The sequence below is a fragment of the Rhizobium sp. BK312 genome (assembly GCF_014193605.1).
GTDB lineage: Bacteria > Pseudomonadota > Alphaproteobacteria > Rhizobiales > Rhizobiaceae > Rhizobium.
This window is the reverse complement of record NZ_JACHZP010000006.1, coordinates 57,672-493,681: the sequence shown is the minus strand read 5'-3', so window position 1 is coordinate 493,681 and position 436,010 is coordinate 57,672. Positions and strand designations below refer to the sequence as shown.

Sequence of the window (436,010 nt, the reverse complement as noted above, 5' to 3'; positions counted from 1 at the left end):
GAAATCTCTTCCGGTCCCGCAAGCTCCGCCGCCCACGTTTCTCTTTCTTCTCATCTTCAATTGTCAAATAACAGACCAGTCAAACCAGTCAAAAATAGAATTTCCATCAATCCCAGGCCTAGCCCAGAACCACCAATCAGCATCGCAGCCAATCCAGGAAACACTAGAGCGAAGGACTTCGTCGCCAGCAGCGCCGCCGCCCTCGTCAGTGATCGGGCTTATAGACCCTACCCATCGAAGTAGTCAACAGGCCTATTTTGAAAAAAATCAAAAAACACATAACTGTTTGATTCCTATGTAATTTTTATGAACGTCCCGATGGACGTCCCAAAAATCCCCCCAGAACACCTTTAGATATCCACCAGAGAGCATCCGACATGGCCGCAAAACGGTGGAACCGGCTCAAAAGCTTGCACCTCGGCACTAGAACCCAGTGCCACCGTTCTTGGCATTTATCAGAAACAGGGCACGGAATGGCTCAAAAAGCGGCTGGTTGATTTGACACTTCTGTCATAAATATGCACATCTTCGCCCCCAGCCTGCGGGCTCGCATGAAGGAAGCGGATCACGATCGGCATGATGACGGACAAGATGATGCTCCGATCCCTCGGCAACGAGCCGCCAATCCTGGCGGATGGCCGACGGGCACCGGATCGGCGCGAGGTCTCTCTCCGTTGGCTTTCCGGCACCTTTCTGACCGGTGTCACGTCAAGCATCCTTATGGGCGTAGCATTGTTTGCCGCACTCGACGGCCGGCAGCAGCTCGCAATCCCTGCGGAAGCCTATGCGACGGTCGATAATCATAATGCTGCCGATGATCAGGTCACGCGCGGCGGCCGACTGATTTCCACGGCGATCGCCTCGAAGCCTTCCGACCGCAATGTTCTTGAAGTGTCGACCGTTGTACGCGATGGCGACAAGGAAGTGGTGCGCCGCCAACCCTTCGCCCATGTGAAGATCGCCCTCGCCACCAACCGGATCGCCAGCGAGAGCTACCCGGCCTTCGATCCTTTGGCGATCTTTTCAACGGACGACAACATACCGCAGCCGGCCAACAAGACCGGTGCCATTTATGGATCAGACGTCGAATCCGAAGTCAGCCTGAAGACGATCGCCTTTCCTGCCAAGGACATTCCATTCCAGCTTGCCGGCTCCATGTCGCTTGATGAGGTCGAGGAGAATGTTCGTTCCAATGGCTCGGTGCTGGCCGACGGCAATGCCCAGCTTTCGGCGCTCTACTATGTCGACCCGCGCCGTTTCGCCAATGACGATTCCGACGTAGACCTGACAGCGGGCCTTGCAGCTCGCATCGTCGAAGAGAACATGTCCGTCTCAGCTCCGGAAGCGGTGACTGCGCAGACGGAAGAATTTGCCGACGATATTATTCCCGTCCGCGAGAACATGCCGATTGCCGCGGCACTAATAGGCGCCGGCTACCTCAAAGCCGACGCGAATGATGTCGCAACCAAGATCCAGCCGCTCTTCGGTTCGTCCGATGTCTCCGCCGGCGACGTGCTGCGCATCGGCATCCTGCAGAAAGGCGAGCAGGCAAAAATCATCCGCGCCAGCATCTATCGCGGCACGAAACATCTGCTGACCGTCGCGCAGAACGATCATGGCGACTTCGTTGCCGGCAGTGCCCCGCCAATGCTCGATGCCATCTCGACGGCTTTCGACAATGACGCACCCGCTCTGGCGGCCGGCCGTGACCTGCCGAGCGTCTATGACGGCATCTATCGCGCCGCCCTTTCCTACGGCATGACCAAGGAGATGGTGGCGCAGATCGTCAAGCTGCTCGCGAGCAATGTCGACTTTCAGGCACAGCTAAAGCCGACGGATTCGCTCGAAGCATTCTTCTCCGTCACTGACGACAAGGGGCAGGCGACGGCCGATTCCGAGCTGCTTTACGTCAACGCCCGTTTCGGCGATAACGTCACCCGTTTCTACCGCTTCGAGGACCTGACCGATCACTCGATCGACTACTTCGACGAGGCCGGCAAGAGCATCCGGCAATTCCTGCTGCGCAACCCTGTTCCCACCGGCGTCTTCAAATCCGGCTTCGGCATGCGCCGCCACCCGATCCTAGGCTTTGCCCGCATGCATACCGGCGTCGACTGGTCAGCGCCGCGGGGCACGCCAATCATCGCTGCCGGCAACGGCATCGTCGAAAAGGCCAGCTGGGATTCCGGCGGTTTCGGCAATCAGACCTTGATCCGGCATGCGAACGGCTACGTCTCCTCCTACAATCACCAGAGCGCCATCGCCAAGGGCGTCGTCCCCGGCGCGAAGGTCGTGCAGGGACAGGTGATCGGCTTCATCGGCTCGACAGGTCTCGCGACCGGTCCTCACCTGCACTATGAGCTGATCGTCAACGGTACGAAGGTCGATCCGTTGCGCATCCGCCTTCCCGGCGGCAAATCGCTTGAAGGCGATGCGCTCGCCAAATTCCAGGAAGAACGCAAGCGCATCGATACACTGCTAACCGACGAGAAGACGAAGCAGATCGCCAGCAAATAGCCCCAGCCGCTCAGCCATTTTAAATTGGGGCTGCGGCTGCGGCCGATGGCAAAATGGCGGCCCGAAGACCGCCATCCGCATTTATTCACATGCTATAGCTTAGGCCGCTTCGTTTACCGCCTGGCGCGGACGAAACAACAGCCGGTCAGAACCGCTGGTGACCTTGACGAGCGAACCATCCGGAATTTGACCCGAAAGGATCTGTTCGGCGAGCGGATCCTGCACGTATTTCTGGATCACCCGCTTCAGCGGCCTTGCACCATAGACCGGATCGTAACCCTTGTTGGCGAGCCAGTTGCGGGCATCATCATCGAGTTCGAGCGTGATCTTGCGTTCCGACAGCAGCTTCAGCAGCCGCTCGAGCTGAATGTCGACGATCGCGCCCATCTCATCGCGCTTCAGGCGATGGAACAGGATGATTTCGTCGATACGGTTCAGGAATTCCGGCCGGAAATGCGACCGGACGACTTCCATCACCTGCTCGCGCACCAGATCGCTGTCATCGCCATCTTTCAGCTGGGTCAGATATTCGGCGCCCAGATTGGAAGTCATGATGATCATCGTGTTACGGAAATCGACCGTGCGGCCCTGTCCGTCCGTCAACCGTCCGTCATCCAGAACCTGGAGCAGGATGTTGAAGACATCGGGATGCGCCTTTTCGATCTCGTCGAACAGCACGACCTGATAGGGCCGACGGCGGACGGCTTCGGTCAGCGCGCCGCCTTCCTCATAGCCGACATAGCCGGGAGGAGCACCGATCAGCCGGGCCACGGAGTGCTTCTCCATGTACTCGGACATGTCGATGCGCACCATCGCGGTGTCGTCGTCGAAGAGGAAGCGGGCAAGCGCCTTGGTCAGCTCCGTCTTGCCGACACCGGTCGGGCCAAGGAAGATGAACGAGCCGATCGGCCGGTTCGGATCCTGCAGGCCGGCGCGAGAGCGGCGAACGGCGCGAGAGACGGCCTGAACAGCATCGCCCTGGCCGACGACCCATTTTGCCAGCTCGTCTTCCATCCTGAGCAGCTTGTCGCGCTCGCCTTCCAGCATCTTGTCCACGGGGATCCCGGTCCAGCGGGAAACCACCTGAGCGATGTTGTCGGCGGTGACGACCTCCTGCACCATGGAATCACGGGCACTATCCTGCTCTTCCGCAGCGTGGAGTTCCTTCTCAAGATTGGGGATCACGCCATAGGCAAGCTCGCCTGCACGCTGGAACTCACCCTTGCGCTGGGCTATGGCAAGTTCGTTGCGGGCATCGTCGAGCTGCTTCTTCAGGTCGGCGGCAAGACCAAGCTTCTGCTTTTCGGCCTGCCAGCGCGCAGTCAGCGCATCGGCTTCCTCTTCCAGAGACGTAAGATCCGTTTCCAGCCGCTTCAGCCGGTCAGCCGAGGCCTGGTCTGTTTCCTTCTTCAACGCCTCGCGCTCGATCTTCAGCTGAATGATGCGGCGATCGAGTTCGTCGAGCTCTTCCGGCTTGGAATCCACCTGCATGCGCAGACGCGCTGCGGCTTCGTCCATCAGGTCGATGGCCTTATCCGGCAGGAAGCGGTCGGTGATGTAGCGGTTCGACAGAGTTGCGGCAGCCACCAGCGCGGCATCGGCGATGCGCACTTTGTGATGCTGTTCGTATTTTTCCTTCAAGCCGCGCAGGATCGAGATCGTGTCCTCGACCGTCGGCTCTTCGACCATGACGGGCTGGAAACGGCGGGCGAGCGCCGGATCCTTCTCGACATGCTTGCGGTACTCGTCGAGCGTGGTCGCGCCGACGCAATGCAGCTCGCCGCGTGCAAGCGCAGGCTTCAAGAGGTTCGAGGCATCCATCGCGCCATCAGCCTTGCCGGCACCGACCAACGTATGCATCTCGTCGATGAACAGGATGATCTCGCCGTTTTCGGACTGCACCTCGTTGAGCACGGCCTTCAGCCGCTCTTCGAATTCGCCGCGGAATTTCGCGCCGGCAATCAAGGCACCCATGTCGAGCGCCATCAGCTTCTTGTCCTTCAGCGATTCCGGCACGTCGCCATTGACGATGCGCAGCGCCAGACCTTCGACGATCGCCGTTTTGCCGACACCGGGCTCGCCGATCAGCACAGGATTGTTCTTCGTGCGGCGCGACAGGACCTGGATCGTGCGACGGATTTCGTCGTCACGGCCGATCACAGGGTCGAGCTTGCCTTCGCGGGCTTCGGCGGTGAGGTCGCGGGCATATTTCTTCAAGGAATCGAAGCCCTGCTCCGCATTGGCCGAGTCGGCCGTGCGGCCCTTGCGGATATCGTTGATGACCTGATTGAGGGCGACAGGTGTAACGCCGGCCTTCTTCAGGCTCGCCGAAGTGGAAGCCGAGGGTTCGATCGCCAAAGCCTGCAAGAGACGCTCGACAGTGACGAAACTGTCGCCAGCCTTCTTCGCGGCATCTTCCGCAGTGGTGAAAACCTTGGCGAGCGGCTGCGAGAGATAGACCTGGCCGTCGCCGCCCGAAACCTTCGGCAGCTTGGCAAGTGCGGCATCATTGGCAAGACGCGCAGCCTTGGCGTCACCGCCGGCGCGTTCGATCAACGAGGCGGCCATGCCCTGGTCGTCGTCCAGAAGCACCTTGAGAACATGCTCGGGGGTGAACTGCTGATTTCCCTGCGCAAGCGCATTGGTTTGAGCGGATTGCAGGAAACCGCGAACCCGTTCGGAGTATTTTTCGATATTCATATGAGACCTCCATGAATCGCTCTGCCCGGACCGGCACAGACCGATGATTGAGATTGAGCCCCCTCTAGAGGCAGGCCCCGCCTTTCCGCCATTGAGATTTGCGACAAGACAACTGAGGGGAATATGGGAGGATATTCGAAGAGTTTAAAGGGTCGCGGAATGGAAAAACCGGACGGAGTGGCTCCATTTGCTGCGGCAATCGAAGAAGCGCCGGTTGGTCCAGAAAGGGACTACCCGCCATATAAAAAGGAATGGCGGCTTTCGCCGCCATTCCTGCATTCTCGCTTTATTAACTCGTTCACTCCAGCGGAGCGACTTATTCCGAGGTAGCGTCCGCCAAAGCCGGAGCTTCGCTCGACCCGGCTTCACCCTGTTCATCGCCCTCGGCTGCAGCACTGCGGCGCGGCTGGCGGCGCGGACGATTGCCGCCTGCACTGCGACGGCGCGGCTGGCGCTCGGTGGCAGCGACCGCCGGAGTTTCCTCTTCGATCGCCACTTCGGCCGGAATGCCTTCGATCACCGGCTGCGGGCCGGTACCGTTGATGGCTTCGGGCTCACTGGCCGGAGCAGCAGCAACGGCTGGAGCAGCCTGCTGCTGGCGAACGTGAGGTTGAGCCATCTGCGGCTGATCGTCCATTTCCTGCGCATCCATATCATCGATGTCACGCTCGGCATTATCGCGGTCATTGTAGTTGTGATGATCGTCGCGCTGGTAGCGCTCCTGCATCTGCGCCTGCGCGCTGGCAATGATCCGATTGTAATGTTCGGCATGCTGCAGGTAATTTTCCGCCATGACGCGGTCGCCGGAGCTTTGAGCATCGCGAGCCAAGGCCGCGTACTTCTCGGCGATATGCTGTGCGGTTCCGCGGATTTTCACATCGGGACCAGAGCTGTCGTAAGTCCTGGTCAGCGGGTTCGAGCCCTTGCGGTTGAAATTGTTGTTGTTATTTCCGCCGCCGTTGTTGTTGTTACCACGCCCCCGACCGCGCTTGTTCTGCTGTCCTGGCCTCATAGATCCTTCACCTGAATTCTCTTCGTTGGGATAAAATTATACACGACACCTGCCGCCGCGGTTCGGACACTGCCAAACCAGGGCTTTCGTGCCGCAAGCAAACTGCGCTTTAGCGCCGGTCTGCCGCTCGACTACGTCAGATTAAACTGATCACGCATTGGGTTATCTTCAACCTTTGACACTCTTACCAGAGAGCGGTTCCCCGAGGCTGTCCAAGATAAGCGAATCGTCTCGCTCATTCCCAGCCGCCCAACGCGTGAGCGCAACCTATATTGCTTCCTCAGGAAATCCAAGCTTTTTCTTTGCGATAGCAACGGGTCTCACAAATCCGCTGAAAACGTCGCATTAATGTTGAAATTCAAACACAAGAACCCGGTCATTCTGCCCGTAGTCACGGACCGCCTCGACGAGGGAAAATCCTGCTCCTTCAAAAATTGAAGTCACCGTTTCACGCTGATCGTAGCCGATCTCCACACCTATCATACCGTCCGGATGCAGGAACCGAGCCGCGTCCTTCGCGATCGCCCTGTAAGCATCCAGCCCATCAAGGCCCCCGTCAAGGGCCGCGGGAGGATCGAAATCCTTTACTTCTGGAGCGAGAGTGGAAATGACATTGGACGCAATATAGGGCGGATTTGAGACAATCACATGAAAACATTCGTGGATGGCGTCAAACCAGCTTCCATGCGCGGTCATGAACCGCTCTGCCAGGCCATTTCGCTCAGCGTTCCCGCGAGCCGTTTCCAGCGCTTCGCTGGAAATATCGGAACCGACACCCGTCGCTTGCGGGCTTTCATGGAGCAGAGCCAAACAGATGGCCCCGGTACCCGTTCCAATGTCCAGCATATGGATATTGCCGATCTTGGATTCAAGACGCCTGATATGCGGCAGCATCGTATCGACGAGAATTTCCGTATCAGGCCGCGGCTCGAGCGTCGCTGGCGACAGCCGCAGGGAGAGACCATAAAACTCGCGTTCGCCGAGAATGCGATGGACCGGCTCATGATTGAGCCGCCGGGCAATCGCCGCCCGTACCGTCGCGGCATCATCCTCGGACACACGCTCGGAACCACGCGTCACCAGCCCGGTCGCGGAAAGGCGAAGAAGGCCGCCGACAAGAATACGGGCTTCCGTGGCGGGATCGTCGAGATCGGCCTCGGCAAAACGCGAGCGCACCTCCTGCAGGAGCCCGGATATGGTTGGCCCCTGCCCGCCGCTCATGCCTGTTCGCCGAGCTGGGCGAGCTGGCTCGCCTGATAATCCGCCAAAAGCGCATCGACCACCTCGTCGATCTCGCCTTCCATCATCCGGTCGAGCTTGTAGAGCGTGAGGTTGATGCGGTGATCGGTGACGCGCCCCTGCGGGAAATTATAGGTGCGGATGCGCTCGGAGCGATCGCCGGAGCCGACCTGGCTCTTGCGGTCGGCCGAACGCTCGCTGTCGGCGCGCTGGCGCTCCATATCAAAGAGGCGCGACCGCAGGACCTGCATGGCCTTGGCGCGGTTCTGGTGCTGCGACTTTTCCGAGCTCGTGACGACGATGCCGGAGGGAAGATGCGTGATGCGCACGGCCGAGTCCGTCGTGTTGACGTGCTGGCCGCCGGCGCCGGATGAGCGCATGGTGTCGATGCGGATATCCTCGGGCCGGATTTCGATATCGATCTCCTCGGCCTCCGGCAGAACGGCAACGGTCGCCGCCGAGGTGTGGATGCGCCCGCCCGCCTCAGTCTCCGGCACGCGCTGCACGCGATGGACGCCGGATTCGAACTTCAGCCGGGAAAACACACCCTTGCCGCTGATGGTGGCGATGATTTCCTTGAAACCACCGGCTTCGCCGTCACTCGCCGAAAGCACCTCCACCTTCCAGCCGTTGCTGGCGGCGAAACGCTCATACATCCGGAAAAGATCGCCGGCAAAAAGCGCCGCCTCAGAGCCGCCGGTGCCAGCGCGGATTTCCAGGATCGCGCTTTTCTCGTCGGCCGCGTCCTTCGGCAGAAGCTCGACCTGGATATCCCTTTCCAGCGCCTCGATTCGCTCCTTGACCTCGGGCAGCTCCATCTCGGCAAGATCGCGCATCTCGCGATCGACCGATTTGTCGGAGAGCATGGCCTCAAGATCAGCAGCCTCGGCTAGAGCGCGCTCATAATCGCGGATCTTGGTCACGACCGGCTGCAATTCGGAATATTCAGAAGCAAGCTTCACATAGACATCCGCGGCCGGACCGGCGGACATGCGCGCCTCGATTTCGCCGAAACGACGTTCCAACTCGCGCATTTTTTCAACGGGGAGCTTCGCCACCCTCTACTCCAATTCTTCTTATTATCTCTGCTTTGATGTTGTGATGCGCATGATCCTGCCTGCAAACCGCTTCGTGCTTTTCAGGATCGGACGCTAAAGCGGAATATTGTGGCTCTCGGCAAAGCGCACAAGGATATCCCGCATGGAACTCGTCGGCTGCCTGTCATCGAGTGCGGCCTCCATGACCTCGGACAAGGCCTTGAGGTCGAGCCCGAGCAGCATTGCCTTGACCGGACCGATCGAGGCCGGCGACATCGAAACCGAGCGGAAACCGATTCCGAGCAGGGCCATAGCGGAAATCGTCTTCCCCGCCAGTTCGCCGCAAAGCGTCACCGGCGTCTTGTTGCGTTCGCCAGCGCGCACAATATCGCGCAGGATACGCAGGAACGGCCGCTCGAGCGGATCGAAGCGATCCGAAACGCGGGCATTGCCGCGATCGACCGCCATCGAGAACTGGAACAGGTCGTTGGAGCCGACCGAGACGAAATCGACCTCCGCCATCAGCTCGTCCAGCTGCCACAGGAGCGCGGGCACCTCGAGCATTGCGCCGAACTGCAGCTTGCGCGGCAGGCTGTGCCCGAAGCGCGAGAGGTGCTGCACTTCCTTCTGCAGAAGTTCGCGCACGGCCCTGATCTCGGAGACTTCCGTGACCATCGGTACCATCATCTTCAATTCGTTGTCGGCCGCCGCCTTGAGCATGGCCCTGAGCTGCGTGCGCAATAGGCCGGGACGATCGAGCGAGAGGCGGATGGCACGCCAGCCGAGCGCCGGGTTCTCTTCCTCATGCGCGCGGAAATAAGGAACCACCTTGTCGCCGCCGATGTCGAGCGTGCGGAAGGTGACGACACGGCCGCCCGCCTGCTTCAGGACATTGCGATAGAAGGCTTCCTGCTCATCCGCCTTCGGCATGGTCGAGGCGATCATGAACTGCAGCTCGGTGCGGAACAGGCCGATACCCTCGGCCCCTGATTCCGCAAGCTGCGGCAGGTCCACCAGCAGGCCGGCATTCATCAGCAGCGAAATGCGTTGTCCGTCCTTGGTGACCGGCTCGACGGAGCGCAGAGCCCGGAACTGCTCCTGCCTGCGGGCACGAAACCGGACCTTCTCCTCATAGGAACGCTGATGATCGGCCATAGGCCGAAGGTGAACGTGGCCGCCATCGCCATCGATGATGACCGAATCGCCATTTTCCGCCAGCGCGACGATGCCTACCGCCTGTCCGACGACCGGAATGCCCATGGCGCGCGCCACGATGACGACATGGCTCGTGACCGCGCCCTCTTCCAGCACCAGGCCGCGAATATTGGCGCGCGGATAATCGAGCAGTTCCGCCGCACCCATCGCACGCGCAAAGATGACCGCGTCGTTCGGAAAGCCTTCAGCGCTGGTACGCCCGGAATGTCCGATGAGCTGCCGCAAAAGCCGGTTTGCCAGATCCTCGAAATCATGCATGCGTTCGCGCAGATAGGGATCGGTCAGGCGCATCATGCGCGCTTTGGTGTCGCTCTGCACCTTTTCGACGGCGGCTTCAGCGGTCAAGCCATTGCGGACCGCTTCCTCGAGCTTGCGCACCCAGCCCTGGTCGTGCGCGAACATGCGGTAGGTTTCAAGAACCTCGCGATGTTCGCCTTCCATGGAAACGTCGCGGCGCGAGAGCATGTCGTCGATCGAAATGCGCAGCGATCCCAGCGCTTCGGCGAGACGGCCGATTTCCTTGTCGGTATCCTCGTTCAGCAGGTTGGTGACGACGATACGCGGCTCGTGCAGCACGACATAGCCGAGGCCGATCCCTTCATTGTAGCTGTCGCCATCAATCGTGACGGAGCGTGTGAGGTCAAGCTCCAGACCCGGCTTGGTGATCTTCTTCAGCTCTCCGGTGGCGATCATCTCGGCCAGCACCATGGCCGTCGTTTCGAGCGCCTCCAGCTCTTCCTCGCGGTAGGTGCGGCTCGCCTTGTTCTGGACGACGAGAACGCCGAGCGACCGGCCGGTGCGCAGGATCGGCACGCCGAGGAAGGAGTGATAAATCTCTTCGCCGGTTTCCGGCAGGTAGCGGTAAGCCGGATGCGATTGCGCGTCCGAAAGATTGAGCGGCTGGGCGGAAGCCGCAATCGTGCCGACGAGGCCCTGCCCCATCTTCAATTGCGAAAGGTGTACGGCCTCTTTATTCAGACCCTCGGTGGCATAAAGCTCAAGGACTCCGTCGGCACGCAGCACGTACACCGAGCACACCTCGGCGACCATGTTGCTGGCAATCTGGCGGACGATCCGGTCAAGGCGCTCCTGCGGCTCCAGCGGCTCCGCCATCAATTCGCGTAGCCGCTTGAGCAGAACGCGTGGACCGCCGGATAGGTCTCTCATTGCGCCACTAGCTCCCGAATCAAGATGTCATGCTCGTCTTGCCCACGTCAGGGCCGGCCGAAACTCGCCTCCGTCACGGTCCGTCGTCAGCAGTCGTGACTCAACTCTTATCCAGACCGTAGCAGGAATGCAAAGTCCTGACTGCGAGTTCTGCATAAGGACCGTCGATCAGGATGGAAATCTTGATTTCTGACGTCGTAATAGCCTTGATGTTGATGCCTTTTTCGGCAAGTGCCCTGAAAGCGGTCGCGGCCACGCCTGCATGCGAGCGCATACCGATACCGATCACAGAAACCTTGACCAGACCTGATTCGTTCTGAATCACGTCATAGCCGATCTTTTCCTTGTTCTCGCCAAGGACGCGCAGCGCCTTCTCGACATCGCCGGACGGAACCGTGAAGGTCATGTCGGTTTTCGAACCGTCCTCGGAAATGTTCTGGACGATCATGTCGACATTGATGTGGTTTTCGGCCAGCGGCCCGAAGATCGCGGCGGAAACACCCGGCCGGTCGGCAAGACGGCGCAGCGAGATCTGGGCCTCATCCTTGGCATAGGCAATGCCGGTGACTACTTCCTGTTCCACGATTTCTTCCTCGTCACAAATCAGCGTTCCGGGCGGGTTAAGCAGATCGCCCATGCCCGGAGCATCGGGATCCTCGAAAGAAGAGCGCACGAAGGTGCGAACCTTGAACACCATGGCGAGCTCGACCGAGCGCACCTGCAGCACCTTAGCGCCGAGAGAGGCCATTTCGAGCATTTCCTCGAAGGCGATCTTCTTCAGGCGACGTGCCTTGGGCTCGATGCGCGGATCGGTCGTATAAACGCCATCGACGTCGGTATAGATATCGCAGCGGTCGGCCTTCACGGCGGCGGCGATCGCAACGGCCGAGGTATCGGAACCGCCACGGCCGAGCGTCGAGAGGCGGTTGTCGGGGCCGAGCCCCTGAAAGCCGGCGATGACGGCGACCTGGCCCTCACCCATGCGGCGGATTATGTCCTCGCCCTCGATCTCGAGAATGCGGGCCGCGCCATGGGCGTTGTCGGTGCGGATCGGGATCTGCCAGCCCTGCCACGAGCGGGCGTTGATCCCCATGGCCTGCAGCGCAATCGCCAGAAGGCCTGATGTGACCTGCTCGCCCGAAGCCACGACGGCATCATATTCGCGCGCATCGTAGATCGAGTGGTTGGCGCCGGAGACTTTCGGCATGTTCTGGACCCAGCCGACCAGTTCGTTGGTCTTGCCGGACATGGCGGAAACGACGACTGCCACTTCGTGACCGGCATCAACCTCGCGTTTCACATGGCGTGCGACATTCTTGATACGGTCCAGATCCGCGACGGAGGTCCCGCCGAATTTCATCACGATGCGTGCCATGTGCCTCTACCAGTACCCTGCGCCGGGCGGCTGAACGCGATAAGCCCGACATGCAAAATCGCCCTCCCGGTTCGGTAGCCGGAAAAGCGTGATCTCAATGGGGCCGTCTCTTAGCGAGTTTGTCGGGCAGGTGCAATAGCGCTGGATACCCCAGCAGTCAAAAGCTTACTCTAAAAATCAACTTTTAAGGTCGACCAGAGCTTGTCGAGAATGCCCTCTTCCCTGGGTAGGTTTTCCCTGTTGAGGAATGTGGCGACAAGCACACCGCCTTCCGGCCGGCCGGTCGCGACGATCTCATACTCCATGACGTCGTCGTCCGTGGTCGTCTCCGCCTTGATACCCTTCAATACGGTACCGCTCAGCAATGTGCGCTGGGTTGGCCGCTTGCTGATCTTCGCGCCGCCATTGAGGCTCTCCTGCACCATCTGCTGCAGGACGACATCGGTATAACTGGAAGGGTTGAGACCCTTATAGACCTGCACGATGATGCCGGTGCCGATCGGCGTCATCAGCGCATATTGCTGCACGCCGTCTCCGAGATCCGTCTTTGCGACCGTGAATTTGCCATCATGATCGAAGGAGAATTTGCCGCCCGTAAACGTGACCGTTTCGCTGCGCTGCAGCTCTACAGGCACCTTGCTGCCGTCCTTCATGGTGACTTCGAGCGTATCGCCGGGATTGATGCCGACGCTAATGCCGTCGATCGTCAGGCGAAACCCCTTGCCGTCCCCGGCATTTGCATGGTTGGCCGCAAGCCAGCCCATGGCGATGGCCGTCGCGAGACGGAGTGGTCTCATGAGGAACTCCTCTACAAGCCGGTTGATCGCAATCGATCCCGGTCCCGAAAGTCCATTTCACAGCCCCGGGGATTGATCGGCCATAAGATACCTCCATGTCAACCTTCGCATCGCAATTCGCGCCTCCTGATCGGGATAGCCCACAGCTGATCGAAGGTCGCGGGCCCTTGACATCGCGCATCGATCGTCCGACTTCACCCTACGGGATAGAATTATTGCGTGCGGTCGTCCGAACCTTCGAACGACGCAAATCACGGAGCAAGCCATGAACGAAACGGCAAAGAGCACGATCGACCAGAGCGAAGTGGACCGTTTCTCCGCCATGGCGGCCGAGTGGTGGAGCCCCACCGGCAAGTTCAAGCCGCTGCACAAGTTCAATCCTGTGCGCCTTGCCTATATCCGCGACCGCGCCTGCGAGAATTTCGACCGCGACCCGAAGAGCAGCAGGCCGCTTGAGGGTCTGCGCGTGCTCGACATTGGCTGCGGCGGCGGCCTTCTGTCGGAGCCGGTAGCGCGCATGGGCGCCACCGTCATCGGCGCCGACCCTTCCGAAAAGAACATCGGCATCGCCTCGACGCACGCAAAAGCCTCCGGCGTTCCCGTCGACTACCGCGCCGTCACGGCCGAGCAGCTGGCCGAAGCCGGCGAAACCTTCGATATCGTGCTGAACATGGAAGTGGTGGAGCATGTCGCCGACGTCGAATTCTTCCTGTCGACCTGCGCGAAAATGGTGCGCCCCGGCGGCCTGATGTTCGTTGCGACCATCAACCGTACCATGAAGGCGGCGGCACTTGCCATCTTTGCGGCGGAAAACGTGCTGAGATGGCTGCCGCGCGGCACCCATCAATACGAAAAGCTCGTACGTCCGGAGGAGATCGAAAAGCCGCTTGCCGCAAGCGGCCTCGAGATCACCGCTCGCACGGGCGTATTCTATTCGCCGCTGCAGGACCGCTGGAACCTATCGAAAGATATGGACGTCAACTATATGCTGTTGGCGAAGCGAGCGAACCTGAGCTGATCACGCATCTGCCTCAGATCTTCAGTGTCAGCACATGCGCCAGTAACTCGCCCTGCGTGGCAGCGTTGAGCGCAACGATTTCCTTGATACGAGAACGGTCGATCTCAAGTGGCTGACCATCGGATCCATAGAGCTGTTTGAATGAGAACGCCCTTGGGCCTGCGCCATAATCGTGAAGGTGTTCGAGGCGCTCTACCCCATCCTGCCACCGCGGTACGGTTCCAGCTTCCACCCACCAAAGGACAAGCGGCGGCCAGCTCTGCCTGACATTCCAGTGCCGACCATGTTTCAGGGCGTCGGCATGCACGCCACTATAGGTGAATGCCATAAGCGATTCGATATCGGCCCAAAGCGATAGGGATGATGGTGCGGTCTGAAAGCCGCTGCCCTCGATGAAACGCGGAAAGACCTGCTCGCCCCAACAGGCCGTACCGGGCTCGCCGGCATAGCCAGAGCGGCCAATGAAACCGTGAGCACGGGCCGCCGCCTCGAAATTCGCCGCCTCGCGCAGGCGAAACCCCTCGACGGCAGGGCTTTCATAGGCCTCGACATGCAGCCCGAAATTATGCACGGCGAGATGTTGGCTGCCGGCGACCGGCATCAGTTGATATCGTCGGGCAGCACAGGAATGGCGGCGATCTCGATGCCTTCCTCGACGAGTGCCTGTGCCTCGTCCGGCGTCGCCTTGCCGATGATCCCGCGCGCATCTGCTTCGCCGTAATGGATCTTACGGGCCTCCTCCGGGAATTTCGTGCCGACATCCTCGGCATTGGCCTTGATGGCGTCGACCGCTTCCTTGAGTTTCACCAAGGCCTGCTTGCGCGCTGCGTCCATCGCGAGCGTCTGCAACTCATCCTTCTTGCGCGCCGTCGAAACCGAAGGCGCCATCAGGAGCTTGGAGATCGCACCCGAATTGCAGACAGGACAGGTGAGGAAACCGCTTGCGACCTGGCGATCGAAATCGGCGCTTTCGGAAAACCAGCCCTCGAACTCATGGGCATTGTCACAGGTAAGCGAATAACGGATCAAGCAGCGACGCCTCCAGCCGCCGGCGTCGCGATCTTTTCCAGCGAAAATTCACGCGCATTCTTCAGGTTCGGTATCTTGTCATGAGCTGATTTGACGGCAGCAGTGTCAATCTCGGCGATGACGACGGCTTCGCCCGTACCGCCGGCGGATGCCAGCACCTTGCCCCAGGGATCGATAATCATCGAATGGCCGAAGGTCTCGCGGCCGTCCTCATGCCTGCCGGCCTGGGCGGCGGCGATGACGAACATGCCGTTTTCGATGGCGCGGGCGCGCAGCAGGATTTCCCAATGCGCTTCGCCGGTCTGCTTCGTGAAGGCGGCGGGCACCGTCATCACCTCGGCGCCGGCAACAGCCTGGGCGCGGAAGAGCTGCGGAAAGCGTACGTCGTAGCAGATGGAAAAGCCGAGTTGAGCAAACGGCAGCGACGCGATGCGCGCCTCCGATCCCGGCCGGTAGACAGCGCTTTCGCGCCAGCTCTCGCCATTGTCGAGATCCACATCGAACATATGGATCTTGTCGTAGCGATTGATGAGCTTGCCGTCAGGACCGAAGAGGAAGCCGCGATTGGCAATCTTGCCGTCATCGAGCGCAATGGCCGTCGAGCCGATGTGAAGATGGATGCCGAGTTCCTTCGCCAGTTCGGAGGCCGTCTTGACGATGATATCGTTCGGCTCGTCCCGCAGCACGGCGCGCAGCCCCGGGCGATCCTTCTGCACCGCGCCGGTCATCTCCGGCGTCTGCACGTAGATCGCCCCCTGCGTAGCGGCATCCCGCACTAAACGGGCCATATCAGCCGCGTTCTTCACCGGATCGACGCCGGAACACATCTGGATGGCAGCGGCCTTGAAGCTCATCGGTCTCTCCTCGTCAATATGGATCAGGCAGCCAGCATCGGATCGAGCTTGCCGGCCCGGTCGAGCGCATGGATGTCGTCGCAGCCACCGACATGCTCGCCATTGATGAAGATCTGCGGGAAGGTCGAAGCGCCATTCGCCTTGGCGATCATCTCCTGCCGCATCTCGGGCGAATAGGTGGCGTTGTGCTCGACATAATCGACGCCTTTGGATTCGAGCAGGGATTTCGCGCGGGCGCAATAGCCGCAGAATTCACGCGTATAGATAACGACGGATGCCATGATCCACTCCGGAAAAGCCTAGATTTAGAGCATGATACCGAAAAGTGTCTGCGGTTTTCGGACGACATCATGCTTTACTTATTTGATTCTAGAGCGGATTCAGATTTTTGGTCGTTTCGACCTAAATCATCCGCCTCTAGTGTCATATAAGATGGCCGACGACCCTTGCAAAGGTCAAAACAGTGACATCGACAGCACCTGCTTTCTTCAGCGCGCGCGTGGCCGCGGCAACCGTGGCGCCGGTCGTATAAACGTCGTCGACGAGAACGATGCGCCGCCCGAATATATCGGCGGCCCGATGCTCGGAAACGGCGAAAGCGCCGCGCACATTATCCTGTCGCGCCTTGGCCCCGAGACCGACCTGCTGGCTCGTGCGCTTGACGCGCAAAAGCGTTGCGGCAAACAACGGCTTGCCTGAAAGACGGGCGATATGGCGAGCGAGTTCGGCCGCCTGATTATATTTACGTGCAAACAGCCGCGCGCGGTGCAGAGGCACCGGAATGATCGCATCGCAATCCGCAATCGTGCCATCGCTGGCGCGCAGCATCCAGCCGGCCATCATCGGCGCGAGATCGGTGCGATCGCGATATTTCAGGCTGAGAACGAGATCCCGCACGATACCGTCATGGACGGCAGCGGAACGCAACCGGTCGAAGACGGGTGGATCGGCGATCGCCTCAGCGCTTAGAATGCCGGCACCGAGATCATGGGAAAACGGACTGCCGAGGACTTCACAATAAGGTCGCTCGATAAAGCGAATACCGGACCAGCATGCGGGGCAAAGACCACGATGCGCGCCGACCGAAACCCCACAGCCCGGACATGCGGGCGGATAGACCAAATCCGCAAGCGCCACGAAGGGCCTTTTCAGCCCGGCGCCCAGCATCGATAAGGTGATTTCGCGTCCCATCATCCCCATATGATTGAGACTAGCAATTCCAGGAAAAGTGTATAGCGGTTTTCCGTCCGGAATTGCGCAAGAGAAACGCGTGTGCCCGGCATGCCCAGCCGAATTGATGATAGTGCAGGAAACCACCATGGAAATCGTATTCGACCAATCGCTGCTTTCGGCCCGCAAACGCCGGGCGCTAAAACAAGGTGATACGAAAGCGGCTTTCCTGCTCGATATCGCCGCCAGCGAACTGGCGGAACGGCTTGCCGTGACCGAACGCCATTTCGACGACGCGGTCGAGCTGCATGGCGCGACAGGCATTGCCGCGCGCCTCGCTCTGGCGACAGGCAAGATCGGCCGTTTGAAAAGGATAGAAAGCGAGAAGGATTTTGCCGCTCCTGGCGAGACCATCATCGAGGCGCCGCCGGAGGAGCTGCCGCTCGCGCCGGAATCGGTCAACCTCGTGCTTTCCCCGCTCAGCCTGCATGTCACCAACGACACGCCCGGCGTCTTCATCCAAATCCGCCGCGCACTGAAGGCCGACGGTCTTTTTCTGGCGGCGATCCCCGGCTCCGGAACCCTGCAGGAATTGCGCGACGTGCTGCTCGCGACCGAAATAGAGCTGACGGGCGGCGCAAGCCCCCGTGTCATCCCCTTTGCCGATGTCCGCGATGTCGGCGGTCTCCTTCAGCGTGCCGGCTTTACACTGCCCGTCATCGACGCCGAAAACTACACCGTGCGCTACGACAATCTGTTTGCCTTGATGCGCGATCTGCGCGCCATGGGCATGACCAATCCGCTGGTCGATCGCAGCCGCAAGCCGCTGACGCGTGCCTTCTTTCTGCGTGCGGCCGAGCTCTATGCCGAGCGCTATTCCGATCCGGACGGGCGGATCAGGGCGACATTCTCGATTATCTACGTCTCAGGATGGACGCCGCACGAAAGCCAGCAGAAGCCACTGCGACCGGGTTCCGCCAAGGCGCGCTTGGCGGATGCGCTCAAGGTTGAAGAGCACAAGCTCAAACAATAGCCAAAGATTTGCCGGCCGCGTCAGTTCTGGGACGCTGCCGAATTCTGCATCGTATCGGACAGAAGATTGAATGTGTTTGAAAGGCTGCCGCCGAAGGCGCCGACCCCGCTGATGATTGCGGCCGACATCAAGGCAGCAATGAGACCGTATTCAATGACCGTGGCACCGGTCTTATCGGTGAAAATACGCCGAACGGAACGCATAAGCTCGAAGCTCCCAGCATTGGACAACTGAAGAATCCGATGCTCGTCATGGCATCCGGCAGGCTATGCTCATGCACTATAGCATTTCCGCTTTTCTTCGATGCGCGAAAACGCTCTATTTTTTCGCATTCCGGACTGAAAACCGCTGCGCACTTTTCCTGGAAATGCGCTATTGGCAGCCGGTATCGGCACCATAACCCTGGACGATGCAGACCGAACCCGGTTCCTGCTGCAAAACGCTGCGGCGGATCGTGTACCGCTTGCCATTTTCCGTCTGCGGGATCGAACCCGTAGCAATATTGTCGATATCCGGCGCGCTAGCAAGCACGCGCGACTTGGATTTGTCAGAGAGCATCGGAGTCAGAATAAGCGAAAGCGCGACCGCCGCCGTACCGAACAGCAAAGCGATATTCAACGCGCCCGTTCTGCGCGACGTGGAATAGGACTGCTCTTTTTCCTGAACAGCTTTCCAGAAATCGTCGTCCATTATGTCAAGCCTTCTCTAACGCACCCAACAACCGCTTGATTGAGAGAATTGAATGCCAGAAGGTCATAAACGATCCCTTAATATCCACATGCAAATTAATGAGACGTAAAATTCCGGGACAATGGTCGAATCAGGCTATAGATCTGATTTTAAATGGCTAATTTTCGTTAACCATAAATTCGATGCACCGCCTTAACGCATTCCAAACCGTCTCTGCGTAAACGCGAAAGAGATCCGCCCCGCTACGGGACATCAAATTCGCCGCGCAGACGCACGTATTGCAAGAATATTTACTCGATACTCCAAATAATAGAAATTGACACTTGCGCGCGATGATATATCACCAAGTCATCCTTTATTATCTTGGGTTGCAGGAATTTACACATGGCAGGTTTGCTCAAGGCGGTTGGCGGTTTGGTGATTGGTATTGCGATCCTGTTCGGGATTGCGATTTTGTTTATGGGAAGTGCAGCCGGCGTCGCAGCAGGGCTGATAGCCGCCCTTTCCTACGCCTTTAGCGGCGCCGTGATTTTTGCCTTTGGACTGATGCTCGAACATCTGGAGGCAATTCGCCGCGAATGCGACAGGCAATCTGACATGCTGAGGGATTTGCTCCGCAAAATGCCGAAGACGGATGCGTCCCCTAGAGAGCCCGGCGCCTCCAATCTCGATCAGCTTGCAAAATCAACTTTCAAATTCAGAGATATCTAGACACCGCGCGAGACCGCCCCACGGCGGCGGCGCCTCAGCCCTTGCTACAAAAAGCTAAAGCAGATCCTGCAGGAATGGGATCAGCGGCTCGTCGGCCGGCGGCATGGGATAATCACGCAGAGCTTGCGGCCGCACCCATTTGATCGCCTGCCCTTCCCGGCCATGCGGAATGCCCTCATAGCGCCGGCAGATGTAAAGCGGCATCAGCAGATGAAAGGTTTCATAGGTGTGGCTGGCAAAAGTCAGCGGCGCAAGGCAGGCAATCTTCGTCTGGATACCGAGCTCTTCCTGAAGCTCGCGCACTAAGGTTTCCTCTGGCGTCTCGCCAACTTCCACCTTGCCGCCGGGAAACTCCCAGAGGCCGGCGAGCGATTTTCCCTCGGGACGTTGCGCCAGCAGGATGCGACCATCAGCATCGATGAGCGCGCAGGCGGCGACGAGAACGATTTTGCGGCCAGCGTCGCTCATGCAGCCCCCGGCGGTTGCCAGTAGCAGTAGCGATAGGCCTCGCGGAAGCCGAAACGGACATAGAGCGCCAGCGCCGGCGCATTGTCGGCGCCGACCTGAAGCCAGGCGGTCTTCGCGCTACGCATGCGTGCCCAGCGAAGTGCCGAAGTCAGGATCTCGGCTCCAAGGCCCTTGCGCCGATGCTGCGGCGAGACGGCAACCGACATGACGCCGGCAAGATCATTGTCCTGCACGCAGAGCGTTGTCGCTACCGGCCCGGCATCGTCATTTTCGATGACAAAGAGGCCCGATGGCGGCTTGATGCCGCTCACCACCTCGGCCAATGCCGGCTTCAAAGCCGGATCAGCCTCATCAACGATGAGGCTCGCATCGACAAAGCGGCCGACATCGTGGCTCGGCAGATGATCCAGCATGTCAGGCAATTCAAGATCGACAAGATCGGCGGTCATGACGATCGTCTCGTCGAAGCACGTCCAACCGCGCTCCCGCAGCAGATCGATGAGCTTCGGCGAGGCGAGCGGCGTCTCGCGCACGATCATTGGCCTGCCATAGGCCTCGAACTTGCGCTGCGCTTTTGCCAGCCGGATTTCGAGATCGCGATGATCGGAGGGATCGAGTGGCACGACCGAATTCAGCCGCTTAGACGGATGCCCCGCCGTCAGCCGGATCTGCCAGCTGCCATCATATTGCACCGACGAGGCAGGCCAGGCCCGGAAGCCGACGGCTTCGAGCCTGCGCACCAGCGGCAGTTTGTTTATCGTGGACTGCGCATGCATCAGCGAGGTATCAGCTCCGGTAGTCGCCATTGATGGCAACATATTCCTTGGTGAGGTCGCAGGTCCAGACCGTTGCGCGGCCATTGCCGAGGCCGAGATCGACCTTCACGGGAATATCCTGCTGCTTCATGACATTCGAGGCGGCGTCTTCCGAATAGGAAGCGTCACGCTCGCCGTTGACGGCAACGCGGACATCGCCGAACCAGATGGCGAGCTTGTCGCGATCCGCCATCTCGCCGGCCTTGCCGACCGCCATGACGACACGACCCCAGTTGGCGTCTTCGCCGGCAGCTGCGGTCTTGACCAGCGGCGAATTGGCGATCGAAAGCGCGATGCGCTTAGCAGCCGCGTCATTTTCGGCGCCGGTCACGGTGATTTCGAGCATCTTGGTCGCGCCTTCGCCATCACGCACGACCTGGATGGCTAGATCCTTCAGCAGCTCGTTAAGTGCCGCCTTGAAACCCGCAAGCTTCGGATCGTCGGCGCGGTCGATATGCGCCTGACCGTCAGCCGCGGCAGCGCCGGTGGCAAACAGCATCAACGTATCCGAGGTCGACGTGTCGCTATCGACCGTCATCGAATTGAAGCTCGGGCCGACGCCCTCGGACAGCAGCGTCTGCAATGCGGCAGAAGAAATATCGGCATCGGTGACCACGAAGGAGAGCATCGTCGCCATGTCGGGCGCAATCATGCCGGCGCCCTTGGCAATACCGTTGATGGTGACCTTGACGCCGCCGATCTCGGCGGTACGGGTCGCGACCTTCGGATAGGTGTCCGTGGTCATAATCGCCTTGGCGGCTTCGAACCAGAAATCGCTTGTTGCATCCTTCGCCATCGTGTCGAGCACGCCGGCAAACTTGGTGGCGTCAAGCGGCTCGCCGATGACGCCGGTAGAGGCAAGATAGACTTCGTTTTCACCGCAGCCGACGGCGGCCGCCGCGGACTTGGCGGTCAGTTCCGTCGCCTGGCGTCCCTTCAGCCCGGTGAAGGCATTGGCATTGCCGGAATTGACGACGACGGCGCGGGCACTGCCGTGGGCCAGGTTCCTACGGCAGAAATCGACCGGAGCCGAAGGGCACTTCGAACGCGTAAAGACACCGGCAACGGCGGCCGGCTTGTCGAAGACCATCAGCAGGACATCGGTCCGGTTCTTGTACTTGATGCCGGCGGACGCCGTGGTCATGCGCACGCCGCGAAGGGCGGGCATGGCGGTGAAGGTTTTGGGAGCAAGCGGAGAGACGGAACCGGACATGAGAGCCACCTGGACGAGCATGATGCCGAAAAGTGTAGGCGGTTTTCGGATTACATCATGCTCTGCTTTTTAATTCTGGAGCGGATTCAGATTTTGGGTCGTATCGACCTAAAATCATCCGGCTCCCTTGAAAGGCCCGGAAAACCGGGCCCTGATGGTTTAACTGCTTTGACTTACTGCTGCGGCTGAGCGTCAGGCGCTGCCGCACCATCGGCAGGCGCAACGGCGTCGTCGGCCGGTGCCGCGTCCTGCTGCTTCTGCGCATCATCATAGGCCTTGCTGAGAGCCGGGTCGTTGATGACGACCTTGGTATCCTGCTTGGCCTGGTTCAGGAGTTCAAGATACTTGTCGCGCATGACGAGCTGACGAACCTGGTCCTTGACCTGATCGAACGGCGGAGGAGGAGCGTTGCGCTTGTCCTCGACCTTGATGATGTGCCAGCCGAAATCGGTCTTGACCGGGGTCTTCGTATAGGTGCCGACCGGCAGCGCGAAAGCCGCGTCTTCGAATTCCTTGACCATACGGCCATGACCGAAATAACCGAGATCACCGCCGTCAGCCTTGTTCGGGTCGGTCGACTTTTCCTTGGCAAGTGTGGCAAAATCCTTGCCGGCATCAAGTTCCTTGATGATCGCCTTGGCTTCATCCTCGGTCTTCACGAGAATGTGGCGGGCATGAACTTCTTCCTGCTTCGGCAGGGCTGCGACTTCCTTGTCGTAGCGGGCCTTGACTTCGTCATCCTTGATGGCGTCGGCGACATGTGCCTTGAAGAAAGCATTGTGCAGCTCGCGGTCGCGCAGATAGGCCATATGAGCCTGGAAATCCGGCGTCTGGTCGAGCTTCTCGGCAGCGGCCTTCTGCGACAAAAGCTTCACATCGACCGAGGCCGAAAGTGCTGCGACCTTCTTCTGGTCATCCGGAAGCTGGCCGAGCTGCGGATCGAGATTGGCGATCGCGAGATTGAGTTCGGATTGATGGATTTCGACATCGCCGACCTTGGCGACAACGGGATCCTTAGCATCGGCCGCGAAGACCGGAGCCTGGAAGGTAACGATTGTCGCGAAAGCAACCGCAGCAAGCTTGTTATACTTCAACATAAAATAACCCTTCGGTGATCTCGACCGGCTCGACAGATGTGAATCCGGCGTGAAAAAGCCTTCAGCAGGAGAATGTGGCCTTTCTGTATCGGCCAAATCCCGTTGACATCAATCGACCCCCCTCTTATCTGTCACGCAACCTCGCGTCCAGAACAGTTTCCGGCCGTTTTGTGCTATACTCCCGTTTTTTTCGGGAAGGAATAAAGCAGGAAACGGCGGGATGAAATCTCAGAAAGGACCAGTCACATGGTCAGCCTAGGTGGAATTGCCCGCAAGTTGTTCGGCTCGTCCAACGACCGCCGGGTCAAATCGTTCCAGCCGCAAGTAGCCGCAATCAATGCGCTCGAACCGGAGATACGCGCGCTGTCCGATGAAGCTCTGGCCGCCAAGACGGTTGAGTTCCGCCAGCAGCTCGCGGACGGCAAGACGCTGGATGATATCCTCGTGCCAGCCTTCGCTGTCGCCCGCGAAGCTTCGCGCCGCGTTCTCGGCATGCGACCTTTCGACGTGCAGCTCATCGGCGGCATGATCCTTCATTCCAATGCGATCGCCGAAATGAAGACCGGCGAAGGTAAAACCCTGGTCGCAACCCTGCCGGTCTATCTGAACGCGCTGGCCGGCAAGGGCGTGCATGTCGTTACCGTCAACGATTACCTGGCGCAGCGCGACAGCGGCACCATGGGCCGCCTGTACAGCTTCCTCGGCCTGACGACCGGCGTCATCGTCCACGGCCTGTCCGATGAACAGCGCCATGACGCCTATGCCTGCGACATCACATACGCTACCAACAACGAGCTCGGTTTCGACTATCTGCGCGACAACATGAAGTATGAGCGCGCCCAGATGGTTCAGCGCGGCCATAGCTTCGCGATCGTCGACGAAGTGGACTCGATCCTCGTCGACGAAGCGCGCACGCCGCTGATCATCTCCGGTCCGCTCGACGACCGCTCTGATCTTTATGTCACCATCGACGCCTTCATTCCCCGCCTGGCGAAGGAAGACTACGAAATTGATGAAAAGCAGCGCTCGGCAAACTTCTCCGAAGAAGGCACCGAGAAGCTGGAAAACATGCTGCGGGAAGCCGGCTTGTTGAAGGGTGAATCGCTCTACGACGTCGAGAACGTCGCGATCGTCCACCACATCAACAATGCGCTCAAGGCGCACAAGCTGTTCCAGCGTGACAAGGACTATATCGTCCGCAACGGCGAAGTCGTCATCATCGACGAATTCACCGGCCGCATGATGCCGGGCCGCCGTTATTCGGACGGTCAACACCAGGCACTGGAAGCCAAGGAACATGTGCAGATCCAGCCGGAAAACCAGACGCTGGCGCAGATCACCTTCCAGAACTATTTCCGCATGTACGAAAAGCTCGCCGGCATGACCGGTACGGCTTCGACGGAAGCAGAGGAATTCGGCAACATCTACGGCCTTGACGTGATCGAGGTGCCGACCAACCTGCCGATCCAGCGTATCGATGAGGACGACGAGGTCTATCGTACGCATGCCGAAAAGTATAACGCCATCATCAACGAGATCCTCGACGCGCACAAGCGCGGCCAGCCCGTGCTGGTCGGCACGACGTCTATCGAGAAGTCCGAACTTCTCGCCGATCTCATGCGCAAGCGCGGCTTCAACAATTTCCAGGTTCTGAACGCCCGCTATCACGAGCAGGAAGCCTACATCGTCGCCCAGGCCGGCGTTCCCGGCGCGGTGACGATTGCCACCAACATGGCCGGCCGCGGCACCGACATCCAGCTCGGCGGCAATCTGGAAATGCGGGTCGAGCGCGACCTGCACGAGATGGAGCCAGGTCCGGAACGCGACGCGGCCATTGCCCGCATTGCCGAAGAGATCAAGGAGCTCAAGCAGAAATCAATCGCTGCCGGCGGCCTCTACGTCATCGCCTCGGAGCGCCATGAAAGCCGCCGTATCGACAACCAGCTGCGTGGCCGTTCCGGCCGCCAGGGCGATCCGGGCCGCTCGAAGTTCTACCTGTCGCTCCAGGACGACCTGATGCGCATCTTCGGCTCCGACCGCATGGACGGCATGCTACAGAAGCTCGGTCTCAAGGAAGGCGAAGCGATCGTCCACCCCTGGATCAACAAGGCGGTTGAACGCGCTCAGAAGAAGGTCGAGGCCCGCAACTTCGACATCCGCAAGAACGTTCTGAAGTACGACGACGTGCTGAACGATCAGCGCAAGGTCATCTTCGACCAGCGCGTCGAGCTGATGGAATCGAAGGACCTCTCCGAATTCGTCGGCGACATGCGCCACGACGTCATCGAGGATCTCGTCGCCAGACATATTCCGGAGCGCGCCTATGCCGAACAGTGGGATGCCGATGGCCTGAAGACGGCTGTTGCCAACTTCTTCGATCTCGATCTGCCTATTCATGACTGGGTCAAGGAAGAAGGCATCGCTGAAGACGATATCCGCGCCCGCCTGACGGAAGCGGCCGAAAAGGCTGCGGCCGAAAAGGCCGAACGCTTCGGCCCCGAGATCATGACCTATGTCGAGCGCTCCATCGTGCTGCAGACGCTGGACAATCTCTGGCGCGAGCACATCGTCAATCTCGATCATCTCCGCTCGGTCATCGGCTTCCGTGGCTATGCTCAGCGCGATCCGCTGCAGGAATACAAGGCCGAGGCTTTCGAACTGTTCCAGGCGCTGTTGAACAATCTGCGCCAGGCCGTGACCGCCCAGCTTTCGCGCGTTGAACTGGTGCAGCAGCCGGCCGAGCCGGAAACGCCGCCGATGCAGGCCCGTCATATCGACGCGACGACCGGCGAGGACGAATTCGCCCCGTTCGCGCTTGCAAGCGAAAGCTTCATATCTCCGGAAAATCGCGATCCACTGAACCCGGCAACGTGGGGCCGCGTCGGCCGTAACGAGGCCTGCCCCTGCGGCTCCGGCAAGAAGTACAAGCACTGCCACGGCGCCTTCGAAAGCAGCGAAGTGGTCTAAGCCTCGCAAACCGATAGCAACGAACAGAATGCCGCCTTTGGGCGGCATTTTTGTTTGCAACGATCGGAGATCACAGCAATTGTCGTCGATACGCGCAGCCGGCAAGCGTCACCAGCACGTCTACCGTGCTCAAATAGCGGAATGCGGATCCTCACTGTAGAGATGAACCGGGTAGCCTGGCCCGATGACGTCAAGCACGCGATCGAACCAGGCCGTAAGCGCCGGGTAATCGGCGAGATCGAAGCCGCAATCCGCCGCTTTATGGGCATAGGCGTAAACGGCTATGTCCGCGATCGAAAACTCGCCACCCACGAGAAATGGCGTATTCTTCAGCCCGCGCTCAAGCGCTGCAAGGGCACGAAGGCCGACCAAGCGCTTGGCCTCCGCCATAACGGCATTGAGCTCGAGCCGTCCCGTCAGCGTCCAGAAGCGCAGCGTGCCGATGACCGGTTCGACATGATACTGCTCGAAGAACAGCCATTGCATGACCTTGGCGTGCAAATAGCGATCCGCCGGAAGAAACCGCGTGCCTTCGGCCACATAGGTGAGGATAGCGTTCGATTCCGCTATCGTTCGCCCATCCTCCAATTCGAGAACGGGAATGCCGCCTGCCGGATTGAGATCGAGAAAGGCGCCCGTGCGCCCCTCACCCTCGAAGATGGACACCAGGCGAGTCTGGTAGGGAATATCGAGCAATCCGAACAGAACCCTGGCCTTCCAGCCATTCTGCGACGGCAAATAATCGTGAAGCGTGAGCATGAAATCCTCCTCCGATAGACCTGGATTCTACATACCGACCGCACCGTCGCCACCCGTTTCCTGTGCAGCGGCATGGCGCAGCAGCCCAAGGGCAACTTGCGTCTCATGGTTGCTTTCCGGCGTGATTGATAGGCAACCCTCCACTTCGGTAAAGCCACTTTTACGTGTCGCAAGAACCGATTCTTAACTCTCCTCTGCCAAGACTAACGCGAGTTTGGGATCATACTTAAAGTATTGCGTATCGATCATGGCGGTCTTTCAAACAGCGGAAAGAATGTTGCCGTCCGCTTTGCGGGCCGCCCTATCCCCGTATCTGCGCAAGATTAGCATCCTCCTTGCCGGTCAGGACGAGAAAGCTGCGTCGCAGCGCATGGCGCTGATCGCCTTCACGATCCGCGTTGCAGGCGCTGCGCTCGCCTTTCTCTCGCAGGTCATTCTTGCTCGCCTGATGGGCCGGTTCGAATACGGCATTTTCGTCTTCGTCTGGGTGTTGATGATCCTGTTCGGCAATCTTGCCTGCCTCGGCTTCCCGACAGCCATCATCCGCTTCCTGCCGCAGTATAATGCCAGCGCCAATTACGATGCCATTCGCGGTCTGAACATGACGGCACGCCTGTTCGTGGTTGCCCTCTCGGGCACGCTGGCGCTGATTGGAGCGCTCCTGCTTTTTGCCTTTCGCGGCATGATCGAGCACTATTACATCATGCCGGTTTTCCTCGGTCTGATTGCCGTGCCGATGATTGCGCTTGGAGACGTTCTGGACGGTACGGCCCGCGCCAAGCACTGGCCGGTCATGGCGCTCAGCCCGACCTTCCTCATCCGCCCGACGCTGATCCTGCTCTTCATGGTGGCCGCGATCCTCGCCGGCGCACCACGCGATGCCGTCACTGCTATGGCCGCAGCTCTCGCCGGCGCTTTCACCAGTGTCCTGCTGCAATATCTTGCGGTGACGCTCCGTCTGCGCCGCCATTATCCAAGCGGCCCGAAAGCCACTGAATTCCGCGCCTGGACAGCCGTCGCCCTGCCGATCTTCCTGGTCGAAGGCGTGGGCTACCTGCTCACCAATTCGGATGTCATCGTCGTCGGCATTTTCCTCGATCCGGATGAAGTCGCCGTCTATTTCGCAGCGGCAAAAACGATGGCCCTGGTGCTCTTCGTCTCCTTCGCCGTCAGGGCGGCCATCGGCCCGCGCTTTGCCGCCATTCTTGCCGAAGGCGACCGGAGCAAGCTTGCAGCCTTTGCCACGGAGGCGACACGCTGGTCCTTCTTTCCGGCACTTGCCCTCGGCCTCGTGGTGCTGGCGGCGGGGCAGCTCCTGCTTTCGCTGTTCGGCGCCGCCTTCACGGAGGGGCAGATTGTGATGGCGATCCTGCTTGCCGGCATTCTTGCGAGAGCGCTCGTCGGCCCTGCCGAAGTGCTCCTGACCATGGCGGACAAGCAGATGCTCTGCGTCTATCTCTATGCTGTAGCGCTCGTTGCCAATGTCGGGCTCAATGTCGCGCTCATCCCGCATTTCGGCATCGAAGGAGCGGCGATTGCCGGCGCCACTGCCATGGCAATCGAGGCCTTGCTCCTACACGTGGCCGTCCGCCGCGCGCTTGGCATCAAACTATTCGCCCTCCTCCGGCGCTCGTCGGCGTCATCGGCAACGAGGGTCTTCTGATCATGGCACGTCCCCCCTACACCGAAACCACCGACAGCCAAGTGAACGCCCTGACCCATACGCTCGCAGCGCTGCATTTCGAAACGCCGAAAGCGGAAGCCCGAGTCGAGGTCGGCCGCGCCGGCCGCGAACTCTGCCTCTATCCCGGCAAGCTCGGCTACGAGCTGCAGGATGAGCTGGACTTCCTCTCCAATCGCGCCATGGAGCCGAACGTCTTCTTCTCCGGCCGCTTCCTGGCGCCCGCCATGCCGCGCCTTGAGGATCGGCAGGTGCGTCTGGCGCTGATGCGCGATATCAACAGCACGCGCAGTCGCATGCGTCTGCTGATGCCCTTCACGGTCGACAAGCCGGGCTTCGCCATCGGCCCGTCGATCATCCGCGTCTGGTCGAACTCCTTCGGCCCGCTCGGCACGCCCCTGCTAGACGCCGAGGATGCCGGCGAAACGCTCGACAACCTCTTCGAGGCACTTTCCCGGCCGGAGCTGCATCTCCCGACCACGCTCGTATTGCCGGATGTCCGGCTCAACGGCCGTTTCGTCCAGATGGCCAAGGTCATTGCGATCGGCCGAAATCTGCCGATCGCCATCGCCAACCCCTTCCAGCGCCCGATGCTCCAGAGCAACGATGACGCGCTTACCTATCTCAGGCGGACGATTTCCAACGCACATTTGCGCGAAATGCGCCGCCAATGGCGACTTTTGGAAAACAACGGCGAGGTCAGCTACAACGTCGCCCGTCAGCCCCGCGATATTCACGGGCGCATGGAAGAATTCCTGGCGCTGGAGGCAAGTGGCTGGAAGGGCAAGAAGCGCTCGGCGCTCGTCACCGATCGCCATCATGCCGCCTTTGCCCGCGAAGCCATTTCCAACCTTGCCGCCATCGACGCGGTGCGCATTCACTCAATCGATCTTAACGGCAAGGCCGTCGCCTCGATGATCGTGCTGATCATGGGCGGCGAGGCCTATACGTGGAAGACGGCCTTTGACGAAGCCTATGCCCGCTATTCGCCGGGCAAGCTCTTGATGGGCGAACTGACGGAATGGCATCTCGACGACGCCAACGTCGTCCGCTCCGATTCCTGCGCCGTGCCCGATCATCCGATCATGAGCCGCTTCTGGCACGAGCGCGAGGACATGGGCACGCTCATCATCGGCCTGACCCCGAACGGCGACCGCGACGTGCGTCAGGTGACCACGCAGCTGCACATGTATCGCAGCACCCGCAACATGGCGAAGCTGCTGCGCGAAAAGATCCTGTCGCTTACGAAGCGCTAACTTCGGCGGTTGCGCGTTCGCGCAAGAGGCGGCGGATCACCTTGCCGGAGGTCGTCAGTGGCAGAGCGTCGACGAATTCGATCTCGCGCGGGTATTCGTGCATGGAAAGCCGGGTCTTCACCCATTCGCGAATTTCGGCCGCCAACGCCTCGCTCGGCTTGCGACCGGGCACAAGGACGACATAAGCCTTGACGATCTCAGTCCGCACCGGATCCGGCTTGCCGACAGCCGCGGCAAGCTGCACGGCCGGATGGCCGCCGAGGCAATCCTCGATCTCGCTCGGCCCGATGCGATAGCCCGACGAGGTGATGACATCGTCGTCGCGGCCGACGAAGGAAATATACCCGTCCACATCCTGCCGGCCGATATCGCCGGTCAGCAGCCAGTCATTGGCGAATTTCGCCTCCGTCGCCGCCTCGTTCCGCCAATAGCCGAGAAACATCACCGGATCGGGCCGCTTGATGGCAATTTGCCCGCTCTCGCCTACGGGAACCTCGATACCCTCGGCATCGACGATCGCGACGCGATGGCCAGGAACAGGCTTGCCGGTTGCGCCTGCACGGCTGACACCAAAGGCTTCACTGGAGGAGAGCACGAAATTGCATTCCGTCTGGCCGAAGAACTCGTTGACGCTGACACCGAGCGCCGACCGCGCCCATTCGAAGGTCTCGCGGCCAAGCGCCTCGCCGGCCGAACCAATGGTGCGAAGCTTGAGATCATAATGCGCCCGCGGATTGTCCACGGCCTTCAAAAGCCGCAGCGCCGTCGGTGGGATGAAGGCATTGCGCACCTCCATCTCGGCCATGATGCGGAAGGCCATATGCGGATCGAATTTCTGCGCCGGCGAGGAAACGACGGGAACGCCAAGCATCAGGCTCGGCAACAGAGCATTCAGGAGACCGCCGGCCCAGGCCCAGTCCGACGGCGTCCAGAGCCGGTCGTCGGCCTTGGGAAAGCTTTCATGGGCGAATTGCATGCCCGGAATATGTCCGGGCAACACGCGATGGCCATGCAGCGCACCCTTGGGCGGCCCGGTCGTGCCCGAGGTGAAGATCATCAGAGCGGGATCGTCCGGGCCGGTATCGGCGACCTCGAACAGCGGCGGATGCGCCGCCACCAGCTCGGCAAAACCGGAAACGCCCTCTTCAGCACCATCGATGCTGATCACCTGCGCCAGTTCCGGCAATCGCTGCCGGATCGGACGCAGCCGCTCGAGGCCGAACCGGTTGGTGACGATGGCCGATGTACCGGCTGCCTTCAGCCGGTATTCCAGCGCCTCGGCGCCGAACAGCAAAGCCAGCGGCAGGGCGATCGCGCCCATCTTGTAGATCGCGACATGCGCCACGACGGTCTCAAAACTCTGCGGCAGCAGCAGCGCCACCCGATCTCCCGCCTGCACCCCGAGCGCGACAAGCGCATTGGCGAAAGAGGCGGAACGATCCCGCAACTCGCCGTAGCTCATGGAAAAGTGATTGCCGTCCGGATTGAAATGCTGGAGGCAGATCCGATCGGGTTCGCGCTCGGCCCAGGCATCGCAAACAGCATATCCTATATTGAATTTCGCCGGAATCTCCCAACGAAAGTCGCGATGGAGGGCTTCATAAGTATCACACGGGGGCAGTTTCATGCGCAGTTCCAGAAAATGGTGCGGTGCAGCTAACACCTGTCGCCCCTGGCGTTCAAGGAAACATTTAAAATTGCCGTCTTCCCCCGGGCGCGAATCGCCTTATTTATTGAGGAATACTTCGAAGCTCTTCACGAATTCATGCGTCGACCGACGGCGACTTTGGGCGCCGATTTGCTTTTCGCGACGCACCCATCCCATCGCCCTTCCGACGATGGGCCTCCTTGTAGCGAATGATCGAATGGACGGAGAATAGCGATGGAATACGTAAAGCTCGGCAGGACCGGTCTTGAAGTCTCACGCATATGCCTGGGTTGCATGACCTATGGCGACCCCAACAAAGGCACGCATGCCTGGTCGCTGAAGGAGGAGGAGAGCCGTCCTCTGCTGCGCCAGGCGATCGAGGCCGGCATCAACTTCCTCGACACCGCCAATACCTATTCCAACGGCTCCTCCGAAGAGATCGTCGGTCGTGCCATCAAGGATTTCGCCAAGCGCGACGACATCGTGCTTGCGACCAAGGTCTTCAACCGCATGCGCCCCGGCCCGAACGGCGCCGGCCTGTCGCGCAAGGCGATCTTCGACGAGATCGACAACAGCTTGCGCCGCCTCGGCACCGACTATGTCGATCTCTACCAGATCCATCGCTGGGACTATACGACACCGATCGAGGAGACGCTGGAAGCGCTGCACGATGTCGTCAAGGCCGGCAAGGCACGCTACATCGGCGCCTCCTCCATGTATGCCTGGCAATTCGCCAAGGCGATTTATACCTCCCGCCTCAACGGCTGGACGGAGTTCGTCAGCATGCAGGATCACCTGAACCTGCTCTACCGCGAGGAAGAGCGCGAGATGCTGCCCTTCTGCGAGGACCAGAAGATCGCCGTCATCCCCTGGAGCCCGCTCGCCCGCGGCCGGCTTACCCGCGATTGGGACGAGGCGACGGCCCGCACCGAGTCCGACGAATTCGGCAAGACGCTCTATACCCAAGCGCTCGAAGCCGACCGCAAGATCGTCGATGCCGTCGGCACGATCGCCAAGGCGCGCGGCATCCCGCGCGCGCAGGTCGCAACCGCCTGGATCCTGCAGAAGAGCGCTGTCACCGCCCCGATCATCGGCGCTTCCAAGCCCGGCCACATCACCGATGCCGTCGCCTCGCTGGAGGTCAAATTGACACCTGAGGAAATCGCGGCGCTGGAGAGCCCTTATGTCCCGCATGGGGTTGCTGGATTTAAGTGATCGGGGATTTTTTGGGGGGCCGCCGGCCTAGATTGATGAAGCCACATTGCCTGCTTGGCCCCTCACCCCAACCCTCTCCCCGTTTTGACGGGGAGAGGGGGTTTTCCTGCCAAACCCACGTCCCGTCTGCACGGTAAACGCGAGTTGATTTGCTCGATCGTCCCCTCTCCCCGCGAGCGGGGAGAGGGCTAGGGTGAGGGGCAGTTCCAAGCTCTGAAGCCGATTGACCACGCGGAAAATCGCGCAAAAGTGACTTCACGAACAGGTCACAGTTGAGGCTTAACAGGTCACGGTTCCTTACCCCCGAGGATGATACCGAATGATCACAGTTCCCTTCGAGGCGCGGCGCTTTCAGTCGACCGCGGCCTATTACCTGCGCTATCGCATCCCCTATCCGGACAAATTGATCACCCGCGTTGCCGAGCGCAGCGGCCTCAAGCCCGGCGACCATGTGCTCGATCTCGGCTGCGGCCCCGGCCAGCTCGGTATCGCTTTCGCGCGGCTGCAGGGTGCGGCCGTGACCGCCATGGACCCGGAACCGGAAATGCTCGCGGAAGCCGCGCTCGGCGCAAAGCAGGCCGGCGTCGATATCAACATCCGGCAGGGCTCTTCCTATGATCTCGGCCCCGATGTCGGCAGGCTGCACCTCTGCGTCATGGGCCGTTCGTTCCACTGGATGGACAGGCCGGCAACGCTTCAAGCGCTCGATAAGCTGATCGAGCCCGGCGGCGGCGTTGTCCTCTTCCACGATAAAGGCATCCTGGCGGAGCCGAACTGGCGCGGCATCCTAGAACCACTGATGGAAACCTATTCGCCCGAGCGCAGCGCGGAGCGGCAGATGCGCCGGAGCAAGGAATGGGCGCCGCATGAAGCCATGCTGCTCGCCTCCCCCTTCCGCAATCTCGAACGGATCGGCATCGTCTCGGAATATACGAGGGATATCGAAGAGATCGTCGGCCGCATCTTCTCGATGTCGTCAACCTCGCCGCAGGCGCTGGGCGACAAGGCAGCCGATTTCGAAGCCGCACTGCGCGCCGAGCTGCTGGCGGTCGCGCCCGACGGCAAATTCAGGGAGGTCGTCGAGGCGAACGGGCTGCTCGCCTTCCGCGATTAGACGAAGGTCAGCCGTTGCTTTCATCCGGCAGCGGCGAAAGCTCCTGCCGGGTCGCCGACAGGAATTCCTGCGACAGCTCTGCGCTATCCATTGCGCGCGCCAGAATAACGGCGCCGACCATGGCCGAAAGGCTGGCAAATGCCTTGCGCCGGCGCTCCTCCGGCGTTTCACCCGGAACGATCTCTTCCAGCACCTCGACCAGTCCCATCAAGCCGCCTGTGAAGGTGGACTGCATCTCAGGACCGTGGCGGCTGACCTCCTGCGTCAGCGCCGCGAAGACGCAGCCGGTCGCATGCTCCACGACGTTGCGATGCGAGAGATAATGGGCAAGCAGCGCTTCCAGCGGCTGTTCGGGCGAGCTTGCCGCCACTTGCTTCCAACGCTCCAGCGAGCGCGCCACCAGCGCTTTGCTCGCCTCGCTGGCAAGCTCGTCCTTGGAATCGAAATGGCCGTAGAAGCCGCCATGCGTCAGCCCGGCCGCCTTCATGATCTCGGCGACGCCGATGCCGTCGAAGCCCTTCTCACGGAAGAGCTCGCCCGCTACGGCAAGGATCTTCTCGCGGTTCTCGGCGAATTTCTCCCGGCTCACTCTCATCAAAAAACTCCATCAGAGCATCAATAAATCTGTATTGACAATTTATATGATGGCCATCATCAATACGCAACAAATATGATAGCAATCATGTAAATGCCTTTGCACAAACGTTCAAGCCGGGAGAACGGCAGGGCGCTAGACGTGGTACGGTACCCCGACTGTCCGCGATCCAGCGTTTTCGCAAGTCCGGTCTGACGGCACGATACCCAACCTGATTGGAACGCAGCTCATGGTTTCCACTACCCTTGCCTCGACGCTCGCCCGGCGCAACATCCATTACGGATGGGTCGTCGTCGCCGCCACCTTTCTGACGATGCTGGTCACGGCCGGCGCCATGGGTGCGCCCGGCGTACTCATCAAGCCGCTGGAGGACGAATTCGGCTGGAGCACCTCCTCCATCTCGTCCGCGCTTGCCGTCCGCCTCGTGCTGTTCGGCCTCATGGGTCCCTTTGCCGCCGCCTTCATGAACCATTTCGGCGTGCGCAAGGTCATCGTCTTTGCACTGGCGACCATCGCCGTCGGCTTCATCGGCTCGCTCTATATGACGCAGGTCTGGCAGCTGCTGCTATGCTGGGGCATCATTATCGGCTTCGGCACCGGCCTCACCGCCATGGTGCTGGCGGCGACCGTCTCGACACGCTGGTTCACCAAGCATCGCGGCCTCGTCATCGGTATGCTCTCGGCAAGCTCGGCGACGGGACAGCTCGTCTTCCTGCCGCTGATGGCGGAGCTGACGACGCGCTATGGCTGGCGCACGACGGTGCTCTTCGTCTGCGGCATGATTGCCGTCGCCGCCCTCATCGTGCTGCTCCTGATGCGCGACCGTCCCTCGGACGTCAATCTGCCGCTGGTCGGTGAGGTCCACATTACGCCCCCGCCGGCGGCCACCAGGAACCTGAAGGCCGCACTCGCCTCGCCGATTGCCATTCTGCGGGAGGTTTCCACCACCTCGACCTTCTGGATCCTCTTTGCCACCTTCTTCATCTGCGGCCTGTCGACCAACGGCCTGATCCAGACGCATTTCGTCACGCTCTGCGGCGATTTCGGCATCGTGCCTGTCGCGGCCGCCAGCGTGCTTGCCGTCATGGGCATCTTCGATTTCTTCGGCACGATCGGCTCCGGCTGGCTCTCCGACCGCTTCGACAATCGCTGGCTGCTCTTCTGGTATTACGGCCTGCGCGGCCTGTCGCTGGTCTACCTGCCCTTCAGCGATTTCACCTTCTACGGCCTGTCGATCTTCGCCGTCTTCTATGGCCTCGATTGGATCGCCACCGTGCCGCCGACCGTGAAGATCGCCGCCGACCGTTTTGGTCGCGAAAAGGCCGGCCTCGTCTTCGGCTGGGTCTTCGCCGGCCACCAGCTGGGAGCCGCCACCGCCGCCTATGGCGCCGGCCTCACCCGCACGGAGCTCAACACCTACCTCCCCGCCTTCTTCGTCGCCGGCGCCTTCTGCCTGCTCGCTGCGATCCTGGCGATCACCCTGCAAAAGTCCGGCTCCGCCAGCAAAGGTCCGGCCATGGCGCACTGAGCCTCAAACGGCAAAAGCCCATGGCGCCCACCCACGCCATGGGCCAAACCGCAACCCTGCGGAAACACTCGCAATATCTGCCAACCCGGCTTGCGCGCCCCGCCGCTCACATGCTAGACAGCCGCCTCGTCAGTACCCCGTTGCCCCATTGGCGGAATTGGTAGACGCGCTCGACTCAAAATCGAGTTTCGAAAGAAGTGCTGGTTCGACTCCGGCATGGGGCACCACAAAATCTCATAACCATTGTTTTACATTAATCAATATTTTCTCTTGATTGCTACTTTTGCGCGATCATTAATGATGATACATCCTGCTCGAATTGTTCTTCCAGCAAAATATTTGTCACCATGAAATTTAAAAGGCGAAAAATTGTCTGAGATTGCCACCACTTCCACCCGCATCAGTCGCCTCAAATGCTCATTCAGCGTGGCTGAATCGATCGGCAGCGTGATTCTCTGGATCATACTGACGATCGTGACGCTCGGCCTCGCACTGATCGTCTTCCCCTATTATCTCAACCGCGCCGTATTGAACAAAACCGAGCTGCTGGATGGTTCCGGCCGCCCCGTCGGTCGCCTCAATTGCACCTTCAATATCGGTCACTCGATAGGACATGTAGTTCTCTGGGTCCTTCTGATTATCGTGACCCTTGGCCTTGCCAGCTTCCTCTATGCTTATCGTGTGATCCGCGTCGTCCTGAACGAAACGCGAGTTGAATATTACTGAGAAGGTCTGGTGACGGTTTCGACATCGCTACCTCACCCCATCACGAAAAATTTTGCCTTTCTGCCACTTCCGCCAGCCCCCGACCATTTACAGCCATAATCCTGCCCCCTAAAGGTTTGCAACGCAGCAAGAAGGGGGCCCCATGCTTCGTAGACTTTACGACTGGACCATGTCGCTCGCCGGCCGCAAATCGGCGGAAATCTGGTTGGCCGTTATCGCCTTCGTCGAGAGCTCCATCTTTCTCGTTCCGGCTGATGTGCTGTTCCTGCCGATGTCGCTCGCCAAGCCCGAGCGTGCCTGGCGCTATGCGCTGACGGCGACGGTTGCCTCCGTGCTTGGCGGCATTGCCGGTTGGGCGCTCGGCTATTATGCCTTCGAGACCATCGCCAAGCCGATCCTCGAATTCTACGGCAAGCTCGACGCCTTCAACCAGATGAGCGCCGGCATCACCTATGAATGGGTTCTCTTGCTGCTGGTCACATCGGGTCTGGCACATCTGCCGCCGATCAAGGTGGTGACGATCCTCTCCGGCGTCGCCCATATCAATCTCGGCCTGTTCATCGTCTCGGCCATCGTCGCGCGCGGCGCGCGCTTCTTCCTCCTGGCCTTCCTTTTGCGCCGCTATGGCGAATCGATCCGCCATTTCATCGAGAAGCGCCTCGGCCAGATCACCATGATCGCCGCCGCCGTTCTCATTGCCCTTTACGCCGTCTTCCATTTTGCCCTGGCGAGCTGACCAAGGAGCCCCCAGCATGTCCACGACTTCGCCTTCCTCCCGCGCCGGCCTCGGCTATGGCGCCCTGCTGACAATCGGCATGATCGTCGTCATCGGCTCGGCACTCGGCTTTCAGTATATCGGCGGTTATATCCCCTGCGCGCTCTGCCTGGAGCAGCGCCAGCCCTATTACTACGGCATCCCCGTCGCCATCATCGCCGTGCTGACGGCAATTGCCGGCCTGCCCTCCTGGATCACCCGCGGTCTTCTCATCATCGCCGGCCTGATGATGCTTGTCGGCGGCGGCATCGGCGTCTATCACGCCGGCGTCGAATGGCATTTCTGGGAAGGCCCGACCACCTGCTCAACCTCGGCTGCCAGCGTCACGCAGAATGCCGGCGATCTCCTCGGCCAGCTGAACACCATCAAGGGGCCGTCCTGCACGGAAGCAGCACTGCGCATCCTCGGCCTGTCGATGGCCGGCTGGAACGTGATCGCCAGCGTGATCTTGGCTACTATTGCTTTTGCGGGTGCGAAGAAGGCGGGTTGATTGAACTGAAGCCGTCAGGTGAGCGATCAATTGTCGTCGCTGCGTGCCTGGCCCCTCACCCCAACCCTCTCCCCGCCATGCGGGGAGAGGGAGCTCTACAATGCCCAACGCCGCTTCTTTTCATGTGGTGAGGCCGATTATCCTACACTGTCGTCCCCTCTCCCCGCTTGCGGGGAGAGGGCTAGGGTAAGGGGCCGTGCACATAAGTGCGGCAAAGCGAAACTCACTCGACCTTCGCAGGCAACGTGACCCTTACGGCTGCAGTTCCGAATCCCAGTAGAGATAGTCGAGCCAGCTGTCATGCAGATAGTTCGGCGGGAACAGGCGGCCGTTATTGTGCAGGTCCTGCACGGTCGGCTGGTATGGTTTCTGCGCCGGGAACATGCCAGCCTGCTTCGGCAGCTTGCTGCCCTTGCGTAGATTGCACGGCGAACAGGCAGCCACCACGTTCTCCCAGGTCGTCTCGCCACCATGGGCGCGCGGGATAACGTGGTCGAAGGTCAGGTCGTCATGAGAGCCGCAATACTGGCATTCGAACTTGTCGCGCAGGAAGACGTTGAAGCGGGTGAAGGCGGGATTGCGGGACGGCTGCACATATGTCTTCAGGCACACGACACTCGGCAGCCGCATCGAGAAGCTCGGTGACGACACGCATTGATCGTATTCTGCGATGATGTTCACACGGTCAAGGAAAACCGCCTTGATCGCGTCCTGCCAGGACCAGAGCGACAAGGGATAGTAACTCAGCGGTCTGTAGTCAGCGTTCAGCACGAGCGCCGGCAAGGACTGCGGGGAAACTGCAATCGTCAAGGAACCCTCCTGATCGATTCGGCATCTGCACCTGTATATTAGGCCGGTTGTTACAGGATTGTGAAGTCCAATAAATTCAGCGCATAAAGGCAATTTCAGGGAGACGGCCGATTAAACTATAGGCAGCGCATCCCGGCGTGTTTTCACGGCATAATAGGCCCAGAAAAGCCGGGCCGCGACCGAGCGCCAGGGCGCCCAAACCGCGGCTTCCAGGGCAACGGCCTTGGCCAAGGGCCTGACTTCATGGCCGAAAGCCATGCCGACGGCCGCCTGCAGCGCGACATCGCCCGCCGGGAACACATCTGCGTGACCGCCGCAAAACATCAGATAGACTTCCGCCGTCCAGGGGCCGATTCCCTTGATCGACGTCAGCTCGGCAAGCGCCTTTTCAGGTGATTCGGCGCTGAGCGCATGGAGATCGAGGCTGCCGCCGGCAACGGCCTCCGCCACGCGCGCCAATGTGTCGTGCTTGATTCGCGACAGGCCGAAGCTCCGCCATGCCTCCGGCTCCAGCCCGGCATAGCCCTCAGCGGTCACCTGTCCCATCCCCGCTATCATCTTCCCCCAGATCGCATCGGCGCTGGCGCGCGAGACGACCTGCGAGACGATGATATGGGCAAGCCCCTCGAAGCCCGGTTCGCGCAGGCGCAGCGGCAAGGCGCCCGCCTCTGCGGCAACGGGCCGCAGGCGCGGATCGAGTTCCAGCAGGGCAGCAAGCCCCCGTTCGATATCGCGCTCATCGCGAATGATCTGCATGACGTCTCGTAGTCCCCGGTTAAAATTCGTGGCAGAAGAAAGCATGATCGAGATTCCCCGTCAAAAGCCGAAATTCCGTTTTGCCCCGAGCCCCAACGGCCCGCTGCATCTCGGCCATGCGCTGTCGGCCATCCTCAATCACGACATGGCGGCGGAAGCCGGCGGCGATTTCCTGCTGCGCATCGAAGACATAGATCAGGCACGCTGCACACCCGATTTCGAAGAGGGCATCTATAGAGATCTTTCCTGGCTCGGCCTCAGCTGGCAGCAGCCGGTGCGTCGGCAGTCCGAGCACTTTCCGGTCTATCAGCAGGCCCTGCAGACGCTTATCGAACGCGGCCTCGTCTATCCCGCCTTCCTGACCCGCGGCGAGGTCAAATCGTGCGTCGCCGCTTTCGAGGCGGATGGCAAATCCTGGCCACGCGACCCGGACGGCACGCCGCTCTATCCGCCCGACGATCGCGAGCGCGGCGATGCCGAGCGGCAGCGCCTGCTGGCATCGGGCATGAAACATGCCTGGCGTCTCGACATGGAGAGGGCATTAGCGGCTGCGGACCAACCATTGCACTGGCAGGAGAGCGGCGATGGCGAGACGGGCACAATCCCCGCCGATCCCGCCGCCTGGGGCGATGTCGTGCTGTCACGTTCCGATGCGCCCTCGAGCTACCATCTTTCCGTTGTGGTCGACGATGCCGTGCAGGGCATCACCCATGTGGTGCGTGGGCTCGACCTCTTCCATGCTACGTCGATCCACCGCCTGCTGCAGACGCTGCTCGGCCTGCCGGAGCCGCTCTATCATCATCACCGCCTCGTCCTCGGAGAGGACGGCAAAAAACTCTCCAAGAGCATGGGCGATACCGGCATTGCCGAATGGCGCCGGCGAGGCCTCTCACCGGCGGAGCTTCGCCGCCGCATCGGCCTCTGATTTTGCTCCTGGTTCGGCCCGTGGTTCAGAGGGCATCCTTTCCGAAGCTACCTCGGCGGCCGCGCGGCTCGCCACCTTGCCGAACAGCAGCCGCCGCACGCGGAATTTCATCAGCGCCGCATTGACCTCCGCCCCCATGATGAAGATCACGGCGAGCATATAGAGAAAAATCAGCACGATCATCACAGACGCCAGACCGGCATAAGTGGCGGTATAGTTGGCGAAGGTCGAGAGATAATAAGCAAAGAGCACTGCGCCGATCGACCAGAAGACCAGCGTCAGGATCACGCCGGGAATCACGTCGAACACCCGCCTGCGCCCGGCCGCCAGCCACAGATGCAGGATCATCAGGCCCGCCAGCAGCAGAAAGATCGTGCCGTAGATCCGCCAGCTGAAGACGATGTCGAGGATATCGGCGAGCTTGGGCAGCCACTGCCTGGTGTAATTCAGCGCGAGCGGCACGGCGACAAGCAGGATGCTGAGGATGGCGAAGATCAGCACCGCGATCAGCACATAGCCGAGGCTGGCGAGACGGTTGAAATACCACGGCCGTGTCTCAGGCACGCGATAGGCGCGGTTCAGCGATATGCGCAGCGCCTCAACGCCGTTCGACGCGAAATAGGCCGCCGCAAGCACGGAAATCGTCAAAAGCCCGCCGCGCGGAATGGTCAGCACCTGCACGACCTGGTCGGCGAGCGGCTTGGCGATCGCCTCCGGCCAGGTATCGAAAATCAGGTGTACAGCGGTCGATGAAAACTGGCTGGCGCCGAGAAAGCTTGCCAGCGCCGTGCCGAAGATCAGGAAGGGAAAAACCGCCAGCAGCGTCGAAAGCGCCACATGGCTTGCCATGGCGAACCCGTCATCCTCGACGAAATGGAACACTGCGTCGTAGATCACCTTGTAAATCGTCCGCAGGGCTGTCGGCATTTCATCTCCGCTCGGTGTCGGCATTCATCCCGACCGATACCGCCGGTTGTCGATTGTATCGGGTTCCTGAATATGGGAAACGAGTTTCGGTTTGTACAGGAATCATCTTCCCATGACGGAACAACGCACGATACTCGTCACTGGTTGCTCCTCCGGCATCGGCGCTTATTGCGCGCGGGCACTGAAGGCCGACGGATGGCGCGTCTTTGCAACCGTGCGCAAGGAAGACGATCTCGCCGCGCTCGAAGCCGACGGCATCGAAGCGCTGCTCCTCGACTACACAAAGCCTGAGACCATTTCCGCTACAGTAGCAACGGTACGCGAGCGTACGGCCGACCGTATCGACGCCCTCTTCAACAATGGCGCCTACGGGCAGCCGGGCGCCGTCGAGGACCTGACGACCGATGTACTGCGCGAACAGTTCGAAACCAATTTTTTCGGCTGGCACGAGCTGACGCGTCAGATCCTGCCGCTGATGCGCAAACAGGGCCATGGCCGCATCGTCAATTGCTCCTCCATTCTGGGACTTGTCCCCTACCGTTTCCGCGGCGCCTACACGGCCTCGAAATTTGCGCTGGAAGGGCTGACGATCACGCTCAGAATGGAACTGCAGGACAGCGGCATCCATGTCAGCCTGATCGAACCCGGCCCGGTCGCGACTCGGTTTACCGCCAATGCGCTCGCCAAGATCAATGAGCACATCGACCTCGCAGGTTCTCTCCATGCGGTGGAATACCGCAGGCAGCTCAGGCGGCTTGATGGATCAGGCCCAATCAGTAAACATAAATTAGGCCCGGAAGCGGTCTATGATGTGCTAAAATCGGCTTTGAACGTTAGAAATCCGCGCCCGCACTATCTGGTAACGACACCGGCCAAGCAGGGCGTGCTCTTGAAAAGGCTATTGCCGGCTAACCTTTTCTATCGTCTGATGCGCCGGCTGGATTAGAGCAATCCCAGGAAAGGCGCAAAGCGGCTTTTCCGCTTGAGATTGCTCAAAATGACGACATTGGGTGACTTGAAGCTTCTGCGGAATGCCGAGCGACCCTGAAGACAAGGATGGAGGAGCCATGTCTACCGTTACTTATGTTGCCGCCATCATTGTCATGGGACTTGTCGCGATCGTTCTTGTTCGCGGCCTGCTGAACATGATGAAAGGCGACAATCCGAACCTTTCGAACCGGCTGATGCAGCTGCGTGTGCTGCTGCAGGCAGTGGCGGTGATCCTGATCATGCTGACGCTCTGGCTGACGGGCGGCGGCCGCCCGGCCTAACCACAGGAACACGATGGTCAAGCTCAATAAGATCTACACCAAGACCGGCGATGACGGCACCACGGGCCTCGTCGCCGGCCCGAGGCGGCTGAAGCACGATCTGCGCGTCGAAAGCTACGGCACCGTCGACGAAACCAATTCCGCCATCGGCGTCGCCCGGCTGCACATGGGTGACATGCCCGAGATCGACGCCATGCTGATGCGCATCCAGAATGATCTCTTCGATCTCGGCGCCGATCTTTCCACGCCTGAAACGGACGAACCCCTACCCTATGAACCCTTGCGCATCACCGACCATCAGGTCGAACGCCTGGAACATGATATCGATTTGCTCAATGCCGATCTCGAGCCGCTGAAATCCTTCGTTCTGCCGGCCGGAAGCGCCGCATCTGCCCATCTGCACCTCGCCCGCACCATTGCCAGACGTGCCGAGCGACTGATGGTGGCACTGTCGCGTGAGAAAGGCGAACGCGTCAGCCCGGCGGCCCTGAAATACGTCAATCGGCTCTCCGATTTGCTTTTCGTTGCGGCGCGCTACGCGAACGATAAGGGCCGAGGCGATGTGCTCTGGGTTCCCGGCAAGAATCGATAGCGGCACATGCCAATCGCCAGGGCATACATATTGACGTTGACGTAAACGTTATTTATGCCTTTCAAGCAATTCGTCTCTCGGCGGCCTGGAAGCGTTGTAATTGGGAAAAAAACGCGTATCCATGTCGCCATTCGACAAATGGAATGGCGCTAAACAGCGCATGTTCTCGGGCGGTCATGTTGAAGGAAGGATTCCATGAAGATTCTCGTCCCCGTCAAGCGGGTTGTTGACTACAACGTCAAGATTCGCGTGAAGCCGGATGGTTCCGGCGTTGAGCTTTCGAACGTGAAGATGTCGATGAACCCGTTCGACGAGATCTCGGTCGAAGAGGCGCTGCGTCTGAAGGAAGCCGGCAAGGCCGAGGAAGTGGTGGTCGTATCGATCGGACCTGCCAAGGCCGAGGAGACATTGCGCACGGCGCTCGCCATGGGCGCGGATCGCGCCATCCTGGTCGAGACCGACGATGCCGTCGAGCCGCTCGCCGTCGCCAAGATCCTGAAAGGCGTCGCCGAGGCCGAACAGCCAGGCCTCATCATCGTCGGAAAGCAGGCGATCGATGACGACTCGAACCAGACCGGCCAGATGCTGGCAGCCTTGCTCGGCACGGCCCAGGCAACCTTCGCCTCGAAGATCGAGATCGGCGATGGCAAAGCCCAGGTCACCCGCGAAGTCGATGGCGGCCTGCAGACGATCGAGGTCAAGCTGCCGGCGGTCGTCACGTCAGACCTGCGCCTGAACGAACCGCGCTATGCCTCGCTGCCGAACATCATGAAGGCCAAGAAGAAGCCGCTCGACAAGAAATCGCCTGCCGATTTCGGCGTGTCGACCGAGCCGCGCCTGAAGGTCCTGAAGACCGAAGAGCCAGGTGGCCGCAAGGCCGGCGTCAAGGTCGGCTCGGTTGCCGAGCTGGTCGAAAAGCTCAAGACCGAAGCCGGCGTGCTTTAACCCAGTCCGAACGAGGAGTTAGACATCATGGCCATTCTTCTTCTGGCTGATCACGACAACGCCCACCTCTCCGATCAGACCGCCAAGGCGCTGACGGCGGCCGCAAAGATTGGCGGCGACATTCACGTACTGGTCGCCGGCGCTGGCGCCCAGGCTGCGGCCGCTGAGGCCGCCAAACTGTCCGGCGTCTCCAAGGTGCTGGTCGCCGAGGATGCAAGCCTCGCCAACAATCTCGCAGAACCGCTGGCAGCCCTGATCGTATCGCTTTCCGGCTCCTATGACGTGATCATCGGCGCCGCGACCTCGGTCGGCAAGAACGTGCTGCCGCGCGTTGCCGCCCTGCTCGACGTCGCCCAGGTCTCCGAGATCATCGAAGTCGTTTCCGCCGATACCTTCAAGCGGCCGATCTATGCCGGCAATGCCATCCAGACGGTGCAGTCGACCGACGCCAAGAAGGTCATCACCGTGCGCACGGCTTCGTTCGCTTCTGCTGCCGAAGGCGGCTCTGCTGCGATCGAGGCGGTGTCTGCCGCGGCCAATCCCGGCCTTTCCACCTTCGTCGGCGATGCGCTGTCGAGCTCGGATCGTCCGGAGCTGACGTCGGCCAAGATCATCATCTCGGGCGGTCGTGCACTCGGCTCTGCCGAGAAGTTCCGCGAAGTCATCCTGCCGGTTGCCGACAAGCTCGGCGCTGCCGTCGGCGCATCGCGCGCTGCCGTCGATGCCGGCTATGCCCCGAACGATTGGCAGGTCGGCCAGACCGGCAAGGTGGTCGCACCGCAGCTCTACATCGCCTGCGGCATTTCCGGCGCCATCCAGCATCTGGCCGGCATGAAGGACAGTAAGGTCATCGTCGCCATCAACAAGGACGAGGAGGCACCGATCTTCCAGATCGCCGACTACGGCCTCGTCGCCGACCTCTTCGAAGCGCTGCCGGAACTCCAGAAGGCGCTTTGATCGCGCCCACCGGCCTTCTCGCAGTTGCGAGAGACTGGAAAATCGTCTCTTATAGGTCTATCAATCTTTGCCGGGCTAGAAATGGCCCGGCAAATTTGAGTTAAAAGCATAGCGCATCGCCAGGAGCGCGCCGGGGAGTTGGCAATGAGTTCGCTGAAGACGATCGGTATTATCGGCGCAGGCCAGATGGGTTGCGGCATTGCCCATGTGTCCGCCATGGCCGGCTACAAGGTTCATATCTACGATCTCGCGCAGGACCGCATCGAAAGCGGGCTCGCCACCATCAACGGCAACCTGGCCCGCCAGGTCGCGTCCGGCAAGACGACCGACGAGGAGCGCAAGGCAGCGCTTGCCCGCATCACCGGCTCTGCCGATCTCAACGATCTCGCCCAGGTCGATCTCGCCATTGAGGCTGCGACGGAAGACGAAAGCGTCAAGCGCAAGATCTATGCGCAGGTGTGTCCGGTGCTGAAGCCCGAAGCGCTGCTCGCAACGAATACCTCGTCGCTCTCGATCACCCGCCTTGCGTCCGCCACCGACCGTCCCGAGCGCTTCATGGGCATCCACTTCATGAATCCGGTTCCGGTTATGAAGCTGGTGGAACTGGTGCGCGGCATCGCCACCGACGAATCAACCTTCTCCACCGCCAAGGACTATGTTTCTTCGCTGGAAAAGACCATCACCGTCGCCGAGGATTTCCCCGCTTTCATCGTCAATCGCATCCTGCTGCCGATGATCAACGAGGCGATCTACACGCTTTATGAAGGCGTCGGCACCGTCGATGCCATCGATACCGCCATGCGGCTGGGCGCCAACCATCCGATGGGCCCGCTGCAGCTTGCCGACTTCATCGGCCTCGACACCTGCCTTTCGATCATGCAGGTGCTGCATGACGGGCTCGCCGACTCCAAGTATCGCCCCTGCCCGCTGCTGGTGAAATATGTCGAAGCCGGTTGGCTCGGCCGCAAATCGGGCCGCGGCTTCTATGACTACCGCGGCGAAACGCCCGTTCCGACGCGATAGTTGCTTTCGGGGTCTCCGGGCCGACCCTCGTGGTTCGAGGCCCTGCCGCCGCTACGCTTTGGTGCCACGGCACCTCACCATGAGGGCGGAACAAATCCCGCGCATCAACCGAACAAACATATTTGGAAATGGTAGAAATCTAAGCGGGTACAATAGATTAGCCCTCACCCTGAGGTGGGAGCGCAAGCGACCCTAGAAGGGCGAGGCGAGTGTTGGCACACCCAGATCTCCTAGATCCCAGCCGCAGCCTTCACCAACGCTTTCGCATCCTCGCTGTCCCAGGCCGCCGGACCGTTCATCGCTGACAGCAGGCAGCCCTTGTCGTCGATGAGCAGCGTCACCGGCAGGCCGAAGGCCAGCCCCTGCTTCTTCAACACATTGAACACGCCCATGGTGTTGTCGCGATAGTAGCCGAGCTTGTCGATGGCATATTCCGCACGAAAGGCTTTGGTCTTTTCATCGTCGCCGGTATCGATGTTGACGGCGACCACCTCGAACTTCTCGCTGCCGACGCTCTTCTCAAGCGCGTTCAGTGCCGGCATTTCCTCGCGGCACGGCACGCACCATGTCGCCCAGACATTCAAGAGCACGGTCTTGCCGGCGAAATTGCTCATCGACAGCGATTGCCCGTCAGCCCCCTTGAAGGAAACACCCTGAAGCGATATAGGCGCCGGCGGCACGCTCATGGCGGCGACCTGCCCCTTGGTGAAAGGCGTCAGGGCAGCAGCGCGATCCCTGGCCGACCCGCATTGATCGGCTGAGGCCGTTTCACCAATGCCATTGCCATACCCCGCCTCCTTCACGTATACCGCTGCCGCACCGGCAATAACCCCGGCGACGGCGGCAAGCATAACAAGTTTCATGGACGGCAGACCGAACGGCTTCTTTGCTGTCATTTCATTCTCCAGGTGGGCATCTCATGATTGACGGCACGGACACCAAATCCTCCAACCAGATGTGGGGCGGGCGTTTCGCTTCCGGCCCCGCGGCAATCATGGAGGAGATAAATGCCTCAATCGATTTCGACAAGAAGCTGTTTGCCCAGGACATCCGCGGCTCAATCGCGCATGCGAGCATGCTCGCCAATCAAGGCATCATTTCAACCGAGGATAAAGACAAGATCGTTCACGGGTTGAACACGATCCTGTCAGAGATCGAAACCGGCAATTTCGAATTCTCACGCCGCCTCGAAGACATCCACATGAACGTCGAGGCGCGGCTTGCTACCCTGATCGGCCCGGCTGCCGGCCGGCTGCACACCGCCCGCTCGCGCAACGACCAGGTGGCGCTCGATTTCCGCCTTTGGGTGAAGGAAGAGCTGCAGAAGTGCGAGCAGGCGTTGACCGAGCTGATCGCTGCCTTCCTCGACCGTGCCGAGGAACATGCTGAAACCGTCATGCCTGGCTTCACCCATCTGCAAACGGCGCAGCCCGTTACCTTCGGACATCACTGCATGGCCTATGTCGAAATGTTCGGCCGCGACCGCTCGCGCGTGCGCCACGCCATCGAGCACATGGACGAATCGCCGATCGGCGCCGCAGCGCTCGCCGGCACCGGCTTCCCGATCGATCGCCACATGACGGCCAAGGCGCTCGGCTTCCGCGAGCCGACCCGCAACTCGATCGATACCGTCTCCGACCGCGATTTTGCCCTGGAATTCCTGTCGATTGCCGCCATCGCCGGCATGCATCTGTCGCGGCTGGCCGAGGAGATCGTCATCTGGTCGACGCCGCAATTCGGCTTCGTGCGCCTGTCCGACGCCTTCTCCACCGGCTCCTCCATCATGCCGCAGAAGAAGAACCCGGATGCCGCCGAGCTCGTGCGCGCCAAGACCGGCCGCATCAACGGCTCGCTGGTGGCGCTGCTGACGATCATGAAAGGCCTGCCGCTCGCCTATTCCAAGGACATGCAGGAAGATAAGGAACAGGTCTTCGACGCTGCCGAGAGCCTGGAACTCGCCATTGCCGCCATGACCGGCATGATGCGTGATATGACGATCAACACCGCCCGCATGAAGGCCGCCGCCGGCTCCGGCTATTCCACCGCCACCGATCTTGCCGACTGGCTGGTGCGCGAAGCGGGCCTGCCGTTCCGCGATGCCCACCATGTGACGGGCCGCGCCGTGGCGCTTGCCGAAAGCAAATCCTGCGAGCTGGCGGAGCTGTCGCTTGCGGACCTGCAGGCAATCCATCCGGATATCACCGACAAGATCTTCGATGTCCTGACCGTCGAGGCGTCGGTCGCCAGCCGCAAGAGCTTCGGCGGCACGGCGCCCTCGGAAGTGCGCAAGCAGATCGCCTTCTGGCGCGCCCGCAACTGAGAAAATCGGCGAAAGTCACAACCAACAATCAGGGTGCACAAGGCCTGGAAACTTCGCTAAGAAGAGTGACTTCCGCGTTTGCCGCCCAAGAGGATTTCGATGCAGATCAACATGCCGCACATCATCCGCCTGACCGTCGTGCTTTCGGTCGTCGGCCTTGCCGTCGTCGGATGTGGCCGCAAAGGCCCTCTCGATCCTCCGAGCGCTCATGCGACTAAAGGCGGTGACGTCTCCAAGCCGACGAAGGAGCCGGGCACGGAGGACAAGAAGTTCTTCCTCGACCCGCTTCTCTAATTAGGCAACGACCGTGAACCATTTTGAGTATCGCGACGGCATCCTCTACGCCGAGGATGTACCGGTTCCGGAGATCGCCAAGGCGGTCGGTACCCCCTTTTACGTCTATTCGACGGCTACGTTGGAACGCCACTACCGCGTCTTCGCGGAAGCCTTCGACGATGTCGATGCCATGGTCTGCTATGCCATGAAGGCCAATTCCAACCAGGCGGTGCTGAAGACGCTCGGCCGCCTCGGCGCCGGCGTCGATGTCGTCTCTGTCGGTGAGCTGCGCCGCGCACTGGCCGCAGGCATTCCCGCAAGCCGCATCATGTTCTCCGGCGTCGGCAAGACGGCGCAGGAAATGGACGCGGCGCTCGAAGCCGGCATCTACTGCTTCAACGTCGAATCCGAACCGGAACTGGAAGTGCTGAACCAGCGCGCCGTTCGCGCCGGCAAGGTGGCACCCGTCTCCTTCCGCATCAATCCCGATGTCGATGCGCGCACGCATGCGAAGATTTCGACCGGCAAGAAGGAAAACAAGTTCGGCATTTCATGGCAGCGCGCCCGCGCCGTCTATGAGCGCGCCGCCAGCCTGCCTGGGATCAAGGTCACCGGCATCGATATGCACATTGGCAGCCAGATCACCGAGCTGCAGCCGTTCGACGACGCCTTCAAGCTGCTGCGCGATCTCGTTGAAACGCTGCGCGGCGATGGTCACGATATCCATCACGTCGATATCGGCGGCGGCCTCGGCATTCCCTATCGCGACGACAACAATCCGCCGCCGCTGCCGGATGCCTATGCCGAAATCGTCAAGAACCAGTTGCGCGGCCTCAATTGCAAGATCGTCACAGAGCCCGGTCGCCTGATCGTCGGCAACGCCGGCATTCTGGTGACCGAGGTCATCTATGTGAAGGATGGCGGCGACAAGAGCTTCGTCATCGTCGACGGCGCCATGAACGACCTCATTCGCCCGACGCTCTACGAAGCCTATCACGAGATCAGGCCGATTGCTGTCGGCGATGTGAGCACGCCGCGCATCAAAGCCGATGTCGTCGGCCCGGTCTGCGAAACCGGCGATTATCTGGCGCTCGACCGCGAGATGGCACTGCCGAAGCCCGGCGATCTCCTCGCGGTCGGCTCGGCCGGTGCCTATGGCGCCGTGCAGGCCGGCACCTACAACAGCCGGCTTCTGGTTCCGGAAGTGCTGGTCAAGGGTAATGAATTCCACGTCATCCGCCCACGCACGACTTACGAGGAACTGATCGGGCTGGATTCCATCCCGGCCTGGCTTGAGGGATAATCGGCTTCAATCGACACTTTCGGGCAGGACCGCAAAAGTTGTCTTGCCCGATCACGTTTCGGCGAAGTCGATGAAAAAACAGCCTTTCACACCCGTTGCCCTCGTCTTCGCCACAAAGAATGTTATCTTTGATTGAATGGCGTCTCGCCGGGCACCGCGTGCGCGAGCGTGTGGGACGCCGCGCCACCCAAACGGGCTACTAGCCAACGTCAGATCGGGAGAAGACCGGACCGATGACCAGCCTCAGCAACCCTAAGAAGGGCGCTTTCGCCACCCGTCCGGCGCTGGCGCGCATGGTTGCGATCAAGCGTCTCTTTGCTCGGCTGGTTCTGGTCAGCGAACAGCTGCTGCCACGGCTGCTGTTGCCGGCATCCATTCTGGCCCTTTTCCTCTCCGTCGCCTGGTTCGGCATTTTCCGCATGGCGCCGGATATTCTGCGCTTTCTGCTGCTTGCCGTCTTCGCGGTCGGCTTCGCCGTCTCCCTCTATCCGCTACGCCGCCTGCACTGGCCGAATACCACAGAGGCGGACCGACTGCTGGAAGAGCGCAATGGTCTCGCCCACCAGCCCGTTACGGTGCAGGAAGACGAACCGGCGCTCGACACCCCGTTTGCGCGTGCACTCTGGCGCGAACACCAGACGCGCATGGCCAAACGCATCGCCGCCCTGGATGCCGGCCTGCCCAGGCCGGATATCACGCGCTACGACCGCTTTGCATTGCGCGCAATTCCAGCGCTGCTGCTCGTAACGGCCTTCAGCTTTTCCATGTCCAACAGCGGCGGCTCGCTCAGTGATGCCTTCACGGCATCGACCTCGACCTCGAGCAATCCGGATGTCCGCGTCGATGCCTGGGTCACCCCGCCCTATTACACCGGCGAGCCTCCGGTATATCTAACCGGCAATGTCGACAATGCCGGCAATAGCCTGAACGTGCCGCAATTCTCCGAGCTCACTGTACGTGTTTCAGGTGCTGCCACGGATGAGAAAGTGCTGTTCCAGGCGGCTGGCGCGGAAAAAGGCGCCGAAATACCCGAGCAGGCCGCTGATGCCGACAAGCAGGGCCCGGCTGGCACAAAACCTGCAACGGCTACCGCCGTGCCGCCCGCAGCAAACGGCACCGGCTATATCCCGGCTGCAGACGGGATGGTCGCACGCACGCACGTCCTGAAGCTCGAAAAGGGTGGCGAACTCACTGTCAACGGCAAGTCCTGGTCCTTCAATGTGGTCATCGATAAGCCGCCGGAGATCACCTTCGACGGCGTTCCGCATGCGATGGCTAGCGGTGCACTGGAACTCGGCTTCAAGGTCAGGGATGATTACGGCGTTGAGGAAGCCCGTGCCGAGATCGTGCCGGTGGAATCCGATCCTGCCGCGACGCCGCTCTATGGCTTGCCGGAATTCAAGCTCGAAATGCCGCGTCGCGACCGCCGCAATGGCAAGGGCCTGGCAAGCCATGATCTGACTCAGGATCCGCTGGCCGGCAAGCGCGTGCGCATCACCCTCGTCGCCAAGGACGGTGCCGGCCAGACGGGACGCAGCTCACCCTATGAGATGGTATTGCCATCCCGTAGTTTCAGCCAGCCGCTCGCTGCCGCCGTGGCCGAAGAACGTCAGGTCTTCGCGCTCGATACGCGGAAGATGCCGGAAGCGATCGAATTCAACAAGTCTCTGACCATACGGCCCGAAGAGACAATCCCCGATCTCGGTAATTATCTCGCCATCAAGTCGGCGCTGACGCGCATGAAGCTCGCGAGCGACGAGGCCTCGCTGAAGGATACGGCCGATTATCTCTGGCAGATCGCGCTCGGCATGGAAGATGCGCAGCTGACGGACGCGGAAAAGGCCCTGCGCGACGCCCAGCAGAAGCTCTCCGATGCGCTTCAGCGCAACGCCTCGGACGCCGAGATCAAGAAGCTGACTGACGAGCTGCGCAAGGCGATGGACGCCTATATGAAGGAGCTGGCCGAGCGCATGCGCAACATGCCGGCCCAGCCGAACCAGCGTTCCGCCAATATCCTGCGCCAGCAGGATCTGCAGCGCATGATGGATCAGATCGAGAATCTCGCCCGCTCCGGCAATCGCCAGGCGGCACAGCAGATGCTTTCCGAACTGCAGCAGCTGATGAACAGCCTGCAGGCCGGCAAGCCGCAGCCCGGGCAGCAGCAGAACCAGGCCAACGACAAGATGCGCGAGCAGATGGACAAGCTCGGCCGCATCATGCGCGATCAGCAGAAGCTGATGGATCAGACCTTCAAGCTTGATCAAGCCATGCGCGATCGTATGCAGCGCGGCGATTCCAACGAGGACGGCGACGGCTTGATGGATCAGCCCATGCCCGGCCTCAACGACCCGATGCGCCCGGATATGGGCCAGCGCAGCCAAGGCCAGCAGGATCAGCAGCAAGGCCAGAACCAGCAGGGCGATAAGGGCAAGGATCCCACCGATGGCATGACGGCCGATCAGCTGCGCGACGCGCTGAAGCAGCTGCGCCAGCAGCAGGAGGATCTCGGCAAACAGCTTGGCGAACTCCAGAAAAACCTTGGCTCACTGGGCATGAAGCCAAATCAGAATTACGGCAAGGCACAGCAGGAAATGAAAGGGGCGTCCGGTCAGCTTGCCGAGGGCAACGGCGAAGGCGCAGTGCAGGGCCAGGGACGCGCGCTGGACGCCCTGCGCAAGGGCACGCGCGAAATGATGAACCAGCTTATGGCCCAGATGCAGCAGGGACAAGGGCAGGGTCAGGGACAGATGCCGGGGCAGATGGGCCAAGGCGGCCAAAACGGCCGCGATCCGCTCGGCCGATCGCGCAACGAGGGTGGTTTCTCGGACAACCCTAACGACAACATGGTGCCTGATATCATCAACGCAGAGCGCGCCCGCCAAATTCTCGACGCCATTCGCGAGCGGCTGAGCAACAATCCCACGCTCAGCGAAGAACGGCGCTATCTGGAGCGTCTGCTGAATTTGGGTCAGTGAGGCAGCTTTGGACTGCCGCCCATGACGAGAATGGAGCCAGCACGAGGAACCCGTGCTGACCAGAAGCAATGTCAGGCAGCCAAAGCCCGCGCGACAGCCTTGCGGATGTCCGGCAGCGCAAATGGCTTGGCAACGACGTCGACGATCTTTTCCATGAGGTCATCGGCGCGCTCGCGCTGCTCCGCATAGCCGGTCATCAGCAGGATCTTCATCCCCGGGCACGTCGAATGTGCCTGATGCGCAAGCTCGATGCCGTCCATCACGGGCATGCGAATATCCGAGAGAAGCAGGTCGTAGCCGCCCTCTTTCAGCTTTTCCAAGCCTTCTGCGCCGTCTGCCGCCTCTTCGGTCTCGTGGCCGTCCAAGCGCAGCGCGCGGGCGACGAAGCTGCGCAGCGAGTCCTCGTCTTCCGTGATCAGAATTTTTGCCATGATCCGTGCTCCTGGTCCGTCATGTTCCGCGAACGAAATCATCAGAATTCCGTTTGCGATAGGTAAACAGCGGGCGGGCGATCGGCTCCGTGGTTAACGGTTCGTCATCGATGGAGCAGAATGGGACAGGCGGACATGCCGCCTGCATTAACTCTGAATCAGGCCTCGGCGTCGCCCGTGACGACACCGACGAAGGGCAATTCGCGGAAGGCGTAGGCGACATCCATGCCATAGCCGACAACGAAATAATCGGGGCATTCGAAGCCGACATAATTGGCCTCCAGCTCTTCCTGGCGCTTGACGCTCTTGTCGAGCAGGACGGCCAGCGTGACGTTGCGGGCGCCACGCTCATAAAGCAGTTCCTTGGCGAAACGCAGCGTGCGGCCCGATTCCAGAATGTCGTCGATCAGCAAAACGTCCCGATCCTTGACGTCGCTGTCAATGTCCTTGACGATGCGCACGCCCTGCGACGTCGTGCCGGCGCCGTAGCTCGAAAGCGTGATGAACTCGACCTCCGGGGCAAGCCCGGTCTCATGCAGAGCACGGAGCAAATCGGCTGCGAAGATAAATGAGCCCTTGAGGATGGCGATGACGAGGAGGTCCTTCGTCGGCCCCTTGGCGATTTCCTTCGCCAAGGCATGATTGCGCTCGGCAATCTGCTCGGCAGTGAAAAGCGGCTCGATATTCTTCCCGCGTACAACAGGCATTGATTGGCATGCTCCATGGCTAAGCGGCCCGTGGCCGCCGATCAAGCTCTATAGCGCTGCGTATCACATATGACGCGCAAAGGTCGCTGTAGCTCTCTAAAGCAGTAGCCCCTAGCACAATCGGCAAGCCCGACACACCCCCTACGGCATGAAGGAAAGCTGGACATCCGGCGTTTTTCCACCGGGATGCTGCAATCGCGTCGAAAATCCGCGGCTTTCATGCGGCCCGAGGCGATCGACGGGCGTGTCCACAACGATGCTCCTGACCAGCTGGCCGCCGGCAAAAAGATCGGCGCGCACTTGCGGAACCGAAAGCGTGGCACCGCTGACATTCTCGATGATGCCGTTCAATCTCAAGACGGGCAGCCCGCTCTCATCCCTTGGCGTCAGCGTCACATGCGAGAACTGCAGCGGATCGGACGTCGCCTCGGCGGGGGCGTTGGAGAGACCGGAAAAACCGCCGGAAAGACCGAAGATCAAGATTGCGAGGCAAATGATCAGCGCGACGAAGCTGCGCCGCGATGCCTGCTGCAAAACCTCCTCGACACTGCGCAAGACGGACAGGATGCGTGAGAAGGTGGTCTTGCGCGTCACGGGTTGCGGTTTTGGTCTGGTATGCCCGCCATAGCGCATGTTAACGCCGGACACAGTCCGTCCGCGTGCAGCGGAAACGGTCACGAATTCGGCATCGACGATATCGGGCTTCGACATGACGTAATGCGCCTGGCCCGACCCCGCTCCTCGTTCGGGCGGAATGAGGTCATAAACCAGCCCCGCCTGCTGTTGACGGTGGCGAAAAGCGCCCATGATGGCCTCCCTTTGCGGTGATCCACATGGTTTCGACGCCCATTGCCAATCTGGGCATTGAAACGAATCCTGCCCAGTCGTAAATTTTATTGGTTAATGCTTCGCAAAGATCGCCATGAATAGGGCGCCTTTCCAGAAAAATTTACCGGCTGTTAATGCCATTGGTTAACAAGTCGCCTGATTGAACCCTGCGGAAGACTGGACTGCCCGTTGATTCATTTTGAGAACGTCGGTTTGCGCTACGGCATGGGTCCGGAAATCCTCCGCGACCTGAGCTTCGACATACCGAGGAAATCGTTCCAGTTCCTGACCGGCCCCTCCGGCGCCGGCAAGACGACACTGTTGCGGCTGCTCTTCATGTCACTGCAGCCGACGCGCGGGCTGATCCGCATGTTCGACAGGGAAATTTCCTCAATCCCACGCAACGAACTGCCGCTGCTTCGCCGCCGTGTCGGCATCGTCTTCCAGGATTTCCGGCTGCTCGAACATCTGACGACATACGAAAACGTTGCCCTGCCCTTGCGCGTGCGCGGCAAGGATGAAAGCTCCTATCGCACCGACGTCCTGGAACTGCTGAAATGGGTGGGCCTGGGCGAGCGCATCAACGTGCTGCCGCCGGTGCTCTCGGGCGGCGAGAAGCAGCGTGCCGCCATCGCGCGCGCCCTCATCGACCGCCCGGAAATCTTGCTCGCCGACGAACCGACAGGCAATGTCGACCCGCCGATGGCGCGCCGCCTGCTCAATCTGTTTCTGGAGCTTAACCGGCTCGGCACTGCCGTCGTCATTGCGACGCACGATCTCGCCTTGATGGACCAGATCGAGGCGAGACGCATGATCCTATCGGGGGGGCATCTCGATATCTATGACTGACCCCCGCCCCCGCAGGACAGCCCCGAATGCCCAGGCACGGCAAGCGGCCGCGGCACCGGCAGAACGCAAGCGCCCGGAGATGCGCGTGCGCCCCACGGGGCCGATCGTGCCCTCCTCCAATATCCAGGGCAACGCGCTGATCGTCGTGATCGCCATTATGGCCTTTCTCGCCTGCTTGACGCTCGGTGCGGTCAGCATGGTGCGCTCGACGGCGGCAAGCTGGGAAAGCCAGATTTCCCGCGAGATCACCATCCAGATCAAGCCGGATGACAATCTTGACATGGAAAAGGCGCTCGCGAGCGCCCGCGATATCGCGCTCAGCTTCGTCGGCACCAAATCGGGCCAGATCGTCGATGAAGCGGCAACCGCGCGCCTGCTCGAACCGTGGCTTGGCGCCGGCCTCGATATCAAGGAATTGCCTGTCCCTCGCCTCGTCATCATCACCATCGATGAGACGCATCCACCCGATTTCGAAGCGATGCGCGCATTGCTCAAGGCGCAGATCCCGCAAGCGACGCTCGACGACCACCGCACCTGGGTCGACCGGCTCGTGTCGATGGCGCACACCACCGTTCTCATCGGCACGGGCGTCCTGCTGCTCGTCTTCACCGCCATGGTCCTGACGGTGGTTTTCGCCACGCGCGGCGCATTGTCGGGCAACCGCCATATTGTCGAAGTCCTGCATTTCGTTGGTGCCGAAAGCACCTTCGTCGCCAATGAATTCCAGAAGCATTTCCTGAAGATCAGCCTCAAAGGCTCGGGAGCCGGCAGCGCGCTCGCCGCCTTGTTCTTCGCGACGGCCGGCCTCCTGCAGAGCCATACGATCGCCACACCGCAGACCGATCAGGCAACCGCATTGTTCGGGACTTTCTCCGTCGGCGCGCTCGGCTATATCGGCATTCTCGCCACCATGATCATCATCGCGCTGCTGACGACGCTGACGGCACGTTTTACCGTCATGCATACGATCTATGAGATCGATCTGGTTCGTTCCGATCCCGGGCGGACGGATAGCGTACCGAATTGACGCTTCAGCGATGTTTTTTTACCGTGTGCCAGCCCGTTCCTTGCCGCAATTGGCGTATAATAGCGAATCATGAGCATGGATCTGACGACTCGCAAGACCATAAGTTTGCAGTCGCTGCGGACACGCCCCAGCGGCGATAGACCCGTGCGCCGCAGCCTGTTCCGGCGTCTCTTGCGCTGGGGCGGCTTCGCCTTCATCTTCCTCGCCGCCATCGTTTTCGGCGGCTTCCTGCATTTTGCCGATTCGATCACCACCTTGAAACCGCCGCTCGAGCCGAAGGCCGATGCCATTGTCGTGCTGACGGGCGGCTATCAGCGGATCGATCAGGCGGTGGAGCTGCTACGGACCGGCGCCGGAAACCGTCTCCTGATCTCGGGCGCACATCCGACCACCACGCCAACGCAAATCCGCAAGCTGACGCAGAGTTCCGCCAGCCTGTTCAGCTGCTGCGTCGACATCGGCTACGACGCACTCGATACGATCGGCAATGCCCGCGAAGCGGCAAAGTGGATTCACGCCAGGGGCTACAAGAGCGTTCTCGTTGTCACGAACAACTACCATATGCCCCGCAGCCTCGCCGAACTGAAATATGTCGACCCCTCGACCGATTTCATTCCCTATCCGGTCGTCAACTCCGATCTGAAGGCCAAGAACTGGTTCACGGACCCGAATGCGCTGCGGACGATGATCTCCGAATATGCGAAGGTCCTCCTCGCCGGTGCCCGCAACCTGACCGGCCTCGGCCGACCGGTAGGCCTGCGCTCGCGGCAGCCGGCTGAAGACGACGACTGAGGCTCGCAGCAAAGGCCGAATCTCGGAGAGGCAACGCGCTTGAAGGCGCGAAACCACGCAAAGATCGACTTTTTATTGACGCTGTAATCGTGTAGGCAAACCTTCAGATGCCGGCGCAAGCCGGTGCATTGGAAAAGCCTCGATGATTATCTTGCGTTCGATCCTGTTCAACACGGCCTTTTATGCCAATCTGATCATTCGCATGATCGTGTTGACGCCGATTTACTTCCTCATGCCGCGCAAGGCGGCCTACGCGATCCCGAAGGCATGGGCGAAATCCAGTACCTGGCTGATGGAGAAGATCGTCGGCACCACCTTCGAGATCGAGGGTCTTGAAAATCTCCCCAAGGGCAGCTTCATCTTCGCGCCTAAGCACCAATCCTTCTGGGATACATTCGCGCTGCTGCCCTATCTCGACGATCCGGTCTATATCCTGAAGCGCGAGCTTTTGTGGATCCCGCTGTTCGGCTGGTATGCGAAGAAGCAACGCATGATCCCGGTGGATCGCAGCGCCCGCGGCAAGGTCATGTTCGATGTCCTGAAGCGCACACGCGAGGAACTTGCTACCGGCCGCCAGCTCATCATTTACCCTGAGGGTACACGCCGCCCGCCAGGTGCGGAACCCGTCTACAAATACGGCATCGCCCGGATGTATCGCGACCTCGGCATCCCCGTCGTCGCCGTTGCCATGCATCCCGGCCTCTTCTGGCCGCGCCGCACCTTCCGCAAATATCCCGGCCATATCAAGGTGCGCATCCTGCCGCCGATCGAGCCCGGCATCGATCCCGATGCCTTTTTCGCGCGCCTGGTCGAGGAAACGGAAAGAGCAAGCGACGAGCTGCTGGTCGAAACCGTCGCCAACAATCCGCATCTGCCGCTTCCTCCGACCGCAGTCCAGCGCCTGGCCGAAATCGGCAAGACAAAGCCGGTCACCGCCGCGGTCTGAGTGAGCTCTCGATTCTAGGCGATAGGTTCAGGATGCCTTTCGCATCCGCTCCACCTCGCCGGCGACCTGCTCCAGCCAGTGATCGCGAATGCCCATGTCGCGCAGATGCGTCAGCGTATTGAAGAGATAGGCATCGTTCGGGCCGGAACGCCCATTGGCAGCTTCCACCACATGCGCCGCCTCGATCGCATCCAGCGAGCCGGCATATTGCCTATGGTTGCGATCGACGACATAGGCGACGGCGGTCACACGCCGCCCGTCGCTGAGCCGAATCGGCAGGGTCTTTTCCAGATAGACGTTGGTGACGAGCTCGCGCTCGCGCAGATAGGTCAGCACCTCATCCCAATCGACGTCGGCAACCCGAAAGGCCATGCCGCGGCAGGAACCGCCGCGATCGAGGCCGAGGACAAGGCCGGGATTTTCTTCCGTGCCGCGATGGACCCAGGAACGGACGCAGAGCGAGCGACGATAACCAAAAATCAGGGCCTCGGCCCGCTCGTCATAATCAAAGCCCGGATTCCACATGAGGGATCCGTAGCCAAACACCCAAAATTCGTCCATATCCAACGCCAAATCACTGTGAAGCTTCAGTCCAACCATTGGAGAACAACATGGCAGCGTCAAGCCAGAGCGTAACGACCGGTCGAGGCAAACGTCTGTGGCTCATCCTTTTTGGACTGGTGGTGGTTCTGGCCGGTCTTTACACCGGCGGTTGGTACTATGCGACCGGTTTCGTCAGAACCAATGTCCTGAAGGCGCTTGGCCAGCAGAACAGCGCCGGCATTGCCGGCAAATGCGAGAACATGGCCTTCAACGGCTTCCCCTTCTCCATCGGCCTGACCTGCGACACGGTGACGGTCGACAACCCGACGCGGGGCGTCTCCACCAGTTTCGACAGGCTCAGCGCCTCCGTACCGGTGTTCCAGCCCAACCATGTGAGCTGGAGCCTGAAATCTCCTGCCGAGTTGCGGACGACGGAGGGCCTGGCCGTATCGGCAGAATGGGCCGACCTGCAATCGAACCTCGTCGCCAAGGGCCGCGGCGTAGCGCAGACACAGACTGTCATCAATGGGCTGAAGGCGGGCGTCGTCTCCTCCGTCACCGGCCAGAGTGTCAATGTCACAGCCGCCCACACGGAGATGCATGCCAGCCAGAACGGCAGCGATCTGGATTTCGCGATCGGCGTCGAAAATGCCAATGCCGTGATCAAGGATTTCCCTCAGGCCCTGCCGACCGCATCCACGAGCGCCAATGTCACACTATCAGGCAAGGCTGGCCTGCTCGACGGCAGCGACCGGGAGGGGCTTCGCGGCTCGGCAGGTGTGTTGCATCAGGCCGTCATCGACATCGGCGACGGCCGCATCATGACGCTTTCCGGCCCCTTCAATTTCGACGATGAGGGTCTTCTATCAGGCCAGTTCAAGCTGGAGATCAATCAGATCGGGCCTTGGGGCGATAGCCTGACTACGACGCTTCCCGCCGCCAAGAACATCATCAAGACGGCCACGAAGATGCTGAAGGCGCTTGCCAATGGCGGCGATAAGGTTTCCGTCGATCTCACCGCCGATCGCGGCCGCCTCTCGCTCAGCGGCTTCATCCCGCTCGGCAAGATCCCGCCGATCTGAGAGCCTGCCCGCTCGTCCGCCCTATCGGGCACCTTCTCCCCAGGGGGAGAAGGCGGAAGAGTAGCTATTCCTTCGCATCCAGCGCATGACGGCCGAAGTCAGGCACGTCGACATCCTGGCCGGCTTCGACGATCGAGCGACGAATGGCGCGGGTGCGGATAAACAGTTCGAAGATCTTGTCGCCGTCACCCCAGCGGATCGCACGTTGCAGCGATGCCAGATCCTCCGAGAAGCGCGACAGCATCTCCAGAATGGCATCGCGATTGTGCAGGCAGACGTCGCGCCACATGGTCGGATCGGATGCGGCAAGGCGGGTGAAGTCACGGAAACCGGATGCCGAATATTTGATGACTTCCGATTCGGTCACCGTCTCCAGATCATCAGCGGTGCCGACGATGTTGTAGGCGATGAGATGCGGCAGATGCGAGACGATCGCCAGCACCTTGTCGTGATGCTCAGGGTCCATCTCGTCGACACGCGAACCCAGAGTTTCCCAGAAGCCGCGAAGCGTCTTGATCGCGGCCTCGTCGGTGCCCGGAACGGGCGTGAAGATGCACCAGCGTCCCTTGAACAGCCCCGGGAAACCTGCATCCGGACCGGATTTCTCCGTGCCTGCCAACGGATGGCCCGGAATGAAATGCACGTTGGGCGGCATATGCGGCTGCATCTGTGCGATGACCGATGCCTTGGTGGAGCCGACATCGGTGATGATGGCGCCTGGCTTCAGATGCGCAGCGATTTCCTTGGCGACGCTCTCCGAAGCGCCCACAGGCACGGAAACGATGACGAGATCGGCGTCTTTCACGGCTTCGGCCGAGGACGGCGTATAGCGGTCGCCGAGCTTCAGCTCTTCGGCACGCTTCAGCGTCTCGGCGCTGCGTGTCGAGATCACCACTTCCTTGGCCAGGTCGAGACGCTTGAGATCATGGGCGATGGAGGAGCCGATAAGGCCGATGCCGATCAGGGCGATGCGGTCGAACTGGATGTTGCTCATGCCTTGCGTCCCATAAATTCGGCCAGAGCGTCGATGACGCCGAGATTGGCCTCTTCGGTGCCGATGCTCAGGCGCAGCGAATTCGGGAAGCCGTAGGCGCGCACGGCGCGCAGGATATAGCCGCGGCTCGTCAGGAAATCATCGGCCTCCACGGCGCGCTTGCCGTCGCTGTCAGGGAAATGGAACAGGACGAAATTCGCGACCGACGGCGTCACCTTGAGGCCGAGAGCCTCGAGCGCAGCCGTCATCTTCTCGATCCAGAGCGTGTTATGCGCGACCGCCTTTTCCGTGAAAGCCTGATCGCGAATGGCAGCGGCTCCGGCAGCAATGGCCGCGCTGTTCAGGTTGAACGGAGCGCGCACGCGGTTGATCGCATCGACGATATCGACCGGGGCATACATCCAGCCGATACGAAGGGCTGCCAGGCCGTAAACCTTGGAGAAGGTACGCGTCATGACGACATTCTGGTTTGCCGAAACGAGCTCAAGGCCAGCCTCGTAGTCGTTGCGGCGGACATATTCGGCATAGGCAGCGTCGAGGATGAGAATGACGTGCTTGGGCAGGCTTGCCTGCAGGCGGCGGATCTCGCTGACTGGCACGTATGTCCCAGTGGGATTGGCCGGATTGGCAATGAAGACCATTTTGGTCTTCTCGGTGACCGCCGCGAGGATCGCGTCGACATCGACGGTGCAATCCTTCTCCCTGACCGTAACCGGTGTCGCGCCGGCGGCCATGATCTGGATCTTGTAGACCAGGAAGCCGTGCTCGGTGATGATGCCTTCGTCACCGGTGCCGAGATAAGTGTGGCAGAGCAGCCCGAGCAGCTCGTCGGAGCCGGCGCCGCAAAGGATATTGGCCACATTCAGCCCATGCACATCGGCGATCGCCTGGCGGAGTTCCTTGGCCTGCCCGTCCGGATAGCGCTCGAGATTGCCGGCAGCGCCGCGGAAGGCCTCGATGGCCTTGGGGCTGGCGCCAAGCGGCGTCTCGTTCGAGGAGAGCTTGAACACGCGCGCAACGCCCGGTGCATGCTCCTTGCCCGGCACATAGGCGGCTATATCGAGAATGCCGGGACGCGGGACGGGCTTGCTCATTTCCATGCTCATGGGATCGACCTTGGGAAGCGCCGGAAAATTCCGGTTTATGACACCCCGTCGCATTAATGCGGATTGACAAATTTGTCGAGTGTGACGCTGCGGCGAAAGCGTCACGCGCCATCGCGCGTCGTCGGTATGCCGCGCGGTGCAAGCACCGGCACGAAGACGCGGCGCGAGGCGCGGACGGCAACGGGCAGGCCCTGATAAAGCCGCTTCTGCGCCTCGACGATGATAACCCCGGAAAAAGCCGGCCATAGGGTTCGGCCGATCCGCTCGAAGGCGCGGCGCAGCCGCAGCACCGTACGCAGCTTCGAAGGCGGGAAGAACAGCGCCTCCGCGGTCGCACCGGGGGTGAAATTGGTTTCGCGCAGCAGCGAGGTGAGCTGGCCGCGCGAATAGGGCCGGCCGGAGCCGAAGGGCGTATGTTCCATGCGCGCCCACACGCCGGTGCGGTTCGGTACGACGATGACCAGCCGCCCGCCGGGCGCCAGAACGCGCCAAAGCTCCTTCAGCGTCTCGCGCGGGCTTTCGGCAAATTCCAGCGAATGCACCATCAGCACGCGGTCGATCGAACTGTCGGGCAGCGGCAGTTCTTCATCGAAGACCAGGGCCGTCGCCGAGGCCGAGCCCATCGGCCAGTTCACCGCGCCCTGACCGGCCGGCATGAAGGCGAAGGTGCGCTCGGTGTCGGCACGAAAGCGGTCGAGATAAGGCACCGCATAGCCAAGGCCGACAAGCCTCTCTTCCGGCATGCGGGCCCAGATGGAGGACAGCGCCATGGCAATCGACTGCTCCGCCAAGCGACCGAGCTCGGAATGATAAAACTGGCGGAGATCGACGATATCGGTATGCATCGAAACAAATGTTATCAGCCGAACGTTGGACTTCAAGGCCGAACGGCTTACATTCTCTACTCACGGAAAAGATGAGGACGATTTCGATCATGAAACCATTGGAATTAGAGATTTTTATCTGCCGTTCCGACAATTACGGCGTCTTGGTCCATGATCCCGAAACCGGATTGACGGCATCGATCGACGCTCCGGAGGCGGATGCCATCCTGAAGGCGGCCGATCGTCGCGGCTGGACGATCAGCCATATCCTGACCACGCATCATCACACCGATCATGTCGAGGGCAATCTGGCGCTGAAGGAACAGTTCGGCTTGGAGATCATCGGCCCGATCAACGAGGCCGTCGCCATTCCGGGCCTCGATCGCGCCGTCGGCGATGGCGATACGTTCGAATTTGCCGGCCATACGGTCAATGTTATCGAAACGCCCGGCCACACCGCCGGACACGTCTGCTATCACTTTGCCGACGACAAGCTGCTCTTTGCCGCCGATACCCTGTTTGCGCTCGGTTGCGGCCGCCTGTTCGAGCGCACACCAGCCGACATGTGGGCCTCGCTGCAGAAGCTTGCCGTGCTGCCGGACGAAACAGCCGTCTATTTCGGCCATGAATACACGCTCTCCAACGCCCGTTTCGCCCTGACCATCGACCCCGGCAATGAGCGGCTGAAGGCGCGTGCTGCCGATATCGAGGCATTGAGAGCGGAAGGTAAGTTCACCATCCCGACGACGCTGGCGCTCGAGAAGGAAACCAATCCGTTCCTGCGCGCCGCCGATCCGGCTATCCGCCGCAACCTGCTGATGGAAAGCCGCAGTAACGACGAGGTCTTTGCCGAGATCCGCAAGCGCAAGGATAATTTCTGATGCAGGCAAAGGAGATCATCGAAACGCTCTCCATGCAGCGGCATCCGGAAGGCGGCTGGTACGTGCAGACCTTTCGCGACGAAAACGGCGGCGCCCGCGCCCATTCCACGGCGATCTACTATCTGCTCGAAACCGGCGAACGCTCGCACTGGCACCGGGTGCACGATGCCGCCGAAGTCTGGCACTACTATGCCGGTGCCCCGCTTGCCCTACATCGTTCCGCCGACGGCAAGACCAGCGAAACCCTCATGCTGGGCCTCGACCTGGCAAAGGGCGAGCGCCCGCAGGCGATCATTCCGGCCAACTGGTGGCAATCAGCCGAAAGCCTCGGGCAATTCACGCTTGTCGGATGTACGGTGGCACCCGGCTTCGAATTTTCGAGCTTCGAGATGGCACCGCCGGACTGGAAGCCAGCCTTAGGCTGAACCTCTTTTCACCTTTCATCGACATCAAGCAGGGTGCGGCCAGCGCGGAGCGATGGTCTTGAAAAAGCTGTGCGCTGTGTCAGCTTTACACGGGGAGAGTGAAAATTGATTCATCTGGAGGAGGTTTTTTCGTGCGTTTGTTGTTTCCTTTGCTCGTCATGGCAGGCTCTGTCATGAGCGCCCCTGTCTTTGCTCTTGATGCACCTGCCTCGCCGCCGGCCAGCCAGCCCCTGAAAAACTTCGTGACCTCGGTCGAGAAGGATGGCTCGATCACCTTCCGCCTTTATGCTCCGGCTGCAAAAGCAGTTTCCGTCACGTTGGGCTCGCGCGATCCCATCACCATGCAGCGCGACGACGACGGCACCTGGAGTGCGAAGACGGAGGTGCTCAAGCCGAATCTCTACGAATATTACTTCAACATCGACGGTTTCCGCAGCATCGATCCCGGCACCAATGCGCCCAAGCCGCAGCGACAGGTCAATACCAGCCTGATCCTGGTGCCCGGCAGCATTCTCGATATCCGCAATGTGCCCCACGGCGATCTGCGGCTGGTGACCTTGCATTCCAAGGCGCTCGATTCGGAACGGCAAATGTATGTCTACACACCGCCCGGCTACACCGATTCCTCCAAGCCGCTGCCCGTGCTCTACCTCTATCACGGCTTCGGCGATACTGTGGGATCTTGGGTCCTCCAGGGCCGCGCGCCGCAGATCCTCGACAACCTCCTTGCTGACAAGAAGATCGAGCCGATGATCGTCGTCATCCCGGATACGGAAACCGACGTGCCGAACGCGATCGCCGAAAACTTCCCCGCCGCCGATCGCCGCGCGAATTTCTATCCGGCGAACGCCGAGGCGGCAGATCGCGAACTGATCGAAGACCTTATCCCGTACATGAAGAAGCATTATCGGGTGCAAAACGAGACGAGCGGCCGAGCCGTGGCCGGCTTGTCTCAGGGCGGCTATCAGGCCCTCGTGTCAGGCCTTTCACATCTCGACACCTTCGGCTGGGTCGCAACCTTCAGCGGCGTCAGCACGACGACCGTTCCGAACAAGACCGTCGATGCCGTGCTGAACGAGCCGGAGAAGATCAACAAGGCCTTGCACAACTTCACGGTGACCGTTGGCAGCAAGGACCAGGTCGTCGGCAAGGACGTCGCGGGCTTGAAGGCGACGCTCGACGACAAGAAGATCAAGCACGAATACCACGAGTATCCGGATCTCCAGCATGAAATGGATGTCTGGCGGCCGTCGCTCGTGGCCTTCCTGGAAGAAGTTTTCAAGAAATAAGCAGCAGTGAACCGCGGCGGAGCTACTCCGCCGCTTCCGCCTGCGTTCGCCCCGTATCGTCCCGGCGCAGGATCATGCGATGGGCGGCCAGCACCGCACCTCCCGTCACGAGCAGGCAGGCAAGCGCAATGCCCCAGCTCGGCTCGGCAAAACCGAACAGCGTCAGGATCAGCGTCGAGAGCAGCGGTGCGGCATAGCTTGCCGCGCCGAGGATCTGGATATCGCCGTTCTTGACGCCGAAGTCCCAGGCATAGAAGGCAGCCCCGACAGGGAAAAGGCCAAGACCGAGCACGGCGATCCACTGGGCCGGGTTCTCCGGCCAGATGGTTCCCTCCAGCCCCAGATGACAAAAGAAGGAGAGGATCGAGGTCGCAAGGCAAAATATCGTGACCACATCGGTGGAAACAGCCTCGAAACGACGCGTTATCAAGGAATAACCGGACCAGGTGAAGGCGCAAAGAAATGCCGCGCCATAGCCGACGGCATAGGCGCCTTCGAAATGAAAGCCATTGCGGCCGACAATCAAGATCGTACCCGCAAGCCCCATCAGGGCGCCGAGAATATGATACCAACGCAGCCGCTCTCCCGGCAGCAGCGCGGAGCCGACGACGATCAGCAGCGGCCAGAGGTAGGCGATCAGGCCCGCTTCCACCGCAGGCGCATGGCGCAATGCCGTAAAATAGAGGAAATGGTAGCCGAACAGGCCGGCAATGCCTGTGATCCAGACCTTGGCGGGCTGGCGCAGCAGCTGCAGCCGCTCGGGCCTCAGCAGAAGAACGACAATGCCCGGAATGCTGCCGATCGCAAAACAGACGGCAAGCAGCTGGAAGGGCGGCATCTTGCCGGAGGCGACGGTCAAAAGCGCCAGAAACGACCACATCAAAATGGCTGAAAAGCCTGTCAGCGTAGCGCGAAATTTCATCTCTGTCCCCAGCCCCTTGCCGCGGACGTCCCCAGCCCGCTCAAGCAATTCGACGAAAATGCATAGCAATTTTCCACTGAAAATTGCGTAGAAATAACTATGGGAATCGTCAAGATTTTCCGTGAAGCAATAGCCCGGTCTAGCTGCCGTACTTCACGGCCGTGATCGTCACCGTCCCGTATTGCGTCGGTATCCGGACGTAGACTGGAGCATAGACATTCATGGTATCTGCCTTGGCGAACCAGATTTCCATATTGTCGCTCTTGGCGAGGTAGAGATAATCCTTGCGTGTGCTCTTATAGCCGCTCTTCGGCGTGAAGCGCACGCCGCAGGCAATGGTCTTACCCTTGAAGCCATCAGTCGAGAAGGGGTGCGATCCCTTCGGCGACAGCTTCAGGTCCATCCGCATCTCGCCATCGAAGACAGCCAGCGTCTGGTTGCAGAGGTTGAGGCTGGGCGTGATCGGGAAGATCATGCCCGATATGGGGTCGAGCACGGACTTCAGGTCGCTTTCCGTGATCGGAACCCAGGTGTCCGGCCGTTTCGGCTCGGGCGTGATAGTGTTCGACGTCACGTTGCCGTTGGTATAGGCGACATCATAGGTGCGCTCTTTCTTCCCGCTCTTGTAGAAGAGCATGTAATGGGTCGCCTGAAGCTTGCTGTCGTTGACGACGCCGGTCACATCGGTTTTCGCATCGATCGAGGTGACGAGATCCGCAAGGCCTGCCGAGGTGATATCGCCTCGGATAGTAAACTGCTTTCCGGTAACTTCGGTCTTGAAATCCGCCCTGGCGATCGGCAGGCCGGCCAGCGAAACGCGATAGCGCGTTTCATGCCGCAGCACATCGGCCAATGCCATGGAGGGCATCGACGCAACGATCGCTGAAATGAGAAGCCACTTCCGAATTTGAACCATGATCAAGGCCTTCAACGAGGATCAGGCAAGTTATATAGTTGCTTTGCTCGCCTGCTGCGAGCGTCAGACAACAGCAGCTTTTTGACGGAATTGCGGGAAAACACAAGGTTTGGCTTGACGCGGCCAGCCTCTCTGACTATAGAACCGCAACTTTCCAATTATGGCCTGTTGGATTGCGCGTCGGGTTTTGCCCAGCATGTCTATTCGATGGCCGAGAAAAACAAAAGTAGGTGTACCATGTCCCGCATGTGCGAATTGACCGGCAAGGCCGTCCTCGTGGGCAACAACGTTAGCCACGCCAACAACAAGACCAAGCGTCGGTTCCTGCCGAACCTTTGCCAGGTCACGCTGATCTCCGACGTTCTCGGCCAACGCTACCGTCTGCGCGTTTCCGCTGCAGCGCTGCGTTCGGTCGAGCATCGCGGTGGTCTGGACGCTTTCCTTATCAAGGCAAGCGAAAACGAACTCAGCATGCGCGCTCGCCTGCTGCGTCGCCAGATCGTCAAGAAGTCCGCTGAAGCTGCCGTTGCTGCCTAAGCAGCACTAGCACTTCGCGATTTCATACCGGCTAGGAGGCTTGCACGGATCATGTCCGGACAAGCCTTTTTCCATGTCCGGTTTCTTTCAACTGGTGGCATCTCCCAGGATAAAAAAATGCTGACGATACGTCATACCCTTATCTACGTTCTGCTAATGACGCTGGTCGTCGTCGCTTCCAACATCCTCGTGCAGTATCCGCTGCAGGTGACGCTCGCCGGCATCAATCTCGCGGATATCCTCACCTGGGGAGCCTTCACCTATCCGGTCGCCTTCCTCATCACCGATCTGACCAACCGCCAGTTCGGCCCGAGGGCCGCGCGCAAGGTCGTCTTTGCGGGCTTCGTCGTCGGTGTCGCCCTGTCGTTTTACACGGCACAGCCGCGCATCGCGATCGCCTCCGGATCAGCCTATCTCGCCGGCCAGCTGCTCGACATCTCGGTCTTCAACCGCCTGCGCCGCCTGGCCTGGTGGCGCGCGCCGCTGTTCGGCTCACTTATCGGCTCGATGCTCGATACGCTGATCTTCTTCTCCTTCGCCTTCGCGCCCTTCTTCGTCTTCTTCGGGCCGAACGATCCCTTCGCGATCGAATGGGCGCCGATCCTTGGCGCGTTCTCCACCTCGGCACCGCGCTGGATTTCCTGGGCGATCGGCGATTTCTCGGTCAAGGTCACCGTCGGCCTCGTCATGCTGCTGCCCTACGGCGCGCTGATGAACATGTTGAAGCCGATGCCGCAGGCTCCGACGGCTTGACGGCCAAAGGATCCGCCGCGCGACTCAATGTGACGCGCGGCACCATTTCCTGACAAAGAAGGATGGCAGCGGCCGAGAATCAGACCGCTCGCCACTCTCAATTCTGGCTGACGATATTGTCGTCATGCAGCTTGAACTCCAGCATCAGGCTGCGCTGCAGAATGGAATGATTGTCATCCGAGACCATGACGAGATGCAGGGAGCCGTCGGCTGCGCGGAAGACATCCAGGCCCTCCATATTGTCGATCTGATCTCCGGGCCCTGCCTCGAAGATCGCCTCGCCATCTACGACCGCACCTGGCTTGATATTCGCGCCGGCGATGCGGCGGATACGCACGCCGAGACCATGGATCAGCCCGAAGCGCCGCTCCAGCAGCAATAGATCTCCATCGGGCAGAAAGACGCCGTCGCTGACATTGAAGCCGCCATGGCGCCGGACGGTGAAGCGGCCACTCAACGGCCCGTCCAGAATTGCAGCGAGCAGATTGCCTTGATCGTCGAGGCTGTCTTCGGCAACGATCACCGCACTGCCGGCAAGCGGGCTCGACTGAGGCGCAATCATCAGCGCCTCGAGGCTGCGATTTGAACGCAGCTCCGATCTCGGGATGGGAATGGGCATTGTGCCATCGGGCGGCGAAATTTCGAAACCCGGATCGGGATAGGCATCGACACGGTGGTATTGTTCATAGCTGACGAGGACGTGATTGCCGCGCAGCGCCAAGCCTTCGGCATCCATATCTCCTTTGCCGGCATCTGTGCCGCCATGGCGGTCGATCATCGGCGTGATGCGCGCATCGCTGACACCCTTCAGCCGGCCCTCCTGGTCGCGCTCAATCGCGCCGGTCAGCCAATGGCCGGTATCCAGCACTGAAATGAAATGGCGTTGATCGGGACGGAAGCGAATAGCGGAGATGGCGCCGAGAAGCACATTGTCCGAGCTGAGTTCAAGGCCACCGACAAATTCCAGCGCGCCGAACCGTGTTTCATTCGAACCGGGGTTAAAGGTGGAAATCACGGTCGCGCGGATATCTGCCGGACCACCTTTCTCGCCATTATCGCCGGAGCTGCAGCCGGCAAGCAGCGTTGCGAGAACTGCTGCCAACAGGACCGTCTTCGGCCGGCGCAGATCAAGGCCAGAGGAAGTGGATCCTTCCAGCAGAAAAGGCACCGGCCGCAAGGCCGATGCTAAGAGAAGCCTGAGCGGGCTCAGCTGGCGCGGCGCATGCGCGAGCGCGGCATGCTCGTCTGATCTTCGAACAGCGAGGCAAGCTGCTCCGTCATGGCACCAGCAAGCTCGTCGGCATCGACGATGGTGACGGCGCGGCGATAGTAGCGCGTGACGTCATGGCCGATACCGATGGCCAGCAGTTCCACCGGCGAACGCGTCTCGATCTGGTCGATGACGGCGCGCAGGTGCCGCTCCAGATAATTGCCGGGATTGACCGACAGCGTGGAATCATCGACCGGCGCACCGTCCGAGATCATCATCAGGATACGGCGCTGTTCGCGGCGACCGAGCAGGCGGTTATGCGCCCAGATCAGAGCCTCGCCGTCGATGTTTTCCTTGAGCAGGCCTTCGCGCATCATCAGGCCAAGATTGCTGCGAGACCGTCTATAGGGCTCGTCGGCAGACTTGTAGATGATGTGGCGCAGGTCGTTCAGACGACCGGGCGTCTGCGGCTTGCCGCTGGCGAGCCACTTCTCGCGCGCCTGGCCGCCCTTCCACGCCTTGGTGGTGAAGCCGAGGATCTCGACCTTCACGCCGCAGCGCTCGAGCGTGCGGGCCAGGATGTCGGCGCAGGAGGCAGCAACCGTGATCGGTCGTCCGCGCATCGAGCCGGAATTGTCGATCAGCAGCGTCACGACCGTATCGCGGAACTGCGTATCGCGCTCCATCTTGAAGGACAGCGCCTGCGTCGGGTCGATGATCAGCCGTGGCAGACGGGCCGGATCAAGATAGCCCTCTTCCAGATCGAAATCCCAGGAGCGGTTCTGCTGCGCCATGAGGCGACGCTGCAGACGGTTGGCGAGCCGCCCCACAGCGCCCTGCAGATGCGCAAGCTGCTTGTCGAGGAAGGCACGCAAACGCTCAAGCTCGGCCACATCACACAGCTCCTGTGCGGTCGTGGTCTCGTCAAACTCCTCCGTATAGACGTGATAGTCGACCTTTTCGTTGAAATCGGCGAAGGGCGTATTCGGACGGCGGGTTTCGCCCGGCGTTTCCGAATCTTCCTCGCCTTCTTCGCTCATGTCATCGTCGGAAATCTCGCCGCCGTCTTCGGTCGCGCCGTCTTCCATCTGTTCGTCGGAGGCTTCGCTATCCTCGGCAGGAGCGGCGTCAGAGCCTTCATCTTCCTTGACGTCGTCGTTATCGTGGTCTTCGCCGTTCGGCTTGTCTTCTTCGCTCGGCTGCTCTTCGCTGTCGGGCTCGGATTGCTCGTCGCCATATTCCTCAGCCATTTCCATGGCCGTCAGAATGTTGCGGACGACACGGGCAAAGCTCTGCTGGTCGTTGATCGACGACAACAGGTTCTCAAGCTGACCGCCGGTCTTTTCCTCGATAAAGGGGCGCCATAGGTCGAGCACCTTGCCGGCGCTTTCCGGCGGCTTCTGACCGGTCAGCTTCTCGCGCACGATCATCGCCATGGCCTCACCGATAGGCGCATCCTCGCGCCGTTCGATGCCGGAAAAATTCGCCTTGGCGTATTTTTCCGTATTCATGGAATTGAGGTTGGCGGCAACGCCGCTCATGCGCAGCGAGCCGATCGATTCGACACGGGCCTGCTCGACGGCATCGAAGATGCTGCGTGCATCGGCACCCTGGGGCGACATCACGGCGTGGACACGGGCATCATGACAGGCAAGCCGCAGGGCCATCGAATCACCGAGGCCGCGTGTCACCGCCAGCTCATGCGCCGTCGGCCGTTTTGAAAGTTCAGGCAGGCGAATGCGCTCGCCGGTCATTCCCGGGCGTTCGTTGGCAAAGGCCACCTCGACCTCGGCATCGCCGGCGATCGAGCGGACACAGCCGGTGATCGCCCGGCGCAACGGCTCCATGTCCACCGGTGCACCCGGCTTCGCTTTGGAATTATCTCCGCGACCTGACATGATGTATCGGCTTTTCCCTAAAGCAATTCCAGGAAAAATGCATAGCAGTTTTCTATCCGGAATTGCGTCAAAACAAAAAGATAGAACGTTTTCGCGATTCGAAGAAAAGCGGAAATGTTCTAGGCTTCGAGCACGATGTTGGCGGCACTTTCCTTCAGCTCGACACCGAAGGCGCGCTGATAGTGCTCGGCGACCAGCGGCCGCTCCAGCTCGTCACACTTGTTGAGGAAGGTGACGCGGAAGGCAAAGGCGACGTCGCCGAAGATTTCCGCATTTTCGGCCCAGGTGATGACGGTACGCGGGCTCATGACGGTCGACAGATCGCCGTTCATGAAAGCCGCACGCGTCAGGTCGGCAACGCGAACCATCTTGGAGACGGTGTCGCGGCCCTTGTCGTTGCGGAAGGATTTTACCTTTGCCAGCACGATATCGACTTCGTTGTTGTGCGGCAGGTAGTTCAGCGTCGTCACGATCGACCAGCGGTCCATCTGTGCCTGGTTGATCTGCTGCGTGCCGTGATAGAGGCCAGTCGTGTCGCCGAGACCGATGGTGTTGGCCGTTGCGAACAGGCGGAAGGCCGGGTGAGGACGGATGACGCGGCTCTGGTCGAGCAGCGTCAGGCGTCCCGACGATTCCAGCACGCGCTGAATGACGAACATCACGTCGGGCCGGCCGGCATCATATTCGTCGAAGACGAGCGCGACATTGTGCTGATAGGCCCAGGGCAGGATGCCGTCCTTGAATTCGGTGACCTGCAGACCATCCTTGACGACGATGGCATCCTTGCCGACGAGGTCGATACGGCTGACATGGCTGTCGAGGTTGATACGCACGCACGGCCAGTTGAGGCGCGCAGCGACCTGCTCGATGTGAGAAGACTTGCCGGTACCGTGATAGCCCGAAATCATCACGCGGCGGTTATGAGCAAAGCCCGCGAGAATGGCGAGCGTGGTCTCGCGGTCGAAGAGGTAGTCCGTATCCAGATCGGGTACGTAGGCGCCGCCCTGGCTGTAGGCCGGAACGCGGATGTCGGAATCAATGCCGAAGACTTCACGGACCGAAACGGTGGTATCGGGGATCTCGGAAATATCAAGGTCAATCTTGCTCATCATGTCTCCAGGGCGGGTGGCTCTCACCCTGCCATATCAAACTCAGCCGATTTTTCCGAAACGCCGCAGCTTGTTGCCCGCATCCGTTCGGTCGGAACAGCGGCGATACTTCTCCGGGACTAAAGCAAAATCTCGGCGCGATATATGATCGCTTGCGAGCATCCTTGAACAGAGTCCCCGGACAAGAAACGCCGCGTCCGGAAAGTTGACCGAGGTGCAGCCAGCCAAATGCGCACCCTACCGCGGTTGCCCGCAGCTTCAGCCGATTTGGACCATACCTGATTGAAGGCGGAGAGCAAGGACGGGAATTAACAAAAACCGTTCTGTTTCAATAATTGATAGGCCTGAATGACCGCACGAAAACGCTCTTCCGAGCCGCGATCGCCGCCATTGGCATCGGGATGGTGCATTTTCACCAATTCCTTATAGCGGCGCTTGATTTCCGGGGCCGCGGCATTGGCGTCGAGGCCCATCGTGTCGAAGGCCTTCGCCTCCAGCGTTTTCAGCTTACGCTGCTGCGGGAAACGCGGTCCCCGACCTTGGCCCTCGCCTTCCCTAACGAAGCCGAATGGGTCGCGAACGCGGGAATAGGAGCCGGAGCGGATATCCGATTGAAGCGGACTGTTCTTGGCAGCCTTGTTGACACCGACCGTCCAGGTCGGACGGTGGCCGGTGATGGCTTCCTTCTGATAACGCGCAATCTCGCCATCCGAGAGGCCGGAGAAATAATTGTAGCCCTTGTTGTATTCCTTGACGTGCTCGAAGCAGAACAAAAAGAACTGCCCTTCCGCATTGCGCCCCACCGGGGCGCGATGCGTGCCGTGTTTGTCGCAGCCGTCCCACTGGCACGTCGGCGGACCCTGTTCGGGTTCCTGCGCGCGCTTGCGGCGGGTGCGAATGCGATCGAAATATTTTGAATCAAGTCTCATGGCGTCCTAATTATGGGGCCTTGGATACCCCACAACAAGAATTGACAAACAGGAATGTTATAGGCTTTGTGGGAGCCTTTTTTCGCAAGCGAGGTCGACGCGGGAATATGGAAACGACACTGCAATCCCGCATTGAGCGGAAGCTCACCGACGCCTTCGCGCCTGAGCGCCTTGCCGTCATCAATGAAAGCCACCTTCATGCGGGCCATCAGCCTGACATGACCGGAACCGGCGAAACCCATATAAGAATTCGAATCGTTTCCGCCAAGTTCTCGGGCATGCCGCGCCTTGCGCGCCACAGGGCGATCAACGAGTTATTGAAACCGGAACTGGACGCTGGCCTGCACGCGCTGGCCGTGGAGCCCGCGGCTCCCGGCGAGGCGATCCGTTGGTAGGTTGGCTGCAAGCCGGAACTACTCCGGCTTTGCCTCTTCCGTTTCGGCAGGGCGGATGCGCAGCTTGGTGATGCGGTTCTTTTCCCGCTTCATGACGATGAAGCGTTTGCCATAAAAGGTGAAGGCCTGGCGCTCTTCCGGGATGGTCATCGATTCGTGGATGACGAGACCCGCAATCGTCGTCGCCTCCTCGTCGGGCAAGTGCCAGTCGAGCGCGCGGTTTAGGTCGCGAATCGGTACGACGCCATCAACGACGATCGAGCCGTCGGCCTCCTGCCGCACGCCCTGGATATCGAGGTCGTGCTCATCGGCGATATCGCCGACGATCTCCTCCAGAATGTCTTCCAGGGTGACGATGCCCTGCACCTCACCATATTCGTCGACGACGACGGCGAAATGCTGCTTGCGACGCAGGAAGGCGTTCAGCTGGTCTTCGAGATTGGTGCTGTCGGGCACGAACCAGGGCTTCTGCGCGATCTTGACGATATCGAGATTTTCCGGCTCGACATTGCGTTCCGCCAAGGCTCGCAGCAGATCCTTGGCATGCACGACGCCGATGATGTTGTCGATTGTGCCGCGCCAGAGCGGCATGCGCGTATAGGGACTGTCGAGGATCGCGCGCACCACCACCTCCGGCGGGTCATCGGCATTGATGGCTCGCATCGCCGTACGGTGCACCATGATGTCGGACAGTTCCAGCTCGCCGAGATCGAGCACGCCGCCGAGGCGATCGCGGTCCGCTTTGACGACCGAACCCTCGCGGTGGAGCAGATCGACAGCACCGCGCAGCTCCTCGTGCGCCGACAGCATCGACACCTCCTTGGAGAGGTTGATGCCGAACAGCCCAAGGATCCAGCGCACGATGGCGTTGACGAAACTCGATACGGGGCCGACGATCGCGACAAACAGCCGCACCGGCGCTGCCACATTGAGCGCAAAGCGATCCGGAGTCGAAATCGCCCAGCTCTTCGGCAGGACTTCAGCGAAGATGACGAGAATGACGGTCATGGCTGCCGTTGCCAGCGCCACCCCCGAATTGCCGAACAGACCGAGGAAAACGCTAGTCGCCAGCGAAGACGCCAAGATATTCGCGAGATTGTTGCCGATGAGTAAGGTGCCGATCAGCCGATCTCGACGCTCGATGAGGTGGCGCACGATACCGGCGCTTTCATCGCCGTTGGCCTCCAGCGTGTGAATGCGGGTGCGCGAGACGGCGGTAAGTGCCGTCTCCGAACCGGAAAAAAACGCCGACACCAACACCAGCACGATGATCGAGATGATCTCGGGCCAATATTCGAGCAATACAGCCAGCGTGCCCTCGACGGTCATCAGCGATGTTTTTCCTTCAGGAAACTTAGGACTTCGGAAGACGGCACATCGTCGGCAACGAAGGACTGGCCGATACCATGCGTAAGAATGAAGGTAAGCTTGCCGCTCTTGACCTTCTTGTCCTGCGCGATCGCATCCATCAGCACTTCGGCCGGCGGCAGCTCGCCCGGAATATCGCCCATCCGCGTCGGCAGGCCTACGGCCTTCAGATGCGTCTCGACACGCTTGGCATCATCCGGGCTTGCCAGATTGAGGCGCGCAGAAAATTCATGCGCCAGCACCATACCGATCGCAACACCCTCGCCATGCACCAGCCGGCGGCTGTCATAGGCGGTTGCCGCTTCGAGCGCATGGCCAAAGGTGTGGCCGAGATTGAGCAAGGCACGCGGCCCGCTTTCACGTTCGTCCGCAACGACGACATCGGACTTTGCCTGGCAGCTTGCAGCAATAGCCTCAATGCGGGCCGCCCCGCCGGCAAAGACTTCTCTCCAATTGGCCTCGAGCCAGGCAAAGAAATCCGGCTTGTCGATCAGGCCGTATTTGGCGACTTCGGCGTAGCCGGCACGGAATTCGCGCTCGCTCAGCGTATTCAGCACATCGGTATCGGCCAGCACGAGGTCGGGCTGGTGGAAGACGCCGACGAGGTTCTTGCCGTGATGAGTGTTGATGCCGGTCTTGCCGCCGACGGACGAATCCACCTGCGACAGCAGCGATGTCGGCACTTGAACGAAACGGACGCCGCGGCGCACGATGCCGGCGGCAAAGCCCGAGAGATCGCCGATAACGCCACCGCCAAGCGCGATCACCGCATCATTGCGCTCCACACGCGCAGTCAGCACCGCATCGCAAACGGTGATCAGGTGCTCGAAACTCTTGGTCTTCTCGCCGGCCGGCAAGACGAGACTGGAAGCCTGGATGCCCGCAGCTTCTAGGCTGGCGACCAATGCACCGAGATAGAGCGGCGCGACGTTTTCATCGGTGATGATGGCGGCCTTGCGGCCTTTCAGCCGCGCGACGATCTCTTGGCCCGCACGCGCGATCAGGCCGGGACCGATCAGGATGTCATAGGCACGCTCGCCGAGAGGCACGCGCACAAGGCGCTCTGCGGAAGCCGGTGTCATCGCATTCATGGCATTTTGCTTTCTGTTTTCTTTCCCTCGGCGATGGCGGCAAGGACTTCCCTGACCATGATATCCTTGTTTACGTCACGGGAGAGAACCGTGATATCGGCTTCCGCATAGATCGGATAGCGCGCATTCATCAGGTTCTCGAGGGTCTGTTTCGGATTTTCGGTCTTGAGCAGAGGGCGCGTATCGCGCTTGTTTACCCGCTCCCACAGCACGTCGAGATCGGCCTTCAGCCAGACCGAAAGGCTGCCGCGCTTGACATGCAGCCGCGTGCTTTCGTTGATGAACGCACCGCCGCCCGTTGAGACGACACGCGGGCCGCCCTTGAGGAGCCGCTTGATGACGCGCGTCTCCAGCGCCCGGAACTCTTGTTCGCCATAGGCAGCAAAAAGTTCGGCGATCGTCATGCGTGACACGCGCTCGATTTCGGCATCCGTATCGACGAAGGGTAGGCCGAGCTGCTGCGCAACGGGCCGGCCGATCGAGGATTTTCCTGCTCCCATCAATCCCACGAAGACAAGATTGCGCTGACCCAGCGCTGCGCGCGCCTTGTCTCTCAAGCTCTCGGCAAGGGTCAGGACTTGTTCACTCATTGGCCCATTCACAATTTCTTTGGAAACGGTATCGTCAAATGCGCCGGTAGCGTCAAGACGCCGCTGCCGTAAACATGTCTGCAATATCCTTCGGCTAACTCTTGAAGGAATATAATTATAGCGCATCGCCGCGCCACTGAATGGCGAAGGAGAGTCTTCGAATGCCCACCCTGTTTCGCTTCCTTGTCATCTGCGCGGTCATCGCCGGATCGATATATGGAGCGATGTGGGCTCTCGTGCTCTTCGTCGATCCCCAGCCGCGCGATGTGACGATCCGCATTGCCCCCGAGCGCCTCAATCCACCGACGACAGGCGCGTTGAAACCATGAGCGCGCCAGCTGAGAATATACGAGCGGGCAAGAGAGATCTGGGGCGAGTGCATCTGGAAGCCTTTCTAGAGATGATGAGCGCCGAGCGGGGTGCTGCCGTCAACACGCTGCAATCCTACGAGCGCGATCTCGACGATCTCCATTCCTTTCTTTCCGGGCAGGGCGTCCGCTTGACGGAGGCAAGCCCCGGTGATCTGGTCGCCTATCTTTCCAGCCTGTCGAGCCAGGGCTTCAAGCCATCCTCCCAGGCACGTCGCCTCTCCGCCATGCGGCAGTTCTACAAGTTCCTCTATGCCGAAGGTCTGCGCACGGACGATCCCACCGGAATTCTCGATGCGCCGAAGAAAGGCCGCGCCCTTCCGAAGACGATGGGCGTCGATGAGGTGACGAAGCTTCTGACCCGGGCGGAGCGGGAAGCGACGGTCGAAGGGCCCGATCAGCTGCAGCGCCTGCGCATGCTGGTGCTTCTGGAAATGCTTTACGCCACCGGCATGCGCGTCAGCGAGCTCGTCTCCCTGCCGGCGAAAGTCTTGGATCAGGAAGGACGCTTCCTGATGATCCGCGGCAAAGGCAACAAGGAGCGGCTGGTGCCGCTATCGCAGACCGCCATTTCGGCCCTGAAGGCCTATGGGCGCCTACAGGCCGCCATTTCAGCCAACGCCAAGCAGCCGCTGCCGGAAAGCCCCTGGCTTTTCCCCGCCGCGTCCAAGCAGGGGTATCTGCCGCGGCAGGTCTTTGCGCGTGATCTCAAGGATCTTGCCATCCGGGCCGGCCTGACGCCTTCGATGATTTCGCCGCATGTGATGCGCCATGCCTTCGCGAGCCATCTTCTCGCCAACGGCGCAGACCTGCGCGTGGTGCAGGAACTTCTCGGTCATTCGGACATTTCGACGACACAAATCTACACACATGTGCTGGAAGAACGCCTTCATCAGCTGGTCCAAACGCATCACCCCCTTGCCAAACAGGCAAAAAAACAGGATTAGGACCGGCATACAGGCTCAAGCCGCCATCTCTCGTCACGGGCAAAAGGATCGGAAACGCACCTCATGCACAATTATCTGGACTTCGAAAAACCCATCTCGGATCTCGAAGGCAAGATTCACGAGCTCAAGAAACTGGCGAGCGAAGACGAAAGCATCGATACGTCCGAGGAAGTCGGGCGGCTTGAAAGCCGCGTCCGCGAGGCGATGGTCGACATCTATTCCAAGCTTAACGCCTGGCAGAAGACGCAGGTCGCCCGCCACCCGCAGCGCCCGCATTTCGTCGACTATGCCAGTACGCTGTTTACGGAATTCACGCCGCTTGCCGGCGATCGTCAATTTTCCGAGGATGCCGCCATCCAGGCCGGCTTTGCCCGCTTCCGCGGTCAGCCGGTCGCCCTCATCGGCCAGGAAAAAGGCAACGACACCAAGAGCCGTCTGAAGCACAATTTCGGCAGCGCCCGGCCGGAAGGCTACCGCAAGGCGATCCGCATCCTCGAAATGGCCGACCGCTTCCAGTTGCCCGTCATCACCCTGGTCGACACGGCCGGCGCCTATCCGGGCGTCGGGGCGGAAGAACGCGGCCAGGCCGAAGCGATTGCCCGCTCGACCGAGATGTGTCTCGGCGTGAAGGTACCGATCGTCTCCATCGTGATCGGTGAAGGCGGTTCGGGCGGTGCCATCGCGATTGCCGTGGGCAACCGCGTCTATATGCTCGAACATTCGATCTACAGCGTGATTTCGCCCGAAGGTGCGGCCTCGATCTTATGGCGCGATTCAACGCGCGCGAAGGAAGCCGCCACCAATATGAAGATAACTGCCGATGATCTGAAAAGTCTCGGCGTGATCGACGGCATCATCTCCGAGCCTGTCGGCGGCGCACATCGCGATCCGAACGCGGTGATAAGCGCGGCCGGCGAAACGATTGCGAACGCGCTTGCAGAGCTTTCCAGCCGTTCGGGTGAACAATTGCGCAACGACCGACGCCAGAAATTCCTCAACATCGGCCGCAATCTCTAAGCTGTTTTCAGAAAAAGTGATCGCGAAAAACGGAAATGAGGCCAAACCTTGGCCACATTTCCGTTATCGAAGCTATTATGGCAAAGAAAAGCTTGCCGACGCGCTGCGGGCACGTCATAGGCTGGTAAGGAATTTTCAAGTATAAGCCGTCTATGATTCCGTTTCATGCTTCGAGGGGAGTGGCGAAACAGATCGAGCTGCCACTCTTCGCATTTATGGACCAAGTCAGAATGCGCATTCGTCACCTTGCCTATGTTTCCCTGATGGCACTGGCGCTCGCCGGCTGCAACGACGCGCTGGACACCGCGTCGATCGACCTGTCGAAGGTGAAGAACAAGGTCGAACAACCGCTTCCGAGCCATATCCTCGCCGACATGGCCAAGAAGGGCATGGACCGCAACTCGCCGATCATGATCCGCATCTTCAAGGAAGAAGGCGTGATGGAGATCCTGAAGGCGAACCAGAGCAACCGCTTCGAAGTCATCGCCGATTACAAGATCTGCGCCTGGTCCGGCCGTCTCGGCCCGAAGGTGAAGGAAGGCGACCGGCAAGCACCGGAAGGCTTCTATATGCTGACGCCGGCCAACCTGAACCCGAATTCGAAATACTACCTCGCGATCAACACCGGCTTTCCGAACCGCTACGATGCCGCCAATGGCCGCACCGGCAACAATTTGATGATCCATGGCGCCTGCTCGTCGTCCGGCTGCTATTCGATGACCGACCAGCAGGTGCTGGAAATCTATGCCTTCGCGCGCGACGCCTTCAAGGGCGGCCAGAAGGCCGTTCAGCTCGAAGCCTTCCCCTTCCGCATGACGGCGGAAAACATGTGGAAGCACCGCCTCAGCCCCAATATCGAATTCTGGAAGATGCTGAAGGTCGGCTACGACAATTTCGAAGTCACCAAGCGCCCGCCCGAGGTCGAGGTCTGCGAGAAGAAATACGTCTTCAACCAGCAGGCCAGCGGCCCCTTCAACGCCGGCGGCAAATGCCCTGTCATGACCACGCCGCCTGCTCTGCAGACGGCGCTTGCGACCTATGACAAGCAGTACCAGGCTGACTATGCCATGGCCTCAAAGAAGTTCGACGGCATGGCCTGGTACGACCCGACCGAGGCTGAGCGCAAGGCCGTCGTCGCCAAGCAGCGCAAGGGCCATGATCTCGCCTATGCTCCCACAGGGACCGCCCTTGCCGCCGGCAAGATGATGAAGGTTGCCGACCTCGAATCGATGATGTCCAACCAGTCGGCGCAACAGATCGCGCGCGGCGGCACCGTTGCCAGCCCAACGGGCAATCCGACGACGGCAAGTATCCGCGTGGCGGCAGCAAGCCCTGCGGCAGGCGCCCCGTTAGCGACTGCGCAGCAGCCCGCAGCCGGCCCGGTCGTTGCGGCCAACGTTCCCGCGAACGTGCCAATCCCGGCGGCAAACCCGATGAACCCCGGCCTCAATGCGCTCGCCTACGCGCCGAACCCGGCCGTCGAGACCGCGCAGACCGAGGCCAAGAAGCCGCCTTTCTGGAAGTTCTGGGCGAAGAGTGAATAGTCCGGATACCGAGATCTACGATCTGCGCGGCCTGAAATGCCCCTATCCGGCGATCAAGACGGAAAAGCGCCTGCGCGCCATGGCAAGCGGCACGACCTTGACCGTGGAAACCACGGACCCGCTCGCCGTCATCGACATCCCGCATCTCTGCAACGAGAAAGGCCACACGCTTCTCACAAGCGAGAAGACGGAAAGCGGCCATCGCTTCGTGATCCGCAAGGCGTGACCATTTGCGAGCGGTCGCCATCCTCGTGGTTCGAGGGTCGCTAAGCTCCCGCCTCACCATGAAGGCAATTGCATATGAGGCAGGCACGCTGCCGCACACCCCTTCTCCCCTGCGGGGAGAAGGTGCCGTCAGGCGGATGAGGGGGGTATCCGCCACGAGCACGAAAGTCCATGAATTCAAATCGGAAAGCCCCCTCATCCGGCCCTTCGGGCCACCTTCTCCCCAGCGGGGAGAAGGAGCTTCCAGAGCGAAGCGGGTTGCCAGATATCAAAGGCTGAAACTAAAACTTCATCCCCGGTACCGCGAGCGGATTATCCTCCAGCGCCGCCCTGTCGGGTGTATCGACGCGCGGCTTGCTGAGGAAGGCGTCGAACAGGCCCTTCACGAAATCCTCGGGCAGATCTTTGGTAATGATGACCATGCGCGTGCGCCGGTCTTCTGGATCGGGCCAGGCCGGCAGCCGCACCGGCGCATGGAAGATATTCTGCACCCCATGCAGCACGACGGGACGCTCCGGCCGGTCGGACACGGCAACGATCGCCTTCATGCGCAAGAGCTTCTCGCCATGCGCCGAACGAAGGAGATCGATGAACATTTCGAGCGCCATCGGATCGATGGGCTGCGTCTCAACGATCGAGAAGGAGCGGATCGACCCGTCATGGCGGGTGACATCATGAGCGTGCTGATGCCGATGACCGTGGTGGTGCCCATGATGGTGATGATGACCATGATCGCCATGATGGTGGTCATGATCATGGTCGTGGTGATGATTGTCGTCCGCCTCAAGTTCATCCTGCAGCCAGCGGCCGACATCGGCGATCTTGGACGCGGGATCGTAGAGGCCGTTAACCAGAATGGCGACGCGTCCCGCCTCGGCGCTGTCGGCATTCAGGATCTGCGCGCGCGGATTGAGCGCCCTCAGCCGGCTCTCCAGCTGCGCTTCCGGCGCGGCGCCGGCAATCCCGGTCTTGGACACGATCAGGCGGTCGGCAACCGCCACCTGCTTGCGCGCTTCTTCGTGATTGTCGAGCGTCTGCAGCCCGTTGACGGCATCGACGACGGTGATGACGCCATCGAGATCGAAATTGTTGGCGATGATCGGATTGCCCATGATCGACTGCATGACCGGAGCGGGATCGGCAAGGCCGGTTGTTTCGATGACGACGCGCTTCAGCGGCCGGATGCGGCCGGTCTGCATCGCGTCCATCAGGTTCGCCAGCGTATCCACCAGCTCGCCGCGCACCGTGCAGCAAAGGCAGCCATCGGAAAGCTCGATGATGGAATCGCCGGAGCTTTCCACCAACAGATGATCGATGCCGACATCGCCGAACTCATTGATGATGACGGCCGCGTCGCGCATGTCCTCGTCCTTGAGGATGCGGTTGAGCAGGGTCGATTTACCCGCACCGAGAAAACCGGTCAGGATGGCAACCGGCACTCTTTGCTGCGAAACGCTCATGATTCCTGTCCGATATTAGAAAGTGGGCCGCGGCATCGGGACCGGCACATTGGACGCGCCGCCGGAGATGGCGATCTTATTGTCCCTGGTCGCCTTGTCGCCTCTAGCCGTAACATCATCCTTGTCGCCCTTGGCGGCCGTCGCGATATCCTGGCCGCCGATCAGGCCGGCATAGACGAAATTGGGCTCATGATCCATTTCGTGGATATAGGGCGACTGTACCTTGGTGCGGCCGAAGGGATCGCGAGTTTCGCTGCGCGCCTGTGCGCCCTTGGTGCTGCAGATGTCGGCCGTGACATCGGCGACATCGGCCGTGACCGGCGTATCTGGCCTAAGGGTCGCCAGCGTATCGCGGGTGGACAGCTGGTTCTGGAAGCCCTTTTCCAGGAGATTGGCGGAATCGTCGGCGCGCGCCGCCAGGCTGTCGGTGCCGAGAACGACCGAGATCAGCGTGCGGCCGTTGCGGGTTGCCGAGGCGATCTGGTTGAAGCCGGCCGCGCAGATGAAACCAGTCTTCATGCCATCGGCGCCGTCGAAGCGGCCGATGAGCATATTGATGTTCGGCACCTGCTTGACGCCGTTGGTGAAGCCCTCGAGCGAGAAATAGCCGGCATATTGCGGAAACTCGCGGCGCAGCGCCACGCTGAGGATCGCAAGATCACGCGCCGTCGTATATTGCCCCTTGCCGGGAAGACCGTTCGGATTGATGAAATGCGAGTCGCGCATGCCGAGGCGCGCGGCTTCCGCATTCATCCGCGCCACGAAGCCCTGCTGCGAACCACCGACCGTTTCGGCAACCGCCATGGCGAGATCGTTTGCCGATTTGACCAGCATCATCTTCAAGGCATTGTCGAGCGTCATCTTCTGCCCGGGCTTGAAGTACATCTTCGCCGGCGGCTGGGCGGCTGACAGCTTCGACATGACGACAGGCGTATCAAGTTTGATCTGACCGGACTGGATGGCTCGGAAGGTCACATAGGTCGTCATCAGCTTGGTGAGCGAGGCGGGATACCAGCGGCGAAACGCCTCCTGCTGGTCGAGAACGCGCGCCGTGCTGACATCGACGAGAATATGCGGATTGGCTCCGGCCGTTTGCGCGGTCGACAGGAAAAGCATGGATGCTGCTGCGGCCACAGGAACGAGCCGCAGGGCGGCATACAAACGATTCTGCTTCGTCGGCACGATCTATCCTTCAGAAGTCCGGAATTTTCTCGAAAGCTTCGTCTATTTAACCTATATGGCTAGGAGAAGGCAAAGGCGATTGACGACTTTATTTCCCGATGGCACGCCGCAAGGGCCGCGATAAGCCCGCCAAGGCTGTGCCAAGGACCCGCAGGTTGAACCAGAATCGATATTGAGCAGCAGGAAAATCAGCATATGCCGATCTTGAACAGAGCCGCAGAACTCCAGGGCGAAGTAACCGAGTGGCGCCGCCATATCCATGCGCATCCCGAACTCCTCTATGCCGTTGAGAATACGGCCGCCTTCGTAGCCGAGAAGCTGCGTGCCTTCGGCGTTGACGAGGTGGTGACCGGCATCGGCCGCACCGGCGTCGTCGGCCTGATCCGCGGCAAGGGTGAAGGGCGCACGATCGGTCTGCGCGCCGATATGGATGCCCTGCCGCTCACCGAAATCACCGGCAAGCCCTATGCCTCCCAAACGCCTGGCAAGATGCATGCCTGCGGCCATGATGGCCACACCGCCATGCTGCTGGGTGCTGCGAAATACCTCGCCGAGAACCGCAATTTCAACGGCAACATCTCCGTCATCTTCCAGCCGGCCGAAGAAGGCGGTGCTGGCGGCGACGCCATGGTCAAGGACGGCATGATGGAGCGTTTCCAGATCGCCGAAGTCTACGGCATGCACAACATGCCGGGCCTGCCGGTCGGCCACTTCGCCATCCGCAAGGGTGCGATTATGGCGGCGACGGATGAATTCACCGTCTCCATTAAGGGCCTCGGCGGCCACGCCGCCATGCCGCACAAGACGATCGACCCGATCGCCATCGGCGCGCAGATCGTCTCCAACCTGCAGCTTATCGCTTCGCGCAGCGCCAATCCGCTGAAATCGGTCGTCGTCTCCGTCACCACGTTCAACGCCGGCAATGCCCACAACGTCATCCCGAACGACGCGAGCTTCGCCGGCACGGTGCGCACGCTCGACCCCGAGATGCGCGATCTCGCCGAACAGCGCTTCAAGCAGATCGTGACAGGTATCGCGACGAGCCACGGCGCTGAAGTCGAGATCGAATTCCACCGCAACTACCCCGTCACCTTCAACCACGCCGACGAGACCGATCACGCGATTGCGGTGGCCGAGGAAATCGCGGGCGCAGGCAATGTCATCCCGAATATCGACCCGATGATGGGCGGCGAGGATTTCTCCTACATGCTGCTTTCCCGCCCCGGCGCCTTCATCTTCGTCGGCAACGGCGACAGCGCCGGCCTGCACAACCCGGCCTACGATTTCAACGACGAAGCCATCGCCCACGGCATTTCCTACTGGGTGCGCCTCGCCGAACAGCGCCTCAACGCCTGAGGCTTCTCACCGATGCTCCCGCGCCGCCTTCAAAGCCGCGCGGGACACACGCTCAAGACAGATTGTCTCCACGACGCAAAAGGGCTTGGCTTCGGGCCTTTGCTTTTGTATGGATCATGCCGAGTGGTCTCGTAGCTCAGCAGGATAGAGCATCAGATTCCTAATCTGAGGGTCACGCGTTCGAATCGCGTCGAGATCACCATTGTTTTCACTGATTTAATATCATTCTTGACCTGGTTCTCGTGCGCCGACCCGTTTACCAGAACTGCCAGCATTTACAGGTGTTTTCAGCCATTAGCGGAAATTCGGTAGCGCATGATATTATTACATCGGCATTGGATCCGCACCGAGCCGCAGTTGTAAAAGATAAAAAAGTCCGCCACATAGACGGGAGTGCGCGTTTACCTACTATCAGCGGACCGAATTATGAGCGGATTACCGTCTCTCAAAGATTTTGTGGAAGCTATGGGTGTAGCATGGCCCATCGCTTTTGCCATTTGGTTAGGCAGCTGCGCGATCCTGTTGGCGGCACATATGGGAGTGACTTACGTCGCGCATTTGCCAGATTGGCTCCTAACGCTAGCGTTTATCCTCGCTGTGTTTTCTGCAGCGGTATGCTGCACGGCCGCCCTTCGTGAGTTTATTTCCACAGGTACACGGTTGCTAGCAGGGCGTGCGGCGAGAAAAGATCGCTTGCAGCGCCTGGCTCGCCTTAACGATCTACCAGCTCACGAACATCAAATAATGGCCTTTCTCTGCATGACGAATACGCAAGTCTTTCCTGCGCAATATGCCGATGCACGGTTAGTAGGACTCATCGAAAAGGGTCTTATTAATCGGCAAGGAGGCCAGCACAGTATACTCGATTGGCCCCACGCTGTTCCGAATTTCATATGGGATGAGATGCGTCGAAATCCTGAGAAATTTACTATCGATGTGAGGGTGTTCGGAAATCCCCTAGCACGCGGCAGATTATAGCGATTGCCAGGAGCGAGATATCTCAATTTAAGGATTTCAGTCACTTGGTAAAAGATTGGACATAAAGCCATTTCGCACAATGATTATGGTTTTGGGAAATGTGTCTAAGACGAAAACTAGATTCTTTTGCAGGCTCGCAAACATTTGGCTGTAAATTGAACTGCGCCGCGCGTCGGAAGGTCGGCCTTGAATTTCCTAGGACACAGGTTCTACCATAGGCATTATTTAACTCTCAATGTTGCGACAAATGCGCGAGAACAAAGCAAATAAGTTTGGACTGAAGCGATCTTCCCTTACCTCCGGTCAAAAGCGACAGATTCGACAAAATGCTGGCTTTGGATGCGTGATTTGCGGAAAAGCCATTGGGCAATACGAGCATATCGATCCTCCCTTTTCGGAAGCAAAGGAGCACGATCCTTCTAAGATGACCTATTTATGTGCGAGCCATCACGAAGAGGTAACACGCGGTCATAGATCAAAAGAATCGGTCGCTAAGGCAGCCCTCGACCCAATCGCCAAGAAGGCAGGATTTTCCTTCGGGGCTTTCGATGTTGGTTCCGATAGCCCAACCATTACAATTGGCCCGGTTGTCGTTAAATCTTGCAAAAGCATCATCACAGTCCTCGGCAAAGAGATGCTAGCTATTCATGATCCAGAAGAGCCAGGCGCTCCATTTCGACTTAACGCCGAAATGCGAGACGCGGCCGGTAAAGTGATTTTCAGCATCCAAGATAATGAGTGGAAGATCCGCAATGGCAACTGGGATGCTGAAATCGTAGGGCCGCAGATAATCATCAGAGAATCACCGGGAAGCATCGCCTTAAAAATCCGCACCGATCCGCCATCTTCCCTTTTTGTTGAACAAATGAACATGAGCTATCGCGGACATAGCATAGAATGTGATGCCCAGAAGTTCGAGATTGTTGCACCTTCCGGAAGGAGAATTTTGGTTGGTGGAGCTCGAATGACCGGGTGCGAAGGTGCTGTTGTAATAGATAGCAACTCGATCATTCTCGGAGTTGGTGGAGGAAGCATAATGCTAATGAACGCCGCAATTGACTATGTTCATAAGCCACCTCTCAGGTCTATTCGAAGGAGAAGGCTCGAACTTTGGCTCCGTTCAACAACAGCCATAGTTTGGCATTCCAGTTAGCATTTTGAAGCGTTGATCTCGCCTCAATAACATAAGCTTGGGAAGCTCGACTTATTGTCGACAGGGCAAGCACTTCGCTGTAAAATTCGACCGTTTGCGTTCGAAAAACCCGTTTAATATCAACGGCGCTGTATAGATCCAATCGGGCGCGGCATGAACGCGAACTTAAAACCCTGCCATCACCCCACCGCAATCCTGTTCCTCACCAACCGCACGCCAGGAATGGACTCGGCGACCGCGGTTGCCCGCTTCACCTCCTGATAGGTCGCGACCGATCCGTGCAGGCGGATTTCCTGGCCTGCCGCAATCACGGTGACATCGGAAGCATCGATTCCGCCGGCAACGGCGAGCGCGTTGGCAACGGCGGATTCCAGCGCCGAGCGCCTGGCTTGGTCGTTTTCCAGATAAAGCTCCATGCCGTGAAACGTTGCCGCCTTGAAAACCATTCGTCGCCCTCCGCACTCAGGTGGTCAGAAAACGCAGCAGTTTGCATTTGGTTCAATGGAGATTGAAAAAAATATGACTAATTGCGCGCTCGCTTTTCGCGTGCGCCGCCAGCGGTGCGGTTGCACGGCTCCGGACTTGCCGCTCCCGGCAATCCCCTGTAGAGCCTTGGAGGAATAGCAGCAAATGCGGATACCTGAATGAACACCGCCAGCAAGGCGCGTCGCCGCCTGACGATATTGGGTTCGACCGGCTCCATCGGCCAGAACACGCTCGACGTCATCGCCCAGCTTGGCGGACGAGATGCGTTCGATATCGCCGCCATCACCGGACATGACAATATCGAGCTTTTGGCCGAGCAGGCCAAGGCCTGCGGCGCCGCTTTTGCGGTGACGGCCAATGAAGAACGCTATCAGGAACTGAAGGATGCCCTGGCCGGGTCGGGCATTGCCGTCGGCGCGGGCAAGAAGGCTTTGATCGAAGCCGCTTCGATGCCCTCGGACTGGGTGATGGCGGCGATCGTCGGCACCGCCGGCCTTGCCCCGACGCTGGCGGCCGCGCGCCGCGGCGCCGATATCGCGCTCGCCAACAAGGAATGTCTCGTCTCCGCCGGTGATCTCTTCGTGCGCGCCGTTACTGAGGGCGGGGGACGGCTGATCCCGGTCGACAGCGAACACAGCGCCATTTTTCAGGCATTGGAAGACGACCAGCAGCATGCGGTGGAGCGCATTATCCTGACCGCATCCGGAGGCCCCTTCCGCACCTGGACGCGCGAGCAGATGGCCAATGTCACGCCTGCGATCGCCCGCGCCCATCCCAACTGGTCGATGGGCTTCAAGATCTCGATCGGCAGCGCCTCGATGTTCAACAAGGCGCTTGAAATGATCGAGGCCAAGCACCTGTTCAATGTGCGCCCCGATCAGATCGAAGTCGTGGTCCACCCGCAATCCGTCATTCATTCCATGGTCGGCTACACGGATGGCTCCATTCTGGCGCAGCTCGGCTGTCCCGACATGCGCACCGCCATCGGCTACGCGCTGACCTATCCCGCCCGCACCAAGCTCAGCGTCGACCGCCTGGATTTCGCCAAGCTCGCCCGGCTGGACTTCGAGGCGCCGGATGAAGTGCGTTTCCCGGCGCTGCGCCTTGCCCGCACGGCGCTGGAACGCGGCGGCCTTCAGGGCGCTGTCATGAATGCGGCCGAGGAAATCGCCTTCCACGCCTTCGTCGATGGCCGCATCGGCTTCCTCGAAATGGCCGATATTGCCGAAGCCGTCATGGAGGAGATGATCGCGACCGGCAGCGCCGACACCATGGATGCCGTCTTTGCCGCGGACGCGGAAGCACGCAGCCGTGCCGCCGTGCTCGTCGCCCAGCGGGAGAAAGCTGCGTAATACGTAAGTATAAGCTTACAATTTACAGCAGCTTGGCAGAAGCCCACAGCGGCCCGGCAGAAAGAGGAATTCGTCCCTTACGCAACAGCCCGGGCAAGCGCACAGCGAGACCAGAGCGCGTGCAGCGCACCCACCAGCTGTTCGATATCGCCATCCGAATGCAGCGGCGTCGGCGTGATGCGCAGGCGCTCGGTCTTCTTCGGCACTGTCGGATAGTTGATCGGCTGGACGTAGACACCGGCGTCGAGCAGCAGATCCGAAATCCACTTGCACTTGGCCGCATCGCCGACCATGACCGGAACCACATGGCTCGGGTTCGGCATGTGCGGAATGCCGGCCGCATCAAGCTGCGCGCGCAGCCGGCGAACACGGTCCTGATGGCGGGCGCGTTCGAACTGGCTGACCTTGAGGTGCTGGATCGAGGCGACGGCACCCGCGGCCAGAGCCGGCGGCAGCGACGTCGTGAAGATGAAGCCTGACGCAAACGAGCGGATGAAATCGCAGAGCGCGGTGGAAGCGGCAATATAGCCGCCCATGACGCCGAACGCCTTGCCGAGCGTACCCTCGATGACGGTCAGGCGGTCCATCAGTCCCTCGCGCTCGGCAATGCCGCCACCGCGCGGGCCGTACATGCCGACGGCATGTACTTCGTCGAGATAGGTCATCGCGCCATACTTGTCAGCGAGATCGCAGATCTCCTTGATGGGGGCAATATCGCCATCCATGGAATAGACGCTCTCGAAGGCGATCAGCTTCGGCGCCTTGGGATCGGCGGCCTTCAGCTTGGCTTCGAGATCGTGCAGGTCATTGTGCTTCCAGATGACCTTGTCGCACTTCGCATAGCGAATGCCTTCGATCATCGATGCGTGGTTGAGCGCATCCGAGAAGATGATGAGGCCGGGAATGCGAGCGCCGAGCGTGCCGAGCGTCGCCCAATTGGAGATGTAGCCGGAGGTGAAGATCAGCGCAGATTCCTTGCCGTGGAGATCGGCAAGCTCCTGCTCGAGCAGAACATGGTGGTGATTGGTGCCAGAAATATTCCGGGTGCCTCCCGCACCCGCGCCACAGTGATCGATCGCTTGCTTCATCGCCTCGATCACTTTCGGATGCTGACCCATGCCAAGATAGTCGTTGGAGCACCAGACGGTCACTTCCTGCGGGCCGTTCGGGGTATGCCTGATAGCGCGGGGGAAATTGCCACTGCGGCGTTCCAGATCTGCGAAGATCCGGTAGCGGCCTTCATTGTGAAGACCTTCCAGCTCGCCCTTAAAAAATGCTTCGAAATCCATCATATGCTCCAGTACCGTGCGACCGTTTTCGAGAATGCCGGATCACACGTCAACCCCTCCGCATTGCTTTCGCGCCCGCTGCGGCAAATGGCCCCTAATTTTGAACAATTCCAGACAAGAATAGCCAATCACATCAATTTGACAATCGAAACCATGCTGGAAACACTCTCTCCGGAGCGGCGGGTAAACTCCGCCGCTCCGAGCTTATTTGCGGCAATCTATGCCGCAGCCACGGCACGCTTGGCCATGACCTTGATCAAATTGGCGCGATACTCGGCCGTTGCATGCAGGTCGGAAAGCAACGATGACGGATCGACCGTTACGCCGGTAACCGCATCCGGCAGCCAGTTCGCCGCAAGCGCCTGCTCCAGTTCGGCATGGCGGAACACGCCGTCCGCACCGGCACCGGTGACGGCAACGCGCACCCCACCTGCCCCCTTGGCGACGAAGACCCCCGTCATCGCATAGCGCGAAGCGGGATTGGGGAACTTGGCATAGCCTGCACGCTCCGGCGCGTCGAAGGCGATGGAGGTAATGAGCTCAGCCCCCTCCAGCGCCGTCTCAAACAGGCCACGGAAGAAATCGTCGGCCGCGATTTGCCTCCGGTCCGTGACGATGGTGGCTTTCAGCGCCAACATCGCCGAGGGGTAATCCGCCGCCGGATCATTGTTGGCGATGGAGCCGCCGATCGTCCCCATATGCCGGACATGCGGATCGCCGATCATGCCGGCAAGGTCGCAGAGTGCCGGACAGACCGCGCGGATGGCGGCAGAGGAGGCAACCTCCGCATGGGTGGTCGCCGCTCCGATCGTGACCCTGCGGCCATCGACGCGGATCCCCTTGATCGAAGGGATATGCCTGAGATCGATGAGATCGCTCGGCGACGCCAGACGCTGTTTCATGGTGGCGATCAGCGTCATGCCGCCGGAGACATATTTGCCCTCGTCGGTGTTCGACAGAAGCTTGACGGCTTCGTCGACCGAGGAGGCGCGATGGTAATTCGTTGCATACATAGTCCTATCCTCCTCTCGTTTCAGGCCGTGGCCCGTGCCGCTTCCCATACCTTGAGCGGGGTCGCCGGCATGTTCAGCCTGTTGTTGCCGATGGCATCGGTAATGGCGTTGATCAGCGCCGGCGGCGAGCCGATGGCGCCTGCTTCGCCGCATCCCTTGATCCCTAGGGGATTGTTCGGACACGGCGTGTTCTGATGCGAAAGTTGGAAGGACGGCAGGTCGTCGGCGCGCGGCATGGTGTAGTCCATGAAGCTCGCCGTCAGCAGCTGGCCGTTCTCATCATAATGCACGCCTTCCAGCAACGCCTGGCCGATGCCCTGCGCGATGCCGCCATGCACCTGTCCTTCGACGATCATCGGATTGATGATATTGCCGAAGTCGTCGGCCGCGACGAACTGCACGATCTCCGTCTTGCCCGTCTCCGGGTCCACCTCGACCTCGCAGATGTAGCAGCCTGCCGGGAAGGTGAAGTTCGCCGGATCGTAAAAGGCGGTTTCCTTGAGGCCCGGCTCCATGCCGGCGGGCAGATTGTGCGCGGTATAGGAGGCGAGCGCCACCTGGAACCAGGGCAGCGTCTTGTCGGTACCCGCGACCTTTAACTCGCCGTTCTCGATGACGATATCGCTTTCGTCGGCCTCCATCAGGTGAGCGGCGATCTTCTTTGCCTTCGCCTCCACCTTGTCGAGCGCCTTGACGACGGCGGACATGCCGACGGCGCCCGAGCGGGAACCATAGGTACCCATGCCCATCTGCACCTTGTCGGTATCGCCATGGACGATGGAGACGCTGTCGATCGGCACACCGAGGCGATCGGCGACCAATTGCGCGAACGTCGTCTCATGCCCCTGTCCATGGCTGTGAGAGCCGGTGAGCACCTCGATGGTCCCGACGGCATTGACCCGCACCTCTGCCGATTCCCAGAGGCCGACGCCTGCCCCGAGCGATCCCACCGCCTGCGAGGGCGCGATGCCGCAAGCTTCGATGTAGCAGCTCATGCCGATGCCGCGCTTCATGCCGCGACGGGCGGCTTCCGCCTTACGGGCCGGAAAGCCGGCCCAATCAGCCTGCTGCATGGCCGCGTTGAGCGAAGCCTCGTAATCGCCGGCGTCATAATTCATGATCACGGGCGTCTGGTAGGGGAACGAGCGTATGAAGTTGGTCCGCCGGAGTTCCGCCGGCGAGACGCCGAGTTCGCGCGCCGCCGTTTCCACCGTGCGCTCCAGCAGATAGGTCGCCTCCGGCCGCCCTGCCCCGCGATAGGCGTCGACGGGCACGGTATTGGTATAAACCGTGCGGACATTGGCGTGGATCGCCGGAATGGCATATTGCCCCGACAACAGCGTCGCATAGAGATAGGTCGGCACCGCCGAGGAAAAGAGCGACATATAAGCGCCGAGATTGGCGATCGTGTCGACTTTCAGAGCCGTCATGCGATTTTGCGCATCGAAGGCCATCTTGACCTTGGAAACATGATCGCGACCATGCGCATCGGTGAGGAAGGCCTCCGTGCGGTCGGCCGTCCATTTCACAGGCACGCCGGTCTTCTTCGACGCCCAGAGACAGACAATCTCTTCCGGATAGATATAGATCTTCGAGCCGAAGCCGCCGCCGACATCCGGCGCGATGACACGCAGCTTGTTTTCCGGCGCGACATTATAGAAGGCGCTCATGACGAGCCGGGCCACATGCGGGTTCTGGCTTGTGGTGTAGCAGGTATAGTGGTCCTCGGCCGCATCGTAGATGCCAAGTGTGGCGCGCGGCTCCATGGCATTCGGCGAAAGCCTGTTGTTGTGGATCTCGATTTCGGTGACGTGCGCGGCCTCGGCAATCGCCTTGTCGGTCGCTGCCGCGTCGCCAAGCTCCCAGTCGAAAATCAGGTTGTTTGCCGCTTCCGGATGGATCTGCGGTGCGCCAACTTTCAGCGCGTCAACTGCCTCGACGACGGCAGGCAGTTCCTCATAATCGACCGCTACGGCTTCAGCCGCATCGCGTGCCTCGCCAAGACTGTCGGCAACGACGATGGCGACGGCATCGCCGACATAGCGCACGGTATCGACCGCCAGCGGCCGCCAGGCGCCCATCTTCATCGGTGAGCCGTCGCGGGAATGAATCATCCAGCCGCAGATCAGATTGCCGATGCCGTCATCAAGCAGCTGCTTGCCATCGAGCACGCCGATCACGCCCGGCATGGAGAGTGCCGCCGACGCATCGATGCTCTTGATCTTTGCATGCGCATGCGGGCTGCGGACGAAATAGGCATGTTTCATGCCCGGCGTCACCATGTCGTCGGTGTATCGCCCCTTGCCCGTCAGAAATCGCTTGTCTTCTTTTCGCGCCACGCGCGCACCAATGCCTTCAACGCCCATCACATCCTCCATTGGGGTTCCGGGCCCGGCAATCCGCCAAGATCACAGTCCAAGCGTTTAGCCAGACGATCTCGGTGGAATTTATTCGGCCGCCTGCTGGGCGGCGTTCATTGCGGCATTGGCTGAAAGCACCGCCTTGACGATATTGTGATAGCCGGTGCATCGACAGATATTGCCTTCGAGTTCGTTGCGCACCGTCTTCTCGTCAAGCTTGCCGCCATGGCGGTTGATCATGTCGACCGATGCCATCACCATGCCCGGCGTGCAGAAGCCGCATTGCAGGCCATGATGCTCCTTGAAGGCAGCCTGAACCGGATGCAGCTCGCCATTGGCGGCCAGACCCTCGATGGTTGTGATCTTGGAGCCGGAAGCCTGAACGGCCAGGATCGAACAGCTCTTCACCGACTTGCCATCCATATGGATGACACAGGCGCCGCACTGGCTGGTATCGCAGCCGACATGGGTTCCGGTCAGGCCGAGTTTTTCCCTGATGAAATGGACAAGCAGCGTGCGATCCTCGCACTCGCCGCTGACCGAACGGCCGTTCACCGTCAAAGTCACTTTTGCCATATTTTCCTCCTCGCCTCTCCTCCAGAGGCATGGAGCATCATTTGACTTTTTCGCAATCCAATCAACCTCTACTTTAGAGAGGAGGTGGATTTTCTGCCTGGCGGCAAGCTGTTTTCTTCTCCAGACAGGACGCCGCCTTTTTTCAGCAATAAAAAAACTGCTATCCACCAATAGACAATCATATTTTGCACGATATTTTCTATTGTTGCAGGACTGTAAAGACAGCCCATCGTGGTGGAGCTGAAGAATTGGGACGACGTTGGCCGAGGTTCGGCTTAACTAACGTTGGAGAGAGTAAATGAAGAAAGTTCTTATGCTCGCATTGGTCGGCTTGTCTATCGCAAGCTGCACGCCGACCGAACAGGGCGCAGGCATCGGCGCAGCAGGCGGCGCGATCATCGGCGGAGCCGTGACCGGTAACGTCCGCGGCGCAGCTGTTGGTGCCGCAATTGGCGGCCTTTCCGGTGCAGTCATCGGCAGCGTCCGGGAACAGCCCGGCCAGTGCTACTACCGCGATCGTTACGGACGTCGCTATATCGACGATTGCCCGCGCGGCGGCTATCGCGGTGGTTATGGCGGCGGCTACGGCGGCTATTGATCGATTTTTCATCGCATTTGGAAGGTCCCGGGCTACAGCCCGGGATTTTTTTATTCGGGCGACGGAGGGTTTGACGTGGGCACAGCAGCCAGACCGGCGCCCGCAAGGACAACTCCGATGCGCCATTCTTCAACCGGCCCTAATATGTGAAATCCCGCCTTGAAACGCGGGCTTTTCACCCGCAAAAGGTTATCTTTTCCCCGTTTTTGACTCCAAAACGGTACACCTGAGGGACTTTTGCCTCTATGGTGGCCGCGCGTTAACTCCCGGGAAACGTCAAACTGAGTAAGTTCTCATGTAACCGTAAAGCGGCGTATGCATAAAAGAACTGAACCGAGAAAGAGTATTGCGTATCGGCGGGCAGGAACCGTGGCAGCGGTTGCGGCAGTGCTGGCGCTCGGTCCTGTGTGCGCCCAAAATGCCTTTGCATTCAAGCTGTTCGGCATCAAGCTCTGGGGCGAAGACGAAACGGCTGATCAGGTGTCCGATCCCGTCCGCTACACGGTCGATTTCCAGGCCGACAATCTCGACAAGGATCTGAAGGAAGCGTTGAACGACAGCTCGATGCTGATTTCCGACAAGGACAAGCCGGTCTCCGGCGACCTCGGCGTCGTCGTGAAGGCGCGTGACGACCGCGATCGCCTGATAGCCACACTTTACGAGAAGGCCCGCTACGGCGGCGTGGTCACCATCACCATCAACGGCACCCCCCTCGATGCCTTGCCGCCGACACCGACCTTCAGCCGCGCCAAGCCCGTTGTCGTCACGATCGGCGTCGATCCCGGCCCGGTCTTCAAACTTGGGAAGATCAACCTGCTCGGTGACGCCGCCAGGCTGGATCCGGCCAATTATGGCCTCATGCGCGGCGGCGATGCCGGCTCACTGACCATTCTGAAGGCGGGCGACAAGATGGTCGCCGACTTCAAGAACGAAGGTCATCCGCTCGCCAAGCTGGACAAGCGCGATGTCGTCGCCGATCATGCGAGCAATACCGTCGACGTATCGCTGAAGGTTGAAAGCGGTCCTGTCGCTCCCTTCGGCAATGTCGGCGTCACCGGCCAGAAGTCGGTCGATCCGGATTTCATCAAGCGCTATGCCCGCATCAACGAAGGCAAGCCCTACTCGCCCGATGAGCTGAAGAAGGCATCGGATCGCCTGAGAAAGCTCGGTGTCTTTTCCAGCGTCACCATCCGCGAGGCCGACAAGCTGGCGCCGGATGGCAGCATTCCGACGACCATCGAGGTGTCGGAAGGCAAGCAGCGCTTCTTCGGTGTCGGCGCACAATATTCCACCATCGACGGCTTCGGCCTGCAGGGCTATTGGGGGCACCGCAATCTGACCGGACGCGCGGATTCGCTACGCATCGAAGGGTCGGTATCGCGCATCGGCGAGACCACGGATGTCGGTCAACTCGACTACACCGCCGGCATTACCTATGTCAGGCCGGCGACCTTCTATCCTTCCGCGACCTTCACGGCCGGCCTCAAGATGCAAAGCCTGCATCCGGACGCCTACGACGCCAATACCGCGACGGTGAGCGGCGGACTCGCCTATGAAATCAACGATCAGGATACGGTATCCGCCGGCGGCGAGGTTTCCTATGAATCCGATACTACCGATGCTTTCGGAAAACATAATTACCTGACGGTGGCGATCCCACTCGAATACGTCCGGGACACGCGTGACAACAAGCTGGACCCCACGGAAGGCTTTCGCGCCTCCATCAGCGCCAAGCCGAGCTATGAGGCAATGGGCGGCACGGTTTTCAGCTCCTTCGAGGGCTCGATCACCGGTTACAAGGGCATAGGCGCCAACAACAACGTGGTCTTCGCCGGAAAGCTGGCTGCGGGCTCGCTGCTGGGTGCGAACAGCATTGAGGACATTCCCGCCACCCGGCGTTTCTATGCCGGTGGCGGCGGCTCGGTGCGCGGTTACAGCTATCAGGAAATCTCGCCCTATAACTCGCACGGTGACGAAACCGGCGGGCGCTCCTACGTGACCGCCTCCTTCGAAGCGCGGGTGAAGATCACCGATACGATCGGTGTCGTACCCTTCCTCGATATGGGCAGCGTCACCGACAGTGTCTTGCCCGACGGGTCCGACCTGCGCATTGGTGCCGGCGTGGGCTTGCGCTACGCTACGCCCTTCGGCCCGATCAGGCTCGATGTTGCCGTGCCGTTGAAGAAATATGACAATGGCACATCTTATGGCATCTATGCCGGCATCGGCCAGGCCTTCTGACAGACTGTATAGTTGTCGCGGGCCTTTCAGCACACGGTTACAAAGTTGAGGTTACTGTCGCTTTCATGAGCATATTGATTCGAATTCTCGGGAAACTGGTGCGCTGGATCGCTTATGCGGTCGTGGCAATCCTCTTGCTCGTGATCGCGGCTGTGCTCGTCGTCGGTCTAGTACCCTCCGCAACCGGCTACGCCGTCGATCAGGTGGCGAAGATCGCCTCGACGCCGGATCGCACCATCGCGATCGCCGCGCCCTCGGGGCTGTTGAACGGCAATCTGAGGGTCGGTTCGATCACTGTGTCCGACACGAAGGGCTCCTATGCCAAGGTGCAGAACCTTGCCATCGACTGGTCTCCACTGTCCTTGCTGACCGGCACCTTCCATGCCGATCGCGTCGCAGCCGATGTCGTCGATTTCGAACGGCCGCCGGTTTCGACGGTCGCACCCGCGCCAGAAACGCAGTCGACGGGTGGCGGCGGCTTCTCCCTGCCCATTGCCGTCGATATCGGCGCCATCGCCCTGCCTGATCTTCGCATCGGACAGGCTGTCGCGGGACAGGATTTCGTTCTGGCCGCCGACGGCAGTGTCAAAGCAAACAGCAGCAGTATGGGTCTGACACTCAATGCCTTCAGGCACGACGTGCCCGATGCCAAGCTTTCCGCCGATATCGCCTTTGCTCCGGCCGACAATCAGCTGAAACTGAAAACGCAGATTTCCGAGCCGCGCGACGGCATGCTGGCCGGGCTGCTGCACCTGCCGGGCGGACCCGCCGTCAACATCGACCTTTCCGGCGACGGCCCCCTCTCCAACTGGGCTGGCAAGCTGCAAGCGGCACTCGACGGTAAGCCGACAGTCGCCATCACCGGCCACCACAGCCTCTCGGCCGACGGCCTGCATCATATCGACGTCAAGGGCGGCGGCGATGTCGATTCGCTCCTGCCGCCGACCCTGCGTGCGCTCTTTGCCGGCCAGACGACAATCGATCTTTCGGCGGCCTTTGACGGCAAGGGCAAGATCGATATCCAGACCGGCAACCTCGCCACAGGCAGCGCCGTGCTTGCTGCATCGGGCACGCTCGATCCCGCCGGCAACAACAGCCTCAATGCCAATCTGATCGGCACTTCCGGTCCTGTCGACTTCCGCTGGCCGATGGAAAACGGCGAGGCCCGCGCCCTGATCTCGCGGGTTGACATCGCACTGACGGGTGCGGCGCAATCGGTGAAAATCGATGCCAAGGCCGCACTTGACAGCGCCAGCACGCCGCAAGGCAACATCGGACAGATCAATCTCGGTGCCCGCAGCGATGCCTTCAATCTCACCGCCATGTCCGGCCCGCTGCAGCTTCGCCTGGTTGTCGGCCAGACAGCCTTCGTGAGCCCCGACCTCAATCGCCTGATCCGCGCGCCGATTGCCCTGACTGCGCCGCTTCAGCTCTCGCCCGATACGATCGGCTTCAACAATACAACATTGGAAAGCGCCAGCATCGGCGGCACCGTCAACGGCAAATATACGCTGTCGTCAAAGGCGCTCACGGGCAATTTCAAGCTTTTCGCCCTGCCCGGCGTTCTGCCGGATGGTGTCTCGAACAAGTTCGAAGGCACGATCTCCCTGGAAGGCCAGGTCGCCGGCACTGTGCCGACCAAGATGACGCTCTCCAATCTTGCGGTGAAATCCAATGTCGCCGAGATCAACGGCAATGTCGCGCTCAACGACCAATCGCTGACATCGGATCTATCCGGCAAGGTGCTCGACCTTTCCAAGCTCGTCCCGAATGCGCAGGGACAGGCCGATATCGGTCTCAAGGCCAAGGGTCCCCTCTCTGCGCTTGATATCGACGCGACCGTCAAGGCCGTTAATGTCAAGCTGGCGGGACGGCTGCTCGATACGCTCGATATCGGCGTGACCGGTACCGCCGACCCCAAAGCTCCGCAAGCAAAGGTTCAGGCAAGCGGCGCAATCGATGGCAAGCCGATCCGTATCACCGCCGACGCCGTTTCCAAGGATGGCCGCACAAGCATCCCGTCGCTGGCAGCCGAAATCGGCACCAACAAGCTGCAGGGCAAGCTGGATTTGTCGCCGAGCTTCGAGCCAACGGGTGCATTGACCTTCGACCTCCCGGATCTCAGCCTGCTGGCCGCCCTTGCCGGCCAAAAGGCCGAGGGCGACCTCAAGGGCTCGCTCGATATCGCCAGCGCCAACGGCAAGACCGGCCTGAAGGTCAACGCCAATGGTAATGGTATCCGCCGAGACGATCTCGTCATCAGCAAGCCGGCCGTAGCGCTTGCCGTCGACGATCTCAAGGCCTTCTCCGCCAATGGCAGCATCCGCGCCGATACGATTGCCTCGGGCGCCAACCGCATCGCCGATCTCAATCTGACCTTCACCCAGCAGGGCAGCCGCACGGATTTCGATCTGAAATCGGCCTATGACAACGCGCCGCTGACAACACGCGGCAGCGTTGACACGGCTGGTGGCCAGACGACAGTTAATCTCGATTCCTTTGCCGGCGCACCGCGCACGATACCGGTGAAGCTTGCATCGCCAACAAAGATCGTCATCAAGGACGGCATCGCCTCGCTGAACGGCCTGACCCTTCAGACTGGTGGCGGTTCGGTAACCGTTGATGGCACCGCCGGGCAGGCCCTGAACATCAATGCGAAGATCGCCAACCTGCCGGCGAGCCTTGCCAATGTCTTTGCGCCAACGCTTGCGGCGGAGGGCGTGATTTCGGGCACGGTGGCGGTCACCGGCAAGGCCGCCTCGCCCGCCGTCATCTTCCAGACCAACTGGTCGGGAGCGGCGACGAGCCAGACGAAATCCGCGAGCCTTGCCGCACTCGGCATCAAGGCCGACGGAAAATTTGCCGACAATATCGTGACCATCAATACCAACCTGACCGGCCAAAGCGGCCTTGCACTGAATGGCGGCGGCACCATCGCGATTGCCGGCAACAAGTCGATGTCGCTGAGGTTTGCCGGTAATCTGCCGTTCGACGCCTTGGCAGGCCAGCTGGCCGCCCAGGGCCTCGTCATGACAGGCACCGCCAAGATCGACATGCAGATCGGCGGCACGACGGCGGCACCCGCCATATCAGGCTCGATCACCACCGACAGCGCCAAGCTGGTCGATGTACGGCGAAACCTGACGCTCAACGGCCTTGCCGTGACCGTTACGCTCGACGGCAGGCAGGCGGTCATCTCGCGGCTGAGCGGCAACCTCACCAGCGGCGGCAGCATTTCCGGCAGCGGTACGGTCGGCATTGCTCCGGATAGCGGTTTCCCTGCCGATATCCAGATGAAGTTCAACAACGCGACCTATGTCGACGGAACCCTCGTCACCGCAACGGTCAACGGCACGCTCGGCATCAAGGGACAGCTGATGACCGCGCCGATGCTGACGGGCAATCTCCGGATCAGCAAGGCGTCCATCACCGTGCCGCAAAAGCTGCCGGCATCGCTGTCGGAGATCAACATCAAGCACAAGAATGCTCCGGCTGCGGTCAAGGCCCAGTTCAAGGATCAGAAGCCGGAGGCGCCGCGCAGCAAATCGACGACTCTCGGCATTGACCTGCAGCTCGATGCTCCCTCGCAAATCTTCGTTCGTGGCCGCGGCATCGATGCCGAACTCGGCGGCAACATCACAGTTCGCGGCACGGCAGCCGAACCTGTGGTATCCGGCGGCTTCACCATGCGGCGTGGACGTCTGACCATCTTGAGCCGTCGGCTGGATTTCACCGATACCAGCAAGATCACCTTCGGCGGCGACCTGACCCCGGCGCTAAACATGGAAGCGACGTCGACGGCAGGCTCCACCACCATAACGGTCGATGTCACCGGCCTGGCGACCGACCCACAGATCGGCTTCTCGTCTTCTCCGGCTTTGCCGCAGGACGAGGTTCTGGCGCAGCTGATCTTCGGTCAATCCATGTCGAAACTTTCCGCCATGCAGATCGCCCAGCTCGCCGATGCCGCCAGCCAGCTTGCCGGCGGACGCTCCACGTCGCTGTTCGAGGGGTTGCGCAGCCATCTCGGCGTCGATGATCTCGATATCTCGACGGATGCGAACGGCCAGGCACAAGTAGGCGCCGGCAAATATATCAACAAGCGCACCTATATCGAGTTGCAGCAGGGCGCCTCAAACAACACCAAGGCGATCATCAATTTCAATGTGGGTCGCGGCGTGAAGCTGCGCGGCGCGGCGGGATCTGACGGCGCCGGGGAAGCGGGCGTCGTCTACGAGCATGAATATTGAGGAACACCTCTTCCGCGAGAACAAGTTATTGCCGAGCACCTCGCCGCGGATGAAGCAGAGATATGCACCCTGTTGCGTAGCGCGAGCTCGCATGAAGATTGTCCACTGGCTTATCATTCTGCGCAATCGGATTGATCAATCTGTCGAAAGCCGGTTGATTCTGGACAATTTTCCATCTTTTTGCTGTCATCCAGACAATTGATAATGCAAGCCAACATAATGCGGATCGGTCGGCTCTTCATGGCCTCGATCTGATCCATGCCGTTGTTTTTACCCGTTCCGGAAAGCCGCTGCTGGCTTTTCCGGAATCGCTCTAACCCTCGGAGCAATGCCGATGAATACGCAATCCACTCCCGTTACCCTGATCGGCGTTCCCCTGGAAGAAGGATCTGGTCGCCGCGGCGCCGGCATGGGTCCGACGGCGCTCCGCATCGCCGGCATCGAAACCACGCTGACCGAACTTGGCCATCGCGTCACGGATAGCGGCGACCTGCATCCTGTTCCAGCAGCGGACCTGCCCGACCATCCCCACGCTCACAATTTGAAGATCGTCGGCGCCTTCACGCGCGCACTGGAAGCAAAGGTTTACGAAGTCGCATCGTCCGGCGGCTTCCCGCTGATCCTGGGCGGCGACCACAGCCTTTCCATGGGCAGCGTCTCCGGCATGGCCCGCCACGCGGCGGAAGTTGGTCGCCCCCTCTTCGTGCTCTGGCTCGACGCTCACTCCGATTTCAATTCCCCCGCTACCTCGCCCTCAGGCAATATTCACGGCATGCCCGTTGCATTCTTCTGCGGCGAAGCCGAGATCGAGGGCGTTCTGCCGGCCGGGCGGCCGCTGGTCGATCCGACGAAGGTCTTCCAGGTCGGCATCCGCTCCGTCGATCCGCGTGAACGTGAAGAAATCCGCGAACACGGCGTCAACGTCTTCGACATGCGCTCCCTCGACGAGCAAGGCGTCGCCGCCATCATGCGCAAGGTGCTCGATACCGTCGGCGAAGCCAACGGCCTGCTCCATGTCAGCTTCGATGTCGATTTCCTCGATCCGGATATCGCACCGGGTGTCGGAACCACCGTGCCGGGCGGCGCGACCTATCGCGAAGCGCATCTCATCATGGAAATGCTCTCCGACAGCAACCTCGTCTCATCGCTCGACCTCGTGGAGCTCAACCCGTTCCTCGACGATCGCGGCAAGAGCGCCCGTGTTCTCGTGGAAATGGCGGCAAGCCTCTTCGGCCGGCGCATCTTCGACCGCCCGACACGAGCCGCTTAAAGGGGCTCCATTCCTTTCCGGGGCTACTCCTTCCCGACATCATACCGCGTAAGACTATCCAGTCGAAACTGCTTGTATAGATTTAGGTTTAAGCAATGTTCTTGCTCTATCGTGCCAATAACACGTCGGATTCGACGTGACGGTTCAATGGGAAGAGCGTTCATGGCCACGATCAACTCCACCAGCTTTAGCGGCGAAACTCTGGAGATCATTGCCTTCCGGCTGCATGATCAGGAATTCTGCGTCAAAACCACCACGATCCGCGAAATTCGCGGCTGGGCGCCATCGACGCCGATCCCGCACGCGCCGGCCGATGTCATCGGCGTCATGAACCTGCGCGGCTCGGTGATCCCGATCATCGACCTTGCCTACAAGCTCGGCATGCAAAGCACGGTCGCCAACGAGCGCAGCGCCATCGTCGTCGCCGAAGTGCATAGCATGGTCATCGGCATGCTGGTCGACCGCGTCTCCGACATCCTGACGATCGCTTCCAGTCAGGTACAGCCGGTTCCGGAAGTAACCGCCTCCTTCGATCGCGCCTATTGCGAAGGCATCATCGCCACGGAGAACGGAATGATCTGCTTCCTGAACCTCGCCAAGATGTTCAAGGAAAACGAAACAGACGAGCTCGCCGCTTAACTTCCCAGCATAGTCTTTCCAAAGAACCGCCGCCCTCCGCGGCGGTTTTTTATTTCCTCATAATTTTAGCTAATTATTTTTTATTTAAATTGTAATTTCTAATAAGCTAATTTTTACTCAAAATTAAAGGAGGAAACTCCATCATCGATTGTGAAGCGAGGAAAGAAAATACAATCTCTACATTCCGGCAATTCCGTGCGGAACGCCTCTCAGAGGCGTCTCGGCGAGCACAGTCGTCCGCTTCGATGTCATTCAATCGACGCTCGGCAGGCGCGAGCTTTCTAGGAGGGAATAGGAATGTTCAGTCTATCATCGGATACCAGCCGCATTCTGTCCGCCATGTCCAAATCGCAGGCCATCATCGAGTTCGATCTCGAGGGTAAGGTTCTGACGGCAAACGAGAATTTCTGCCGCGCGCTGGGCTATGAGCTGAAGGAAATCGTCGGCAACCATCACCGGATGTTCTGTGATCCCGCCTATATCGCAACCCCGGCCTATCATGATTTCTGGGCGCGTCTCGGCAGTGGCGAATATGATGCCGGCACCTACAAGCGCCTTGCCAAGGGCAATCGCGAAGTCTGGATACAGGCCTCCTACAACCCTGTCTTCCGCAACGGTAAGCCGGTTAAGGTCGTAAAATTCGCCGTCGATGTCACCGACGCCAAGAAGAAGGCGATCGATGACGCGGGCAAGCTCGCGGCGCTCTCGCGCTCACAGGCCGTCATCGAATTCCTGCCGACCGGCGAAATCCTGACCGCGAACGAGAATTTCTGCAGCGCCATGGGCTATGCGCCCAGCGAGATCGTCGGCAAGCATCACAGCATTTTCTGCGACCCTGCCCATGCCCGCACCGAGGAATACAAGCGCTTCTGGCAGCGCCTGGCGCAGGGCGAGTTCATCGCCAACGAATTCGTCCGCTACGGAAAGGGCGGCAAGGAAATCTGGATCCAGGCGGCCTATAACCCCATCGTCGACGCTGATGGCAAAGTCTACAAAGTCGTGAAATTCGCGACGGATGTCACCTCCCGCATGAGCGCCATCAGCGAACTCGCCGGCGCACTCCGCAGCCTCTCGGAAGGCGATCTGACGAAGACGCTCGAACGCTCTTTCGTGCCTTCCATGGAGCAGCTTCGCCACGACTTCAACGCGACGATCAACAAGCTTTCCCAGACGCTGACTACCGTCGGTCACAATGCCAGCGCCATTGCTGCCGGCTCGCGCGAGCTTGGCGACTCGGCAGAAGCCTTCTCAAGACGCACGGAGCAGCAGGCCGCCTCGGTGGAAGAGACGGCCGCAGCCCTGGAAGAGATCACCACCACGGTCGCCGATTCCAGCCAGCGTGCGGAAGAAGCAGGGCGCCTCGTTGCCGAGACCAAACGCGGCGCCGAAGAATCCGGCACGGTAGTCCGCAACGCCGTCGCCGCCATGGATCAGATCGAGAAATCCTCGCGTGAGATCACCAACATCATCGGCGTCATCGACGATATCGCTTTCCAGACCAACCTGCTGGCGCTGAATGCCGGTGTCGAGGCCGCACGTGCCGGCGAGGCCGGTAAGGGCTTCGCCGTTGTTGCACAGGAAGTGCGCGAACTGGCACAACGCTCGGCCAGCGCCGCCAAGGAGATCAAGGCGCTGATCACGACATCGAGCGAGCACGTCAGGAACGGTGTCGGCCTGGTCGGCCAGACGGGCAAGGCGCTGGAACAGATCGTCACCCAGGTCGGCGATATCAACACCAACGTCGCTGCCATCGTGAAGGCGTCGAAGGAACAGACGATCGGCCTTCGGGAAATCAATTCGGCGATCAATTCGCTGGATCAGACCACCCAGCAGAATGCTGCGATGGTCGAAGAGAGCACCGCCGCAAGCCTCAGGCTCGCCAACGAAGCGGACGCGCTGCATACGCTGCTTGCGCAATTCCGCCTCGCGGACTCGATGATCCGCCATATGGTCGTCCGCCGCGCCGCCTGATCGTAAAGCCCTGCTGAAAATCAAGAAGCCGCCCCGAATTTCGGAGCGGCTTTTTGGTCATTTAGAGGATCGTTTAGCCGAACAGAGCGTAGGTGCTCTTGATCGTCACCCAGACACCCCAGAGGAGCGGAATACCGACAAGCGCCCAGGCAATCAGCGCCTTGCCATCAAACCCACCCGTGCCGATGCCGAAAGAGCCGGTAGGCCCAGCATTGGCGGCAGCGGTCTTCGCCTGCAGCGCCGCCACTTCCTCATCCGACATGAACCATTTGTCCGAGAGCGGCTTGACCAGCGAATTGGCAATCAAGCCCAGAGCCAGCGTGACCGCAAGAATATACATGGTGAAGGTGTAGAGCTGTGCGCCTTCCACGCCCGCTGCCTTCTGCGCCTCGCGGATATAGTTGACCACGACAGGCCCGATGATACCGGCCGTCGCCCATGCCGTCAGCAGCCGCCCATGGATGGCGCCAACGAACTGGGTCCCGAATATATCGGCGAGATAGGCGGGAACGGTCGCGAAACCGCCGCCATACATCGACAGGATGATGCAGAGCGCGCCCACGAACAGCACCTTGCTATGAATGCCTGCCGCCCAGGGAGCCAGGACATAGAGTGCAATGCCGATCACGAAGAAGCAATAATAGGTGTTCTTGCGGCCGATCCTGTCGGATAGCGACGCCCAGAAGAAGCGCCCGCCGATGTTGAAGAGTGACAGCAGACCGGCAAAACCGGCGGCGATGGCCGCCACCGCCGCGATCTGGTCCTTGCTGAGATCGGCGAATTTCAGGTCCGGCAGGCCGATCAATGCGCCGCCGAAGATTTCCTGCAGCATCGGGGAGGCCATGCCGATAACGCCGATACCGGCCGAGACGTTGAGACACAATACCGCCCAGATCAGCCAGAACTGCGGGGTTTTGTGGGCATTGCGAAGATGCACATGCTTTGTCGTGATCATCGAGCTCTTGGCGGCAGGGGCCGTCCAGCCCTCAGGACGCCAGCCGGCCGGCGGCAGACGATAGCCGAAGGCGCCGCCCATCATGAAAACGAAATAGATCGCTGCCATGACGATGAAGGTCTGCCAGACACCGGCGGAGCCATCCATGCGAAAGTGGTTCATCAGCAGGCTTGCGAGCGGCGCGCCGATCATCGCGCCTCCGCCGAAGCCCATGATGGCCATGCCGGTCGCCATGCCGCGCCGGTCGGGAAACCATTTGATCAGCGTCGACACAGGCGAAATATAGCCGAGACCAAGCCCGATACCGCCGATGACACCGGCGCCGATCCACATGATCCAGAGCTGATGGAAGATCACGCCGATCGCCGCAATCAGGATACCGCCGCACCAGCAGCAGGCAGCAACCACGCCGGCCTTGCGCGGCCCCGCTTTCTCAAGCCACCCACCCCAGATGGCAGCGGAGGAGCCGAGCAACACGAAGAAGAGCGTATAGATCCAGCCGAGATCGCTGACGCGCCAGTCGCAGCTTGTCGTGAACAGGGCAGTCAGAAGATTGAGGCTGGCGCATTCTGCAGGAGCTGGAGTCGGAGTGCCGAGCGCCTTGGAGAGCGGCAGCCAGAACACACTGAAACCATAGGCCATGCCGATGCAGAGATGGATCGCCAAAGCCGCCGGCGGCACGAGCCACCGGTTAAAGCCCGGCTTGGCGATGATGCGCTCGCGATCGAGCAGACCCGCCGTTGCCGTTCCTCGGGAAATATTCGTATCCGCAGCCGTCATGAACAACTCCTCCTTGCTTCAAATACCCCGCATTCTTCCCTCCGCAGGACTCGGATTCGAGGATGGAGCCTCCTCTCTCCATCCCAATGCATCATCAATGCTAGTATTAAGCCGGCTTAATTTCTTCGGGCGGCGCGGGTCTGTGGATCAGCGAGGCCGCCTCCAAGACCAAAGGGCTGAGCCCGCTGTCGCCATGACCGATGATCGTGAACAGCTGGCGCCGCATGCGCGGCTCCCAGAATTTGTTGATGTGGGTGGCAACGCCCTGTGCGGCTTCATTTGCCGGCTGCGTCTTGAAGAAGGTGGCGATCTGGTTCGCCATATAGATGAGCTTGGTTTCGGTCTTGCCGTGCGGCGTTTCCTCAGGCGACATCGGCGATGCTCCCCGTGATAATGCGATGCGGATGGGTGAAAATCTCGAAATCGTCGCCGCGCACCAGCGCCACCAGCGTCATGCCGGCCTCCTCGGCCGTGCGAACGGCGAGCGCCGTCGGCGCGGAGATGGCAACCAGCACAGAACTGCCCAATATCGCCGCCTTCTGCACCATCTCGACGGACAGGCGGCTGGTGACGGCGACCACACCTTCCGAGCCCTTATGGCCGGAACGGATCACGGCACCGCAGAGCTTGTCGAGCGCATTGTGCCGGCCGACATCCTCGCGCACGGCAAGCAAGCCCTCGGAGGGAATATAGAAGCCCGCACCATGCACAGCATGCGTCTCGCGATGCAGCGGCTGGGCATCATTGAGGAGAGCGATGGCGCGGACGACATCCTTTTGCGTCAGCTTTAAAGCAACGTTCGAGACATCCGGTACCTTGCGCACCGCCTGCTCGATCGATTCGATGCCGCAGAGGCCACAGCCGACGGGGCCGGCCATATGGCGGCGGCGCAGCCGCAGTGCGTCGGCCACATCGTCGACCAGAGCGATCTGCACATCGATCCCCTGCTGGTCTTCGATCGGCTCGATCGCGACGATCTCACTTATATCGGTGATAATGCCCTCGGTGAGGCTGAAGCCGACGGCGAAATCCTCGATATCGGCGGGCGTGCCCATCATGACCGCATGCGACGTACCGCCATAGGAAAATGCGATCGGCACTTCCTCGGGGACGATGCGCGTGCCCGAGCGGACCAGGCCGTTGCGGCGGGCGGTTTCGGGGACGGTGGTGGTGGGGGTGAATTTGGTCATTGGATAGCCTTCCCTTCTCCCAAACGGGGAGAAGGTGGCGCGCAGCGTCGGATGAGGGGGGCAAGGAGCGATAGCTCCGCGTATCTCGAGCGCAAATGAAGAGCAGCTCCCCTCGCGCGGAGAGTCCCCCTCATCCGCCCTCCGGGCACCTTGTCCCCAAGGGGAGAAGGGGAAAACGCATGCATCGTCACTCCGCAGCCTCCATCTTCCCGGCAATGCGCCGCGACTGGCGGGCCTGCTCATCATACTCGACCTGCCACTGCGACGGACCGTTCGATGGCGAAACCTGCACCGCCGTCACCTTGTATTCCGGGCAGTTCGTCGCCCAGTCGGTGTAATCGGTGGTGATGACGTTCGCCTGCGTATCCGGATGATGGAAGGTCGTATAGACGACGCCGGGAGCGACGCGGTCGGTAATCAAGGCTCTGAGCGTGGTGTCACCGGAGCGGCTGCTGAGCCTGACCCAGTCTCCTTCGCGGATGCCGCGCTGTTCCGCATCGTGCGGATGGATTTCCAGGCGATCCTCGGCGTGCCAGACGACATTCTCCGTGCGCCGCGTCTGCGCCCCGACATTGTACTGGCTGAGAATGCGCCCGGTCGTCAGCAGCAGCGGGAAACGCGGACCAGTGCGTTCATCCGTCGGCACATATTCTGTGCGGATGAACTTGCCCTTGCCGCGCACGAAGCCATCGACATGCATGATCGGCGAACCAAGCGGCGTCTTCTCATTGCAGGGCCACTGCACCGAGCCCATCTTTTCCAGATAGTCGTAGGAGACCAATGCGAAGCTCGGCGTCGTCGCGGCGATCTCGTCCATGATTTCGGAGGGATGCGCGTAGTTCCAGCCGAGACCCATGGCCTGCGCCATCTTCTGCGTCACTTCCCAGTCGGCATAGCCGTTGCGCGGGGTCATGACCTTACGCACGCGATTGATGCGGCGCTCGGCATTGGTGAAGGTGCCGTCCTTTTCCAGGAAGGTCGAACCGGGCAGGAAGACATGCGCGTAATTGGCCGTCTCGTTCAGGAAGAGGTCGTGGACGACGACGCATTCCATCGCGGCAAGGCCGGCGGCAACATGCTTGGTGTCCGGGTCGGACTGGAGAATGTCCTCACCCTGGATGTAGATGCCCTTGAACGTGCCATCGACCGCGGCATCGAGCATGTTCGGAATGCGCAGGCCGGGCTCGTTGTTGAGCTTCACGCCCCAGAGCTTTTCGAAGATGTCGCGGGTCGCATCGTCGGAGATGTGGCGATAGCCCGGCAGCTCATGCGGGAAGGAGCCCATGTCGCAAGAGCCCTGCACGTTGTTCTGTCCGCGCAGCGGGTTCACGCCGACGCCGGGACGGCCAATATTGCCCGTCACCATGGCGAGGTTGGCGATCGCCATGACCGTAGTGGAACCCTGGCTGTGCTCGGTGACGCCGAGGCCGTAATAGATCGCGCCGTTGCCGCCCTTGGCAAAGAGACGAGCGGCTTCGCGTACGAGTTCGGGAGAAACGCCCGTGTATTTTTCCGTTTCCTCCGGGCTGTGTTGCGGCGCGGAAACGAAGGCGGCCCAATCCTCGAATTCGGACCAGTCGCAGCGTTCGCGGATGAACTTCTCGTCGAACAGGCCTTCGGTGACGATCACGTGCGCCAGTGCCGTCATTACGGCGACGTTGGTACCCGGCTTCAGCGGCAGGTGATAGCTCGCCTCGACATGCGGCGTGCGCACCAGATCGATGCGGCGCGGGTCGATGACGATGAGCTTGGCGCCCTGGCGCAGCCGCTTCTTCAGCCGCGAGCCGAAAACCGGGTGACCATCCGTCGGATTGGCGCCAATGACGATGACGACATCAGAATGCTCGACGCTGTCGAAATTCTGCGTGCCGGCCGAGGTGCCGAAGGCCTGGCCGAGGCCGTAGCCGGTGGGAGAATGGCAGACGCGGGCGCAGGTATCGACATTGTTATTGCCGAAGCCGGCGCGCACCAGCTTCTGCACCAGATAGGTTTCCTCATTGGTGCAGCGCGAGGAGGTGATGCCGCCGATGGAATCACGGCCATACTGATATTGCAGCCGCTTGAACTCGGTGGCGATATGCGCAAAGGCCTCGTCCCAGGTCACCTCCCGCCAGGGATCGGTCACCTTCTCGCGGATCATCGGGTTGAGGATGCGGTCCTTATGGGTTGAATAGCCATAGGCGAAGCGGCCCTTGACGCAGGAATGACCGCGATTGGCCTGGCCGTCTTTCCACGGCACCATGCGCACCAGCTCCTCGCCGCGCATTTCCGCCTTGAAGGAACAGCCGACGCCGCAATAGGCGCAGGTGGTGACGACCGAGTGCTCCGGCTGGCCGATCAATATGACAGACTTTTCGGTCAGCGTCGCCGTCGGGCAAGCCTGCACGCAGGCGCCGCAGGAAACGCATTCCGAGTTGATGAAACTCTCATGCATTCCGGGTGAAACGCGCGAGCCGAAGCCACGGCCCTCGATGGTCAGAGCGAAAGTACCCTGCACTTCCTCGCAGGCTCGCACGCAGCGTGAGCAGACGATGCACTTCGACGGATCATAGGTGAAATAGGGGTTGGACTCGTCTTTCGGCATCCATTTCAGATTGATGTCGCCGTTGTTGCGCGCCTTGACGTGATTGTCGCCCTCATAGCCGTAGCGCACGTCGCGCAGACCGACGGCGCCCGCCATATCCTGCAGCTCGCAATCGCCATTGGCCGCGCAGGTCAGACAGTCCAGCGGATGGTCGGAAATATAAAGTTCCATCACGCCGCGGCGGATGTCCTTCAGCCGGCCCGTCTGCGTGTGAACGACGAGACCGGGGGCAACCGGCGTCGTGCACGAGGCCGGCGTGCCGTTACGGCCTTCGATCTCGACGAGACAGAGGCGGCAGGAGCCAAAGGCATCGACCATGTCGGTGGCGCAGAGCTTCGGGACCTGAATGCCTGCCTCCATCGAAGCACGCATGATCGAGGTGCCCTCGGGCACCGTGATCTGGCGGCCGTCGATGGTCAGCGTCACCATGGTTTCGGAGGTGGAGGCCGGCGTGCCGTAATCGATTTCTGGAACGAGGGACATGGATCTTACTCCGCCGCTTCAATCAAGGGAGCCGGAGAAAAATCCTCCGGGAAATGGGTCATCGCGCTCATCACGGGATAGGGCGTGAAGCCGCCGAGCGCGCAAAGCGAACCGAACTTCATCGTGTTGCAGAGATCGGCAAGCAGCACCCGGTTCTTCTCGGGCTCGATTCCTCTAGCGATCTTGTCGGCCGTCTCGACGCCGCGTGTCGAGCCGATGCGGCAGGGCGTGCACTTGCCGCAGCTTTCGACTGCGCAGAATTCCATCGCGAACCGCGCCTGCTTCAGCATGTCGGCGGTATCGTCGAAAACGACGATGCCGGCATGACCGATTAGGCCGTCCCTGGCTGCAAAGGCTTCATAGTCGAACGGCGTGTCGAACAGTGCGCGCGGGAAATAGGCGCCAAGCGGGCCACCCACCTGCACCGCCTTGACCGGCCGCCCCGTCGCCGTGCCGCCGCCGATCCTGTCGACGATATCGCCGAGCGAAAGGCCGAAGGCTGTCTCATAGAGACCGCCATGCTTGACGTTGCCGGCGATCTGCAGCGGGATCGTGCCGCGCGACCGGCCCATGCCGAAATCGCGATAGAAGACCGCGCCCTTGTCCATAATGATAGGAACGGAGGCGAGCGAAATCACATTATTGATGACGGTGGGACAGTTGAACAGACCCTTATGCGCCGGCAGCGGCGGCTTGGCGCGCACGATGCCGCGCTTGCCTTCGAGGCTGTTCAGCAGCGCCGTCTCCTCGCCGCAGACATAGGCGCCCGCACCCGTGCGGATTTCCATGTCAAAGGCTTTGCCGGAACCGAGCACGGATGCACCAAGAATGCCGGCCTTACGTGCGATCTCCACCGCTTCCGCCATCGCGGCGATCGCATGCGGATATTCCGAGCGCGTATAGACGAAGCCCTTTGTCGCGCCGGTCGCCAGCCCAGCGATCGCCATGCCTTCGATCAGCACGAAGGGGTCACCCTCCATGATCATCCGGTCTGCGAAAGTGCCGCTGTCGCCCTCGTCGGCGTTGCAGACGATATATTTGCGATCGCCCGGCGCATCCAGCACCGTCTTCCATTTGATGCCGGTCGGGAAGCCCGCACCGCCGCGGCCGCGCAGGCCGGAATCGGTGACTTCCTTGACGATATCGCCAGCTGCCATGTCGATCGCGCGGCGCAGCCCCTTCAGGCCGCCATGGGCCTCATAATCCTGCAGCGAAAGCGGATCGGTGATGCCGCAGCGGGCGAAGGTCAGGCGGGTCTGCTCTTTCAGGAATGGGAGGCTTTCGACCTCCCCAAGACAGAGCGGATGCTCGCCGCCTTCGGCGAGCCCGGCGTCGAAGAGTGCGGAAACATCCTTGGCCTTCACCGGTCCATAGCCGATACGCTTGCCGCCAATCTCGACTTCGACCAGGGGCTCAAGCCAGAACATGCCGCGCGAGCCGTTGCGCACGATGCGCGCATCGAGGCCACGCTTGGCGATTTCCTGCGCGACCGATTTCGCCACTTTCTCCGCACCGAGCGAAAGGGCGGCGGCGTCGCGGGGAATATAGATGGTGAGCGTCATTGGCGCGCCTCCTTCACGAGGTCGTCCGCGCCCTCATCGTCGAGGCGGCCATAGAGTTCGCCGTCGAGCATCGCAGCCGGAGCGCAGGCGCAAAGCCCGAGACAGTAGACCGGTTCCAGCGTGACACTGCCATCGAGGGTCGTCTGATGGAAATCGATGCCCAGGAGCCGCTTGATGCGCTCGGCAAGCGCATCGCCTCCCATCGACTGACAGGCCTCGGCGCGACAGAGCTTTAGGACATGCCGGCCTGCGGGATGATCGCGATAGTCATGATAAAAGGTCATGACGCCGTGCACTTCGGCGCGCGAAAGGTTCAGTGCCTTGGCAATCAGAGGCAACGCATCCTGCGGCACATAGCCGAATTCCTCTTGAATCCCGTGCAGGATCGGCAAAAGCGGCCCCTCCATCGGTTTCATGTTATCGATGATGGTGCCGGCGCGGGTCGCGACATCGCCCGCGGCCTGATTCAAACTCATTAGCAGCCTCCCGCGCATAGCTCCGAAGATCGAAGGCGAATCTTCAGAAAAGACCTATGCGGCATTTCCTCCTGGCGCGCGATCGACACGCCATGAAGATAAGCTCGCAGGGAGACGGCAAAGGATCAATAAGGCAGTCCCGTCACTCGATAGAAATTTTCTATCGATTTCCGTTCTCTTCTGCGAGCAATCTCGCCTCATGCAACAAGGCAGAGACGAGTGGCGTAAAGGGTTCGCGGTGGGTAGCGACTAGGCCGACAAGATGCTCGGCATCAGGTTCCGTGATCGGGATCTTATGAATATCCGCCGGAAAACCGAAGGAATCGGCGATATTCTTCGGCATAATGCTCGCCCAGCGACCGGTCTGCACATGCGAAAACAGCACGATCATCGAATTGGATTCCAGCGTCGGCTTGGCGGTCGCGCCCGCCTCGGCAAGATGCCGATTGATGATGCGCCGGTTCTGCATGTCGGCAGTCAATAGACAAAGCCGAAGATCGCCGACTTCCTTCCAGGTCACCGTCTCGCGCTCGGAAAACGGGCTGCCTGCCGCGGTGATGAGGTGATAGCGCTCGGCATAGAGCGGCACGCTGGTAACACGGCCGAGCGGCTCGTTTTCCAGATAGGTGATACCGGCATCGATCTCGAGGTTTTCCAGCAGGCTCAGAACCTGGAGCGAATTGCGCGATAAAATGGAGAAGGTAACGTCCGGGTGTCTTTCCTGGAAAGGCGTGGTGATTTTCTGCACCATGGCAAGTGCTGTCGGAATGGCAGCAATGCGGATATGGCCGGCAAGGCCCTTGCGCGCAGCCCGCATCTCCTCGCGCATCGTACGGCTGTCGCCGACGATGCGGCGTGCCCATTCCAGCACGCGCTGCCCCTCGGGCGTCAGACCTTGAAAGCGAGAACCACGGCTGACAAGCATCACGCCGAGCTGGTCCTCCAATTGCCGGATCGCCGCCGACAAGGTCGGCTGCGTCACCCCGCACTCCTCGGCCGCGCGCCCGAAATGCTTCTGATTCGCCAGCGCGATGAAGAATTCCAGCTTGTCGATCATCCCGCTCTCCCGAAGTCAAAGGGTTAGACCGACAGCCCGGTGAACGCAACATGCAAGGCTGCTTCGGACTTCAACATTCGCGCTGACAGAATGCCTTCTGCAGCGAATCGACCACGGCGCAGATTTCCGAGCGCGCGACGGCATAGTGGATGAGCCGCCCTTCGCGGCGCGTATCGACGAGCTTATCGAGGCGAAGACGCGCCAAATGCTGCGACACGACAGCCTGCGGCAGGTCAAGAAGAGCCTCGAGCTCCATCACCGTTTTCTCGTTCTTGGCCAGCATGAAGAGAATCGCCAGGCGCGTCTCGTGCGATAGTGCTTTCAGCAGGGCGCTCGACTTTCGCGCCCTGTCGGTCATTTCCTCAACATCACGTTCCGCTGCACCGCCCTGCGGTAGAGACGACGACATATCACAGCCTCTAATAAGAATCCCCAGGGAATGTTTATAATATTATCAAATCGGAAGCTGATTCAAAAAAGACGCGGAAAACCAAAAAAGGTCCGTTTTATCAGCAGATAAGCTGCCCGCCGTTGATCTCGATTACCTGCCCGGTGATGTAGCCGGAAAGCAGGGGTGCTGCGAGAAAGAGATAGGCGGGCGCGCAATCTTCGGGGGTGCCCAGGCGCTGAAGCGGGATCGATTTGCGCGTCTGCTCCAGCTTCTCTCTCGATGAATAACGCTCATGAAAATCGGTCGCTATCGTGCCGGGGGAGACGCAATTCACCCGGATACCGTCAGGCGCCAGCTCGCGCGCCAAGGCTTTCGAGTAGGTCGCGACAAAAGCTTTCGAGGCGGAATAAATCGCCGATCCTGGGCTACCACCGGTCAGCGCCGAAATCGAAACAGTGTTGACGATCGCGGCCTGCCCGGCTGCCCGCAGCAGCGGCAACAGCCCTCTCGTCACTTCCACGACGGAAGTTTGATTGAGATGAACGATCTGCTCGTATTGCTCGTCGGTCAGTTCGCCGGCGGGAAATCGCCCGACCATAGTGCCGGCATTGTTGACCAGCACGTCGATACGGTCGAAGCGCTCCCCGGCTGCGCTGACGAAATCGCGCGTGCCATTGCTGGCTGCGAAATCACCGGCAATCAGGAAGGCGCGACGGTCGGCCTCCGCTTCCATCAGGAAATCAGGCAAATCGCGCCCGGTATCGCGGCCGATATGGACAAGGACATGGGCGCCGCAATCGAGAAACTGCCGCGCGACCTCCAGCCCGATACCGCGGCCGGCGCCCGTGACCACGACATTGCGATTTTCGAATAGCTTCGGATGAAACACGAAATCCTCCCAAATCGCACAATTCGCGCGTCAGTAATTGCGGAATTTTCACTTTATCATATGATGACGAAAAAACGAAAGAAAGGGAGCGAAAACCATGTTCCTATCCGGACGTCAGACCGAGATTCTCGACATTGCCAAGGCGGAAGGACGAGTACTCGTCGAGGAGCTGGCGTTGCGCTTCTCGGTCACGCCGCAAACCATCCGCAAGGATCTGAACGATCTCTGCGACGGCCGCGTTCTATCGCGCGTGCATGGCGGCGCAATCTTTCCCGGCGGAACCGAGAACGTGAAATATGAGGCGCGACGGTCTATTGCCGCACCCGAAAAGCAGGCGATCGGCCGTGCCGCGGCAAGCCTGATCCCCAACAATAGCTCGCTTTTCATCAATATCGGCACGACCACGGAAGCCGTCGGCGAAGCGCTTCTTGGCCATCACGAATTGATGGTCATTACCAATAATATTAACGTTGCCAACAAGTTGCGCATTTTCCCCTCCATTGAGGTCGTCATTTCCGGCGGTGTCGTGCGCGGCTCGGATGGCGGCATCGTCGGCGAGGCCGCCGTCGATTTCATCAAGCAGTTCAAGGTGGATTATGCCGTCATCGGCGCCTCGGCGATCGACCCCGACGGCGCGCTCCTGGATTTCGACTTTCGCGAAGTGAAAGTGGCACAGGCCATCATCGCCAATGCCCGGCACGTCATTCTCGTTGCCGACAGCACCAAGTTCGAACGAACCGCCCCGGTTCGCATCGGCCATCTGTCGCAAGTCCACACCTTCGTTACCGACGAATGCAGTATCGAATCCGTGCGTTCCATCGCAGCGGAACATGACGTCCATCTCGTTGAAACCGCTCGCAGATCGGCCTGACCCGCGCACTTTCCGTCAAGAAACGTTCGTTTGACATTCGTATCTGTTTCGCTTTAGATGGTTTAGTTTCGATTTTCCATCTTCAGGGGATGGCTGACCTTTGCGGAGGGGCGGGTGAGCGAGCAGGTCTACGACATTTTCATTATCGGAGGCGGCATCAATGGCTGCGGCATCGCCCGCGACGCCACGGGGCGCGGCTACAAGGTCGCGCTTGCCGAAATGAACGACTTTGCCTCCGGCACATCGTCAGGCGCCACAAAGCTCATTCATGGCGGCCTGCGCTACCTCGAACATTATGAATTCCGTCTCGTGCGCGAATCGCTGATGGAGCGCGAAGTGCTCTGGGCCATGGCGCCGCACATCATCTGGCCGATGCGTTTCGTCCTGCCTTACCATAAGGGCGGCATCCGCCCGGCCTGGCTGATCCGCCTCGGCCTTTTCCTCTACGATCACCTCGGCGGACGAAAGCTGCTGCCCCCAACCGCGACGCTGGACATGAAGAAGGATCCTGCGGGCAAGCCGCTGAAGGCGCTCTTCACCAAAGCCTTCGAATATTCCGACGGCTGGGTCGACGATGCCCGCATGGTCGTATTGAATGCCCGCGACGCAGCCGACCGCGGCGCGACGATCATGCCGCGGACGAAGGTGGTCTCCGCCTGGCGCGAAGGCGCAGTTTGGGCGATCGAAACGGAAAATACGATCAGCGGCGAGAAGCGTCAGTTTCGCGCCCGCATGCTGGTCAATGCAGCAGGCCCCTGGGTCGATCAGGTGCTGTCCGGTACGTTCGGCAAAAACCAGGTGCACAATGTCCGTCTCGTTCAGGGCAGCCATATCGTCGTGCGCAGGAAGTTCGATGACCCGCGCGCCTATTTCTTCCAGAACCCGGACAACCGCATCATCTTCGCCATTCCCTACGAGCAGGATTTCACGCTGATCGGCACCACGGATCGCGACTACAAGGACGATCCGAAAGATGTGAAAATCACCGAGGGGGAAACCACCTATCTCTGTAATGCCGCCAGCGAATATTTCAAGGAGCCGGTCCGGCCCGAGGATATCGTCTGGACCTATTCGGCCGTGCGCCCGCTCTATGACGATGGCGCATCGAAAGCGCAGGAAGCCACGCGCGACTACGTTCTCAAGGTCGAGGGAGAAGAAGGCCAGGCGCCGCTGCTCAACGTCTTTGGCGGCAAGCTTACCACTTATCGACGCCTTGGCGAACATGCGCTGGAAAAGATCGGCGAAGCCATCGGCCTCAAGGGTAAACCCTGGACCGCCGGCAGCTCGCTCCCCGGCGGCGATTTTCCGGTTCGCGGCTATGAGGCCGAAGTCACTAAGCTCAAGTCGCGTTACCCCTTCCTTGCCGATCCGCATGCCCGCCGGCTCATCCGCCGCTACGGCACGCGCGCTGCCATGATCCTGGGCAACGCCAAGACGATCGCCGATCTCGGCCGGTGTTTCGGAAGCGATCTCTATGAGGCGGAAGTACGATATCTGATCGAACAGGAATGGGCCTATAGCGCAACAGATATCCTATGGCGCCGTTCCAAGAAGGGCCTCTACCTCTCGAAGGAAGAAGCCGCAGCGCTCGACAGCTATATGGCAGAGAACCACGTCCACGCCTGAGCGGTTCAGTTTTTCACGGAATCTCTGAGCCGCTCTATCTCTTTGTTTTCACGCAATTCCAGGAAAACCGCTGCGCACTTTTCCTGGAATTGCTCTAAGCGGCCAATTCACTATCCGGGATCGAGCAGCCGCGGGCCTCCGCCTTCCTCGGAAAGCTGATCCCAGGGATTGCGCAAGGGACAGCTATCGAGCGAAAGGCAGCCGCAGCCGATACAGCTGTCCAGCTGATCGCGAAGTCCCTGCAGGCGCTTGATGCGGGCGTCGAGATCATCCTTCCATAGCTCCGAAAGCGCCTTCCAGTCCGATGCTGTCGGCGTGCGACCCTGCGGCAGCGATTGAAGAGCCGCCTGAACCTCGGCAAGCGGAATACCAACGCGTTGGGCCACCTTGATGACGGAGACTCGCCGAAGCACTTCGCGAGGATAGCGCCGCTGATTGCCGCTGCTGCGATGGCTCTCGATCAGGCCTTTCGCTTCATAGAAATGTAACGCCGATACAGCCACGCCGCTGCGTGCAGCCACCTCGCCGACCGTCAGCAGCTTCGGAAATTGAGCCGGATCGATTTTTCCCATTTTCGCTATTGACCTCAACTTTACTTGAGGTCTTATAACCCTGGCTCCGAACCGCGTAAAGCAGGAGCAAGACATGACAGAAAGAACCCGGCTGGCGATCATCTACGGCAGCACGCGTCCGGGTCGGCTATGCGACCGGGTGGTCAAATGGGTCGCCCGCGAATTGGCGCATTATCCGCTTATAGACATCGACCTGATCGATCCTCTCGAATTCGATCTGCCTTTCGCGCATAATCGTGAGCATCCCGGCGTCGGAGCTTTATCGGAGCGGCTTTCGGATGCCGATGCCTTCATTATCGTCACGCCCGAATACAATCACAGTTTCACCGCTTCGCTGAAATTCGTGCTCGATCTCGTCTATGAGCCCTGGCATGGCAAACCTGTCGCCTTCGTCTCCTATGGCGGCATCTCCGGCGGCCTGCGCGCGGTGGAACAGTTGCGGCTCGTCTTTGCCGAACTGCACACGGTCACGGTGCGCGATACGGTAAGCTTCGCCAATCCCTGGGGCAGATTTGCCGAGGATGGCGCGCTCGAAAACCCGCTCGATGCCAGAAAATCGCTTGTTCTCATGATTGCGCGGCTGACATGGTGGAGCAACGCCTTAAAGCCAGCTCGCGTCACGCGCCCCTACCGCTCCGTTGCCGCCTGATCCCTATCCCAATACAAGAATCCGATCTCTCGTTTCTGGCAGGTGCGGGAGATCGGTCCGACGCCCGGACCCGGCAACGATGGGTCCGGGCGTCCTGCCTTCAAGGATCACGCTTGCCGAAACCGCCGCAATGACCTAACGCAATAGAGGGAGATTTCGGGCGGATACGGGAATGGAGAACGCCAAGCGGCTGGGAGGAGCGGATTTCATGCGCGCCGTCGCATGTCTAATGGTGCTTGTTCACCATCTCGTGCTCCGAATGAATTTCTACAAGATCCCACCAGCCCTGGATGTAACCTTCATATTGGCGCGCTTCGGCAATCACGGCGTCTCGGTCTTCTTCGTCCTCAGCGGCTTCCTTCTTGCGCGCCCCTTCTGGTTGGCGCTGGATAGAGCCCAACCCCTACCTTCGCTGAAAATCTATGCCATGCGCCGGGCAGCGCGTATTCTGCCGGGCTTCTGGTTTGCCCTGACGGTTGGCTTCCTGATCAGCTTCACCATCTATGGCTTTCCGCTAGACGCGGAACTGGTCGGCCGCTACATCGCCGGTTTCTTCCTGATGAGCCAATGGCATTGGCGCACCTTTTTCCCGGTGCAGGGCGATGGACCGCTATGGTCGATCCCCTTCGAGACGACCTGCTATGTTCTCCTGCCGATTGGTTTCTTATTGTTGTTTCATTCAAAACTGAGATCGCGCTCCCTGCTCGTCAGCCGCCTGCTCTGGATCGGCATCATCGCAATATCATTGGTCGGCCATTGGCTTGTCGTCACCTATCTGCCGACTGACAATGTCGGGCAAGGATGGCGATATGGCTTCCAGGGCGGCGCCAAGGAATGGATGCCGCGCTACAACCCGATCGGCTTCTTTGCCATATTCGCGATCGGCGCGCTCGCCGCCGGCATCCAGACACTCCTCCCAGCCCGCCGCTCGGCGATCTATGATATCATCGGCGCGCTCGCGATCGTCATGGGTGCGTGGCAGCTGCCGCAGTCGATCGGCGGTGCGGCGGAAGGCTATGCCTGGCTCGGCATTCCCTATCAATTTCCGCTGCTGCCCCTGGCGGCCGCGATCGCGCTTTGCGCGCTTCCGCAATCGCTGCTGCTGGCAAAGCTGCTCGACAATCCCGTGAGCCGTTATGTCGCCACTGTCTCCTTCGGCGTCTATATCTGGCAGGATATCGTGCTGACCTTGATGCCGCAGCTCTTCCCCTCATCCTTCGGCGCCGGCTCGGACAACGTGCTGGGCGGCTGGATCGTCTCAAGTCTCATCGCAACTGCTATCATTTTTGCCATCGGCACGCTCAGCTATGTGCTGCTCGAGCGCCCTGTCATTCAGTGGGCGCGCTCGCGGGAAAGCAAAGTCATGCGACCCGCCACTGCGTAGTATAGGGCCGTCGCCTGTGAGACACATCGGCGCCGCGCTCCCCTTCTCCCCTCGGGGAGAAGGTGCCGTCAGGCGGATGAGGGGGCTGCCAAGAGCACAAAAATCCCCGCATTCAAATCGATTACCCCCTCATCCGACCCTTCGGGCCACCTTCTCCCCGAGGGGAGAAGGAACTTGCGGCACCTCAGCACCCCATATGCCACGGCCTTGCTGCCCAATTCCGCAGGCGCCTTTAGATACGCGTTGCCTTCAGTCGCTCCTCATCGAGGACGATGCCGAGCCCCGGTGCAAGGCCCAGATCCAGCCAGCCAGCATCGTGCTTGAGCGGCGAGGCCATCGGATAATCGCGGCGGGCTTCGCTCCATTCCGGATTGTCGTAGGGGTATTCGAGCCAGACAGCATCAGCGACGCCGGCGGTCAGATGCGCGTTGGCGAGAACCCCGATGCCGTTCGTCCAGGAATGCGGCGTGAACTGCACGCCCGCCTCGCGTGCCTGATAGGCCAGCCGCCGGCAACCGGTGATGCCGCCGACAAGGGCGACATCGGGTTGGATGACATCGAAGGCACGCTCTTCGATGATATCGCGAAATTCGTAGAGCTCACGCGTCATCTCGCCGCCGACGATGCGGACCGAGGTCGCCTGCTTCAGTTCCTTCATGCCCTTGCGATCCGAGCGGTGAAGCGGCTCTTCCATCCAGTAGACGCCGAGCCGCTCCAGCTCCCTGGCGACAGTAAGCGCATCCTTGAAGGTCCAGGGCAAGGTCGTATCCCAGGGCATGCGCCAACCCTGGTTGCAGTCGACCATCAGCTCCAGCCGATCACCGACGCGGGCGCGGATCGCTTCCAGAGCCTTGACGTCCTCGCGCCAGCCGCCGCGGCCGCCCGAAGAGGAGGAGAAGCGCACCTTCATGGCCGGAAAGCCTTCGTCGATATAGCGCTCGGCCTGATCGGCCATGGCAGAGGGTTCGCGCAGCACGCCGGAGGATGCATAGAGCCGCACGCGGCTGGCGCGGCCGCCGAGCATCCGCCAGACCGGCTCGCCAGTGATCTTGCCGGAGAGATCCCACAGCGCCAGGTCCATCGGCCAGCAGCGGCCGTAATGGAAATTGATGTGCGAGAGGACTTCATAATGCCGTTCGACATGCCGGGGATCCTGCCCGATGAACAGATCCTCATGCCCCTCGAAACCCTTCATCAGGTCGCCGGAGCCGATGCCCTCGCGCCCCTCATCGTCTCGGACGCGCACGATGGTCGCATCGAAATGCCGACGCGGGCGGCCGTCCCAGCTCGCCTTGAATGCCGGATCGAGCGGCAGACGGTGATGAGTGATTTCGATGGAAACGATCTTGCTCATTATGGCTCCCCTTTATCCTCCGGGCATGATCCTTTGAAAAGGATCATGCCGATATCGATCCCTCAGCCGAACTGCTGCCAGATCGTCTTGTAATCGCAATACTTGTTGATTGCATGCACCGAACGGTCACGGCCGAAACCGGACTGCTTGAAGCCGCCGAACGGCGTCGCGAAGTTCGACATGTCGTAGGTGTTGATCCACACCGTACCCGCATGGATAGCCTCGGAGAAGCGATGAGCGCGATCCATATCCTTGGTAAAGACGGCTCCGGCAAGCCCGTAGATCGTATCGTTGGCGATCTTCAGCGCCTCCTCCTCGGTATCGAAGGGAATGGCTGCCAGCACCGGGCCAAAGATTTCCTGCCGCGCCAGGCTCATGTCGTTGGTCATGTCGACGAAGACGCCCGGCGAGACATAGTAACCGCCGGTTTCGCTCATGACGCGCTCGGCACCGAAGGCACGGCGGGCGCCTTCCTTTTCGCCGGCCGCGATCATCGCCAGCACCTTGTTCATGTGCTCTTCCTCAATGAGCGCTCCGATCTGCGCCGAAGGATCGAGCGGATGCTTGAGCGCGATGTCGGAGCGGGTGACAGCCTCGATCTTCTCGATCAGCCTGTCCTGCACCGAACGCTGCACGATCAGACGGGTCGAGGCATGGCAGGTCTCGCCGGAATTGTAGAAGCAGCCCCAGGCGGCAGCAACCGCGGCGGCATCGAGATCGGCGTCTTCAAACACGACCAGCGGCGACTTGCCGCCAAGCTCCAGCGCCACGCGCTTGACGTTCGATTGCGCCGCATAGCCCATGATCAGCTTGCCGACCTCGGTCGAGCCGGTAAATGCGATCATATCGACATCCATATGCAGCGCCAACGGCTTGCCGGTCTCTTCGCCATAACCCGTGACGACGTTGAAGACGCCTGCCGGCAGGCCGGCTTCGATCGCGAGTTCGGCAAGCCGGATCGCCGAAAGCGAGGATTGTTCCGCCGGCTTCAGCACCACGGAATTGCCAGCCGCGATCGCAGGACCGAGTTTCCAGGCGTCGATGATCATCGGATAATTCCAGGGCGTGATCACCCCGATGACGCCAAGCGGCACCTTGCGCACCAGCGCGCGGGCATTCGGGCCGGTTGGCGCAATCTCGTCATACATCTTGTCGATCATTTCGCCGTAGAACTGGATGCCGTCAGCACATAGGCGCACATCGACACCGAGCGACGCCATGACCGGCTTGCCGACATCGATCGTCTCAAGCATAGCCAGCTCATCGCCATTGGCGCGGATGAGATCGGCCCATTTCAGCATGATCTTCTTCTTTTCGAGCGGCTCCTTCTTGCGCCAGACACCGCTTTCGAAGGCCGCGCGGGCGGAGGCGACGGCAGCATCGACATCGGCGGCATTGCCGCGCGCAAGCTGCGCACCCGGTTTGCCATCCATCGGCCGGATGCGGGTGAAGGTTTCGCTCGAGGCGGAGGCGCGATGGGCGCCGTTGATGAAGTGACGACCTTCGGGCTTGAGGCCGGAGAGGACGCTTTCCCAATAGTCGCGCGTGTAATTCTTGGTCATCTCAAATTCCTTTCGGCAGCGCCATGACGGCGGCAGCAAAGCGGTCGATGTCAGCATCCGTCACGTCGCGGATCGTCGATCGCCGCATGGGCTGGTTTTCGGTCGCCCGCATCTCGCGGGCGAGATCGGAGGCATCGAACGGTTTGAAGGCAGCCGGCAGCGCGCGAACGATACCGCAGCGGTCCATCCAGTCTGAAACGAAAGCGGGAAGTTCAGCGGCGCTCTCGACGCCACAAGCCTTGGCCGCCGCGTTCAAATCTGCGGTATTGGCTTCGACAAGCCATGGCAGCGTCACCTCGAAGCCGAGCGCGGTCGCAAGACCATGATGGACCGGGCCAAGGCCCGCCAGTGCATGGCTGATATTATGCGCGATCGCCGTACCACAATTATCGATGGCAATGCCGGCAAAGCAGGAGCCGAGCAATACGTCGCCGCGTGCGGCGATATCGTTGGGTTGCTTGACGGCCGTCTCCAGAGCGCCGGTGATCAGCCGCAGCGCTTGATGCGCATAAAATTGCGCGCCGCGATGCGAGTTGCGGTTCGTTGCCGCTTCGAAGGCATGAATGAAAGCATCGAAACCACACCAAGCGGTCAGGCTTGCTGGCAGGGTCTTCGTCAGTGCGGGATCGAGAATGACGAGATCGGCCTTTGTTTCCGGCCCCCAGATCCAGAGCTTCTTGCCCTCAGGCCCGGCAAAGATATTCGTGGCTGATGTTTCCGATCCCGTGCCGGCCGTGGTCGGGATCATGATCTTCTTCAACGGGCTTTTCGGCAGCGGGTTAGCGGCCAGCGCATAGTGCATCGGATCCTCGCCGGAAGCGATGCAGCAGGCGACGATCTTGCCTATATCGAGCGCCGAACCGCCGCCGATGCCGATCACCATATCCGCCCCTTGCCCAGCTTCGATCGCCGCATGCAGATGCGCAAGCTTTGGCTCGCCGGCAAAATCGGAATAGACCTGCGTGTTCACGCCTGCTTCCGCAAGCTCGGAGCTGACCCTGGCGGCAAGGCCGGACTGCGCCAGGAAGGCATCGATGACAAGCAGAACGGCGCCGACGCCATCGAAGGATTTGACCGCAGCGGGAAGGCCGGAGAGCGCACCCTCACCGAAACGAATGTCTGGGATGGCGGAAATGGAGAAGGACACGCAGAGACCCCTTGGAAAAGCGGCTGAAAATCATGTCATAATCCTGCATCACAATTTCAGATCTTCAAATCCGGCCAATTATCGGGAATATTGATGATCTCAAGTTATGGAGAGCCAATGCTAGAGAAAATACCGCTGGAGGCCTTCCGCGTGTTCGATGCGGCCGCGCGCGCCATGAATTTTTCGCGCGCCGGCCGCGAACTGAACATCACCCAGGCCGCCGTCAGCCGCCGCATCAAGGGGCTGGAAGATCACCTGGGCGCGACGCTCTTTACCCGCCGAGGCCGCAATCTGGCGCTGACGCCGGATGGCGAGCGGCTGTTTCAGCGCGTCCGCGCCACGCTGGAATATCTGGAGGAGAGCCTGGAACCCTTTCGCGCCGGCACGGGCGAAATCATCTCGATTGCTGCAAGCGGCTCGATCTCGCATCTGTGGCTCGGGCAGCGGCTCAGGGATTTCGGCAAGGAGAGCCCCGGCATCTCCGTGCGCCTGCTGACGACGGACGTGCATTCCGAACTCGCCTCGGAGAACCACGATCTCATCATCATCTATTCTACCGGCGAGCATCCGCGCTGGAGCCTGACGCCACTCTTGAACGAGGTGCTGGTCCCGGTTGCCTCGCCGGATTACCTGGCAGCCCGCGGCCTCGACCCGCAGGCGCTGACGGCGGTCGATATCGCCGGGCTCGATCTCATCGACTACGAACGCGCCAACGCCCATTGGATCAGCTTCCGCCAATGGTTCGGCCGCATCGGAGACCCCTTGAAGGGCAAGCCGCCGCGACCTCGCCTGTCCTTCTCCACCTATATCATGGCGGTGGAAGCAGCGCTCCGGGGCGAAGGCATAGCGCTCGGCAGCCTCGGCCTCATCGAGGAATACCTGCAATCCGGCGCGCTCGTCACCATCGGCAACGATCGCGTCGAGAGCGGCTTCGGATATTATCTGGGCGCCCCGCGCTTTCGCTCGCTCTCTCCCGAGGCGGCTCAGTTGCATCGGTTTCTGCTGCAGGGGCAATAGGTTTGATGCGGCTTCGGGGGAATTGCCTCAATGCCTTCGCTTCTAGAAATGACAGATGCGGTCGCTCACCATCCGTCCTCATGGTGAGGTGCAGCGCCGTTAAGCGGAGCGAAAACAGTGATGCCTCGAACCACGAGGTGGCCCAGATCCTCCAACAAAAAAGCGGCCCATAAGACCGCTTTCATCTCATTCATCACTACGCTGACCGCATCAATCCTGCGTGATCGAGCCACGCAGATGCGAGAGTTCCATGATGAAGTGCTCCAGACGCGACTTGTGCTCGTGATGCTCGGCATCTTCGAGCTCGGCCTTGGCGGCATTGATGCGGCGGTCCAGCTCGTCGCGGCTCATGTCCTCGACCGGAACGGCGGATTCGGCGAGCAGCGTGCAGCCGGTCGGCAGGATGTCGGCGAAGCCGCCGAAAACGACGTAGTCCTGCTTCTTGCCCGAAGCGGAATGCACCTTGACGACGCCCGGCTTGATGGTGGTCATGGTCGGCGCATGGTTCGCCATGACGGTTATCTCGCCTTCGCTCGCGGGGATGACGACATCGATGACTTGTTCCGACAGCAGCAGGCGCTCCGGAGAAACCAGTTCGAAATTGAAATTGTCAGCCATGACCCGTCACTTCTCGATTGTCTTATTCGCAAGGCAAGGGCGCGCGGGCAAAGCCGCGCGCCGATGGATTGGCCTGATTAGGCAGCCAGCTTCTTGGCCTTTTCGATCGCTTCTTCGATCGAGCCGACCATGTAGAAGGCAGCTTCCGGCAGGTGGTCGTATTCGCCGTTGACGAGGCCCTTGAAGCCCTTGATCGTGTCCTCGAGAGCGACGAGCTTGCCCGGCGAACCGGTGAAGACTTCGGCGACGAAGAACGGCTGCGACAGGAAGCGCTCGATCTTGCGAGCGCGGGCAACAGCCAGCTTGTCGTCTTCGGACAATTCGTCCATGCCCAGGATGGCGATGATGTCCTGCAGGGCCTTGTAGCGCTGCAGCGTCGACTGGACCTTACGGGCAACTTCGTAGTGCTCTTCGCCGACGACCATCGGGTCGAGCATGCGCGAGGTGGAGTCGAGCGGGTCGACGGCCGGATAGATGCCCTTTTCGGCGATCGAGCGCGACAGAACGGTCGTTGCGTCCAGGTGGGCGAACGAGGTTGCCGGTGCCGGGTCGGTCAAGTCGTCGGCCGGAACGTAAATGGCCTGAACCGAGGTGATCGAGCCGGTCGTCGTCGTGGTGATGCGTTCCTGCATCTGGCCCATGTCGGTGGCGAGCGTCGGCTGATAACCCACGGCCGAAGGAATACGGCCGAGCAGAGCCGACACTTCCGAACCAGCCTGCGTGAAGCGGAAGATGTTGTCGACGAAGAACAGAACGTCCTGGCCTTCATCGCGGAAGTTTTCAGCAACGGTCAGACCGGTCAGAGCGACGCGAGCGCGCGCGCCCGGCGGTTCGTTCATCTGGCCGTACACGAGCGCTGCCTTAGAGCCTTCGCCGCCGCCATGCTTGTTGACGCCCGATTCGATCATTTCGTGGTAGAGGTCGTTGCCTTCGCGGGTGCGTTCACCCACGCCTGCGAATACCGAGTAACCACCGTGCGCCTTGGCGACGTTGTTGATCAGCTCCATGATGAGAACGGTCTTGCCGACGCCAGCGCCGCCGAACAGGCCGATCTTACCGCCCTTTGCGTAAGGAGCGAGGAGATCGACGACCTTGATGCCGGTGACGAGGATCTGAGATTCCGTGGACTGCTCGACGTAGGACGGAGCATCCTGGTGGATGGCGCGCTTCTTGGAGGTGTTCAGCGGACCTGCTTCGTCGACCGGCTCGCCGATGACGTTCATGATACGGCCGAGCGTCTCATGTCCGACCGGAACCGAGATCGGTGCACCTGTGTCGTTGACACGCTGTCCACGAACCAGACCTTCGGTCGAGTCCATGGCGATGGTGCGGACGGAATTTTCGCCGAGGTGCTGTGCGACTTCGAGAACCAGACGATTACCGTTATTGTCGGTTTCAAGCGCGTTCAGGATCGCCGGGAGCTCGCCGTCGAAAGCAACGTCCACAACGGCGCCGATAACCTGAGTAACCTTACCGACAGAACCTGCGGGGGTAGCTGCGTCAGCCATTTTCTTACCCTCTTTCCCTAACCTCAGAGCGCTTCCGCGCCCGAAATGATTTCAATCAATTCCTTGGTGATCTGTGCCTGGCGCTGACGGTTGTAGTTCAGCGTCAGCTTGTTGATCATCTCACCAGCGTTGCGCGTCGCATTGTCCATCGCGCTCATCTTAGCGCCCATCTCGCCGGCGACGTTTTCGAGCAACGCGCGGAATATCTGGACGGAGATGTTGCGCGGGATCAGGTCCGCGAGGATCGAAGCCGCATCCGGCTCGTATTCGTAGACGGCACCCTTGTGGGCTGCGTCTTGTTCGACGACGGCTGGAGCCGAAGCCGGGATGAGCTGCTGTGCCGTCGGCACCTGGCTGATCACCGACTTGAATTCGGAGTAGAACAGCGTGCAAACGTCGAATTCGCCGGCTTCGAACATATCGATGATACGCTTGCCGATGGCGTCGGCATTGTCGAAGCCAATGCGCTTGACGTCGCGCAATTCCTTGCGCTCGACGATCAGCGACGCATATTCGCGGCGAAGGACGTCATAGCCCTTCTTGCCGACGGTGAAGATCTTCACCGTCTTGCCTTCGGCCAGAAGCTTGCGGGCATGGTCACGCGCGAAGCGCGAAATCTGCGAATTGAAACCACCGCACAGGCCGCGTTCGGCCGTGCAGACGACGAGCAGATGCACATCGCTTTTGCCGGTTCCGGTCATCAGCAGCGGCGCGCCGTCGGCATCGCTGACGGCAGCCGAGATATTGGCCAGAACAGCGGCCATGCGCTGCGAATAAGGCCGGGCGGCCTCGGCCGCCTCCTGCGCACGCCGAAGCTTCGCCGCGGCGACCATTTTCATCGCCTTGGTGATCTTCTGCGTCGCCTTGACGGAGGCGATCCGGTTTTTCAGATCCTTGAGTGAAGGCATCCTTGGTCCGTCCTAGAGCTTGGCCCGATTACGCGAAAGACTTGGCGAAGCTGTCGAGAGCAGCGGTGAGCTTGCCCTTCGTCGCGTCGCTAATGGCCTTTTCGGTACGGATGGTGTCGAGGATTTCCTTGCCTTCCGAGCGGAGGTACGACAGCAGGCCCTGCTCGAACTTGCCGACCTGGGCAACAGGCAGCTTGTCGAGGTAGCCGTTGACGCCGGCGAAGATCACCGCAACCTGCTCTTCCGTCTTCAGCGGCGAGAATTGCGGCTGCTTCAGGAGTTCGGTCAGGCGAGCACCGCGGTTCAGCAGGCGCTGGGTTGCAGCATCGAGGTCGGAGCCGAACTGGGCGAAGGCGGCCATTTCACGATACTGGGCGAGTTCGCCCTTGATCGAGCCTGCAACCTGCTTCATCGCCTTGATCTGAGCGGACGAGCCGACGCGCGAAACCGACAGACCGACGTTAACGGCCGGACGGATACCCTGATAGAACAGGTCGGTTTCAAGGAAGATCTGGCCGTCGGTGATCGAGATCACGTTGGTCGGAATGAAGGCCGAAACGTCGTTACCCTGCGTTTCAATGACCGGGAGAGCGGTGAGCGAACCAGCGCCCTTCTCATCGTTCATCTTTGCAGCGCGCTCGAGGAGACGCGAGTGCAGGTAGAAAACGTCGCCCGGATAAGCTTCGCGGCCCGGCGGGCGGCGCAGCAGCAGCGACATCTGACGATAGGCAACGGCCTGCTTGGAGAGGTCGTCGTAGCCGATCAGGGCGTGCATGCCGTTGTCGCGGAAGTATTCGCCCATGGCGCAACCGGCGAACGGAGCGAGGAACTGCATCGGAGCCGGATCGGACGCCGTTGCGGCAACGATGATTGAGTACTTCAGCGCGCCGCGCTCTTCGAGCACCTTGACGAACTGGGCAACGGTCGAACGCTTCTGGCCAACGGCGACGTAGACGCAGTAAAGCTTTTCGCTGTCCGGGCCAGCATCGTGGATGGCCTTCTGGTTCAGGATCGTGTCGAGAATGATGGCGGTCTTGCCGGTCTGGCGGTCACCGATGACGAGCTCGCGCTGGCCGCGGCCAACCGGGATCAGGGCATCGATGGCCTTGAGGCCGGTCGACATCGGCTCATGAACCGACTTACGCGGAATGATGCCCGGAGCCTTGACGTCGACGCGCGAACGGCGGGTCGCATTGATCGGGCCTTTGCCGTCGATCGGGTTGCCGAGCGCGTCGACAACGCGGCCGAGCAGTTCCGGACCGACCGGAACGTCAACGATCGCGCCGGTACGCTTGACGGTGTCGCCTTCCTTGATATCTCGGTCGGAGCCGAAGATAACCACGCCGACATTGTCGGCTTCGAGGTTCAGGGCCATGCCGCGAATGCCGCCGGGGAATTCGACCATTTCGCCAGCCTGGACATTGTCCAGACCGTAGACGCGGGCGATACCGTCACCGACGGAGAGAACCTGGCCGACTTCGGAGACTTCAGCTTCCTTGCCGAAGTTTTTGATCTGATCTTTCAGAATTGCGGAAATTTCCGCGGCGCGGATATCCATCAGCCGACCTCTTTCAATGCAAGCTTAAGGGTGGAGAGTTTGGTGCGAAGGGACGTATCGATCTGACGCGAACCGACCTTGACGATCAGGCCGCCAAGGATCGACGGATCGACGGTGACGACAATCGTCACGTCCTTGCCGGTGACGCCCTTCAGCGCCGCCTTCAATTCATCTTCCTGCGCCGGAGTCAGCGCGTGGGCCGAGGTGACCTCGGCGGAAATCTCGCCGCGATGCTGGGCGGCGATGATGCGGAAAGCCTTGATCATGCCCGGCAGCGCAAAAAGGCGCCGATTGCTGGCCACAAGCTTCAGAAAATTGGTGACGTAAGCGCCGAAGCCGGCCTTCGTTGCCAGCGCCTGGATCGCGCCGACCTGCTCTTCAGCCGAAAAGACCGGGCTGAGGACGAAGCGCTTCAGATCTTCGCTTTCGTCGAGCATGGCTTGGAACCGATCGAGATCGGCGGTCACTGCCGGTACGGCACCCTCTTCAAGAGCCAATTCGAACAGCGACGAGGCATATCGTTCTGCGACACCAGAAACATGCTGGGATGTGTCTGCCACGGGCACAAAATTCCCTGATTTCAACCCAAGAACCAAACTTCCGAGTGACGGAAGCGATATGCCCTTGAATTCGTTTTGATTTCCCCCAGAAATCAGCAGGAGCGCGCTCCTGCCTCATCCGAAATTCGGGGTTCGTCTAACATAGGATATTGAGACTCGCAACACGCGTATTCGACGAATACGCCATTCGGGCGAATTTATGATGGCAAAATTCGAAAAGCATGGGGATAGCGCAGGCAAAAATGGCCGCGCCGGAGCCGTTTTCGGGTCAAATATAGCCAAGTCCATAGAGAAAAGGTAGCGCAGCAAGAATCGCCTGCACAACCAGAAGGAGAAGGCTCAAAAATACACTGCCCCGATCAGACATGAGCGAGAGGATGCGGCCGAACGCCGCGACGCCGAACGCGGCACCGAGCGCCAGATAGATCATCGGCTGCGCCAGCAGGATTGCCACCAAACCCAAACCCACCATAAAGCCGCCAGCCGAGCGAGCCTCGGCATAGGCTTCCGAACGGCCTTCCTTCACCTGCAGCTTGAGGAAGCGATAGGTGTAACCCGGCGCGAACATCAGGAAGAGGCCGATCAGCGCCGTAATGGCAGCCGAACAGTAGGCAAGCCGTTCGCCGAATTCGGTCGGAAAATAAAGCTCCATCGATCGTCCTCAAAATCAGCCGCGCACAAATCAGGTCAAGTGAGACGGCCGACTTATGGCATGATCCGCATTACAAGGGAAAGGTGCAGCCAGGATATCTGCCGCGCCAATCACAGAAAGCTTTGCGGATCGATATCGAGCTGCACCTGCACGGAGCCGCGCTCCCTAGGCGATTGCGCCAGCATGGCCCGCAGGAATCCCTGCATGTCGGAATTGCGCCGGCCATGCACCAGCAGGCGGAAGCGGTGTCGCCCCCGCACGAGCGCGATCGGCGCTTCGGCCGGACCCAGTACCGATATGCCCGAGACCTGCGGCGCCGCATTGCGCATGCCGCGGGCATGGGTTTCGGCATCCTGCCTGCTGTCGGCCGAGACGATGATCGACGCAAGTCTGCCGAAGGGCGGCAAGATGGCCCTCTCCCGCTCCGAAATCTCGCGCTCGTAAAAGGCGCTGGCATCGCCGGATACGATCGCCTGCATGACGGGATGCTGCGGCTGGTAGGTCTGAAGCAATCCATGGCTCTTGAGACCGGTTCGCCCGGCGCGCCCTGTCACTTGCGACAGGAGCTGGAATGTCCGCTCGGCAGCGCGCGGATCGCCATTCGCCAGGCCGAGATCCGCATCGACGATACCGACCAGCGTCATCAGCGGGAAGTTATGCCCCTTGGCGACGAGCTGCGTGCCGATGACGATGTCGGCCTCGCCCTTGGCGATGGCCTCCAGCTCCAGCCGCAAGCGCTTGACGCCGCCCATGATGTCCGAGGAGAGCACGATCGTCCGCGCCTCGGGGAAATGCCGCTCCACCTCTTCGGCGATGCGCTCGACGCCCGGCCCGCAGGCAACGAGATGATCCAGCGTGCCGCATTCGGGGCAGGCCTCCGGCGTGCGCTCGGCATATCCGCATTGATGACATTGGATCTGGTTGCGGAAACGGTGCTCGACCAGCCAGCTCGAACATTGAGGGCATTGAAACCGGTGGCCGCAGACCCGGCAGAGCGTCAGCGGCGCATAGCCACGCCTGTTGAGGAACAAGAGTGCCTGCTCGCCCTTGGCAATCGTCTTACCGATCGCGCGGATCATGACGGGCGAAAGAAAGCCGCCGCGCTCGGGCGCATGCCGGCGCATATCGATCAGGTGCAGATCCGGAAGCGCCGCATCGCCGAAGCGAGTCGGCAGATGGATTGTGGTATAGCGCCCACTCTGGCCGTTAACCTGGCTCTCGACCGAAGGCGTCGCCGACACCAGCACGACGGGAAAATCACCGATGCGGCCGCGCACCACGGCCATATCGCGCGCATTATAATAAACGCGATCCTCCTGCTTATAGGCAGGGTCATGCTCTTCATCGACGATGATCAGCCCGAGATCCTCGAAGGGCAGGAAGAGCGCCGAACGCGCCCCGGCCACGACCCGAACCTCGCCGGTCACAGCCTGACGCCAGACCTTTTCCCGCATCTTCGGCGCAAGATCGGAATGCCATTCGGCCGGCTTGGCGCCGAAGCGATCCTGAAAGCGTTCCAGGAAGCTGGCCGTCAGTGCGATCTCCGGCAGCAGGATCAACACTTGTTTGCCGCGCCGGAGTGTTTCAGCAATGGCCTCGAAATAGACCTCCGTCTTGCCGGAACCGGTGACACCGTCGATCAGCGAAACCGCGAACTCGCCCTTGCGCACGTCGGCCAGGATTTCGTCGGCCGCATCCTTTTGCGGCCCCTGCAGCCGCGACGCGGTGAATTCCGGATCAGGCTTGGCGACGACAGGCGGCGGCGGCAGAAAGATCGTCTCGAAAATGCCCTGCGAGATCAATCCGTCGACGACGCTGGTGGACACACCCGCCGCATGCGCGAGGCCAAGCCTCGTCCAGGAAAGCCCGTCGGCAGCGATCTCCATCACCTTGGCGCGAGCCGGCGTCATCCGTTCCGGCTGGCCGCCGATGAAGCGTAGGCCCTCGATCATCGGCTCGGGATCAAAGGCAGCCGGCGCTCGTAGCGCCATGCGCGCCACAAGCCCCGGCGGCGAGAGCGTATAGGCGGCAACCCAATCGATGAAGTCACGCATGTGCTTACCGAGCGGTGGGCAATCGAACACATGGCTGATCGGCCGAAGCTTCTTCGGATCGACGCCGCCGTCATCCTCGCCATCCCAGACGACGCCAATGACCTGGCGTGGCCCAAGCGGCACCTGCACGACCGAACCCGGCTCCACCGCCATGCCCTCAGGCACGGCATAGGAATAGGCCCGCGGCGCCGGCATCGGCACGAGAACGGGTACCGTACGGCTCATCATAGGCTTTGCGGGCGCCGCCTCGAAAAGCGCACCGAACAGATCGGAAGAATCTTTGCTCATTGCGGCAGACCATGCCCCGGACGGACAAAAAAGGAAACCCGGGAGTGGCGCATGACTATCCGCACAATGCGGATGGCTTGCGGCTACCAGAAATATTCGTCCTTTGCGACAGCGTCATCAATGATCGCTATCGGCCCAAGCGGCCCGGTGTGTCCTAACCGCAGATAATTATGGATAGCTGCCCATAGCAGCCTACGAGCTCGTTAAAAAGTCTGCCATGATGGTTTCGCATGCAGGCGGGAATCGTAGTCCTCACGCGATTTTCGAAACTGATCTGAATTTTCAACCACCCATGTCCAAAGCGGGATCATGCGGATCAGGAGCTCCATTCCCAACTCGGTAAGCTCGTATTCTACGCGTGGCGGCATCTCCACCAGATCGTAGCGTGTGACCAGCCCATCTCTCTCAAGTTCTCGGAGAGTGCGTGTCAGCATCCTCTGGGTAACACCATGCATTCGTCGTCCGATATCCGCGTGGCGTAGTCTGCCATAGACGCCTAAGGTGTGGATGACGCCCAACGACCATCTGTTCCCTGCATGGGTCAGAACTTCACGTCTTACCCCGTCATCATCTTCGCGAAGGCCGTCGCAGACGGCTTGAGAATAGTTCAGGATTTCGTCTCTCGTCATCTTTCTGCCCTACGGTATCACGCGTGTACCTTCTTACGATCCTTTCTGAGAGATGCCATTTACCCGTTCCCACGAACGGTGAGAGTAGAAAGGATTTCCAAAATGAACTCCACGCAAACAACAGAAGGACAGTCGATCCTGGTCATTGGTGCCGGAGAGCTTGGTATGCCTGTACTACGCAATCTGGCGCGTAAGGCCAAGGATCATTCGGGTACAGCCATCAGCGTCCTCTTGCGGGCGGCGACCGTTGAGTCGACCGACCCGGTAAAACAGCGTGATGTCTTCGAGATACGTGAACTGGGGATCGAGATCGTCACTGGCGACATCCTTGCCGCAACGATAAGTGAGCTCGCAGCGATCTTCGCACGTTTTGATACGGTGATCGGTTGTGCGGGCTTTTCCGCTGGTCGAAACACGCCCATGAAACTTGCGAAAGCTGCACTTGAAGCGAACCTCAAGCGCTATTTCCCTTGGCAGTTTGGCGTGGACTTCGACGTCATCGGTCGCGGCAGCCCTCAGGACCTGTTCGACGCCCAGATCGACGTGCGTGACCTTCTGCGTGGGCAAGACAAAACCGACTGGGTGGTGATCTCTACGGGAATGTTCACGAGCTTCTTGTTCGAATCGATCTTCGAGGTCGTCGATCTCGAAAACAACGTAGTCAACGCACTTGGCAGCCTGGATACGGAAGTTACGCTGACGACTCCCGATGACATAGGTGCCTTGACCGCCGAGGTGGTCTTCGCTCAGCCGATGATCCGCAACGAGATCGTCTATCTCGCCGGCGACACCGTGACCTACGGTGAGGTTGCCGACAAGCTTCAAACCGTGCTTGAGCGACCGTTTAGGAAAGTGGAATGGACAGTTCCTCAGCTCAAGTCGGAACTTACACAGGACCCTGATAACCACATCAAGAAATATCGGGCGGTCTTCGCCGAGGGCAAAGGCGTGGCATGGCCAAAGCGCGGCAGCTTCAATGAGCGGAACGGCATAAAGGTTACAACCGCCGAAGAGTGGATCAGAGAAAACCTTCGCTCCTAAGAGCAATTCCAGGAAAATTTTACGGCGGTTTTCCGTCCAGAATTGCGTGAAAACAAAGAGATAGAGCGGTCCAGAGATTCCGTGAAAAAGTGAACCGCTCCAAGAGCGATGCGGCTCGGCGAGGTAAATGACCGCGCCGAGCCGTTCATGTGGATATGCCGTCGCCGCTTGCCGATATGATCTCTGCGGACGCATAAGTTTGGAAGGCAACGAAATCGGATTGCTATTCATCCTCGTCGATTTCGCCCGTCAGCCGCATGCCGTCGATCCAGGTGGAGCCATCTTCGCGGATCACGCGGCGCGGCCTCGCGCCACAGCGCTCGCGAACGGCCTCTGCCAGACGTTCGGAATGGGTGACGATCCAGATCTGGCTTGTCTTCGCCGCCTCAGCGATCATGTCGGCAAGCGGCACCAGCATGTCGGGATGCAGGCTTGCCTCCGGCTCGTTGAGCGCGATCAGCGGCGGCAGGCGGTAGGACATCAGGGCTGCAGCAAGACCGAGAAACCGGATTTGGCCGTCCGACAATTCGCGCGGCTGGAAGACGCGGTTGGGGAATTCTGGCAGCATCAGTCCGAAATCCGCAGTTTCCTGCGGTTCAGGCACAACAAGCCGCGCCCCTCCGAGCGCTGCGGCAAGAACCCGGTCTAGCTCGACGGTATCTTCGCGCGTATGAACGAGGGTCGCGAAAACGGCGGCGATATTGGCGCCGTCCTCGTCCAGCATGGGAGACGTCACGGCAAGGCAAGGCGCACGCAGCGGCGAGCCGCGATCGGTGCGGAAGCCGTGGTAGAATCGCCAGGCATCGACGGCTCGGCGGAAGGTGCCGACCTCCGGAAAATAGCCGGCATCGCCCAGCAATGCGATCGCAGTTTCGGATGTCAGAGCATGATCCCGATGCTGCTCCATGCGGCCGCTCTCGCCGCGCACGGAAATGCCAGGCCCCTCGCGCTTCATCATCGTCACCGCTCGCCGTCCTGTTTCGACGGAAAGTTCTTCGGCCTTGACCTGTGGCTCTAGCGAAAAACCCGCGGCGGGAAGCGGCGGCCGCATGCCCGCCTCGATCCAATAACGGAAGGTCGCCGCCCGCTCCATGTCGAGCAACTCGACATCGAAGCGGATGCGGGCAGACTCATGCGAACGCCGCTTGCCCGACCACATGGCCGAGAACATGCCACCCTCATTGGAAATCTCATGCGCCAGACGCCCGCGAACCGCGGCCTGCACTAGCTGCAACGAGCGATAAAGGTTTGACTTGCCCACCCCGTTCTCGCCAATGAACAGGTTCACATCGGCGAGATCCATTCGGATCGAGCGCAGGGAGCGATAATTCCGGGCAAACATGGAGCGAAGCTGCATGCCCGAGGGTTTAGCCGATTCCTATATTAAAGAGAATGCGAAAGCAGGGTCTCATCCTCGTTCGGAGGAACAAGCGGCGCGAAGGTTGCATTGCCATCAGCCGCAAGGTCGAAGACGGTGTGCCTCTCCAGTGCCTTCGTCACTTCGTTGACGTCGCCGTCCAGATGCTCGACCGGGATGAGATTGCCGACGAGGAAATCGAACCGGTCGCCGCGCTTGTTGAGCAGCTCGTGGAACACGGTCATGTCGCGCAGCTCGGTCGACCACTTGGCGAACCAGTAGAACAGGCCGGAATTGCGCGCCGTCAGATGCACCGGCAGGATCGGCAGATTGTATTTGCGCGCCAAGCCCACGGCCGAGGTCTTCCATGGACGCTCGTTCAGCTTGCCGTTCGCCCAGTAGGCGATGCGGCCGGACGGAAAGAGCACCGTCACCTTGCCATCGGCAACGGCGCGGTTGGTCAGCTGCAGCGTCTCGCGCGTCTTTAGCTTGCTCTTATATTCCTCGCGCCACTCCACCGGAATGATCATTTCGGCGAAGCGCGGGTTGACCCGCACCGCATCGCGATTGGCAAAGATCATCATATCCGGCCGGCGCGACTTCAGAAGATCGAAGACGGCGACGCCGTCGGCAATGCCTGTGGGATGATTGCTGACGAGAATGAAGCCGCCCTTAGCCGGAATGCGGTCGGCATGGGTCACGCCGATGTCGAGGCGCAGCAGATCGCTCATATATTCGAAGCACTGGAAGCCCGAAAGCTTGGCGACATCATCGGCGAATTCGATTGCCTTGTTGTAGCGCAGCAGCGTGTAGAGAAAGGGGCGCATGAGTGGCCAGAGCGGGTTTCGGACGATCTTCTGCCCGCGCTCTGCGATCAACGTATCGACGATATGTCCTGGCTGTCCCTGGGACACCAAAGCGATTGCTTCCGCAATCTGCCCGAGTGCAGTTATCGAACCGCGGCGTGCCATGAAGTATCCTGAATGGTTGGGATATATTCTATCGCAATCGAATATGATCGAAGCATGACAAGCGCCTCGCATATGGAAGGCGAACCATCCGAGATCCGGAACGAGCCATATGCAGTTTCATTGAAGTCCAGATGCGCCCCGCGGCACGAAGGGAAAACGCACCGGAAGCAGCGGGAAAATTAGCGATTCCATAACCTTCCTTCCTTCAAAGTGGCAGATGCGATCTGAATTTCAAGGGGTTTTCCACTGAACGAATTGCTTGTTATCGCCGACTCCAGGTTGATGGCGGAACGCAACCGCTGGCTCGAAGCGCTTGGCCAGGAGCGGCGGCTCGCCGCCCATACGCTGAATGCCTATGAACGCGATACGCGGCAATTCCTGACCTTCCTCACCGGCCATCTCGGCGGTCCGGCGACGATCGAGGATATTCATGCGCTCCGCCCCGCCGACTTTCGCGCATTCCTTGCCGCCCGCCGCAAGGACGGCGCGGGCGCGCGTTCGCTCGGGCGCAATCTTGCCGGGCTTCGCTCGCTCTTGCGCTATCTCGAAAAGAAGGGCCTGGTGAATGCCGCGGGTGCCGCTGCGGTGCGCTCGCCGAAACAGCCGAAATCGCTGCCGAAGCCGCTTTCCGACAAGCAGGCGATTACCGTCGTCAGTGACGAGGCGCAGCTGCACGAGGAACCCTGGATCGCCGCGCGCGATGCCGCCGTGCTGACCCTGCTCTATGGCTGCGGGCTACGCATCTCTGAAGCGCTGGATCTGAAGCCGCAGGATTTTCTGCCGGGCGCAACCTCGCTGCGCATTACCGGCAAGGGCAACAAGACACGGCTGGTGCCGCTGCTGCCGATCGTCACGCAAGCGGTCGATCAATATCGCAAGCTCTGTCCCTATCATCTCGAAGCCGATGACGCCCTCTTTCGCGGCGCGCGCGGCGGCAAGCTGCAGCCGGGCATCATCCAGCACGGCATGCAAAAACTGCGCAGCGCCTTCGGGCTGCCGGATACGGCAACACCGCACGCGCTTCGCCATTCCTTCGCCACCCATCTGCTGGCTGGCGGCGGTGATCTGCGCACCATCCAGGAACTGCTCGGCCATGCCAGCCTCTCGACGACGCAGGTCTATACCGGCGTCGATTCCTCACGCCTGCTCGAGGTCTACGACCGCGCCCACCCACGCGCATAAGAAAAGATTAACCTCTCGCGTTAAGGGAATTTCCGTCTCGCTCGCGTAAAGCAGAACCATGTCCCGGCATGCCCTCCGAAAGCCGCTTTCGGACCTTAACGGTCATGCTCTCTGCGAACGGAAGATTTTGATGATTTCTGCCCTCGGGTCCAAGACGATGCGGTCGATGAAGCCGACACTTGGCGATATGCTGCTCTGGCTTGCCACTGCCTTTCCGCTGATGCTTGCGGTGCTGCTGGTCGCGACGATGCTGACGCTGCGGCCGGCCCATGCCGAAGGCGCAGTCTCCGACAGCTGCGGCGGCAAGGATCTCATGGCCGAACTTCAAAAGAACGATCCGACAAAATACGCCTCCATCATCGCCGCCGGCGACAAGGTGGAGAACGGCAAGGGTATCTTCTGGAAGATCGAAAAGCCCGGCTTGAAGCCGTCATGGCTGCTCGGCACCATGCATGTCTCGGATACACGCGTGCTCATCATGCCCAAGGGCGCTGCAGACGCCGTTGCATCAGCCGATACGATCGTTGTCGAATCGGATGAGATCCTCGATGACAAGAAAGCCGCCGCTGCCCTCTTCGCCAATCCCTCACTCACCATGCTCACCGACGGCTCGACGATCAGCCAGCATCTCACACCCGAAGAAAATGCCCGGCTGGAAGCAGGCCTCAAGGAACGCGGCATTGCGCTTGCCGCCGTCTCCCGCATGCAGCCCTGGCTGATCTCGAGCTCCTTCGAGATGACGGGCTGCGAGGTTCGTCGCAAGACGGCCGGCGCGAAATTCCTTGACCAAAAATTGGCGAGCGACGCCGCCGCCGAGGGTAAGAAAGTCGTCGGTCTCGAAACGCTGGCCGAGCAAGCCAAGGCCATGAGTGATCTGCCGGTGGCGCTGCATCTGAAATCGCTGATGCAGACGCTCGAACTGGGCGACAAGATCAACGACGTCAACGAAACGATGACGGAGCTCTATATCGCCGGCAATATCGGCGCGATGATCCCGATGCTGAAGGTGATCGAACCGGATCAGAAGATCACGGATGCCGATACCGCCGCTTTCGAGCAGCGCATCATCCTCGACCGCAACAAGGTCATGGCCGAGCGTGCCGCGCCCGTTCTCAACAAGGGCAACGCTTTCATCGCCGTTGGCGCGCTTCACCTCGTCGGCGACCAGGGCCTTGTGGCGCTGCTGCGCAAGCAGGGCTTTACGGTGACGGCGGTAAACTGACCGTTTGCATCCGCTTGCCGAGATCGGCAAGCATCGTTGCGACGATCAGCCGGTGGAATGGCGTAATGATTGCGAGATAGATCCGGCCAAGCAATATGTTCCGCCGGACAAGCGTCGTCGCATCGACCAGCCGACGCCCCTGATCGTCGTTCCGAACGTCGATGACGACCCGAAAATCGAGATGCCGGTCGTCAAACCCGAGCACGACCTGATTGTCGGACTTGCTGACGACGGGAAAGAAGCCGATCTTCTCCCACTCCTCCGCCCGAAGGTCGCTGCTGGATCTCAAACCGAACAAGCCGGTTACCACATCGCGCACCCGTATCAGCAGCCGCACCCAAAATGGAAAGCGGCTGAGCATCGTTCGGGCGGCGGCAATCGCCGTCAGATCCGAGTTCGGAATCTTCAGTTGGTAGCAGTCAGCCCAATCGGCATCCGGCAACGCCGGATGCGGCATAAGGGGCTTCACCATTAAAGGCCTTGCAGACATGGTTTCATCCGTCTTTATTCGACGTCCGCAGGCTACCACACATTGCGATGCCACCCGATCGGCAAATGCCGGCTGCGGCAATTTGGCCGGCAGATAATGGACTAACGCACGGCCGATCCATCCGCCGGCAATATCTTCAGCCGCCAGGATGTGCCCGGCTTCAGATAGGTCGCGGCAATGGCGCGGACATCCTCGGCGTTCACCGCCTCGTAGCCGCTGATGCTCCTGCGAATACGGTCGAGGCGCCGGGGATCGGTCTGGGCATCGCGAAGGTTCTGGAGCCAATAGCCGTTGGTCTGCTGCGAGCGCTTCACCGCCTCGATGATCGGAACCTTGGCCCGCGTCAGTTCATCGGGCGAAACGTCTCCATTGCCGAGATCGGCGGCTATCTTGTCCACCAGCTCGAAGAAATGATCCACCTTGGCGGGCGTGGTCTCGACATAAAGATAGGCAAAACCATAGCCAGGGATCGATCTTGATAGGTCGACTTCGCCCTGAGGGCTGTAGGTAGCGCCCTCGGCGATGCGGAACTGGTCGACCACGCGATTCTGCAGGATCGCTCCGGCGACATTCGCGGCGGCCGCTCGCGACAGATCGGAAAGGAAATCGCCGATCGGGATGGCGACGGCGGCACCGGCGCTGTCGCTGCGCCCGTCATGAAGCCGAACGACCGGATCGATCGTCGGCGCCGGAAAATGCACACCGGAACCGTTGCTCAGTTTCTCTCCGTCGCTGCGAACCGGCAAGGCGCCGAAAGTTTGCGCCGTCAAGCGAATGGCATCATCGACCCCGACGTCGCCGGCGATGATAACTTCAATCTGCCCCTTCGAAAGAGCGGGCTGCAGGAGGCTTTCGAAATCTTCCGGCTTGGTATCCGTCAGTTGTGTCCGGTCCGGGAACGTCCAGCGCGGATCACCGGAATGCAAGAGGCCGGAAAGATCGCGCCCGACCACGCTGCCCGGCGTCGCCTGAAGCTGGGGAAGCATGTTCAGATAGGCTTGCTGGACCCGTTTGAAGACATCGGGGCGATAGGCCGGATCGGAGACATAGGCGGTCAGCAGCTGCAATTGCGTCTGCAGGTCGCGCGGCTGCGTGGCGCCTTCGAACTTGAAGGCGGCATCCTGAATGGCGAAATCGATGCTCACGACCTTCGCGGCAAAGGTCTTCTGGATATCGTCATAGCTGATGGCTTTCAGGCCGGATAGCGGCAGCGCCGGCGTCGCCCAGATCGGCAGCGCGCGATCATTGGGCAGATCCAGCCGACCGTGGCCGACTTCGGCGTGCACCAAAACCTCGTCGGCACGATACTTCGTCGGCTTGACAGTCAGGCGGACACCATTGGCGAAACGCACCATGGTCACGCCGAGATCATCGACCGTCCGGCGTTCGACGACATCGCCCGGCTTGCCGAAATCGGTGTAGGGCCATGCGACCGAAGCCATCTGTTCCGGCGCCTTTACCGCCACGGCGCGCGAATCGGCATAGGCCTTCTCGACAGCGGCATCGCCGCCCTCGGGCATTTGCGGGATCTGCAGCACCAGCTGCGGACCATTGCCGGCAAAGACGCGCTGAAGGGCCTGGTTGACCTCCTCTGCACGCAGGTCTTTCATCGCGGCATCAAATAGCGCCAGATCGTCCGCAGGCGAGGTGAAGACCATGTTTTCACCGACGCTCCAGCTGAGCGAACCGGCAATATCCGGGCTCGCGCGCGTCCCAGCTCCGTTCGCGGCAGCCTGGAGCGTGGAGCGATACTCGGCAATTTCGCGGTCGATCTCGCTTTGGTCGGCACCAAACTGCGCTATGCGGCGTTGTTCCTGATCGATGGCCGCCAGGGCGGCCTGCCACTTCGCAGGATCGCTATCGGCGGCAATCATCGCGACATGGGCTGATTTCAGCAGATCCTGCGCACCGGCCTGCGCGCTGACGAAGGGCGGATTGGGCTGCTGCGCCAGAACGGACAGGCGCCGGTTGAGAACGGCCAGGCCGATATCCTCGACCAGCTGCGCGCGGCGCTTGGCCACCAAGTCGGGCGAAGCGTCGTAAGTGCGCGTCCAGGCAAGCTGCACACGGGTTGCACCACCCTGCACAATGACCGTGCCGACGCGCTCGCCATGGCTTTTGAGAGTGCCGAGGTCAGGGTCTGATGGTGCAGGTGCGGCGGCGGTCCAATTACCGAAGCGCGTGCGGATATCGGCTTCGACGGCGGCCGCATCGATATCGCCGACGACGATCAGGCTGGCGCGATCGGGGCGATAATAGGTGCGATAGAAGTCCCGCAGCAGATCGACTGGAGCGTTGCTGATGATATCGGTCTTGCCGATCGGCGGGCGCTGCGGCACGCGCTGCCCTGGCAGCAGTTGAGCGAGGAGACCAGTCCCGCCACGATATTGCGGCGTGTCGCGCAGTTTCTCTTCCGAAAGGATGACGCCGCGCTCGCGGTCGAAGGCGCCGGCATCGAGCGTCAGCTCGCTCGCCGTCTCGCGCATCAGCATCAGGCCGGTCGAAACCGTCTCCGGTTTGGCTTCCGGCAAATCCAGCGCATAAACAGTTTCGCCGTAGCTCGTCGACGCATTGGTATCCGCGCCGAAAGCCAGGCCAAGACGCTGAAGGGTGCGCACCATCTCGCCTTCCGGCACATGGGTTGAGCCCTTGAAGGCCATGTGCTCGAGGAAATGCGCCAGACCTTGCTGGTCATCACGCTCCTGCAGCGAGCCGGCGCCGATGCGGAAGCGGATCGCCACCTGCCCGGCCGGCGTCGCATTGTGCATGACGGCATAGCGCATTCCGTTCGGCAGGGTCCCAAAGCGGATTCCCTGCTCCACCGGCAGATCGCTTGCCGCCTGAGGCCAGCTGACGACGGGCGTTTCCGCATGGGCGGGGGCCGCAACGGTAACGAGGAGTGCGAGCGTTGTCGCAACGAAAAGTTTCAGGGATAGACGACCGGCTGGGTTTTGACGTGACATGCTTGCTTTATTGGTGAAAACGATTGGACGATGCGATGCACGGGAGCCCCGTACATCGCATCATCAGGCAAGCATTGCAATCCCGGCGCTTGTCTCGCCGGGATGGTTCGATCTTACATATGGATCGGCTTGAAGAAGGTCGCGAGCGCGGCTTCCTTGACGGCTTCCGACATCGTCGGATGCGCATGGCAGGTGCGGCCGAGATCTTCCGACGAACCGCCGAATTCCATCAGCACGGCGATCTCGTGGATCATTTCGCCGGCGCCGAAGCCGACGATGTGCCCGCCGAGAACGCGGTCCGTTTCCTTGTCGGCAAGGATCTTGACGAAGCCGTCCGTCGCCAGCATGGCGCGGGCGCGGCCGTTGGCGGAGAACGGGAACTTGCCGACCTTATAGGCGATGCCTGCGGCCTTCAGCTCTTCCTCGGTCTTGCCGACGGAGGCGACTTCCGGCTGCGTATAGACGACGCTTGGAATGACATCGTAATTGACGTGACCAGCCTGGCCCGCAAGGATCTCGGCAAGCGCCACGCCCTCGTCTTCCGCCTTGTGTGCCAGCATCGGCCCTTTCACCACGTCACCGATGGCATAGATGCCGGCAACATTGGTCTTGAAGTGGCCATCGATTTCGACGCGGCCGCGATTGTCAAGCGTAACGCCAGCTTCTTCGAGGCCGAGGCCTGCCGTGTACGGCTTGCGGCCCGTGGCAACGAGAACGACATCGGCATCGAGCACGACCTTGTCGCCGCCCTTGACCGGCTCGAAGGTAACCTTCGCGCCATTGCCGGACTTTTCGACGCCGACAACCTTGGCGCCGAGATGGAATTCGATGCCCTGCTTGGCGAGCATACGCTGGAACTGCTTGGAGACTTCGCCGTCCATGCCGCCGAGGATGGTGTCGAGATATTCGACGACGGTGACCTTCGCGCCGAGGCGCGACCAGACCGAGCCGAGCTCGAGGCCGATCACGCCGCCGCCGACCACGATCATCTTGCCCGGCACCTTGTCGAGCGCGATGCCGCCGGTCGAGGAGATGATGACCTTCTCGTCGATCTCAAGCGGCACGCCCGGGATGCCGGCAACGTCGGAACCGGTGGCGATGACGATGTTCTTGCCTTCGATCTCGGTGACCTTGCCGTCATCGGCCGTGACGGAAACCTTGCCTGCGGCAACGATCTTGCCGGTGCCCTGGAAGGCATCGATCTTGTTCTTCTTGAAAAGGAAGGCGACGCCGTCGACGTTCGACTTCACGGTCGCGTCCTTGTGCGCCAGCATCTTTTCGAGATTGAGCTTCGGTGCTGCGACTTCAACGCCGAGCGCATCCATGCCATGGCCGGCATGATGGAACACTTCGGAAGCGTGCAGCAGCGCCTTGGACGGGATGCAGCCGACGTTGAGGCAGGTGCCGCCATAGGTCGCGCGCTTTTCGACGACCGCGACCTTCAGGCCGAGCTGCGCTGCCTTGACTGCGCAGACATAGCCGCCGGGGCCGGTTCCGATAATGATTACATCGTAGGACATGCCTTAATTTCCTTGTTTAGTATCTTTGTTAGTCGGTCGCCCGTGCCAAGGCGAGGCGGATGCCGAAGCCGACGAGCGCCGCTCCGGTGATGCGGTTGAACCATTTGCCTGATGCGATGAAACGATCGCGCACCGGCTTGACGGTGAAGAAGGTGGAAACGCCGGCAAACCAGGCGACAAGCGCCGCCGCCATGCCGATGCCGTAGCTGAACTGGATGAGCGCCGGCGTATCGTGATGAACGAGCGTCGAAAATAGCGACAGGAAGAACAGCACCGGCTTCGGGTTGAGCGCATTGGTGACGAAGCCCGTCGCCAGGCAACGCCAGACGGAAACCGGCTTGCGGTCTTCCTCGGTGATCTCGACATCTTTCACCTGGAATCCCGGCTGGCGGAAGGACTTGAGGCCGAGATAGACGAGATAGGCTACGCCTGCCCATTTGATCAGGCTGAACAAGACAAGCGACTGCGAGACGATCAGCCCGAGGCCGAGAATGGTGTAGCTGATGTGAAAGAGCAGCGAGAAGCCCATGCCGAGCCCGGTCATCATGGCGGCGCAGCGGCCATGCACGATGCTCTGGCGCAGGATCACGGCGAAATCGGCGCCGGGCACGACGATAAAGATCGAGAACACCGCCATCAGGCCGAGGAATTCGAGAATATATTGCATCTATCGACCCTTTCCGATCAGCGACCGCCGCTCACGTCGAGCACGGCACCCGTTATATAGGATGCGTGCGGGCTCAAAAGGTAGAGGATGGCATCAGCGACCTCGTCGGCCGTTCCCGCTCGTTTCATCGGCAGCTGCGGTGCGATATCACGAGCTCGGTCCGGTAGCCCGGCGGCAGCGTGGATATCGGTATCGATGATTCCCGGTCGGACGGCATTGACTCGAATGCCTTCCGCCGCCACCTCGCGTGCAAGCCCCACAGTGAACGTATCGATCGCGCCCTTGGAGGCGGCATAATCGACATATTGTCCGCCGCCGCCGAGCATGGCGGCCATGGAGGAGACGTTGACGATCACCCCGCCCTTGCCGCCATGCCGGGTCGACATGCGGCGCACGGCTTCAGCCGCCGCCAGCATCGAACCCGTGACGTTGATGCGGAACATACGATCGATCCGCTCCGGCGTCATTTCATCCAGGCGCTGGATGATGTCGACGATGCCGGCATTGTTGACGAGCCCGTCGATGCGGCCGAAATGCGCGTCGACCTTGGCGAAAATGGCTTTGATATCCTTGGGGTTGCCGACGTCTCCAGGGATCGCGATCGCCACGCCGCCGGCGTCAACGATCGTCCCGACCACCGCTTCGGCCGCATCCTTGTTGGACGCGTAATTGACCGCCACGGCCCAGCCATGCTGAACGGCTGCCAGGCAAATCGCGGCGCCGATGCCACGGCTGCCGCCGGTCACGAGAAGAACAGGTGCGTCGTCGGTCATTGATTGCATCCTTTCAGACTAAGGACATCCCAGGGCGCGACTGTCGCCTTGCCCTTGCCCCAGAGGGACGATTTCTGGATCGAGGGACCGAGCGCCGGCAGGAAAAGCCGATCCGCCGCACTCTCGCCTTCCGCCGGCAGCGCACGGATATGGCCCTTCAGATCCGAGGCATAGACCATGCCCTGCCACACTGTGCAGGCTCTGAGATCGGCCCCAGTTACATCCCCTTCAGGGCATTCGAACATGATCCGTCCATCGGCGCGCAGATGGTCGTCCGTGCGCATCACGATCCCATCGGCCACGATATTGGTGTTGCGCACTGCCAGCTTGAATCTGTTGCTGACGGATGATTCCGAGCCCATGGGTTCGAAGCGCAGCTCATAGGCATTGTCCATATCGACATAGACAGCCTTTTCCTGTGCGCACTCTTCCGCCTGCACAGCGACGGGAGCCACCGCCCAAGCCAACGTTACCAAGGGCGTCGAAGCCAGTTTTGTCATCATGGTCCGAGCCGGCATCATCATTGCCCTCCCGGCTCGCGCCGGCCGTCGGCATTCTCGATCACGCCGAAATCGGTGAACAGAACCAGCGGCTTGCCGGCGGCATCCAGCCCCCAGAACACCGGATAGAAGCCATCGCCCCAGCCGCTCGCGAAAACGGCTACGTTGCCCCGTTTGCCTGATACGGGTCGATGCAGGGCATAGTCGTCCTTATTCGGCTGCAACTCGGATGCCAGAACATCGTCGTAGTAGTCGATATCTGACGACGCCTTCTCCGCCTGGACCTGTTTTTCGCGCTCCTGGATCAGCGCGCAGGTCTCGGCATCCATGTAGCAGCCAAGACCGGCATCGACCGGATAGCCGAAGAACTCATCATTCTTCAGCGAGCTGATATCCTGGCCGGGGACCACGGCCAGTTCCCAGCGCACCGGCTTGCCCTCGGCAAAACGCATGCTGGCCGCAGCGATGCGGCCGAAGGCCTGATACAAGGTGACGGGATAATCGCCAGGGGAGACGGAGCGGGTAAATGCCGCGCGGTCAGGCCCGACGAGCGGGTCGCTTGCGACGATGCGCCCGGAGGTCAGTTCCACCTTGCCGATGTGCAGGACCTTGATCGAGCGGGTCGCAAGATCGGCGTCGCCAAGCGACGCCAGATCGAGATTGCTGCTGAACTTGGAAATGTCGAGTTCGCCCGCGCCGGCGGAGGATGGCACCCATGCGGCGACGGCGCACAACAATCCGCGCAGCGTCCGCATGGGCCATGTCGACATGATCCAACGCTCCCCTTAGAGATCGAGAACGAGACGTTCCGGATCTTCCAGGCTTTCCTTGACGCGCACTAGGAAAGTCACGGCTTCCTTGCCGTCGACGATGCGGTGATCGTAGGAGAGCGCCAGATACATCATCGGACGGATGACGACCTGACCGCCGATGGCAACCGGACGCTCCTGGATCTTGTGCATGCCGAGGATGCCCGACTGCGGCGCATTTAGGATCGGCGAGGACATCAGCGAACCGTAGACGCCGCCATTGGTAATGGTGAAGGTACCGCCCTGCATATCGGCCATCGCCAATGTGCCGTCGCGAGCAGCCTTCGCCAGACGGCCAAGCTCCTTCTCAACTTCCGCGATCGACATCTGGTCGGCATCGCGGATCACAGGAACGACAAGACCCTTGTCGGTGCCGACAGCCATGCCGACGTGGCAGTAGTTCTTGTAGATGATGTCGGTGCCGTCGATCTCGGCGTTGACAGCCGGCAGTTCCTTCAGCGCGTGGGTGACGGCCTTGGTGAAGAAGCCCATGAAGCCGAGCTTCACGCCATGCTTCTTCTCGAAGATATCCTTGTACTTGTTGCGCAGGTCCATGACGGCCTTCATGTCCACCTCATTGTAGGTGGTGAGCATGGCGGCGGTGTTCTGCGCATCCTTGAGGCGCTTGGCGATCGTCTGGCGCAGGCGTGTCATCTTGACGCGCTCTTCGCGGCTGACGTCCTCGACGGCGGTCGGGGCGCGAGCGGCAACGGGTGCTGCCGGTGCAGCGGCAGGAGCCGAAGCAGCCTTGGCGACAGCAGCGATGACGTCGCCCTTCAGGACCTGGCCGCGCTTGCCGCTGCCTTCGACCTGATCGGCAGAGAGATTGTTTTCAGCAAGCAGCTTACCGGCAGCCGGTGCCGGCGGCATGGAAGAGGCTGGAGCGGAAACGGCGGAGGCGGCAACCGGTGCAGCAGATGCAGGGGCCGGAGCAGCGGCGGCGGGTGCAGCAGCCTGTGCCGGAGCGGCTGCAGCGCCGTTGCCGGCGGAGATCTGGCCGAGCAGCGCGCCGAGACCTACGGTTTCGCCCGCCTGGGCAACGATTTCGGAAAGCGTACCGGCGGAGGGCGCCGGAACTTCGATTGTCACCTTGTCGGTTTCGAGTTCGAGAAGCGGCTCATCGGCCTTGATGGCATCGCCGACCTTCTTGAACCAAGTACCGACGGTCGCCTCGCTGACGGATTCGCCGAGGGTAGGAACGCGGATTTCAGTGGCCATTGTTCAAATCCTGATTTTTCGTCTTTATGAGTTGGATGGAATTCCGGCGACAGAGGACCGGAGAATGAGTGAGGGCATCGGCGAGATTTCGATACGGAAACCGAGCCCGGCGCGAAGAACGGGATCGGCATCACCAAGCGACTTGGCCGCATCGGCATGCTCGACGTCGACGATAGCCACGCCGAAAGCACCACCGGGCGCGAAGACCGGGCCGACGACAATTGCCGTCCCGGCATTCGCATGTTCTCGCCAATAGGCGGCGTGCTGCTGCATGGCGGCCATCTCCTCCTCCGTGGCGTCATGCGGGAAGCTGGGGCGCGGCGGCACAAGTTTCAGATGAAAATAGGCCATCGCGCAACCCCTCAACCGCCGAGCGCGTCCTCGAGGAACGCCGCAAGCTGCGACAGATGCTTGGACATCAGGCCCGTCGCCGGGGAGGCGGCGGCCGGACGGCCGGTGTAGCGAACGCGCTGGTACTTGGCATCGATATGGGCAAGCACCCATTCCAGATACGGATCGATGAAGGACCATGCGCCCATGTTCTTCGGCTCTTCCTGGCACCAGACCATCTCCGCATTGCGGAAGCGGCTGAGCTCGTTGATGAGCGCCTTGGCCGGGAACGGATAGAGCTGTTCGATACGCAGGAGGTAGATATCGTCGATGCCGCGCTTCTCGCGCTCTTCCAGCAGATCGTAGTAGACCTTGCCCGAGCAGATGACGACGCGACGGATCTTGTTGTCCTTCTGCAGCTTGATCGGGCCATCCTTGATCACTTCCGCATCGTCCCACAGCAGGCGGTGGAAGGAGCTTTCGCCCGCCATTTCCGCAAGCGTCGACACGGCACGCTTGTGGCGCAGCAGCGACTTCGGCGTCATCAGGATCAGCGGCTTGCGGAAGTCGCGCTTCAACTGCCGGCGCAGGATATGGAAGTAGTTCGCCGGCGTCGTGACGTTGGCGACCTGCATGTTGTCTTCGGCGCAGAGCTGCAGATAGCGTTCCAAGCGAGCCGAAGAGTGTTCCGGACCCTGGCCTTCATAGCCATGCGGCAGCAGGCAGACGAGACCGGACATGCGCAGCCACTTGCGTTCGCCCGACGAGATGAACTGATCGAAGATGACCTGCGCGCCGTTGGCGAAATCGCCGAACTGGGCTTCCCAGAGGGTCAGCGCGTTCGGACGGGCAAGCGAGTAGCCATATTCGAAGCCGAGAACCGCTTCTTCCGAGAGCATCGAGTTGATGACTTCGTAGCGGGCCTGCGTCGGCGAGAGATTGGCGAGCGGAATGTAGCGCTCTTCGGTCTCCTGATCGTAGAGAACCGAATGGCGCTGCGAGAAGGTGCCGCGTTCGCAATCCTGACCGGACAGACGGATCTTGTGGCCTTCGACGACGAGCGAACCGAATGCCAGGGCTTCCGCCATGGCCCAGTCGATGCCCTCGCCCGTCTGCACCATATTGGCGCGGTTTTCCATGAAGCGCTGGATGGTGCGGTGCGCGTGGAAGCCGGCCGGGATTTCCGACAGCTTGCGGCCGATTTCCTTCAACGACTTCATCGGCACGGCGGTCTTGCCGCGGCGCTGCTCGTCGGCATTGTCGGCCGTGTGCAGGCCGGACCACTCGCCGTCAAGCCAGTCGGCCTTGTTCGGCTTGTAGGACTGGCCGGCCTCGAATTCCTGCTCGAGATGGGCACGCCAGTCGGCCTTCATCTTTTCGACTTCGCCTTCGGTCAGCACGCCTTCGTTGATGAGCCGCTGCGAGTAGAGCTGCAGCACCGTCTTATGGGCGCGGATGACCTTGTACATGTTCGGCTGCGTGAAGGACGGCTCATCGCCTTCATTGTGGCCGTAACGGCGATAGCAGAACATGTCGACCACAACAGGCTTGTGGAACTTCATGCGGAATTCAGTCGCGATCTTCGCGGCATAGACAACCGCTTCCGGATCGTCGCCGTTGACGTGGAAGATCGGCGCTTCGATCATCTTGGCGACGTCGGACGGATAGGGCGACGAGCGCGAGAAGGCCGGATTGGTGGTGAAACCGATCTGGTTGTTGATGATGACGTGCATCGTGCCGGCAACGCGATGGCCGCGCAGACCGGAGAGACCAAGGATTTCAGCAACGACGCCCTGCCCGGCGAAAGCCGCGTCACCATGGATGAGCAGCGGCACGACCTTGGCACGCTCGGATAGCGGGATGATGTCGCCATCCCACTGGGTGGCGCCCATATCCTGCTTGGCGCGAGCCTTGCCCATGACGACCGGGTTGACGATTTCAAGGTGCGACGGGTTTGCCGTCAGCGACACGTGTACCTTGGCACCATCGAAATCGCGGTCCGAGGACGCGCCGAGATGGTACTTCACGTCGCCTGAACCTTCGACTTCGTCCGGCGCATAGGAGCCGCCCTTGAACTCGTGGAATATGGCGCGATGCGGCTTGCCCATGACCTGGGACAGCACGTTCAGACGGCCGCGGTGAGCCATGCCGAAGACGGCTTCGCGAAGACCGAGCTGGCTACCGCTCTTGAGGATCTGCTCGAGCGCCGGGATCAGCGACTCACCGCCGTCGAGGCCGAAACGCTTGGTGCCCTTGAACTTGACGTCGAGGAACTGCTCGTAGCCTTCGGCTTCGATGATCTTCTGCAGGATGGCCTTCTTGCGCTCGGGATTGAACGCGATGCCCTTGTCCGGCCCTTCGATGCGCTCCTGAATCCATGCTTTTTCCTCCGGATTGGAGATGTGCATGAACTCGACGCCGAGCGTTGAGCAATAGGTGCGCTCGAGGATCTCGATCATCTCGCGAATGGTTGCGAATTCGAGGCCGAGCACGTTGTCGATAAAGATCTTGCGGTCGAAGTCGGCCTCCGTGAAGCCATAGGCTTCCGGCGACAGCTCCTTGTAATCTTCGACCGGAGCGGCGATGCCGAGCGGATCCAGCTTGGCGTGCAGATGGCCGCGCATGCGATAGGCGCGGATCATCATGATGGCGCGAACGCTATCGCGCGTCGCCTGCAGCACGTCGGTTGCGCTCGCCGGCGTACCGGCGGTTTCCGCCTTTGCCTTCAGCTTGGTTTCGATGACCTTTTCAACAACGCCCCAGTCGCCATCGAGCGCGGAGACCAGATCGCCCTTTGCCGGGATCGGCCAGTTCTTGCGCTGCCAGGAGGCGCCCTTGGCCGCCTTCTTCACATCGTCGGGGCTATCCTCGAGCGCCTTGAAGAACGACCGCCACTCGTCGGATACCGATGAAGGATCGTCCTCGTAGCGCGCGTAGAGCTGCTCGATATAGGCAGCATTGGCGCCATCCAGGAACGAGGTGATCTGAAATTGCTCGTTGGCTTCTTGCCTTGCCATGGTGAATCTGCGGGCGCTCTCGCCCGTCTCCCAACTTGTTTGCATTGCCGGTTTTCGGGTCCCCGGCGACCGTATTTCATTCGCGGCCATCAAGGCCGTCGGTATGCACTTGCGAATATCTAAACCGGACGGGACAAGGCGACTGCCGCCCCGTCCGGCCTTGCTATAGGTAGGCTCAGCCCTTCAGGACTTCCACCAGTGTCTTGCCGAGACGCGCCGGCGACGGCGACACGCGGATGCCTGCCGCTTCCATCGCTGCAATCTTGTCTTCCGCGCCGCCCTTGCCGCCGGAAATCACGGCGCCGGCATGGCCCATCGTGCGGCCGGGAGGTGCCGTGCGGCCGGCGATGAAACCGACCATCGGCTTCTTGCGGCCCTTTTTGGCTTCGTCCTTTAGGAACTGCGCGGCTTCTTCTTCAGCCGAACCGCCGATTTCGCCGATCATGATGATCGACTTGGTTTCGTCGTCGGCGAGGAACATTTCCAGGATGTCGATGAATTCGGTGCCCTTGACCGGGTCGCCGCCGATGCCGACAGCCGTCGTCTGACCGAGACCTTCATTGGTAGTCTGGAACACGGCCTCGTAGGTCAGCGTGCCGGAGCGCGAGAGAACACCGACGGAGCCCTTCTTGAAGATGGAGCCCGGCATGATGCCGATCTTGCATTCGTTCGGGGTGAGAACGCCCGGGCAGTTCGGTCCGATCAGACGCGACTTCGACTTGATCAGGCGGTCCTTGACCTTGACCATGTCGGCAACCGGAATGCCTTCCGTGATGCAGACGATCAGCGGGATCTCGGCTTCGATCGCTTCGAGGATCGCAGCCGCAGCGCCTGCCGGCGGTACGTAGATGACCGAGGCGTTGGCGCCGGTCGCGTCCTTGCCTTCGGCGACGGACTTGAAGATCGGCAGCTTTTCGCCGTCCTTGCCGGTCCAGGTTTCACCGCCCTTGGAAGGGTGGATACCGCCGACCATCTTCGTGCCGTGATAGGCAAGCGCCTGTTCGGTGTGGAAGGTACCGGTCTTGCCGGTCAGGCCCTGAACCAGAACCTTGGTGTCTTTGTTGATGAGAATAGACATGCGAGGCCTTTGTTACGAGAGGTTGGAAGACGCGGAGGCAACGCGGCGATATAAGCCGCTGACGACCTCCTGCCATGTATCGCTGCCGGCGGGCGAGAACGTGACGCCCATGCGGTAGCAGTCTTCATTTTCGAACTGGAAGAGAGTGCGTTGCTGACCGCGCGGCGAGACTTTGGTCAAGACAAGCTTGTCGTCGATCCATTCGCCGGAGGCCGGCGCGGCGGGCGTAAAGCCCACCGTATCGAACTGATAGAGCTTGTAGGCCTGATCCGCAGCGTCGAAGCCGAGAATGTTCCGGGCTTCGAACGACGTGCAGCCGTCCCGCGTCTGCACGTAGCGCTGTTCGACGAAAAATCCGCCGAACAGACACTCAGCCGTGAGGCGCGCGGTTGCCGTACCTTCCTTCGTCCAGGCCGAAGCCGCGACATGCTCTTCCCCTTCCCAGGTGCCGGCAAAGGCACCGAGGCGAAGGTGAGCAGCCGTTGGAGCGAAGGAAGCAGCCATCCCGATCAGCCCTTGACTGCCTTCACGATCTTCTGGGCGGCATCGTCCAGGTCATCTGCTGAGATGACGTTGAGACCGGATTCGTTGATGATCTTCTTGCCGAGCTCGACATTCGTGCCTTCGAGGCGAACGACGAGCGGAACCTTCAGACCGACTTCCTTGACGGCGGCGAGCACGCCTTCGGCAATGACGTCGCACTTCATGATGCCGCCGAAGATGTTGACCAGAATGCCCTGGACAGCCGGATCGGCAGTGATGATCTTGAAGGCGGCCGTGACCTTTTCCTTGGTGGCGCCACCGCCGACATCGAGGAAGTTCGCCGGCTCAGCGCCGTAAAGCTTGATGATGTCCATGGTTGCCATGGCAAGACCGGCGCCGTTGACCATGCAGCCGATGTTACCGTCGAGGGCGACATAGGCGAGGTCGTATTCATGCGCCTGGATTTCCTTCTCGTCTTCTTCGGACGTGTCGCGCAGCGCACGGACGTCTTCGTGACGGAAGAGAGCATTGCCATCGAAGGAAACTTTTGCGTCGAGAACGCGCAGGCGGCCGTTGGTCATAACGATCAGCGGGTTGACTTCGAGGAGCGCCATATCCTTCTCGACGAAGGCCTTGTAGAGGATCGGGAAGAGCTTGGCGGCATCTTCGCGGGCTGCACCCTCAAGCTTCAGCGCGTCGGAAAGAGCAGCCGTATTGGCAGCCGTCACGCCCGTCGACGGGTCGATGGCGACGGTGATGATCTTTTCCGGCGTGTCGTGCGCAACGGTCTCGATGTCCATGCCGCCTTCGGTCGAAACGACGAAAGCGACCTGACCGACGGAGCGGTCGACCAGGATCGAGAGGTAGAGTTCGCGGTCGATGTCCGCGCCGTCTTCGATGTAGAGGCGGTTGACCTGCTTGCCGGCCGGGCCGGTCTGCTTGGTCACCAGCGTGTTGCCGAGCATGTCCTTGGCGTTGGCGACGACGTCGTCAACGGACTTGGCGAGACGAACGCCGCCCTTGGCGTCGGGGCCGAGTTCCTTGAACTTGCCCTTGCCGCGGCCGCCAGCATGGATCTGGCTCTTGACGACGTAGAGCGGGCCTGGGAGCTGCTTGGCAGCGGCGGCGGCTTCGTCGGCGGAGAAGATGGCAACGCCGTCCGCGACGGGTGCACCATAGCTCTTCAACAGCGCCTTGGCCTGGTATTCATGAATGTTCATGGGTCTATCCCTGTTGGAACGGCTAGATTATTTCAGCGACGGCGCGATCGTGGCGCAGGCTTCGCAAAGACCCGCAACAGCTGCGACCGACTTGTCGAAGGCTTCCTTTTCGGCCTTGTTCAGGTCGATCTCGATCACGCGCTCGATGCCGCCGGCACCGATGACGGTGGGAACGCCGACATACATGTCCTTGACGCCGTACTGGCCGTCGAGATGAGCGGCGCAGGGCAGGACGCGCTTCTTGTCCTTGAGGTAGGATTCGGCCATCGCGATGGCGGAAGCAGCCGGGGCGTAATAGGCAGAGCCGGTCTTGAGCAGGCCGACGATCTCGGCGCCGCCGTCACGGGTGCGCTGGATGATTTCCTCGAGGCGCTCGGCAGTGAGCCAGCCCATGGTGACGAGGTCCGTCAGCGGGATGCCGGCAACGGTGGAGTAGCGGGCGAGCGGCACCATCGAATCGCCGTGGCCGCCGAGAACGAAAGCCGTGACGTCTTCGACCGATACGTTGAATTCCTTGGCGAGGAAGAGGCGGAAGCGCGAGCTATCGAGCACGCCGGCCATGCCGACTACCTTGTTGGTCGGCAGACCCGAGAACTTCTGCAGCGCCCAGACCATGGCGTCGAGCGGATTGGTGATGCAGATCACGAAAGCGTTCGGAGCATACTTCTTGATGCCGGCGCCGACCTGTTCCATGACCTTGAGGTTGATGCCGAGAAGATCGTCGCGGCTCATGCCCGGCTTGCGGGGAACGCCAGCGGTGACGATACAGACGTCAGCGCCTTCGATCGCAGAATAGTCGCTGGCGCCGGTGAGGTTGGCGTCGAAGCCTTCGACGGGAGAGGACTGGGCGATATCGAGGCCCTTGCCCTGAGGAATGCCATCCGCGATGTCGAACAGGACGATGTCGCCCAGTTCCTTCAGGCCGGCGAGATGCGCCAGCGTGCCACCAATCATGCCAGAACCAATAAGTGCGATCTTGTTGCGCGCCATTTCGGTGTATCCTTTGCGATCAAAATCCGTGGCGGGACACCTGCAAGGCATCCACCCATGCCGCCACTCGCATAGACCCAAAGGCCGAAATTGGCAATTGATTATTTTGAGATCAGGGATTTCAATCGGTTAGATCGAAAAATTCTTACGTAAACGTAAGTCAATCCGTCACCGATTTGTTACTCGGCGGCCCGTCTTGCCGGAGTCTGGGCGAGATATTCGGCGCTGCGCATTTCGAAAAGCCGCGATGCGGTCCGGTCGAATTCGAAGCCTTCGGTGCCTCGGCGCTCCTCAAGCAACTCTTCCGGCATCGCGGCTGCGGAGACGTAAAGCCGGATATTATGATCGTAGAGCGTATCGATCAAAATGATGAAACGCTTCGTTTGGTTCCGCTTGTCCGGACCAAGCTTCGGCACGTGATCGAGAAAGATCGTATCGAAACGCTCGGCGATGGCGAGGAAATCGGCAGGCCCGAGCGGCGCGTCGCAAAGATCGGCGAAGGAAAAACGCGCCATGCGATCGACGGCGAGCGGGACATGGATGGAGCGCCCCTTCATCGGGATCTCAGTCGGCTGTGCCTTGCGCCCATGCAGCCCCTGCATCCAGGAGGCGTCCATCGCCATGTCGGTGCGCTGGTCAAGCGGAGTGAGATAGACCGGCTGGCTGTTCAGCTTCTCCATGCGGTAATCGGTCGGCGAATCCAGAGTCACGATATCGACATGCTTCTTCAGGAGATCGATGAAGGGCAGGAAAAGGCCACGATTGAGCCCGTCACGATAGAGATTGTCCGGCTCGACATTCGAGGTGGCGATCAGCACGCAGCCGAGCGAAAACAGCTCGGAAAACAGCCGCGAGAGGATCATCGCGTCGGCAATGTCGGTGACCGTGAATTCATCGAAGCACAGTAGTTCGGCTTCGGCGTAGAGATCGGCGGCAACTGGCGGCATGGGGTCGGTCTGCTTTGTCTCGCCGTTCTTGAATTTCAGCCGCTGCGCCGCAATCCGGTTGTGCACATCGTTCATGAACTCGAAAAAATGCGCCCGGCGCTTTTTCGGGCAGGGCGCCATTGCGAAGAACATGTCCATCAACATGGTCTTGCCGCGGCCGACGCTGCCGTGAATATAGAGGCCCTTGATGGTCTCGGCCGATTTCTTGCGCGCGGCGAACATCCACCCCAGCGCGCTGGACTTTGCCGCGGGCCGTTTCCGCTTGAAATCGGCAAGCACGCGGTCCAGCTTTTTCGCCACATCCATCTGCGCCGAATCCACCTGAAGGGATCCGGACGCCGTCAGCGCCTTCAGCTGTTCGCAGACGCTGATCGAGTAATCTGGCATCGGCTGCATGGGGAAATATCCGCCTGTGCAAATGGGGCGCATCCAGAGGATGCCACCCCTTTCAAATAAGCTTATCGGCTGAGGCTGAGCGGTTGACCGGAGGCGGTCGAACCGTCAAAGCGCGAAGCGGCCGTCTTGTAGACCGTACCGATCGTCGAGCCGTCACGATTCTTCAACAGGACCTGCTTGCCGGAAACCTCCCACGACCCCATCGAGGTCAGCTCGCCAGCGCAACCACGCGTGCCACCGCGCGAGCCACTGCCGAGGTTCGTCAGCGTCAGGAACATGTCGCAGCTCGATCCGCCGTTGCTGACCTTCCAGCTGCCGACCATCGATTCCTTCGTGACATCCATGGCGGACGCCGCCATCGCCTGCTGCTGTGCTGGATTGGCTGCATTCGGCGCGCTCGCAGGAGCGGCCGGGAACTGCGAACCGTTGCCGGCGCCCGCGGGCGGAAGCTGGCTGGATTGTACGGAAGGAACAGGCTGAGCCTGCAGTGGCGGCGGAGAAGAATAACTGTCGTTGTTGTATGCCGTGCGCTGGCAACCGGCAAGCGACAGGCCAATCGCCGCAGCCGTCACTGCATATCTAAACTGCATCATCACACTCCTAAATGATTGTCCACCGCTGACATCGGCAAAGTGATATTTAATGATGTCCGAATTATCGTATTTCACTTTGGTTAATCAAGTCGATACCGCCACAAATTGCCGAAGGCCATAGCTGGACAAGAATCGGGTGGTTTCAAGGCTTAGTCCGCGGCAACTCATCCAAAATGACTGCGAGCGGTCAATTCGGTTGCCTCTCCGAGGCCCGCCTGTACTCGAAAGCGGTTCGCGACAGCAGCATATCGCGTGCCACCTAGAGGACATGCAGGCGCTTCGGCGAACCTGCCGGAGCACCTTGATTTTGCAATTAAATGGCCGGAAACGGCGGGTCAGACCCGCCGCTCGACCATCATCTTCTTGATCTCGGCGATCGCCTTGGCCGGGTTCAGACCCTTCGGGCAGGTCTGGGCGCAGTTCATGATCGTATGGCAGCGATAGAGGCGGAACGGATCCTCGAGATTGTCGAGACGCTCGCCCTTGGCTTCGTCTCTGGAATCGATCAGCCAGCGGTAGGCCTGCAGCAGAACGGCCGGACCGAGGTAACGGTCGCCGTTCCACCAGTAGCTCGGACAGGAGGTCGAGCAGCAGGCGCACAGGATGCATTCGTAAAGGCCGTCGAGCTTCAGGCGGTCCTCATGGCTCTGCTTCCATTCCTTGGCCGGCGGCGGTGATACCGTCTTCAGCCAGGGTTCGATCGAGCGATGCTGCGCGTAAAAGTTCGTCAGATCCGGCACGAGGTCCTTGACGACGGGCATGTGCGGCAGTGGGTAGACCTTCACCGTGCCCTTGATCTCGTCCAGACCCTTGGTGCAGGCGAGCGTGTTGGTGCCGTCGATGTTCATCGCGCAGGAGCCGCAAATGCCTTCGCGGCAGGAGCGGCGCAATGTCAGCGTCGGGTCGATGTTGTTCTTGATGTAGAGCAGACCATCGAGCACCATCGGGCCGCAATCATCGATATCGATATAGTAGGTATCGATGCTCGGGTTCTGGCCGTCATCCGGGCTCCAGCGATAGACGCGGAATTCGCGCGTGTTCTTGGCACCGACCGGCTTCGGCCAGACCTTGCCTTCGCGCATCTGAGAGTTCTTGGGAAGAGCGAGTTCAACCATGGTCAGTTCCTCTCAGATCAGTACACGCGTGCCTTCGGCTCGATCTTGTGCGGATCGATGCCTTCGGCGATCAGGTCGGTGTGAACCGGACGATAGTCGAGCTTCACGTCGCCTGCCTCGTTAACCCAGGCAAGCGTATGCTTGCGCCAGTTTTCGTCGTCGCGGCCGGCGAACTTACCCTCGGTATAGTCTTCGCGAGCATGCGAGCCGCGGCTTTCCTTGCGGGCCTCGGCGCCGTAGATCGTCGTGATGGCGTTGGCCATCAGATTGTGGAGTTCCAGCGTTTCGACGAGATCGGAATTCCAGATCAGCGAACGGTCGGTGACCTTGATGTCGGACATTTCACCCCAGATTTCCGAAAGACGGCGGCAGCCGGATTCCAGCGATTCCTGGGTGCGGAACACGGCCGCATCTTCCTGCATGGCGCGCTGCATTTTTTCGCGCAGCGCTGCCGTCGGCGTCGAGCCGCTGGCATGGCGCAGGCGATCGAAGCGCTCCATGATCTTATCGCAGGCCGCGACATTGACCGGAGGAACCGGGCCGACGCGGTCGATGACCTGGCCGGCGCGGATGGCGGCGGCGCGGCCGAAGACCACAAGGTCGATCAGCGAATTCGAGCCGAGGCGGTTGGCGCCATGCACCGAAGCGCAGCCGGCTTCGCCGACGGCCATCAGGCCCGGCAGCACGCGCTCGGGATTGTTGCTGTCGGCATTCAGCACTTCGCCCCAATAGTTCGTGGGAATCCCGCCCATGTTGTAGTGAACGGTCGGCAGGACGGGGATCGGGTCACGGGTCACGTCGACGCCGGCGAAGATGCGGGCACTTTCGGAAATGCCCGGGAGGCGCTCATGCAGCACGGCCGGATCGAGATGGTCGAGATGCAGGAAGATGTGATCCTTGTTCTTGCCAACGCCGCGACCCTCACGGATCTCAAGCGTCATGCAGCGCGAGACGACGTCACGCGAAGCAAGGTCCTTCGCCGAAGGAGCATAGCGCTCCATGAAACGCTCGCCCTCGGAATTGACAAGATAGCCGCCTTCGCCTCGCGCACCTTCGGTGATGAGACATCCCGAACCGTAGATGCCGGTCGGATGGAACTGCACGAATTCCATGTCCTGCAACGGCAGGCCGGCGCGGGCTACCATGCCGCCGCCGTCGCCGGTGCAGGTATGGGCAGACGTCGCCGAGAAATAGGCGCGGCCGTAGCCACCGGTCGCCAGCACCACCATCTTGGCGGCGAAGCGATGGATCGTGCCGTCATCCAGGCACCAGGCGACAACGCCGGTGCAGCGGCTGCCATCGTCGGACATGATAAGGTCGAGCGCGAAATACTCGATGAAGAATTCAGCGTTATTGCGCAGCGACTGACCATAGAGCGTGTGTAGGATGGCATGGCCCGTACGGTCGGCGGCAGCGCAGGTGCGCTGCACCGGCGGCCCCTCGCCGAAATTCTGCATGTGGCCGCCGAATGGGCGCTGGTAGATCTTGCCTTCCTCGTTGCGCGAAAAGGGCACGCCGTAATGCTCAAGCTCGTAAACGGCCTTCGGCGCTTCCATGACCATGTACTGCATGGCGTCGACGTCGCCGAGCCAGTCGGAGCCCTTGACGGTGTCGTAAAGGTGCCACTGCCAGCTGTCCGGCGTCATGTTCTGCAGCGAGGCGGCAATACCGCCCTGCGCCGCGACGGTGTGCGAGCGCGTCGGGAAGACCTTGGTGATGCAGGCGGTGCGGAAGCCCTGCTCGGCCATGCCGAGCGTGGCGCGCAGGCCGGCGCCGCCGGCGCCGACGACGATCACATCATAGGAGTGATCGATGTATTTATAGGCTTTCCCGTTCTGGGCAGCCCCATTCTGAGCGGATGAGTTCGGTGCCATGATGCAATTATCCTACGAACGCGATCTTCAGAATGGCGAAGAGACAGAGCCCCGCCACGACGACCGCGAAGAACGTGTTGAGCATGAGAAGAACGATCTTGCCGAATTCGCCGTGGACATAGTCCTCGATGATGACCTGCATGCCGAGCTTCATGTGAATGACGCCGGAGATCACCATCAGGCCGAAGATCACGGCAACGATCGGGTTCGAGATCGCGTGCACGACTTCCGCATAGGGCGCGCCGGCATGGATGATCAGGAAAATGACGAAGAAGAGAAAGAGGGGAACATTGGCAACGGCGGTCAGGCGCTGGCGCCAGAAATGATCGGTGCCTTCCTTGGCGGAACCGAGACCGCGGACTTTGCCCAGAGGAGTGCGCATATCCATGAGAAATATCCTTTAAAGCATGATCCCGAAAGGCGCCTGAGCGCGCCTCCGGGAGCGATCATGCCAATCAACCCAGGCGGATGGCGATGCCGATGATCCAGACCAGCGCGGTCAGACAGATCGAGGCGATGAGCGTGAACTTGGCCATCTTCGTCGAGACGGCGGGATCGAAACCATGTCCGAGATCCCACACGAAGTGGCGCAGGCCGCCGATCAAATGGTGCAGCAGAGCCCACGTGTAGCCGAGCAGGATGATGCGGCCGATGATCGTGCCCATGATCCAGTTGACCAGATCGAAATAGCCCTGACCGGTCGCCGCGGCGATCAGCCACCAGGCGACCAGCAGCGTGCCGAAATAGAGCGCGCCCCCGGTGATGCGGTGGAGGATCGACATGACCATGGTGGGAATGGGTTTGTAGATTTGCAGATGCGGCGACAAAGGCCGGTTTTGTGTGACGTTCGCCATCAGAACCTCGCGGCGTTACGATACGCTTAGAACCCGGTTATCCGGGGCAACGCGCGCGCAGAGACGTGCAGTGTGCGTTGCATCATTGCGACCAATAATCACAGAGACGCCCATCCACAAGCACAATTGATGCCTGCATCGAATTTAATCGATTCGGATCGAGCTGCACTTTAGCGAGCATGCAATGACGGGCTTCCCATTCCGGGCCGTTTACCATTTCGGCAACCCTGACGTGGACTTCGCGCAGCTCTTGAGGCAATCTGCCGTTAAGATTTCATTAACCGATCGAAGCGAGTCGAATCATGAAGCCGCATCTTTTCAAGGCAGCAGCGCTCATCGTGGCGGCGGCAACATTTTCCTTCGCACCGGCATCGGCGGGCGACTACCGCCACTGGCATCATCACGATCGCTCCGGCCTTGTGCGCCTTAACCAGATATCGAAGCCCCAGGGTCGCGAGCAGCAACCTGCCCGGATCGTCATCATGGAACGGCACGACGCCGCAAACGCCGGCAGCTATGCCGGCTCAGCCGATGTCTATCGGGCCGATGGCGGCACCTATGTTATCGGCTATGGCGGCTACAATCCCTATGCTCCGCCTGCGACAGTGCAGCTGAGGCCGAAGGCGAAAGTCATCGATGTCCGCTATGCCGGCAATCCCTGCTCGTATGAAGCAGGCGTCTGCGTCATCAGGCACTGACGTTTCTCAATCGGCGAGAAATCGCCAGACCGTCGTCTTCTTAATCTCGCTGTCCTCGAGCGCCCGCGTCACCGGCACTTGATAGGTGGCCTGCACTTCCAGACGATCCTTGGGAAGATAGGCCCTGCCGGGATCGCCGACGAGAACCGTCCTCCCCTCGCCCGCCATACGTCTTAGCCAGGGAACGAGGCTCGCCGCGAAATCACGATCGTAGAAAACGTCGCCGGCAAGAATAACATCCGCATCCACGGCGCAACCGACGATATCGTCACCGGCGAAGTCCAGATCGACGCCATTTTCAACGGCATTGAGCCGGATCGCCGTGCCCGCCCATGGATCGATATCGACGGCAAGCACAAGAGCCGCGCCCGCACGCTTCGCCGCAATCGCGACGAGCCCGGAGCCGGTGGCAAAATCCAGCACGGTTTTGCCGGCAACGATCTCCGGATGATCGAGGATATAGCGCGCGAGACCCTGCCCACCCGCCCAGGCAAAGGCCCAGAAGGGCGGCGGCAGGCCGATCTGTTCCAGCTCTTCTTCCGTCTTCAGCCACAATTCATGCGCCTCGCTTGCCAGGTGCAGCCGGATTTCCGGCACATGCGGCGACGCCATGAGGCTGGTATTGGCACGGATGAAGCTTTCCGGATCGGTTTTCAATGAATCTCCCACCCACCGAACAAGGCCGGATCAGACCGGCGGATTGTCCAGACCGCCCATGCGGCAGACTTCGAGCCATTCATCATCCGTCACCGGCTGCACCGAAAGCCGCATGGAGGTGACGAGCGCCATCTGCGAAAGCTTCGGATTGGCCTTGATGTCCTTGAGGGTCACCGGATTCGGCATATCGCGAACGGCGCGGATGTCGACACATTCCCAGCGCGGATCGTCCTTGGCGGTCGAATCCGGATGCGCCAGCGCGCAGACCTCGACGATGCCGATGACCTCCAACCCGTCATTGGAGTGATAGAAGAAACCCTTGTCGCCGATCTGCATGGCCCGCATGTTGTTGCGGGCGAGATAGTTGCGCACGCCGGTCCATTCGGTGCCTTTTGCGCCGGCATCCTTCTGCTGCTGCCAGGACCAGGAGGACGGCTCGGATTTATAAAGCCAGTGCGCCATCTCTCATGCCTCCGGATTGTTGAAGACCCAGTTGAACGGCTTGATCTCGACGCTCTCGAACAGACCGGCCTTCGTATAGGGATCGGCATCGGCAATCGCCTTGGCGGCCTCGGCGCTCTCGGCCTTAACGACAACAAGACTACCGTTCGGCTTGCCGTCCGCATCCAGGAACGGACCGGCCATCTTCAACGTGCCCTCGGCATTGAGCTTGTTCAGATGCTCCAGATGCGCCGGGCGCGTTTCCATGCGGACATTCAGGTGACCGGGCTTGTCCTTGCAGACAAAGGCGAAAAGCATGGTTTAATTCTCCCAAGAAAATCAAAAACGATTGATGATGACGGATAAAGCTTCAATCACGAGAGGTCATCATATTTCTGCGCGAAGGGGATTGATGATATCAAGACCCCAGAAATCGGCTTCGTTATGTGTGGCGATGACGCATTCATTCGCAACTGCGACGGAAGCGATCAACATGTCCATCGGGTCACGCTGTCGTCCCATCGTCCGGCCATCGGCCATGAGTTGCGCCCATATCAGAGCAGCATTCTCGTCAAAGGAAAGAATGCGACCCGCAAAATATGTCAGAGGTCCCTGACCGCCGAGAAACCATGCTTCGAGATCATCACGCTTGCGTCCCGTCGGCATGATTAGGATGCCACGCTGAATTTCAGCGATTGTGGACGCTGCGATAAAGAGATCACCATCCACCTGATCGCCCAACCAGCGTGCAAGATGGGGCGACGGCTCAGGTTTGATTGTATTGCTGATGATGTTCGTGTCGAGCAAATAGCGAGTCACAGATCAATCTCGCGCACTTCGCCCTTCACCCTTTCAAGATCGAGGTCCGCACCGACGAGAGGAGAATTCCGCAACCAGGCGTAAACCCCACCTTTTTTGGGCGACTCTCTCGAAATGGTCTTGGTGACAACATCGCGAATGCGGGCAGATTCGGGACCATTCTCCGCCAAACGCCGCGCCACCTCTCTGATGAGAGCCTTGTCGCCATTGAGCCCCAGCACTTCGAAACGAGCTAGACCACGCTCGCCAAGGCGGGAACGATAGTTCTTAATTGCGCGTTTCTGCGAGCTGCTCATCGTGGTCTCCCGCTATATCCAGTAATATATCCAGAGCAGGACCACTATTCAAGTTATTCCGTGGTGATCGGCCGCGTCATCAATTGCCCGATGGCTGTAGCTATGTCGAGTTTGCCGTCGATGATGGCTGACACCGCGTCGGTGATCGGCATGTCGACGCCGAGTTTGTGGGCGAGCCGCGCGGCGATGGAAGCGGCATAGGCGCCCTCGACCAGCGTGCCATGCGTTGGATCAACGGTCTCTCCCTGCCCGAGCGCGATACCGAACCTGAGATTACGGGATTGATGGCTGGTCGCCGTCAGCACGAGGTCGCCAAGACCCGAGAGGCCGCGCACGGTTTCAGCCTTGCCTCCCTCGGCTGCAACGAAGCGCGACATCTCGGCAAGACCACGGCTGATCAGCGCCGCACGTGCGGAATCGCCGATACCCCGCCCCTCGACGATGCCGCAGGCAATCGCGAGGACATTCTTCAAGGCGCCGCCGAGCTGCACGCCGATGCGGTCATCCGAGGCGTAGAGGCGAAACGTCGGGCCGGAAATCGCCTGGGCTAGCCTTTCAGCGACAGTCATGTCGGCGGCGGCGATCGCCATGGCCGTCGGCAGTCCCTTGGCAATGTCGGCGGCAAAGCCCGGGCCTGAGAGCACAGCGATCGCATGCTGCGGCAACTCCCGCTCCAGCATATCGGTCAGCAGATCGCCGGAGACCTTGTCGATACCTTTCGCGCACGTAACGACGACCGCATCCTTGGCGAGATAAGGGCCATAATGACGGGCAGCATCGGCCTGCGCCTGTGAGGGCATGGCAAAAAGAACGATGCCGGCATTGGAAATTGCATCCGGCACGGCCGAAAACTGCAGCGAATCCGGAAGGTCGATGCCGGGCAGGACGGCATCATGCATGCGGTCGACGGCAAGGTCAGTCATCAGCCCTGCGTTGCGTCCGACGAGCACCACATCGGCACGACCGGTTAGCGCGATGACGGCGGCAAGCGCCGTGCCGAAAGCACCGGCTCCGATGACTGCGATCTGCTCCTTGTCGCTCATGCCTTCGCTCCTCGCTTGCCGTGCCCGAGCAGAGTTTCCGCCTTCTGATCCAACGGCCAGCGCGAGCGCGGCTGCACATCGAGATCGTCAGGTGCGGCCCCCGTCGCCATGCGTTCCAGTCCAGCCCAGGCGATCATGACGGCATTATCCGTACACAATCTCAATGGCGGCGCGATGAAGCGGAAACCATTGGCGTCGCAAAGCTCCTGCAGCGTGCGGCGCAGCTCGAGATTGGCGGCAACGCCCCCGGCCACCACAAGCGACGGCTTCTCCTCAGTCTTCGGAAACTCCGTCTTGAAGCGCTGCAGGCCGCGGCCGATACGATCCTTCAGCGTGCGCGAGATCGCCTTTTGGAAGGAGGCGCAGATATCGGCGATATCCTGCTCGGTGACAGGCGCAATCGCCGTCGCCGCCTGTCGTACCGCCGTCTTCAGGCCGGAAAAGGAAAAATCGAGGCGCGTTTCGCCGACCAGCGGTCGCGGCAGATCGAAGCGGTCCGGATCGCCGTTTTTGGCGGCTGCCTCCACAGCAGGGCCGCCGGGATAGGGCAGTCCTAGAAGCTTGGCCGTCTTGTCGAAGGCCTCACCGAGCGCATCGTCGATGGTGGTGCCCCAGCGCTCATATTGGCCGACGCCTCGCACCAGAATAAGCTGTGTGTGGCCGCCGGAAACGAGCAGCATGAGGTAAGGAAAGGCAAGACCGTCCGTCAGCCGCGCCGTCAGGGCATGGCCTTCCAGATGGTTGATGGCGTATAGTGGTTTGCCGGTGGCACGCGAAATTGCCTTGCCTGTCATCAGGCCGACGAGCAACCCGCCGATAAGGCCCGGTCCGGATGTAGCGGCAATGGCATCGACGTCCGAGAGTGACACATTGGCGCGTTTCAATGCCTCGTCGATCAGCGTATCGAGCGCTTCGACGTGTGCCCGCGCAGCAATTTCCGGCACGACGCCGCCATAGGCGCTATGCTCGTCCAGCTGGCTGAGGACGACATCGGAACAGACAGTGGGCGTGCCGTCATCCCGGCGCTCGACAATGGCTGCAGCGGTTTCGTCGCAGCTTGTTTCGATGCCGAGAATACGAAGAACGGATGTCATGGAGAAAGTTCGTTGCCTACAGGTCGATTGCGATAAAGCGGAAATATGGTTACGGGAACTGTCGGTAACAACGGATCAAAGCGGATGCAAACAAAACCTTTCCGGATCGGCACGCGCGGCAGCCCGCTGGCGCTCGCCCAGGCGCGAGAAGCACGCGACCGCCTGATGGCGGCCCATGGCCTTCCGGAGGAGATGTTCGAAATCGTCGTTCTCACCACCAAGGGCGACCGCATCACCGACCGCTCGCTCGCGGCAATCGGCGGCAAGGGCCTGTTCACGGAAGAGCTGGAAGAGAAGCTGACCTCAGGCGAACTCGACTTCGCCGTGCATTCGGCCAAGGATATGGCGACGAAGCTGCCCCAGGGCCTGGCGCTCACAGCTTATCTGCCGCGCGAGGACATTCGCGATTCGGTCATCGGCCGCACCGCGCCGAAACTGATCGAGCTGCCGCATGGCGCCACCGTCGGCTCGGCGTCGCTCCGCCGCCAGGCGCTGATCCGGCGCCTGCGCCCTGATATCAACGTCATTACCTTCCGCGGTTCGGTTCAGACCCGCCTGCGCAAGCTGGAAGAGGGGCAAGCCGACGCCACCTTGCTGGCGCTTGCAGGCCTGAAGCGGCTTGGCATGGTCGAGGTCATCACCGATATTCTCGACCCTGATGAATTCCCTCCAGCGCCGGCACAAGGCGCCATAGCAATCGAAAGCCGCATCGATGACGCGCGGATGAACGAGCTGCTCGCCGCCGTCAATGATGCGCCGACTTTCGACGCGGTATCCTGCGAACGCGCTTTCCTGGCAGCACTCGACGGGTCCTGTCGCACGCCGATAGCCGGCTACGCAATTTGCGAAGGCGATCATCTGCGTTTCTTCGGCATGATCCTCACCCCGGATGGCCGCCAAGTGCACACGACGACCATCGAAGGCCACCGGCGCGATGCCGAGGCGCTGGGGATCAATGCCGGTCAGGCGATCCGCGCCGAGGCCGGCAGCACCTTCTTCGAAGACTGGACCTGACAAAGGATGCGCGTCGTCGTCACCCGCCCTCGGCATTCGGGTGAACGCACCATGCGGCGACTGACGCAAGTGGGGCACGAACCCCTGCTGCTGCCGCTGGCCGAACCCGTCCATCATGTCGAGGAGGCAAGACGAGCGCTCCTGACCACGCAGGGCGCCGTCGCCGTCACCAGCGCCGAGGCGATCCGGGCGCTTTCGCTACTAGGTTCCGATCTTACCCTTCATCTTGGTCGTCGCCTCTTTGCCGTCGGAAAGGCGACCGCCAAAGAAGCGGCGGATCTCGGATTCAGCAATATCGCCATATCGGAAGGCGGCGGCACAGAGCTTGCCGCCATGATCGCCAGCCATCCTTCAGGCCTGAACGACGGCGCGCTCCTCTATCTCGCAGGCTTTCCGCGCGCGGCCGGTTTCGAAGCCGGGTTGGCAGAACGGCACGTGCCTTTCCTGACCGTTGAATGCTACCGAATGCAGGATATCATCCCCGACGACGTCACTCTTCGCCGGCTTTTCGCCGACGCTCGCGCGAATGCTGTGCTGCTTTATTCCCACGAAACCGCCAGGCGCTTTTTTAGCCTTTCATTCGTCGGCCGCAACATGGAGCTTTTTGCCGAAACGCGGTTTCTTTGTTTGAGCGAAGCCGTGGCGGGCGCGGTTCCGGAAACGCTGCAATCCCATGTCGATATCGCCGACATGCCGAATGAAGACCGACTTCTGGCGCTTCTGATCCCGGCGTGAGGCCGCAATTTTGATGTAAGGCCTTTTCATAATCGCCTTGTCTGTCTAACTTCGTTGCAGCGCATGAAAAGAGGACCTCATGGTATCGCGAAAAACGCCTAACCATTCGAAGCCCAACGACGAACCGGTCACGATCGACCTGGAAGCCGAAAAGACTGCGCAGGACGCAGCTCCCGAAGATTTGACCGAGCGCAGCCATGGCGAGCTTGGCGCCTCCTCGGCAGATAAAGTGGAAATGCCGCTGGAAGCGGAGAAGGAGCCGGTTCGCGAGGACCCCCACGAGCCGGCCGCAACGGCTGCGGTCGAAGAGCCGCAGGCAGCGGAACACCAGGCCGAGCCGGCGCCCTCTCGCGCCGAAACCCCGCCTTATGTCGAACGCCCGCAGCCGCGCGAGGGATCGACCTCCGGCCTTATCGCGGCGGGCATCGTCGGCGGCTTGATTGCGCTCGTCGGCGCCGGCGCCTTGCAATATGCGGGCGTACTGCCCGGCGGCCGTGCCGGCAAGGACAATTCCGCTGCTATTACCGCCTTGAATGCCGAGATCGACGGCCTCAAGCAGAGCGTCGCCAAGCTAGCCGTGGCGCCCGCAGCCAAGCCGGACGAGACGCTTGCGGCCCGCGTCGCCGCACTCGAGACGAATGCAGCCAATGGCGCCTCGGCCGGAGGATCGAGCGCGACAAATGCCGCGTCCGACCAGAAGATCGCTTCGCTCACCAGCGAAGTCGAGCAACTGAAGGCAGAGCTCAGCAAGGCGACCCAGACGCAGGCTACCTCCGATGCCGAGGTCAGCAAGCGCCTTGACGATGCCGAAAAGAAGCTGAGCGGACCGAGCCAGGAGAGCGCTGTCGCCCGCGCCATCGCGGCGGCGGCGTTGAAGGCGGCCATCGACCGCGGCGGCCCCTTCCAGCCTGAGCTCGACACCTTCGCCAATGTCGCGCCGGACGATCCGGCCGTCGCCGATCTCAAGAACTTCGCCCAAACAGGCGTTCCCTCCCGCGCCGACCTGATCCGCCAGGTTTCGAATGTCGCAACGGCAATCGTCGCAACGGCGCAGACCGATGATCCGAACCAGAGCTGGAGCAGCCGCCTGGTATCCGGCGCCAAGTCGCTGGTGCAGGTCCGCCCCGTCGGCAATGTCCCTGGCGACAGCATCGATGCCATCGCCGCCCGCTTCGAGGACAAGGTCCGGAATGGCGACCTGCCGGGCGCCGTGACCGAGTGGAACAGCCTGCCCGATGCCGCGAAATCCGCATCGGCCGCCTTCAAGCAATCGCTCGAGGCCCGCATCCGCGTCGAGGATCTGGTAAGCGACGCCTTGTCGAAGGCGATCGCCAATACCGGGAAACAGAATTAAGGACGGAGTATAGCAATGATCAGACTGCTTATCTTCGCCATTCTCGTCCTGGCTCTCGGCTATGGTTTTTCCTGGCTCGCGGATCGTCCCGGCGATCTCTCGCTGGTCTGGGAAGGCCAGCTTTACCAGACGAGGCTGATCGTCGCCGCCGCGATCCTCATTGCGATCGTGGCCGCCATGATGATCGTCTGGTGGTTCGTGCGGCTGATCTGGACGTCGCCGCACTCCGTCACCCGCTATTTCCGCGCCCGCAAGCGTGACCGCGGCTATCAAGCGCTCTCAACAGGCCTCATCGCCGCCGGCGCGGGCAATGCGCTGCTCGCCCGCAAGATGGCGGCCCGCACCCGTGGCCTCATCCGCGCCGATCAGGAGCCGCTCATCAACCTGCTTGAAGCTCAGGCCGCCTTGATCGAAGGCAAGCATGACGAGGCCCGTCAGAAGTTCGAACAGATGGCCAACGATCCCGAAACGCGCGAGCTCGGGCTGCGCGGCCTCTATCTCGAAGCCAAGCGCCTCGGGGCGCATGAAGCGGCGCGGCAATATGCCGAGAAGGCGGCCGACCAGGCGCCCTACCTGCCCTGGGCGGCACAGGCGACGCTGGAATATCGCAGCCAGGCCGGCCGCTGGGACGATGCTATCAAGCTGCTCGACCAGCAGAAGGTTGCCCATGTCGTCGATAAGGCAACCGCCAACCGTCAACGCGCCGTCCTGCTGACGGCGCGCGCCGACGAGAAATTGGAAAGCGATCCCGTCGGCGCACGTGACGATGCGCTGGCGGCACTGAAGCTCGTGGATGATTTCGTTCCCGCAGCGCTGATCGCCGCCAAGGCCTTGTTCCGTGAAGACAAGGTGCGCAAGGCTGCCTCCATCCTCGAGCGGGTCTGGAAAGCCCGGCCGCATCCCGAAATCGGCAGAGCCTATGTGCGGGCTCGCAGCGGCGATTCCGTTCTCGATCGCCTGAAGCGCGCCGAACGGCTGGAGGCGATCCGCCCGAACAATGTCGAAGCCCTGCTGTTGACTGCGAAGGCGGCGATGGATGCGGGTGATTTTGGCAAGGCTCGCGCCAAGGCTGAAGCCGCCGCACGGATCGACGCACGCGAAGGTGCCTTCCTGCTTCTCGCCGATATCGAAGAGGCCGAAACCGGCGATCAGGGCCGCATTCGCCATTGGATGGCGCAGGCTCTGCGCGCCCCGCGCGATCCGGCCTGGGTCGCCGATGGTTTCGTCTCGGAAAAATGGCTGCCGCTGTCGCCGGTCACCGGCCGCCTCGACGCCTTCGAATGGAAGGCGCCGTTCGGCCAGATCGAAGGTCCGGTCGAAGAGGGTTCGACGGTCTCCGTCGATGCGGCACTGAAGTCGTTGCCGCCGGTGCGCGAGACGGCTCGCGCAACCCCAGCGGAGATGCCGAATTCACCAAAAGTTGCATCGTCAGCCAGCGATGCCTATGTCATGGAGTTGGAACCCGCCGTTGAAAAGTCGGCGCCGAACGCACCCGACGCAGCACCAAAACCGGTGCAGCAGGATGCGGAGCCCCGGCCCTTCTTCGGTGGCGCGCCTGATGATCCGGGCGTGAAAGATCGTAAACTTGAACCGGAACCCAAGACACGGCTCAAATTGTTTTAAAGCAATTCCGGCAAAAGCGCGCAGCGGATTTGCGTCTGGAATTCGGGAAGACAAAAAGATGGAGCATGGTGCCCCAAGAACCCTGCACGGCCCGTTTTGAGAATGGAGACGCATGTTCGAACGCTTTCAGGAATTCCTTCATAACCTGACCCAAGACCATCCCAGATCCGGCTTCGCCCCCGACGACCCGCGTGTCGCGGTGGCGGCTCTCTGCATCCAGGTGATGGAGGCGGACGGCAAGATCGAGAACAGCGAGAAGAAGCGGCTGCGCAAGCTGTTGAAGGAACAGTATGGGCTTGATGGCCGCAAGCTCGATCAGCTGATCGCGGCCGGCGAGGAGGCGGAAAGCGAAGCGGTCGACTATTATCGCTTCACCTCGGACCTGAAGCGCCATCTTGACAGCTCGCAGCGGCTCGAACTGCTCGGCATCCTCTGGGATATCGTCTATGCCGACGGCGAGCGCAGCGAGATGGAAGATCATGCCATCTGGCGGATCGCCGACCTCATGGGCATCTCCGATCGCGAGCGCATCATGAAACGCCAGGAAGCTGCCGCACGCGCGCCCGGTTTCAGGGTGGAGACGGGCAATGACGATTGAAGCGCCGAAGAGCGCCGGCCGCCCGATATTGATCGTCCTGCATCAGGAGCGCTCCAGCCCCGGACGCGTGGGCCAGATGCTGCTGGAGAAGGGCTTCGATCTCGATATCCGCCGCCCGGTCCTCGGCGACCCCCTGCCCTCGACACTGGAGGCTCATGCCGGCGCCGTGGTCTTCGGCGGCCCGATGAGCGCCAACGACCCCGACGACTTCATCAAGGCCGAGACAGACTGGCTGAAGGTGCCGCTTAAGGAAAACCGCCCCTATCTCGGCATCTGCCTCGGCGCGCAGCTACTCGCCCGCCATCTCGGCGCCAAGGTGAAGGCGCGCGATGACGGCAAGACCGAGATCGGCTGGTATCCGTTGCAGCCGACGGAAAAGGGGCGCCTGCTGATGCGCTGGCCGCAGATGGTCTACCATTTCCATCGCGAGGGCTTCGAGCTGCCGCACGGCGCCGATCTTCTGGCAACAGCGGAGACCTACCCCAATCAGGCATATCGCTACGGCGCCAATGCCTGGGGCTTGCAATTCCATGCCGAGCTCACCCGCGCCATGATGCAGCGCTGGGTCGTGCATGGCGAACATCGCTTCTGCATGCCAAACGCCCAGCAGGGCCGCGAGCATCTCGAAGGCCGTATGATCTTCGACGCGGCGCTGAAGGCCTGGCTGTCAGAATTCCTCAATCTCGTTTTCGAGGGCAAGCAGGCGATGGCGGCCTAAAGGTCTTCGCCTGACGAAAGCACGCGGCCGAATTCATCGATCGCCCCACGGATGGCAGACGCATATTGCTTGAGCTTCTCCGCATCGGCCATAAGGGCATCCCTGACGCCTCTCGGAATCTCAAGCTGCACCCCAACCTGCCGCTGGCCGCGATTGCAGATATTGCCGGCCGAAGCTCCCGCGAGCGCCTCTCCCTTCTTTCTCGCAACGGCAGCAAATCCATCGCGACGAAGTGCCTCTACGATCAGGTTACGCAGCGATGTGTCGAGCCCGCCGATCCAGCTTGACTCCGGATCCTCCCGGTCCGCTCGACCATGAATGGCGATGACGATCGCTGAATTGGCAACCAGATCGTTTGCAATCGGCTCATCGAAATTTTCGGAAGTGACATGCAACTCATGATGGAGCCGCGCCGGATCGAGCCCTTCGAAGCGGTAAAGCGAGAACCTCCCATTCGCGATCGTCAGCGCTATCTCGGATGTGGCAGGTTCGATGAAGCCGGCATGCGGAGCGATAATCGCGACGGGTGATGATCGGCTCTCCACGCGGATGCGATAATCGACGCCTTCGGTCTCACGTTCGCGAAGCGCCGAAAACGAATTGTATCGATCCGGCAACCTCGCCATTACGCACTCCTCAAACCGCCTGCGGCTCGCCGTTGCGATCCGGCGCATTGAGGCTGTCGATCCTGCGAAGCTGCGGGAAACCCGTCGCCCAGAGGAGGGCGACCGTCAGCGTGCCCAAACCTCCGATGACGACGGCGGGGATCGCGCCGAAATAATGCGCCATGGTGCCGGCGCGGAATTCGCCAAGCTCGTTCGACGCGCCGACGAAGACCATGTTGACGGCATTGACGCGGCCACGGACATGATCCGGCGTCCAAAGCGTGATGAGGGTTTCGCGCACATAGACGGAAATCAGGTCGGAAGCGCCCATGACGGCGAGAGCCATTATCGACAGCCACGGCGTCTGCGAGATGCCGAAGACCAGCGTGCCAATGCCGAACATGGCAACCCCGGCAAACATGCAGATACCGGCGCGGTTCCGGATAGGATAAGTTGCCAGAAACAGGCCCATGGCGATTGCGCCGAAGCTTGGCGCAGCGCGCAGCATGCCGAGGCCCCAGGGCCCGAGCGTCAGGATATCGCGCGCATAGATGGGCATCAGCGCGACCGCGCCGCCGAGCAGCACGGCGAAAAGATCGAGCGAGACGGCACCCAGCACCACTTTTTCCGACCAGATAAAACGGAAGCCGGCAAGCATCTCGTTAAGGCTACGCCGCTCATGCGCGGTGCGCTGCTGTGGCTTGGGGATCAGGAAAGTCAGCACCGAACCGGCCGCGAAGAAAAACACAGCCACGGAATAGGCGACGTTGGCACCGATGCCGTAAAGCAGGCCACCGGCCACGGGACCGAGGATGGCGGCCGCATCCCATGACATCGAGTTCCAGGTGATGGCATTCGTCAGATCTTCGGGCGGGATCAGGTTGGGCGCCAGCGATTGCATGGCCGGCGTCATGAAAGCGCGCTCGATGCCGAAGACAGTGAGGATCAGAAATACCGGCAGCGGCGCGAAGGTGCCCGATATGGTCAGAAACAGCAGCGCAGCCGTGCAGAGAGTGCCGACGAAAATGCAGATCGCGGAAATCAGGCGCCTGTTGTAGCGGTCCGCAGCCGTGCCCGTCACCAGGATCAGCAGCAGCGATGGCAGGAACTGCACGAGGCCGATCAGACCGAGATAGATCGGCTGGCCGGTGTGCTCATACATCTGCCAGCCGACGGAGACGCTGACGACCTGCGTGGCAAAGGCCGTCAAAAACCGCGCGAAGAAGAAATAGGCATAGGCAATGTGCCTGAAGGCGGCAAACCGGTCTCCGCTGGCAGAGAACGACATGGGACGAGACTTTCCGATGGGGCCGCTGGCGCAAAGGCTGGCCTTTTAGACATGATTCAACATGCTTCGGAGCATGGGACTTGCCCGTTTAGTCGCCAATGTCTACATGTCTGTCAACCGCGAATTGGAGACGGACATGCTCGCCTTATTTCAAACCATTGATCTGGCTTTGAATCTTTATACCTGGATATTGATCGCCAGCGCCATCTTTTCGTGGCTGTATGCTTTCAACGTCATCAATTCGAGCAATCAATTCGTCAGCTCCGTCGGCAACTTCCTTTATGCGGTTACGGAACCTGCCCTGCGGCCGATCCGCCGCATCCTGCCGGATCTCGGCGGCATCGACATTTCGCCGGTCATCCTGCTCTTGATCATCTTCTTCATCCGCTCGCTGATGTGGAATTCGATCGTCCCCATGTTCCTGCGGTGAACAAGGCCTGGCAGGCCTTTCCGGATCACGTCAGGCTTTCCGTACGGCTCACGCCCAATGGCGGGCGTGACGCGATCGACGGGCTCGAAACCGTAAGCGACGGCGAATGCTATCTGAAGGCGCGTGTTTCAGTGGCGCCGGAAAAGGGCAAGGCCAACAAGGCCCTGATCGCCCTGCTTTCAAAAAGCCTCGGCCTTCCCAAATCCACGCTTAGCATCATCAGCGGCGACACGGCGCGCAAAAAAATCCTCCGGATCGAGGGCGAGCCGGAGGATTTGATGGAGAAATTAAACCTTATTACGAAGGGCTGATCAGGCCTTTTCCTTCTTGGCGCGGGCGATGGCTTCGATGATCAGTTCGCCGGCTTCCTTGGAGCCGCCCCAGCCAAAGATCTTCACCCACTTGCCGGGCTCGAGATCCTTGTAGTGCTCGAAGAAGTGCTCGATCTGCTTCAGCGTGATCTCCGGCAGGTCGGTATATTCCTTGACCTTTTCGTAGCGCAGCGTCAGCTTCGGCGAGGGAACGGCAATGATCTTCTCGTCCTTGCCGGAATTGTCTTCCATCTTCAGCACGCCGATAGGGCGAACATTGATGACGCAGCCCGGGACCAGCGGACGGGTGCTGGCGATCAGAACGTCGATCGGGTCGCCGTCTTCGGAGAGCGTGTGCGGGACAAAGCCGTAATTGCCCGGATAGGTCATCGGCGTGTAGAGGAAACGGTCGACGACCAGCGTGCCGGCCTCCTTGTCCATTTCGTACTTGATCGGATGACCGCCGACCGGCACTTCAACGATGACGTTGACGTCTTCGGGCGGGTTCTTGCCAATGGAAATCGCGTCGATACGCATGCTTGTCCCCTAGATAAGGATGGTTGCCGCCAGCCAAATAATAGGATTCATCCCGCAACGCAACAACGCATCGGGAAACAGGCGGATTTACTGCATGATTCCCGAAATCGGAATCGATTTAGGGATGGAATCATACAGCAGATTTAGAACGCGACAGGGCCGTTCAGGGCCAGACGAAGCCGATCTTGCGCAGCTGCCTGTGATCGAAGGTTTCGATGCCCTCGCAGAAATCCGCGCCGCCCTGCCCGCGATAGAAGCGGTAGGCATTCTCGTTTTCCTCAAGGCACCAGACGACAAGTCCCTTGCAGCCGAGCGACTTCAACAGCCGGCGTGCCTCGCCGAACAGCATACGCCCGAGGCCGAGGCCTTGATATTGCGGGCGAAGATAGAGTTCGTAGATCTCGCCTTCCTGCGGCAGCGCGCGGGCACGATTGAGGCCGAGCGTGGCATAGCCCGCGATCTCGCCTGCAACATCCAGAACCAGCAGCGTTGCCGGACCACTGGTTGCCTTGCGCCACCAGGCTTCGCCGCGACGCTCGATCATCTGGCCGAGGGCACGATGGGGAATGATGCCGGCATAGGTGTACTGCCAGGATTGGCGGTGCACCTCCGAAATGGCCCGGGCATCATCGGGTTCTGCCCGCCGAACATCAATCGACAACGTCTTCATAACGTCTACTCTGATCTTACCAGCGCGAATTAACCATCCTCATTCATAAAGATGGCGGACTTGCCCACAGGCTTTATCCGTGGATCATTAACAAAAATTAACGACTTTTTAACCTTTTGGACAAGGGCTCAAAAACCGAACATGCAATTAAAAACCCCGGCACGAAGGCCGGGGTCGGATGCATCGCTCGGTTAGGATGATCAGGCCAGACGGGCCTTCTCGTAACGCTTGCGCTCGTTCGGATCGAGATACATCTTGCGGAGGCGGATCGATTTCGGCGTCACTTCCACCAGCTCGTCGTCCTGAATCCAGGAAAGCGCACGGTCGAGCGTCATGCGGATCGGCGGGGTCAGCTTCACGGCTTCATCCTTGCCTGCGGCGCGGATGTTGGTGAGCTTCTTGCCCTTCAGCACGTTGACTTCGAGGTCGTTGTCGCGCGAGTGGATGCCGATGATCATGCCGGCATAGACCTTCTCGCCGGCATCGATGATCATCGGGCCGCGGTCTTCGAGGTTGAACAGGGCGTAAGCTACGGCTTCGCCGGCTTCGTTGGCGAGCAGCACGCCATTCACACGGCCGCCGATCTCGCCCTTGTACGGCTGGTAGTCATGGAACAGACGGTTCATGACGGCCGTGCCGCGCGTGTCGGTCAGAAGTTCCGACTGATAGCCGATGAGGCCGCGCGTCGGGGCCAGGAAGACGAGACGAACGCGGTTGCCGCCCGAAGGACGCAGCTCGGACATTTCAGCCTTACGCTCGGACATCTTCTGCACGACGATACCGGAATGCTCTTCATCGACGTCGATGACGACTTCTTCGATCGGCTCGAGCAGCTGGCCGCTCTCATCCTTGTGCATGACGACGCGCGGACGCGACACGGCAAGCTCGAAGCCTTCGCGGCGCATGGTTTCGATGAGAACTGCGAGCTGCAATTCGCCGCGGCCGGACACGTAGAACGAATCCTTGCCTTCAGCTTCTTCGATCTTCAGCGCAACGTTGCCTTCGGCTTCCTTGAAGAGGCGATCGCGGATGACGCGCGAGGTGACCTTGTCGCCTTCGGTGCCTGCATAGGGGCTATCGTTGACGATGAAGGACATGGTGACGGTCGGCGGGTCGATCGGCTGCGCGACCAGCGGCTCGCTGACCTGCGGATCGCAGAAGGTATCGGCGACCGTGCCCTTGGAAAGGCCGGCGATGGCGACGATGTCACCTGCCTGCGCTTCTTCGATCGGCTGGCGCTCGATGCCACGGAAGGCGAGGATCTTGGAGATACGGCCGGTTTCGATGAGGTTGCCGTCGGCACCCAGAACCTTGACGGCCTGGTTCGGCTTGATCGAGCCGGAATGGATGCGGCCAGTGATGATGCGGCCGAGGAAAGGATTGGCTTCCAGGATCGTGCCGATCATGCGGAACGGGCCTTCGCCGACGGTCGGCTCGGGAACATGCTTCACGACGAGATCGAGAAGCGGGCCGAGGCCTTCTTCCTTCGGACCCTCAGGCGAATAGTTCATCCAGCCGTTACGGCCGGAACCGTAGAGGATCGGGAAGTCGAGCTGCTCGTCGGTGGCGTCGAGATTGGCGAAGAGGTCGAAGACTTCGTTGATGACTTCGTCTGCACGGGCGTCCGGGCGGTCGATCTTGTTGATCGCAACGATCGGACGCAGGCCGACCTTCAGCGCCTTGCCCACGACGAACTTCGTCTGCGGCATCGGGCCTTCGGCAGCGTCGACGAGAACGATCGCGCCATCCACCATCGAGAGAATACGCTCGACTTCACCGCCGAAGTCGGCGTGGCCGGGGGTGTCGACGATGTTGATGCGCGTATCCTTCCAGACGACCGAGGTCGCCTTGGCGAGAATGGTGATGCCGCGCTCCTTTTCCAGATCGTTGGAGTCCATGACGCGTTCGGCAACGCGCTGGTTCTCGCGGAACGAGCCGGACTGCTTCAGGAGCTCGTCGACGAGGGTGGTTTTCCCATGGTCAACGTGCGCGATGATCGCGATGTTGCGAAGTGCCATATGTTTTAATCTCTGAGGCTGGGGCGCAGTGTTTTGTAAACACGCCAATTGCATTTGGCGCGCTCATACCCTTTTTTTCGCGAATGCGAAAGGGGGGAGGCAAGAAAGGAGCTGAATGCCGGCTTTTCGTGCCTCACGCCTCAGTCTTCCACGCCTGGACAGCCGAGCTCTCTTCTGGCGCGTCGCCAATTCAGATGCACACGATCGCCTCGATCGGAATTTGCACAGCTCCGTCAAGCAGCATACTTCAGTAAGAACGCGTCGTGATTGACCAGGAAAGCTTTGAGGCGCTCGGCATAGTCATGCGTCACCGCGTCTCGCACGCTTTGCCGCGACGCCAACTCCGTGCGCCATGCCTTGACACGCGGGAGCCCGTCAAAAACGCCCGTCGATGTGATGGTGTCGAACACATCGAAGTAACGGAAGATCGGCGCAAAAACTGCATCGACCAGGCTGAATGCCTCTCCGGCAAAAAAGGGACCATTTCTCAATTCCGCCTCGACGCGGGTAAATTTCTCGATCAGCGCTTTGCGCTTGGCCTTATAGGTTTCTTTGTCCTTGGCGGTCTCGAATCCCCATAAGTCTGAAAGGATGGAAGAACCGAACTCCATCCAGCCGCGATGCCGGGCACGCGCCAGCGGATCGGCCGGATGGAGCCGAGCACCGGATTGGGTTTCCTCGAGATATTCGCAGATTGCGGCGCTCTCGAACAAAACTGTTTCCACTCCATCGTTATGCCGCACGATCAGCAAAGGCACTTTGCCAAGCGGAGAAATGGCAAGAAACCAATCGGGCTTTGCCGATAGATCGACATAGCGGACCTCAAATGGCACGGCCTTTTCAGCAAGCGTGATGGCGGCTCGCTGGACGTAGGGGCAAAGGTAATGGCTGACAAGCATCAGTTTTGCGTCGGACATGATCAAATCTCCCGGGTCTTCGTTCAAGATAGATGTAATTGCATCTATATCCAGGCTTGCAAGCTCGGTCAACATAGATGTAATTGCATCCATGTCCGATTGTTCAGATGCCGCCGCTTCAAAGCCCTCTGCCGCCATCACGCGAGCATGGGTGCGCCTCATGCGCGCGCAGCAAATCACCCTCGCGGCAATCGAGCAGGACTTGAAGGCGGCCGGCCTGCCGCCACTCAGCTGGTACGACGTACTATGGGAGCTGACGCAGGCCACAGAAGGGAAGTTGCGGCCCTATGAGATCGAGGAGCGCACGCTTCTCGCCCAGCATAACCTATCGCGCCTACTCGACCGAATGGAAAAGGCCGGTCTTGTTCATCGTGAGATATTTTCCGAGGACGGCCGAGGCCGCTGGGTCGTTATCACCGAGGCAGGAAGTGCCATGCGCAGCCGCATGTGGGCAGCCTATGCCCCGGCACTTCAACGCCATGTGGGTGATAAGCTGGACGATGCACAGGCCGGCCAACTGGCTGAGCTGTTGGCTTTGCTTTCGCGCAAATCCTGATTGCCCGACAAAGATCGGCTCAGTCGCCAAAGCTTACTTTTGGCGACTGACTTTTGTTACGTACCAACGCAAAGATCAGGCTGCAAGCCCCTTCTTCTTCAACATCGCATCCGGGCTCGGCAATTTGCCACGGAAAGCCTTGTAGGCATCTTCCGGGTCGATCGAACCGCCAACGGAATAGATGTTGGCCTTCAATTTTCCGGCCATACCCGGATTGAAGGCATCGCCGGTTTCCTCGAAGGCGGCGAAGGCATCGGCGTCGAGCACTTCCGACCACATGTAGGAATAGTAGCCGGCCGAATAGCCGTCGCCGGAAAACACGTGCTGGAAGTGCGGCGTCGCATGGCGCATGACGATCGATTTCGGCATGCCGATCTCGGCCAGAACCTCCGCCTGCAGGCCCATCGGATCCTCAACCGCACCGCGGGTATGGAAGGCCATGTCGACCAGAGCCGAGGAGGTGAATTCGACCGTATTGAAGCCGGCATTGAAGGTGCGCGCCGCCAGAACCTTGTCGAGCAGTGCCTGCGGGATCGGAGCGCCGGTCTCATAATGCACGGCATATTCCTTGAGGATGGCAGGCACGGTGAGCCAATGCTCGTAGAGCTGCGACGGCAGTTCGACGAAATCGCGGGAAACGCCGGTGCCCGAAACCGAGGGATAGGTGACGTTCGAAAGCATGCCGTGCAGCGCATGGCCAAATTCGTGGAACAGCGTGCGAGCATCGTCGAGCGACAGCAGCGCCGGCCGACCTTCCGCCGGCTTGGCGAAGTTGCAGACGTTATAGATGATCGGCAGCTCGCCGACCTTGTCGTTCTTCAGCGGCAGCTTGTGCTGCGACTGGAACGAGCTCATCCAGGCGCCAGAGCGCTTCGAACTGCGGGCGAAGTAATCCCCGAGAAACAGCGCGACGAGTTTGTCCGAACGGTCACGGATCTCGAAGACGCGCACGTCGGGATGATAGGCAGGAATGCCTTTCTGCTCGACAGCCTTGATGCCGAAGAGGCGGCCGGCAACATCGAAGCAGGCAGCGATGATCTTTTCGAGCTGCAGATAGGGCTTCAATTCGGTTTCGGAGAAATCGAACTTCCGCGTCCGGATCTTCTCGGCATAGTGTCGCCAGTCCCAGGGCATGACCTCGTGGTTGCGGCCCTCCTCGGCGATCAACGCTGCGATATCCCTTTCTTCTTCTGCCGCGCGTGCTGCCGCCTTGCCCCACACGGTCATCAGGAGATCGTTCACCGCATCAGGCGTCTTCGCCATGGTATTATCAAGCTTGAGTTCGGCGAAATTGGCATAGCCAAGCAGCTTCGCCTTCTCTGCTCTCAGTGCCAGAGTCTCGCGAATGATCTCACGATTGTCGGTCTTGCCACCATTGGCGCCACGCGCCACCCAGGCGTTGAAAGCCTGCTCACGCAAATCGCGGCGCTCGGAAGAGGTGAGGAACGGTTCGATGATCGAGCGCGACAGGGTGACGGCATATTTGCCCTCCTCGCCGCGTTCGCGCGCAGCCGCCGCCATCGCCTCGCGCAGATAGTCGGGAAGGCCGGCAAGATCGGCCTCCTCCGACAAGAGCAGCGCCCAGCTCTTTTCATCCGCCAATACGTTCTGTCCGAATTGCGCCCCGAGGCCGGCAAGCTTCTCGTTGATGGCAGAAAGCCGCTCCTGCTCTGCCTTCGGCAGCTTGGCGCCCGACTTGACGAAGCCCTTCCAGTGCCGTTCCAGCACGCGGGTTTCCTCGAGCGTCAGCCCAAGGGCGTCGCGGCCCTCCCAAAGCGCATCGAGGCGGGCAAAGAGTGCCGCATTGGTGCCGATCTTCGAATAATGCCGCGCCATCTTTGGTGCGATCTCGCGCTCCAGCGCCTGGATGGTCTCGTTGGTATGAGCGCCGGCCTTGTTCCAGAACAGCGCCGAAATGCGCGAGAGTTCATCGCCGGCGATTTCGAGCGCCGTCACCGTGTTGGCGAAGGTCGGCGCTTCGCTGTTGCCGGCGATCGCATCGATCTCGGCTTCATGCGATGCAAGCGCCACATCGAAGGCAGGTGCAAAATCCGTATCCTTCACCGCATCGAAACGCGGCAGCCCTTGATGTCCGGTCCATTCGGTGAGCGCAGGATTGACGGCGGTTTGGGAAGACATGCGGGGCATCCTTTCGACAGACATCTGATCGAAGCACGATATAAGGCTGCTCCCGCCGAATTGGTATGGCGGGGGAGCGAACAAATTGAACGAGGACGGTCAGGCTTTGCGCCAACCGAGTAGACCGGGCGTGGCATGCCAGAGCGCCTGCGCCGCAAAGCCCATGAAGAGGACGCCGGAGCAGCGCACGATCAACCGTTCATGCGCGCGATAAAAGCGCCGAACAGCGCCTGCTCCGATGATGCTGATAAGAATAATGTCGGCCGTTATGAAACCTGCAAAGGAAACGGTCAGCAGCAGCGGTAGGGCGCTGAAGGTCAGCGCGCCGGCAGAGCCCGCGACAAGCGCCGTGAAGGTCGCCAGTGCAACGGGATATCCCTTCGGATTGGTGACGCCGAAAATCAGTCCACGACGGAAGGGCCGCTCGACGTTGACGAGCGATTTGCCGTCGTCCTTCGGCTTGGCGGTCACCGCGCTCCAGCCGATCCAGGCAAGGTAGAAACCGCATAGCAATCCCAGCAGATCGAAGACGAAGGTGCCGATGGTCTTTGCGCCGACGATGGCGACCAATGCAAGCGTGGACCAGACGAGATCACCAAACAGATGGCCGCTGACGAAGAATGCACCCGCCTTGCGCCCCTGTCCTGCACCGATGCCGAGCAGCGCCAGGAATGCAGGACCGGGAATGAGCACATAGAAAAGCGCGGCCAGAAAAGCGCCGACAACAAGCGATTGCGTCATGATGGATGGTTCCCGCTGTTAATCGCGCGAGAGTAGCAATCTGCTGAACCCGGTCAAGCAGCAGCGCGTTTTCGGACAGAAGTCGTTGTGTTCACAGGACGAAGTCAATAAGAACGTTGTGGGGCCTAAAAATTAAAGAGCGTAGGTAGGGAAGCGCTTATGAGCAGCAGGATTAATACGGATTCACTTGCCTTTCTTGTGACCGACTGCGCCCGACTGATCAGGGCGGCCTTCGAGCGACGTATTCTTGTCGCCGGGCTCGGACTGACGGCGGGCGAAGCGCGGACGCTGATGCAGGTGGCTGCCATCAATGGTAGTCGCCAGCTTGACATCGCCTCCCGGATGGGGCTGGAGCCGATGACGGTCAGCGCCTTTCTGGACAAGCTGCAGGCGCGCGGCTTGATCGAACGCCAACCTGACCCGCTCGATCGTCGTGCCAAGCGGATCGTGCTTTCGGAATCCGCCGACGCCAAGCTGAAGCAGATCGACAGGGAAATCTGCGAAGTCGAGCGTAACGCGACGCAAGGCTTCGACAATGACCTTCAAGTTCAGCTGCATGACGCACTCTGCGCCTTTCGCGGCAATCTGCAGAAGGCCGAAGCACCTGCCGAAGTCGAACGTGAATTGAGGCCGGTCGATTAATTTCGGCCGCCACTTTCCTGATAAGAAAGCCCGCCTCCGGCGACCGGAAGCGGGCCTTTCAGCATCTGGAAATGTCGATTATTTCGACAGGTTGCGCTTGGCGAGCGTGCGCAGGCGCAGCGCGTTCAACTTGATGAAGCCAGCCGCATCCTTCTGGTCATAGGCGCCCTGGTCGTCCTCGAAAGTCACGAGCTTGTCGGAATAGAGCGACTTCGGGCTCTCTCGGCCGATAACCATGACATTGCCCTTGTAGAGCTTCAGTGTCACTTCGCCTTCGACGTGCTCCTGGCTCTTGTCGATGAGAGCCTGCAGCATTTCGCGCTCCGGCGAGAACCAGAAGCCGTAATAGATCAGCTCGGCATAGCGGGGCATCAGCTCGTCCTTGAGGTGCGCAGCACCGCGGTCGAGCGTGATGGATTCGATGGCGCGGTGGGCTGCGAGCAGGATCGTGCCGCCGGGGGTCTCGTAGACGCCGCGCGACTTCATGCCAACGAAACGGTTCTCGACCAGATCGAGACGCCCGATGCCGTTGTCGCGGCCATACTCGTTAAGCTTCGCAAGCAAGCTCGCCGGGCTCAGGCGTTCGCCATTGATCGAAATAGCATCGCCTTTTTCGAAGCCCACCCTGATGATCGTCGCCTTGTCGGGAGCGGCTTCCGGCGAGATCGTGCGCATGTGCACATATTCAGGCGCTTCCTGGGCCGGATCTTCCAGAACCTTGCCTTCGGAAGAGGAGTGCAGCAGGTTGGCATCGACGGAGAAAGGCGCCTCGCCCTTCTTGTCCTTGGCGACCGGGATCTGGTGCTTCTCGGCGAATTCGAGGAGGTCGGTGCGGCTCTTGAACGACCAGTCGCGCCAGGGAGCAATGATCTTGATGTCCGGGTTCAGCGCATAGGCCGAAAGCTCGAAACGAACCTGGTCGTTGCCCTTGCCGGTCGCGCCATGCGCGATGGCATCGGCGCCGGTCTTCCTGGCGATCTCGATCAGATGCTTGGAGATCAGCGGACGGGCGATCGAGGTGCCGAGCAGGTAGACGCCTTCATAGACGGCATTGGCGCGGAACATCGGGAAGACGAAATCGCGCACGAATTCCTCGCGCACGTCCTCGATATAGATTTCCTTGATGCCGAGCATTTCGGCCTTCTTGCGCGCCGGCTCCAGCTCTTCGCCCTGACCGAGATCGGCGGTGAAGGTGACGACTTCGGCGCCAAGCTCCGTCTGCAGCCACTTCAGGATAATCGAGGTGTCGAGACCGCCGGAATAGGCGAGAACGACTTTCTTCACGTCTTTATGTGATGCCATGATGAGTTCCGTTTCAAGGCGGACCAGGGGAAAGGCCCGCAAAGCTGTATCGCCGAACTTTTAGCGAGATTATCGTGAGGCGCAAGGGGAAGCGCTGCAACGGCGGCTTAAGCGGTTTGACTTGCCTCCCGAAAGTACCATATTCGGCGGCGACCGAACAATGCCTGAGGAGGGCGCCGCTCGTGACCGATATTCAAGACATTTTCAAGAAATCCAATGTTGCCGTTATCACCGGAGGCGCTTCCGGCATCGGCTTCGCCGCAGCAAAACACTTCGCCTCGCTTGGCATGAGCGTCGTCATCGCCGATCTCGGCGGCGATCGCCTGGCCGAAGCGAGTGCTGAACTCAAGACGATCACAGGCGAAGAGCATGTCATGGCTATCGAGACCGATGTCGCCAGCAAAGACTCGCTGGAAGCGCTGGAACGCGCAGTCCTGCAGCGTTTCGGCCGCGTGCATGTCTTGATGAACAATGCCGGCATCGGCCCGGAGACCTCGATCTTCAGCGCCCAGGCCGGCTGGGATGCCATCCTTGGCGTCAACCTGCTCGGCGTCATCAACGGCACGCGCACCTTCGGACCCGGCATGCTGGCCCATGGTGAACCCGGCCTCATCATCAACACCGGCTCGAAGCAGGGCATCACCACGCCTCCCGGCAACCCAGCCTACAATGTCTCGAAGGCCGGCGTCAAAGTCTTCACCGAGGCGCTGCAGCACGAGCTGCGCAATACGGAAGGCGCGAAGATATCGGCTCACCTCCTCATTCCGGGCTTCGTCTTCACCGGCCTTACCAAGGGCGAGCGCAGGGAAAAACCCGCCGGCGCTTGGACGCCGGAGCAGACTATCGATTTCATGGTGGAAAGCCTGAAACGCGGCGATTTTTATATTCTTTGCCCCGATAATGACGTGGCTCGGCCGGTCGACGAACGCCGCATGCTCTGGGCCGCCGGCGATATCGTCGAGAACCGGCCGCCGCTGTCACGCTGGCACCCGGACTATGCCGATCAATTCAAGGCCTTCCTGGAAAAGAAGGATTGATTTGCAAGTCGCAAAAAGCCGGATAAGAGAAAACGCACCCCCATCCGGCTTTGGAGCATCCCATGGACTTCATACCCAGCCTGCCGACCCTCCTTGCCTTTTCGGCGGCAAGCCTTCTGCTGGCGATGACGCCCGGCCCCGACATGACGCTGTCGATCAGCCGCGCGCTGGCGCAGGGCAAGAAGGCGGCGCTTTTCGTCGTGCTTGGCACCACGCTCGGTGTTGTCGTCCACACCTGCCTCGTAGCCTTCGGCATCTCCGCGCTGATCACCGCCTCGCCTGTCGCCTTTACCGTCCTGAAGGCCGGCGGTGCCGCCTATCTGCTCTGGCTCGCCATCCAGGCGATCCGCTTCGGCTCCAGCCTGTCGGTGAAGAAGGTCGATACCGCCGGCGGAACACCGCTTGCAAACATCTCCAACGGTTTCTGGGTCAACCTGCTGAATCCGAAGGTTATCATCTTTTTCATGACCTTTCTTCCGCAATTCGTCACCGCCGGCGATCCTGCCGTCACACACAAGCTGCTCTTCCTGGGCCTCTTCTTCATCGTCATCGGCATGCCGGTGAACGCACTCGTCGTTCTCGCCGCCGATGGCCTGTCGTCCTGGCTGCAAAGGAACCGTGGCGTAATGCGCGGCCTCGACTACGCCTTTGCCGGCGTCTTCTCGATCTTCGCGGTGAAGATCTTCTTCACTCAGGCTCGTTGAAAGTGGACCATTGGCCGGCAAACCGGCCGGCGATCCACCAATAGACGGTGGCGCTTGCAGCGCCTAGGAAGGCAAAGCAGACGGCGATAGTGATCAGATTGAGCGTCTGCGGCCGCTCCATACCGCCCGAAATCAGGACGGACGCGACCGCCGACAAGGTCGCGCCGAAAATTGCATAGCCATACCACCGACGCATGCCGCGCCATTCGAGAATGGGAATGACCACCAAGGACGGCAGGATACTGACGATCATCGCGACCTTGGTCAGAGCAATGGTCAGGACGAAAAGCTCCGGCGCGGCAGTCTCCGGCACGGTCCATGCAGCAACGCAGGCCAGCACGAAGCCCATCAGAGCACAAGCGGCGACATAGCCCCAAAGGAGGCGTATCGGCTTGCGCAGTCCGAGAAGCATCGATCTCAATCCTCGCCGTGATTGGCGATCATCATAGCTTCGAAAGCCAGTCGCTCCGTCTTGCGCATGCGCTCGGATTCCGACTTCAGCTGGCCACAGGCGGCGAGAATGTCCCGGCCCCGCGGCGTGCGGATCGGCGAGGCGTAGCCGGCCGAATTGATGAAATCGGCGAACTTCTCGATCTGCTCCCAGTCGGAACACTGATAGTTCGTGCCCGGCCAGGGGTTGAACGGGATCAAATTGATCTTGGCCGGAATGCCCTTCAGAAGCTGGATCAGCCCCTTCGCATCCTCGAGGCTGTCGTTGACGCCCTTCAGCATCACATATTCGAAGGTGATGCGCCGGGCGTTCGAAAGGCCGGGATAGGCACGGCAGGCGTCCATCAGCTCTTTCAGCGGATATTTTTTGTTGATCGGCACCAGCATGTCGCGCAGGTCATCGCGTACGGCATGCAGCGAGATTGCCAGCATGACGCCGATCTCGTCGCCGGTGCGATAGATTTCCGGCACGACACCCGAGGTCGAAAGCGTGATGCGGCGTTTGGAGAGCGACAGGCCATCGCCGTCGGAGGCAATCAGCAGCGCCGTTTTGACGCTGTCAAAATTATAGAGCGGCTCGCCCATGCCCATCATGACGATATTGCTGACCTTACGGCCCTCGGCCGGCATGATCGTGCCTTGCGGCGCTTCGCGGTCCGGGAAATCGCCGAGACGATCGCGCGCCAGAAGCAGCTGCGACAGGATCTCTTCCGCCGTCAGGTTGCGCACCAGGCGCTGCGTTCCGGTATGACAGAAGGAACAGGTGAGCGAACAGCCGACCTGGCTGGAAATGCAGAGCGTGCCGCGACCTTCCTCCGGAATATAGACGGCCTCGATCTCGACGGGACGCCCTGCCCCGCGCGGCGGAAAGCGCAGCAGCCACTTGCGGGTGCCGTCATTGGAGACCTGCTCCTCGACGATTTCGGGACGGGCGATGGTGAAATGCGTCTTCAGCATTTCGCGCATGTCCTTCGACACATTGGCCATAGCATCGAAATCGGAGACGCCGCGCACGTAGATCCAGTTCCAGAGCTGGCTGACGCGCATCTTGATCTGCTTGTCGGCGACACCCTTTTCCTTGAGCGCCGCACCCATTTCTTCGCGCGTCATGCCGATGAGCGATGGCTTCGGCGCAAGCTCCACGGGCTGCGATACGGGCATCGGCTTGAGCCTGGAGGGGGTTATGACATCGGTTGCGGACATAGGATCGTTCCAAAGGTTCACATCGGCGATGCCGCAAAAGCTGACGCAAGCTGCGGATGCGGGCAAGGCACGGAAATCTGAAGATTCATGCGGCGGCGGGGCAATCTATCTGCCGCACACCTATCGTTGGCGCGGCCTTTAGCATTAATTTCCGCCCGCGTCATCCCTTTACCTCGAAAGCATGAGACCAGCCTTCAAAAGCAAAAGGCCGGTCAGTAACGGCCGGCCTCATCCTTACGGTCACGGCGACGGGAAGATCACATTCGCGTGATCTCTCGGTCTTCGAACTATTTGCAGTTTTCGATCTGCTTCAGCGCAGCGCTGACACCCTTCAGCGAATAGGTGTAGGAAGTCGCGGTGCCCTTCTTCGAGGTCGCGGAAACCTTCAGCGAATGTCCGGACTTCAGTGCGGCAACCAATGCCGGCTCCTGCGCGGCGTTTTCAACCCACGCGGCCTTCTCCTTGGTGAACATGACGAAGGTCTTATTGTCGATGGTGACATTGACCTTGGAGTTGTCCTTGAGGGGGTACCCCATCATCGCTTGCGGCTCATACGAGATGTTCTGGCCCGGGCGCTGCGACACGATGAAGAAATTGTCGCCATGATCGATGCCGGTTGCCGGCGCCTTGGCCGTCGGCACGGAAAGAACGTAGCAAACCTTGCCGCCGGCGGACTGGTAAGAGTAAGCGCCCCAGGCGTCGAACTGCTGAATGCGCGTCGGAGCTGCCGGCGATGCCGCCGCTGCCGCTGGTGCCTGCTGCGTCTGCTTCTGCTTCTTGGTCTGCGCGGACGCGATGCCGGTTCCGGCCAGAACGAGCGAGAGGGCGATTGCGAAGCTTTTTACAAACATGGTTTCCTGCCGATTTCTTGCGGTCCAGAGCTCATGGCGAATCGTTTGACGCACGCCTATGCTCGTGAGCTGCCTTATTTTGACTTTATTCAGGTTACCAAACCGTCAACGGAGAGCCACCCGCCACTGGCTCCGTGTCATTTCAACCCAGGTATCGCACGAAGCTTGAAAGGCACAAGAAGGAATTGGAAAACCCGGATGGTGGAGTACCACCCAACAGATTCGATTTAAGACAGAAAGATTCAGGCAAGAATTTGACCTCGCTAAAATCAGGTCCCCCTCATAAAGCTCTGGAAAGCTGAGAAGATTCGAACCGGTCAGGAAAAGCGGCCATTATGCCGTCTTCATGGCCTCGGGCTCGTTCTGCAGAGCCCGGTCAGCGGCATCATAATGCTCCTGGCGGATATGCCCCCTGATCATGCTGAACGCGAGCGTCAGCACCGCAACGTCGTCGGAATAGCCAATGACGGCAAAGAAATCGGGAATGATATCGACGGGCATGACGAAATAGCCGAGCGCCCCCAGCAATATGCCACGAACACGGGTCGGCGTCTGCGGGTCGAGCGCGCAATAGAATGCGGCCACGACATCGCGTGAAAACGGGATATGGCGAGCCGCCTTCCGCAAGGTCGGCCAGAATTTTCTGCGCACCGATTTCTCCTGCTCTTTTTGGGTCTCTTCGTCACCAGGCATCAGGATTTCCCCGTACTTGATGTCATCCATTCCATTCACCTCAATCGAGGCCCGTCGGCCGGACCGTGTAAACATATGGTGATCGCCTGGCGCGATTCAATCGATCCGGCGCGCGGCTGCCTTCTCCATCGCCTTCGCCAGCTTGACGTCATGATCGGTCAGGCCGCCGACGTCATGCGTCGTCAGTCTCACCTCGACCCGGGAATAGACGTTGAACCATTCCGGATGATGGTTGAATTTTTCCGCAGCAAGGGCTGCTTCCGTCATGAAGCCGAAGGCTTCGACGAAATTGCGAAACTTGAAGGTCTTCGAAATCGAAAGCCCATCGGCCGCAAGCGCCCAGCCGGAGAGCTCCGCAAGATTTTCATCGATTGCCGCCCGGTCCAGCTTGTCGTATTTCATGGCAAGTCACTCCTCTCTAAAGCAATTCCAGGAATTGTGCGTAGCGGTTTTCATGGAATTGCGTAAAAGCTCTAGCGGTTGAACGATAACATGGATCGTTACAGGGTTCTTTTCGTCTGCGCGGGCAATATCTGCCGCTCGCCCCTCGCTGAAGGCATATTCAGGCATCTGGCTGATGAGGCCGGGCGTGGTGGCGAGTTCGAGATTGATTCGGCCGGTACTGGCGGCTGGCATCAGGGAGAACGCCCGGATCGCCGCTCGGTTGCGGTCGCCGCCGGCCACGGAATCGATATTTCAGCCCAGCGCGCCCGCCGCATTGAGCCGACCGATTTCAGCCGGTTCGATCTTATCCTGGCAATGGATCAAGACAATTTGAAGAACTTGCGCAAGACAGCGCCCGCCGATTCCCTCGGCAAACTGCATCTCTTCAACGTCCTTACGCTTGGCAGCAACAAGGACATCCCTGATCCCTACTACGGCGACCGCGAAGATTTCGAAGTCGTCTACACCATGCTCTTGGCAGGCTGCAGCGCGCTGTTGCCCAAAGTTGGGAACGCGCTGCGGGGCTCGTGAAGCGGGAATATCTCTTCGGTGAGATAGGGACCGCCGCCGACAGATTCGCGCGAGGACAGAAGCACGAAGCGCCCGACCGTGAAGGGCTGTGTGTAGAAATTGCCGCGGCCGGAGAGATAGTGCACAACATCGTCGACCCGCGAGGACTTCAGCCTGGCGAGCGTCACATGCGGCGTGAACTTGCGTGGATCCGGCTGCAGGCCGATCCGCTGGCAGATGCGCTCGATCTCGCCTTGCAGCGCGAACATATCCGGTGTCTGCGAGACCCCGGCCCAAACCGAATGCGGTTTTTTGGAGCCGAAGGAACCGATGCCCTCCAGCCGAAGCTGGAATTCAGGTCGATCTATCCGGTCCAGCCGGTCGACGATCTCATCCGCCGTGCGGCCATCGACATCGCCGATGAAGCGCAAGGTGATATGATAATTTTCAACGTCGATCCACCTGGCTCCCGGGAGTCCACCGCGCAACAATGACAGGCTCATGGCCGCATTGCGCGGAATTTCGAGGGCGGTAAAAAGTCTCGGCATGACGAGCACTCCCCGAATCTCTTGCAGGTACAGGTAGGGAATCACGCATTTGCAGTCGGTGCAAGCATCTATTTCGCACCTGCGTCAATCATCCCTACAAAACTCATAATATCAGGCAACATATGCTCGACCATCACATCGACCCCCTTGGGGTTCGGATGCATCCCGTCCGAAAGCTGCAAATCCGCATGGGTGGCAACGCCATCGAGGAAGAACGGATAGAGCGAAAGCTGGTATTTGTCGGCCAGCCGCTTGTAGATCGGGTTGAATTTATCGGCGTAGTCGCCACCCATGTTCGGCGGCGCCAGCATGCCGATGAGAAGGATCGGGATCTTCCTGACCTTCAATCGCTCGATCATCGTCTCGAGGTTCTTTTCCGTCTGTTCCGGCGGAATGCCGCGCAGTGCGTCGTTGGCGCCAAGCTCCAGGATCACACCATCAGTGCCATCAGGCACCGACCAGTCGATGCGCGAGAGGCCGCCTGAGGTCGTATCGCCCGAAACGCCGGCATCGGCGACGGCGATATCGAGCCCTTTGGCCTTCAGCGCCGCCTCAAGCTTCGCGGGAAATCCGTCGCCCGGCGGCAGCTGATAGCCCGCCATCAGGCTGTCACCGAAGCCGACCAGCTGGATCGTCCGTGCATTGGCAGAATGAACCGCGCCAAACAAAAGACCGAAAGTGATGACAGCGAAGTGAAGCGCGGCAACTTTAAAACCCATGATTCATTCCCTAAATTCGCTGCTCGGGCCAAATCGCGCCCGCCATTGTCTCTGATGTTCTCTGATATATAGGGCGTTCGCATTGGCAAAAACCATCATCGAGCTGAAGAAGGCGGATTTGACGCTCGGCAATGCCGCCGCATCAGTCCATGTGCTGAAGGGCGTTGACCTCACCATCATGGAGGGTGAATCGGTGGGCATCGTCGGCCCCTCCGGTTCCGGCAAGTCCACTCTGCTGATGGTGCTGGCCGGCCTCGAAAAGCTCGACAGCGGCGAACTTCTGATCCGCGACACGCCACTGCATAGCCTGAGCGAAGATCGGATCGCAGATTTCCGCGGCCGCAACATCGGCATCGTTTTCCAATCCTTCCACCTCATCGCCAACATGACAGCGCTCGAAAATGTCGCCGTGCCGCTGGAACTTGCGAACGTCCGCGATGCCTTCGATATCGCCAGGCGGGAGCTGGAAGCGGTGGGTTTGGGCGAGAGGCTCACGCACTATCCCGGCCAGCTCTCCGGCGGCGAGCAGCAGCGTGTCGCCATCGCCCGCGCGCTGGCGCCTTCACCAGCCGTCCTGATCGCCGACGAACCGACGGGCAATCTCGATACCGATACCGGCCGGCAGATCGCCGACCTGCTCTTCGCCCAGCAGGCCGAGCGCGGCACGACCATGCTGCTCGTCACCCATGATCCCGCCCTTGCCGCGCGCTGCTCGCGGCAGATCCGCGTCCGTTCCGGCGAAATCGAGAACGACAGCATGCGCACGCGCACCAACCAGGCAGCCATTGCATGAGCGCGGCGGCGGGACTGCGCCTGCCCCTCGCCTTCCGCCTTGCCATGCGCGAACTGCGCGGCGGCCTTGGCGGCTTCTATATCTTCCTCGCCTGCATCGCGCTCGGCACTGGCGCGATCGCTGCGGTCAATTCCGTTTCCCGTTCGATCACCGACGCGATTTCGACGCAGGGACAATCGCTGCTATCAGGCGACGCCCGTTTCGAACTGCGCAATCGGGAGGCGACGCCGGAAGAATTCACCTACCTTCAAAGCTTAGGCAAAGTTTCGCGCTCCACCGGCCTGCGCTCCATGGCGAGGCTGCCCGATGGCTCCGACCAGGCGCTGGTCGAGGTGAAGGCGGTCGACGATGCCTATCCGCTCTACGGCACCTTCCAGGCCGATCCCGATCAGCCCTTGTCGACGCTGCTTGCCGCCAAGGACGGTGCCTATGGCGCCGTCGTGGCACCGCTGCTGCTTGAACGGCTGAACCTCAAGGTCGGCGGCGATCTGCTGCTCGGTAACACCAGGCTGCGCATCACCGGCACCATCGCCAATGAACCGGACGCCGTCTCCGAAGGCTTCGGCTTTGCGCCACGTCTGCTCACCAGCCGCGACGCCCTGATTGCTTCCGGCCTGATCACCACGGGCAGTCTGGTCGAGCAATCCTACAAGATCCGCATGGACAACCCCGCAGCCGGCATCCGCAATCTCACTGACCGCGCCAATGCAGCCTTCCCGCAAGCCGGCTGGTCGATCCGCAGCAGTGATCGCGCTGCTCCCCAGCTCGCCGATAATGTCACGCGTTTCTCGCAATTCCTGACGCTGGTCGGCTTGGCCGCCTTGATCGTCGGCGGCGTCGGCGTTGCCAATGCCGTACGCGCCTTCCTCGATTCGAAGCGCACGACCATCGCCACCTTCAAATGCCTGGGCGCGCCGGCCTTCGTCGTTGTGCTGATCTATCTCATCCAGATCGCCGTCATTGCGCTTGCCGGCATAGCAATTGGCCTCGTCCTCGGCGCCATCGCGCCGATGATTGCGTCGCAATTCATGGCCGAATTCCTGCCGATTTCCACCGCCCCGCGGCTTTATCCCGGCGCGCTGACGCTCGCTGCCGTCTTCGGCCTGCTGACGACGTTGGCCTTCGCCATTCCACCGCTCGGCCATGCCCGCGAGGTACCGGCAACCGCACTGTTTCGCGAGCAGGGATTCGAAGCGCGCCGCCTGCCCGGCTGGCCCTATCTGCTCGCCGCCGGTGTGCTGATGGCAGCACTTGCTACGTTGGCGATCGTCACCGCCTATGATCGCTTCATCGCGATCGTCTTCGTCGTTTCGATTGCCGCCGCCTTCGTAGTGCTGCGCGCCGTTGCCGCCGTGCTTTCCTGGCTTGCCCGCCGCAGCCCGCGCGTGCGTTCGCCCGCCCTGCGCCTGGCGATCGGCAACATTCATCGGCCCGGCGCGCTCACCTCCTCCGTCGTGCTCTCACTCGGCCTCGGGCTGGCGCTGTTGGTGACCCTGACGCTGATCGACGGCAATATGCGCCGTGAGCTCATGGGCCGCATGAGCGAGCAGGCGCCGAATTTCTTCTTCGTCGACATTCAGGGGCCGGAGCTGGAAGGCTTTCGCAAGATCGTGCTCGACATCGACCCCAAGGGCAAGCTCGTCGAGGCGCCGATGCTGCGCGGCCGGATCGTCGCCTTCAACGGCGAGGATGTCACCAAGATGAAGGTGCCGGCAGCAGGCCAATGGGTCCTGCGCGGCGACCGCGGCATCACCTATGCCGATACGGTGCCGGAAAATGCCTCGGTCACGGAAGGCAAATGGTGGGACAAGGACTATGGCGGCGAGCCGTTGGTTTCCTTCTCCGAAGAGGAAGGTAAGGCGCTTGGCCTGAAGCTCGGCGACAAGGTCACCGTCAACGTACTCGGCCGCAACATCACCGCCAAGATCGCCAGTTTCCGCAAGGTTCAATGGCAGTCGCTGTCGATCAATTTCGTGATGATCTTCTCGCCCAATACCTTCAAGGGCGCCCCGCATGCCTGGCTCGCCACCCTGACAGACATATCAGCCACTTCGGAACAGGAAGCAGCTATCCTGAGGAAAGTCACGAATACCTACCCGACCATAACAAGCGTCCGGGTCAAGGATGCACTCGATGTCGTCAATACGCTCGTGGGACAACTCGCGACGGCTATTCGTTCCGCCGCATCTGTCGCGCTCATCGCGTCCGTGCTGGTGCTGGCCGGTGCGCTCGCTGCCGGCAACCGCGCCCGCACGCACGATGCCGTCATCCTCAAGACGCTCGGCGCAACGCGCGCAACATTGATCCGTGCCTTCAGCTACGAATACCTGATCCTGGGCGCGGCAACCGCCGTCTTCGCCTTGATCGCGGGGGCTGCCTCCGCCTGGTATATCGTCAGCCGCATCATGCACCTGCCCTCGGCCTTCCTGCCCGACGTTGCCCTCTCGACGCTGATTATCGCCCTGATTTTGACGGTCGGTATCGGCCTGATCGGTACTTGGCGGATTCTCGGGCAGAAAGCAGCGCCCGTTCTGCGCGAACTCTGAATTCGTCTTTGCGCATTAACCGAACGCGATGAATCGGTGCGATATTACGCCGATTTAACATGGGGCCGACCGCTAGACCCTTGTCTACAAGGCCCGAAAGCCTCATATTCTGTGCAGGCATGCTGAGCTCCGCAGCGGCGCCTGGGCCTTGAAGGACCCGACACCGTAATCAAATCGGAGCTTGAAAGAGGAAAACATGGCTGACTTTCGCAATTACCAAAACCGGGCGCAGAGCGGTGCGCAATCCGGTGCGATGATAGACGAGGGCCTTCGAGCCTATATGCTCAAGGTCTATAACCTGATGGCGCTGGGTCTGGCGATCACGGGTGTTGCCGCCTATCTCTCCTTCTCGCTCGCTTTCGCAAACGGACAGATCACGGCTTTCGGCCAGGCGATCTATCTGAGCCCGCTGAAGTGGGTGGTCATTCTCGCCCCGCTGGCAATGGTCTTCTTCCTGAGCTTCAGGATCAACCGCATGAGTGTGGCCGCCGCGACGACGACCTTCTGGGTCTACGCCGCGCTGGTGGGCCTGTCGCTGTCGTCGATCTTCATCATCTACACCGGCCAGAGCGTCGTGCAGACCTTCTTCGTGACCGCCGCCTCCTTCGGCGCGCTGTCGCTCTACGGCTACACGACCAAGCGTGACCTGTCGGCGATGGGCTCGTTCCTGATGATGGGCCTCTTCGGCCTGATCATCGCGACGCTCGTCAACATCTTCCTGGCTTCGTCAGCCCTGCAGTTCGCCATCTCCGTGATCGGCGTCCTGATCTTCGCAGGCCTCACCGCTTACGATACGCAGCGGATCAAGGAAATGTACTACACCGCCGACGATGCGACGGTGGCTGGCCGCAAGGCGATCATGGGCGCCCTGTCGCTCTACCTCGACTTCATCAACCTGTTCATGTTCCTGCTGCAATTTATGGGCAACCGCCGTTAATCGCAGAGTGAAATGAGATACGAAAAGGCGGCTTCGGCCGCCTTTTTTGTTTGCTTGGGCGCACGCCCTGCGATTTGATAACTGCCGTCACAAATCCGCAGATCAGGCAATAGAAGCAATGTCCGTCAGCCTCCGCAGTGCAACCTCAGACGACCTTCCCCATATCACCGCCATCTACAGAGATTCCGTCCTGAACGGCACGGCAAGCTACGAAATCACGCCGCCGGGCCAGGAGGAAATGACGGCGAGATTCGAGGCGATCCGCCACAAGGGTTATCCCTATCTCGTCGCGGAAGACGATGCCGGCGCGTTCCTCGGCTATGCCTACGCCTCATCCTTCCGCACGCGGCCGGCCTATCGTTGGATGGTGGAGGACTCGATCTATCTGGCGCCGGAGGCTCGAGGGCGCGGCATCGGCCGGTTGCTGCTCGATGCGCTCGTCGAAAGCTGCCAGACGCTTGGCTTCCGCCAGATGATCGCCGTCATCGGCGGCGCCCATCCCGCCTCCGTTGCCGTACACCGCGCCGCAGGCTTCACCGAAACCGGCCTGTTGAAAGGCACCGGCTACAAGCATGGCCGGTGGCTGGATACGATGCTGATGCAGAAGGCGCTCGGACACGGCGCGGAAACCGATCCGGATCCTTCGGTTTATCCGGGGACATTGTTTGGGGGATAGTATCTGACCCGCCAGTCTGCAGAGCCGCCTAGCCCGCTGCGGAAACGCGCAGAAACTACTTCTCCACCAGCTTCAGCTGCTTGTCGAAAACCTTCAGCACTTGATTCAGGTCATGACCACGTTTCAGGATCATGCCGCTGGTATTGACGACGGAAAAGGCACCCTGCTTGGCCGATAGCTTCGGATTCTTTTCGATGCGGAAAAGTGGCATCTCGCCGGAGCGCTTGAAGACGGAGAAAACCGCTTTGTCCTTCAAATGGTCGATGGCGTAGTCGCGCCACTCGCCCTCGCCGACCATGCGGCCATAGATCCAGAGAATCGCATCCAGCTCCCGGCGATGAAACGTCACCGGCAGCGGGTCCTTGCTCTGTTTGTATTCTCTGAGATCAACGACGACGGATGAATTGGTATCGACGGAACGGCTTTCACCGTGTCTCAAATCCGGCTGATCAGTCATCAATCCCCCAGGGGCTATCTCATGACAGGAGAATGACAGTTTGCCTCAGCCACATCAAATTGCAAGACGGGTGGCGGCTCACAATTTCTTTCCCAGCTGTGAAAGCACCTCGTCAGCGCCGCATTTCAGCCAAAACGACGCCCAATTTACAGGAAGTATAGGGAACCGTTTGGCGCCGCCGCGTCAAACGGCCCGGCCGGGGCGCATCGATTAAACCCCAGCCCCGAATGCGTCCTCGCCGGGCACCTCCCCTTTTCGACGCTAGCCGATATAGGGTCCCCTTCTTGGCGCCAGCCAAAATAGGGACCCTTTTGGGCGTCACGCAAAATAGGGATCTTTCGGCCGTCAGCCTAAATATGGAGCCTTTTCGGCCCAAGCCGAATGAAGGGCTCCAGAAAAAACCGCTCAGCCGTCCGAGCCCACAGTCAAGACAGTCGCCCCCAGGATGGCGGCCGGATCGCCCGCAGGCGTCGATGCCTGCAGCAGAATCGCGAGGCCTCGCCGGCCGGCTTTATCGAGCACGGTAGAGGGCAGCACTAGGCTCATAGCCTTGCCGTCCCACATGCCCACCGTTTCGACATCGGAGACGGCATGCATATAGGCAATCTGCTGGCCGGTATTTTCGCCGCCCTTAGGTGCCACCATCTGCTCCTTGTCGAAATAGACGGCAACCACATTGGCCTTGCCCTGCCCGGCTCCGATCTTGATCTCCAGCTCGTCGCCCTTCATGGCGGCACTGACCGGAACCATCAGGCCCTCGCCAAGGCGCTCAAACTCGTCGAGCTTGACGTTGATGCCACTGAGATCGGCACCGTTCATATGGTCCCTGCCATTGACGATCGCCTGTGGCGTATAAACCCCGCTGCGGCCCATCGTCCGGGCATAAGCATACTGGCGCGCCGTATTGTCCTTGGACGCCATGGTGTCGTTCCAGCCGAGGTAATTCCAATAGTCGACATGGTAAGCAAGCGCCACGACATTGCCTTGGCGGATCAACTTGCGAAAGGCCGCGTCGGCGGGGGGACAGGACGCGCAGCCCTGCGAAGTGAAGAGTTCGACGACGCCCTTGATCTTCGGAGCCTCCTGCGCATGCAGCGAACTTGCCAGCGCGATGCCTGCCAGAAGTGGAACCAAAAATCGAAGGCGCATTCTATCTCTACCTCTGCATCCAATCTCGAGCGCCGTCTGCCTATACGGGCTCTGCAAAACTCGCGCTTCTTGGGGCGACCAGGCCACATCAAGCCCGAAAAATCTGAAACAAGAGATAATAGTTTAACGCGATGACGCAAAGTCACGATGGGGTGAGGCCGGAGTGAGCGGAAGTCTCGCCGTACACATCACCGTGAAAAACAAGAGGCCGCCGGAAGAGTTTTCCGGCGGCCTCCCATAACAGTGTTGAATGCCTATCAGGCGGCGAGATCGCGCAGAACCGTCTGCAGGATGCCGCCATTGTTGACGTAGACGACCTCATCCAGCGTATCGATGCGGCAGATGATCGGAACATCCTTCACGGAGCCGTCGCCATAGGTGATCTTGGCGATCTTGCGCTCGCGCGGCTTGATGTTTTCCAGGCCTTCGATCGTGACCAGTTCATCGCCCTTCAGGCCGAGGCTTGCCCAGGTGGTGCCTTCCTCGAAGACGAAGGGGATGACGCCCATGCCGACGAGGTTCGAGCGGTGGATGCGCTCGAAGGACTGTGCGATCACGGCGCGCACGCCGAGCAGGTTCGTGCCCTTGGCAGCCCAGTCGCGCGACGAGCCGTTGCCGTATTCGACACCTGCGAAGATGACGAGCGGAACGCCCTCGGCCTTGTACTGCATGGCCGCATCGTAGATCGACGTCTCTTCCTTGGACGGATAATGGATGGTGTAGCCACCTTCCTTGCCGTTCGGGCCGAGCATGTGATTGCGGATGCGGATGTTGGCGAAGGTGCCGCGCATCATGACTTCATGATTGCCGCGGCGCGTGCCGTACTGGTTGAAGTCGGCGACGCCGACGCCATGGCCGATGAGGTAGGAGCCGGCCGGCGAGGCAGCCTTGATCGAACCGGCCGGCGAAATGTGGTCGGTGGTGATCTTGTCGCCGAAAAGGCCGAGAACGCGAGCGCCCTTGATGTCGGAAATGCCGGCGCCCTTCTTGCCCATGCCTACGAAGTAGGGTGGGTTCTGCACATAGGTCGAGTTGTCGTCCCAGGCATAGGTCTGGCCCGGAGGAACCTGCACGGCCTGCCAGTTAGCATCGCCCTTGAAGACGTCCGCATACTTGGTCTCGTAGAGCTCGCGGGTGACGTATTTCAGGATGAATTCCTGTACTTCCTGCGAGGTCGGCCAGATGTCCTTGAGGAACACCGGCTTGCCGTTCTGGTCTTCGCCGATCGGCTCCTTCGTCAGGTCGAGCTGCACCGAGCCGGCGAGCGCGTAGGCGACGACGAGCGGCGGCGAAGCGAGATAGTTCGCCTGGACGTCGGGTGAGATGCGGCCTTCGAAGTTGCGGTTGCCGGAGAGGACGCCGGATACGATCAGGCCCTTGTCATTGATCGTCTTCGAGATCGGTGCCGGCAGCGGGCCGGAATTGCCGATGCAGGTGGTGCAGCCAAAGCCGACCAGGTTGAAGCCGAGCTTGTCGAGATCGGCCTGCAGGCCGGACTTGGCAAGATATTCGCCGACGACCTGAGATCCCGGTGCGAGCGAGGTCTTGACCCACGGCTTGGTCTTCAGACCCTTAGCAACGGCGTTGCGGGCGAGAAGGCCGGCGGCGATCAGCACCGACGGGTTGGAGGTGTTGGTGCAGGAGGTGATGGCGGCAATTGCAACGTCGCCATGGCCGATGTCGAAATCCGTGCCTTCGACCGCATAGCGGTTGGAGAGCTGGCCGGGCTTCTTGTATTCGGTTTCGAGCGAGGTCGCGAAGCCGGAAGCGATGTTTTCCAGCGCGATACGGCCTTCCGGACGCTTCGGGCCGGCCATCGACGGAACGACGTCGTTAAGGTCGAGTTCCAGCGTGTCGGTGAAGACGAGGTCGGCGCCGTCATTGTCGCGCCACATGCCTTGAGCCTTGGAATAGGCTTCGACGAGAGCGATACGGTCCTTGGCGCGGCCGGACATGTTGAGATAGTTCAGCGTTTCCTTGTCGACCGGGAAGAAGCCGCAGGTCGCGCCGTATTCCGGACCCATGTTGCCGATGGTGGCACGGTCGGCGAGCGGCATGTTGTCGAGGCCGGGGCCGAAGAATTCGACGAACTTGGAAACGACGCCCTTCTTGCGCAGCATCTGCACGACGGTCAGAACGAGGTCGGTCGCGGTGACGCCTTCCTTGAGCTTGCCGGTCAGCCTGAAGCCGATGACCTCAGGAAGCAGCATGGAGACCGGCTGGCCAAGCATGGCAGCTTCAGCTTCGATACCGCCGACACCCCAGCCGAGAACGCCGAGGCCGTTGATCATGGTCGTGTGCGAATCGGTGCCGACGCAGGTGTCGGGATAGGCGATGGTTTCGCCGTCCTCTTCCTTCGTCCAGACGGTCTGGCCGAGATATTCGAGGTTCACCTGGTGACAGATGCCGGTGCCGGGGGGAACGACGCGGAAATTCTTGAATGCCTGCTGGCCCCACTTCAGGAAGCGGTAGCGTTCGCCGTTGCGCTGGTATTCCAGCTCGACGTTCTTGGCAAAAGCCTGCGGCGTGCCGAATTCGTCGACGATGACGGAGTGGTCGATGACGAGGTCGACGGGCACGAGCGGATTGATCTTTTCCGGATCGCCGCCGAGGGAGACCATGGCGTCGCGCATGGCAGCAAGGTCGACGACGGCCGGAACGCCGGTGAAGTCCTGCATCAGCACGCGCGCCGGGCGATAGGCGATTTCGTTCTCGACGGTGCCCTTGTTGGTCAGCCATTCGGCGACGGCAAGGATATGTTCCTTCGTGACTGACTGCCCGTCTTCAAAACGCAGCAGGTTTTCCAGAAGCACCTTCATGGAGTAAGGCAACTTGGAAACGCCGGGCAGACCATTTGCCTCAGCCTTGGGCAGGCTGAAATAGACATAGTCTTTCCCGCCCACGGTCAGCGTGGAACGACAATTGAAACTGTCAAGAGATTTAGACACGAGATACCCCGTTTCTGATAGCCAACACAGTCGTGCGAACGCCTATGCACTTTATGCACATCAGGATGCGGGTACGGCCATTTCCGCTGTCCGCACGTAAGGCAGAAAACCTTATGTTCGGCGCAAGGATGAAATTCACGCCGACCGCTGGCGTGGTTGCAGGTCTTATAGATAATTTCGTAAAGACTTGCCAGAGTGACAAAGCGCAAATTTCGACAATTTTTTGCGCGTTGCGGTAAAGAAAATAGGGAAAGCCCGAGCGAATGCATCTAAGCGCTGAAAATCTGGCTACGAGGCGGGGTGAAGACCTCATTTTCTTGAATGTTTCCTTCAACTTGGCGAGTGGAGACGCACTCGTTTTGACCGGCCGCAACGGGTCGGGAAAATCGACGCTGCTGCGCGTTGTGGCGGGCCTTCTCAGACCGGAAAAAGGCACTGTCACATTCTCCGGAAATGACGGCAAATCGGGCCGTCCGGCCGGTGAAGCCAGCCACTATCTCGGCCACCGCAATGCAATGAAATCCGAGCTGACCGTGGCCGAAAATCTGATCTTCTGGAAAACCTTCCTCGCCGATATGCCGGGCGGCTCCAGTCTGAATGTCGATCAAGCGGCCGATGCCGTCGGGCTTGCCGACATCACGCATCTGCCCTTCGGCTATCTCTCCGCCGGCCAGCAGCGGCGAATCGCTTTCGCCAAACTTCTGGTCGCCTACCGCCCTATCTGGATCCTCGACGAACCGACGGCAGCGCTCGACAGCTCCGCCGACCGGCTCTTTGCTGATCTGATCACCACGCATCAAAAAAGCGGCGGCATCGTTCTTGCAGCAACGCACCAGCCGCTGGGCTTGGAGAACGTACAGGAGATGCGGATGACGGGGTTTGCCGGGGCAAGTGAGGGGGTGTGGGGGTGATGCAGATACTCCTTCCCCTGCTGAGATTGCGACACCCCCCTCTGTCACTTCGTGACATCTCCCCCACAAGGGGGGAGATTGTTGGGAGTTCGCCTCACCTGCTTGCAAGGCCGTTGAGCTCTGTCTCTACGGATTCGATGTTTGATGGGGGCTTACGCGCGCCGCCAGTTACCAATCTCCCCCCCTGTGGGGGAGATGTCACGATAGTGACAGAGGGGGGTATCTCTCGTTACGGCAGGATCTCCCCATGACAGCCCTCTTCTTCCGCGACCTCAGACTTTCGGTGCGCGCCGGCGGCGGGGCGTTGATCGGTATCCTGTTCTTCCTGACCGTCGTCGCCATCATCCCCTTCGCCGTCGGGCCTGACCTCAAACTTCTCTCGCGCATCGGCCCCGCCATCGTCTGGATCGGCGCGTTGCTCGCAAGCCTCCTCGGCCTCGACCGACTGTTCCAGGCCGAACGCGATGATGGCTCGCTCGATCTGCTCGTCATGCAGGAAACCCCTCTGGTGCTCACGGTCTTCATCAAATGCGCGGCCCATTGGGTGGCGACCGGCCTGCCGCTTGTCATCGCCTCGCCGCTGCTCGGCCTCTTTATGAATATGAACGAGACCGCGATCGCGACGACGGCCCTGACGTTGCTCGTTGGCTCGCCGGCGCTCACCTTCATCGGCGCGGTCGGTGCCGCCGTCGCCGTGGCGCTGCCGCGCGGTGGGTTGCTGGTCTCCATTCTGGTGCTACCGCTCACCATTCCCGTGCTGATCTTCGGCGTCAGCGCCACCTATGCCGCCGTCGAGGGACCGCAGCCCTTCCTGCCGCCGTTTCTGATCCTGATCGCGCTGACCCTGTTCTTCGCAGTCCTCGGGCCGGCCGCTGCCGCCCTTGCCTTGCGGAACACGACGGATTGATCAGAGCAATTCCAGGAAAAGTGTGAAGCGGTTTTCCGTCCGGAATTGCGTAAATACAAAAGGATAGAGCGCTTTCGCGTTTCGAAGAAAAGCGGAAAGGCTCTGATGGAGATACTGTTTCGCCCATCTGAGGCAATGCGGTCGATTGCCGGAAAAGCCATATCGGGTTAAACAAGCCGCATGAGCGATATCACTGCGATCAGCCGATTTTCTGACCTCGCCAACCCCACGCGGTTTTTGGCTTTTTCGGCGCGTATCATTCCCTGGCTGGCGGCGATTACAGCCATACTCCTAGCGATCGGCCTCTATCTGTCCTTTACGACCGAGGGCGACTACCAGCAGGGCGATACCGTCCGCATCATGTACATCCACGTTCCGGCCGCCTGGCTGTCGATGATGTGCTACACGATCATGAGCATGTCGGCGATCGGCACGCTGGTCTGGCGCCATCCGCTGGCCGATGTCGCCGGCAAGACGGCCGCCCCGCTCGGCGCCGCCTTCACCCTGATCGCGCTGGTCACCGGCTCGCTCTGGGGCAAGCCGATGTGGGGCACCTATTGGGTCTGGGATGCGCGTCTGACCTCGGTCTTCATCCTTTTCCTCATGTATCTCGGCTTGATTGCGCTCAACCGCGCAATGGACGATCCGTCGAAGGCCGCTCGCGTCGCCTCGATCCTGACGCTGGTCGGCTTCATCAATATCCCGATCATCAAGTTCTCCGTGGACTGGTGGAATACGCTGCATCAGTCGGAAAGCATCATGCGCATAGATGGCCCGGCCATCGATGCGGAATTCCTCTGGCCGCTCTTCACCATGGCGCTCGCCTTCACGCTGCTGTTCTTCACACTGCACCTGATGGCGATCCGCAACGAGATCTGGCGCCGCCGCATCGCCACGCAGCGCCGTATGGCCGCGCGTATGGCGAGCCGGGAGGACTAGAATGTCGCACCCCTTCTATGTCTTCGGCTCCTATGGCTTTGCCGCCTTCATGATCCTCGCCATCATCGCCTGGATCTGGATCGACGGACGCCTGCGCCGCCGCGAACTTGCCGTATTGGAAGCCTCCGGCATCCGCCGCCGCTCGCAGCGCCCATCGGAAAACGAGACGAAATGACCACGGATGCCGATAACAAGGATCAGCCGAAATCCAGCGGCACCGCACGCTATCTGCTGGCGCTCATTCCGCTGATCGTCTTTGCCTGCATCGCATTTGCCGTCGGCAAGGCCATGTATGACCAGGAAGTGCACGGCACCGATATATCGGCCATTCCCTCGGCCCTGATCGGCACCAAGGCACCGAAATTAGCGCTGGCGCCGCTCGACGGCTCCAACCTGCCGGCACTGACCGATGACGCCATCAAGGGCAAGCTGACCCTCGTCAACGTCTTCGCCTCGTGGTGCATTCCCTGTCGTGACGAGCATCCTGTGCTGAAGGAACTCGCCAAGGACGGCCGGCTCAATATCGTTGCGATCAATTATAAGGATACGAGCGAGAATGCGCTGCGCTTCCTCGGCGAGCTCGGCAATCCCTACAACGCCATCGGCATCGACCCGAACGGCTCGGCCGCCATCGACTGGGGCGTCTACGGCATTCCGGAATCCTACCTCGTCTCGCCCGACGGCACGATCCTCTACAAGCAGGTCGGCCCCTTCACGCCAACCAGCCTGAAGGAAGGGCTTTATCCGGCGATAGCGAAGGCAACTGGCAAATCCTGATTGCTTAAAGCGCACTCTGCCACGTCTTGACCGCCTCGACCGGCCACACCAGCATCAGCACGTTCAGCGTGAGATTATCGCGAATCAGATAGCCGGTAAGCAGTTCAAAGAAGATGGCAATGACGACTGTCACCAAGACCGGCGCACGCCAGGCAAACAGGAAGCCGACGACCATGAAAACGGCATCCATCGACGAATTGAGAATGCTGTCGCCGACATAATCGAGCGAGATCGTCGCAGCGCGGTATCGGTTGATGATGATCGGGGAATTCTCCAGGATTTCCCAGCCGGATTCGATCAGCATGGCAACGAAGAGCCGCATCGACAGCGGTTTGCCACGCATGATCAGATGCGTGAGCCCGAAGAAAAGGAAGCCGTGGATGATGTGCGACGGCGTGTACCAGTCGGCGATGTGCTGTGAATTGCCGCTGGATTTCACCACCGGCTCGAAAAGCTTGACGTAGCCGCAGGTGCAGATCGGCACGCGGCCCATCATATATTCGGTGACGATCTGCACGAGCAGAACGACGGCGCAGGCGATGAACCAGAAGCTCTGTTGCCGATAGCGGCTTTGGGCGTCGATGGCTTCGCTCATTTACCGTTTTCCACCGGCGGCTCGACCGTGTGCTTCATGATGAGCGGCATCTGCGACAGAGTGAAGAGGATGGTGATCGGCATCGTTCCCCAGACCTTGAAGTTCACCCAGAGATTATCCGCCGCCTTGGTGTCGGGCAGGTAGAGCCAGTTCGAGCCGCGCCAGACGACTTCGTTAAGCACGGCGAGAACGAAGAAGAAAATGCCCCAGCGCAGCGTCAGCTTACGCCAGCCTTCAGCATCCAGCTGAAAGGCGGCGTTGAAGACATAGCCTAGCAGCGATTTACCGAAGGCAAGGCCGCCGAGCAGCACGATGCCAAACAGCGCATTGACGATGGTCGGTTTCATCTTGATGAAGGTTTCGTTCTGAAGATAGATGCCGAGCGCGCCGAAAATCAGCACCACGATGCCAGAGACGAAGGGCATCAGCGGCAGGTGGCCGAGCACGACCTTCGAAACGATGAGCGAGATCAACGTTGCCGCCATGAACAGGCCGGTGGCGACGAAAAGCGGGCCACCGAGCGCTGCCAGCTGCGGGAAATGCTGCACCAGCCAGTCGCCACGCAGATTGCCGAAGAAGAACACCAGCAAAGGCCCGAGTTCCAGCACCAGCTTCAGCATGGGGTGGTGTTTGTCGGCAGAACTTGGGGTGAGATCGCTGTCGCTGGTCGTCATTGCGGCACTTTCCCTGTCATCAAACTTGTCATCGAATTTGTTCTTGTCATTCATTGGCTGTTTACAGCCCCCGTACCGGCAATGGCATGGGCAAAATCCTCGGCCTCGAACGGCTCGAGATCGTCTACACCCTCGCCGACGCCGATGAAATAGACCGGCAGCTTGTGCTTGGCCGAGATGGCGACGAGGATACCGCCCCGTGCCGTGCCGTCGAGCTTGGTCATGATCAGGCCATTGACGCCGGCAACATTGCGGAAGATTTCCACCTGATTCAAGGCGTTCTGGCCGGTCGTCGCATCCAGCGTCTGCAGCACGGTATGCGGCGCATCCGGATCGAGCTTGCCGAGCACGCGCACAATCTTTTCCAGCTCCGCCATCAGCTCCGCCTTGTTCTGCAGACGGCCGGCCGTGTCGATGATCAAAACGTCGCTCTTATTGGCCTTGGCCTGCTGGAAAGCATCGAAGGCAAGGCCGGCGGCATCTGCCCCGATCTTGGTACCGATGAAATCCGACTTGGTGCGATCGGCCCAGATCTTCAATTGCTCGATGGCAGCGGCGCGGAAAGTATCGCCGGCGGCCAGCGTAACCTTCAGCCCGGCGCCGGAGAGCTTTGCGGCCAATTTGCCGATCGTCGTCGTCTTGCCTGTACCGTTAACACCGACGACGAGAATGACATGCGGCTTGTGGCTGAGATCGAGCTGCAAGGGCTTGGCAACCGGCTTCAGCACCTTGGCAATTTCCTGCGCCATGATCCGGCCTACGTCCTCGCTCGTCACATCCTTGCCGTAGCGCTCGGAGGCCAGCGTATCGGTGACGCGCATCGCCGTCTCGACGCCGAGATCGGCCTGGATCAGCAAATCCTCCAGATCCTGCAGCGTCTGATCGTCAAGCTTACGCTTGGTGAAAAGCGCCGCGATCTGGCCGCTCAGCTGCGACGAGGTGCGCGCCAGCCCAGCTCGCAGGCGCTGGAACCAGGAGAGTTTCTGTTTTGGCGCTTCGGGGACGGGCTCGGGGGCCGAGGCGGCAGTGGAGAAGCCCTTGGGGAGATTGGGGGCTTCGACCGAGGGTTCGCTGGTTTCGAATGAGGGTTCCGGGGCTGTCGGCGTTTCTGCGTTCTTCGACGAAAGGTCAGAGTTTGCCGAAACTTCTTCACCCCCCTCTGTCCTATCGGACATCTCCCCCACAAGGGAGGAGATTGGTTCGATGGGGTGCTCTTCCGAAACTACATTGGCTTCAGGATCGGCAGGTTGCTCCGGTTCGATTGCCTGACGATCTTCGGGCTGCTCTTGCGACTCGACCTTAAGGGAACCGGAAGTCTCAGCGGCCTCGATCTCTTTCGCGCCGGAAGCATCTGCCTGGCTTTGAGCCTCTTGCTCAACCGGCGCTTCACCCTCCAACCGATCTCCCCCCTCGTCGGGGAGATGTCCCGAAGGGACAGAGGGGTGTGATGCAGGCTCGGCAGGTTCTGACGCCGGCGAAACATCAACGACAGGCGCGTCAACCCCAGTCAAATCCTCCGCAGGCGCCTGCTCCTCAGCCGGCTTTTCGCGGCCGAAGGTGAAGACTTTTTTGATGAAACCGAGCGCCATGAAGTGTCCGTTGAAGCATTAGGCCGCGTCGGCGGCCAGAAGTTGCATGTCGAGGTGCTTGCCATTGTGGCCGGTGATTGCGACCTGCACAAGGTCGCGCGGGCGAAGGCCGGGGGCGGCAACAAGCGTGAAGTTTTCCGTATGCGCCAGCCCGCCATTCTCCACAAGCAGCCATTGTCGCGTGCCGACCATCTTGTCGAGATGGGCCTGGTGCAATCTCTGTCCAGCCTCGCGCAGGCGGGCGGCGCGTTCCTTGATCAGGCCGCGATCGAGCTGCGGCATGCGGGCGGCGGGCGTGCCGGGCCGAGGGCTGTAAGGGAACACATGCAGATGCGCGATGCCGGCCTCTTCAGCCAGGCCGACGGCATTGGCGAACATCTCTTCCGTTTCCGTCGGGAAACCGGCGATCATATCGGCGCCGAAGCTCGTCTCGGGGCGCAGGCGGCGCACGTCCTCGATGAAACGCACGGCATCGGCGCGCGAGTGCCGCCGCTTCATCCGCTTGAGGATCATGTCATCGCCATGCTGCAGCGAGAGATGCAGATGCGGCATGAAGCGCGGCTCGTCGGCGATAAGGTCCATCAGATGCTGATCGGCCTCGATGCTGTCGATGGAGGAGAGCCGCAGCCGGCGGATCTCCGGGATTTGCTTCAGCAGCGTCTTCGCAAGCAGGCCGAGCGTCGGCGCTCCCGGCAGGTCGGCGCCATAGCTCGTGGCATCGACGCCTGTCAGCACGATCTCGCGATAACCGCTTTCGACCAGATTGCGGGCTTGGTCGACAACGGCACCCATGGGCACGGAGCGCGAATTGCCACGGCCATAGGGGATGATGCAGAAGGTGCAGCGATGGTCGCAGCCATTCTGCACCTGGATGAAGGCTCGGACGTGACCGTCGATGTGGCGGATCATCTGCGGCGCGGTGGCCCGCACGCTCATGATGTCGTTAACGCGCAGCTTCTCTTCCGCCGAAACGCCGAAATCCGGCAGGAAGCGGTAGGAGGTGCTCTTCAGCTTCTCCTCATTGCCCAGCACGGCATCGACTTCTGCCATTTCTGCAAAGGTCTGTTTCTCGGTCTGCGCCGCGCAACCTGTCACGATGATGCGGGCATGCGGATTGTCACGCCGCGCGCGGCGGATCGCCTGCCGCGCCTGGCGCACGGCTTCGCCTGTTACGGCGCAGGTATTGACCAGAATGGCATTGTTGAGCCCGGCTTTCTCCGCCTCGGCCCTCATCACTTCGGATTCATAGGTATTGAGACGACAGCCGAAGGTAATGACCTCGACCCCGCTCACCGCGCCTGAGCCCCCTGCTCCGGATCGCGCGAGAAGCTGCCCGTGACCGGATCGACCGTGCCGGACCATTCCCATTCGGCAGGCCCAGTCATGACGACATGGTCGTTACTGTCTAGCCATTCGACGGTGAGCTTGCCTGGCGCAGGCGCGGAGGCGACGTCGATCGTCACCTTGCGGCCGGTGCGGCCGGTACGCGCGGCGCTGACGGCGGCAGCACAGGCCGCCGAGCCGCAGGCAAGCGTCAGGCCGGCGCCACGCTCCCAGGTGCGAGTGCGTAGAAGCGTTGGCGAAAGCACCTGTGCCAGCGTGATATTGGCGCGCTCGGGAAACATCGGGTGGTTCTCGAGCAGCGGGCCGAAGCGATCGAGATCGAAGGACATCGGGTCCCTGTCGACCCAGAAGATCGCGTGTGGATTGCCCATCGACATCACGGAAGGCGAATGCAGGACGGGATTGTCGATCGGCCCGATCTGCAGCTCGATGCGGCTGGTATCGGCAAATTCCTCGGCAAGCGGGATCTTGTCCCAGGCAAAAACGGGTGTGCCCATATCGACCGAAATCGTGCCGTCTTCATGCTCCCTAGCATTCAGGATGCCGGCGACGGTCTGGAAGGTGAACACCTTCTTGCCGGTTTCGGCCGCCAGCGCCTGCACGACGCAACGCGTGCCGTTACCGCAGGCCTGCGCCTTCGTGCCATCGCAGTTGAGGATGTCGATCCAGGCATCAGTTCCCTGCAGCTTCGGGTCATGGATCGCCATGATCTGGTCGAACTGGGTTGCTGGATCGGCATTGAGCGCGATCGCCGCCTCGGCCGTCACCACATCCTTGCGGCCGCGCATGTCGACGACCAGGATCTTGTTGCCAAGCCCGTTCATCCTCGCGAATTCGACCGTATTGCTCATGATGTCATGTCCGTCAGTGTTTTCGAGCTGTATATGGCGGAAATGCGGGGGAATTACCAGTGGGACGTGAAGGACGACAATTTTCAGATTTGGCCGCGGTCTCCGGGCCGCCCCGATCCTTCGACGGGCTCCGGATAAGGGCGGAGCGAGTTGCAATCCAAGTAAAGGACATAGTCCTCATAGTGAGGAGGCCTGCAAGGCCGTCTCGAACCACGAGGACGGGTGGCTCGTGCTTTGACCGCAACAAAAATCCCGCCAAGCAGCCTTGACGTTATTTATTTCCAGAAAAAATCATTCGCCATGTCGGATTGTCAAACATTGCCACGTCCTAGGCTCGTCCACTTCGTAAAACCATAGGGATTATGACCATGCCGAATACCATAAGCCTGCACCGCGTCCTGGCCACCAGCCCGGAAAAGGTCTATCGCGCATTCATCGAAGCGGATGCGCTGGCCAAGTGGCTGCCGCCGAATGGCTTTGCCTGCAGCGTGCACCACTTCGAAGGAAAAGTCGGCGGCGCGTTCAAGATGTCGTTCCGCAATTTTACCACCAGTGAAGTCCACGCTTTCGGCGGTGAATATGTCGAGCTCGTTCCCGGCGAACTGGTGCGTTACACAGACAGGTTCGACGACCCCAACCTGCCCGGCCAAATGGAAGTGACGGTGACGTTGAAAAAGGTGCTGGTGGGAACCGAGGTCAACATCACCCAGGCCGGCATCCCCGATGTCATTCCGCCGGAAGCCTGCTATCTCGGCTGGCAGGAATCGCTGATCAATTTGGCAAAGCTGGTTGAGCCTGAGATTACGCAGTAAGTCGAGATAGGCATAGGGCTTTCTGAAAACCCCTTCTCCCCTTGGGGAGAAGGTGCCGACAGGCGGATGAGGGGGTTGCCAGGGGCACAAAACCCGTTTGATCAGAAGCGATGGCCCCTCATCCGACCCTTCGGGCCACCTTCTCCCCAAGGGGAGAAGGAACTTTCGGCCCAAGCGCCAACGCTCACACAACCGGAACGTCAAAAACCTCGCCTGCCCGGAGCGGGCGAAAGCGATCGGGCTCCACACCCTCGGCTTTCAAGGCCGCATCCAGTGCCTGAACGGGCGCATCGATCCCCTCATTCGTCAGCTGGAAGGTCGCGAAGTGATGCCCGGCGACATATGCAGCGTTGCAGAGCTTCATGCCCCTGACCGCCTCTTCCGGATTCTGGTGCTGGCCCTTCATGAACCAGCGCGGCTCATAGGCACCAAACGGCAGGATCGCGAGGCGGAAGCCACCATGTTTTTGCCGGACGGCGTCATAGTTGATGCCGTCGTGAAAGCCGGTATCGCCGACATGATAGATCTTGCCTGCTGGCGTGGTCAGCACGAATGCCGCCCAGAGCGCCATGCGCCGGTCGCCCATGCCGCGCGCCGACCAATGATGGCAGGGCTCGGTATCGATCGTCACTCCGCCTCTGACCTCAACGCGATCGCCCCAGTCGACAACGGCGATATCGGCATCGGGAACGGTACGGCGGATAATCGTGTCGTTGCCGAGCGGCGTGACGATCTTTGGCCGATGCGCCTGCTGCAGGCGGGCAAGGGTGGCGAGATCCAGGTGATCGTAGTGATTATGCGTCACCAGCACGAGATCGATATGGGGCAGATCCTCGAAGCGGATGCCGGGCGGCACCACGCGCTTCGGCCCGACGGTGCGGAAGGGGCTGACCCGCTCCGACCAGACAGGATCGGTCAGGATATTCATCCCGGCGACCTGCACCAGCATCGACGCATGGCCGACCATGGTGACCCGCATCTGCTCGCCGAAAACATGCCGGTCCGGCTTGGCCGGCGGAAAGGCGCTGATGACGGGATTGGGCCAGCGCACCCGCCCGCCGCCGAGCTGCCAGCGCAAAAGATCGAGCGCATTACCCGGCGCTACGCCGCCCGGGTTGAAGAAGCGCTGGCCGTCGAAATGATAGGAAACCGGACCTTGATAATAGGGATTCTTCCTGGCAGAGCCGGAGGAGCTTGTCATGGCTTGTCCGCTCCTTGGGTACCTGCCGCCTCGGCGGTGGGAAAGCCGGCTTTGGCAAACCATTCTTCGGCCTCGGAAGGCGTCAGCGTCTCCTCAAGCACGACATTCGCCGGCATGGCAAAGAGCTGCGGCGTGAAGAAGCTGGTATCCCACAACGCCGCGCCTTCGACCGGAGGTGAGAGCACAATGATCTGCCGACCATCGATGCGGAAAATCGTCTCGACGGATTCCTCGCCGGAAATATCGGCGAGGCCTGGCTCATCTGGCCGCACCGTCTGGTTGCGCCACCACGGCTCGTCATTGCCCTGTTCGACCACGGTCACGCAGCGCGCCATATCGACAATGAACCGGTTGGGCGCCCGACCGCCGGGCAATCTCTCGCCGAAGGCCGCCTGAATGAGCGTGAACAGATGAAAGCAATTGACGATATTCTCATACCGCAGGCGAAAACCCTGACGGCTCGGCAGATGCAGCACCAGCAGATCATCGCTGCGGCTCAAGAGCACTTGGCGGACCCAGGCCGCACCCGGCGTATAATCCTGCAATTCCGCAAGCATCGCCATCAGCGCCTTGTTGCCAGCAGCGAGTGCACGCTCCTGCGGCATGCCGGAAAGATGCGAAACCGCCGATTGGCCGAGCAGCTGAAAAGCGTCGAGCAGCTGCCTTTGCCGTGGGCTAAGCTCCTTGCGGCCGGCAAAGCCGCGGTGAATCTGCGGCAGCCACGCCAGATAGAGCTCCCAGACGGCCGGACCGCTGCGCTCCACCGCACCGCCCTTTTCGACGATGGTGCCGAGCATATTGGCAAGAACGGCGGCTCCAGGTGGCGGCAGGCGGCTGAGCTCGCGCGCCGCCCGCGCCGCGATCTTCGGCTGGGCCTTGGCGCTCGCATAGAAGGCTTGCGCCGCGACGTTGAAACGGGTGTCCACCCGGCCGCCGGCGTAAACGCGACAGGCAGCGAGAAGATCGGTCAGGGCTGCATCATTCATTCGGAACGGTCTCGGGGAATCACTTGAGGGGTGGGATCGATACAACAATTCGAAGACGGTGATACGGTCAAATCGACATCGATATGGGGATGTCATCCGTGCATTTCAGGCATTTCGGCCGCATTGGGTTGACTTTGCCGGCCTTTTCCTGTTTATCGCCCGCAATCTGCGACGAGCACAAGCCTCCGAGCCACCGACCGGGACCCATTTAGGTATAAAGAGATCCCGGAGGTCAACACCCGACAGCGCGATGCGCCCTCGGGTGCTTTTTGGCTTTGCGTCTTGTTTTCGTCATGGAAAAGCACGACGTTTTCGGGCGAGGAACCGCGCAAAGTTGCGCCAAGTCCAATCCCAAGCGATCGATAAGGAAGAACCGATGTTTGAAAACCTCCAGGACCGTCTTGGTTCCATTCTGAATGGACTGACTGGCCGCGGCGCGCTTTCGGAAGCCGATGTTTCCGCGGCACTGCGCGAGGTTCGCCGCGCGCTGCTCGAAGCCGACGTGGCGCTGGATGTCGTTCGCTCCTTTACCGATCGCGTCCGCGAAAAAGCTGTTGGCGCCGAAATCCTGAAGTCGATCAAGCCCGGCCAGATGGTCGTCAAGATCGTCCATGACGAGCTGATCGAGATGCTCGGCGGCGAAGGCGTTGGCATCGATCTTAATGCACCTGCCCCGGTCGTCGTGATGATGGTCGGTCTGCAGGGCTCGGGTAAGACCACGACCACGGCCAAGATCGCCAACCGCCTGACGAGCCGCGACCGCAAGAAGGTCCTGATGGCCTCGCTCGACACGCGCCGCCCGGCAGCTCAGGAGCAGCTGCGCCAGCTCGGCGTGCAGACGGGCATCGACACGCTTCCGGTCATATCCGGCCAGTCCCCGACCGATATTGCCGCACGCGCCGTGCAGGCCGCCAAGCTCGGCGGCCATGACGTCGTTATCCTCGACACCGCCGGCCGTACGCATATCGACGAGCCGCTCATGGTCGAGATGGCGGATATCAAGAAGAAGTCCAATCCGCACGAAATCCTGCTGGTCGCCGATAGCTTGACCGGTCAGGATGCCGTCAACCTCGCCCGCAATTTCGACGAACGTGTAGGGATCACCGGCCTCGTGTTGACCCGCATGGACGGTGACGGCCGCGGCGGTGCCGCCCTTTCGATGCGCGCAGTCACCGGCAAGCCGATCAAGCTGATCGGTGTCGGCGAAAAGATGGGCGAGCTGGAAGAATTCCATCCCCGCCGTATCGCCGACCGTATCCTCGGCATGGGCGACATCGTGTCGCTCGTCGAGAAGGCGGCCGAGAATATCGACGCCGAGAAGGCAGCCGCCATGGCCGCCAAGATGGCCAAGGGCAAGTTCGACCTCAACGATCTCGCCGATCAGCTCGGCCAGATGCAGAAAATGGGCGGCATGGGCGGCATCATGGGCCTGATGCCCGGCATGTCCGGCATGAAGGACAAGATGGCCGCTGCCGGCCTCGACGACCGCCTGTTCAAGCGCCAGCTCGCCATCATCTCCTCGATGACCAAGGCCGAGCGCGCCAATCCGGATCTCTTGAAGCACTCCCGCAAGAAGCGCATCGCCGCCGGCTCCGGCACCGACGCTTCCGATATCAACAAGCTTCTGAAGATGCACCGCCAGATGGCGGACATGATGAAGATGATGGGCGGCAAGGGTAAAGGCGGCATGATGAAGCAGCTGATGGGCGGCCTCGCTGGCAAGATGGGCCTCGGCGGCGGCCTAGGGGGTATGGCCGGCGGCATGCCCGACCTGTCGAACATGGACCCCAAGCAGTTGGAAGCCCTGCAGAAGCAGGCCGAAGCTGCCGGCCTCGGCCGTCCCGGCGGTCTGCCGGGTGGCTTGCCAGGTCTGGGCGGCGGGGGCGGTTTGCCGGGCCTCGGTGGCGCCAAGCTGCCCGGCCTCGGCGGTGGTTTCCCGGGGCTTCCGGGTTTGCCGAAGAAGAAGTGAGAAGGATCGTTGACCCCCATGATTGATCCAGACGTTAAGGCCCAATTGGGCAAATACCGCCAGTCGATCGACAATATCGATGCCGCACTGGTGCATATGCTGGCCGAACGCTTCCGCTGCACCAAAGAGGTCGGCGTGCTGAAGGCCAAGTACGACCTGCCGCCGGCCGACCCGGCGCGCGAAGAATTTCAGATCGAGCGTCTGCGCCGCCTGGCAAAGGATGCAAATCTGGACCCGGATTTCGCCGAGAAGTTCCTGAACTTCGTCATCAAGGAAGTCATCCGGCATCATGAACAGATCGCTGCGGATTTCAAAGGGTAGTCCCTGGCCGCGTGACCCAGAAGACGCAGGACGTTTTCGACGGGGATTACGCGGCACGAAAAAAGCAGCGCGACGTAACCATACCGCACAACGAAGCGGTCACGAAAAGCCTAAGGAGAATTAACATGGCATTGAAAATTCGTCTCGCCCGCGGTGGCTCCAAGAAGCGCCCGTACTACCACGTTGTCGTAGCCGACGCTCGCTCGCCGCGCGACGGCCGTTTCCTGGAGACCCTCGGCTCCTGGAACCCGATGCTTGCCAAGGACGACGCCAAGCGCGTTGAACTCAAGGCCGAGCGCATCAAGCACTGGCTCGACCACGGCGCACAGCCGACCGACCGCGTTCTCCGCTTCCTCAACGAAGCCGGCATCGCGACGCGCGAAGCCAAGAACAACCCGGAAAAAGCAAAGCCGGGCAAGAAGGCTCAGGAGCGCGCTGCCGAAAAGGCTCAGAAGGCTGCTGACGCCGCTGCTGCTTCCGAGTAATCGGACCTGGCATTGATTGAAAGCGGGTGGCATGGCGACATGCCGCCCTTTTTTTGTTTCCCATCGGCAAATGTTCAGCCTATGAGAGAACCAACGACAGCGCCGCGCGTCACGCGCAAAGGTCGCTGGTGCATTTTGGATCTGCTGCATAATCCCGGTAATGGGTGAAGAGACCATGACGAAACTGCAAAACCCGGTATTGATGGCCACCATCGGCGCGGCGCAAGGCTTGAGAGGCGAGGTGCGCGCGCGCGCCTATACGTCGGATCCGACCGCGCTCGGCGATTACGGCCACCTCCACAGCATGGACGGCCGCAGCTTCGAGGTACTGGAAATCCGCGAGGCCAAGAATGTGGTCGTGGTGCGCTTTCGCGGCGTCAACGACCGCAATGCCGCCGAGGCGTTGAACGGCCTGGAACTCTATATCGAGCGCGACAATCTGCCCGATGACGAACTCGACGACGACGAATTCTTCTACGCCGATCTCGAAGGGCTGGAAGCCGTCGACGACCAGGGCACCGGCTACGGCACCGTCAGCGGCGTCTATGATTTCGGCGCTGGCGATCTGCTGGAGCTGAAGGGGCCGGGCAAGCGCCCGGTGCTGATCCCCTTTTCCGAGGCCGCGGTGCTTGAAATCGACCTCGAGGGCGGCAAGATCCTGATCGACCCGCTGGCCGCTGGCCTGATCGACAGCCCCGACGACCTGATCGGCAAACCAGAAAAGCCGGAAACACCCGAGAAGCCGCAGAGCAAGCCGAAGAAGAAGTGATCCTTATTGGGAAGTGAGCGCGCCATGAGTTTCCGGGCGACCATATTGACGCTTTATCCCGAGATGTTCCCGGGCCATCTCGGCACGTCCCTCGCCGGCAAGGCCATGGAACGTGGGCAATGGGCGCTCGACACTGTACAGATCCGTGATTTTGCGACCGACAGGCACCGCACCGTCGACGACACGCCGGCCGGCGGTGGCGCCGGCATGGTGCTGAAGCCGGATGTGCTTGCCCGCGCCATCGACCACGCGAGCGAAAATGACAGTCGTCCGCGCCTGCTGATGAGCCCGCGCGGTAAGCCGCTGACGCAGAAGCGCGTGCGCGAGCTTGCGGGCGGCGAAGGCGTCATCATCGTCTGCGGCCGCTTCGAAGGCGTCGACCAGCGCGTCATCGACGGCCGCGGCCTCGAAGAAATCTCGATCGGCGACTATATCCTCTCGGGCGGCGAGCCGGCTGCGTTGATCCTGCTCGACGCCATCGTCCGCATCCTGCCCGGCGTGATGGGCAACGACCTCTCCGGCCTGCACGAAAGCTTCGAAGGCGGCCTGCTGGAGCATCCGCATTATACCCGCCCGCAGATATGGGAAGGCCGCGAGATTCCGGCAATTCTAACCTCAGGTAACCACGCGGCAATCGCCAAATGGCAGAAAGAGCAGGCCGAGCGACTGACGAAGGAGCGTCGACCGGATTTGTTGGACGAATTGCAGAAGAAATAGCGACAGCACCGGCTGGATGAGCGAGATCCTTGAAATATGCCCGCGAAACTGCCGACAAGCGCCACTTAATTCCTCGCCAAGGGGTGACAAACGCGTGACAATAGGGTATGTGCGCGCCCGGCATGGGAAATTTCCCATCAACCAGCAAAGAAGAGCAGACGTATTCGCTCCTGCCTGAACGGGCATATATCCGAGGCGTGATCTAACGGTCCGACCAAAGATAGAATGATGAGCGCTCTGGCTGTTGAAGCAACAACGAGGTTGATACTATGAACATCATTCAGCAGTTGGAAGCCGAACAGGCTGCCAAGATCGAAGCCAAGCGCACCCTTCCCGCATTTTCCGCTGGCGACACCGTTCGCGTCAACGTGAAGGTCACGGAAGGCAACCGTACCCGCGTTCAGGCCTATGAAGGCGTTTGCATCGCTCGCTCCGGCGGCGGCCTGCAGGAAAACTTCACGGTTCGCAAGATCTCCTACGGCGAAGGCGTCGAGCGCGTATTCCCGGTTTACTCGCCGATGATCGAAAGCGTCGAAGTCGTTCGCCGCGGTAAGGTCCGTCGCGCCAAGCTCTACTACCTGCGCGACCTGCGCGGTAAGGCTGCCCGTATCGTTGAAAACACCGGCACCCGCGCCCGCAAGCTCAACGATGCCGAGCGCCAGGCCCTGGCCGACGAGAAGGCACGCATCGAAGCCGAGAAGGTTGCAGCCGCTCAGGCGCTCGCAGCTGAAAAGGCCGCAGCCGAAGCCGCAGAAGCAAAGGCAGCGGCAGAAGCTGCTGCAGCCGCAGCAGCCGAGCCGGCAGCAGAATAAGTTTCGATCCATACGGATCGCAAAGCTTGAAGGCGGCCCTTGGGTCGCCTTTTTGCTATCTGTCGCAATGTGACGCGGCAACCGGAAATTTCTTCGGCCGCCTCATGTTTTAGAGCTGCTTTTCCTTTTTTATGATTGCTACGTTGGCAATAATCTTGCCATCCGCTTTCCAAATGTGACAGTTTTCCGCCACGCTAATCGGGGAGATTTCCATGGCATTCCGTCGTTCGTTCCTTCTGGGCCTTGGCGCCTTCGTGCTTGCACCTTTCGCTGCCTTCGCGGCCGACCTTCCGAACCTCAACGGCAAGACCGTTGTCGTCGTTACCGAGAATGCCTATCCGCCGCTGCAGTTCATCGATCCGAAGACGAACAAGGCGATCGGCTGGGAATATGACGCGATGAACGAGATCGCCAAGCGCCTGAACTTCAAGGTCGAGTACCAGAACACCAGCTGGGACGCGATGATCCAGGCCGTCTCGGAAGGCCAGTACAACATCGGCATGACCGGCATCACCATCAAGGACGACCGCAAGCAGAAGGTCGATTTTTCCGACCCCTACATGCGCTCCGAGCAATTTATGCTCGTGCGCGGAGACGAGAAGCGCTTTACAGACGCCAAGAGCTTCGCCGCCTTCAAGGACGGCCTGATTGGCGCGCAGCCGGGCACGACACCCTTCTACACCGCCGTCTATTCGGTGCTCGATGGCAACGAGCAGAACCCACGCATCAAGACCTTCGAAACCTTCGGCGCCACCGTACAGGCACTGAAAACCGGTGACGTCGATACGGTGCTGACCGACGGCACGGCCGGCAAGGGCTATGTCGATGCCTCCAATGGCGGCCTGAAGCTCGTCGGCGGCCCGCTCGGCACCGAGGATTTCGGCTTCATCTTCCAGAAGGGTTCCGATCTCGTCGCCCCGATCAATGCCGCCATCGCCAGCCTCAAGGCCGACGGCACGCTCGACGCGCTGAACAAGAAGTGGTTCCTCGACTACAAGATGGGCCAATGAATTCTGAAGATCGATATATTGGAAGCCCGCTCTGATGACGCCTTTGGCAGGCCCGGGCGGGCACCGCGACAAGGAAGACTTTCCCTGGTGGCTGGTCGCCCTCGCTATCCTCGGCATCGTCGCCTCATTCGCAATTGCGGCGAACGGCCTCTATGCCCAGATTTTCTCTCTTCTGCTGAATGGCATCGGCGTCACGGTCTTCGTGACGCTGGTGGCTTTTACGCTGGCTGTGCTGCTCGGCCTCGGGCTGGCGCTACTCGGCCTGTCGGATTTCCTCGTGCTGCGACAGGTCGCGCGCTTCTATATCGAGATCGTGCGTGGCATTCCGATACTGGTGCTGCTTTCCTACATCGCATTCGTCGGCACGCCGGCCTTCGTCGCCGTCTATAACGTCGTCGTCTCGCCATTGATCTCCGCCGGCTGGGCAAGCCCGCTCGTCACCCGCGACGTGCCCTTCGTTTGGCGCACGATCATCGCGCTGACCATCGCCTATTCGTCCTTCATCGCCGAAATCTTCCGCGCCGGCATCCAGGCGGTGGACCAGGGCCAGATCGAAGCGGCAAAGGCGCTCGGCCTCACCCGCTTCCAGCGCTTTCGCCTCGTCGTCTTTCCCCAGGCGATCCGCGTCATCCTGCCGCCGCTGTCGAATGATTTCATCGCCATGGTGAAGGACAGTTCGCTGGTCTCCGTACTCGGGGTTGCCGATATCAGCCAGCTCGCCAAGCTCTACTATTCGGCCAATTTCCGCTACTTCGAAACCCTGTCGATCCTCGCCTTCATCTACCTGCTTTTGACGATCGGTCTGTCGCTGCTGCTCAGGCAGCTCGAAGCCTGGATGCGCCGCCGCTCCGGCAGCGATCGCTCCGCCTTCCCCCGCCTGGCCGCGGGCCAGCCGCCGGGCGCGCAGGTATGATGCCAAAGCCGACCGTACCGATGCAACCCCATCGTCACCATTGCCGAGACTTCGGAAAATTGATATGAGCAACGCCATGAGTAAGATCATGAGCAAAGACGGACGTTACGTCACGGCTTTCGTGCTGCAGGACCATAAGCGCCTGCCGGCACGCTTCTTTGCGATGATTTCGGGCGCGCTCAACAGCCGACTTCGCTGATCACACCCGAGGCCGGCGGTCCTGATCCGTCAATCCCCTTTCGACAATGCCAATATGGATTTGTAGCCATGAGCGCTCCACGCACACTGTACGACAAAATCTGGGATGACCACTTGGTTGACGCCCAAGAAGACGGCACCTGTCTTCTCTATATCGACCGTCATCTCGTTCACGAAGTGACGTCGCCGCAGGCCTTCGAAGGCCTGCGCATGACCGGCCGCAAGGTTCACGCGCCGCAGAAGACGCTTGCCGTCGTCGACCACAACGTGCCGACTTCACCCGACCGCCACCTCGGCATCAAGAACGAGGAAAGCCGCATTCAGGTCGAGCAGCTCGCCAAGAACGCCGCCGAATTCGGCGTGGAATACTACTCCGAAAACGACAAGCGCCAGGGCATCGTTCACATCATCGGCCCCGAGCAGGGCTTCACCCTGCCCGGCATGACCATCGTCTGCGGTGATAGCCACACCTCGACCCACGGTGCCTTCGGCTCTCTCGCCCATGGTATCGGCACCTCCGAGGTCGAGCATGTGCTCGCCACGCAGACGCTGATCCAGAAGAAGGCCAAGAACATGCTGGTGCAGGTCGACGGCCAGCTGCCGCCGGGCGTCACCGCCAAGGACATCATCCTCGCCATCATCGGCGAGATCGGCACTGCCGGCGGCACCGGCTACGTCATCGAATATGCCGGCGAAGCCATTCGCTCGCTGTCGATGGAAGGCCGCATGACCATCTGCAACATGTCGATCGAAGGCGGCGCCCGCGCCGGCCTGATCGCTCCGGATGAGATCACCTTCGAATATATCAAGGGCAAGCCGCGCGCGCCGAAGGGCGAGGCGCTGGAACAGGCGATCGCCTACTGGAAGACGCTGCAGTCGGACGAAGGCGCGCATTACGACCGCATCGTCAAGCTCGATGCCGCAAGCCTGCCGCCGATCGTCTCCTGGGGCTCCTCCCCGGAAGACGTCATCTCCGTTCAGGGTATCGTCCCGAACCCGGACGAAATCCAGGACGAGACCAAGCGTACCTCCAAGTGGCGTGCGCTCGACTATATGGGCCTGAAGCCGGGCACGCCGATAACCGAGATCAATGTCGATCGCGTCTTCATTGGCTCCTGCACCAACGGCCGCATCGAAGACCTGCGCGCAGTCGCCAAGGTCGTCGAAGGCAAGACGGTGGCTTCCACGGTCAACGCCATGATCGTTCCGGGCTCCGGCCTAGTGAAGGAGCAGGCTGAGGCCGAAGGTCTCGACAAGATCTTCAAGGCTGCCGGCTTCGACTGGCGCGAGCCTGGCTGTTCCATGTGCCTCGCCATGAACGACGACCGCCTGAAGCCGGGCGAACGTTGCGCTTCGACCTCGAACCGCAACTTCGAAGGCCGCCAGGGCTTCAAGGGTCGCACGCATCTGGTCTCGCCGGCCATGGCCGCGGCTGCCGCGATCGCCGGCCACTTCGTCGATATCCGCGAGTGGAAGTAATCGGCCTGAAGGCATGAATGACGAAGGGCGGCCTGATGGCCGCCCTTTTTGTTTACCGGGGGGAAATTCGCCGGCTGCTCTATTGCTTCGATGTGACGGCTTGTCTCCCGCCGAGCATGGGATTTCCTGCCGTCGGAGCCTGCTGCGCGCGCTGGCTGAGCCAGACGCTGCCAAGCACGACAACAATGCCGAACATCTGCATCGGGCTCAGCTGCTGGCCGAGCACCGCCCATCCCAGGATCACGGCCATGGTTGGGCTGAGGAAGCCGAGCGGCGAGACCATCGAAGGCTCGAGCCGCGACAAACCCCGAAACCAGAGAATATAGGTGAGTGCTGCGCCGATCAGCCCGAGATAGGCGAAGCCGAGAACGTTGGCGCCGGTCAGATGCGGCAGCGGCGGCTCAAGCAGCAGGGCCACCGGCAGCAACAGCACGCCGCCGGCCGTCAGCTGCCATGCCGTAAAGGTCAGCGGCGAGACATCCGGCCGCCAGCGGCGGCTGAGCACGGTTCCGGCCGCCATGGAAAAAGCACCGCCGATGCCGGCAATAATGCCGATCGGGTCGAGCGTCGCATTCGGCGTCAGGATCAGGAGCGCGACACCACCGATGCCGGCAAGCGCCGCAACAATTGAAAGGCTACGGATCGGTGATCCCAGCAGCAAGCGCGCCAGCACAATGACGATCAGCGGCTGGACGGCACCGACCGTCGCGGCCACGCCACCGGGGAGCCGATAGGCCGAAATGAACAGCAGCCACCAGAAGACAGAGAAATTCAGCGCCCCGAGCACCAGCGACTTCAGCCACCAGACCCCATGCGGCAGCCGCCGCACGATGAGGAGCAGCAGCAGGCCGGCGGGCAGTGCGCGCAGCATGGCGACAGTCAATGGATAACCGGCCGGCAAAAGCTGCGTCGTTACCAAATAGGTGCTGCCCCAGATCGCCGGCGCGATGGCGGTGAGCAACAGGTCGAAATTGCGGTTCATGGCCTTGGCCTCAAATTTATCTTGACCTCAAGATAATCTGAAATACCTTGACGTCAAGATAAATTCATGGCGAGATCTCGTTATGGATCGCATCGATAAAATTCTCGCCCAGTGGCGCCGTGAACGGCCGGACCTCAACACCACGGCGATGGGCCTTTTCGGGCGCCTGCGCAATCTCGCGCTCCATCTCTCGCGCGAGATGGAGAAGACCTTCGGCCGCTTCGGCCTGAACGCGGCGAACTTCGACATGCTGGCGACCCTGCGCCGCTCGGGCGAGCCCTATACGCTCTCGCCCAGCGACCTGATGGAAACGATGATGGTCTCGTCGGGCACGATGACCAATCGTATCGATCAGCTGGAGAGGGCCGGTCTCGTCGCTCGCAGCCAGAACCCGGATGATGGCCGCAGCTTCCTGATATCCCTGACGCCAAAAGGTTTCGAGCTTATCGATGCGGCGGTGACGGCACATGTCGAAACGCAGAAACGCCTGATCTCCACCCTTTCTGAAGGCGAACAAAAAGCTCTTGACCGGCTGCTGCGCAATTACTTAGCCGACTTCGAATCCAGCTGATCGCCCCGAACGCGATCCGGCGCAGACGTCGTGAATGCAGCCCCTCAGCCAGCGGTGCGCCGGATCCGCATCCATGCGCGGATGCCAGAGCAGCGAGATCATGACGCCCGATGTCGGCAACGGCAACGCAAAACTATGCATGCCGACGCGTAGATTGCCGGTATAGCGCTCCGGCACACTGACGATCAGGTCGGAGGCGCGCGCCAAGGCCAGCGCAGCCGAAAAGCTGCCGACAATCGTTGCGATCTTTCGCTTCAGGCCCAACTCTTCCAACGCCTCGTCGATCTGCCCTTTCTGAAGGCCGCGCCGCGATACCAGAAGATGTTGCCCGGCCGCGTAACGTTCCGGGGTCAGCTCTCCTTCACTCAACGGATGTCCGCTTCGGACCACGCCGATGAAGCGATCGCGGAACAGCGCCTGCGTCCTGAGCTCCGGACCGGTATCGTCACCGACAACACCGGTTTCGAAGTCGATCGTCCCATCGCGCAAAGGCGTGCTGTCCTTGTCCAGCTTCTGTATGAAGTAGAGCCGAACGCCAGGCGCCTGCTCGGCAATGCGCGCGATCAGTTCGGCGCCGAAATTCTCCACGAAACCTTCGCGGGTGCGCAGCGTGAAAATTCGAGCAAGCTGCTTCAGATCCAAGCTTTCGGCGGGCCGCAAGGCCGCTTCCGCCTCCTGCACAAGCTGACCGACACGGTCGCGCAGCTCCAGCGCCCGCGGCGTCGGCACGAGCCCCCGCCCCGCCCGAACCAGCAGCGGATCCCCTGTCGTCTCACGCAGACGCGCAAGCTGTCGGCTCATGGCGGATGGGCTGAGCCGCAATCGCCGGGCGGCGCGCGCGACACTGCCTTCGGCAAGCAGGACATTGAGAGTGATGAGGAGGTTGAGATCGGGCGTGGACATGGCGCGAGCATAGCACGGTTTGCGTAAAATATAGCGTCTAACGCACGAATGAAGTGCAAATGCTGCGCGTTCCGCCATATCGCGTCGAGAGCTACCTTTCTGCCGGAAGTTTTATTAGGTCGCTAGAAATGGAGCTTGTGTTGCAGCCAATCATCGAAGATCCGGGCAAAGCCGGCCACACAAAATCAGCATCCTCGACTCGCTGGGCGCTCGCCAGCCTCTCGCTCTCCATGCTGATGCCCTCGCTCGGCACCAGCATTGCCAATATCGCTCTGCCGACGCTTGCCCAGGCATTCGATGCCTCCTTCCAGCAGGTGCAATGGATCGTGCTTGCGTATTTGCTCGCCATCACCACGCTGATCGTCAGCGTCGGAAAGTTAGGCGACATTTTCGGCCGGCGGCGCTTGCTGCTGATCGGCATAAGCCTCTTCACACTCGCCTCGCTCTTCTGCGGCGTCGCACCGACCCTCTGGCTATTGCTCGCCGCTAGAGGTCTGCAGGGTCTCGGTGCCGCCATGATGATGGCGCTGACCGTGGCGATGGTCGGCGAAACCGTGCCGAAAGAGCGGACAGGCGGCGCCATGGGCCTGCTCGGCACCATGTCCGCGATCGGCACCACGCTCGGCCCATCGCTCGGTGGCATCGTGATCGCCAGCTTCGGCTTGGAGACCATTTTCCTCATCAACGTGCCGCTCGGGATCGCAAATTTTCTACTCGCCGCCCGCTTCCTGCCGAGGGATCGTCGGGACCGGAAGGCGAGCAAGGGCCGACTGGATACGATCGGCACCCTGCTGTTGTCCCTGACACTCGCTGCCTATGCGCTGGCCATGACCCTTGGGCACGGCAGCTTCGGTGCGCTGAATATCGGCCTGCTGTTAGCGGCAGCTTTCGGCATCGTTCTCTTTGCGGTCACCGAAACGAAAGTGGAATCGCCGTTGTTCCGCCTTTCGATGTTCCGTGATGCATCGCTAAGCGCAGGTCTTGCCATGAGCACCCTCGTTTCCACCGTCATTATGGCGACGCTGGTGGTCGGCCCCTTCTATCTCTCCCGCAGCCTTGGCTTCGATGCAGCCCATGTCGGCGCCATCATGTCCTCCGGCCCGCTGGTGTCGGCCCTGACGGGCGTGCCGGCCGGCCGCATCGCCGATCGCTTCGGCGCCCAGCGCGTGACCATGACGGGTCTTGTCGGCATGATTGCCGGCCTCTTCCTGATAGTGATGTTGCAAGGCAGGTTCGGAGCCGCGGGCTACATCGGTCCGCTGATTATCGTGTCCGCAAACTATGCGCTCTTTCAGGCGTCCAACAACACCACCATCATGAAGGACATAAAGGCGGAGCAACGTGGCGTGATTTCCGGTATGTTGAGCCTGTCGCGAAATCTCGGCCTTATCACAGGCACAGCCGTCATGGGTGCGATCTTCACGCTGGGGTCAGGAACGAGCGATATTATCACGGCACGCCCGGAAGCCATTGCAACAGGCATGCAGATCACCTTCGCAGTCGGCGCCCTGCTCATCGTCGCGACGCTGGCCATCGCCATCGCCGGCATGGCGCGTTCAAGGCGTGATGCCCTTGCGCAAGAGGTCTCGTGAGAATGAGCCGAGAGGATGGCGGAGGATAATCCCGCCATCCGGTCACACCGGTCCGTGGTCGCCGAATTCCGCCGAAACGAAGTCGAGAAAGCTACGGAGCTTCGGCGTGATGCGGCGATCCGGCGCGTAGAGAACATGCAGCGGGCGCGTCGGCACGCTATATCCGGGCAAAAGCGGCACCAGCGCTCCCGTTTCCAAGCTCGATTGGATGAGTTCGGACGACTGCAGGATAATGCCGAGCCCTGCCAACGCGGCTTTCAGCAGCGCCTCACCATTGTCGATCATCAGCCGGCCGGAGATCGGAACGCTCACATTCCCCTCCGGTCCTTCAAAATCCCAATGAGTCCTGAGCATCGTATGCGAGAAGATCAGGCACTCATGATTTCGAAGATCATCTGGCGTGGAGGGGGTGCCGCGGGCGCGCAGATAGCTCGGCGCAGCACAGATCACCAGACGATAGGGACTGAGACGACGGGCGATCAACCCGCTGTCAGCGAGCTCACCGACGCGAAAGACTGCGTCGTAGCCCTCATCGATCAGATCCACCATGCGGTTCGTTAGCGACAGATCGATCGAAACCTCCGGATGCGCTCCCAGATATTTGGGAAGCGTTGGCGCGAGCGCATGGATACCGAAGGTGACGGGGGCGTTGACCCTCAGCTTCCCGCGCGGCACGGCGCGAGTTTCCGCCGCCAGCGCCTCCGCAGCCTCGACTTCTGCCAGAATATTGCGCGAGCGCTCGTAAAACTGGCTGCCGACTTCCGTCAGGTGCTGACGACGCGTGGTCCGGTTCAAAAGCCGAACACCAAGATGCTGTTCGAGAAATTGCACATGTTTGCCGACGAGCTGCGGCGACATGTTCAATGCCTCTGCCGCGGCACTGAAGGAGCCGAGCTCAACTGCCTTGACGAAAACGTTCATGCCGGAGAAGCGATCCATTAGAAACAACCCGTTTCAAGTATCGAGTTATCTAGACCATTTATCCGGATATGGCGATAATTTTATATGTTTGTCAGCCACAACAAGGAGCTGATAAATATGAAAATCGCTATCATTGGTGTCGGAAATATGGGGGCAGGACTGGCGCGTCTGCTGACCGGAGCAGGGTCTGACGTGATCATCGGCCATCGCGATCCCGCAAAGGCAGTAGCGTTTGCCGCCGAACTGGGCGCTGGCATCGAAGCGGGCGGGGTTGCCGCCGTCGTCAAGCTTGCAGATATCGTCATACTGGCGCTGCCTTATGGCGCTATCGCGGAAACGTTGAAGGAAGCCGGAAATCTCAAGGGCAAGGTGCTGATCGATATCAGCAATCCCGTTACCGCAGATTTCAGCGGCCTCGTCGTCGGGCACTCGAGCTCGGCGGCCGAAGAAATTCAGGCGCTAGCGCCCGAGGCCACAGTGGTGAAGGCTTTCAACACGATTTTCGCACCGTTGCTGCCCGCCGAGGGACGTAACGGCAAGGCGCTGCAGGTCTTCATTGCCGGAGACGACGAGAAGGCAAAACATGCCGTATCCGACCTCGTCAAATCCATCGGCTTCGAGCCGGTCAACGCTGGTCCGCTCAGCAATGCCCGTTTCATCGAGCCGATCGGCGAGATGAACATCCACTTCGGCTTCTTTCTCGGCAAAGGACCGACTGTGGCACCGGCCTGGGTTCAGGTCTGACGGCACTCAGGACGACAGGATGACAAAAGAGGCTCGGAGCCTTCACTCCGGGCCTCTTTGCATAAACTGATGGCAACCTGCGATCAAAAGCTCGCGGTCAGCGGATCCGGACCGATGCGACCGCCAGCCGAATCGAGCTTGGCCATGTCAGCTAGATCGTCACCGTCGAGCTTGAAATCGAAAACGTTGAGGTTTTCTTCGATGCGGCTCGGCGTCACCGATTTCGGGATGACGATCAGGCCGTTGTCAATGTGCCAGCGAATGATGATCTGTGCCGGCGTGCGGCCATGCTTGGCGGCGACCTTGCCGATCACGGCGTTGGTCAGAAGCTTGCCCTGGCCGAGCGGGCTCCAAGATTCGGTCTTGATGCCGAGTTTGTCGTGAACGGCACGCAGCTCCTTCTGCTGGAAGGTGGGATGCAGCTCGATCTGGTTCAGCACGGGCGTCGCGCCGGTCTCGCCGATGATACGTTCGAGATGCGCGGCGGCAAAATTGGAGACGCCGATCGAATGGGCGCGGCCTTCTTCCTTGAGACGGACGAAAGCCTTCCAGGTGTCGAGATAGCGGTTGCGATGCGGCGACGGCCAGTGGATGAGGTAGAGGTCGATATAGTCGGTGCCAAGCCGTTTCAGGCTTTCGTCGAAGGCCTTCAGCGTGGAATCGAAGCCCTGTGCCTCATTCCAGAGCTTGGTTGTGAGATAGATGTCCTTGCGGGCAACGCCCGACTGGCGCACGCCTTCGCCGACGCCGTCTTCGTTGGCATAGATGGCTGCGGTATCGATATGGCGGTAGCCGGCTTTCAAAGCCGTGCTGACGGCCATCGGCGCGACGTTTTCCGGCGTCTGCCAGACGCCGAGGCCGACCTGCGGAATGGAATTGCCGTCATTGAACGTGATTGTCGGTTGCGTGGTCACGATAAGTCTCCAAAGGATGAGAAGCGGGTGGAGTGAAGGCGTGATTTAAATTCTAAAAGAAAAGGGGCGGTCTGGTCCGCAAAGGCGCACCGGTCGAAATCCCATATAGTGGAGAATATCGGGATGTTAACCCCGGGCGACCTTTCAGACAACCCGGACGGTCGTACCTCTTCGCAGTAATGGCAGGATGCGCCTCATGTCGCGCAGGCTCACCGCAACACATCCGGCCGTCGGCTCATATCCCGGCCTGATCAGGTGGAAGAAGATCGCCGAGCCGCGGTTGCGCCGGCGCGAGCGCACATTCCAGTCGAGCACCAAACAGATATCGTAAAGGCCATCCTCCCGCTGCAATTCCTCGTGGCTCGACTTGAAGGGCGCCTTCACCGGCCTGTTGTAATTGGCATCGTCGGGTTGATCGCACCAGAGCATATCCTTCCGGATATGCCGCATCGGCAGAGCCGTCCGCAGGAAGCGGACCCGATCGCCGCGCGTGAAGCCATAGAGCAGCTTCATGCCCGCAATCGGCGTCGCGCCGTCGCCCTCCCGCTTCAAGATGCTGCGCCCGGACCGGCCGATTGCCGCCGGCACCGTGATGCCCCCCACTTGCACCAATGCCCGCATTTTCTTACCCGGCGCAGGCCGCACGACGATCGTCGATGCGGTCCGTCCCGCCTCCGCCCTTATCTTTTGCATTTCCCTCACATGTTTTTGCTTTGCGTGTGATTTCTTTTGAAATCATAGCAGTTTCAACCAAACGACCAAGCCTGAGCCGCCTCGCGACTTGCCAAAAGTGCAATTTGGCGTAGGACTTAGGACGAATGAGAACAAGGACCCGAACGGCATGACGGCACGCACCATTCTCCTGGTGGATGATGACAACGACCTGCGTGAGATGTTGGTCGAGCAATTATCGCTTTACGAGGAATTCAACGTCCTGCAGGAGGCGACTGCCGGAAAAGGCGTGCAGACCGCGCGCACCGTGCCCGTCGATCTCCTCATCATGGATGTCGGCCTGCCCGATATGGACGGCCGCGAAGCCGTAAAGCTGCTGCGCAAGAGCGGCTTCAAGCCGCCGATCATCATGCTGACGGGGCACGACACGGATTCCGACACCATCCTCGGCCTTGAAGCCGGCGCCAACGATTATGTGACGAAGCCTTTCCGCTTTGCCGTCCTCCTCGCCCGCATCCGCGCGCAATTGCGCCAGCACGAACAGAGCGAGGATGCGACCTTTACTGTCGGACGTTATCTCTTCAAACCGAGCCAGAAACTGTTGACCACCGAAGACGGACAGAAGATCCGCCTCACGGAAAAGGAAGCCGCGATCATCCGCTATCTCTATCGCGCCGACCAGAAGGTCGTCACCCGCGATATCCTGCTGGAGGAAGTCTGGGGCTATAATTCCGGCGTGACCACCCACACGCTCGAAACCCATGTCTACCGCCTTCGCCAGAAGATCGAGCGCGATCCCTCCAACGCCGAAATCCTGGTCACGGAAAACGGCGGCTACAAGATCATTCCATAGGCAATCGATGGCGCTGAACGACGATATCCGACTGCTGTCGCAACTGCCGCTGTTTCATGGCATGGGCGATGAGCCGCTGCGGCTGATCGCCTTCGGTGCCGATCGCCGCCACGTGAACGAAGGCCAGACGCTGTTCCGGGAAAAGTCGCCCGCCGAATGCGCCTATGTCATCACGCGCGGCAGTTTCGAACTCAGCACCATCGATGCTAACGGCCAGATACAGGTGGAAGCGATAGTCCAGGCCGGCACCATGCTTTCGGAGCTGGCGATGGTGACCTTGGTGGAACGGAAATATACGGCTGTTGCCGCCGAAGAATCCGACGTGATCCGCATCACCCGCGCCCTCTTTCACCGGTTGATCGAAGAATATCCAGACGCCGGCCTGCTGATCCAGAACCGCATCCGCGAAAACTTCGCCGCACTTGCCAGGCAAGCGGCCGCAATGCTCGGCCGGTTTTCCTAATAATACTCAATCCCGCTTCAGAGATTGAAATGCGCCACGACCGGCACGTGGTCGGACGGACGATCCCAGCCCCGCGCCGCTTTCAGAATCTCGATTCTCTGCAGATGCGGGCCGAGATCGGAGGATGACCAGATATGGTCGAGACGGCGGCCACGGTCGGCGGCCTCCCAATCCTTGGCGCGATAGCTCCACCACGTATAGAGCTTTTCGTTTTCCGGCACCTGCTGGCGCATCAGGTCGAGCCAGGCACCGCGCTTCATCACCTCGAGCAGCCCTTCGGTCTCCACAGGCGTATGGCTGACGATCTTCAGGAGCTGCTTGTGCGACCAGACATCGTGCTCGAGCGGAGCGATATTGAGATCGCCGACGAGGATCGCGGAGGTGTTCTGCTCGGCATTGGCATGCAGCTTCTTCATCTCCTCGATGAAATCGAGCTTGTGGCCGAATTTCGGATTGATCGTGCGATCCGGTTCGTCGCCGCCGGCCGGCACATAGAAATTATGCAGGCGAATGCGGCGGCCACCGCGCTCGAAGATGGCCGAGATGTGCCTGCTGTCGCCGACATTGCAATAATCCTGGCGGTGGTCCTCGGTCAGCGGGAAACGCGAAGCGATGGCGACGCCATGATAGCCCTTCTGGCCATGAATGATGATGTGCTCATAGCCAAGCGCGCGGAGCGGCGCATGAGGAAAAAGCTCGTTCGGAACCTTGGTTTCCTGCAGGCAGAGAATATCCGGCCGGGCCTGCATGACGAACTGCTCGACAATGGGCATGCGTAGCCGCACTGAATTGATATTCCAGGTCGCAATCGAAAATCCCATGCCCGAACCTTTTCCCTAAAGCAATTCGAGGAAAAGTGCGCAGCGGTTTTCCGTCCGGAATTGCGTCAAAACAGACAACCGGATCGACTCTGCGATTCGATGAATCGCTGGTCCCTCCGGTCAGCCTAAGGCTTTAGACCGGCTGTGGCGGAAAGAAAAGCGCCATTCGCCGCTTACTGCGGCTCGGACGGAGACGACGCTCAGCGCGTGTAATCGATGCGGAAAACGCTGTCGTCGAAGGCGACGTTCGTCTTTACGTTGTTGATGATCACATCGGTCGTCTTGCCCTGCGGATCGATGACGGTCCATTGGCGCAGGTCATAGGACTTCGAATCGAAGATCATCGTGATGGTGGAATCGCCGAAGACAGTTCGGTTGCCGAGCGTGATCTTGGTGAGATCCGGCTGCGAATCGACGTTGCGCACCATATCTGCGGAAAGGTCGATCTTGTTGGCCAGCAGCAGGCTCAGCGGCGTCTTCGACAGCTGATACATGTTCCTCGTCTGCGTCTGGTCGTTGATGACCTGCACGTTGTTCCCGTCGCAAATTACGCGCATGCGCGACGGCGGATCGTAGTTGAAGCGCATCTTGCCGGGCCGCTGGATGAAGAAGGCGCCGCTCATCTGATCGCCGCGCGGGCCGATCTGCAGGAAGCCGCCCTTCATCGACTTGATGGACGAAAAATGATCGGCGATGGCCTGAGCGATGTTGGGATTGAGGGTAGCGGCCGCCGGCTGCGTCTGTGCTTGGGCCTGCGCGAAAGCCGAAACCGGCAGAGCGCCTGCCGCGCCGACAGCAACCACAGCGCCGAGGAAATGCCGGCGGGTCAGGGAAAGTCGGCTGGACGGCTGCGCATCAAACTTTGTCATCGAATTCTCCTTCATGCTTCGTCCATGGCGCGCAAAATCGGCGTCTTCATGGCGCAACGGCCCAGGGCCGGTAAGGGCTGCGATCAAATTTCTCTGAACGTAGACGGGATATGCCACACGGAAAGGTGGGTTGCCTCAGCGATCCAGGATATCGGCTTCAGTCGGGACGAGAATTTCGCGTTTGCCGGCATGGTTGGCCGGGCCGATCAGTCCCTCCTGCTCCATGCGCTCGATCAGCGACGCCGCACGATTGTAGCCGATGCCGAGACGGCGCTGGATATAGGAGGTCGAGGCCTTGCCGTCACGCAGCACGATCGCAACCGCCTGATCATAGGGATCCTCCGAATCGGAAAGATTGGAGGTGCCGACCGGGCCGTGGCCGTCATCGTCCTCGTCGTCATCAGCGGTAATGGCATCGAGATATTGCGGCGCGCCCTGTGTCTTCAGATAGGCGACGATATCCTCCACCTCGCCATCTGAGACAAAGGGTCCGTGGACGCGCTGGATGCGCCCGCCGCCGGCCATATAGAGCATGTCGCCCATGCCGAGGAGTTGTTCGGCCCCCTGCTCGCCGAGGATAGTGCGGCTGTCGATCTTCGACGTGACCTGGAAGGAGATGCGGGTCGGGAAGTTCGCCTTAATCGTGCCGGTAATGACATCCACAGACGGGCGCTGCGTTGCCATAATGACATGGATGCCAGCCGCACGTGCCATCTGCGCCAGACGCTGCACCGCGCCTTCGATATCCTTGCCGGCGACCATCATCAGGTCAGCCATTTCGTCGATGATGACGACGATATAGGGCATGGGCTTCAGGTCGAATTCTTCCGTCTCATAGATCGCCTCGCCGGTCTGGCGGTCGAAGCCGGTCTGCACGGTCCGGCTGATCGCCTCGCCCTTGGCGACGGCCTGCTCGACGCGGCTGTTGAAGCCGTCGATGTTGCGCACGCCGATCTTCGACATCTTCTTGTAGCGCTCTTCCATCTCGCGGACGGTCCATTTGAGCGCAACCACGGCCTTCTTCGGGTCGGTGACGACAGGCGACAAGAGGTGCGGAATGCCGTCATAGACGGAGAGTTCGAGCATCTTCGGATCGATCATGATCAGGCGGCATTGCTCGGGCGTCATGCGGTAGAGCAGCGACAGGATCATGGTATTGATCGCAACAGATTTACCCGAGCCGGTCGTACCTGCCACGAGCAGATGCGGCATCTTGGCGAGGTCGGCAATCACGGGCTCGCCGCCGATCGTCTTACCGAGCGACATCGCAAGCTTTGCCTTGGAGGTCTCGAAATCCCGGCTGGCTATGAGCTCGCGCAGATAGACCGTCTCGCGCGTCGAGTTTGGCAGCTCGATGCCGATCGCATTGCGGCCAGGAACGACGGCGACGCGGGCAGCGATTGCGCTCATCGAACGGGCGATATCATCAGCAAGGCCGATGACGCGGGACGACTTGATGCCTGGCGCTGGCTCCAGCTCATAGAGCGTGACGACCGGACCGGGGCGGACGTGGATGATCTCGCCTTTGACGCCGAAATCCTCCAGCACGCCTTCGAGCATGCGCGCATTCTGCTCCAGCGCGTCAGCCGAGAGCGTTGCATCGCGGGCGACGGCCTTCGGCTCGGCAAGCAGATGGACTGCGGGAAGCTGGAAACCATAGGGACGAATGAAGGAAGTCTGCGCCTCCCGCTCAGCCCGCGCTCCAGGCTTCGGGCGCGGAGCGGCTGGGATGACGCGATGGCCGGCGGCAGCTCCCTTCGATGCAGCCGGGGCTAAAGGCCAATCTTCATCCTCATCGTCAGGCAGAATATCGACAGGACGCCGCGGATCGCGATCATAAAGGGAATCCTCGTCCTCATCCTCGTCATCGCCGAGGCTGATCGAGGGCGCGGAAACGACGCGCCGGGCGGCGGGGCCATCCATGGACGGATCGAGACGGTCACCGCGCACCATCGGCGCCTTGGCGCGCACGGGCTCGTTCAGCGTGCCGAATTCGTCATCATTGAAATCGTAAGGCGCGTCGAAGGCATGGTCGCGGCGCTTGCGCGGACCCATGCCGAACAGCCGGCGCAAGCGGGCCTGCGTGTTGTACCAGGCATGCATGACGGCGCCGAAGGCCATGAAATTGCCAAGGAAGCTGCCGCGGTCGTCATCCTCGTCCACGTCGCCCACCCGACGGGCGCGGCTGCGGGTTTCCTCGTAATCGTCCTCATCCTCCTCGTCTTCCACGAGATTTTCGCCGATGGCGCCGGAGGCAAAGAGCATGAGCCAAATGGCCGGGACGGCGAGAACCGAACCGATGATGATGGCGACGACACCGCTCGGATAGGTGCCGATGAAAAGGGCCGGTAGGCGCAGCAGAAGATCACCGACGACACCGCCGATGCCGTTGGGGATCGGCCAGGTCGGCGGGGCGGGAAAGCAGGCGATCGAGCCGGCCGCGACGATGCAGCCGCCGAACCAGGCGCCGAGGCGCGAGGGTACCCGATGAAGCTTGCGGTTGGTGATCAGCGCAAAGGCCCAGGCGACGACGGGCAGCATCGCCAGAAGCGAGGTGAGGCCGAGCGACTGCATCATGACGTCGGCAAAGGCGGCGCCGGGAAAGCCGAGCAGGTTGGTCGGCGCATTGGCAGTTGCGTAGGAATAGCTGGGGTCCATGACGTTCCAGGTCGCCAGCGCCGCAACGGCGAGCGCCAGCAGGAACAATATTCCAAAGCCCGAAAGCCCCTTGATCTGACGCCAAACCACGCTCGAAAGCGATAAACGGTCGGGGCGACCGCTCAACGCCGCCGAATTGCTTCTGCCCATGATATCAAGCCCCGTTCCAGTCCAAAGCGCAAGCGAATCGGTCTATGCCCACTCGCCGGCAGGTTAGCCATACCTAATCAGAGGAGGGTTAATGGCATGTTAACCATGCATGCCGAGCCGGGAGATTACAGGGCTTTCGCCAGTGGATGTGATTGCACCAAAGAAAAGGGCCCGAACCGAGGTCCGGGCCAAGAGCGGCCTATTTACGATGAAACAGGACGCGACGGGATGTTCAGCGAGACCGGAAACTTTGCTCCGGTCTCGCAAGCTCCGATCAGGAATTGTGGTAGGCGGCTTCGCCGTGCGAGGCGAGGTCGAGACCTTCGCGCTCGGCTTCCGGAGCGACGCGCAGACCGATGATGACATCGACGACCTTGTAGAGGATCGCCGAGCCGATGCCGCACCACAGGATGGTCGTGACGACGGCGGTCAGCTGGACGACGACCTGGCTGCTCATCGTGACGCCTTCGGCATAGCCGACGCCGCCGAGCGAGGCGCTGGCGAAGATGCCGGTTGCGATGGCGCCGAAGATGCCACCGATGCAGTGCACGCCGAAGACGTCAGCCGTGTCGTCATAGCCGAACTTGTTCTTCACGACCGAGACGAAGAAGTAGCAGAGCGGAGAGACGATAAGGCCCATGACGATCGCGCCCATCGGACCGGCGATGCCGGCTGCAGGCGTGATGGCGACGAGGCCGGCAACCATGCCCGAAGCGCCGCCGAGCATGGAGGCCTTGCCGCGGGTGAAGGTTTCGACCAGCGACCAGGAGATGATGGCGGCTGCGGTTGCGATGAAGGTGTTGACGGTTGCGAGCATTGCGCCGCCGGATGCTTCAAGGTTCGAGCCGGCATTGAAGCCGAACCAGCCGACCCAGAGCATGGATGCGCCGACCATGGTCAGCGTCATGGAATGCGGAGCCATCATGTCCTTGCCAAAGCCGACGCGCTTGCCGACGAGAATGGCGCCGACGATGCCCGCGATACCGGCATTGATGTGAACGACGGTGCCGCCTGCGAAGTCGAGCGCGCCCATCTTGAAGAGCATGCCGTTGGAATCCCAGACCATGTGAGCGATCGGGAAGTAGACGAAGGTCGCCCACAGCGCGCAGAAGAGCACGGCCGCGCCGAACTTGATGCGCTCGGCGAAGGCACCGATGATCAGGGCCGGCGTGATCGCGGCGAAGGTCATCTGGAACAGCATGAAGATGAACTCAGGAATGACGACGCCCTTGGAGAAGGTTGCAGCCGTCGTCGAGGTCGAAACGCCCGAGAGGAACATCTTGGCCGTGCCGCCCCAATAGGGGCTGGTGCCGCCGCCGAAGGCGAAGGAGTAGCCGTAGAGAACCCAGATGATCATCACGACGGCGCCGATCATCGTGCACTGCATCAGGACCGAGAGCATGTTTTTGGCGCGGACAAGACCGCCATAGAACAGCGCAAGGCCCGGAACGAGCATGAAGAGCACGAGAATGGTGGAGATGAACATGAAGGCGGTGTCGCCCTTGTCCGGAACCGGAGCGGCGGCGGTCGCAGCCGCAGCAGCCGGGGCGGCCTCCTGCGCAAAGGCGATCGCCGGCGCAAGCAAGGCCGCAGAAAGCGCGCCCACCCGTGTCAGGGCAGAGGAAAGCTTGGAAAATGACATGCAAATAACTCCCTGGTCCGCCGTGTCTTACAGCGCTTCTGAATCGGTTTCGCCCGTACGGATGCGCACGGCATGGTCAATGGAATAGACAAAGATCTTGCCGTCGCCGATCTGGCCGGTCTTGGCGGCCGATGCGATGGCCTCGACGGCCTTGTCGACGGTTTCGGATGCGACTGCGACTTCGATCTTCAGCTTTGGCAGGAAGCTCACGGCATATTCGGTGCCGCGATAGATCTCGGTATGCCCCTTCTGGCGCCCGTAGCCCTTCACTTCGGTCACAGTCAGGCCCTGGATGCCGACAGCCGTGAGGGCCTCACGGACCTCATCGAGCTTGAACGGCTTGATAATGGCCATCACAATTTTCATCTGGTTTCCCATCCTTTGTTAGCCTCGGCGCGGAGCCGACTCTCCTTGCCGCCGACGAGTGTTCTGCAGCGACTGGCCATACACATTCAAAGGGCGTGCCAGATTCGTGACACATTTATAACGTATTGAAATAAAACAGATTTATTGCGCAGAACCAATAAAGCGGCATTTCTTGCCAAAAGAGCAGCACAAATAAAGTGCAATTTTATAAAATTGCACTTTATTTAATCATTTGCCTTTTTACGAATCAGGCCTTCCTGCGCTACCGACGCAATCAGGATACCGGATCGCGTAAACAGGCTGCCGCGCGTAAATCCGCGGGCGCCGGAGGCGCTCGGGCTCTCCTGGCTGTAGAGCAGCCAGTCATCGAGCTTGAACGGTCGATGGAACCACATGGCGTGGTCGAGGCTCGCCACCTGGACGGTCGGGTCCAAGACCGATGTCCCATGCGCGTTCAGGGAAACATCGAGCAGCGTCATGTCGGAGAGATAGGCGAGCACCGCATTCTGGTAGAGCCGGTCATCCGGCACCGGTCCCGTCACCCGAACCCAGATATTCTGCCGCTGGCTCGGCTGCGCGCGGGAGAAATAGCTCTCGATCGACACCGGCCTGATTTCGATCGCCCGCTTGCGCTCCCAGTAGCGGCGCACGTTCTCCGGCGCGTGGGCGAGATAGCGCTGTTTCACCTGCTCCTCGTCCATCAGCTCCTCCGGCATCGGCACATCAGGCATATCGCTCTGATGATCGAAACCGGGCTCGTCGACTTGGAAAGACGCGGTCAGCGCGAAGATCGCCTTGCCGTGCTGAACGGCCAGCACGCGCCGCGTATTGAAGCTCGAGCCATCGCGCAGGCGGTCGACCTGATAAAGGATCGGCACCGAAGGATCGCCCGGCAGCATGAAATAGGCATGCAGCGAATGCGCGAAGCGATCGCCATTCACCGTTCTCTGCGCCGCCATCAGCGCCTGGCCGATGACCTGCCCGCCGAAGACGCGCTGCCAGCCGACCTGCGGGCTATTGCCGCGAAACAAGTTCATCTCGATCGTTTCGAGATCGAGCGTCGCCAGTACGGTTTCCATCGGGGTGAGCTTCTCGGTCTCTCGCGACATTTTGCTTGAACTCCCATGGTAGGAACCGTCAACAGGATGCTCTATATAGAGCAGTACGTGACAGTAAGACACAGGGAAGCGCTATGTTGGACATGCTGGTAGTGGGTGGCGGATATGTGGGTCTTGCCGCAGCAGTCGCAGTCAAGCAGGCCGCACCTCACCTCGACGTCATGATCGTGGAAGCCGCTCCCGAAACCGCCTGGAAGAAGGATATGCGGGCATCGGCGATCATCGCTGCCGCCTCGAAGATGCTCGATGTTCTCGGCGTCTGGAACGAAATCGCGCCTGAGGCCGAACCGATCACCCGCATGATCGTCACCGATTCGCGCACCGGCGATCCCGTCCGCCCGGTCTTCCTCACCTTCGACGGCGAAGTGGCCGAGGGTCAGCCCTTCGCCCATATGGTCTCGAATCTGACCATGGTCGGGGCGCTTCGCGGCGCCTGCGAACGCTTGGGCATCCCGATCAAGCATGGCCTCAGCGCCACGGATTTCGTCACCGACGACAACAAGACCACCCTCACCCTTTCGGATGGTAGCACGCTCGAAACGCGGCTTCTGGTCGCCTGCGACGGCGTGCGCTCCAAGCTGCGCGACATGGCCGGTATCAAGACCGTCAATTGGGATTACGGCCAGTCCGGCATTGTCGTCACCGTCGAGCATGAGCGCCCGCACGGCGGCTGCGCCGAGGAGCATTTCCTGCCCTCCGGCCCCTTCGCCATCCTGCCCTTGAAAAACAACCGCTCCTCGCTCGTCTGGACGGAGCGCACCCCCGACGCAGAACGGCTGGTCGCCTCGGACGATCTCCTCTTCGAGGAGGAGCTGGAACGCCGCTTCGGCCACAAGCTCGGCGCACTCACCACCGTCGGCGAGCGCCGCGCCTTTCCGCTCGGCCTCACGCTTGCCCGCGCCTTTGTCGCGCCGCGCTTCGCGCTCGCAGGGGACGCAGCTCACGGCATCCACCCGATCTCCGGCCAAGGCCTCAATCTCGGCTTCAAGGACGTGGCGGCATTGGCCGAAACCATCGTCGAGGCCAACCGCCTCGGCCTCGATATCGGCTCGATCAACACTCTCGAGCGCTATCAGACCTGGCGCCGCTTCGACACCTTCCGCATGGGGGTGACGACCGACGTGCTGAACCGGCTCTTCTCCAACGACAACACACCGCTGCGCATCGCCCGCGACTTCGGACTGGGGATCGTCGACCGCCTGCCCAGCCTCAAATCCTTCTTCATCGGCCAGGCCGCGGGCACGACCGCGAAGGACAATCCGCGGCTGCTGGCGGGCGAGGCGATTTGAAGGATCGGGATCGAATCGCCAATCTCTAAAGCGGAAATCCTCTACTCGAGGTTTTGCATCTCGATATCCATCCAGTTGCAGAATTGCCGGACCGCTCTCGATTCCAAACGGCGCTGATAGCGATACGTGCCGGTTTCGACCGGTTCATAGCCCGGCAGGTTTACCAGCGCACCCGATTTCATTTCCCGGCCCGTGAGGATGGTCGGTGCGAGTAGCACCCCAAGACCGGCGACGCAGGCATGAAGCGCGGCATCGTCCGTGTCGAAGGCATGGCCGAAGGAAAGGTCTGCCGGCGAGAGATGGAACGCCTCGCACCAGAGCTGCCAATCCCAGTTGCCCACACAGCATTGCAAAGCCGGCAGGCGCGGAACGGCAATCTCCTGACGATTGGCGTCTTTTGCCTGCAAGCCCGGAGAAACGACCGGACGGCGCAGATCGCGCGCAAGGAATTCCCATCCCTCGGCCGCCTCCCCTATCCTGAAATGACGGATACTGACATCTGAATGCGGCACGATTGAAAAACTCCGCGCAGAACTCGTTTCTACCCGAACGCGCACCTGCGGGCAGAGGGCGCGAAAGCGATCCAGCGATGGGATGAGCCAGCGCAGCGCAAGCGATGTCGTTGCGTGGACGCTGATTTCGTTTTCATCGCGATAAAGAGCCTCGGCCGAATGCTCGATGAGCCCGATCGCCGGCCCCACCTCCTGATAAAACCGTCGCCCCACTTCGGTGAGGGAGACTGTGTTGTTTCCCCGACGGAAGAAGCTCACCCCAAGCTCGTCTTCAAGCTTTTTGAGCTGGTGGCTTATCGCACCGGAAGTTACGCCAAGCTCATTGCCAGCGGCCGCCAGACTTCCCGTGCGTGCCACGATCGCAAACACCCTGATGGCATTGAGCGAGATGCGGTGCCGATCCTGCATGAATTTTCCTCAAGCTCCCCTCAAATTCCTCGTTTGAGGATAATGCAAAAATCGAGCACAAACGGAGGTGAAATCACACCGGAAATTCACGCTTTAAACCCCACCCAATATCACAACGGACTCGGAACCACAGCAAGTGCAGCCACTCAGCCAGCATTAATTTCTTTTCGCCATCGCCGACGGAAATGCCGACGTTCCTCGTTCCGTAAGAAGTAAAGCTAGTCGCGTCCAAAGGTCCTTGATGCCCCCTCTTTTCCATCGTTGCCGCGGCTTCATGGCGCTTTCCGCACCGATTACTGGCATGCGACTCTGCTCGCCTGCAGTTCGTGCCGTGGTCGCCCTCTCGCTGACCCAGCTCATCGGCTGGGGCGCGACCTTCTATCTGCCGGCAGTGACCGGTCCTGCCATGGCTGGTGAGCTGGGCATGGCTCTGCCCATGGTCATGGCGGGACCAACGATAATGCTTGTCGTGATGGCCGCGATATCCTGGCCGCTGGGCAGCATGATCGAGCGCCACGGCACGCGTCCCATCATGACCTTGGGGTCCGCTCTGGGCGCAGCCGGATTGCTGACCCTGGGGCTTGCCCACGGTCCAGTCTTCTATATCCTTTCATGGGCGGCCCTCGGCCTTGCCGGCACCTGCATGTTGACCACACCGGCACAGATTGCAGTCAGCGAAATGGCCGGAGAGAGAGCACGTCGTGCGCTCGGCGTTTTGATCCTGGCCGGCGGGCTGACATCGACGATCGTCTGGCCGCTGACCGGCCTTCTGCAGGATCAATGGGGCTGGCGCGCAACAACGCTTCTCTTTGCTGCGCTAATGCTGTTTGTCTGCGCGCCGCTGCACTGGATCACGCTTGCCCGTCAACCCAGGGAGAAATCGGCTGCCAAGGCCGCGCAGGAGCCTGCTCTCATCCATGGGCCGAGTTTCACCTTGCTGGCCGCAAGCTTTGCCGCCAATGGCTTCGTTACCTGGGGATTTGCCCTGACGATCATCATCCTCTTCGAGGCTGCCGGTCTCGATCATGCCGGTGCGCTGGCGGCGGCAGCCTTCATCGGCATTGCGCGATGGGCAGGCCGCTTGGTCGATTTTCTCGGCGGTGGGCGCTGTTCGGGCTTTGCCATCAGCCTCGCGGGCTCGGCTCTGTTTCCCTTGAGCTTCGCGGTTCTTCTGCTGAGCAACAGCTTCACGGGCGCCATGCTTTTCGCCACACTTTATGGCATTGCCAGCGGCATCACCGCCGTTACCCGCGCCACGCTGCCGCTGCAGATTTTTCCCACCGGTACTTATGCCCGTGCGTCGGCACGACTGGCGGTGCCCCTCAATCTCTCCTATGCAGCGGCGCCGCCATTATTCACCACCGTGGTAACCTATGCCGGCCCGCAGGCCGCTCTGTGGTTGGCCCTGGTTATCTCGAGCATTGCATATTGCACGCTTCTGGGCCTTTTGCTGGTGCACCGCCGGGTGAACGACACATCTCGACCGAGCTGAACCCGCCTCAATCCTCGATACGTCTTGCTTCCGAAATCAGCATGATCGGAATGCCGTCGCGGATCGGATAGGCAAGGCGCCCCTTTTCCGAGATCAGCTCGTTCTTTTCCCGATCGTAGCTCAGCGACCCCTTGGTCAGCGGGCAGACGAGGAGATCGAGCAGTTTCGGGTCGACTTTGCTGACCGTAACATCCATCGGCAGGCTCCTACTGCATCAGCGAATCAGTGTCGCCGGAGCCGGCCAGCACGATCTTGACGATGGCGATGAAGGTTTCGGCACGGCTTTTGAGATCCGGGGCTTCGAGAAGTGCCTGCTTTTCAGCCGGATCGAAAGGCGCCATCATCGAGAGCGAATTGACCAGCATCATATTGTCGGCCCGCTCGACGCTTTCCCAATCCGCCTCCAGCTTGTTGGCTTCCAGATAGGCCCGGAAGGCTGAAAGCAGTGCGGCGCGGTCGACCGTATCCTCTTCATGGTGCGACTTGAGGTCGGAGATGAAAGGCGTGATGCGGAAGGTGCGATAGGGCTGGTGCGTGGTGATTTCATCCATCAGCCGGAAACGGCATATGCCGGTCAGCGCGGCGATATAGCGTCCGTCGCCGGTTTCGGCGATGGACGTGATGCGTCCCAGGCAGCCGACATGCGAGAGGTTCGGCGATTCGGCCGGCTCGGAAAGCGCAGGCTGCACGATGCCGATGAGCCTGTTGCCGGCGATCGCAGCATCGAACATGGCAAGATAGCGCGGCTCGAAGACATTGAGCGGCAATTGCGCCCCGGGCAGCAGCAACGCACCGGACAAGGGAAAGACAGCAACCGATTCGGGCAGATCGCTTGGCTTCAAATATCTGGCATTGCCGACTTGCATCTCTTCCATCCCGCTAGAACACCGTGCTGCCGGCCACGGTGGCCGCACAGGAACGACACACATCGCGGTCGCTTCCCATCCCGCGCCACGTCGTCAGACAATGTGAGCCCCTCTGCCGAAAACACAAGAGTATTTTAGCCGAGGTGCCGATGCGCCGCGTTCATCTAAACAAACGATCGCGCGAAATGTTTCGCACGATCACCATCTACATCAGGAAAACAGGCTCTTACGAAAATAGAATGGAGGAAAGCTTACGCCGCGCCGCGATCGTGGCCGGGTCCTTGGCGCCCCATACCTCGAAGAATTCCAGGAGCTGGCGGCGTGCGCCGTCATCGTCGTAGCTGCGATCCTTGCGCATGACGGTCAGAAGATGTTCAGCCGCCTCTTCGCGCTTGCCTTCGACATTGCGGATCTTGGCGAGCTTGATGCGCTGCTCATGATTGTCGGGATTGGCGGCCAGTTCCTGTTCGATCGCCACGGGATCGCCAAGCTTGCGGGCCTCGTCGATCTGGTCGAGCTTCTTGACCACGGCCTGAATGCCGGCATCGTTGGCGAGGGTCTCCGGCAGATCGGCAAGCGCTTCGCGGGCGCGCTGGCTCTGGCCGGCTGCGATCATGCATTCCGCCATGCCGGCGAGCGCCTTGGCATTTTCGGGATCCGCTTGCAGCACCGCACCGAAGAGTTCGGCGGCACCATTGACATCACCGGCGGCAAGCAGGCCGCTCGCCTCTTCCAGAACAGCGGCTATTTCCGCCGCCTGATCGTCCGCACCGCCCGCTGGGCCGCCGAGACGATCGATGAACTGGCGAACCTGGCTCTCGGGAACAGCACCCATGAAACCATCGGCCGGACGGCCGTCGACGAAAGCGATGACGGCCGGGATCGACTGGATGCCGAGCTGGCCGGCGATCGAGGGATGATCGTCGATGTTCATCTTGACCAGCTTGACGCGCCCCTGGGCTTCAGTGACCACCTTTTCGAGAACCGGCGTCAGCTGCTTGCACGGGCCGCACCAGGGCGCCCAGAAATCGACCAGCACCGGTTGCCGGCGCGATTCTTCGATAACATCCTTGGCGAAGTTGGCAGTCGTCGTGTCCTTGATCGGCGAAGCGCCACCGGCTGCCGGCGCGCCGCCGTAGGATGCCGAGGCCGACATCTGCCCGCCGAAGGAAGCGTTGTAGGGATTGTTCGAACCGCTCATGAGTGTCTCCCGCCTGCCGGCATCCTTGATCTTATGGAGAGCATGATTTCCAAACGAACCGATAAAGTTCGTTTGGCAGCACGCCGAATGGAATGGTCAAAGCACACGGACAGCTCGAAGAGAAGCCGCCTGCCATATCTTAGCGCTAAAATCGTACGTTAGCTCGTCACTTTCAAGACTAGCGGCGTATGACCCGTCGCCTCCATGAAACGCAGGAGATCGCCGCTGGCAATCGACGTCGTCGCATCGTTCGACAGAGGATGGCAGTTGACGATGTCATGCGCCATCAAATCGGCATCGAGGACGAAGGTAACGTTGTTGGCGACGTCGTTGATCGCACCGAAGGCCGTAACCGAGCCCGGAATGACGCCGAGATATTCCATCAGCTTTTCCGGCTTGCCGAAGGACACCTTGCTCGCCGCACCGATCTGGGTGTGAACGGTCTTCAGATCGACGATCGCATTCTCCTCGACGGTCAGCAGGAAGAAATTGTCCTTCTTGTCCTTCACGAACAGGTTCTTCGTATGGCCGCCCGGAATCTCGTCGCGCAGCGACACCGATTCGGCGACGGTGAAGACTGGAGCATGGTCCTTGGTCGTATGGCCAATGCCGAGCTCGTCCAGGAATCGGAAAAGATCGTCGCGGGTTTTCGGGCTGGTCTCGGTCATGACGTCTCGCAATGAAAAATGGTTCGCCCCTGATACGTCGCTCACAATTTCATTGCAATCTTCGAGACGACAAAGCCCGGCGTTTCCGGGCTTTCCGAGAGCTTATGGAAAGAAGATGCATTTTTTCTTCGCGAACTCGTCATTTCCCTGTTGCATTTGAAAAATGGTTAGGCCATATAGCGCCCGTCGCCGCAAGACGACGCCCAGCGGTCCAACACACTACCCCGGATCGCGACGGGAATGAGCGGGTGTAGCTCAGGGGTAGAGCACAACCTTGCCAAGGTTGGGGTCGAGGGTTCGAATCCCTTCGCCCGCTCCAGTTTTCCAGATTTTCCTCCGAAGAGAAAAAGTCACGGCTCAGGCCGAGGCTGGTATTTTGCCGAAAACGCGAGTTTCCTTATTCCCGTTTCCGTTCCTTGCATCTATGCCTTGCCCACGCGCGAAGGGTCTCAAATCAGTCTCATTTGACGTTCAGGTCTGCGCATCGGATAGACCGGACGGAACGCGGTAGCTGCTCGCATGAAAAGCATGAAAACAAAGATTTCCCTGCTGATTGCGATGCTGTCGCTTCTGCCCATTCCCGCATTTGCCCATCCGCATATCTTCATCGATGCCAAGTTCGAGGTCGTCTCGGCGCCCGATGGCTCGATCAGCGAGCTGCGCAACGTCTGGAGCTTCGACGAGGTGTTTACCTCTTCCGTGCTCATGGATTACGGCAAGAGCGGCGACCAAGTGTTGAGCGCGAGCGAGCTCAAGGCGGTCGGCAAGACGGTCCGGGATTCGCTGGCGCAATATGGTTACTATACGAACGTCACCAGCAACGGCAAAGCGGTACCGATGGCCAAACCGGACGCGGTTGAGGCCAATTACAAGGATGGTTCGCTGACGCTGACCTTTTCGCTGAAGCCCGAGCAGAAGACTTTCCTCAAGGGAACCACCATCTTCGGCATCTACGACAAGACGCTCTATACGGCCGTCGATTTCGCCACCGACAACGATTTGACCACGTCGGGGCCGGCTTTAGGCCGCTGCAAGCGCAAGGTGATCAGGCCCAACCCGAAGGAAGTCATGGCGGAAAACCAGGCCGCGCTGACCAGCATGTTCTTCAGTGACCCGAAGGGCACGGACTACTCGCTGCTCGTGGCCACACGGCTCGAAGTCCAGTGCTGATCCCGTAAGGACATCTTACCTCACTTGAAAGACAGATCATCGTCTGCGGCAGACCTCTTTCCCCTTGGCCCGGGCGATATGTAGCGGCGGGCGATGAGCCAGCAGGCGAGCGCCCAGGTCGCGCCGGCGCACCAACCGCCGAGAACGTCGGTTGGATAATGCACGCCGAGATAGACCCGGCTTGCGCCAATCATCAATGTCAGCAGGATGCCGGCCGCGACGATGAAGACGCGCGTCGAACGATAGGTCCGCGTGCCTGAGATCAGCGCGGCAAGGGTCAGATAGGTTACGGCCGAAACCATCGCATGGCCGCTTGGAAAACTCAGATCCTGCACCTCGACCAGATGCGGCACGATATCCGGACGCGCCCGCGCGACGCCGATCTTCAATGCCGTGCTCAATGCCCATCCGCCCAGGACCGAAGCGAGGATGAAAATGGCGATGGAGCGCTGCCGGTCGAGAAGCAGATAGATCGTCACGAGCGCCGTCATCAGCGCGAGTACCGTCGTCCCGCCGAGGCTGGTAATGTCCTTGACGGCATGGGTGAGCCATCCCGGCCCGATCGGCATGGCAAGGTTCCCGGGCTGACGAAGCGCCAGCAATATCGCCTCGTCGAACCCCTTCGTGCTGCCTTCGAGTACCTCTCCTGTGAGATAGATGAACAGAAGAATGCCGCCCGAAAGCGCGGCGAACATCACGAGGAGCAAGGGCTCGTAGCGGTTCAACCATCCAGGAATGCCCGATGTGCCGAATGGCCGATCCTTCATGCGCTGAAACCTGCCTTGAGTGCTCTCATATCGTTCGTCCACCATCGAAGCCTGATATTGGACAAAGCCTATCTAGGAACAAAACGCGCAGCTTCCAACCGATCAAAGCCGGAACGATATATTCGGCGGCGCATGCGCTTCAGGTTCGTGAAATAAAACCTCTCTATCTTGACGGGAATTGTCGCAGGCACCGCGGCAGCCACGACAGGATGTGGCCTGCTTCGCTTTCTGCCGAAGGATGGTCCATGGGGGCGTTAGCAATACAGAAGCGTTCAGGCTGGTGGTCAGGCGCCATGTCTGCCGTCAAACTTTCTACTGTTTTCCAAGCCGCGAGCTGTGCTACTAGAGCTGCAGGGGCGATCAGGCATCAGGTGTTTTCAGAGTGTTAAATGTTGGGACATCTTTTTCCGCCCGGCCGTCTGTGCTGGCCGGAACGGGGCTGCTGGCAGCGTTCATAGTCGGTATGTTCCCGGCCTCATCCAGAGCGGACGATACTCCTAAATCCTCAGCTGAGACCTGGGTCGTCACGCTTGGTGCGACGGTTGAATATGGCCCGAGCTATGAGGGATCGAAGCATTATACCTTCGGCGCCCTGCCCTCATTCGACATCCATCGTTTGGGTGAGGCGCAGGAATACAGCGCGCCTGACGATAATTTCGATTATCAGCTCTTCGATCTCGGCGGCGTCGAAATCGGCCCGGTTGTCGGACTGCGGGACGACCGCTTCGACATCAACGATCTGCACCTGCAAAGCCAGCGCAGGGTGCGCTGGAATTTCGATGCGGGCGGCTTCGCCCAATATTGGCTGATGGACAATCGGCTCCGGTTCCGCACGGAAATACGCCAGTCGCTTTGGGGCGGGGATGGACTGGTGGGCGATGTTGCCCTCGACTGGTTCCAGCCGCTCGGAGACAAATGGCTCCTGTCCGCCGGCCCTCGCCTGTCGATGGCAAATTCAGTCTATATGCGCACCAACTTCGGCATCTCGGAGAGTGAAGCTGCGAGACATGGCCATATCAATGCCTTCGATGCCGGTGCCGGCGTGAAATCGGTCGGCTTCACCGTGGCGGCGACCTATACGATCTCGCCGGAATGGAGCGTGCAGGTCTACGGGAAATATAACCGCCTGGTTGGCGATGCAGCCGACAGCCCGATCACCTCGCGCTTCGGCTCACCCGACCAGAACATCATTGGCTTCACGCTGAACAGAACCTTCAACGTCAAGTTTTGAAGCGCTCTTCGCTTCATTCTCGGCGATATAGTTGCGCGTCAGCGGAATGATGTCATTTCGCTTGGCGATCTGGATCTGGAAGACGACGAGATCCTCGTAGCGGAAGGCGGCCTCTGCCGTCGAAAGATAATATTCCCACATGCGGCAGAAGCGCTCGTCGTAGAGCTTGGCGGCGTCGTCCCAACGCGCCATGAAACGCTCCCGCCACGCCTCCAGCGTCTTGGCATAATGCAGCCGCAGCACCTCGACATCGGTGATGGCAAGGCCCGCCGCCTCGATCTCCGGCACAATCTCGGACAGCGCCGGAATATAGCCGCCGGGAAAGATGTATTTGTCGAGCCACGGCGTGGTGAAGCCGGGCGTCGCCGAACAGCCGATGGTGTGCAGCACCATGATGCCGTCGTCCTCGAGCAGTTCAGCGCATTTGCGGAAGAACGTACGATACGACGCCAGCCCGACATGCTCGAACATACCGACGGAAACGATCCTGTCGAAGCGGCCGGTCAGGCTGCGGTAGTCCCTCAGCGCGAACTGAACCTCTGCCGGCGTTCCGCCCGCCCTGTCGGCCACGCGTTTCGAGGCATACTCATGCTGTTCTTCCGACAGGGTCACGCCGAGCACGTAACCGCCCGGCGCATGTTCGGCCATATGCAGCGCGAGGCCGCCCCAGCCGCAGCCGATATCGAGGATGCTGTTGTTCGGCTTGATCAAAAGCTTGGCGGCGAGATGCCGCTTCTTGGCAATCTGCGCATCGTCAAGCGATTGATCTGCATGCTCGAAATAGGCGCAGGAATATTGCCGGTCCGGATCGAGGAAGAGCTCGTAGAGCCTACCGTCGAGATCGTAGTGATGCGCGACATTCGCTTTCGATCGCCCCGGTAGGTTGCGATGGCGGAAAATCCGCAGCTTCGTCCTGATATGATCGATGATGCGGGCAATGAGGGGGTGGGTGCTGTTCTGCCCTTCGCGCAGCATCATCGCCACGAAATCGTAGAGCGTACCCTGCTCCACGATGAAGCGGCCATCCATGAAGAGCTCGCCAAGCCGCTTATCGGCATCGATGAGGAGCGCCCATTCGGCGCGGTCGTCGGTGAAACGGACATGGACCGGCTTGCCGGTGCCGTCGCCAAAGGTCAGCACACGGCCGCTTGCCGTGGTCACGGTCAATGCGCCGCGCGTCACGATCGAAGACAGCGCGCGCTTCACGCACCAGTCTACGACGCCGGAGAAAAGGACATTGCTCTTACCCGTGGAGCGGTTTTCAGCTGGAGAACCGGTCATCTTCCATCCTTACCGGCGCTGCTGCGCAGCCCGTCATGCTTGACATGCCAATCGTCACGCTCTTCCGGCACCGCGTTGGCTCCGGCGATCAACCAGACGCCCAGGAGGATCAATCCGCTGCCGACCACCTGCAGGGCGACGACACGCTCGCCGAAGACGAACCAGCCTGTCGCGATGATCAGCACGTAGCTAATACCGGAAAGCGGGAAGGCGCGGCTGAGATCGAGTTCGGCAAGCACGTTCATCCAGATGAAGAAGGTCACGATCTCGACGGCGATGGCTGCCAATATCCAGTAGGAGGAGAGCGCTTGCCACAGCCAGCTTTCCGCGTCCCCAGCGTTCATCTGCTCGGCTCCGAGCTTGATGAAGAATTGGAACAGGGTATTCAGCACCGGTACGGCAAGCCACGAAAGACGCATCGGCATTACACATCCGCCTCATCTGTCGAGAACAGCGGCGATACCAGTCGCAACAGTCCCTGAAGGAAAGGATTGCGATGGCGGAAATACATCGCATTGGCCGTCAGCTTGCTGCCGAGCCGCACCTTGTTTTCATAATAGGCCTGACCGCTCTGGTACCGGCTTAATCCATTGTCGAGGCAATAGCGCAGATTGGTGAACCAGCTCAGGAAATAGAGATTGTAGGGCCGGCCCTTTTCGCCATCCATGCAGAAGAACTTGTCGATCGCCACGCGCTCGTTATGGACGATCAGATTGGCGGCCATGAGCTTGTCTTCGACAAAATAGAAGGCGCAGAACGAGCGGCCGCTCATCCGGTCGAGAATGCCCTGGAAATAGGCGGGCGTCAGTTCTTCGAACTGCCATTCGCTGCGATTGCGTGTGTCGTGATAGAGCGCCATGACCTCAGGCAGGAATCCGCCGAAATCCGTCCGGATCTCGACCCTGACCTGTTCAAAGGATTTTATCTTGCGGCGCATGTCCTTGCGCGTGCCGGACGAAAGCCTGGCGAGATATTCGTCGACAGTCTTGAAATCGATATCGAGCCAGGCCGTCGGAAGGCCGCCGATCGTGGCATAGCCGCGCGCGGCAAACAGCGCACCGAATTCGGCCGATGTCGGCTCCGGAATATCCTTAAGGCCGATCAGCCCGCAATGCTCGGCCGCGGCGACCTGCTCGAAAAAGGACAGCATCTCGGCCAGCAAAACACCGCGTCGCTCGCCATCGACGTCGGGATGAAAGCCGATCGCCCCCGTTTCCGTGCAGGGTGAACCCAGGCAGGCAAGGCGCAGCTTCAGGAACTTCGGAAAATAGCGCTGGACCTTGCGCATGGACCGGCGCAGGAAGCCTTCCTCCAGCGTGGTATCGAGGGCATAAAGGCAGAGAAAGGCCGGCATGGCTGCGCTGACCCGTCCGCCTTCCGTGACGGTGATGTAGCGCCATTCAAACCCCTCGAGACCGGCCTCCTCGATCGCCAGCAGGCAATCATAGTCCTCGACCTGACCCGGGAAACACGCATTCCAGGCATCGCGGCCGATGGCGCGGATGCTGACATGAACTTCGGCCACCGGATCGCCCATCGGCTGCGGCGGGACTTTAAGCAGCGGCTGCGACATGACGCGCCTCGAAGAAATCGGCCGTGAAATCGGCCACCTGACGATGCTGTCGGTCGACATGGATCATGTGGTAGCTGTCTGTGATCCATTTCAGCTCGTGCGGAGCGCCGATATGCTCGGAAATGTAACGGGCATGCTTCGGGCTGGCGAGATCGTCATCCTCGGCATGCAGGATCAACGTCGGCGTCTGCATCCGCGGCAACAGGCTGCGAAGAGCCTTGCCCAGCCGGTGCATCTCTACCAGACCTTTGCCCGGGAATTTTTCCAAAACGCCTTCGCTCGCCATGCCTTCGATCAGCCGACGCATGCGCTCGTCCTTTATCCCGAGCGAGGTCGTCTCGCTGAAGTTCAGCCGATCGAGGAACGGAACGCGCGACAGCCAGCCGATCTGGGAGGCCAGCAGCGGATAGTAGAATGGAACGTCCCAGCCGTCATAACTGAAGCAGGGAGAATAGATCGCCACCGCGCTGATGGTTTTCTTCTGCTGTTCGGCGGCCAGCATCGCCAGCTTGCCACCGACGCAGATGCCGGCCGCAAAGACTTCCTGCGTTCTGGATGCAAGAAATTCCGATGCGCTGACGACAGAGGCTAGCCAGTCTTCCCAACTCGTTCCGCGCAGGGTCTTCGCATCGACGCCATGGCCTGCGAGCAACGGCGCATAGATGCTGTAGCCCCTGCGGTTGAGGTGACGAGCCACCAGCTTCATTTCGGCCGGCGCTCCCGTCAGACCGTGAATCAGAAGAACGCCTTTGCCGTTTGAGCCTTCCATGAAGAAGCTCAATTCGTCAGCTTTCATGAGACAGCTCCGACTGCCGATTTTCCTTGGCCATAAAACCAAGAGCATGGCAGGTGCTGATCACATGCGTGCCATTCTTTTCCTGCTCGTCCTTGATCTGCTCATGCAGCGCCTGGAGTTTCGTCCAGTGGGTCCGCGGGCGATAATGGTGCTCCGCATGATAGCCGTTGCCGAACCAGAGCCAGTTGTAGAAGGATTTGTGGCTCGAAACGCCCCAGGCGATCGGCTCGTCCGGATCGCCGTTCAGATGTTCGTAGTAGCCGTTCAGCGACGACAGGCAATTGCCGATATAATAGAACGGCACGAAGAACAGCACCGCCTTCCAGTCGTAGACAAGCGCGAGTGCGGCAAGACCCAGGAAGAAATAGAGTTCGAACCGTCCCCAGGCCGCATCGAAGGGGCGGTTGCGGGCGATCGCCTTGTGGATGTCGCCGAGGCTGTCGCGGAAGAAGCTCAGAAACGTGTAGGACCAGACGTTTTCCGGCTGGCCGTCGCGGCCGTGGCGATAGATCGACAGCAGATCGATAGTGTCGCCTTTCTCATCCGGCCGGTCGCTGTTGCCGGAATGGTGGCGCATATGCACCCAATGATAATAGGTCTGCGAGAAACCGATCGCGACCGATTCCAGCAGGCTAAAGCCGTAGTTCATCCAGCGCGGCTTGAAATAGGGCGTATGGATGAAGTTGTGCGATATGCTGTTGATGTTCCAGGAGATGGAAACGGCATAAAGGCAGCCAAGAATGGCCGAAAGCCAAAGCGGCCGGCTTTCGAAGCCGACGATCAGATAGACATCGAAGGCGAGATGGGCGACAGCGGCCAGAACCGGTGCCAGATCCCATCGGGTGTGTGCAAAGATTTTCATAGTCCTGTAACTCCCACGCAAGCCACACCGGCGGTGACGAGGAACACGCCCGTCGCGTGGCGCAGGTTGATGTTTTCCTTGAAGATGACGGCGCCGGCCAGCACGATGACCACATAGCTCAGCGCCATCAGCGGGAAGGCGATGGTCAGGGGGACGCGCTCCAGAACGGCCGTCCAGGCGAAAAGCTCCACGGCCCAGAACAGAATGCCGAGCCAGGTGATCGGCTTGGCCAGCGCCGAAAGCAGGGCGCCTTCGCCGGCCGTTTGCTTAAAGCAAACTTCGCGGGCCGTCTCCGCGAGTATGCAGAATAGGATCAGTCCCAGCATGGGAAGTGTCAGGCTGCCAGTCATTCCATGTACTCCGCCAGCACCTCCAGCAGCGCATGATTGGCTGCGCTGTTGATGTTTCTCATCGTTTCGGCGCCCTGGCGCATACGCGGCTGATCGATGAAGATCTCCGCGCGCTTCATGAACTGCATCCGAAGACTGCCAGCATAACTCGGGGTCGAATAATCCCCGATGACATCGGCGCCGATGATGCGGTGACGGCTGCCGATTTCGCTGATGAGGGAGAGGAGATAGGGCAGCCGCATGCGGCCCTGATCCCAATTGGTAACGGCATCGTCGGCGGCCAGCACGTCCTTGTCGATCGTCACATAGACCGCCTCGGTGCGAATACGGCTGAGCATGTGATCGATGAAATTTTCCTCGCCGATTTCGGCGATCGACTTCCAGTGCAGCGCCCCCCCTTCCTGGCGGTAGCTGGCGCCATTACCGTAATCGGCCAGGACGCGGCTCGGCGGATGTTCGTAAGGGTAGAGTTCCAGCTTGCCGTCGCCGAGCCAGTGCAGATTGGCCCCCTTGCGCTCCGGGCTGCGAAGATCATGGCTGCAGACGCCGATCGTGATGACCTTCTGGATGCTGGGATTGGCAAGTGCGCTGTTGACCCAGGAGCCGCAGTGCAGTCCGCCGTCGAACTTGACCCAATCCGGATGATTGTCGAAATGGATCAGCGTGGCCGCGCTGGACTGCCGCTCGAGCGCGTCGTCGAGCAGCAAGGCGGTGATATGATGGAAATCACCGGAGCCCATGAAGCACAATTGCGGCGTCTTGCCCGTCGCAGGCCTGTTCTTGACGATCTCGCGGCTGAGATCGTCAAGGGCACCCTGCTTGCTCCACAGCCGAACCTGCTGGCCGGCATTCTTGCCGAAGTACTGGTACGCGCCTGCGAATTTGCACGCGCGTACGAAGTCGGGCTGCAACTCCAAAGCATCATCGAGATGAAGAAGCAGCAGTTGCACCGTCTTATCTCCGGGCCGCGCGCGTCAGAAGCTGATCGAGAAGCGCAAGCGCCAGATCGATCTCTTCGCGGGTGATGAGCAGGTTCGGAGCAAACGTGATGACGTTCTTGTGGTAGCCGCCGACGTCAAGCACGAGGCCATAGGTCCTGCCGCCGACTTGAAGGTCGCCCTTCATGCCTTCGTCGCACATCCAGTCCAACGTCGCCTTGTCCGGCGTGTAGCTGTCGTCCTTGCAGATTTCCATGCGCAGGGCGAGACCGAGACCATCGACCTCGCCGACGGTGGCGTGGCGCTTCTGCAGCTGCTTCAGCCCGTCGAGGAAATGTGCGCCCTTTTCCATGATCGCAGCGCCGAAATCCTGCTCCTCCAGCATCTTCATCGTTTCGAGCGCAACGGCAGTCCCCATCGGGTTGCTGGCGAAGGTCGAATGCGTGGAGCCGGGCGGGAAGATCTCCGGATTGATCATCTCTTCGCGAGCCCAGACACCGGAAAGCGGGTTGAGGCCGTTGGTGATCGCCTTGCCGAAGATCAGCGCATCCGGCGAAACGCCGAAATGCTCGATCGACCAGAGCTTGCCCGTGCGGTAGACGCCCATCTGGATTTCGTCGACGACGAGCAGGATGCCGTGATCATCGAGCACCTTCTTCAGTTCGACGAAGAAGTTCATCGGCGGAATGACATAGCCTCCCGTGCCCTGGATCGGCTCGATATAGAAGGCCGCATATTCGGACTTGCCGGCCTTCGGGTCCCAGACGCCGTTATATTCGCTCTCGAACAACCGGGCGAACTTCTGGACGCAGTAATGGCCGTATTCTTCCTTCGACATGCCCTTCGGGCCGCGGAAGTAATAGGGGAATTCAACGAATTGGGCGCGATCGCCGAAATGGCCGTAGCGGCGGCGATAGCGATAGCTCGAGGTGATCGCCGAAGCGCCGAGCGTGCGGCCGTGATAGCCGCCCTCGAAGGCGAACATCAAGCTCTTGCCGCCGGTGTAATTGCGCACGAGCTTCAGTGAATCCTCGACTGCCTGCGAGCCGCCGACGTTGAAATGGACGCGGCCCTTGTGACCGAACTTGCGTTCCGCATCCTGGGCGATCATCGCCGCAAGCTCCACCTTTTCGCGGTGCAGATATTGCGAGGCGACCTGCGGGAGACGGTCGAGCTGGCGGTGCGCGGCCTCGTTCAGGCGCTCGTTGCGATAGCCGAAATTGACGGCGGAATACCACATCTGCAGATCGAGGAACGGCGTCCCGGTCCGATCGTAGACATAGGAGCCTTCGCATTCTTCGAAGAATTTCGGCTTGTCCATATAGTGAACCGTGTCGCCATGGGAGCAATAGATCTCCTCAAGCGAGCGCAATTCCTCTTCGGAGCGGACGGACTCGGTCTCACCGCTGAAGGCTTCGGCTACATTCGTTTTCATTCAATGCCTCTCGGTCTGTTTTACGCTGTCTTGAAATGCGGCAGCGTACGGGAGCGTCGCTCGACGCTCGGGAGAACGGCTTCCATCTTTGGAAGCAGGTCGGAAAAATCTGCGAAACCGACATACGGAATGCCGTTTTCCTCGCAGTAATCGACAAGCTTGGCCTTGGCGAAAACGAGGTCGACCTTGTCGGAAACGCAGAAGTCGCTTCGCCCGTCGCCGATGTAGACCTGAAGGTCATTGCTATCGACGACGCGGCATTTGCAGACACCGGCGCCGGATACGCAGCCGGTTGCCGTAAACGGCGGAAACAGCGAATAGGACTCGCGGCCCTGAGAAACGCTGCAGGTCAGCACATTGGCGACGATCGGCAGGCCCTCGATGCCATGACGCGCCAGGATGCGCCGGATAAAATAATCCACACCATCGCTGACGATCGTTACAGGCAATTCGCCGCGACGGCAGAAGGACAGGAAAGCCTCGAAGCCGGGATCGATCGCCAGCGTATCGAGAAACCGGTCGAGCTCGCCTCTATTTGCTTCGATGAGAGCGATCTGCCGGCGCATGCATTCGCCGGAGCCGATCTGCCCCTGCTTCCACAACTGCTCGATATCTTCCCACTCGGAACCGGCGAAACGGGTTAGCACCATATCCGTCGCGTCTTCGATGGATATGGTTCCATCAAAATCGCAAAACACCTGCATGAAATACCCCTTCGCCTTATCTTAAGTTGCGTCTAACAACCTCAGATGAGCCGGGCATGAGCGGAAAATGATGCGAAAATGAAAAACGACGAGGCCGTGAGTTTTAGCTGAGCGGCAATCTCAAATCGACCTGGAGACCGCTACCCAGACGGGACGAAGAGAGATCGACGGTTGCCGAAAGGCGGTCCGCAGTATCCGCGACGATGGCAAGCCCAAGTCCAGCCCCTTCGGTATGCAGCGTATGGAGGCGGTAGAAGCGCTGGAACACCGCTTCCCTTTCATGCGGCGGAATGCCGGGGCCGCTGTCGCTGATCGAAATGCAGGCAGAGCCATCCTCCGAGGCGATAGAAACTTTGATTTCCCCTCCCGCAGGCGTGTATTTGATCGCATTGTCGAGCAGATTGGTAACGAGCATGCGCAGCAGCGCCTCATCGGTTCTGACCTGGATCGCCTCATCGCCTTCCAGCACGACGTCGAGCTCGCGGCTGGTAATGATATTGCCGAGCTCGGCAATGAGCGACGCCATCCAGTGATAAAGCTCGATCGACGTGAGATTAAGGGGATGGTGACTGACCCTGGCGAGCCGCAGCAGCTGTTCGATAAGATGAATGGTGCGGTTGTTGCTGGCCACGAGATCGGAAACGATCGCCTGCCGCTCCTGATCACTGTCGCTGTTTTCGAGCATCCGCAAAAGCAGCTTCACGCTCGCCTGGGGCGTACGCAGCTGATGCGCAGCAAGATCGGAGAAGCGTCGCTCCAGCGTCAGCGACTGGCCGAGCTTTTCCAGCAGCTGGTTGATCGACCGACCAAGCGGCAACAGATCGCGCGGCAGCTCTTCAACGGGGATAGCCGAGAGATCATCCGGCGATCGCGTGCGGATCTGCCGCACCAGCCCATGAATCGTGCGCAGGCCGCTATTGATGCCGAGCCAGATGAGAAAGCCGATGACCGGCACCAGCATCAGCAGCGGAAAAAACAGATTGAGGAGAATGTTGGAGACGAGCGTTTCGCGAAGCGCAATCTTTTCGCCGAGTTCGATCACAATGGTCGTGTTCGGGATCGGCAGCGAATAGACACGCCATTCGTCGCCGCCATAGGTCAGCGTGGTAAAACCCACCTTCTGCTGCGGGACGTCGGAGAGAAAGGCGGTGCTGCTATAGAAGCGGATATTGCCGTCGACCCAGGCGCGGAACATATGCGCATCGGCATAGTCATCAGCGTCTTCGTTGAAAGCCAGCTGATTGTCCATGTTGAAGTCGATATCGTCGATCTGCTTGGCGCCATGGTCCGGATTCTTCTCCAGCGGCCGGCGCAGCAGGCTCCAGATCACGTTCGCATCGTCGATGAGCTGGGCATCGTAGATATTGTTGATTTCCCGCGTTGCGCTGTTGAAGGCGAAGGCGGCGATCACGACGATCGTCACCACGACGACCGGCGCGATGCGCAGAAACAGCTTGCGGGTAAGCGTGGAATTGTTCATCGCTCGATCATGTAGCCGACGCCGCGGATCGACTTGATGAAATCGGTGCCGAGCTTCTTGCGCAGATTGTAGATCGTCACTTCGATCGTATTGCTCTCGACGGTGTTTTCCGCGTCATAGAGCGCATATTCAATATCGTTCTTCGTCACGTATCGGCCGCTGCGCTCCATGAGCAGCTTCAGCAGATGAAATTCTTTCGCCGTGGTATGGACCTGCACATTGTCCTTGCGAGCCACCATGGCCGAGGGGTCGACCTCCACGTCGCCGCAGCGGATGACGCTTTCGGTCCGCCCGTCACGCCGGCGGATGAGCGCGCGCAGCCGCGCCAGCAGCTCGTCGAGATCGAACGGCTTGACCAGATAGTCGTCGGCGCCCTCATCCAGACCCTCGACCTTCTGGCGCACGGAATCCATCGCCGTCAGCAGCAGCACGGGAACGGAATTTCCCCGCTGCCGGATGCGCCGCAGCACCTCCATGCCGCTTAGCTGCGGCAGATTGATATCGAGCACGATCGCCGCAAAATGCGAATGCGCCGCCGCTTCGAGGCCGGATTCGCCGTCGCGCATCCAGTCGACGCCATAAGCGTGCTTTTCCAGCGCCTTCTTCAGCGACGAGCCCAGGATATTGTCGTCTTCAACAAGCAGAACGCGCACGACCGACCTCACGTAGCGGTGTATTCCAAAGCGGATGTGAGCCGCAATTGGAGCGACCATGTGGCAAAGCTATGACGGATATTTTCCGCCTGGCAAGAGTTTCAGGAAAAGACGGCACTCCTGCAGGTGGCTCGGAGGAACGGTTTTGCGCCGAATATGGCCTCATTGCTGCGTCGCCATCAGGCATTCCGCAAGACAGATTGCAGCTGGCGTGCTCTCCTGCGGCTGCAATATCCCTATCTCGCGATAAAACCCCAGTTCGGATAAGGGCACCATGCGGATCGGCGCCACCGGAGGAGGGCTGCCGTCGACAACAGGCAGAAGCGCCACCCCGAGCCCATGCCCGACCAATGCGGCAATCCCGGCGATGTCGTCCACCTCCACCGATTCACGCGGAACGATCGAATGCGACCGCAGGAAGCGGTCGACCTGCCGCCCTCCGAAAGAGCTGCGATCGTAGCGGATGAAGGGCTGCTCGCGCAGCAGCGTCCGCCAATCATCGCCCTGCAGCTTTTCGGGAACCGCAAGCACGTAGGGCTCGCGCACCAGGGGCCGCCAGATGAGATTCTTGGGCAAGCCGAAGGGTGGTTCGATGAGCACGGCAAGATCGAGTTCGCCGGCATCGAGCAGGTCGAGCAAATGCAGAGAGACCCCTGGGACAACGCGGAGATGATGATTTACGAATCGCAGACGGAAGGGGCCGAGAGCGCGGGCAAGCAACGCCGATTGAACGGAAGCAATGGCGCCGACGCGCAGCTCGCCGCCCGAAGCCTCGTCGACGGGATCGGCGATGTGCTCGAACATCGCGATAATGCTCTTGGCGCGCTCGAGCGTTCTAAGCCCGGCAGCATTCAGTGTCGCGGAGCGGCCCGTTCGCTCGAACAGTTTAATGCCAAGCCTTTCCTCAAGCCGCTTCATCTGTCCGCTGACGGCGGCCTGCGTCAGGCCAATCCGATCCCCCGCCGCAGCAAACGTTCCAAAGCGGGCGATAGCCACAAGAGTTTGAAGTTCCGCAATCATGATTCATAAATTTTCCTGTATCTCAACATCACAATATACCATTTTTCATAGAGAAAAATGTATCTTATTCATGGCTGCATCACTTCGCTTCTTGGAGACGATCATGAGCGCAGCACCACTCCATCCCTTCCACCTCGCATTTCCGGTCAATGATCTCGCTGCGGCGAGAACCTTCTATGGCGGCCTTCTCGGTTGCCCCGAAGGTCGCAGTTCGCCTGATTGGATCGATTTCAACTTTTACGGCCATCAGATTGTCGCCCATCTGGCGCCGGGTGAAACGACCGACGTGGCAGCCAATGCCGTCGATGGCCATGGCGTTCCGGTACGCCATTTCGGCGTCGTTCTGTCGATGGAGGAATGGGAGGCAGCCGCCGAGAAGCTGACGAAAGCCAACATCGAATTCGTCATCAAGCCTTATATCCGCTTCCGGGGCGAGCCGGGAGAACAGGCGACCATGTTCTTCAAGGATCCGAGCGGCAATGCCATCGAGATGAAGGCTTTCGCCGACATCAACAGTCTCTTCGCCAAATAGGGATCAAGCCGGCGACAGGAGCGGCCGCCACGGTGGAAACCCGCCGGTCAGGAAATGCTCGTGTCGCCGGTAAACCTCTGGGCTGCCGTAAGGCCGCTCGCAGCGGCATCCTTGCGTATCGCCCGCAGCTTTCGCATGGACGCTTCCAGCACGTCGAAGATCCGGGGATCGACCGATTGTGCAACGTTGAACCGCATAAAACGGCCCGCCGTCTCCGACAGGCTGAAAACATTTCCGGGCGCGAGGATGACCCCTTCCGCGAGGCAAGCACGGGCAAGATCGGCGGCATCAAGCCCTTCCGGAAGCCTGCACCAGAGAAACATGCCCGCATGCGGCTTGAGCCACGGGACGATACCGATCGCTTCCAGCCGGGCCGCAACCTCATCCATCGCCTTTGCAAGCCGGACCCGCAGCGCCTCGACATGCTTGCGATAACTTCCATCCTTCAGCGCGAGATAGACGAGCTCGGCCGACAATTGTCCGCAGCTGAAGCTGCTGGCGACCTTGAGATCGACGAGATCGTCGATCCACTCGGGCTTCGCGGCGATGAAGCCGCAGCGAATGGAGGCCGAAAGCGTTTTCGAGAAACTGCCGATATGGATCACCCGGTCCAATCCGTCATAGGCGGCCAGACGCGGCGCCGGCACCTGCTCGAAATCAGCGAAAATATCATCCTCGATGATGATGAGCCCGGAAGCATCCGCCAGCTTCAGCAGCCGATGCGCCGTGACGGGGGAAAGCGCCGCACCGGTCGGATTGTGAATGGCGGAATTGGTAATGTAGAGCCGCGGCTTGTACCGTTCGAGCACCTGGCCGAACAGCTCGACATCCGCCCCAGTCGGTGTGAAAGGCACGGAAACGACTTTGGCGCGATGCGCGCGCAGCAGGGCATGGAAATTGAAGTAGCAGGGATCGTCGACCACGACGGTATCGCCGGGTTCCAGCAGGAAGCGGCAGAGAAGATCGATCGCCTGCGTGCCCGATTCCGTTAGCATGATCTGATCCGGGGGCACGTTGATTCCATGTTCGCCCAGGCGCCGGGCCAGCAGCTGCCGCAATGGCGGCAGGCCGAGCGGTGTCCCGTAGTTCGCAAGCACTCCGATATCGCCGCGCGCCAGCGTTCGCATCGCCTTGCGCAGGGCCGCCTGCGGCAGCCATGAAGGCGGCAGCCAGCCGCAGCCCGGTTTCAGCGCGTCGTCACCGACTTCGAGCGATTGCCGCGAGATCCACAGCGGATCGACATTGCGCCCCGATTTCGCTCCTGTTTCGGAGAGCGATAGGGGTGGCAGCGGCCCGCAGACATAGAAGCCAGATCCCGGCCGCGAGCGGATCACACCCTCGGCCGCAAGCCGTTCATAGGCCTCCACAACGGTCGAAACCGACACCCGCATCGTCTTGGCAAAACTGCGCACGGAGGGAAGCCGAGCACCGGGTACAAGGCTGCGCGCAGCGATGCGCTCTGATATCGCCGCCATCACGCCTTCGATCCGGGTCGTGCCGGCAACGCCGGTCATCGAGAGATTATCCATCCGTACTGCACCTTCAACCATAACAGTTCGCACAGATTGTACTGTACCGTCTCTGGTTCGGCCAGACAAATACGCCGATACCCGCGAATATCACGAAAGGAGCATGCGCCATGGACAAGACGACGACGGGATGGATCTACGGTTTGACGGGAGTGGTGATCTTCAGCGGCTCTCTGCCGGCGACGCGGGTGGCCGTGATGGATTTTGACCCTCTGTTCCTGACCGTTGCCCGAGCCGTAATCGCCGGCCTTCTGGGTCTTGGCCTGTTGCTCGCTTTTCGTGAGAAGCGCCCGGCTCGCGGCGACATCGTCTCGCTGACGATCGTCGCCCTCGGCTGCGTCGTCGGCTTTCCGCTCTTGACGGCACTGGCGCTGAAGCACGTCACCTCAGCCCATTCGATCGTCTTCATCGGCCTGCTGCCGCTAGCGACCGCGATTTTCGGCGTGCTGCGCGGCGGCGAGCGGCCGCGCCCGGCCTTTTGGATATTCTCCCTCCTCGGCAGTGCGCTGGTCTGCAGCTACGCGCTGGCGCAGGGCGTATCGGCCTCGCCGGTCGGCGATCTCCTGATGCTTGCAGCCGTGATCGTCTGTGGCCTTGGCTATGCAGAGGGTGCCGTGCTCTCGCGTCGGCTTGGTGGCTGGCAGGTGATCTGCTGGGCGCTGGTCCTTTCCCTGCCCGTCACCATCACGCTCTGCTTCATGACCATGCCGCACAGCATTGACGGCATCAGCGGTCCTGCCTGGCTCGGCCTGATCTATGTTTCGCTTTTCAGCATGCTGATCGGCTTCATCTTCTGGTATCGCGGGCTCGCCCAGGGCGGCATAGCCGCCGTCGGCCAGCTGCAGTTCCTCCAGCCCTTCTTCGGCTTCGCGCTCGCCGCAGCTCTCCTCAAGGAAAGTGTCAGTTGGTCGATGCTCATCGTGACCCTCGCCGTTGTCGCCTGCGTCGCCGGAGCGCGAAAATTCGCCCACTGAGTCCATCATCCGGCAAATCACGGCACTTGATCTTCTAAACCGATCGGTCTATCAACGACAAATCGGTTTAGAAGGAGCACATCATGCCGACGCCTCTCGTCCCGCCTTTCACCCGCGAAACCGCAATCGCCAAGGTCCGCATGGCAGAGGATGGCTGGAACAGCCGCGATCCGGAGCGTGTCTCCAAAGTCTACACGGAGGACAGCCAGTGGCGGAACCGTGCCGAATTCCCGCGCGGCCGCAAGGAAATCGTCGAATTCCTGACGCGCAAATGGGCACGCGAACTGGACTATCGGCTGATCAAGGAACTTTGGGCCTTCGAGGGCAATCGCATCGCCGTGCGCTTTGCCTATGAATGGCATGACGATAGCGGCCATTGGTTCCGTTCCTACGGCAACGAGAACTGGGAGTTCGATGCCGAAGGCCTGATGCAGCGCCGTTTCGCCTCCATCAACGACATGCCCATCAGGGAAGAGGACCGGAAATTCCACTGGCCGCTCGGCCGCCGGCCGGACGATCATCCGGGCCTCTCCGACCTCGGCCTTTGAGATGGTGCGCAGCGTCTTCGAAAAATCCGATGCCATTGCCCTCGTTGCCGAAGTCTTTCGCGAGCTCGGCTACGAGGGCGCGTCGATGAGCGAAATCACCGCCCGTACCAAACTGTCCAAGGGCAGCCTCTATCACTTCTTTCCGGGCGGCAAGGAACAGATGGCCGCCGAGGTCATGGCCAATATCGACGCATGGTTCGTCACGGAAATGTTCAGGCCGCTCGAAGAGGAAGAGCCGCGTGCCGCCATCGCCCGCATGTGGGAGACAACGGATAGCTATTTCCGCTCCGGCCACCGCGTCTGCCTGATCGGCGCCTTTGCGCTGGACGAAACACGCGACCGCTTTTCCACCGCCATCCGAGGCTACTTTCATCATTGGATCGAGGCGCTTTGTGGCGCTTTGCTCAGGGGCGGCGTGCCGGGTGCCGAGGCGAAAATGCTCGCCGAAGAGGCCGTCATCGGCATTCAGGGCGCGTTGACGCTTGCCAGAGCCCTTGAAGATGAGACGGTGTTTGGCAGAACCTTGGCGCGGCTGAAGCACAGGCTGGAAACTGCCCTCGGCTAAAGCCATTTCATCGACGCGAATCACTGAACTATCGATGCTTCGCCCTTGCCGAATGCGCTCGTACCATTAGCTATTCCTCCACTTTTTCTAGCGATCTCCGCGAAAATCGCCTGGAAAGGGCATCTCCAGCCTCTCGATGTTGGGGATGACTGCCTCAACAACCCACTGATATTAAAGAATCCTCCACAAAAGTATGTCATCGTTAATCATCTTTGATTTGCAACTATCCAAGCTCCCATGTTCAGCAGGGAATGGGAGCATCGAGGAGATGGATAGAAGATGCTGCAGCAGGTAAACGAAACCGACGACGCGCTGATCGACCAATTGCAACGCTCGGCGTTCGACTATTTCATGCTCTATACCAATCCGGAAAACGGACTGGTGGCGGATACGTCGATCAAGACGAGCCATTGCAGCATTGCCGCCGTCGGCTTCGCGTTATCGAGTTATCCGGTCGCCGTCGAGCGCGGCTGGATCAGCCGCGCCGATGCCGCAAAACGGGTATTGGCCGCCCTCGATTTCTTTGCCGACAGCCAGCAGGGCACCGAACGCGGCGCCACCGGCCATCGCGGTTTCTATTATCACTTCCTTTACATGGAAACCGGCAAGCGCGCCTGGAACAGCGAGCTTTCGACCATCGATACCGGCCTGCTGCTGCTCGGCGTCTTGACAGCCGCCGCCTATTTCACCGGAAACAGCCAGGTCGAGCGCGATCTCCGCAAGCAGGCGAAATTTCTCTATGAGCGTTGCGACTGGCATTGGGCCTTGAACAAGGGCCAGACCATCAGCATGGGCTGGAAACCGGCCAGCGGCTTCCTGCGCTGGCGTTATCAGGGCTATGACGAGGCGATTTTCCTCTATTTGCTGGCGCTCGCCTCGCCGACGCATGCGATCCCATCCTCCAGCTACGACGCCTTTGCCTCGACCTATACGTGGATGATGTTCAAGGACGCGCCCTTTCTCTATGCTGGGCCGCTGTTCATCCACCTCTTCTCGCATGCCTGGATCGATTTCCGTGACATCCGCGACAAGCACGTCGCCGACAAGGACACGGATTACTTCCGCAATACGCAGGCGGCAATTGCGGTGCAGCGCGATTACACCGAGCGCAATCCCGGCCATTTCGTCGGCTATACGAAGGATATCTGGGGCCTTTCCGCCTGTGACGGCCCGAACCCGACTGGCACCAAACATAGCCTGCGCTATGCCCCGAAAGTCTTCGGCTATGCCGCCCGCGGCGCGCCGCTGGGTCCTGATGACGGCACCATCGCCCCATGGGGACCGCTGTCCTGCCTGCCGTTCGACCGCGAAGCGGCGCTCGATGGCACGCGGGCGCTGCTTTCGACCTATCCCAACCTGCTGCTCGACGGCCGCTTCCCCGGCGGCTTCAATCCGAGCGTGAAAGGACCCGGCCCGGAAGGATGGGTGGACGACCGCTCGGTGGCGATCGACCAGGGGCTGCTGGTCATGATGATCGAAAACGCCCGCACCGGCATGATCTGGGACCTGATGCGGCAATCTCCGATCCTCCGCACCGGCCTCGAACGCGCCGGCTTCACCGGCGGCTGGCTGGACGAGAAGAACGCAAAGCCTGCCATCGCTTGATCTGCCGATCGCGGTGGCCATCAAATGTCTCTGTCAACACAGCCAATGCCTGTCTGGCCCTTCACCCTAGCCCTCTCCCCGCAGGCGGGGCGAGGGGACGATAGAGCCAACCAACTGCCTCTCATCCGTGCAGCGTCTTGTTTTGCGCGATAACCCCCTCTCCCCGCCTGCGGGGAGAGGGCTGGGGTGAGGGACCGTGTCTGAGTGCACGACAAAGACATACTCACCCGACCATCATCCCAGCCCCTCAAAGCCTCTTTATCGCGGCAATCACTTCGTCCTCGACATCGATACCCTCGCTTAGCGCAAGACGCCGTGAGCTTTGCCCGCGCCGGCCGGGCAGGCGGACGTTCGGATCGCGGGTGATTTCGCCTGCCAGCAAGGCCAGCCGTTGTGCCGTATCCACGGCACTCGTCGCCTCCGGATTGATGGCAATGATTGTGTGCCCGAGTGCCGGCGGAGCGCCTTTGTCGTCGAAGAGCGAGGAAGCCTCGAAGGCGTAGTTGGCGCCGGTCAGGCCGGCCGCCAGAATTTCGACCATGAAGGCAAGGGCCGCACCCTTGACATCGCCGGCCGGGACCATCGTCCCGGCCAGAGCCTCTTCGGCATCCGTGGTCGGCCTGCCCTCGCGATCGAAAGCCCAGTCCGCGGGGATCGAAGCGCCCTGCTGCCGCGCCGCCATCACCTTTCCGCGCGCCACCTTGGACAGCGCGAGGTCGATGACAATAGGCTCGCCGCCGGGAAGCGGTGCAGCGAAAGCGATCGGGTTGGTACCAAAAACAGGCGTCTTGCCGCCCCAGGGCGCCATAGAGGCCGGCGCATTGGCGACCATCAGCGCCACCAGCCCTTGATCGGCAAAACGCTCGACCGTCAGGCCCATGACGCCGGCGTGATGCGAACGGCTGACGGCGGCAAGCGCGATACCCTGCTCCCGGGCGACAGCCGGAAGCTCGGCAACGGCAAGGTCGAGCGCAGGATAGGCATAGCCGTTGCCGGCATCGATGCGCAGCACCGCCGGAGAAGGCCGGCTGAGCTGCGGCTGAGCGAAGCCATCGACCTTACCAACCTTGGCCTGTCCGGCATAGGCGGGCACGCGCCGCAACCCATGACCACCCTGCCCGGCGGCCTCCGCCGCGACGAGCGCGACCGCCACCGAGCGGGCATTCGCATCACTCACCTTGTTTCGCCGCAGAGCCGCCACAACAAGCGTTTCGGCTTCGGCGAGCGACAGGTGCATGAGACAAGTCCTGAACAAGATGAGGGGGTAAGGACCTTCTACGCCCTCATCCGCCTCGTCGCAACGCAGCAAAGTGCCATTACGCCACGTCGAACTTGACGCCCTGCGCCAGCGGCAGCGTGCGGCCGTAATTAATCGTGTTGGTCGCCCGGCGCATATAGGCCTTCCAGGCATCGGATCCGGATTCGCGGCCGCCGCCGGTTTCCTTCTCGCCGCCGAATGCGCCGCCGATCTCGGCGCCTGAGGGACCGAGATTGACGTTGGCAATGCCGCAATCAGAACCGCGCGCGGACACAAACGTCTCGGCCTCGCGCATGTCATTGGTGAAGATGGAGGAGGACAGACCCTGCGGCACGGCATTATGCAGCGCCAGCGCTTTATCGAAATCGCTGTATTTCATCACATAGAGAATCGGCGCGAAGGTTTCCTGCTCGACGGGGCCGATCTGCTCCGGCATTTCGACGAGAGCCGGGCGGACATAGAAGGCATCGGCTGAACCGTTTTCGACGCGTTCGCCGCCGGTGACCTTTCCGCCGGCCGCCTTCGCATCGGCCAGCGCTGCCTGCATGCCGTCGAAGGCCTGCTTATCGATCAGCGGACCGACGAGAGTACCGGGCTCAAGGGGATTGCCTATCGTCACAGAACCATAGGCCTTCTGTAGGCGCGGAACGAGCTGGTCATAGATGCTGTCATGAACGAAGAGGCGGCGCAGCGTCGTGCAACGCTGGCCGGCCGTACCCATCGCGGAAAAGGCAACGCCACGCAGGGTGAGATCGAGATCGGCCGTCGGGCAGACGATAGCTGCGTTGTTGCCGCCAAGCTCGAGGATGGCGCGGGCGAAACGGCCGGCAAGACGCGGGCCGACCGCCCGACCCATCGCCGTCGAACCGGTCGCCGAGATCAGCGGCACCTGCGGATGATCGACCAAAAGCTCACCGAGCTCGCGGCCGCCGATCAGCAACGTCGACAGATTGGCCGGCGCCTCGCCGCCCTCGGCGACATAGCGCTTCAGTGCCTTTTCAAACAGAGCCTGTACGGCAAGCGCCGTCAGCGGCGTCTTTTCCGACGGTTTCCAGATAGTGGAATTGCCGCAGACGATGGCAAGCGCCGCATTCCATGACCAGACGGCGACGGGGAAATTGAAGGCCGAGATGATGCCGATCGCGCCAAGCGGATGCCAGCTTTCCATCATCCGGTGCTCGGAGCGCTCGGTGGCGATGGTGAGGCCATAAAGCTGACGCGAGAGTCCCACAGCGAAGTCGCAGATATCGATCATCTCCTGCACCTCGCCAAGACCTTCGGAAGTGATCTTGCCCACTTCGATCGAAACGAGTCGGCCAAGGGCGGCTTTGCCGGCGCGCAGCTCTTCGCCGAGTAAACGGATCAGCTCGCCGCGCTTCGGCGCCGGCACATTACGCCAGGACAGAAACGCCGCGTGCGCCGCCGCGATTGCCGCCTTCGCCTCACCGGCCGAATGCTCCTTCAGCCGGCCGATTTCAGCGCCGGTCACAGGAGAGGTGACGGCAAGCGTTCCGCCGATGTAGCGATCGGCCGATACGCCGAGCTCCGTCAATATAACCTTGGTTTCGGCGGCAAGATCTGATGTCGCGGTCATCTTGTTTCCCCTTCCCGTAATGTTGGTTCTCGGGATTGCCTCAGACTCTGGCGCCGACGAAATGCGCGGCCTGGGCGCCCGCCTCGTACCACATTTCCTTTACCGCCCTGAAGCTCGGCTCGACGATATCGGTCACCGGCAGCGGCAGATCGGCCTCGGAAATCTGCCCGAGAATATGGCTGGCAAGCACCTTGCCGAACACCGTGCCCGGCGCGATGCCGCGGCCATTATAGCCGGAGAAGCCGACGACATTCTGATCCAGCTTGTGGAAACGGGGCAGCGCATTGTCGGTCATGCCGATCTTGCCATACCATTCGCATTCGAACGGAATGTCGCCGAGCTGCGGAAAGAGCTTTTTGATCGACCGCCGAGCCCAGTTCTTGTGAATGGCAAGACCGGTGTTGCGCAGCGCACCGACGCTGCCGAAAACGAGCCGGCCGGCCTGATCCATGCGGAAGGACGAGAGCACTTCTTTCGTATCCCAAGCCCCCTCGCGCCCGGGCAGCACGGATTTGCGCAAGTTGTCGCCGAGGGGGACGGTGGCGAAATTGAAATAGGGCAGATGCACCTGTTCGTTCCGCACCATTTCCCAGGGACCGGTGCTATAGGCATCCGTCGCGACGACGATCCAGTCAGTGCTGACCTTGCCGCCATCGGTCGAGACCACCCATTTCGCACCACTTCTTTCCGTTGATGTCACGCGGCTGCCGGTGTGAATGGTAACGCCGGCTTTGACCACGGCATGGGCAAGGCCGCGCGCATAGGCAAGCGGCTGCAGCGTGCCGGCGCGCATGTCGAGCAGTGCCCCCGCATAGGCCGAACTGCCGACGCGGCGCTCCGTCTCCCGCGCATCCAGCACGGTGACCGGCGCACCGCGCTTTCCCCATTGCCGGGCGCGCTCCTCGATTTCCTTCAAACCCTCCGACCCGACCGCGCAATGCAGCGTACCGTTGCGCTCAAGCTCGCAGGCGATGCCGTGCTTGTCGATCAGCTCCATGACCAGCTTCGGCCCATTGCCGAGCAGATCGAGCAGCCGCTCGCCGTGAACGGCACCGAGTTCGCCCGGCAAATCGTCCGGCATCACCCACATGCCGGCATTGATGAGGCCGACATTGCGCCCCGCCCCGCCAAAGCCGATTTCATTGGCTTCCAGCAGCACGACACTGGTGCCGGCTTCCGCCAGATGAAGCGCCGTCGAAAGACCGGTATAGCCGCCGCCGACCACCACGACATCGGCGGAGACATCGCCGGAAAGTGGCTTCGTTGATGGCGGAAGCGGGGCGGTCTTTTCCCAAAGACCGTGGGAGCGCGGGTCATTCAGCATGAAATCGGTCCAATCGAGAGAGCTAATGGCACCAATCTAGCGCCATGCTCGAAATTGCGGAAGCGGCAAGAGCGACATCCGATGGACATGGCATGATGCCAAAAAATCATCGGCTCTGGAGAAAAACTTGCATGGCGGCGGCGCTTTCGATCATGATAGAGAAAAAGCCGATCGCCATCGCGGTCGCAGGCAGAAGCAGGACATTCTCATGAAGCCCATTTTCGTTCAGCTCCAATGCGCCCCCGGCAAGACCTACGAGGTCGCCGACGCCATCTACCAGACGGAGCTGGTTTCGGAACTGTATTCCACCAGCGGCGACTACGACCTTCTGATGAAGGTCTACATTGCCGAAGAGCAGGATATAGGCAAATTCATCAACGACCACATCGCCAATATCCCCGGCATCGTCCGCTCGCTGACGACGCTAACCTTCCGAGCGTTTTGAGAGATCCGGATTTCGGGTCGCAATACATCGTCTCATTGGAAATTGCCCCTCACCCCAGCCCTCTCCCCGTTTTGACGGGGAGAGGGAGTTCATGGAGTTTTGTGGGCGAAACAAAAGGCACGCAGCAAACACCGAAGCAGTCCCCTCTCCCCGCAATGCGGGGAGAGGGCTGGGGTGAGGGGCCGGGCACACTGGTCCGGCATTGTCATATTCATCTGACAATCTTGACCTTTCTGCCGCCTAACGCCTCGCTATTAACCCTCTTGCCCGAAACCGCCCGGCTTTCCGCCGGCGATTAAACCCTTTTTAACCGACCCGATGATCTGCTTTGCCGACTGATCAACGGGCGGCGCTCTGCAGCGCCGGATTGCCCGCCGGGTGGCGCGGCATGGAGGTCGAGGGTAGATCGATGACATCTGCTGTTGCGGATATTCAGGCAAACAAGCACGCCGGGCCGCTGCTCGTGCATGTCGTGCGCCAGTTCCTGCCGAACAAGGGCGGCCTGGAAGACGTCGTTGCCAACCTCTGCCGCCAGCTGGTTTCCCGCGGCTATCGCGTGCGCGTCGTCACCTGCAACAGCCTGTTTTCCGATCCCGGCCGCCACCTGCCGGAAAGCGAAACGATCGACGGTATCGAAATCGTCCGCATTCCCTGGTCCGGCTCCAGCCGCTATCCGCTGGCACCCAAGGTCTTCCGCCATCTGGCCGATGCCGACCTCATTCATGTCCATGCCATTGATTTCTTCTTCGATGCACTGGCATGGGGCAAGCTCCTGCATGGGCGCCCCATGGTCGCGACCACGCATGGCGGCTTCTTCCACACGCAGAAATATGCAGCCATCAAGAAGGTCTGGTTCAATACCGCAACGCGGCTGTCCGCGCTCGGCTATGCCTCTCTCATCTGTTGCAGCCAGTCCGACGCGCGCCTTTTTTCCCAGATCGCCGACAGCCGCGTGCACTTGATCGAAAACGGCGCCGACGTCAGCAAGTTTTCAAATTGCGCTGCGCTGGAAGCGCGCCGCCGCGTCGTCACCATCGGCCGTTTCTCGATCAACAAGCGGCTCGATCATCTTCTCGACGTCATGAAGGTGCTGGCGGCCCGCCATGACGACTGGCACCTCGATATTGTCGGCGCCGAGTCTGATCTCGACCGTGCTACCATGGAAAAGGAAATTGCCGCCCGCAATCTGGCGCGCAATGTCGCTCTGCATGTGTCGATCGACGAAGGCTCGATCCGCAACATCATCGCCCGCGCCTCGCTCTTCGCTTCAGCTTCAGAATATGAAGGCTTCGGCCTGGTGGCGATCGAGGCGATGAGCGCCGGATTGCTGCCAGTACTCAACGTCAACGAGGCCTATAAGGCGATGGCCGAAACCCATCCAGCCCTCATGATCGCAGATTTCGCGGATCCCGAAGCGGCCGCCGATGCGCTGACCGAAGCCTTCGAGCGCCTCGAGGCCGACGATCTGAGCCTGCGGCAGGAATTGCTGCAGGACGCCCGCGCCTATGCCTGGAATGAAGTCGCCCAACGCTACATGGATGTCTATGCCGAGACGCTGACGCCGAGAGGCAAATCGCCTCAGCTTCTGCGCCAGCGTGGCCAGGCCGCGTAACCTTCCAGAATGCCCATCAGCCAGGCGCGCTTGTAGCGTGCCGCATCGACGTTGAAACGCGCCAGCGCCGCCAGCCAGCCGGCGACCGGACGAAACAGCCGGTAGCCGACATAATACAGCGGAAACGCCTGCTTGCGCATCAGAGCGCCGAAGCCGCGCCCATATTTGCGGGCTCGCTCAACCTGCCGTGGCCCATACTCGCTGGTGACTTGATCGTGGTGGACGATGAGCTCGGGAAAGAACATCGCTTGCCTGCCGGCGGTAAGCGCGCGCAGCAGGAAATCCGCCTCCTCGCCGCTCTGGAACGGCGATTCCGAACCGACGCCGAGATTCTCGTCGAAGCCGCCGATATCAGCCAATGCGGCGCGGCGCACGAAGATCCCATTGGAATTGCCGCACTTCAGGTAGTTCCAGCGCGTCAGCGCTAGCCGCGTCTCGCCCGTTGGGCTGACGGAAGCAAGCCCCTCGGCATCGAGCGTGCGGCCAGTGACGATCGCAAGCTCGGGATGCACCGAAAACAGCGCCGCGGCCATCGAAAGCGTATCGGCCTCGTACCAGCAGTCATCGTCGGGAAAACAGACGTAATCGCCCTCCGCGACCGCCATGCCGTTGTTGCGCGCCCGCGAAAGTCCTTTCGGCGAACGGATATGACGAATCGTGAAGGAAGAGGAGAAGCTGTCGATCAGCGCCCGCAGCCGGTCGTCGGCATTCTGATCGACGACGATGACCTCGAAATCCTTATGACTCTGCCCCACCAGCGAATGGAACAACCGCTCCAGCTGATCGAACCGATCGATCGTACAGACGATGAGGCTGAACAATGAAACCCTCCGCACAAGCCGTGGAGCGGCCAATATCAGAGAGAAAGAATATTAGCCGAAGTAAAAAACGAACTTATGGCAGCATTAAACCCTAAATATTAAGGCATATGAAATAGAGCTGACGCTATCTCCACGAAGAGCCGGATATGTGTATAGGTTCCGGCAATTTGAGGAACGGTCAGTCTTCATGACGAAGAGCATAATGGCAAATTCGGTTTTGAACGCCGCGGCGGGATTGACCCTGCTTGCGACCGGCTTTGCCTGTTCGATCATCGCGGCGCGTCTGCTTGGCCCGGAGGCCAACGGCATCATCGCCTTCTCCCTATGGCTGACGACAACAGGCGCGCTCGTCGCCGAGCTCGGGGCCGGCGTTACCCTGCTGCGCGTCCTGCCGCAGCTGAAGGGAAACGGCTATTCGACGGAAGAGCGGCTGGGTTTTGCCGCTTACCTTCTGCAGCCGACGATTCTCGCAACCGTCATCCTGCTCGCCGGCTATGTCGCCTATTATTGGGATACGGAGCGTTTGCACTGGGCGGGCGATGCATCTGAAGTCATTGCCATAACAGGCGTCTTCTTCGTTCTTCAGTCTCTTGGCGCCTATAGCAAAAACTATCTGATCGGCGAACAGCGGGTCAGCGCGTTCCTGCGCATCACCTTGATAAGCTCGGCGCTGCAGCTGATTACCGTCCTTGCGGGAGCGATCTTCTTTGGCGTCAGCGGCGCACTTGCCGGCTATGCGATCGGCCAGCTGCCGATGTTCATCGCGACGCTCAGAATCGCGATTGCCCGCAAGAACAGCTGCGGTGTCGGCCTTTCCGCTCTCGCCAGTTCGTCGCTCATTCTCTCGATCGAACTCATCAACAGCTCGATCTTCCTCAACCGCATCGAGCTTTTGTTCCTGCAGCATTACTGGGGCATCGAAGCGGTCGGCTTTTACGCCGTCGGCCTGTCGCTCGCCAACCTGGCGCTGCAGCTGCCGGTGCAGTTGAGCGGTAGCCTCTTGCCCTATTATTCCGAGCAGATGCACGCGAGGGAATCGGACAAGCTGCCGGTCGAGGTCTTCGCCGGCGTGGCGCGCAGCATTGCCTATATCACCCTGCCGATGAGTTTCGGTCTGGCAGCCATCTCGCCGGAACTTGTCGTAACGATCTTCGGCCCGGCCTTTGCGCCGAGCGGCGGCATGGTGGCGCTGCTGTCCCTGACTGCCGTGCCCTACGTCTTCATGCAGATCTGCACGCAATATCTCTATTCGCTGGATCGCGTGCGCGAACGCACCGTCATCGGCGTCGTCGCCAGCTTCGTCATGGTCGTCGGCTGCGCAGTCGCCGTGCCCTTCTACGGAGGCGAGGGTGCCGCGCTTGTTCGCCTGCTCACCTTTGTCGCCCTATGCCTGATGACGGTACGCCGCATGGAATTCGAAGGATCGACACGCGGTATGCTCATCAACCTTGCAAAAGTCACGGTTGCTGCCATTGTGTGCGCGGTTGCAGCCTATGGTTTCGTTCAGGCGCTGACCGGTGTCGCAGGCCTCGTAGGCGCCATCATCGCCGGCGCGCTGGCCTATGGCATTGCGCTCAGACTGCTGAAAGCCGTTCCAGCCGAAGATATCGACGTCATGCAGAAGATCGCGATGCGATTGCCTGCGCGCATAAATCCGATTGCCACTCAGGCTCTGGCTCTATTAGCGCCGCGCCGAATGTGAGGAGACTAGCATGGCTGGTTGGGGAGCCGCCGAAAAGCAGGGCAAGCAAGGGCAGACAAGATCCGCAGCCATCCCGGTAACCTTCGCCGGCACGGTCGGCTTGTTTACATCAGCCGTCACACCCTCGCGCGGTAGCGCTGTCTTGTTTCTCAGCCCCTGGGGTTTCGAGGAGATGTGCGTCCGCAAGTTCTGGCGGATTCTGGCTGAGGATCTCGCCGATATCGGCATATCGAGCCTTCGCTTCGATTACGCCGGCACGGGCGATGCGCTTGATCTGACCGACGAAGGCAAAGGTCTGGAGCCGTGGCATGAAACCGCTCTCGCGGCAGCAGCAAAGCTGAAGGCGCTTTCCGGCTGCGAGCGGCTGATCCTCGTCAGCCAAGGGCTTGGCGGAACCATCGCCGCCGCTCTCGCCGAGCGGCTTGACGGCATCGCCTTTCTTGCACCCGTCGTCTCAGGTCGCGCCTATCTTCGCGAACTGACCGTCTGGTCGAAGATGATCGATGAGAGCATGGGGCTTGCCGAAGCGCAGCGCCTGACGGAGGGCGTCACCGTCGCAAGCCTCCGGATGCCCGATAGCGCCGCCGATGCAGTGAAGAAACTGAACCTCATGACACTGGATCGGCTCGCGACGCCGAATTGCCTGGTGCTGACGCGCCCGGGCCGCCCCGGAGACACCGACTTCGCGCACCATCTCGAAACGCTCGGCCCCAAGGTCACGCAGACTTCCTACGAAGGTTACGACGATCTCGTCTCGAACCCGACCATCGCCACCATGCCGACCGAAACCGGCAGAAAAATAGTCGAATGGGTGCAGTCGGTCGCCGCCAAAACCGGTGAGGTCGCATCGACCGAACTTACGCCGCCCCTCGCGGAACCTCTCGTCGGCGAAGGCTTTCGCGAAACGCCGCTGCGTTTCGGCGCGGACAACCGCCTGTTCGGCATTCTCTGCGAGCCCGAAGGCGCGCGCACCGGCGCGACCGCGCTTCTCCTGACGACGGCCTATGACAGGCACGCCGGCTGGGGTCGTATGTCGGTCACCATGGCGCGCTCGCTTGCCCGCGACGGCATTGCCTCGCTGCGTTTCGATACGGCCAATGTCGGCGACAGCCCGCCGCTTTCCGGCGCCCCCGAGCAGGTGCTCTATTCCCGCGAACAGCATCTCGATGTCGCCGAGGCACTGGACCTGCTGGAGAGGCGAGCTCTACTGCCGACCTATGTGGTCGGGCGTTGCAGCGGCGGCTATCTCGCCTTTCAGGCAGCATTGCGCGATGCGCGCTGCCGCGGCCTCATCACGGTCAATCCCTACAGCTTCCATTGGGACGAGAGCCGATCGGTCGACGAAGCCCTGCGCTTTGCTCCCCGTTCGCTGGAAACCTATGGGCGCAAACTCCTGCAGATGGAAACGCTGAAGCGGCTCTTCGGCGGCCAAGTCGATGCAAGGAGCGCCATATGCAACATGGCGACCGGGCTCGGTCGGCGGGCGATACGAACGGTACGCCACCTGCTCGGTGCGTTCCCAATCTTCGCTGCGGCTCAAGGACCTGTGCTGGGTGGTTTCCGCACGCTTGCCAAGCGTGGCGTCGATATGTCCCTGATCTACAGCGCCCACGATATCGGGCTCGATCATCTGCATGACGAGTTCGGCGAGAACGGTGTCGGATTAAAGCATTTTCCGGACATACGCCTCACCATCATTCCCGAAGCCGATCACAATCTGACCCCGCCCTATGCGCGCAAGGTCTATTTGCGAGAGGTCCGGGAGATGGGTTTGCGGCTCGCCAACCGATGACGTACAGGCTGGAAAACCGCCGGAAATGTTCGCCATATCCGACACTTGCTGTATAGTCGCTCCATGAGGCTCCTGATCGTCGAAGACAACCGCGAACTGGCGTCCTGGCTCGGCAAGGCGCTGCGTCAGGCGCAGTATGTCGTCGATATTGCCTATGACGGCGAAGATGCCGAGCACATGCTGAAAGTCGCAGCTTACGCCATCGTCATCCTCGATCTGTCGCTGCCGAAGATGGACGGGCTGACTCTGCTGAAGCGACTGCGCCAGAGCGGCAACAAAGTGCCCGTCATCATCCTGACCGCCAATGCCAGCCTCGACGGCCGCGTTGCCGGCCTCGACAGCGGCGCCGACGATTATCTGGCGAAACCCTTCGAAATTGCCGAGCTCGAAGCGCGCATACGCGCGGCGGTCCGCCGCGGCCACGACCGCGCCGCGCCGGAGATCGCCGTCGGCGACCTGGTGTTCGATGGCGGCACTCGGCAATTCTCTCTGGCCGGAGAATCCCTGGCGCTGACACCGCGCGAGCACGCGGTGCTCGAACACCTGATCATGAAGGCAGGCACGACCGTTACAAAGGCGACGCTCTCCGAAAGCGTCTTCGGTTTTGACGATCTTGCCGATACCAGCGCCATCGAGATCTATGTGCATCGCGTCCGCAAGAAGCTCGAAGGCAGCTCCGTGCAGATCGCGACGCTGCGCGGCCTGGGTTATCTCCTTCGCCATGCGCAATGATGAGGCTGCACCACCCAAGGGCCTTGTAAGCCGCGCCCTCGGCGGGGTAGCGAGCAGTCTTCGCGCGCAGCTGTTTGCCTGGGTCGTATTGACCCTAATCGGCGCGATCTGCATCAACCTTTATCTAAGCTTCCGTTCCGCCGATGCGACGGCCGATCTTGTCACCGACCGTACGCTGCTCGCCTCCGCCCGCGTCATCGCGGAAGCGACGCATGTCGACGGAAGCGGCACCGTGCAGATCGATATTCCCCCGGCTGCGCTGGAGATGTTCGATACCGGCTATGGCGACCGCGTTTTTTATCAGGTGGTCACGGCATGGGGGAGCCTCATCGCCGGTTTTCCCGATCTGCCACGGCCGAAGCGGGATCTGATCGGCGAGGACATGACGTTTCGGACCGACGGCGTGCGTGTACTCATGCTGAGCCACCCGGTTGTTGGCCTTGATCAGGACAGCACGATTTCCGTCGCCGTTGCCGTTACTCATAACAGCCAATATGCCATGCGCCGCAGGCTGTGGCTGTCCGATTTCACCAAGCAGCTCGCGCTTGTCCTGCTTGCCGGGCTCGTCACCATCATCGGCCTGCAGCGCGGACTTACTCCCGTGCTGCGCCTGCGCGACGCCGTGCGCGAGCGTGGCCGCCAGCGTCTCGATCCGCTGGACCCTCACATGGTGCAGAACGAGCTTCGGCCGCTCGTCCACGCCCTCAATGATCACATGGAGCGGGTGCAGAACCAGATGGCGGCGCAGCGCCGCTTCGTCTCGAACGCCGCTCATCAACTGCGGACACCGCTTGCCCTGATCTCGACCCAGGCAAGTTTTGCTGCACGCGAAACGGACAATAACAGGCGTGACGAGGCGCTGACCGCATTGCGTTCGAGCACGCGACAGGTAACGCGGCTTGCGAGCCAGCTTCTGACACTCTCGCGTGCCGAACCCGGTAGCCGCCGACCGCGAAACGACACCATCGATCTGGCGGAAACCGCCCGGCGTGTGCTGGAAACCCTCGCCGAGGAAGCCCTGCGCCGCAATATCGATCTCGGGCTCGAGGCGGATGATACGGCGGTTCATATCGAGGGCGACGGCACCATGCTGCGTGAAATGCTGGTCAATCTCGTCGATAATGCACTGCGCTACACGCAAGCGGGCGGTCGCGTGACGGTCGGCGTCGGCCGTGACGGCGATACGGCCCTGCTATGGGTCGAGGACAACGGACCGGGCATCCCCGAAGCGGAACGCGCCCAGGTCTTCGAGCGCTTCTATCGCATCATGGGCACCGAACCGGAAGGCAGCGGCCTGGGGCTCGCCATCGTCCGCGAAGTCGTCGACGGCGCCGGCGGCTCGGTCATGCTTGACGAGGCGATGGGTGGCGGCCTGCTGGTCCGCGTGCGGCTGCCGGCTGTTTGAAGGGCGAAGTTAGTTCGCTGTCTTTGGTCGGCAAGTGCGGCAATTGCGGGATAGTCCCCTCTCCCCGCCTGCGGGGAGAGGGAGTCTCTACGTCGACACAAAAAAGGCCGGGCGAAACGCCCGGCCCCTGGCCTTGGGAGGTACTAGAAAATCAACGCTTAGTGCGTGTCGAGGCTCTGCTGCGGACGCCAGCGGGTGATGCGGTTTTCGATGAGCGTCATCACATATTCGGCGCCGAGCGTGACGACCATCACCAGGATGATCGCGGCATAGAGGCCGGCGGCATCATAGGTGCCCTTGGCGATCGAGATCAGGTAGCCGATGCCGGCCAGCGATCCCACGAACTCGCCAACGATCGCGCCGATGATGGCGAAGGAGAAGGAGATATGCAGGCTTGCAAAAATCCAGCTCATTGCTGACGGCAGGATGACGTTGCGGGTCACCCGCCAGTTGGAAGCGCCGAGGATGCGGGCATTGGCGATCATGTTGCGGTCGGCTTCGCGAACGCCCTGGAAGGCATTGGCGAACACGACGAAGAACACCATGATAAAGGCCAGCGCCACCTTCGACGCCAGGCCGAGACCCATGATCATCACGAAAATCGGCGCGAGAACGACGCGCGGGATCGAGTTGATCGCCTTGATGTAGATCGAGAGGATGTCGGAAGCCAGCTTGTTGCGGCCAAGGGCGACGCCGACGAGGACGCCGGTCACCGAGCCGATGATGAAGCCGATCAGAGCTTCTTCCATGGTGACGCCGAGGTGATACCAGAGCGAGCCGCTCTCGGTGCCCTCGGTGATCCACTCCCAGAGGCGCAGTGCGATCCCGTATGGGCTCGAATAGAAGAACGGATCGATCCAGTGCAGGTCGGAGGCGAGCTGCCAGAGGCCGAGGATGGCAAGCAAAATGCCGATCTGCCATGCCTTGACGACATACTTGCGACGAGCGAGCGCCTTCAGCGCTGCGGCTTCGATTTCCGCGTCCGAGGTGCCGGCGCGGAAGATCGGAGCATTGCCTGCTTCGAGAGCTGTATTTGCCATGATCAATCCTCCCTTATGCCGCTTCCGCGGCACGGCGATAGCTGGTTTCGACCTCTTCGCGCAGGTCGTCCCAGATCGTCTTGCAATAATCGATGAAGTTCTGCTCGTAGCGGATCTCCGAGACGACGCGCGGGCGCGGCAGGTCGATCGTGTAGACCGATTTGACCGTCGCCGGGCCGGCCGTCAGCACATAGACCTTGTCGGCGAGCGCAACGGCTTCTTCGAGATCGTGCGTCACGAAGACGACGGAAGCCTGGCGTTCGGCCCAGAGCTTCAGCAGTTCCTCATGCATGACCGTGCGGGTCTGCACGTCGAGCGCCGAGAAGGGCTCGTCCATCAGCAGGATTTCCGGCTCGTTGATGAAGGTCTGCGCCAACGAGACGCGCTTGCGCATGCCGCCCGAGAGCTGATGCGGATAGTGATGCAGAAACTTGGAAAGACCGACGCGGGCAAGCCAGTCCTTGGCCATCTTCTCGGCCTCGGCCTTCGACTTGCCGCGGAACAGCGGGCCGGCCATGACGTTTTCGATGACATTCTGCCAGGGGAAGAGCGCATCCGTCTGGAAGGCGAAGCCGACGCGCCGGTCGATGCCGTTGACCGGGCCACCCATCAGGCGGACTTCGCCGGCGCTTGGCTTGGCAAGGCCGGTGACGAGGTTGAGCGTCGTCGACTTACCGCAGCCCGTCGGCCCGACAACGGCGACGAATTCGCCGCGCTCGACGGTCATGTTGAAATCGCGTAGTGCGGTCAGCGACTTGCCGGTCGGCGATACGAAACGGCGGCTGACATTGATGAGCTCTATCGCCGGGGTGCGGCTTTCATCCTGTTGCATGGTGCTGATCCTGACGCGTGCCTTCAGGGCGTGCACGCAAAGCCCAGTGGAACTGCAAAGTCTCTTGAACTGCCGCTTCCGGAACCTGCCTGAAAACTGGCCGGAAGCGGCGTTCTGACTGTTTACTTGACGTTCTTCACGAATTCCGTCGTGTAGGTCTTCGACAGGTCGATCGTCTTGCCCTTGACGTTCTTGGAGAACTGCGAGAGCACGGCGAGAACGGTCTTCGGACCATCTTCCGGCATCACGCCGTCGGCGGTGAACATTTCCTTGCCGGCGTCGAGAGCCTTGATGTAGCCGTCCTTGTCACCGACGTAGAAGTCCTTCGGCATCTTCTCGGCAATTTCAGCGGCGGAATGCGTATGGATGAAGCGCAGCGTCTTGACGAAAGCGTTCGCGAGCTTCTGCACTTCTTCCTTATGAGCGTCGACCCATGCGGCATCCATATAGAGCGAGGCCGCCGGATAGGTACCGCCAAGCGCCTCTTCGGTGCCCTTCAGCGTGCGCAGATCGACGAGGATCTTCGCTTCCCCGGTCTTGAGCAGTCGCGAAATCGTCGGCTCAGTGGTCATGCCCACCTGGATGGCGTCCTGCTGCATGGCAGCGATGAAAGTCTGACCGGCGCCGACCGGAACAGGCGTGATGTCAGCCGGCGAGAGGCCAGCCTTCGACGCCATGTAAAGCGTCAGGAAGTTCGTCGACGAGCCGAGGCCGGTGACGCCGGCGCGCTTGCCCTTCAGGTCGGCGAAGGACTTGATATCGGGATATTTGGCCGAAACCAGCTCGACTTCGCCGGGTGCCTGGCTGAACTGCACGACCGATTTGATGAACTTGCCCTTGGCTTGCAGGTCGACGCAGTGGTCGTAGAAACCGACGACGCCCTGAACGGCGCCTGCCAGCAGCTGGTTTTCGGCGTCGACGCCGGCGGATTCGTTGAGAAGCTCGACCTCGAGGCCTTCATCCTTGAAGTAACCGAGCCCTTCGGCAAGCTTGGCCGGCAGATAGATCTGCTTTTCGTAGCCGCCCACCATGATGGAAATCTTGTCGGCAGCATTGGCGGCCGTGGCTGCAAGGGAAGCAGCTGTCATGACGAGGGAAAGGGCTACGGTATGAAAAAACGTGCGCGATGGACGCATCAATGTCTCCTCCTGTTTTATTCTTGCGCCACACGACGCTCTGGAAAGGCGCTTCCTCCACGAAGCTCAACGAGACTAGCGCGGGCAACCTTTCAGTCAGCTTTCAGTGCGCAACCCTGCGAGGGAACATTGCGATTTTATTAACGCGGACGCCGGCGGCTCGATATGCCGCCGGCGCCGGAAATGCTACGGCGCACTATTTGGCGTTTTTGACGAATTCCGTCGTGTAGGTCTTCGACAGATCGATCGCCTTGCCCTGCACGTTCTTGGAGAACTCGGAAAGCACGGCAAGAACGGTTTTCGGGCCGTCTTCCGGCATTACGCCATCGGGCGTGAACATCGCCTTGCCGTTTTCAAGCGCCTTCACATAGCCTTCCTTGTCGCCGACATAGAAGTCTTTCGGCATCTTGTCGGCGATCTCGGCGGCCGAATGCGTGTTGATGAAATGCAGCGTCTTGACGAAAGCATTCGCAAGCTTCTGCACCTCCTCCTTGTGATCATTGACCCACGACTCCTGCATATAAAGAGACGCAGCAGGATAGGTCCCACCCAGGGCGGCCCTTGTCCCGGCCATCGTGCGCATGTCGATGAGAACCTTGGCCTCGCCGGTCTTCAGGAGACGCGAGACCGTCGGCTCCGTCGTCATGCCGGCCTGAATGGCATCCTGCTGCATGGCGGCGATAAAGGTCTGGCCGGCACCAACCGGAACGGAGGTGAATTCCCCCAGCTTCAGTCCGGCCTTGATGGCCAGATACTGCGTCAGGAAGTTGGTCGAGGAACCAAGGCCGGTGACGCCGAGGCTCTTGCCCTTGAAGTCAGCGGGGGATTTGATTTCCGGATGCTTGGCCGACACCAGCTCGACTTCGCCCGGCGCCTGGCTGAACTGCACGACGGATTCGACGAACTTGCCCTTGCCCTGAAGGTCGATGCAATGGTCGTAGAAGCCGACGACGCCCTGGACGGCGCCTGCCAGCATTTCGTTTTCCGCATCGACGCCGGCCGGCTCGTTGAGAAGTTCGACGTTCAGCCCCTGCTCCTTGAAATAGCCAAGCCCTTCGGCAAGCTTGGCCGGCAGATAGATCTGCTTTTCGTAACCGCCCACCATGATGGAAATCTTGTCAGCGGCGTTGGCGGCAGTGGCAGCAAATCCGGCTGCGGCTATCGCAATGGAAAAAGCCGTCGAATATCTAAGAATGCTGGATGCACGCATGAAGTTCTCCTCTCCAATTGTGTACCGGCGCCGATTGACAACGGCACGGCACGCGCTTCCTCCTGAAGCAGGAGAGACATGCACGCCCAACCTTTCATTGAACTGAAAGCAAGTTCTTGACTATCGCCTGTTGGCTTCGAATGCCTGCGGTTTTCCGCAGCGGCGACGGAAAGCCCGATTTCTGCACAACGAGAAGCATTCCTCCACCTTGGCATTTCCCGCATCGCGACTATCTAAGATGGAACGCTTTCGCTGGGAGGGATCACCGATGAGGACCATTGCCGCAGCCCTTGTCCTAATGACGATCACGGTAGCCGGGCCGGCATCGGCGATTTCCCGCTACGAATCGCTCGGCAAGACCTGCGCATCGGTACAGCAGCTTATCGCAGCCGAACGGGCGGTAATATTGCGCTATCCTTCGTCCCGAGGCGGCCCCGTTCTGTACGACCGCTATGTGGCCGGCCGCGGGCAATGCGGCATCTCCGACTATGCCAGCCGCGCTTATGTTCCCACCAGGGATAACCCGCTCTGCCCCGTCTATAATTGCAAGCCATCCTCCATTTTCAATCCGCATTGACGCGAATCACCTTTTCTGAGGTTTATGCGGGGGCGGATTATAAACTTTGCAGCAAAAGACTTTCAGTTGAGTTACACTCATATTTAACGCACATTTTGCGGGCAGATGAAGGACGCGTCCCTTCCCGAGAAGGGTACGAGCATGGTGTTTCCACCAGCCCCTAAGTGATAAGGAGATTGCGCCGTGAGTGCAAAAGTACCGAATCCGATCGATGCCTATGTTGGCTCTCGCGTGCGCACGCGTCGTCTCATGCTTGGCATGAGTCAGGAGCGGCTTGCCGAACAGATCGGCGTGACGTTTCAGCAAGTGCAGAAATACGAAAAGGGCACCAATCGCATCGGCGCCAGCCGGCTGCAGGCGATTGCCGGCGTGCTGGCGGTACCGGTTGCCTTCTTCTTCCAGCAGGATAATTCGCAGCCGCTGAACACCGATGGCCTCGGCGCGATCAATGGTCTGGAAGATCTGTCGGACTTCCTGACATCGAAAGAGGGCCTCAGCCTCAACAAGGCGTTCATGAAGATCAACGATCCCAGCATTCGCCAGTCCGTGCTGACGTTGATCAAGTCATTGGCAAACGCTTCCGACGTTCTGCCAAATCATATTCCGCATGCAGCGGACGCGTCAGTCGGTCTGCGCAACTAAGGCTGCCGCTCCCGCGAGAATAACGATGCGGTCGATCCGAGGCAGGCCGAATGCTGCTTTGGGCCTGCGCAGGATTGTTGCCAACAACTGTGGTGCGGGCCGGTCTGGCCAGTCAAGCTATCGACGCCGAGATTGCGCCTCGTTGCAATTTTCTCCGTGCCTGACCTTTGGAGGCGGTAAGAGCGGAATTTGCCGCAACCAAGCGTCGTGTCACGCTGCATGTCACGCGCCAACCTGCAAAACTTTCGTTACGGTTTGCTCATGTTCCCGGCCAGACACGATTCGTCTGCCGGGAACGGGGGCAATAGAGGGTACGAAATGACATCAGCACTTCCGATCGACGCAGCATACCAGGATCCTGACTCGCTCAAAGAACTGGCATCAATCGCTCGGCTCATCACCTATGCACGGCAAAGCGCCAAAAACCTGAACGCTGAATTCCCGGTCTGGTGCCTGGACTTGGCACTCGGGGCCGTGCTGCAGGAAATGTATGAAAATGGCTTGCCCAATCCCTTGTTCGAAACGGGAACGGACACAGCAAAAGTGGTGGCACACTGAATTTAAATAATTCCGGCTGTTGCGGGATACGAAATGATGCCGGTATGGCTCCCCAGGCCATATCGGCATTTTTCTTATGAGGCGACCGTCAGGACGACGAGGTTGTCGCATGCCGGGTGGAAGCTAAAGCACTTCCAGGAAAAGTGCGCAGCGGTTTTCCGTCAGGAATGCGTTGGGAAATAAGAGCATAGAGCGTTTTCGCGATTCAAAGAAAAGTGGAAACGCTCTAGCGGCGCGGTTTAGCAGCCGTCCTTGCGCGGCCGGACGCCGGCGGTAAAGATCGCGATGCAATGACGCAGATGGCGCAGCCGCATTTCGCGGTCCGTCCAATCCTTCGGACGGCCCGGTCTCGAGATCATAGCATCGAAGATCATGCTCATCAGCATACGCGCCCCGCTTGCCGCATCGGCAATCTCGATCACGCCGCGCCGCTGCTGCTCGAGAAGCCAATCCGCCAGCATCCGCTGCGATTGCTTGCCGCCGTAAGTATGCAGCAACATCGCGATCTCCGGAGATTGTTGCGATTCACTGATGGCGAGATGAATAAAAGCGTCCCGTTCACGCTCCTGATCTTCATCAATATCGATCATGAATATCTGCTCAAGCGCCTTGTCGAACGGCAGGTTCTCATCCTCTGGCCGCGGCAGGGCCAGCATGGATGCGCGATGCTCGGCGATGATGGCTACAAACAGATCAGTCTTGCTCGGAAACAGCCTATAGAGGGTCTGCTTCGAAATCCGACATCGCGTGGCAACCAAATCCATGGTTGTGCCAGCATATCCGAGTTCGTAGAAGATCGCTCGCGCCTCTCTGACGATCTCAGCGCGGCGCTCATCGTCGCTCACGGTTTTCGGACGACCGCGCGGGCGGCGCGTGGCAGCCTGGTCGGCCTTGGCTGTTCGTTCCTTTGTCAGCACACCGAATTGACCCCAACAACCGAATACGATTGACATTTGACGCTGTATAAATATTTTCGGTACGACTTGGTACTATAAATAAGGCAACAGGAAATAGCAACGTGCGAAAGCTCGCTCCTCCCACTTCTGCACTCGTATATCCGCCGACATCCAACCGCCTTTCAACCGGCCGCTCTTCGCTGACCGCCGCAGGATTGATCGCTGCGATGTTACTGGCCGGCTGCAATCAGCAGAATTCCGCGCAGAACAATGCGCCGGTCGTAAAGACAGAAGTCAGCGCGATGTCGCTGCATCCGCAATCCGTCGCCATCACCGCCGAACTGCCTGGCCGCACCAGCGCCTATCTTGTCGCCGAAGTGCGCCCGCAAGTCGGCGGCATCATCCGCAGCCGCAATTTCAAGGAAGGCAGCGAAGTCAAGGAAGGCGACGTCCTCTACGAGATCGATCCTTCGTCCTACCAGGCATCCTATGACAGCGCTGCCGCGGCCTTGCAAAAGGCTCAAGGCGCCTTGCCGAGCGCCCAGTCGAAGGTCGATCGCTACAAGAGCCTCACCCAGCAGGATGCGGTCAGCAAGCAGAACCTCGACGACGCGGTTTCCACATTGGCGCAGGCCAACGCGGACGTGGCATCCGCAAAGGCCGCGCTGGAAACGGCGCGCATCAATCTCGACTACACCAAGATGCGCGCGCCGATCGCCGGCCGCGTCGATGCCTCCACGGTCACGGTCGGCGCTCTCGTCACCGCCGATCAGACCACGGCGCTGACAACCATCCGTAAGCTCGATCCGATCAATGTCGATGTCACGCAGTCGAGCACCAACCTGCTCGAATTTCGCCGCGCCGTCGCGGAAGGCCGGCTGAAGACCAGCGGCAACAATGTTTCGGTTCACCTGACGCTCGAAGACGGCAGCCAATACAAGGAAACCGGCACGCTGCAGTTTGCCGAATCCTCCGTTGCGGAAACGGTCGGGACGATCACCGTGCGCGCTGTCTTCCCCAATCCGGATCGCATCCTGCTACCGGGCATGTATGTTCGGGCCACCATTCAGGAAGGCATTGCCGAAAACAGCTTCCTAGTGCCGCAGCGCGCCGTGACCCGCAACACGAAGGGCGAACCGATCGCCATGTTCGTGACTGCGGAGGGCAAGGTACAGCAGCGGGTGTTGAAGGTGGAACGCAGCATCGGCAATAGCTGGCTTGTCAACCAGGGCGTCGCCGACGGCGATCGCGTAATCGTCGAAGGCGTTCAGCGCGTCCGCGACGGTCAGGAAGTTACGGTGTCTCCGGTAACGATCGACGATGCGACCGGCGAAGTGAAGCAGGCAGCCGCCGATGGCAAGCCGTCTGCCGAGCAGGCCGGGCTGGAAAAGACCGATATGAAAGCCGCCTCCGGCGTCCAGAAGTGAGGTTAGACGATGTCTCGTTTTTTCATCGACAGGCCGATCTTTGCCTGGGTGATCGCCATCGTCATCATGCTGGCGGGCGCACTTTCGATCTTCACCCTGTCGATTTCGCAATATCCACAAATCGCGCCGACGACGGTCAGCATCAGCGCCACCTATTCCGGCGCTGACGCGGCAACCGTCGAAAACTCGGTGACCAAGGTCATCGAGCAGGGTATGACGGGTATCGACAACCTCGACTACATGACCTCGACCTCGACCTCGACGGGTCAGGCCTCGATTTCATTGACCTTCACCAACAAGGCCGATCCCGACGTCGCGCAGATGCAGGTGCAGAACAAGCTGCAACTCGTCACCGCACAGCTGCCGCAGACCGTGCAATCCACGGGTATCGTGGTTTCCAAGTCGACGTCGAACTTTCTGATGGTCGTGGGCTTCGTATCGACTGACGGCAAGCTTAACTCGAACGACCTTGCCGACTACGTCGACAGCACCCTCAACGACACGCTGAAGCGCATCGAAGGCGTGGGCAACACGCAGATCTTCGGTTCCGGCTACGCCATGCGCATCTGGGTCGATCCGGACAAGCTCGCCAAATACCAGCTGATGACGTCGGATGTCGTCTCTGCCATCCAGGCCCAGAACTCGCAGGTCTCGGCCGGCCAGCTCGGTGCATTGCCGCAGCGCAAGGGCCAGGAGCTAAATGCGACCGTCACGGCCAAGAGCCGTCTGCAGACGCCCGAGCAGTTCAACAACATCATCCTCAAGAGCCAGCCGAACGGTTCGCTGGTTCGCCTGAATGACGTCGCCTCGGTCGAACTCGGCGCCAAGAGCTACACGACGTCGAGTACCTATAACGGTCATCCCTCGGCCGGCCTGGCGGTGATGCTGGCCTCGGGCGCCAACGCCATCAATACGGCGGAAGCGGTCCGCACGACCATCAACAATCTCAGCCAGACGCTGCCGCCGAATGTGGAGATCGTCTATCCCTACGATACGACGCCCTTCGTGAAGCTGTCGATCGAGGACGTGGTCAAGACCCTGTTCGAAGCCATCGTGCTCGTCTTCATCGTCATGTTCGTCTTCCTGCAGAACATCCGCGCCACGCTGATCCCGACGCTCGCCGTCCCGGTTGTGCTCCTCGGCACTTTCGGCGTGCTGGCGCTGTTCGGCTATTCCATCAATACGTTGACCATGTTCGGCATGGTGCTGGCGATCGGTCTATTGGTCGACGACGCCATCGTCGTAGTCGAAAACGTCGAGCGCGTGATGGAGGAGGAGGGATTGTCGCCGCGCGAGGCGACGATCAAATCGATGCAGGAAATCACCGGCGCGCTGATCGGCATCGCCACCGTGCTTTCGGCCGTGTTCATCCCGATGGCCTTTTTCTCGGGTTCGGTCGGTGTCATCTACCGGCAGTTCTCGGTGACGATCGTCTCGGCGATGGTGCTGTCCGTCATCGTTGCTCTCATCCTGACGCCTGCCCTTTGCGCCACCATTTTGAGAAAGCCCAAGCATGGCGCCAAAGAGCGCGGTCTGTTTGGCTGGTTCAATCGCAACTTCGAGCGGGCAACGCATCGCTACCAGCGCGGCGTTCACGGCATGATCCGCCTCAGCATCGTCTTCCTGCTGGTATTCGTCCTCATCGGCGGTGCCGTTGCTGCTCTGTTCAACCGCCTGCCGAGCTCCTTCCTGCCGGACGAAGACCAGGGCATCCTGCTGACCGCTATTCAGCTGCCGCCGGGCGCCACGGATTCACGCACCAAGGCCGTGCTCGACCAGGTGAGGAACTATTATCTCAACACCGAGAAGGACTATGTCGAAGGCGCATTCGCCGTCGCCGGCTTCGGCTTCAGCGGTCAGGGCCAGAACGTCGGCCTCGTCTTCGTGAGGCTGAAGGACTTCGACCTGCGCAAGACGCCGCAATCCAAGGCGCAAGCGATCGCACGCCGCGCGATGGGTGCTTTCTCGAAGATCAAGGACGGCAACGTCTTTGCGCTGGCGCCGCCAGCCATCCCCGGCTTCGGCAGCTCGAGCGGCTTCGACTTCTTCATCAAGGATATCAATGGTGCCGGTCACGCGGCACTGATCGCTGCCCGCAACCAGTTGCTCGGGGCCGCCGGCAAGAATCCGAAGCTCGCCGGCACCCGTCCGAACGGCCAGGAAGATACGCCGCAATTCTCCTTGAACATCGACGAGGAAAAGGCGAGCGCTCTGAATATCAGCCTGGCCGATATCGACTCGACCCTGTCGACCGCCTGGGGCGGCACCTATGTCAACGACTTCATCGACCGCGGTCGCGTAAAGCCCGTCTATGTTCAGGCCAACAAGGATTTCCGCATGCAGCCCGAGGATTTCGGTCGCTGGTACGTGCGCAACTCCAGCGGCGACATGGTGCCCTTCTCGGCCTTCTCGAACGGCGAATGGAATTACGGTTCGCCGCGCCTGGAGCGCTACAACGGCTCCTCCGCCGTCGAAATCCAGGGTGCGGCCGCGCCGGGCGTCTCCTCGGGCGACGCCATGAACGAGATCGACAAGATCATGGCGACCCTGCCGCCGGGCTTCAGCCACGAATGGACGAGCCTCTCGGCCCAGGAAAAGCTCTCGGGCAACCAGGCGACCCAGCTCTACGCCATCTCCATCCTGGTGGTGTTCCTGGCACTCGCCGCCCTCTATGAGAGCTGGTCGATCCCCCTCGCCGTTATGCTGTCGGTGCCGATCGGCATCTTCGGTGCGCTCTTGGCTGCAACCCTGTTCGGACAATCGAACGACGTCTACTTCAAGGTCGGCCTGCTAACGACGATAGGTCTGGCGGCGAAGAACGCCATCCTGATCGTCGAGTTCGCCATCGAACAGCAAAACCAGGGCAAGAACCTGATCGACGCCACGCTGGAAGCATCGCGCCAGCGCCTGCGGCCGATCCTGATGACCTCGCTCGCCTTCATCCTTGGCGTCATGCCGCTGGCGATCGCCAATGGTGCGGGTTCGGGCAGCCAGAACTCGATCGGTATCGGCGTCATGGGCGGCATGATCTCGGCTACCGTGCTCGGCGTCTTCTTCATCCCGCTGCTCTTCGTCTCGGTGCGCCGTGTCTTCAAGGGTACGGTTAAGTCGACGGCAGCGCCGGAGTCCGCCAACTCTGACGTGGCGCATTAGGACCTCTCCACTCGCTCTCGCGAAAAAGAGAGCGGGTGGTTGAAATCTCGATCACGGATCGGCTGCTTTGGTCTTGATTTGCCAAATCTGTCATCAATGATTAATATGCAATCATTGATGACAGGACATTTCTATGGCCAGTATGACGATCCGCAACATCGATGATCATCTAAAGACCCGGCTGCGCATTCGCGCTGCCGCACATGGGCGATCGATGGAGGATGAGGCGCGAGATATTCTGCGAGCGGCCTTATCGACGGAAGAAAAGCGTCAGCCCAATTTAGCCGAGACAATTCGTCGTCGCATGGCTGCAAGCGGTGGGGTCGTGCTGGATATTGCCCCACATGAACCAATCCGCCCGGTCGATCTCGATCCATGATCATTCTCGACACGAATGTCATTTCGGAACTATTGGCGCCATCGCCATCGCCGGTAGTTGAAGCTTGGCTCGCTGCCCAGCCTCCTCTCGCCATCTTTACGACGGCAACGACGGAGGCGGAAATCCTTTACGGCCTCCGGCTGCTGCCCGCGGGCCGACGCCGAAGCGAATTGGAAGCTGCCATTCTCCCGATCTTCGAAGAGGATTTCGCCGGAAGAGTTCTTCCCTTCGATAGTGAAGCCGCGGGAGTTTATTCCTTCATTGCAACATCGCGGCGTCGGGCCGACAAGCCGATCAGCCAGTTCGATGCTCAGATCGCCGCAATTGTAGCGTCGCGAGGAGCAACCCTTGCAACCCGCAACGTGTCGGATTTCCTGGACACCGGAATAGCTATCGTCAACCCGTGGGACTATCAGGGCTGATCCGGTCCGTCCGCTAAGCACTCAAATTGATAGCGGAGATATTGGCGGTTCCGAGGCTGCAGTCTGCGGTTTCGGCGACCATTTTGCGTGCAGCTTGGCAAGCATCAGGTAGATGATCGGCGTGGTATAGAGCGTCAGCACCTGCGACACGACAAGGCCGCCGACGATGGTGATCCCAAGCGGGCGGCGCAGCTCCGCACCGGGCCCTGTTGCAATGATCAACGGGATGGCGCCCATCAGCGCGGCGAGCGTCGTCATCAGGATGGGGCGGAAACGCTTGAGGCAAGCCTGATAGATGGCTTCCTCTGAAGACAGGCCGAGCGTGCGCTCGCCCTGCAGGGCGAAATCCACCATCATGATGCCGTTCTTCTTGACGATGCCGATCAAGAGAATGATGCCGATGAAGGCGATGATCGTCAGCTCCGTGCCGCTGATGGCGAGCGCCAGCAGCGCGCCGAGACCGGCCGAAGGCAGCGTCGAGATGATCGTCAGCGGATGTGCCAGGCTTTCATAGAGAATGCCGAGAACGATATAGACCGTCAGCAATGCCGCCAGGAGCAGGAGCGGCTGGCTACCGGACGACTGGGTGATGCTCGCGGCATCGCCGGCGAAATCCGCATGCAGCGTATCGGGCAGATGCATGTCGAGCACCGCCTTCTGAATGGCGTCGTTCGCCACCTGCAGCGGCGTGTTGAGCGCCAGATTGTAGGAGATGGTGACGGCGGGATATTGACCCTGGTGATTGACCACCAGCGGCGCGAGCGTCCGGTCGATCGACGCCACCGCGCTCAACGGCACCTGCGTGCCGCCGGAGGCGGGCACGTAGAGCTTGGAAATATCGCTGGGATCGAGCGCATAGTCGGGATTCGCCTCCAATACGACACGATATTGGTTGCGCTGCGTATAGATCGTCGAGATCTGCCGTTGCGCGAAAGCATTGTTGAGCGCGGAATCGATGGACTGGATGTTGACGCCGAGCTGGGACGCGAGGGTACGATCGATATTGACGGTCGCCTGCAGGCCGTTGGGCTGCCTGTCGGTGGCAACATCGGTCAATCCTGGAAGAGCCTGCAGGCGTTCCAAAACCTTAGGCGCCCACTCCACCAGCTCGTCGTAATTCGCACCCCAGATCGTGAATTGATATTGCGATTGCGACTGGCGCGCGCCGGCGCGGATATCGCCCGGCGAAAACAGGAATGTGCTGAGGCCCGGAACCGCCATCAACTGCTTGCGGAGCCGGTCTATGACATCGGCGGTCGGCGCACGCTCCGATTCCGGTTTCAGCGAGATGAAAAGCTGGCCCCGATTGACGGAGCTGGAAAAGCCGCCCCCGCCGACGGAAGAGCCGACACCTGACACCGCCGGGTCCTTGGCAACCATATCCGCCGCCAGCTGCTGGAGCTTTACCATGGCCGGATAGGAGATATCGGTCGCGGCCTGCGTCCCGCCCTGGATAAAGCCGGTGTCGTCCTGCGGAATGAAACCTTTTGGAACCTTGACGTAGAGATAGCCCGTCATGACCACACAGGCGATGATGACGACGACCGAAAGGAGGCGGTGATGCAGCACCGCCTGTAGCGTGCGGCCGTAAAAGCCTGTAACGGCGCTAAGCGTGCCTTCGACGATACGGCCAAACGGGCCAGGCCGGGCATCGATATCGTGCTGACGCAGTCGATGGCCGCAGATCATCGGCGTCAGCGTGAGGGATACCAGTGTCGAAACGACGATAGTGAAGCCGAGCGTCAGCGAGAAAGTCTGGAAGAAGCGGCCGACGATTCCGCCCATGAAGAACAGCGGAATAAAAGCAGCAAGCAGCGACAGGCTGATCGAAATGACCGTGAAGCCGATCTGCTTGGCGCCTTCGAGCGCCGCCCGCATCGGCTTCATGCCGGCTTCCAGATTGGCATAAATGTTCTCGATCATGACGATGGCATCGTCGACGACAAAGCCGACGGAGACGGCAAGCGCCATGAGAGAGAGATTGTCGATCGACAGCCCGAAGAGCCACATCGCGGCAAAAGTGCCAGCAAGCGACAGAGGCACCGTCACGCCCGCGGCAAAGGTCGGCGTTGCTCGTCGCAGGAAGACGAAGACAACGGCCATGACCAGGCAGATGGTAGCAAGCAGCGTCCATTGCATATCGGTGACGCTTGCATGAATCGTGGTGGTGCGGTCGGACAGGATGGAAACATTCACCCCGGCAGGAATGAGCCGCTGCAGCTCCGGGATCAGCTGCTTGACGCCATCGACGGTGGCGATGACGTTCGCATCCGCCTGCTTGGTGATATTGAGCAGCACGGCCGGCTTGCCGTCGTACCAGGCATCCGAGCGGCTGTTGCGCACACCCGGCTCGACAGTGGCGATATCCGAAAGGCGAACCGCCGTGCCGTCGCCGCTGCGCACCACGATCCGCCCGAAGGCTTCCGGCGTCTTCAACTGGCTGTTGACGGCGACGGAGAAAGCGCCGCTCGCACCGTCGATCGAGCCGAAGGGGCCGAGCACGTTGGCATTGACGATCGCCGTACGGACGGCGTCGAGCGAGAGGCCCATGGCCGAAAGCCGGTCCGGATCCAGCCGGACGCGGATGGCGGGTTGGTCGGCGCCGCTCACGGTCACACCGCCGACGCCGTCCACCTGCGAAATGCGCTGCACCACCACGGTATCGGCTGCATCATAGATGGCGCTCGGAGAGACATTGTCCGAGGTCAACGCGAGAATGAGAACGGGGGCCGCAGCCGGGTTGATCTTGCGGAAGGACGGGAGAGTGGGCAGATCTCCGGGCAGGTCCGTCGCAGCCGCGTTCAGTGCCGCCTGCACATCCTGCGCGGCACCATCGACGCTGCGCGACAGGTCGAACTGGATGATGATCGTGCTCGATCCGAGCGAGCTGACGGACGTCATTTGAGTGACGCCGGCAATAGTCCCAAGATGACGCTCCAACGGAGCGGCCACGCTCGCCGCCATACTGGCCGGATCGGCCCCGGGACGGCTTGAAGAAACGACAATGGTCGGCAAATCCACCGTCGGCAGGCTTGCCACCGGCAGGAAACGATAGGCAACGATGCCGAGGATCACCAGCCCGATCGCCAGAAGCGTCGTCCCGACAGGGCGTTTGATAAACGGCTCGGAAATGTTCATCTCTCGCCACCCGCCAATTCATTCATCTCGGCGCTCGGCGTACCGCTGGTGCGGCCGACGACCTTGGCGCGCAGCCGCTCGAAGGCGAGATAGATCACCGGCGTCGTATAGAGCGTCAGGAGCTGCGAAAGCACGAGACCACCGATAATGGTGATACCGAGCGGAATGCGCAACTCCGCACCCGTACCCTGCGCCAGCGCCAGCGGCAAGGCGCCGAAGAGTGCCGCGAGCGTCGTCATCATGATCGGTCGAAAACGCAGGATAGAGGCTTTTAGAATGGCCTCGCGCGGCTCCAGGCCTTCCTTGCGCTCCGCCTCCAGCGCGAAGTCGATCATCATGATCGCATTCTTCTTGACGATACCCATCAGGAGCACGATGCCGATCAACGCGATGATCGAGAGATCCTGCCCGAACAGCATCAGCGCCAGCAGCGCGCCGACGCCAGCCGAAGGCAGCGTCGAAAGAATCGTCACCGGATGAACGGCGCTTTCATAGAGCAGGCCGAGCACGATGTAGATCGTCACGATTGCCGCGAGGATCAGCCAGGGCTCGCCCGCCAGCGACGAGGCAAATTCCTCGGCATCGCCGGAATATTTGCGCTGGATATTGTCGGGCATATCGATATCCCGTTCCGCCGCCTTGATCTCGGCGACGGCATCGCTGAGCGACGCGCCCTTGGCGAGATCGAAGCTAAGCGTCACGGCCGGAAACTGCTCGTCATGGCTGATGACCAGCGGCGCGGTCGTGAAACTCGCCGTCGTGAAGGCATTGAGCGGCACCTGGGTATCGCTTGCACCGGCGACATAAAGCTTATCGAGCGATTTCGGGTCGGACTGATATTGCGGCGCAGCCTCCAGGATGACGCGATACTGGTTGGCCTGGCCATAGATCGTCGCGATCTGCCGCTGGCCGAAGGCATCATTCAAAGTATCGCTGACGGCCTGCATCGATACGCCGAGCCGAGAGGCGGTTTCGCGATTGACGTCGACGAAGATGCGCCCGCCGCCCATCTCGACCTCGGAAGAGACATCGATGAGCTTCGGGCTTTCCTGGAGGCGCTGGGCGAGCTTCTGCGACCAGTCGACCACCGTGTTCGTGTCCGTGCCCGTTAGCGTATATTGATAGGGCGCACGGCTGGCCCTGGTGCTGATCGAAATATCGCGAACGCTCTGGAAGGTGACATGGATGCCGGGCAAGCCCGTCACCTCGCCGCGCATCCTGTCGATGATCTGATCGGCGGACGCGTTACGCTCACTCCGCGGCTTCAGCACGAGACTGAGATTGCCGGTATTCAGCGTCAGATTGCTGGCACTCGCACCGATGACGGAGACGACGCCTGCGACATCCGGATCCTTGCGCAGCCGGTCGACCACATCGGCCTGGATCTGCTTCATGGTTTCGAAGGAGGTCGTCGGCTCGGCTTCGATGATGGCGGTGATGAGGCCCGTGTCCTGCGCCGGCAGGAAGCCTTTGGGAATGACGACATAAAGGGCGATCGTCGCAGCCAGCGTCACCACCGTCACCAGCAGCATGAGACGGCTGCGATCCACGGCCCAAACAAGGCTTCGCCGATAGCCCTCAACCATCCAGTCGGTGAAACGGTCGGCACCGGCCAGAAAACCGCCCTGATGCTCTTTCGGCTTGCGCAGGATGCGCGCGCACATCATCGGCGTGAGCGTCAGCGAGACGACGGCCGACACGACGACGGCAATGGTGAGCGTCAGTGCGAATTCCCGGAACATACGGCCGACAATGCCGGTCATGAACAGCAGCGGAATGAAGACGGCGACCAGCGAGACGGTGAGCGAAATGATCGTGAAGCCGATTTCGCCGGCGCCCTTCAGGGCGGCCTGCATCGGGTTTTCGCCTTCCTCGATATGGCGGGCAATATTCTCGATCATCACGATGGCGTCGTCGACGACGAAGCCGGTGCCGATGGTCAGCGCCATGAGCGAGAGATTGTCGAGGCTGAAGCCGGCGAACCACATCACCCCGAAGGTTGCGATCAGCGACAGCGGCAGGGCGACGCCGGCAATAAAGGTCGCCGTCATCGTCCGCAGGAAAAGCAGGACGACCAGGATGACGAGGCCGATGCTGATGACCAGCGTCCACTGCACATCATGGATCGAGGCGCGAATCGTCTCGGTGCGGTCATTGACGATATCAAGCGAAATACCGGCCGGCATCGCCTGCTTCAGCTTCGGGATCTGCTTCAGCACGTTCTCGACCGTCTGGATGACGTTGGCGCCCGGCTGGCGCATGATATCGAGAATGACGGCGGGCTGGCCCTGAAACCAGGCGCCGACACGATTGTTCTCCAGCCCCTCGACGACCGTTGCGACGTCTTTCAATTGCACCGGCGCGCTGTTGCGGTAGGCGACGATGACCGATTTATAGACGTTCGGATCGACGATCTGGTCGTTGGCGGCAAGCGTGAAGCTCTGTTGCGTGCCGTCGAGCGAACCCTTCGCGCCGGCAACGCTGGCATTGGTGATTGCCGAACGGATATCCTCCAGGGCAAGTCCGTAGGAGGCGAGACGCGGCAGGTCCACCTGGATACGGATGGCGGGCTTGACGCCGCCTTGGATAACGACGTCGCCAACACCGGAGACTTCGCTCAGGCGCTGCGCCATCATGGTATCGGCAAAGTCGCTGAGTTCGCGGATCGAATAGCTGTTGGAGCGCAGCGCCAGCGTCACGATCGGCGTATCGGCCGGGTTCACCTTCGAGTAGGTCGGCGGATAAGGAAGCGTGCGCGGCAAGGTCGATCCGGCAGCGTTGATCGCCGCCTGAACGTCCTGCGCGGCGCCATCGATATCGCGGCCGAGATCGAATTGCAGCGTGATCTGGCTGATGCCGAAGGCGCTTGATGAGGTCATCGACGCCAGCGACGGAATCTGACCGAGCGGCCGCTCCAGAGGTGCCGTCACCAGCGCCGCCATCGTATCGGGATCGGCACCCGGAAGCTGCGTCGTCACCTGGATCGTCGGAAAATCCACCTGCGGCAGCGGCGCGACCGGCAGGAAGAGAAAGCCGAGAATGCCACCCAACAGCACCGCCACCCCGAGGAGCGAGGTGGCGATCGGCCGGGAGATGAAGAGCGACGAGACGTTCATTGTTGCTGCGTCGGCGTGCCGGAGGAATTGTTGGAGGCCGAGCCGCTGCCCGCATCCGCACCCTGCTCGCCGCCGGCGCCAGGCTGACCATCCTGGCCGCGATGGCCATTATGCCCGCCGGCACTGCCCTGCCCGTCCTGGCCACCGGTTCCACCTTGGCCGTTGTGCCGACGATGCGGGCGCTCGCTCGCATTCGCTGTGCCGGCACCGCCATTCTGCGAATCGTTCTCCGCGACGGGCTGGCCTTTATTATCGGTTGACGGAGCAGCCGGCGACGCCTGATCCGGATTGGCCGAAATCTGCACCTTCGATCCATTCTGCAGCCGGGCGAAACCGGTCGTCACCACCTTGTCGCCAGGCGCCACACCCTCGGCGATGACGGCAAGCGTATCGTCCTGCTGGCGCACCCTCACCGGCTTCATCGCGACGGTCTGATCCTGACTGATGAGGTAGACAAAGGTGCCGTTCGGCCCGCGCTGGACGGCGCCGCTCGGGATGACGGTGACGCCCTTCAGCGTCTCCACGAGCAATCGGGCATTGACGAAGGCGCCGGGCCAGAGCGCCAGCTTGTCGTTCGAGAAATTCGCCTTCAGCCTGACAGTACCAGTGGTGGGGTCAACCTGATTGTCGACCACACCAAGCGAACCATTGTCGACCACCGTCTCGCCGTCGTTGCCCAAAGCCTGGACGGAAAGCGTTCCGGCCGCGCTTGCCGCGTTAACGCGGGCAAGCTGCTGCTGCGGAATGGAAAACAGCACGGAGATCGGCTTGATCTGCGAAAGCGTGACGATACCGGTCGTATCGCCGGAGCTGACGAGATTGCCGATATCGACGTTACGGATGCCGGTGCGCCCATCGAAGGCCGCCCTGATCGTCGTATAATCGAGCGTCGCCTGCGCGCTTTCGATCGCCGCGACATCCACCTGGACCTGCGCGGTATATTGCGCCACCAACGAGGTCTGCGTGTCGACCTGCTGCTGCGTGCCGGACGCGCTCTTCACCATCATCTGATAGCGGGCGAGATCGCGCTGGGCGCCTGCAAGCAAAGCTTCGTCCTGCGCCTTCTTGGCGATCGCCTGGTCGAGCTGCGCCTTATAGACGGAATCGTCGATGCGGGCGATGATATCGCCCTTCTTGATGTCCTGGCCCTCGACGAAATTGATTTCGACGATTCGTCCGCTGACCTGCGCGCGCACCGTCACGGCATTCAGGGCCTTCACCGAGCCCACGCCGTTGATATAGACAGGGACATCGGCCGTCGTCGCATCCGCGGCGAGCACCGGAACCGGTCCATTGAACTGCGACATGCTGCGCCGTCCGCCACCGCTGCCGCCCTGCCTTTGGCCACCACGGCGTCCGTCCTGGGCTTGCTCTCCCGGTGCTGCGGCATTTTGGTAGCCAAGCAGCTTCTCCGCCGGCCCAAGCCAACGATCGCGGGTCACATAGGCGCCATACCCGACGGCGCCGATCACTGCCAACCAAACGACGACCCGAAACGTCCGAGCCATTCACCCACCTCTTCAAATCCCCGGGGTGATCGACGATCTCCCGCTATTCATGGCGCGACCTTAGCTTGCATCGTGCCGCTTAGGAATTTGGTATGGGCATTAAATTTTGTCCATTTTAGCGCCACTTAGCGTAACAAACTGTAACATTGGACGAAAACCAGGGTTGTGGTTGCAAGGGACGGCGGCGCTACCCACACCAGCCGTTGCAGCACATCAAAGTACGCCCCAGCCTCGATAGCGCCCGCGCCCGGTCATTTCGCGCAGGCCGAGTTCGGTCACGAGATTGAGCGCGCCCCTTGAAGTAATGCCGACATGGCGCGCAATCATTTTCGCCGAGACGATCGGCCGCGATAGCACGATGTCGATGACCTCAGGCAGACTGCTGTTGGACCGCCTGTCCTTCAGCCGCACTTCCATCTGCAGCTTGGCAAGCGAAAGCCGATCAAGCTCCTTGAGGCCCGAATCGGCCGAAAGTGCCATGGCCTCCAGAAACGCCGTCAGCCGCGTGGTGCGGTCCGGCGCTCGCCGGCGGTCATGACGAACGGCCTTCAGGCCGACATTCAGGCAGAAGAGGTGCGATGTCACCTTGCCCCGGCTGCGCAGATAAGCGCTGGCCAGCAAGCCGCCGAGCCAATGCTGCCGCCGCAGCGGCTCGATCCTTTCCCATGCATCGAAAAGCACCACGGCACCCAAGGTAGCCGGCAGCAGATCCGCCTCGCGCATGACGGCGCGCCAGCTGTCCAGCCGCTCATCCTCATCCCAATCTTCGTCTCGGATGAGTGCCAGGGGATCTTGGGCATCGATAATCGGCTGCCTGGGTTCCGGAACGCCGCCATTCAGGATCTTGTCGGATCGGGCGAGGATCGCGTCGATCTCGGCGAAATCGACGCCGAAATCATCCTCCCCCTCCTCCGGCTCGTCAGGCTCGATGGACCGGGCAGAGGTCGAACGCGGCGTGCTACCCTCGTCGGTCTCGCCGACCTCACCGCGCAGTACGGCAAGGCCAGCCGGCTCCAGGCCCCAGGAAGGATCGGCGGCCCATAGACGGCGACGGCTGCGCAGCACTGAATGGGCGATGGTCAATTCATGAGTCGGGGTGCGCGTATCCATGCGCGCATCGTGCAGGACGAGATCCTCGACATGCACGAGTTCGCCTCCAACCCAGAGCGCACCTGCAGCATCGAAAAAGTGCCCACGCTCGCGAAAGCCATTCGCTACCGCATGCCTCAGCACGCGCTCATCCAGCCGGGCCAGCATATCTTCCGCCTTGACGACGGCAGGCAGAAGCGTTGCAAGCGGCAGCGTGGTCAGATCATATCGCATTGGAATCACATCATTGCATCGATCTTACGGAACTTATCATCGCCATCCGCAGCGAGATAGGAAGGCGGCCCTGTGAACTGTGGATGGCAATCACTATTTTCCGGCTTGACCTTCCAGCGATGGGAAGGTCCATAAACCTGTCCGAAGCCCCTTCGGGCAAAGGAGTATGACATGGCACCGCATGACGAGCACGATCACAGCCATCATGGTCACGATCACCATGACACCCACACGCAGGATGAAGTGATCCGCGATCCCGTCTGCGGCATGACCGTCGACCCCGATGCCGGCAAGCCGTCGCTGCAATATCGCGGCCGCACTTTCCACTTTTGCAGCAATGGCTGCCGTACAAAATTCGAGGCTGCGCCGGAAAACTACCTCACGGCCAAGGATCCCGTCTGCGGCATGACGGTCGATCGCGCCACTGCCCGCCATTTCACGAAGCACGAGGGCGAGAAATTCTATTTCTGCTCGGCCGGCTGCAAGGCGAAGTTCGAAGCGGACTCATTGTCTTATCTCGATGGCAACAGGCCGGCGCCAAAGCCGGTGCCGGAGGGCACGCTCTATACCTGCCCGATGCATCCCGAGGTGATCAGCGACCATCCTGGCGACTGCCCGAAATGCGGCATGGCGTTGGAGCCGATGGGTGTCCCGGCCGCCGATGAAGGCCCGAACCCCGAGCTTGTTGATTTCACGCGCCGGCTCTGGATCAGCGCCGCCCTGTCGCTGCCGCTGCTTGCCATCAGCATGGGGCCGATGATCGGCCTTCCCATTCGCGACTGGATCGGCGAGCCGATCGCCACCTGGGCCGAACTTGTTCTTGCAACGCCGGTCGTGCTTTGGGCGGCTCTTCCCTTCTTCCGCCGCGCCTGGAACTCACTCGTCAACCGCAGCCCCAATATGTGGACGCTGATCGGTCTCGGCGTCGGCACCGCCTATCTTTACAGCGTGATTGCGACGCTTGCCCCCAGCCTGTTTCCGATGAGCTTCCGAGGGCATGGCGAGAGCGTGCCCGTCTATTTCGAAGCAGCGTCCGTGATCGTCGCCTTGGTCTTCGTCGGCCAGGTACTGGAATTGAAAGCCCGCGAACGCACCGGCTCGGCCATTCGCGCCCTTCTCGATCTCGCGCCGAAAACGGCACGACGCATCGGCGCCAATGGTAGCGAAACCGATGTGCCCGTCGACGAGATCCAGGCCGGCGATCAGCTGCGGGTGCGCCCCGGCGAGCGCGTCCCCGTGGATGGCTCCGTTGTCGAGGGACAATCGACCATCGATGAATCGATGATTACGGGCGAGCCCCTGCCGGTCGAAAAGGCCAAGGGCGATGCCTTGACCGGCGGCACGATCAACAGGAACGGCACGCTCATCATGCAGGCCGAAAAGGTCGGCGCGGAGACGACGTTGTCGCGCATCGTCGAGCTTGTCGCCAAGGCGCAGCGCTCGCGCGCGCCGATCCAGACGATGGTCGACCGCGTCTCGGCCGTCTTTGTGCCCGCGGTCGTCGCAGCCGCCATCATCGCCTTTGCCGTCTGGGCCTTCGTCGGGCCGGAGCCGCGGCTGGCGCATGCGCTGCTCGCCGCCGTCGCGGTGCTCATCATCGCCTGCCCCTGTGCGCTTGGGCTGGCAACCCCCATGTCGATCATGATCGCCACCGGCCGCGGCGCACAGGAGGGCGTGCTGGTGCGCGATGCCGAGGCGCTCGAACGCTTTGCCAAGGTGGACACATTGATCGTTGACAAGACGGGCACGCTGACGGAAGGCAAACCGAACCTGACCGATATAATCACCGCGGCGGGCACCGACGAGGCACGCCTCCTCTCGTTCGCCGCCAGCCTGGAGCGCGGCTCCGAACACCCGCTCGCCGAAGCCATCGTTGCCGGCGCCGAGGAACGCGGTGCGCGCTTCGTTGAGATCTCCGGCTTCTCGGCTGTGACAGGCAAGGGCGTGGAGGGCCGCGCCGGCGAAACCGCGATCGCGCTCGGCAATGCCGCGATGATGTCCGATCTCAGCGTTTCGACCGACTCATTGAAAGCAGAGACGGAACGCCTGCGCAGTGAGGGCAAGACCGTCATGTTCGTCGCCATCGACAGGAAGCTGGCCGGCCTCGTCGCTGTCGCCGACCGGATCAAGCCGACCACGGCAGCCGCCATCAAGGCGCTGCATGAAAGCGGCCTGACGATCGTCATGGCGACCGGCGACAACGGCAAGACCGCCGCTGCCGTCGCCAGAGAGCTTGGCATCGACGAAGTGCGCGCGGACATGCTGCCGGAAGGCAAGAAAGCGCTGATCGACGAGCTGCGGGCCAAGGGCCGCATCGTTGCCATGGCGGGCGACGGCGTCAACGATGCTCCCGCGCTTGCCTCTGCCGATGTCGGCATCGCCATGGGCACGGGCGCCGATGTCGCCATGGAAAGCGCTGGGATCACGCTGGTAAAGGGCGATCTCAACGGCATCGTCCGCGCCCGCCATCTCTCGGAAGCGACGATCCGCAACATCAAGCAAAACCTTGCCTTCGCCTTCGGCTACAATGCACTCGGCGTGCCGCTGGCGGCCGGCGTGCTCTATCCGGTGTTCGGCCTGCTGCTGTCACCGATGATTGCAGCAGCGGCGATGAGCCTGTCGTCAGTCTCGGTGATCGGCAATGCGCTGAGGCTACGGCTGGCGAACTAGAGGGATTGCCCTTCTCCCCCACGGGGAGAAGGCTAGGATGAGGGGCCACGCCGGCAGGTGCGACATCAATAGGCGTGCCTGGCTAGCCCCTCTATCGCTCCAGTCAGCCGACCCTCTCTACCGCAATCGCCGTAGCCTCGCCGCCTCCGATGCAAAGGGCCGCGACGCCCTTCCTTGCACCTTGGCGCTCCAGCGCATGCAGCAGCGTCACGATCAGCCGCGCGCCAGTAGCGCCGATGGGATGGCCGAGCGCGCAGGCGCCGCCGTTGATGTTGAGCCGGTCGCGCGCAATGCCGAGTTCCTTTGCGGCCGCCATGGCGACGACGGCGAAGGCCTCGTTGATCTCGAAAAGCTCGACATCGCCGATCTTCCAGCCGCTCTTGTCGAGCACCTTGCGGATCGCCGGGATCGGCGCGGTCGTATACCAGGCCGGCTCCTGAGAATGCGTCGCATGCGCCTTGATTTCGGCAAGGATCGGCAAGCCCTCGCGCTCGGCGAGCGAACGGCGCGTCAGGATGAGCGCTGCCGCACCGTCGGCATTGGCCGAGGCGCTGGCAGCCGTAATCGTGCCATCCTTGCGGAAGGCCGGCTTGAGCGTCGGGATCTTTTCAGGCGAAACCTTTTGCGGATGCTCATCCTTGGCGATTGTGACCGGACCACCCTTGCCACTCACCGAGATCGGCGTGATTTCCGCTTCGAAAGCGCCGGTCTCGAGCGCGTTGCGGGCGCGCGAAAGGGTCTCGACCGCGTAAGCATCCTGATCGTCGCGGCTGAACTGATAGGCCTCGACCGCCATTTCGCCGAAATCGCCCATGGAGCGACCCTTCTCATAGGCATCCTCCAGCCCGTCGAGCATCATATGGTCGAAGATGCGGTCATGGCCCATGCGATAGCCGCCGCGCGCCTTGGCGAGCAGATAAGGCGCATTCGACATGGATTCCATGCCGCCGGCGACCGCGATGGAGGCCGAGCCGGCGAGAAGCAGGTCATGTGCCAGCATGGTCGCCTTCATACCCGAACCGCAGACCTTGTTGATGGTGGTGGCGCCGACGGCATCCGGAAGGCCAGCCCCGCGCGCAGCTTGCCGGGCCGGCGCCTGCCCTTGCCCCGCAGGCAGGACGCAGCCGAACAGAACCTCGTCCACTCTCTCGGCAGAAAGTCCCGCGCGCTCCAGCGCAGCACGGATGACATGCGCACCGAGCTCGGGCGCCTGCAGGGGCGAAAGATCTCCCTGGAAACGACCGAGCGGCGTGCGCGTGGCGGAAACGATGACAACGGGATCGATAGCGGGCATGACATCTCCTCACGGTCAAGCAAACAGCTTGTAGTCATTGCTAGCATGTTAGATGATGTTCGTCATCTAAATATCGATTCACACGGAACACAAGCAGGCAACAGATGCGATTGCCCTCAAACCAGACAGGCTTTAAGGATATCCGCAAAGATTCAAAGGATATCTCATGCCGCTTTACATCAAGGACGACGCCATCGACCGATTGGCGCGCCGCTATCAGGCGTTGACCAAGGCCACCACCAAGACGGAAGCCGTTCGGCTTGCCCTGCAGAAGGCGCTGGATGAGGAGCTGACCAAGCCGGCCCTTGCCGATGTCGCCGTCGCTTTTTGCCGCAATCTCAAGCAGAAAGCCACAGCCAAGGGCGCCGGCACTGGCATGACAGGAGAGCCCTGATGTTCATCGACGCTTCGGTTTTGGTGGCAATGATGACCGACGAGGAGGAGGCGCGCGCCTTCGCTATCCGCATTCAGCCAGCAACGGCCCGCATGACCTCGCCGCTTGTCGCAGCAAATGCCGCGATCCAGATTTCCACTATTTTGGGATTATCACCGACCGAGGCCGGCGAAGCGGTGCGGACTTTCCTGCAGCTGATGAACATCCAACTGCTCGCCGTACCGCCTCGTGCCGCAGTTCTCGCGACCGAAGCTTACGAGCGCTATGGCCTAGGCGGCCATCCGGCGCGCCTCGGCCTTGACGATTGCATGACCTATGCCTGCGCTCGCTATTATCGCCAGCCGCTATTGTCGAATAGCGACCGCCTCAAGCAAACGGATATCGAGCTGGCTTAGAGCATGTCGCGTAAAAGTGTGCAGCGGTTTTGCGACGACGACATGCGCAAAATCAAAGACCTAAAGCGTGAGAAGCGAATCTGAAAGATCGCGACGCGCTTTAGGCCAGCTCGAGCCATCAAGCCGTTACGGGCAAAGCGAAGCGGAGCCTGCACTATATGTGCTCGAGCGAGCGCCGACGGAGTTAGGGGCAGCGGCGCATTGCAGGCGGGAAATGGAGTCGCCGGCACGAATCGGACCGGTCACCGACGGATCGGTGTTGATCGTGCCGTCCGGAAGGATCGCGTCCTTCGAATGATCGACGCTGCCGACATCGGCCTGGAACGCCTCGACATTGACGCGCTTGGGGTGATGCTTGTGCACCTGCTCGGCCATGGCGGCACTGGATACGCCGACGACGAGAGCGGAGATAGCGAGGGTTCTGAGCAGCATGGGACTGCCTCCTGTAGGAGTTGACGCGAGTTTCATATGGGAACCGGCAGGCCATTTTACAGCGGCTTGCCTGTCAATATCATTAAGAATTTGAAGGTTTTGATCAGGTCTTCACTTTGTGGCGGGATACCTCTGCGCCGGCATCGTGCGGCAGGCTGATAAAACGCAATGCGGAGATGCCACCGATAAGGCCAATGATGAGGAAAGCCCAGCGAAAATCGATGAGCGAGAGCATTTCCCCACCATGAATCGTGCGCGAGAGATTGAGAACGGCGGCAGCGACGGCGACGCCCAGCAGCAGCGAAACCTGCTGCAGCATGCTCGACAACGTGGAAGCGGAGCTGCGCTGCGCGGCATGGATATCGGCAAACCCCAGCGTATTCAGCGCCGTGAAGTTCATCGACCGCGAAAGGCCGGCGATGAATAGCAGGCAATATATCAACGGGCCTGGTGTCGAGGGAGACAGAAGCGCGCATCCGGCAATGCTGGCCGACGAGATCAGCCCGTTGACGACGAGCACGTTGCGGAAACCGAAGATCCTTAACGTCTGCGTGGTGATCGCCTTCATGCCGAGATTGCCAGCGAAATAGAACAGCAGATAGGTGCCGGCATCGATCGCCGTCTTGCCGAAGCCCACCTGAAACAGCAGTGGTATGAGAAACGGCGTGGCGTTGATCGCGACCCGGCTCGCTGTTCCGGCCGAAAGCGTCGACATCGTGAAGGTCTGTACCTTGAAGGCGGAAAGATCGAGCAGGGGCTCGTCGACCTTCAGGAAGTGCCGGGTGGCGATGATGGAAAAAACCGCACCTGCGGCGATCAACGCAATGCTGGCCGCCAGCCCCGTCGTTCCCTGCACCACGAATTCGAGGCCGGCAAGCAGGAAGGTCAGCCCCGCCGCCGATTGCAGAAAGCCGATAAAATCGAGCCGCGCGACCTTTTCCTCCCGCTGATCCGGCACGAAGCGCAGAACGAGGCCGAGCCCGATGATGCCGATCGGGATATTGATCAGGAAGTTCCAATGCCAGCTGAGATAGGTGGTGATGAAGCTGCCGAGCACCGGACCGATGACCGGAGCGGTCAGCGCCGGCCAGGTGATCATGGACATCGCATGCACCAGATCGGATTTGCGAGCATTCTTCAGCACGATGATGCGTCCCACGGGCGTCATCAGCGCGCTGCCGATGCCCTGAACGGCGCGGGCAATGATGAACTCGGTCAAATTGCCCGAGAGACCGCAGAACAGCGACGCCATGGTGAAGATGGCAATGGATGCCAAAAACACCCGCCGGGCGCCATAGCGATCGCCAGCCCAGCCGGCGAGCGGCACGAAAGCCGCCATGGTGAGCAGATAGACCGTGATGCCGATGCTCATCGAGACCGGCTCGACGCCGAAACTTACCGCCATCTGCGGCAACGAGGTGGTGATGATCGTCCCGTCCAGAAACTGCATGAAAAAGGAAACGGCGACGACAAAGGCGATGATGCGGGACTGCCGGCCGAAACTTGCTTCGGAAGGCTCTTCTATAGTCCGGGCAATGGTCATGAGACGAATTTCACTGAATGGCGTTCAAGGGAGTCGGTGCTTCGGCAGCAATCATATGATCATTGAATACGCCCATGATGGTGGCTTGCAAAGCCACCAACCCGGCTGGCGCCGCGAAAAATTGACACGGTGACATAAGAACTACGGTTCGAGACAGCCAATCCAAGGCCCCCTCACCCGCAACGCTCCGGGAGCGTCAATCGTCCGCGTAGCGCTGCTCTCGCCAGGGATCGCCGTACATGTGATAGCCGTTCTTCTCCCAGAAGCCGGCCCGGTCGGCGCCGATGAGTTCGATGCGGTTCAACCACTTGGCGCTCTTCCAGAAATAGAGATGCGGCACGACGAGGCGCATCGGCCCGCCATGTTCGCCGGTCAGCGGCTGTCCCTCCCAGGCAGTGGCGAGAATGGCATCTTCGGCCGCGAAATCCGCAAGCGGCAGGTTGGTGGTATAGCCGTCATAGCTCGTCAGCAGCACATGCTGCGCCTCCGCCGTCGGCATGGCGAGATCAAGCAGATCGCGCGTCGAAACCCCTTCCCAGCGATTGTCGTAGCGCGACCAGGTCGTCACGCAATGGATATCGCTGACACGGATGCTTTGCCCGATCGCCTGGAAAGCCGCCCAATCCAAGCTGAGCCGCGTTTCAACGAAACCGATCACATCAAGCCGCCAACTCGATAGCGAAATCTGTGGCTGCACGCCGAGATCGAGCACCGGCCAGTTCTTCACGAGATGCTGCCCCGGCGGCAACCGCTCGGTCTCCGGTCGGCTGACACGCCCCGTCAGAAACTTGCCCTCCGCCGCCCAGCGGCGCTTGGAAGTCGTGAGCTTGCTATCGGCGGGGATCTGGTCGTCGCTCATGCCGGCTATCCTCTCTCTGCTGAGTAGAAATAGGATAATCGGTACGGGTTCATGTCAAGCCGAAGAACATCTCATAGCCGGCTATATTGCCTTAATGGTAATCCAGAACAGCTGCGCCTTGCCCGAAATGGACCGCTCTGCGACGTCACTCTCCGAGACAAGCAGGCAATCGCCTGCGTTAAGCGCCGTGCCATCGATTTCAGCATTGCCGCGATGGCAAAGGACAAGGGTCGTCCCAGCCTCGAAGGCGACTTTGCTATTTCCGTCGACCGAAACGCGCCTCACCGAATGCGTGAAACGCCCCCGCCGCGTCATCACATTGAGATCCGTAATCGTGCCATCGATCAGCGTCGCCGAAGTCGGCGCGTCGGCGGCAAAGGGCAGCGGTTCGCTCGCCTGCGTCAAGCGCTCGGGCGCACGCCCCTGGATGAAGAGGGTCATGCCCTCGCCATCAAGGATAGATAGCGTACGATCGATACCCGGAAAAACCGAAAACGGCCCGTCCGTCGCAACGGTTGCCATGCTGACGCGCCAGTCGAAGTCGGCAAGCCCGACGCCCTCGGGCGAAACGGCGATCTCCACCGTTTCCCCGCCGCCGTTTTTCCAAGGCATGCGCTTGTGATCGCTGGCGCGTAGCAGCTTCATCTTTAGTTCCCCAAGATGGCCGGCAGGCGCAGGCCCTGCTGCTTAGCCCAGTCGAGCGCGATGTCGTAGCCTGCATCTGCGTGGCGCATGACGCCGGTCGCCGGGTCGTTCCAGAGAACGCGCTCCAGGCGCTTGGCCGCATCATCCGTGCCATCGGCGCAGATGACCATGCCGGAGTGCTGGGAAAAGCCCATGCCGACGCCGCCACCGTGGTGCAGCGATACCCAGGTGGCACCCGATGCAGTGTTGAGCAGCGCGTTGAGCAGCGGCCAATCGGAAACGGCATCCGAGCCATCCTTCATGGCTTCCGTTTCACGGTTCGGCGAGGCGACCGAGCCGGAATCCAGATGGTCGCGGCCGATGACGACAGGAGCCTTCAGCTCGCCGTTCCTGACCATTTCGTTGAAGGCGAGACCGAGGCGATGGCGATCGCCGAGGCCGACCCAGCAAATGCGCGCCGGCAGGCCCTGAAAGGCGATGCGCTCGCGCGCCATGTCGAGCCAATTGTGCAGGTGCTTGTTGTCAGGCAGCAGCTCCTTCACCTTCGCGTCGGTCTTGTAGATATCCTCCGGATCGCCCGAGAGAGCAGCCCAGCGGAACGGACCGATGCCGCGGCAGAACAGCGGACGGATATAGGCCGGGACGAAACCCGGGAAGGCGAAGGCATTTTCAAAACCTTCGTCCTTGGCGACCTGGCGGATGTTGTTGCCGTAATCGAGCGTCGGCACGCCGGCGTTCCAGAAATCGACCATGGCTTCGACATGCACCTTCATCGATGCGCGGGCGGCAGCTTCGACGGACTTCGGATCGCTCTCGCGCTTGGCCCGGTGTTCAGCCACCGTCCAGCCTGCCGGCAGGTAGCCGTTCAGCGGGTCGTGCGCAGAAGTCTGGTCGGTGACGATATCCGGGCGCGGACCACCGGCCTTCATGCGCTTCACCAGTTCCGGGAAGATCTCGGCGGCATTACCGAGCAGGCCAACGGACTTGGCTTCGCCGGCCTTCGTCCACTTGTCGATCAGGGCAAGTGCTTCATCCAGCGTCTTTGCCTTCTCGTCGACATAGCGGGTGCGCAGGCGGAAATCGATGCGGGTTTCGTCGGATTCGACGGCCAGGCAGCATGCGCCGGCCATGACGGCCGCCAGCGGCTGTGCACCGCCCATGCCACCGAGACCGCCGGTCAGGATCCACTTGCCCTTGAGGTTGCCGTTATAGTGCTGGCGGCCGGCCTCAACGAAGGTCTCATAGGTGCCCTGCACGATGCCCTGCGTGCCGATGTAGATCCACGAGCCGGCCGTCATCTGGCCGTACATGGCAAGGCCCTTCTTATCCAGCTCGTTGAAGTGATCCCAGGTCGCCCAATGCGGCACGAGGTTGGAGTTGGCGATGAGCACGCGCGGCGCATCCTTGTGGGTGCGGAACACGGCGACCGGCTTGCCGGACTGCACGAGCAGCGTCTCGTCTTCGTTGAGCGTCTTCAGCGTCGCAGCAATACGGTCGAAATCGTCCCAGGTGCGGGCGGCACGGCCGATGCCGCCATAGACGACCAGCTCGTTGGGGTTTTCCGCAACGTCGGGATCGAGATTGTTCATCAGCATGCGTAGCGGCGCTTCGGTCAGCCAGCTCTTGGCATTGAGCTCCGGACCACGGGGCGCGCGGACTTCGCGGATATTATGGCGTGGATTGGTCATGTCACATCTCCAAGGAGGGCAGAATGTCGGTTGAAATCGAGGCATTGAGTGCGCCGGAAGCAATGAGGTCGCTGGCGGCTTTCAGGTCATTCGCCATGTAGCGGTCCTCTTCCAGCGAAGGCACGGCGGCGCGGATCGAAGCAATGGCAAGGGTCAGTTCCGGGCTGGTCGTCAGCGGCGCGCGCAGCTCGACGCCCTGGGCAGCGGTCAGCGCTTCGATACCGATGATGGCAAAGAGGTTTTCGGTCATCTGGAGCAGGCGACGGGCACCATGGCAGGCCATGGACACATGGTCTTCCTGGTTGGCCGAGGTCGGCGTCGAGTCGACCGACGCCGGATGCGACATCTGCTTGTTTTCCGACATCAGCGCCGCCGAGGTCACTTCGGCAATCATCAGGCCGGAGTTCAGGCCCGGCTTTTTGGCGAGGAATGCCGGCAGACCGTAGCTGAGCGCGGGGTCGACGAGCAGCGCGATGCGGCGCTGTGCAATCGCGCCGATTTCACAGACGGCAATGGCGATCTGGTCGGCGGCAAAGGCGACAGGCTCGGCGTGGAAATTGCCGCCGGAAACGACGGAATTGTCCGAAAGCACGAGCGGATTGTCGGTAACGGCATTGGCTTCGATTTCGAGCGTGCGGCCGACGGAACGCAGAAGATCGAGGCAGGCGCCATCGACTTGCGGCTGGCAGCGGATGCAATAAGGGTCCTGCACACGCTCGTCGCCTTCGATATGGCTTTCGCGGATCACTGAGCCGGCCAGCAGGCCGCGAAGGGCAGCCGCGGTATCGATCTGGCCCTTATGGCCGCGCAGCGTATGAATATCCGGATGGAACGGGGCGGAAGAACCCATGGCCGCATCCGTCGACATCGCGCCGGTGATGAGGGCAGCCTGGGCGGCACGATGAGCGCGGAAGAGGCCGGCAAGCGCAAGCGCGGTCGACACCTGCGTGCCGTTGATCAGCGCAAGTCCTTCCTTGGCGGCGAGTACGACCGGCTTAAGGCCAGCCTTTTCGAGCGCTGCCGCGCCGGAGAGCTGCTCACCGGCATAGAAGGCCTCGCCATGACCCATCATGACAGCGGTCATATGCGCGAGCGGCGCCAGATCACCGGAAGCGCCAACTGAGCCCTTTTCGGGGATGACGGGCACGACGCCCTTTTCAAGCATGCCTTCGATCAGCCGTACCAACTCCAGCCGCACGCCGGATGCGCCGCGGCCGAGCGAAATGAGCTTCAGCGACATGATGAGGCGAACGACATTCTCAGGGAGCGGCTGGCCGACGCCGCAGCAATGCGAGAGGATGAGATTGCGCTGAAGAGTCGCGACATCGGCGCTGTCGATCTTGATCGAGGCCAGCTTGCCGAAGCCGGTATTGATACCATAGACCGGCGCATTGCCGGCAGCGATCTCCGCGATGCGGGCCGCGGCCTTGGCAATGCCGGCATCGAAGGAGGCATCAAGCTTGGCGGGCTCACCGGTCCAGTAGATTGCCGCCAATTGTTGCAGCGAAACGGAGCCGGGATAGAGAACGACGGTCATCGGTGGAACCTTTTTCCCTTGAATACGTGGGCATGGAGAGGATTGAAGCCGATGCGGTAGACAAGCTCCGCGAGGCTTTCGACATCCCAGATGGCAAAATCGGCCGACTTGCCGGCTTCGAGCGTACCCGTTTCGGGGAGCAGCCCAAGGGCACGCGCGCCTTCGCGTGTGGCGCCGGCGATGCATTCCTCGACCGTCAGGCGGAAAAGGGTGGCCGCCATATTCATGGTCAGCAGCAGCGAGGTGAGCGGCGAAGTGCCGGGATTGGAGTCCGTAGCGATGGCGATCGAGACGCCCGCATCACGCAGGGCTTGAACCGGCGGCTTCTGCTTCTCGTTGATGGCATAGAAGGCACCTGGCAGCAGCACCGCAACCGTGCCAGCCGCAGCCATCGCCTTGACGCTATCCTCATCGAGATATTCGACATGATCGGCTGACAAAGCACCATAGGAGGCAGCAAGCTTGGCGCCGCCCAAATTGGAAAGCTGCTCCGCATGCAGCTTCACCGGAATACCGAGCGACTTGGCAAGATCGAAGACGCGGGCGATTTCCGCCGTCGAAAAGGCTATACCTTCGCAGAAGCCATCAACAGCGTCGACAAGACCTTCGGCATGCGCCTGTTTCAAGCCGGGCAGCACGACATCAGTAATATAGTCGCCGTTGCGGCCCTTGTACTCCACCGGGGTCGCGTGCGCGCCGAGATAGGAGGTGACGACGCGAACCGGGCGGACTGTCTCCAGCTTGCGTGCGGCTCGCAGCATCTTCAATTCGGATTCAATGTTGAGGCCGTAGCCCGATTTCACCTCGATCGTCGTCACGCCTTCGGACAGCAGCGTGTCGAGGCGCGGCAAGGCAGCAGCAACTAGCTCGTCCACCGATAGCGCGCGCGTCGCGTTGACGGAGGAAACGATACCGCCGCCGGCACGGGCGATTTCTTCGTAGCTCGCACCTTCGAGCCGCATCTCGAATTCACGGGCGCGATTGCCGCCATAGACGATATGTGTGTGGCAATCGACGAGGCCGGGGGTCACCCAGCGCCCTTCGAGATCGATGATTTCAGCGCCTGACGTATCGGGCAGATCGGCTTCATGGCCGGCAAAGACGATACGGCCGCCCTTGGTCAGGATCGCGCCCTTCTCGACCGTGCCGAGCCGGGCTTCGCCCTCTTTCAAGGTCGCAAGGCGAGCATTGCGCCAGACGCGGCCTGCCGCGTCGTCTTTCTCGCCATCTTCGGAAAAATTGTTCCCATCCATCAGCTTTACGCCTTTCCTCGTTGGCTCATAATGTATATACATAATCGAAAGGCTGACAAGAGGGATTTTGGACTCCGCGTCCGAAAGGAAAGGGTGAGACCATGACGAGACTTCATGCACGCACGGCTTTGCTTGCCGACGGATGGCACGAGAATGTGCGATTGACCCTCGAAGACGGCCGCATCGCCGAGATCGCGACCGATGTCGCTCCCGAAGACGGTGATGACAGGCAGAATGTTCTGGTTCCGGCGACGCCGAACCTGCACAGCCACGCCTTTCAGCGCGCCATGGCCGGCCTAGCCGAAGTCCGCGGTCCGGCCAATGACAGCTTCTGGAGCTGGCGCACCGTCATGTACAAATTCGCTTTGTCGATGACCCCGGATCATGTCGAGGCCGTCGCAGCGCAGCTCTATATGGAAATGCTGGAAGCCGGCTTCTCCCGGGTCGGTGAATTCCACTACCTGCACCATGACAAGGACGGCAGCCATTATGCCAACATCGCCGAACTGGCCGAGCGCATCGCCGCCGCCAGCACTGAGACCGGCATCGCGCTGACTCTTCTACCCGTCTTCTATGCCCATTCCGGCTTCGGCGGCGCCGCTCCCATTGAGGGCCAGCGCCGCTTCATCAATTCGATCGAGAGCTTCGAAGCGCTGATGGCCGGCTGCCGCACCGTCACCAGTCGCCTGCCCGGCGCCGAACTCGGTATCGCGCCGCATAGTCTGCGGGCCGTGACGCCCGAAGAGCTGGCAAAGCTCGTGCCGGTCGCCGGCGATGGGCCGATCCACATCCATGTCGCCGAGCAGGTGAAAGAAGTCGAAGACTGCATCGCCTGGTCGGGTGCCCGCCCGGTGCAATGGCTGCTCGACAACGCTCCTATGAATGAGCGCTGGTGCCTGATCCACGCCACGCATATGACCGAGGATGAAACCCGGCGCATGGCTAGGAGCGGCGCGGTCGCCGGCCTTTGCCCCATCACCGAGGCCAATCTCGGCGACGGCGTTTTCGCTGCACCGCTCTTCCTCGAAGAAGGCGGCCGCTACGGCGTCGGCTCGGATTCCAACATCCTGATTTCGGTGCCCGAGGAGTTGCGGCAGCTCGAATATTCGCAGCGTCTGGCGCTGCGCGCCCGCAACGTCATCGCCACGACCGGCGGCTCGACCGCCCGCATGCTGTTCGATGGCGCGCTGGCGGGCGGCGGCGCAGCTCTTAAGGCACCGGCAGGCCTTGCCGTCGGCAACCATGCCGATATCGTTTCGCTCGATGTGAGTGCCGTGCCTTATCTCTCCGGCGACCGAATTCTCGATCACTGGACTTTTGCCGGCGGCGTCAAGGTCGATGGCGTCTGGGCGCTGGGCCGCAAGCAGGTCGAAGGCGGCCGCCATCGAAAGAGAGAGGAAATTTCGGCGCGATTCCGCCAGGCTATGGCCGAGCTGATCGCTTAAAAACCGCTTTTCCTCCCCTAGATTGGCCCCTAAATAACCTGCGGGAGATCCCATGTCTCACACGGAACAGACGGACGGTATGACCACAGGCAAAGAGGCGACCCTCCATCAGCGCATTCTCAGCGATATCGAGGGCCGGATCGTCTCCGGCGCCTGGCCTCCAGGGCATCGCATACCATTCGAGATGGACCTCGCAGAGCACTATGACTGCTCGCGCATGACGGTAAACAAGGTGCTGACCCAGCTTGCCCGCGCCGGCCTGATAGAGCGGCGAAAGCGCTCGGGCAGCTTCGTCACCCATCCGCAGGCGCAATCCGCCGTGCTTGAGATTCACGACATCAAGTCCGAGGTCCTATCGCTCAATCTGCCCTATTCGCACCGGCTGATAAAGCTTGCCGAACGACGCGGACGGCCGGAGGACGCGCGCAGGCTGCAGTTCGTCGGCTCCATACCGGTGATGGAGATCACCTGCATCCACTATGCCGGTCCGCGCCCCTTCTGCCTGGAAAATCGCGTCATCAATCTCGACGCGGTGCCGGAAGCGGCGAAGGCAGACTTCGAGACATTGCCGCCAGGCCCCTGGCTGCTCAACCAGGTGCCGTGGAGTACCGCCGAACATCAGATCCGCGCCATATCGGCCGAAGGCGACGCGGCCGCCAACCTCGATATCCAAAAAGGGACGGCGTGCCTCGTCGTCGAACGGCGCACCTGGAGCGCCGCCGGCCCGATCACCCATGTTCGCCTCACCTATCCCGGTGATCGCCATAGCCTCGTGGCGCGCTTTACACCGGCAAGCTGACAGTTGCCCGCCCCGATTAAGGACGCTGCGGCGACTCTGTCGGCGGCGGAATGAGGCTGTCGGATTGACGGACAGGCGGAGCGGGATCGACCAGCAGGATACTGAGCGCAATCAGAACCAGTGCCAGAATCAGGAGGATTCCGATCAGAAGCGGACGAATTGCGGTCATTTCGTTCTCCAATCTCCCCAGCCCAGCGCCAAGCGCGATAGGGAATTCGAGATAACCAACGCAGTCTAACGGTAAACGTTAAGCAATGCTTGATGTTCTGCGAAAAAATGGGCCTTTTCCCGGAATTTCTGCCCACGCCGGACGAGACGGCAATCTCACGCTTGTTTGAATGGTGAGTGATGGAAGCGGCGCATAGGATCGCGATGTAGCTGGCTTCAAAGCCGTTCCGCGGCTTCCGTCGATCAATTCCGACCTTCTTATCAAGCGCGACCGGTGCATCGCTCGGCCGATATCTCAAGGGAGATTCCACTCATGAATCGCAAACGTCTGATCGCGGCTGCGCTGACGCTCTCCGTCGCCACGCTTGCCGCGTTTCAAAGCGCCGGGGCCGCCGAGCGGGTAAGGGTGCGCGGCACCGTGGAAAGCCTCGATGGCGACACGCTCAAGGTCAAGTCCCGCGACGGCAAGGACATTACTGTTGCACTGAAATCCGGCTGGAACGTCGGTGGTGTCATCAAGGCTGCAGTCAGCGACATCAAGCCCGGCGATTTCGTCGGCATCGCCTCGCAGCCGACTGACAGTGGCATCAATGGCGCGATCGAAGTCGTCATCTTCCCGGCCTCGATGAAGGGAACAGGCGAAGGCGACCGCCCTTGGGATTCAGCGCCGAACAGCTCGATGACCAACGCCACGGTCGCCAATGCCGTGACCTCGGTCAACGGCCCGACATTGACGCTCACCTACAAGGGCGGCGAACGCAAGATCAATATCCCGGATGGCACGCCCGTCGTGACGCTGACATCAGCAACGAAAGCCGATCTGAAGCCCGGCGCCGGCGTCTTCATCACAGGCGAGCAAACCGGAGAGACCGCAGTCTCCGCCGACAGGGTTGCCGTCGGCCTCAACGGCACCGTGCCGCCGATGTGATGGATTGGCGGCGGGGTAGATAACGACCCTTTCGGCCGATCGAGCCAGGCATGATCCTAATTTCGGAGATCCCGGCTGAGGACGAGCATCAACAGCGCGTCTTCGCCACCATGATTCTTGGTTTTGGTTTTTCGATCGCAAAGATCGAAACACAATCGCACCATCAAGGACGGCGCCGCCGTCTAGCCTATTCGATATTCGATGGACGGCCTGCTGCCGGATGACGGCGATCAGGCAATTCTTGGCTCGTCGATGTCGGGTGAACGCCTGAATAGGCTGCTTTTCGGGCTCCATTGCGACGCGAAAACGACCACCGGTGGGCCATGCCCAAAGGCAAAAAAATGCAAAGCCGATTGAAATATAGCCTATTGCATAATTCTTATATCGGTCGTATTTGTTTAGTAGCATCATAGCCTGATCCTCCCGGAGCCCCGCATGACGCAAGTTCAAGAAGCTGCAGCACAGCGGCAAGCATGGCGGTTTGCCAGCCGCGATGAAGACGATCGTCCGAGCCTTCCCGAAGTCAATGCCACCGTCAGGGTTCCTCATGGCGGCAGCTGGATTCGGCGCCTGATCGCTTTCGTCGGTCCAGGTTATATGATTTCCGTCGGCTATATGGACCCCGGCAACTGGGCGACCGATCTCGCCGGCGGCGCGCAGTTCGGCTATACGCTTCTAACCGTCATCATGCTGTCGAACCTGATGGCGATCCTTTTACAGGCGCTTTCGGCGAGATTAGGCATAGCCACCGGCCGCGATCTCGCACAGGCCTGTCGCGATCACTATCCGCGGCCGATCAATCTGGCACTGTGGTTTGCCTGCGAACTCGCCATCATCGCCTGCGATCTCGCCGAAGTCATCGGCACGGCGATCGCATTGCAGCTGCTCTTCGGAATTCCGTTGATCGGCGGCGCACTGATCACCGCGCTGGACGCCTTTCTATTGCTGCTGCTGATGAGCAAGGGTTTCCGTTATCTCGAAGCTTTCGTCATCGCGCTGCTGATCGTCATTGCCACTTGTTTCGCCATCCAGATCGTCGCGGCCGCACCGCCGGTGGCAGCGATCCTCCAAGGTTTCATTCCCTCGCCGGAAATCGTCACCAATCACGAGATGCTCTATATCGCCATGGGCATCATCGGCGCGACGGTCATGCCGCATAATCTCTATCTGCACTCCTCCATCGTGCAGACCCGCGCCTACAAGCGCACGGAAGAGGGTCGCCGCGATGCCATCAAATGGGCAACGATCGACAGCACGGTCGCGCTGATGCTGGCGCTCTTCGTCAATGCCGCGATCCTGATCGTCGCAGCCGCCGCTTTCCACACCAGCGGCCATTCCGACGTCGCCGAGATCGGCCAGGCCTACGAGCTGCTGTCGCCGCTGCTCGGCCTCGGCATCGCTTCCACCCTTTTTGCGATCGCGTTGCTCGCCTCCGGCCTCAACTCCACCGTTACGGCGACGCTTGCCGGCCAGATCGTGATGGAAGGCTTTCTCAGGCTGAGGATTCCGCATTGGGCAAGACGGCTTTTGACGCGCGGCCTCGCAATTATTCCGGTTGTGTTCGTGACCGCTATTTATGGTGAAAAAGGCACTGCAAACCTGCTTGTGCTGAGCCAGGTCGTTCTCTCCATGCAACTGCCCTTTGCCGTCATTCCTCTGGTCCAATTCGTCACGAATCGCGAGAAAATGGGCAGTTTCGTCATATCGAGAAGCGTCGCCGTTCTCTCGTGGATCGTTGCCGCGATCATCCTGGCGCTGAACTTCAAACTGCTCTACGACACCATCTTCGGTTGACGAATCATCGAGAACGCGCAAATCTCGCCCCTGTGGACGATCACGGCAATTAACTGACTCGTAATATTTGCCTAGATTTCGCCATGATTTGCCCTAGTTTGGGCCCACCGCAGTCTGCAGGGTTCCTCACTTCATGGCCGAAAGTCCATTGCGCGTTCAATTTCCTGCAGAGGCTGCCATCCAGGCGCGGCCGCATCATGATTTCCACATTCCATTCCTGCCGCGCTCCGCGCATCTTCGCCATCTGATCGTCATCGGCCTCGCCGGCACCGCATCCTTCGGCCTACTCGCAACTGTGCTCTATCCCTTGCTGGCCCGTAGCACGATCGAGCGTGCAACGCCGGTGCGCAATGCTCAGCTCGCGCGCTCTCAACCAGCCATGCGCAAAGCCGGCCGGCTGGCCGCAAAACAGCGTTTCGATGGCGCCCGTTTTGCGCAGGTGGCGGAAAAACTATCCAGCGGCGAAACCCGCATCTTCACCTATCATCGCACGACGCTGGTCTTCAAATCCGACGAAGCTGCCCTGGCGCGCGCAAGCGCCATCAGTGCCTCCTATGGCGCAGAGCGTGCCGACAGCGAGCTATTTTCGCCCCCGTCGCTTTCGGATATCCGCCATGGCATCTATCCGCAGACAACACATTATGATGCCGTGCGCCGCTCTCGTTTTCCGGTTCGCGGCGTGCCGCTGAACGTCAGCGTATCGCGCGCGACGACCGGCGAAACCGGCCGCGAGTTCCACAGGCTCGTCTCCATGCCGAAGGACAAGCAGGATCTTCAGGATATCCTGGCGTCTGCGGGCCTCGGCAGCGACGCCGGCGACGAGCTGCAGCGCGCGCTGGAAACCGATACGGTCTCCCCTGGCGACAGCCTGGAACTGCTACTTGAGAAAAAAGGACCTAATGCCCGCCCGAAGCTGATCATGGCACGCCTCAGCGGCGACAAGACGCCGGAGCGCGTCGTTGCCCGCGACGATGCCAACGGCTTCGTTCCGATGGCCAATGACAGGCTCTTTTCCACCCTCTACAGCGAAAGCCAGGCCGACGCTCCGTCTTCGACGGAGGTTGCCGCGGTCGATCTGAAAGGTGTCGACGAAAGCGATGAGCGGGCAGTCAGCGACAAGCTTGAAAGAGCCGGTCTGACCAAGGAATATGCCTCGCAGCTCATCAAGCTTGCCAAGGCCAAGGGCATTTCTCTCACCAGCATCGACGACGCTCCCGACAGCATAGATCTGCTCTTCCGCAAGGCGGACGACGGCCGCAGCGAGCTGATGTTCATCGAATTCCACGCCGATGGCGACACGCATCGCTTCTATCTGCACAAAAACGACGGCGAAGGCCCTTCGGAATTCTACGACGAGCGCGGCCGTTCGATTGCCAAAGTGCTCGTGCATCGGCCCGTGCCGAACGGTACGCTCGGCGATGGCTTTGCCTGGCGAATCCACCCGATCCTGGGTGTGAAGAAATTCCACAATGGAGTCGATTTCCGCGCACCGATGGGCAGCCCCATCCAGGCCGGCGGCGACGGTGTCGTCGAGAAGATTTCCTGGGAAACCGGCTACGGCAAATATGTCCGCATCCGCCACGATGGCGGCTACGAAACCACCTATGCCCATATTTCGGCAACGCCGCCGGATCTGCGCGTCGGCCAGCGCGTCACCCAGGGCCAGACCATCGCCTATGTCGGCTCGACGGGCTACTCCACCGGCCCGCATCTCTATTACGAGCTGCGCGTCAACGGCCGTTACGAAAACCCGCTGACTGCACAATTGCCTGCTGGCACCAATCTGACGGGCAAGTCGCTCGACAGCCTGCGCTCTCAGGTCAATCATGTCGAGAACATCATGAGCTATCTCGACGTTCCGCCCGCCCACGGCAATGCGCCCACCGCCTTCGCCAACTTCGAGCAAGGCCCGAGCTTCGGGCCGAATTCAGGGCCAAACCTGGGGCCAAGCTTCGGACCGAACCATTTCGGCGCACCCTCTCCTTAAACAGGCTGAAAAGCCGGCGCAGACGACTCCTTCCGATTCCGTCGGTCGGCAATAGCGCCTTGATGCCGAATACGGTAACAATCGTCCGGTACTTCGCCATGGAGAAGACGCTGCCGCGCACTATTCTTATCGCAGGGCGGGATATCGTCACATGGCAATCCGTAGGGAGCAGACATTGGCGCGCAAGCCATTGCCGGAACCGAAGAATATCGCGCCAAGCGAAAGCAGGCGTCTGCGCGCCGATGCGCGACGCAACTATGACAAGCTGATCGAAGTAGCAGCACAAGCCTTCGCCAGTCACGGCACCGCCGCCTCCCTGGAAGACATAGCTCGCCGCGCGGATGTCGGGATCGGTACGCTCTATCGCCATTTTCCGAGCAGGGAACATCTGGTCGAAGCGGTTTATCGTCACGAGGTCGAAGCGCTGTGCGATGCCGCGGAAGAGCTCTCGCGCGAGCGCGCACCGGATGAAGCTCTGGAAGAGTGGATGAACCGCTTCGTCGGTTATATCGCCACGAAAAGAGGGATGGCCGATAGCCTGCGCATCCTTCTCAGCAGCAACTCCAAACTCTTTGCCGACAGCTACGGCCAGGTGCCGGTCGTGCTCTCAGGCCTGATTGATCGCGCGGTCGCCGCCGGTACGATCCGTACCGATGTCGACAGTACCGACGTGCTGCAGGCATTGTCCGGCACCTATTCCATGCCTAATTCACCGGAATGGTACGACCGGTCCCGTCGCCTCGTGCGTCTGCTGATGGATGGTCTGCGCTGGGGTGCCCCGAAAATACGAGTGTCGCAAAAGACCTGATAATCGGCAGGATGCTTCCTATATGCATTTGAACTGAGAACGTCAGATGAATCTGGTTCTGCCGCAGCCACATAAGCCGCGGCAGAACTAAACTATGCTGGCTGTTGCCAAGCTGAGGAGAGAAGGAATGTCCGAAAGAGCAGTCAAGATCCCCGGTTCGGATCATCCGATCACGATTGAGGACAAGCAGGCCCATATCATCGTCTCCGTCGCCGGCAAGGTAATCGCCGACACGCATGAGGCATTGTCGCTCAAGGAAGCGTCCTATCCGGCCGTCATCTATATCCCGCGCAAGGATGTCGATATGTCGTTGCTGGAAAGGACCAGCCACGAAACCTATTGCCCCTACAAGGGCGAATGCTCTTATTACAGCATCCCGGCCGGCGGCGAGCGCTCGGTGAATGCCATCTGGACTTACGAAAATCCCTATGCATCCGTCAGCCGGATCAAGAACTACATGGCCTTCTATCCGGATCGCGTCGATTCGATCGATGTGAGGACTTAAAGAGCAAGACCGCTCGCGGCATCGAAGACGTAGACCTGCTCCGGGCTCACCGAGACATTCAGCGGTTGCCCGTAGCGCACCGGCGCCTCGCCATCGACGACGGCCGTCACCTGCTCACCGGCGAGGTCGAAGAGCACATGCGTCTGCGCGCCGGTGGGCTCGACGAGCAGCGTCTGCCCGGTGAGCGGCGAACCGCCGCTGGCAAGGCTCAGATGCTCGGGCCTCAGACCAACCTTCACGCTCTGGCCCACCTTCACCTTGCGCTCCCCGGCGATGCGGATCGGCGTTCTGTCCTTTAGCCGCACGGCTGGCGAGCCTTCGAGGCCCTCGACCACGCCGTCGAGGAAATTCATGGCCGGCGAGCCGATGAAGCCGGCGACGAAGAGATTGGCCGGCTTGCGGTAAAGCTCGATCGGCGTGCCCTGCTGCTCGATGCGGCCCTGGTTCAGCACGACGATACGGTCGGCCAGCGTCATCGCCTCGATCTGGTCATGGGTGACGTAGATCGAAGTGGTCTGCACCTTCTGATGCAGCGCCTTGATTTCCGAACGCATTTGCACGCGCAGCTTCGCATCGAGGTTGGAAAGCGGCTCGTCGAACAGGAAGACGGCCGGGTTGCGCACGATGGCCCGACCCATGGCGACGCGCTGACGCTGGCCGCCGGAAAGCTGCGCCGGCTTGCGGTCGAGCAGCTTGGTGAGATCGAGCATGCGAGCCGCTTCATTGACACGCTGTTCTATCACCTGCTTGGTCTCGCCCGAGAGTTTGAGGTTGAAGCCCATGTTCTCGGCAACGGTCATGTGCGGATAGAGCGCGTAGGACTGGAAGACCATGGCGATGTTGCGCTCGCGCGGCGTCATCGAGTTGACCACCTGCCCGCCGATCGACACGTCGCCATCGGTGATTTCTTCCAACCCGGCGATCATCCGCAGCAGCGTGGACTTGCCGCAGCCGGAGGGGCCGACGAGCGCGATGAACTCGCCATCCTCGATCGAAAGCGAGATGTCGTGGATGACGGTGAGCGCCCCATAGGCCTTATGGATGTTGTGCAGTTCGACGGATGCCATGTTGTTTGCTCCAGTAAGGCTCAGGATTTCACCGCGCCGGCGGTGAGGCCGGCAATGATGTGCTTCTGCGCCAGGAAGAAGACGATGATGGTGGGCAGGATGGTCAGCGTGATGAAGGCGAGCACCAGCTCCCATTCCGTGCCGAATTCGCCGCTATAGACCATCATGCCGAGCGGCCAGGGATAGATCGAATCCGAGTTCAGCATGATCAGCGGCAGAATGTAGCTGTTCCAGCTGCCGACGAAGGAGATGATGCTGACGGTCGCGATGATCGGCCGCGAGAGCGGCAGCGAGATATGCCAGAAGAAGCGGATATAGCCGCAGCCATCGACAAAGGCCGCCTGGAACAATTCTTCCGGAAGGTTTCGAAAATAATTCCGGAAGAGCAGGATGCTCATGCCGAGGCCGAAAGCCACCTGCGGCAGCACCACCCCCCAATAGGTATTGAGCAGGCCGAGATCGCGGATGCGGATGAAGAGCGGCAGGATGGCGGTCGCCGCCGGAAACATCAGGCCGATGAGAAAATAGTTCAGCAGGAAGTTCGAGCCGAAGAATTTCACATGCGCGAAGGCGAAGGCAGCCATCGCCGAGACCGACAGCGTCAGGAACACTGTCAGCACGGCGATGATCAGGGAATTCATCATTTGCCGCCAGTAGCGATCTCCGAACAGGATGCTGGTATAATTCTCGAAATGCCATTCGGCCGGCAGGCCGAAGGGATTGGTGCGGAGATCGCCGAGGGTCTTGAAGCCGCCGAGCGCGGTCGTCAGCAGCGGGATCAGCACGATCGCGGCAATGATGGTCAGCGATACATAGAGATAGATCTTCGTGCCGGTGGTCAGTCGAACGGATGAGGCCAGATCAGTCATTGCGCATAAATATCCGTTTGTAGCCAAAGGCGAGGGTGACGCAGATCACAAACAGCACGACGCCGACGGCGCTGCCGAGGCCGACCTGCATGCGGGTGACGCCGAAATTGTAGAGGAAGGTCACCATCGTCTGGGTCGAGTTGAACGGGCCGCCGCCGGTGAGCGGCATGATCATGTCGAAGAGCTGCAGCGATCCGACGACCGCGAAGAAGACGGAAAGACGCAGCGTCGAGCCGAGCAGCGGCAGCGTCACGTAGCGAAACTTCTGCCAGCCGGTGGCGCCATCGATTTCGGCCGCCTCCAGCACGCTCTTGTCGAGGGATTGCATGCCGGCGATGAACAGCATCATGTGAAAGCCGAAATATTTCCACACGATGACGCCGAGCACGGCGTACATCGCCAGATCCTTGTCGGCGAGCACGTAAGGCGTCGGCGTGCCGAGGAAATGCGCGATCGCGGCAAACAGGCCGTAATCGCCGTCATAGACGAAGCGCCAGATCAGGCCGGCGGCCACTTCGGCCAGCACATAGGGCAGGAAGAAGATTAGCCGGAAGAGCACAACGCCGCGAATGCGATGCGCCAGCATCGTCGCGAGCCAGATGGCAAGCGGCACCTGGACCGCAATCGACACGACGATGATCAAAGCATTGTTCTTCAGCGACGTCAGGAAGGCGCCGTTCTTGAACAGCACCTGGAAATTGCGTAGTCCCACAAACTCCGTCGGCGGACCATAGCCGTTCCAGCGATAGAGGCTGTACCAAGCCGCTTCCCCCATCGGCAGGATGACGAAGATGGTGAAAAGCAGAAGAGCGGGCGGCAAGAACAGCAGGATAACGGGCATGCGACCGCGCGCAGCCGGGGATTTTCGCTTCGCAGCCGGTTTCGCTCTCGCGACGGAGGGTATGGCGGTCGTTGCGCTGACATCGGTCATGGGCAGTCTCGACTATTGCAGTTCAAGAAAGAACCGGCGCCGGCACAAGGGAGAGGCCGGCGCCGGATGGCGCTAGAGCTGGTCCTGCTCGAAAGCGTCCTGGACCTGCTGCGCGCCATCCTTCGGCGAAATCTGGCCGGAGACGATACCGACGGCCACATCGTTGACGACGCGTCCGACGGAGGGGCCGAGATCCTGGTCGAAGAAGTTCTGATGCCAGGTCGAATGCGCCAGCTGGTCGGCAGCCTCGTGCATCAACGGACCTTTGACGCCGTCCTCAGCGCCGACGGCGACCGGGATGATCATGCCGGCCTGCGCCATGGCGCGCTCGTTTTCGGCATTGGTGAGATAAGCGAGGAAGTCGAGCGCCTCGGGGGGAGCCTTCTTGGTGACGGCCCAGCCGTTCAGGCCACCGAGCGTATCCGTGGCGAGACCTGCCCCGCCGGTCACGGCCGGGAAGGCGAAGCGGCCGATATTGTCAGCCGCCAGTCCCTTGCCGTCGCCGGAATTGGTGCGCTGGTTAGCGACCGTATTTTCGAAGCCGAGGATCATCGCAGCCTTGCCATCGCCGAAGACACCGAGAGCCTGCGGCCAGGTGGTGCCGAGATAGCCGGGCTGGAAGGGTTCGAGCTTGCCGAGCTCGGCAAGCTGCTCGCCGGCCTTGATGATCGCCGGATCGTTGAAACCGTTGCCCTTGCCATTCTTGGCGTCGTTGAAGACCTGCTGACCACCGTCGCGCATCACCAGATAGCTCCAGTAGAAATGGATCGGCCATTTCTCGCCGCCACCGCCGGCGATCGGCGCAATGCCAGCAGCCTTGATCTTCTTGACCGCGGCCAGATAATCGTCCCAAGTCTTGATAGCGCCGGCATCGACTCCCGCCTTGGCGAACAAGGCCTTGTTATAGAAGAAGGAAACCGTGCCGAGCTTGTAGGGTACGGCGCTGATCTTGTTATCGAAGGTCAGGCCCTTGACGGCTGCCTGATTGTAGCTCTTCAGCCAGGCGCCGTCCTTGGCGTTCATCGCCGCGGTCAGGTCCAGCAGCGTGCCCGTCGCCTGCTGCTGCTTGAGCACCCCGCCGCCCCAGCTGAAGAAGAAATCGGGAGCGTCCTTCGATTGCAGGAGCGTCGGCAGCTTCGCCTTGAAGGCTTCATTGGCCAGGAACTGCATCTCGATCTTCGTGCCGGGATGCTTGGCCTCATATTGATCCGCGATCTTGCGCCAGACCGCGACATAGTTCGGATCGGTTTCCAGATGCAGCCATTTGACGACGGTGTCGGCGGCAGCGCCCGTTGCGCCGGCGAGAATCGCCAGTCCGGTCGTCGCGGCAACAGCAGCAATGCGAAGGGCTTTGGCCCCACGTAGATGGATCATGATTTTCTCCTCCCAAGGGAACCAAGAGCCTCACTATTTTTTCCCTTATGCGGAATAATTCAACGGAGCTTCGCTAAAATGTCAACCGCCTTCGTTAAATTTTCGGCAGAGTAGCCGCGAAATGGCTTGACATTGGGCAATGGCCATAGGTTATTTAATTCGCACTCCGTTAAAAATACCAGGCCGCAGCCGAGCGGGTCCGTCATTCGGCGTCAATCTCATGAAAACAGCAGACCCCGAGCTTATGCGGGCGATAAACCGCTTCAATGTGCTGGATACGATCCGGCGGGCGGGCTCCATCGCGCGTATCGAAATCAGCGACCGCACCCAGCTTTCGACTACGACAGTCTCGGCGATCACAGCCTCGCTGCTGGATGACGGGTTGATTCTGGCCCGCACGGAAGGCGACTTACGCGAGGCGGCGAGCCGCGGCCGACCCCGCGTCATGCTGGAGCTCAATCCCGATGCCGCGCGCGTCGTCGGCGCGAAAATTGCCGCCAATCGCATGGTCTTCGTCGTGACGGACTTTTGCGGCGAGGTTCTTTCGACATTGACGCTGGCGCTGCGCGTCGACCGACAGCCGATCGGTGTCATCGCCGATCTCATCGAGGATGGCGTGCGCCGCTGCGTCGTCGACGCCAATCTGGCGCTCGACGAAATCGATTCCGTCTGCCTCGGCTTACCCGGCGTCGTCGAGCACCGCACCGGCCATATCCGCACCAGCCCGATCTTCCGCGAGACGGGCGTCGATTTCGCCAAGGAAATGTCGGAGCGGCTGGGCGTGACCACCATCGTCGAAAGCGATGCGCATGCCATCACGCTCGCGCATCATTGGTTTGGCAAGGCGAGAGACCTCGACGATATGGTGCTGGTATCGCTGGAGCAGACGCTGGGGCTTGGCGTTCTGCACGGCGGCCAGCTGTTTCGCGGCGCAGGCGGCCTCAGCCACAATCTCGGCGACCTCGTGCTTGGCATAGGCTCACAAGGCACCGTCAGATTGGCGAGCCTTGCCGGCGAAAGCGCCATTCTCGGTGATCAGCCAGGCGGCGGCCGCTTCGCCGAAGCCATCCGCCTCGGCCGTGGAATGGCGCACGCCAAGACGCTGATCGATGCTGAAGACGTCTCGCTGATCAATGCTGCTATCCGCGCCGGCGAAGCCTGCGGCATGGCGCTCGCCAACATCGTCACGCTGTTTGCTCCGCCGCGCGTCATTCTTGTGGGATCAAGCCTGGCGCTCGGCCAGCCCTTCCTCGACAGCCTGCGGGAGGCCTATTCGCTGGCCATTCCGCCATCGATCAAGGGCGTGACTGAACTCGTTTTCGACCAGTCGACCGACGAGACCTGGGCGCAGGGCGCCGCGGTCGTCGCACTGCGCGAACTCTACGAATCGCCCTGGGGAACAACGGGACCGGCACCGGCTCTCTGATTTCGCGGGACAGCAAAGACAATTCATCTGGAGGAATCTTATGAACAAGGTCGGCATCGGCATCATCGGCTGCGGGAACATTTCCGGCGCCTATCTCACTGCCATGAAATCCTTTCCCATTCTCGACATCAAAGGTGTGGCCGACCTCAATCGCGAGCTCGCGGAGGCAAAGGCTGCCGAATTCGGCCTGAAGGCGGTCGATATCGCCGCCTTGCTGGCCGACCCCTCGATCGAGATCATCGTCAACCTGACCATTCCGAAGGCGCATGTCGCCGTCGGTCTGCAGGCGCTCGAAGCCGGCAAGCATACCTACTCGGAAAAGCCGCTCGGCATCAATTTCGCCGAGGGCAAGACGCTTGCGGATGCCGCGGCCGCCAAGGGCCTACGCATCGGCGCAGCCCCCGATACCTTCCTCGGCGGCGGCCACCAGACGGCGCGTGCCATCATCGACGAGGGCGCGATCGGTATCCCGGTCGGTGGCACCGCTACCTTCATGTGCCCCGGTCATGAACGCTGGCATCCGAATCCGGCTTTCTATTACGAAGTCGGCGGCGGCCCGATGCTTGATATGGGACCCTATTACATCACGGATCTTGTCAACCTGCTCGGCCCTGTCTCGCAGGTTGCCGGCTTTGCCGTCACGCCGCGCAAGGAACGCATCATCACTAGCGAACCACGCAATGGCGAACATATTCCGGTGCATGTGCCGACACATGTTGCCGGCGTCATGGCCTTTGCCAGCGGCGCGGTCGTCCAGATCGGCATGAGCTTCGATGTCGCCGGCCACAAGCATGTGCCGCTCGAAGTCTATGGCACCGAAGGCACGCTGATCGTGCCCGACCCCAACCATTTCGGCGGCCCGGTGGAGTTCCTGAAGAAGGGCGGTGAATTTGCCGAGCGCGAGATCACCGCACCCTATGCGGACGGCAATTACCGCTCGCTCGGCGTCGCAGACATGGCGCACGCCATCCGCTCGAACCGTCCGCACCGCGCCAATGGCAGCCTGGCGCTGCATGTGCTCGAAGTCATGGAAGCCTTCCAGACGGCCTCCGACACCGGGCGCACGGTCACCATCACGACGCAAACGGAGCGTCCGGCCCCTCTGTCCGAATCCCTTGTGGATGGGCAGATCGGCCGCTAACCAGGTAATTTCAGGAGGATTATCATGCGTGAAGCACTTATCGTCTGGGGCGGCTGGAGCGGCCACGAACCGCAGGAATGCGCCCATATCATCCGCGACATGCTGGAAGGGGACGGCTTCAAGGTCTATCTCGAAAACAGCACCGAAGCCTTCGCCGATCCCTCGATCCATGATCTCAGCCTGATCGTGCCGATCGTCACCATGTCGAAGATCGAGAAGGAAGAGGTGAAGAACCTTGCCGATGCCATCGAGAGCGGCGTCGGTATTGCCGGCTATCATGGCGGTGCCGGCGACTCGTTCCGCGAAAGCGTCGAGTACCAGTTCATCATCGGCGGCCAGTGGGTCGCCCATCCCGGCAACATCATCGACTACACCGTCAATATCACGCGGCCCGACGATCCGATCATGGAGGGGATCACCGATTTCCCCTACACGTCGGAGCAATATTACATGCATGTCGACCCATCGAACGAAGTGTTGGCAACCACGACCTTCACCGGCGACCACGCCTACTGGATCGACGGCGTCGTCATGCCGGTCGCCTGGAAGCGCAAATACGGCAAGGGCCGCGTCTTCTATTCCTCACTCGGCCACCAGGCCAAGGAATTCGACCTACCGCAGATGAAAACCATCTTCCGCCGCGGCGCCAACTGGGCGGCACGCTAAGGCACCTGCCTTTTTCTGATTTATGAGCAAGGATTGCCCCTAACCCTAACTCTCTCCCCGCAAGCGACAGGGCAATTGCATATGAGGCCCGCCAGCGCCGTAAGCACCTTCTCCTCTCGGGAGAAGGTGGCCCGGCGGGTCGGATGAGGGTTTCGACGCACTATCCATCCCCACCTTGCCACTCTGAACCGAACTGGTAGAATATTGCCGGCACGCCACAAGCTCTTGTGCTGCTTGCGCTTTTTTGCTGCCATGGAGGATGGATGGATCAAGGCGCCATGGAAGCAACGAACACCTCGACCGTCAGCTACGGCATCGAACCAGGGTTGCGCTTCGCTTCCCTGCTCGACGGCCATGGCGGCTGCAGGCAGCAGCTCAATATGGATCAGGTCTGCGCCTGGAAGCCAGCCGAGGGCGTCATCTGGCTGCACCTCGAACGCGACCATCCGGCAACCGCCGACTGGATCGCCCACAAGAGCGGTCTCGATCCTTTTGTCATCGAAGCTCTGCTGGAGGAAGAATCCCGCCCGCGCGTCGAGCCGGTGGGCGACGGGCTGCTGATCATCCTGCGCGGCGTCTGCGCGACCTCGCCTGACGGCGCGACGCAGAAACCCGCGGATATAGACCTGGTGCCCCTGCATCTTTGGATCGACGCGAACCGCATCATATCGCTGCGCGACAGCGGCCACTATATCACGGCACTACGCGATATCCGCCTGTCGTTGGAGAAGAAGAAGGGGCCGCAGCGCTCCGGCGACCTGCTCGCCCTGATCGGCGACAAGCTGGTGCGCGATCTCGAACCGGTGCTCGACGCCATGGACGAAGAGGTGGACGAGCTCGACGAGCTCATCTTTCACGGCGAAGCCGGCCAGGTGCGCGAACGGCTGAAGCTGCTGCGCCGGCGCGCCGTGCAGCTTCGCCGCTACCTCGCCCCGCAGCGCGACGCGCTGAACCGTATCGAGCATGACGATGCGCCCTGGCTTGCCGAACGCGACAAGCTGCGCATGCGCGAGGTCATCGACAAGCTGATGCGTTACATCGAATATCTCGACGCCATCCGCGACCGCACCAGCATCCTGCATGACGACCTCTCGACCGTCATCAGCGAGCGCATCGCCCGCAACTCCAACCGCCTCGCCGCCCTTGCCGCCCTGCTCCTGCCGCCGAGCGTGGTGGCCGGGCTCTTCGGCATGAATGTCGGCGGCATTCCCGGCGTCAATGACACCTGGGCCTTCATCATCATCGTCGCCTTCGTCACGATTACCTCGATTGCGACGCTCTGGGTGCTCAAACGTATCAACTGGCTTTAGGGCCGGTAATTTCGGCCACGCTGGGCGTAAAGACGACCCTTTCGAATGGTGGAAACGCCGCTCCCGCCGGCAATTCGCCTGACCGTCATGCGGATAAGGTGGCGAAAAAGGCCCGGAACCACCGGTTTATTTTTCGCGATCGACGCAAGGATTTCGGGCATTTCCAATCCCGATCAATCGCTTACCGATTTTACCCCCGTTCGCGGGAATATCGTCCTCAGACCCGGCTTTCAGCGGGCAATCGGGATTCGCCGAATTTTCGTTTGACATTCCTTTAGCTTCATTTATCGTCATTATAGTTTCGGTTTTAGCTTGAGGAGTAGAAACCGAAACAGGGGGAGAGATCATTGTCCAAAGCTCAAAACGACAGGATAGACGGCATCGATTGCGCCGCAGGCCGCAATCCTGTCGAGCAGGCTTGCCGTGTTCTTACAGGACGAATGGGGCCTTCCGTTTCGCATGGTGCGAAGCCTATCGACGATGATCGCCTGCCGCGTGAATCGCTCGCATACGGCTCGCGGCAATTCGCGTCTGTGCGGCTATTTAATTCTTATCAATTTGTTGAAAACCCATGGCATTCTGCCCCTATGCCGATCTTGGCCGAAGGCATCGCTCCGTGATGCTGCCGATCGCTATTCAGTGGGCAAAAAACAGGCCTTGCGGCCAGCAGTCCGTCGCGGCTCCGGCATGCGACGTGTAGAAGGAGCCTATCGTGCTTGAACTCAGAAACGTGTCGAAGTCGGTCAGTGGCGAAACGCATATCGCGGAAACGAACCTGACGCTGCAGCGCGGCACGCTGAATGTGCTGCTCGGACCGACGCTTTCGGGCAAAACCTCGCTGATGCGGCTGATGGCCGGGCTCGACAAGCCGACCACGGGCACAATCCATGTCGATGGGAAGGATGTCACCGGCCTGCCGGTGCAGCGCCGCAACGTTGCCATGGTCTACCAGCAATTCATCAACTATCCCGCGATGACCGTCTACGACAATATCGCCTCGCCGATGCGGCTGAGCGGCAAAAGCGCGGCGTCCATTGACAAGGAAGTAAAAAAGGCAGCCGATCTTTTGCGGCTTGGTCCCTTCCTTGATCGCCTCCCCTTGAGCCTTTCCGGCGGCCAGCAACAGCGTACGGCCCTTGCCCGCGCCATCGTCAAGAATGCTGGCCTCGTGCTGCTCGACGAGCCGCTCGCCAATCTCGACTACAAGCTGCGCGAGGAACTGCGCGCCGAATTGCCGAAGATCTTCGCTGAATCCGGCGCGATTTTCGTCTATGCGACCACCGAACCTTCCGAAGCGCTGCTTCTGGGAGGTAACACCGCGACCCTGGCAGAAGGCCGCATCACGCAATTCGGATCGACGATCGATGTCTTCCGCAATCCTCGCGACCTGATTACCGCGACCACTTTTGCCGATCCGCCGCTGAACACGATGACGCTCGACAAGCGCGGTCGGGAATTCGTACTCGACAGCAACATCCGCCTGCCTGTACCGAGGGGTTTGGAAGACCGGCCGGATGGCCGCTACACGATCGCCTTCCAGCCGCATCATCTGGCGCTTGCGCCGCAAACGCCGGAGGCGGTCGCTGCCCCGGCACGGGTGATGGTGACCGAGATCACCGGCTCGGAGAGCTTCATCCATATCGATTTTGCCGGTCAGCGCTGGGTGATGCTGACCCAGGGCGTGCAGGATATCGATGTCGACGATGCGATCGACGTCTATATCGACCCGCGCCACATCATGGTCTTCGACACCGATGGCGCCGCTGTCACTCCCACCCTGCAACAAGCCGCCTGAGGAGGGACTATGGCCCGCATCGATCTCGACCACATCCGGCACGCCTATAACGACCACCCGAAATCCGACGCCGACTATGCGCTGAAGGAAGTCAATCACAGCTGGGAAGACGGCAGCGCCTACGCTCTGCTCGGCCCTTCGGGCTGCGGCAAGACCACGCTTCTCAACATCGTTTCCGGTCTGGTACAGGCTTCCGAAGGCCGCATTCTCTTCGACGGCAAGGACGTGACCCGGCTGTCGACCCAGGAGCGCAACATAGCGCAGGTTTTCCAGTTCCCGGTCGTTTACGACACAATGACCGTCTACGACAATCTCGCCTTCCCACTGCGCAACCGGCATGTTCCGGAGGCCGAAGTGAAGCGCAAGGTCGATGAAATCATCGAGATGATCGGCCTTTCCGACAGCGCCCACCGCAAGGCCCGCGGTCTGACCGCCGACGCCAAGCAGAAGATCTCGCTCGGCCGCGGTCTCGTGCGCTCCGACGTCAACGCCATCCTCTTCGACGAGCCGCTGACCGTCATCGACCCGCACATGAAATGGGTGCTGCGCTCGCAGCTGAAGCAACTACACCGCCGCTTCGGCTTCACCATGGTCTATGTCACCCACGACCAGACGGAAGCGCTGACCTTCGCCGACAAGGTCGTGGTCATGTACAATGGCGAAGTGGTGCAGATCGGCACGCCGAACGACCTGTTCGAGCGTCCGCGCCATACCTTCGTCGGCTATTTCATCGGCTCGCCCGGCATGAATGTCATGCCCGTCGAAATCGAAGGCAGCAGCGCGCGCATCGGCAACCGCACGATCACGCTGCCCGGCGCGCCTAAAGAGAAGCGGTTCGGCCGTTCCGAGCTCGGCATCCGCCCCGAATTCGTCCGCATCGGCCGCGACGGCATGCCCGCCACCGTCACCAAGGTCGAGGATCTCGGCCGCCGCAAGGTGGTCCGCGCCAAGCTCGACGGCCAGGATATCGTCGCCGTCATCGGCGAGGACCAGACGGTGCCGGCCGAGCCGCATATCGCATTCGATCCGGCCGGCATCAATATTTACGCCGACTCCTGGCGCGTCGAGATGGGAGCCTGACGATGGACAAGACCTGGAACAACAAAGCCTGGTTCATGCTCATTCCCGTTCTGCTGCTGGTCGGCTTTTCCGCCGTCATCCCGCTGATGACGGTCGTGAACTATTCGGTGCAGGACACGTTCGGCAACAACGTCTTCTTCTGGGCGGGCACGCAATGGTTTGAAGAGATCCTCCATTCCGGACGTTTCTGGGATTCGATGATCCGCAACCTGATCTTCTCCTTCGTCATCCTGGCGATCGAGGTGCCGCTCGGCATCTTCATCGCGCTTAACATGCCGAAAAAAGGCATCGGCGTTCCCGTCTGCCTCGTGCTGATGGCCTTGCCGCTGCTGATCCCCTGGAACGTCGTCGGCACGATCTGGCAGGTCTTCGGCCGCAGCGATATTGGCTTGATGGGCTATGTGCTGGTCAATCTCGGTATCGACTACAACTATGTCTCCGATCCGGCAGACGCCTGGGCGACGATCATCATCATGGACGTCTGGCATTGGACGAGCCTCGTCGTGCTGCTCTGCTATGCCGGCCTCGCCTCCATTCCCGACGCCTTCTACCAGGCCGCCAAGATCGACGGCGCCTCGCGCTGGTCCGTCTTCCGCTACATCCAGCTGCCGAAGATGAACCGCGTCCTGCTGATCGCCGTGCTGCTGCGCTTCATGGATAGCTTCATGATCTATACCGAACCCTTCGTCGTAACAGGCGGCGGCCCCGGCAATTCCACGACCTTCCTATCGATCGATCTCGTGAAGGTGGCGCTCGGCCAGTTCGACCTCGGCCCGGCAGCAGCCATGTCGCTGATCTACTTCCTGATCGTGCTCCTGCTGTCCTGGGTCTTCTACACCGTCATGACCAATTACGATGCGGGAGAAAGCCGATGAGCGGCAAACCCTTCTCCACCACGGCCGATGACGCCGCGATGCACAAGATGGCAGCGTCGGATGCCGCCGCAAATACCGTCATCGCGACGGGCGCGCAGGTTGTCCGCCGTCCCGGCGAAAAAGGCCGGTGGTCCTGGCTTGTGCCGACGCTCTACATCGTCTTCCTGCTGCTGCCGATCTATTGGCTCGTCAATATGAGCTTCAAGACCAATGAGGAAATCATTGGTGGCCTGACCCTCTATCCGCACCAGCCGACGCTGCGCAATTATGCGATCATCTTCACCGATCCGTCCTGGTACAAGGGCTATATCAACTCCATCACCTATGTCGTCATGAACATGGTGATCTCGGTTGCCTGCGCCCTTCCCGCCGCTTACGCCTTCTCGCGCTACCGCTTCCTCGGCGACAAGCACGTGTTCTTCTGGCTGCTGACCAATCGAATGGCGCCGCCGGCGGTTTTCGCCCTGCCCTTCTTTCAGCTTTATTCGGCCTTCGGCCTGATCGATACCCACATTGCCGTGGCTCTGGCGCATTGCCTGTTCAACGTGCCGCTGGCGGTCTGGATTCTTGAAGGCTTCATGTCCGGCGTGCCGAAGGAGATCGACGAAACCGCTTATATCGACGGCTATTCGTTCCCGCGCTTCTTCATCAAGATCTTCATTCCCCTGATCGCAAGCGGCATCGGCGTCGCCGCGTTCTTCTGCTTCATGTTCTCTTGGGTGGAACTGCTGATCGCCCGCACGTTGACGACAACCGACGCCAAGCCGATCGCCGCTATCATGACGCGCACGGTCTCCGCCGCTGGCATGGATTGGGGCCTGCTTGCCGCCGCCGGCGTGCTGACGCTGATCCCCGGCGCGCTCGTCATCTATTTCGTCCGCAACTACATCGCCAAGGGCTTCGCGCTCGGCCGCGTCTAAAGGAAAACCGCCATGAACACAGACTTTTCCTGGATGGCCTGGACCCTGCCGACGGCGCTGTTCTTCGCGACGATCCTGCTGCTTTTGATCGGCATGGCGGTATGGGAATATTTTTCGCCCGGCGGCAATCCGCGCCTCGGCATTCTGCGCTTCGAAACGACGCGCGGCGACCGGCTGTTCATTTCGCTGCTCGGCGCCGCCTTCATCCATCTCGCCTGGCTGGGCCTGGGAGGCCCCAGCCTTTGGTGGGCTCTTGCTCTTTCCGTGGTCTACGCCGTCGGTGTCTTCCGTCTGGTCTGACGCGGAAATTCAACCCGTTACCGCTCCGTTGCCCATCCGGTCATACGGAGCAGTAAGGCAAATCGATACAGATGGCCGGAAATCCGGCTGGCTGACAATGCACTCGCAACCTGTAGGGAGGAATATATGCGACGGCATCTCTTGACGACAACGGCAGTTGCCTTGCTGGCCCTGGCCGGCACAGCCAACGCCGGCATGAACGAAGCCAAGACATTCCTGGACAAGGAGATCGGCGATCTCTCGACGCTCTCGCGCGCCGACCAGGAAAAGGAAATGCAATGGTTCATCGATGCGGCCAAGCCTTTCCAAGGCATGGAAATCAAGGTCGTGTCGGAAACGCTGACGACCCATCAGTATGAATCGCAGGTTCTCGCGCCGGCCTTCACCGCCATAACAGGCATCAAGGTCACCCACGACGTCATCCAGGAAGGCGACGTTGTCGAGAAGATCCAGACGCAGATGCAGACCGGCCAGAACCTCTATGACGGCTGGGTCAACGATTCCGACCTGATCGGCACGCATTGGCGCTACAAGCAGGTGCGCAACCTGACCGACTGGATGGCAGGAGAGGGCAAGGACGTCACCAATCCGGGCCTCGATATCGCCGATTTCATCGGCACCAGCTTTACGACTGCTCCGGACAAGAAGCTTTATCAGCTTCCCGACCAACAGTTCGCCAACCTCTACTGGTTCCGTTACGACTGGTTCAACGACCCGAAGAACAAGGCCGATTTCAAGGCCAAGTACGGCTACGAGCTCGGCGTGCCGGTCAACTGGTCGGCCTATGAAGATATCGCCCAGTTCTTCACCGGTCGCGATGTCGATGGCAAGAAGGTCTTCGGCCATATGGACTATGGCAAGAAGGACCCGTCGCTCGGCTGGCGCTTCACCGACGCCTGGCTTTCCATGGCCGGCAACGGCGACAAGGGCCTGCCGAACGGCCTGCCGGTCGATGAATGGGGCATCAAGGTCGATGCCAACTCCCGTCCTGTCGGCTCCTGCGTCGCGCGTGGCGGCGACACCAACGGACCGGCCGCCGTCTATTCGATCCAGAAATATCTCGATTGGTTGAAGGCCTATGCTCCGGCGGAAGCGCAGGGCATGACCTTCTCGGAATCCGGCCCGGTTCCGTCGCAGGGCAATATCGCCCAGCAGATCTTCTGGTACACGGCCTTCACCGCCGATATGGTTAAGCCCGGCCTGCCGGTCATGAATTCGGATGGCACGCCGAAGTGGCGCATGGCACCGTCTCCGCATGGCGTCTACTGGAAGGACGGCATGAAGCTCGGCTACCAGGACGTCGGCTCCTGGACGCTGATGAAATCGACTCCTGTCGATCGCGCCAAGGCCGCATGGCTCTATGCGCAGTTCGTCACCTCGAAGACGGTGGACGTGAAGAAGAGCCATGTCGGCCTCACCTTCATCCGCGAATCCACCATCCGTGACAAGAGCTTCACCAAGCGTGCGCCGGAACTCGGCGGCCTGATCGAATTCTACCGTTCGCCGGCCCGCGTGCAGTGGTCGCCGACCGGCACCAACGTCCCTGACTATCCGAAGCTCGCGCAGCTCTGGTGGCAGGCGATCGGCGATGCCGCATCGGGTGCCAAGGATGCTCAAGGAGCTATGGATGCGCTCTGCGCCGATCAGGAAAAGGTGATGCAGCGCATCGAACGCGCAGGCGTTCAGGGCGATATCGGCCCGAAGCTCGCCGAAGAACACGATCTTACCTATTGGAACGCCGATGCCGTGAAGAACGGTCATCTCGCTCCACAGCTGAAGGTCGCCAGCGAAAAGGAAAAGCCGGTCACCGTCAATTACGACGAGCTGGTCAAGAGCTGGGCCGACGCGAAGAAATAAGTCGGGTACATGACGCGAAATGGGTGCCGGGGCTCGAAAGAGCTCCGGCATTTTTCGTCGGGACGAAAGTTTCGCAAAAATAATGCTGCGATGACTGTCACCGACTTGACACATTTCCCGCGAGCACGAACTATCCTTATCCGGATCATGATGTCGACGCACATCAGAACCCATTGATATATTTCATGGATTTCTGCATAAGGAGAACAGCGTGAGAAACGGATATTCTAGGCGCAGGACGCTCATCACCGCCATTGGCCTTGCCGCCGCCCTGCCGGCTCTCAGTGCCGATCTGCCGGCACCATTGCCAGACGACAATCTCAATGCCGTTCTTTGGGACCAGACATCGGTCGAGGCGCAGGCCAACGCGCTTGGTGCCTATGCGCTCGGCCGTATCAGGCTCGATGAAGCGCTGGCCGACAAGAACTGGACCGCAGCTCCGGTCGAGCAAACAAGCAATTTCCAGGACTTTCCACCCGCCATCATCCTCGATGTCGACGACACCATTCTTAACACCTCGCCCTATCAGGCGCGTAACATCACAGCAGGCACCAGCTTCAAGCCGGATACCTGGACGCAATATGTGAATGCTCAGCAGGACAAGCCTATTCCCGGCGCGGTGGAATTTACCCAATACGCGGCTTCGAAGGGCGTGAAGGTCTTCTACGTCACCAACCGCACCGCCGATGAGGAAGGACCGACCGTCGAGGAAATGAAGCGCTTCGGTTTTCCGATGGGCGACAATGTCGACACGTTCCTGAGCGCCAAAGAGCAGCCGGACTGGGGTTCGGCCAAGGGCACGCGCCGCGCCTTCATTGCCAAGAACTATCGCATTCTCCTGATGTTCGGCGACAATTTCGGCGACTTTACCGACGACTACAAGGGGACCGTCGAGGATCGCCAGAAGGTCTTCGAAGCCAACAAGGCGCATTTCGGCCACGACTGGATCGCCATCGCCAACCCGACCTATGGCTCGTTCGAAAGCGCACCCTACAAGGGCGATTACAAGCTGCCGCCGGAAGAACAGCGCCGGATGAAGCAGGATGCACTGAAGCCCTGGGATGGGAAGTAGGCGTCTTTCGAGGCTGATTGCCAGGCACGTTCAAGTCTGTGGAACCGTTGTGCCTGGCCCCTCATCCTAGCCTCCTCCCCGCAAGCGAGGGGAAGGGACGATCGAGAAACCGCCGATCGTCAAGGCGACTGAAGCTAAGTCAGGCACGGTACCCCCTCGCCCGCTTGCGGGGAGAGGGTTGGGGTGACGGGTGAGGCACCAATCAAGGCAAAACCGAACTAGCCTGACCGTCATCCACATAGCCAACTATCAATCAACCCTTCCGCTTCAACTTTGTCGCGCCCTCCTCCACCAGTCGCTTCGCCGCCTCAGCGACCGTGATCTTGCCGAAGGCGAGTTGGTCGGCGACGGGGCGGGCGACGTTCACGTCGAATTCCTGGGAGCCGAGCGGCGCCGGCACGGGATAGGTGCCCACCTGATCCTTCAACAGCTCGATATAGTGCACCGTCTGCTGTTCCACCGGATTGAGTGTCGGCAGGATGGCGGCCCGAACGGCAGGCGACATCGGCACGCCGCGCTCGACACCGAGGATCTTGCCGGCATCGAGATCATTGACGAAGAAATTGATGAATTTCGCCGCCGCTTCGCCGTTCTTGCTGGTGGCGCCGACACTCCAGATCAGCGCCGGGCGATAATAATGGCCGGACGGGCCACCCTTCTTTTCGCGCGGCAGCATGGTGACGGCGAGCTTGCTCTTGACGACAAGCTGGTAACCGACGAGCTGGTTGGAATAGGCCATGCCGATCGCAGATTTGCCGAGCGCCAGGCAGTTGCTCTCGATGACGTTCTGGTCGAGCGTCTGGACGTCGGCGGAAACCGTGCCGCCGCGTTTGCGCAGCTCTTCCCAGTAGTTGTACCATTCCTTGGCGTCGTCGACGCCGAAGCCGAGTCCACCCTCTTCGGTGAAGAGGCTTTTGCCGCGCTGGCGCAGCCAGACGTCGAGCACGTAATTGTAGCGCGCTCCATACGGCCCGCCCCAATATCCACGCTTACCGGCAGCCTTGGTCATTTCCACCACGAGATCGGCATATTCGGCCCATGTCGTCGTCGGACCGGGCGGCGTCAGGCCGGTCTTCTTGAACATGTCCTCGTCATAGAACATCGCGAAAGAATTCAGCCCGAGGCCGACGCCATAAAGCTTGTTGTCGACCGTGGTCAGCTTCAACACGTCCTTGCCGAAGCTGTCGATATTCAGCGTCGAGGGCACAAACTGGTCGAGCGGCATGCAGGCGCCGCGTTTCGAATAATCCGAGATCGTGCTCGGCTCGAGCTGGAAAACGTCCGCGATGTTCTGGCTGGCCATTCCCGTGGCGAGCTTGGCCCAGTAGCCGTCGCCGCTGATGCTCTCGCCGATGACGGACAAATCAGGATTCTTGCTGTGAAACAGTTCGGCAACCGCGACGGTACGCTTGCCGCGATCGGGCGAGCCCCACCACATCGCCCGGAGTTGCGTCGCATCGGCAAAGGCGGGCATTGCACCTCCCCCGAAGGCAATGCCGGCCGCGGTCCCAGTGGCTCCGATCATGAAAGAACGACGATTCATGCGCATGAGATTCCTCCTTCTCTTGCGTTGCCATCCGCGGCGATCTCCCCGACGCCTTCAGCGGACAAGTCAGCGTGACGATATGCAACTTCATTGCACTGTGCAATAAAAAATCTTTCTATTGCAAATTTGCATAATTTTGCATAGCGTTTGCGACATGAACGATATTCGCTCCAAACGCATCAGGCAGGCCGACATCGCCGCTGCCGCCGGCGTCTCCGTCTCGACGGTGTCACGGGTCCTCACCAATGAACCCGGCATCAGCGAGACGATCCGCCAGCACATCTTCAAGGTGGCGAGTGATCTCGGCTATCCGCTGAAGACCGCAACCGAGACGGCGGCCGGCGGCCTGGCATTGATCGCCAGTGACAGCGTCACCGGCGGTTTGAGCGTCTTTTATGAAGGCATTCTCGAGGGCCTTCGGGCAGGCGCTGCCGAGCGCGGGATGCGCTTCGATATCCGCCTCATCCGCGAGGCAAGGACGGAACCGGAACTGGTGAGGGAATATCTGCAGACCGCCGGCGCCGAGGGCCTCTTCCTCGTCGGCATCGACCCCTCGGAAGAGCTCTGCCGGTGGCTCGAAGCCAGCGGCACGCCGACCGTGCTCGTCAACGGCACCGATCCGAAGCTGCGCTTCGACGGCGTTTCGCCCTCGAATTTCTTCGGCGCCTACAACGCCACCCGGCGCCTGCTCGATGCTGGCCACCGCGGCATTCTGCACCTGACCGGCTCACACCGACAGACGATCCGCGAGCGCATCCGCGGCTTCGAGGCGGCGATCGCTTCGATGGAAGGCGCTGAAGGCCGCATCGTGCCGATGAATTTCAGGGGCAGCTCCAGTCAGGAAGCCCACGACAAGACCGCCGAGATCCTTGCGGCAGACAAAGGCTATACCGCCGCCTTCTGCATGAACGATTTCATCGCCGTCGGCGTGCTCGACGCCGTCATTGAAGCCGGCCTGCGGGTGCCAGAGGATTTCGCCATCGTCGGCTTCGATGATCTTCCCTGCGCCCTGATGACCAATCCTCGGCTGGCAACCATGCGCGTCGACCGCGCAGCTCTCGGTCGCGAAGCGATCGGCCTGATGATCGCACGCTTCCGCGACCGCGATGCGCCGGCCCGCCACATCTGCCACGGCGTCCAGCCGATCGCCGGCGGCACGTTGCCACCCGAAACCTGAAATTCAATCCACCGCGGAAACGATCGAGAAAGCCGAACCGATGATCTATGACCCCGCCAGCTCCAATCCGCTTGCCGGCAACCCACTGAAGACCCTCCCGGACATGCGCCGCGCGCTCACCGATCTGTTCGATCCGCTGCTACCCTATTTTTCCGAGGGTAATGCCCGCGTTCGCATCGATGCTGCCGGCGCACATTTCGATCGAGCAGCGGCCGATCTCGAAGGTTTCGCCCGGCCGCTCTGGGGCCTGGCTCCGCTCGGCGCTGGTGATGGCGATTTCGGCCATTGGAACCGCTATGCCGAAGGCCTCGCCAATGGCGTCGACCCGCAACATCCGGAATATTGGGGCACGGTCAACGGCCGCGACCAGCGCATGGTCGAGCTGGCTGCCCTCGGCTTCGCGCTGGCCCTTGTGCCGGAAAAGATCTGGGAGCCGCTCGATCAACGCGCCCGCGACAATCTGATCACCTATCTCAAGCATGCCCGTACCTTCGACTATGCCGACAACAACTGGAAGTTCTTCCGCATCTTCGTCGATATCGCGCTCGATCGGCTCGGCGCCACCTTCGACCGCAGCCTGACCGAAACCTATCTGAGCGAGCTGGATGGCTTTTACATCGCTGACGGCTGGTATCGCGACGGCAATGTCCGCCGCATCGATCACTACATTCCCTTCGCCATGCATTTTTACGGGCTGATCTATTCCAAGCTGGTGGATGATGATCGCGCCGAGCGCTACCGCGAGCGTGCAGCGCTCTTCGCCAGGGATTTCCGCCATTGGTTCGCGCCCGATGGCGCCGCGATCCCGTTCGGCCGCAGCCTGACCTATCGCTTCGCCTGCGCCGGCTTCTGGTCGGCACTCGCCTTTGCCGATGTCGAGGCGCTGTCATGGAGTGAAATCAAGGGCCTGTGCCTCCGGCACCTGCGCTGGTGGGCCGACAAGCCGATCGCCCATCGCGACGGCACCCTGCCGATCGGCTTTGCCTATCCCAATCTGCTGATGTCGGAGAACTATAATTCCGCCGGCTCGCCCTATTGGGCCTTCAAGGCCTTCCTGCCCCTGGCGCTGCCTGAAACGCATCCATTCTGGACCGCCGAAGAAAAGCCGCCGGAAAATGAGCCGGCTATCATCCCGCAAAAGCATCCCGGCATGGTTTTGCTGCGCAGTAGGGATGATGTCGTGGCACTCTCCTCCGGCCAGGAAAACCAGCAGATGCGCTTCGGCGCGGAGAAATATTCGAAATTTGCCTATTCCGCACGCTACGGCTTCAGCGTCGAAAGCGATGAACGCATCTTTACCGGCGGCGCCTTCGACAGCATGCTCGCCTTCAGCGATGACGGTCTGCACTACCGCGTGCGCGAAACAAATGAAGAGGCGAAACTTGCCGGCGATACGCTCTATGCCAAATGGTCTCCCTATCCGGATGTGACGGTGGAGACCTGGCTGATGCCGGCCTCGCCCTGGCACATCCGCCTGCACAGGATCAGCACGCCACGGCCGCTGCAGACGGCCGAAGGCGGCTTTGCCATCGCAAGACGCGATTTGGAGGCCGACACGCTCTCATCCGCAAAAGGTTCTGCCTACGCCATCGGCGAAGAGGATTTCAGCGGCATTCTCGACCTCGGCTCGACGATCACGCGCGAAGGCATAGCGCAGAAGGCGCCGCCGAATACCAACCTCATCGTCGCAAAAACCCTCGTGCCACAGCTGCGGGGCACCATTCCCGTGGGCGAAACCATTCTCGTCTCCGCCGTGCTTGCGGAGAAAGACCCAACTGCCATCGATCACGCCTGGAACAGGCCGCCCGCAAAGCCCGATATTGATGCGCTGTATGCCCTCATCAACAACAAGGGCATCACGGTCAGCGCCATCAAGGCACCGGGTCGCCTGCCATGACGCAATCCCTCTCCAGCCACCCGGCCATCGCCTTTGCTATGCAGCCGTCGCGCACGCAGCATGTTCTGCCGGAAGCACTCATCCGGCGTCTCGATACCATCGGCCGCGTGCTTGATACCGCACCGATGCAAAGCTTCGACGATGAGCATGCAGCCAAGTTGCTCGCGGAAACCGAAATCCTGATCACCGGCTGGGGTTCGCCGGCGATCGATGCCGCCGCACTGGCGCAAGCGCCGCATCTGAAGCTGGTGGTCCACGCTGCCGGCACAGTGAAAGGCCTGCTCGGCGACAGCCTCTTCGATCGCGGCATTCTCGTCAGCCACGCCGCCCAGGCTAATGCCCTTCCGGTCGCCGAATTCACGCTGGCCGCCATCATCTTTGCCGGCAAGAAAGTCTTTCAGTTTCGTGATCTCTATACTACCGATCGCAACCGCAATCGAACGATACCAATGCACGCCGAGGCCATCGGCAACTACGGCCGCACCATCGGCATCATCGGCGCCTCGCGGATCGGCCGGCGGGTGATCGAGCTGCTTGCTCCTTTCGACTACCGTATCCTGCTCTATGACCCGATGGTCGATACGGCCGAAGCGGCACGTCTCGGCGTCGAAAAGGCCGAGCTGAACGCGCTGATGGCGTCGGCCGACATCGTCTCGCTGCACGCGCCCTCGCTGCCCGCCACACGCCATATGATCGACGCCCGCCGCCTGTCGCTGATGAAGGATGGAGCGACGTTCATCAATACGGCACGCGGCGCGCTGGTCGACGAAGCCGCCCTGATCGCTGTGCTGAAGACCGGGCGGATCGACGCAATTATCGACGTCACCGATCCGGAAATTCCGGAGGCGACGTCGGCGTTTTATGAACTGCCGAACGTCTTCCTGACACCGCATATTGCCGGTGCCGTCGGGCTAGAACGGACACGCCTTGGTGAGATGGCGGTGGACGAAGCCATCCGCTTTATCGAGGGCAAGCCGCTGCTCTATGAAATCCGCCGCGAGGATATGGCGCTGATGGCGTGACGCGGCGCATCAAAACCATGAAAACACCCCGAAATCGCCCCATTTCGGCACAGGCAAACAACCCGTTTTTAATCATTCCGCGCTAGCAATCTCATAAGCGTGGGTCCGCCAAAAGCTCGGTCTCGAACTTTTGGAAAAGATCATGCGCTGGCAGGTTGTTGCTGCGTATCTCGTGCCACTGAAAGACGCACGGCGCAGCAATGAAGAGGTTCTAGTAATGCGTACCCGCGTCCTATCCATTCTGGCCGTAATGCTGCTCGCCGTGCTGGCAGGCTGTGCCACCGCACCGTCGCGCACCCGCAACATCTGCGCGATCTTCGACCAGCGCGATGGCTGGTTCAACAACTGGCAGCGAGCTGCCGAACGCACGGAACGCAAATACGGCGTGCCGGTGCCGATCCTGATGGCGACGATCTATACCGAATCCGGCTTCCGGCCTCGCGCCCGTCCGCCGCGGCGCTATTTGCTCGGCTTCATTCCCTGGAAGCGCCCGACGACGGCCTACGGCTACTCGCAAGCGCTCGACGGCACCTGGGATAAATACAAGCGCGAAACCGGCAACTGGACGGCAAGCCGCACCAATTTCGCCGACGCAATCGACTTTGTCGGCTGGTATCACTACCAGACGCATCTGCAGACCGGCATCGCCCTGAACAATTCCTACGATCTCTACCTCGCTTATTACTCAGGTCCCAAGGGCTACCTGCAGGGATCGTGGCGCGGCAATTCGACAGCTCTCGCAGGAGCCAGGCGCTTCAACGGCATGACGAGACTTTACGCGCAGCAGCTCCCCAACTGCAGCTGATCGCAGCGTGGTTTCCATCAACTGTAGCCGCAACCCTAAGGCCGCGGCTCCAGCAGATTGAGACCGCCATCCTCGCCCCAGATATCGGCAACCGATACCTGCTGGCCTGTGCGACTGCTCTGCAGCGCGGCAATGCCACAGAGGACCGACATCGCTCCTGCCCGCGAGCCGGCGCGCTGCCTGAGCTCGTCGTTCGGACCGGAGCGTAGGAGCATGTTACGCAGCCGGTCGTCGCCGCCATAGTGGCCGCCGGACGAATGCGGCACCCATATGCGCTCGACATCGCCGAAATTCTTCATCACGACGATTTCATCAGCCGGCGGTGTCGTCCAGTTCTGCTTCTCATGTTGCCGGAGCTCGATACGCCCCTTGTGACCGTTGAAGGCAATGTGATGCCCTTCGATCGGCATATAGGTATTCAGGGAATAAGAGACGTTGATGCCGTTGCGATAGCGGATGGAGGCAACCATCGTATCGGGGATGTCGATATCCTCGCGGAAGACGCAGGCATCGCGCACATAGCCGTCGACGGTCGACGGATCCTCATAGAGGCTTTCGAGCAGCGGCGTCTCGCTGATGTCGAGATAATAGTCGCACTCGTCCTTGTACCGACAGCTTCGACAGCGCTCGCCGCGGAACGGACCCTTGCGGCCGTAATGCTTGAGATCGGCAAAGGCGGCGACCGTTTCCGGATCGGAATCCAGATACCAGTTCAAAAGGTCGAAATGATGAGTCGCCTTATGAACGAAGAGGCTGCCGGAATTTTCGACGTAAGCATGCCAGCGGCGGAAGTAATCGGCACCATGGCTGGTGTCGAGATACCAATGGAAGTCGACAGAGGTGACATCGCCGATGACGCCCGAATTGATCAGCTCCTTGATCTTCGCCGCCGTGGGTGCGAAACGATAGTTGAAGGAGATATCCAGCCGTTTGCCGGTGCGCGCCTCGGCATTGAGGATGCGCTTGATCTTGTCGACGGTGGTCGTCATCGGCTTTTCGCTGATGACATCGGCGCCGGCTTCCATCGCCTTGACGATGAGATCGTCATGGGTGGAATCGCGGGTGCAGACGATAACGAGATCCGGCTTTTCCGTCCGCAACAGTTCGTCGAAGTCGGTATAGATGGGCACCGACGCCCCGATATACTCCAGCGCCCGCTTCGCACGCGTGGCGTTGAGATCACACACCGCGACGAGCTCGACCTCGTTGCTCCAGCGCTCCACAAGATCCTTGCCCCACATGGTCGCACCACGGTTTCCCGTGCCAACCAGAGCGTAACGTTTCCTCGATGACGACTGCATGTCTCTTCCTCCAGAGTCTGCTAATGACGATGTAAGGCCTCGCCGACCGGAATTTACTTCGGCAAAGCCCCTCACCCCGACCCTCTCCCCGCTCGCGGGGAGAGGGGGCTATTCCACCAATCGGCGCTGATCTGGGTCGTTGGCTCGATTTTTTCTCCGTCGTCCCCTCTCCCCGCGAGCGGGGAGAGGGCTAGGGTGAGGGGCCATGCACGGCAGGATATTGGGCGCAACTCTTCCTGCGCTGACCAGAACCTATACCGATAATCTCTCCATCGCCGTCCAGTCCGGCGCGACCGACGAACCGAGACCGATAGCACCGATAACGGAGCCGATCGCAAGCTGCCCTGCCTCAATCCGCAATCGTGTGCGGCCATTGCTGACGCGGTAGAGATCGGAATGGGTCTCGGCGAAAGCGGCCTGCTCCGCCTCCGGCGCACCGGCCATGCCGTCGACGTAGTGGTGACCGTTGCGCTCGATATGCGTCATGCCGATGAGGGAAGCCAGCGCCAGATCCTGCTGCACGGCAAGGCCGCCCTGTGTCGTCAGATCCTCCGCCGACATGAAATAGGGAATACCGCCCTCGGCGCTCCATTTGGCGACGCGGGCGCGGTTCAATAGCGAGCGATAGAAACCCTTGCAGGATTTCGAGGATATGCCGGTATAGCCGAGCCCTCTCGCCGTGACGAAGGCCTCGATATCGGCATCGGATTCGTCGATCTCTACCGGTTTGAAGGCGGCGAGCGCCTTCACAGGCTTCTCGAAGGCATGGGCGCGGGCGATCGGCTGCTCGACAAACAGGATCGAAGAAGCGAAACGCGCAAGCCTCGGCTCCTCCTTCACGCGGCCAAGCAGATCGGCGACCGCCTCGGCGGATGAAAATTGCTCGTTGCCGTCGAGCGTCACCGAGTAATTGGGCACCTTGGCATCGATGACGGCAGCGACGCGGCAAAGGCGGTCGATATCAGCATCCGGGGCGCCGGAAACCTTGACCTTGAAGAAGGACAGGCCATAGGCGTCGATCGCCTCTTCGAAACTCTCCGGCAGGCCGTCGTTCAGCCGCTCGCTTGCCGGAATATCGGCTGATACGATGGCATCGACCAGGCCGACAGTATGGCGGGCAGCAAGGCTTGCGGATGGCTGCAAGGTCGAGAGGAAACCGGAGAGATCGAAACCTGTGAGATCGCGCGTCGTGGAAGCATCGATGCCGGGACGGTTCGCCTTGATCGCTTGCGCGACCGTCAGCCCTTCCAGCCGGCAGAGCGAATCGAGAATGGCCCGGTTGGCAAGCGCGAGGCCGAAGGAGGCAACAAGGCCGTTCAGCTTCTCCGCCACCGCCCGGGCGTGATGCGAGGCCTCGACGGCGGCGTGCAGGCCGAATGCCGTTCCCGACCCGGTACTTCGCAGCGCATCGAGCGCCAGAGCCAGCGACCGGCGCAGCTGGTTTTCATTGTCGGCATTGGAAAGGTCGGGCGATTTGTCGAACCATTTCGGCACCATCAGCTCGGCTGCCATGCCCTCCGCCGACCGTCCCTGCGCATCCTCGATGCGCACCCGCAGAAAAATCTGTCGCGCCTCCCGCAAAGTCGCCGAGCCGAAACGGAAGGGAAGCCGCAGCTTGACCGGGCGCTCGAATGTCTCGGCCTCGACAAGCCTGATTTTCAATGGATCGGTCATGATGCTGGTCGGCTCCTCTTATGGTCAGGCACGTCTATTTGCATAGGGCACCAATATGCGTGGCCCCTCACCCCAGCCCTCTCCCCGTTTCAACGGGGAGAGGGCTGGGGTGAGGGGCTATTCAGTTCATTGCAGAAGCAGTTTACCGTTAGCCAATCGCATCGCCCTATGGCAGGGGATAGATCGTGTCGGTACGACAGACTTCATGATTTTCCTCCATGCCCGATTCCCTCCAGAATCAGGAAAAGCAAATGCTTGGTCTTCCAAGCAATGTAACCATATAGTTACAAGATCGCGCGTTACCTCCAGCCTTGTCAATTACCTTTTGAAAATTTCTCGAAACCGCTGCACTGCACGGCGTTACACCCGGATCGAAGCAAGCGTGACGGCAACGATATGCTCGCCCCAGGCATTGAGCGCATCCGGCGCCGTCAGCTTGCGTGCAAAAATCGTCGACAGCGTATGGCGGTTCGACAGATAGAAGAAACCGAGCGCCGCGATCGTGAGATAAACGGATATCGGATCGACTGCCGGCCGGAAAATGCCGAGTGCCTCCCCGCGACGCAGCACATCGGAAAGCTCGTCGATCAGATGCGAATGCATGGCCGAGATTCTATCGGAGCGCTGCAGATAATGCGCGTGATGCAGGTTTTCGGTGGCAAGCAGGCTCAAAAACTCAGGATGCGCTAGGAAATGCCGCCAGGTGAACAAGGCCAGCTCCCGCATCCCCTCCTCCGGATGACGATGCGCCAGATCCAGCTGCTTTTCGGCATTGCGGATTGTTGCATAGCTCGCCTCCAGCACGGCGAGATAGAGCCCCTCCTTGTCGCCGAAATAGTGATAGAGCATCCGCTTGTTGGTCTGTGCCCGCGCTGCGATCGCATCCACCCGGGCGCCGCCGAAACCATGCGCAGCAAATTCCTCCGTCGCCGCGTCCAGGATCGTTTCCTGGGTGCGCTGCGGATTGCGTGAGGCCTTCGTTGACCGCTTGTCCATGGTCTTGCCGGCATCCGCTTGTGCTTTATTTTCAGTCTCTTGTCTCGCCCTGACCGCCATGGACGATCTCCTTCCGAACGGTAGCATTAGCGACGGATGCTGCCGGTTCCGGCATGCATCGTTTTGATTGCCGCACGATTGGCGCTTGACAGCGGTCGCGTTTCTATCCAACTTGTAACCAAATAGTTATATCATGCAAAGCAGTTCGTAAATCATCGGTTCGCTGGGGAGGAGACCAGGATGACGTTGACGATCGACCGCCGGCAGTTGCTTGCCGGAATGGCAGCCACACTTGCTTTCAGCAGCATCGGACTTTCCCGCGCCAATGCGGCAACCGCGATGCGCCTTCTTTGGTGGGGGTCAAAGGAGCGCAGCGACCGGACATTTGCAGCGGTAAAGGCCTATCAGGCCAAGAACCCGGATATAACCATCGCCGGCGAATCCTTCGGCTGGGACAGCTATTGGACGCGCCTCGCCACGCAGACCGGGGGCGGCAATGCGCCCGACCTCATCCAGATGGATTATCGCTACATCTTCGAATATGCCCGCCGGGGCGCGCTGCTCGACATGACGCCTTATCTAGGCAAGAGCCTGAAGATCGAGGATTTCGGCCCCGCCAACATCGATTCCGGCAAGGTCGACAACAAGATCTACGGCGTCAGCCTCGGCGTGAATTCCTTCATGGTCGTCCTCAACACGGCCGCCTGGGCCGAAGCTGGTGTCGAACCGCCACATGACGCCATGACGTGGGAACAGGTCGGCGATGCCTGCGCCAAGGTAACCGCCGCCAAGAAGCGTCGCGGTTTCTACGGCACGGCCGACGCGAGCGGCGGGGAGCCGGCGCTAGAATGCTGGCTACGCCAGCGCGGCAAGGCGCTCTATACGACGGACGGCAAGCTCGCCTTCGAAGCCAAGGACGCTACCGAATGGTTCGATCTGTGGGGCCATATGCGCAAGATCGGCGCCTGCGTTCCGGCCGACGTGCAGGCGCTCGATCAGCAGACACTCGAAACCGATATGCTTGTCACCAAAAAGGCAGCGATGAGCTTCGCCCATTCCAACCAGTTCGTGGCCATTCAAGGCCTGAACAAGGAAAAGCTCGATATCGTCTCCTATCCGGTCGCGGGTGCGGACAGCAAGCCCGGTCAGTATCTGAAGCCGTCGATGCTGATGTCGGTTTCGGCAACATCCCCGAACAAGGATGCCGCCGTCGCCTTCGTCAACTACCTGGTCGAAGACCCGGAAGGCACCAAGGCACTCGGAGTCGAGCGCGGCGTTCCGCCTTCAAAAAAGATCCGCGATCTCCTGACGCCGGATCTGGATCCTGTCAGCAAACAGGTGGTTGATTATATCGGCCGGCTGACACCGCATGTCGGAGCGCTGCCACCATCCCCGCCGAACGGCGCCGGCGAGAATGCATTCCTGCTGAAGAAGATCGCCGAGGAGGTGGCCTTCGGCAAAACCAGCGCACAGGACGCTGGCACGAAGTTCACCGAACAGGCAGCAGCAAACATTACGCGAGGCTGACACCGTGGGTACAAACAGCAAGAGCGTTGCCGGCGGCCTGGCCGTCGGCGCGCGCGCGCCGTTGCGCGTGGAAACCGCCTATAAGGCGCCGAGCGCATTCGCGCGCAACGCACCCGGCTATCTCTTCCTTCTGCCGTGGTTCATCGGCTTCTTCGGACTGACCCTCGGCCCGGCGATCGCCTCGCTCTATCTCTCCTTCACTGACTACAATCTGCTGCAGTCGCCTAACCTCGTCGGCATCGAGAACTACGTGCGGATCGCGACGGCCGACGACAAGTTCCTGTCGTCGATGAAGGTGACGCTGTTCTATGTCGTCTGTTCCGTGCCGCTGAAACTTGCCTTCGCGCTGCTGGTGGCGCTGCTGCTCAACCGCGGCATCAAGGGCCTGCCGGTCTATCGCGCCATCTTCTACCTGCCGTCGCTGCTCGGCTCCAGCGTCGCGATTGCGGTGCTCTGGCGGCAGATCTTCGATGCCGACGGCATCGTCAATACCCTGCTTTGGTACGCCTTCGGCATCAACGGGCCGAGCTGGATCTCCAATCCCGACTATTCGCTCTATACGCTCGTCATCCTGGCCATATGGCAGTTCGGATCGCCGATGATCATCTTCCTGGCCGGCCTCAGGCAAATCCCGACGGATCTCTACGAGGCCGCCAGCCTAGACGGCGCCTCCAAGGCGCGGATCTTCTTCAAGATCACCCTGCCGCTTTTGACGCCCGTGATCTTCTTCAACGCCGTGGTCCAGACGATCGACGCCTTCAAGGCCTTCACGCCGGCCTACGTCATTTCCTCCGGCACCGGCGGGCCGATCGATTCGACGCTGTTCTATACGCTCTATCTCTACCAGGAAGCCTTCGGCTATTTCCGCATGGGCTATGCCTCGGCGCTGGCCTGGATCCTGGTGATCATCATCGCGATCTTCACCACCTTCTCCTTCCTCTCCGCTCGCTATTGGGTCCACTACGATGACTGACGCGAAGCTCACCCATTTTGCCGAGGACATGAAGCCGCCGCGCGAGCGCCCGTGGTTCTTCTCCATCCTCATCCACGTCGCTCTCGTCGCCGCGTCGATCGTGATGCTCTATCCGCTGCTGTGGATGCTCTCAGGCTCGATCAAGGACCAGAACGAGATCTTCGGCACGGCATCGCTGATCCCCTCGCAATTCGATTTCAGCTCCTATGCCCGCGGCTGGTTCGGCGGCCAGGTCACCTTCGGCAAATTCGTCTGGAATTCGGCCGTCATCGCCGTGCTCTCGGTCCTCGGCAACGTCATATCCTGCTCGCTGGCGGCCTACGCCTTCGCGCGGCTGAATTTCTGGGGCAAGAATTTCTGGTTCGCCCTGATGCTGGGCACGCTGATGCTGCCCTACCACGTCACACTGATCCCGCAATACATCCTCTTCCTGAAGCTCGGCTGGGTGAAGACCATGCTGCCGCTCGTCGTGCCGAAATTCCTCGCGGTCGACGCCTTCTTCATCTTCCTGATGGTGCAGTTCTTCCGCGGCATTCCGCGCGAGCTGGATGAGGCCGCGATGATGGACGGCTGCAGCCCTTGGCGCATCTACTGGCGCATCATGCTGCCCCTGTCGCTTCCCGTTCTGGCAACCGCCGCCATCTTCTCCTTCATCTGGACCTGGGATGATTTCTTCGGGCCGCTGATTTATCTATCGGATATCAACACCTACACGGTGCAGCTCGGCCTGCGCTCCTTCGTCGACTCCACCGGAAGTTCCGACTGGAGCAGCCTGTTCGCCATGTCGAGCCTGTCGCTGATCCCGGTCTTCCTGATCTTCCTCTTCTTCCAGAGGCTGCTGATCGACGGCATCGCGACCGCCGGCCTCAAACGCTGATTACGAACCCCGTGGTCCCGAATACCCAAGATTTGGGGCCGCGAACCCACAAACCCACGAAAGGAAATGTCGCATGAGCGCGCTGCGCTTCGCCGCCATCGGCCTCAATCACGATCACATCTACGGGCAGGTCAACGTCATGCTGCGGGCCGGCGCCGAACTCGTCGCCTTCCATGCGGTGGAGGACGATCTTGCGAAAGTCTTCGCCGAGCGATTTCCGCAGGCCAAGCGTGTCGCCGACAAGCGCGAGATCCTGGAGGACAGCTCGATTGCACTGATCGTCAGCGCCGCGATTTCCAGTGAGCGCGCCGGCCTTGCCATCGAAGCCATGCGCCATGGCAAGGACGTGATGCTCGACAAGCCCGGCATGGTGACGCTGGATCAGCTGGCAGACGTCAAAAAGGTACAAGCCGAGACCAAGCGCATCGTCTCCATTCTCTATTCCGAGCATTTTGAGACGGCATCGACAGTCAAGGCCGGCGAGCTGGTGAAAGCCGGCGCCATCGGCAAGGTCATTCACACCACGGGCCTCGGTCCGCACCGACTGCGCAAGCCGACCCGGCCGGACTGGTTCTTCGACCGCAAGCGCTATGGCGGCATCATCGCCGACATCGCCTCGCATCAGTGCGAGCAGTTCCTGTTCTTCGCCGACTCGCTGGAAGCAGAGGTCTTGTCAGCCACAGTGTCCAATCGCGCCAATCCGGAAACGCCGGGCCTGCAGGATTATGGCGATTTCCATGTGAGGACGCCTGACGTCACCGGCTATGTCCGCGTCGACTGGTTCACGCCGGACGGTCTTTCCACCTGGGGCGACGGTCGTCTCTTCATTCTGGGCACCGAAGGCACGATCGAGCTGCGCAAATATATCGACGTTGCCGGCCGGCCCGGCACCGATCACCTCTTCCTGACCGACCGCAAGGGCATGCAGCATATCGATTGCAGCGGAGTGGAGTTGCCCTATGGCCGCCAGCTTGTGGCCGACATAAGGGATCGCACCGAAACGGCCATGGGCCAGGAGCATTGCTTCAAGGCCATGGAGCTGGCGCTGAAGGCGCAGGCGCTTGCCGAGGCTACATCGCTCAAGAACGCTCAGAGGTAATTGCGTCATGTCCGACATCAAGAAAGTCGCGATCATCGGCCTCGGCATCGGCCGCTCGCACATCGTCGAAGGCTATCTGCCGCATCCGGACCGTTTCGAGGTCGCCGTCCTCTGCGATCTCAACGAGGAACGTCTGAACGCCGTCGGCGATGAATTCGGCATCGCGAGACGCCTCAAGGATTTCTCCGAAGTCCTCAACATGCCCGATATCGACATCATCGACATCTGCACGCCGCCCGGCTCGCATTTCCAGCTGATCATGCAGGCGCTATCGGCCGGCAAGCACGTGGTTTGCGAAAAGCCGCTCGTCGGCTCGCTCGCCGATGTCGACGCCGTCATCGCGGCCGAAAAGACCGCCAAAGGCCGGCTGATGCCGATCTTCCAGTATCGCTATGGCGACGGCATCCAGAAGGCCAAGCGCATCATAGCTTCAGGCATCGCCGGCAAACCCTATGTCGCGACGTCGGAGACCCATTGGGTGCGCGGCGCTGACTATTACGCGGTTCCCTGGCGCGGCAAGTGGGATACCGAACTCGGCGGCGTTCTGATGACGCACTCCATCCATCTGCACGATATGCTCACCTATCTGATGGGGCCGATCGCGGGCCTCTTCGGCCGCGTCGCCACCCGCGTCAACGATATAGAGGTGGAGGACTGCGCCAGCGCCAGCCTGCTGATGGAAAACGGCGCGCTCGCCACCATCAGTGCCACCCTCGGCTCGCAGGAGCAGATCAGCCGCCTGCGGCTCGCCTTCGAAAACGTCCTGATCGAAAGCAACCACGAGCCCTACAGCCCCGGCCAGGATCCATGGAAGATCATTCCCGCCAATGACGACATCGGCGCGAAGATCGATGCGCTGCTCGCCGACTGGTCGCCGATCCCCAACCGTTTCAACACGCAGATGAGGCTGTTCCACGACGCGCTGTTGTCGGGCGGGCCCCTGCCGGTGACCACAGTCGATGCCCGCCAGGCGCTGGAGCTGGTCACGGCATTCTACGAATCGTCGGAAACCCGCACCGAAGTCCGCTTTCCTGTCGGACCCGAAGCCAAGAAATACACGAGCTGGAGGCCGTCGTGAACATCGCCCCGCGAGCCATCAGGACCAATAAGGAGGAAGCACCCATGGCGACAAGCGTATCGCTGCAGAAGGTTATCAAGCGCTATGGCGAGCTTCAGGTGGTTCACGGGATCGATCTGGAAATCGAACCGGGAGAGTTCACCGTTTTCGTCGGCCCATCCGGCTGCGGCAAGTCCACGCTCCTGCGCATGATCGCCGGGCTGGAGCCGATTTCCGGCGGCGGGCTCTATCTCGACGGCAGCCGCATGAACGATGTCCCCGCCTCCAAACGCGGCATCGCCATGGTCTTCCAGTCCTATGCGCTCTATCCGCATATGAGTGTCTACAAGAACCTCGCCTTCGGTCTCGAAACCGCCGGCATGAAGAAGCACGAGATCCAGCCGCGCGTCGAAAAAGCGGCCGAGATCCTGCAGATCAAGCAGCTGCTGCAGCGCAAGCCGAAGCAGCTTTCCGGTGGCCAGCGCCAGCGTGTCGCCATCGGCCGCGCCATCGTGCGCGAGCCCAACATCTTCCTCTTCGACGAGCCGCTTTCAAATCTCGATGCCGAACTGCGGGTGCAGATGCGCGTCGAGATTGCCCGCCTGCACCAGCGGCTCGGCAACACGATGATCTATGTCACCCACGACCAGACCGAAGCCATGACCATGGCCGACAAGATCGTCGTGCTCAATGGCGGCAAGATCGAGCAGGTCGGCGCGCCGCTCGACCTTTACAACAGGCCGAAGAACAAGTTCGTCGCCGGCTTCATCGGCTCGCCGAAAATGAACTTCCTCGATGCGAAGATCGTCGCCTCTGACGACGGCTCCGCCGTCATCGATCTCGCCGGCCAAACCGTACGCCTGCCGCGCCGGCTCGGTGGTCTCCAGCCCGGACAGCCCGTGACGCTTGGCGCGCGCCCGGAACATTTGAACGTCGGCGATCGCGGCGTAGGGCTCGGTAGCGCACGCGTCGATCTCGTCGAGCACCTCGGCGGCCAGACGATCCTCTACGTCACGCTGCATGGCGGCCAGGCACTGACGGTCGCGCTGGAAGATCAACAGAGCATCCGCGCCGGCGAAACGGTCAGCATCCATATCGATCCCGAGCGCTGCCATCTGTTCGGCCCGGATGGCATGACTTTGTGATGGAGCTGGCGGCGGGCACGGAGTTATCCCGCCCCTGGCTGGCGAGATAGGCTCTCAAACCTCGACGATCCGCCGGCTGCCGATCGCGCGGATCTGGCCGGATGGAATGACATCGGCCGGAACGCCCTCCCGTCGGTACAGCCGAAGCCGCCGGCTGCCCGGCGCAAGATGGAACCAGTCATCCTCGGCGCGATAGGCTTCCAGGTCGATTTGCACCGATTGCGCCAACCGATCGCTGCTCAACTCGAGGAACCAGTCTTCACCCTCCTGCACTGCCGACGCCGTGATCTCCGCATCATGGAACGCCTTTGGGCGCCCGAGCGGGAAGTAAAAGGCCTGGGCGATCACAGTACCGGTCGCAGGAGCTGTCAGCCGCGCCACTGTCACATCATGCGATGGCGGTCCGAAACGGAACGCATAGGTCGTATCGAAAAAGGCGCCGAAAAGATCAGTGCAGGCTATCTTTTGCTTGCCTCGGGCATCGAGCACCAGATCGCGCCCGCCACCGACGACGATCTGACGGCCGTCGCGCAGGCAGGAGACCTCGACGGTCAGATCGAGCGTCGCATCGCTCTCATTGATGATGTGCACGTCGAGGCCATTGGTGCCCTCGTCCATCAATAGTATCTGCACCGGCCGGAAGGCTCGGCGCAGCCCGTACCAGACAGGCTTCGGCTCCCCCGTCGAATCGATCACGCCCCAACCGGCGCCGGGGAGCAGATCCTGCAGCGTCCAGACGAGGGCGCCGTTGCAGCCGGAACCTTGGCGGCGCCACTCGGCATAGGTCTCCTCGGCCACTTCGCCGGTTACCGCACGGGAGAGGTTGAGATAGAGATCCGGGTCTTCCCGCCGTAGCCGGTTTGGCTCGAAGCCGTAAAGCTCCTGAAGATAATGATCGCGCACATCCTCGAAATCCCAGGACGCGCCGCGATCGCGCGGCACGCGCTCTTTCCATAGTGGGCTATGGACTGCCGGCACCGGCAGATGCTGGCCAAGCGTGCGGGCTTGCGGCACATGCGCGAAGGCAAGGCTTTCTGCGGCAAAGCGGACATCGGCACGACGGGCATCGGCAAGCGGCCGCATATAGGCGCCGACGCCGTAATAATGCGTGACGCCAACATTCGAAGAAAACGGCATGGCCCCGCCGGACGGCGAATTGACGACATAGGGCACATCCGGCCGCAGCGATTGCACCAGTGGTGGAATAATCTCCTCGACAACAGGGCTCTTCCAGAACTGCTCCGGCAGGCCCATCATCGCCGCCTGCTGATGGATCTCACTGCCACCGCAAAGGATAGCCAGGCAAGGCGAGAGGCGCGTCCGACCCAAAAACTGCGAAACCTCCGTTTCGACATGGGCGTTGAACGCCTTGTCGTTCTTCGGATAGTCGAAATTGGCGAACATGAAATCCTGCCAGACGAGCAGGCCGAGTTCGTCACAGAGACGGAAGAATTCCGGCGTCTCATAGGCCATGGTGCCGCCGATGCGGATCATGTTCATGCCGGCTTCAGCCGCCAGCCGCAGCCAGCCCTCGTAATCACCGCGGTCGCCGGGCAGGCGCACGATATCCGCCGTAGTCCAGACAGCACCTCGGCAGAAAATCCGCTCGCCATTGACGATGACAGCGAGATCCTGCCCATCGACGCCGCGATCGACCGACAGCCGGCGAAACCCGGTCTGTCCGAGCGCATGCTCCACGCCATCGACGACGAGCGTAACATCATGGAGCTGCGGCACGCCATGCGTATGCGGCCACCATGGCACCACATCGCGGATTTTCAGGATTGCCGTATAGCGGCCGGGACCGTCCTTCTCGAACGCCTGTTCCGTCTCTCCGCAGCGCAAAACCAGCTCGCGGATATCGCCCTCGATCAATAGCGAAGCATAGAGCCGACCTTCACCGTTCTCGAGCAGGTCCGGCCGCAAGGAAAGATCGCGAATAACAGGCGCATTCGGCCGCAGCAGCGAAATCGGCCGCCAAGGACCGACGGCCTGAACCTCGGGACACCAGCCGGGCATGTGGCCCAGCAGCGTCGTGCGCACCATCCGCAGACCGTGAGGCGTGATCATCTGCGGCCGCCAACGGGCACGCGGCCCAGGTTCCAAAAGCTTCGGCTCCAGCGCGCGGAAGCAGAGCGCCAGCTCGTCGCCGCCAAGGAGGGTAACATCGACGCCATGGGCCTCGAACATGCTTTCGGAGACGAGGATTTTCTGGCCGTTGAGGAAGACTTCGCAAAGCGTCGCGAGCCCCTCGAGCCGCAAGACCGCCTCACCGGCGTCAGCATCCACCAGACGGCAGATGTACCAAGCATCACGGTCGTGAAGAGGCTGCGGCCTCGTCCGGTCGAAACGACCGGCCCTTTCTAAGGCTTCCGCCACCGTGCCCGGCACCGGCGCCGGGATGAAGCCAGACGCCAGCGGCACATCGGAGGGCGAGAGGCAGGTGCCCGCCTCCGTCAATACCAGATTCCAGCCTTCGCTCAGCCGCATTCCATCGCCGAGATCCGCCAAGCGCCCGCCCATGACATTTTTCGAGGGATTGCCCCCGCCCCAATATGTTCAGAAATAACCCAGCCGTATCGCGATCGAACGGAAGTCGGTCAAAGCTTCCGTTCGAGGTCGCTCATCATGGCATCCCACGCATCGGCAGCCGGATCAAGGGCCGTACGCAGCGGCTCGAACTTCTTGCGTGTGATGGCGCGGGCAAGCTGGAACTGCACCGACTTCGCAGTCTCGGAAATTTTCCGCGCCTCGGCCACCGCTTCAGACAGATCGGTCGAAAGCCAGTCGAAATGACTGCCGGCAAGCTCGAAATTGGCGCCGAGCTGACGCAGCGTGTTGAAGGCATATTTATGGAAGAAACCGAATGGCCGTTCGGCGACCGCTTCCACCTGCGCAGGGAAAACCTCCGCGAAGGCGCGGATCGGATTGGCCAGCGGATGACGGCGGAAATGGAAAGACAGAAGCTGTCGTGCCGTCTGACGGATCGCAGCGTCGGCCGGTGCCGTCTCCGGGAATTTCGCAAATTCCGTATAGGGCAGGAAGGGCAGGTCCTCATCCGTCAGATGCAGCTGGAAGAGCCCGTCGAAGTCCTCGCCCGACAGCTGGAAGAATCCGCCATTGTGGAAGTAGTCGAGCGTGCGGCCCTGCATGTCGAGCCGGTTGATCGCCACCGTCGTCTTGCCGTGTTCGCGGCGATAGCCGACCCCTTGAGTATCCGGCATGAAGAAGGAATCCATCTCCACCAGGCAGAGCCTGCCACGGCCGATCTGCTCGGCGACATGGTTCTGAACCTTGTCGTAGATCGCAAGCTCGGTGCAGCGCACGCCATAGAGCGCTTCCAGATCCTCAAGCGGCACCTTGAAGAAGGTGAACTGGTCGCCCTCGAAATCCTGCGTCACCGTGAAGCCAAGCATGGCTTCCGGCGGCAGCTGCATGCTCGAGAGCACCTCGATCCAGAGATCGATATAGCAGTTGGTCTCGGGCCACATGCGCTCGCTGTCGTGCAGTGCATGTGGCTTGTAGGTGGCGGGATCCAGCCCCTGAAACACGGAAGCCATGGATGCGATCAGCCCCACAGCGTCTTGCGCACGCTCTCGGGCCATTCCTTGGTGTCGAGACCATGAGTGTGGAACAGCGCCAGCGCGATGCGCTCCAGGCCAAAGCCGACGCAGGCGGTATGCACGACGCGGCCATCGGCAAAGTTCAGGCCCCACTTCGTGCCAAAGGCATCCTGGTGGTAGTTGAAGCTCATGCAGGCGGTCGGCTTGGCTGTCGACGTGATCGGGATCAACAGCTCGAACTTGAGGTTCTGGTCGCGCTGATTGTTGGCGAGCATCTTGCCGGCGCGGCCGAAGAATGGGTCGTTGGCGACATCGATGGTTACATCGAGACCGACGGCCTTCATCATCTCGACACCGCGGTCCATCCAGCTCTGGCGGAAATCCGTCACGTGCTTTTCGCTGCCCATGCAGACATATTCGCGCATGCGGAAGAGCTGCTGGCGGGCCGGGTCCTTGGAGGGCTCGTGGCGGAAGCAATAGGATTGCAGATCATAGAGCGCTCCATCTTCCGGAATGGCGCCGCGCTTGGCGACCGTCGGGTAGAGCGGATAGCAGGCAGCCGGCGTCAGCACGATATCGGTCGCCTGCTGGTCTTTCGTCCAGTCGTCGCCCACTTCCATGCATTTCAGCAGGCTCATATGGTCGAGCTCGTTGCCGCAGAAGCTGTGCACCGTGCCGGCAAGCTGCGGAAAGCTCTTCATGTAGCCGCTCGTCTCAAAGAAGGCGCGGTTCATGCCGGGCGGAAAGCGGATGGCTTCGGCGCCATCGGCGCCGCCGAACGTGTCGATCAAGCGCTCGAAAGCGGAAATCACGTCTTCGAACTGGCCACTGCGGCCATAGAGACCATCAACGCCGGTGTCGATCAGGAGACCGGAATCGAAAAGACGGTCGAGAAACGATGTTTGCATATCCATGACGGTTACCCCAACAGGCTGGTATCTTGTTTATGGACGAGCAGCATTGTCGACGTATTGCCGAGGATGCGGTCGTTCGAGATCATCAATTGCGCCGAGTGCGCGTCGCGCAGGTGGCGGCCGAGGCTGTAGGGCGTACCGTTCTTGTAGCCCATGATGCCGCAGATCAGCATCGCATGGTTGATGATCGGCAGGATCATCTCCGACGACGCGATCTTGACGTTGTTCATCGCCACGGCGAAGGCCATCGACGACAGGCGATCAGCATCGAGCTTCGCCTCTTCATAGGCCTTCAGCCCGGCAACCACATTGGATTTCACCATCTGCAGCATGCTGGAGGCTTCGGCGAGGCGCAGCGCGCCGGGAGGCTGTACGCCAGGAGACTTGCGGGCAGCAGCCCGCACGAACGCCTGCGCGCGGGAAACCGCATCGGCGGCAATGCCGTACCACACGCCGCTCCAGAGCAGGTGCGAGCTTGCGAGCATCGACTGTGCGGCGATCTCGGCAAAGGGCTTCGGCAGGATCTGCTTGGCCGGAGCTTTACCCTTGAACAGGAAGCCGTCGGAACAGGTGCCACGCATGCCGAGCGTGTTCCACTCGACGGTGCGCTTGATGTCGTATTGATCTTTCAGGAAGCAGGTCAGCACCTGATCGGAGGACGCCGCCTCGGCATGGCTGCGCGAGGTGATCAGAATGGCGTCGGCATGAGCGCCATAGGAAATGACGGTCGCATCCTTTTCGAGGGCGCAGGTATCGCCTTCGACATTGATGGCGCAGATGCTGTTGCGCAGGTTGCCGCCGATCCCGCCCTCGGTCGTCGCAGAGGCAAGCAGCAGCTGTTCCCTGGCAATGCGGCGCATGAAGTCGCGGTGCCAGTCGCTGTCGACGCCGTGCTCGACCAGGCTCGAAAGCTTGATCTGGTGCATGGCGAAGACCATGGCGCTTGCCGCACAAGCCTGGCCGAGGATCGAGCAAAGCTCGGCGATTTCGGTCATCGACGCGCCTTCGCCGCCGAGATCGGCGGGGATCTGGATGGAAAGCAGCTTTTCGGCGCGCATCGCGTCGACAGCTTCGCGTGGGAACCGACCCTCGGCATCGACGGCATCGGCGTGTTGGCTGGCGATCGCTGCGACGCGGGCGGCGCGCACCGCCGCTCCCTCGCCCGTCCCAACCTCGAGTAGAGCGACCGCCGCAGTCATCAGGCGACCTTTCTGCTGTCCAGGATCATGCCGACGGTTCTTTCGATTGCGGCGATGCTGGCGAAGGACTTGCGGTTCAGCAGGTTGTCCGGGAATTCGATGTCGAAGGCTTCCTCGATGCCGAGCATCAGCTGTACCGAAGCGAAGGAAGACAGCCCCGCCGCATAAAGATCAGCATCGTCTTCGATCTGATCGACAGCAACGGGAAGCGTACCGAACTTGGCCAGCAAATCGCGAATCGTCTTGTTCATAGTCTAGTCCCTTCTGGCAATGGCAAGCATAACCGCAGTTACGCAGTCTTATTCTTCGCCGAGAAGTAACAGGCAAAATAGAACATTCCGCTAAGCGACGTGGTAAATACAACCAACTTATACTTCGTGTAAAATTGCTATATTCGATACTTACCTGATTGAAATTTACCAAGCGTAAGCCATCTAACGCGCGGCTCAAGCACAAATATCGAAAATCTCTAATATTAAGGAATGACGATTTTTGGAATGTCGAGAAGTGAAAGAAGGTTAACGTACCAAAATTCGCCATCACGTTTCATTCAAAAAACGTCATAACAATCAGAGCGTCAGTGAAAGTATAGTCCTGCAGGACAAAGGCCGCCCCTAGCCTTCCGGCGGATAGATATGGCCGCCGCCGCGATAGTCCGAAATCGAATAGCAGCCTTCGCGCAGCTCCCGCACCGACGTTTGCCCGATATCCGCCTTGCCGTAGCCGCCGGGAATATCGAGAATGTAGGTCGGTTGGCAGAGGCCGGAAATACGGCCGCGCAGGCTTGCTACGATTGCCTGCCCTTCGGCGATCGTGAGGCGGAAGTGGCTGGTGCCGGGCGCAAGGTCCGGATGATGCAGATAATAGGGTTTCACCCGGGTTTCGACGAAAGCCCTCATCAGCGCCGCCAGCACCTCCGGATCGTCATTGACGCCCTTCAACAGAACCGACTGGCTGATAAGCACGATTCCCGCATCGACCAGCCGGGCGCAGGCAGCGCGCGCCTCCTCCGTCATCTCCCGCGGATGATTGGCATGCAGCGCTACATAGATGGTCTTGCCGCTCGCCTTCAGTGCCGCAATCAGCGTCGCATCGACCCGCAAAGGGTCTACGACGGGGATGCGGGTGTGGAAGCGGACGATCTTCACATGGTCGATCTCGGCAAGCTGCCCGAGAATCTCTTCCAGGCGCCGCGGTGAAAGCACCAGCGGATCGCCGCCGGTCAGAATGACCTCCCAGATCTCCTTGTGCTCGCGGATATAGGCAAAGGCGCCGTCAAGCGCAGCGCCGTCCAGCGTCCCGAGCCCCTGCGGTCCGACCATCTCGCGGCGGAAGCAAAAACGGCAATAGACAGGGCAGACATGCACGGCCTTCAGAAGCACACGGTCGGGATAGCGGTGGACGATACCCTCGACCGGGCTATGCGCGTGATCGCCGATCGGATCGGCGCGCTCCTCGGGCGTGACGACGAGTTCCGCCAGATCAGGCACGAACTGCCGGGCTATGGGATCGACAGGGTTTTCGGCGTCGATCAGTCGCGTCACGGTCGGCGTCAAGGCGACGGCGTAGCGCTCCGCCACGGCTTCGAGCGCCACTGTATGGTCGGCGTCGATCAGCCCGGCGCGCTCAAGTTCGCCGATAGTCCGGATTGGGCGCATCACATTCATGCGTCATACTCCGCGACTGGTGCCCACAGCACCTGTTCGATCCGCGAGGCGCCGGTTGCCAGCATCACAAGCCGGTCGAAGCCCAGCGCGATGCCGCTTGCGTCAGGCATGACAGCAAGCGCCTCCAGAAACTCCTCGTCCAGCGGATAGGTCTCGCCATAGACGCGCTGTTTCTCCGCCATCTCGATCTCGAAGCGGCGCCGCTGCTCCTCGGCATTGGTAAGCTCGCCAAAGGCATTGGCAAGCTCAACGCCGCAGGCATAGAGCTCGAAACGCTCGGCAACGCGGTGGTCGGCTACCGACGGCCGGGCAAGCGCCGCTTCGGAAACGGGATATTCGTCGAGGATCGTTGCGCGGCCGAAGCCGAGATTGGGTTCGATCTTCTCAACCAGCACCCGGCTGAAAAGATCCTGCCAAAGATCGTCGTCGGCAACGCGGATGCCAGCCTGCCGCATATCCGCCGCTAGACGCTCGCGATCCGTCGATCCGTCGAGACCGATGGAGGCAAAGAGATCGATGCCGGCATAACGTTCGAAAGCGGCTGCGACGCTGATGCGCTCAGGCTGGAGGAACGGATCGGTTTCGGCTCCGCGATAGCTGAATTTCTTCGCCCCGACCGTCTCGGCAGCAAGCCCCAGGATTGCGGCGCAATCGGCCATCAGGGCCTCGTAGCTCTCTCCTGCCCGGTACCATTCCAGCATGGTGAATTCCGGATGATGCAGCGGTCCGCGCTCGCGATTGCGGTAGACATGGGCAAAGCAGGCGATGCGCTCCTCGCCCGCCGCAAGCAGCTTCTTGCAGGCAAATTCCGGTGAGGTGTGCAGATAGAGAGGCAGCGTTTTGCCATCCGTCGTCACCGCCTCGGTCGCGAAAGCATGCAGATGGGCCTCGTTGCCCGGCGACACCTGCAGCGTCGCCGTATCCACCTCGATGAAGTCGTTGCGCGCAAAGAAAACCCGCAACGCAGCCTGAATGGCATTGCGGCCGATGAGGAACGGCCGCCGGTCCGCATGGACATTGCGGGTCCACCAGGGGGACGCTTTGCTCGTCTTCGGCTTCATTCCTAGCTTTCTTCGGGGCACGACCCACGCAAGGGGGTGGCAATTTCCATTGATTTAGGGTAGTTGCGCCCCCAAGCAAACAATTGCTGCGTCTCGGAGAGCATTTCGACAGTCCCTCTACGACGCAAAGCGCAGCGTTACAAGGAAGTCTTATGGTCAAGGTCATCGCCTCTTCGGTCCGCAAGGGCAACGTTCTCGATGTCGACGGCAAGCTCTACGTCGTTCTCACCGCTCAGAACTTTCATCCGGGCAAGGGTACGCCGGTTACCCAGGTCGACATGCGCCGCATCGTCGACGGCGTGAAGGTCTCCGAGCGTTGGCGCACCACCGAACAGGTCGAGCGCGCCTTCGTCGAAGACGTGAACTTCCAGTACCTCTATGAAGACGGCGAAGGCTTCCACTTCATGAACCCGGCCACCTACGACCAGGTCGTGGTCGATGTCGAAACCATGGGCGACCAGAAGGCCTATCTCCAGGAAGGCATGACCTGCATCCTGTCGATCCACGAAGGCATCCCGCTCGCGATCGAACTGCCGCGCCATGTTACGCTCGAAATCAGCGAGACAGAGCCGGTCGTGAAGGGCCAGACGGCATCCTCTTCCTACAAGCCTGCCATACTGTCGAACGGCATCCGCACCCTGGTGCCGCCGCACATTACCGCCGGCACCCGCGTCGTCATCGCCACGGAAGACAATTCCTACGTCGAGCGCGCCAAGGACTGAGTCTCAAGCTCATTGCTTGCATGAAGAACGCCTCGTCCTCGCGACGGGGCGTTTTGCGTTTTGGGCGGTTGAAGCCAGAGGATCACATGAAGATGGATCCCATCGTATTAGGGAGCACTGGCCTTTTTCCCGCCCGTCCGCATTGCACCGGCGGTCTCGGGCGGCGTTTGCATATCGGTGCTGTGCTCATGCGGAGCCAAGGACTGCAGATGCAGGATGCGCGGCGACATGGAGTGCATGAAGGCTTCTGAGCGCCCGATATAGATCAGAGTCGCATCCTTCAATTCGGTGAGCATAGCAAAAGCCTTCGCCTGAACTTCAGCCTCGAGCCCATCCATGGCATCATCGAAGACGATCCATTTCGGCTTCGCGAGTAGCAGATGCGCAAAGCCGACAGCCTTCTGCTCTTCGGTATCGAGCAATCGATCCCAGCGGGCCTGCGTATCGAGACGGCTCTTCAGCCGGCCGAGCCCCACCTTGTCGATGACGGCCTCGACAGCGGCATCGTCGTAGGCGTCCGGATCATCCGGAAAACAGATTGCCTCCCTGAGCGTGCCGGTCGGCACATAGGGCGTATGCGGCACGAACAGCATGTCATCCATCGGCGGCAGACTGACCGTGCCCGAGCCGCTGTACCACTGGTGCGCCAGCACCTCGAACAGCAGCCTGCGGTTTACGCCGTGATCGCCATTGATCATCACATGCTCGCCGGCATTGATCGTGACCGTACCCTCCGCGATTCGGAAGCCGTTTTCAGTCGCATCGTCGCTGGTCTTCGTCGAAATCTCCAGATCGGTCCAAACCATCGTCCCGGGTGCCGCCTTCTCAAAGACGAGGGTGTGCGGCATCGGCGTCTTGTCGTCCATCTCCGTCAACGCCTTGCGGAAATCGGTCACGCGCATCAGCGTCGCGCGCCATTCGGCGATCGGGCCGAAATTCGCGACATACCAGCGCAGCGCCGAATTGACCTGATTGAAGGCGCCGACCGCCACCATCAGCTGACCGAAGGTCAAGCCCCCGGAGAAATAGGCGGGCGCGGCAACGAGGATCGGAATGATGAGCACCAGCCAGCCATAGCCGGCGGACACCCAGGTGAGATTGGTATTGGCGATGGCAAGCTGCCGGATGACGGCAAGCACGGCCGATATATCGAGATTGATCCGCCGGCGCTCGTTCTCTTCGCCGCCGGCAATCGTGATCGCCGGCATATGCTCGTTGGCATGCATGAGCGCAAAGCGCAGCTCGGCCTCTTTCGAATAGCGATCCGCATTCAGCCGCACGAGGCGGCGGCCGACGAATTGGCTGAGGAACGATGCCGATCCGGCATAGAGGATTGCCGCCCAGACCATGTAGCCGGGGATGGCGAAACTCATGCCGTTGACTTTGAATACCATGCCGCTGGAAAGCTCCCAGAGCACGCCGATAAAGCTCAGCAGCAGGATCGTCGCCTGCACCAGACCGATGGCAAGCCCGGTCGTGCTTTCCGCCAGGTTGCGGGCATCTTCATGCAGACGCTGGTCGGGATTGACGCCGATCAGGCCGGAAGAGGCGAGACGAAGCGCGCGCTTCGCCTGAAGCCACTGATTGACGAGATCACGCGCCAGACCCTCGCGCATGTACAGCGCGGTCATCTGGTTAAGCCAGGCCTGGATGACGTTGAGGACCAGAAGCGAACCGGCGATGATGCCGAAGACGCCGAGCTGATGGAAGAAAGCGGTGATATCGCGTCTTGCCAGCGAATCGTAAAAGGGCGCGTTCCAATTGTTGAGCAGCACCTGAACATAGGCCGTGACGAGGATGATTGCGAAAAGCGCGACGACAAGAATAATGAGCTTGATGCGGACCGGCGAATTCCAGAACGCGGAAAACATCATCCTCAACCGAAAGAAGAGGCTCAAATCGTATCCGACCTGCTCGTTCCCCTGCCCATTCGGCTTGGCTTGCGTATCAACTGCCATCAGCACTTCCCTGCCACGCGTCCCGTCAGTTAATCATGAGCCGCCCTCATGTCCACCCTTGCAATAGATCGGTGGGATCACATTCCTATATACACGGTTTCGCGTCTTAAACCGAATAAGGCCAGCAATTAGCTTGCGCTTGAAAAATTGAGAAAGCCTTCCGATGCAATTTCAGGGAACTGCCGACTATATCGCCGACAAGGATCTGATGGTCGCCGTCAATGCCGCCATAAGGCTGGAGCGTCCGCTTCTCGTAAAGGGCGAACCCGGTACGGGCAAGACCGAACTCGCACGCCAGGTGGCCACCGCGCTCGGCCTTGACCTGATCGAGTGGAATGTCAAGTCGACGACGAAGGCCCAGCAGGGTCTCTACGAATATGATGCGGTTTCGCGCCTGCGCGACAGCCAGCTCGGCGACATCAGAGTTCATGATGTCGGCAACTATATCCGTCGGGGCAAGCTTTGGCAGGCCTTCACCTCGCCGCAGAAATGCGTGCTGCTGATCGACGAGATCGACAAGGCCGATATCGAATTCCCGAACGATCTCCTGCAGGAACTCGACCGCATGGAATTCCACGTCTACGAAACCGGCGAGACGATCCGGGCCGTCGTCCGGCCGATCGTCATCATCACCTCGAACAACGAAAAGGAGCTGCCGGACGCCTTCCTGCGCCGCTGTTTCTTTCATTATATCCGCTTCCCCGACATGGAGACGCTGACGCGCATCGTCGAGGTGCACTATCCCGGCATCAAGCAGACGCTCGTCCATGCGGCACTGACGCAATTCTTCGAAATCCGCGACGTGCCGGGCCTGAAGAAGAAGCCCTCGACCTCGGAAGCGCTCGACTGGATCCGCCTGCTGGTCGCAGACGATATCGATCCGGAAACGCTGCGCGCCGATGCGAAGAACGTATTGCCGAAACTCCATGGCGCGCTTCTGAAGAACGAGCAGGATGTGCACCTCTTCGAGCGGCTGGCCTTCATGGCACGTGGGCAGGGTAGATAATGCAACCCGATGCCGTAAAGGTTTTGATCTATGCTGTTCGGGATCGGCATCTGCTGGTATTCGATGAGCCAGACTTCCCCGCCGTCCAGCTCCAGGTTCCTGGTGGCACTGTCGAATCCGGTGAGGACATTGTAGCGGCCGCAGCGCGCGAATTCGAGGAGGAGACCGGTTTTGCGCCGCGCGAACTCTATTCCCTGGGCGTCCACGACTACCGTTTCGAAAAGAACGGCCGCGATTACTATCACCAACGGCACTATTTCCGCTGCGGTATCTCCGAGCGAGCGCCTGCCACTTGGTTCCACCACGAAATGACGCCTTTCGACGGTGGCGACCCGATCGGCTTCCGCTTCTTCTGGCTACCGATCGAGGCTGCCAGGCATCGCCTCGGTTATGGCATGGAAGCTCTCATTGAACATCTGTAGGCCGTATCGCGCCTCCGAGCTCAGCCCCGGACTTTCCCCGACGCTTGCCCCATTGACCCGCGGAGATGTCGGGTTTATGAAATTTCCCTTGTGGTGATTTGGCCGGCCGGCTTGCAGCCACGTTAAATAAGTCGCTAAAGGGCCGCGTGCGGACCGGTAGCGATTCATCGCGGCCGGTTTTTTTGTATTTGGCGAGTGAAAAGATGCCCATCAAGATTCCCGATACGCTCCCCGCGTTTGAAACCCTCCAGAACGAGGGTGTGCGGGTGATGACCGAAACGGTGGCGTTCCGACAGGATATCCGCCCCCTTCAGATCGGGCTTCTCAACCTCATGCCGAACAAGATCAAGACCGAGATCCAGATGGCGCGCCTGGTCGGCGCATCGCCGCTGCAGGTGGAGTTTTCCCTGGTGCGCGTTGGCGGCCACAAGGCCAAGAACACCTCGCAGGAGCATCTGCTTGCTTTCTACGAGACGTGGGAGGAAGTGAAGCACCGCAAGTTCGACGGCTTCATCATAACCGGCGCGCCGATCGAGCTGCTGGAATATGAGGACGTCACCTACTGGAACGAGATGCAGGAGATCTTGGACTGGACGACCACCAATGTCCATTCGACGATGAACGTCTGCTGGGGCGCGATGGCGGCGATCTACCATTTCCACAAGGTGCCGAAATATACGCTGACGGAGAAGGCCTTCGGCGTCTACCGCCATCAGAACCTGAAGCCCTACTCGGTCTATCTCAACGGCTTCTCCGACGATTTCGCCATTCCGGTCTCGCGCTGGACCGAAGTGCGCCGCGCCGACATCGAAAAGGTGCCCGGCTTGCAGATCCTGATGGATTCGAGCGAAATGGGCGTCTGCCTCGTGCATGAACAGGCCTGCAACCGGCTCTACATGTTCAATCACGTGGAGTATGATTCCACATCGCTGGCGGATGAGTATTTCCGGGATGTGAATGCCGGCGTGCCGATCAAGATGCCGCACAACTATTTTCCGCATAACGATCCGGAAATTCCTCCGCAGAACCGATGGCGCAGCCATGCACACCTGTTCTTCGGCAACTGGATCAACGAGATCTATCAGACCACGCCATATGATCTGGAGGAGATCGGCCAGGAAAGGATTTGAGGCTTGTTCATTCCCTTCTTCCTGAAGCTCAAGGAAGCGAAGGTTCCGGTGACGCTCCGGGAATTCCTGTCGCTGCTTGAGGGAATGGAAGAAGGGATCGCCGACTACGACGTCGAGGCTTTCTACTATCTGGCCCGCGCGACGCTGATCAAGGATGAGCGCTTCATCGACCGTTTCGACCAGGTCTTTGCCGATTACTTTCGTGGCGTCGAGGCGATCGGCGGCAATGCCGATGGAGAAGCGGCGGAGCCGACCGTCCTTCCCGAGGAATGGCTGCGCAAGCTCGCCGAGCGGCATCTGACCGAAGAGGAAAGACGGCAGATTGAGGCGCTCGATGGCTTCGACAAGCTGATGGAGACGCTGCGCGAGCGGCTGGCCGAGCAGAAGGGCCGGCATCAGGGCGGCTCGAAATGGATCGGCACGGCGGGCACCTCGCCCTTCGGCGCCTATGGCTATAACCCCGAAGGCGTGCGCATCAGCCAGGAAACCTCGCGCCACCGCCGCGCAGTAAAAGTCTGGGATCGACGCGACTTCAGGAATCTCGACGATGGCGTGGAGCTTGGCACCCGCAACATCAAGGTAGCGCTGAAACGCCTGCGACGCTGGGTACGCGAAGGCGCCGCCGAAGAACTGGATCTTTCCGGCACCATCCGCTCCACCGCCGAACATGGCTATCTCGATGTCCAGACACGGCCGGAGCGCCGCAACGCCGTCAAGCTGCTGATGTTCTTCGATGTCGGCGGCTCGATGGACGACCATATCCGCGTCGTCGAAGAACTCTTCTCCGCCGCCCGCGCGGAGTTCCGCCACATGGAGTATTTCTACTTCCACAACTGCCTCTACGAGGGCGTCTGGAAGGACAATCGCCGCCGGCGCGTCGACATTACCGCCACGACCGACCTCATCCGCACCTTCGGTCCCGACTACCGCGTCGTCTTCGTCGGCGACGCATCCATGAGCCCCTATGAGATCTCTCAGCCGGGCGGGTCGGTGGAGCATTGGAACAAGGAGGCTGGGGAGGCCTGGCTCGCCCGAATGACCGGCCATTTCCGCAAATGCATCTGGATCAATCCGGTGCCGGAAAATGACTGGGGCTACACGACCTCCATCTCCATCATCCGCCGCCTGATGAGCGACCGCATGTATCCCCTGACGCTTGGAGGGTTGGAGAGAGCGACAAGGGAGTTGTCGCGCTAAGCGTCATAAATTGGTTCAATATAACAGCGGAAAAATTGAGCTTGCATAGTATATCCAACTTGATCCGCATTTCATCAAGATGATCTTTCGATATCTGCCAGATACGAAGCTTAAAAAAGCGAGCAGGCAAATGCAAATTAATACCAATGCTTTCACAGCTATAATCATGTTGTTGGTGCTATCAACCTGGCCTGACATGACGTTTGCTTCCAGCCTCGCGCTCACTACAACCGCGACAGAAGCGACGTGTTTTTCAGCAAGGGGTGAAGAGGCGATTACCCTGTGTACTGCTGAACTCGCTAAGCAGAAATCGTCAGACGCTTTCGGCAACCGGGCGGAAGCATATGGCGTTGCGATGCAATATGACAAGGCTGTAGCCGATTACACTAGCGCTATACAGCTCGCTGAACCCGACGGTGTTATGCTCCCCACATATTACCAAAACAGAGCGGGTGTGTATTTTGCTATGAACAAATATGAGCTGGCGATAGAGGATTATACAAAGGCATTGGATTTAAACCCAAAACTCAGCACGGATTTTGTCAGTCGGGGACAGGCCTACGCCGCTTTGAACAAAGACAAAGAGGCGTTTGCGGATTTCGACAAAGCGATGAAAGACAAATTTGCAAAGCCGCTCACCCTGCGTGTGCGGGCTGACCTCCTGTTGACCAGAGGCGAACCAGATCGCGCGATCCAAGACTACCAAGATTGCCTCAAGCTGCAGCCAGAGAATGTTTATGCGATGATCGGGATTGGCAATGCATATTTGAATAAAAACATGACCGATTCAGCATTTTCTCAATATGATCTTGCCCTCTCCACTCGACCGATCTGCCCCGAATGCCTGATCGCTCGCGGGAGTGCTTTTGCCAAAATTGGCAACACGGAGAAGGCGATAGCAGACTATAACGCCGCCCTCGCCTTTCCTGATCAGTTCATCGCTCCGAATGTGAGAAAAGGGGCCGAAGCCAAGCTGCGTAAGCTACAATAGTCTTGGCGGCACAGTGCCTCCAGTGAAAGTACGCTACATAAAGGCACCTTCGCAAATGGATCTGCCCAACCCGTTCGGGAAAATCACTAGATTTATACGACCTCGATCTCGATGATGCGCGGGCTGATGAGCGACCGCATGTATCCGCTGACCCTCGGCGGACTGGAAAAGGCGACGCGGGAATTGTCGCGCTGAGGGATCAGCATTTGCATGCCGTTGCGCCACCAAATAGACACAACCATTTGTAGAAAGAGAAGTGCAGCAGATATCGCCGCGACTCGCTGCGAAAACCGGTGGAGATGTGCGTGCGCTGCGCTGCAAAATTACTTCTCTTCATCGCAACCATTTTGTTCGTCTCGCAGCAGGCAAGATCCGAAGAATGGGGCTTCTCCGGCCAATGGGAACAGATCGACTCCAACGCCAGCGCCGGTGAAAAATGCCGCATGGGAATAATCAGGCAGGGCAGGTTTATGAGGATCAGCACCAGCAATGGCTGGAGCGCTACCGCGGAGACGAGCAGTTATGCAAACGCCAGCTACGCGGCAGGTATGGGACGCTGGAGCTCCTATGTGGAAAAATACAGTCAAAAGGCGTTCTATATCCTTCTCGCCGTTCGCGGCGACAGGTTGATGGTAATCATGAAGGCCGAAAAAGCGGACGGGTCGAACCAATTAATTCGAACGCTTTTCAGCAGACGGACAGCCAACTCTCTTCACGACAAGCTGGACGGATCAGGACGAAATCGACCGCCTGTCTTCTGCGCCGCACATTCACAGCATAACGTGTCAATCTACTAGCTATGGGCAAAGCGCCTAATCAGACCTTGCCCCCTTCCCACCCGCCCCTAAATTTCGCCATCGAACTGGTTGCGGAACGGCGCGAATGGAGGCAGGGTCTGACCTCGCATACTCAAAAGCAATGGATGAGCTGATATGACGGAAAGCACTTTGCAGCGGGAACATTTTGGGACGACGGCGAATGGAGATATCGTCTATCGCGTCAAGATCGTCGGTGGCGGCCTGACCGCCCATATCATGTCCTGGGGGGCGGTCATCCAGGATCTGCGCCTTGACGGCCACGAGCCCTCGCTTCTGCTCGGCTTCGACAATTTCGCCGATTATCCCGCTCATTCCTCCTATTTCGGCGCCACGCCCGGCCGCTGCGCCAACCGCATCGGCGCCGGCCGCTTCACGCTCGACGGCAAGCAGTATCAGCTGGAGCTCAATGAAAAGGGCGTCACCCATCTGCATGGCGGCAAGGACAATATCGCCAAGCGCAACTGGACCATCGTCGAGCACGATACCGACCGTGTCGTCCTGAAGATTGTCGACCCCGACGGCCGCGCCGGCTATCCCGGCAACTGCACGATCCAGGCAACCTATTGGGTGCATGGCAATGGCGAATTGTCGGTCACCTATGAATCGACCACCGACCAGCCCACTCTCGCCAATGTCTGCCAGCACGCCTATTTCAACCTCGACGGCCGCGACGATGCGCTCGGTCACGACATCATGATCGCCGCCGATCACTACACACCGACGGACGACAAACAGATACCGACAGGGGAAATCCGCTCCGTCGAAGGCACTGCCTTCGATTTCCGCGAGATGTCGCCGATGAAGCGTTTCGAAGGAAGCGAGCAGGCGCTCTACGACCATAATTTCTGCCTCTCCAGCGAGCGCACCGCCAAACGCTCCGTCGTGCTCGCCCGCAGCGTCAATTCCGGCGTCTCGCTCGAAGTGCGCACCACCGAGCCCGGCGTGCAGTTCTATGCCGGCTTCAAGCTCGATGTGCCGGTTCCCGGTCATGACGGCCGCAAGATCGGCCCGTTTGCCGGTTTCTGCCTGGAAACGCAGGTCTGGCCGGACGCCATCAATCATGAAGGCTTCCCCAATGCTGTGCTCCGCCCGGGCGAGGTATTGCGGCAGGAAACGGATTACATCTTCACGAAGAACTAAAGCCGAGCATGATGCCGAAAAGTGTGAAGCGGTTTTCGGACGACATCATGCTCTACTTCCTTGATTCCAGAACGAATTCAGATTTTAGGCCGAATGGACTTAAAATCTGAATTTGCTCTGGAGCATGCCCTGCTCTCACACTAATCGGCCGGGCGTCCAAAGCGCCCGGCCGATTCTTTTTTGCACTGCGGACAGATTCACCTTGTGAATTGGTTCTAAATAGGTTCTATATGACGGCCATGGATAGAACCAGTTTGATCGCCGAATTGAATAATCGCGGCCTCAGCGACGGGGCTGGTAGCGGCCCGCTATATAAGCGCCTGGCACAAGCGCTGACCGGCCTGGTCCAGGAGGGTCTGCTGAAACCGGGCACGGCACTTCCGGGCGAGCGCGATCTCGCCAGCGCACTGGAAATCGGCCGCGTTACCGTGCGAACGGCCTATCGCGACCTGCTCACTTCAGGCGTCATCGAATCCCGCCACGGCAGCGGCACCTTCGTCTCGCAGCATGTGGAGCGCATCGAGCAGCCGCTCTGGCGGCTCTCCTCCTTTTCCGCAGACATGCGATCGCGCGGCCGCGAACCCGCAGCGCGCATCCTGTCCCGCACTGTTAGCGCGCCCGCGCCGGAGGAATCCTTCCTGCTCGGCCTCGGCCTTGATGAGCCCGTGTTGCGGCTCGATCGACTGCGTCTGGCGGATGGCCAGCCGCTCGCCATCGAGCGCGCCGTCGTTCCCATCAAGTTCCTGGGTGAGGAGGCCATATCCGAGGGATCGCTTTATGACGCTCTGGCCGCCAAAGGCTTCAAGCCCGTGCGCGCCCAGCAGAGGCTGACCGCCGTGACGCTCGACCCGACCTCCGCCTCGATCCTGACCGTGAAGGCCGGAGCGCCCGCGCTTCTGATCGAGCGTGTCTCCCGCCTCGCGGACCACCGCGTTGTTGAATATACCCGCTCGCATTACCGCGGCGATGCTTATGATTTTGTTGCTGAATTGAGAATTGGAGATGACCTATGAGCGAGACCCAATCCCTGATGCTGACGGAAGCCGGCCAATCGCCTGAGGTGGTTGCGACGCTGCTTGAAAAAGAAAAGCCTGCTTTTGCCGAGATCGCGAAGCTCTTCTCGACCGGTCGCCCATCCCTGATCACGACGGCCGCGCGCGGCTCGTCCGACCACGCCGCCACCTTCTTCAAATATCTCTTCGAAATCTCCTGCGGTATCCCGGTCGCTTCCGTCGGCCCGTCGATCGCTTCCGTTTATGGCGCTCCGCTGCACCTGAAGGGCGGCATTCACTTCACGGTCTCCCAGTCCGGCGGCAGCCCCGATATCATCGCCATGCAGGCCGCCGCAAAGAAGGGTGGCGCAACGACGATCGCCGTCGTCAACGTCACCGACAGCCCGCTCGCCAAGGAAGCCGACATCGTGCTCGGCCTGAACGCCGGCAAGGAACAGAGCGTCGCCGCGACCAAATCCTTCATCGCCTCGGTTGCCGCTCTTGCCGGTGTCACGGCTGCGGTGTCGCAGGACAAGGCGCTGATCGATGGTCTTGCCAAGCTGCCGGAGGCGCTTGCCGCGACCTCGGGCATCGACGGCAGGGCGGCCGAAGATGTGCTCTTCGACGCCTCCTCGCTCTATACCGGCGGCCGTGGCCCGGCTTTCGCCATTGCACTCGAAGCGGCCTTGAAGGCGAAGGAAACCGCCGGCCTTCATGCCGAAGCCTTCTCGCTCGCCGAACTCATGCACGGGCCGATGCGCCTCGTGCAGCCGGGCTTCCCGATCGTCGCCTTTTCGCCCGACGACGCAGCCTTCGCCAACAATGCCAAGGCGCTGGAACGGCTCCAGAAGCTCGGCGCCACCGCCGTCTCCTTCTCGACCGCGCCGCTTGCCGGCATCAACCTGCGCATGCCGACGACAGGCAACGGCCTGCTCGACCCGCTCGTGTCGCTGCTGTGCTACTATCGCCTCATCGAGTCGGTGACCCGCCGCAAGGGCTTCGACCCGGATAAGCCGGCTAATCTTCTCAAGGTAACGGAGACCATGTGATGGACTACAAGGTCTTTACCGGCGCCCGCATCTTCGATGGCGACCGGTTTCACGAGGATAGCGCGTTGGTGATCGGCAATGGCCGCATCCATGCCATCACCGGCATCAACGATGTGCCCGATAATGCCGAAACCATTCAGCTGAAAGGCGGCGTTCTCTCTCCGGGCTTCATCGACGCGCAGGTCAACGGCGGCGGCGGCCGCATGCTGAATGACGAGCCCTCGCCGGCGTCCATGTACATGATCGCCGAAGGGCACCGCCCCTACGGCACGACATCGGTGCTGCCGACGCTGATAACGGATGTCGCAGCCGCAACGACGGCCGCGATCGAAGCGGCCATCGAAGCCGTGAAGGCCAATCGCGGCGTCGCCGGCCTGCATCTGGAAGGCCCGCATTTGGCGCCTGCCCGCAAGGGTGCGCATCTGGCCGAACTGATGCGTCCGGTCGAAGACAGCGACGTCAAGACTTTCATCCGCGCCCGCGAGGCGATCGGCACGCTGCTGGTCACCATGGCGGCCGAGCAGGTGACGGAGCGGCAGGTGCAGGCGCTCGCCGAAGGCGGCGTCATCGTCAGCATCGGCCATAGCGATTGCACGGCTGAAGCCGCCGATGCGCGCTTCGACGCCGGCGCCCGCGGCGTTACCCACCTTTTCAATGCCATGAGCCAGATGGGCCATCGTGCGCCCGGCCTCGTCGGCGCAGCGATCGACCATCCCGCCCCCTGGTGCGGCATCATCGCCGATGGTCATCACGTCGAGCCGACGGCGCTTAGGGTTGCACTGCGCGCGAAACGCGGTGAGGGCCGTCTGTTCTTTGTCACCGATGCCATGTCGCTGGTCGGCACCGATCTTCCGAGTTTCACGCTGAACGGCCGCACGGTCTATCGCACCAAGGGCGGCTATTGCTCCAAGCTGACGCTCGATGACGGCACGCTGGCAGGCTCTGATGTCGATATGGCCTCGACCATTCGCTATGGCGTCAATATTCTCGAGCTGCCATTGGCTGAAGCCCTGCGCATGGCGACCTCCTACCCTGCCCGCTTCCTCCGGCTTGCCGATCGCGGCCATTTGGCGCCGGGAATGCGTGCCGATCTCGTTCACATAAACGACGGCATCGAAGTCACGGAAACATGGATCTCAGGTCAAGCTTCGGCCTGACACAGCGTATGAGGAAGCTCGGCATGAGCGCAGTCACGGACAACTATTTCTCCGCTCTCATCGGTCGGTTAGAGACCCTGCGCGAAACGTTGGCCGAGCCCATGTCCCGGGCCTCGGCCGCCATTTGCGCGGCCGCGCGCGCCGACCGCCGCGTCTATGTCTTTGGCACCGGCCATTCGCATATGCTGGCCGAAGAGGTGCATTATCGCGCCGGCGGCCTCGCCTTCACCATTCCCGTGCTCGTGGGCTCCGCCATGCTGCATGAAGGCGCCGTCATCAGTTCGGTCTATGAACGCACCGAAGGCCTTATCCGCCCGGTCTTCGAGCGCTACGGCATGCAGCCGGGCGATGTGCTGATCATCGCCTCCAATTCCGGCGTCAACGCAGCACCGATCGAGGCGGCGGATTATGGCCGCGAGATCGGCGCAACGGTCATCGCCATCACGTCGCTCGCCTATTCGGCCGCCATCGCCAATGGACGTAGGAAGCTCGCCGATATCGCCGATATCGTGCTGGACAACGGCCTGCCGCCCGGTGACGCGATGATAGAGCTGTCGGGAACGGAGCTGAAGGTCGGGCCGGCCTCAACAGCCGTCGGCGCGACGGTGCTGAACGCCATCTTCGCCGATGTCGCCGCCGAACTCTGTAAAGATGGCAATCCACCCGTCTACCTCAGCGCCAACATGCCAGGCGCCAAGGAAACCAATCAGCGGCTGGTCAAGAAATATAGACCGCGCAATCCGCATCTATAATGCATTCAGCGAAAGAATATTGAACCGCTTTGCGTCTGGCATTGCCTGAAAGCAGCCAGATAAAGAGGCCGAGCGGTTCCCGTGAAACGCTCGGCCTCTCCTCTGTTAGATATCATTGTGCTGCGGCATCTGTGGCCGAGGGCTCCTGCGCGGCTTCCGCCTGCTTGCGCCGCCTGCGCAGGACGACATAGAAGACCGGCGTCAGGAACAGGCCGAACAGCGTCACGCCGAGCATGCCGGAGAAAACGGCCGTACCGAGCGACTGACGCATTTCGGCGCCGGGACCGGTGGCGATCATCAGTGGCACGACGCCGAAGATGAAGGCGAAGGCCGTCATCAGGATCGGGCGCAGGCGCAGATGACTGGCCTCGATCGCCGCCTCCACCGCACTCTTTCCCTCTGCCTGCGCCTGCCGGGCGAATTCTACGATCAGGATCGCGTTCTTGGCCGCAAGGCCGATCAGCACGATTAGCCCGATCTGCGTCAGGATATTGTTGTCCATTCCTCTCAGATGCACGCCGATCAGCGCCGCCAGTACCGCCAGCGGCACGATGAGGATGATCGCAAGCGGCAGGATCCAGCTTTCATATTGCGCCGACAGCGCCAGGAAGACGAAGATGACCGATAGGGCGAAGATATAGATCGCCGTGTTGCCGGTATGCTTTTCCTGATAGGCGAGTTCGGTCCATTCGAAGGTCGTGCCCGAGGGCAAGAGGTTCTTGGCCAACCCCTCCATGGTATCGAGTGCAGTACCCGTGGAAACCCCCGGTCCCGGATTGCCCTGCAGGGGAACCGAGACATACATGTTGTAGCGCTGGACGAGCGCCGGCCCGGTCGTATCGCGGATATCGACCAGCGTGCCGAGCGGCACCAGCGCGCCCGTCGCCGAGCGCACTTTCAGCGCCAGAATGTCCTCGCGATCCATGCGATATTGCTGGTCTGCCTGCGCCCGCACCTGGTAGACGCGGCCGAAGGCGTTAAAGTCGTTGACATAGGACGTGCCGAGGTTGATCGACAGCGTCTCGAAGATATTCGGGATCGGCACGTTGAGTGCGCGCGCCTTATCACGGTCGATCGCCAGGAAATATTGCGGGCTGTTGGCGGAGAAGGTGGTGAAGACGCCGCTGACGCCCTTATTTTGTGCGGCAACGCCCATCATCTGGTAGGCGAGCGGCAGGATGCGGCGCATGTCGGGATTTTCCCGGTCCATGATCTGCATCTTGAAGCCGCCGGAATTGCCGACGCCGCGGATCGAAGGCGGCGGAATGGCGATGATGAAGGCTTCCTGGAGACCCTGCAAGCTGCCATAAAGCTGGCCGATGATCTTGGTCGCCGTATCCCCGGTCTTCAGGCGTTCCTCGAATGGCTTGAACGGCGTGAAGATGACGCCCGAGTTTGAGGCATTGGTAAAGGTTGCACCGTTGAAGCCGGCGAAGGCGACGGCATTGGCGATACCAGGCGTCTTGCTGATGATATCGGTCGCCTTCTGGATGACGGCATTGGTGCGCGCAAGCGACGCGCCGTCAGGCAGCTGCACGACGACAATGGCATAGCCCTGGTCCATGGTTGGAACGAAGCCTTGCGGGACGATCCTGCCCATATACCAGGTTCCCGCGAGCAACCCTGCGAAGACGAGAAGTGCACAGGCAAGCGCCGCCCAGGTTGTCACAAGGTGTCGGATAATCCATGAATAGCCGCTGCTCATCCGCTCGAAGCCGCGGTTGAACCCATCGCCCAGCCCACGGCCGAAGCGCGCGAAGATGTTGTTGGATTTCTTGTGGCTATGCGGCCGCAGCACGATCGCGGCGATCGCCGGCGAGAGCGTAAGCGAGTTCAGGCACGAAATCGCCGTCGCGACCGAAATCGTCACCGCGAACTGCCGGTAGAATTGGCCTGAGATGCCGGGGATAAAGGCTGTCGGCACGAAGACGGCGATCAGCACCAGCGAGATTGCCAGAACCGCCGTACCCACCTCGTTCATCGTCACATGCGACGCCTCTTTTGGCGTCATGCCGAGCGCGAGGTTTCGCTCGACATTCTCAACGACAACGATCGCGTCATCGACGACGATGCCGATGGCGAGCACCAGGCCGAACAGCGTCAGCATGTTCAGCGAGAAGCCGAAGGCGAGCAGGAACGCGAAGGTGCCGATCAACGATACCGGTATGGCGACGATTGGAATGATCGCCGTCCGCCAGGACTGCAGGAAGACCAGCACGACGATGGCAACGAGGATAGCCGCCTCGAAGATCGTCTTGTAGACCTCGTGGATGGATTCGGCGATGAACTCCGTGGGGTTATAGATGATGCGGTATTCGAGCCCCTGCGGGAAATCCTGCGCCAGGCTTTCCATCGTCTTTTGAATATCGGCGGCGGCATCGAGCGCGTTCGTGCCCGGGCGTGCGAAGACGCCGAGCGCCACCGCCGGGCTGCCGTTCAGATAGCTGTTGGTGACGTAGTCCTGCGCGCCGAGCTCGATGCGAGCGACATCCTGCAGCTGCACGAGACGACCGTTGCCCGTCGCCTTCACGATGACATAGCGGAATTGCCGCGCGTCGGAAAAACGCCCCTGCGTGGTGACGGTATATTGGAACGCGTTGGTGCCGGACACCGGTGGCCCGCCAATCGTACCGCCGGAAACCTGCACGTTCTGATCGCGAAGCGCCTGAACGATGTCGCCGGCGGTCATGCCGTAGGCGGCGAGCTTTTCCGGATCCAGCCAGATACGCAGCGAATATTGGCGCTCGCCGAAGAGCTGGACGTCGCCGACGCCATCGAGACGAACCAGAAGGTCGCGGATGCGCGTACGGGCATAGTTGGAAATATAGAGCTGGTCGTAGCGATTGTTCGGCGAGAGGAGATGCACGACCATCATCAGGTCGGGCGAGCTCTTGACCGTAGTGATGCCGATGCGGCGGACATCATCGGGCAGTCGCGGTTCGGCAATGGCGACGCGGTTCTGCACCAGCACCTGTGCCTTGTCGAGATCGGTGCCAAGCTTGAAGGTGATCGTCAGTGCCATGGAGCCGTCAGCGCTGGAATAGGAGGACATATAGAGCATGTCCTCGACGCCGTTGATTTCCTGTTCGATCGGCGTCGCCACCGTATCGGCGATGGTCTGCGCGTCGGCACCCGGATAAGAGGTACGCACAACGATGGTCGGCGGCGCGACTTCAGGATATTGCGCCACCGGCAGCTGGAAATAGGCGATGCCGCCGACGATCAGCAGCACGATGGATAGGACCGATGCAAAGATCGGCCGATCGACGAAGAAGTGGGAAAACCTCATTGGCTGGTCCCCTGTGCATCGGCCTGGGCCGGCGGCTCGTCATTCGTCGCCTGCTGCGGCAGCTCGATCAGCTGGGGCGTCACCTTGACGCCGGGCCGGATACGCATCAGCCCATTGACGACGATGGTCTCGTCGCCACTCATGCCGTCGCGGATGACGCGATAGCCATAGAGCTTCGGCCCGAGACGCACGGATTTCGGCGTGATGTTGCCGGCGGTATCGACAGTATAGACGACGCGCTGGTTCTGATCCGAGCCGATGGCTTCATCCGGCACGAGGATCGCCTTGTAGCTGTTGGACCCCTGCACCTGAACACGTCCGAAAAGGCCGGGTTGCAGGATAAGATTGGGATTGGGAAAGCGCGCGCGAACGCGGATCGTTCCGGTCTCGTTGTCGACACGGTTTTCCGCGAAATCGAGCTTGCCCTTGAAAGGCTTCTGCTTGGAATCGGCAATCGTCACAGTCACATCGAGACCGCCACCGCCCTGCTGCAGGGCGCTGCCATTCTTGCGGGCCTCGTCAGCGTAGGAGAGCAGCCGGCGCTCATCGACATCGAAATAGAAATCGATGGGATCGAGCGACACGATGGTCGTCAGCACGGTCTGATCGGCCTGCACGAGATTGCCGACCGAGATCAGGCGCCGGTCGATACGACCGCTGAGCGGCGCGGTAATCCTGGTGAAATCCATGTCCAGATTGGCGCGATCGACCGTCGCCTGCGCACCGCGCACATTCGCCTGCGCCGAAATGAGATCGCGGCGTCGATCATCGAGCGTCGAAGCAGACTGGCTGCCCGTCGTCGACAGGGATTCCGCCCGTTTATATTGCGCATCGGCAAGCGTCAGCGACGATTTTGCCACTTCCAGCGAGGCGGTCGCCTCGTTCAGAGTAGTGATGAAGGGCCGCTGGTCGATGACAAAAAGCAGATCTCCCTGCTTGACGATCGCGCCGTCCTGGAAATGCACCTCCTGCAGGTAACCGCCGACCCGCGAGCGCACGGAAACCTCATCGACCGCCTGAAAGCGCCCGATGAACTCGTCACTGTCGACGACATCGCGAACGACAGGCTTGGCGACCGTAACGGGTGGCGCCGGCGGCGCACCCTGCGCAAGCGCCTGGGCACTCGATAAAACGGCAATAACACAGCTCAACAAGACGGCACGCGGCAGCATCGGCATGAAGCACCCCTTGAAAAACCGCATGCGGCAGCAGGCGCCGTCATTACGGTACGCTCACGAAATTTGTCTGCAACTTTCCGCGAAGAACCTGTCGCCATCAGGCGCGGTGAAACCAGGTCGCTTCGGACTTCCCCAACATGCGCCACGGGCCGCGCCGGCCCGGGGGTATCAACCGGAGCGTGGTCCGGCAACATGCGTTTATGTATAAACGGTTTATCGGATTCGACAACAGGGAATGAACCGCCAGCGATCGAGCGCAACCGATTGTTTTTACTGGATAGTAAAGACGCGCATAGGATGAGCCGATAGAAACATCAGCCCTCCAGCTCCTCGCGCAGCATTTCGAGCTCCAGCCATTCCTCTTCCATCTTGATCAGGCTTTCGCGCAGCTTTTCCATTTCCACCGCAAGGCGGTTGAAGGTTGCGGGATCCTTGGAAAAGAGGTTCGGATCGGCCATTTTCTTTTCGCGCGCGGCAATCTCGGCTTCCGCCTTCGCCATTTCCTTCGGCAGGTTTTCGAGCGCAAATTTCTGCTTGTAGGAAAGCTTGCCCTTTCCCTTCGAGCTCTCGCCGGCCGGCGCTGTAGCTTCGGCCAATTTCGGCTTTTCGGCTGCTTTTTCCGCCCGCTTGCGCTCCTCGATTGCCCCCTTGCGCTGAGCGAGCATGTCGGAATAGCCGCCGGCATATTCGATCCAGCGCCCGTCGGGCTCTTCCGGATCGGCGGGCGCGATCGTCGAGGTCACAGTACGGTCGAGGAAATCGCGATCGTGGCTGACGAGGATGACCGTGCCGGCAAAGCCGGAGACGATTTCCTGCAGCAGGTCGAGCGTCTCGATGTCGAGATCGTTCGTCGGTTCGTCGAGGATCAAAAGATTGGTCGGCCGCGACAGGATACGGGCCAGCATCAGCCGCGCGCGTTCGCCGCCGGAGAGGTTCCTGATCGGCGTGCGCGCCTGCTCCGGCTGGAACAGGAATTCCTTCATATAGCCGGTCACATGCCGCTGCTCACCATTGACGAGCAGGTTCTCGCCACGACCGTCGGTCAGATAGTTGGCGAGCGTATCTTCCGGGTTCAGCTCCTCGCGCTTCTGGTCGAGGGTGGCGATTTCCAGATTGGTGCCGAGCTTTACAGTGCCGCTATCCGGCTCCAGCTGCCCGGTCAGCATCTTCAGAAGCGTCGTCTTGCCGGCGCCGTTCGGGCCGACGAGACCGATGCAATCGCCGCGATGTACGCGGATCGAGAACGGCGCGACGATGACCCGCTCATTATAGGACTTGGTGATCTTGTCCGCCTCGATCACCAGCTTGCCGCTTTCCTGCGCATCGGAAGCAGCCGCCTGTACCGTGCCCAAAGCGCCTTTGTGACCGCGATAGCGCGAGCGCATATCCTGCAATTCGCCGAGGCGGCGCATGTTGCGCTTGCGCCGCGCCGTCACGCCGTAGCGCAGCCAGTGCTCTTCACGTTCGATCTGCTTGCCGAGCTTGTGCTGCTCCAGCTCTTCGGCTTCCAGCACCTGGTCGCGCCAGGCTTCGAAATGGCCAAAGCCCCTGTCCAGACGACGCGAAGTGCCGCGATCGAGCCAGACGGTCGCGGTCGACACCTTTTCGAGGAAACGCCGGTCGTGCGAGATCAGAACGAGCGCGCTGCGGCTCTTCTGCAGCTCGCCTTCCAGCCATTCGATGGTCGGCAAGTCCAAATGGTTCGTCGGCTCGTCGAGCAGCAGGATATCCGGTTCGGGCGCCAGAACGCGCGCCAGTGCCGCGCGGCGCGCTTCACCGCCGGAAAGGTTCTTCGGATCCTCCTCCCCGGTCAGGCCGAGATGGGAGAGCAGATAGGTGACGCGATAGGGATCATCGCCAGGCCCAAGACCGGCCTCGGCATAGGCCGCCACCGTCTTGTAACCGGCAAAATCAGGTGCCTGCTCAAGATAGCGCACGGTCGACGACGGATGACGGAATACCTCGCCCGATTGCGCTTCGACGAGACCGGCGGCGATCTTCAACAGCGTCGACTTGCCGGAACCATTGCGTCCGACAAGGCAGATTTTGTCGCCCGGCTCCACCTGCAGGCCGGCACCGGCGAGCAACGGCGCACCGCCGAAGCTCAGAAAGATGTCGTCGAGTTTCAGAATGGGAGGGGCCAAGATCAGACTCCGGAAAGGTCATAAGGGCGGGCAAGAACAATGGCCCTGCCGCTGCCGAGCGAAAAGCGCACATCGCCTTCCGCCACGTTGGAAATGGTGCGCGATGCGCCGAAGGGCAAATGAAAATCGCGCAAGGGGTAACGGGCATTGTCGATGAAAAGGCCCGCCAGATCGCTGAAACCAAGAACGGAGAACAGCGAGCCAGCCGGCAGTGCCAGCGTGAGATCGCCTGACGGAAGCGGCACCGCCTCCTCGTCACCCGACGTCAGCAGCACGTCGAAGCCTTTTTCGGCGAGCTGAATACCATAAAGCAGGTGCTGGATCGCATGATCGGAGCGTTCGCCGCCCATGGCGCCCGCCAGGATCAGTCTCGTGGCGCCGCGATCGATCGCTTCCGAGACGGCGATCTCGCCGTCGGTCGCAGCCTTCGCCGCCGGATAGGGCTGCCTGGGCACATTCGGAAAGGCTCCCTGCAGATCGGCAGGCGTGGAATCAAAATCGCCAACCCACAGCTCCGGTTCCACCCCAATCGCGAGGGCATGGCGCATGCCGCCGTCGGCCGCGATGAAGTGGCTACCGGAAACCGCGGCGCGCAATCGCTCCGTCAGGCGAAGCTCGCCGCCGAGCAGGATGGTGAAGGTGGTGGACTGGCTCATGAGGCAAGCCCATAGCGCAAAGTCCTATCTCTAGGGAAGAGCGCCGTTACTGGAACGGCCCGGCCGAGCCGATCATTCGGTCGTTTCCTTCATGGCGGCCTGGACGACACGTTCATAGCCGCTGACATAACGATCGAAGAGAAACGAAAAGCTTTCGATGTCTTCGGGCGACCAATCGGCAAAGATGCTTCCGATAACGGCGTATTTCTGCACCTGGATTTCCGACAGCAAGCGCTGCCCGAGTGCGGTCAGCACCACGACGATACGTCGCGCGTCCGCCTGCGATGCCTTTCGCCGCAACACACCACGCGCCACCATGTCGGCAGTGATGCGGCTCGCGCGCGATGGATCGATGCGCAAGAGCTCGGCGATCGTACCGACTGTCACTTCGCCCGTATCTTCCGCCCGCCGCACGACATCGAGCACATCGAGATGCGAAAGCTCAAGCCCCGGAGCCACGTGTTGAATGGCGAGCCTGCCGATCATGCGACGGCCGGTCAGCAAGCGCATGCGCATCATCGCCTGACCGATGCGCAGAAACTTCTCGTCTTCGGCCAGCGTCGGAACTTCGATATCTTTTGTATTCGGCGCAGATGTCATCCCTAAAGCATAGCAGAGGTCGGGACGAAACAAAACATGCAAATGGCATTCACCTGCCATTGACAATTATATGCTAATAGCACATATATTCGCCCATGAAGACCGGGCGTCCCGCGCATTCGCTCGATAGCGCAGCGTTCCGGCCCAGTTCGGGTTCTTGCTCCATGGACATGCAGACAAGCTTCACACCGCTCGTGGCGGATCACAAACGGCGGCTTATTCTTTTCCTCTTTCTGATGACCGCCATGTTCATGGCAACGCTCGACAACCAGATCGTCTCGACGGCACTGCCGACGATCGTCGGCGAGTTCGGGCATCTGGATCGCTTCGGCTGGATCGGATCGGCCTATCTTCTCTCGCTTTCCGCCGTCATGCCCGTCTACGGCAAGCTCGGTGATCTCTTCGGCCGCAAATATGTGATGATGACGGCGATCGCGATCTTCACGGTCGGCTCTGCCGTCTGCGGTCTAGCCGTCTCGATGGATACGCTGATCGCCGCCCGCGTCCTTCAAGGCTTCGGCGGTGGCGGCATCATGGTCTCGATATTTGCTGTCAACGCCGATCTCTTCGAGCCGCGCGAGCGTGCGCGCTACCAGAGCTATTCGAGCCTCGTGCTGATGGCGTCGGGCGCCATCGGCCCCGTTCTCGGCGGCACGATGAGCGATCTTTTCGGCTGGCGTTCGATCTTCCTCGTCAACGTACCGATCGGCTTCATCGTGCTTGCCGGCCTGGCCTTCATGCTGCCCTACCGCAAGCCTGCCCGCCGTCCGAAGATCGATTATGCCGGCGCCATCGTCCTTGCCCTGACGACGACAAGCATTGTGCTTGCTGCCGACGGAAGCGAACTCTTCGGGTCGCTGCTATCGCCGCAATGCCTTGGTATTATTGCCTTCGGGGTAATCTGCGCCATCGCCTGGGTTTTCATCGAGCGCCGCGCACCCGAGCCGATTGTGCCGATGACGCTGTTCCGCAATCCGACATTCGGCCTTCTGCTGATCCTCTCGATCACCAGCGGCGCCGTCGCTATCGGCATGGTCAATTACTTCGCGCTCTTCCTGCAGACGACGACAGGCCTTTCTCCCTCCATGGCCGGGCTGCTGTTCATTCTCCTGACCGGCGGCATCGTCTGCGGCTCGCTCTCCGCCGGCCGACTGATCGCGGCCAAAGGCCGTTACAAGCCGTTTGCCGTCGCCAGCGCCAGCTGCAGCACCATCGCATTCGCTTCACTCGCCTTCGTCCATGCCGGCACGCCCATCGTCCTCATTGGCGGCCTGATGCTGCTGCACGGCATCGGCATCGGCCTTGCCCAGCAGGTGCCCGTTATCGGCGTACAGAATGCAGCGGCTGCCCGTGACGTCGGCGCTGCGACCGGCGCCGTCACGCTGTCGCGCATGGGCGGCGCCTCCATCGCCATCTCCATCTACGGCGCCATCATCGCCGCCAAACTCGGCAATGTCGGTGTTTCCATATCCGGCGTACCGAACATCGAGGAGCTGACGCCGAAGATGATGGCCGCCTTGCCCGAGATTACCCGCGAGGCCGTCGCCAACGCCTATGCAAGCGCCTTCAGCCCGTTGTTCATGACGGCAGCCGGCATTTGCATGTTTGGTCTCCTGACCTCGCTGACGCTGAAGAATGTGCAGCTCCCGGGTGCCGCGAAGAAATTTGAAAGCCCAGCGGTCGCGGAGGCTGCCGAGTAAATCCTTCATGCTGCAATCGGCAAGGGAATCATTTCCCTTGTCATCCCTCCGTCACAAGGCTAAATCTGCCGACGCTCTAACGGGGTGCCTTATGTCCTTCAGGATATTTGGCTGAGAGGCTTTCACCGGCCAACCCGCGGAACCTGATCCGGCTAACACCGGCGGAGGGATTAGACGCGTGACGAAATCATAGCGCCCTTTCCCCTTCAAGACGAAACCAAAGTGGAGGCGCTGTCGTGCAAAACCGATCGCTATTGTCATTCTTCGCCGGCCTGGCCCTTGCCGCCGGCGCAACGTTTTTTGCTGCTCAGACGGCTGAAGCAGCCGACAAGACCCTGACCATCTACACCTATGAAAGCTTCACGGCCGACTGGGGTCCTGGTGCCAAGGTCAAGGCAGCTTTCGAAAAGACCTGCGGCTGCACGGTCAATTACGTCGCCGTCACCGATGGCGTTGCACTTCTCTCCCGCCTCAAACTGGAAGGAACGGGCACCAAGGCCGATGTCGTTCTCGGTCTCGACACCAATCTTATCGACGAAGCGAAGGATACCGGCCTCTTCGACGCAAGCGGCGTCGACACCTCGGCCCTCAAGGTTCCCGGCGGTTTCAAGGACGACGTCTTCGTGCCCTACGACTACGGCCATTTCGCCGTGATCTATGACAGCCAGACCGTCAAGAACCCGCCCAAGAGCATGAAGGATCTCGTCGAAGGCGATCCCAATCAGAAGATCGTCATCGAGGATCCGCGCACCTCGACGCCGGGTCTCGGCCTGCTGCTCTGGGTCAAGTCGATCTATGGCGACAAATCCGCCGATGCCTGGGCGAAGCTCAAAGGCCGCATCCTGACGGTCACTCCCGGCTGGTCGGAAGCCTATGACCTCTTCACCAAGGGCGAAGCGCCGATGGTGCTCTCCTACACGACGTCACCGGCCTATCACATGATCGAGGACAAGACCGATCGCTATCAGGCAGCCGCCTTCTCGGAAGGGCATTACATTCAGATCGAGGTCGCCGGCCTCATCAAGGCTTCCCCGAACAAAGATCTGGCCCGCGACTTTCTGAAATTCATGATCTCTGCAGGCTTCCAGGACATCATTCCGACAAGCAACTGGATGATGCCGGTTTCCGCCACTTCCGAGCCCCTGCCGGATGCCTTCAGCAAGCTCGTCGTGCCGTCGAAGACCTTCCTGATGAGCCCTGCGGACGTCGACAAGAACCGTAAAGCCTGGATCGACGAATGGCTGACCGCCACCAGCGGCAACTGATGCCTTGATCATACTCACGGCACCCGAGCGAAGACGCGCTATTTCCGGCGGGGCGTTCAGCCTCGGCAGCATTGCGCTCTTCGTCGGGATCGCCGTTCTTGTTCTCCTCTCCGCCGGCATCGAATCCGGCGGCGACACCTCGCTCACAGACCCATATCTGCTGCGCATCCTGCGCTTCACACTGCTGCAGGCGGTGCTTTCGACACTGCTCTCCATTGTGCTCGCCATTCCGGTCGCCCGCGCATTGGCGCGCCAGCCGCGCTTTCCCGGCCGGCTGTGGCTGATCCGACTGATGGCCGTGCCGATGGGCCTGCCGGTGCTGATCGGCGCACTAGGCCTGCTCGGCATATGGGGCCGGCAGGGGCTCATCAACCAGGCGCTATCAGCACTCGGCCTGTCGCAGCCCGTCAGCATCTATGGCCTGGCCGGTATCCTGCTTGCGCATGTCTTCTTCAACATGCCGCTCGCCTGCCGACTGATGCTAGCCGGACTGGAGCGTGTGCCAGCGGAATATTGGCTCGTGGCCGGCGGGCTGGGCATGCAGCCCATCTCGGTCTTCCGCTTCATCGAATGGCCTATCCTGCGCGGCCTCGTTCCCGGCATCGCCGGCCTGATCTTCATGCTCTGCGCCACCAGCTTCACGCTGGTCCTGATCCTCGGCGGCGGCCCGGCCGCAACGACGCTGGAAGTGGCGATCTACCAGGCGCTCCGCTTCGATTTCGATCCCGGCCGCGCCGTAATGCTGTCGCTGCTGCAGATCGTCGTCACCCTCCTTGTACTCAGCGTCATGACGCTGTTTCGAGCTCCCGACGATCACGGACTGACGGCTGGCCGGGCGCTGCGCCGCATCGATGGACAGGGGATGGCTGCGCGATGCATCGATGCTGCGCTGCTGGCCGCCGCGACGCTCTTTCTCGGCATGCCGCTTGCTGCAGTCGTCGTGACCGGCCTCAAGGCCAATCTTTTCAAGCTCGTCTCCCAGCCAATCTTCCTGCAGGCGGCAATCACAAGTCTTGCAATCGCGCTTGCTGCGGGCCTTTTAGCCGTGCTGACATCCTTCGCGATCATTCGCGCCCGCTCGGTGATATCGGCGGATCGCCGAAAGTCCCTCGGCCTGCACGGCCTGGCGATCGCATTAGGCGCAAGCTCCTCCCTCATCCTGCTGGTGCCACCGATCGTGCTGGCAACCGGCTGGTTCCTGGCGCTCAGGCCATTGGGCGATCCCAGCCGCTTTGCGGCCGTCCTCATCATTGTCATCAATGCGCTGATGGCGCTGCCCTTCGTCATTCGCGTCATCGAGCCGGCCTATACTGTCCATGTCAGCCGCACCGGGCGGCTGGCGGCAAGCCTCGGCCTTCACGGCATTGCGCGCCTGCGCATGGTCGATTGGCCGGGTCTGCGCAAACCGCTCTTCACGGCGCTCTCCTTCGCAATGGCCCTGTCGCTCGGCGATCTCGGCGCCGTCGCACTCTTCGGCTCCGACAGCCTGATGACCCTGCCCTGGCTGGTCTACAGCAAGCTCGGCAGCTACCGCACCAACGACGCCGACGGATATGCCTTGATCCTCGGCCTGGTATGCTTTCTCCTGACCATAGCCGGAACCGCGGGCCAGGGCGTGCCGGATGACGAAAGCAGACGAAATGACTGACAGCAGCATCATGAAGGCAGAAGGCATCAGCATGGAAGGAGTCGAACTGCGCCTCGGCACGCATGACTTCCGCTTCGATTGCGCATTGCCGCGGGGCAAGATCATCGCCATTGCCGGGCCGTCAGGGTCGGGCAAATCCACCTTTCTCAATTTACTGGCCGGCTTCGAACAGCCTGATCGCGGCCGTATCCTGCTCGCCGGACAGGACGTGAGCCGCATGCATCCCGCCGAACGGCCGGTGTCTCTCGTCTTCCAGGACAACAACCTCTTCGCTCATCTCGATCTCTTCACCAATGTCGGCCTTGGCATCAGCCCGTCATTGAGGCTTTCGAAGGAAGATCGGCAAAAGGTCTCGGAGGCTTTGGCGCGGGTCGGACTAGCCGGTTTTGAAAAGCGCAAGCCGGGAACGCTTTCCGGCGGCGAGCGCCAGCGCGCCGCTTTCGCTCGAGCTCTGGTGCGCGACAAGCCAATCCTGCTGCTGGACGAGCCTTTCGCCGCGCTCGATCCCGGCCTGCGCTCCGGCATGGTCGAACTTCTGAAAACTCTGCATCGCGAAACCGGCAATACGGTGCTGATCGTCTCGCATGACCCGGCCGAAGTGCGGCGCCTTGCCGACCACGCCGTCTTCATCGACGGCGGCACGATCAAGCTTACCGCGCCCATCGAAAACTTCCTGCAGGCGGGCGGGATTCCGGCGTTGACCACATTTCTGCAACATTGATTGTGTCATGGCAGCTTGCCGCCGGCTTTGCCTTAATTTCGTCTAGCGAAGCGGCTGAAAGTCCTCGGAAATGCTTGCTAAAATACAACGCTGCCACATTTAAACGGAGTCTCGCTATGCAACCGGTGCCAAAATCGGCTACAGCAAGAGGTGGAAGCCGTCCGGGTAAATGCGGATCGATGGGGGCGAAAACAACCTTTATCGGCGCACGACCATGATCCGCCCGGTAAGGATCAACCGGATTTGGCGCCGAGCCGGCATGACAGCGAAATGAGTAGGATGCAGGTCCTGAAGCAGAGCAAGCGAGCAGAACGAAGGATCGATTTGACCGTCGCAGCCCGTTTGCGCCGTTTTGTACCCTTCCTTGCAGCCGCAGCAATGTTGAACAGCTGCCAGACGGTGATGGATCAATCCTATCAGCCGAGCGTTTCGCCCTCCGCCAATCCGCAGATCGTTTCCGAAGTGCAGAAGAACGATCCGCGCGCGCAAATGGGAGCCCGCGAGCATCCGCGTATCCTCGCAAGCTATGGCGGCGAATACAAGGATGCCAAGACGGAGAGGCTCGTTGCCCGCATCGCCGGCGCCTTGACCAGTGTGTCGGAAAATCCGCAGCAGTCCTACCGCATCACCATTCTCAATTCGCCCTCGATCAATGCCTTTGCCTTGCCCGGCGGCTATCTCTATGTGACGCGCGGCCTTCTGGCGCTCGCCAATGATGCGTCCGAAGTCGCCGCGGTGCTGTCGCACGAGATGGCGCACGTAACAGCCAATCACGGCATCGAGCGGCAGAAACGCGAAGAAGCCGAAGTCATCGCCAGCCGCGTCGTTTCGGAAGTCCTGTCGAGCGATCTGGCCGGCAAGCAGGCGCTTGCCCGCGGCAAGCTGCGTCTCGCCGCCTTCTCGCGCCAGCAGGAACTCCAGGCCGACGAGATCGGCATTCGCACACTCGGCCAGGCCGGCTACGATCCTTACGCCGCCGCGCGCTTCCTGAACGCGATGGAGGACTATAGCCGCTTCATGTCGGCCAATTCCGACGTCGACCAGAGCCTGGACTTCCTTTCGAGTCACCCGAGCACGCCGCAGCGTATCGACCTTGCCAAGGCGCACGCGCGCGAATTCGGCGAGGAAGGCAAGGTCGGCGACATCGGCCGCGACTATTATCTCAACGGCATCGACGGCCTGCTCTATGGCGACAGCCCCGAAGAAGGCTATGTGCGTGGCCAGACCTTCCTGCATGGCGGCCTCGGCATCCGCTTCGACGTCCCGCCCGATTTCCGTATCGACAACAAGGTCGAAGCCGTCATGGCGACCGGCCCCGGCGACATCGCCATCCGCTTCGACGGCGTGGCCGACACCCAGAACCAGAATCTGACGAACTATATCTCCAGCGGCTGGGTCACCGGCCTCGATCCCTCCTCGATCAGGTCGATCACCGTCAATGGCATGCCGGCCGCCACTGCGCGCGCCTCAGCCGACCGCTGGGATTTCGATGTGACCGTGATCCGCGACCGCACGCAGATCTTCCGCTTCCTGACGGCGGTGCCGAAGGGGAATATCGCTCAGCTTGATCAGACCGCCAATGTGCTGCGTGCCAGCTTCCGGCATATGACCCCGGAAGAGGCGGCCTCGCTGAAGCCGCTGCGTGTTCGCGTCGTTACCGTCAAACCCGGCGACACCATCACCACGCTCGCCGCCCGCATGATGGGCACGGACCGCAAGCTCGACCTGTTCAAACTGATAAATGCCCTGCCAACCGGGGCAAACATTGCACCGGGCGACAAGGTCAAAATCATTTCGGAATAATAGCGGGACGACTTCTCCCGGAGGGGAGAAGCGCGCACTCAGGCGTAGCTGGCCATGCGGGGATCCGCATCCACCAGGGCGTTGCGGAGCTTGTCCATCGCGCGGCTTTCGATCTGGCGCACGCGCTCCTTGGAAATGCCAAGATCAGCACCGAGCTCTTCGAGCGTCGCGCCGTCTTCGACCAGGCGGCGGGCTTGGATGATCTTCATTTCACGTTCGTTGAGATGTTTCAGCGCCGACGCCAGCCAAACGCGGCGGCGCTCGCCGTCGATCATGTCGGACACCTGCTCGTCGGGAAGCGGCTCGTCGCTGATCAGGAAATCGATGCGCTCGGCACTTTCGGAATCGCCAGCAATGGAGGGGGCCTGCAGGGAGGTATCGCTACTGGAGAGGCGCGCATCCATCGTCTGCACATCCGTAAGGCTGACACCGAGCGTCACGGCAATTTCTTCATGGATGGACTGGACGGTGACGTTGGAATTGCTGCGGGCAAGCTTGGCGCGTAAGCGGCGCAGATTGAAAAACAGCGCCTTCTGGGCGGAACTCGTGCCGCCGCGCACGATCGACCAATTGCGCAGGATATAGTCCTGGATCGAAGCGCGAATCCACCAGCTTGCATAGGTGGAGAAGCGAACTTCCCGCTCCGGTTCGAAGCGGGCGGCCGCTTCCAGCAGGCCGACATAGCCTTCCTGCACCAGATCGCTCATCGGCAGTCCGAAGTTACGAAACTTCCCCGCCATGGAAATGACGAGGCGCATATGGGCAGTTGCGATCTGATTGCGGGCGCCGCGATCATCGTGGTCTTTCCAGCGCATGGCGAGATCGTGTTCTTCGTCGCGAGCCAGATAGGGAGCAGCCATGGCAACTTTGATCATGCGCCGATCTGCAGACATATTCGTCATATGCATCTCCTGGGTTTCGGCCTCAAATCGTCTCTATGCCGCGGTCGACGAAAAGGGCAGCAAGCATCGTTTCCGAACATCGCTGTTCGGATGGAAATCAATGAATAAAATTGCAAATTGGAAACCGATTATCCGGTTCACCGGATGATCGATGACTAGTCTAGTTCGATCTCATCGAACGGGTCTGACGATTGAATCATCTTCAGATCGCCGGGGAGCTTCGAGTGAAAACGCATAGGCCGGTCCTCGTGAATGTCCATAAAAACGGCCTGTCTGAATACCCCTCTCCACAGGAGTGTACCCACACGGACCGCCAACACAGGGCTTTAACGCATCAGAACGGAAAAGGTTCCAAAGAAAAAACCCGGCACGAAGGCCGGGTTTTTTGAAGCGATATTGGCGTCTGGCCTTATGCGGCTTCGTCCTGCGAATCGTCTTCTTCGACGACCTTGCCGCGCTTCGGTCCCTTGTTCAGGTTGGTTTCGACAAGGCGAACGGCTTCGGTTTCCGACATCTTGTTGACAGCGGCGATTTCACGCGCCATGCGGTCAAGTGCAGCTTCATAAAGCTGACGTTCGGAATAGGACTGTTCCGGCTGGTTCTCGGCGCGATAGAGATCGCGAACGACTTCTGCGATCGAGATCAGATCGCCGGAATTGATCTTGGCATCGTATTCCTGCGCGCGGCGCGACCACATGGTGCGCTTGACGCGGGCCTTGCCCTGCACGACCTTCAATGCACGCTCGACGAAATCGGTCTCGGAAAGCTTGCGCATGCCGATGCTCATGGCCTTGGCCACCGGAACCTTCAGGCGCATCTTGTCTTTCTCGAAGTCGATTACAAACAGCTCGAGCTTCATGCCTGCGACTTCCTGTTCTTCGATCGCAGTGATCGTGCCGACACCGTGGGCCGGATAAACGATCGCTTCACCAGTCTTGAAGCCATGGCGTGCTGCTGAAGGTTTTTTCTGCTGGGTCGTCATTCTTTTCAAAAACTCCCTGTTATGCGCCCCGTTAGGGCCGGGGTGCCGGGTCAGTCAGGCCCGGATGAGACGGACGTACCGTCGGGTCACTTCATCCTGGTCCAGCCAGACTTATGCAAACAGAAACCCACCCATCGCGATCAGGGACCCGACAACACAATACGTTGATATGTCAAGGAAACCGCGTACGGATTGGTGATTTGCTTTCGTGATGGTTTCGGGCATGCGAAATGCCGCAGTGGATCAGTGTGACGACCCTATCACAAAAATCTGAGGAAATCAATAATTTGCTGCGCACGCGCCAAATTGGCCACGTTGACCGGCCAGCGGCCCAATGGCAATGATTCGCTTTCTGCGATATCGACTACACCTTTATCGAAGGCCTGTCACGGCCTTCGATCAGTCGCCCGTACCGGGATTGGCCGAGAAATACTTCTCGAATTTTCCCTGTTCGCCATCCATTTCCTTGGCTTCCGGCATCGGGTCACGCTTGACCGTGATGTTCGGCCAAATGGCGGCGTATTCCGCATTGACCTTCAGCCACTTGTCGAGACCCGGTTCCGTATCGGGCTTGATCGCCTCAGCAGGACATTCCGGTTCGCAGACGCCGCAATCGATGCATTCGTCGGGATGGATGACGAGAAAGTTCTCGCCCTCATAGAAGCAGTCGACAGGGCAGACTTCCACGCAATCGGTATATTTGCAGCGAATGCAATTGTCAGTCACGACATATGTCATGAAGCACTCCAGGGATGTATTGAGCTTCCGCGGACGCGCAACCTGGAACGTCGCACCTTCCCACGGCGCCGAACGGGCAGACGAATGCGTCACACGCAAACGCGCCGCCCGGCTGGTTACCGGCAGGGTGATCGTGAGGTATCGACTTTGTCACCCAATTTCAAGGACAAACAATCGCAAAACCCCTTCGCAACAGGCAGAGTTTTCTAATCATCGTCGGAGATGAGGCGATCGATCGCACGCCGATCCCTTTTTGTGGGCCTGCCGCTGCCGGGTGCCCGCAACGCCTGCTCGAACGGGGTGAGGCGTTTTGTCTCATCGGGCGGCGGCGTCAGATCTTCGTAAAGCAGCCTGGCTTCTTCGAAGGGACCCCTACGTTCGCCGGCCGACCGCACGATCAACACTATATCCCGCCGCTCCAGCGAGAGCTCGATGCGGTCACCGGCCTTGATGCCGAAACTCGGCTGCACGACCCGCTCGCCATTCACCCGGACGCTGCCGTTCTGCACATAGACCTGCGCCAATGAGCGGGATTTCACCATGCGGGCAAAGAACAGCCATTTGTCGATGCGCTGGCGCGAACCGGAAAATGGCTGTTTTTCGTCCGTCATGACCTATTTCTTCATCTGCTCCTTGAGGGCAGCGAGCTTGGCGAAAGGAGAATCCGGATCGATCGGCTTTTCCTTGCGCGGCGGCTTGGCTTCGAAGCGCAACGGCTGAGAGGCGCCGCGATTGTTGCGATCATTCCGGTCGCCACGTTCCTGACGATCACCGCGTTCGCCGCGGTTGCCCTGATGCTGCGGACGACCGCCTTCGCGATTCCCGCGCGGACCCTTGTCACTGCCACGAGCCTCACGATTGTCGCGTCCATCGCGGCGATCACGACCGCCTTCGCGATTGCCTTCACCGGCTGCCTGCTCGCCACCACGACGATTGCCCTGCTGACCGCGCCCCTCGCCCTGCTGGCCGCGACGATCGCCATGGCCACGGCCGCCTTGCCGCTGCTGATGGTCGTTGCGGCCACCCAGACGCCAGAGCAGAACCGGCTTCGGTTCCGCCGGCTCTGCGGCGACTTCTGCAGCGGCAACTGGCTCGGCAGCTACGGCAACTTCCGTCTCAGCAGGTGCCTCGGCGGGAGCGGCTGCTTCCTGCGAAACGGCTTCCACTTCCTTAGCCGGCTCGTCAGTCGCTGTGTCGGCATCATCATGATCGGCCTTTTCGGCTGTGGCGTCCCCAGCCGGTGCGGCGGGCGCTGCAGCCGCGTCCTGCTGAGCGAGGAAGGCCGTAGCCTCCTCCGCCTTCACCGCATCGGCGCGATAGCCGAGACCCTTGAGGATTTCCTCCATGTCCTCGAGCGTCGCGCCGAGAATGGAGAGCATCGCTGTCGTCGTCGTGAAGCGACGGCCGTCATAAGCGCCGTCAGGGCGCGAAGCTTGGCCGGGCTTCCACTGCAGCAGCGGACGGATGAGGTCCGCCAGGCGCTCGAGGATGTCGATGCGCACCGCGCGCTTGCCGAGGAACCGGAAGCCGGCAAGCTTGTAAAATGTGCGCTCATAGCCCGGATCGGTGACGACCGAGGTACGGCCGGCGGCCAGAACCGGGATCAGATCGCCATAGCCCGGCTTGTCCAGGCCATCGTTCTTCAGCGCCCAGAGGAGCGTGATGAGCTCGGCCGGAGCCGGCTTCAGCAGGGCGGGCACAAAAATATGGTACGCGCCAAAGCGAACGCCGTAGCGGCGCATCGAGGCACGCCCGTCCTGATCCAGCGATTTCACTTCTTCCGTGACGTCGCGGCGGAACAGAACGCCGAGATTCTCCACCAGCTGGAAAGCCAGCCCCTTGGCAAGGCCCTGCAGATCTTCGGCACGTTGGAGATCGTCCAGCGGCTTCAGGATCGTGCTGATGTGATGGTTCACGAAGCGCTCGATACGGGCGGCGACATGATCGCGCGCATTGCCGGTCAGCTGTTCGTCGGCAAGCAGGATGACGCGCGGACGCATGACATGATCGCTGCCTGACAGGCGCGCGACGGGGTCGCCGAGCCAGCGCACGAGGCCATCGGCACTGATCGCGAGATCGCCGTTGCCGGCCGCATGCAGACGTGCGGCACGTGCCTCGAACTCCAGCCCGAGCGCCTTCTGCGAGGCGGTCTGGACAGCCTTGGCATCCGGCCCCTCGGTCCCTGCGATAGGCGTGAACCGGAATCCGGTCAACTGTCCCACATGATGCCCCTCTACGAAGACATCTCCATTCACACTGATTTCAGCTTCCAGCATCGCATTCTCTCTCAGGCGCTTCATGAGCACAGATGTCCTGCGATCAACAAAGCGTTTCGTCAACCTCTCATGTAACGCGTCGGACAATCGATCTTCGATTTCCCGCGTCTTTTCTTGCCAGTGTGTCGGATCGGCAAGCCAGCCGGGCCGGTTCGACACATAGGTCCAAGTCCTTATCTGCGCGATTCGCGCCGAAAGCGTGTCGATCTCGCCATCCGTCCGATCGGCGCGATGCACCTGTTCGGCCAGGAAATCCTCTTTCACCGTGCCATAGCGCACGAGATCAGAAAAGAGGGTGGCGATGAGATCAGCATGCTGGGCAGGCGTGATGCGCCGATAGTCGGGAAGCGCACAGGCCTCCCACAATTTCTCAACCCGAGCCGGGTTGCTGGCAAGATCGACTATCTCCAGATCGCGTGACAGATATTCCAATGCCTGTTGGTCTACCGCAGGCAGCGCACGCGTCAAGCCCTGCACGCGAGGCGCGTCTTCCAAACTTGCACGCAACGCCGCGATCGAAGCGAAATCCAGGTCTTTGGTGCGCCATTGCAGCACCTTGACCATGTCGAATTCGTGTCCCTCGATCCGGCGCACGAGTTCGTCGTCGAAAGGATCGACTTGTCCCGTCACCCCGAAGGTGCCGTCCTTGAGATGGCGGCCGGCGCGACCTGCGATCTGACCGAGCTCGGCGGGATTGAGATTGCGGAATTGATAGCCGTCGAACTTGCGGTCCTGCGCAAAGGCGACATGATCCACATCGAGGTTGAGCCCCATGCCGATCGCATCGGTCGCAACCAGATATTCGACATCGCCGGCCTGATAGAGCGCCACCTGCGCATTGCGGGTACGCGGGCTGAGCGCTCCGAGGACGACGGCCGCGCCACCGCGCTGGCGGCGGATAAGCTCTGCGATCGCATAAACCTCGTCGGCGGAAAAGGCGACGATGGCCGTGCGCTGCGGCAGCCGCGTGATCTTCTTCTGCCCGGCGTAGAAAAGATGCGATAGCCTCGGCCGTTCGAGGACGGTAATCCCAGGTAGAAGTTGTTCAAGGATCGGCCGCATCGTGCCGGCGCCGAGCAGCAGGGTTTCATCGCGGCCGCGCAGATGCAAAAGGCGGTCAGTAAAAATATGTCCGCGCTCCAGATCGCCGGCAAGCTGCACTTCGTCGATCGCAACGAAGGAGGCGCGCGTCTCGCGCGGCATGGCCTCGACGGTGCAGACCGAATAACGCGCATTGGGCGGCGATATCTTTTCCTCGCCGGTCACCAGAGCGACATTGTGCGCGCCAACCTTCTCGACGACGCGCGTATACACCTCACGGGCAAGCAGCCGCAGCGGCAGGCCGATCACGCCGCTGCCGTGTGCCACCATGCGCTCGATGGCATAATGGGTCTTGCCGGTATTGGTCGGTCCGAGCACTGCGGTCACGCCGCGTCCGCTCAGGATCATGGGCTGCGAAGTCTGAGTCATAGGTCCGTGCATAGGCGAGAAACAGCCGTCTTCCGATCAGCCAGTTCCTCCTGGAGGAAACGAACAGATGACGACCATATGTGACAAAGGCAAGACCCGAATGAAAAAACAGATGCGGCAACATTCGATTTCATATTTGAGCGCTTCAACCATAAGCTACATTTACATTGCATCCCATGCGAGTCCGGGCGATTCCGGAACAGCCTGAGAACGAATCGGAGACGAATCGCTGACTCCGTCACGTTCCTTATTTGTTCACGACTACATATGGATTTCAATGAAAAGATTCCCACCAAATGCTGAATCTCGTTTCCACGGCTTTCCGCTGAAAAAAGGAGTCAAGCGGAGAATCCTCAGCCAGAGAAATTTCGCGCCGTGCCATCGTTAACAATCTGTAAATAATAAAGTTTCGTATGAATCAGCGGACGACATCCACCTCCAGGCCAAAGCCGAAACGAATCGGCGACGAATCGCGGATTCCAAGCGATTCTGTTTTGTTCTCCACAATATCTAGCGGTTTTCCGTCAGGAGGATACCGGACTCTGAATGGTTGAGACGCGAATCCGAGCCGAATCTGGGATTGCGGTTCGTCTTTTGACGAGCGCAGCTATAATGAATCGACAAATGCACGCAAAAAGTGCAGCCGTTAACACAACGATCAAAGCCGGAACGAATCGGTGACGAATCGCGGATATCAGCGGGTATCGCATTTGTTCACGGCTACATGTTGTATTTCGCCGGAGCAGCATCGCGACATAGAGGTCAGCTTGAATGGCAATCCTGTTGCGGAGTTCGCTGCGAATTAACGAATTCGCCCGCGAACACACCACCTGGACGACATTTGCCGACGGCAGCATCCTTGTATTCGGCACGTCGGCAAACGCCCAGCCGTTAACCAAAGTTCAAATGCAGAACGAATCGCCGACGAATCACGGACATCCGGCCTTTCCCGTTTCGTTCACCACAACCCATTGTATTTTAATGGTATTTTAACCATACAATGAATTTGCCGCCGCGCTTGTAACCGTCACCCGATGCGATCCCATTTAAGGATTCGCTAAGCATCCCAACTGCTGTGCGCGTGCATTTTTATTTCTTAGCCGGAACAATTGTCGCGCATGCAAGTTTCTATGAGCAGAATTGCGGAATTCGTCCATTCACTGGAATAGTTTCGAGTGGGAAGGCTGGAAGATTAACGCCATTTCGAACAGCGATAATGGCGGGATATTCGAGCCGGACGGACATGGAGGAGACATATCATGCTTGGTACGGTATTGCTTGTCATACTGATTCTGCTGCTGGTTGGCGCACTTCCCAGCTGGGGTTACAGCCGGTCTTGGGGGTATGGTCCATCGGGTGGTCTCGGGCTTGTTCTCGTCATTGTCCTCATTCTGTTATTAATGGGGCGCATCTGATCCGCAGACATTGTTCAAACCTCGCAACATCAGGGAGCTAACACCATGAAGAAGATTATCGTCGCGATCGCCCTCGTCGGCGCATTGGCGTCGTGCACGGCAACGGAAAAAGGTACGGCGATCGGCGCCGGTACCGGCGCGCTGATCGGTGGCGTCGCCACCCATAGCTGGGGGGGCGCCGCGGTCGGCGCGGTCGCTGGCGGCGTAGTCGGCAACCTCATCGGACGTTCGGAAGAGCGTCGCGGCTACTGCATCTATCGCGACCGTTATGGTCACCGTTATGAGGCTCGCTGCCGCTAAGGCATTGCCTGACCGGTCGCCACCGGCGGCCGGTCAGGATTCCCTCTCGGAACAAATTCAGTGAGCGGCAGCTCCCTCAACAAAATCTTCTTTCCGCGCCGTCAGTCACGGCGAGTTGGCAGTGTTTTGAGAAAGGAACGGCATCATGGCCGCAATCATCGCAAGCATTGCAGCACTCGTGCTTACCGGCACCACTTTTTACGCGCTCGTAAGCGCGGCGAGAGCTCGAGACAGGGAGAAGCGGCAGGTCGCCCTTGAGGCGGTCATCCTGGAATTCAAGCCACGACATCGGCAGCAGGCCTCAACAAGAGGATGATTGCCGGCTGAGCTCAGTAATTCCGTTCGTAACGCGCTATACAGGCTGAAGCGGCTCCGTCGCCCTGAGCCGCTTTTTTATAGCTCTTGCGCGGCTCCCAGCGGAAGACTGGCCTGCGCTTTTCCTGAATTGCCTAGACGAAGAGCTGGCCGCCATTGGCAGATATGGTCGATCCGGTAATGAAACCGGCATCGTCGCTGGCCAGGAAGACGGCGATGCGCGCGATTTCCTCGGGTTCGCCGAGGCGCCCGACGGGAATCTGCGGAATGATGCGCTCGTTCAGCACTTTCTCCGGAACCGCCAGCACCATCTCCGTGCCGATATAGCCGGGGCAAATCGCGTTGACCGTGATGTTCTTGGCGGCACCTTCCTGCGCAAGCGCCTTGGTGAAGCCGAGATCGCCCGCCTTGGCCGCGGAGTAGTTCGCCTGCCCCATCTGCCCCTTCTGACCATTGATGGACGAGATATTGATGACGCGGCCGAAGCTGCGGTCGCGCATGCCCTGCCAGACGTGGTGCGTCATGTTGAAGAGGCCGGTGAGATTGGTATTGATAACCTCGTGCCATTGCTGCGGTGTCATCTTGTGGAACATGGCATCGCGGGTGATGCCGGCATTGTTGACCAGGATGTCGACATGACCAAGATCATGCTCGATCTTGGCGATGCCCTTGCCGCAGGCCTCGTAGTCGGTGACATCCCACTTGTGAACGGAAATCCCCGTCACATCGTGGAAAGCCCGGGCCTTCTCATCATTGCCGGCATAGGTTGCGGCTACCTTATAGCCCGCATTGTGCAGCGCCATCGAAATGGCAGCTCCGATGCCGCGCGTACCTCCGGTTACCAATGCCACTCTGCTCATGTGCCACTCCCCTTTTTTGTTGCGGAGGCGTGACGCCCGAAGGTCGGGTCGCCCGCTCGCTTTCATCACTTCTTCTGGAAAATTCCCTTCAAGACGCCTTAGAGCATGATGCCGAAAAGTGTCATGCGGTTTTCGGACGACATCATGCTCTATTTCTTTGATTCTAGAGCGCCTCGAAGCACATGGCGACACCCATGCCGCCGCCGATGCAAAGCGTGGCAAGTCCCTTGCGCGCACCGCGGCGCCTCATCTCGAACAGCAGCGTATTGAGGATGCGAGCACCCGAAGCACCGATCGGATGGCCGATCGCGATCGCGCCTCCATTGACGTTGACGATCGACGTATCCCAGCCGAGATCCTTGTTGACGGCGCAGGCCTGGGCAGCAAACGCCTCATTGGCCTCGACGAGATCGAGGTCGTTGACGGACCAGCCGGCCTTTTCCAGCGCCTTGCGGGAGGCCGGTATCGGCCCCGTACCCATGATCTGCGGATCGACGCCGGCGGTTGCCCAGGAGACGATGCGGGCCAACGGTTGGATGCCGCGGCGCGAGGCTTCCGCCTCGGTCATCAGCACGGCCGCAGCGGCGCCGTCGTTAAGCCCGGAAGCGTTGCCGGCGGTGACGGAGCCCTCCTTGTCGAAGGCCGGGCGCAGCTTCGCCATGGCCTCCATCGTCGCACCAAGGCGGATATATTCATCGGCATCAACCGTAACGTCGCCCTTGCGCGTCTGGATGGTGAAGGGAATGATCTCGTCCTTGAAGCGGCCAGCCTTCTGTGCGGCTTCCGCCTTGTTCTGCGAGGCAACGGCGAACTGATCCTGCTCCTCGCGCGACAGCTGCCACTGGCGGGCGATGTTTTCGGCCGTGATGCCCATGTGGTAACCGTAGAAGGCGTCCGTCAGGCCATCCTTGATCATGGTGTCGATCATCTTCATGTCGCCCATCTTGGTGCCGGAGCGAAGATTCGCGGCATGTGGTGCCATCGACATGGATTCTTGGCCACCGGCGACGATGATCTTGGCGTCACCGGTTGCGATCTGCTGCAGGCCGAGCGCCACGGCACGCAGGCCCGAGCCGCATAGCTGGTTCACGCCCCATGCGGTCGCTTCCTGCGGAATGCCGGCCTTCATCGCGGCCTGGCGGGCCGGGTTCTGCCCTTCGCCGGCCTGAAGCACCTGGCCGAGGATCACTTCATCGACCTCCTTGGCCTCGACACCGGCGCGCTCCAGCGCACCCTTGATCGCGGCCGCGCCGAGTTCATGCGCCGGAACGGTCGCGAACGCGCCGTTGAACGAACCGACCGCAGTGCGGGCAGCGCTGGCGACGACGATGGATGAACTGCTCATGGAAGCCTCCTCACAGAATGAACACGTATATGAGGCGAAACTGTCAAAGCTTTGCTCCTGAGTCAAACAGCAAGAATTTTCATCGTACAGATTTCACGAAGCTGTCACCGCCTTCAAAAAATCCAATCAAAGGAAAGGCCTTGCCGCATCGCACAAACCGATTGTCACCAAGCTTCTTTTGCGTCTACACTCCGGAGTGGAGGAATATTCCATACAATCAGACGGGGCCAGGAGACTGATAAATGGCAAAGAATGAGGGCCAGATCGTAATCAAGAAATACGCCAATCGCCGCCTATACAATACCGGCACCAGCACCTATGTGACGCTGGACGACCTGGCGGAGATGGTGAAGAAGGGCGAGGAATTCATCGTCCAGGACGCCAAGAGCGGTGATGATATTACGCATTCGGTCCTGACACAGATCATTTTCGAACAGGAATCAAAGACCGGCAACACGCTGCTGCCGATTTCGTTCCTCCGCCAGCTGATCGGCTATTACGGCGATCAGATGCAGATGGTGGTGCCGAGCTTCCTCGAGCACTCCATGCGTGCCTTTACCGAGCAGCAGACGCAGATGCGCGAGCAGATCAATCGCGCTTTCGGCGAGACGCCGCTCGGCAAGAACCTTCAACTCCCCATCAAGATGGTCGAGGAGCAGGTCCGCCGCAACACAGAGATGTTTCAGCAGGCCATGCAGATGTTCTCGCCCTTCATGCAGCCGCCGGCCAAGGAAAGCCGCAAGGCCGAGGCCAAGGACATCGACGAGCTCAAGGAACAGCTCCGCGCCATGCAGAACAAGCTGGATAGCCTTTGAAATCAGGCGATGCGCTCCTGAATCCTTGGAGAGTTTTCACCCGCTCTGTCACTGTCGTGACATCTCCCCCACCAGGGGGAGATTGTTGGGAATATGTCGCTCCGCCCTGGCAAGTAACCTGATTTGGTTTCTGCAGATGCGATTGTAGCTTGAGGCGAGACAGTGCCGCGAGTTACCAACCTCCCCCTTGTGGAAGAGATGTCCTGAAGGGACAAAGGGGGTATCAGAGCTTCGGCACAAGCGCAGCCACTTCGTCCCACTAACACACCCAATCAAAACAAAAAAAGGCCGGCGAACCGCCAGCCTTTTATTCATGTGCCATCAAGGAAGCGCTAGATTATGCGCTTTCCTTCGGCGTCAGAACCTGACGACCGCGATACATGCCGGTCTTCAGGTCGATGTGGTGCGGACGACGCAGTTCGCCGGAGTTCTTGTCTTCGACGTAGGTCGAAGCCTTCAGGGCGTCAGCAGAGCGGCGCATACCGCGCTTGGACGGGCTCGTTTTTCTCTTCGGTACAGCCATTCTCGTTACTCCATGTACGGACGACACATATCCACGGCCAGCAAGGCGGCCGAAACAGACATGCATCAATTTCGGAAATTGGGCGGGCTTATACATGGCTTGACGGGCTTTGACCAGTCCCTAATAGCATTTTTTGCCCATCGCACCAGATTCGCGGATATTCGAGACCGGGTCAGTCCTCGTCCTCCGGCACGGTCCATGTTTCCTGCAATGCAGCTTCCTCCCATTTTTGCCAGGCAGGCAGCGCCTTCATGGCCACCATATAGTCCCGCGTATCCGTCGCAACCGCGATGTCATACCGCTCCAGACGGCTGACGACGGGGGCAAACATGGCGTCCGCGCCGGAAAAATTCCCGAACAGGAAAGGCCCGCCAGAAAAGGCTCTCGCCTCGCGCCAGATGGCCTCGATACGCGCCACGTCCTCCATCACTCCGCCGGGGAGATCGCGCCGGGCGACCGGACGGCGCATGTTCATCGGGCAGAAGTTGCGCAGGGCGCTGAAACCGGAAACCATTTCCATGCTGTAGGATCGCGCCAGCGCACGCGCCTGGCGATCTCTCGGCAAAAGCCCGGCGTCCGGGAAAAGCTCGGCCGCATATTCGATGATGGAGAAGGATTCCCATACCTTGAAGCCGCCGTGAACCAGCATCGGCACCTTGCCCGTCGGCGACACCTCACGAATGCGCGGGTTTCCGGCTGGAAAATCGAAAGGGATCAGCACTTCTTCGAAGGGAATGCCGCACCCTTCAAGAGCAATCCATGGCCGAAACGACCAGGACGAATAGTTCTTGTTGCCGATATAAAGCGTGAGCTTGTCCACGATCGCATGTTCCTTTTCAGTGCCGGACTCTGAAGGGAAAGAATTCTTGAAATGATTCATATCGCCCTTACGTCACGGTCAAGAATGCCAGATGACGACAAGCCGATCGAACGACAAGTTCTGATATCAGTCATAAAGGCATTTGATGTATGCGTCGGCGTTGCGCGCGCGGCGCTGGATCAGCGAAGCGAGCTGGCTGAGCCCGCGTCCGGGCCTGCTCGCCACCCGGTCGATCGGGTTCGGCAGCGATACGGCGAGGAGGGCTGCCTGACGTGCCGTGAGCTTAGAGGCCGGCACCTTGAAATGGTAGCGCGCCGCCGCCTCGATGCCGTAAATGCCCGGTCCCCATTCGGCAATATTGAGATAGATCTCCATCATCCGGCGTTTCGACCAGACGGCCGAGGCGGAAACCGCCAGCGGCAATTCCAGCGTCTTGCGTACGAAAGAGCGGCCGTTCCATAAAAACAGGTTCTTCACCGTCTGCATCGGGATCGTGCTGCCGCCGCGCGTGGACCTGCCGCGCAGCGTTTCCTGGACCAGCGCCCGCATCTCGCCCCAATCGACACCACCGTGAAAACAGAACTGCCCGTCTTCCGAGACCATGACGGATTTCACCAGCACCGGCGCGATTTTATCGAGCGGAACCCAGCGGCGGTCATATCCCTGAAGGGTAACGGCGTCGCCTACCATCAGGGTGGAAACGGGTTGGACGAACGGCAGCAGATAAAAGACGATGAAAAGATAAGGCAGCAGGAGGACACCAATCAATACGAGGACGACGCGCTGCCAAACTGGCCTTGCTTTGAAGCGCGCCAACGGGGAGGAGCGTTGCGGCACCTCGGCTTCCTCCTCCTCATTATCAGTCGATATGTCCAAGTGCCTGACGTCCACGATCGCTCCATCCCGGTACAACCCCTTAATGCATCCGGGAAACGCTCTGATGCTGCATCCCGTCATACCGTCTACATAAAGCGATGACCAGAGCGCGGCGCAATTCCCACCCCACCGTCGACAATTGTCATTGCCAGCAACGGCCTCTCATGCCAAACAGCGCCCATGGACAGCACCCATTCCTCGTTCGAGAACCGCCTGAAGGACAATGCCGGCAAGACCGAAGCTCTGCTGAACCGGCTTCTCGCCGACGGCAGCCTGAATGACGAGATCGTCCGCCCCGACAGGCTGCTGAGGGCGATGCGCCACGGCGTCCTGAACGGCGGCAAGCGGTTGCGTCCCTTCCTTGTCGCGGAATCGGCGGCGCTTCTCGGCGGCAATGCCGAGGCGGCACTGAGGGTCGGCGCAGCGCTCGAATGCGTGCACTGCTATTCCCTCGTCCACGACGATCTTCCCGCCATGGACGACGACGACCTGCGCCGCGGCCAGCCGACCGTGCATATCGCCTTCGATTACGCAACCGCGATCCTGGCGGGCGACAGCCTGCTCACCTATGCCTTCGACATTATCGCCGCCCCCGAGACGGAGCTACCGGCGGATCGGAAAATGGCACTCGTGCTGGCGCTGTCGCGTGCGGCTGGCATTGGCGGCATGGCCGGGGGCCAGGCGCTTGATCTCGCCGCGGAGAAGGAAACGCCCGATGAAAATGGCATAACGACGCTGCAGGCAATGAAGACCGGCGCACTGATCCGCTTTGCCTGCGAGGCCGGCGCCATCATCGCTGGAGCCTCAGCCGAGGACCGCAAGCGCCTTCGGATCTTCGGCGAAAAGATCGGCCTTGCCTTCCAGCTCGCCGACGATCTTCTCGACCTCACCGCCGATGCCGCCACCATGGGTAAGGCAACCGGCAAGGATGCCAGCCGCGGCAAGGGTACGCTGGTCGCCCTGCACGGCCAGGAGTGGGCCGAAACGACGCTCGCGAAGCTGGTGAACGACGCTGCCGACGTGCTGTCCGGCTATGGCGACAAGGCGGATGTCCTGACGGAAACCGCCCGCTTCGTCGCAAACCGTAGAAACTGATCCCTAAGCACCTTCATGGCATTGCCCGAGGGTGAGCCCATCCACTCGGCAACGGCTACCGGCCCATGCCCGTTCAGCCATGGCCATCCATTCAGCCATGAAATGTCACCATCACAAGAATCCATGATTGTGCCGGGTGATTTCGGCCGTGTTTTATGACAAGTTGCCGATCCGAGTTGGCCGACAACGCAGAATTCTTCGCGCCGGCCGACACCCCCCGGGAAATCTTCCATGCACGAGACCCTTGCCTATCTGCCCCAGATCCTGCCGGCCTATATCGCCTACCTCATCGCCGTCGCCAGTCCCGGCCCCGCCATCATGGCCATCATCGGCACCTCGATGACCCATGGCCGCAAGGCCGGCATGTCCATCTCGCTCGGGATTTTCGGGGGATCGATGACCTGGGCGATTGCCGCAGCGGCAGGTCTCGCAACGCTGCTGCAGACCTATGCGATGGCGCTGGAGCTGCTGAAGATCTTCGGCGGCATCTACCTGCTCTATCTCGCCTACAAGGCATTCCGTGCCGTGCGTGCCGGCGGCGAGCTGCCGACCGCTGCCGAAGGCCCGAAAACGCCCAGCTTCAGGTCGCTGGTCCTGCGCGGCTATGGCATTCACGTCACCAATCCGAAGGCGATCTTCGCCTGGCTCGCCATCATTGCGCTCGGCATGCCGCAGGGCGCGCCCGCTTCCGTGGCCGTGCTGATCATCGCCGTCTGCTGCACGACCGGTTTTCTGGTGTTCATGGGCTATGCGATCCTGTTTTCGACATCGCATGCGCTGAAAGTATATCGCAATGCCCGGCGCTGGATCGAGGGCGCCATGGCCGGCTTCTATTGCTTTGCCGGCATCAAGCTGCTGACGAGCAATATCTGATACTGCCTCGCTTTAAGCGGCGGATCACTCCGCCGCGACGGTCTTCTGGCCGAACCGCTTTTCGATATAATCGGTTACCAGCGCCTCGAAATCGGAGGCAATGTTCGGGCCGCGCAGCGTCATAGCCTTCTGGCCGTCGATGAAGACGGGAGCCGCCGGCGTCTCGCCGGTTCCGGGCAGCGAAATGCCGATATCGGCATGCTTGCTTTCGCCCGGACCGTTGACGATGCAGCCCATGACGGCAACGTTCAGCGCTTCGACGCCCGGATATTTCTCGCGCCAGATCGGCATGTTCTTGCGGATGTCGTTCTGGATATTCTGCGCCAGTTCCTGGAAGACCGTCGACGTCGTGCGGCCGCAGCCCGGACATGCCGCAACGACGGGAATGAACTGCCGGAAGCCCATGACCTGCAGCAGTTCCTGCGCCACCTGCACTTCGCGGGTACGGTCGCCATTCGGCTCCGGCGTCAAGGAAACGCGGATGGTATCGCCGATGCCATGCTGCAGTACATAGCCCATGGCGGCGGACGAGGCGACGATGCCCTTCGAGCCCATTCCGGCCTCGGTGAGGCCCAAATGCAGCGCATGGTCGGAACGTTCCGACAGCATGGAATAGACGGCGATCAGATCCTGCACCTGGCTGACCTTGGCCGACAGGATGATGCGGTTGCGCGGCAGGCCGATGTCTTCGGCAAGATCGGCCGAGATCAGTGCCGACTGCACGATCGTCTCGCGCGTCACCTGCCGGGCCGAGAGCGGCGAGCCTTCGGCGGCATTCTTGTCCATCAACGCGGTCAAGAGATCCTGATCGAGCGAGCCCCAGTTGACGCCGATGCGCACCGGCTTGTCGTAGCGGATCGCCATCTCGATGATTTCGGCGAACTGCTTGTCCTTCTTGTCCTTGAAGCCGACATTGCCGGGATTGATGCGGTATTTCGCCAGCGCCTCGGCGCAGGCCGGATGATCGGCGAGCAGCTTGTGGCCGATATAATGGAAATCACCGATCAGCGGCACGTCCATGCCGAGCCGCAGCAGCCGCTCGCGGATCTTCGGCACGGCGGCAGCGCTTTCATCGCGATCGACGGTGATGCGCACCAGCTCGGAGCCGGCTTTGTAGAGGGCAGCGACCTGGGCGACGGTCGAATCGATATCGGCCGTATCGGTATTGGTCATGGACTGCACGACGACGGGTGCACCGCCGCCGACGATCACGCCGCCGACATCGACGGCAACGGAGGAACGGCGCGGTTTCGGATCGAAATCGGTGGCGGACGACATGGAAAACTCTCGCAGGCCTCGAAAATGGGTGCCTTTCAGGTGGATCACGAAGCGGTCGTTGTCAACCGCTCCGGCGATCTCTTTTGATCGGACGGAGTTTAGCCGTTACCGAGCAAAAGCGACGAAATTAATGCTTCGCATCCCCGATGCCGTCGGCGTAGCGCGCGAGCGACGAGAAGGCTAGCACGACGAGCAGCAGCACCGGCAGCGTCATCAGGACCGGTGAGAAGCCGACATGCTCGGCGGCAAAACCGATGGCCGACGGCGCGACCAGCATGCCGGAATAGCCGAGCGTCGTGACGACGGAAATGCTGATCCCTGGCTGCAGGCCAGGGATATTGCCGGCAGCGGAAAAGGCGATCGGCACCATGTTGGAAATGCCGATGCCGCAGAGCGCAAAGCCGAGAATGGCGATCTCCGCATTCGGCGCCAGCGCCGCGGTCAGCATGCCGACGATGGCAAATACCGTGCAGATGCGCAGCGTTCTGATGGCGCCCAGCCAATCGCGCACGAAATCGCCGGCAAAGCGCATGGTCGCCATGGTGGCGGAGAAAGCGGCGTAGCCGAAACCCGATAGCGCCACCGACGCACCTTTTTCCTGGCTGAGATAGAGAGCGCTCCAATCCAGGACCGCGCCTTCCGGCACCATGCAGAACAGCGCAACGATGCCGAGCAGCCACGGCAGCGGAATCATCGGCAGCTTTGCCTTCGGCTTGGCCTCATCGTGATGCGGCTGATCGCCAAGCACCATCGGCCAGGCAATGGCGACCAAAAGCACGGCAATCGCGGTCGAGGCCTCGGCATGACCGAGAATGCCCCAGCGCGAAATCAAGAGCCCGCCGATCGCCGCGCCCAAAAGGCCGCCAAGGCTCCAGAAGGCGTGGCAGGAGGACATGATCGCCCGGCGCATGGATTTTTCGACCGAGACGGCATTGGCGTTCATCGCCACATCCATGGCGCCGATGAAACCGCCGAAGAGGAAGAGAGCGACGGCCGCGGTCCAGACATTCGGCGCAAGCGTCAGCGCCAGGATCATCGGCAGCAGCAGCACCGCGAAGGCGCGCACGACGACGCGCGAACCGCGCACGGCGATCTGCGCGCCGGCAAGCGGCATCATCACGAGTGAACCGACGCCGAAGACGAGGATCATCAACCCAAGCTCGAATTTCGTCAGTTGCAGCCGCTCGGCGAATTCGGGAATTTTCGGTGCCCAGCAGCCGACCATGAAGCCATTCATCAAGAACATCAGCGAGACGGCTGCGCGCGATTTGGTGAAAAATGGGCTCCTGCGCTCCTTCAAACTCTCCAGTCTCGTTCCGTTGTCCATAAAAACTCCTCCCAAACTGCGTCGCAGTCTATTTAAATCGATTGAAATCTCAACAATCGAAAAAGCCGCGTAAGTCACATTTCGTCTCCGTCTGTTAAAGTGGGGACGATGGCGCTACAACCCCGAATAAATAACACTGCCGGGCGTCACCCTGATAAAAAGTCCTATTGACGGCGTAAAATTAGGCTCCTATCGGTTGAGACCAGAAAGATTCTTTGGCCGGCCTCGAGTCGGGTCATCCTCTGGTGCATCCCCGTGAAAAACTCCATCAGCTATGGCATCCTGCTTACGGTGTTTGCCTACATGCTGTTCACCGCCCACGATTCGGCGGTGAAGCTGCTCGTCACCTCCATCCCCGTCTGGCAGGTGCTGTTCATCCGAAGCTGCACCATTCTTGCCGGCTGCTTCGTCTTCGAAGGCCCCTCGCTCGTTCAGAAAGTGGCGCGCTCGCCGATCATCAAGCCGATGATCCTGCGCAGCGTCATCATCCTGATCGCCTGGATTTCCTATTACTCGGCAGCCTCCTACCTGCAGCTCGCCGAAGTGACGACGCTCTATTATGCAGCACCGATCGTCGGCACTATCCTCGCAACCATCGTGCTGCGTGAAAAAGTCACCGTCGCCCGCTGGATGGCAGTCGGCGTCGGATTCTGCGGCGTGGTGATCGCCTCCAACCCCGTGGGGCTATCGATTTCCTGGCCGGTTTATCTGGCGCTGCAGGCCGCCGTCCTTTGGGCAAGCGGCATGGTGCTGCTGCGCAAGACCGCGCTGCACGAAAAGAGCCATATCCAGATGGCAGTCTCCAACATTCTGTTCATCATCCTAACCGCCGGCATGGCGATCGCCCACTGGCACACACCGACGCCCTTCCAGATCGTGCTGCTGGCATTGACAGGCATCATCGCCGGCGCCGGCCAGCTCGCCCTTTTCGAAGGCATGCGCCAGGCGCCAGTTTCGGTGCTGGCGCCGTTCGAATATACCTCGCTCGTCTGGGCCTTCCTGCTCGGCTACCTGATCTGGGGCGACATCCCCGGCCCCAACACCTTCATCGGCGCCATCCTGATCCTGAGCGCGGGGTTCATCATCATTATCAGCGAACGGATGAAGCGGCGGGCGGCGGCGGCTTGAGGTGGAGAGCTGGACAATGGCTGTCCGTCACGTTGCCTGCTGTTGTATCGGCTAGCCGTGCTCGCGGTTCGCTAGCAATTGCGGTCCTGGCGGAGCGGCAGCTCCGTGCTAATCGCGGTCATTTGCTTAGGGTCGTTTCGACAACACTACCGCTGCCATATAGGGTTGATGAGGTCTAGGATTTTCCAACAAACGACGCTCAAAACGCGAGAACAGATCGCTGACGAGCTCGATGCGATTGCGAGAGTCTGCGATTAGACTGGCGATCACGGGACCAGACCATGCTCGCGTCATATCCGCATGACGCTTGGCGAATGTCGCTTTGTCACCACTCCTTTCAAACTCCTCCCAACAAGGGTCCGACACTTTAACGAGATCGAGATGCTGCAGGCGCAGGTCGGCGTAATATCCGGATTGAACGAAGGGCGCCTTGATATCCTCCAAAGACCGGAGACCGATTGGTATCGTGAGCCGGTTCAGCTCTTCTTCGGAAAACAAACCATCCTTTCGCATTTCACCGGCGGCCGACCAAAGCTCTCCCAGAAGCCATTCCCAGCCAGTGTCGATCGTCGTGCGGGCGGTAAAACCCGCAACGAGTTTGGCACCCGGCCGCATTTCCTGCGACCTTAGCCGCAGAAAACATTCCCAATCGCTTGCCTGCTGCTTCGCCACTGCAGAAGCCACTGATGGTGAGGCGCTCATACCAGCGAGAATATGATCTTGAGCTTCAATCGCGCCGGTATTCATCCATTGCAACGCCCAGGTCGTCCAGCCAAGATGCACCCGCTGCGGAGAAAGCAACGGCGCGAAATACGATCGGCCAATTGCAGAAGGAAAGATATCGGACGCTCCGAGCATGTAGCTGTCCGGGTCTGAGGCAAGTGCCTCAAACAAGGCCGAAAAATCATTCGATGGAAGATCAGTGTGGACGATTTCGATCGGGACGGATTGCCCCAGCCTGTCTCGCAGCCTGTTTATCGCAATCCGCATCGGGGCCATCGAATTTCGGCCTTGGGAAGAGCCATAGTCAACGATAGTCAGCGGACCTTGGTCAATATGAACCGTCAGGCATGCAGCTTCCCATAGAGAAAGCAGGGCCGCGATTCCGCTCGCCTGCATGGCGGAGTTACGGTTGTAGAAGCCTCCACCTTCCATTGCTGCGCCGCTATTTTGAGTTTGCTGGTCGGACATAGCATTGCCCCCATTTTATACATCCGCAGCTTACCAGACGACCCTTGGCTTGGCGAACCAATGTCGCTCTTCGAGCCAAGACTGGGTGCGGCAGCCGCTCGTTTCTCCTTCGCTTGAGGGCTGTTGGCTGGCCTTCTGGAACGACCCCGGGTCGATTTGACATCATGGCAACTTCGGGCGGAACGACAGGGTGGATCTTGGCGGTCGTCGCCCTGCTGCCATCCTGATCCTGAGCGCCGGGTTCATCATCACTGTTAGCGAACGGATAAAGCGCGTGCAGCGGCAGCTTGTGTCGGATCAATGCGTTTCCCGCAGACGCATGCCCCCAATTGCCGTCGCAAGCAATCCTTCCTGCCCGTACCGAAGCGTTGGGTTTCACCCCACTGGAGCGACGGTCTGTTCGATGGGTTTCGGCTGCCGCATCAGAAGAGCCTGCATCGGCCGCTCGAAGAACTTGAGGAGCACCACCGAAATCCCAATCGTGCAAAGCGTGACCACCAGCAGTATTCCGGTCACAAAGGGTAGGGAGAGATGCTTGCCCAACAGCTTGAGCGGAAGCTGCAGCGTGTAGGGATGGATGAGATAGAGCGAATAGGAGGCGTCTCCCAGCAGAACCAGAATGGCCCATATTCTCCCGGCTGGCATCCTCATCAGCAGGAAGCCCGAGACGAGCAGGACGGCAAGCAGGCTCGAGGCGAAAAGACTGGGGCCGGCGAATGTCACGATGAAGAAATGAGCCCCGCAGGCCAGAAGAATGAGCAGAGCGGCGGCTATATTCGATCCGCTCCTGAAGGCGCTGTATGCCGAATATGCCTTATGAAGCATCATGCCGAGAACGAATTCGATCAATATCGGATTTGTATAGAAACGCCATTCGACCGATCCCTCTGGCCAAATCTCATGCAGCGCGATCAGGAAGAGGACGGCCGCGGAGGCAAACCAGGTTGCCCTGGCGCCAAAGATCAGACAGGCGCCATAAATTATGTAGAAGAACACCTCGTAACAAAGCGTCCAGCCCAGAAAAAGGATCGGCTGCACGGCGCCGCCGCTTTTCTGATAGGGGACGAAAAGAAGAGATTTGACGATCGTCTCCATGGTCACGATCGTCGAATTGAGCAGGCTGGGTTTCACAAGCGCAATCAAGACGACGACGAACGTCAACAGCCAGTAGAGCGGAACGATTCTGGCAATGCGCTTGCGTGCGAAATAGACAAGTCCCCGCGCCGGATTGGAGGAGTAGCTGATGATGAAGCCGCTGAGAACGAAGAAAACGTCGACGCCGGTCGCACCCATGAAGAAATAATTTCGATCGAGATGGTATTCGATCGCAAGGCCGCTTCCGAAATGGAAGAGAACGACGGAAAAAGCGGCCACGAACCGAAGAAACTGGAGAGAATCCAATTGTTTCAAGTTTGACCGCCGAATGGAAAGCGTCTGTTCGTTAATCATGAGGGCCCCAATCCGCTCTGATAGCTTGTTCCAACAAGGTTGCCATAGCCGCATTGGTGCTGCGGCTTGGATGCCAATCGCATCCGAAATCCTTCGGTTTGACGCGTAAATTCAGATATCGCAGGCGAGTTTCGCCTTTCGCGGCGCTCGCCTGGACGACGGCCTCGATTGCTTTCTCGGCCACATCGAAATCCTTCTGGGACATCATCGGGCCGAGTGCGGCGTACAGATAGGCCTTTGGAAACTGATTTCTGAGCCTGAAAATGAGCTTGACGTATTCCTCGATGAAATCGCTGGGATTCCTGTTATCCGAAAAGTCGTTCGTCCCCAGATTGACGACCACCGCGGAAACGCGTTCGTCAGGAAGGGCGGGCACGCCCTTTCTCAACGGCGTCACGCTGTCGATGACATCAAGCATGGTTTTCGCATTCTTGCCTGTGCGCGAAAGGCCGATTCCGGAAACAGCGAGCGTCGTAAGTTCCATCCCGAGGCTACGCGCCGCGACCGCGGCATATGTCAGGTATTGATTTTCCGTTCCGGGGCTGAATTTACATCCGGGACCAACACCCTCGAGACCATAGCCTGCGGTAATGGAGTCCCCGATTGCCACCAGCTTTGTGGCCGATGCTTCCGCGGGAAGGAACGACCCATCGGTTTCGGCGGAAACGAATATGGTATCGCCGATCCATCCCTCGGTGCGACGCGTCGCGCGAATCTCGTGGGCGCCTTGCCGCAAGCCATCGGCAAGCTGGTATCGGTGCTGCCCCGCTTGCAGATCAAGGCGCTGGGGAACGCCGTCCAGTTCGACCTCAAGGCTATTTTTCCCGGTATCAACCAGGGTAACCGAGAGCGACGTGCCTTCAAAATGCAACGCAAAACCACTGCCCGGCCAACCGAAAGCCGCATCGCTGGCGGCAACCCGGCCGATCCATTTCGATGGCCGCTCGATCGCTTCTGCCGCAAAGCACGGCATGAATGTACATAAACTCAGAAAAAGAAACGCAATCGCGACATCAAACCTCATGACCGGCCATGGCCGGCAGCGCGCAATGACGGGCAATTCATCACCTCTTCGGGCTGCGTCAGATCAATTTTGCACTTTGAATTTCTAGTAGAATCGCAGTTTGATTGCTGCCGGTGTCTCGCGGCAAACTGCCGGGACACGCTAATGGAGGCGCATGCGCATGCCTGGAATGAAAGGTGCCGCGCCAAGACATCGATGAGATGACGAAATAGGGCAGCATTAAGAATAATAGGGCAGCATTGAGAATTGTCACTATGCCGCACCGCAACATTGATCAGCAATTATTAGCGGTAACGGAAGCAGCGGCTTCCTCGACGCTCCGTTCGCAATTTCTTGAGAAAAATATTCGCATTTGCCCGTTTATCTTGCAGTTTTCTACGCTTTCGCGGTGCAAATTTTCTGCGATGTATGCGACATTGAATGAAACCGCTCCAGAAACGGAAAAAAACGATGAACTGGTTGAAGACTGTTGCCGCCGCCGCCCTCGTGCAGGCAGCGTTCCTGCTCCCCGCCCATGCCGGCGAAAACCTCAAGGCGATCCAATCGGCCGGCGTATTCAAAGTCGGCACGGAAGGCACCTATGCGCCTTTCACCTTTCATGACGAGAGCGGCAAGCTGACCGGCTTCGATGTCGAGATCGCGGAAGCCATCGCCGGCAAGCTCGGTGTCAAGGCGCAGTTCCTGGAAGGCAAGTGGGATGGCCTGATCGCCGGCCTCGATGCCAACCGCTACGATGCCGTCATCAACGAAGTCGGCGTCACCGAAGCCCGCAAGAAGAAGTATGACTTCTCCGAGCCCTACATCGCCTCCAAGGCCGTGCTGATCGTCAAGGACAGCAACACCGGCATCAAGGATTTCGCGGATCTCAAGGGCAAGAAGGCGGCACAGTCGCTGACCAGCAACTTCGGCAAGCTCGCAACCGAAGCCGGCGCCGAACTCGTCGGCACCGATGGCTTCGACCAGTCGATCCAGCTCGTGTTGACCGGCCGCGCCGACGCGACCATCAATGACAGCCTTTCCTTCCTCGATTTCAAGAAGCATAAGCCCGACGCGCCGGTGAAGATCGTCGCACAGCAGGCCAATGCCGATTTCTCCGCCGTCATCATCCGCAAGGGCGAGCCGGAACTGCTTGCTGCGATCAACAAGGCGCTGGCCGATATCAAGGCCGACGGCACCTATGACAAGATCTCCAAGAAATATTTCGGGCAGGACGTTTCGAAGTAAGAAGGCATAGGCAGGGACATAAAACTGTGAAAAAGATGCGTCCGGGGTCACCTCCGGACGCATTCTGTTATCGAAAGGCTTCTCCTTGGAGCATTGGCTGCAACTGATGTGGGAGTCACTGGGCACGCTGCTTTGGGCGGGGCTCGTCTTCACCATCCCGCTCACCTTGATCACCTTCGTTCTCGGCCTTCTGCTCGGCCTGCTCACCGCCGTCGTCAGGCTATTTGCCCCGGCGCCGTTCGTTGCCATCGCCCGCTTCTATGTCTGGGTGATCCGCGGCACGCCGCTTCTGGTGCAGCTCTTCGTCATCTTCTACGGCCTGCCGAGCCTCGGCATCCTGCTCGATGCTTTTCCCGCCGCCATCATCGGCTTTACGCTGAGCGTCGGCGCCTATACGTCCGAAATCATCCGCGCCGTCATTTCCTCCGTGCCGAAGGGCCAGTGGGAGGCCGCCTATTCGATCGGCATGAACTGGCGCCAGGCCATGAGCCGCACGATCCTGCCGCAGGCAGCGCGCGTCGCCGTGCCGCCGCTGTCGAACACCTTCATTTCGCTGGTCAAGGATACGTCGCTCGCCGCCGCCATCACCGTGCCGGAGCTGTTCCAGGCCGCGCAGCGCATCGTGGCAACGACCTATGAGCCGCTGATCCTCTATATCGAGGCCGCCATCATATATCTCGTGCTCAGCACCTTTCTTTCGACGCTGCAGGGTTACCTCGAACGCCGCTTCGCCCGCTCGGGCGGCACACTGGAGGCACAGGCATGATCGAGCTTTCCCATATCGAAAAGCGCTTCGGCGACAATGTCATCCTCAAGGATATCAGCCTGATGATCCCGGAGGGAACGGTGACGGCGCTTGTGGGGCCTTCGGGCGGCGGCAAGAGCACGCTGCTTCGCTGCATCAACCTTTTGGAAATCCCGACCGCCGGAACGATCCGCATCGGCGGGGAGACGGCCACCTTCCAGCCGGGCAAGAAGCCCTCCTGGCAGGATATCCAGAAAATCCGCCGCCAGACGGGCATGGTCTTCCAGAATTTCCAGCTCTTTCCGCATCAGACCGCGATCGGCAACGTCATGGAAGGGTTGACCACCGTGCTGCGCTGGCCGGCAGACAAGGCACGCGCCCGTGCCGTCGAGCTTTTGACCAAGGTCGGCATGGCCCACAAGATCGACGCCTGGCCCTCGACGCTTTCTGGCGGCCAGCAGCAGCGCGTCGCCATCGCCCGGGCGCTTGCCCCCTCGCCGCGCGTACTGCTCTGCGACGAACCCACCTCGGCGCTCGATCCGGAACTCGCGGCTGAAGTCGTCGATGTCCTGGGCAAGCTCGCCAACGAAGGTACGACCATGGTCATGGCAACGCACGATCTGCGCCTCGCCTCAAAGATTGCCAACAATGTCGTGTTCCTGGAAGCGGGCAACATCGTCGAGACCGGTTCTTCCCGCAGCATCTTCGGTGCCCCGGCGCAGGAGCGGACCAAGCAGTTCATCTCGACGCTGAATGCCGGCCACAGCTACGACATTTGAGCCGCCGACCTGGGTCGAAAGCTCCGATGTTGGGGCAAGCCGCGCATTGACGCTGCGCGGCTTTGCGGTTAGCTCTAATGCCATGAACGCGGCACTCGTTATCGTAGTGGTAGGAAGGCGCATGGGCGGGATGGCGTAGCCATCCGGCGAAAGCACCCATGCGCGGTAAGCAGGCTCCTGACGGGGCCTTTTTTATTGCCCGGATTCCGGCGGCGTCTCGTCAGATCCCCTTCGACTTCCCATCCACACGACGGACAAGGCCATGACGCGCACCGAAAGCCGCATCGACCATTCAGCCAGGCAATCAACCGAAGACCCGACCCTCGCATCAACCGTCGCACAGCCGCGGCTGATAACCCTCGTCCTGCTCTCGGCACTTGCCGTGCTGCCCGTAAATATGATCCTGCCGTCCCTGCCGAAGATATCTGCGGCATTCCAGGCCGATTTCGCCCTTGTGAACCTTTCGGTTTCCGGCTTTTCCTTCGTCACGGCCTTTCTGGAGGCGATCGGCGGCGCGCTATCGGATCGGTTCGGCCGCCGGCCGGTTGTCCTGACGGCGCTCGCGATCTTCGTCATCGCCTCGATGGGCTGTGTCCTCGCTCCGACTATCGGCATCGTCCTGCTGTGCCGCATGATGCAGGCATGCATCGGCCCGTGCTATTCCGTCGCCCTCGTCATCATCAAGGAAACATCCGACGAGCGCCAGGCCGCCAGCAAGTTCGGCTATCTCGCCATGGGATGGGCGCTGGCACCGATGGTCGGACCGCTGTTCGGCGGCTCGCTGGACGAGATTTTCGGTTGGCAGGCAAGCTTCATCGTCCTTGCGAGCTTCGGTAGCGCCGCCTTCCTCCTGTCCCTGCGCGAGCTGAAAGGATCGAAAGCGTCCGTCTCAGCTACACGCGGAAACTATCTTGCCTCCTATGCCCTGCTTCTGCGTTCTAGTCGGTTCTGGGCCTATACGCTCTGCATGGCCTGCTCGATGGGCGTGCTCTATATCTTCCTCGGCGGAGCACCGCTCACGATAGGCGATGCCCTCGGCGGCTCGAGCGCCAAGCTCGGCTTCTACATGGGCATGGTTCCCGCCGGCTTCATTGTCGGCAGCTATCTCGCCGGCCGCTATGGCGCAAAAATCCCGATCGGCACAATCCTCGTCATCGCGCGGCTGCTGACCTGCATCGGTCTGTCAATTGGGCTCGCCTTGTCGCTATTGGGCATGACGGAGGTTCTGGCGCTCTTCGGCCCCTGCATCTTCATCGGCATAGGCAACGGCTTGGCCATGCCGGCCGCCAATAGCGGCGCCATGTCGGTCAGGTCGGATACTGTGGGAACGGCAGCAGGCCTCGCCGCCGCCATGCGAATTGCCGGCGGCGCGCTCATCGGCTCGATCGGCGGGCTGTTCATCGCGCGATCGCCAACGATCCATACGCTCTTCGCCCTGATGCTGGCATCGGCGTCGCTCGCGCTGCTAGTGGCCCTTTGGGCAGCCCTCCTCGATCGGGACCCTCGCAAACCGAGTTAAAGGCACTGCCGCCGCAAAACCGACCGTAACAGTCAGGCTTTGCGGCAGAAGATAGTCAGCATCTCAGTCGACGGACGGCTTCATAAGCCCAACTTGCCGCTCAGGCGCCATAGACGACGAGCAGATCCTTAGCGTCGATCTGGTCGCCGGCACGCACCAGCACCTCGGAGATCGTACCGTCCTTTTCCGCGTGCAGCGCGGTCTCCATCTTCATGGCCTCGATGGAAACAAGCACGTCGCCGGCCTGGATCGCCTGGCCCGGCGAGACAAAGACGGTTGAGATGACGCCCGGCATCGGCGCGCCGACATGAGCCGCATTGCCGGTCTCGGCCTTGCGGCGCACCGCGCTGCCGGAGGCGCCATGGGCGCGATCCGGCACCTTGATGCGGCGCGGCTGGCCGTTGAGTTCGAAGAACACCGTCACCATACCCTTCTCGTCGGTCGCCGTCATCGCCTGGTTGACGATGACGAGCGTCTTGCCCTTCTCGATCTCGGCAAAGAGCTCATCGCCTTCCTTGAGACCGTAGAAATAGGCCGGCGTCGGCAATACCGAGACCGGGCCGTAGGTGTCGGCGGCCAGTGCATAGTCGGTGAAGACTTTTGGATACATCAGGTAGGAGGCGAATTCGAAATCGTCGACCTTGCGCTCGAGCTTCGTCTCGATGACTTTACGCTCGGCATCGAGATCGGCTTCGGCAAGCAGCGAACCGGGACGGACCGTATAGGGCTTATCGCCCTTCAGCGCCTTCTTCTGCAGCGCTTGCGGCCATCCGGACGGCGGCTGGCCGAGATCGCCCTTGAGCATGGAAACGACCGAATCCGGGAAGGCGATATCCTTCGCTGGGTTCTCGACATCGGCGACCGTCAGGTCCTGGCTCACCATCATCAGCGCCATGTCGCCGACGACCTTGGAGGACGGCGTCACCTTGACAATATCGCCGAACATCTGGTTGGCATCGGCATAGGCCTGCGCCACCTTGTGCCAGCGGGTCTCGAGACCGAGCGAGCGGGCTTGTTCCTTGAGGTTGGTGAACTGACCACCTGGCATTTCGTGCAGATAGACTTCCGAAGCCGGTCCCTTGAGATCGCTTTCGAAGGCGGCGTACTGATGGCGCACGGCTTCCCAGTAGAAAGAGATGCGGCGGATCCATTCGGGATCGAGGCCCGGATCGCGGTCGGAACCTTTCAGCGCCTCGACGATCGAGCCGAGGCAGGGCTGCGAGGTATTGCCGGACAGCGCATCCATCGCCGCATCGACGGCATCGACGCCGGCATCGACCGCAGCGAGCACCGTCGCAGCCGCAATACCCGACGTATCATGCGTGTGGAAGTGGATCGGCAGACCGGTCGCCTCGCGCAGCGCCTTGAACAGCACCTTGGCCGCAGCCGGCTTCAGCAAGCCCGCCATATCCTTCAGCGCGATGATATGGGCGCCGGCCTTTTCCAGCTCGACAGCGAGATCCGTGTAATATTTCAGATCGTATTTCGGCCGCGCGGAATTGAGGATATCGCCGGTGTAGCAGATCGCCGCCTCGCAGAGCTTGTTCTCCTCCGCAACGGCATCCATCGACACGCGCATGTTCTCGACCCAGTTCAGGCAGTCGAAGACGCGGAAGAGATCGACGCCGCCCTTGGCCGCCTGGCGAACGAAATACTTCACGACATTGTCGGGATAATTCGTATAGCCGACGCCATTGGCGCCGCGCAAAAGCATCTGCAGCAGCAGGTTCGGCGCACCCTCACGGATCAGCGACAGACGCTCCCACGGGTCTTCCGTGAGGAAGCGCATGGAAACATCGAAGGTGGCGCCGCCCCAGCATTCGAGCGACAAGAGCTGCGGCAAAGCGCGCGCATAGGTGCCGGCGACGCTGGCGATGTCATAGGTGCGCATGCGGGTCGCAAGCAGCGACTGGTGGCCGTCGCGCATCGTCGTGTCGGTCATCAGCACGCGCTTTTCATCGCGCATCCATTCGGCGAATTTCTGCGGACCGAGCTTGTCCAGCAACTGCTTGGTGCCGTCGGCGATATTGCCGTCGATATAGGGCAGCACAGGCTGCGCCACCTTGGGTGAAGGTACCGGACGACCGCGCGTTTCCGGGTGACCGTTGACGGTGACGTCAGCGAGATAGGTCAAAAGCTTGGTGGCGCGATCCTGGCGCTTGACCTGCTGGAACAGCTCCGGCGTCGTGTCGATGAAGCGCGTCGTATAGCTGTTGTCGCGGAATTTCGGATGCGTGATGATCGCTTCGAGGAAGGTGAGGTTCGTCGCCACGCCGCGGATGCGGAATTCGCGCAGCGCGCGGTCCATGCGGGCGATCGCCTCCTGCGGGTTCGGCGCCCAGGCCGTCACCTTTACCAGCAACGGGTCGTAATAACGGGTAATGATCGCACCGGTATAGGAGGTACCGCCGTCAAGACGGATACCAAAGCCGGATGCCGAGCGATAGGCAGTGATGCGGCCGTAATCCGGAATGAAGTTATGTTCCGGATCTTCCGTCGTCACGCGGCACTGCAGGGCATGGCCGTTGAGGCGAATGTCTTCCTGGCGTGGAACACCCGATTCCGGCGTGCCGATGGCGAAACCGTCGAGAATATGGATCTGCGCCTTGACGATATCGATGCCGGTGACGACTTCGGTCACCGTGTGCTCGACCTGGATGCGCGGATTGACTTCGATGAAGTAGAATTTGCCTGTGTCGGCATCCATCAGATATTCGACGGTGCCAGCGCCGACATAATTCGTCGCATTGGCGATCTTCAGCGAATAGGCGGCCAGCTCCTGGCGCTGCGCTTCCGTGAGATAGGGGGCCGGCGCGCGTTCGACGACCTTCTGGTTGCGGCGCTGCACCGAACAGTCGCGCTCGAACAGATGCACGACGTTGCCGTGCGTGTCGCCGAGGATTTGGCTTTCGACGTGGCGGGCGCGCTCGACGAGCTTTTCGAGATAGACCTCATCCTTGCCGAAGGCGGCCTTCGCCTCGCGCTTGGCTTCCGTCACTTCCTTGGCAAGGTCCGCCTCGGAGCGGATGACACGCATGCCGCGGCCACCGCCGCCCCAAGAGGCCTTGAGCATGACCGGATAACCGATTTCAGCCGCCATCTTGGCGACTTCCACCATGTCGTCAGGCAAGGGATCGGTTGCCGGCACGACAGGCACGCCGACCGAAATTGCCAGATTACGCGCAGCAACCTTGTTGCCGAGCTGGCGCATCGTATCGGCGCGAGGCCCGATGAAGATGATGCCGGCGGCATCGCAGGCATCGACGAATTCGGGGCTTTCCGACAGCAGGCCATAGCCGGGGTGGATGGCATCGGCGCCGGAGAGCTTGGCGACGCGTATGACTTCCTCGATCGACAGATAGCTCTCGATCGGCCCGAGGTCACGGGCAAGATGTGGACCGCGACCCACCTGATAGCTCTCGTCCGCCTTGAAGCGATGCAGTGCGAGTTTATCTTCCTCGGCCCAGATGGCCACCGTTTTTATGCCAAGTTCGTTGGCGGCGCGGAATACGCGGATGGCGATTTCGGAACGGTTGGCAACCAGGATCTTGGAAATGGGCAATGCTGTCTCCTCACGGCATCGAAACGGGCAATGCTGCACCCGCGAAGAGAATTCTTAACTTCTTGTCACAGGAAGTTCAATTTCTCCTGCGACATCCGGCATCAAAATAGTTGCCTTTATGGAATAAGTCCGTTTCTGAAGGCGATTGCCACGATATGCTGCCGATTTCTGGCCTTCAGCTTGTCCTGGATACTGTTCATGTACCAGTCGACGGTATGATTGGAAATCTTCAGCAGCCGGCTGATCTCGATCGAGGTCATGCCGTCGGCCAGATGGCTGAGCACTTCCATCTCACGCTTGGTCAGTTTCAGCTCGGCCGCTCCCGCTCTCTCAAGGTATTGGGCCTCGTCTCGAAACTCCAGAAGTCGCCAGAAGACCTTTTTGGCGACCGCATCGAAAACGGAAATCTCGGTTGGAGAGAGATCGACCGACTCGCCGCCGATCGTCATGCTTCCCAGCAGGCCGTTGCGACCATGGATCGGGAAGAGATAGCCGTCGGCAAGCCCGTTGGCGCGGGCGTCAGCCATCATCTGCTCCATGCGCCGCCGCAGCGGGTCCTTCTTCAGCGCCGCTACGGCATCGCTCCAGCGGAAAGGGCGTTGCGCCTGGGCCGCATAGCGCGCGACCGGATCGACGAGCATGTACCTCTTGCGGACATAAGTCAGCGGCCACTGATCGGGCCAGCGACCCGCCAGCATGAAATGCGCAACATCGACATTCGGCCGCGCCCGCTTCAAGACGCCATAGAAATCGAACTTATAGGAGCGAAGCGCGAGCTCGAGCTCGGCCACGACGTCCTCCGCGAGCTTGGATTCCTCGATCAGGACAAGCAATTGTATTAGCGAATGGATATTCACGGTTACCCCTTGGCCTCGCAGCCCGAATGATCGCCTGACGAGCTTGCCATCTTGCTCACCCGGTCCCATAGCCGAGCTTAATCGGCGGCAACATACTCAGGCCGACGCAAAATTGAACGCCTTTGGCGATTTTTTTGCCGTTCAACCCTGAATAGCCGTCCTTTGCGTGACTTAAAGGTAACGGTGAACGCGGCGGTGGATTCATTCCCAAACTGTCATATTTCTGCGGCGAACGATAGCACCACTTTCCGCGGCAACGCGTCTAACGCGAGAAATTCCCCTTAAAAAACAGCTTCAGATTCCGTTAATCGCCGGTTCAGGTACCGATCTGTAGTGTCACAGCATTCCGAGTTTTGCTGATGCACAGAGGGTGCCTGACGTGTCACTGTTCAAAGTCTATGCAAGAGCCCTGAAGTATCTTGGCGCGTATCGATACCGCGTATGGATGGTCGTGATCGCAAACATCGCGCTTGCGATGACCACCATCTACGAACCGGTTCTGTTCGGCCGCATCTTTGACGCCATTGCCAAGAAGGAAGCCGTCACGCCGACCATGATGCTGTGGGCGGGCTTCGCCGTCTTCAGTGCTGTCGCCTTCATCGTGGTGTCCCGCGAGGCCGATCGCCTTGCCCATGGCCGCCGCGCCTCCCTGCTCACCGAAGCATTCGGCCGCATCATCTCGATGCCGCTTTCCTGGCATAGCCAGCGCGGCACGGCGAGCGCGCTGAACACGCTGCTGCGCGCCTGCGAAGCGCTGTTCGGCCTGTGGCTCGAATTCATGCGCAACCACCTCACGACCGCCGTCGCGCTCGTCATCATGATCCCGACGGCCATGGCCATGGACTTGCGCCTGTCCGCAGTCCTCGTCCTGCTCGGCGTCTTCTACTGGTTCATAGGCCGTCTGGTCATGAGCCGCACGAAGGATGGCCAGACCTCGGTCGAAAGCCACTACAATACCGTCTTCTCGCATGTGAGCGACTCGATCAGCAACGTGTCGGTGCTGCATAGTTACAACCGCATCGAAGCTGAAACGAAGGCGCTGAAGTCGTTCACCGAACGCCTCCTGCAAGCTCAGTATCCGGTCCTCGACTGGTGGGCACTTGCCGGCGCATTGAACCGCACGGCCTCGACCGTTGCCATGATGGCGATCCTGATGATCGGTACCGTCCTCGTACAGGATGGCAGCCTGAGCCTCGGCGCGCTCATCACCTTCATCGCCTTTGCCAACGTGCTGATCGGCCGCCTGGAGCAGCTGCGCAACTTCGCCAACCAGATTTTCGAAGCCCGTGCCAAGCTCGAAGACTTCTACACGCTGGAAGATTCGGTTCGCGACCGCGAAGAGCCGGCCGGCCTTGCCGAAATCAAGGACGTCAAGGGCGAAGTGGAATTCCGCGATGTCTCCTTCGGCTTCGCCAACTCGTCGCAGGGCCTGCACGACATCTCCTTCAAGGTGAAGGCTGGCCAGACCGTCGCCATCGTCGGCCCGACCGGCGCCGGCAAGACGACGCTCGTCAACCTGCTGCAGCGTGTCTTCGATCCGCAGAGCGGCCAGATCCTCGTCGACGGTCACGACATCACCAAGGTGACCCGCAAGTCGCTCCGCCGCTTCATCGCCACCGTGTTCCAGGATGCAGGCCTGCTGAACCGCTCGATCAGCGACAACATCCGTCTCGGCCGCGAAGGTGCGACGCAGGAGGAAATGATCCGCGCAGCCCAGGCCGCCGCCGCCAACGATTTTATCGAAACCCGCGAAAGCGGCTACGATACCCGCGTCGGCGAGCGTGGCAACAAGCTCTCGGGTGGTGAACGTCAGCGTATAGCGATCGCCCGCGCCATCCTCAAGGATGCGCCGATCCTCGTGCTCGATGAAGCGACAAGTGCGCTCGACGTCGAAACCGAAAACCGGGTCAAGACGGCGATCGACAACCTGCGCCAGAACCGCACGACCTTCATCATTGCGCACCGCCTGTCGACGGTTCGCGAGGCCGACATGGTCCTCTTCCTGGACAACGGCCGCATCATCGAAAATGGCAGCTTCAACGAGCTCAGCCAGAGCAATGGTCGCTTTGCCGCTCTGCTGCGTGCCAGCGGCATCCTGACGGACGAGGAAGTCCGCAAGGCACACACGACGGAAACCGAAGCCGCCTGATCTTCGCAAGGGCCTCAAGATCGAAGCCGGGAGAGCGATGCTCTTCCGGCTTTTTGCTGCCTAGAGCGCGCCGATTTTGCTTGGGGTCATATCCGCACGCCGTGAAGTAGTTGGCGCATTCTTGGAGTTTGAAAAGCGCGACGATCTCGCCGATTGCGTCCCACAGAGCTTCGACTGTGCGCTTTGCTCTTGCTCGGAGGAGCGCTAAGCTTGGTGAAGGCCTTTTCGATGGGCTTAAAGTCCGGGCTATTGGGTGGGGTGGTAGAGTAGCTGGCGACCGGCACTTCAATAGCCTGCCGCACGCCTTCGGCTTTGTGCGTAGGCAGGTTGCCCATCACGATAGTGTCGCCGGGTCTCAGTGTTGGCATAAGAACCTGTTCGACACAGGCTCGGAACGCTGTGCCGCTCATTGCGCTGTCGAGCACCATAGGTGACGATCCGGTCGAACGGGTTTCGCCATCGTCCTCTTCATCTAGCATTTTCCCTTCGACAACTGCGCGCCATGCGGTCTTGATCTCTCCCACATCCAGCGCGGCAAGGACCCGATCTTGATACCCTTCGGCATCAGGCCACGACGAACCCAGTCACCAAACGTTCTTGGTGAAACGCAAGGCATGGCCGCAGCTTCCGCCCGGCTCACGGCAACTTTGGAATGTTGTCGGTAGGAACACTGGCGCGCGATAAACGTCGGCCGCCTTTTGGTAGTTGGCAATTCTGACAAAAATTATTCAACCCACTTTAATGGGTTGAATAAATAAAAAAGATGCGTTAATTGATCCATTGAAAGGGTCATTAAATGCGCCTGACGCTCCAAACCCATTTTAATCGTGAGTGGCATTATGCTGCGACTCTAGAGCTAAAGGACGACGACGCCGGCTTTCAGGGCGCGTCCATCGTCGATTACGATCTTGACTACTTTGTTACAATGGCATCGGCGGAATTTGCAGCCGGAAAGACAGTTCATGATCATCGCGCCTTGTCGGTCCGTTATCCCGTAGATCTCGAAAATCGATATAGTCGTAGCTGGCCGCCCTTCCTCTTGGATCTTATGCCCCAGGGACATGCAAGGCGAAAGCTTGCCGAACACCTCGGGCTCGCGGAAGGCTCGCGCGCTTCCGATCTCCAGCTGCTTCTGCGATCAGCTACAGGTGGCATTGGCAACATCCGCATCAAGGAAGCGGCTGAAGCCGAAACGGAAAGATTGCGAGGTGTTGAGCGTCAAGGCGTTACAGAAGCAGAGATTCTTGAGCGCTCAGATCGTTTCATGGAAGTCGCTGATCGTTTTGGAATGCTCGCCTCTGGCTCAAGCGGCCTGCAAGGCGAATGGCCGAAGGTCTCGATGACCAAGGCGAAAGATGGGCTCTATTATCCTGATAGTTTCGTAACCGATGATGAGGCCGTGCGCCATGTCATCGTCAAGCTGGTACGCAGCAACGAGCCCGTGGACCGCCTAATTCTCGAAGGCGAAGCCCTCTATTCGCGGATCGCCCAAGGGATCGGTCTGAACGTCAGCGAACCCTCGACTTACGCCGAAGGCGTCTTGATCATTCCCCGTTTCGATCGGAGGAAAATGGAAGGCGGGGGAACGAGCCGACTGGGACAGGAAAGCCTGGTTTCAGCGGTTGGAGTCGCCGATTTCGGCCATGTCGGCACGCATGAGGCCTATATCGAAGTTCTGCGTCAATATTCAGCCGATCCCTTCACGGACATAGTCGAATACCTGAAGCGCGACATCGCTAACCTAGCGCTCGGCAATCCCGACAATCACGGCCGGAATTCAGCACTCAGCAAGCATCAGGACGGCACGATCCGCCTGTCTCCACTCTTTGACTTCGCTCCTATGCGGCTCGCCAAGGAGGGGATTGTCCGTTCCACCCGATGGGCCATGATGCGCGACGGTGGTCGCGACCATCTTCCGGATTGGAAACGCATTTGCACTGAACTGATGCCCGTTCCTGCCGAGCAGGAACTTCTAAAGGCTTCGATCAGTGCATTTGCACAACATCTACAGCGCGCACCAGAGCTGGCGAAGCGCATGGGGGCATCTCCAGAAGTGTTAGAGCGTGCAATGGGGCGCTGTAAGGAAATCGCGGATAGCGTTATGGCGGCATGCCAGTGATGCCAGAGGAATGTTAAATGGCTCGATGGAAGAAGCCTACGAAGGAAGAAATTCTTGAAAACAGACGAAGGCTGGCGGAGCGTGCTCGACACGGGGACCTTAGGTTGCCGGATGCTGTGATGGAGATACGAAAAGGGTTCGGAATGACCCAAGAGGAATTCGCCAAAACCCTGTCACTTACAAGGCGCCAAGTTGCCGAGATTGAATCAGGTATGGCAAACCCCACGCTTGAAACCTTAGAAAAGATTGGTCGGTTGTTTGGGTTCGGAATTGGCTTTGTCCCTAAAATCAGTTGAATCGCTGCCTAAACCAGAAATTTCCGGTGCTCGTCCCGCCTGTGCGATAACCCCTTTTCAATGGGAGAGAGCTAGGGCAAGGGGCTTTGCCTGCAACAAACCCAACTCCGGAAAACACAGCCATCAAACACGAAGAAAGGCCCGGCGGGAAAACCGGGTCTTTCCGTTTTCTGATCGGAGGTCAATACGGACGAATGCCGACTGGAGTTAGGGCCGGCCCCGTTCGGTATCGGATCAGAACTTGCACCCGAAGCTTAAGCAGGCCCATCCAATTGTCAGTGCCGATCCAGTTAATCGAGCCGCCGCTCCCTCGGCGACTGCGGAAAGATCGATAGACCGACCCGCGCAGGCACGCGGCGCGGCTGAGCCCTCAGTGACGCTTCACGAAATGAGCAGGCATGGCGACCGGCCTCGCCGGTGCTTTCGCCGTGCTCTGGCCAGCAAGCTGAAGCCTCTTATGCTCGAGATGGTAGGCATAGAGGAATTGTGCGGTGATGCCGAAGACGACATAGATGGCACCGACGACGGGGCTCTTGTTGGTCACGTAGAGAAGAACCTGGCCGGCCATGGCGAGGATGGTGCCCGCAACGAAGATGTTCAGCGAATGCCGCCCGAGGATCGTCAGCGGGTGGTTCGTCGAACGGCGCAGGAACGCCGAAATGGCGGGGATACTGACGATCAGATAGGCGAGCGCCAGAACATGCAGCAGCCGCGGCAGCGACAGGAAGGTCTTGTCGAAGCCGGTGACGACGGTCGGCAGGCCGAGCATGGCGAGGTAGTCGCCGAGTATCCATAGCTTGTCGGTCACCCAGATGAAGGACACGAGCACATAGGCACAGGCGAGCGCGATCAGAACCGGATGGGCGGGGATTTTCCCGCCGCGCTTGACATGCATGCTGGCAATGAAGCCGATAACGAAAAGCAGCTGCCAGGATAGCGGATTGAGGAACCAGAAACCATCAAGTAGCGTCGTGTGCGGCGCGATGTAATAGATGCCGGATACCAGCCAGACGCCGACCGAAATAGCGAGCAGAAGCAGGGGGCTCCTCGCCTCCAGCAGCATGATCAGCGGCAACATGAGGAACAGGGCGCCGTACATCGGAAGAATATTGTTGTAGCCGATCTGATGTCCGAGCGTCAGTAGCGCGGGAATGCCGCGCGCCGGATCCATCAGCAGAGCCAGGATATTCACTTCGCAAAGCAGGCCCTTCTGGTGGAAAATCCACGCGCCGGAGATGAAGAGCACCAGCGTCACGAAGGTCGTGATCATATGCGCCGTATAAAGCGTGAAGGCCCGCTTGATCGCCTTCCATGCCATCTTCAGCCGATTACCCGGAAGAAATCTCGTTCCATAGGCAAGGCCGACCGACATGCCGGAAATCAGCACAAAGGCTTCGGCGCCATCGGAGAAGCCGAAATTCTTGGAGGTCAAATCCTCGAAGATCTGCCCCGGCACATGGTTGATGAAGATCATGATCAGAGCCAGGGCTCTGAGAACATCCAGTCGGGTATCCCTCTGCGAGACCGGCTTCGGCACGCTCACCCGTTGCGCCGGTGCCAGGCTCATCTGCGCCCTCGAATTCATCAAACTCTCCTGTTCCGACACTCAAATGCAATCGGGGCCAAAGAGTTCCCCCTTTGGCCCCGATCGTCGAAGCGAAGCAGTGCAGAAACGCTACTGTCCGATCGGAAAGCCCTCTTCGGGATGGGCGACCGCCCTGTCATTGATAGTGACCGAGTATCCCGTCGCATCGGGCGCTTTTGAGACGGAAATACGGTAATTTCCGCTCGGCAGTTCGATATCTGCCGCAAAACCATCCCAGTTCGAAGGCAATGCCGGCTTGACGAAAAGTCGTCCGTTTTTCACCCGGATGCCGAGAATGCCTTCGACAGCGACGCGATAGAGCCAGCCGGCGGATCCCGTATACCAGGTCCAGCCGCCACGGCCCGTCAACTGTCCTTCGCCGTAGATATCAGCAGCGACCACATAGGGCTCTACACGATAGGTATCGGCCTGATCACGATCGCGTGCATGGTTGATCGGGTTTAGCATGTCGAAGCAATGCCAGGCATCGTCGCCGCGATTCATTTCTGCCAGCGCCATGACCACCCAGGTGGCCGCGTGAGTGTACTGGCCGCCATTTTCGCGCACACCGGGCGGATAGGACTTGATGTAGCCCGGATCGCGCGCCGACTTGGCGAAGGGCGGCGTGAACAGCCGGATGATACGGTTTTCATCGTCCACCAGCTTGTCGAGCACAGCATTCATCGCCTTCTCGCCGCGCGCCCTGTCGCCTTCGCCGGAGAGAATGTTCCAGGACTGCGCGATCGAATCGATCTGGCACTCGAAATTCTCGCTAGAGCCGAGCGGGCTGCCATCGTCGAAATAGCCGCGGCGATAATGACCGCCGTCCCAGCCCGCCGATTCCAACGCCTTGCGCAGTTCCGGCAGATGGTCGGACCAGCGCTTGACGCGATCCTTGTCGCCGCGTGCTTCGGCATAGGGCAGGAATGCGGTTAGCATGCCGGCAAGGAACCAGCCAAGCCAGACGCTTTCGCCGCGACCCTGGATGCCGACGCGGTTCATGCCGTCGTTCCAGTCGCCGCCGAGGATCAGCGGCAGGCCATTACCGCCCTTGCGCTTGATCGCGAGATCGAGAGCCAGAGCCGCATGCTCGTAGACGCTGACTTTGTCCTGCGACACGGTCGGCTGGTAGAAGACGTCATGCGTGCCGGGCATCAGCGCCGCACCTTCGACGAAGGCAAGTTCCTCATCGAGGAGCGACTTGTCGCCCGTTACCGTGCAGTACTGGTCGATGGCATAGGCAAGCCAGACGACGTCGTCCGAGATATGCGTACGCACACCGGCGCCGCTGCCCGGCAGCCACCAATGCTGCACGTCGCCTTCGCGGAACTGACGCTGGGCCGCATTGAGGATCTGGTTGCGGGCAAGCTCCGGCCTATGCACCAGGAATGCCAGCGTATCCTGCAGCTGGTCGCGGAAGCCGAAGGCACCCGACGACTGGTAGAAGGCGGTACGCGACATGATACGGCAGCCGAGACTCTGATAGGGCAGCCAGGCATTGATCATGTTGTTCATCGCCTTGTCCGGCGTCGAGATCTTCACATGGCCGGTGAAGCCGTCCCAGAACTCCCGACCTGCCGAAAGCACGGCCTCGAAATCGGCCTTGCGGATTTCCGAAACCAGCGCGCGGGCTTCCTCGACGGTCGCCGTATCGCCCATATAGAAGCAGATTTCCTTCTGCTCGCCGGGGGCGATGGTCACATCGAAGGCCAGAGCGCCGCAGGGATCGCCGTCGAGATCGGTCGAGTTCGAGAGCGCGGCAGCCGTCACGACGGCTTCCGGCATCTGGATCGTGCCATGGCGGCCGATGAACTCGCGGCGGCTTGCCGAGAAGCTCGAATGCGTCTCGCTCGCCGCCATGAAGGCGGTCCGCTTGAAGTAATCGATGCTGTAGGCGTTGTTGGCAAACAACGCACCCGTCTCCTCATCCAGTGTCGACAGGATGAAGGGCCTGGTCTTGTTCTGATTGGTGCCGAGCACCCATTCCGCATAATTGTAGATCCGCAGCCGCCGGCTGCCGGCGCCCTTGTTGCTGAGCCGCAGACGGAAGAGCTTGACCGGGCGCTCGCGATCGACGGTCTGCGTTAGCTCCAGCGCCACGCCATCGTCTTCGCTTGAGAAGACGGAGTAGCCGAGACCGTGACGCGCCTCGAAACGGACCTTCGCATTGCGCGACAGGCCGGCATAGGGCGTCATGACCTTACTGCTATCGAGGTCGGCGACGTAGAGCGCCTCGCCCGGACGGTTGATGACCATGTCGTTGGTCCAGGGCGTCAGCTGATAGTCGCGCGAATTGTGGCTCCAGGTGAAGCCGCCGCCTTCGGCGGGAACGTGGAAGCCGAAGCGCTCGTTCGAGATGACGTTGATCCACGGATGCGGCGTCGACTGACCGCCCGGCAGACGCACGACATATTCGCGACCGTCCTTGGCGAAGCCGCCGTAACCGTTCCAGAAATCGAGATCGTCCTGCGCCTCGATAGGCTCGGCCGCAAAAACGGAATCCTGTGGCGTGACCGGTACGGAGAGACGATTGACCGGCGTCGTTTCATCGGACTGGGTCGAGGCAAAAAGCGTCGCCGCGCGCGCGATCTGATCGACGAGCTTGCCGTTGCGGGCATGGAAGATCACCCGCGATGCGGCAAGGATCTCCTGGTAGGTCTCGTTTTCGATCTGGTCCTTGCGAACCGAGAAGATGTTCTGCCTGAGACCGTCGCCCTGGTTGTGACGGACGTGCTCGACGAGCTTGTCCAGCTCGCGCTGCATGTCCTGAGCCTGCTCGACAGCGCGCTCGTTGACGATCACCAGATCGGCGCTGATGCCGCGTGAACGCAGATATTCCGCCGCCATCAGCGCTTCCCGGGCGATTTCGAGGTCGATATCGTCGTTGATGCGCAGGGTGAAGATCGGGAAATCGCCCGAGATCGTCACCGGCCAGAGCGCGGACTGCGAATGCAGGCCGGCCTGCACGGTGGCGCCGTCGGCGCGCAGGTGCATGTCCGGATAGACCAGATAGCGGGCGAGCTTCTGGAAGGCGGCCGCCTGCTGCGAGGTAACGCCGACATGGCGCATCTGCATCTGCGTGCGGGTCCACGCCTGCGTCAGCTCGATGCCGAAGGTGTCGGGATTGCGGTAGCGCTCGACGGCCTTGTCGACTTCCTCGCGGTTCGGCGCGGCAATGGTCCAGAAGATGATGCTGACCTTCTTGCCGGCGGGAACGCGCACGACGCGACGCAGCGACAGGCAGGCATCCATGGTGAAGCCGTCCGTGCCGGAGAGCGTCGCGCCGGGATCGAAGGCCGCGGCTTCGGAAATCGTGCGGCCGCGGCCGAGGAATTTGCGTCGATCGGTTTCGAATTCGGTCGGACGCTCCGAGCCTGCATTGTCGACGACCAGATGGGCGACCGATATATCCTGCTCGTTGTAGTCGCGCTTGTTGCGCTCGGCGCGGATCACGTCGCCGCTGTTGCCGATCTCGGTGCGCACGAACATGCGCGTGAAGACCGGGTGACCGGAATCGACGTCGTCACTCGCAAGGGCCGGCTCCAGATAGGAGGTCACTTCGATGAAGCGGTCCTCCGTGCCCATGTTGAGCAGCGTCACACGGCGGCCTTCGGCATCATGCTCGGTGGCAACGATGCACTCCACATCACTGGTGAGATCGCCGACCGTCTTGTTGTATTCGACCTTTTCATCGCTGAAGGCGACCTTGGCCTTTTCCCCTTCGATGCTGCGCGGTTCCGCGGTCGCCGACCACCATTGGCCGGAGGCGGTATCGCGCAGGAAGATGAAGGTGCCCCAGCGGTCTTCCGTCGGATCGGCGCGCCAGCGCGAGACGCTCAGGCCGTTCCAGCGCGAATAGCCCGCGCCGGTCGCGGTCAGCATGACCGAATAATGACCGTTGGAAAGGAAGGCGAGCTCGCGATCCTGCGACGCCGGATCGGCGATCTTGCGGATTTCCGGACGCAGCATGTCTTCCTGGATATTGGCCGGCTGGTCGCTCTCATGCTTGGCGGCCATGACCGGAATATCGCGCGGCGCTTTTTCCTGCAGTAGCAGTTCGGCCGCTTCGATCACCGGATCGGCATGGAAGAGCTCGCGCAGGCGGCCGTTGAAGGCGACGTTGGCGATCGCGGCGATCGACATGCCGTGATGGTGTGCATAGTAGTTGTAGACCACCGCGCACTTCTTGCCTTCGGGAACGCGGGTCGGCGTGAAATCGACGGCATCATGGAAGCCGTAGATGCCGAGCGCGCCCACCTTGCGCAATTTCTGCAGGTTTTCGAGCGCCGCAGCCGGGCGATACTGGCTGGCGAGGATCGAGGCATAAGGCGCGATGACGGCGTTCTGGCCGAGGCCGCGCTTGAGGCCGAGCGAAGGCACGCCGAAATTGGTGTACTGGTAGTGCATATAGTGGTCGCGGGCGTTGAAGGCCGCTTCCGAAATACCCCAGGGGATATCGGAGCCAAGGCGCTTGGCGTAGTTCATCTGCTCCTGCACGACCAGATTATTCGTCTGGTTGAGGATACCGCCCTGGCGCTCCTGCATGACGAGCGGCGGCATCAGATATTCGAACATCGAGCCGGACCAGGAGACCAACGCACCACGCGAACCGACAGGCACGACCTGGCGGCCGAGGCGATACCAGTGCTCCGTCGGCAAATCGCCCTTGGCGATGGCGAAAAGGCTGGTGAGGCGTGCTTCGGAGGCCAGAAGGTCGTAGCAGGCGGCATCGAGCTCATTGGTTTCGACGCGGAAGCCGATGGAAAGCAGGCGCCGTTCCGGACGATAGAGGAAGGCGTATTCCATGCCGAAGGCGAGTTCGCGCATCTGGTCACGCAACTTCGCCAGACGCTGGCGCAGCGAATCCACATTGGCGAGATCGAAGATGCTGTCGGCGATATGGCCCTCGCAGACCTTGACCAGCGACTGCGACCAGGTGAGCACCTCGCCGCTCTGGGTCGACTTCACCTCATGGTCGAGGTTTGCCGCAAGCTTCTGGATGTCCTGCGCCAGAACCGACAGGTTGATGACGCGGATCGAGGCGAATTCATGCTCGCGCTTGACGGCAGCAAGCGCGTTCTGGAAGCCGCCGATGCGCTCTTCCAGGCGGCGACGCAGCGGGCGCACCGTCTTGCGGTCATCCGGAAGCTCGGCAAGGGTTTCGGCGAGAATGCCGGCGACGTCGCCGATACCGTCGAGATTGCCCTGCATATGCGCTGATGGCGCTTCCGCCCAGATGCGGCAAGCGGACGAGACAGCGATCAGATGGCCGGCGAAATTGCCGCTGTCGACAGCCGAGATGTAGCGCGCGCCCATCGGCTTCAGCGTGTCGGTATGATACCAGTTGCACAGGTGCCCGCGGAACTTTTCGAGCTTCGCCACGGTCGCCATGGTCTTTTCCATGCGATCGATGGTTTCCTCGAAGGAGGTCCAGCCGAAATGGCGCGCCGAGATGACCGACAGAAGGTAGACACCGATATTGGTCGGCGACGTCCGAGATGCCACGACGGCATTCGGCGTCTGCTGCACGTTATCAGGCGGCAGATGGTTTTGCTGTTCGACGACGAAAGTTTCGAAATAGCGCCAGGTGCGCCGCGCGATCTTGCGCAGTTCGAACGAAACGCTTTCCGGCACTTCCAGCCGATCTTCGGTCTCGGCCGACTGGCTGACATACCAGGCGATCGCCGGCGACAGGACCCAGAGCAGTGCAAAGGGAATGCCGACGAAGAAGGCGTTGTTGCCGGAAAGCGACGCGAAGGCAAGTGCCAGCAGCGCAAGCACTGGCGCATGCCACATGACGCGGTAATGGCCGAGGATCGTCGTCTGTGCCGCGGCCTGGGCGCTTGCTGCGGTTCGCCATTGCAGCATCAGCTTGCGGCTGACGAAGGCACGATAAAGCGAACGGCCGATGGCATCGGCCATGACGCAGGCGCCATCGGCGATGAAGACGATACGCAATGCGACCTGTGCATTGGCGGCGCGGATATCCGACCAGACCGTATAGAGATGGGCGCGGGCGACGATATCGCTGCTGCGCGGAATGATGCCGTTGATGAGCGACAGCGTCGGGGCGACGAACAGGCAGAAGATCAGCAGGATTTGCCAGATGAGCGCCGCCAGCGGCTCCATGAAGTACCAACCGAGCACGGAGGCGAAGAACCAGGCGATCGGCGTCAGCGAGCGACGCAGATTGTCCATCATCTTCCAGCGGCCGAGGCCGGTGACGCCGCGCTTGGGGTTGAAGAGATAGGGAAGCAGCTGCCAGTCACCACGCGCCCAGCGATGCTGGCGCGAGACCTCGACTTCGTAGCGGATCGGGAAATCTTCGACCAGCTCGCAGTCGGTGACGAGGGCGCAGCGCGCCATCGAGCCTTCGAGCAGATCGTGGCTGAGGACGGCGTTTTCGTCGATCTTGCCTTTTAGCGACGCTTCGAAGGCATCGACATGATAGAGGCCCTTGCCGGTGAAGGTGCCTTCTTCCACCAGATCCTGATAGACGTCGGAAACGGCGAAGACGTATGGGTCGAGACCGCGGTTGACCGAGAAGACGCGCTGGAAGACCGACGCATCCTTGCCGGTGGTCAAGGACGGAGTAACGCGCGGCTGCAGCACGCCGTAGCCGCGCACGACGCGCTTGCTCTCGGGATCAAAAACCGGACGATTGATCGGGTGATGCAGCTTTCCGACGAGCTTCGTCACCGTATCGCGCACCAGGCGCGTATCGGAATCGAGCGTCATGACATACTGAACGTCCTTCGGCACGATATTGGCGCCGGGCAGGAAAGTGGTATCGCGGTCGCCGCGCAGCAGCATGTTCAGCTCGTGCAGCTTGCCGCGCTTGCGCTCCCAGCCCATCCAGGCGCCTTCGGACGGATTGTAGAGGCGGCGGCGATGCAGCAGATAGAAGCGCTGGACACCATCCTCGTCATAGCGGGCAGCGAGATTGGCGACTTCGCGGCGGGCATA

The 436,010-nt window shown here is 60.6% G+C and carries 399 protein-coding genes, 3 tRNA genes and 2 riboswitches (1 of these 404 only partly in view); of the genes, 185 read left to right on the top strand and 217 right to left on the bottom strand.

Annotated elements, in window-relative coordinates; translation table 11 throughout:
* Window positions 1–576: 576 nt before the first annotated feature.
* Window positions 577–2,517 carry a M23 family metallopeptidase gene (locus FHT85_RS19875; protein WP_112412700.1) on the top strand — a complete coding sequence of 647 codons (1,941 nt, stop codon included), beginning with the start codon at window positions 577–579 and terminating at the stop codon, window positions 2,515–2,517.
* A gap of 99 nt (window positions 2,518–2,616) precedes the next feature.
* On the opposite strand, the gene clpB is transcribed toward FHT85_RS19875, so the two are convergent.
* From clpB to FHT85_RS19840, 7 genes are all read right to left on the bottom strand, one after another.
* Window positions 2,617–5,217 carry an ATP-dependent chaperone ClpB gene (gene clpB / locus FHT85_RS19870; RefSeq protein WP_112336481.1) on the bottom strand — a complete coding sequence of 867 codons (2,601 nt, stop codon included), beginning with the start codon at window positions 5,215–5,217 and terminating at the stop codon, window positions 2,617–2,619.
* A gap of 316 nt (window positions 5,218–5,533) precedes the next feature.
* Complete coding sequence (locus FHT85_RS19865) at window positions 5,534–6,229, bottom strand: DUF4167 domain-containing protein (RefSeq protein ID WP_112412699.1); 696 nt, start codon at window positions 6,227–6,229, stop codon at window positions 5,534–5,536.
* Window positions 6,230–6,574: 345 nt separating this feature from the next.
* Window positions 6,575–7,450 carry a peptide chain release factor N(5)-glutamine methyltransferase gene (prmC, locus tag FHT85_RS19860; RefSeq protein WP_112412698.1) on the bottom strand — a complete coding sequence of 292 codons (876 nt, stop codon included), beginning with the start codon at window positions 7,448–7,450 and terminating at the stop codon, window positions 6,575–6,577.
* On the bottom strand, window positions 7,447–8,526 hold the full coding sequence (gene prfA, locus FHT85_RS19855; RefSeq protein WP_112412697.1) for a peptide chain release factor 1: 1,080 nt from the start codon (window positions 8,524–8,526) through the stop codon (window positions 7,447–7,449). The genes prmC and prfA overlap by 4 nt, the downstream gene beginning before the upstream one ends.
* Before the next feature lie 93 nt (window positions 8,527–8,619).
* Window positions 8,620–10,887 (bottom strand): phosphoenolpyruvate--protein phosphotransferase, encoded by a 2,268-nt coding sequence (gene ptsP, locus FHT85_RS19850; RefSeq protein ID WP_112336477.1) that lies wholly within the window; start codon window positions 10,885–10,887, stop codon window positions 8,620–8,622.
* Window positions 10,888–10,987: 100 nt separating this feature from the next.
* The gene (locus FHT85_RS19845) at window positions 10,988–12,262 is read right to left on the bottom strand and encodes an aspartate kinase (RefSeq protein ID WP_112336476.1); all 1,275 of its coding nucleotides are present in this window, start codon (window positions 12,260–12,262) and stop codon (window positions 10,988–10,990) included.
* Between the two features lie 170 nt (window positions 12,263–12,432).
* Window positions 12,433–13,059, bottom strand: coding sequence for a hypothetical protein (locus FHT85_RS19840; RefSeq protein WP_112412696.1), 627 nt, complete (start codon window positions 13,057–13,059; stop codon window positions 12,433–12,435).
* 265 nt (window positions 13,060–13,324) lie between these two features.
* On the opposite strand from FHT85_RS19840, the gene ubiG reads away from it, so the two are divergent.
* Window positions 13,325–14,077, top strand: coding sequence for a bifunctional 2-polyprenyl-6-hydroxyphenol methylase/3-demethylubiquinol 3-O-methyltransferase UbiG (ubiG, locus tag FHT85_RS19835; RefSeq protein WP_112400581.1), 753 nt, complete (start codon window positions 13,325–13,327; stop codon window positions 14,075–14,077).
* Between the two features lie 13 nt (window positions 14,078–14,090).
* On the opposite strand, the gene FHT85_RS19830 is transcribed toward ubiG, so the two are convergent.
* The 5 genes from FHT85_RS19830 to FHT85_RS19810 form a co-directional block, all read right to left on the bottom strand.
* The gene (locus tag FHT85_RS19830) at window positions 14,091–14,678 is read right to left on the bottom strand and encodes a DUF3291 domain-containing protein (RefSeq protein WP_112412695.1); all 588 of its coding nucleotides are present in this window, start codon (window positions 14,676–14,678) and stop codon (window positions 14,091–14,093) included.
* Window positions 14,678–15,106 (bottom strand): DUF1178 family protein, encoded by a 429-nt coding sequence (locus FHT85_RS19825; protein ID WP_112400579.1) that lies wholly within the window; start codon window positions 15,104–15,106, stop codon window positions 14,678–14,680. The genes FHT85_RS19830 and FHT85_RS19825 overlap by 1 nt, the downstream gene beginning before the upstream one ends.
* Window positions 15,103–15,960, bottom strand: a complete 858-nt coding sequence (locus FHT85_RS19820) for a carbon-nitrogen hydrolase family protein (RefSeq protein WP_112412694.1) — start codon at window positions 15,958–15,960, stop codon at window positions 15,103–15,105. The genes FHT85_RS19825 and FHT85_RS19820 overlap by 4 nt, the downstream gene beginning before the upstream one ends.
* Before the next feature lie 23 nt (window positions 15,961–15,983).
* On the bottom strand, window positions 15,984–16,241 hold the full coding sequence (gene grxC, locus FHT85_RS19815; protein WP_015341281.1) for a glutaredoxin 3: 258 nt from the start codon (window positions 16,239–16,241) through the stop codon (window positions 15,984–15,986).
* A 142-nt stretch (window positions 16,242–16,383) separates the two neighbouring features.
* Window positions 16,384–17,160, bottom strand: coding sequence for a ComF family protein (locus FHT85_RS19810; RefSeq protein ID WP_112400576.1), 777 nt, complete (start codon window positions 17,158–17,160; stop codon window positions 16,384–16,386).
* Between the two features lie 118 nt (window positions 17,161–17,278).
* On the opposite strand from FHT85_RS19810, the gene FHT85_RS19805 reads away from it, so the two are divergent.
* Window positions 17,279–18,163, top strand: a complete 885-nt coding sequence (locus FHT85_RS19805) for a methyltransferase domain-containing protein (protein ID WP_112412693.1) — start codon at window positions 17,279–17,281, stop codon at window positions 18,161–18,163.
* Between the two features lie 20 nt (window positions 18,164–18,183).
* Here the strand turns inward: FHT85_RS19805 and FHT85_RS19800 are convergent, their stop codons facing one another.
* Both FHT85_RS19800 and FHT85_RS19795 read right to left on the bottom strand, forming a co-directional pair.
* The gene (locus tag FHT85_RS19800) at window positions 18,184–18,366 is read right to left on the bottom strand and encodes a Flp family type IVb pilin (protein WP_112400574.1); all 183 of its coding nucleotides are present in this window, start codon (window positions 18,364–18,366) and stop codon (window positions 18,184–18,186) included.
* A gap of 169 nt (window positions 18,367–18,535) precedes the next feature.
* Window positions 18,536–18,853 carry a hypothetical protein gene (locus FHT85_RS19795; protein ID WP_015341285.1) on the bottom strand — a complete coding sequence of 106 codons (318 nt, stop codon included), beginning with the start codon at window positions 18,851–18,853 and terminating at the stop codon, window positions 18,536–18,538.
* A gap of 384 nt (window positions 18,854–19,237) precedes the next feature.
* Here FHT85_RS19795 and FHT85_RS19790 point away from each other — a divergent pair, with 384 nt between their 5' ends.
* Window positions 19,238–19,564 carry a hypothetical protein gene (locus FHT85_RS19790; RefSeq protein ID WP_112412692.1) on the top strand — a complete coding sequence of 109 codons (327 nt, stop codon included), beginning with the start codon at window positions 19,238–19,240 and terminating at the stop codon, window positions 19,562–19,564.
* Between the two features lie 54 nt (window positions 19,565–19,618).
* On the opposite strand, the gene mutT is transcribed toward FHT85_RS19790, so the two are convergent.
* From mutT to FHT85_RS19770, 4 genes are all read right to left on the bottom strand, one after another.
* Window positions 19,619–20,032, bottom strand: a complete 414-nt coding sequence (gene mutT / locus FHT85_RS19785; RefSeq protein ID WP_112336467.1) for an 8-oxo-dGTP diphosphatase MutT — start codon at window positions 20,030–20,032, stop codon at window positions 19,619–19,621.
* Window positions 20,029–20,838 carry a GNAT family N-acetyltransferase gene (locus FHT85_RS19780; protein WP_112412691.1) on the bottom strand — a complete coding sequence of 270 codons (810 nt, stop codon included), beginning with the start codon at window positions 20,836–20,838 and terminating at the stop codon, window positions 20,029–20,031. The genes mutT and FHT85_RS19780 overlap by 4 nt, the downstream gene beginning before the upstream one ends.
* Entirely contained in the window at window positions 20,819–22,060 is a 1,242-nt protein-coding gene (gene argJ, locus FHT85_RS19775) for a bifunctional glutamate N-acetyltransferase/amino-acid acetyltransferase ArgJ (RefSeq protein ID WP_112412703.1), read from the bottom strand. The genes FHT85_RS19780 and argJ overlap by 20 nt, the downstream gene beginning before the upstream one ends.
* Before the next feature lie 173 nt (window positions 22,061–22,233).
* A complete protein-coding gene (locus FHT85_RS19770; protein WP_112336465.1) occupies window positions 22,234–23,157 on the bottom strand; it encodes a peptidylprolyl isomerase in 924 nt (307 codons plus the stop codon).
* Between the two features lie 246 nt (window positions 23,158–23,403).
* Here FHT85_RS19770 and secA point away from each other — a divergent pair, with 246 nt between their 5' ends.
* The gene (secA, locus tag FHT85_RS19765) at window positions 23,404–26,124 is read left to right on the top strand and encodes a preprotein translocase subunit SecA (RefSeq protein ID WP_112412690.1); all 2,721 of its coding nucleotides are present in this window, start codon (window positions 23,404–23,406) and stop codon (window positions 26,122–26,124) included.
* 129 nt (window positions 26,125–26,253) lie between these two features.
* On the opposite strand, the gene FHT85_RS19760 is transcribed toward secA, so the two are convergent.
* The gene (locus tag FHT85_RS19760; RefSeq protein WP_112412689.1) at window positions 26,254–26,883 is read right to left on the bottom strand and encodes a glutathione S-transferase family protein; all 630 of its coding nucleotides are present in this window, start codon (window positions 26,881–26,883) and stop codon (window positions 26,254–26,256) included.
* 247 nt (window positions 26,884–27,130) lie between these two features.
* Between FHT85_RS19760 and FHT85_RS19755 the strand changes: the two genes are divergently transcribed.
* Window positions 27,131–28,546: a polysaccharide biosynthesis C-terminal domain-containing protein gene (locus FHT85_RS19755; protein ID WP_112412688.1), complete on the top strand. Its 1,416-nt coding sequence runs from the start codon at window positions 27,131–27,133 to the stop codon at window positions 28,544–28,546.
* 2 nt (window positions 28,547–28,548) lie between these two features.
* The gene (locus FHT85_RS19750; RefSeq protein ID WP_112412687.1) at window positions 28,549–29,820 is read left to right on the top strand and encodes a GNAT family N-acetyltransferase; all 1,272 of its coding nucleotides are present in this window, start codon (window positions 28,549–28,551) and stop codon (window positions 29,818–29,820) included.
* Here FHT85_RS19750 and FHT85_RS19745 read toward each other — a convergent pair.
* Window positions 29,807–31,447: an AMP-binding protein gene (locus FHT85_RS19745; RefSeq protein WP_112412686.1), complete on the bottom strand. Its 1,641-nt coding sequence runs from the start codon at window positions 31,445–31,447 to the stop codon at window positions 29,807–29,809. The two genes, FHT85_RS19750 and FHT85_RS19745, sit on opposite strands and share 14 nt — an antisense overlap.
* A gap of 255 nt (window positions 31,448–31,702) precedes the next feature.
* Between FHT85_RS19745 and FHT85_RS19740 the strand changes: the two genes are divergently transcribed.
* Window positions 31,703–32,683: an aldo/keto reductase gene (locus FHT85_RS19740; RefSeq protein WP_112412685.1), complete on the top strand. Its 981-nt coding sequence runs from the start codon at window positions 31,703–31,705 to the stop codon at window positions 32,681–32,683.
* Between the two features lie 319 nt (window positions 32,684–33,002).
* The gene (locus tag FHT85_RS19735; RefSeq protein WP_112412684.1) at window positions 33,003–33,797 is read left to right on the top strand and encodes a class I SAM-dependent methyltransferase; all 795 of its coding nucleotides are present in this window, start codon (window positions 33,003–33,005) and stop codon (window positions 33,795–33,797) included.
* 7 nt (window positions 33,798–33,804) lie between these two features.
* On the opposite strand, the gene FHT85_RS19730 is transcribed toward FHT85_RS19735, so the two are convergent.
* On the bottom strand, window positions 33,805–34,392 hold the full coding sequence (locus FHT85_RS19730; RefSeq protein WP_112336457.1) for a TetR/AcrR family transcriptional regulator: 588 nt from the start codon (window positions 34,390–34,392) through the stop codon (window positions 33,805–33,807).
* Window positions 34,393–34,621: 229 nt separating this feature from the next.
* Here FHT85_RS19730 and FHT85_RS19725 point away from each other — a divergent pair, with 229 nt between their 5' ends.
* The 5 genes from FHT85_RS19725 (at window position 34,622) to FHT85_RS19705 (ending at window position 37,911) form a co-directional block, all read left to right on the top strand.
* Window positions 34,622–35,920 carry an MFS transporter gene (locus tag FHT85_RS19725; RefSeq protein ID WP_112336456.1) on the top strand — a complete coding sequence of 433 codons (1,299 nt, stop codon included), beginning with the start codon at window positions 34,622–34,624 and terminating at the stop codon, window positions 35,918–35,920.
* A gap of 142 nt (window positions 35,921–36,062) precedes the next feature.
* Window positions 36,063–36,147 (top strand) — tRNA-Leu (locus FHT85_RS19720).
* A 142-nt stretch (window positions 36,148–36,289) separates the two neighbouring features.
* Window positions 36,290–36,646, top strand: coding sequence for a DUF6693 family protein (locus FHT85_RS19715; protein ID WP_210293748.1), 357 nt, complete (start codon window positions 36,290–36,292; stop codon window positions 36,644–36,646).
* Between the two features lie 142 nt (window positions 36,647–36,788).
* On the top strand, window positions 36,789–37,382 hold the full coding sequence (locus FHT85_RS19710; protein WP_112336455.1) for a YqaA family protein: 594 nt from the start codon (window positions 36,789–36,791) through the stop codon (window positions 37,380–37,382).
* A 16-nt stretch (window positions 37,383–37,398) separates the two neighbouring features.
* Complete coding sequence (locus tag FHT85_RS19705; RefSeq protein ID WP_112336454.1) at window positions 37,399–37,911, top strand: disulfide bond formation protein B; 513 nt, start codon at window positions 37,399–37,401, stop codon at window positions 37,909–37,911.
* Window positions 37,912–38,163: 252 nt separating this feature from the next.
* Here FHT85_RS19705 and FHT85_RS19700 read toward each other — a convergent pair whose 3' ends face one another.
* A complete protein-coding gene (locus FHT85_RS19700; RefSeq protein ID WP_015341304.1) occupies window positions 38,164–38,721 on the bottom strand; it encodes an HNH endonuclease in 558 nt (185 codons plus the stop codon).
* Between the two features lie 111 nt (window positions 38,722–38,832).
* Entirely contained in the window at window positions 38,833–39,522 is a 690-nt protein-coding gene (locus tag FHT85_RS19695) for a DNA-3-methyladenine glycosylase family protein (protein ID WP_183774232.1), read from the bottom strand.
* Between FHT85_RS19695 and gluQRS the strand changes: the two genes are divergently transcribed.
* Window positions 39,521–40,402 carry a tRNA glutamyl-Q(34) synthetase GluQRS gene (gene gluQRS / locus FHT85_RS19690; protein ID WP_112412683.1) on the top strand — a complete coding sequence of 294 codons (882 nt, stop codon included), beginning with the start codon at window positions 39,521–39,523 and terminating at the stop codon, window positions 40,400–40,402. The two genes, FHT85_RS19695 and gluQRS, sit on opposite strands and share 2 nt — an antisense overlap.
* On the opposite strand, the gene FHT85_RS19685 is transcribed toward gluQRS, so the two are convergent.
* A complete protein-coding gene (locus FHT85_RS19685) occupies window positions 40,367–41,329 on the bottom strand; it encodes a YihY/virulence factor BrkB family protein (RefSeq protein WP_112412682.1) in 963 nt (320 codons plus the stop codon). The two genes, gluQRS and FHT85_RS19685, sit on opposite strands and share 36 nt — an antisense overlap.
* A 112-nt stretch (window positions 41,330–41,441) precedes the next feature.
* On the opposite strand from FHT85_RS19685, the gene FHT85_RS19680 reads away from it, so the two are divergent.
* The 6 genes from FHT85_RS19680 to FHT85_RS19655 all read left to right on the top strand — a co-directional run bounded on the left by FHT85_RS19680 (window position 41,442) and on the right by FHT85_RS19655 (window position 46,117).
* A complete protein-coding gene (locus FHT85_RS19680) occupies window positions 41,442–42,275 on the top strand; it encodes an SDR family oxidoreductase (protein WP_112336450.1) in 834 nt (277 codons plus the stop codon).
* 121 nt (window positions 42,276–42,396) lie between these two features.
* Complete coding sequence (locus FHT85_RS19675) at window positions 42,397–42,600, top strand: twin transmembrane helix small protein (RefSeq protein ID WP_047630776.1); 204 nt, start codon at window positions 42,397–42,399, stop codon at window positions 42,598–42,600.
* 13 nt (window positions 42,601–42,613) lie between these two features.
* Window positions 42,614–43,192 carry a cob(I)yrinic acid a,c-diamide adenosyltransferase gene (locus tag FHT85_RS19670; RefSeq protein ID WP_112336449.1) on the top strand — a complete coding sequence of 193 codons (579 nt, stop codon included), beginning with the start codon at window positions 42,614–42,616 and terminating at the stop codon, window positions 43,190–43,192.
* A 195-nt stretch (window positions 43,193–43,387) separates the two neighbouring features.
* Complete coding sequence (locus tag FHT85_RS19665; RefSeq protein WP_112400556.1) at window positions 43,388–44,137, top strand: electron transfer flavoprotein subunit beta/FixA family protein; 750 nt, start codon at window positions 43,388–43,390, stop codon at window positions 44,135–44,137.
* Window positions 44,138–44,164: 27 nt separating this feature from the next.
* The gene (locus tag FHT85_RS19660; protein ID WP_112412681.1) at window positions 44,165–45,094 is read left to right on the top strand and encodes an electron transfer flavoprotein subunit alpha/FixB family protein; all 930 of its coding nucleotides are present in this window, start codon (window positions 44,165–44,167) and stop codon (window positions 45,092–45,094) included.
* 144 nt (window positions 45,095–45,238) lie between these two features.
* The gene (locus FHT85_RS19655) at window positions 45,239–46,117 is read left to right on the top strand and encodes a 3-hydroxybutyryl-CoA dehydrogenase (RefSeq protein WP_015341313.1); all 879 of its coding nucleotides are present in this window, start codon (window positions 45,239–45,241) and stop codon (window positions 46,115–46,117) included.
* 230 nt (window positions 46,118–46,347) lie between these two features.
* Here FHT85_RS19655 and tlpA read toward each other — a convergent pair whose 3' ends face one another.
* Entirely contained in the window at window positions 46,348–47,013 is a 666-nt protein-coding gene (tlpA, locus tag FHT85_RS19650; protein WP_112336446.1) for a thiol:disulfide interchange protein TlpA, read from the bottom strand.
* Window positions 47,014–47,036: 23 nt separating this feature from the next.
* On the opposite strand from tlpA, the gene argH reads away from it, so the two are divergent.
* The 4 genes from argH to FHT85_RS19630 all read left to right on the top strand — a co-directional run bounded on the left by argH (window position 47,037) and on the right by FHT85_RS19630 (window position 52,991).
* Window positions 47,037–48,437: an argininosuccinate lyase gene (gene argH / locus FHT85_RS19645; protein ID WP_112412680.1), complete on the top strand. Its 1,401-nt coding sequence runs from the start codon at window positions 47,037–47,039 to the stop codon at window positions 48,435–48,437.
* A gap of 99 nt (window positions 48,438–48,536) precedes the next feature.
* Window positions 48,537–48,731 (top strand): LPS translocon maturation chaperone LptM, encoded by a 195-nt coding sequence (gene lptM, locus FHT85_RS19640; protein ID WP_015341316.1) that lies wholly within the window; start codon window positions 48,537–48,539, stop codon window positions 48,729–48,731.
* Window positions 48,732–48,744: 13 nt separating this feature from the next.
* Entirely contained in the window at window positions 48,745–50,016 is a 1,272-nt protein-coding gene (gene lysA, locus FHT85_RS19635; RefSeq protein ID WP_112412679.1) for a diaminopimelate decarboxylase, read from the top strand.
* Between the two features lie 233 nt (window positions 50,017–50,249).
* On the top strand, window positions 50,250–52,991 hold the full coding sequence (locus tag FHT85_RS19630) for a TIGR02302 family protein (RefSeq protein ID WP_112412678.1): 2,742 nt from the start codon (window positions 50,250–50,252) through the stop codon (window positions 52,989–52,991).
* Window positions 52,992–53,062: 71 nt separating this feature from the next.
* On the opposite strand, the gene FHT85_RS19625 is transcribed toward FHT85_RS19630, so the two are convergent.
* The 3 genes from FHT85_RS19625 to FHT85_RS19615 form a co-directional block, all read right to left on the bottom strand.
* Window positions 53,063–53,422: a response regulator gene (locus tag FHT85_RS19625; protein WP_106999186.1), complete on the bottom strand. Its 360-nt coding sequence runs from the start codon at window positions 53,420–53,422 to the stop codon at window positions 53,063–53,065.
* Window positions 53,423–53,580: 158 nt separating this feature from the next.
* Window positions 53,581–54,129, bottom strand: coding sequence for a hypoxanthine phosphoribosyltransferase (gene hpt / locus FHT85_RS19620; protein WP_112412677.1), 549 nt, complete (start codon window positions 54,127–54,129; stop codon window positions 53,581–53,583).
* 141 nt (window positions 54,130–54,270) lie between these two features.
* On the bottom strand, window positions 54,271–54,936 hold the full coding sequence (locus tag FHT85_RS19615; RefSeq protein ID WP_183774229.1) for a hypothetical protein: 666 nt from the start codon (window positions 54,934–54,936) through the stop codon (window positions 54,271–54,273).
* 210 nt (window positions 54,937–55,146) lie between these two features.
* Here FHT85_RS19615 and ftsE point away from each other — a divergent pair, with 210 nt between their 5' ends.
* The 4 genes from ftsE to FHT85_RS19595 all read left to right on the top strand — a co-directional run bounded on the left by ftsE (window position 55,147) and on the right by FHT85_RS19595 (window position 58,571).
* Window positions 55,147–55,806 (top strand): cell division ATP-binding protein FtsE, encoded by a 660-nt coding sequence (gene ftsE, locus FHT85_RS19610; protein ID WP_015341323.1) that lies wholly within the window; start codon window positions 55,147–55,149, stop codon window positions 55,804–55,806.
* A gap of 79 nt (window positions 55,807–55,885) precedes the next feature.
* Complete coding sequence (locus FHT85_RS19605) at window positions 55,886–56,833, top strand: cell division protein FtsX (protein ID WP_112336440.1); 948 nt, start codon at window positions 55,886–55,888, stop codon at window positions 56,831–56,833.
* A gap of 69 nt (window positions 56,834–56,902) precedes the next feature.
* A complete protein-coding gene (locus FHT85_RS19600; protein ID WP_183714832.1) occupies window positions 56,903–57,625 on the top strand; it encodes a YdcF family protein in 723 nt (240 codons plus the stop codon).
* Between the two features lie 142 nt (window positions 57,626–57,767).
* On the top strand, window positions 57,768–58,571 hold the full coding sequence (locus FHT85_RS19595) for a lysophospholipid acyltransferase family protein (RefSeq protein WP_112336438.1): 804 nt from the start codon (window positions 57,768–57,770) through the stop codon (window positions 58,569–58,571).
* 27 nt (window positions 58,572–58,598) lie between these two features.
* Here the strand turns inward: FHT85_RS19595 and FHT85_RS19590 are convergent, their stop codons facing one another.
* On the bottom strand, window positions 58,599–59,171 hold the full coding sequence (locus tag FHT85_RS19590; protein ID WP_112400548.1) for a gamma-glutamylcyclotransferase: 573 nt from the start codon (window positions 59,169–59,171) through the stop codon (window positions 58,599–58,601).
* Window positions 59,172–59,182: 11 nt separating this feature from the next.
* Between FHT85_RS19590 and FHT85_RS19585 the strand changes: the two genes are divergently transcribed.
* A complete protein-coding gene (locus FHT85_RS19585; protein WP_112412675.1) occupies window positions 59,183–60,196 on the top strand; it encodes a DUF2125 domain-containing protein in 1,014 nt (337 codons plus the stop codon).
* A gap of 64 nt (window positions 60,197–60,260) precedes the next feature.
* Here the strand turns inward: FHT85_RS19585 and FHT85_RS19580 are convergent, their stop codons facing one another.
* The 3 genes from FHT85_RS19580 to FHT85_RS19570 form a co-directional block, all read right to left on the bottom strand.
* Window positions 60,261–61,190 carry a prephenate/arogenate dehydrogenase family protein gene (locus tag FHT85_RS19580; protein ID WP_183774225.1) on the bottom strand — a complete coding sequence of 310 codons (930 nt, stop codon included), beginning with the start codon at window positions 61,188–61,190 and terminating at the stop codon, window positions 60,261–60,263.
* Window positions 61,187–62,296: a histidinol-phosphate transaminase gene (hisC, locus tag FHT85_RS19575; protein WP_112400545.1), complete on the bottom strand. Its 1,110-nt coding sequence runs from the start codon at window positions 62,294–62,296 to the stop codon at window positions 61,187–61,189. The genes FHT85_RS19580 and hisC overlap by 4 nt, the downstream gene beginning before the upstream one ends.
* 101 nt (window positions 62,297–62,397) lie before the next feature.
* Window positions 62,398–63,177: a class I SAM-dependent methyltransferase gene (locus tag FHT85_RS19570; protein WP_112336433.1), complete on the bottom strand. Its 780-nt coding sequence runs from the start codon at window positions 63,175–63,177 to the stop codon at window positions 62,398–62,400.
* Window positions 63,178–63,230: 53 nt separating this feature from the next.
* Between FHT85_RS19570 and gloB the strand changes: the two genes are divergently transcribed.
* The 3 genes from gloB (at window position 63,231) to FHT85_RS19555 (ending at window position 65,715) form a co-directional block, all read left to right on the top strand.
* Window positions 63,231–64,001: a hydroxyacylglutathione hydrolase gene (gene gloB, locus FHT85_RS19565; RefSeq protein WP_112336504.1), complete on the top strand. Its 771-nt coding sequence runs from the start codon at window positions 63,231–63,233 to the stop codon at window positions 63,999–64,001.
* Entirely contained in the window at window positions 64,001–64,426 is a 426-nt protein-coding gene (locus FHT85_RS19560) for a cupin domain-containing protein (protein ID WP_112412673.1), read from the top strand. The genes gloB and FHT85_RS19560 overlap by 1 nt, the downstream gene beginning before the upstream one ends.
* A 131-nt stretch (window positions 64,427–64,557) precedes the next feature.
* Window positions 64,558–65,715 carry an esterase gene (locus FHT85_RS19555; RefSeq protein WP_112412672.1) on the top strand — a complete coding sequence of 386 codons (1,158 nt, stop codon included), beginning with the start codon at window positions 64,558–64,560 and terminating at the stop codon, window positions 65,713–65,715.
* 22 nt (window positions 65,716–65,737) lie between these two features.
* Here the strand turns inward: FHT85_RS19555 and FHT85_RS19550 are convergent, their stop codons facing one another.
* Window positions 65,738–66,637 carry a DMT family transporter gene (locus FHT85_RS19550; RefSeq protein ID WP_112412702.1) on the bottom strand — a complete coding sequence of 300 codons (900 nt, stop codon included), beginning with the start codon at window positions 66,635–66,637 and terminating at the stop codon, window positions 65,738–65,740.
* Window positions 66,638–66,776: 139 nt separating this feature from the next.
* A complete protein-coding gene (locus FHT85_RS19545; protein WP_112412671.1) occupies window positions 66,777–67,553 on the bottom strand; it encodes a DUF3108 domain-containing protein in 777 nt (258 codons plus the stop codon).
* Window positions 67,554–67,790: 237 nt separating this feature from the next.
* Between FHT85_RS19545 and rpmB the strand changes: the two genes are divergently transcribed.
* Both rpmB and FHT85_RS19535 read left to right on the top strand, forming a co-directional pair.
* Window positions 67,791–68,090 (top strand): 50S ribosomal protein L28, encoded by a 300-nt coding sequence (gene rpmB / locus FHT85_RS19540; RefSeq protein ID WP_004107717.1) that lies wholly within the window; start codon window positions 67,791–67,793, stop codon window positions 68,088–68,090.
* 117 nt (window positions 68,091–68,207) lie between these two features.
* Window positions 68,208–68,843, top strand: coding sequence for a queuosine precursor transporter (locus FHT85_RS19535; protein ID WP_112412670.1), 636 nt, complete (start codon window positions 68,208–68,210; stop codon window positions 68,841–68,843).
* Window positions 68,844–68,940: 97 nt separating this feature from the next.
* Here FHT85_RS19535 and FHT85_RS19530 read toward each other — a convergent pair whose 3' ends face one another.
* The 4 genes from FHT85_RS19530 to FHT85_RS19515 all read right to left on the bottom strand — a co-directional run bounded on the left by FHT85_RS19530 (window position 68,941) and on the right by FHT85_RS19515 (window position 73,989).
* Window positions 68,941–69,945, bottom strand: a complete 1,005-nt coding sequence (locus tag FHT85_RS19530) for an esterase-like activity of phytase family protein (protein WP_246780027.1) — start codon at window positions 69,943–69,945, stop codon at window positions 68,941–68,943.
* A gap of 104 nt (window positions 69,946–70,049) precedes the next feature.
* Window positions 70,050–71,951 carry a cobaltochelatase subunit CobT gene (gene cobT, locus FHT85_RS19525; RefSeq protein ID WP_112412669.1) on the bottom strand — a complete coding sequence of 634 codons (1,902 nt, stop codon included), beginning with the start codon at window positions 71,949–71,951 and terminating at the stop codon, window positions 70,050–70,052.
* A 119-nt stretch (window positions 71,952–72,070) separates the two neighbouring features.
* Window positions 72,071–73,060 carry a cobaltochelatase subunit CobS gene (cobS, locus tag FHT85_RS19520; RefSeq protein ID WP_015341341.1) on the bottom strand — a complete coding sequence of 330 codons (990 nt, stop codon included), beginning with the start codon at window positions 73,058–73,060 and terminating at the stop codon, window positions 72,071–72,073.
* Window positions 73,061–73,368: 308 nt separating this feature from the next.
* Window positions 73,369–73,989: a J domain-containing protein gene (locus FHT85_RS19515; protein WP_015341342.1), complete on the bottom strand. Its 621-nt coding sequence runs from the start codon at window positions 73,987–73,989 to the stop codon at window positions 73,369–73,371.
* Between the two features lie 107 nt (window positions 73,990–74,096).
* Here FHT85_RS19515 and FHT85_RS19510 point away from each other — a divergent pair, with 107 nt between their 5' ends.
* Complete coding sequence (locus tag FHT85_RS19510; RefSeq protein WP_112400537.1) at window positions 74,097–74,384, top strand: BolA family protein; 288 nt, start codon at window positions 74,097–74,099, stop codon at window positions 74,382–74,384.
* Between the two features lie 18 nt (window positions 74,385–74,402).
* Here the strand turns inward: FHT85_RS19510 and FHT85_RS19505 are convergent, their stop codons facing one another.
* From FHT85_RS19505 to FHT85_RS19495, 3 genes are read right to left on the bottom strand one after another with little or no spacing between them, the layout of a single operon-like run.
* Window positions 74,403–75,713 (bottom strand): HlyC/CorC family transporter, encoded by a 1,311-nt coding sequence (locus FHT85_RS19505; protein WP_015341344.1) that lies wholly within the window; start codon window positions 75,711–75,713, stop codon window positions 74,403–74,405.
* Complete coding sequence (gene aroB / locus FHT85_RS19500) at window positions 75,713–76,843, bottom strand: 3-dehydroquinate synthase (RefSeq protein ID WP_112412668.1); 1,131 nt, start codon at window positions 76,841–76,843, stop codon at window positions 75,713–75,715. Before aroB ends, FHT85_RS19505 begins: the two co-directional genes overlap by 1 nt.
* Window positions 76,840–77,433, bottom strand: a complete 594-nt coding sequence (locus FHT85_RS19495) for a shikimate kinase (protein WP_112336424.1) — start codon at window positions 77,431–77,433, stop codon at window positions 76,840–76,842. The genes aroB and FHT85_RS19495 overlap by 4 nt, the downstream gene beginning before the upstream one ends.
* Window positions 77,434–77,594: 161 nt before the next feature.
* On the opposite strand from FHT85_RS19495, the gene FHT85_RS19490 reads away from it, so the two are divergent.
* The 5 genes from FHT85_RS19490 to FHT85_RS19470 all read left to right on the top strand — a co-directional run bounded on the left by FHT85_RS19490 (window position 77,595) and on the right by FHT85_RS19470 (window position 81,535).
* Window positions 77,595–77,762, top strand: coding sequence for a hypothetical protein (locus FHT85_RS19490; RefSeq protein ID WP_015341347.1), 168 nt, complete (start codon window positions 77,595–77,597; stop codon window positions 77,760–77,762).
* Window positions 77,759–78,748 carry a site-specific tyrosine recombinase XerD gene (xerD, locus tag FHT85_RS19485; protein ID WP_112412667.1) on the top strand — a complete coding sequence of 330 codons (990 nt, stop codon included), beginning with the start codon at window positions 77,759–77,761 and terminating at the stop codon, window positions 78,746–78,748. Before FHT85_RS19490 ends, xerD begins: the two co-directional genes overlap by 4 nt.
* A gap of 63 nt (window positions 78,749–78,811) precedes the next feature.
* Entirely contained in the window at window positions 78,812–79,765 is a 954-nt protein-coding gene (locus tag FHT85_RS19480; RefSeq protein WP_112336422.1) for an acetyl-CoA carboxylase carboxyltransferase subunit alpha, read from the top strand.
* Between the two features lie 230 nt (window positions 79,766–79,995).
* The gene (locus FHT85_RS19475; protein ID WP_112336502.1) at window positions 79,996–81,309 is read left to right on the top strand and encodes a murein L,D-transpeptidase family protein; all 1,314 of its coding nucleotides are present in this window, start codon (window positions 79,996–79,998) and stop codon (window positions 81,307–81,309) included.
* A complete protein-coding gene (locus FHT85_RS19470; protein WP_112412666.1) occupies window positions 81,302–81,535 on the top strand; it encodes a sulfurtransferase TusA family protein in 234 nt (77 codons plus the stop codon). The genes FHT85_RS19475 and FHT85_RS19470 overlap by 8 nt, the downstream gene beginning before the upstream one ends.
* A 280-nt stretch (window positions 81,536–81,815) precedes the next feature.
* Here FHT85_RS19470 and FHT85_RS19465 read toward each other — a convergent pair whose 3' ends face one another.
* Both FHT85_RS19465 and FHT85_RS19460 read right to left on the bottom strand, forming a co-directional pair.
* Window positions 81,816–82,994 (bottom strand): CobW family GTP-binding protein, encoded by a 1,179-nt coding sequence (locus tag FHT85_RS19465; RefSeq protein ID WP_112412665.1) that lies wholly within the window; start codon window positions 82,992–82,994, stop codon window positions 81,816–81,818.
* Window positions 82,995–83,009: 15 nt separating this feature from the next.
* The gene (locus FHT85_RS19460) at window positions 83,010–84,176 is read right to left on the bottom strand and encodes a D-alanyl-D-alanine carboxypeptidase family protein (protein WP_112412664.1); all 1,167 of its coding nucleotides are present in this window, start codon (window positions 84,174–84,176) and stop codon (window positions 83,010–83,012) included.
* Window positions 84,177–84,371: 195 nt separating this feature from the next.
* Here FHT85_RS19460 and FHT85_RS19455 point away from each other — a divergent pair, with 195 nt between their 5' ends.
* The 3 genes from FHT85_RS19455 to FHT85_RS19445 all read left to right on the top strand — a co-directional run bounded on the left by FHT85_RS19455 (window position 84,372) and on the right by FHT85_RS19445 (window position 87,663).
* A complete protein-coding gene (locus FHT85_RS19455; protein WP_112412663.1) occupies window positions 84,372–85,532 on the top strand; it encodes a M20 aminoacylase family protein in 1,161 nt (386 codons plus the stop codon).
* A gap of 125 nt (window positions 85,533–85,657) precedes the next feature.
* A tRNA-Arg gene (locus tag FHT85_RS19450) sits at window positions 85,658–85,734 on the top strand.
* A 1,023-nt stretch (window positions 85,735–86,757) separates the two neighbouring features.
* Complete coding sequence (locus tag FHT85_RS19445) at window positions 86,758–87,663, top strand: HNH endonuclease (RefSeq protein ID WP_162709786.1); 906 nt, start codon at window positions 86,758–86,760, stop codon at window positions 87,661–87,663.
* 179 nt (window positions 87,664–87,842) lie between these two features.
* Here the strand turns inward: FHT85_RS19445 and FHT85_RS19440 are convergent, their stop codons facing one another.
* Entirely contained in the window at window positions 87,843–88,109 is a 267-nt protein-coding gene (locus FHT85_RS19440) for a BON domain-containing protein (RefSeq protein ID WP_069612897.1), read from the bottom strand.
* 198 nt (window positions 88,110–88,307) lie between these two features.
* Between FHT85_RS19440 and dxr the strand changes: the two genes are divergently transcribed.
* Complete coding sequence (gene dxr, locus FHT85_RS19435) at window positions 88,308–89,501, top strand: 1-deoxy-D-xylulose-5-phosphate reductoisomerase (RefSeq protein WP_112412660.1); 1,194 nt, start codon at window positions 88,308–88,310, stop codon at window positions 89,499–89,501.
* A gap of 77 nt (window positions 89,502–89,578) precedes the next feature.
* Here dxr and hemA read toward each other — a convergent pair whose 3' ends face one another.
* The 4 genes from hemA to FHT85_RS19415 form a co-directional block, all read right to left on the bottom strand.
* Window positions 89,579–90,790 (bottom strand): 5-aminolevulinate synthase, encoded by a 1,212-nt coding sequence (gene hemA / locus FHT85_RS19430; protein ID WP_112412659.1) that lies wholly within the window; start codon window positions 90,788–90,790, stop codon window positions 89,579–89,581.
* 218 nt (window positions 90,791–91,008) lie between these two features.
* Window positions 91,009–91,803 carry an FAD binding domain-containing protein gene (locus tag FHT85_RS19425; RefSeq protein WP_112412658.1) on the bottom strand — a complete coding sequence of 265 codons (795 nt, stop codon included), beginning with the start codon at window positions 91,801–91,803 and terminating at the stop codon, window positions 91,009–91,011.
* Window positions 91,804–91,823: 20 nt separating this feature from the next.
* Window positions 91,824–94,169, bottom strand: a complete 2,346-nt coding sequence (locus FHT85_RS19420) for a xanthine dehydrogenase family protein molybdopterin-binding subunit (RefSeq protein ID WP_112412657.1) — start codon at window positions 94,167–94,169, stop codon at window positions 91,824–91,826.
* A gap of 81 nt (window positions 94,170–94,250) precedes the next feature.
* Window positions 94,251–94,739, bottom strand: coding sequence for a (2Fe-2S)-binding protein (locus FHT85_RS19415; protein ID WP_112400529.1), 489 nt, complete (start codon window positions 94,737–94,739; stop codon window positions 94,251–94,253).
* 298 nt (window positions 94,740–95,037) lie between these two features.
* On the opposite strand from FHT85_RS19415, the gene FHT85_RS19410 reads away from it, so the two are divergent.
* The 6 genes from FHT85_RS19410 (at window position 95,038) to FHT85_RS19385 (ending at window position 105,708) form a co-directional block, all read left to right on the top strand.
* Window positions 95,038–95,337, top strand: a complete 300-nt coding sequence (locus tag FHT85_RS19410; RefSeq protein ID WP_112336410.1) for a YMGG-like glycine zipper-containing protein — start codon at window positions 95,038–95,040, stop codon at window positions 95,335–95,337.
* A 315-nt stretch (window positions 95,338–95,652) separates the two neighbouring features.
* Window positions 95,653–97,578, top strand: coding sequence for an autotransporter assembly complex protein TamA (locus FHT85_RS19405; RefSeq protein WP_112412656.1), 1,926 nt, complete (start codon window positions 95,653–95,655; stop codon window positions 97,576–97,578).
* A gap of 65 nt (window positions 97,579–97,643) precedes the next feature.
* Window positions 97,644–101,828 (top strand): translocation/assembly module TamB domain-containing protein, encoded by a 4,185-nt coding sequence (locus FHT85_RS19400; RefSeq protein WP_112412655.1) that lies wholly within the window; start codon window positions 97,644–97,646, stop codon window positions 101,826–101,828.
* Between the two features lie 334 nt (window positions 101,829–102,162).
* Window positions 102,163–103,098, top strand: coding sequence for an arginase (rocF, locus tag FHT85_RS19395; RefSeq protein ID WP_112412654.1), 936 nt, complete (start codon window positions 102,163–102,165; stop codon window positions 103,096–103,098).
* Between the two features lie 162 nt (window positions 103,099–103,260).
* Entirely contained in the window at window positions 103,261–103,737 is a 477-nt protein-coding gene (locus FHT85_RS19390; protein WP_106999223.1) for a chemotaxis protein CheW, read from the top strand.
* A 297-nt stretch (window positions 103,738–104,034) separates the two neighbouring features.
* Entirely contained in the window at window positions 104,035–105,708 is a 1,674-nt protein-coding gene (locus FHT85_RS19385; protein ID WP_112412653.1) for a methyl-accepting chemotaxis protein, read from the top strand.
* Window positions 105,709–105,781: 73 nt separating this feature from the next.
* On the opposite strand, the gene FHT85_RS19380 is transcribed toward FHT85_RS19385, so the two are convergent.
* From FHT85_RS19380 to FHT85_RS19340, 9 genes are all read right to left on the bottom strand, one after another.
* Window positions 105,782–107,443, bottom strand: coding sequence for an OFA family MFS transporter (locus tag FHT85_RS19380; protein WP_112412652.1), 1,662 nt, complete (start codon window positions 107,441–107,443; stop codon window positions 105,782–105,784).
* 106 nt (window positions 107,444–107,549) lie between these two features.
* Entirely contained in the window at window positions 107,550–107,816 is a 267-nt protein-coding gene (locus FHT85_RS19375; RefSeq protein WP_112412651.1) for a formate dehydrogenase subunit delta, read from the bottom strand.
* A complete protein-coding gene (gene fdhD / locus FHT85_RS19370; RefSeq protein WP_112412650.1) occupies window positions 107,806–108,633 on the bottom strand; it encodes a formate dehydrogenase accessory sulfurtransferase FdhD in 828 nt (275 codons plus the stop codon). Before fdhD ends, FHT85_RS19375 begins: the two co-directional genes overlap by 11 nt.
* A gap of 187 nt (window positions 108,634–108,820) precedes the next feature.
* On the bottom strand, window positions 108,821–111,700 hold the full coding sequence (fdhF, locus tag FHT85_RS19365; RefSeq protein WP_112412649.1) for a formate dehydrogenase subunit alpha: 2,880 nt from the start codon (window positions 111,698–111,700) through the stop codon (window positions 108,821–108,823).
* Between the two features lie 5 nt (window positions 111,701–111,705).
* The gene (locus tag FHT85_RS19360) at window positions 111,706–113,262 is read right to left on the bottom strand and encodes a formate dehydrogenase beta subunit (protein ID WP_112412648.1); all 1,557 of its coding nucleotides are present in this window, start codon (window positions 113,260–113,262) and stop codon (window positions 111,706–111,708) included.
* Entirely contained in the window at window positions 113,259–113,738 is a 480-nt protein-coding gene (locus FHT85_RS19355) for a formate dehydrogenase subunit gamma (protein ID WP_112412647.1), read from the bottom strand. Before FHT85_RS19355 ends, FHT85_RS19360 begins: the two co-directional genes overlap by 4 nt.
* A gap of 160 nt (window positions 113,739–113,898) precedes the next feature.
* Window positions 113,899–114,795 (bottom strand): LysR family transcriptional regulator, encoded by an 897-nt coding sequence (locus tag FHT85_RS19350; protein WP_112336398.1) that lies wholly within the window; start codon window positions 114,793–114,795, stop codon window positions 113,899–113,901.
* Window positions 114,796–114,865: 70 nt separating this feature from the next.
* Window positions 114,866–115,204 carry an ArsR/SmtB family transcription factor gene (locus FHT85_RS19345; RefSeq protein ID WP_015341375.1) on the bottom strand — a complete coding sequence of 113 codons (339 nt, stop codon included), beginning with the start codon at window positions 115,202–115,204 and terminating at the stop codon, window positions 114,866–114,868.
* A gap of 100 nt (window positions 115,205–115,304) precedes the next feature.
* A complete protein-coding gene (locus FHT85_RS19340; RefSeq protein ID WP_112412646.1) occupies window positions 115,305–116,075 on the bottom strand; it encodes an SDR family NAD(P)-dependent oxidoreductase in 771 nt (256 codons plus the stop codon).
* 97 nt (window positions 116,076–116,172) lie between these two features.
* Between FHT85_RS19340 and FHT85_RS19335 the strand changes: the two genes are divergently transcribed.
* Together FHT85_RS19335 and glpD are read left to right on the top strand one after the other, a co-directional pair.
* The gene (locus FHT85_RS19335) at window positions 116,173–116,946 is read left to right on the top strand and encodes a DeoR/GlpR family DNA-binding transcription regulator (RefSeq protein ID WP_112336396.1); all 774 of its coding nucleotides are present in this window, start codon (window positions 116,173–116,175) and stop codon (window positions 116,944–116,946) included.
* 114 nt (window positions 116,947–117,060) lie between these two features.
* Window positions 117,061–118,572: a glycerol-3-phosphate dehydrogenase gene (glpD, locus tag FHT85_RS19330; RefSeq protein ID WP_112412645.1), complete on the top strand. Its 1,512-nt coding sequence runs from the start codon at window positions 117,061–117,063 to the stop codon at window positions 118,570–118,572.
* 110 nt (window positions 118,573–118,682) lie between these two features.
* Here glpD and soxR read toward each other — a convergent pair whose 3' ends face one another.
* Window positions 118,683–119,144 carry a redox-sensitive transcriptional activator SoxR gene (gene soxR, locus FHT85_RS19325; protein WP_112412644.1) on the bottom strand — a complete coding sequence of 154 codons (462 nt, stop codon included), beginning with the start codon at window positions 119,142–119,144 and terminating at the stop codon, window positions 118,683–118,685.
* 73 nt (window positions 119,145–119,217) lie between these two features.
* Here soxR and FHT85_RS19320 point away from each other — a divergent pair, with 73 nt between their 5' ends.
* Together FHT85_RS19320 and FHT85_RS19315 are read left to right on the top strand one after the other, a co-directional pair.
* Window positions 119,218–119,793 (top strand): NADPH-dependent FMN reductase, encoded by a 576-nt coding sequence (locus tag FHT85_RS19320; RefSeq protein WP_112336392.1) that lies wholly within the window; start codon window positions 119,218–119,220, stop codon window positions 119,791–119,793.
* 172 nt (window positions 119,794–119,965) lie between these two features.
* Window positions 119,966–121,177 carry an acyltransferase family protein gene (locus tag FHT85_RS19315; protein WP_112412643.1) on the top strand — a complete coding sequence of 404 codons (1,212 nt, stop codon included), beginning with the start codon at window positions 119,966–119,968 and terminating at the stop codon, window positions 121,175–121,177.
* A gap of 232 nt (window positions 121,178–121,409) precedes the next feature.
* On the opposite strand, the gene FHT85_RS19310 is transcribed toward FHT85_RS19315, so the two are convergent.
* The 3 genes from FHT85_RS19310 to FHT85_RS19300 form a co-directional block, all read right to left on the bottom strand.
* On the bottom strand, window positions 121,410–122,531 hold the full coding sequence (locus FHT85_RS19310; RefSeq protein WP_112412642.1) for a mandelate racemase/muconate lactonizing enzyme family protein: 1,122 nt from the start codon (window positions 122,529–122,531) through the stop codon (window positions 121,410–121,412).
* A gap of 62 nt (window positions 122,532–122,593) precedes the next feature.
* The gene (locus tag FHT85_RS19305) at window positions 122,594–124,093 is read right to left on the bottom strand and encodes an aldehyde dehydrogenase family protein (protein WP_112412641.1); all 1,500 of its coding nucleotides are present in this window, start codon (window positions 124,091–124,093) and stop codon (window positions 122,594–122,596) included.
* Between the two features lies 1 nt (window position 124,094).
* Window positions 124,095–125,240 (bottom strand): iron-containing alcohol dehydrogenase, encoded by a 1,146-nt coding sequence (locus FHT85_RS19300; RefSeq protein ID WP_112412640.1) that lies wholly within the window; start codon window positions 125,238–125,240, stop codon window positions 124,095–124,097.
* Between the two features lie 117 nt (window positions 125,241–125,357).
* On the opposite strand from FHT85_RS19300, the gene FHT85_RS19295 reads away from it, so the two are divergent.
* The gene (locus tag FHT85_RS19295; RefSeq protein WP_112336387.1) at window positions 125,358–126,257 is read left to right on the top strand and encodes a LysR substrate-binding domain-containing protein; all 900 of its coding nucleotides are present in this window, start codon (window positions 125,358–125,360) and stop codon (window positions 126,255–126,257) included.
* Window positions 126,258–126,467: 210 nt separating this feature from the next.
* On the opposite strand, the gene FHT85_RS19290 is transcribed toward FHT85_RS19295, so the two are convergent.
* From FHT85_RS19290 to FHT85_RS19255, 8 genes are all read right to left on the bottom strand, one after another.
* Window positions 126,468–126,875: a F0F1 ATP synthase subunit epsilon gene (locus FHT85_RS19290; protein ID WP_112412639.1), complete on the bottom strand. Its 408-nt coding sequence runs from the start codon at window positions 126,873–126,875 to the stop codon at window positions 126,468–126,470.
* 77 nt (window positions 126,876–126,952) lie between these two features.
* The gene (gene atpD, locus FHT85_RS19285) at window positions 126,953–128,383 is read right to left on the bottom strand and encodes a F0F1 ATP synthase subunit beta (protein WP_112336386.1); all 1,431 of its coding nucleotides are present in this window, start codon (window positions 128,381–128,383) and stop codon (window positions 126,953–126,955) included.
* Window positions 128,384–128,406: 23 nt separating this feature from the next.
* Window positions 128,407–129,291, bottom strand: a complete 885-nt coding sequence (locus FHT85_RS19280; protein WP_112336385.1) for a F0F1 ATP synthase subunit gamma — start codon at window positions 129,289–129,291, stop codon at window positions 128,407–128,409.
* A 28-nt stretch (window positions 129,292–129,319) separates the two neighbouring features.
* Entirely contained in the window at window positions 129,320–130,849 is a 1,530-nt protein-coding gene (gene atpA / locus FHT85_RS19275) for a F0F1 ATP synthase subunit alpha (protein WP_112336384.1), read from the bottom strand.
* The gene (locus FHT85_RS19270; RefSeq protein WP_112400512.1) at window positions 130,849–131,415 is read right to left on the bottom strand and encodes a F0F1 ATP synthase subunit delta; all 567 of its coding nucleotides are present in this window, start codon (window positions 131,413–131,415) and stop codon (window positions 130,849–130,851) included. Before FHT85_RS19270 ends, atpA begins: the two co-directional genes overlap by 1 nt.
* 262 nt (window positions 131,416–131,677) lie before the next feature.
* Window positions 131,678–132,061 (bottom strand): DUF4345 domain-containing protein, encoded by a 384-nt coding sequence (locus FHT85_RS19265; RefSeq protein WP_112336382.1) that lies wholly within the window; start codon window positions 132,059–132,061, stop codon window positions 131,678–131,680.
* Between the two features lie 110 nt (window positions 132,062–132,171).
* On the bottom strand, window positions 132,172–134,403 hold the full coding sequence (locus FHT85_RS19260; protein ID WP_112400510.1) for a primosomal protein N': 2,232 nt from the start codon (window positions 134,401–134,403) through the stop codon (window positions 132,172–132,174).
* Window positions 134,404–134,606: 203 nt separating this feature from the next.
* Complete coding sequence (locus FHT85_RS19255) at window positions 134,607–135,032, bottom strand: winged helix-turn-helix transcriptional regulator (protein WP_112400509.1); 426 nt, start codon at window positions 135,030–135,032, stop codon at window positions 134,607–134,609.
* 102 nt (window positions 135,033–135,134) lie between these two features.
* Here FHT85_RS19255 and FHT85_RS19250 point away from each other — a divergent pair, with 102 nt between their 5' ends.
* Window positions 135,135–136,073, top strand: a complete 939-nt coding sequence (locus FHT85_RS19250; RefSeq protein ID WP_112400508.1) for an aromatic alcohol reductase — start codon at window positions 135,135–135,137, stop codon at window positions 136,071–136,073.
* A gap of 223 nt (window positions 136,074–136,296) precedes the next feature.
* On the opposite strand, the gene FHT85_RS19245 is transcribed toward FHT85_RS19250, so the two are convergent.
* Window positions 136,297–137,430, bottom strand: a complete 1,134-nt coding sequence (locus FHT85_RS19245; RefSeq protein ID WP_112412638.1) for an AAA family ATPase — start codon at window positions 137,428–137,430, stop codon at window positions 136,297–136,299.
* 26 nt (window positions 137,431–137,456) lie between these two features.
* Window positions 137,457–138,401, bottom strand: a complete 945-nt coding sequence (locus FHT85_RS19240; RefSeq protein WP_112336376.1) for a GNAT family N-acetyltransferase — start codon at window positions 138,399–138,401, stop codon at window positions 137,457–137,459.
* A 246-nt stretch (window positions 138,402–138,647) separates the two neighbouring features.
* On the opposite strand from FHT85_RS19240, the gene FHT85_RS19235 reads away from it, so the two are divergent.
* Together FHT85_RS19235 and FHT85_RS19230 are read left to right on the top strand one after the other, a co-directional pair.
* Entirely contained in the window at window positions 138,648–139,583 is a 936-nt protein-coding gene (locus tag FHT85_RS19235) for a tyrosine recombinase XerC (RefSeq protein ID WP_112412637.1), read from the top strand.
* A gap of 130 nt (window positions 139,584–139,713) precedes the next feature.
* Window positions 139,714–140,805 (top strand): TraB/GumN family protein, encoded by a 1,092-nt coding sequence (locus FHT85_RS19230; protein WP_112412636.1) that lies wholly within the window; start codon window positions 139,714–139,716, stop codon window positions 140,803–140,805.
* On the opposite strand, the gene FHT85_RS19225 is transcribed toward FHT85_RS19230, so the two are convergent.
* The 20 genes from FHT85_RS19225 to sdhC all read right to left on the bottom strand — a co-directional run bounded on the left by FHT85_RS19225 (window position 140,783) and on the right by sdhC (window position 162,642).
* A complete protein-coding gene (locus FHT85_RS19225) occupies window positions 140,783–141,295 on the bottom strand; it encodes a DUF2867 domain-containing protein (protein WP_183774222.1) in 513 nt (170 codons plus the stop codon). The two genes, FHT85_RS19230 and FHT85_RS19225, sit on opposite strands and share 23 nt — an antisense overlap.
* Window positions 141,296–141,396: 101 nt before the next feature.
* Complete coding sequence (locus tag FHT85_RS19220) at window positions 141,397–144,258, bottom strand: M16 family metallopeptidase (protein WP_112412634.1); 2,862 nt, start codon at window positions 144,256–144,258, stop codon at window positions 141,397–141,399.
* Between the two features lie 113 nt (window positions 144,259–144,371).
* Entirely contained in the window at window positions 144,372–145,778 is a 1,407-nt protein-coding gene (gene lpdA / locus FHT85_RS19215; protein WP_112412633.1) for a dihydrolipoyl dehydrogenase, read from the bottom strand.
* Between the two features lie 28 nt (window positions 145,779–145,806).
* Entirely contained in the window at window positions 145,807–146,445 is a 639-nt protein-coding gene (locus tag FHT85_RS19210) for a LysE family translocator (protein ID WP_112412632.1), read from the bottom strand.
* 17 nt (window positions 146,446–146,462) lie between these two features.
* Window positions 146,463–147,218 (bottom strand): SDR family oxidoreductase, encoded by a 756-nt coding sequence (locus FHT85_RS19205; protein WP_112412631.1) that lies wholly within the window; start codon window positions 147,216–147,218, stop codon window positions 146,463–146,465.
* Window positions 147,215–147,721, bottom strand: a complete 507-nt coding sequence (locus FHT85_RS19200; protein ID WP_405047997.1) for a hypothetical protein — start codon at window positions 147,719–147,721, stop codon at window positions 147,215–147,217. Before FHT85_RS19200 ends, FHT85_RS19205 begins: the two co-directional genes overlap by 4 nt.
* Before the next feature lie 17 nt (window positions 147,722–147,738).
* Window positions 147,739–148,488 carry a DUF4241 domain-containing protein gene (locus tag FHT85_RS19195; RefSeq protein WP_112412630.1) on the bottom strand — a complete coding sequence of 250 codons (750 nt, stop codon included), beginning with the start codon at window positions 148,486–148,488 and terminating at the stop codon, window positions 147,739–147,741.
* A 15-nt stretch (window positions 148,489–148,503) separates the two neighbouring features.
* Entirely contained in the window at window positions 148,504–149,745 is a 1,242-nt protein-coding gene (gene odhB, locus FHT85_RS19190; RefSeq protein ID WP_112412629.1) for a 2-oxoglutarate dehydrogenase complex dihydrolipoyllysine-residue succinyltransferase, read from the bottom strand.
* A gap of 24 nt (window positions 149,746–149,769) precedes the next feature.
* Window positions 149,770–150,096 (bottom strand): YciI family protein, encoded by a 327-nt coding sequence (locus FHT85_RS19185; protein ID WP_112412628.1) that lies wholly within the window; start codon window positions 150,094–150,096, stop codon window positions 149,770–149,772.
* A gap of 11 nt (window positions 150,097–150,107) precedes the next feature.
* Window positions 150,108–153,092 (bottom strand): 2-oxoglutarate dehydrogenase E1 component, encoded by a 2,985-nt coding sequence (locus FHT85_RS19180; protein WP_112336365.1) that lies wholly within the window; start codon window positions 153,090–153,092, stop codon window positions 150,108–150,110.
* A gap of 175 nt (window positions 153,093–153,267) precedes the next feature.
* Window positions 153,268–154,170, bottom strand: a complete 903-nt coding sequence (gene sucD, locus FHT85_RS19175; RefSeq protein WP_068388874.1) for a succinate--CoA ligase subunit alpha — start codon at window positions 154,168–154,170, stop codon at window positions 153,268–153,270.
* A gap of 12 nt (window positions 154,171–154,182) precedes the next feature.
* Entirely contained in the window at window positions 154,183–154,674 is a 492-nt protein-coding gene (locus FHT85_RS19170; protein WP_112412627.1) for a DUF1579 family protein, read from the bottom strand.
* A 5-nt stretch (window positions 154,675–154,679) separates the two neighbouring features.
* Window positions 154,680–155,873, bottom strand: coding sequence for an ADP-forming succinate--CoA ligase subunit beta (sucC, locus tag FHT85_RS19165; protein ID WP_112400497.1), 1,194 nt, complete (start codon window positions 155,871–155,873; stop codon window positions 154,680–154,682).
* Window positions 155,874–155,900: 27 nt separating this feature from the next.
* Window positions 155,901–156,863 carry a malate dehydrogenase gene (gene mdh, locus FHT85_RS19160; protein WP_015341411.1) on the bottom strand — a complete coding sequence of 321 codons (963 nt, stop codon included), beginning with the start codon at window positions 156,861–156,863 and terminating at the stop codon, window positions 155,901–155,903.
* A gap of 179 nt (window positions 156,864–157,042) precedes the next feature.
* Window positions 157,043–158,206 carry a cell division protein ZapE gene (gene zapE / locus FHT85_RS19155; RefSeq protein WP_112412626.1) on the bottom strand — a complete coding sequence of 388 codons (1,164 nt, stop codon included), beginning with the start codon at window positions 158,204–158,206 and terminating at the stop codon, window positions 157,043–157,045.
* Between the two features lie 62 nt (window positions 158,207–158,268).
* Window positions 158,269–158,796 carry a protease inhibitor Inh/omp19 family protein gene (locus FHT85_RS19150; protein ID WP_015341413.1) on the bottom strand — a complete coding sequence of 176 codons (528 nt, stop codon included), beginning with the start codon at window positions 158,794–158,796 and terminating at the stop codon, window positions 158,269–158,271.
* 338 nt (window positions 158,797–159,134) lie between these two features.
* The gene (locus FHT85_RS19145; protein WP_015341415.1) at window positions 159,135–159,914 is read right to left on the bottom strand and encodes a succinate dehydrogenase iron-sulfur subunit; all 780 of its coding nucleotides are present in this window, start codon (window positions 159,912–159,914) and stop codon (window positions 159,135–159,137) included.
* A 17-nt stretch (window positions 159,915–159,931) separates the two neighbouring features.
* Window positions 159,932–161,788: a succinate dehydrogenase flavoprotein subunit gene (gene sdhA, locus FHT85_RS19140; RefSeq protein ID WP_015341416.1), complete on the bottom strand. Its 1,857-nt coding sequence runs from the start codon at window positions 161,786–161,788 to the stop codon at window positions 159,932–159,934.
* Between the two features lie 7 nt (window positions 161,789–161,795).
* Window positions 161,796–162,176, bottom strand: coding sequence for a succinate dehydrogenase, hydrophobic membrane anchor protein (gene sdhD, locus FHT85_RS19135; RefSeq protein ID WP_112412625.1), 381 nt, complete (start codon window positions 162,174–162,176; stop codon window positions 161,796–161,798).
* 67 nt (window positions 162,177–162,243) lie between these two features.
* The gene (gene sdhC, locus FHT85_RS19130) at window positions 162,244–162,642 is read right to left on the bottom strand and encodes a succinate dehydrogenase, cytochrome b556 subunit (protein WP_112336359.1); all 399 of its coding nucleotides are present in this window, start codon (window positions 162,640–162,642) and stop codon (window positions 162,244–162,246) included.
* A gap of 302 nt (window positions 162,643–162,944) precedes the next feature.
* Between sdhC and FHT85_RS19125 the strand changes: the two genes are divergently transcribed.
* Window positions 162,945–163,340, top strand: a complete 396-nt coding sequence (locus FHT85_RS19125) for a hypothetical protein (protein WP_112400494.1) — start codon at window positions 162,945–162,947, stop codon at window positions 163,338–163,340.
* A 6-nt stretch (window positions 163,341–163,346) separates the two neighbouring features.
* Here the strand turns inward: FHT85_RS19125 and FHT85_RS19120 are convergent, their stop codons facing one another.
* The 7 genes from FHT85_RS19120 to tsaD all read right to left on the bottom strand — a co-directional run bounded on the left by FHT85_RS19120 (window position 163,347) and on the right by tsaD (window position 167,690).
* Window positions 163,347–163,997, bottom strand: a complete 651-nt coding sequence (locus tag FHT85_RS19120) for a methyltransferase (RefSeq protein ID WP_183774219.1) — start codon at window positions 163,995–163,997, stop codon at window positions 163,347–163,349.
* A gap of 30 nt (window positions 163,998–164,027) precedes the next feature.
* Window positions 164,028–164,459: an EVE domain-containing protein gene (locus FHT85_RS19115; RefSeq protein ID WP_112336356.1), complete on the bottom strand. Its 432-nt coding sequence runs from the start codon at window positions 164,457–164,459 to the stop codon at window positions 164,028–164,030.
* A 3-nt stretch (window positions 164,460–164,462) separates the two neighbouring features.
* Window positions 164,463–164,756 carry a YciI-like protein gene (locus FHT85_RS19110; protein ID WP_015341422.1) on the bottom strand — a complete coding sequence of 98 codons (294 nt, stop codon included), beginning with the start codon at window positions 164,754–164,756 and terminating at the stop codon, window positions 164,463–164,465.
* 69 nt (window positions 164,757–164,825) lie between these two features.
* Window positions 164,826–165,257, bottom strand: a complete 432-nt coding sequence (locus tag FHT85_RS19105; RefSeq protein ID WP_112336354.1) for a PIN domain-containing protein — start codon at window positions 165,255–165,257, stop codon at window positions 164,826–164,828.
* Entirely contained in the window at window positions 165,254–165,553 is a 300-nt protein-coding gene (locus FHT85_RS19100) for a hypothetical protein (protein ID WP_112336353.1), read from the bottom strand. The genes FHT85_RS19105 and FHT85_RS19100 overlap by 4 nt, the downstream gene beginning before the upstream one ends.
* Before the next feature lie 53 nt (window positions 165,554–165,606).
* Window positions 165,607–166,596 (bottom strand): NAD(P)H-dependent glycerol-3-phosphate dehydrogenase, encoded by a 990-nt coding sequence (locus tag FHT85_RS19095; RefSeq protein ID WP_112412877.1) that lies wholly within the window; start codon window positions 166,594–166,596, stop codon window positions 165,607–165,609.
* On the bottom strand, window positions 166,593–167,690 hold the full coding sequence (gene tsaD / locus FHT85_RS19090) for a tRNA (adenosine(37)-N6)-threonylcarbamoyltransferase complex transferase subunit TsaD (protein WP_112412878.1): 1,098 nt from the start codon (window positions 167,688–167,690) through the stop codon (window positions 166,593–166,595). Before tsaD ends, FHT85_RS19095 begins: the two co-directional genes overlap by 4 nt.
* Before the next feature lie 84 nt (window positions 167,691–167,774).
* Between tsaD and hemC the strand changes: the two genes are divergently transcribed.
* The 6 genes from hemC (at window position 167,775) to FHT85_RS19060 (ending at window position 173,732) form a co-directional block, all read left to right on the top strand.
* A complete protein-coding gene (hemC, locus tag FHT85_RS19085) occupies window positions 167,775–168,704 on the top strand; it encodes a hydroxymethylbilane synthase (protein ID WP_112336350.1) in 930 nt (309 codons plus the stop codon).
* Between the two features lie 6 nt (window positions 168,705–168,710).
* A complete protein-coding gene (locus FHT85_RS19080) occupies window positions 168,711–169,439 on the top strand; it encodes a uroporphyrinogen-III synthase (RefSeq protein WP_112412879.1) in 729 nt (242 codons plus the stop codon).
* Window positions 169,440–169,518: 79 nt separating this feature from the next.
* Window positions 169,519–170,793 carry a COG4223 family protein gene (locus FHT85_RS19075; RefSeq protein ID WP_112412880.1) on the top strand — a complete coding sequence of 425 codons (1,275 nt, stop codon included), beginning with the start codon at window positions 169,519–169,521 and terminating at the stop codon, window positions 170,791–170,793.
* A gap of 15 nt (window positions 170,794–170,808) precedes the next feature.
* Window positions 170,809–172,416 carry a heme biosynthesis protein HemY gene (locus tag FHT85_RS19070; protein ID WP_112412881.1) on the top strand — a complete coding sequence of 536 codons (1,608 nt, stop codon included), beginning with the start codon at window positions 170,809–170,811 and terminating at the stop codon, window positions 172,414–172,416.
* A gap of 112 nt (window positions 172,417–172,528) precedes the next feature.
* Window positions 172,529–173,014 carry a TerB family tellurite resistance protein gene (locus tag FHT85_RS19065; protein WP_015341429.1) on the top strand — a complete coding sequence of 162 codons (486 nt, stop codon included), beginning with the start codon at window positions 172,529–172,531 and terminating at the stop codon, window positions 173,012–173,014.
* The gene (locus FHT85_RS19060; RefSeq protein ID WP_112336346.1) at window positions 173,004–173,732 is read left to right on the top strand and encodes a glutamine amidotransferase; all 729 of its coding nucleotides are present in this window, start codon (window positions 173,004–173,006) and stop codon (window positions 173,730–173,732) included. The genes FHT85_RS19065 and FHT85_RS19060 overlap by 11 nt, the downstream gene beginning before the upstream one ends.
* Here FHT85_RS19060 and FHT85_RS19055 read toward each other — a convergent pair.
* Together FHT85_RS19055 and FHT85_RS19050 are read right to left on the bottom strand one after the other, a co-directional pair.
* Window positions 173,729–174,358 carry a poly-gamma-glutamate hydrolase family protein gene (locus tag FHT85_RS19055; RefSeq protein ID WP_112412882.1) on the bottom strand — a complete coding sequence of 210 codons (630 nt, stop codon included), beginning with the start codon at window positions 174,356–174,358 and terminating at the stop codon, window positions 173,729–173,731. The genes FHT85_RS19060 and FHT85_RS19055 overlap by 4 nt on opposite strands.
* A 10-nt stretch (window positions 174,359–174,368) precedes the next feature.
* Entirely contained in the window at window positions 174,369–175,625 is a 1,257-nt protein-coding gene (locus tag FHT85_RS19050; protein ID WP_112412883.1) for an MFS transporter, read from the bottom strand.
* 106 nt (window positions 175,626–175,731) lie between these two features.
* Between FHT85_RS19050 and FHT85_RS19045 the strand changes: the two genes are divergently transcribed.
* On the top strand, window positions 175,732–176,055 hold the full coding sequence (locus FHT85_RS19045) for a YggT family protein (protein WP_085999183.1): 324 nt from the start codon (window positions 175,732–175,734) through the stop codon (window positions 176,053–176,055).
* The gene (locus FHT85_RS19040; protein WP_015341434.1) at window positions 176,052–176,366 is read left to right on the top strand and encodes a DUF167 domain-containing protein; all 315 of its coding nucleotides are present in this window, start codon (window positions 176,052–176,054) and stop codon (window positions 176,364–176,366) included. The genes FHT85_RS19045 and FHT85_RS19040 overlap by 4 nt, the downstream gene beginning before the upstream one ends.
* On the opposite strand, the gene ppa is transcribed toward FHT85_RS19040, so the two are convergent.
* From ppa to FHT85_RS19020, 4 genes are all read right to left on the bottom strand, one after another.
* Window positions 176,367–176,903, bottom strand: a complete 537-nt coding sequence (gene ppa / locus FHT85_RS19035) for an inorganic diphosphatase (RefSeq protein ID WP_015341435.1) — start codon at window positions 176,901–176,903, stop codon at window positions 176,367–176,369.
* A 163-nt stretch (window positions 176,904–177,066) separates the two neighbouring features.
* Window positions 177,067–177,573, bottom strand: a complete 507-nt coding sequence (locus FHT85_RS19030) for a GNAT family N-acetyltransferase (protein WP_015341436.1) — start codon at window positions 177,571–177,573, stop codon at window positions 177,067–177,069.
* 200 nt (window positions 177,574–177,773) lie between these two features.
* Complete coding sequence (gene typA, locus FHT85_RS19025; RefSeq protein WP_112336343.1) at window positions 177,774–179,591, bottom strand: translational GTPase TypA; 1,818 nt, start codon at window positions 179,589–179,591, stop codon at window positions 177,774–177,776.
* Between the two features lie 233 nt (window positions 179,592–179,824).
* Window positions 179,825–180,508, bottom strand: coding sequence for a glutathione S-transferase family protein (locus tag FHT85_RS19020; RefSeq protein WP_112412884.1), 684 nt, complete (start codon window positions 180,506–180,508; stop codon window positions 179,825–179,827).
* Window positions 180,509–180,599: 91 nt separating this feature from the next.
* Between FHT85_RS19020 and FHT85_RS19015 the strand changes: the two genes are divergently transcribed.
* Window positions 180,600–181,064, top strand: a complete 465-nt coding sequence (locus tag FHT85_RS19015) for a MarR family winged helix-turn-helix transcriptional regulator (RefSeq protein WP_112412885.1) — start codon at window positions 180,600–180,602, stop codon at window positions 181,062–181,064.
* 75 nt (window positions 181,065–181,139) lie between these two features.
* Here the strand turns inward: FHT85_RS19015 and FHT85_RS19010 are convergent, their stop codons facing one another.
* Together FHT85_RS19010 and FHT85_RS19005 are read right to left on the bottom strand one after the other, a co-directional pair.
* Window positions 181,140–183,203, bottom strand: coding sequence for a M3 family metallopeptidase (locus tag FHT85_RS19010; RefSeq protein WP_112412985.1), 2,064 nt, complete (start codon window positions 183,201–183,203; stop codon window positions 181,140–181,142).
* Window positions 183,204–183,302: 99 nt separating this feature from the next.
* The gene (locus FHT85_RS19005; protein WP_112336339.1) at window positions 183,303–183,944 is read right to left on the bottom strand and encodes a LysE family translocator; all 642 of its coding nucleotides are present in this window, start codon (window positions 183,942–183,944) and stop codon (window positions 183,303–183,305) included.
* Between the two features lie 159 nt (window positions 183,945–184,103).
* On the opposite strand from FHT85_RS19005, the gene FHT85_RS19000 reads away from it, so the two are divergent.
* A complete protein-coding gene (locus tag FHT85_RS19000; RefSeq protein ID WP_015341442.1) occupies window positions 184,104–184,586 on the top strand; it encodes a MarR family winged helix-turn-helix transcriptional regulator in 483 nt (160 codons plus the stop codon).
* 78 nt (window positions 184,587–184,664) lie between these two features.
* On the opposite strand, the gene FHT85_RS18995 is transcribed toward FHT85_RS19000, so the two are convergent.
* Complete coding sequence (locus FHT85_RS18995; RefSeq protein ID WP_112412886.1) at window positions 184,665–185,888, bottom strand: argininosuccinate synthase; 1,224 nt, start codon at window positions 185,886–185,888, stop codon at window positions 184,665–184,667.
* Between the two features lie 182 nt (window positions 185,889–186,070).
* Here FHT85_RS18995 and FHT85_RS18990 point away from each other — a divergent pair, with 182 nt between their 5' ends.
* Complete coding sequence (locus FHT85_RS18990) at window positions 186,071–186,925, top strand: SDR family NAD(P)-dependent oxidoreductase (protein WP_112336337.1); 855 nt, start codon at window positions 186,071–186,073, stop codon at window positions 186,923–186,925.
* A 62-nt stretch (window positions 186,926–186,987) separates the two neighbouring features.
* Window positions 186,988–187,629: a LysE family translocator gene (locus FHT85_RS18985; protein ID WP_112412887.1), complete on the top strand. Its 642-nt coding sequence runs from the start codon at window positions 186,988–186,990 to the stop codon at window positions 187,627–187,629.
* Here the strand turns inward: FHT85_RS18985 and FHT85_RS18980 are convergent.
* From FHT85_RS18980 to FHT85_RS18960, 5 genes are all read right to left on the bottom strand, one after another.
* Entirely contained in the window at window positions 187,613–188,041 is a 429-nt protein-coding gene (locus FHT85_RS18980; RefSeq protein ID WP_112336335.1) for a hypothetical protein, read from the bottom strand. The two genes, FHT85_RS18985 and FHT85_RS18980, sit on opposite strands and share 17 nt — an antisense overlap.
* A gap of 5 nt (window positions 188,042–188,046) precedes the next feature.
* Window positions 188,047–189,282: a 23S rRNA (adenine(2503)-C(2))-methyltransferase RlmN gene (gene rlmN / locus FHT85_RS18975; RefSeq protein ID WP_015341447.1), complete on the bottom strand. Its 1,236-nt coding sequence runs from the start codon at window positions 189,280–189,282 to the stop codon at window positions 188,047–188,049.
* A gap of 287 nt (window positions 189,283–189,569) precedes the next feature.
* Complete coding sequence (locus tag FHT85_RS18970) at window positions 189,570–190,133, bottom strand: invasion associated locus B family protein (RefSeq protein ID WP_112336334.1); 564 nt, start codon at window positions 190,131–190,133, stop codon at window positions 189,570–189,572.
* 333 nt (window positions 190,134–190,466) lie between these two features.
* A complete protein-coding gene (locus FHT85_RS18965) occupies window positions 190,467–190,856 on the bottom strand; it encodes a YkvA family protein (protein WP_112336333.1) in 390 nt (129 codons plus the stop codon).
* Between the two features lie 66 nt (window positions 190,857–190,922).
* Window positions 190,923–191,228 (bottom strand): 4a-hydroxytetrahydrobiopterin dehydratase, encoded by a 306-nt coding sequence (locus tag FHT85_RS18960; RefSeq protein ID WP_112336332.1) that lies wholly within the window; start codon window positions 191,226–191,228, stop codon window positions 190,923–190,925.
* 90 nt (window positions 191,229–191,318) lie between these two features.
* Between FHT85_RS18960 and FHT85_RS18955 the strand changes: the two genes are divergently transcribed.
* Window positions 191,319–191,801, top strand: a complete 483-nt coding sequence (locus tag FHT85_RS18955; RefSeq protein WP_112412888.1) for a low molecular weight protein-tyrosine-phosphatase — start codon at window positions 191,319–191,321, stop codon at window positions 191,799–191,801.
* Here FHT85_RS18955 and thpR read toward each other — a convergent pair.
* Together thpR and FHT85_RS18945 are read right to left on the bottom strand one after the other, a co-directional pair.
* Complete coding sequence (gene thpR, locus FHT85_RS18950) at window positions 191,732–192,328, bottom strand: RNA 2',3'-cyclic phosphodiesterase (RefSeq protein ID WP_015341452.1); 597 nt, start codon at window positions 192,326–192,328, stop codon at window positions 191,732–191,734. The genes FHT85_RS18955 and thpR overlap by 70 nt on opposite strands.
* 68 nt (window positions 192,329–192,396) lie before the next feature.
* Window positions 192,397–193,047: an arylesterase gene (locus FHT85_RS18945; RefSeq protein WP_112412889.1), complete on the bottom strand. Its 651-nt coding sequence runs from the start codon at window positions 193,045–193,047 to the stop codon at window positions 192,397–192,399.
* An 82-nt stretch (window positions 193,048–193,129) separates the two neighbouring features.
* On the opposite strand from FHT85_RS18945, the gene FHT85_RS18940 reads away from it, so the two are divergent.
* From FHT85_RS18940 to FHT85_RS18925, 4 genes are all read left to right on the top strand, one after another.
* Window positions 193,130–193,840: an ABC transporter ATP-binding protein gene (locus FHT85_RS18940; RefSeq protein ID WP_112398325.1), complete on the top strand. Its 711-nt coding sequence runs from the start codon at window positions 193,130–193,132 to the stop codon at window positions 193,838–193,840.
* A complete protein-coding gene (locus FHT85_RS18935; RefSeq protein WP_112412890.1) occupies window positions 193,837–196,386 on the top strand; it encodes an ABC transporter permease in 2,550 nt (849 codons plus the stop codon). Before FHT85_RS18940 ends, FHT85_RS18935 begins: the two co-directional genes overlap by 4 nt.
* Window positions 196,387–196,582: 196 nt before the next feature.
* Complete coding sequence (locus FHT85_RS18930) at window positions 196,583–197,323, top strand: Bax inhibitor-1/YccA family protein (protein WP_075853634.1); 741 nt, start codon at window positions 196,583–196,585, stop codon at window positions 197,321–197,323.
* Between the two features lie 118 nt (window positions 197,324–197,441).
* Complete coding sequence (locus FHT85_RS18925; protein ID WP_112412891.1) at window positions 197,442–197,999, top strand: GNAT family N-acetyltransferase; 558 nt, start codon at window positions 197,442–197,444, stop codon at window positions 197,997–197,999.
* Window positions 198,000–198,054: 55 nt separating this feature from the next.
* Here the strand turns inward: FHT85_RS18925 and FHT85_RS18920 are convergent, their stop codons facing one another.
* The 3 genes from FHT85_RS18920 to acnA form a co-directional block, all read right to left on the bottom strand.
* Window positions 198,055–198,456 carry a DUF2794 domain-containing protein gene (locus tag FHT85_RS18920; protein ID WP_112336326.1) on the bottom strand — a complete coding sequence of 134 codons (402 nt, stop codon included), beginning with the start codon at window positions 198,454–198,456 and terminating at the stop codon, window positions 198,055–198,057.
* Between the two features lie 405 nt (window positions 198,457–198,861).
* The gene (locus FHT85_RS18915; protein WP_112336325.1) at window positions 198,862–199,605 is read right to left on the bottom strand and encodes a DUF1223 domain-containing protein; all 744 of its coding nucleotides are present in this window, start codon (window positions 199,603–199,605) and stop codon (window positions 198,862–198,864) included.
* Window positions 199,606–199,862: 257 nt separating this feature from the next.
* Window positions 199,863–202,553 (bottom strand): aconitate hydratase AcnA, encoded by a 2,691-nt coding sequence (gene acnA / locus FHT85_RS18910; protein WP_112412892.1) that lies wholly within the window; start codon window positions 202,551–202,553, stop codon window positions 199,863–199,865.
* 263 nt (window positions 202,554–202,816) lie between these two features.
* On the opposite strand from acnA, the gene ccmA reads away from it, so the two are divergent.
* The 5 genes from ccmA to FHT85_RS18885 all read left to right on the top strand — a co-directional run bounded on the left by ccmA (window position 202,817) and on the right by FHT85_RS18885 (window position 206,087).
* The gene (gene ccmA / locus FHT85_RS18905) at window positions 202,817–203,464 is read left to right on the top strand and encodes a heme ABC exporter ATP-binding protein CcmA (protein WP_112412893.1); all 648 of its coding nucleotides are present in this window, start codon (window positions 202,817–202,819) and stop codon (window positions 203,462–203,464) included.
* A 247-nt stretch (window positions 203,465–203,711) separates the two neighbouring features.
* A complete protein-coding gene (ccmB, locus tag FHT85_RS18900) occupies window positions 203,712–204,371 on the top strand; it encodes a heme exporter protein CcmB (protein WP_112336322.1) in 660 nt (219 codons plus the stop codon).
* Window positions 204,372–204,551: 180 nt separating this feature from the next.
* On the top strand, window positions 204,552–205,310 hold the full coding sequence (locus tag FHT85_RS18895) for a heme ABC transporter permease (protein WP_112412894.1): 759 nt from the start codon (window positions 204,552–204,554) through the stop codon (window positions 205,308–205,310).
* 1 nt (window position 205,311) lies between these two features.
* Window positions 205,312–205,485, top strand: coding sequence for a heme exporter protein CcmD (gene ccmD, locus FHT85_RS18890; RefSeq protein WP_112336320.1), 174 nt, complete (start codon window positions 205,312–205,314; stop codon window positions 205,483–205,485).
* Complete coding sequence (locus FHT85_RS18885; RefSeq protein WP_112412895.1) at window positions 205,482–206,087, top strand: DsbE family thiol:disulfide interchange protein; 606 nt, start codon at window positions 205,482–205,484, stop codon at window positions 206,085–206,087. Before ccmD ends, FHT85_RS18885 begins: the two co-directional genes overlap by 4 nt.
* Before the next feature lie 4 nt (window positions 206,088–206,091).
* On the opposite strand, the gene FHT85_RS18880 is transcribed toward FHT85_RS18885, so the two are convergent.
* From FHT85_RS18880 to dapF, 5 genes are read right to left on the bottom strand one after another with little or no spacing between them, the layout of a single operon-like run.
* Complete coding sequence (locus tag FHT85_RS18880; RefSeq protein WP_112412896.1) at window positions 206,092–206,682, bottom strand: DUF2585 domain-containing protein; 591 nt, start codon at window positions 206,680–206,682, stop codon at window positions 206,092–206,094.
* Window positions 206,679–207,356 carry a septation protein A gene (locus tag FHT85_RS18875; RefSeq protein WP_409527339.1) on the bottom strand — a complete coding sequence of 226 codons (678 nt, stop codon included), beginning with the start codon at window positions 207,354–207,356 and terminating at the stop codon, window positions 206,679–206,681. The genes FHT85_RS18880 and FHT85_RS18875 overlap by 4 nt, the downstream gene beginning before the upstream one ends.
* A 50-nt stretch (window positions 207,357–207,406) precedes the next feature.
* Window positions 207,407–208,945 (bottom strand): signal recognition particle-docking protein FtsY, encoded by a 1,539-nt coding sequence (gene ftsY, locus FHT85_RS18870; RefSeq protein ID WP_112412898.1) that lies wholly within the window; start codon window positions 208,943–208,945, stop codon window positions 207,407–207,409.
* Window positions 208,946–208,963: 18 nt separating this feature from the next.
* Complete coding sequence (gene mtaB / locus FHT85_RS18865; RefSeq protein WP_112412899.1) at window positions 208,964–210,238, bottom strand: tRNA (N(6)-L-threonylcarbamoyladenosine(37)-C(2))-methylthiotransferase MtaB; 1,275 nt, start codon at window positions 210,236–210,238, stop codon at window positions 208,964–208,966.
* A complete protein-coding gene (gene dapF / locus FHT85_RS18860; protein WP_112412900.1) occupies window positions 210,235–211,140 on the bottom strand; it encodes a diaminopimelate epimerase in 906 nt (301 codons plus the stop codon). Before dapF ends, mtaB begins: the two co-directional genes overlap by 4 nt.
* A 368-nt stretch (window positions 211,141–211,508) precedes the next feature.
* Between dapF and FHT85_RS18855 the strand changes: the two genes are divergently transcribed.
* Window positions 211,509–211,952 (top strand): SRPBCC family protein, encoded by a 444-nt coding sequence (locus tag FHT85_RS18855; RefSeq protein WP_162709804.1) that lies wholly within the window; start codon window positions 211,509–211,511, stop codon window positions 211,950–211,952.
* 184 nt (window positions 211,953–212,136) lie between these two features.
* Here the strand turns inward: FHT85_RS18855 and FHT85_RS18850 are convergent, their stop codons facing one another.
* Entirely contained in the window at window positions 212,137–213,153 is a 1,017-nt protein-coding gene (locus FHT85_RS18850) for an MBL fold metallo-hydrolase (RefSeq protein ID WP_112412902.1), read from the bottom strand.
* Entirely contained in the window at window positions 213,150–214,139 is a 990-nt protein-coding gene (locus tag FHT85_RS18845; RefSeq protein ID WP_112412903.1) for a hypothetical protein, read from the bottom strand. The genes FHT85_RS18850 and FHT85_RS18845 overlap by 4 nt, the downstream gene beginning before the upstream one ends.
* A 376-nt stretch (window positions 214,140–214,515) precedes the next feature.
* On the opposite strand from FHT85_RS18845, the gene ffh reads away from it, so the two are divergent.
* The 10 genes from ffh (at window position 214,516) to leuC (ending at window position 222,812) form a co-directional block, all read left to right on the top strand.
* Window positions 214,516–216,108 carry a signal recognition particle protein gene (gene ffh, locus FHT85_RS18840; protein ID WP_112412904.1) on the top strand — a complete coding sequence of 531 codons (1,593 nt, stop codon included), beginning with the start codon at window positions 214,516–214,518 and terminating at the stop codon, window positions 216,106–216,108.
* An 18-nt stretch (window positions 216,109–216,126) separates the two neighbouring features.
* Window positions 216,127–216,429, top strand: a complete 303-nt coding sequence (locus FHT85_RS18835) for a chorismate mutase (RefSeq protein WP_069614775.1) — start codon at window positions 216,127–216,129, stop codon at window positions 216,427–216,429.
* Between the two features lie 125 nt (window positions 216,430–216,554).
* The gene (gene rpsP / locus FHT85_RS18830; RefSeq protein WP_015341477.1) at window positions 216,555–216,914 is read left to right on the top strand and encodes a 30S ribosomal protein S16; all 360 of its coding nucleotides are present in this window, start codon (window positions 216,555–216,557) and stop codon (window positions 216,912–216,914) included.
* Window positions 216,915–217,089: 175 nt separating this feature from the next.
* A complete protein-coding gene (gene rimM, locus FHT85_RS18825) occupies window positions 217,090–217,683 on the top strand; it encodes a ribosome maturation factor RimM (RefSeq protein ID WP_041678002.1) in 594 nt (197 codons plus the stop codon).
* A gap of 24 nt (window positions 217,684–217,707) precedes the next feature.
* On the top strand, window positions 217,708–218,400 hold the full coding sequence (gene trmD / locus FHT85_RS18820; RefSeq protein ID WP_112412905.1) for a tRNA (guanosine(37)-N1)-methyltransferase TrmD: 693 nt from the start codon (window positions 217,708–217,710) through the stop codon (window positions 218,398–218,400).
* 269 nt (window positions 218,401–218,669) lie between these two features.
* Window positions 218,670–219,212, top strand: a complete 543-nt coding sequence (gene rplS, locus FHT85_RS18815; RefSeq protein ID WP_112399487.1) for a 50S ribosomal protein L19 — start codon at window positions 218,670–218,672, stop codon at window positions 219,210–219,212.
* Between the two features lie 212 nt (window positions 219,213–219,424).
* Entirely contained in the window at window positions 219,425–220,222 is a 798-nt protein-coding gene (locus FHT85_RS18810) for a basic amino acid ABC transporter substrate-binding protein (RefSeq protein WP_112412906.1), read from the top strand.
* A 34-nt stretch (window positions 220,223–220,256) separates the two neighbouring features.
* Window positions 220,257–221,135: an amino acid ABC transporter permease gene (locus FHT85_RS18805; protein ID WP_112412907.1), complete on the top strand. Its 879-nt coding sequence runs from the start codon at window positions 220,257–220,259 to the stop codon at window positions 221,133–221,135.
* Window positions 221,136–221,199: 64 nt separating this feature from the next.
* The gene (locus FHT85_RS30840) at window positions 221,200–221,334 is read left to right on the top strand and encodes a hypothetical protein (RefSeq protein ID WP_015341484.1); all 135 of its coding nucleotides are present in this window, start codon (window positions 221,200–221,202) and stop codon (window positions 221,332–221,334) included.
* Between the two features lie 68 nt (window positions 221,335–221,402).
* Window positions 221,403–222,812, top strand: a complete 1,410-nt coding sequence (leuC, locus tag FHT85_RS18800) for a 3-isopropylmalate dehydratase large subunit (protein ID WP_112336307.1) — start codon at window positions 221,403–221,405, stop codon at window positions 222,810–222,812.
* Window positions 222,813–222,891: 79 nt separating this feature from the next.
* On the opposite strand, the gene FHT85_RS18795 is transcribed toward leuC, so the two are convergent.
* Entirely contained in the window at window positions 222,892–223,794 is a 903-nt protein-coding gene (locus FHT85_RS18795; protein WP_112412908.1) for an EamA family transporter, read from the bottom strand.
* 82 nt (window positions 223,795–223,876) lie between these two features.
* Here FHT85_RS18795 and FHT85_RS18790 point away from each other — a divergent pair, with 82 nt between their 5' ends.
* Entirely contained in the window at window positions 223,877–224,365 is a 489-nt protein-coding gene (locus FHT85_RS18790) for a MarR family winged helix-turn-helix transcriptional regulator (RefSeq protein WP_112336304.1), read from the top strand.
* Here the strand turns inward: FHT85_RS18790 and FHT85_RS18785 are convergent.
* Complete coding sequence (locus FHT85_RS18785) at window positions 224,342–225,268, bottom strand: LysR family transcriptional regulator (RefSeq protein WP_112412909.1); 927 nt, start codon at window positions 225,266–225,268, stop codon at window positions 224,342–224,344. The two genes, FHT85_RS18790 and FHT85_RS18785, sit on opposite strands and share 24 nt — an antisense overlap.
* Window positions 225,269–225,408: 140 nt before the next feature.
* Here FHT85_RS18785 and FHT85_RS18780 point away from each other — a divergent pair, with 140 nt between their 5' ends.
* Window positions 225,409–226,860 carry an MFS transporter gene (locus tag FHT85_RS18780; RefSeq protein ID WP_409527338.1) on the top strand — a complete coding sequence of 484 codons (1,452 nt, stop codon included), beginning with the start codon at window positions 225,409–225,411 and terminating at the stop codon, window positions 226,858–226,860.
* A 42-nt stretch (window positions 226,861–226,902) separates the two neighbouring features.
* On the opposite strand, the gene FHT85_RS18775 is transcribed toward FHT85_RS18780, so the two are convergent.
* Window positions 226,903–227,799 carry a LysR family transcriptional regulator gene (locus tag FHT85_RS18775; RefSeq protein ID WP_112412911.1) on the bottom strand — a complete coding sequence of 299 codons (897 nt, stop codon included), beginning with the start codon at window positions 227,797–227,799 and terminating at the stop codon, window positions 226,903–226,905.
* Window positions 227,800–227,865: 66 nt separating this feature from the next.
* Here FHT85_RS18775 and FHT85_RS18770 point away from each other — a divergent pair, with 66 nt between their 5' ends.
* A complete protein-coding gene (locus tag FHT85_RS18770) occupies window positions 227,866–228,525 on the top strand; it encodes an NADPH-dependent F420 reductase (protein ID WP_112412912.1) in 660 nt (219 codons plus the stop codon).
* Between the two features lie 83 nt (window positions 228,526–228,608).
* Here the strand turns inward: FHT85_RS18770 and FHT85_RS18765 are convergent, their stop codons facing one another.
* Together FHT85_RS18765 and FHT85_RS18760 are read right to left on the bottom strand one after the other, a co-directional pair.
* Window positions 228,609–229,439: an aldo/keto reductase gene (locus tag FHT85_RS18765; protein WP_112412913.1), complete on the bottom strand. Its 831-nt coding sequence runs from the start codon at window positions 229,437–229,439 to the stop codon at window positions 228,609–228,611.
* A gap of 144 nt (window positions 229,440–229,583) precedes the next feature.
* A complete protein-coding gene (locus FHT85_RS18760) occupies window positions 229,584–230,132 on the bottom strand; it encodes a L,D-transpeptidase (RefSeq protein ID WP_112412914.1) in 549 nt (182 codons plus the stop codon).
* 148 nt (window positions 230,133–230,280) lie between these two features.
* Between FHT85_RS18760 and FHT85_RS18755 the strand changes: the two genes are divergently transcribed.
* Window positions 230,281–230,964: a response regulator transcription factor gene (locus tag FHT85_RS18755; RefSeq protein WP_112399498.1), complete on the top strand. Its 684-nt coding sequence runs from the start codon at window positions 230,281–230,283 to the stop codon at window positions 230,962–230,964.
* 7 nt (window positions 230,965–230,971) lie between these two features.
* Window positions 230,972–231,427, top strand: a complete 456-nt coding sequence (locus tag FHT85_RS18750) for a cyclic nucleotide-binding domain-containing protein (protein ID WP_015341494.1) — start codon at window positions 230,972–230,974, stop codon at window positions 231,425–231,427.
* A gap of 17 nt (window positions 231,428–231,444) precedes the next feature.
* Here FHT85_RS18750 and FHT85_RS18745 read toward each other — a convergent pair whose 3' ends face one another.
* The 6 genes from FHT85_RS18745 to tesB form a co-directional block, all read right to left on the bottom strand.
* Entirely contained in the window at window positions 231,445–232,248 is an 804-nt protein-coding gene (locus FHT85_RS18745) for an exodeoxyribonuclease III (RefSeq protein WP_112336296.1), read from the bottom strand.
* A 200-nt stretch (window positions 232,249–232,448) separates the two neighbouring features.
* Window positions 232,449–233,117 carry an outer-membrane lipoprotein carrier protein LolA gene (locus tag FHT85_RS18740; protein ID WP_112412986.1) on the bottom strand — a complete coding sequence of 223 codons (669 nt, stop codon included), beginning with the start codon at window positions 233,115–233,117 and terminating at the stop codon, window positions 232,449–232,451.
* A 135-nt stretch (window positions 233,118–233,252) separates the two neighbouring features.
* Entirely contained in the window at window positions 233,253–235,925 is a 2,673-nt protein-coding gene (locus FHT85_RS18735; RefSeq protein WP_112412915.1) for an FtsK/SpoIIIE family DNA translocase, read from the bottom strand.
* Window positions 235,926–236,199: 274 nt separating this feature from the next.
* A complete protein-coding gene (locus FHT85_RS18730; RefSeq protein ID WP_112399502.1) occupies window positions 236,200–237,567 on the bottom strand; it encodes an ammonium transporter in 1,368 nt (455 codons plus the stop codon).
* A 27-nt stretch (window positions 237,568–237,594) separates the two neighbouring features.
* Window positions 237,595–237,945 carry a P-II family nitrogen regulator gene (locus FHT85_RS18725; RefSeq protein ID WP_015341499.1) on the bottom strand — a complete coding sequence of 117 codons (351 nt, stop codon included), beginning with the start codon at window positions 237,943–237,945 and terminating at the stop codon, window positions 237,595–237,597.
* A gap of 212 nt (window positions 237,946–238,157) precedes the next feature.
* Window positions 238,158–239,042, bottom strand: a complete 885-nt coding sequence (gene tesB, locus FHT85_RS18720) for an acyl-CoA thioesterase II (protein ID WP_112412916.1) — start codon at window positions 239,040–239,042, stop codon at window positions 238,158–238,160.
* Between the two features lie 83 nt (window positions 239,043–239,125).
* Between tesB and FHT85_RS18715 the strand changes: the two genes are divergently transcribed.
* Entirely contained in the window at window positions 239,126–240,340 is a 1,215-nt protein-coding gene (locus FHT85_RS18715) for a ubiquinone biosynthesis hydroxylase (protein ID WP_246780025.1), read from the top strand.
* Between the two features lie 41 nt (window positions 240,341–240,381).
* Here FHT85_RS18715 and FHT85_RS18710 read toward each other — a convergent pair whose 3' ends face one another.
* A complete protein-coding gene (locus tag FHT85_RS18710; protein WP_112412918.1) occupies window positions 240,382–241,260 on the bottom strand; it encodes a LysR substrate-binding domain-containing protein in 879 nt (292 codons plus the stop codon).
* Between the two features lie 241 nt (window positions 241,261–241,501).
* Between FHT85_RS18710 and FHT85_RS18705 the strand changes: the two genes are divergently transcribed.
* The gene (locus FHT85_RS18705; RefSeq protein ID WP_246780024.1) at window positions 241,502–242,752 is read left to right on the top strand and encodes an MFS transporter; all 1,251 of its coding nucleotides are present in this window, start codon (window positions 241,502–241,504) and stop codon (window positions 242,750–242,752) included.
* 7 nt (window positions 242,753–242,759) lie between these two features.
* Here FHT85_RS18705 and FHT85_RS18700 read toward each other — a convergent pair whose 3' ends face one another.
* The 4 genes from FHT85_RS18700 to FHT85_RS18685 all read right to left on the bottom strand — a co-directional run bounded on the left by FHT85_RS18700 (window position 242,760) and on the right by FHT85_RS18685 (window position 245,487).
* On the bottom strand, window positions 242,760–242,948 hold the full coding sequence (locus FHT85_RS18700) for a Trm112 family protein (protein ID WP_015341504.1): 189 nt from the start codon (window positions 242,946–242,948) through the stop codon (window positions 242,760–242,762).
* A gap of 10 nt (window positions 242,949–242,958) precedes the next feature.
* Window positions 242,959–243,618, bottom strand: a complete 660-nt coding sequence (locus tag FHT85_RS18695; protein WP_112336287.1) for an LON peptidase substrate-binding domain-containing protein — start codon at window positions 243,616–243,618, stop codon at window positions 242,959–242,961.
* A gap of 226 nt (window positions 243,619–243,844) precedes the next feature.
* Complete coding sequence (trxA, locus tag FHT85_RS18690) at window positions 243,845–244,819, bottom strand: thioredoxin (RefSeq protein ID WP_112412921.1); 975 nt, start codon at window positions 244,817–244,819, stop codon at window positions 243,845–243,847.
* A 158-nt stretch (window positions 244,820–244,977) separates the two neighbouring features.
* On the bottom strand, window positions 244,978–245,487 hold the full coding sequence (locus FHT85_RS18685; RefSeq protein ID WP_112412922.1) for a prolyl-tRNA synthetase associated domain-containing protein: 510 nt from the start codon (window positions 245,485–245,487) through the stop codon (window positions 244,978–244,980).
* A 244-nt stretch (window positions 245,488–245,731) separates the two neighbouring features.
* Between FHT85_RS18685 and FHT85_RS18680 the strand changes: the two genes are divergently transcribed.
* Window positions 245,732–245,806, top strand: a tRNA-Gly gene (locus FHT85_RS18680).
* A gap of 209 nt (window positions 245,807–246,015) precedes the next feature.
* Window positions 246,016–246,657, top strand: coding sequence for a DUF1007 family protein (locus FHT85_RS18675; protein ID WP_112412987.1), 642 nt, complete (start codon window positions 246,016–246,018; stop codon window positions 246,655–246,657).
* A gap of 20 nt (window positions 246,658–246,677) precedes the next feature.
* Here FHT85_RS18675 and FHT85_RS18670 read toward each other — a convergent pair whose 3' ends face one another.
* Window positions 246,678–247,424 carry a phosphatase PAP2 family protein gene (locus FHT85_RS18670; protein WP_112412923.1) on the bottom strand — a complete coding sequence of 249 codons (747 nt, stop codon included), beginning with the start codon at window positions 247,422–247,424 and terminating at the stop codon, window positions 246,678–246,680.
* A 463-nt stretch (window positions 247,425–247,887) separates the two neighbouring features.
* Between FHT85_RS18670 and FHT85_RS18665 the strand changes: the two genes are divergently transcribed.
* Window positions 247,888–248,655: a MipA/OmpV family protein gene (locus FHT85_RS18665; protein WP_210293736.1), complete on the top strand. Its 768-nt coding sequence runs from the start codon at window positions 247,888–247,890 to the stop codon at window positions 248,653–248,655.
* On the opposite strand, the gene FHT85_RS18660 is transcribed toward FHT85_RS18665, so the two are convergent.
* The 12 genes from FHT85_RS18660 to FHT85_RS18605 all read right to left on the bottom strand — a co-directional run bounded on the left by FHT85_RS18660 (window position 248,596) and on the right by FHT85_RS18605 (window position 259,747).
* Entirely contained in the window at window positions 248,596–249,936 is a 1,341-nt protein-coding gene (locus FHT85_RS18660) for an SAM-dependent methyltransferase (RefSeq protein ID WP_112336282.1), read from the bottom strand. The two genes, FHT85_RS18665 and FHT85_RS18660, sit on opposite strands and share 60 nt — an antisense overlap.
* Complete coding sequence (locus FHT85_RS18655; protein WP_183774216.1) at window positions 249,933–250,361, bottom strand: EamA family transporter; 429 nt, start codon at window positions 250,359–250,361, stop codon at window positions 249,933–249,935. The genes FHT85_RS18660 and FHT85_RS18655 overlap by 4 nt, the downstream gene beginning before the upstream one ends.
* Complete coding sequence (locus FHT85_RS18650) at window positions 250,361–251,509, bottom strand: GNAT family N-acetyltransferase (RefSeq protein WP_112412925.1); 1,149 nt, start codon at window positions 251,507–251,509, stop codon at window positions 250,361–250,363. The genes FHT85_RS18655 and FHT85_RS18650 overlap by 1 nt, the downstream gene beginning before the upstream one ends.
* Complete coding sequence (locus tag FHT85_RS18645) at window positions 251,490–252,305, bottom strand: alpha/beta hydrolase (protein WP_112336280.1); 816 nt, start codon at window positions 252,303–252,305, stop codon at window positions 251,490–251,492. The genes FHT85_RS18650 and FHT85_RS18645 overlap by 20 nt, the downstream gene beginning before the upstream one ends.
* The gene (locus FHT85_RS18640; protein ID WP_112336279.1) at window positions 252,295–253,167 is read right to left on the bottom strand and encodes a fatty acid desaturase family protein; all 873 of its coding nucleotides are present in this window, start codon (window positions 253,165–253,167) and stop codon (window positions 252,295–252,297) included. The genes FHT85_RS18645 and FHT85_RS18640 overlap by 11 nt, the downstream gene beginning before the upstream one ends.
* The gene (locus FHT85_RS18635; RefSeq protein WP_015341516.1) at window positions 253,164–253,517 is read right to left on the bottom strand and encodes an EamA family transporter; all 354 of its coding nucleotides are present in this window, start codon (window positions 253,515–253,517) and stop codon (window positions 253,164–253,166) included. The genes FHT85_RS18640 and FHT85_RS18635 overlap by 4 nt, the downstream gene beginning before the upstream one ends.
* Window positions 253,514–254,467 carry an arginase gene (locus tag FHT85_RS18630; RefSeq protein WP_112399514.1) on the bottom strand — a complete coding sequence of 318 codons (954 nt, stop codon included), beginning with the start codon at window positions 254,465–254,467 and terminating at the stop codon, window positions 253,514–253,516. The genes FHT85_RS18635 and FHT85_RS18630 overlap by 4 nt, the downstream gene beginning before the upstream one ends.
* Window positions 254,468–254,471: 4 nt before the next feature.
* Complete coding sequence (locus tag FHT85_RS18625; protein ID WP_112412926.1) at window positions 254,472–255,890, bottom strand: aspartate aminotransferase family protein; 1,419 nt, start codon at window positions 255,888–255,890, stop codon at window positions 254,472–254,474.
* 20 nt (window positions 255,891–255,910) lie between these two features.
* Window positions 255,911–256,594, bottom strand: a complete 684-nt coding sequence (locus FHT85_RS18620; protein WP_015341519.1) for an MtnX-like HAD-IB family phosphatase — start codon at window positions 256,592–256,594, stop codon at window positions 255,911–255,913.
* Window positions 256,595–256,697: 103 nt separating this feature from the next.
* Entirely contained in the window at window positions 256,698–258,074 is a 1,377-nt protein-coding gene (locus tag FHT85_RS18615) for a sensor histidine kinase (protein ID WP_112399517.1), read from the bottom strand.
* A complete protein-coding gene (locus FHT85_RS18610) occupies window positions 258,071–258,727 on the bottom strand; it encodes a response regulator transcription factor (protein ID WP_041678005.1) in 657 nt (218 codons plus the stop codon). The genes FHT85_RS18615 and FHT85_RS18610 overlap by 4 nt, the downstream gene beginning before the upstream one ends.
* A 162-nt stretch (window positions 258,728–258,889) precedes the next feature.
* Window positions 258,890–259,747 carry a LysR family transcriptional regulator gene (locus FHT85_RS18605; RefSeq protein ID WP_112412927.1) on the bottom strand — a complete coding sequence of 286 codons (858 nt, stop codon included), beginning with the start codon at window positions 259,745–259,747 and terminating at the stop codon, window positions 258,890–258,892.
* Window positions 259,748–259,850: 103 nt separating this feature from the next.
* Here FHT85_RS18605 and FHT85_RS18600 point away from each other — a divergent pair, with 103 nt between their 5' ends.
* On the top strand, window positions 259,851–260,279 hold the full coding sequence (locus tag FHT85_RS18600; RefSeq protein WP_112336275.1) for a VOC family protein: 429 nt from the start codon (window positions 259,851–259,853) through the stop codon (window positions 260,277–260,279).
* Between the two features lie 47 nt (window positions 260,280–260,326).
* Here FHT85_RS18600 and FHT85_RS18595 read toward each other — a convergent pair whose 3' ends face one another.
* Window positions 260,327–261,808, bottom strand: coding sequence for a PLP-dependent aminotransferase family protein (locus tag FHT85_RS18595; RefSeq protein ID WP_246780023.1), 1,482 nt, complete (start codon window positions 261,806–261,808; stop codon window positions 260,327–260,329).
* 110 nt (window positions 261,809–261,918) lie between these two features.
* Between FHT85_RS18595 and FHT85_RS18590 the strand changes: the two genes are divergently transcribed.
* The 4 genes from FHT85_RS18590 (at window position 261,919) to FHT85_RS18575 (ending at window position 265,500) form a co-directional block, all read left to right on the top strand.
* The gene (locus tag FHT85_RS18590; protein WP_112412928.1) at window positions 261,919–262,782 is read left to right on the top strand and encodes a DMT family transporter; all 864 of its coding nucleotides are present in this window, start codon (window positions 261,919–261,921) and stop codon (window positions 262,780–262,782) included.
* A gap of 83 nt (window positions 262,783–262,865) precedes the next feature.
* Window positions 262,866–263,330, top strand: a complete 465-nt coding sequence (locus tag FHT85_RS18585) for a DUF1348 family protein (RefSeq protein ID WP_112336273.1) — start codon at window positions 262,866–262,868, stop codon at window positions 263,328–263,330.
* Between the two features lies 1 nt (window position 263,331).
* Complete coding sequence (locus FHT85_RS18580) at window positions 263,332–263,895, top strand: TetR/AcrR family transcriptional regulator (RefSeq protein ID WP_112336272.1); 564 nt, start codon at window positions 263,332–263,334, stop codon at window positions 263,893–263,895.
* Between the two features lie 279 nt (window positions 263,896–264,174).
* Window positions 264,175–265,500, top strand: coding sequence for a glucoamylase family protein (locus FHT85_RS18575; RefSeq protein ID WP_112336271.1), 1,326 nt, complete (start codon window positions 264,175–264,177; stop codon window positions 265,498–265,500).
* Window positions 265,501–265,747: 247 nt separating this feature from the next.
* On the opposite strand, the gene FHT85_RS18570 is transcribed toward FHT85_RS18575, so the two are convergent.
* From FHT85_RS18570 to FHT85_RS18560, 3 genes are all read right to left on the bottom strand, one after another.
* Window positions 265,748–266,737: an Ldh family oxidoreductase gene (locus tag FHT85_RS18570; RefSeq protein WP_112412929.1), complete on the bottom strand. Its 990-nt coding sequence runs from the start codon at window positions 266,735–266,737 to the stop codon at window positions 265,748–265,750.
* A 79-nt stretch (window positions 266,738–266,816) separates the two neighbouring features.
* A complete protein-coding gene (locus FHT85_RS18565) occupies window positions 266,817–268,352 on the bottom strand; it encodes an aldehyde dehydrogenase family protein (RefSeq protein WP_112412930.1) in 1,536 nt (511 codons plus the stop codon).
* Window positions 268,353–268,392: 40 nt separating this feature from the next.
* Window positions 268,393–269,676 carry an NAD(P)/FAD-dependent oxidoreductase gene (locus FHT85_RS18560; RefSeq protein WP_112412931.1) on the bottom strand — a complete coding sequence of 428 codons (1,284 nt, stop codon included), beginning with the start codon at window positions 269,674–269,676 and terminating at the stop codon, window positions 268,393–268,395.
* A 208-nt stretch (window positions 269,677–269,884) separates the two neighbouring features.
* Between FHT85_RS18560 and FHT85_RS18555 the strand changes: the two genes are divergently transcribed.
* Together FHT85_RS18555 and FHT85_RS18550 are read left to right on the top strand one after the other, a co-directional pair.
* The gene (locus FHT85_RS18555; RefSeq protein ID WP_015341532.1) at window positions 269,885–270,121 is read left to right on the top strand and encodes an Lrp/AsnC ligand binding domain-containing protein; all 237 of its coding nucleotides are present in this window, start codon (window positions 269,885–269,887) and stop codon (window positions 270,119–270,121) included.
* A 409-nt stretch (window positions 270,122–270,530) separates the two neighbouring features.
* Window positions 270,531–271,733, top strand: coding sequence for a glycosyltransferase family 4 protein (locus FHT85_RS18550; protein ID WP_112412932.1), 1,203 nt, complete (start codon window positions 270,531–270,533; stop codon window positions 271,731–271,733).
* On the opposite strand, the gene FHT85_RS18545 is transcribed toward FHT85_RS18550, so the two are convergent.
* Entirely contained in the window at window positions 271,700–272,554 is an 855-nt protein-coding gene (locus FHT85_RS18545) for a glycosyltransferase family 2 protein (protein WP_112412933.1), read from the bottom strand. The two genes, FHT85_RS18550 and FHT85_RS18545, sit on opposite strands and share 34 nt — an antisense overlap.
* Window positions 272,555–272,741: 187 nt before the next feature.
* Here FHT85_RS18545 and FHT85_RS18540 point away from each other — a divergent pair, with 187 nt between their 5' ends.
* The 4 genes from FHT85_RS18540 to FHT85_RS18525 all read left to right on the top strand — a co-directional run bounded on the left by FHT85_RS18540 (window position 272,742) and on the right by FHT85_RS18525 (window position 278,185).
* The gene (locus tag FHT85_RS18540) at window positions 272,742–274,256 is read left to right on the top strand and encodes a lipopolysaccharide biosynthesis protein (protein ID WP_112412934.1); all 1,515 of its coding nucleotides are present in this window, start codon (window positions 272,742–272,744) and stop codon (window positions 274,254–274,256) included.
* 10 nt (window positions 274,257–274,266) lie between these two features.
* Window positions 274,267–276,048, top strand: a complete 1,782-nt coding sequence (locus tag FHT85_RS18535) for an alpha/beta fold hydrolase (RefSeq protein ID WP_112412935.1) — start codon at window positions 274,267–274,269, stop codon at window positions 276,046–276,048.
* A gap of 63 nt (window positions 276,049–276,111) precedes the next feature.
* Window positions 276,112–276,780, top strand: a complete 669-nt coding sequence (locus FHT85_RS18530) for a response regulator (RefSeq protein ID WP_015341537.1) — start codon at window positions 276,112–276,114, stop codon at window positions 276,778–276,780.
* Entirely contained in the window at window positions 276,770–278,185 is a 1,416-nt protein-coding gene (locus FHT85_RS18525) for a sensor histidine kinase (RefSeq protein WP_112412936.1), read from the top strand. The genes FHT85_RS18530 and FHT85_RS18525 overlap by 11 nt, the downstream gene beginning before the upstream one ends.
* Window positions 278,186–278,343: 158 nt before the next feature.
* Here the strand turns inward: FHT85_RS18525 and FHT85_RS18520 are convergent, their stop codons facing one another.
* The 4 genes from FHT85_RS18520 to FHT85_RS18505 all read right to left on the bottom strand — a co-directional run bounded on the left by FHT85_RS18520 (window position 278,344) and on the right by FHT85_RS18505 (window position 282,403).
* The gene (locus tag FHT85_RS18520; RefSeq protein ID WP_112336262.1) at window positions 278,344–279,225 is read right to left on the bottom strand and encodes an ABC transporter permease; all 882 of its coding nucleotides are present in this window, start codon (window positions 279,223–279,225) and stop codon (window positions 278,344–278,346) included.
* Between the two features lie 13 nt (window positions 279,226–279,238).
* Window positions 279,239–280,057, bottom strand: a complete 819-nt coding sequence (locus FHT85_RS18515) for an ABC transporter ATP-binding protein (RefSeq protein ID WP_112336261.1) — start codon at window positions 280,055–280,057, stop codon at window positions 279,239–279,241.
* Between the two features lie 122 nt (window positions 280,058–280,179).
* On the bottom strand, window positions 280,180–281,193 hold the full coding sequence (locus FHT85_RS18510) for an ABC transporter substrate-binding protein (protein ID WP_015341541.1): 1,014 nt from the start codon (window positions 281,191–281,193) through the stop codon (window positions 280,180–280,182).
* Between the two features lie 196 nt (window positions 281,194–281,389).
* Complete coding sequence (locus tag FHT85_RS18505; protein ID WP_112412937.1) at window positions 281,390–282,403, bottom strand: ABC transporter substrate-binding protein; 1,014 nt, start codon at window positions 282,401–282,403, stop codon at window positions 281,390–281,392.
* A gap of 268 nt (window positions 282,404–282,671) precedes the next feature.
* Here FHT85_RS18505 and FHT85_RS18500 point away from each other — a divergent pair, with 268 nt between their 5' ends.
* From FHT85_RS18500 to FHT85_RS18490, 3 genes are all read left to right on the top strand, one after another.
* The gene (locus tag FHT85_RS18500; RefSeq protein ID WP_112400775.1) at window positions 282,672–282,980 is read left to right on the top strand and encodes a hypothetical protein; all 309 of its coding nucleotides are present in this window, start codon (window positions 282,672–282,674) and stop codon (window positions 282,978–282,980) included.
* A 183-nt stretch (window positions 282,981–283,163) separates the two neighbouring features.
* Window positions 283,164–283,622, top strand: a complete 459-nt coding sequence (locus FHT85_RS18495) for a helix-turn-helix domain-containing protein (protein WP_015341544.1) — start codon at window positions 283,164–283,166, stop codon at window positions 283,620–283,622.
* A gap of 318 nt (window positions 283,623–283,940) precedes the next feature.
* Entirely contained in the window at window positions 283,941–284,180 is a 240-nt protein-coding gene (locus tag FHT85_RS18490; RefSeq protein WP_112336496.1) for a hypothetical protein, read from the top strand.
* 239 nt (window positions 284,181–284,419) lie between these two features.
* On the opposite strand, the gene FHT85_RS30565 is transcribed toward FHT85_RS18490, so the two are convergent.
* A complete protein-coding gene (locus tag FHT85_RS30565; RefSeq protein WP_246780034.1) occupies window positions 284,420–284,680 on the bottom strand; it encodes a hypothetical protein in 261 nt (86 codons plus the stop codon).
* Window positions 284,681–285,198: 518 nt separating this feature from the next.
* Between FHT85_RS30565 and FHT85_RS18480 the strand changes: the two genes are divergently transcribed.
* The 4 genes from FHT85_RS18480 (at window position 285,199) to FHT85_RS18465 (ending at window position 290,457) form a co-directional block, all read left to right on the top strand.
* A complete protein-coding gene (locus FHT85_RS18480; protein ID WP_112412938.1) occupies window positions 285,199–286,503 on the top strand; it encodes an efflux RND transporter periplasmic adaptor subunit in 1,305 nt (434 codons plus the stop codon).
* A gap of 9 nt (window positions 286,504–286,512) precedes the next feature.
* Window positions 286,513–289,656, top strand: a complete 3,144-nt coding sequence (locus FHT85_RS18475) for an efflux RND transporter permease subunit (protein WP_112412939.1) — start codon at window positions 286,513–286,515, stop codon at window positions 289,654–289,656.
* Between the two features lie 133 nt (window positions 289,657–289,789).
* A complete protein-coding gene (locus FHT85_RS18470; protein ID WP_112412940.1) occupies window positions 289,790–290,035 on the top strand; it encodes a FitA-like ribbon-helix-helix domain-containing protein in 246 nt (81 codons plus the stop codon).
* On the top strand, window positions 290,032–290,457 hold the full coding sequence (locus FHT85_RS18465; RefSeq protein ID WP_112412941.1) for a type II toxin-antitoxin system VapC family toxin: 426 nt from the start codon (window positions 290,032–290,034) through the stop codon (window positions 290,455–290,457). The genes FHT85_RS18470 and FHT85_RS18465 overlap by 4 nt, the downstream gene beginning before the upstream one ends.
* A 21-nt stretch (window positions 290,458–290,478) precedes the next feature.
* Here FHT85_RS18465 and FHT85_RS18460 read toward each other — a convergent pair whose 3' ends face one another.
* The 4 genes from FHT85_RS18460 to FHT85_RS18445 form a co-directional block, all read right to left on the bottom strand.
* Entirely contained in the window at window positions 290,479–293,595 is a 3,117-nt protein-coding gene (locus FHT85_RS18460; protein WP_112412942.1) for an efflux RND transporter permease subunit, read from the bottom strand.
* Window positions 293,592–296,711 carry an efflux RND transporter permease subunit gene (locus tag FHT85_RS18455; protein WP_183774213.1) on the bottom strand — a complete coding sequence of 1,040 codons (3,120 nt, stop codon included), beginning with the start codon at window positions 296,709–296,711 and terminating at the stop codon, window positions 293,592–293,594. Before FHT85_RS18455 ends, FHT85_RS18460 begins: the two co-directional genes overlap by 4 nt.
* The gene (locus tag FHT85_RS18450) at window positions 296,708–298,219 is read right to left on the bottom strand and encodes an efflux RND transporter periplasmic adaptor subunit (RefSeq protein WP_112412944.1); all 1,512 of its coding nucleotides are present in this window, start codon (window positions 298,217–298,219) and stop codon (window positions 296,708–296,710) included. Before FHT85_RS18450 ends, FHT85_RS18455 begins: the two co-directional genes overlap by 4 nt.
* A 213-nt stretch (window positions 298,220–298,432) precedes the next feature.
* The gene (locus tag FHT85_RS18445; RefSeq protein WP_112412945.1) at window positions 298,433–299,542 is read right to left on the bottom strand and encodes an RHE_PE00001 family protein; all 1,110 of its coding nucleotides are present in this window, start codon (window positions 299,540–299,542) and stop codon (window positions 298,433–298,435) included.
* Window positions 299,543–299,713: 171 nt separating this feature from the next.
* Here FHT85_RS18445 and FHT85_RS18440 point away from each other — a divergent pair, with 171 nt between their 5' ends.
* Entirely contained in the window at window positions 299,714–302,212 is a 2,499-nt protein-coding gene (locus tag FHT85_RS18440) for a heavy metal translocating P-type ATPase (RefSeq protein ID WP_112412946.1), read from the top strand.
* Window positions 302,213–302,315: 103 nt separating this feature from the next.
* Here FHT85_RS18440 and FHT85_RS18435 read toward each other — a convergent pair whose 3' ends face one another.
* Window positions 302,316–303,506 carry an acetyl-CoA C-acyltransferase gene (locus tag FHT85_RS18435; RefSeq protein ID WP_112412947.1) on the bottom strand — a complete coding sequence of 397 codons (1,191 nt, stop codon included), beginning with the start codon at window positions 303,504–303,506 and terminating at the stop codon, window positions 302,316–302,318.
* A 166-nt stretch (window positions 303,507–303,672) separates the two neighbouring features.
* On the opposite strand from FHT85_RS18435, the gene FHT85_RS18430 reads away from it, so the two are divergent.
* Window positions 303,673–303,900, top strand: coding sequence for a type II toxin-antitoxin system VapB family antitoxin (locus FHT85_RS18430; protein WP_112336248.1), 228 nt, complete (start codon window positions 303,673–303,675; stop codon window positions 303,898–303,900).
* On the top strand, window positions 303,900–304,295 hold the full coding sequence (locus FHT85_RS18425; RefSeq protein WP_112412948.1) for a type II toxin-antitoxin system VapC family toxin: 396 nt from the start codon (window positions 303,900–303,902) through the stop codon (window positions 304,293–304,295). The genes FHT85_RS18430 and FHT85_RS18425 overlap by 1 nt, the downstream gene beginning before the upstream one ends.
* 126 nt (window positions 304,296–304,421) lie before the next feature.
* Here the strand turns inward: FHT85_RS18425 and FHT85_RS18420 are convergent, their stop codons facing one another.
* From FHT85_RS18420 to hutI, 7 genes are all read right to left on the bottom strand, one after another.
* On the bottom strand, window positions 304,422–304,727 hold the full coding sequence (locus tag FHT85_RS18420) for a hypothetical protein (RefSeq protein WP_015341559.1): 306 nt from the start codon (window positions 304,725–304,727) through the stop codon (window positions 304,422–304,424).
* A 103-nt stretch (window positions 304,728–304,830) separates the two neighbouring features.
* Window positions 304,831–306,270 carry an MFS transporter gene (locus FHT85_RS18415; protein WP_112412949.1) on the bottom strand — a complete coding sequence of 480 codons (1,440 nt, stop codon included), beginning with the start codon at window positions 306,268–306,270 and terminating at the stop codon, window positions 304,831–304,833.
* Window positions 306,271–306,466: 196 nt separating this feature from the next.
* Window positions 306,467–307,129: a sulfite oxidase-like oxidoreductase gene (locus tag FHT85_RS18410; RefSeq protein ID WP_112412950.1), complete on the bottom strand. Its 663-nt coding sequence runs from the start codon at window positions 307,127–307,129 to the stop codon at window positions 306,467–306,469.
* 81 nt (window positions 307,130–307,210) lie between these two features.
* The gene (locus FHT85_RS18405) at window positions 307,211–307,774 is read right to left on the bottom strand and encodes a HutD family protein (protein WP_112412951.1); all 564 of its coding nucleotides are present in this window, start codon (window positions 307,772–307,774) and stop codon (window positions 307,211–307,213) included.
* A gap of 2 nt (window positions 307,775–307,776) precedes the next feature.
* Window positions 307,777–309,462 (bottom strand): urocanate hydratase, encoded by a 1,686-nt coding sequence (gene hutU / locus FHT85_RS18400; protein WP_112412952.1) that lies wholly within the window; start codon window positions 309,460–309,462, stop codon window positions 307,777–307,779.
* Window position 309,463: 1 nt separating this feature from the next.
* Window positions 309,464–310,999: a histidine ammonia-lyase gene (gene hutH / locus FHT85_RS18395; protein ID WP_112412953.1), complete on the bottom strand. Its 1,536-nt coding sequence runs from the start codon at window positions 310,997–310,999 to the stop codon at window positions 309,464–309,466.
* Window positions 310,996–312,252 carry an imidazolonepropionase gene (gene hutI / locus FHT85_RS18390; protein WP_112412954.1) on the bottom strand — a complete coding sequence of 419 codons (1,257 nt, stop codon included), beginning with the start codon at window positions 312,250–312,252 and terminating at the stop codon, window positions 310,996–310,998. The genes hutH and hutI overlap by 4 nt, the downstream gene beginning before the upstream one ends.
* Window positions 312,253–312,353: 101 nt before the next feature.
* Between hutI and FHT85_RS18385 the strand changes: the two genes are divergently transcribed.
* Together FHT85_RS18385 and hutC are read left to right on the top strand one after the other, a co-directional pair.
* Window positions 312,354–313,697, top strand: a complete 1,344-nt coding sequence (locus FHT85_RS18385; RefSeq protein ID WP_112412955.1) for a formimidoylglutamate deiminase — start codon at window positions 312,354–312,356, stop codon at window positions 313,695–313,697.
* A 79-nt stretch (window positions 313,698–313,776) separates the two neighbouring features.
* Complete coding sequence (gene hutC / locus FHT85_RS18380) at window positions 313,777–314,496, top strand: histidine utilization repressor (protein ID WP_112336494.1); 720 nt, start codon at window positions 313,777–313,779, stop codon at window positions 314,494–314,496.
* Between the two features lie 16 nt (window positions 314,497–314,512).
* Here the strand turns inward: hutC and FHT85_RS18375 are convergent, their stop codons facing one another.
* Complete coding sequence (locus FHT85_RS18375; RefSeq protein WP_165915281.1) at window positions 314,513–314,665, bottom strand: hypothetical protein; 153 nt, start codon at window positions 314,663–314,665, stop codon at window positions 314,513–314,515.
* Window positions 314,666–314,977: 312 nt separating this feature from the next.
* Between FHT85_RS18375 and FHT85_RS18370 the strand changes: the two genes are divergently transcribed.
* The 5 genes from FHT85_RS18370 to FHT85_RS18350 all read left to right on the top strand — a co-directional run bounded on the left by FHT85_RS18370 (window position 314,978) and on the right by FHT85_RS18350 (window position 320,686).
* On the top strand, window positions 314,978–315,592 hold the full coding sequence (locus FHT85_RS18370) for a hypothetical protein (RefSeq protein ID WP_112400755.1): 615 nt from the start codon (window positions 314,978–314,980) through the stop codon (window positions 315,590–315,592).
* A gap of 435 nt (window positions 315,593–316,027) precedes the next feature.
* On the top strand, window positions 316,028–317,386 hold the full coding sequence (locus FHT85_RS18365; protein ID WP_112412956.1) for an Nramp family divalent metal transporter: 1,359 nt from the start codon (window positions 316,028–316,030) through the stop codon (window positions 317,384–317,386).
* Between the two features lie 133 nt (window positions 317,387–317,519).
* The gene (locus FHT85_RS18360) at window positions 317,520–319,373 is read left to right on the top strand and encodes a M23 family metallopeptidase (protein WP_112336237.1); all 1,854 of its coding nucleotides are present in this window, start codon (window positions 317,520–317,522) and stop codon (window positions 319,371–319,373) included.
* A 151-nt stretch (window positions 319,374–319,524) separates the two neighbouring features.
* Window positions 319,525–320,181 carry a TetR/AcrR family transcriptional regulator gene (locus FHT85_RS18355; protein ID WP_112336236.1) on the top strand — a complete coding sequence of 219 codons (657 nt, stop codon included), beginning with the start codon at window positions 319,525–319,527 and terminating at the stop codon, window positions 320,179–320,181.
* 127 nt (window positions 320,182–320,308) lie between these two features.
* Entirely contained in the window at window positions 320,309–320,686 is a 378-nt protein-coding gene (locus FHT85_RS18350; RefSeq protein WP_112412957.1) for a DUF427 domain-containing protein, read from the top strand.
* Here the strand turns inward: FHT85_RS18350 and FHT85_RS18345 are convergent.
* From FHT85_RS18345 to FHT85_RS18330, 4 genes are all read right to left on the bottom strand, one after another.
* Window positions 320,683–321,753 (bottom strand): ABC transporter ATP-binding protein, encoded by a 1,071-nt coding sequence (locus tag FHT85_RS18345; RefSeq protein ID WP_112412958.1) that lies wholly within the window; start codon window positions 321,751–321,753, stop codon window positions 320,683–320,685. The genes FHT85_RS18350 and FHT85_RS18345 overlap by 4 nt on opposite strands.
* 20 nt (window positions 321,754–321,773) lie before the next feature.
* Window positions 321,774–322,622: a carbohydrate ABC transporter permease gene (locus FHT85_RS18340; protein WP_112412959.1), complete on the bottom strand. Its 849-nt coding sequence runs from the start codon at window positions 322,620–322,622 to the stop codon at window positions 321,774–321,776.
* Window positions 322,615–323,553, bottom strand: coding sequence for a carbohydrate ABC transporter permease (locus tag FHT85_RS18335; RefSeq protein ID WP_112336232.1), 939 nt, complete (start codon window positions 323,551–323,553; stop codon window positions 322,615–322,617). The genes FHT85_RS18340 and FHT85_RS18335 overlap by 8 nt, the downstream gene beginning before the upstream one ends.
* A 72-nt stretch (window positions 323,554–323,625) precedes the next feature.
* Window positions 323,626–324,927, bottom strand: coding sequence for an ABC transporter substrate-binding protein (locus tag FHT85_RS18330; RefSeq protein WP_112336231.1), 1,302 nt, complete (start codon window positions 324,925–324,927; stop codon window positions 323,626–323,628).
* 220 nt (window positions 324,928–325,147) lie between these two features.
* On the opposite strand from FHT85_RS18330, the gene FHT85_RS18325 reads away from it, so the two are divergent.
* The 12 genes from FHT85_RS18325 (at window position 325,148) to FHT85_RS18270 (ending at window position 337,369) form a co-directional block, all read left to right on the top strand.
* Window positions 325,148–326,353 (top strand): ROK family transcriptional regulator, encoded by a 1,206-nt coding sequence (locus tag FHT85_RS18325; protein ID WP_112336230.1) that lies wholly within the window; start codon window positions 325,148–325,150, stop codon window positions 326,351–326,353.
* Between the two features lie 40 nt (window positions 326,354–326,393).
* The gene (locus FHT85_RS18320) at window positions 326,394–327,494 is read left to right on the top strand and encodes a Gfo/Idh/MocA family protein (RefSeq protein ID WP_112412960.1); all 1,101 of its coding nucleotides are present in this window, start codon (window positions 326,394–326,396) and stop codon (window positions 327,492–327,494) included.
* A gap of 24 nt (window positions 327,495–327,518) precedes the next feature.
* Window positions 327,519–328,160, top strand: a complete 642-nt coding sequence (locus tag FHT85_RS18315; RefSeq protein WP_112412961.1) for a ThuA domain-containing protein — start codon at window positions 327,519–327,521, stop codon at window positions 328,158–328,160.
* Window positions 328,161–328,438: 278 nt separating this feature from the next.
* Entirely contained in the window at window positions 328,439–329,470 is a 1,032-nt protein-coding gene (locus FHT85_RS18310; RefSeq protein WP_246699056.1) for a zinc transporter ZntB, read from the top strand.
* 347 nt (window positions 329,471–329,817) lie between these two features.
* Window positions 329,818–330,090, top strand: coding sequence for a hypothetical protein (locus tag FHT85_RS18305; protein ID WP_162709806.1), 273 nt, complete (start codon window positions 329,818–329,820; stop codon window positions 330,088–330,090).
* Between the two features lie 92 nt (window positions 330,091–330,182).
* Window positions 330,183–331,265 carry an ABC transporter ATP-binding protein gene (locus FHT85_RS18300; RefSeq protein WP_112400747.1) on the top strand — a complete coding sequence of 361 codons (1,083 nt, stop codon included), beginning with the start codon at window positions 330,183–330,185 and terminating at the stop codon, window positions 331,263–331,265.
* A 9-nt stretch (window positions 331,266–331,274) separates the two neighbouring features.
* Entirely contained in the window at window positions 331,275–332,345 is a 1,071-nt protein-coding gene (locus FHT85_RS18295) for an ABC transporter ATP-binding protein (protein WP_112412962.1), read from the top strand.
* A gap of 2 nt (window positions 332,346–332,347) precedes the next feature.
* Window positions 332,348–333,220 carry a carbohydrate ABC transporter permease gene (locus tag FHT85_RS18290; RefSeq protein WP_112336223.1) on the top strand — a complete coding sequence of 291 codons (873 nt, stop codon included), beginning with the start codon at window positions 332,348–332,350 and terminating at the stop codon, window positions 333,218–333,220.
* Between the two features lie 47 nt (window positions 333,221–333,267).
* Complete coding sequence (locus FHT85_RS18285; RefSeq protein ID WP_405048004.1) at window positions 333,268–334,140, top strand: carbohydrate ABC transporter permease; 873 nt, start codon at window positions 333,268–333,270, stop codon at window positions 334,138–334,140.
* Window positions 334,141–334,152: 12 nt separating this feature from the next.
* Entirely contained in the window at window positions 334,153–334,440 is a 288-nt protein-coding gene (locus FHT85_RS18280) for a DUF2160 domain-containing protein (RefSeq protein WP_112336221.1), read from the top strand.
* A 126-nt stretch (window positions 334,441–334,566) separates the two neighbouring features.
* Window positions 334,567–336,297: an ABC transporter substrate-binding protein gene (locus FHT85_RS18275; protein WP_112412963.1), complete on the top strand. Its 1,731-nt coding sequence runs from the start codon at window positions 334,567–334,569 to the stop codon at window positions 336,295–336,297.
* Between the two features lie 211 nt (window positions 336,298–336,508).
* Window positions 336,509–337,369 carry a 5'-nucleotidase, lipoprotein e(P4) family gene (locus tag FHT85_RS18270; RefSeq protein ID WP_112412964.1) on the top strand — a complete coding sequence of 287 codons (861 nt, stop codon included), beginning with the start codon at window positions 336,509–336,511 and terminating at the stop codon, window positions 337,367–337,369.
* Window positions 337,370–337,622: 253 nt separating this feature from the next.
* Here the strand turns inward: FHT85_RS18270 and FHT85_RS18265 are convergent, their stop codons facing one another.
* Window positions 337,623–338,918 carry an ABC transporter substrate-binding protein gene (locus FHT85_RS18265; RefSeq protein WP_112412965.1) on the bottom strand — a complete coding sequence of 432 codons (1,296 nt, stop codon included), beginning with the start codon at window positions 338,916–338,918 and terminating at the stop codon, window positions 337,623–337,625.
* A gap of 151 nt (window positions 338,919–339,069) precedes the next feature.
* Between FHT85_RS18265 and FHT85_RS18260 the strand changes: the two genes are divergently transcribed.
* The 4 genes from FHT85_RS18260 (at window position 339,070) to FHT85_RS18245 (ending at window position 343,816) form a co-directional block, all read left to right on the top strand.
* Entirely contained in the window at window positions 339,070–340,092 is a 1,023-nt protein-coding gene (locus tag FHT85_RS18260) for a LacI family DNA-binding transcriptional regulator (protein ID WP_112412966.1), read from the top strand.
* Window positions 340,093–340,132: 40 nt separating this feature from the next.
* Window positions 340,133–341,989 (top strand): DUF2264 domain-containing protein, encoded by a 1,857-nt coding sequence (locus tag FHT85_RS18255; RefSeq protein WP_112412967.1) that lies wholly within the window; start codon window positions 340,133–340,135, stop codon window positions 341,987–341,989.
* Window positions 341,986–343,011: a hydroxyacid dehydrogenase gene (locus tag FHT85_RS18250; RefSeq protein ID WP_112412968.1), complete on the top strand. Its 1,026-nt coding sequence runs from the start codon at window positions 341,986–341,988 to the stop codon at window positions 343,009–343,011. The genes FHT85_RS18255 and FHT85_RS18250 overlap by 4 nt, the downstream gene beginning before the upstream one ends.
* A gap of 217 nt (window positions 343,012–343,228) precedes the next feature.
* The gene (locus FHT85_RS18245; protein ID WP_112336493.1) at window positions 343,229–343,816 is read left to right on the top strand and encodes a transglycosylase SLT domain-containing protein; all 588 of its coding nucleotides are present in this window, start codon (window positions 343,229–343,231) and stop codon (window positions 343,814–343,816) included.
* Window positions 343,817–343,851: 35 nt separating this feature from the next.
* On the opposite strand, the gene FHT85_RS18240 is transcribed toward FHT85_RS18245, so the two are convergent.
* From FHT85_RS18240 to FHT85_RS18230, 3 genes are all read right to left on the bottom strand, one after another.
* Window positions 343,852–345,117 carry a Gfo/Idh/MocA family protein gene (locus tag FHT85_RS18240; RefSeq protein WP_112412969.1) on the bottom strand — a complete coding sequence of 422 codons (1,266 nt, stop codon included), beginning with the start codon at window positions 345,115–345,117 and terminating at the stop codon, window positions 343,852–343,854.
* A gap of 252 nt (window positions 345,118–345,369) precedes the next feature.
* Window positions 345,370–346,791, bottom strand: a complete 1,422-nt coding sequence (locus FHT85_RS18235) for a mandelate racemase (RefSeq protein ID WP_112412970.1) — start codon at window positions 346,789–346,791, stop codon at window positions 345,370–345,372.
* A 360-nt stretch (window positions 346,792–347,151) separates the two neighbouring features.
* Entirely contained in the window at window positions 347,152–347,847 is a 696-nt protein-coding gene (locus FHT85_RS18230; RefSeq protein ID WP_112412971.1) for a TetR/AcrR family transcriptional regulator, read from the bottom strand.
* Between the two features lie 180 nt (window positions 347,848–348,027).
* On the opposite strand from FHT85_RS18230, the gene FHT85_RS18225 reads away from it, so the two are divergent.
* The 6 genes from FHT85_RS18225 (at window position 348,028) to FHT85_RS18200 (ending at window position 354,465) form a co-directional block, all read left to right on the top strand.
* The gene (locus FHT85_RS18225) at window positions 348,028–349,314 is read left to right on the top strand and encodes an ABC transporter substrate-binding protein (protein ID WP_112412972.1); all 1,287 of its coding nucleotides are present in this window, start codon (window positions 348,028–348,030) and stop codon (window positions 349,312–349,314) included.
* A 37-nt stretch (window positions 349,315–349,351) separates the two neighbouring features.
* Window positions 349,352–350,287, top strand: coding sequence for a carbohydrate ABC transporter permease (locus FHT85_RS18220; protein ID WP_405048005.1), 936 nt, complete (start codon window positions 349,352–349,354; stop codon window positions 350,285–350,287).
* On the top strand, window positions 350,280–351,164 hold the full coding sequence (locus FHT85_RS18215; RefSeq protein ID WP_112336209.1) for a carbohydrate ABC transporter permease: 885 nt from the start codon (window positions 350,280–350,282) through the stop codon (window positions 351,162–351,164). Before FHT85_RS18220 ends, FHT85_RS18215 begins: the two co-directional genes overlap by 8 nt.
* Window positions 351,165–351,237: 73 nt before the next feature.
* A complete protein-coding gene (locus FHT85_RS18210) occupies window positions 351,238–352,263 on the top strand; it encodes a Gfo/Idh/MocA family protein (protein WP_112412973.1) in 1,026 nt (341 codons plus the stop codon).
* A 7-nt stretch (window positions 352,264–352,270) separates the two neighbouring features.
* A complete protein-coding gene (locus FHT85_RS18205) occupies window positions 352,271–353,341 on the top strand; it encodes a Gfo/Idh/MocA family protein (protein WP_112412974.1) in 1,071 nt (356 codons plus the stop codon).
* Between the two features lie 44 nt (window positions 353,342–353,385).
* Entirely contained in the window at window positions 353,386–354,465 is a 1,080-nt protein-coding gene (locus FHT85_RS18200; RefSeq protein WP_112412990.1) for an ABC transporter ATP-binding protein, read from the top strand.
* A gap of 54 nt (window positions 354,466–354,519) precedes the next feature.
* Here FHT85_RS18200 and FHT85_RS18195 read toward each other — a convergent pair whose 3' ends face one another.
* The 7 genes from FHT85_RS18195 to epmA all read right to left on the bottom strand — a co-directional run bounded on the left by FHT85_RS18195 (window position 354,520) and on the right by epmA (window position 362,869).
* Window positions 354,520–356,988 carry a glycoside hydrolase family 2 protein gene (locus tag FHT85_RS18195; protein ID WP_112412975.1) on the bottom strand — a complete coding sequence of 823 codons (2,469 nt, stop codon included), beginning with the start codon at window positions 356,986–356,988 and terminating at the stop codon, window positions 354,520–354,522.
* Between the two features lie 77 nt (window positions 356,989–357,065).
* Window positions 357,066–358,025 carry a DUF1839 family protein gene (locus FHT85_RS18190; protein ID WP_112412991.1) on the bottom strand — a complete coding sequence of 320 codons (960 nt, stop codon included), beginning with the start codon at window positions 358,023–358,025 and terminating at the stop codon, window positions 357,066–357,068.
* 8 nt (window positions 358,026–358,033) lie between these two features.
* Window positions 358,034–358,942, bottom strand: a complete 909-nt coding sequence (locus FHT85_RS18185; protein ID WP_112412976.1) for an amino acid--[acyl-carrier-protein] ligase — start codon at window positions 358,940–358,942, stop codon at window positions 358,034–358,036.
* Between the two features lie 5 nt (window positions 358,943–358,947).
* Window positions 358,948–360,141: an acyl-CoA dehydrogenase family protein gene (locus FHT85_RS18180; RefSeq protein ID WP_112412977.1), complete on the bottom strand. Its 1,194-nt coding sequence runs from the start codon at window positions 360,139–360,141 to the stop codon at window positions 358,948–358,950.
* The gene (locus FHT85_RS18175) at window positions 360,141–360,392 is read right to left on the bottom strand and encodes an acyl carrier protein (protein WP_112336202.1); all 252 of its coding nucleotides are present in this window, start codon (window positions 360,390–360,392) and stop codon (window positions 360,141–360,143) included. Before FHT85_RS18175 ends, FHT85_RS18180 begins: the two co-directional genes overlap by 1 nt.
* A 363-nt stretch (window positions 360,393–360,755) precedes the next feature.
* A complete protein-coding gene (locus tag FHT85_RS18170) occupies window positions 360,756–361,808 on the bottom strand; it encodes a lysine-2,3-aminomutase-like protein (RefSeq protein WP_112412978.1) in 1,053 nt (350 codons plus the stop codon).
* Entirely contained in the window at window positions 361,805–362,869 is a 1,065-nt protein-coding gene (epmA, locus tag FHT85_RS18165) for an EF-P lysine aminoacylase EpmA (RefSeq protein ID WP_112398104.1), read from the bottom strand. Before epmA ends, FHT85_RS18170 begins: the two co-directional genes overlap by 4 nt.
* 152 nt (window positions 362,870–363,021) lie before the next feature.
* On the opposite strand from epmA, the gene efp reads away from it, so the two are divergent.
* Window positions 363,022–363,591, top strand: a complete 570-nt coding sequence (efp, locus tag FHT85_RS18160) for an elongation factor P (protein ID WP_015341611.1) — start codon at window positions 363,022–363,024, stop codon at window positions 363,589–363,591.
* 107 nt (window positions 363,592–363,698) lie between these two features.
* On the opposite strand, the gene FHT85_RS18155 is transcribed toward efp, so the two are convergent.
* On the bottom strand, window positions 363,699–365,549 hold the full coding sequence (locus FHT85_RS18155; RefSeq protein ID WP_112398105.1) for an ABC transporter ATP-binding protein/permease: 1,851 nt from the start codon (window positions 365,547–365,549) through the stop codon (window positions 363,699–363,701).
* A 163-nt stretch (window positions 365,550–365,712) separates the two neighbouring features.
* Here FHT85_RS18155 and FHT85_RS18150 point away from each other — a divergent pair, with 163 nt between their 5' ends.
* From FHT85_RS18150 to FHT85_RS18100, 11 genes are all read left to right on the top strand, one after another.
* Complete coding sequence (locus FHT85_RS18150; protein ID WP_112412979.1) at window positions 365,713–366,555, top strand: AAA family ATPase; 843 nt, start codon at window positions 365,713–365,715, stop codon at window positions 366,553–366,555.
* Window positions 366,555–366,977 carry an NUDIX domain-containing protein gene (locus FHT85_RS18145; protein WP_112412980.1) on the top strand — a complete coding sequence of 141 codons (423 nt, stop codon included), beginning with the start codon at window positions 366,555–366,557 and terminating at the stop codon, window positions 366,975–366,977. Before FHT85_RS18150 ends, FHT85_RS18145 begins: the two co-directional genes overlap by 1 nt.
* Before the next feature lie 80 nt (window positions 366,978–367,057).
* Window positions 367,058–367,135: riboswitch (SAM riboswitch) on the top strand.
* Between the two features lie 45 nt (window positions 367,136–367,180).
* Complete coding sequence (gene metA / locus FHT85_RS18140) at window positions 367,181–368,107, top strand: homoserine O-succinyltransferase (RefSeq protein ID WP_112412981.1); 927 nt, start codon at window positions 367,181–367,183, stop codon at window positions 368,105–368,107.
* 3 nt (window positions 368,108–368,110) lie between these two features.
* The gene (locus FHT85_RS18135) at window positions 368,111–369,304 is read left to right on the top strand and encodes a vWA domain-containing protein (RefSeq protein WP_112412982.1); all 1,194 of its coding nucleotides are present in this window, start codon (window positions 368,111–368,113) and stop codon (window positions 369,302–369,304) included.
* A gap of 130 nt (window positions 369,305–369,434) precedes the next feature.
* Complete coding sequence (locus FHT85_RS18130) at window positions 369,435–370,295, top strand: tetratricopeptide repeat protein (protein ID WP_112398110.1); 861 nt, start codon at window positions 369,435–369,437, stop codon at window positions 370,293–370,295.
* Between the two features lie 305 nt (window positions 370,296–370,600).
* Window positions 370,601–371,092, top strand: coding sequence for a hypothetical protein (locus FHT85_RS18125; protein ID WP_162709808.1), 492 nt, complete (start codon window positions 370,601–370,603; stop codon window positions 371,090–371,092).
* Window positions 371,093–371,227: 135 nt separating this feature from the next.
* Window positions 371,228–372,253 (top strand): aldose epimerase family protein, encoded by a 1,026-nt coding sequence (locus tag FHT85_RS18120; protein WP_112410970.1) that lies wholly within the window; start codon window positions 371,228–371,230, stop codon window positions 372,251–372,253.
* Between the two features lie 239 nt (window positions 372,254–372,492).
* Complete coding sequence (locus FHT85_RS18115) at window positions 372,493–373,266, top strand: GntR family transcriptional regulator (protein ID WP_112410980.1); 774 nt, start codon at window positions 372,493–372,495, stop codon at window positions 373,264–373,266.
* Window positions 373,263–374,294, top strand: coding sequence for an SIS domain-containing protein (locus tag FHT85_RS18110; protein ID WP_112410969.1), 1,032 nt, complete (start codon window positions 373,263–373,265; stop codon window positions 374,292–374,294). The genes FHT85_RS18115 and FHT85_RS18110 overlap by 4 nt, the downstream gene beginning before the upstream one ends.
* On the top strand, window positions 374,294–375,451 hold the full coding sequence (gene nagA / locus FHT85_RS18105; protein ID WP_112410968.1) for an N-acetylglucosamine-6-phosphate deacetylase: 1,158 nt from the start codon (window positions 374,294–374,296) through the stop codon (window positions 375,449–375,451). Before FHT85_RS18110 ends, nagA begins: the two co-directional genes overlap by 1 nt.
* A 23-nt stretch (window positions 375,452–375,474) precedes the next feature.
* Window positions 375,475–376,203 carry an SIS domain-containing protein gene (locus FHT85_RS18100; protein WP_112410979.1) on the top strand — a complete coding sequence of 243 codons (729 nt, stop codon included), beginning with the start codon at window positions 375,475–375,477 and terminating at the stop codon, window positions 376,201–376,203.
* A 112-nt stretch (window positions 376,204–376,315) separates the two neighbouring features.
* On the opposite strand, the gene FHT85_RS18095 is transcribed toward FHT85_RS18100, so the two are convergent.
* From FHT85_RS18095 to FHT85_RS18075, 5 genes are all read right to left on the bottom strand, one after another.
* Window positions 376,316–379,492: an efflux RND transporter permease subunit gene (locus FHT85_RS18095; protein WP_112410967.1), complete on the bottom strand. Its 3,177-nt coding sequence runs from the start codon at window positions 379,490–379,492 to the stop codon at window positions 376,316–376,318.
* On the bottom strand, window positions 379,489–380,664 hold the full coding sequence (locus tag FHT85_RS18090) for an efflux RND transporter periplasmic adaptor subunit (protein ID WP_409527343.1): 1,176 nt from the start codon (window positions 380,662–380,664) through the stop codon (window positions 379,489–379,491). The genes FHT85_RS18095 and FHT85_RS18090 overlap by 4 nt, the downstream gene beginning before the upstream one ends.
* 320 nt (window positions 380,665–380,984) lie before the next feature.
* Window positions 380,985–382,814, bottom strand: a complete 1,830-nt coding sequence (locus tag FHT85_RS18085; protein WP_112410966.1) for an ABC-F family ATP-binding cassette domain-containing protein — start codon at window positions 382,812–382,814, stop codon at window positions 380,985–380,987.
* 2 nt (window positions 382,815–382,816) lie between these two features.
* The gene (locus tag FHT85_RS18080; protein WP_112410965.1) at window positions 382,817–383,470 is read right to left on the bottom strand and encodes a thiamine diphosphokinase; all 654 of its coding nucleotides are present in this window, start codon (window positions 383,468–383,470) and stop codon (window positions 382,817–382,819) included.
* A 72-nt stretch (window positions 383,471–383,542) separates the two neighbouring features.
* Entirely contained in the window at window positions 383,543–384,070 is a 528-nt protein-coding gene (locus FHT85_RS18075) for a MarR family winged helix-turn-helix transcriptional regulator (protein ID WP_112410964.1), read from the bottom strand.
* Window positions 384,071–384,234: 164 nt separating this feature from the next.
* On the opposite strand from FHT85_RS18075, the gene FHT85_RS18070 reads away from it, so the two are divergent.
* The 5 genes from FHT85_RS18070 to FHT85_RS18050 all read left to right on the top strand — a co-directional run bounded on the left by FHT85_RS18070 (window position 384,235) and on the right by FHT85_RS18050 (window position 391,207).
* A complete protein-coding gene (locus FHT85_RS18070) occupies window positions 384,235–385,770 on the top strand; it encodes an MDR family MFS transporter (protein WP_112410963.1) in 1,536 nt (511 codons plus the stop codon).
* A 70-nt stretch (window positions 385,771–385,840) separates the two neighbouring features.
* Window positions 385,841–385,957: riboswitch (TPP riboswitch) on the top strand.
* Between the two features lie 85 nt (window positions 385,958–386,042).
* The gene (gene thiB, locus FHT85_RS18065) at window positions 386,043–387,035 is read left to right on the top strand and encodes a thiamine ABC transporter substrate binding subunit (protein WP_246780031.1); all 993 of its coding nucleotides are present in this window, start codon (window positions 386,043–386,045) and stop codon (window positions 387,033–387,035) included.
* Window positions 387,036–387,042: 7 nt separating this feature from the next.
* Window positions 387,043–388,683: a thiamine/thiamine pyrophosphate ABC transporter permease ThiP gene (thiP, locus tag FHT85_RS18060; RefSeq protein ID WP_112410978.1), complete on the top strand. Its 1,641-nt coding sequence runs from the start codon at window positions 387,043–387,045 to the stop codon at window positions 388,681–388,683.
* Window positions 388,676–389,404, top strand: a complete 729-nt coding sequence (locus FHT85_RS18055) for an ATP-binding cassette domain-containing protein (protein WP_112410961.1) — start codon at window positions 388,676–388,678, stop codon at window positions 389,402–389,404. Before thiP ends, FHT85_RS18055 begins: the two co-directional genes overlap by 8 nt.
* A 378-nt stretch (window positions 389,405–389,782) precedes the next feature.
* Entirely contained in the window at window positions 389,783–391,207 is a 1,425-nt protein-coding gene (locus tag FHT85_RS18050; RefSeq protein ID WP_041678015.1) for a M48 family metalloprotease, read from the top strand.
* 38 nt (window positions 391,208–391,245) lie between these two features.
* On the opposite strand, the gene FHT85_RS18045 is transcribed toward FHT85_RS18050, so the two are convergent.
* From FHT85_RS18045 to FHT85_RS18025, 5 genes are all read right to left on the bottom strand, one after another.
* Window positions 391,246–392,109 carry an RNA polymerase factor sigma-32 gene (locus FHT85_RS18045; RefSeq protein WP_015341633.1) on the bottom strand — a complete coding sequence of 288 codons (864 nt, stop codon included), beginning with the start codon at window positions 392,107–392,109 and terminating at the stop codon, window positions 391,246–391,248.
* Between the two features lie 409 nt (window positions 392,110–392,518).
* On the bottom strand, window positions 392,519–393,091 hold the full coding sequence (locus tag FHT85_RS18040) for a CarD family transcriptional regulator (RefSeq protein WP_015341634.1): 573 nt from the start codon (window positions 393,089–393,091) through the stop codon (window positions 392,519–392,521).
* Between the two features lie 399 nt (window positions 393,092–393,490).
* Complete coding sequence (gene fdxA / locus FHT85_RS18035; protein WP_015341635.1) at window positions 393,491–393,829, bottom strand: ferredoxin FdxA; 339 nt, start codon at window positions 393,827–393,829, stop codon at window positions 393,491–393,493.
* A gap of 206 nt (window positions 393,830–394,035) precedes the next feature.
* Window positions 394,036–394,440 carry an RNA-binding S4 domain-containing protein gene (locus FHT85_RS18030; RefSeq protein ID WP_112410960.1) on the bottom strand — a complete coding sequence of 135 codons (405 nt, stop codon included), beginning with the start codon at window positions 394,438–394,440 and terminating at the stop codon, window positions 394,036–394,038.
* 3 nt (window positions 394,441–394,443) lie between these two features.
* On the bottom strand, window positions 394,444–397,575 hold the full coding sequence (locus FHT85_RS18025; protein ID WP_112410959.1) for a helicase-related protein: 3,132 nt from the start codon (window positions 397,573–397,575) through the stop codon (window positions 394,444–394,446).
* A gap of 771 nt (window positions 397,576–398,346) precedes the next feature.
* Here FHT85_RS18025 and FHT85_RS18020 point away from each other — a divergent pair.
* The 4 genes from FHT85_RS18020 (at window position 398,347) to FHT85_RS18005 (ending at window position 399,606) form a co-directional block, all read left to right on the top strand.
* Window positions 398,347–398,568: a hypothetical protein gene (locus tag FHT85_RS18020; protein ID WP_162709661.1), complete on the top strand. Its 222-nt coding sequence runs from the start codon at window positions 398,347–398,349 to the stop codon at window positions 398,566–398,568.
* A 266-nt stretch (window positions 398,569–398,834) separates the two neighbouring features.
* Window positions 398,835–398,990: a DUF3309 family protein gene (locus FHT85_RS18015; RefSeq protein WP_015341639.1), complete on the top strand. Its 156-nt coding sequence runs from the start codon at window positions 398,835–398,837 to the stop codon at window positions 398,988–398,990.
* Between the two features lie 45 nt (window positions 398,991–399,035).
* A complete protein-coding gene (locus tag FHT85_RS18010) occupies window positions 399,036–399,290 on the top strand; it encodes a YMGG-like glycine zipper-containing protein (protein WP_112410958.1) in 255 nt (84 codons plus the stop codon).
* A 145-nt stretch (window positions 399,291–399,435) separates the two neighbouring features.
* The gene (locus tag FHT85_RS18005) at window positions 399,436–399,606 is read left to right on the top strand and encodes a hypothetical protein (protein WP_183774210.1); all 171 of its coding nucleotides are present in this window, start codon (window positions 399,436–399,438) and stop codon (window positions 399,604–399,606) included.
* A 133-nt stretch (window positions 399,607–399,739) separates the two neighbouring features.
* Here FHT85_RS18005 and phbB read toward each other — a convergent pair whose 3' ends face one another.
* Together phbB and FHT85_RS17995 are read right to left on the bottom strand one after the other, a co-directional pair.
* A complete protein-coding gene (gene phbB / locus FHT85_RS18000) occupies window positions 399,740–400,465 on the bottom strand; it encodes an acetoacetyl-CoA reductase (RefSeq protein WP_112336179.1) in 726 nt (241 codons plus the stop codon).
* 163 nt (window positions 400,466–400,628) lie between these two features.
* Complete coding sequence (locus FHT85_RS17995; protein ID WP_112410957.1) at window positions 400,629–401,810, bottom strand: acetyl-CoA C-acetyltransferase; 1,182 nt, start codon at window positions 401,808–401,810, stop codon at window positions 400,629–400,631.
* 242 nt (window positions 401,811–402,052) lie between these two features.
* Between FHT85_RS17995 and phaR the strand changes: the two genes are divergently transcribed.
* On the top strand, window positions 402,053–402,625 hold the full coding sequence (phaR, locus tag FHT85_RS17990; protein WP_112336177.1) for a polyhydroxyalkanoate synthesis repressor PhaR: 573 nt from the start codon (window positions 402,053–402,055) through the stop codon (window positions 402,623–402,625).
* Window positions 402,626–402,962: 337 nt separating this feature from the next.
* On the opposite strand, the gene rpmF is transcribed toward phaR, so the two are convergent.
* The 3 genes from rpmF to mtgA form a co-directional block, all read right to left on the bottom strand.
* Entirely contained in the window at window positions 402,963–403,148 is a 186-nt protein-coding gene (gene rpmF, locus FHT85_RS17985; protein ID WP_006724402.1) for a 50S ribosomal protein L32, read from the bottom strand.
* Between the two features lie 172 nt (window positions 403,149–403,320).
* Window positions 403,321–403,968, bottom strand: coding sequence for a glutathione S-transferase family protein (locus FHT85_RS17980; protein WP_112410977.1), 648 nt, complete (start codon window positions 403,966–403,968; stop codon window positions 403,321–403,323).
* 126 nt (window positions 403,969–404,094) lie between these two features.
* The gene (gene mtgA, locus FHT85_RS17975; protein ID WP_409527337.1) at window positions 404,095–404,925 is read right to left on the bottom strand and encodes a monofunctional biosynthetic peptidoglycan transglycosylase; all 831 of its coding nucleotides are present in this window, start codon (window positions 404,923–404,925) and stop codon (window positions 404,095–404,097) included.
* A gap of 99 nt (window positions 404,926–405,024) precedes the next feature.
* Here mtgA and FHT85_RS17970 point away from each other — a divergent pair, with 99 nt between their 5' ends.
* Window positions 405,025–405,939, top strand: a complete 915-nt coding sequence (locus FHT85_RS17970) for a polyprenyl synthetase family protein (protein WP_112410956.1) — start codon at window positions 405,025–405,027, stop codon at window positions 405,937–405,939.
* A 231-nt stretch (window positions 405,940–406,170) separates the two neighbouring features.
* Window positions 406,171–406,812, top strand: coding sequence for a LysE family translocator (locus FHT85_RS17965; RefSeq protein WP_112410955.1), 642 nt, complete (start codon window positions 406,171–406,173; stop codon window positions 406,810–406,812).
* Window positions 406,813–406,836: 24 nt separating this feature from the next.
* Here the strand turns inward: FHT85_RS17965 and ispG are convergent, their stop codons facing one another.
* On the bottom strand, window positions 406,837–408,090 hold the full coding sequence (gene ispG / locus FHT85_RS17960) for a flavodoxin-dependent (E)-4-hydroxy-3-methylbut-2-enyl-diphosphate synthase (protein ID WP_112410954.1): 1,254 nt from the start codon (window positions 408,088–408,090) through the stop codon (window positions 406,837–406,839).
* 127 nt (window positions 408,091–408,217) lie between these two features.
* Window positions 408,218–409,417 (bottom strand): MFS transporter, encoded by a 1,200-nt coding sequence (locus FHT85_RS17955; protein WP_112410953.1) that lies wholly within the window; start codon window positions 409,415–409,417, stop codon window positions 408,218–408,220.
* A gap of 255 nt (window positions 409,418–409,672) precedes the next feature.
* Between FHT85_RS17955 and FHT85_RS17950 the strand changes: the two genes are divergently transcribed.
* Window positions 409,673–410,545 carry a DMT family transporter gene (locus FHT85_RS17950; RefSeq protein WP_112410952.1) on the top strand — a complete coding sequence of 291 codons (873 nt, stop codon included), beginning with the start codon at window positions 409,673–409,675 and terminating at the stop codon, window positions 410,543–410,545.
* A gap of 126 nt (window positions 410,546–410,671) precedes the next feature.
* Here the strand turns inward: FHT85_RS17950 and FHT85_RS17945 are convergent, their stop codons facing one another.
* The 3 genes from FHT85_RS17945 to FHT85_RS17935 all read right to left on the bottom strand — a co-directional run bounded on the left by FHT85_RS17945 (window position 410,672) and on the right by FHT85_RS17935 (window position 414,245).
* On the bottom strand, window positions 410,672–411,736 hold the full coding sequence (locus FHT85_RS17945; RefSeq protein ID WP_246780022.1) for a class I SAM-dependent methyltransferase: 1,065 nt from the start codon (window positions 411,734–411,736) through the stop codon (window positions 410,672–410,674).
* Between the two features lie 375 nt (window positions 411,737–412,111).
* Window positions 412,112–413,146: an acyltransferase family protein gene (locus FHT85_RS17940; RefSeq protein ID WP_162709659.1), complete on the bottom strand. Its 1,035-nt coding sequence runs from the start codon at window positions 413,144–413,146 to the stop codon at window positions 412,112–412,114.
* A 31-nt stretch (window positions 413,147–413,177) separates the two neighbouring features.
* Window positions 413,178–414,245 (bottom strand): SGNH/GDSL hydrolase family protein, encoded by a 1,068-nt coding sequence (locus FHT85_RS17935; RefSeq protein WP_162709657.1) that lies wholly within the window; start codon window positions 414,243–414,245, stop codon window positions 413,178–413,180.
* 414 nt (window positions 414,246–414,659) lie between these two features.
* Here FHT85_RS17935 and FHT85_RS17930 point away from each other — a divergent pair, with 414 nt between their 5' ends.
* The 4 genes from FHT85_RS17930 (at window position 414,660) to FHT85_RS17915 (ending at window position 418,476) form a co-directional block, all read left to right on the top strand.
* A complete protein-coding gene (locus FHT85_RS17930; RefSeq protein ID WP_112410950.1) occupies window positions 414,660–415,433 on the top strand; it encodes an amino acid ABC transporter substrate-binding protein in 774 nt (257 codons plus the stop codon).
* A gap of 85 nt (window positions 415,434–415,518) precedes the next feature.
* Window positions 415,519–416,199 carry an amino acid ABC transporter permease gene (locus tag FHT85_RS17925; protein ID WP_015341657.1) on the top strand — a complete coding sequence of 227 codons (681 nt, stop codon included), beginning with the start codon at window positions 415,519–415,521 and terminating at the stop codon, window positions 416,197–416,199.
* Complete coding sequence (locus FHT85_RS17920) at window positions 416,196–416,957, top strand: amino acid ABC transporter ATP-binding protein (RefSeq protein ID WP_112336166.1); 762 nt, start codon at window positions 416,196–416,198, stop codon at window positions 416,955–416,957. Before FHT85_RS17925 ends, FHT85_RS17920 begins: the two co-directional genes overlap by 4 nt.
* Window positions 416,958–417,219: 262 nt before the next feature.
* On the top strand, window positions 417,220–418,476 hold the full coding sequence (locus FHT85_RS17915; RefSeq protein WP_112410949.1) for an MFS transporter: 1,257 nt from the start codon (window positions 417,220–417,222) through the stop codon (window positions 418,474–418,476).
* Window positions 418,477–418,576: 100 nt separating this feature from the next.
* Here the strand turns inward: FHT85_RS17915 and pyc are convergent, their stop codons facing one another.
* Complete coding sequence (gene pyc, locus FHT85_RS17910) at window positions 418,577–422,038, bottom strand: pyruvate carboxylase (RefSeq protein WP_112410948.1); 3,462 nt, start codon at window positions 422,036–422,038, stop codon at window positions 418,577–418,579.
* Between the two features lie 116 nt (window positions 422,039–422,154).
* Window positions 422,155–422,895 carry a helix-turn-helix transcriptional regulator gene (locus tag FHT85_RS17905; protein ID WP_112410973.1) on the bottom strand — a complete coding sequence of 247 codons (741 nt, stop codon included), beginning with the start codon at window positions 422,893–422,895 and terminating at the stop codon, window positions 422,155–422,157.
* Between the two features lie 379 nt (window positions 422,896–423,274).
* Between FHT85_RS17905 and FHT85_RS17900 the strand changes: the two genes are divergently transcribed.
* Window positions 423,275–425,044, top strand: a complete 1,770-nt coding sequence (locus tag FHT85_RS17900; RefSeq protein ID WP_112398136.1) for a glucan ABC transporter ATP-binding protein/ permease — start codon at window positions 423,275–423,277, stop codon at window positions 425,042–425,044.
* Between the two features lie 86 nt (window positions 425,045–425,130).
* On the opposite strand, the gene FHT85_RS17895 is transcribed toward FHT85_RS17900, so the two are convergent.
* Entirely contained in the window at window positions 425,131–425,454 is a 324-nt protein-coding gene (locus FHT85_RS17895; protein WP_409527342.1) for a transposase, read from the bottom strand.
* A 386-nt stretch (window positions 425,455–425,840) separates the two neighbouring features.
* On the opposite strand from FHT85_RS17895, the gene FHT85_RS17890 reads away from it, so the two are divergent.
* Entirely contained in the window at window positions 425,841–427,163 is a 1,323-nt protein-coding gene (locus FHT85_RS17890) for a type II toxin-antitoxin system HipA family toxin (protein WP_112410946.1), read from the top strand.
* Window positions 427,164–427,180: 17 nt separating this feature from the next.
* A complete protein-coding gene (locus FHT85_RS17885; RefSeq protein ID WP_112398140.1) occupies window positions 427,181–427,459 on the top strand; it encodes a helix-turn-helix transcriptional regulator in 279 nt (92 codons plus the stop codon).
* Between the two features lie 370 nt (window positions 427,460–427,829).
* Here the strand turns inward: FHT85_RS17885 and FHT85_RS17880 are convergent, their stop codons facing one another.
* Both FHT85_RS17880 and FHT85_RS17875 read right to left on the bottom strand, forming a co-directional pair.
* Entirely contained in the window at window positions 427,830–429,044 is a 1,215-nt protein-coding gene (locus FHT85_RS17880) for an OpgC domain-containing protein (RefSeq protein WP_112410945.1), read from the bottom strand.
* Between the two features lie 90 nt (window positions 429,045–429,134).
* Window positions 429,135–436,010, bottom strand: the 3' portion of a protein-coding gene (locus tag FHT85_RS17875; protein ID WP_112410944.1) for a GH36-type glycosyl hydrolase domain-containing protein. The gene runs 1,635 nt beyond the window's last position; only the last 6,876 of its 8,511 coding nucleotides appear in the window; its start codon lies beyond the right edge, outside the window; it ends in the stop codon at window positions 429,135–429,137.

Bases quoted from the DNA above. Each gene is read 5' to 3' on its own strand.
- FHT85_RS19875 (WP_112412700.1), top strand. From the start codon at position 577: ATGATGACGGACAAGATGATGCTCCGATCCCTCGGCAACGAGCCGCCA.
- clpB (WP_112336481.1), bottom strand. From the start codon at position 5,217: ATGAATATCGAAAAATACTCCGAACGGGTTCGCGGTTTCCTGCAATCC.
- FHT85_RS19865 (WP_112412699.1), bottom strand. From the start codon at position 6,229: ATGAGGCCAGGACAGCAGAACAAGCGCGGTCGGGGGCGTGGTAACAAC.
- prmC (WP_112412698.1), bottom strand. From the start codon at position 7,450: ATGAGCGGCGGGCAGGGGCCAACCATATCCGGGCTCCTGCAGGAGGTG.
- ptsP (WP_112336477.1), bottom strand. From the start codon at position 10,887: ATGAGAGACCTATCCGGCGGTCCACGCGTTCTGCTCAAGCGGCTACGC.
- FHT85_RS19845 (WP_112336476.1), bottom strand. From the start codon at position 12,262: ATGGCACGCATCGTGATGAAATTCGGCGGGACCTCCGTCGCGGATCTG.
- FHT85_RS19840 (WP_112412696.1), bottom strand. From the start codon at position 13,059: ATGAGACCACTCCGTCTCGCGACGGCCATCGCCATGGGCTGGCTTGCG.
- ubiG (WP_112400581.1), top strand. From the start codon at position 13,325: ATGAACGAAACGGCAAAGAGCACGATCGACCAGAGCGAAGTGGACCGT.
- FHT85_RS19830 (WP_112412695.1), bottom strand. From the start codon at position 14,678: ATGCCGGTCGCCGGCAGCCAACATCTCGCCGTGCATAATTTCGGGCTG.
- FHT85_RS19820 (WP_112412694.1), bottom strand. From the start codon at position 15,960: ATGAGCTTCAAGGCCGCTGCCATCCAGATGTGTTCCGGCGTCGATCCG.
- grxC (WP_015341281.1), bottom strand. From the start codon at position 16,241: ATGGCATCCGTCGTTATCTATACGCGTGAATTCTGCGGCTATTGCGCC.
- FHT85_RS19810 (WP_112400576.1), bottom strand. From the start codon at position 17,160: ATGGGGATGATGGGACGCGAAATCACCTTATCGATGCTGGGCGCCGGG.
- FHT85_RS19805 (WP_112412693.1), top strand. From the start codon at position 17,279: ATGGAAATCGTATTCGACCAATCGCTGCTTTCGGCCCGCAAACGCCGG.
- FHT85_RS19800 (WP_112400574.1), bottom strand. From the start codon at position 18,366: ATGCGTTCCGTTCGGCGTATTTTCACCGATAAGACCGGTGCCACGGTC.
- FHT85_RS19795 (WP_015341285.1), bottom strand. From the start codon at position 18,853: ATGGACGACGATTTCTGGAAAGCTGTTCAGGAAAAAGAGCAGTCCTAT.
- FHT85_RS19790 (WP_112412692.1), top strand. From the start codon at position 19,238: ATGGCAGGTTTGCTCAAGGCGGTTGGCGGTTTGGTGATTGGTATTGCG.
- mutT (WP_112336467.1), bottom strand. From the start codon at position 20,032: ATGAGCGACGCTGGCCGCAAAATCGTTCTCGTCGCCGCCTGCGCGCTC.
- FHT85_RS19780 (WP_112412691.1), bottom strand. From the start codon at position 20,838: ATGGCGACTACCGGAGCTGATACCTCGCTGATGCATGCGCAGTCCACG.
- argJ (WP_112412703.1), bottom strand. From the start codon at position 22,060: ATGTCCGGTTCCGTCTCTCCGCTTGCTCCCAAAACCTTCACCGCCATG.
- FHT85_RS19770 (WP_112336465.1), bottom strand. From the start codon at position 23,157: ATGTTGAAGTATAACAAGCTTGCTGCGGTTGCTTTCGCGACAATCGTT.
- secA (WP_112412690.1), top strand. From the start codon at position 23,404: ATGGTCAGCCTAGGTGGAATTGCCCGCAAGTTGTTCGGCTCGTCCAAC.
- FHT85_RS19760 (WP_112412689.1), bottom strand. From the start codon at position 26,883: ATGCTCACGCTTCACGATTATTTGCCGTCGCAGAATGGCTGGAAGGCC.
- FHT85_RS19755 (WP_112412688.1), top strand. From the start codon at position 27,131: ATGGCGGTCTTTCAAACAGCGGAAAGAATGTTGCCGTCCGCTTTGCGG.
- FHT85_RS19750 (WP_112412687.1), top strand. From the start codon at position 28,549: ATGGCACGTCCCCCCTACACCGAAACCACCGACAGCCAAGTGAACGCC.
- FHT85_RS19745 (WP_112412686.1), bottom strand. From the start codon at position 31,447: ATGAAACTGCCCCCGTGTGATACTTATGAAGCCCTCCATCGCGACTTT.
- FHT85_RS19740 (WP_112412685.1), top strand. From the start codon at position 31,703: ATGGAATACGTAAAGCTCGGCAGGACCGGTCTTGAAGTCTCACGCATA.
- FHT85_RS19735 (WP_112412684.1), top strand. From the start codon at position 33,003: ATGATCACAGTTCCCTTCGAGGCGCGGCGCTTTCAGTCGACCGCGGCC.
- FHT85_RS19730 (WP_112336457.1), bottom strand. From the start codon at position 34,392: ATGAGAGTGAGCCGGGAGAAATTCGCCGAGAACCGCGAGAAGATCCTT.
- FHT85_RS19725 (WP_112336456.1), top strand. From the start codon at position 34,622: ATGGTTTCCACTACCCTTGCCTCGACGCTCGCCCGGCGCAACATCCAT.
- FHT85_RS19710 (WP_112336455.1), top strand. From the start codon at position 36,789: ATGCTTCGTAGACTTTACGACTGGACCATGTCGCTCGCCGGCCGCAAA.
- FHT85_RS19705 (WP_112336454.1), top strand. From the start codon at position 37,399: ATGTCCACGACTTCGCCTTCCTCCCGCGCCGGCCTCGGCTATGGCGCC.
- gluQRS (WP_112412683.1), top strand. From the start codon at position 39,521: ATGATCGAGATTCCCCGTCAAAAGCCGAAATTCCGTTTTGCCCCGAGC.
- FHT85_RS19695 (WP_183774232.1), bottom strand. From the start codon at position 39,522: ATGCTTTCTTCTGCCACGAATTTTAACCGGGGACTACGAGACGTCATG.
- FHT85_RS19685 (WP_112412682.1), bottom strand. From the start codon at position 41,329: ATGCCGACAGCCCTGCGGACGATTTACAAGGTGATCTACGACGCAGTG.
- FHT85_RS19680 (WP_112336450.1), top strand. From the start codon at position 41,442: ATGACGGAACAACGCACGATACTCGTCACTGGTTGCTCCTCCGGCATC.
- FHT85_RS19675 (WP_047630776.1), top strand. From the start codon at position 42,397: ATGTCTACCGTTACTTATGTTGCCGCCATCATTGTCATGGGACTTGTC.
- FHT85_RS19670 (WP_112336449.1), top strand. From the start codon at position 42,614: ATGGTCAAGCTCAATAAGATCTACACCAAGACCGGCGATGACGGCACC.
- FHT85_RS19665 (WP_112400556.1), top strand. From the start codon at position 43,388: ATGAAGATTCTCGTCCCCGTCAAGCGGGTTGTTGACTACAACGTCAAG.
- FHT85_RS19660 (WP_112412681.1), top strand. From the start codon at position 44,165: ATGGCCATTCTTCTTCTGGCTGATCACGACAACGCCCACCTCTCCGAT.
- FHT85_RS19655 (WP_015341313.1), top strand. From the start codon at position 45,239: ATGAGTTCGCTGAAGACGATCGGTATTATCGGCGCAGGCCAGATGGGT.
- tlpA (WP_112336446.1), bottom strand. From the start codon at position 47,013: ATGACAGCAAAGAAGCCGTTCGGTCTGCCGTCCATGAAACTTGTTATG.
- argH (WP_112412680.1), top strand. From the start codon at position 47,037: ATGATTGACGGCACGGACACCAAATCCTCCAACCAGATGTGGGGCGGG.
- lptM (WP_015341316.1), top strand. From the start codon at position 48,537: ATGCAGATCAACATGCCGCACATCATCCGCCTGACCGTCGTGCTTTCG.
- FHT85_RS19630 (WP_112412678.1), top strand. From the start codon at position 50,250: ATGACCAGCCTCAGCAACCCTAAGAAGGGCGCTTTCGCCACCCGTCCG.
- FHT85_RS19625 (WP_106999186.1), bottom strand. From the start codon at position 53,422: ATGGCAAAAATTCTGATCACGGAAGACGAGGACTCGCTGCGCAGCTTC.
- hpt (WP_112412677.1), bottom strand. From the start codon at position 54,129: ATGCCTGTTGTACGCGGGAAGAATATCGAGCCGCTTTTCACTGCCGAG.
- FHT85_RS19615 (WP_183774229.1), bottom strand. From the start codon at position 54,936: ATGGGCGCTTTTCGCCACCGTCAACAGCAGGCGGGGCTGGTTTATGAC.
- FHT85_RS19605 (WP_112336440.1), top strand. From the start codon at position 55,886: ATGCGCGTGCGCCCCACGGGGCCGATCGTGCCCTCCTCCAATATCCAG.
- FHT85_RS19600 (WP_183714832.1), top strand. From the start codon at position 56,903: ATGAGCATGGATCTGACGACTCGCAAGACCATAAGTTTGCAGTCGCTG.
- FHT85_RS19595 (WP_112336438.1), top strand. From the start codon at position 57,768: ATGATTATCTTGCGTTCGATCCTGTTCAACACGGCCTTTTATGCCAAT.
- FHT85_RS19590 (WP_112400548.1), bottom strand. From the start codon at position 59,171: ATGGTTGGACTGAAGCTTCACAGTGATTTGGCGTTGGATATGGACGAA.
- FHT85_RS19585 (WP_112412675.1), top strand. From the start codon at position 59,183: ATGGCAGCGTCAAGCCAGAGCGTAACGACCGGTCGAGGCAAACGTCTG.
- FHT85_RS19580 (WP_183774225.1), bottom strand. From the start codon at position 61,190: ATGAGCAACATCCAGTTCGACCGCATCGCCCTGATCGGCATCGGCCTT.
- hisC (WP_112400545.1), bottom strand. From the start codon at position 62,296: ATGAGCATGGAAATGAGCAAGCCCGTCCCGCGTCCCGGCATTCTCGAT.
- gloB (WP_112336504.1), top strand. From the start codon at position 63,231: ATGAAACCATTGGAATTAGAGATTTTTATCTGCCGTTCCGACAATTAC.
- FHT85_RS19560 (WP_112412673.1), top strand. From the start codon at position 64,001: ATGCAGGCAAAGGAGATCATCGAAACGCTCTCCATGCAGCGGCATCCG.
- FHT85_RS19550 (WP_112412702.1), bottom strand. From the start codon at position 66,637: ATGAAATTTCGCGCTACGCTGACAGGCTTTTCAGCCATTTTGATGTGG.
- FHT85_RS19545 (WP_112412671.1), bottom strand. From the start codon at position 67,553: ATGGTTCAAATTCGGAAGTGGCTTCTCATTTCAGCGATCGTTGCGTCG.
- rpmB (WP_004107717.1), top strand. From the start codon at position 67,791: ATGTCCCGCATGTGCGAATTGACCGGCAAGGCCGTCCTCGTGGGCAAC.
- FHT85_RS19535 (WP_112412670.1), top strand. From the start codon at position 68,208: ATGCTGACGATACGTCATACCCTTATCTACGTTCTGCTAATGACGCTG.
- cobT (WP_112412669.1), bottom strand. From the start codon at position 71,951: ATGTCAGGTCGCGGAGATAATTCCAAAGCGAAGCCGGGTGCACCGGTG.
- cobS (WP_015341341.1), bottom strand. From the start codon at position 73,060: ATGAGCAAGATTGACCTTGATATTTCCGAGATCCCCGATACCACCGTT.
- FHT85_RS19515 (WP_015341342.1), bottom strand. From the start codon at position 73,989: ATGAGACTTGATTCAAAATATTTCGATCGCATTCGCACCCGCCGCAAG.
- FHT85_RS19510 (WP_112400537.1), top strand. From the start codon at position 74,097: ATGGAAACGACACTGCAATCCCGCATTGAGCGGAAGCTCACCGACGCC.
- FHT85_RS19505 (WP_015341344.1), bottom strand. From the start codon at position 75,713: ATGACCGTCGAGGGCACGCTGGCTGTATTGCTCGAATATTGGCCCGAG.
- aroB (WP_112412668.1), bottom strand. From the start codon at position 76,843: ATGAATGCGATGACACCGGCTTCCGCAGAGCGCCTTGTGCGCGTGCCT.
- FHT85_RS19495 (WP_112336424.1), bottom strand. From the start codon at position 77,433: ATGAGTGAACAAGTCCTGACCCTTGCCGAGAGCTTGAGAGACAAGGCG.
- FHT85_RS19490 (WP_015341347.1), top strand. From the start codon at position 77,595: ATGCCCACCCTGTTTCGCTTCCTTGTCATCTGCGCGGTCATCGCCGGA.
- xerD (WP_112412667.1), top strand. From the start codon at position 77,759: ATGAGCGCGCCAGCTGAGAATATACGAGCGGGCAAGAGAGATCTGGGG.
- FHT85_RS19480 (WP_112336422.1), top strand. From the start codon at position 78,812: ATGCACAATTATCTGGACTTCGAAAAACCCATCTCGGATCTCGAAGGC.
- FHT85_RS19475 (WP_112336502.1), top strand. From the start codon at position 79,996: ATGCGCATTCGTCACCTTGCCTATGTTTCCCTGATGGCACTGGCGCTC.
- FHT85_RS19465 (WP_112412665.1), bottom strand. From the start codon at position 82,994: ATGAGCGTTTCGCAGCAAAGAGTGCCGGTTGCCATCCTGACCGGTTTT.
- FHT85_RS19455 (WP_112412663.1), top strand. From the start codon at position 84,372: ATGCCGATCTTGAACAGAGCCGCAGAACTCCAGGGCGAAGTAACCGAG.
- FHT85_RS19445 (WP_162709786.1), top strand. From the start codon at position 86,758: ATGCGCGAGAACAAAGCAAATAAGTTTGGACTGAAGCGATCTTCCCTT.
- FHT85_RS19440 (WP_069612897.1), bottom strand. From the start codon at position 88,109: ATGGTTTTCAAGGCGGCAACGTTTCACGGCATGGAGCTTTATCTGGAA.
- dxr (WP_112412660.1), top strand. From the start codon at position 88,308: ATGAACACCGCCAGCAAGGCGCGTCGCCGCCTGACGATATTGGGTTCG.
- hemA (WP_112412659.1), bottom strand. From the start codon at position 90,790: ATGGATTTCGAAGCATTTTTTAAGGGCGAGCTGGAAGGTCTTCACAAT.
- FHT85_RS19425 (WP_112412658.1), bottom strand. From the start codon at position 91,803: ATGTATGCAACGAATTACCATCGCGCCTCCTCGGTCGACGAAGCCGTC.
- FHT85_RS19420 (WP_112412657.1), bottom strand. From the start codon at position 94,169: ATGGGCGTTGAAGGCATTGGTGCGCGCGTGGCGCGAAAAGAAGACAAG.
- FHT85_RS19415 (WP_112400529.1), bottom strand. From the start codon at position 94,739: ATGGCAAAAGTGACTTTGACGGTGAACGGCCGTTCGGTCAGCGGCGAG.
- FHT85_RS19410 (WP_112336410.1), top strand. From the start codon at position 95,038: ATGAAGAAAGTTCTTATGCTCGCATTGGTCGGCTTGTCTATCGCAAGC.
- FHT85_RS19405 (WP_112412656.1), top strand. From the start codon at position 95,653: ATGCATAAAAGAACTGAACCGAGAAAGAGTATTGCGTATCGGCGGGCA.
- FHT85_RS19400 (WP_112412655.1), top strand. From the start codon at position 97,644: ATGAGCATATTGATTCGAATTCTCGGGAAACTGGTGCGCTGGATCGCT.
- rocF (WP_112412654.1), top strand. From the start codon at position 102,163: ATGAATACGCAATCCACTCCCGTTACCCTGATCGGCGTTCCCCTGGAA.
- FHT85_RS19390 (WP_106999223.1), top strand. From the start codon at position 103,261: ATGGCCACGATCAACTCCACCAGCTTTAGCGGCGAAACTCTGGAGATC.
- FHT85_RS19385 (WP_112412653.1), top strand. From the start codon at position 104,035: ATGTTCAGTCTATCATCGGATACCAGCCGCATTCTGTCCGCCATGTCC.
- FHT85_RS19380 (WP_112412652.1), bottom strand. From the start codon at position 107,443: ATGACGGCTGCGGATACGAATATTTCCCGAGGAACGGCAACGGCGGGT.
- FHT85_RS19375 (WP_112412651.1), bottom strand. From the start codon at position 107,816: ATGTCGCCTGAGGAAACGCCGCACGGCAAGACCGAAACCAAGCTCATC.
- fdhD (WP_112412650.1), bottom strand. From the start codon at position 108,633: ATGACCAAATTCACCCCCACCACCACCGTCCCCGAAACCGCCCGCCGC.
- fdhF (WP_112412649.1), bottom strand. From the start codon at position 111,700: ATGTCCCTCGTTCCAGAAATCGATTACGGCACGCCGGCCTCCACCTCC.
- FHT85_RS19360 (WP_112412648.1), bottom strand. From the start codon at position 113,262: ATGACGCTCACCATCTATATTCCCCGCGACGCCGCCGCCCTTTCGCTC.
- FHT85_RS19355 (WP_112412647.1), bottom strand. From the start codon at position 113,738: ATGAGTTTGAATCAGGCCGCGGGCGATGTCGCGACCCGCGCCGGCACC.
- FHT85_RS19350 (WP_112336398.1), bottom strand. From the start codon at position 114,795: ATGATCGACAAGCTGGAATTCTTCATCGCGCTGGCGAATCAGAAGCAT.
- FHT85_RS19345 (WP_015341375.1), bottom strand. From the start codon at position 115,204: ATGTCGTCGTCTCTACCGCAGGGCGGTGCAGCGGAACGTGATGTTGAG.
- FHT85_RS19335 (WP_112336396.1), top strand. From the start codon at position 116,173: ATGTTCCTATCCGGACGTCAGACCGAGATTCTCGACATTGCCAAGGCG.
- soxR (WP_112412644.1), bottom strand. From the start codon at position 119,144: ATGGGAAAAATCGATCCGGCTCAATTTCCGAAGCTGCTGACGGTCGGC.
- FHT85_RS19320 (WP_112336392.1), top strand. From the start codon at position 119,218: ATGACAGAAAGAACCCGGCTGGCGATCATCTACGGCAGCACGCGTCCG.
- FHT85_RS19315 (WP_112412643.1), top strand. From the start codon at position 119,966: ATGGAGAACGCCAAGCGGCTGGGAGGAGCGGATTTCATGCGCGCCGTC.
- FHT85_RS19310 (WP_112412642.1), bottom strand. From the start codon at position 122,531: ATGAGCAAGATCGTTTCCATCGAAATCACTCATCACCGTCTGCCGCTC.
- FHT85_RS19305 (WP_112412641.1), bottom strand. From the start codon at position 124,093: ATGACCAAGAATTACACGCGCGACTATTGGGAAAGCGTCCTCTCCGGC.
- FHT85_RS19295 (WP_112336387.1), top strand. From the start codon at position 125,358: ATGCTAGAGAAAATACCGCTGGAGGCCTTCCGCGTGTTCGATGCGGCC.
- FHT85_RS19290 (WP_112412639.1), bottom strand. From the start codon at position 126,875: ATGGCTGACAATTTCAATTTCGAACTGGTTTCTCCGGAGCGCCTGCTG.
- atpD (WP_112336386.1), bottom strand. From the start codon at position 128,383: ATGGCTGACGCAGCTACCCCCGCAGGTTCTGTCGGTAAGGTTACTCAG.
- FHT85_RS19280 (WP_112336385.1), bottom strand. From the start codon at position 129,291: ATGCCTTCACTCAAGGATCTGAAAAACCGGATCGCCTCCGTCAAGGCG.
- atpA (WP_112336384.1), bottom strand. From the start codon at position 130,849: ATGGATATCCGCGCCGCGGAAATTTCCGCAATTCTGAAAGATCAGATC.
- FHT85_RS19265 (WP_112336382.1), bottom strand. From the start codon at position 132,061: ATGGAGCTTTATTTTCCGACCGAATTCGGCGAACGGCTTGCCTACTGT.
- FHT85_RS19260 (WP_112400510.1), bottom strand. From the start codon at position 134,403: ATGAGCAAAGATTCTTCCGATCTGTTCGGTGCGCTTTTCGAGGCGGCG.
- FHT85_RS19255 (WP_112400509.1), bottom strand. From the start codon at position 135,032: ATGACGAGAGACGAAATCCTGAACTATTCTCAAGCCGTCTGCGACGGC.
- FHT85_RS19250 (WP_112400508.1), top strand. From the start codon at position 135,135: ATGAACTCCACGCAAACAACAGAAGGACAGTCGATCCTGGTCATTGGT.
- FHT85_RS19245 (WP_112412638.1), bottom strand. From the start codon at position 137,430: ATGCAGCTTCGCTCCATGTTTGCCCGGAATTATCGCTCCCTGCGCTCG.
- FHT85_RS19240 (WP_112336376.1), bottom strand. From the start codon at position 138,401: ATGGCACGCCGCGGTTCGATAACTGCACTCGGGCAGATTGCGGAAGCA.
- FHT85_RS19230 (WP_112412636.1), top strand. From the start codon at position 139,714: ATGATTTCTGCCCTCGGGTCCAAGACGATGCGGTCGATGAAGCCGACA.
- FHT85_RS19225 (WP_183774222.1), bottom strand. From the start codon at position 141,295: ATGTCTGCAAGGCCTTTAATGGTGAAGCCCCTTATGCCGCATCCGGCG.
- FHT85_RS19220 (WP_112412634.1), bottom strand. From the start codon at position 144,258: ATGTCACGTCAAAACCCAGCCGGTCGTCTATCCCTGAAACTTTTCGTT.
- lpdA (WP_112412633.1), bottom strand. From the start codon at position 145,778: ATGTCCTACGATGTAATCATTATCGGAACCGGCCCCGGCGGCTATGTC.
- FHT85_RS19210 (WP_112412632.1), bottom strand. From the start codon at position 146,445: ATGCAATATATTCTCGAATTCCTCGGCCTGATGGCGGTGTTCTCGATC.
- FHT85_RS19205 (WP_112412631.1), bottom strand. From the start codon at position 147,218: ATGACCGACGACGCACCTGTTCTTCTCGTGACCGGCGGCAGCCGTGGC.
- FHT85_RS19200 (WP_405047997.1), bottom strand. From the start codon at position 147,721: ATGATGACAAAACTGGCTTCGACGCCCTTGGTAACGTTGGCTTGGGCG.
- FHT85_RS19195 (WP_112412630.1), bottom strand. From the start codon at position 148,488: ATGTCGACATGGCCCATGCGGACGCTGCGCGGATTGTTGTGCGCCGTC.
- odhB (WP_112412629.1), bottom strand. From the start codon at position 149,745: ATGGCCACTGAAATCCGCGTTCCTACCCTCGGCGAATCCGTCAGCGAG.
- FHT85_RS19185 (WP_112412628.1), bottom strand. From the start codon at position 150,096: ATGGCCTATTTTCATCTGAAACTTGTGCCGCCGCGCCCCAGCTTCCCG.
- FHT85_RS19180 (WP_112336365.1), bottom strand. From the start codon at position 153,092: ATGGCAAGGCAAGAAGCCAACGAGCAATTTCAGATCACCTCGTTCCTG.
- sucD (WP_068388874.1), bottom strand. From the start codon at position 154,170: ATGTCTATTCTCATCAACAAAGACACCAAGGTTCTGGTTCAGGGCCTG.
- FHT85_RS19170 (WP_112412627.1), bottom strand. From the start codon at position 154,674: ATGGCTGCTTCCTTCGCTCCAACGGCTGCTCACCTTCGCCTCGGTGCC.
- sucC (WP_112400497.1), bottom strand. From the start codon at position 155,873: ATGAACATTCATGAATACCAGGCCAAGGCGCTGTTGAAGAGCTATGGT.
- mdh (WP_015341411.1), bottom strand. From the start codon at position 156,863: ATGGCGCGCAACAAGATCGCACTTATTGGTTCTGGCATGATTGGTGGC.
- zapE (WP_112412626.1), bottom strand. From the start codon at position 158,206: ATGCAGCCGATGCCAGATTACTCGATCAGCGTCTGCGAACAGCTGAAG.
- FHT85_RS19150 (WP_015341413.1), bottom strand. From the start codon at position 158,796: ATGCAGTTTAGATATGCAGTGACGGCTGCGGCGATTGGCCTGTCGCTT.
- FHT85_RS19145 (WP_015341415.1), bottom strand. From the start codon at position 159,914: ATGGTTGAACTCGCTCTTCCCAAGAACTCTCAGATGCGCGAAGGCAAG.
- sdhA (WP_015341416.1), bottom strand. From the start codon at position 161,788: ATGGCACCGAACTCATCCGCTCAGAATGGGGCTGCCCAGAACGGGAAA.
- sdhD (WP_112412625.1), bottom strand. From the start codon at position 162,176: ATGGATATGCGCACTCCTCTGGGCAAAGTCCGCGGTCTCGGTTCCGCC.
- sdhC (WP_112336359.1), bottom strand. From the start codon at position 162,642: ATGGCGAACGTCACACAAAACCGGCCTTTGTCGCCGCATCTGCAAATC.
- FHT85_RS19125 (WP_112400494.1), top strand. From the start codon at position 162,945: ATGAAGCCGCATCTTTTCAAGGCAGCAGCGCTCATCGTGGCGGCGGCA.
- FHT85_RS19115 (WP_112336356.1), bottom strand. From the start codon at position 164,459: ATGGCGCACTGGCTTTATAAATCCGAGCCGTCCTCCTGGTCCTGGCAG.
- FHT85_RS19110 (WP_015341422.1), bottom strand. From the start codon at position 164,756: ATGCTTTTCGCCTTTGTCTGCAAGGACAAGCCCGGTCACCTGAATGTC.
- FHT85_RS19100 (WP_112336353.1), bottom strand. From the start codon at position 165,553: ATGAGCAGCTCGCAGAAACGCGCAATTAAGAACTATCGTTCCCGCCTT.
- FHT85_RS19095 (WP_112412877.1), bottom strand. From the start codon at position 166,596: ATGAGCGACAAGGAGCAGATCGCAGTCATCGGAGCCGGTGCTTTCGGC.
- tsaD (WP_112412878.1), bottom strand. From the start codon at position 167,690: ATGACATCCGTTCTTCGTATTCTCGGCATCGAAACAAGCTGCGACGAA.
- hemC (WP_112336350.1), top strand. From the start codon at position 167,775: ATGCAAACAAAACCTTTCCGGATCGGCACGCGCGGCAGCCCGCTGGCG.
- FHT85_RS19080 (WP_112412879.1), top strand. From the start codon at position 168,711: ATGCGCGTCGTCGTCACCCGCCCTCGGCATTCGGGTGAACGCACCATG.
- FHT85_RS19075 (WP_112412880.1), top strand. From the start codon at position 169,519: ATGGTATCGCGAAAAACGCCTAACCATTCGAAGCCCAACGACGAACCG.
- FHT85_RS19070 (WP_112412881.1), top strand. From the start codon at position 170,809: ATGATCAGACTGCTTATCTTCGCCATTCTCGTCCTGGCTCTCGGCTAT.
- FHT85_RS19065 (WP_015341429.1), top strand. From the start codon at position 172,529: ATGTTCGAACGCTTTCAGGAATTCCTTCATAACCTGACCCAAGACCAT.
- FHT85_RS19060 (WP_112336346.1), top strand. From the start codon at position 173,004: ATGACGATTGAAGCGCCGAAGAGCGCCGGCCGCCCGATATTGATCGTC.
- FHT85_RS19055 (WP_112412882.1), bottom strand. From the start codon at position 174,358: ATGGCGAGGTTGCCGGATCGATACAATTCGTTTTCGGCGCTTCGCGAA.
- FHT85_RS19050 (WP_112412883.1), bottom strand. From the start codon at position 175,625: ATGTCGTTCTCTGCCAGCGGAGACCGGTTTGCCGCCTTCAGGCACATT.
- FHT85_RS19045 (WP_085999183.1), top strand. From the start codon at position 175,732: ATGTCTGTCAACCGCGAATTGGAGACGGACATGCTCGCCTTATTTCAA.
- ppa (WP_015341435.1), bottom strand. From the start codon at position 176,903: ATGCGTATCGACGCGATTTCCATTGGCAAGAACCCGCCCGAAGACGTC.
- FHT85_RS19030 (WP_015341436.1), bottom strand. From the start codon at position 177,573: ATGAAGACGTTGTCGATTGATGTTCGGCGGGCAGAACCCGATGATGCC.
- typA (WP_112336343.1), bottom strand. From the start codon at position 179,591: ATGGCACTTCGCAACATCGCGATCATCGCGCACGTTGACCATGGGAAA.
- FHT85_RS19020 (WP_112412884.1), bottom strand. From the start codon at position 180,508: ATGTCCGACGCAAAACTGATGCTTGTCAGCCATTACCTTTGCCCCTAC.
- FHT85_RS19015 (WP_112412885.1), top strand. From the start codon at position 180,600: ATGTCCGATTGTTCAGATGCCGCCGCTTCAAAGCCCTCTGCCGCCATC.
- FHT85_RS19010 (WP_112412985.1), bottom strand. From the start codon at position 183,203: ATGTCTTCCCAAACCGCCGTCAATCCTGCGCTCACCGAATGGACCGGA.
- FHT85_RS19005 (WP_112336339.1), bottom strand. From the start codon at position 183,944: ATGACGCAATCGCTTGTTGTCGGCGCTTTTCTGGCCGCGCTTTTCTAT.
- FHT85_RS19000 (WP_015341442.1), top strand. From the start codon at position 184,104: ATGAGCAGCAGGATTAATACGGATTCACTTGCCTTTCTTGTGACCGAC.
- FHT85_RS18995 (WP_112412886.1), bottom strand. From the start codon at position 185,888: ATGGCATCACATAAAGACGTGAAGAAAGTCGTTCTCGCCTATTCCGGC.
- FHT85_RS18985 (WP_112412887.1), top strand. From the start codon at position 186,988: ATGGACTTCATACCCAGCCTGCCGACCCTCCTTGCCTTTTCGGCGGCA.
- FHT85_RS18980 (WP_112336335.1), bottom strand. From the start codon at position 188,041: ATGCTTCTCGGACTGCGCAAGCCGATACGCCTCCTTTGGGGCTATGTC.
- rlmN (WP_015341447.1), bottom strand. From the start codon at position 189,282: ATGTCCGCAACCGATGTCATAACCCCCTCCAGGCTCAAGCCGATGCCC.
- FHT85_RS18970 (WP_112336334.1), bottom strand. From the start codon at position 190,133: ATGTTTGTAAAAAGCTTCGCAATCGCCCTCTCGCTCGTTCTGGCCGGA.
- FHT85_RS18965 (WP_112336333.1), bottom strand. From the start codon at position 190,856: ATGGATGACATCAAGTACGGGGAAATCCTGATGCCTGGTGACGAAGAG.
- FHT85_RS18960 (WP_112336332.1), bottom strand. From the start codon at position 191,228: ATGAAATACGACAAGCTGGACCGGGCGGCAATCGATGAAAATCTTGCG.
- FHT85_RS18955 (WP_112412888.1), top strand. From the start codon at position 191,319: ATGGATCGTTACAGGGTTCTTTTCGTCTGCGCGGGCAATATCTGCCGC.
- thpR (WP_015341452.1), bottom strand. From the start codon at position 192,328: ATGCCGAGACTTTTTACCGCCCTCGAAATTCCGCGCAATGCGGCCATG.
- FHT85_RS18945 (WP_112412889.1), bottom strand. From the start codon at position 193,047: ATGGGTTTTAAAGTTGCCGCGCTTCACTTCGCTGTCATCACTTTCGGT.
- FHT85_RS18935 (WP_112412890.1), top strand. From the start codon at position 193,837: ATGAGCGCGGCGGCGGGACTGCGCCTGCCCCTCGCCTTCCGCCTTGCC.
- FHT85_RS18930 (WP_075853634.1), top strand. From the start codon at position 196,583: ATGGCTGACTTTCGCAATTACCAAAACCGGGCGCAGAGCGGTGCGCAA.
- FHT85_RS18925 (WP_112412891.1), top strand. From the start codon at position 197,442: ATGTCCGTCAGCCTCCGCAGTGCAACCTCAGACGACCTTCCCCATATC.
- FHT85_RS18920 (WP_112336326.1), bottom strand. From the start codon at position 198,456: ATGACTGATCAGCCGGATTTGAGACACGGTGAAAGCCGTTCCGTCGAT.
- FHT85_RS18915 (WP_112336325.1), bottom strand. From the start codon at position 199,605: ATGCGCCTTCGATTTTTGGTTCCACTTCTGGCAGGCATCGCGCTGGCA.
- ccmA (WP_112412893.1), top strand. From the start codon at position 202,817: ATGCATCTAAGCGCTGAAAATCTGGCTACGAGGCGGGGTGAAGACCTC.
- ccmB (WP_112336322.1), top strand. From the start codon at position 203,712: ATGACAGCCCTCTTCTTCCGCGACCTCAGACTTTCGGTGCGCGCCGGC.
- FHT85_RS18895 (WP_112412894.1), top strand. From the start codon at position 204,552: ATGAGCGATATCACTGCGATCAGCCGATTTTCTGACCTCGCCAACCCC.
- ccmD (WP_112336320.1), top strand. From the start codon at position 205,312: ATGTCGCACCCCTTCTATGTCTTCGGCTCCTATGGCTTTGCCGCCTTC.
- FHT85_RS18885 (WP_112412895.1), top strand. From the start codon at position 205,482: ATGACCACGGATGCCGATAACAAGGATCAGCCGAAATCCAGCGGCACC.
- FHT85_RS18880 (WP_112412896.1), bottom strand. From the start codon at position 206,682: ATGAGCGAAGCCATCGACGCCCAAAGCCGCTATCGGCAACAGAGCTTC.
- FHT85_RS18875 (WP_409527339.1), bottom strand. From the start codon at position 207,356: ATGACGACCAGCGACAGCGATCTCACCCCAAGTTCTGCCGACAAACAC.
- ftsY (WP_112412898.1), bottom strand. From the start codon at position 208,945: ATGGCGCTCGGTTTCATCAAAAAAGTCTTCACCTTCGGCCGCGAAAAG.
- dapF (WP_112412900.1), bottom strand. From the start codon at position 211,140: ATGAGCAATACGGTCGAATTCGCGAGGATGAACGGGCTTGGCAACAAG.
- FHT85_RS18855 (WP_162709804.1), top strand. From the start codon at position 211,509: ATGCCGAATACCATAAGCCTGCACCGCGTCCTGGCCACCAGCCCGGAA.
- FHT85_RS18850 (WP_112412902.1), bottom strand. From the start codon at position 213,153: ATGACAAGCTCCTCCGGCTCTGCCAGGAAGAATCCCTATTATCAAGGT.
- FHT85_RS18845 (WP_112412903.1), bottom strand. From the start codon at position 214,139: ATGAATGATGCAGCCCTGACCGATCTTCTCGCTGCCTGTCGCGTTTAC.
- ffh (WP_112412904.1), top strand. From the start codon at position 214,516: ATGTTTGAAAACCTCCAGGACCGTCTTGGTTCCATTCTGAATGGACTG.
- FHT85_RS18835 (WP_069614775.1), top strand. From the start codon at position 216,127: ATGATTGATCCAGACGTTAAGGCCCAATTGGGCAAATACCGCCAGTCG.
- rpsP (WP_015341477.1), top strand. From the start codon at position 216,555: ATGGCATTGAAAATTCGTCTCGCCCGCGGTGGCTCCAAGAAGCGCCCG.
- rimM (WP_041678002.1), top strand. From the start codon at position 217,090: ATGACGAAACTGCAAAACCCGGTATTGATGGCCACCATCGGCGCGGCG.
- trmD (WP_112412905.1), top strand. From the start codon at position 217,708: ATGAGTTTCCGGGCGACCATATTGACGCTTTATCCCGAGATGTTCCCG.
- rplS (WP_112399487.1), top strand. From the start codon at position 218,670: ATGAACATCATTCAGCAGTTGGAAGCCGAACAGGCTGCCAAGATCGAA.
- FHT85_RS18810 (WP_112412906.1), top strand. From the start codon at position 219,425: ATGGCATTCCGTCGTTCGTTCCTTCTGGGCCTTGGCGCCTTCGTGCTT.
- FHT85_RS18805 (WP_112412907.1), top strand. From the start codon at position 220,257: ATGACGCCTTTGGCAGGCCCGGGCGGGCACCGCGACAAGGAAGACTTT.
- FHT85_RS30840 (WP_015341484.1), top strand. From the start codon at position 221,200: ATGAGCAACGCCATGAGTAAGATCATGAGCAAAGACGGACGTTACGTC.
- leuC (WP_112336307.1), top strand. From the start codon at position 221,403: ATGAGCGCTCCACGCACACTGTACGACAAAATCTGGGATGACCACTTG.
- FHT85_RS18795 (WP_112412908.1), bottom strand. From the start codon at position 223,794: ATGAACCGCAATTTCGACCTGTTGCTCACCGCCATCGCGCCGGCGATC.
- FHT85_RS18790 (WP_112336304.1), top strand. From the start codon at position 223,877: ATGGATCGCATCGATAAAATTCTCGCCCAGTGGCGCCGTGAACGGCCG.
- FHT85_RS18785 (WP_112412909.1), bottom strand. From the start codon at position 225,268: ATGTCCACGCCCGATCTCAACCTCCTCATCACTCTCAATGTCCTGCTT.
- FHT85_RS18775 (WP_112412911.1), bottom strand. From the start codon at position 227,799: ATGGATCGCTTCTCCGGCATGAACGTTTTCGTCAAGGCAGTTGAGCTC.
- FHT85_RS18770 (WP_112412912.1), top strand. From the start codon at position 227,866: ATGTTTGTCAGCCACAACAAGGAGCTGATAAATATGAAAATCGCTATC.
- FHT85_RS18760 (WP_112412914.1), bottom strand. From the start codon at position 230,132: ATGCAAAAGATAAGGGCGGAGGCGGGACGGACCGCATCGACGATCGTC.
- FHT85_RS18755 (WP_112399498.1), top strand. From the start codon at position 230,281: ATGACGGCACGCACCATTCTCCTGGTGGATGATGACAACGACCTGCGT.
- FHT85_RS18750 (WP_015341494.1), top strand. From the start codon at position 230,972: ATGGCGCTGAACGACGATATCCGACTGCTGTCGCAACTGCCGCTGTTT.
- FHT85_RS18745 (WP_112336296.1), bottom strand. From the start codon at position 232,248: ATGGGATTTTCGATTGCGACCTGGAATATCAATTCAGTGCGGCTACGC.
- FHT85_RS18740 (WP_112412986.1), bottom strand. From the start codon at position 233,117: ATGACAAAGTTTGATGCGCAGCCGTCCAGCCGACTTTCCCTGACCCGC.
- FHT85_RS18735 (WP_112412915.1), bottom strand. From the start codon at position 235,925: ATGGGCAGAAGCAATTCGGCGGCGTTGAGCGGTCGCCCCGACCGTTTA.
- FHT85_RS18730 (WP_112399502.1), bottom strand. From the start codon at position 237,567: ATGTCATTTTCCAAGCTTTCCTCTGCCCTGACACGGGTGGGCGCGCTT.
- FHT85_RS18725 (WP_015341499.1), bottom strand. From the start codon at position 237,945: ATGGGAAACCAGATGAAAATTGTGATGGCCATTATCAAGCCGTTCAAG.
- tesB (WP_112412916.1), bottom strand. From the start codon at position 239,042: ATGTCGCGAGAGACCGAGAAGCTCACCCCGATGGAAACCGTACTGGCG.
- FHT85_RS18715 (WP_246780025.1), top strand. From the start codon at position 239,126: ATGTTGGACATGCTGGTAGTGGGTGGCGGATATGTGGGTCTTGCCGCA.
- FHT85_RS18710 (WP_112412918.1), bottom strand. From the start codon at position 241,260: ATGCAGGATCGGCACCGCATCTCGCTCAATGCCATCAGGGTGTTTGCG.
- FHT85_RS18705 (WP_246780024.1), top strand. From the start codon at position 241,502: ATGCCCCCTCTTTTCCATCGTTGCCGCGGCTTCATGGCGCTTTCCGCA.
- FHT85_RS18700 (WP_015341504.1), bottom strand. From the start codon at position 242,948: ATGGATGTTACGGTCAGCAAAGTCGACCCGAAACTGCTCGATCTCCTC.
- FHT85_RS18695 (WP_112336287.1), bottom strand. From the start codon at position 243,618: ATGCAAGTCGGCAATGCCAGATATTTGAAGCCAAGCGATCTGCCCGAA.
- trxA (WP_112412921.1), bottom strand. From the start codon at position 244,819: ATGAGCGGTTCGAACAATCCCTACAACGCTTCCTTCGGCGGGCAGATG.
- FHT85_RS18685 (WP_112412922.1), bottom strand. From the start codon at position 245,487: ATGACCGAGACCAGCCCGAAAACCCGCGACGATCTTTTCCGATTCCTG.
- FHT85_RS18675 (WP_112412987.1), top strand. From the start codon at position 246,016: ATGAAAACAAAGATTTCCCTGCTGATTGCGATGCTGTCGCTTCTGCCC.
- FHT85_RS18670 (WP_112412923.1), bottom strand. From the start codon at position 247,424: ATGAAGGATCGGCCATTCGGCACATCGGGCATTCCTGGATGGTTGAAC.
- FHT85_RS18665 (WP_210293736.1), top strand. From the start codon at position 247,888: ATGTTCCCGGCCTCATCCAGAGCGGACGATACTCCTAAATCCTCAGCT.
- FHT85_RS18660 (WP_112336282.1), bottom strand. From the start codon at position 249,936: ATGACCGGTTCTCCAGCTGAAAACCGCTCCACGGGTAAGAGCAATGTC.
- FHT85_RS18655 (WP_183774216.1), bottom strand. From the start codon at position 250,361: ATGCCGATGCGTCTTTCGTGGCTTGCCGTACCGGTGCTGAATACCCTG.
- FHT85_RS18650 (WP_112412925.1), bottom strand. From the start codon at position 251,509: ATGTCGCAGCCGCTGCTTAAAGTCCCGCCGCAGCCGATGGGCGATCCG.
- FHT85_RS18645 (WP_112336280.1), bottom strand. From the start codon at position 252,305: ATGAAAGCTGACGAATTGAGCTTCTTCATGGAAGGCTCAAACGGCAAA.
- FHT85_RS18640 (WP_112336279.1), bottom strand. From the start codon at position 253,167: ATGAAAATCTTTGCACACACCCGATGGGATCTGGCACCGGTTCTGGCC.
- FHT85_RS18635 (WP_015341516.1), bottom strand. From the start codon at position 253,517: ATGACTGGCAGCCTGACACTTCCCATGCTGGGACTGATCCTATTCTGC.
- FHT85_RS18625 (WP_112412926.1), bottom strand. From the start codon at position 255,890: ATGAAAACGAATGTAGCCGAAGCCTTCAGCGGTGAGACCGAGTCCGTC.
- FHT85_RS18620 (WP_015341519.1), bottom strand. From the start codon at position 256,594: ATGCAGGTGTTTTGCGATTTTGATGGAACCATATCCATCGAAGACGCG.
- FHT85_RS18615 (WP_112399517.1), bottom strand. From the start codon at position 258,074: ATGAACAATTCCACGCTTACCCGCAAGCTGTTTCTGCGCATCGCGCCG.
- FHT85_RS18605 (WP_112412927.1), bottom strand. From the start codon at position 259,747: ATGATTGCGGAACTTCAAACTCTTGTGGCTATCGCCCGCTTTGGAACG.
- FHT85_RS18600 (WP_112336275.1), top strand. From the start codon at position 259,851: ATGAGCGCAGCACCACTCCATCCCTTCCACCTCGCATTTCCGGTCAAT.
- FHT85_RS18595 (WP_246780023.1), bottom strand. From the start codon at position 261,808: ATGGATAATCTCTCGATGACCGGCGTTGCCGGCACGACCCGGATCGAA.
- FHT85_RS18590 (WP_112412928.1), top strand. From the start codon at position 261,919: ATGGACAAGACGACGACGGGATGGATCTACGGTTTGACGGGAGTGGTG.
- FHT85_RS18585 (WP_112336273.1), top strand. From the start codon at position 262,866: ATGCCGACGCCTCTCGTCCCGCCTTTCACCCGCGAAACCGCAATCGCC.
- FHT85_RS18580 (WP_112336272.1), top strand. From the start codon at position 263,332: ATGGTGCGCAGCGTCTTCGAAAAATCCGATGCCATTGCCCTCGTTGCC.
- FHT85_RS18575 (WP_112336271.1), top strand. From the start codon at position 264,175: ATGCTGCAGCAGGTAAACGAAACCGACGACGCGCTGATCGACCAATTG.
- FHT85_RS18570 (WP_112412929.1), bottom strand. From the start codon at position 266,737: ATGCACCTGTCGCTCGCCGAAGCCGAAACGCTTGTTGTGGCGGCTCTG.
- FHT85_RS18565 (WP_112412930.1), bottom strand. From the start codon at position 268,352: ATGACCGCGACATCAGATCTTGCCGCCGAAACCAAGGTTATATTGACG.
- FHT85_RS18560 (WP_112412931.1), bottom strand. From the start codon at position 269,676: ATGCTGAATGACCCGCGCTCCCACGGTCTTTGGGAAAAGACCGCCCCG.
- FHT85_RS18555 (WP_015341532.1), top strand. From the start codon at position 269,885: ATGAAGCCCATTTTCGTTCAGCTCCAATGCGCCCCCGGCAAGACCTAC.
- FHT85_RS18550 (WP_112412932.1), top strand. From the start codon at position 270,531: ATGACATCTGCTGTTGCGGATATTCAGGCAAACAAGCACGCCGGGCCG.
- FHT85_RS18540 (WP_112412934.1), top strand. From the start codon at position 272,742: ATGACGAAGAGCATAATGGCAAATTCGGTTTTGAACGCCGCGGCGGGA.
- FHT85_RS18535 (WP_112412935.1), top strand. From the start codon at position 274,267: ATGGCTGGTTGGGGAGCCGCCGAAAAGCAGGGCAAGCAAGGGCAGACA.
- FHT85_RS18530 (WP_015341537.1), top strand. From the start codon at position 276,112: ATGAGGCTCCTGATCGTCGAAGACAACCGCGAACTGGCGTCCTGGCTC.
- FHT85_RS18525 (WP_112412936.1), top strand. From the start codon at position 276,770: ATGCGCAATGATGAGGCTGCACCACCCAAGGGCCTTGTAAGCCGCGCC.
- FHT85_RS18520 (WP_112336262.1), bottom strand. From the start codon at position 279,225: ATGGCAAATACAGCTCTCGAAGCAGGCAATGCTCCGATCTTCCGCGCC.
- FHT85_RS18515 (WP_112336261.1), bottom strand. From the start codon at position 280,057: ATGCAACAGGATGAAAGCCGCACCCCGGCGATAGAGCTCATCAATGTC.
- FHT85_RS18510 (WP_015341541.1), bottom strand. From the start codon at position 281,193: ATGCGTCCATCGCGCACGTTTTTTCATACCGTAGCCCTTTCCCTCGTC.
- FHT85_RS18505 (WP_112412937.1), bottom strand. From the start codon at position 282,403: ATGCGTGCATCCAGCATTCTTAGATATTCGACGGCTTTTTCCATTGCG.
- FHT85_RS18500 (WP_112400775.1), top strand. From the start codon at position 282,672: ATGAGGACCATTGCCGCAGCCCTTGTCCTAATGACGATCACGGTAGCC.
- FHT85_RS18490 (WP_112336496.1), top strand. From the start codon at position 283,941: ATGACATCAGCACTTCCGATCGACGCAGCATACCAGGATCCTGACTCG.
- FHT85_RS30565 (WP_246780034.1), bottom strand. From the start codon at position 284,680: ATGTTGCTGCATACTTACGGCGGCAAGCAATCGCAGCGGATGCTGGCG.
- FHT85_RS18475 (WP_112412939.1), top strand. From the start codon at position 286,513: ATGTCTCGTTTTTTCATCGACAGGCCGATCTTTGCCTGGGTGATCGCC.
- FHT85_RS18470 (WP_112412940.1), top strand. From the start codon at position 289,790: ATGGCCAGTATGACGATCCGCAACATCGATGATCATCTAAAGACCCGG.
- FHT85_RS18465 (WP_112412941.1), top strand. From the start codon at position 290,032: ATGATCATTCTCGACACGAATGTCATTTCGGAACTATTGGCGCCATCG.
- FHT85_RS18460 (WP_112412942.1), bottom strand. From the start codon at position 293,595: ATGAACATTTCCGAGCCGTTTATCAAACGCCCTGTCGGGACGACGCTT.
- FHT85_RS18455 (WP_183774213.1), bottom strand. From the start codon at position 296,711: ATGAACGTCTCGTCGCTCTTCATCTCCCGGCCGATCGCCACCTCGCTC.
- FHT85_RS18450 (WP_112412944.1), bottom strand. From the start codon at position 298,219: ATGGCTCGGACGTTTCGGGTCGTCGTTTGGTTGGCAGTGATCGGCGCC.
- FHT85_RS18445 (WP_112412945.1), bottom strand. From the start codon at position 299,542: ATGCGATATGATCTGACCACGCTGCCGCTTGCAACGCTTCTGCCTGCC.
- FHT85_RS18440 (WP_112412946.1), top strand. From the start codon at position 299,714: ATGGCACCGCATGACGAGCACGATCACAGCCATCATGGTCACGATCAC.
- FHT85_RS18435 (WP_112412947.1), bottom strand. From the start codon at position 303,506: ATGCCCGCTATCGATCCCGTTGTCATCGTTTCCGCCACGCGCACGCCG.
- FHT85_RS18430 (WP_112336248.1), top strand. From the start codon at position 303,673: ATGCCGCTTTACATCAAGGACGACGCCATCGACCGATTGGCGCGCCGC.
- FHT85_RS18425 (WP_112412948.1), top strand. From the start codon at position 303,900: ATGTTCATCGACGCTTCGGTTTTGGTGGCAATGATGACCGACGAGGAG.
- FHT85_RS18420 (WP_015341559.1), bottom strand. From the start codon at position 304,727: ATGCTGCTCAGAACCCTCGCTATCTCCGCTCTCGTCGTCGGCGTATCC.
- FHT85_RS18415 (WP_112412949.1), bottom strand. From the start codon at position 306,270: ATGACCATTGCCCGGACTATAGAAGAGCCTTCCGAAGCAAGTTTCGGC.
- FHT85_RS18410 (WP_112412950.1), bottom strand. From the start codon at position 307,129: ATGAGCGACGACCAGATCCCCGCCGATAGCAAGCTCACGACTTCCAAG.
- FHT85_RS18405 (WP_112412951.1), bottom strand. From the start codon at position 307,774: ATGAAGCTGCTACGCGCCAGCGATCACAAGCGCATGCCTTGGAAAAAC.
- hutU (WP_112412952.1), bottom strand. From the start codon at position 309,462: ATGACCAATCCACGCCATAATATCCGCGAAGTCCGCGCGCCCCGTGGT.
- hutH (WP_112412953.1), bottom strand. From the start codon at position 310,999: ATGACCGTCGTTCTCTATCCCGGCTCCGTTTCGCTGCAACAATTGGCG.
- hutI (WP_112412954.1), bottom strand. From the start codon at position 312,252: ATGGATGGGAACAATTTTTCCGAAGATGGCGAGAAAGACGACGCGGCA.
- FHT85_RS18385 (WP_112412955.1), top strand. From the start codon at position 312,354: ATGACGAGACTTCATGCACGCACGGCTTTGCTTGCCGACGGATGGCAC.
- hutC (WP_112336494.1), top strand. From the start codon at position 313,777: ATGACCACAGGCAAAGAGGCGACCCTCCATCAGCGCATTCTCAGCGAT.
- FHT85_RS18375 (WP_165915281.1), bottom strand. From the start codon at position 314,665: ATGACCGCAATTCGTCCGCTTCTGATCGGAATCCTCCTGATTCTGGCA.
- FHT85_RS18370 (WP_112400755.1), top strand. From the start codon at position 314,978: ATGAATCGCAAACGTCTGATCGCGGCTGCGCTGACGCTCTCCGTCGCC.
- FHT85_RS18365 (WP_112412956.1), top strand. From the start codon at position 316,028: ATGACGCAAGTTCAAGAAGCTGCAGCACAGCGGCAAGCATGGCGGTTT.
- FHT85_RS18360 (WP_112336237.1), top strand. From the start codon at position 317,520: ATGGCCGAAAGTCCATTGCGCGTTCAATTTCCTGCAGAGGCTGCCATC.
- FHT85_RS18355 (WP_112336236.1), top strand. From the start codon at position 319,525: ATGGCAATCCGTAGGGAGCAGACATTGGCGCGCAAGCCATTGCCGGAA.
- FHT85_RS18350 (WP_112412957.1), top strand. From the start codon at position 320,309: ATGTCCGAAAGAGCAGTCAAGATCCCCGGTTCGGATCATCCGATCACG.
- FHT85_RS18345 (WP_112412958.1), bottom strand. From the start codon at position 321,753: ATGGCATCCGTCGAACTGCACAACATCCATAAGGCCTATGGGGCGCTC.
- FHT85_RS18340 (WP_112412959.1), bottom strand. From the start codon at position 322,622: ATGACTGATCTGGCCTCATCCGTTCGACTGACCACCGGCACGAAGATC.
- FHT85_RS18335 (WP_112336232.1), bottom strand. From the start codon at position 323,553: ATGACCGATGTCAGCGCAACGACCGCCATACCCTCCGTCGCGAGAGCG.
- FHT85_RS18330 (WP_112336231.1), bottom strand. From the start codon at position 324,927: ATGATCCATCTACGTGGGGCCAAAGCCCTTCGCATTGCTGCTGTTGCC.
- FHT85_RS18325 (WP_112336230.1), top strand. From the start codon at position 325,148: ATGAAAACAGCAGACCCCGAGCTTATGCGGGCGATAAACCGCTTCAAT.
- FHT85_RS18320 (WP_112412960.1), top strand. From the start codon at position 326,394: ATGAACAAGGTCGGCATCGGCATCATCGGCTGCGGGAACATTTCCGGC.
- FHT85_RS18315 (WP_112412961.1), top strand. From the start codon at position 327,519: ATGCGTGAAGCACTTATCGTCTGGGGCGGCTGGAGCGGCCACGAACCG.
- FHT85_RS18310 (WP_246699056.1), top strand. From the start codon at position 328,439: ATGGAAGCAACGAACACCTCGACCGTCAGCTACGGCATCGAACCAGGG.
- FHT85_RS18295 (WP_112412962.1), top strand. From the start codon at position 331,275: ATGGCCCGCATCGATCTCGACCACATCCGGCACGCCTATAACGACCAC.
- FHT85_RS18290 (WP_112336223.1), top strand. From the start codon at position 332,348: ATGGACAAGACCTGGAACAACAAAGCCTGGTTCATGCTCATTCCCGTT.
- FHT85_RS18285 (WP_405048004.1), top strand. From the start codon at position 333,268: ATGGCAGCGTCGGATGCCGCCGCAAATACCGTCATCGCGACGGGCGCG.
- FHT85_RS18280 (WP_112336221.1), top strand. From the start codon at position 334,153: ATGAACACAGACTTTTCCTGGATGGCCTGGACCCTGCCGACGGCGCTG.
- FHT85_RS18275 (WP_112412963.1), top strand. From the start codon at position 334,567: ATGCGACGGCATCTCTTGACGACAACGGCAGTTGCCTTGCTGGCCCTG.
- FHT85_RS18265 (WP_112412965.1), bottom strand. From the start codon at position 338,918: ATGCGCATGAATCGTCGTTCTTTCATGATCGGAGCCACTGGGACCGCG.
- FHT85_RS18260 (WP_112412966.1), top strand. From the start codon at position 339,070: ATGAACGATATTCGCTCCAAACGCATCAGGCAGGCCGACATCGCCGCT.
- FHT85_RS18255 (WP_112412967.1), top strand. From the start codon at position 340,133: ATGATCTATGACCCCGCCAGCTCCAATCCGCTTGCCGGCAACCCACTG.
- FHT85_RS18250 (WP_112412968.1), top strand. From the start codon at position 341,986: ATGACGCAATCCCTCTCCAGCCACCCGGCCATCGCCTTTGCTATGCAG.
- FHT85_RS18245 (WP_112336493.1), top strand. From the start codon at position 343,229: ATGCGTACCCGCGTCCTATCCATTCTGGCCGTAATGCTGCTCGCCGTG.
- FHT85_RS18240 (WP_112412969.1), bottom strand. From the start codon at position 345,117: ATGCAGTCGTCATCGAGGAAACGTTACGCTCTGGTTGGCACGGGAAAC.
- FHT85_RS18235 (WP_112412970.1), bottom strand. From the start codon at position 346,791: ATGACCGATCCATTGAAAATCAGGCTTGTCGAGGCCGAGACATTCGAG.
- FHT85_RS18230 (WP_112412971.1), bottom strand. From the start codon at position 347,847: ATGGCGGTCAGGGCGAGACAAGAGACTGAAAATAAAGCACAAGCGGAT.
- FHT85_RS18225 (WP_112412972.1), top strand. From the start codon at position 348,028: ATGACGTTGACGATCGACCGCCGGCAGTTGCTTGCCGGAATGGCAGCC.
- FHT85_RS18215 (WP_112336209.1), top strand. From the start codon at position 350,280: ATGACTGACGCGAAGCTCACCCATTTTGCCGAGGACATGAAGCCGCCG.
- FHT85_RS18210 (WP_112412973.1), top strand. From the start codon at position 351,238: ATGAGCGCGCTGCGCTTCGCCGCCATCGGCCTCAATCACGATCACATC.
- FHT85_RS18205 (WP_112412974.1), top strand. From the start codon at position 352,271: ATGTCCGACATCAAGAAAGTCGCGATCATCGGCCTCGGCATCGGCCGC.
- FHT85_RS18200 (WP_112412990.1), top strand. From the start codon at position 353,386: ATGGCGACAAGCGTATCGCTGCAGAAGGTTATCAAGCGCTATGGCGAG.
- FHT85_RS18195 (WP_112412975.1), bottom strand. From the start codon at position 356,988: ATGGGCGGGCGCTTGGCGGATCTCGGCGATGGAATGCGGCTGAGCGAA.
- FHT85_RS18190 (WP_112412991.1), bottom strand. From the start codon at position 358,025: ATGGCTTCCGTGTTTCAGGGGCTGGATCCCGCCACCTACAAGCCACAT.
- FHT85_RS18185 (WP_112412976.1), bottom strand. From the start codon at position 358,942: ATGGATATGCAAACATCGTTTCTCGACCGTCTTTTCGATTCCGGTCTC.
- FHT85_RS18180 (WP_112412977.1), bottom strand. From the start codon at position 360,141: ATGACTGCGGCGGTCGCTCTACTCGAGGTTGGGACGGGCGAGGGAGCG.
- FHT85_RS18175 (WP_112336202.1), bottom strand. From the start codon at position 360,392: ATGAACAAGACGATTCGCGATTTGCTGGCCAAGTTCGGTACGCTTCCC.
- FHT85_RS18170 (WP_112412978.1), bottom strand. From the start codon at position 361,808: ATGAATGTGATGCGCCCAATCCGGACTATCGGCGAACTTGAGCGCGCC.
- epmA (WP_112398104.1), bottom strand. From the start codon at position 362,869: ATGAAGCCGAAGACGAGCAAAGCGTCCCCCTGGTGGACCCGCAATGTC.
- efp (WP_015341611.1), top strand. From the start codon at position 363,022: ATGGTCAAGGTCATCGCCTCTTCGGTCCGCAAGGGCAACGTTCTCGAT.
- FHT85_RS18155 (WP_112398105.1), bottom strand. From the start codon at position 365,549: ATGGCAGTTGATACGCAAGCCAAGCCGAATGGGCAGGGGAACGAGCAG.
- FHT85_RS18150 (WP_112412979.1), top strand. From the start codon at position 365,713: ATGCAATTTCAGGGAACTGCCGACTATATCGCCGACAAGGATCTGATG.
- FHT85_RS18145 (WP_112412980.1), top strand. From the start codon at position 366,555: ATGCAACCCGATGCCGTAAAGGTTTTGATCTATGCTGTTCGGGATCGG.
- metA (WP_112412981.1), top strand. From the start codon at position 367,181: ATGCCCATCAAGATTCCCGATACGCTCCCCGCGTTTGAAACCCTCCAG.
- FHT85_RS18130 (WP_112398110.1), top strand. From the start codon at position 369,435: ATGCAAATTAATACCAATGCTTTCACAGCTATAATCATGTTGTTGGTG.
- FHT85_RS18120 (WP_112410970.1), top strand. From the start codon at position 371,228: ATGACGGAAAGCACTTTGCAGCGGGAACATTTTGGGACGACGGCGAAT.
- FHT85_RS18115 (WP_112410980.1), top strand. From the start codon at position 372,493: ATGGATAGAACCAGTTTGATCGCCGAATTGAATAATCGCGGCCTCAGC.
- FHT85_RS18110 (WP_112410969.1), top strand. From the start codon at position 373,263: ATGAGCGAGACCCAATCCCTGATGCTGACGGAAGCCGGCCAATCGCCT.
- nagA (WP_112410968.1), top strand. From the start codon at position 374,294: ATGGACTACAAGGTCTTTACCGGCGCCCGCATCTTCGATGGCGACCGG.
- FHT85_RS18100 (WP_112410979.1), top strand. From the start codon at position 375,475: ATGAGCGCAGTCACGGACAACTATTTCTCCGCTCTCATCGGTCGGTTA.
- FHT85_RS18095 (WP_112410967.1), bottom strand. From the start codon at position 379,492: ATGAGGTTTTCCCACTTCTTCGTCGATCGGCCGATCTTTGCATCGGTC.
- FHT85_RS18090 (WP_409527343.1), bottom strand. From the start codon at position 380,664: ATGCTGCCGCGTGCCGTCTTGTTGAGCTGTGTTATTGCCGTTTTATCG.
- FHT85_RS18080 (WP_112410965.1), bottom strand. From the start codon at position 383,470: ATGAGCCAGTCCACCACCTTCACCATCCTGCTCGGCGGCGAGCTTCGC.
- FHT85_RS18075 (WP_112410964.1), bottom strand. From the start codon at position 384,070: ATGACATCTGCGCCGAATACAAAAGATATCGAAGTTCCGACGCTGGCC.
- FHT85_RS18070 (WP_112410963.1), top strand. From the start codon at position 384,235: ATGGACATGCAGACAAGCTTCACACCGCTCGTGGCGGATCACAAACGG.
- FHT85_RS18055 (WP_112410961.1), top strand. From the start codon at position 388,676: ATGACTGACAGCAGCATCATGAAGGCAGAAGGCATCAGCATGGAAGGA.
- FHT85_RS18050 (WP_041678015.1), top strand. From the start codon at position 389,783: ATGTTGAACAGCTGCCAGACGGTGATGGATCAATCCTATCAGCCGAGC.
- FHT85_RS18045 (WP_015341633.1), bottom strand. From the start codon at position 392,109: ATGACGAATATGTCTGCAGATCGGCGCATGATCAAAGTTGCCATGGCT.
- FHT85_RS18040 (WP_015341634.1), bottom strand. From the start codon at position 393,091: ATGACGACCCAGCAGAAAAAACCTTCAGCAGCACGCCATGGCTTCAAG.
- fdxA (WP_015341635.1), bottom strand. From the start codon at position 393,829: ATGACATATGTCGTGACTGACAATTGCATTCGCTGCAAATATACCGAT.
- FHT85_RS18030 (WP_112410960.1), bottom strand. From the start codon at position 394,440: ATGACGGACGAAAAACAGCCATTTTCCGGTTCGCGCCAGCGCATCGAC.
- FHT85_RS18025 (WP_112410959.1), bottom strand. From the start codon at position 397,575: ATGACTCAGACTTCGCAGCCCATGATCCTGAGCGGACGCGGCGTGACC.
- FHT85_RS18020 (WP_162709661.1), top strand. From the start codon at position 398,347: ATGGCAATCCTGTTGCGGAGTTCGCTGCGAATTAACGAATTCGCCCGC.
- FHT85_RS18015 (WP_015341639.1), top strand. From the start codon at position 398,835: ATGCTTGGTACGGTATTGCTTGTCATACTGATTCTGCTGCTGGTTGGC.
- FHT85_RS18010 (WP_112410958.1), top strand. From the start codon at position 399,036: ATGAAGAAGATTATCGTCGCGATCGCCCTCGTCGGCGCATTGGCGTCG.
- FHT85_RS18005 (WP_183774210.1), top strand. From the start codon at position 399,436: ATGGCCGCAATCATCGCAAGCATTGCAGCACTCGTGCTTACCGGCACC.
- phbB (WP_112336179.1), bottom strand. From the start codon at position 400,465: ATGAGCAGAGTGGCATTGGTAACCGGAGGTACGCGCGGCATCGGAGCT.
- FHT85_RS17995 (WP_112410957.1), bottom strand. From the start codon at position 401,810: ATGAGCAGTTCATCCATCGTCGTCGCCAGCGCTGCCCGCACTGCGGTC.
- phaR (WP_112336177.1), top strand. From the start codon at position 402,053: ATGGCAAAGAATGAGGGCCAGATCGTAATCAAGAAATACGCCAATCGC.
- rpmF (WP_006724402.1), bottom strand. From the start codon at position 403,148: ATGGCTGTACCGAAGAGAAAAACGAGCCCGTCCAAGCGCGGTATGCGC.
- mtgA (WP_409527337.1), bottom strand. From the start codon at position 404,925: ATGACGGGATGCAGCATCAGAGCGTTTCCCGGATGCATTAAGGGGTTG.
- FHT85_RS17970 (WP_112410956.1), top strand. From the start codon at position 405,025: ATGGACAGCACCCATTCCTCGTTCGAGAACCGCCTGAAGGACAATGCC.
- FHT85_RS17965 (WP_112410955.1), top strand. From the start codon at position 406,171: ATGCACGAGACCCTTGCCTATCTGCCCCAGATCCTGCCGGCCTATATC.
- ispG (WP_112410954.1), bottom strand. From the start codon at position 408,090: ATGTCGTCCGCCACCGATTTCGATCCGAAACCGCGCCGTTCCTCCGTT.
- FHT85_RS17955 (WP_112410953.1), bottom strand. From the start codon at position 409,417: ATGGACAACGGAACGAGACTGGAGAGTTTGAAGGAGCGCAGGAGCCCA.
- FHT85_RS17945 (WP_246780022.1), bottom strand. From the start codon at position 411,736: ATGTCCGACCAGCAAACTCAAAATAGCGGCGCAGCAATGGAAGGTGGA.
- FHT85_RS17930 (WP_112410950.1), top strand. From the start codon at position 414,660: ATGAACTGGTTGAAGACTGTTGCCGCCGCCGCCCTCGTGCAGGCAGCG.
- FHT85_RS17920 (WP_112336166.1), top strand. From the start codon at position 416,196: ATGATCGAGCTTTCCCATATCGAAAAGCGCTTCGGCGACAATGTCATC.
- FHT85_RS17915 (WP_112410949.1), top strand. From the start codon at position 417,220: ATGACGCGCACCGAAAGCCGCATCGACCATTCAGCCAGGCAATCAACC.
- FHT85_RS17895 (WP_409527342.1), bottom strand. From the start codon at position 425,454: ATGAGCGGCACAGCGTTCCGAGCCTGTGTCGAACAGGTTCTTATGCCA.
- FHT85_RS17890 (WP_112410946.1), top strand. From the start codon at position 425,841: ATGCGCCTGACGCTCCAAACCCATTTTAATCGTGAGTGGCATTATGCT.
- FHT85_RS17885 (WP_112398140.1), top strand. From the start codon at position 427,181: ATGGCTCGATGGAAGAAGCCTACGAAGGAAGAAATTCTTGAAAACAGA.
- FHT85_RS17880 (WP_112410945.1), bottom strand. From the start codon at position 429,044: ATGAATTCGAGGGCGCAGATGAGCCTGGCACCGGCGCAACGGGTGAGC.